The 458230-nt window shown below is 70.9% G+C and carries 419 protein-coding genes, 6 tRNA genes, 4 rRNA genes and 1 pseudogene (2 of these 430 only partly in view); 273 read left to right on the top strand and 157 right to left on the bottom strand.

Annotated elements, in window-relative coordinates; translation table 11 throughout:
• On the bottom strand, positions 1–1654 hold the 5' portion of the coding sequence (locus tag ASG28_RS07875) for an acyltransferase family protein (protein WP_055973834.1). It extends 545 nt beyond the left edge of the window; only the first 1654 of its 2199 coding nucleotides appear in the window; it begins with the start codon at positions 1652–1654; its stop codon lies off the left edge, out of view.
• A gap of 60 nt (positions 1655–1714) precedes the next feature.
• Between ASG28_RS07875 and ASG28_RS16750 the strand changes: the two genes are divergently transcribed.
• Positions 1715–3247, top strand: a complete 1533-nt coding sequence (locus tag ASG28_RS16750; protein WP_082454746.1) for a glycosyl hydrolase family 28-related protein — start codon at positions 1715–1717, stop codon at positions 3245–3247.
• A 105-nt stretch (positions 3248–3352) separates the two neighbouring features.
• Here ASG28_RS16750 and ASG28_RS07865 read toward each other — a convergent pair whose 3' ends face one another.
• Complete coding sequence (locus tag ASG28_RS07865) at positions 3353–3670, bottom strand: metallopeptidase family protein (protein WP_055977206.1); 318 nt, start codon at positions 3668–3670, stop codon at positions 3353–3355.
• A gap of 179 nt (positions 3671–3849) precedes the next feature.
• On the opposite strand from ASG28_RS07865, the gene ASG28_RS07860 reads away from it, so the two are divergent.
• Positions 3850–4857 carry an acyltransferase family protein gene (locus ASG28_RS07860; RefSeq protein WP_055973829.1) on the top strand — a complete coding sequence of 336 codons (1008 nt, stop codon included), beginning with the start codon at positions 3850–3852 and terminating at the stop codon, positions 4855–4857.
• Between the two features lie 96 nt (positions 4858–4953).
• Here the strand turns inward: ASG28_RS07860 and ASG28_RS07855 are convergent.
• From ASG28_RS07855 to ASG28_RS07840, 4 genes are all read right to left on the bottom strand, one after another.
• Positions 4954–5026, bottom strand: a tRNA-His gene (locus ASG28_RS07855).
• 40 nt (positions 5027–5066) lie between these two features.
• Positions 5067–5687 carry an oligoribonuclease gene (gene orn, locus ASG28_RS07850; RefSeq protein ID WP_055973825.1) on the bottom strand — a complete coding sequence of 207 codons (621 nt, stop codon included), beginning with the start codon at positions 5685–5687 and terminating at the stop codon, positions 5067–5069.
• 78 nt (positions 5688–5765) lie between these two features.
• A complete protein-coding gene (locus tag ASG28_RS07845) occupies positions 5766–7025 on the bottom strand; it encodes an MFS transporter (protein ID WP_055973822.1) in 1260 nt (419 codons plus the stop codon).
• On the bottom strand, positions 7022–7483 hold the full coding sequence (locus ASG28_RS07840) for a MarR family winged helix-turn-helix transcriptional regulator (RefSeq protein ID WP_055973818.1): 462 nt from the start codon (positions 7481–7483) through the stop codon (positions 7022–7024). Before ASG28_RS07840 ends, ASG28_RS07845 begins: the two co-directional genes overlap by 4 nt.
• A 120-nt stretch (positions 7484–7603) precedes the next feature.
• Between ASG28_RS07840 and ASG28_RS07835 the strand changes: the two genes are divergently transcribed.
• The 5 genes from ASG28_RS07835 to ASG28_RS07815 all read left to right on the top strand — a co-directional run bounded on the left by ASG28_RS07835 (position 7604) and on the right by ASG28_RS07815 (position 11893).
• Entirely contained in the window at positions 7604–7888 is a 285-nt protein-coding gene (locus tag ASG28_RS07835; protein WP_055973813.1) for a hypothetical protein, read from the top strand.
• 84 nt (positions 7889–7972) lie between these two features.
• Positions 7973–8233: a thioredoxin family protein gene (locus ASG28_RS07830; RefSeq protein WP_055973810.1), complete on the top strand. Its 261-nt coding sequence runs from the start codon at positions 7973–7975 to the stop codon at positions 8231–8233.
• A gap of 97 nt (positions 8234–8330) precedes the next feature.
• Positions 8331–9629, top strand: coding sequence for a bifunctional glycosyltransferase family 2/GtrA family protein (locus ASG28_RS07825; RefSeq protein ID WP_055973806.1), 1299 nt, complete (start codon positions 8331–8333; stop codon positions 9627–9629).
• On the top strand, positions 9626–11761 hold the full coding sequence (locus ASG28_RS07820) for a glycosyltransferase family 39 protein (protein WP_082454499.1): 2136 nt from the start codon (positions 9626–9628) through the stop codon (positions 11759–11761). Before ASG28_RS07825 ends, ASG28_RS07820 begins: the two co-directional genes overlap by 4 nt.
• A gap of 56 nt (positions 11762–11817) precedes the next feature.
• Positions 11818–11893, top strand: a tRNA-Arg gene (locus ASG28_RS07815).
• Positions 11894–12130: 237 nt separating this feature from the next.
• Here ASG28_RS07815 and ASG28_RS07810 read toward each other — a convergent pair.
• The 3 genes from ASG28_RS07810 to ASG28_RS07800 form a co-directional block, all read right to left on the bottom strand.
• On the bottom strand, positions 12131–12997 hold the full coding sequence (locus tag ASG28_RS07810) for a hypothetical protein (protein WP_157485672.1): 867 nt from the start codon (positions 12995–12997) through the stop codon (positions 12131–12133).
• 102 nt (positions 12998–13099) lie between these two features.
• Complete coding sequence (locus tag ASG28_RS07805; protein ID WP_235477679.1) at positions 13100–13396, bottom strand: hypothetical protein; 297 nt, start codon at positions 13394–13396, stop codon at positions 13100–13102.
• A gap of 123 nt (positions 13397–13519) precedes the next feature.
• The gene (locus ASG28_RS07800; protein ID WP_055973801.1) at positions 13520–14539 is read right to left on the bottom strand and encodes an aldo/keto reductase; all 1020 of its coding nucleotides are present in this window, start codon (positions 14537–14539) and stop codon (positions 13520–13522) included.
• Positions 14540–14586: 47 nt separating this feature from the next.
• On the opposite strand from ASG28_RS07800, the gene msrA reads away from it, so the two are divergent.
• The 6 genes from msrA to ASG28_RS07770 all read left to right on the top strand — a co-directional run bounded on the left by msrA (position 14587) and on the right by ASG28_RS07770 (position 18883).
• Positions 14587–15114, top strand: coding sequence for a peptide-methionine (S)-S-oxide reductase MsrA (gene msrA / locus ASG28_RS07795; protein ID WP_055973798.1), 528 nt, complete (start codon positions 14587–14589; stop codon positions 15112–15114).
• A 56-nt stretch (positions 15115–15170) separates the two neighbouring features.
• Positions 15171–15386, top strand: coding sequence for a hypothetical protein (locus ASG28_RS07790; RefSeq protein WP_055973797.1), 216 nt, complete (start codon positions 15171–15173; stop codon positions 15384–15386).
• Between the two features lie 121 nt (positions 15387–15507).
• Positions 15508–16113 carry a single-stranded DNA-binding protein gene (gene ssb, locus ASG28_RS07785; RefSeq protein ID WP_055973793.1) on the top strand — a complete coding sequence of 202 codons (606 nt, stop codon included), beginning with the start codon at positions 15508–15510 and terminating at the stop codon, positions 16111–16113.
• A 128-nt stretch (positions 16114–16241) separates the two neighbouring features.
• Complete coding sequence (locus ASG28_RS07780; protein WP_055973788.1) at positions 16242–16670, top strand: DUF6993 domain-containing protein; 429 nt, start codon at positions 16242–16244, stop codon at positions 16668–16670.
• Positions 16671–16707: 37 nt separating this feature from the next.
• Complete coding sequence (gene ettA / locus ASG28_RS07775; RefSeq protein WP_055973786.1) at positions 16708–18393, top strand: energy-dependent translational throttle protein EttA; 1686 nt, start codon at positions 16708–16710, stop codon at positions 18391–18393.
• Between the two features lie 16 nt (positions 18394–18409).
• A complete protein-coding gene (locus ASG28_RS07770) occupies positions 18410–18883 on the top strand; it encodes an acyl-CoA thioesterase (protein WP_055973783.1) in 474 nt (157 codons plus the stop codon).
• A 38-nt stretch (positions 18884–18921) separates the two neighbouring features.
• Here the strand turns inward: ASG28_RS07770 and ASG28_RS07765 are convergent, their stop codons facing one another.
• Positions 18922–19791: an acyl-CoA thioesterase gene (locus ASG28_RS07765; RefSeq protein ID WP_055973780.1), complete on the bottom strand. Its 870-nt coding sequence runs from the start codon at positions 19789–19791 to the stop codon at positions 18922–18924.
• 21 nt (positions 19792–19812) lie between these two features.
• Here ASG28_RS07765 and ASG28_RS07760 point away from each other — a divergent pair, with 21 nt between their 5' ends.
• A complete protein-coding gene (locus tag ASG28_RS07760; protein WP_055973777.1) occupies positions 19813–20484 on the top strand; it encodes a hypothetical protein in 672 nt (223 codons plus the stop codon).
• A 66-nt stretch (positions 20485–20550) separates the two neighbouring features.
• Here the strand turns inward: ASG28_RS07760 and ASG28_RS07755 are convergent, their stop codons facing one another.
• The 3 genes from ASG28_RS07755 to pepN form a co-directional block, all read right to left on the bottom strand.
• A complete protein-coding gene (locus tag ASG28_RS07755) occupies positions 20551–20970 on the bottom strand; it encodes a globin (RefSeq protein WP_055977197.1) in 420 nt (139 codons plus the stop codon).
• A gap of 74 nt (positions 20971–21044) precedes the next feature.
• Positions 21045–22046, bottom strand: coding sequence for a mechanosensitive ion channel family protein (locus tag ASG28_RS07750; RefSeq protein ID WP_055973773.1), 1002 nt, complete (start codon positions 22044–22046; stop codon positions 21045–21047).
• Positions 22047–22174: 128 nt separating this feature from the next.
• Positions 22175–24715, bottom strand: coding sequence for an aminopeptidase N (pepN, locus tag ASG28_RS07745; protein ID WP_055973770.1), 2541 nt, complete (start codon positions 24713–24715; stop codon positions 22175–22177).
• Between the two features lie 91 nt (positions 24716–24806).
• Between pepN and ASG28_RS07740 the strand changes: the two genes are divergently transcribed.
• The 12 genes from ASG28_RS07740 to ASG28_RS07685 all read left to right on the top strand — a co-directional run bounded on the left by ASG28_RS07740 (position 24807) and on the right by ASG28_RS07685 (position 38074).
• Entirely contained in the window at positions 24807–25433 is a 627-nt protein-coding gene (locus ASG28_RS07740; protein ID WP_055973767.1) for a mycothiol-dependent nitroreductase Rv2466c family protein, read from the top strand.
• Positions 25434–25523: 90 nt separating this feature from the next.
• Positions 25524–26009 carry a ribose-5-phosphate isomerase gene (locus tag ASG28_RS07735; RefSeq protein ID WP_043597130.1) on the top strand — a complete coding sequence of 162 codons (486 nt, stop codon included), beginning with the start codon at positions 25524–25526 and terminating at the stop codon, positions 26007–26009.
• Between the two features lie 106 nt (positions 26010–26115).
• A complete protein-coding gene (locus ASG28_RS07730; RefSeq protein WP_055973764.1) occupies positions 26116–27090 on the top strand; it encodes an Fpg/Nei family DNA glycosylase in 975 nt (324 codons plus the stop codon).
• A gap of 68 nt (positions 27091–27158) precedes the next feature.
• Positions 27159–27782, top strand: coding sequence for an FMN-binding negative transcriptional regulator (locus ASG28_RS07725; RefSeq protein WP_055973762.1), 624 nt, complete (start codon positions 27159–27161; stop codon positions 27780–27782).
• The gene (locus ASG28_RS07720; protein ID WP_055973760.1) at positions 27779–29287 is read left to right on the top strand and encodes an amidohydrolase; all 1509 of its coding nucleotides are present in this window, start codon (positions 27779–27781) and stop codon (positions 29285–29287) included. Before ASG28_RS07725 ends, ASG28_RS07720 begins: the two co-directional genes overlap by 4 nt.
• Positions 29288–29467: 180 nt before the next feature.
• A complete protein-coding gene (locus tag ASG28_RS07715) occupies positions 29468–31063 on the top strand; it encodes a peptide ABC transporter substrate-binding protein (protein ID WP_055973757.1) in 1596 nt (531 codons plus the stop codon).
• The gene (locus ASG28_RS07710; RefSeq protein ID WP_235477675.1) at positions 31060–32499 is read left to right on the top strand and encodes a M14 family zinc carboxypeptidase; all 1440 of its coding nucleotides are present in this window, start codon (positions 31060–31062) and stop codon (positions 32497–32499) included. The genes ASG28_RS07715 and ASG28_RS07710 overlap by 4 nt, the downstream gene beginning before the upstream one ends.
• A complete protein-coding gene (locus ASG28_RS07705; protein ID WP_055973755.1) occupies positions 32496–33425 on the top strand; it encodes an ABC transporter permease in 930 nt (309 codons plus the stop codon). The genes ASG28_RS07710 and ASG28_RS07705 overlap by 4 nt, the downstream gene beginning before the upstream one ends.
• The gene (locus ASG28_RS07700; protein ID WP_055973750.1) at positions 33422–34315 is read left to right on the top strand and encodes an ABC transporter permease; all 894 of its coding nucleotides are present in this window, start codon (positions 33422–33424) and stop codon (positions 34313–34315) included. Before ASG28_RS07705 ends, ASG28_RS07700 begins: the two co-directional genes overlap by 4 nt.
• Before the next feature lie 20 nt (positions 34316–34335).
• Entirely contained in the window at positions 34336–35757 is a 1422-nt protein-coding gene (locus ASG28_RS07695) for a serine hydrolase domain-containing protein (RefSeq protein ID WP_235477672.1), read from the top strand.
• A gap of 80 nt (positions 35758–35837) precedes the next feature.
• On the top strand, positions 35838–36410 hold the full coding sequence (locus ASG28_RS07690; protein WP_055973747.1) for a GbsR/MarR family transcriptional regulator: 573 nt from the start codon (positions 35838–35840) through the stop codon (positions 36408–36410).
• On the top strand, positions 36407–38074 hold the full coding sequence (locus ASG28_RS07685) for a dipeptide ABC transporter ATP-binding protein (RefSeq protein WP_055973744.1): 1668 nt from the start codon (positions 36407–36409) through the stop codon (positions 38072–38074). Before ASG28_RS07690 ends, ASG28_RS07685 begins: the two co-directional genes overlap by 4 nt.
• Positions 38075–38205: 131 nt before the next feature.
• Here the strand turns inward: ASG28_RS07685 and ASG28_RS07680 are convergent, their stop codons facing one another.
• The gene (locus ASG28_RS07680) at positions 38206–38694 is read right to left on the bottom strand and encodes a Dps family protein (protein WP_043597026.1); all 489 of its coding nucleotides are present in this window, start codon (positions 38692–38694) and stop codon (positions 38206–38208) included.
• A gap of 185 nt (positions 38695–38879) precedes the next feature.
• On the opposite strand from ASG28_RS07680, the gene ASG28_RS07675 reads away from it, so the two are divergent.
• Together ASG28_RS07675 and ASG28_RS07670 are read left to right on the top strand one after the other, a co-directional pair.
• Positions 38880–40433: a sensor histidine kinase gene (locus ASG28_RS07675; protein WP_055973740.1), complete on the top strand. Its 1554-nt coding sequence runs from the start codon at positions 38880–38882 to the stop codon at positions 40431–40433.
• A 29-nt stretch (positions 40434–40462) separates the two neighbouring features.
• The gene (locus ASG28_RS07670; RefSeq protein ID WP_055973738.1) at positions 40463–41131 is read left to right on the top strand and encodes a response regulator transcription factor; all 669 of its coding nucleotides are present in this window, start codon (positions 40463–40465) and stop codon (positions 41129–41131) included.
• 63 nt (positions 41132–41194) lie between these two features.
• On the opposite strand, the gene ASG28_RS07665 is transcribed toward ASG28_RS07670, so the two are convergent.
• Both ASG28_RS07665 and ASG28_RS07660 read right to left on the bottom strand, forming a co-directional pair.
• Positions 41195–41965: an SGNH/GDSL hydrolase family protein gene (locus ASG28_RS07665; RefSeq protein ID WP_055973735.1), complete on the bottom strand. Its 771-nt coding sequence runs from the start codon at positions 41963–41965 to the stop codon at positions 41195–41197.
• Positions 41966–42237: 272 nt separating this feature from the next.
• Positions 42238–42308, bottom strand: a tRNA-Gly gene (locus tag ASG28_RS07660).
• 152 nt (positions 42309–42460) lie between these two features.
• On the opposite strand from ASG28_RS07660, the gene ASG28_RS07655 reads away from it, so the two are divergent.
• From ASG28_RS07655 to clpX, 5 genes are all read left to right on the top strand, one after another.
• Positions 42461–42533, top strand: a tRNA-Pro gene (locus ASG28_RS07655).
• Between the two features lie 62 nt (positions 42534–42595).
• Entirely contained in the window at positions 42596–43918 is a 1323-nt protein-coding gene (tig, locus tag ASG28_RS07650; RefSeq protein WP_055973730.1) for a trigger factor, read from the top strand.
• A gap of 216 nt (positions 43919–44134) precedes the next feature.
• The gene (locus ASG28_RS07645; protein ID WP_043597035.1) at positions 44135–44722 is read left to right on the top strand and encodes an ATP-dependent Clp protease proteolytic subunit; all 588 of its coding nucleotides are present in this window, start codon (positions 44135–44137) and stop codon (positions 44720–44722) included.
• Between the two features lie 40 nt (positions 44723–44762).
• A complete protein-coding gene (locus ASG28_RS07640; RefSeq protein ID WP_055973728.1) occupies positions 44763–45428 on the top strand; it encodes an ATP-dependent Clp protease proteolytic subunit in 666 nt (221 codons plus the stop codon).
• Between the two features lie 209 nt (positions 45429–45637).
• Entirely contained in the window at positions 45638–46918 is a 1281-nt protein-coding gene (clpX, locus tag ASG28_RS07635) for an ATP-dependent Clp protease ATP-binding subunit ClpX (RefSeq protein ID WP_043597039.1), read from the top strand.
• 77 nt (positions 46919–46995) lie between these two features.
• Here clpX and ASG28_RS07630 read toward each other — a convergent pair whose 3' ends face one another.
• Entirely contained in the window at positions 46996–49023 is a 2028-nt protein-coding gene (locus ASG28_RS07630) for a M3 family metallopeptidase (protein WP_055973725.1), read from the bottom strand.
• Positions 49024–49057: 34 nt separating this feature from the next.
• On the opposite strand from ASG28_RS07630, the gene ASG28_RS07625 reads away from it, so the two are divergent.
• Positions 49058–49876 (top strand): methyltransferase domain-containing protein, encoded by an 819-nt coding sequence (locus tag ASG28_RS07625; RefSeq protein WP_055973722.1) that lies wholly within the window; start codon positions 49058–49060, stop codon positions 49874–49876.
• Between the two features lie 95 nt (positions 49877–49971).
• Here the strand turns inward: ASG28_RS07625 and ASG28_RS07620 are convergent, their stop codons facing one another.
• Together ASG28_RS07620 and valS are read right to left on the bottom strand one after the other, a co-directional pair.
• The gene (locus ASG28_RS07620; RefSeq protein ID WP_055973718.1) at positions 49972–50229 is read right to left on the bottom strand and encodes a hypothetical protein; all 258 of its coding nucleotides are present in this window, start codon (positions 50227–50229) and stop codon (positions 49972–49974) included.
• Complete coding sequence (valS, locus tag ASG28_RS07615; protein WP_082454495.1) at positions 50229–52874, bottom strand: valine--tRNA ligase; 2646 nt, start codon at positions 52872–52874, stop codon at positions 50229–50231. The genes ASG28_RS07620 and valS overlap by 1 nt, the downstream gene beginning before the upstream one ends.
• A gap of 258 nt (positions 52875–53132) precedes the next feature.
• Between valS and proP the strand changes: the two genes are divergently transcribed.
• Positions 53133–54668, top strand: a complete 1536-nt coding sequence (gene proP / locus ASG28_RS07610; RefSeq protein ID WP_055973713.1) for a glycine betaine/L-proline transporter ProP — start codon at positions 53133–53135, stop codon at positions 54666–54668.
• 110 nt (positions 54669–54778) lie between these two features.
• On the opposite strand, the gene ASG28_RS07605 is transcribed toward proP, so the two are convergent.
• The 4 genes from ASG28_RS07605 to ASG28_RS07590 are packed head-to-tail and all read right to left on the bottom strand — an operon-like array spanning position 54779 to position 59991.
• Positions 54779–56509, bottom strand: a complete 1731-nt coding sequence (locus ASG28_RS07605) for a dipeptide ABC transporter ATP-binding protein (protein WP_082454494.1) — start codon at positions 56507–56509, stop codon at positions 54779–54781.
• Complete coding sequence (locus ASG28_RS07600; RefSeq protein WP_055973710.1) at positions 56506–57402, bottom strand: ABC transporter permease; 897 nt, start codon at positions 57400–57402, stop codon at positions 56506–56508. The genes ASG28_RS07605 and ASG28_RS07600 overlap by 4 nt, the downstream gene beginning before the upstream one ends.
• Positions 57399–58349 (bottom strand): ABC transporter permease, encoded by a 951-nt coding sequence (locus tag ASG28_RS07595; protein WP_055973707.1) that lies wholly within the window; start codon positions 58347–58349, stop codon positions 57399–57401. The genes ASG28_RS07600 and ASG28_RS07595 overlap by 4 nt, the downstream gene beginning before the upstream one ends.
• A gap of 4 nt (positions 58350–58353) precedes the next feature.
• Entirely contained in the window at positions 58354–59991 is a 1638-nt protein-coding gene (locus ASG28_RS07590) for an ABC transporter substrate-binding protein (protein WP_055973703.1), read from the bottom strand.
• Between the two features lie 122 nt (positions 59992–60113).
• On the opposite strand from ASG28_RS07590, the gene ASG28_RS07585 reads away from it, so the two are divergent.
• Positions 60114–60746: a TetR/AcrR family transcriptional regulator gene (locus tag ASG28_RS07585; RefSeq protein WP_055977182.1), complete on the top strand. Its 633-nt coding sequence runs from the start codon at positions 60114–60116 to the stop codon at positions 60744–60746.
• Here the strand turns inward: ASG28_RS07585 and ASG28_RS07580 are convergent.
• Positions 60743–61252, bottom strand: a complete 510-nt coding sequence (locus ASG28_RS07580; protein WP_054145965.1) for a GtrA family protein — start codon at positions 61250–61252, stop codon at positions 60743–60745. The genes ASG28_RS07585 and ASG28_RS07580 overlap by 4 nt on opposite strands.
• Positions 61253–61538: 286 nt before the next feature.
• Here ASG28_RS07580 and ASG28_RS07575 point away from each other — a divergent pair, with 286 nt between their 5' ends.
• Positions 61539–63119, top strand: a complete 1581-nt coding sequence (locus ASG28_RS07575) for an LPXTG cell wall anchor domain-containing protein (RefSeq protein WP_055973699.1) — start codon at positions 61539–61541, stop codon at positions 63117–63119.
• An 18-nt stretch (positions 63120–63137) separates the two neighbouring features.
• Here ASG28_RS07575 and ASG28_RS07570 read toward each other — a convergent pair whose 3' ends face one another.
• Positions 63138–64118, bottom strand: a complete 981-nt coding sequence (locus ASG28_RS07570; RefSeq protein ID WP_055973696.1) for a cation diffusion facilitator family transporter — start codon at positions 64116–64118, stop codon at positions 63138–63140.
• Positions 64119–64444: 326 nt separating this feature from the next.
• Between ASG28_RS07570 and ileS the strand changes: the two genes are divergently transcribed.
• The 4 genes from ileS (at position 64445) to ndk (ending at position 70059) form a co-directional block, all read left to right on the top strand.
• Positions 64445–67738: an isoleucine--tRNA ligase gene (gene ileS / locus ASG28_RS07565; protein ID WP_055973693.1), complete on the top strand. Its 3294-nt coding sequence runs from the start codon at positions 64445–64447 to the stop codon at positions 67736–67738.
• Entirely contained in the window at positions 67735–69141 is a 1407-nt protein-coding gene (locus tag ASG28_RS07560; RefSeq protein ID WP_082454491.1) for a bifunctional folylpolyglutamate synthase/dihydrofolate synthase, read from the top strand. The genes ileS and ASG28_RS07560 overlap by 4 nt, the downstream gene beginning before the upstream one ends.
• Complete coding sequence (locus ASG28_RS07555) at positions 69138–69572, top strand: DUF4233 domain-containing protein (RefSeq protein WP_157485671.1); 435 nt, start codon at positions 69138–69140, stop codon at positions 69570–69572. Before ASG28_RS07560 ends, ASG28_RS07555 begins: the two co-directional genes overlap by 4 nt.
• Before the next feature lie 70 nt (positions 69573–69642).
• On the top strand, positions 69643–70059 hold the full coding sequence (ndk, locus tag ASG28_RS07550) for a nucleoside-diphosphate kinase (RefSeq protein WP_055973686.1): 417 nt from the start codon (positions 69643–69645) through the stop codon (positions 70057–70059).
• Between the two features lie 93 nt (positions 70060–70152).
• Here the strand turns inward: ndk and ASG28_RS07545 are convergent, their stop codons facing one another.
• The 3 genes from ASG28_RS07545 to ASG28_RS07535 all read right to left on the bottom strand — a co-directional run bounded on the left by ASG28_RS07545 (position 70153) and on the right by ASG28_RS07535 (position 72122).
• The gene (locus ASG28_RS07545; protein ID WP_055973682.1) at positions 70153–71076 is read right to left on the bottom strand and encodes a DsbA family protein; all 924 of its coding nucleotides are present in this window, start codon (positions 71074–71076) and stop codon (positions 70153–70155) included.
• A 127-nt stretch (positions 71077–71203) separates the two neighbouring features.
• Positions 71204–71833, bottom strand: a complete 630-nt coding sequence (locus ASG28_RS07540) for a vitamin K epoxide reductase family protein (protein ID WP_231567181.1) — start codon at positions 71831–71833, stop codon at positions 71204–71206.
• 106 nt (positions 71834–71939) lie between these two features.
• Positions 71940–72122: a hypothetical protein gene (locus ASG28_RS07535; protein ID WP_043597068.1), complete on the bottom strand. Its 183-nt coding sequence runs from the start codon at positions 72120–72122 to the stop codon at positions 71940–71942.
• A 196-nt stretch (positions 72123–72318) separates the two neighbouring features.
• Between ASG28_RS07535 and ASG28_RS07530 the strand changes: the two genes are divergently transcribed.
• The 5 genes from ASG28_RS07530 to ASG28_RS07510 all read left to right on the top strand — a co-directional run bounded on the left by ASG28_RS07530 (position 72319) and on the right by ASG28_RS07510 (position 79333).
• Positions 72319–75156, top strand: coding sequence for an Rne/Rng family ribonuclease (locus tag ASG28_RS07530; protein WP_235477671.1), 2838 nt, complete (start codon positions 72319–72321; stop codon positions 75154–75156).
• A gap of 69 nt (positions 75157–75225) precedes the next feature.
• The gene (locus tag ASG28_RS07525; RefSeq protein WP_055973677.1) at positions 75226–75981 is read left to right on the top strand and encodes a hypothetical protein; all 756 of its coding nucleotides are present in this window, start codon (positions 75226–75228) and stop codon (positions 75979–75981) included.
• Positions 75978–77030 carry a permease gene (locus ASG28_RS07520; protein WP_055973674.1) on the top strand — a complete coding sequence of 351 codons (1053 nt, stop codon included), beginning with the start codon at positions 75978–75980 and terminating at the stop codon, positions 77028–77030. The genes ASG28_RS07525 and ASG28_RS07520 overlap by 4 nt, the downstream gene beginning before the upstream one ends.
• Positions 77020–77892 carry a TIGR03943 family putative permease subunit gene (locus tag ASG28_RS07515; protein ID WP_082454490.1) on the top strand — a complete coding sequence of 291 codons (873 nt, stop codon included), beginning with the start codon at positions 77020–77022 and terminating at the stop codon, positions 77890–77892. Before ASG28_RS07520 ends, ASG28_RS07515 begins: the two co-directional genes overlap by 11 nt.
• A gap of 61 nt (positions 77893–77953) precedes the next feature.
• Positions 77954–79333, top strand: a complete 1380-nt coding sequence (locus ASG28_RS07510; protein WP_055973667.1) for a hypothetical protein — start codon at positions 77954–77956, stop codon at positions 79331–79333.
• Positions 79334–79367: 34 nt separating this feature from the next.
• Here ASG28_RS07510 and ASG28_RS07505 read toward each other — a convergent pair whose 3' ends face one another.
• Positions 79368–79643, bottom strand: a complete 276-nt coding sequence (locus tag ASG28_RS07505; RefSeq protein ID WP_369814155.1) for a DUF4031 domain-containing protein — start codon at positions 79641–79643, stop codon at positions 79368–79370.
• A 177-nt stretch (positions 79644–79820) separates the two neighbouring features.
• Here ASG28_RS07505 and rplU point away from each other — a divergent pair, with 177 nt between their 5' ends.
• The 10 genes from rplU (at position 79821) to ASG28_RS07455 (ending at position 87194) form a co-directional block, all read left to right on the top strand.
• Entirely contained in the window at positions 79821–80129 is a 309-nt protein-coding gene (rplU, locus tag ASG28_RS07500; RefSeq protein WP_055973663.1) for a 50S ribosomal protein L21, read from the top strand.
• Positions 80130–80147: 18 nt separating this feature from the next.
• A complete protein-coding gene (gene rpmA, locus ASG28_RS07495) occupies positions 80148–80414 on the top strand; it encodes a 50S ribosomal protein L27 (RefSeq protein ID WP_055973660.1) in 267 nt (88 codons plus the stop codon).
• Positions 80415–80558: 144 nt separating this feature from the next.
• Positions 80559–82109 carry a GTPase ObgE gene (obgE, locus tag ASG28_RS07490; protein ID WP_055973657.1) on the top strand — a complete coding sequence of 517 codons (1551 nt, stop codon included), beginning with the start codon at positions 80559–80561 and terminating at the stop codon, positions 82107–82109.
• Entirely contained in the window at positions 82106–82951 is an 846-nt protein-coding gene (gene proB / locus ASG28_RS07485) for a glutamate 5-kinase (protein ID WP_055973654.1), read from the top strand. Before obgE ends, proB begins: the two co-directional genes overlap by 4 nt.
• 106 nt (positions 82952–83057) lie before the next feature.
• Entirely contained in the window at positions 83058–84326 is a 1269-nt protein-coding gene (locus tag ASG28_RS07480) for a glutamate-5-semialdehyde dehydrogenase (RefSeq protein ID WP_055973651.1), read from the top strand.
• Between the two features lie 38 nt (positions 84327–84364).
• Positions 84365–84586 carry a hypothetical protein gene (locus ASG28_RS07475; protein WP_043597092.1) on the top strand — a complete coding sequence of 74 codons (222 nt, stop codon included), beginning with the start codon at positions 84365–84367 and terminating at the stop codon, positions 84584–84586.
• A gap of 17 nt (positions 84587–84603) precedes the next feature.
• Positions 84604–85230 (top strand): nicotinate-nucleotide adenylyltransferase, encoded by a 627-nt coding sequence (gene nadD / locus ASG28_RS07470; protein ID WP_082383319.1) that lies wholly within the window; start codon positions 84604–84606, stop codon positions 85228–85230.
• Positions 85227–86441 (top strand): hypothetical protein, encoded by a 1215-nt coding sequence (locus ASG28_RS07465; protein WP_055973647.1) that lies wholly within the window; start codon positions 85227–85229, stop codon positions 86439–86441. The genes nadD and ASG28_RS07465 overlap by 4 nt, the downstream gene beginning before the upstream one ends.
• Positions 86442–86503: 62 nt before the next feature.
• A complete protein-coding gene (gene rsfS / locus ASG28_RS07460; protein WP_055973644.1) occupies positions 86504–86917 on the top strand; it encodes a ribosome silencing factor in 414 nt (137 codons plus the stop codon).
• Between the two features lie 201 nt (positions 86918–87118).
• Positions 87119–87194, top strand: a tRNA-Ala gene (locus ASG28_RS07455).
• Between the two features lie 271 nt (positions 87195–87465).
• On the opposite strand, the gene ASG28_RS07450 is transcribed toward ASG28_RS07455, so the two are convergent.
• The 7 genes from ASG28_RS07450 to ASG28_RS07420 are packed head-to-tail and all read right to left on the bottom strand — an operon-like array spanning position 87466 to position 94763.
• Positions 87466–88926 carry an 8-oxoguanine deaminase gene (locus ASG28_RS07450; RefSeq protein WP_055977173.1) on the bottom strand — a complete coding sequence of 487 codons (1461 nt, stop codon included), beginning with the start codon at positions 88924–88926 and terminating at the stop codon, positions 87466–87468.
• Complete coding sequence (gene add / locus ASG28_RS16745) at positions 88923–89972, bottom strand: adenosine deaminase (protein WP_200925267.1); 1050 nt, start codon at positions 89970–89972, stop codon at positions 88923–88925. Before add ends, ASG28_RS07450 begins: the two co-directional genes overlap by 4 nt.
• Positions 89969–90988, bottom strand: coding sequence for a nucleoside hydrolase (locus tag ASG28_RS07440; protein ID WP_162235703.1), 1020 nt, complete (start codon positions 90986–90988; stop codon positions 89969–89971). The genes add and ASG28_RS07440 overlap by 4 nt, the downstream gene beginning before the upstream one ends.
• A complete protein-coding gene (locus ASG28_RS07435; protein ID WP_054145986.1) occupies positions 90985–91881 on the bottom strand; it encodes an ABC transporter permease in 897 nt (298 codons plus the stop codon). Before ASG28_RS07435 ends, ASG28_RS07440 begins: the two co-directional genes overlap by 4 nt.
• Positions 91881–92795, bottom strand: coding sequence for an ABC transporter permease (locus tag ASG28_RS07430; protein ID WP_055973638.1), 915 nt, complete (start codon positions 92793–92795; stop codon positions 91881–91883). The genes ASG28_RS07435 and ASG28_RS07430 overlap by 1 nt, the downstream gene beginning before the upstream one ends.
• Complete coding sequence (locus ASG28_RS07425; protein ID WP_055973637.1) at positions 92788–93636, bottom strand: ABC transporter ATP-binding protein; 849 nt, start codon at positions 93634–93636, stop codon at positions 92788–92790. Before ASG28_RS07425 ends, ASG28_RS07430 begins: the two co-directional genes overlap by 8 nt.
• A complete protein-coding gene (locus tag ASG28_RS07420; protein ID WP_055973634.1) occupies positions 93633–94763 on the bottom strand; it encodes an ABC transporter substrate-binding protein in 1131 nt (376 codons plus the stop codon). Before ASG28_RS07420 ends, ASG28_RS07425 begins: the two co-directional genes overlap by 4 nt.
• A 118-nt stretch (positions 94764–94881) precedes the next feature.
• On the opposite strand from ASG28_RS07420, the gene ASG28_RS07415 reads away from it, so the two are divergent.
• The gene (locus ASG28_RS07415) at positions 94882–95481 is read left to right on the top strand and encodes a TetR/AcrR family transcriptional regulator (protein WP_055973631.1); all 600 of its coding nucleotides are present in this window, start codon (positions 94882–94884) and stop codon (positions 95479–95481) included.
• A 68-nt stretch (positions 95482–95549) separates the two neighbouring features.
• On the top strand, positions 95550–96950 hold the full coding sequence (locus ASG28_RS07410) for an NtaA/DmoA family FMN-dependent monooxygenase (RefSeq protein WP_055973628.1): 1401 nt from the start codon (positions 95550–95552) through the stop codon (positions 96948–96950).
• 13 nt (positions 96951–96963) lie between these two features.
• On the opposite strand, the gene ASG28_RS07405 is transcribed toward ASG28_RS07410, so the two are convergent.
• Positions 96964–97701: an HAD family hydrolase gene (locus tag ASG28_RS07405; protein ID WP_055973626.1), complete on the bottom strand. Its 738-nt coding sequence runs from the start codon at positions 97699–97701 to the stop codon at positions 96964–96966.
• A gap of 163 nt (positions 97702–97864) precedes the next feature.
• On the opposite strand from ASG28_RS07405, the gene ASG28_RS07400 reads away from it, so the two are divergent.
• From ASG28_RS07400 to ASG28_RS07390, 3 genes are all read left to right on the top strand, one after another.
• Positions 97865–98581: a general stress protein gene (locus tag ASG28_RS07400; RefSeq protein ID WP_235477670.1), complete on the top strand. Its 717-nt coding sequence runs from the start codon at positions 97865–97867 to the stop codon at positions 98579–98581.
• 127 nt (positions 98582–98708) lie between these two features.
• Positions 98709–98948: a hypothetical protein gene (locus ASG28_RS07395; protein WP_055973623.1), complete on the top strand. Its 240-nt coding sequence runs from the start codon at positions 98709–98711 to the stop codon at positions 98946–98948.
• On the top strand, positions 98945–99469 hold the full coding sequence (locus ASG28_RS07390; RefSeq protein WP_082454487.1) for a MarR family winged helix-turn-helix transcriptional regulator: 525 nt from the start codon (positions 98945–98947) through the stop codon (positions 99467–99469). Before ASG28_RS07395 ends, ASG28_RS07390 begins: the two co-directional genes overlap by 4 nt.
• Before the next feature lie 22 nt (positions 99470–99491).
• On the opposite strand, the gene ASG28_RS07385 is transcribed toward ASG28_RS07390, so the two are convergent.
• Together ASG28_RS07385 and ASG28_RS07380 are read right to left on the bottom strand one after the other, a co-directional pair.
• Complete coding sequence (locus tag ASG28_RS07385) at positions 99492–99803, bottom strand: hypothetical protein (RefSeq protein WP_043596011.1); 312 nt, start codon at positions 99801–99803, stop codon at positions 99492–99494.
• Positions 99804–100028: 225 nt separating this feature from the next.
• Positions 100029–100763: a FadR/GntR family transcriptional regulator gene (locus ASG28_RS07380; RefSeq protein WP_082454486.1), complete on the bottom strand. Its 735-nt coding sequence runs from the start codon at positions 100761–100763 to the stop codon at positions 100029–100031.
• A 214-nt stretch (positions 100764–100977) separates the two neighbouring features.
• On the opposite strand from ASG28_RS07380, the gene ASG28_RS07375 reads away from it, so the two are divergent.
• The 3 genes from ASG28_RS07375 to ASG28_RS07365 all read left to right on the top strand — a co-directional run bounded on the left by ASG28_RS07375 (position 100978) and on the right by ASG28_RS07365 (position 104296).
• Positions 100978–102369 (top strand): GntP family permease, encoded by a 1392-nt coding sequence (locus ASG28_RS07375; protein WP_055973617.1) that lies wholly within the window; start codon positions 100978–100980, stop codon positions 102367–102369.
• A 107-nt stretch (positions 102370–102476) separates the two neighbouring features.
• The gene (locus ASG28_RS07370) at positions 102477–102962 is read left to right on the top strand and encodes a gluconokinase (RefSeq protein WP_235477885.1); all 486 of its coding nucleotides are present in this window, start codon (positions 102477–102479) and stop codon (positions 102960–102962) included.
• Positions 102963–103087: 125 nt separating this feature from the next.
• A complete protein-coding gene (locus ASG28_RS07365) occupies positions 103088–104296 on the top strand; it encodes a zinc-binding dehydrogenase (RefSeq protein ID WP_082454484.1) in 1209 nt (402 codons plus the stop codon).
• 67 nt (positions 104297–104363) lie between these two features.
• Here ASG28_RS07365 and ASG28_RS07360 read toward each other — a convergent pair whose 3' ends face one another.
• The 3 genes from ASG28_RS07360 to ASG28_RS07350 form a co-directional block, all read right to left on the bottom strand.
• The gene (locus ASG28_RS07360; protein ID WP_055973612.1) at positions 104364–104903 is read right to left on the bottom strand and encodes a GNAT family N-acetyltransferase; all 540 of its coding nucleotides are present in this window, start codon (positions 104901–104903) and stop codon (positions 104364–104366) included.
• Positions 104904–105036: 133 nt separating this feature from the next.
• A complete protein-coding gene (locus ASG28_RS07355; RefSeq protein WP_055973609.1) occupies positions 105037–110139 on the bottom strand; it encodes a glycoside hydrolase family 3 N-terminal domain-containing protein in 5103 nt (1700 codons plus the stop codon).
• A 138-nt stretch (positions 110140–110277) separates the two neighbouring features.
• Entirely contained in the window at positions 110278–110775 is a 498-nt protein-coding gene (locus ASG28_RS07350) for a DUF4188 domain-containing protein (RefSeq protein ID WP_055973606.1), read from the bottom strand.
• Positions 110776–110848: 73 nt separating this feature from the next.
• Here ASG28_RS07350 and ASG28_RS07345 point away from each other — a divergent pair, with 73 nt between their 5' ends.
• A complete protein-coding gene (locus ASG28_RS07345) occupies positions 110849–111457 on the top strand; it encodes a MerR family transcriptional regulator (RefSeq protein ID WP_055973603.1) in 609 nt (202 codons plus the stop codon).
• A gap of 40 nt (positions 111458–111497) precedes the next feature.
• Here ASG28_RS07345 and ASG28_RS07340 read toward each other — a convergent pair whose 3' ends face one another.
• The 3 genes from ASG28_RS07340 to ASG28_RS07330 all read right to left on the bottom strand — a co-directional run bounded on the left by ASG28_RS07340 (position 111498) and on the right by ASG28_RS07330 (position 116747).
• The gene (locus tag ASG28_RS07340; RefSeq protein WP_055973600.1) at positions 111498–112934 is read right to left on the bottom strand and encodes an MFS transporter; all 1437 of its coding nucleotides are present in this window, start codon (positions 112932–112934) and stop codon (positions 111498–111500) included.
• Between the two features lie 117 nt (positions 112935–113051).
• Positions 113052–115670 carry an ATP-dependent DNA ligase gene (locus ASG28_RS07335; RefSeq protein ID WP_055973595.1) on the bottom strand — a complete coding sequence of 873 codons (2619 nt, stop codon included), beginning with the start codon at positions 115668–115670 and terminating at the stop codon, positions 113052–113054.
• Positions 115671–115859: 189 nt separating this feature from the next.
• Positions 115860–116747 (bottom strand): SDR family oxidoreductase, encoded by an 888-nt coding sequence (locus ASG28_RS07330; RefSeq protein WP_055973592.1) that lies wholly within the window; start codon positions 116745–116747, stop codon positions 115860–115862.
• 91 nt (positions 116748–116838) lie between these two features.
• Between ASG28_RS07330 and ku the strand changes: the two genes are divergently transcribed.
• Positions 116839–117858 carry a non-homologous end joining protein Ku gene (gene ku, locus ASG28_RS07325; RefSeq protein WP_055977152.1) on the top strand — a complete coding sequence of 340 codons (1020 nt, stop codon included), beginning with the start codon at positions 116839–116841 and terminating at the stop codon, positions 117856–117858.
• Between the two features lie 9 nt (positions 117859–117867).
• Here ku and ASG28_RS07320 read toward each other — a convergent pair whose 3' ends face one another.
• On the bottom strand, positions 117868–118146 hold the full coding sequence (locus tag ASG28_RS07320; protein WP_055973589.1) for a DUF7218 family protein: 279 nt from the start codon (positions 118144–118146) through the stop codon (positions 117868–117870).
• 34 nt (positions 118147–118180) lie between these two features.
• Entirely contained in the window at positions 118181–120001 is a 1821-nt protein-coding gene (locus ASG28_RS07315; protein WP_055977151.1) for a glycoside hydrolase family 15 protein, read from the bottom strand.
• 260 nt (positions 120002–120261) lie between these two features.
• On the opposite strand from ASG28_RS07315, the gene ASG28_RS07310 reads away from it, so the two are divergent.
• A complete protein-coding gene (locus ASG28_RS07310) occupies positions 120262–121113 on the top strand; it encodes an SMP-30/gluconolactonase/LRE family protein (RefSeq protein ID WP_055973587.1) in 852 nt (283 codons plus the stop codon).
• Between the two features lie 117 nt (positions 121114–121230).
• Here the strand turns inward: ASG28_RS07310 and ASG28_RS07305 are convergent, their stop codons facing one another.
• A complete protein-coding gene (locus tag ASG28_RS07305; protein WP_055973583.1) occupies positions 121231–122412 on the bottom strand; it encodes an NAD(P)/FAD-dependent oxidoreductase in 1182 nt (393 codons plus the stop codon).
• A gap of 85 nt (positions 122413–122497) precedes the next feature.
• Complete coding sequence (locus ASG28_RS07300; RefSeq protein ID WP_071257201.1) at positions 122498–123037, bottom strand: Dps family protein; 540 nt, start codon at positions 123035–123037, stop codon at positions 122498–122500.
• 304 nt (positions 123038–123341) lie between these two features.
• Between ASG28_RS07300 and ASG28_RS07295 the strand changes: the two genes are divergently transcribed.
• Together ASG28_RS07295 and ASG28_RS07290 are read left to right on the top strand one after the other, a co-directional pair.
• A complete protein-coding gene (locus tag ASG28_RS07295; RefSeq protein ID WP_055973580.1) occupies positions 123342–123716 on the top strand; it encodes a hypothetical protein in 375 nt (124 codons plus the stop codon).
• 19 nt (positions 123717–123735) lie between these two features.
• Positions 123736–124476 carry an esterase/lipase family protein gene (locus ASG28_RS07290; protein WP_055973577.1) on the top strand — a complete coding sequence of 247 codons (741 nt, stop codon included), beginning with the start codon at positions 123736–123738 and terminating at the stop codon, positions 124474–124476.
• On the opposite strand, the gene ASG28_RS07285 is transcribed toward ASG28_RS07290, so the two are convergent.
• Together ASG28_RS07285 and ASG28_RS07280 are read right to left on the bottom strand one after the other, a co-directional pair.
• Positions 124473–125405 (bottom strand): alpha/beta fold hydrolase, encoded by a 933-nt coding sequence (locus ASG28_RS07285; protein ID WP_055973574.1) that lies wholly within the window; start codon positions 125403–125405, stop codon positions 124473–124475. The genes ASG28_RS07290 and ASG28_RS07285 overlap by 4 nt on opposite strands.
• Positions 125406–125438: 33 nt before the next feature.
• Positions 125439–126515 (bottom strand): FUSC family protein, encoded by a 1077-nt coding sequence (locus tag ASG28_RS07280; protein ID WP_055973571.1) that lies wholly within the window; start codon positions 126513–126515, stop codon positions 125439–125441.
• Between the two features lie 118 nt (positions 126516–126633).
• On the opposite strand from ASG28_RS07280, the gene ASG28_RS07275 reads away from it, so the two are divergent.
• The 4 genes from ASG28_RS07275 (at position 126634) to ASG28_RS07260 (ending at position 132482) form a co-directional block, all read left to right on the top strand.
• Positions 126634–127830, top strand: coding sequence for a phosphotransferase family protein (locus tag ASG28_RS07275; RefSeq protein WP_055973569.1), 1197 nt, complete (start codon positions 126634–126636; stop codon positions 127828–127830).
• 85 nt (positions 127831–127915) lie between these two features.
• Positions 127916–129388 carry an FAD-dependent oxidoreductase gene (locus tag ASG28_RS07270; protein ID WP_055973567.1) on the top strand — a complete coding sequence of 491 codons (1473 nt, stop codon included), beginning with the start codon at positions 127916–127918 and terminating at the stop codon, positions 129386–129388.
• 447 nt (positions 129389–129835) lie between these two features.
• Entirely contained in the window at positions 129836–131968 is a 2133-nt protein-coding gene (locus ASG28_RS07265; RefSeq protein WP_055973564.1) for a DEAD/DEAH box helicase, read from the top strand.
• A 118-nt stretch (positions 131969–132086) separates the two neighbouring features.
• Complete coding sequence (locus ASG28_RS07260; RefSeq protein ID WP_055973561.1) at positions 132087–132482, top strand: VOC family protein; 396 nt, start codon at positions 132087–132089, stop codon at positions 132480–132482.
• Positions 132483–132618: 136 nt separating this feature from the next.
• Here ASG28_RS07260 and ASG28_RS07255 read toward each other — a convergent pair whose 3' ends face one another.
• Both ASG28_RS07255 and ASG28_RS07250 read right to left on the bottom strand, forming a co-directional pair.
• Positions 132619–133674 (bottom strand): NAD-dependent epimerase/dehydratase family protein, encoded by a 1056-nt coding sequence (locus tag ASG28_RS07255; RefSeq protein WP_235477669.1) that lies wholly within the window; start codon positions 133672–133674, stop codon positions 132619–132621.
• A 10-nt stretch (positions 133675–133684) separates the two neighbouring features.
• Positions 133685–133957: a mycoredoxin gene (locus ASG28_RS07250; protein WP_055973558.1), complete on the bottom strand. Its 273-nt coding sequence runs from the start codon at positions 133955–133957 to the stop codon at positions 133685–133687.
• An 83-nt stretch (positions 133958–134040) separates the two neighbouring features.
• Between ASG28_RS07250 and ASG28_RS07245 the strand changes: the two genes are divergently transcribed.
• A complete protein-coding gene (locus ASG28_RS07245) occupies positions 134041–135798 on the top strand; it encodes a pyruvate dehydrogenase (protein ID WP_055973556.1) in 1758 nt (585 codons plus the stop codon).
• A 93-nt stretch (positions 135799–135891) separates the two neighbouring features.
• Here the strand turns inward: ASG28_RS07245 and ASG28_RS07240 are convergent, their stop codons facing one another.
• Positions 135892–137247, bottom strand: a complete 1356-nt coding sequence (locus ASG28_RS07240; RefSeq protein ID WP_055973553.1) for a maltokinase N-terminal cap-like domain-containing protein — start codon at positions 137245–137247, stop codon at positions 135892–135894.
• 74 nt (positions 137248–137321) lie between these two features.
• Here ASG28_RS07240 and ASG28_RS07235 point away from each other — a divergent pair, with 74 nt between their 5' ends.
• Positions 137322–138932: a CYTH and CHAD domain-containing protein gene (locus ASG28_RS07235; protein WP_055973551.1), complete on the top strand. Its 1611-nt coding sequence runs from the start codon at positions 137322–137324 to the stop codon at positions 138930–138932.
• Positions 138933–139339: 407 nt separating this feature from the next.
• Here ASG28_RS07235 and ASG28_RS07230 read toward each other — a convergent pair whose 3' ends face one another.
• The 5 genes from ASG28_RS07230 to ASG28_RS07210 form a co-directional block, all read right to left on the bottom strand.
• Complete coding sequence (locus ASG28_RS07230) at positions 139340–139933, bottom strand: DUF1697 domain-containing protein (RefSeq protein ID WP_055973548.1); 594 nt, start codon at positions 139931–139933, stop codon at positions 139340–139342.
• 5 nt (positions 139934–139938) lie between these two features.
• Complete coding sequence (locus ASG28_RS07225; protein WP_055973545.1) at positions 139939–142047, bottom strand: S9 family peptidase; 2109 nt, start codon at positions 142045–142047, stop codon at positions 139939–139941.
• A gap of 20 nt (positions 142048–142067) precedes the next feature.
• The gene (locus ASG28_RS07220) at positions 142068–142346 is read right to left on the bottom strand and encodes a hypothetical protein (RefSeq protein WP_055973541.1); all 279 of its coding nucleotides are present in this window, start codon (positions 142344–142346) and stop codon (positions 142068–142070) included.
• Positions 142347–142447: 101 nt separating this feature from the next.
• Positions 142448–142978 (bottom strand): hypothetical protein, encoded by a 531-nt coding sequence (locus ASG28_RS07215; protein WP_043596432.1) that lies wholly within the window; start codon positions 142976–142978, stop codon positions 142448–142450.
• A 48-nt stretch (positions 142979–143026) separates the two neighbouring features.
• Complete coding sequence (locus ASG28_RS07210; RefSeq protein WP_235477668.1) at positions 143027–143380, bottom strand: hypothetical protein; 354 nt, start codon at positions 143378–143380, stop codon at positions 143027–143029.
• Between the two features lie 107 nt (positions 143381–143487).
• On the opposite strand from ASG28_RS07210, the gene ASG28_RS07205 reads away from it, so the two are divergent.
• Positions 143488–143985 (top strand): 8-oxo-dGTP diphosphatase, encoded by a 498-nt coding sequence (locus ASG28_RS07205; RefSeq protein WP_055973538.1) that lies wholly within the window; start codon positions 143488–143490, stop codon positions 143983–143985.
• A 128-nt stretch (positions 143986–144113) separates the two neighbouring features.
• Positions 144114–144413: a hypothetical protein gene (locus tag ASG28_RS07200; RefSeq protein ID WP_055973536.1), complete on the top strand. Its 300-nt coding sequence runs from the start codon at positions 144114–144116 to the stop codon at positions 144411–144413.
• 24 nt (positions 144414–144437) lie between these two features.
• Here ASG28_RS07200 and ASG28_RS07195 read toward each other — a convergent pair whose 3' ends face one another.
• The 3 genes from ASG28_RS07195 to ASG28_RS07185 all read right to left on the bottom strand — a co-directional run bounded on the left by ASG28_RS07195 (position 144438) and on the right by ASG28_RS07185 (position 147863).
• On the bottom strand, positions 144438–144671 hold the full coding sequence (locus tag ASG28_RS07195; RefSeq protein WP_055973533.1) for a hypothetical protein: 234 nt from the start codon (positions 144669–144671) through the stop codon (positions 144438–144440).
• 19 nt (positions 144672–144690) lie between these two features.
• Positions 144691–146040, bottom strand: a complete 1350-nt coding sequence (locus ASG28_RS07190; RefSeq protein ID WP_055973530.1) for an ABC transporter permease — start codon at positions 146038–146040, stop codon at positions 144691–144693.
• A gap of 74 nt (positions 146041–146114) precedes the next feature.
• Positions 146115–147863: a cation:proton antiporter gene (locus ASG28_RS07185; RefSeq protein WP_055973527.1), complete on the bottom strand. Its 1749-nt coding sequence runs from the start codon at positions 147861–147863 to the stop codon at positions 146115–146117.
• Positions 147864–148007: 144 nt separating this feature from the next.
• Between ASG28_RS07185 and ASG28_RS07180 the strand changes: the two genes are divergently transcribed.
• From ASG28_RS07180 to ASG28_RS07165, 4 genes are all read left to right on the top strand, one after another.
• Positions 148008–149567, top strand: a complete 1560-nt coding sequence (locus ASG28_RS07180; RefSeq protein WP_055973525.1) for a carboxylesterase/lipase family protein — start codon at positions 148008–148010, stop codon at positions 149565–149567.
• A 110-nt stretch (positions 149568–149677) separates the two neighbouring features.
• Positions 149678–150958 (top strand): inorganic phosphate transporter, encoded by a 1281-nt coding sequence (locus ASG28_RS07175; RefSeq protein ID WP_082454480.1) that lies wholly within the window; start codon positions 149678–149680, stop codon positions 150956–150958.
• A complete protein-coding gene (locus tag ASG28_RS07170) occupies positions 150958–151167 on the top strand; it encodes a hypothetical protein (RefSeq protein WP_043596441.1) in 210 nt (69 codons plus the stop codon). Before ASG28_RS07175 ends, ASG28_RS07170 begins: the two co-directional genes overlap by 1 nt.
• 163 nt (positions 151168–151330) lie before the next feature.
• Positions 151331–152848: an aspartate ammonia-lyase gene (locus ASG28_RS07165; RefSeq protein ID WP_055973522.1), complete on the top strand. Its 1518-nt coding sequence runs from the start codon at positions 151331–151333 to the stop codon at positions 152846–152848.
• A gap of 65 nt (positions 152849–152913) precedes the next feature.
• On the opposite strand, the gene ASG28_RS07160 is transcribed toward ASG28_RS07165, so the two are convergent.
• Positions 152914–154047, bottom strand: coding sequence for a YihY/virulence factor BrkB family protein (locus ASG28_RS07160; RefSeq protein ID WP_055973518.1), 1134 nt, complete (start codon positions 154045–154047; stop codon positions 152914–152916).
• A gap of 85 nt (positions 154048–154132) precedes the next feature.
• On the opposite strand from ASG28_RS07160, the gene ASG28_RS07155 reads away from it, so the two are divergent.
• Positions 154133–155509 (top strand): PrsW family intramembrane metalloprotease, encoded by a 1377-nt coding sequence (locus ASG28_RS07155; RefSeq protein ID WP_082454479.1) that lies wholly within the window; start codon positions 154133–154135, stop codon positions 155507–155509.
• A gap of 85 nt (positions 155510–155594) precedes the next feature.
• On the opposite strand, the gene ASG28_RS07150 is transcribed toward ASG28_RS07155, so the two are convergent.
• On the bottom strand, positions 155595–156938 hold the full coding sequence (locus ASG28_RS07150; protein WP_235477664.1) for an MFS transporter: 1344 nt from the start codon (positions 156936–156938) through the stop codon (positions 155595–155597).
• A 245-nt stretch (positions 156939–157183) separates the two neighbouring features.
• On the opposite strand from ASG28_RS07150, the gene ASG28_RS07145 reads away from it, so the two are divergent.
• The 3 genes from ASG28_RS07145 to ASG28_RS07135 all read left to right on the top strand — a co-directional run bounded on the left by ASG28_RS07145 (position 157184) and on the right by ASG28_RS07135 (position 160831).
• Positions 157184–157558 (top strand): FKBP-type peptidyl-prolyl cis-trans isomerase, encoded by a 375-nt coding sequence (locus ASG28_RS07145; protein ID WP_054144963.1) that lies wholly within the window; start codon positions 157184–157186, stop codon positions 157556–157558.
• Positions 157558–158391 carry an aldo/keto reductase gene (locus ASG28_RS07140; RefSeq protein ID WP_055973515.1) on the top strand — a complete coding sequence of 278 codons (834 nt, stop codon included), beginning with the start codon at positions 157558–157560 and terminating at the stop codon, positions 158389–158391. Before ASG28_RS07145 ends, ASG28_RS07140 begins: the two co-directional genes overlap by 1 nt.
• A gap of 148 nt (positions 158392–158539) precedes the next feature.
• Entirely contained in the window at positions 158540–160831 is a 2292-nt protein-coding gene (locus ASG28_RS07135) for a HelD family protein (RefSeq protein ID WP_055977143.1), read from the top strand.
• Positions 160832–160906: 75 nt separating this feature from the next.
• Here the strand turns inward: ASG28_RS07135 and ASG28_RS07130 are convergent, their stop codons facing one another.
• The 5 genes from ASG28_RS07130 to ASG28_RS07110 all read right to left on the bottom strand — a co-directional run bounded on the left by ASG28_RS07130 (position 160907) and on the right by ASG28_RS07110 (position 165835).
• Complete coding sequence (locus ASG28_RS07130; RefSeq protein ID WP_235477663.1) at positions 160907–162025, bottom strand: adenosine deaminase family protein; 1119 nt, start codon at positions 162023–162025, stop codon at positions 160907–160909.
• Positions 162025–163095: an extracellular solute-binding protein gene (locus ASG28_RS07125; RefSeq protein ID WP_055973512.1), complete on the bottom strand. Its 1071-nt coding sequence runs from the start codon at positions 163093–163095 to the stop codon at positions 162025–162027. The genes ASG28_RS07130 and ASG28_RS07125 overlap by 1 nt, the downstream gene beginning before the upstream one ends.
• 114 nt (positions 163096–163209) lie before the next feature.
• Positions 163210–164220 carry an ABC transporter ATP-binding protein gene (locus ASG28_RS07120; RefSeq protein ID WP_055973510.1) on the bottom strand — a complete coding sequence of 337 codons (1011 nt, stop codon included), beginning with the start codon at positions 164218–164220 and terminating at the stop codon, positions 163210–163212.
• Positions 164217–165014 (bottom strand): ABC transporter permease, encoded by a 798-nt coding sequence (locus ASG28_RS07115; RefSeq protein ID WP_235477662.1) that lies wholly within the window; start codon positions 165012–165014, stop codon positions 164217–164219. The genes ASG28_RS07120 and ASG28_RS07115 overlap by 4 nt, the downstream gene beginning before the upstream one ends.
• A complete protein-coding gene (locus ASG28_RS07110; RefSeq protein WP_071257252.1) occupies positions 165011–165835 on the bottom strand; it encodes an ABC transporter permease in 825 nt (274 codons plus the stop codon). The genes ASG28_RS07115 and ASG28_RS07110 overlap by 4 nt, the downstream gene beginning before the upstream one ends.
• A gap of 175 nt (positions 165836–166010) precedes the next feature.
• Here ASG28_RS07110 and ASG28_RS07105 point away from each other — a divergent pair, with 175 nt between their 5' ends.
• Positions 166011–166979 (top strand): LacI family DNA-binding transcriptional regulator, encoded by a 969-nt coding sequence (locus ASG28_RS07105; RefSeq protein ID WP_055973507.1) that lies wholly within the window; start codon positions 166011–166013, stop codon positions 166977–166979.
• Between the two features lie 46 nt (positions 166980–167025).
• On the opposite strand, the gene ASG28_RS07100 is transcribed toward ASG28_RS07105, so the two are convergent.
• The 3 genes from ASG28_RS07100 to ASG28_RS07090 are packed head-to-tail and all read right to left on the bottom strand — an operon-like array spanning position 167026 to position 169051.
• Positions 167026–167655, bottom strand: coding sequence for a hypothetical protein (locus tag ASG28_RS07100; RefSeq protein ID WP_055973504.1), 630 nt, complete (start codon positions 167653–167655; stop codon positions 167026–167028).
• Positions 167652–167957, bottom strand: coding sequence for a protealysin inhibitor emfourin (locus ASG28_RS07095; RefSeq protein ID WP_055973501.1), 306 nt, complete (start codon positions 167955–167957; stop codon positions 167652–167654). Before ASG28_RS07095 ends, ASG28_RS07100 begins: the two co-directional genes overlap by 4 nt.
• Positions 167958–168013: 56 nt before the next feature.
• Positions 168014–169051 carry a M4 family metallopeptidase gene (locus ASG28_RS07090; protein ID WP_055973499.1) on the bottom strand — a complete coding sequence of 346 codons (1038 nt, stop codon included), beginning with the start codon at positions 169049–169051 and terminating at the stop codon, positions 168014–168016.
• Between the two features lie 142 nt (positions 169052–169193).
• Between ASG28_RS07090 and ASG28_RS07085 the strand changes: the two genes are divergently transcribed.
• Positions 169194–169733, top strand: coding sequence for an adenine phosphoribosyltransferase (locus ASG28_RS07085; protein ID WP_054147222.1), 540 nt, complete (start codon positions 169194–169196; stop codon positions 169731–169733).
• 82 nt (positions 169734–169815) lie between these two features.
• Here ASG28_RS07085 and ASG28_RS07080 read toward each other — a convergent pair whose 3' ends face one another.
• On the bottom strand, positions 169816–170550 hold the full coding sequence (locus ASG28_RS07080; protein ID WP_055973495.1) for a M50 family metallopeptidase: 735 nt from the start codon (positions 170548–170550) through the stop codon (positions 169816–169818).
• Positions 170551–170697: 147 nt separating this feature from the next.
• On the opposite strand from ASG28_RS07080, the gene ASG28_RS07075 reads away from it, so the two are divergent.
• Positions 170698–171153, top strand: a complete 456-nt coding sequence (locus ASG28_RS07075; protein WP_055973492.1) for a VanZ family protein — start codon at positions 170698–170700, stop codon at positions 171151–171153.
• Between the two features lie 93 nt (positions 171154–171246).
• Positions 171247–171516: a 30S ribosomal protein S15 gene (gene rpsO, locus ASG28_RS07070; protein ID WP_043596660.1), complete on the top strand. Its 270-nt coding sequence runs from the start codon at positions 171247–171249 to the stop codon at positions 171514–171516.
• Positions 171517–171639: 123 nt separating this feature from the next.
• Here the strand turns inward: rpsO and ASG28_RS16395 are convergent, their stop codons facing one another.
• The gene (locus ASG28_RS16395; RefSeq protein ID WP_157485670.1) at positions 171640–172890 is read right to left on the bottom strand and encodes a hypothetical protein; all 1251 of its coding nucleotides are present in this window, start codon (positions 172888–172890) and stop codon (positions 171640–171642) included.
• A gap of 339 nt (positions 172891–173229) precedes the next feature.
• On the opposite strand from ASG28_RS16395, the gene ASG28_RS07060 reads away from it, so the two are divergent.
• Both ASG28_RS07060 and ASG28_RS07055 read left to right on the top strand, forming a co-directional pair.
• Entirely contained in the window at positions 173230–175503 is a 2274-nt protein-coding gene (locus tag ASG28_RS07060; RefSeq protein WP_055973488.1) for a polyribonucleotide nucleotidyltransferase, read from the top strand.
• Positions 175504–175752: 249 nt separating this feature from the next.
• Complete coding sequence (locus ASG28_RS07055) at positions 175753–176838, top strand: aldo/keto reductase (RefSeq protein ID WP_235477661.1); 1086 nt, start codon at positions 175753–175755, stop codon at positions 176836–176838.
• A gap of 94 nt (positions 176839–176932) precedes the next feature.
• Here the strand turns inward: ASG28_RS07055 and ASG28_RS07050 are convergent, their stop codons facing one another.
• Positions 176933–177547 carry a TetR/AcrR family transcriptional regulator gene (locus tag ASG28_RS07050; protein WP_055973486.1) on the bottom strand — a complete coding sequence of 205 codons (615 nt, stop codon included), beginning with the start codon at positions 177545–177547 and terminating at the stop codon, positions 176933–176935.
• 252 nt (positions 177548–177799) lie between these two features.
• On the opposite strand from ASG28_RS07050, the gene ASG28_RS07045 reads away from it, so the two are divergent.
• On the top strand, positions 177800–179158 hold the full coding sequence (locus ASG28_RS07045) for a M16 family metallopeptidase (RefSeq protein WP_055973483.1): 1359 nt from the start codon (positions 177800–177802) through the stop codon (positions 179156–179158).
• Between the two features lie 14 nt (positions 179159–179172).
• The gene (locus tag ASG28_RS07040) at positions 179173–179775 is read left to right on the top strand and encodes a histidine phosphatase family protein (RefSeq protein WP_055977130.1); all 603 of its coding nucleotides are present in this window, start codon (positions 179173–179175) and stop codon (positions 179773–179775) included.
• Between the two features lie 28 nt (positions 179776–179803).
• Here ASG28_RS07040 and ASG28_RS07035 read toward each other — a convergent pair whose 3' ends face one another.
• On the bottom strand, positions 179804–180331 hold the full coding sequence (locus tag ASG28_RS07035; protein WP_055977127.1) for a GNAT family N-acetyltransferase: 528 nt from the start codon (positions 180329–180331) through the stop codon (positions 179804–179806).
• Between the two features lie 64 nt (positions 180332–180395).
• Between ASG28_RS07035 and dapB the strand changes: the two genes are divergently transcribed.
• Entirely contained in the window at positions 180396–181130 is a 735-nt protein-coding gene (gene dapB / locus ASG28_RS07030) for a 4-hydroxy-tetrahydrodipicolinate reductase (protein WP_055973479.1), read from the top strand.
• Positions 181131–181153: 23 nt separating this feature from the next.
• Positions 181154–181573, top strand: a complete 420-nt coding sequence (locus tag ASG28_RS16390; protein ID WP_055973476.1) for a tetratricopeptide repeat protein — start codon at positions 181154–181156, stop codon at positions 181571–181573.
• A gap of 27 nt (positions 181574–181600) precedes the next feature.
• On the opposite strand, the gene ASG28_RS07020 is transcribed toward ASG28_RS16390, so the two are convergent.
• Entirely contained in the window at positions 181601–182506 is a 906-nt protein-coding gene (locus ASG28_RS07020; protein ID WP_055973472.1) for a TIGR01777 family oxidoreductase, read from the bottom strand.
• A 90-nt stretch (positions 182507–182596) separates the two neighbouring features.
• Between ASG28_RS07020 and thyX the strand changes: the two genes are divergently transcribed.
• From thyX to dapF, 16 genes are all read left to right on the top strand, one after another.
• Entirely contained in the window at positions 182597–183364 is a 768-nt protein-coding gene (thyX, locus tag ASG28_RS07015) for an FAD-dependent thymidylate synthase (protein ID WP_231567172.1), read from the top strand.
• A 73-nt stretch (positions 183365–183437) separates the two neighbouring features.
• Complete coding sequence (gene dapA, locus ASG28_RS07010; RefSeq protein WP_369814154.1) at positions 183438–184439, top strand: 4-hydroxy-tetrahydrodipicolinate synthase; 1002 nt, start codon at positions 183438–183440, stop codon at positions 184437–184439.
• 83 nt (positions 184440–184522) lie between these two features.
• A complete protein-coding gene (locus ASG28_RS07005; protein ID WP_055973468.1) occupies positions 184523–186199 on the top strand; it encodes a ribonuclease J in 1677 nt (558 codons plus the stop codon).
• Between the two features lie 192 nt (positions 186200–186391).
• Positions 186392–187414, top strand: a complete 1023-nt coding sequence (locus tag ASG28_RS07000; protein ID WP_055973465.1) for an HlyD family efflux transporter periplasmic adaptor subunit — start codon at positions 186392–186394, stop codon at positions 187412–187414.
• Positions 187414–188175 carry an ABC transporter ATP-binding protein gene (locus ASG28_RS06995; protein WP_055973462.1) on the top strand — a complete coding sequence of 254 codons (762 nt, stop codon included), beginning with the start codon at positions 187414–187416 and terminating at the stop codon, positions 188173–188175. Before ASG28_RS07000 ends, ASG28_RS06995 begins: the two co-directional genes overlap by 1 nt.
• Positions 188172–189389, top strand: a complete 1218-nt coding sequence (locus ASG28_RS06990) for an ABC transporter permease (protein WP_055973459.1) — start codon at positions 188172–188174, stop codon at positions 189387–189389. The genes ASG28_RS06995 and ASG28_RS06990 overlap by 4 nt, the downstream gene beginning before the upstream one ends.
• Positions 189390–189443: 54 nt before the next feature.
• A complete protein-coding gene (locus ASG28_RS06985) occupies positions 189444–192284 on the top strand; it encodes an FtsK/SpoIIIE family DNA translocase (protein WP_055973455.1) in 2841 nt (946 codons plus the stop codon).
• A gap of 3 nt (positions 192285–192287) precedes the next feature.
• Positions 192288–192935 (top strand): CDP-diacylglycerol--glycerol-3-phosphate 3-phosphatidyltransferase, encoded by a 648-nt coding sequence (pgsA, locus tag ASG28_RS06980; RefSeq protein ID WP_055973451.1) that lies wholly within the window; start codon positions 192288–192290, stop codon positions 192933–192935.
• Positions 192932–193423: a CinA family protein gene (locus tag ASG28_RS06975; protein ID WP_055973448.1), complete on the top strand. Its 492-nt coding sequence runs from the start codon at positions 192932–192934 to the stop codon at positions 193421–193423. The genes pgsA and ASG28_RS06975 overlap by 4 nt, the downstream gene beginning before the upstream one ends.
• A gap of 150 nt (positions 193424–193573) precedes the next feature.
• Complete coding sequence (locus ASG28_RS06970; RefSeq protein ID WP_043596680.1) at positions 193574–193882, top strand: helix-turn-helix domain-containing protein; 309 nt, start codon at positions 193574–193576, stop codon at positions 193880–193882.
• Positions 193883–193952: 70 nt separating this feature from the next.
• Entirely contained in the window at positions 193953–194177 is a 225-nt protein-coding gene (locus ASG28_RS06965) for a DUF3046 domain-containing protein (protein ID WP_055973445.1), read from the top strand.
• A gap of 294 nt (positions 194178–194471) precedes the next feature.
• On the top strand, positions 194472–195533 hold the full coding sequence (gene recA / locus ASG28_RS06960) for a recombinase RecA (protein WP_055973443.1): 1062 nt from the start codon (positions 194472–194474) through the stop codon (positions 195531–195533).
• 395 nt (positions 195534–195928) lie between these two features.
• Entirely contained in the window at positions 195929–196351 is a 423-nt protein-coding gene (locus tag ASG28_RS16645) for a regulatory protein RecX (RefSeq protein WP_162235702.1), read from the top strand.
• A gap of 37 nt (positions 196352–196388) precedes the next feature.
• On the top strand, positions 196389–197966 hold the full coding sequence (miaB, locus tag ASG28_RS06950) for a tRNA (N6-isopentenyl adenosine(37)-C2)-methylthiotransferase MiaB (RefSeq protein WP_055973436.1): 1578 nt from the start codon (positions 196389–196391) through the stop codon (positions 197964–197966).
• A 1-nt stretch (position 197967) separates the two neighbouring features.
• The gene (gene miaA, locus ASG28_RS06945; protein WP_055973433.1) at positions 197968–198879 is read left to right on the top strand and encodes a tRNA (adenosine(37)-N6)-dimethylallyltransferase MiaA; all 912 of its coding nucleotides are present in this window, start codon (positions 197968–197970) and stop codon (positions 198877–198879) included.
• Positions 198876–199754 (top strand): diaminopimelate epimerase, encoded by an 879-nt coding sequence (gene dapF, locus ASG28_RS06940; RefSeq protein ID WP_055973430.1) that lies wholly within the window; start codon positions 198876–198878, stop codon positions 199752–199754. Before miaA ends, dapF begins: the two co-directional genes overlap by 4 nt.
• A gap of 41 nt (positions 199755–199795) precedes the next feature.
• On the opposite strand, the gene ASG28_RS06935 is transcribed toward dapF, so the two are convergent.
• Positions 199796–200416 carry a class I SAM-dependent methyltransferase gene (locus tag ASG28_RS06935; protein ID WP_055973427.1) on the bottom strand — a complete coding sequence of 207 codons (621 nt, stop codon included), beginning with the start codon at positions 200414–200416 and terminating at the stop codon, positions 199796–199798.
• Between the two features lie 76 nt (positions 200417–200492).
• On the opposite strand from ASG28_RS06935, the gene hflX reads away from it, so the two are divergent.
• Complete coding sequence (hflX, locus tag ASG28_RS06930) at positions 200493–202040, top strand: GTPase HflX (protein ID WP_055973424.1); 1548 nt, start codon at positions 200493–200495, stop codon at positions 202038–202040.
• A gap of 99 nt (positions 202041–202139) precedes the next feature.
• Here hflX and lexA read toward each other — a convergent pair whose 3' ends face one another.
• Entirely contained in the window at positions 202140–202853 is a 714-nt protein-coding gene (gene lexA, locus ASG28_RS06925; RefSeq protein WP_055973421.1) for a transcriptional repressor LexA, read from the bottom strand.
• A 272-nt stretch (positions 202854–203125) separates the two neighbouring features.
• Between lexA and ASG28_RS06920 the strand changes: the two genes are divergently transcribed.
• From ASG28_RS06920 to ASG28_RS06895, 6 genes are all read left to right on the top strand, one after another.
• Positions 203126–203494, top strand: a complete 369-nt coding sequence (locus ASG28_RS06920; RefSeq protein WP_055973419.1) for a LysM peptidoglycan-binding domain-containing protein — start codon at positions 203126–203128, stop codon at positions 203492–203494.
• A 101-nt stretch (positions 203495–203595) separates the two neighbouring features.
• Positions 203596–204681 (top strand): histidinol-phosphate transaminase, encoded by a 1086-nt coding sequence (locus tag ASG28_RS06915; protein ID WP_055973416.1) that lies wholly within the window; start codon positions 203596–203598, stop codon positions 204679–204681.
• Between the two features lie 5 nt (positions 204682–204686).
• Positions 204687–205304, top strand: coding sequence for an imidazoleglycerol-phosphate dehydratase HisB (hisB, locus tag ASG28_RS06910; RefSeq protein WP_055977124.1), 618 nt, complete (start codon positions 204687–204689; stop codon positions 205302–205304).
• Positions 205301–205939 carry an imidazole glycerol phosphate synthase subunit HisH gene (gene hisH / locus ASG28_RS06905; RefSeq protein WP_055973414.1) on the top strand — a complete coding sequence of 213 codons (639 nt, stop codon included), beginning with the start codon at positions 205301–205303 and terminating at the stop codon, positions 205937–205939. Before hisB ends, hisH begins: the two co-directional genes overlap by 4 nt.
• Before the next feature lie 67 nt (positions 205940–206006).
• Positions 206007–206753: a bifunctional 1-(5-phosphoribosyl)-5-((5-phosphoribosylamino)methylideneamino)imidazole-4-carboxamide isomerase/phosphoribosylanthranilate isomerase PriA gene (gene priA / locus ASG28_RS06900; RefSeq protein ID WP_055973411.1), complete on the top strand. Its 747-nt coding sequence runs from the start codon at positions 206007–206009 to the stop codon at positions 206751–206753.
• A complete protein-coding gene (locus tag ASG28_RS06895) occupies positions 206753–207556 on the top strand; it encodes an SseB family protein (protein ID WP_055973408.1) in 804 nt (267 codons plus the stop codon). Before priA ends, ASG28_RS06895 begins: the two co-directional genes overlap by 1 nt.
• A 96-nt stretch (positions 207557–207652) precedes the next feature.
• Here the strand turns inward: ASG28_RS06895 and ASG28_RS06890 are convergent, their stop codons facing one another.
• Positions 207653–207985 carry a DUF1844 domain-containing protein gene (locus ASG28_RS06890; RefSeq protein ID WP_054147271.1) on the bottom strand — a complete coding sequence of 111 codons (333 nt, stop codon included), beginning with the start codon at positions 207983–207985 and terminating at the stop codon, positions 207653–207655.
• 399 nt (positions 207986–208384) lie between these two features.
• Here ASG28_RS06890 and infC point away from each other — a divergent pair, with 399 nt between their 5' ends.
• From infC to ASG28_RS06665, 46 genes and pseudogenes are all read left to right on the top strand, one after another.
• Entirely contained in the window at positions 208385–209014 is a 630-nt protein-coding gene (infC, locus tag ASG28_RS06885) for a translation initiation factor IF-3 (protein ID WP_082383600.1), read from the top strand.
• A gap of 3 nt (positions 209015–209017) precedes the next feature.
• Positions 209018–209212, top strand: coding sequence for a 50S ribosomal protein L35 (gene rpmI / locus ASG28_RS06880; RefSeq protein ID WP_043596704.1), 195 nt, complete (start codon positions 209018–209020; stop codon positions 209210–209212).
• Between the two features lie 30 nt (positions 209213–209242).
• Positions 209243–209629, top strand: coding sequence for a 50S ribosomal protein L20 (rplT, locus tag ASG28_RS06875; protein ID WP_043596706.1), 387 nt, complete (start codon positions 209243–209245; stop codon positions 209627–209629).
• Between the two features lie 125 nt (positions 209630–209754).
• Entirely contained in the window at positions 209755–210555 is an 801-nt protein-coding gene (locus ASG28_RS06870) for a TrmH family RNA methyltransferase (RefSeq protein WP_055977121.1), read from the top strand.
• A gap of 129 nt (positions 210556–210684) precedes the next feature.
• On the top strand, positions 210685–211422 hold the full coding sequence (locus tag ASG28_RS06865) for an amino acid ABC transporter ATP-binding protein (RefSeq protein ID WP_055973406.1): 738 nt from the start codon (positions 210685–210687) through the stop codon (positions 211420–211422).
• A gap of 102 nt (positions 211423–211524) precedes the next feature.
• Positions 211525–212388, top strand: a complete 864-nt coding sequence (locus ASG28_RS06860) for a glutamate ABC transporter substrate-binding protein (RefSeq protein WP_055973403.1) — start codon at positions 211525–211527, stop codon at positions 212386–212388.
• A gap of 75 nt (positions 212389–212463) precedes the next feature.
• A complete protein-coding gene (locus ASG28_RS06855) occupies positions 212464–213132 on the top strand; it encodes an amino acid ABC transporter permease (RefSeq protein WP_055973400.1) in 669 nt (222 codons plus the stop codon).
• Positions 213129–214046, top strand: a complete 918-nt coding sequence (locus tag ASG28_RS06850) for an amino acid ABC transporter permease (protein ID WP_082454474.1) — start codon at positions 213129–213131, stop codon at positions 214044–214046. Before ASG28_RS06855 ends, ASG28_RS06850 begins: the two co-directional genes overlap by 4 nt.
• Before the next feature lie 94 nt (positions 214047–214140).
• Complete coding sequence (gene pheS, locus ASG28_RS06845) at positions 214141–215181, top strand: phenylalanine--tRNA ligase subunit alpha (RefSeq protein WP_055973397.1); 1041 nt, start codon at positions 214141–214143, stop codon at positions 215179–215181.
• Complete coding sequence (gene pheT, locus ASG28_RS06840; protein ID WP_055973393.1) at positions 215181–217691, top strand: phenylalanine--tRNA ligase subunit beta; 2511 nt, start codon at positions 215181–215183, stop codon at positions 217689–217691. Before pheS ends, pheT begins: the two co-directional genes overlap by 1 nt.
• A gap of 59 nt (positions 217692–217750) precedes the next feature.
• On the top strand, positions 217751–218800 hold the full coding sequence (gene argC, locus ASG28_RS06835; protein WP_055973390.1) for an N-acetyl-gamma-glutamyl-phosphate reductase: 1050 nt from the start codon (positions 217751–217753) through the stop codon (positions 218798–218800).
• Positions 218797–219954 (top strand): bifunctional glutamate N-acetyltransferase/amino-acid acetyltransferase ArgJ, encoded by a 1158-nt coding sequence (gene argJ, locus ASG28_RS06830; RefSeq protein ID WP_055973386.1) that lies wholly within the window; start codon positions 218797–218799, stop codon positions 219952–219954. The genes argC and argJ overlap by 4 nt, the downstream gene beginning before the upstream one ends.
• Positions 219954–221000 (top strand): acetylglutamate kinase, encoded by a 1047-nt coding sequence (gene argB / locus ASG28_RS06825; RefSeq protein WP_082454472.1) that lies wholly within the window; start codon positions 219954–219956, stop codon positions 220998–221000. Before argJ ends, argB begins: the two co-directional genes overlap by 1 nt.
• 2 nt (positions 221001–221002) lie before the next feature.
• Positions 221003–222199 carry an acetylornithine transaminase gene (locus ASG28_RS06820; protein WP_055973382.1) on the top strand — a complete coding sequence of 399 codons (1197 nt, stop codon included), beginning with the start codon at positions 221003–221005 and terminating at the stop codon, positions 222197–222199.
• Entirely contained in the window at positions 222196–223116 is a 921-nt protein-coding gene (argF, locus tag ASG28_RS06815) for an ornithine carbamoyltransferase (protein ID WP_054147262.1), read from the top strand. The genes ASG28_RS06820 and argF overlap by 4 nt, the downstream gene beginning before the upstream one ends.
• A 53-nt stretch (positions 223117–223169) precedes the next feature.
• On the top strand, positions 223170–224372 hold the full coding sequence (locus ASG28_RS06810; RefSeq protein ID WP_054147263.1) for an argininosuccinate synthase: 1203 nt from the start codon (positions 223170–223172) through the stop codon (positions 224370–224372).
• On the top strand, positions 224369–225835 hold the full coding sequence (gene argH, locus ASG28_RS06805; protein WP_055973379.1) for an argininosuccinate lyase: 1467 nt from the start codon (positions 224369–224371) through the stop codon (positions 225833–225835). Before ASG28_RS06810 ends, argH begins: the two co-directional genes overlap by 4 nt.
• Positions 225832–225969, top strand: a complete 138-nt coding sequence (locus tag ASG28_RS16740; RefSeq protein ID WP_161805559.1) for a hypothetical protein — start codon at positions 225832–225834, stop codon at positions 225967–225969. The genes argH and ASG28_RS16740 overlap by 4 nt, the downstream gene beginning before the upstream one ends.
• A gap of 31 nt (positions 225970–226000) precedes the next feature.
• The gene (locus ASG28_RS06800) at positions 226001–226645 is read left to right on the top strand and encodes a DNA-3-methyladenine glycosylase (protein WP_055973376.1); all 645 of its coding nucleotides are present in this window, start codon (positions 226001–226003) and stop codon (positions 226643–226645) included.
• A gap of 110 nt (positions 226646–226755) precedes the next feature.
• Positions 226756–227994 carry a tyrosine--tRNA ligase gene (tyrS, locus tag ASG28_RS06795; RefSeq protein WP_235477883.1) on the top strand — a complete coding sequence of 413 codons (1239 nt, stop codon included), beginning with the start codon at positions 226756–226758 and terminating at the stop codon, positions 227992–227994.
• Between the two features lie 667 nt (positions 227995–228661).
• Positions 228662–230181: ribosomal RNA gene (locus ASG28_RS06790) — 16S ribosomal RNA — on the top strand.
• A 678-nt stretch (positions 230182–230859) separates the two neighbouring features.
• Positions 230860–233982: ribosomal RNA gene (locus ASG28_RS06785) — 23S ribosomal RNA — on the top strand.
• 160 nt (positions 233983–234142) lie between these two features.
• Positions 234143–234259: ribosomal RNA gene (gene rrf / locus ASG28_RS06780) — 5S ribosomal RNA — on the top strand.
• Between the two features lie 160 nt (positions 234260–234419).
• Positions 234420–234536: ribosomal RNA gene (rrf, locus tag ASG28_RS06775) — 5S ribosomal RNA — on the top strand.
• The 16S, 23S and 5S rRNA genes sit together here, the layout of an rRNA operon.
• A gap of 758 nt (positions 234537–235294) precedes the next feature.
• Positions 235295–236215, top strand: a complete 921-nt coding sequence (locus ASG28_RS06765; RefSeq protein ID WP_200925266.1) for a hypothetical protein — start codon at positions 235295–235297, stop codon at positions 236213–236215.
• Positions 236208–237212: an HAD-IIA family hydrolase gene (locus ASG28_RS06760; protein WP_055973370.1), complete on the top strand. Its 1005-nt coding sequence runs from the start codon at positions 236208–236210 to the stop codon at positions 237210–237212. The genes ASG28_RS06765 and ASG28_RS06760 overlap by 8 nt, the downstream gene beginning before the upstream one ends.
• 48 nt (positions 237213–237260) lie before the next feature.
• Positions 237261–237479: a hypothetical protein gene (locus ASG28_RS06755; RefSeq protein ID WP_055973367.1), complete on the top strand. Its 219-nt coding sequence runs from the start codon at positions 237261–237263 to the stop codon at positions 237477–237479.
• Positions 237476–238291: a TlyA family RNA methyltransferase gene (locus tag ASG28_RS06750; protein WP_055973365.1), complete on the top strand. Its 816-nt coding sequence runs from the start codon at positions 237476–237478 to the stop codon at positions 238289–238291. The genes ASG28_RS06755 and ASG28_RS06750 overlap by 4 nt, the downstream gene beginning before the upstream one ends.
• 5 nt (positions 238292–238296) lie before the next feature.
• Entirely contained in the window at positions 238297–239280 is a 984-nt protein-coding gene (locus tag ASG28_RS06745) for an NAD kinase (protein ID WP_235477882.1), read from the top strand.
• A complete protein-coding gene (gene recN, locus ASG28_RS06740; RefSeq protein ID WP_055973359.1) occupies positions 239277–240998 on the top strand; it encodes a DNA repair protein RecN in 1722 nt (573 codons plus the stop codon). Before ASG28_RS06745 ends, recN begins: the two co-directional genes overlap by 4 nt.
• Before the next feature lie 51 nt (positions 240999–241049).
• On the top strand, positions 241050–242768 hold the full coding sequence (locus tag ASG28_RS06735; protein ID WP_082454739.1) for a CTP synthase: 1719 nt from the start codon (positions 241050–241052) through the stop codon (positions 242766–242768).
• Positions 242765–243376 carry an NUDIX domain-containing protein gene (locus tag ASG28_RS06730; protein WP_082454468.1) on the top strand — a complete coding sequence of 204 codons (612 nt, stop codon included), beginning with the start codon at positions 242765–242767 and terminating at the stop codon, positions 243374–243376. The genes ASG28_RS06735 and ASG28_RS06730 overlap by 4 nt, the downstream gene beginning before the upstream one ends.
• Before the next feature lie 49 nt (positions 243377–243425).
• Complete coding sequence (gene xerD, locus ASG28_RS06725; RefSeq protein ID WP_055973353.1) at positions 243426–244340, top strand: site-specific tyrosine recombinase XerD; 915 nt, start codon at positions 243426–243428, stop codon at positions 244338–244340.
• Positions 244341–244490: 150 nt separating this feature from the next.
• Entirely contained in the window at positions 244491–245390 is a 900-nt protein-coding gene (locus ASG28_RS06720) for a ParA family protein (protein WP_055973350.1), read from the top strand.
• Positions 245374–246228 (top strand): segregation and condensation protein A, encoded by an 855-nt coding sequence (locus ASG28_RS06715; protein ID WP_055973347.1) that lies wholly within the window; start codon positions 245374–245376, stop codon positions 246226–246228. Before ASG28_RS06720 ends, ASG28_RS06715 begins: the two co-directional genes overlap by 17 nt.
• Positions 246218–246856 carry an SMC-Scp complex subunit ScpB gene (gene scpB, locus ASG28_RS06710; RefSeq protein WP_082454466.1) on the top strand — a complete coding sequence of 213 codons (639 nt, stop codon included), beginning with the start codon at positions 246218–246220 and terminating at the stop codon, positions 246854–246856. Before ASG28_RS06715 ends, scpB begins: the two co-directional genes overlap by 11 nt.
• Positions 246846–247640, top strand: a pseudogene (locus ASG28_RS16905) (pseudouridine synthase); the annotation flags it as partial. The gene scpB and the pseudogene ASG28_RS16905, both read left to right, overlap by 11 nt.
• 1562 nt (positions 247641–249202) lie before the next feature.
• The gene (locus ASG28_RS06700) at positions 249203–250300 is read left to right on the top strand and encodes a prephenate dehydrogenase (protein WP_200925319.1); all 1098 of its coding nucleotides are present in this window, start codon (positions 249203–249205) and stop codon (positions 250298–250300) included.
• Positions 250297–251112 carry a (d)CMP kinase gene (gene cmk, locus ASG28_RS06695; RefSeq protein ID WP_200925264.1) on the top strand — a complete coding sequence of 272 codons (816 nt, stop codon included), beginning with the start codon at positions 250297–250299 and terminating at the stop codon, positions 251110–251112. The genes ASG28_RS06700 and cmk overlap by 4 nt, the downstream gene beginning before the upstream one ends.
• A 70-nt stretch (positions 251113–251182) precedes the next feature.
• Positions 251183–252631, top strand: a complete 1449-nt coding sequence (gene der, locus ASG28_RS06690) for a ribosome biogenesis GTPase Der (RefSeq protein ID WP_369814173.1) — start codon at positions 251183–251185, stop codon at positions 252629–252631.
• 165 nt (positions 252632–252796) lie between these two features.
• A complete protein-coding gene (locus ASG28_RS06685; RefSeq protein WP_055973341.1) occupies positions 252797–253105 on the top strand; it encodes a hypothetical protein in 309 nt (102 codons plus the stop codon).
• On the top strand, positions 253102–254895 hold the full coding sequence (locus ASG28_RS06680) for a hypothetical protein (protein WP_055973339.1): 1794 nt from the start codon (positions 253102–253104) through the stop codon (positions 254893–254895). Before ASG28_RS06685 ends, ASG28_RS06680 begins: the two co-directional genes overlap by 4 nt.
• Complete coding sequence (locus ASG28_RS16385) at positions 254885–255433, top strand: hypothetical protein (protein WP_157485669.1); 549 nt, start codon at positions 254885–254887, stop codon at positions 255431–255433. The genes ASG28_RS06680 and ASG28_RS16385 overlap by 11 nt, the downstream gene beginning before the upstream one ends.
• 47 nt (positions 255434–255480) lie before the next feature.
• Positions 255481–255720 (top strand): hypothetical protein, encoded by a 240-nt coding sequence (locus tag ASG28_RS16380; protein WP_157485668.1) that lies wholly within the window; start codon positions 255481–255483, stop codon positions 255718–255720.
• Between the two features lie 97 nt (positions 255721–255817).
• Positions 255818–256255 carry a hypothetical protein gene (locus tag ASG28_RS06670; RefSeq protein ID WP_157485667.1) on the top strand — a complete coding sequence of 146 codons (438 nt, stop codon included), beginning with the start codon at positions 255818–255820 and terminating at the stop codon, positions 256253–256255.
• Between the two features lie 53 nt (positions 256256–256308).
• Complete coding sequence (locus ASG28_RS06665) at positions 256309–256875, top strand: hypothetical protein (RefSeq protein WP_235477660.1); 567 nt, start codon at positions 256309–256311, stop codon at positions 256873–256875.
• Between the two features lie 172 nt (positions 256876–257047).
• Here the strand turns inward: ASG28_RS06665 and ASG28_RS06660 are convergent, their stop codons facing one another.
• Complete coding sequence (locus tag ASG28_RS06660; RefSeq protein WP_055973330.1) at positions 257048–257500, bottom strand: winged helix-turn-helix transcriptional regulator; 453 nt, start codon at positions 257498–257500, stop codon at positions 257048–257050.
• 54 nt (positions 257501–257554) lie between these two features.
• Between ASG28_RS06660 and ASG28_RS06655 the strand changes: the two genes are divergently transcribed.
• Entirely contained in the window at positions 257555–258781 is a 1227-nt protein-coding gene (locus ASG28_RS06655) for an MFS transporter (RefSeq protein WP_055973327.1), read from the top strand.
• A gap of 252 nt (positions 258782–259033) precedes the next feature.
• Here ASG28_RS06655 and ASG28_RS06650 read toward each other — a convergent pair whose 3' ends face one another.
• From ASG28_RS06650 to ASG28_RS06640, 3 genes are read right to left on the bottom strand one after another with little or no spacing between them, the layout of a single operon-like run.
• Positions 259034–260056: an ABC transporter permease gene (locus ASG28_RS06650; protein ID WP_235477659.1), complete on the bottom strand. Its 1023-nt coding sequence runs from the start codon at positions 260054–260056 to the stop codon at positions 259034–259036.
• Positions 260053–261114, bottom strand: coding sequence for an aliphatic sulfonate ABC transporter substrate-binding protein (locus ASG28_RS06645; RefSeq protein WP_055973324.1), 1062 nt, complete (start codon positions 261112–261114; stop codon positions 260053–260055). The genes ASG28_RS06650 and ASG28_RS06645 overlap by 4 nt, the downstream gene beginning before the upstream one ends.
• A complete protein-coding gene (locus ASG28_RS06640; RefSeq protein ID WP_082454464.1) occupies positions 261111–262088 on the bottom strand; it encodes an ABC transporter ATP-binding protein in 978 nt (325 codons plus the stop codon). Before ASG28_RS06640 ends, ASG28_RS06645 begins: the two co-directional genes overlap by 4 nt.
• A gap of 266 nt (positions 262089–262354) precedes the next feature.
• Here ASG28_RS06640 and ASG28_RS06635 point away from each other — a divergent pair.
• Positions 262355–262431, top strand: a tRNA-Pro gene (locus ASG28_RS06635).
• 295 nt (positions 262432–262726) lie between these two features.
• Positions 262727–263917 (top strand): HNH endonuclease, encoded by a 1191-nt coding sequence (locus ASG28_RS17085; protein WP_082454462.1) that lies wholly within the window; start codon positions 262727–262729, stop codon positions 263915–263917.
• A gap of 16 nt (positions 263918–263933) precedes the next feature.
• Here the strand turns inward: ASG28_RS17085 and ASG28_RS16025 are convergent, their stop codons facing one another.
• Positions 263934–264821, bottom strand: coding sequence for a DNA cytosine methyltransferase (locus tag ASG28_RS16025; protein ID WP_235477880.1), 888 nt, complete (start codon positions 264819–264821; stop codon positions 263934–263936).
• A 982-nt stretch (positions 264822–265803) separates the two neighbouring features.
• Between ASG28_RS16025 and ASG28_RS16375 the strand changes: the two genes are divergently transcribed.
• Both ASG28_RS16375 and ASG28_RS16020 read left to right on the top strand, forming a co-directional pair.
• Positions 265804–266178, top strand: a complete 375-nt coding sequence (locus tag ASG28_RS16375) for a hypothetical protein (protein WP_157485666.1) — start codon at positions 265804–265806, stop codon at positions 266176–266178.
• Entirely contained in the window at positions 266166–267569 is a 1404-nt protein-coding gene (locus ASG28_RS16020) for an ImmA/IrrE family metallo-endopeptidase (protein WP_082454458.1), read from the top strand. Before ASG28_RS16375 ends, ASG28_RS16020 begins: the two co-directional genes overlap by 13 nt.
• A 335-nt stretch (positions 267570–267904) precedes the next feature.
• On the opposite strand, the gene ASG28_RS17000 is transcribed toward ASG28_RS16020, so the two are convergent.
• The gene (locus ASG28_RS17000) at positions 267905–268027 is read right to left on the bottom strand and encodes a hypothetical protein (RefSeq protein WP_255351263.1); all 123 of its coding nucleotides are present in this window, start codon (positions 268025–268027) and stop codon (positions 267905–267907) included.
• Between the two features lie 259 nt (positions 268028–268286).
• Between ASG28_RS17000 and ASG28_RS06625 the strand changes: the two genes are divergently transcribed.
• From ASG28_RS06625 to ASG28_RS06615, 3 genes are all read left to right on the top strand, one after another.
• Positions 268287–269165: a helix-turn-helix domain-containing protein gene (locus ASG28_RS06625; protein WP_082454456.1), complete on the top strand. Its 879-nt coding sequence runs from the start codon at positions 268287–268289 to the stop codon at positions 269163–269165.
• Entirely contained in the window at positions 269162–269872 is a 711-nt protein-coding gene (locus tag ASG28_RS06620; protein WP_055973318.1) for a GOLPH3/VPS74 family protein, read from the top strand. Before ASG28_RS06625 ends, ASG28_RS06620 begins: the two co-directional genes overlap by 4 nt.
• A gap of 233 nt (positions 269873–270105) precedes the next feature.
• A complete protein-coding gene (locus ASG28_RS06615) occupies positions 270106–270984 on the top strand; it encodes a phospholipid scramblase-related protein (protein WP_082454454.1) in 879 nt (292 codons plus the stop codon).
• Between the two features lie 60 nt (positions 270985–271044).
• On the opposite strand, the gene ASG28_RS06610 is transcribed toward ASG28_RS06615, so the two are convergent.
• From ASG28_RS06610 to ASG28_RS06590, 6 genes are all read right to left on the bottom strand, one after another.
• Positions 271045–271980 carry a restriction endonuclease gene (locus tag ASG28_RS06610; RefSeq protein ID WP_235477656.1) on the bottom strand — a complete coding sequence of 312 codons (936 nt, stop codon included), beginning with the start codon at positions 271978–271980 and terminating at the stop codon, positions 271045–271047.
• A gap of 168 nt (positions 271981–272148) precedes the next feature.
• The gene (locus ASG28_RS16900; RefSeq protein WP_255351271.1) at positions 272149–272406 is read right to left on the bottom strand and encodes a dihydrofolate reductase family protein; all 258 of its coding nucleotides are present in this window, start codon (positions 272404–272406) and stop codon (positions 272149–272151) included.
• A gap of 24 nt (positions 272407–272430) precedes the next feature.
• Positions 272431–272703 carry a dihydrofolate reductase family protein gene (locus tag ASG28_RS16895; protein ID WP_235477650.1) on the bottom strand — a complete coding sequence of 91 codons (273 nt, stop codon included), beginning with the start codon at positions 272701–272703 and terminating at the stop codon, positions 272431–272433.
• Positions 272704–272751: 48 nt separating this feature from the next.
• The gene (locus tag ASG28_RS06600) at positions 272752–273690 is read right to left on the bottom strand and encodes a pentapeptide repeat-containing protein (protein ID WP_055973311.1); all 939 of its coding nucleotides are present in this window, start codon (positions 273688–273690) and stop codon (positions 272752–272754) included.
• A 51-nt stretch (positions 273691–273741) separates the two neighbouring features.
• The gene (locus ASG28_RS06595; protein WP_055973309.1) at positions 273742–274266 is read right to left on the bottom strand and encodes a GrpB family protein; all 525 of its coding nucleotides are present in this window, start codon (positions 274264–274266) and stop codon (positions 273742–273744) included.
• A gap of 134 nt (positions 274267–274400) precedes the next feature.
• Complete coding sequence (locus tag ASG28_RS06590) at positions 274401–274901, bottom strand: GNAT family N-acetyltransferase (RefSeq protein ID WP_055977091.1); 501 nt, start codon at positions 274899–274901, stop codon at positions 274401–274403.
• 168 nt (positions 274902–275069) lie between these two features.
• Here ASG28_RS06590 and ASG28_RS06585 point away from each other — a divergent pair, with 168 nt between their 5' ends.
• Positions 275070–275417: an SdpI family protein gene (locus ASG28_RS06585; protein WP_055973306.1), complete on the top strand. Its 348-nt coding sequence runs from the start codon at positions 275070–275072 to the stop codon at positions 275415–275417.
• Between the two features lie 64 nt (positions 275418–275481).
• On the opposite strand, the gene ASG28_RS06580 is transcribed toward ASG28_RS06585, so the two are convergent.
• Positions 275482–276030, bottom strand: coding sequence for a hypothetical protein (locus ASG28_RS06580; RefSeq protein WP_157485278.1), 549 nt, complete (start codon positions 276028–276030; stop codon positions 275482–275484).
• A 300-nt stretch (positions 276031–276330) separates the two neighbouring features.
• Between ASG28_RS06580 and ASG28_RS16015 the strand changes: the two genes are divergently transcribed.
• Together ASG28_RS16015 and ASG28_RS06570 are read left to right on the top strand one after the other, a co-directional pair.
• Entirely contained in the window at positions 276331–277011 is a 681-nt protein-coding gene (locus tag ASG28_RS16015; RefSeq protein WP_235477646.1) for a G5 domain-containing protein, read from the top strand.
• 180 nt (positions 277012–277191) lie between these two features.
• Positions 277192–278034, top strand: a complete 843-nt coding sequence (locus ASG28_RS06570; protein WP_055973299.1) for a nuclease-related domain-containing protein — start codon at positions 277192–277194, stop codon at positions 278032–278034.
• A 78-nt stretch (positions 278035–278112) separates the two neighbouring features.
• Here ASG28_RS06570 and ASG28_RS06565 read toward each other — a convergent pair whose 3' ends face one another.
• From ASG28_RS06565 to ASG28_RS06555, 3 genes are all read right to left on the bottom strand, one after another.
• Positions 278113–278394, bottom strand: a complete 282-nt coding sequence (locus tag ASG28_RS06565) for a hypothetical protein (RefSeq protein ID WP_157485665.1) — start codon at positions 278392–278394, stop codon at positions 278113–278115.
• Positions 278395–278405: 11 nt separating this feature from the next.
• Entirely contained in the window at positions 278406–278690 is a 285-nt protein-coding gene (locus ASG28_RS06560; RefSeq protein WP_055973297.1) for a hypothetical protein, read from the bottom strand.
• Between the two features lie 197 nt (positions 278691–278887).
• Positions 278888–279868, bottom strand: coding sequence for an amidohydrolase family protein (locus tag ASG28_RS06555; protein ID WP_055973295.1), 981 nt, complete (start codon positions 279866–279868; stop codon positions 278888–278890).
• 394 nt (positions 279869–280262) lie between these two features.
• Here ASG28_RS06555 and ASG28_RS06550 point away from each other — a divergent pair, with 394 nt between their 5' ends.
• The 6 genes from ASG28_RS06550 to ASG28_RS06525 are packed head-to-tail and all read left to right on the top strand — an operon-like array spanning position 280263 to position 288822.
• Entirely contained in the window at positions 280263–281915 is a 1653-nt protein-coding gene (locus tag ASG28_RS06550) for an ABC transporter substrate-binding protein (protein WP_055973291.1), read from the top strand.
• On the top strand, positions 281912–283087 hold the full coding sequence (locus ASG28_RS06545; protein WP_235477644.1) for an ABC transporter permease: 1176 nt from the start codon (positions 281912–281914) through the stop codon (positions 283085–283087). The genes ASG28_RS06550 and ASG28_RS06545 overlap by 4 nt, the downstream gene beginning before the upstream one ends.
• Positions 283084–284130, top strand: coding sequence for an ABC transporter permease (locus ASG28_RS06540; protein ID WP_235477643.1), 1047 nt, complete (start codon positions 283084–283086; stop codon positions 284128–284130). The genes ASG28_RS06545 and ASG28_RS06540 overlap by 4 nt, the downstream gene beginning before the upstream one ends.
• Entirely contained in the window at positions 284127–285980 is a 1854-nt protein-coding gene (locus ASG28_RS06535) for a dipeptide ABC transporter ATP-binding protein (protein ID WP_082454450.1), read from the top strand. Before ASG28_RS06540 ends, ASG28_RS06535 begins: the two co-directional genes overlap by 4 nt.
• Positions 285977–288202 carry a CocE/NonD family hydrolase gene (locus ASG28_RS06530; RefSeq protein ID WP_235477635.1) on the top strand — a complete coding sequence of 742 codons (2226 nt, stop codon included), beginning with the start codon at positions 285977–285979 and terminating at the stop codon, positions 288200–288202. Before ASG28_RS06535 ends, ASG28_RS06530 begins: the two co-directional genes overlap by 4 nt.
• Entirely contained in the window at positions 288199–288822 is a 624-nt protein-coding gene (locus ASG28_RS06525; protein WP_055973289.1) for a TetR/AcrR family transcriptional regulator, read from the top strand. Before ASG28_RS06530 ends, ASG28_RS06525 begins: the two co-directional genes overlap by 4 nt.
• 130 nt (positions 288823–288952) lie before the next feature.
• Here the strand turns inward: ASG28_RS06525 and ASG28_RS06520 are convergent, their stop codons facing one another.
• Positions 288953–290263, bottom strand: a complete 1311-nt coding sequence (locus ASG28_RS06520) for an ABC transporter permease (RefSeq protein ID WP_055973286.1) — start codon at positions 290261–290263, stop codon at positions 288953–288955.
• A complete protein-coding gene (locus ASG28_RS06515) occupies positions 290260–290955 on the bottom strand; it encodes an ABC transporter ATP-binding protein (RefSeq protein ID WP_055973284.1) in 696 nt (231 codons plus the stop codon). Before ASG28_RS06515 ends, ASG28_RS06520 begins: the two co-directional genes overlap by 4 nt.
• 179 nt (positions 290956–291134) lie before the next feature.
• Between ASG28_RS06515 and ASG28_RS06510 the strand changes: the two genes are divergently transcribed.
• Positions 291135–292343 carry a sensor histidine kinase gene (locus ASG28_RS06510; protein ID WP_055973279.1) on the top strand — a complete coding sequence of 403 codons (1209 nt, stop codon included), beginning with the start codon at positions 291135–291137 and terminating at the stop codon, positions 292341–292343.
• Positions 292340–293080: a response regulator transcription factor gene (locus tag ASG28_RS06505; RefSeq protein ID WP_055973276.1), complete on the top strand. Its 741-nt coding sequence runs from the start codon at positions 292340–292342 to the stop codon at positions 293078–293080. Before ASG28_RS06510 ends, ASG28_RS06505 begins: the two co-directional genes overlap by 4 nt.
• A gap of 199 nt (positions 293081–293279) precedes the next feature.
• Here ASG28_RS06505 and ASG28_RS06500 read toward each other — a convergent pair whose 3' ends face one another.
• From ASG28_RS06500 to ASG28_RS06490, 3 genes are all read right to left on the bottom strand, one after another.
• Positions 293280–294236 carry an NAD(P)-dependent oxidoreductase gene (locus tag ASG28_RS06500; RefSeq protein ID WP_055973273.1) on the bottom strand — a complete coding sequence of 319 codons (957 nt, stop codon included), beginning with the start codon at positions 294234–294236 and terminating at the stop codon, positions 293280–293282.
• A gap of 73 nt (positions 294237–294309) precedes the next feature.
• Positions 294310–294930 (bottom strand): RraA family protein, encoded by a 621-nt coding sequence (locus ASG28_RS06495; protein ID WP_055973270.1) that lies wholly within the window; start codon positions 294928–294930, stop codon positions 294310–294312.
• Between the two features lie 87 nt (positions 294931–295017).
• A complete protein-coding gene (locus tag ASG28_RS06490) occupies positions 295018–295857 on the bottom strand; it encodes an IclR family transcriptional regulator (RefSeq protein ID WP_055973267.1) in 840 nt (279 codons plus the stop codon).
• 197 nt (positions 295858–296054) lie between these two features.
• Here ASG28_RS06490 and ASG28_RS06485 point away from each other — a divergent pair, with 197 nt between their 5' ends.
• Genes ASG28_RS06485 through ASG28_RS06465 form a run of 5 tightly spaced genes read left to right on the top strand, consistent with a single transcriptional unit; the run spans position 296055 to position 301288 of the window.
• Positions 296055–297059 (top strand): Bug family tripartite tricarboxylate transporter substrate binding protein, encoded by a 1005-nt coding sequence (locus tag ASG28_RS06485; RefSeq protein ID WP_235477632.1) that lies wholly within the window; start codon positions 296055–296057, stop codon positions 297057–297059.
• Positions 297056–297646 carry a tripartite tricarboxylate transporter TctB family protein gene (locus tag ASG28_RS06480; RefSeq protein ID WP_200925262.1) on the top strand — a complete coding sequence of 197 codons (591 nt, stop codon included), beginning with the start codon at positions 297056–297058 and terminating at the stop codon, positions 297644–297646. Before ASG28_RS06485 ends, ASG28_RS06480 begins: the two co-directional genes overlap by 4 nt.
• Positions 297646–299181: a tripartite tricarboxylate transporter permease gene (locus ASG28_RS06475; protein WP_055973265.1), complete on the top strand. Its 1536-nt coding sequence runs from the start codon at positions 297646–297648 to the stop codon at positions 299179–299181. Before ASG28_RS06480 ends, ASG28_RS06475 begins: the two co-directional genes overlap by 1 nt.
• On the top strand, positions 299178–300422 hold the full coding sequence (locus tag ASG28_RS06470; RefSeq protein WP_235477627.1) for a CaiB/BaiF CoA transferase family protein: 1245 nt from the start codon (positions 299178–299180) through the stop codon (positions 300420–300422). The genes ASG28_RS06475 and ASG28_RS06470 overlap by 4 nt, the downstream gene beginning before the upstream one ends.
• The gene (locus ASG28_RS06465) at positions 300419–301288 is read left to right on the top strand and encodes a citryl-CoA lyase (protein WP_082454448.1); all 870 of its coding nucleotides are present in this window, start codon (positions 300419–300421) and stop codon (positions 301286–301288) included. The genes ASG28_RS06470 and ASG28_RS06465 overlap by 4 nt, the downstream gene beginning before the upstream one ends.
• 152 nt (positions 301289–301440) lie before the next feature.
• Here ASG28_RS06465 and ASG28_RS06460 read toward each other — a convergent pair whose 3' ends face one another.
• The 3 genes from ASG28_RS06460 to ASG28_RS06450 are packed head-to-tail and all read right to left on the bottom strand — an operon-like array spanning position 301441 to position 307624.
• A complete protein-coding gene (locus tag ASG28_RS06460; RefSeq protein WP_055973262.1) occupies positions 301441–304905 on the bottom strand; it encodes an ATP-binding protein in 3465 nt (1154 codons plus the stop codon).
• Entirely contained in the window at positions 304902–305897 is a 996-nt protein-coding gene (locus ASG28_RS06455) for a DUF4194 domain-containing protein (RefSeq protein ID WP_055973261.1), read from the bottom strand. Before ASG28_RS06455 ends, ASG28_RS06460 begins: the two co-directional genes overlap by 4 nt.
• Positions 305894–307624: a DUF3375 family protein gene (locus ASG28_RS06450; RefSeq protein WP_055973258.1), complete on the bottom strand. Its 1731-nt coding sequence runs from the start codon at positions 307622–307624 to the stop codon at positions 305894–305896. Before ASG28_RS06450 ends, ASG28_RS06455 begins: the two co-directional genes overlap by 4 nt.
• Before the next feature lie 126 nt (positions 307625–307750).
• Between ASG28_RS06450 and ASG28_RS16370 the strand changes: the two genes are divergently transcribed.
• The 4 genes from ASG28_RS16370 (at position 307751) to ASG28_RS06430 (ending at position 311760) form a co-directional block, all read left to right on the top strand.
• Positions 307751–309196: a hypothetical protein gene (locus ASG28_RS16370; RefSeq protein ID WP_055973256.1), complete on the top strand. Its 1446-nt coding sequence runs from the start codon at positions 307751–307753 to the stop codon at positions 309194–309196.
• A gap of 11 nt (positions 309197–309207) precedes the next feature.
• Positions 309208–309723 carry a hypothetical protein gene (locus ASG28_RS06440; RefSeq protein ID WP_157485663.1) on the top strand — a complete coding sequence of 172 codons (516 nt, stop codon included), beginning with the start codon at positions 309208–309210 and terminating at the stop codon, positions 309721–309723.
• Positions 309724–310022: 299 nt separating this feature from the next.
• On the top strand, positions 310023–310721 hold the full coding sequence (locus tag ASG28_RS06435; RefSeq protein ID WP_157485662.1) for an alpha/beta hydrolase: 699 nt from the start codon (positions 310023–310025) through the stop codon (positions 310719–310721).
• A 64-nt stretch (positions 310722–310785) separates the two neighbouring features.
• Positions 310786–311760, top strand: coding sequence for an ATP-grasp domain-containing protein (locus ASG28_RS06430; RefSeq protein ID WP_055973247.1), 975 nt, complete (start codon positions 310786–310788; stop codon positions 311758–311760).
• A gap of 138 nt (positions 311761–311898) precedes the next feature.
• On the opposite strand, the gene ASG28_RS06425 is transcribed toward ASG28_RS06430, so the two are convergent.
• From ASG28_RS06425 to ASG28_RS06400, 6 genes are all read right to left on the bottom strand, one after another.
• Complete coding sequence (locus tag ASG28_RS06425) at positions 311899–312339, bottom strand: hypothetical protein (protein WP_157485661.1); 441 nt, start codon at positions 312337–312339, stop codon at positions 311899–311901.
• Complete coding sequence (locus ASG28_RS06420) at positions 312336–312866, bottom strand: very short patch repair endonuclease (protein WP_082454442.1); 531 nt, start codon at positions 312864–312866, stop codon at positions 312336–312338. Before ASG28_RS06420 ends, ASG28_RS06425 begins: the two co-directional genes overlap by 4 nt.
• Positions 312820–313338 (bottom strand): hypothetical protein, encoded by a 519-nt coding sequence (locus ASG28_RS06415; protein ID WP_055973240.1) that lies wholly within the window; start codon positions 313336–313338, stop codon positions 312820–312822. Before ASG28_RS06415 ends, ASG28_RS06420 begins: the two co-directional genes overlap by 47 nt.
• A 211-nt stretch (positions 313339–313549) precedes the next feature.
• On the bottom strand, positions 313550–313963 hold the full coding sequence (locus tag ASG28_RS06410; RefSeq protein WP_055973237.1) for a hypothetical protein: 414 nt from the start codon (positions 313961–313963) through the stop codon (positions 313550–313552).
• 191 nt (positions 313964–314154) lie between these two features.
• Positions 314155–315948 (bottom strand): DEAD/DEAH box helicase, encoded by a 1794-nt coding sequence (locus ASG28_RS06405; RefSeq protein ID WP_043594821.1) that lies wholly within the window; start codon positions 315946–315948, stop codon positions 314155–314157.
• Between the two features lie 60 nt (positions 315949–316008).
• Complete coding sequence (locus tag ASG28_RS06400; protein ID WP_157485660.1) at positions 316009–316512, bottom strand: hypothetical protein; 504 nt, start codon at positions 316510–316512, stop codon at positions 316009–316011.
• Between the two features lie 107 nt (positions 316513–316619).
• On the opposite strand from ASG28_RS06400, the gene ASG28_RS06395 reads away from it, so the two are divergent.
• The gene (locus ASG28_RS06395; protein ID WP_157485659.1) at positions 316620–317444 is read left to right on the top strand and encodes a DNA-methyltransferase; all 825 of its coding nucleotides are present in this window, start codon (positions 316620–316622) and stop codon (positions 317442–317444) included.
• Here ASG28_RS06395 and ASG28_RS06390 read toward each other — a convergent pair.
• Together ASG28_RS06390 and ASG28_RS06385 are read right to left on the bottom strand one after the other, a co-directional pair.
• Positions 317441–319264: a threonine/serine ThrE exporter family protein gene (locus ASG28_RS06390; RefSeq protein ID WP_235497083.1), complete on the bottom strand. Its 1824-nt coding sequence runs from the start codon at positions 319262–319264 to the stop codon at positions 317441–317443. The two genes, ASG28_RS06395 and ASG28_RS06390, sit on opposite strands and share 4 nt — an antisense overlap.
• Positions 319265–319396: 132 nt before the next feature.
• The gene (locus ASG28_RS06385) at positions 319397–319861 is read right to left on the bottom strand and encodes a hypothetical protein (RefSeq protein ID WP_055973230.1); all 465 of its coding nucleotides are present in this window, start codon (positions 319859–319861) and stop codon (positions 319397–319399) included.
• A gap of 112 nt (positions 319862–319973) precedes the next feature.
• On the opposite strand from ASG28_RS06385, the gene ASG28_RS06380 reads away from it, so the two are divergent.
• Entirely contained in the window at positions 319974–321098 is a 1125-nt protein-coding gene (locus tag ASG28_RS06380) for an SDR family oxidoreductase (protein WP_055973228.1), read from the top strand.
• A gap of 122 nt (positions 321099–321220) precedes the next feature.
• Here ASG28_RS06380 and ASG28_RS06375 read toward each other — a convergent pair whose 3' ends face one another.
• On the bottom strand, positions 321221–322693 hold the full coding sequence (locus ASG28_RS06375; RefSeq protein WP_082454438.1) for an APC family permease: 1473 nt from the start codon (positions 322691–322693) through the stop codon (positions 321221–321223).
• 203 nt (positions 322694–322896) lie between these two features.
• On the opposite strand from ASG28_RS06375, the gene ASG28_RS06370 reads away from it, so the two are divergent.
• Entirely contained in the window at positions 322897–324552 is a 1656-nt protein-coding gene (locus ASG28_RS06370) for a molybdopterin-dependent oxidoreductase (RefSeq protein WP_326937858.1), read from the top strand.
• A 98-nt stretch (positions 324553–324650) separates the two neighbouring features.
• Entirely contained in the window at positions 324651–324950 is a 300-nt protein-coding gene (locus ASG28_RS06365) for a putative quinol monooxygenase (RefSeq protein ID WP_055973225.1), read from the top strand.
• 194 nt (positions 324951–325144) lie between these two features.
• On the opposite strand, the gene ASG28_RS06360 is transcribed toward ASG28_RS06365, so the two are convergent.
• The gene (locus tag ASG28_RS06360) at positions 325145–328594 is read right to left on the bottom strand and encodes a DEAD/DEAH box helicase (RefSeq protein WP_200925260.1); all 3450 of its coding nucleotides are present in this window, start codon (positions 328592–328594) and stop codon (positions 325145–325147) included.
• A 234-nt stretch (positions 328595–328828) separates the two neighbouring features.
• On the opposite strand from ASG28_RS06360, the gene ASG28_RS16365 reads away from it, so the two are divergent.
• The 4 genes from ASG28_RS16365 to ASG28_RS06350 all read left to right on the top strand — a co-directional run bounded on the left by ASG28_RS16365 (position 328829) and on the right by ASG28_RS06350 (position 335115).
• Entirely contained in the window at positions 328829–330529 is a 1701-nt protein-coding gene (locus ASG28_RS16365; RefSeq protein ID WP_157485657.1) for a hypothetical protein, read from the top strand.
• Complete coding sequence (locus ASG28_RS16360) at positions 330522–331364, top strand: hypothetical protein (RefSeq protein WP_157485656.1); 843 nt, start codon at positions 330522–330524, stop codon at positions 331362–331364. Before ASG28_RS16365 ends, ASG28_RS16360 begins: the two co-directional genes overlap by 8 nt.
• Before the next feature lie 413 nt (positions 331365–331777).
• The gene (locus tag ASG28_RS06355) at positions 331778–332611 is read left to right on the top strand and encodes an HAD family hydrolase (protein ID WP_082454434.1); all 834 of its coding nucleotides are present in this window, start codon (positions 331778–331780) and stop codon (positions 332609–332611) included.
• Entirely contained in the window at positions 332608–335115 is a 2508-nt protein-coding gene (locus ASG28_RS06350; RefSeq protein WP_055973219.1) for a glycoside hydrolase family 65 protein, read from the top strand. The genes ASG28_RS06355 and ASG28_RS06350 overlap by 4 nt, the downstream gene beginning before the upstream one ends.
• A gap of 88 nt (positions 335116–335203) precedes the next feature.
• Here ASG28_RS06350 and ASG28_RS06345 read toward each other — a convergent pair whose 3' ends face one another.
• Complete coding sequence (locus ASG28_RS06345) at positions 335204–336736, bottom strand: MFS transporter (protein ID WP_055977063.1); 1533 nt, start codon at positions 336734–336736, stop codon at positions 335204–335206.
• Positions 336737–336810: 74 nt separating this feature from the next.
• Here ASG28_RS06345 and ASG28_RS06340 point away from each other — a divergent pair, with 74 nt between their 5' ends.
• On the top strand, positions 336811–337467 hold the full coding sequence (locus tag ASG28_RS06340; protein ID WP_054147566.1) for a TetR/AcrR family transcriptional regulator: 657 nt from the start codon (positions 336811–336813) through the stop codon (positions 337465–337467).
• A 98-nt stretch (positions 337468–337565) separates the two neighbouring features.
• Complete coding sequence (locus ASG28_RS06335; protein ID WP_055973216.1) at positions 337566–340100, top strand: carboxylate--amine ligase/circularly permuted type 2 ATP-grasp protein; 2535 nt, start codon at positions 337566–337568, stop codon at positions 340098–340100.
• A gap of 72 nt (positions 340101–340172) precedes the next feature.
• Here the strand turns inward: ASG28_RS06335 and ASG28_RS06330 are convergent, their stop codons facing one another.
• The gene (locus ASG28_RS06330) at positions 340173–340529 is read right to left on the bottom strand and encodes a hypothetical protein (RefSeq protein WP_055973214.1); all 357 of its coding nucleotides are present in this window, start codon (positions 340527–340529) and stop codon (positions 340173–340175) included.
• A gap of 99 nt (positions 340530–340628) precedes the next feature.
• Between ASG28_RS06330 and ASG28_RS06325 the strand changes: the two genes are divergently transcribed.
• Complete coding sequence (locus tag ASG28_RS06325; RefSeq protein WP_157485654.1) at positions 340629–341909, top strand: hypothetical protein; 1281 nt, start codon at positions 340629–340631, stop codon at positions 341907–341909.
• A gap of 91 nt (positions 341910–342000) precedes the next feature.
• Positions 342001–342768 (top strand): hypothetical protein, encoded by a 768-nt coding sequence (locus ASG28_RS06320; protein WP_055973208.1) that lies wholly within the window; start codon positions 342001–342003, stop codon positions 342766–342768.
• Between the two features lie 146 nt (positions 342769–342914).
• Here ASG28_RS06320 and ASG28_RS06315 read toward each other — a convergent pair whose 3' ends face one another.
• The gene (locus ASG28_RS06315) at positions 342915–343628 is read right to left on the bottom strand and encodes a response regulator (protein WP_235477617.1); all 714 of its coding nucleotides are present in this window, start codon (positions 343626–343628) and stop codon (positions 342915–342917) included.
• Positions 343625–345382: a sensor histidine kinase gene (locus ASG28_RS06310; protein WP_055973204.1), complete on the bottom strand. Its 1758-nt coding sequence runs from the start codon at positions 345380–345382 to the stop codon at positions 343625–343627. Before ASG28_RS06310 ends, ASG28_RS06315 begins: the two co-directional genes overlap by 4 nt.
• A gap of 173 nt (positions 345383–345555) precedes the next feature.
• Between ASG28_RS06310 and ASG28_RS06305 the strand changes: the two genes are divergently transcribed.
• The 3 genes from ASG28_RS06305 (at position 345556) to ASG28_RS06295 (ending at position 349986) form a co-directional block, all read left to right on the top strand.
• Positions 345556–347196, top strand: a complete 1641-nt coding sequence (locus ASG28_RS06305; protein WP_082454432.1) for a cation:dicarboxylate symporter family transporter — start codon at positions 345556–345558, stop codon at positions 347194–347196.
• A 193-nt stretch (positions 347197–347389) separates the two neighbouring features.
• Positions 347390–348391 (top strand): zinc-binding dehydrogenase, encoded by a 1002-nt coding sequence (locus tag ASG28_RS06300; protein WP_082454431.1) that lies wholly within the window; start codon positions 347390–347392, stop codon positions 348389–348391.
• On the top strand, positions 348388–349986 hold the full coding sequence (locus tag ASG28_RS06295) for a flavin-containing monooxygenase (protein ID WP_082454429.1): 1599 nt from the start codon (positions 348388–348390) through the stop codon (positions 349984–349986). Before ASG28_RS06300 ends, ASG28_RS06295 begins: the two co-directional genes overlap by 4 nt.
• A 117-nt stretch (positions 349987–350103) precedes the next feature.
• On the opposite strand, the gene ASG28_RS06290 is transcribed toward ASG28_RS06295, so the two are convergent.
• Together ASG28_RS06290 and ASG28_RS06285 are read right to left on the bottom strand one after the other, a co-directional pair.
• Complete coding sequence (locus tag ASG28_RS06290) at positions 350104–352227, bottom strand: RecQ family ATP-dependent DNA helicase (RefSeq protein ID WP_055973199.1); 2124 nt, start codon at positions 352225–352227, stop codon at positions 350104–350106.
• 103 nt (positions 352228–352330) lie between these two features.
• Positions 352331–352852, bottom strand: a complete 522-nt coding sequence (locus ASG28_RS06285; RefSeq protein ID WP_055973197.1) for a DoxX family protein — start codon at positions 352850–352852, stop codon at positions 352331–352333.
• Between the two features lie 80 nt (positions 352853–352932).
• On the opposite strand from ASG28_RS06285, the gene ASG28_RS06280 reads away from it, so the two are divergent.
• Positions 352933–353964, top strand: coding sequence for an alcohol dehydrogenase catalytic domain-containing protein (locus tag ASG28_RS06280; RefSeq protein WP_055973195.1), 1032 nt, complete (start codon positions 352933–352935; stop codon positions 353962–353964).
• A 6-nt stretch (positions 353965–353970) separates the two neighbouring features.
• Here ASG28_RS06280 and ASG28_RS06275 read toward each other — a convergent pair whose 3' ends face one another.
• Entirely contained in the window at positions 353971–354162 is a 192-nt protein-coding gene (locus tag ASG28_RS06275) for a hypothetical protein (protein ID WP_055973193.1), read from the bottom strand.
• Positions 354163–354264: 102 nt separating this feature from the next.
• Between ASG28_RS06275 and ASG28_RS06270 the strand changes: the two genes are divergently transcribed.
• Positions 354265–354648 carry a cupin domain-containing protein gene (locus tag ASG28_RS06270; protein WP_055973190.1) on the top strand — a complete coding sequence of 128 codons (384 nt, stop codon included), beginning with the start codon at positions 354265–354267 and terminating at the stop codon, positions 354646–354648.
• On the opposite strand, the gene ASG28_RS06265 is transcribed toward ASG28_RS06270, so the two are convergent.
• The 3 genes from ASG28_RS06265 to ASG28_RS06255 are packed head-to-tail and all read right to left on the bottom strand — an operon-like array spanning position 354649 to position 356773.
• Positions 354649–355263: an NAD(P)H-dependent oxidoreductase gene (locus tag ASG28_RS06265; protein WP_055973187.1), complete on the bottom strand. Its 615-nt coding sequence runs from the start codon at positions 355261–355263 to the stop codon at positions 354649–354651.
• 47 nt (positions 355264–355310) lie between these two features.
• Positions 355311–356120, bottom strand: coding sequence for an alpha/beta hydrolase (locus ASG28_RS06260; protein ID WP_055973184.1), 810 nt, complete (start codon positions 356118–356120; stop codon positions 355311–355313).
• Positions 356117–356773: a TetR/AcrR family transcriptional regulator gene (locus ASG28_RS06255; protein WP_055973181.1), complete on the bottom strand. Its 657-nt coding sequence runs from the start codon at positions 356771–356773 to the stop codon at positions 356117–356119. Before ASG28_RS06255 ends, ASG28_RS06260 begins: the two co-directional genes overlap by 4 nt.
• A 110-nt stretch (positions 356774–356883) precedes the next feature.
• On the opposite strand from ASG28_RS06255, the gene ASG28_RS06250 reads away from it, so the two are divergent.
• From ASG28_RS06250 to ASG28_RS06235, 4 genes are read left to right on the top strand one after another with little or no spacing between them, the layout of a single operon-like run.
• Positions 356884–358221 carry an ABC transporter substrate-binding protein gene (locus tag ASG28_RS06250; protein ID WP_055977054.1) on the top strand — a complete coding sequence of 446 codons (1338 nt, stop codon included), beginning with the start codon at positions 356884–356886 and terminating at the stop codon, positions 358219–358221.
• Positions 358218–359180 (top strand): carbohydrate ABC transporter permease, encoded by a 963-nt coding sequence (locus ASG28_RS06245; RefSeq protein ID WP_055973178.1) that lies wholly within the window; start codon positions 358218–358220, stop codon positions 359178–359180. The genes ASG28_RS06250 and ASG28_RS06245 overlap by 4 nt, the downstream gene beginning before the upstream one ends.
• Entirely contained in the window at positions 359177–360148 is a 972-nt protein-coding gene (locus ASG28_RS06240) for a carbohydrate ABC transporter permease (protein WP_082454427.1), read from the top strand. Before ASG28_RS06245 ends, ASG28_RS06240 begins: the two co-directional genes overlap by 4 nt.
• Positions 360145–363297: a glycoside hydrolase family 2 TIM barrel-domain containing protein gene (locus ASG28_RS06235; protein ID WP_055973173.1), complete on the top strand. Its 3153-nt coding sequence runs from the start codon at positions 360145–360147 to the stop codon at positions 363295–363297. The genes ASG28_RS06240 and ASG28_RS06235 overlap by 4 nt, the downstream gene beginning before the upstream one ends.
• Before the next feature lie 170 nt (positions 363298–363467).
• On the opposite strand, the gene ASG28_RS06230 is transcribed toward ASG28_RS06235, so the two are convergent.
• Both ASG28_RS06230 and ASG28_RS06225 read right to left on the bottom strand, forming a co-directional pair.
• The gene (locus ASG28_RS06230; protein WP_082454425.1) at positions 363468–364181 is read right to left on the bottom strand and encodes a class I SAM-dependent methyltransferase; all 714 of its coding nucleotides are present in this window, start codon (positions 364179–364181) and stop codon (positions 363468–363470) included.
• Positions 364178–365185, bottom strand: coding sequence for an NAD(P)/FAD-dependent oxidoreductase (locus ASG28_RS06225; RefSeq protein ID WP_055973170.1), 1008 nt, complete (start codon positions 365183–365185; stop codon positions 364178–364180). Before ASG28_RS06225 ends, ASG28_RS06230 begins: the two co-directional genes overlap by 4 nt.
• Positions 365186–365265: 80 nt before the next feature.
• Between ASG28_RS06225 and ASG28_RS06220 the strand changes: the two genes are divergently transcribed.
• A complete protein-coding gene (locus tag ASG28_RS06220) occupies positions 365266–365889 on the top strand; it encodes a helix-turn-helix domain-containing protein (protein WP_055977047.1) in 624 nt (207 codons plus the stop codon).
• 359 nt (positions 365890–366248) lie between these two features.
• Positions 366249–369764 (top strand): TM0106 family RecB-like putative nuclease, encoded by a 3516-nt coding sequence (locus tag ASG28_RS06215; protein ID WP_055973167.1) that lies wholly within the window; start codon positions 366249–366251, stop codon positions 369762–369764.
• Positions 369765–369893: 129 nt separating this feature from the next.
• On the opposite strand, the gene map is transcribed toward ASG28_RS06215, so the two are convergent.
• Positions 369894–370670, bottom strand: a complete 777-nt coding sequence (gene map, locus ASG28_RS06210) for a type I methionyl aminopeptidase (protein WP_055973164.1) — start codon at positions 370668–370670, stop codon at positions 369894–369896.
• Positions 370671–370750: 80 nt separating this feature from the next.
• Between map and ASG28_RS06205 the strand changes: the two genes are divergently transcribed.
• On the top strand, positions 370751–371050 hold the full coding sequence (locus ASG28_RS06205; RefSeq protein ID WP_055973161.1) for a helix-turn-helix transcriptional regulator: 300 nt from the start codon (positions 370751–370753) through the stop codon (positions 371048–371050).
• Positions 371051–371136: 86 nt separating this feature from the next.
• Here ASG28_RS06205 and tmk read toward each other — a convergent pair whose 3' ends face one another.
• Positions 371137–371793, bottom strand: a complete 657-nt coding sequence (gene tmk, locus ASG28_RS06200; protein ID WP_055973159.1) for a dTMP kinase — start codon at positions 371791–371793, stop codon at positions 371137–371139.
• 363 nt (positions 371794–372156) lie between these two features.
• Positions 372157–372621 carry a DIP1984 family protein gene (locus tag ASG28_RS06195; RefSeq protein WP_055973156.1) on the bottom strand — a complete coding sequence of 155 codons (465 nt, stop codon included), beginning with the start codon at positions 372619–372621 and terminating at the stop codon, positions 372157–372159.
• A gap of 51 nt (positions 372622–372672) precedes the next feature.
• On the opposite strand from ASG28_RS06195, the gene ASG28_RS06190 reads away from it, so the two are divergent.
• Together ASG28_RS06190 and ASG28_RS06185 are read left to right on the top strand one after the other, a co-directional pair.
• Positions 372673–373197 (top strand): DUF427 domain-containing protein, encoded by a 525-nt coding sequence (locus tag ASG28_RS06190; protein ID WP_055973153.1) that lies wholly within the window; start codon positions 372673–372675, stop codon positions 373195–373197.
• A gap of 32 nt (positions 373198–373229) precedes the next feature.
• Positions 373230–373670, top strand: coding sequence for a DoxX family protein (locus ASG28_RS06185; RefSeq protein WP_055973150.1), 441 nt, complete (start codon positions 373230–373232; stop codon positions 373668–373670).
• 80 nt (positions 373671–373750) lie between these two features.
• Here the strand turns inward: ASG28_RS06185 and ASG28_RS06180 are convergent, their stop codons facing one another.
• Complete coding sequence (locus ASG28_RS06180; RefSeq protein ID WP_055973147.1) at positions 373751–374341, bottom strand: hypothetical protein; 591 nt, start codon at positions 374339–374341, stop codon at positions 373751–373753.
• 287 nt (positions 374342–374628) lie between these two features.
• Between ASG28_RS06180 and ASG28_RS06175 the strand changes: the two genes are divergently transcribed.
• Positions 374629–376194 (top strand): MFS transporter, encoded by a 1566-nt coding sequence (locus tag ASG28_RS06175; RefSeq protein ID WP_055973145.1) that lies wholly within the window; start codon positions 374629–374631, stop codon positions 376192–376194.
• Here ASG28_RS06175 and ASG28_RS06170 read toward each other — a convergent pair.
• The 3 genes from ASG28_RS06170 to ASG28_RS06160 form a co-directional block, all read right to left on the bottom strand.
• A complete protein-coding gene (locus ASG28_RS06170) occupies positions 376191–376733 on the bottom strand; it encodes a hypothetical protein (protein ID WP_055973142.1) in 543 nt (180 codons plus the stop codon). The two genes, ASG28_RS06175 and ASG28_RS06170, sit on opposite strands and share 4 nt — an antisense overlap.
• A 20-nt stretch (positions 376734–376753) precedes the next feature.
• Positions 376754–377233, bottom strand: coding sequence for a heme-degrading domain-containing protein (locus tag ASG28_RS06165; protein WP_055973139.1), 480 nt, complete (start codon positions 377231–377233; stop codon positions 376754–376756).
• A gap of 129 nt (positions 377234–377362) precedes the next feature.
• The gene (locus ASG28_RS06160) at positions 377363–378586 is read right to left on the bottom strand and encodes a glycosyltransferase (RefSeq protein ID WP_055977044.1); all 1224 of its coding nucleotides are present in this window, start codon (positions 378584–378586) and stop codon (positions 377363–377365) included.
• Positions 378587–378747: 161 nt separating this feature from the next.
• On the opposite strand from ASG28_RS06160, the gene ASG28_RS06155 reads away from it, so the two are divergent.
• Both ASG28_RS06155 and ASG28_RS06150 read left to right on the top strand, forming a co-directional pair.
• Complete coding sequence (locus tag ASG28_RS06155; RefSeq protein WP_082454423.1) at positions 378748–379005, top strand: ribbon-helix-helix protein, CopG family; 258 nt, start codon at positions 378748–378750, stop codon at positions 379003–379005.
• Entirely contained in the window at positions 378999–379340 is a 342-nt protein-coding gene (locus ASG28_RS06150; protein WP_055973137.1) for a type II toxin-antitoxin system PemK/MazF family toxin, read from the top strand. Before ASG28_RS06155 ends, ASG28_RS06150 begins: the two co-directional genes overlap by 7 nt.
• Positions 379341–379353: 13 nt before the next feature.
• On the opposite strand, the gene ASG28_RS06145 is transcribed toward ASG28_RS06150, so the two are convergent.
• The 5 genes from ASG28_RS06145 to ASG28_RS06125 form a co-directional block, all read right to left on the bottom strand.
• Complete coding sequence (locus ASG28_RS06145) at positions 379354–380235, bottom strand: patatin-like phospholipase family protein (RefSeq protein ID WP_055973134.1); 882 nt, start codon at positions 380233–380235, stop codon at positions 379354–379356.
• Between the two features lie 104 nt (positions 380236–380339).
• Positions 380340–381389 (bottom strand): MBL fold metallo-hydrolase, encoded by a 1050-nt coding sequence (locus ASG28_RS06140; RefSeq protein WP_055973131.1) that lies wholly within the window; start codon positions 381387–381389, stop codon positions 380340–380342.
• A gap of 56 nt (positions 381390–381445) precedes the next feature.
• Entirely contained in the window at positions 381446–382477 is a 1032-nt protein-coding gene (locus ASG28_RS06135; protein ID WP_055973128.1) for an NADPH:quinone reductase, read from the bottom strand.
• A 126-nt stretch (positions 382478–382603) separates the two neighbouring features.
• Positions 382604–383566 (bottom strand): acetylxylan esterase, encoded by a 963-nt coding sequence (locus ASG28_RS06130; RefSeq protein WP_055973125.1) that lies wholly within the window; start codon positions 383564–383566, stop codon positions 382604–382606.
• A gap of 60 nt (positions 383567–383626) precedes the next feature.
• Positions 383627–384670, bottom strand: a complete 1044-nt coding sequence (locus ASG28_RS06125; RefSeq protein WP_055973122.1) for an LLM class flavin-dependent oxidoreductase — start codon at positions 384668–384670, stop codon at positions 383627–383629.
• A gap of 66 nt (positions 384671–384736) precedes the next feature.
• Here ASG28_RS06125 and ASG28_RS06120 point away from each other — a divergent pair, with 66 nt between their 5' ends.
• Both ASG28_RS06120 and ASG28_RS06115 read left to right on the top strand, forming a co-directional pair.
• Positions 384737–385138, top strand: a complete 402-nt coding sequence (locus ASG28_RS06120; protein WP_055973119.1) for a hypothetical protein — start codon at positions 384737–384739, stop codon at positions 385136–385138.
• Positions 385139–385394: 256 nt separating this feature from the next.
• Positions 385395–386012: a TetR/AcrR family transcriptional regulator gene (locus ASG28_RS06115; protein ID WP_055973117.1), complete on the top strand. Its 618-nt coding sequence runs from the start codon at positions 385395–385397 to the stop codon at positions 386010–386012.
• 115 nt (positions 386013–386127) lie between these two features.
• Here ASG28_RS06115 and ASG28_RS06110 read toward each other — a convergent pair whose 3' ends face one another.
• Positions 386128–387450, bottom strand: a complete 1323-nt coding sequence (locus ASG28_RS06110) for an MFS transporter (RefSeq protein ID WP_055973114.1) — start codon at positions 387448–387450, stop codon at positions 386128–386130.
• 142 nt (positions 387451–387592) lie between these two features.
• Here ASG28_RS06110 and ASG28_RS06105 point away from each other — a divergent pair, with 142 nt between their 5' ends.
• The 5 genes from ASG28_RS06105 to ASG28_RS06085 all read left to right on the top strand — a co-directional run bounded on the left by ASG28_RS06105 (position 387593) and on the right by ASG28_RS06085 (position 391888).
• A complete protein-coding gene (locus ASG28_RS06105) occupies positions 387593–388450 on the top strand; it encodes a LysR substrate-binding domain-containing protein (protein WP_055973112.1) in 858 nt (285 codons plus the stop codon).
• Positions 388451–388532: 82 nt separating this feature from the next.
• Positions 388533–388937, top strand: coding sequence for a DoxX family protein (locus ASG28_RS06100; protein WP_055973110.1), 405 nt, complete (start codon positions 388533–388535; stop codon positions 388935–388937).
• 60 nt (positions 388938–388997) lie between these two features.
• The gene (locus ASG28_RS06095; RefSeq protein ID WP_055973105.1) at positions 388998–389666 is read left to right on the top strand and encodes a DUF1345 domain-containing protein; all 669 of its coding nucleotides are present in this window, start codon (positions 388998–389000) and stop codon (positions 389664–389666) included.
• Positions 389667–389776: 110 nt separating this feature from the next.
• Entirely contained in the window at positions 389777–391246 is a 1470-nt protein-coding gene (locus ASG28_RS06090) for an NCS2 family permease (RefSeq protein WP_200925259.1), read from the top strand.
• A 159-nt stretch (positions 391247–391405) separates the two neighbouring features.
• Positions 391406–391888, top strand: coding sequence for a VOC family protein (locus ASG28_RS06085; RefSeq protein WP_055973102.1), 483 nt, complete (start codon positions 391406–391408; stop codon positions 391886–391888).
• Positions 391889–391925: 37 nt separating this feature from the next.
• Here ASG28_RS06085 and manD read toward each other — a convergent pair whose 3' ends face one another.
• From manD to ASG28_RS16730, 3 genes are all read right to left on the bottom strand, one after another.
• Positions 391926–393164 (bottom strand): D-mannonate dehydratase ManD, encoded by a 1239-nt coding sequence (gene manD / locus ASG28_RS06080; RefSeq protein ID WP_055973099.1) that lies wholly within the window; start codon positions 393162–393164, stop codon positions 391926–391928.
• Positions 393165–393268: 104 nt separating this feature from the next.
• A complete protein-coding gene (locus ASG28_RS06075) occupies positions 393269–394129 on the bottom strand; it encodes an aldo/keto reductase (protein WP_055973096.1) in 861 nt (286 codons plus the stop codon).
• Positions 394126–394965, bottom strand: a complete 840-nt coding sequence (locus ASG28_RS16730; RefSeq protein WP_200925258.1) for an EI24 domain-containing protein — start codon at positions 394963–394965, stop codon at positions 394126–394128. The genes ASG28_RS06075 and ASG28_RS16730 overlap by 4 nt, the downstream gene beginning before the upstream one ends.
• 165 nt (positions 394966–395130) lie before the next feature.
• Here ASG28_RS16730 and ASG28_RS16725 point away from each other — a divergent pair, with 165 nt between their 5' ends.
• The 3 genes from ASG28_RS16725 to ASG28_RS06055 are packed head-to-tail and all read left to right on the top strand — an operon-like array spanning position 395131 to position 397086.
• Positions 395131–395550, top strand: coding sequence for a hypothetical protein (locus ASG28_RS16725; RefSeq protein WP_055973093.1), 420 nt, complete (start codon positions 395131–395133; stop codon positions 395548–395550).
• Between the two features lie 3 nt (positions 395551–395553).
• Positions 395554–396033 (top strand): hypothetical protein, encoded by a 480-nt coding sequence (locus ASG28_RS06060; protein ID WP_055973091.1) that lies wholly within the window; start codon positions 395554–395556, stop codon positions 396031–396033.
• Positions 396034–396081: 48 nt separating this feature from the next.
• Entirely contained in the window at positions 396082–397086 is a 1005-nt protein-coding gene (locus ASG28_RS06055) for an aldo/keto reductase family protein (RefSeq protein WP_055973087.1), read from the top strand.
• A gap of 78 nt (positions 397087–397164) precedes the next feature.
• On the opposite strand, the gene ASG28_RS06050 is transcribed toward ASG28_RS06055, so the two are convergent.
• The 3 genes from ASG28_RS06050 to ASG28_RS06040 form a co-directional block, all read right to left on the bottom strand.
• The gene (locus ASG28_RS06050; RefSeq protein WP_055973083.1) at positions 397165–397713 is read right to left on the bottom strand and encodes a YbhB/YbcL family Raf kinase inhibitor-like protein; all 549 of its coding nucleotides are present in this window, start codon (positions 397711–397713) and stop codon (positions 397165–397167) included.
• Between the two features lie 72 nt (positions 397714–397785).
• Positions 397786–398649, bottom strand: coding sequence for an aldo/keto reductase (locus tag ASG28_RS06045; RefSeq protein ID WP_055973081.1), 864 nt, complete (start codon positions 398647–398649; stop codon positions 397786–397788).
• A 13-nt stretch (positions 398650–398662) separates the two neighbouring features.
• Entirely contained in the window at positions 398663–399634 is a 972-nt protein-coding gene (locus tag ASG28_RS06040) for an aldo/keto reductase (RefSeq protein WP_055973079.1), read from the bottom strand.
• A 62-nt stretch (positions 399635–399696) separates the two neighbouring features.
• Here ASG28_RS06040 and ASG28_RS06035 point away from each other — a divergent pair, with 62 nt between their 5' ends.
• The 4 genes from ASG28_RS06035 (at position 399697) to ASG28_RS06020 (ending at position 402789) form a co-directional block, all read left to right on the top strand.
• Positions 399697–400104: a TIGR02611 family protein gene (locus ASG28_RS06035; RefSeq protein WP_082454419.1), complete on the top strand. Its 408-nt coding sequence runs from the start codon at positions 399697–399699 to the stop codon at positions 400102–400104.
• Between the two features lie 70 nt (positions 400105–400174).
• Positions 400175–401122, top strand: a complete 948-nt coding sequence (locus ASG28_RS06030; RefSeq protein WP_055973076.1) for a J domain-containing protein — start codon at positions 400175–400177, stop codon at positions 401120–401122.
• Positions 401123–401209: 87 nt separating this feature from the next.
• The gene (locus ASG28_RS06025; RefSeq protein WP_055973073.1) at positions 401210–401596 is read left to right on the top strand and encodes a VOC family protein; all 387 of its coding nucleotides are present in this window, start codon (positions 401210–401212) and stop codon (positions 401594–401596) included.
• Between the two features lie 209 nt (positions 401597–401805).
• Positions 401806–402789, top strand: coding sequence for an NUDIX hydrolase (locus ASG28_RS06020; RefSeq protein ID WP_055973070.1), 984 nt, complete (start codon positions 401806–401808; stop codon positions 402787–402789).
• Between the two features lie 62 nt (positions 402790–402851).
• Here the strand turns inward: ASG28_RS06020 and ASG28_RS06015 are convergent, their stop codons facing one another.
• On the bottom strand, positions 402852–404372 hold the full coding sequence (locus tag ASG28_RS06015; RefSeq protein WP_157485652.1) for a S1C family serine protease: 1521 nt from the start codon (positions 404370–404372) through the stop codon (positions 402852–402854).
• Positions 404373–404604: 232 nt separating this feature from the next.
• Between ASG28_RS06015 and ASG28_RS06010 the strand changes: the two genes are divergently transcribed.
• From ASG28_RS06010 to ASG28_RS06000, 3 genes are all read left to right on the top strand, one after another.
• A complete protein-coding gene (locus tag ASG28_RS06010; RefSeq protein WP_043594907.1) occupies positions 404605–405093 on the top strand; it encodes an FHA domain-containing protein in 489 nt (162 codons plus the stop codon).
• A 2-nt stretch (positions 405094–405095) separates the two neighbouring features.
• Positions 405096–405794: a transcriptional regulator FtsR gene (gene ftsR / locus ASG28_RS06005; protein WP_055973068.1), complete on the top strand. Its 699-nt coding sequence runs from the start codon at positions 405096–405098 to the stop codon at positions 405792–405794.
• A 154-nt stretch (positions 405795–405948) separates the two neighbouring features.
• Positions 405949–406497 (top strand): MerR family transcriptional regulator, encoded by a 549-nt coding sequence (locus ASG28_RS06000; protein ID WP_043595057.1) that lies wholly within the window; start codon positions 405949–405951, stop codon positions 406495–406497.
• 94 nt (positions 406498–406591) lie between these two features.
• Here the strand turns inward: ASG28_RS06000 and ASG28_RS05995 are convergent, their stop codons facing one another.
• A complete protein-coding gene (locus ASG28_RS05995) occupies positions 406592–407404 on the bottom strand; it encodes a ParA family protein (RefSeq protein ID WP_054146774.1) in 813 nt (270 codons plus the stop codon).
• Between the two features lie 160 nt (positions 407405–407564).
• Between ASG28_RS05995 and def the strand changes: the two genes are divergently transcribed.
• Positions 407565–408062, top strand: coding sequence for a peptide deformylase (gene def / locus ASG28_RS05990; protein ID WP_055973065.1), 498 nt, complete (start codon positions 407565–407567; stop codon positions 408060–408062).
• On the opposite strand, the gene ASG28_RS05985 is transcribed toward def, so the two are convergent.
• Positions 408063–409901, bottom strand: a complete 1839-nt coding sequence (locus ASG28_RS05985; RefSeq protein WP_055973062.1) for an AMP-dependent synthetase/ligase — start codon at positions 409899–409901, stop codon at positions 408063–408065. It abuts the gene before it with no gap.
• Between the two features lie 101 nt (positions 409902–410002).
• Between ASG28_RS05985 and ASG28_RS05980 the strand changes: the two genes are divergently transcribed.
• The 3 genes from ASG28_RS05980 to ASG28_RS05970 all read left to right on the top strand — a co-directional run bounded on the left by ASG28_RS05980 (position 410003) and on the right by ASG28_RS05970 (position 413097).
• Positions 410003–410953, top strand: a complete 951-nt coding sequence (locus ASG28_RS05980) for an ROK family glucokinase (protein WP_055973059.1) — start codon at positions 410003–410005, stop codon at positions 410951–410953.
• Between the two features lie 30 nt (positions 410954–410983).
• Entirely contained in the window at positions 410984–411673 is a 690-nt protein-coding gene (locus tag ASG28_RS05975; RefSeq protein WP_055973056.1) for a lysophospholipid acyltransferase family protein, read from the top strand.
• A 95-nt stretch (positions 411674–411768) separates the two neighbouring features.
• Complete coding sequence (locus tag ASG28_RS05970) at positions 411769–413097, top strand: class II 3-deoxy-7-phosphoheptulonate synthase (RefSeq protein ID WP_055977030.1); 1329 nt, start codon at positions 411769–411771, stop codon at positions 413095–413097.
• Between the two features lie 87 nt (positions 413098–413184).
• Here ASG28_RS05970 and pknB read toward each other — a convergent pair whose 3' ends face one another.
• Positions 413185–415143, bottom strand: a complete 1959-nt coding sequence (pknB, locus tag ASG28_RS05965) for a Stk1 family PASTA domain-containing Ser/Thr kinase (RefSeq protein WP_055973052.1) — start codon at positions 415141–415143, stop codon at positions 413185–413187.
• 87 nt (positions 415144–415230) lie between these two features.
• Positions 415231–416580: a LysM peptidoglycan-binding domain-containing protein gene (locus ASG28_RS05960; RefSeq protein WP_055973049.1), complete on the bottom strand. Its 1350-nt coding sequence runs from the start codon at positions 416578–416580 to the stop codon at positions 415231–415233.
• A 193-nt stretch (positions 416581–416773) separates the two neighbouring features.
• Between ASG28_RS05960 and ASG28_RS05955 the strand changes: the two genes are divergently transcribed.
• Positions 416774–417130: an Rv2175c family DNA-binding protein gene (locus ASG28_RS05955; RefSeq protein WP_055973046.1), complete on the top strand. Its 357-nt coding sequence runs from the start codon at positions 416774–416776 to the stop codon at positions 417128–417130.
• Positions 417131–417191: 61 nt separating this feature from the next.
• Here ASG28_RS05955 and ASG28_RS05950 read toward each other — a convergent pair whose 3' ends face one another.
• On the bottom strand, positions 417192–418313 hold the full coding sequence (locus tag ASG28_RS05950) for a polyprenyl synthetase family protein (protein ID WP_055973043.1): 1122 nt from the start codon (positions 418311–418313) through the stop codon (positions 417192–417194).
• 110 nt (positions 418314–418423) lie between these two features.
• On the opposite strand from ASG28_RS05950, the gene ASG28_RS05945 reads away from it, so the two are divergent.
• The 21 genes from ASG28_RS05945 (at position 418424) to dnaE (ending at position 442725) form a co-directional block, all read left to right on the top strand.
• A complete protein-coding gene (locus tag ASG28_RS05945; protein WP_055977027.1) occupies positions 418424–418825 on the top strand; it encodes a DUF3040 domain-containing protein in 402 nt (133 codons plus the stop codon).
• 272 nt (positions 418826–419097) lie between these two features.
• Positions 419098–419529, top strand: coding sequence for a division/cell wall cluster transcriptional repressor MraZ (gene mraZ, locus ASG28_RS05940; RefSeq protein ID WP_055973040.1), 432 nt, complete (start codon positions 419098–419100; stop codon positions 419527–419529).
• Positions 419530–419630: 101 nt separating this feature from the next.
• On the top strand, positions 419631–420581 hold the full coding sequence (rsmH, locus tag ASG28_RS05935; RefSeq protein ID WP_055973037.1) for a 16S rRNA (cytosine(1402)-N(4))-methyltransferase RsmH: 951 nt from the start codon (positions 419631–419633) through the stop codon (positions 420579–420581).
• Positions 420578–421246, top strand: coding sequence for a hypothetical protein (locus ASG28_RS05930; RefSeq protein WP_055973034.1), 669 nt, complete (start codon positions 420578–420580; stop codon positions 421244–421246). The genes rsmH and ASG28_RS05930 overlap by 4 nt, the downstream gene beginning before the upstream one ends.
• A gap of 74 nt (positions 421247–421320) precedes the next feature.
• Positions 421321–423087: a peptidoglycan D,D-transpeptidase FtsI family protein gene (locus ASG28_RS05925; protein WP_235477605.1), complete on the top strand. Its 1767-nt coding sequence runs from the start codon at positions 421321–421323 to the stop codon at positions 423085–423087.
• Positions 423088–423101: 14 nt separating this feature from the next.
• A complete protein-coding gene (locus tag ASG28_RS05920) occupies positions 423102–424652 on the top strand; it encodes a Mur ligase family protein (protein WP_055973030.1) in 1551 nt (516 codons plus the stop codon).
• Positions 424649–426055 carry a UDP-N-acetylmuramoyl-tripeptide--D-alanyl-D-alanine ligase gene (locus tag ASG28_RS05915; protein ID WP_055973026.1) on the top strand — a complete coding sequence of 469 codons (1407 nt, stop codon included), beginning with the start codon at positions 424649–424651 and terminating at the stop codon, positions 426053–426055. The genes ASG28_RS05920 and ASG28_RS05915 overlap by 4 nt, the downstream gene beginning before the upstream one ends.
• Positions 426052–427155 (top strand): phospho-N-acetylmuramoyl-pentapeptide-transferase, encoded by a 1104-nt coding sequence (mraY, locus tag ASG28_RS05910; protein WP_055973023.1) that lies wholly within the window; start codon positions 426052–426054, stop codon positions 427153–427155. Before ASG28_RS05915 ends, mraY begins: the two co-directional genes overlap by 4 nt.
• Positions 427152–428717 carry a UDP-N-acetylmuramoyl-L-alanine--D-glutamate ligase gene (gene murD / locus ASG28_RS05905; protein ID WP_055973020.1) on the top strand — a complete coding sequence of 522 codons (1566 nt, stop codon included), beginning with the start codon at positions 427152–427154 and terminating at the stop codon, positions 428715–428717. Before mraY ends, murD begins: the two co-directional genes overlap by 4 nt.
• The gene (ftsW, locus tag ASG28_RS05900; RefSeq protein WP_055973018.1) at positions 428674–429981 is read left to right on the top strand and encodes a putative lipid II flippase FtsW; all 1308 of its coding nucleotides are present in this window, start codon (positions 428674–428676) and stop codon (positions 429979–429981) included. Before murD ends, ftsW begins: the two co-directional genes overlap by 44 nt.
• Positions 429978–431093 (top strand): UDP-N-acetylglucosamine--N-acetylmuramyl-(pentapeptide) pyrophosphoryl-undecaprenol N-acetylglucosamine transferase, encoded by a 1116-nt coding sequence (locus ASG28_RS05895; protein WP_055973013.1) that lies wholly within the window; start codon positions 429978–429980, stop codon positions 431091–431093. Before ftsW ends, ASG28_RS05895 begins: the two co-directional genes overlap by 4 nt.
• Complete coding sequence (gene murC, locus ASG28_RS05890; protein ID WP_055973010.1) at positions 431090–432520, top strand: UDP-N-acetylmuramate--L-alanine ligase; 1431 nt, start codon at positions 431090–431092, stop codon at positions 432518–432520. The genes ASG28_RS05895 and murC overlap by 4 nt, the downstream gene beginning before the upstream one ends.
• Before the next feature lie 292 nt (positions 432521–432812).
• Positions 432813–433712 carry an FtsQ-type POTRA domain-containing protein gene (locus ASG28_RS05885; RefSeq protein WP_235477591.1) on the top strand — a complete coding sequence of 300 codons (900 nt, stop codon included), beginning with the start codon at positions 432813–432815 and terminating at the stop codon, positions 433710–433712.
• 138 nt (positions 433713–433850) lie between these two features.
• Entirely contained in the window at positions 433851–435011 is a 1161-nt protein-coding gene (ftsZ, locus tag ASG28_RS05880; RefSeq protein ID WP_043594926.1) for a cell division protein FtsZ, read from the top strand.
• An 18-nt stretch (positions 435012–435029) separates the two neighbouring features.
• Positions 435030–435716, top strand: a complete 687-nt coding sequence (locus ASG28_RS05875) for a YggS family pyridoxal phosphate-dependent enzyme (protein ID WP_055977017.1) — start codon at positions 435030–435032, stop codon at positions 435714–435716.
• Between the two features lie 37 nt (positions 435717–435753).
• The gene (locus ASG28_RS05870) at positions 435754–436281 is read left to right on the top strand and encodes a cell division protein SepF (RefSeq protein WP_055973006.1); all 528 of its coding nucleotides are present in this window, start codon (positions 435754–435756) and stop codon (positions 436279–436281) included.
• A 93-nt stretch (positions 436282–436374) separates the two neighbouring features.
• Complete coding sequence (locus ASG28_RS05865) at positions 436375–436677, top strand: YggT family protein (RefSeq protein WP_055973004.1); 303 nt, start codon at positions 436375–436377, stop codon at positions 436675–436677.
• A 145-nt stretch (positions 436678–436822) separates the two neighbouring features.
• Positions 436823–437566, top strand: coding sequence for a DivIVA domain-containing protein (locus ASG28_RS05860; protein WP_055977014.1), 744 nt, complete (start codon positions 436823–436825; stop codon positions 437564–437566).
• Positions 437567–437570: 4 nt separating this feature from the next.
• Positions 437571–438242 carry a signal peptidase II gene (gene lspA, locus ASG28_RS05855; RefSeq protein ID WP_082454415.1) on the top strand — a complete coding sequence of 224 codons (672 nt, stop codon included), beginning with the start codon at positions 437571–437573 and terminating at the stop codon, positions 438240–438242.
• Positions 438239–439162 carry an RluA family pseudouridine synthase gene (locus ASG28_RS05850; protein WP_055973000.1) on the top strand — a complete coding sequence of 308 codons (924 nt, stop codon included), beginning with the start codon at positions 438239–438241 and terminating at the stop codon, positions 439160–439162. The genes lspA and ASG28_RS05850 overlap by 4 nt, the downstream gene beginning before the upstream one ends.
• Before the next feature lie 98 nt (positions 439163–439260).
• Entirely contained in the window at positions 439261–442725 is a 3465-nt protein-coding gene (gene dnaE, locus ASG28_RS05845; RefSeq protein WP_055977012.1) for a DNA polymerase III subunit alpha, read from the top strand.
• Between the two features lie 55 nt (positions 442726–442780).
• Here dnaE and ASG28_RS05840 read toward each other — a convergent pair whose 3' ends face one another.
• The gene (locus ASG28_RS05840; RefSeq protein ID WP_055972997.1) at positions 442781–443299 is read right to left on the bottom strand and encodes a flavin reductase family protein; all 519 of its coding nucleotides are present in this window, start codon (positions 443297–443299) and stop codon (positions 442781–442783) included.
• 33 nt (positions 443300–443332) lie between these two features.
• Here ASG28_RS05840 and hisD point away from each other — a divergent pair, with 33 nt between their 5' ends.
• From hisD to ASG28_RS05825, 3 genes are all read left to right on the top strand, one after another.
• On the top strand, positions 443333–444643 hold the full coding sequence (gene hisD, locus ASG28_RS05835; protein ID WP_055972995.1) for a histidinol dehydrogenase: 1311 nt from the start codon (positions 443333–443335) through the stop codon (positions 444641–444643).
• 83 nt (positions 444644–444726) lie between these two features.
• Complete coding sequence (gene nrdR / locus ASG28_RS05830) at positions 444727–445209, top strand: transcriptional regulator NrdR (protein WP_054146163.1); 483 nt, start codon at positions 444727–444729, stop codon at positions 445207–445209.
• The gene (locus ASG28_RS05825) at positions 445206–446258 is read left to right on the top strand and encodes a quinone-dependent dihydroorotate dehydrogenase (protein ID WP_255351261.1); all 1053 of its coding nucleotides are present in this window, start codon (positions 445206–445208) and stop codon (positions 446256–446258) included. The genes nrdR and ASG28_RS05825 overlap by 4 nt, the downstream gene beginning before the upstream one ends.
• Before the next feature lie 87 nt (positions 446259–446345).
• Here the strand turns inward: ASG28_RS05825 and ASG28_RS05820 are convergent, their stop codons facing one another.
• Positions 446346–446924 (bottom strand): DUF3043 domain-containing protein, encoded by a 579-nt coding sequence (locus ASG28_RS05820; RefSeq protein ID WP_054146162.1) that lies wholly within the window; start codon positions 446922–446924, stop codon positions 446346–446348.
• 41 nt (positions 446925–446965) lie between these two features.
• Between ASG28_RS05820 and ASG28_RS05815 the strand changes: the two genes are divergently transcribed.
• The 5 genes from ASG28_RS05815 to ASG28_RS05795 all read left to right on the top strand — a co-directional run bounded on the left by ASG28_RS05815 (position 446966) and on the right by ASG28_RS05795 (position 452160).
• On the top strand, positions 446966–448381 hold the full coding sequence (locus ASG28_RS05815) for a dipeptidase (protein ID WP_055972992.1): 1416 nt from the start codon (positions 446966–446968) through the stop codon (positions 448379–448381).
• A 132-nt stretch (positions 448382–448513) separates the two neighbouring features.
• Positions 448514–448876, top strand: coding sequence for an iron-sulfur cluster insertion protein ErpA (erpA, locus tag ASG28_RS05810; RefSeq protein ID WP_043594936.1), 363 nt, complete (start codon positions 448514–448516; stop codon positions 448874–448876).
• A gap of 208 nt (positions 448877–449084) precedes the next feature.
• The gene (gene ctaC / locus ASG28_RS05805) at positions 449085–449981 is read left to right on the top strand and encodes an aa3-type cytochrome oxidase subunit II (protein WP_043594937.1); all 897 of its coding nucleotides are present in this window, start codon (positions 449085–449087) and stop codon (positions 449979–449981) included.
• An 11-nt stretch (positions 449982–449992) separates the two neighbouring features.
• Entirely contained in the window at positions 449993–451738 is a 1746-nt protein-coding gene (ctaD, locus tag ASG28_RS05800; RefSeq protein ID WP_082454413.1) for an aa3-type cytochrome oxidase subunit I, read from the top strand.
• 5 nt (positions 451739–451743) lie between these two features.
• A complete protein-coding gene (locus tag ASG28_RS05795; protein WP_054146161.1) occupies positions 451744–452160 on the top strand; it encodes a cytochrome c oxidase subunit 4 in 417 nt (138 codons plus the stop codon).
• A 1338-nt stretch (positions 452161–453498) separates the two neighbouring features.
• Here the strand turns inward: ASG28_RS05795 and qcrB are convergent.
• From qcrB to ctaE, 4 genes are read right to left on the bottom strand one after another with little or no spacing between them, the layout of a single operon-like run.
• Complete coding sequence (gene qcrB / locus ASG28_RS05790; protein WP_055977003.1) at positions 453499–455109, bottom strand: cytochrome bc1 complex cytochrome b subunit; 1611 nt, start codon at positions 455107–455109, stop codon at positions 453499–453501.
• A gap of 47 nt (positions 455110–455156) precedes the next feature.
• Positions 455157–456224 (bottom strand): cytochrome bc1 complex Rieske iron-sulfur subunit, encoded by a 1068-nt coding sequence (qcrA, locus tag ASG28_RS05785; protein ID WP_043594939.1) that lies wholly within the window; start codon positions 456222–456224, stop codon positions 455157–455159.
• 37 nt (positions 456225–456261) lie between these two features.
• Entirely contained in the window at positions 456262–457077 is an 816-nt protein-coding gene (qcrC, locus tag ASG28_RS05780; protein ID WP_054146200.1) for a cytochrome bc1 complex diheme cytochrome c subunit, read from the bottom strand.
• Positions 457078–457098: 21 nt separating this feature from the next.
• Positions 457099–457743: an aa3-type cytochrome oxidase subunit III gene (gene ctaE / locus ASG28_RS05775; protein ID WP_082059958.1), complete on the bottom strand. Its 645-nt coding sequence runs from the start codon at positions 457741–457743 to the stop codon at positions 457099–457101.
• A gap of 106 nt (positions 457744–457849) precedes the next feature.
• Between ctaE and trpD the strand changes: the two genes are divergently transcribed.
• A protein-coding gene (trpD, locus tag ASG28_RS05770) for an anthranilate phosphoribosyltransferase (protein WP_055972989.1) crosses the window boundary here: on the top strand, positions 457850–458230 show its start. Its footprint extends 675 nt past the window's final position; only the first 381 of its 1056 coding nucleotides appear in the window; it begins with the start codon at positions 457850–457852; its stop codon lies off the right edge, out of view.

The raw sequence follows: 458230 nt of genomic DNA, 5'->3' as shown, positions 1-458230 counted from the left end.
CGAACTTGGACCGGTTGATCAGCGTGAACCCGCCGTCGGGGGACTCGGCGAGGGGGATGAGTGCGTCGAGGTGGTGCATGGCCGTCGAGTCGCCGACGAGCACGACCGTGGTGGTCGCCGTGGGGGAGGCCCACGTGCAGTCGTCGGGTGTGAGGCCCTGGGCCTCGGCGTCGCCACAGGCGAGATGCGGGCTGCCGGTTCGCGTCCCGTCGAGGACCGACTCGAGGCTCGGGTCGAGGTCGGGCCACGAGGTGGCCGAGAGCGCCTGCGTGATCTCGGCGGACCACTCGCTCAGGGCGGGCACGTCCAGGGCCTGGTCGTCGCCCGGAGCCGCGGACCCACCGCTCGTGTCGGTGACCACGGTCCCGTCCGCCGAGGCGCCCGGGACGACGGGGGGAACGGCCGCCGGTCGGGCGGCCTGGACGGCGACCACGCTCGCGGCCAGGGCGGCTCCCGTGAGCAGGGCGACCCCTCCGCGGCGGTAGGTCGACCGGTGCTCCTGCCGCCACCGTCGCCAGGGGCGTGCGCGCGGGCCGGGCTCGAGGAGGGGCGACGAGAGGAGCGGACGTTCGACGAGGTGGTACGTCGCGGCGGACAGGGCGATCGTGAGCACGAGGACGGTCGGCCAGAGCACCGCCGGGTCGTCACCCAGCACGGACCGGCCGATGACGAGCACGACGAAGTGCCAGAGGTAGACGGAGTACGAGAGGTCGCCCACGATCGACACCGGCCGGCTGACGAGGGGCCCCAGCCACGGCGTCCCGACGCAGCCCGTTCCCGAGGCGAGGACGAGCAGCGTGGCCGCCACGGGCAGGAGGGCGCCGGGAGCCGGGAACGGGACGGTGCTCGTCGTGACCCAGGCCGAGGCCCCGACGCCGATCAGGCCGATCCACGCGAGGGGTGGACGGAGGACGTCGGGAAGCCGGGTCATCGCGGGGGCAGCCGTCGCGAGGAGCGCTCCGAGGGCGAGCTCCCACGCGCGGGTCAGGCTCGAGAAGTACGCCACGGTCGGCGACGTCACGGACTGCTGCCAGGCCCACGCGAACGATCCGAGCACGAGCAGGAGCAGGACGAACCCGAGGGCGACCCGCGGGACGGCCGTCTCGTTCCGCCGCCGGGCGAGAGCGACGGCAGCGAGGACCACGAGGGGCCAGACCAGGTAGAACTGCTCTTCGACGGCCAGGGACCAGTAGTGCTGGAACGGCGACTCGGGGCCCTGGGACGCGAAGTAGTCGGTGCCGGTGGACGCGAAGTGCCAGTTCGCGAGGGACGCCACGGACCAGAGGGCGTCGATCGCTGCCGACGTCCCGCGTGACGAGCCGATCACGAGCCAGGTGGCCGCCGTGCCCAGGACGAGGACCAGGACGCTCGCCGGCACGATGCGTCGGATGCGTCGTCGCCAGAAGGCCGCGATCGAGATCCGCCCGTGACGATCGGCCTCGCGGAGCAGGAGCCCGGTGATGAGGAACCCCGACACGACGAAGAACACGTCGACCCCGACGAATCCACCGGTGGGCCGACCCGTGACGTGCTCGACGACGACCATCGTGACGGCGAGGGCCCTGAGGGCCTGGATGTCGAGACGGTGACCGCGTGCGACGGAGGCGGTGGTGGGGGGACGGCGAGGGGCGATGTTTCTGTCGATGGTGTGCACCCGATCTTCTGACGACATGTGGTGAGGCATATATTACCCATGCTCGTGTACCCTGACGTCATGACTGATCCTCTCGTCGAGACTCCGGCCCGTTCGCGTCGCGGATTCCTGCTGGTCGGCGCGGCGGGCATCGCGGCGGCCGGTGCCGCGGCGGTCGCTCCCGCCGTCCGACCCGCTCGCGCCGCCGACGCGCCCTCCGCCGACGCGCCTCCTGCCGACGGGTCCGGCGCGGCACCGGCGGGGGGCGTCGCGGCGTCGGACGATCGCACGGGAGTCGACGTCCGTGACCACGGCGCGGTCGGCGACGGTCTCACCGACGACACTGCTGCGTTCGCCCGGGCCGTCGAGGCGGCCAGGGTGGTCCGGGGGCGTGTGCTCGTCCCGGCCGGCACGTACGTCGTCGACTCCGTCACGGTGCCGCTGTTGGTCTCGATCCAGGGCACGGGGGCCGATGTCAGTCGGTACGGGGCCTCCACCGACGGTGGTGTGAACATCCGGCACCTCGCCCGTTCGACGAAGCCGATGTTCGTCGTCGACGGAAACGGCGTCACCCTCGAGGGGCTGACCTTGCAGGGCAACGGCTCGACGGCACCCCTGGTGCAGGTCGTGAACGGGTTCGAGTCCCGCTTCGACCGGGTGCAGTTGGCCGGCGTGGCCGGGACGGCCCTCCTCGTCGAGCGGGTCAACAACAACCTCTGGTCGGACCTCTTCGTCAACAACTGCGGGTCGGCCGACGCGGCCGCGGTCGTCGTCCGTTCGCCGGCCTCGGGTGGCTCGAACACGAACACGTTCACCTGCGTGAACCTCCACATCGAGGGCAGCGCGAACGTCGCTCTCGATCTCGCCTGGGGTTCGACCCCCGAGTACTTCGTCGAGTTCGTGCGGCTGATCGCCCCGCACATCGAGACGCTGCAGCGGGCGGGCTCGGGCACCGACGCGACCGTGCGCATCGGCAACGTCCGGCAGGTCGAGTTCGTCGCTCCGACGATCTACGGCGGGCCGGGGCCGTTGATCGAGCACGACGAGAAACGACGTCGGGGCGTCGACATCGACGGCGGCATCCGGCTGCTCGGCGGCGCTCTGCTCGGGGCCGACCCCGCCCAGGTCGGAGCGTCGAGCGTGCTCGTGCGGCTCACCAAGGGTGACGACTTCGCGTTGGTGGGCACCCGTCTCGGCCGGTTCGCGAAAGCCGGGGTCGAGTTGGCCGAGGGGTACGGCTCGCGGTTCGCGGTCGATCCGACGACGCGCATCGCCGCCACCGGATCGGCCGTCGACGTCGACGACCGACGCGAGGTCGCGGCTCGGCCGCTCTGGGCCTGGGGAGGCGACCTCGCCGTGGGGCGCCGGTTGCTGGGTGCCCTCGGCGGCCCGTCGCCCGTGGCGTCGGCCATGGGGCGGAACGGCGACGACGCACCGTCTCCGACCCTGTCGGGTTCCGATCTGCGGGGAGCGGTCGCCTTCGGTTCCGGTCGGGCCCGTCGTCCCGGCACCCAGGTGCGGGTCCGCTATTCGAAGCCCTTCGCCACGCCGCCGGTGGTCTCGATCTGCCCCGCCTCGAGCGCGGCGGCGTCGGCCCAGTTCTTCGTCGTCTGACGCGCCGACGCCTTCGACGTCGAGATGGTCGGCGACCTCGCGGACGGCCTCCCGGCCGACGCCTACCGGTTCACCTACCAGATCATCGGCTGACGGCGGCCTCCGTCAGGCCCAGCCGAGCTCGTGCAGTTGGTCGTCGTCGATGCCGTAGAAGTGGGCGATCTCGTGGACGAGCGTGACGTGGATCTCGTCGGCGAGCTGGTCGAGGTCGTCCACGGCGGCGAGGTGCGGTTCGCGGTAGAGGATGACCCGGTCGGGTAGCTCGCCGAAACCGTACTGGCCGCGTTCGGTGAGGGCGACGCCGTCGTAGAGGCCGAGCAGGTCGAGCGTGCCGTCCTCGGGGCGGTCCTCCGTGACGAACACGATGTTGTCGAGTCCGTCGACCATGTCGTCGGGCAGCAGGTCGAGTTGGTCGACCACCATCGCGTCGAACGCCTCCGCGCTCACGTCCGCCGGGTCGAGGCCGTCGGCAGGCCGTCCTTCGTCGCTCTGGTCCACGGTGCGAGCCTGCCATCTGGGGCTGCGAGGGCGGTGTGTTCCGCGGGCGGGTCGTCGTCCAGCCCTGCGAGGGGTCGGCTAACCTTTCTGCGGAACGGGAGGCCATGACACATCCTGAGATCCCGGCGACGTCCGACCACGTCGAGAACGGTGACACCCGGTCGGGACCCCGCAGCGTCGCCGTCGACCTGGTCCGCGTCGTCGGCGTCGTCGCCATCGTCGCGGCCCACAACTGGGGTGAGCGGCCCTGGGCGCATCCGTGGTTCTACACCTGGCACGTGCCGGTCTTCTTCGTCATCACGGGCTATCTCTGGAAATCCGACCGCCGGACGAGCCGCGAGCTCGCGAACCGCGCCCGGACCCTGCTGGTGCCGTACCTGGCCTGGCTCGTCGTCGTGACGCTCGTCATGCAGGGCTTCCTGCTCACGCGCGGGGGGATGGTGACCGACGGGCTGCTGCGGGCGATGGTCCTCGGCGGTTCGCACCTCGCGCGCCCGTACTCGACCTTCTGGTTCGTCACGGCCCTGTTCTCGGCCGCCGTCCTGATGCGTTTCCTGCAGAACCGGGTCGCCTTCCTGCCGTGGGTCGTCGGCGGTCTCGGTCTGGCCTGGGCCGCGACCGACCCCGCCGGACTGAGCGCCGTGCCGCAGTCGTTGGGACTGGCGCTGCCTGCTCTCGTGTTCATCGGCGTCGGCATGGTGCTGCGGCGCCAGCGCGAACGGATCACCGAGCCGCTGGTCGTCGGAGCCGTCCTGCTGGTGCCTGCCCTGGTGCTCGGCGGGCGCGGAGTGTTCGCTCCGCTCGACATGAAGATCGGCGTCTTGGGGCAGCCCCTGGTGGGCGTGTTCATGGCGTCGGCCATCTCGTGCGGGGCGATCCTCGTCGCCGAGGGCACGGAGCGATGGCTGCCCCGGTGGACGCGCCGTGTCGTCACGGAGGTCGCTCAGGTGTCGCTGCCGATCATCATGGCTCACACGTTGGTGTTCGCCCTGTTCGAGCAATCGGGGGTGGCTCTGTCGAAGTGGAGTTTCGTGGTGGCCTACGGAGCCCCGCTCGTGCTGGGACTCGTCCTCGCTCGCACACCTGCCCGAGCGATCTTCCTCGGTCGCTGAACTCGACCCGGAAGGACGCGAAGTCCTGACCCGCGACCGGAAGGCGCCGGCGCACGAAAAATCCCCTGCCCATCGAGGGGCAGGGGATTTCGTCGGGGTGAGTAACGGGGCTTGAACCCGCGGCCTCCTAGACCACAACCAGGCGCTCTACCAGCTGAGCTATACCCACCATGTGCACTCGCCGAGGCGATCGCAACGAGAAGACTCTACTACAACCGGGGGGCCCATTCGTCCACGACGGCTTTCGAGATCGCCTGGACGTCCTCGGTGGTGGGGCCGGGGTCGGCGACGAAGCCGGCGCGACGGTAGTACTCGAGTTCGCGGATGGATTCGAGGATGTCGGCCAGGGCGCGGTGTCCGCCGTGCTTCTGGGGGGCGTTGAAGTACACGCGGGGGAACCAGCGGCGGGCGAGCTCTTTGATGGACGACACGTCGACGCTGCGGTAGTGCAGGTGGCCGTCGACGCGGGGCATGTACTTCGCGAGGAAGGCCCGGTCGGTGCCGATGGTGTTGCCGGCGAGGGGGGCGTGCTGCTCGGTGGGGACGTACTTGAGGATGTACTCCAGCACCTCGAACTCGGCCTCGGCGAGGCTCACGCCGTCGGGGATCTCGTCGATGAGGCCTGACGAGCGGTGCATCTCGGTGACGAACTCGCCCATGTTGTCGAGGGCGGACTGGTCGGGTTTGATGACGATGGTGAAGCCCGGGTGCACGGGCTTCAGGTCGAAGTCCGTGACCACCACGGCCACCTCGACCAGTTCGTCGACCGAGAGGTCGAGCCCGGTCATCTCGCAGTCGATCCAGACCAGTCGGTCGTTGCTCGTAGCCATTCCGCGAGTCTAGTCCGGTGCCCTTCCGGCACCGCGCCTCCTGCCCCGGACCCGTGCAGGAGGCGCGGTGCGGGTCGGTCAGATCGCCTCGCCGGCTCCGATGGCCTCCGCTTCGACGCGAGCCGGTTCGGGGCCGTCGTCGACCCGGCGCAGGGCCCCGCGCGCGGCCACCACGACGACGAAGGCGACGGCGACGCTCGCGGCGGCGAACACGTAGGCGGCGCTCGGGGCGATCGTGTCGGCGAGCAGGGTCGCGACGGGCGGGGCGACGGCTCCGCCGAGGAAGCGCACGCCCGAGTAGGCGCTGGACGCGACCGAGCGGGGCAGGTCGGTGGCCTCCATGACGGACTCGGTCAGCACGGTGTTGAGCACGCCGAGCACGAGGCCGCCGACGACGACGCAGACCACGAGGGCGGCCGGCGTCGCGACGACGATCGCGGCGGCGACGAGGTCGAGCGCGAGCAGGGGAAGGGCGATGCGCAGGACGGTCGTCCGGCGCAGGCGTGCGGTCAGCAGCGGGGCGACCCAGACCGAGGTGATCGCGAGGCCGACGCCCCAGCCGAAGAACGTGAACCCGATGCCGAGTGCTCCGAAGCCGAGCGGGTACGGCGTGTAGGCGAGCAGGACGAAGAAGCCGATGTTGTAGAAGAGTGCGGTCGCGGCGAGGGCGCCGAGCGCTGGGTTGCCCAAGGCGCGGAACGGTGCCGAGAGCGCCGTCGGCGTGGGTTTCTCCGTTGCGCCGCCCTTCAGGAAGAGCACGATCGCGATGAAGGCGATCGCCATCAGCGTGGTGACGCCGAAGAACGGGCCGCGCCAGCTGACCGAGCCGAGCAGGCCGCCGATCAGCGGGCCGATGGCGATGCCGAGGCCGAGCGCCGCCTCGTAGAGGATGATCGCCGATGCCGTGCCGCCGGACGCCGCCCCGACGATGGTCGCGAGCGCGGTCGAGATGAACAGGGCGTTGCCGAGCCCCCACCCGGCGCGGAAGCCGATGATCGACCAGACGTCGCCGCTGGTGGCGGCGAGCAGAGCGAAGACGACGATCAGGGCGAGCCCGATCAGCAGGGTGCGCTTGGCGCCGAGTCGGCTCGACACCCAGCTGGTGAAGAACATCGCGACGCCCGTGACGGCGAGGTAGCTGGTGAAGAGCAGCTCGGTCTGTGTCGGGCTGGCCTTCAGCGACTCCGCGATCGCGGGGAGGATCGGGTCGACGAGGCCGATTCCCATGAAGGCGACGACGCAGGCGAAGGCGATGGCCCACACGGCGGTCGGCTGCTTCAGGATGCTCGGCTTCGGTTCGTGCGTGGTGCGGGCCGAGGCAGGGGTAGGCGCGCTCACGCGAACACCGCCTCGGTGTCGGCGCGGTCGTCGGCACGGGTGCCGACCCGCGAGGCCAGCAGGCGGGTCGCGTGCTCGAGCACGGCCCATTCGTCGTCGTCGAGATCTGCGAACAGGCCGCCGAGCGAGTCGGCGAGTTGCCCCCGCCATTCGGTGAGGGCCGCCGTGCCCTTGTCGGTGATGGCGATCAACCAGGCCCGGGAGTCGTCGGTGTCGGGGATGCGCTCGACCAGCTCGTCGTCGGCGAGCCCCCGCACGAGCTTGGTCATGGTCGGCTGTGAGACGCGGCTGGCCCGGGCGAGGTCGCCGACGCGCAGCTCGCCGTCGGTCGTCAGGATCGAGAGCGTCCGCCAGACGGCGGGTGAGGTGGTGCGGCCGGTCTCCTGCGCGGCGATGCGCGTCAAGCGATGGGGCGACGTCAGGAGGGATTCCAAGATGTCTGTCGGCTGGGAAGTCATCCTCCCAGTGTATAGCCAAGCTATATAGCTTGGCTATCTTTTTTGGGCAAGGGGAAAGGCGAGGGGGAATGCGAGGGGAAGCTGGGCGCCGACTCCGCGCCTCCTGGTAGACCTGTGGGCATGACAGACAGCAAGCCCACCGTGGCCGAGGGTTCCGAGTACGTCGTCTTCTTCGACGGCGGTCCGAGCGACGGCTCCACCGACACCCGCATCAGCACCGACGGTTCGTACGACGAGCAGATCACCGACTTCGTCCTGATCGACGGCATGGAGACCGGCATCGTCTACACCGCCACCGAGGCGAAGATGGTCGGCGAGCAGCTCCAGGTGCACTACGCGCTCGACGCGAAGGACAGCGACCCCGTCGACGACCCGGAAGACCGCAACGACGACCGCGACAACTGACGTCGGCGGCTCCGGCCGCGACGACGCACGAGACCGCAGGAGGCGCGGGGGAAGTTTCCCCCGCGCCTCCTCGTTGTGCCCGGCATGATGCTCGAGCTGTACACGTCCGCCTTCTGCGGTCCCTGCCACGCGGCCAGGGCGATCGTGGCCGAGGCGAGGGGGCTCGTGCCCTCCCTGGTGGTCGACGAGGCCGACGTCGCCGCCCGGCCGGAGGCTGCCGAGCGGCGCGACGTCCGCAGCACGCCGACCATCGTGATCACGCGGGACGACGGCGAGGTCGTCTTCCGCTCACCGGGAGTGCCGACGCTGGACCGCCTGCTCGGGGCCCTGTCCCTCGCGATCTGATCGCGGCGCCCCCGTCATGGAGGGCTCATAGGATCTCTGCGGCGTCGCCATCGACCGGTGCAAGGCCGCTGATGGGCTGGCGACCGATCGTGGTCCCATGCCTGACACCGACATCCTGCGTCTCGACATCGTGGTGCCCGTCTTCGACGAGGCCGCCACCCTCGAGGCCAGCATCACGAGCCTCCATGACCATCTGACCCGTCACGTCACCGAGACCTGGCGCATCACCGTGGCCGACAACGCCAGCACCGACGGCACGGCGGCCCTCGCCGACGACCTCGCCCGACGCCTGCGGGGCGTGACCGCCGTCCACCTCGCCGAGAAGGGCCGAGGCCGTGCCCTCAAGCAGGTCTGGGCGGCCTCGCCCGCCGACGTGCTGGTCTACCTCGACGAGGACCTCTCCACCGACCTCTCGGCGCTCGGCCCGCTCGTGGCACCGCTGCTCTCCGGCCACTCCGACCTCGCGATCGGCACCCGGCTCAGCCGGTCGTCGCGGGTCGTGCGCGGCGGCAAGCGGGAGTTCGTCTCGCGCAGCTACAACTTCCTGCTGCGTCGCACCATGGGGGTCGGGTTCAGCGACGCCCAGTGCGGCTTCAAGGCGATCCGGCGCGAGGCCGCCGAGCGACTGCTGCCCCTCGTCGAGGACACCGGGTGGTTCTTCGACACCGAGCTGCTGATCCTCGCCGAGCGCTCGGGCCTGCGCATCCACGAGGTCCCGGTCGACTGGGTCGACGACCCCGACAGCTCGGTCGACATCTTCTCCACGGCCGCCGCCGACCTCAAGGGGATGCTGCGGGTGGGCACGGGCATCGCCCGGGGCGCGATCCCGGTCCAGGCGGTGTACGACGCGATCGGAAGGCGTCCGTTCGAGCCGCCCGCGCCTCCGACGTTCTTCTCGCAGGTCGTCCGGTTCGGCGTCGTCGGGGCCGCCTCGACCGCCGCGTACGCACTGCTCTACCTCGGCGCGCAGCAGGTGATGCCGGCCCAGGCCGCGAACGTCGTGTCGTTGTTCGTCACGGCCGTGCTCAACACGGCCGCCAACCGGCGGTTCACGTTCGGGGTGCGGGGAGCGTCGGGCGTGGCGCGGCACCAGCTGCAGGGGTTGACGGTCTTCGTGCTCGCCTGGGTGCTGACCTCGGGGTCGCTCGTCGTGCTGCACGCCGCGGCTCCCGCGGCGGGCGCACGAGCCGAGCTGCTCGTGTTGACCGCAGCGAACCTCGTGGCGACCGTGCTGCGCTTCGTGCTGTTGCGCGTCTGGGTGTTCCGGTCGCAGGCGACGCATGTCACGCCCGGGCCGGCCGACGAGCGGGTCGGTGCCACCGACCCCGTGTCCGACCTCACCACCCGCTTCGTCGCCGTCGCCGGCGACGACGACGTCACGGGGGTCCGTCGATGAGCGCCGGGACGACGCCGGTGCCGCTGGCCGATCGACGCCCGCCGTCCGGCTCGGCCGGCCCGCGCCTCCGTTCGCTCACTCATCGTCTGGTGCGCGGGCGCGAGGACGCGGCACGGTGGGAGCGACCGGCGTTCCTCGCCCTGCTGGTCGCCACGGGGGCGTTCTACCTGGTGAACCTGTCGGCGAACGGCTGGGCGAACTCGTTCTACTCGGCCGCGGTGCAGGCGGGTTCGCAGAACTGGGAGGCGTTCCTCTACGGCTCGTCCGACGCCGCGAACTCGATCACGGTCGACAAGCCGCCCGCGAGCCTCTGGGTCATGGCCCTGTCGGTCCGGCTGTTCGGGCTGTCGTCGTTCAGCATCCTGCTGCCCGAGGCCCTGATGGGAGTCGCGACCGTCGGACTCGTCTGGGCCACGGTGCGGCGGCACTTCTCGGCCGTCGCCGCGTTCGTCGCCGGAGGCACCCTCGCACTGACCCCCGTCGCCGTGTTGATGTTCCGCTTCAACAACCCCGACGCGCTGCTCGTGCTGCTGCTGACCCTCGCCACGTACCTGACCCTGCGCGGCGTCGAGACGGGCCGCATCCGCTGGGTCGTCTGGGCCGGCGTCGCGATCGGCTTCGGCTTCCTGACCAAGCAGCTGCAGGCGTTCGTCATCCTGCCCGTGCTGGCCGGGGTGTACCTCGTCGCGGCGCCCGTCCTGCTGCGCAAGCGCGTGCTGCACCTGCTGGCCGCGCTCGGTGCGGTCGTGGTGTCGGCCGGCTGGTGGGTCGCCCTCGTCGAGCTGGTGCCCGCGAGCATGCGGCCGTACGTCGGTGGCTCGCAGACGAACTCGTTCCTCGAGCTGACCTTCGGCTACAACGGCCTAGGACGGCTCACGGGCGACGAGACCGGCAGCGTGACGGGCGGCGGAGGCGGCACCGGTGCGGCCACGACGGGCATGTGGGGCGAGACCGGCATCACGCGGCTCTTCACGGGCGAGTTCGGGGGCCAGATCACCTGGCTGCTGCCGGCCGCACTCGTCCTGGGGGTCTCGGCCCTCGTGCTGCTCGGCTGGCGGCACCGCACCTCGGCGCGTCGAGCCACGCTGCTGCTGTTCGGCGGGTGGACGGTGCTCACGGCGCTGGTCTTCAGTTTCATGTCGGGGATCTTCCACGCGTACTACACGGTGGCCCTCGCACCGGCGATCGCGGTGACCCTCGGGGTCGCGGCCGACGTGCTGTGGCGGCGACGGGCCCGGCTGTGGGTGCGGATCGTGCTGGCGGCGTCGGCTCTGCTCACGGGCGTCTGGGCCTGGGTGCTGCTCGGACGGTCGGAGGCCTGGCACCCCTGGCTCCGTTACGTCGTCGTCGCGCTCGCCGTGGTGGGCGCCGTGCTCGTGCTGCTGCCGCGACGGGGTCGGGCGCTCACGGCGGCGACGCTCGCCGTGCTGGTCGCGGGCGGCTTGCTGGCTCCGGCGGCCTACTCGATCGAGACCGTGTCGACGGCCCACACCGGCTCGATCGTCACGGCCGGGCCGACCGTGTCGGGTGGCACGGGCGGGTTCGGCGGTGGCGGCGCCGGCGGGTTCGGCGGTGGCGGCGGGGCCGCTGGTGGCGGGCCCGGTGGCACGGCTGGTGGCACGCCCCCGCAGCTGCCGGGCGGCACCGGCGGGGGAGTGGGCACCGCCTTCGGTCCCGGCACCGGCACGGGCACCGGAACCGGAACGGGCACCGCAGGAGGCGCGGGTACGGCCACGCGCGGATTCCCCGGTGGCGGGGGCGGAGCCGGCTCGTTGCTCGGCTCGGGCTCGGTGAGCGACGAGCTCTCAGCCGTGGTCGGCGCCGACGCGGACCGGTACACCTGGGTCGCCGCGGCCGTCGGGTCGAACACCGCGGCGGGCTACCAGCTCGCGACCGGCGACCCGGTGATGGCGGTCGGCGGGTTCAACGGAAGCGACCCGTCGCCGACCCTGGCGCAGTTCGAGCAGTACGTCTCCGACGGGCAGATCCACTGGTTCGTCGGAGGGACCGTCGGGCAGTCGAACGGCGGCAGCTCGTCCTCGAGCGAGATCGCGGCGTGGGTCGAGGCGAACTTCTCCTCGACCGAGGTCGACGGCGTCACGTTGTACGACCTGACCAGCCCGCTGGGCTGACCGGTACCGTGCCCGACCCGGCTCGACGGGCCGGGCACGGTATCGTGGACGGGTCCGCCCCCGTAGCTCAGCGGATAGAGCAGGAGCCTTCTAATCTCTTGGTCGCAGGTTCGATTCCTGCCGGGGGCACCACGCAGCCGATGATCCTCGCGGTGCTTCTCATCTCTTGCGGTGCTTCTCATCTCTTGGTCGCAGGTTCGATTCCTGCCGGGGGCACCACGCAGCCGATGATCCTCGCGGTGCTTCTCATCTCTTGGTCGCAGGTTCACTGTGCTGATGACGCTGGCTGCCGGGGGCACCACGCCTCCCACCCCCACACACGACGACGCGCCCCCGACCGAGGTCGGGGGCGCGTCGTCGTTCACGTGGTCAGTCGTCCGCGCGGTCGGGTGCCGTGCGGCGGCGGACCTGGCTCGCACTGACCGGCTGCTCGTAGCGCTCGTCGTCCATCGGGTCGTCGCGGGTGTCGTCGTGGGACGCGTCACCCGACGTGACGGTCGGTGCCTCGGGCGCGGATACCGGCGACGGTCCGGCCAGCGGGGCGGGAGCCGTCGGTGCCCGGTAGGCCTCGTCGCCACCCCGGACCGGGGCATCGTCGAGGGCTGCGGGGCGGAGCGCTGCCGAGGGTGCGGCCCCCGAGGGCGCGGAGGCCTCGGTGCGTCGCTGCTCGGTCGCCGACGCGGCGCGCTGCTCGGCCTCCCAGGCCTTCTGCTTCGCGGCCGTGTCGCGGTCGACGTCGGCCTCCTCGTACTTCCAGCGGGCGAGATCGTCGCGGAACAGCTTCTTGGCCCGCCCGGGACGGTTCTGCCACTCGACGAGGCGGTCGCGGAGTTCACCCAGCGTCTGCTCGGACTGGAAACTGAAGGACGCCGAGTTGCGCTTGATCTCGGCCAGTTCGTGAGCCGCCCAGTCGGCGGCGAGGGTGCTGCCGGTCGCGGGCAGCAGTCGCAGGCGGACGTCGGCTTCGTGACCGAGATGATCGGCGTAGGCACGCTCCTCGACCCCGAGCGAGCTGAAGACGGCACCCTTGCGGGCCGCCGAGACGAGGGCCGCGACCGCCGCCGCTTTCGCCTCGTCCTCGTGCAACGACACGACCCGTCGCGTGCTCGCGCGGCCGATGAGAGCTGCGACGATGCCGGCCACGACGATGGCGACGAAGGGGATCACCGCATCGGTGACGACGCGCCACCCGTTGTCGGAAGAGAGCCATTCGACAAAACCGTTCCACCACTGCATGGGGCGAACACTACAGCCGAGGTCGAAGGTTGCACGGCTGCGACATGCTGGCGAGCCCACCGTGGGGAAGGCCGTCACGGCCCCTCGGTGGCGTCGTCGGGATCAGGCGAACCGGAAGCAGTCGGTGGCGTCGTCGCGACTCCAGAACTCGCCGATCTCGACGAACTTGCGCTGACGTGGCAGGAACCGTTTGGCGCGGTACCGATCACCCTGCGGGTCGTCGAAGCGCTCGACGTAGCCCACGATCTCGCCACCGGGTCGGGTCACCCGGGCGAGGTCGTCGTGCACCTGGACGAGCTGCAGGCCGCCCCGGGTCGAGCGCAGGGCGGGGAGGGGAACGCCTGCGTGAGCGTGCTGGGCAGGCGGGACGATCGCGTGGTGGAGGGTGCTGCTGGTCATGAGGTGCTCCTGAGGTCATCCGGCCGATGCTGTCGAGAACACCCCTGACGCTAGGGGTGACCACCGACATCGACGTCGGACGCCTCGGAGGGCGCGGTGCCCGTCCGGCACCGCGCCGTCCGGTCAGCGACCGGTGCCGTCGACCGCCAGCGGTTCGATCGCCGCGAGCTCGTCCTCGGTCAGCTCGGCACCGTCGAGCGCGTCCAGGCTGTCGTCCAGCTGGGACACCGACGAGGCGCCGATGAGGGCGCTGGTCACGGCGGGTTGGCGCAGCACCCAGGTGAGCGAGAGCTGCGCGAGCGACTGGCCCCGCGCCTCCGCGATCTCGTTCAGGCCGCGGACGCGCGAGAGGTACGTCTCGTCGAAGGCGTCCTCGGAGAACCAGCGGCCTTCGGCCGCGCGTGAGCCCGCGGGAGCGCTGCCCGAGAGGTAGCGGTTCGTCAGGAGGCCCCCCGCCAGCGGCGAGAACACGATCGAGCCGACCCCTCGGGCCAGCAGGGTGTCGAAGAGGCCTCGCTCGGGCCGGCGGTCGAACATGTTGTACCGCGGCTGGTGGATCAGCAACGGCACGCCCTCGGCCGCCAGGGCGTCGATCGCGGCCTCGGTCTGCGCCGGGTCGTAGTTGGAGATGCCGGCGTAGAGCGCCTTGCCCTGCCGGACGGCCGTCGCGAGCGCGCCCATCGTCTCGTCGATCGGGGTCTCGGGGTCGGGACGGTGCGAGTAGAAGATGTCGACGTGGTCCATGCCGAGCCGCCCGAGGCTGGCCTCGAGCGAGTTCAGCAGGTACTTGCGCGACCCCCCGTCGCCGTACGGCCCAGGGGTCATGTCGTAACCCGCCTTGGACGACACCACGATCTCGTCACGATAGGGGCGCAGGTTCGCCGCGGCGATGCGGCCGAACTGTTCCTCCGCCGAGCCGTAGGGCGGGCCGTAGTTGTTCGCCAGGTCGAAGTGGGTGACCCCGCGGTCGAACGCGCGGAGCACGATGTCGCGCTGGGTCTCGAGTCCGCGGTCCGAACCGAAGTTGTTCCAGAAGCCCAGCGAGATGCGGGGCAGCTTGAGCCCGCTGCGGCCCGTGCGGACGTAGTCGAGTCGGGAGTACCGTGCGTCGTCGGCGACGTAGGGCGTGAAGGGTGATCTCATGCGGTCAGCCTAGGGCGGGGCCCGGACACGGGAGTAGGTTCACGGGCATGACGACATTCGTTCTCGCCGGCGGTTGCTTCTGGTGCCTCGACGCGGTCTACCGCACCCTCGACGGCGTCACCGAGGTGGTCTCGGGCTACACCGGTGGAGACACCCTGCAGCCGAGCTACGACGACGTGTGCACCGGCCGGACGGGGCACGCCGAGGCCGTCGCGGTCACCTTCGACCCCGAGAAGCTCCCCGCCGACGTCGTCCTCGACGTCTTCTTCACGCTGCACGACCCGCGTCAGCTGAACCGGCAGGGCGCGGACGTCGGCACCCAGTACCGTTCGGCGATGTTCTTCGCCGACGACGAGCAGGAGGCGCTCTTCCGGGCGGCCCGCGATCGCGCCTCCGAGGCCTGGGACGGCGGTGTCGTCACGACGATCGAGCCGCTGCCCACCTGGTACGACGCCGAGGAGCACCACCAGGACTTCTTCGCCAAGAACCCCGGCCAAGGCTACTGCACGGCCGTCGCTCTGCCGAAGGTCACCAAGATCCGCAAGTCGTACGCGAAGTACGTGCTCGCCTCGTAGACGGGCCGCGCCGACCGGCGCGACCGACCGAGAGAAGAGGAAAGGGGCGCTCGACGATGAGTGACCAGAACACCTTGCACCGACAGACCTGGGTGGCCGTGGGCCCGGCAGGCGCGGTCGGCACCATCCTGCGGACCGACGACGGCTTCGCCGTTCGCCTGTCCGCGAAGGGGGCGGACGGCGGCGTCTATCCGACCCTGGCCGTGGCCAAGAGCGCCCTGTTCGCGGCGTTGGGGCCGGGCGCCGACTACCCCGAGTTCCGCGAACACTGAGGTCCGGTCGTCGACGGAGGACCTGCCGTCGCGTCGTCCCCCGAGCGGCCCCCGTCGTCCTTCTCCACAAGGAGGCGCGGGTGCCGTCCCGGGGGCGGCCCGCCTTCGCGAGACTCCCGTCATGACAGACACCATCACCCTCACAGGGATCATCGCGACCGACCCCCGGGCCCTCGTCACGCAGTCCGGCCTCTCCATCACGAGCTTCCGCCTCGCCTCGTCGCAACGGCGCTACGACCGCGTCAAGGGCGAGTGGGTCGACGGCGAGACGAACTGGTACACCGTCACGGCCTTCCGCCAGCTCGCCGACAACGTCCTGGCCAGCCTCCGCAAGGGGCAGCGGGTCGTCGTCACCGGGCGGGTGCGCATCCGCTCGTGGGAGTCCGGCGAGCGCAGCGGCATGACGGTCGAGGTCGACGCCGACGCGATCGGCCACGACCTCGTCTGGGGCAGGTCGACCTTCGAACGGCGGGTCGCGTCCGCCCCGGCCGCCGCGCCGGTGGCGCCGTCGGCCGCGGGGGGCGACGATCCGGCCGCGACCCCCGACCAGAGCGGGTCGGCACCCGGGACGGAGGGCGACGGCGAGGCCGGTCACGGAGGCCCAGCGGACGGTTCCGCGTCGGATGGGTCCTCGTCGGACCCCGACCGGGTGGCGGTCCCGGACGACGGTGCCGACTGGGGTGCTCCACCGACCGTCGGCGCCGACGAGGTGCTGGCCCCGTTCTGACCCCCGGGCACTCCCGTGCTCCCGGCCCGCGGGTCGGCACGCCGTAGACTCGACACGGCTCGCCGACCCGCGGCCGCCACCCGCGACGAAGGGCACCCGTGACCGGTTCGAGACCCCCACGCGGCCCCGTGACAGCCGCGATCCTGTTGGCCCTGACGGTCTCCCTCGTCGGGTGCACGTCCTCGCCCGACCCTGCGCCGGCACCGTCCACCGCCGCGTCCACGGGCGCCCCGGCGTTCTCGTCCGAGTCCACGACGGCCGAGGCGCTGGCCCACTTCGACGCGGTCAACGCCGCGACCGTCGCGGCGAACGCCCGTCCGGGTGGGCGTGCGGTCGTCGACGCGCTGGTGGCCGGGGGCTTCGACAAGTCGACGATGCAGGTCACCGCCGACACGACCTCGATCGGCCGTGACGCCGACAGCGTGCAGTTCTCGGTGCTCTGGGGCCAGGACTGCCTGATCGGGCAGGTCTCGGGCGCGGGGTACACGAGCCAGACGGCGCCGGTGCTCGGCACGGGCGCCTGCCTCGTGGGGTCGACCCGAGCCATCGACTGGTGACGTCGGGGGCGGGGCCCCGCCCGATAGACTCGCTGCCATGGCCGAATACATTTACTCGATGGTGCGCGCCCGCAAGGCGGTCGGCGACAAGCTGATCCTCGACGACGTCACCATGTCGTTCATCCCGGGGGCGAAGATCGGTGTCGTGGGGCCGAACGGCGCCGGCAAGTCGACGATCCTCAAGATCATGGCGGGCCTCGACACCCCCAGCAACGGCGAGGCGAAGCTCAGCCCCGGCTACTCGGTCGGCATCCTCATGCAAGAGCCCGAACTCGACGAGACCAAGACCGTCCTCGAGAACGTCCAAGAGGGCGTGGGGCCGATCAAGCAGAAGCTCGACCGCTTCAACGAGGTCTCGGCCGCCATGGCCGAACCCGACGCCGACTTCGACGCCTTGCTCGCCGAGATGGGCACCCTGCAAGAAGAGATCGACGCCGCCGACGCCTGGGACCTCGACTCCCAGCTCGAGCAGGCCATGTCGGCTCTGCGCACGCCTCCGGGCGACGCCGAGGTCGCGAACCTCTCCGGTGGTGAGAAGCGCCGCGTCGCGCTGTGCAAGCTGTTGCTGCAGAAGCCCGACCTCCTGCTCCTCGACGAGCCCACCAACCACCTCGACGCCGAGAGCGTGCTCTGGCTCGAGCAGCACCTCAGCAAGTACCCCGGCGCCGTGCTCGCCGTGACCCACGACCGGTACTTCCTCGACCACGTCGCCGAGTGGATCGCCGAGGTCGACCGCGGTCGTCTCTACCCCTACGAGGGCAACTACTCGACCTACCTCGAGAAGAAGGGCGAGCGCCTCCAGGTCCAGGGCAAGAAGGACGCCAAGCTGGCCAAGCGCCTCGCCTCCGAGCTCGAGTGGGTCCGCAGCAACGCCAAGGGCCGTCAGGCGAAGTCGAAGGCGCGTCTGGCCCGCTACGAAGAGATGGCGAACGAGGCCGAGCGCACGCGCACCTTGGACTTCGAAGAGATCGTGATCCCCGTGGGCCCTCGCCTCGGCGCGCAGGTCATCGACGCCAAGAAGCTGCACAAGGCGTTCGGTGAGCGAGTGCTCATCGACGACCTGTCGTTCACCCTGCCCCGAAACGGCATCGTCGGCGTCATCGGCCCGAACGGCGTCGGCAAGACGACCCTCTTCAAGACGGTCGTCGGTCTCGAACCGCTCGACGGCGGCGAGCTGAAGGTCGGCGAGACGGTCGACATCTCGTACGTCGACCAGAGCCGTGGCGGCATCGACCCGAACAAGAACCTCTGGGAGGTCGTGTCCGAGGGGCACGACTACATCCAGGTCGGCAAGACCGAGATCCCGTCGCGCGCCTACGTGTCGCAGTTCGGCTTCAAGGGCCCCGACCAGCAGAAGAAGGCCGGCGTGCTGTCCGGTGGTGAGCGCAACCGCCTCAACCTGGCGCTGACCCTCAAGCAGGGCGGCAACCTGCTGCTGCTCGACGAGCCCACCAACGACCTCGACGTCGAGACCCTGGGCAGCCTCGAGAACGCGCTGCTCGAGTTCCCCGGCTGTGCCGTGGTCATCACACACGACCGGTGGTTCCTCGACCGCATCGCGACGCACATCCTCTCGTGGGAGGGCCTGAACGACGACGGCACCCCCAACTGGTACTGGTTCGAGGGCAACTTCGAGGCGTACGAAGAGAACAAGGTCGAGCGCCTCGGTGCCGACGCGGCGAAGCCGAGCTCGGCCACGTACCGCAAGCTCACGCGCGACTGACCGGCACCGCACCGTCATGACCCGCCTGCACGTGCCGACCCGAGTCCGCTGGAGCGATCTCGACGGGTACCGACACGTGAACAACGCGTCGATGCTGCGCCTCCTCGAGGAGGCGCGCATCGACGCGTTCTGGTCGGCCGACGGGGCGATCGACGAACGGTCGTCGGCCGCCGTCCTCGACGGCAGTCCGGACGCCACCACGATGACGCTCATCGCCCGGCAAGAGCTCGAGTACCTGATCCCCATCCCGTATCTGCGGGCCCCGCTCGACGTGCAGATCTGGGTCGGACGTCTCGGCGGAGCGAGCCTCGAGGTCTGCTACGAGGTGTGGTCGCCCGAGGGCGTCGAGCCGCGGCAGCTGTTCACGAAGGCCGCCACCACGATCGTGCTCGTCGACTCGGCGAGCAACCAGCCACGACGCATCTCCGACGTCGAGCGCGACGCCTGGTCGCCGTTCGTCGAAGAGCCCCTGGCCTTCCGCCGGCGCTGACCCGGCGCGGACCCGGCGCTGACCCGGCGCGAGTCGGATCAGCCTCGCGGCACCCGCACCATGCCCTCTTGCGCGACGCTCGCCACGAGCGTTCCCTCGCGGTCGTAGATGCGCCCGAGCGAGAGCCCGCGGCCACCGACCGCGTTGGGGCTCTCTTGCACGTAGAGCAGCCACTCGTCGACACGGGCGGGGCGGTGCCACCACATGGCGTGGTCGAGGCTCGCGACCTTGAGTCCGGGGGTGACGAACGCGACGCCGTGACGCCGGTAGATCGGTTCGAGCAGGGTGTAGTCGCTGGCGTAGAGCAGGGCGGCGCGGTGCAGGTCGGCGTCGTCGGGCAGCGGGCCCGTCGCCTTGAGCCAGACGGCCTGGTGGGCGACGTGGTCGCCCTCGACGCTGAAGAACACGGGCGAGGGCACGTGACGCATGTCGAACGGGCGCCGCGCCCACGACTGGGCGACGGGGTTGTCGACGGCCGACAGCAGCTCGGCGTCGCTCGGGACGTCCTCGGGGTCGGGCAGCCCGGTGGGCATGGCGACCTGGTGGTCGAGCCCCTCGTCGGGGGTCTGGAAGGACGCGATCATCGAGAAGATCGGCACGCCGTCCTGCGAGGCCTGGGTGCGGCGGGTCGCGAACGAGCGGCCGTCGTGGATGCGGTCGACCGTGAAGGTGATGGGGATCGTGAGGTCGCCGGGCCGCAGGAAGTACGAGTGCAGCGAATGGACGTCGCGTCCGCCCCCGACGGTGCGTTGCGCGGCGACGAGGGCCTGTGCGGCGACCTGTCCACCGAACACGCGACCGAGCGGCTCGGGCTGTGACCCCCCGGTGAAGACGTCCTGCCCGCCGACGTTGCCCGCCGGCGAGAGGTCGAGGGTGGACAGCAGGCTCTGCAGCGGATCGACGGTCACCCGATGTAGTTTAGGGGGCCGATGAACGACGCATTCACCCTCCCCGACTCCCTGTCCCTCAGCGATCTCGCGACCTATCTCGGGCGTGCCGGCCGGGTGGAGGACGGTTCGGTACGGCTCATCGCCGGCTCGGGCGTCCTCGCCGTCTACGTCGCCGTCTTCTACCCGATGGGGCTGCTCGACTCGAGCCCCACCGTGCTCGGACTCCGCACCTTCCAGCTCGACGACCGACCCGAGTTCGACGCCGTGGTGCCGGTCCGGTCGCTGAAAGAGCGCCTCGTACGCCTGCAGAACGACGTCGTCGACCCGACCGCGCCCGTCACCGTGTCCGTGCCCGCCACGGTCAACACGGTGACCTGGGCAGCCATCTCGCCGCCGCGGGGCGGTTGGGCGCGGCTCGAACCGATCGAGGCCGATCGCCTCCGCACGACGGCCGAGGCCGGCATCGCCCGCGTCGCCGAGGCGATCCCCACGGGCACCGGCGAGCAGATCGTGCACCGGGTGCGGGCCGACGTGTGGTCGGCACCCGTCGAGGGCGCCGAAGGAGTCCCCGCCGGCGCCGGCTTCGGTGCGCTCAGCCTGGGCTTCCTCGACGGCGAGGACGAGGTCGCCGTCTTCGAGACCGGCACCTGGACGCGCCTCACGACGCCCAAGGGCCACGTCCTCGTCAAGCGGCGGTCGTCCCTTCTCTGACGAGCGGTCCGACGCCGAACGGTCCGAAACGGAAGGTCCGTCGACGAGCGGTCCGTCGGCGAGCGGTCAGCGCTCGAACGTGTTGACCATGGCCTGGGCGGCACGGTCGAGGTAACCCCAAAGCATGGCGTCGTCGAGCGGCGCGAGTTCCAGTTCGTCGACGGCCACCCGCATGTGCTGCAGCCAGTGGTCACGTGCCTCGGGCGTCACCCGGAACGGCATGTGCCGCATGCGCAGGCGGGGGTGGCCCCGTTCTTCGCTGTACGTGGTGGGCCCGCCCCAGTACTGCTCGAGGAACCCTGTCAAGCGCTGGATCGCGCCCTCGAGATCCGCCTCGGGATACATCGGCCAGAGCACCTCGTCGGTCCGGACGCCCTCGTAGAAGCGGCGCACCAGCCTCTCGAAGGTCGGCCGACCGCCGATCTGCTGCCAGAAGTTGCCCTGGGCGGCGTCGTCACCGAGACCCCGCCGGACGGTGACCGGCACGGCCGATGGCACGGCCGACGGCGGGGGAGTCACGGGCTGCGCGCTGGACGGGCGCGGCGTCAGCGGGAGGTCGCTCACTTGCGCTTGCTCCGCGGCACGTGGGGCGTCGGCACCGTGCGCGGCGCCCGGGCACCCTGGACCGAGGAGGCGCTGTCGAAGCCGGTCAGGACGACGCTCGTCAACGAGGGCAACACGATGTCCATGGCGTCCAGGGTCTTCTTGAGCCGTGACCGCAGTTCGCGGTCGACGTTGTCGCGGTCGGAGGACCGGGTCTTGGCGACGATGCGGATCACCACGTGCTCCTCGGCGATCGACTGGATGCCCCAGACCTCGGGCTGGTCGATGATGGCGCGCCTCCACTTGGGGATCGCCGCGAGCTCGTTGGCCGTGTTCAGCATGGCGTCCTGCACCTGATCGACGTCGGCGGAGTACGGCACGGCGAGGTCGATGACCACGCGCGTCCAGCCCTGCGACATGTTGCCCACCCGCAGGATCTCCCCGTTGCGCACGAACCACAGCACGCCGTTGACGTCGCGCACCTGGGTGACCCTGATTCCCACCGCCTCGACGACACCTGCGGCGGGTCCGACGTCGACGACATCGCCCACGCCCAGCTGGTCCTCGGCGACCATGAAGATGCCGTTGAGCATGTCCTTCACGATGTTCTGGGCACCGAATGCGAGACCCGCCCCCACGACTCCGGCCGCGCTGACGATGGCGACGGCGTTGAAGTTGAGTTCGCCGAGGACCAACACGAGCGCGATGCCCGCGACGACGACCGTGACCACGTTGTTCAGCACGCTGCCGAGGGTGCGAGTGCGCTGCACGACGCGGACCGCCTGGAGCGGCGAGGCCATGAGGGCCTGCGTGTCGTCGACGTTCTGCTTCCGCTTGATGCCGTTCACGACCTGGTCGACCACCCGACGGATGGTGAAGTGCAGGGCGACGCGCAACAGCACCGCGACGAGCAGGATCGCGGCGATCCGGATGGGAACTCGCCACATCGTCCAGAAGGCGTCCCAGTCGAAGGCGATCGGGGCGGCGGGGTCGGTGGCAGCTGCGAGGAGGAGGTCCATATGAGCGACAAGTCAAGCATGCCTCCGCAACCCCACCCGGGAGGCGCCTGGACGCCGGAACGGCGGGCCCTGTGAGAGGGCCCGCCGTCCGGATCGATCGTCGGGTCGTCGCGCGACCCGGGACGTGACTACTGCTGGTCGACCGCCTGCACCCGCAGGGCCCGCTCGACGCCCGCGACGCTCTCGCTCACGATGCGGCGCAGGGCCGGCGTCTCGGGGTTCGCCTCGAGCCACGCGTACGACGCGTCGACGAGCGCCTGGTCGGCGAGGCCGGCCGGGTAGAGCCCCGAGACGAGGGTGTCGGCGATGTGGTAGCTGCGCGACTCCCAGATGCCGGTGAGCGACGAGAAGTAGCGCTCGACGAGCGGCTGCAGGATCGCCGGGTCGTTCGTGTGCTGGAACCCGAGGGTCGTCGCGCGGACGATGGCGTTGGGCTGTTCGGCGCTGTCGACGACCGACGCGAAGGCGGCGAGCTTGCCCTCGGTGGTCGCGATCGTCGCGCGGGCCCGTGCGGCCGCCTGGGCGCCGTTCGCCGTGTTGTCCTCGGCGAGGGCGGCGTCGATCTCGGCCTCGCCGGCGCCGCCGACGAGCACGAGGCCCTCGAGCAGCTGCCAGCGCAGGTCGGTGTCGACGGTGAGGCCCTCGAGGGCGAGCGATCCGTCGAGCAGACCGGCCAGCGCCTCCTCGTGTGCCTCGGTGGACGCGATCGCGGCGAAGAAGGTGACGAACTGGAACTGTGCGTCCGACCCGGCCTCGGCACCCTGGGCCAGGGCCCAGAGGCCGTCGCCGACCTCGGTGATCGTGGAGGCGCGGCGTGCGGGGGCGACGTAGCTGCGGGCGGTCTGCAGCAGCTGCGAGAGCGTGGTGCGGATCGTCGTCGACTCGGTCTCGGTCGCGATGTTGTCGAGCACGAGTCGTACGTAGTCGGAGGCCGAGGTCTCGGCGTCGCGCGTCGCGTCCCAGACCGAGCCCCAGACCAGGGCGCGCGCCAGTGGGTTCGAGATCTTCGACAGGTGCGCGATCGCGGTGGCGAGCGAGACCTCGTCGAGGCGGATCTTCGCGTAGGCGAGGTCGTCGTCGTTGATCAGCACGAGGTCGCCGCGGTTCAGGCCGACCAGTTCGGGCACCTCGGTGCGGGTGCCGTCGACGTCGATCTCGACGCGGTCGGTCCGCACCAGGGCGTCACCCTGCAGGGCGTAGAGGCCGATGGCGAGGCGGTGCGGTCGGATGGTGGGGTAGTCGGCCGGGGCCTCTTGCAGCACGGCGAACGACGTGATGACGCCGTCCTCGTCGACCTCGAGCTCGGGACGAAGGGTGTTGACGCCCGCGGTCTCGAGCCAGAGCTTCGACCAGCTGGTCAGCTCGCGGCCCGAGGTCGCCTCGAGCTCGACGAGCAGGTCGCTCAGCTCAGTGTTCGAGTGGTGGTGCTTCTTGAAGTACGCGGCGACGCCGGCGTAGAAGGCGTCGATGCCGACCCAGGCGACGAGCTGCTTGAGGACCGACCCGCCCTTGGCGTAGGTGATGCCGTCGAAGTTGACCTGGACGTCCTCGAGGTCGGTGATCGTGGCGACGACGGGGTGGGTCGACGGCAGCTGGTCCTGGCGGTAGGCCCAGCTCTTCTCCATCGCCTGGAAGGTGGTCCAGGCCTCGGTCCACTCGGTCGCCTCGGCGGTCGAGATGGTCGAGGCCCACTCGGCGAACGACTCGTTCAGCCAGAGGTCGTTCCACCACTTCATCGTGACGAGGTCGCCGAACCACATGTGGGCGAGCTCGTGCAGGATCGTGACGACGCGGCGTTCCTTGATGGCGTCGGTCACCTTGCTGCGGAAGACGTAGGTCTCGACGAAGGTGACGGCACCCGCGTTCTCCATGGCGCCGGCGTTGAACTCCGGCACGAAGAGCTGGTCGTACTTCTCGAAGGGGTACGCGTAGTCGAACTTGTCCTCGTAGTAGGCGAAGCCCTGACGGGTCTTCTCGAAGATGTAGTCGGCGTCGAGGTACTCCGTGAGCGAGCGACGCGTGAAGATGCCCAGCGGGATCGTTCGGCCGTCGGAGCTGGTGAGGTCGCTGCGGACGACGTCGTACGGGCCGGCGATGATCGCCGTGACGTAGCTCGACAGCACGGGCGTGGGCGAGAACGTCCAGGTGCCGGTCTCGCCGTCGACGACGGGGTCGGGGGTGGTCTGGTTGCTGACGACCTGCCAGCGTGCGGGCGCGGTGACCGTGAACTGGAACGTCGCCTTGAGGTCGGGCTGCTCGAAGACCGCGAAGACGCGGCGGCTGTCGGGCACCTCGAACTGCGAGTAGAGGTAGACCTCGCCGTCGACCGGGTCGACGAAGCGGTGCAGGCCCTCGCCGGTGTTGGTGTACTCGGCGTCGGCGACGACCTCGAGCACGTTGTCGGCGGCCAGCTCGGCGAGCTGGATGCGGACGCCGTCGGAGACCGCGTCGACGTCGAGCGCGGCGCCGTTGAGGGTCACCGAGTGCACGGTGCGGGTGAGCGCGTCGATGAAGGTCGACGCGCCGGGGGTGGCGGTGAAGCGCACGGTGGTCGAGCTGCCGAACACCTCGTCGCCGCGGGTCAGGTCGAGGGCGATCTCGTACGACTGCACGTCGACGACGTTCTTGCGCTCTTGCGCCTCGACGCGGGTGAGGTTCTCTCCGGGCACGCTGGCTCCATCCGTCTGGGGGGTGAGGGGGGACTCGTGGTCCGCTGAGAGCCTAGACCGGCTGTACGACACCGGGGTGTTGACTGAGGGCATGACCGACACCCCCGTCCCCGCGCCCCACACCGTCGTCGACTTCTGGTTCGACCCCTCGTGCCCCTGGGCCTGGATGACCAGTCGCTGGGTCGACGAGGTCGCGAAGCACCGCGACCTCGACGTCACCTTCCACGTCATGAGCCTCGCGGTGCTCAACGAGGACAACGACGTCAGCGACGAGTACAAGGCGAACTTCGCCCGCATGCTGCGCTACACGCGTCTCGTCACGGCGGCGGGCGAGCTCCACGGTCAGCAGATCGTCAAGCCCCTCTACGACGCCCTGGGCACCCGCATCCACCACGAGGGCGAGAAGGACGGCGACGTCGTCATCGCCGGTGCCGTGGCCGAGGTCGGGCTGCCCGCCGACTTCGCGCGGTACGCCGACGGCGACGAGTTCGACGAGCAGATGCGCGCCAGCCACTTCGACGGCATCGGCCGCGTCGGCCAGGACGTCGGCACCCCCGTCATCGCGGTCGACGGCGTGGCCTTCTTCGGCCCCGTCATCTCGCCCGCACCGAAGGGCGACGAGGCCGTTCGCCTCTGGGACGGCGTGGTCGCCGTGGCGTCGTACCCCGGGTTCTTCGAGATCAAGCGCTCCCGCACGGTCGGGCCGATCTTCGACTGAGGACCCGCGCCTCCCCGGGCCGCGACTGCTGGCCACGAGGAGGCGCGGTGCCGGTCGGCCCCGTCGTGGCCCGGTTCTAAGATGGTCACCATGCGCATCCACGTGGCGACCGATCACGCCGGCCTCGACTTCAGCACGACCGTCATCCAGCACCTCACCGACGCGGGCCACGACGTGACCGACCACGGTCCGACGAGCTACGAGCCGCTCGACGACTACCCGTCGTTCTGCATCGCGGCGGCCCGCGCGACCGTGCGTGACCAGCGGGCGGGCCACGAGGCGCTCGGAGTCGTCTTCGGAGGCTCGGGCAACGGCGAGCAGATCGCCGCGAACAAGGTCGAGGGCGTCCGGGCGGCCCTGGTCTGGAACGACTCGACCGCGAAGCTCGCCCGTCAGCACAACGACGCCAACGTCATCGCCATCGGTGCACGTCAGCACACCGAGGCCGAGGCGCTCGCCTTCATCGACGCCTTCGTCGCCGAGCCGTTCAGCCACGACGAACGCCACGTGCGCCGCATCGCGCAGGTCGGCGAGTACGAGACCACGGGCGCGATCGCCGGTCACCCGGTCGACTGACGACGTAACGTCGAGAGCGGCGAGACCCCGACCGGGGCCTCGCCGCTCCGTCGTCTCCGCCGTCCCGCGTGAGACCGTCACACCGACCACCGAGAGAGGTGCCGCCGTGCCCGAGGGCCATTCCGTCCACCGCATCGCCAACCAGTTCGAGCAGAGCTTCGTCGGCCACCGCGTCGAGCTGAGCTCGCCCCAGGGGCGGTTCGCCGACGGGGCGACCCGGCTCGACGGCGCCACGATGGTCGACGCCAAGGCCGTCGGCAAGCAGATGTTCCTCGAGTTCGACAACGGGCTCTGGCTGCACGTGCACCTCGGGCTCTACGGCGCCTGGGACTTCGCCGGTGACATCGCCACGGGCCACTCGATGGCCGAGTCGCGCACGCGCCGGGCAGCGACCCGCAAGGCCGAGAACGCTCCCGACGACGACGGCGAGGACTCGATGGCCAGCATCGGTGCCCCTCGCAGGACGCGCGTGCGCATGGCCGAGCAGGAGAAGACCGAGGACGACATCGAGTCGTTCCCGCCCGAGCCCGTCGGGCAGGTGCGCGTGCGGTTGCTGACCGACACCGCCGTCGGCGACCTCCGTGGCCCGACGAAGTGCGAGGTCCTCGACGCGGCCGGGGTCGACCTGGCGATCTCGAAGCTCGGCCCCGACCCCCTGGTCGACTCGCCCAAGAAGGGCAGCGACCGCTTCGTCACGACCGTCCGCAAGAAGCGCACCCCGATCGGCCTGCTGTTGATGGACCAGAGCGTCGTCAGCGGCATCGGCAACATCTACCGCGCCGAGTTGCTGTTCCGGGCCCGGCTCGACCCGCACACGCCCGGCAACCAGGTGCCCGAAGAGGTGTTGCGCGCCCTGTACAAGGACTGGACGAAGCTGCTCAAGAGCGGCGTCGAGCTCGGCCAGATGATGACCATGGACGGCCTCACCAAGGCCCAGCACGCCAAGGCGCTGCGCAGCCGGGCCGACCGGCACTGGGTCTACCACCGCGAGGGCCTGCCCTGCCGGGTCTGCGGCACGAACGTCGTGATGGAGATGGCCGCCGGCCGCAAGCTCTACTGGTGCCCGACCGACCAGGTCTGAGCGGGCCGTCGTGTTACGTGCGTGTCACAGCTTTCAGTCGCGGCTGAAACCTGTGCCAGGGTGACACCATGCGGCACACCCCCACGTTCGTCCTGTCCGACGTCGACGAGGTCAAGCGGTTGATCCGCGAGAACCCGTGGGCCACGATCGTGTCCCACACGGCCGCGGGACTCGTGGCGTCGCACTACCCGGTCGTGCTCGAGCAGGACGCCGCCGACCCCGACGCCATCGTGGTCGTCAGCCACGTCGGCCGCCCCGACGAGCGGTCGCACGAGCTCGGTGAGCACGAGGTCATGGTGATCATCCAGGGCCCGCACGGCTACGTCTCGCCCGGCTGGTACCCGGCCGAGCAGATCATCCCCACCTGGAACCACGTCACGGCGCATCTCTGGGGCACGCCCGAGATCCTCTCCGACGACGAGAACTTCCGGGTGCTGGGCGAGCTCGTCGACCACTTCGAGCGCGTCATGCCCGAGCCGTCCACGCTCACCCTCGACGACGCGGGCTCGCGACGCGTCGCGAAGGGCACCGTCGGCATCCGCCTGCGCGTGACCCGGTTCGACGCCCGCGCGAAGCTCAGCCAGAACAAGGCCCCCGAGGTCGTCGACCGCATCGTCGACGAGCTCGAGCACGGCGAGCACTACGCGCAGCCGGCGCTCGCCGCCGAGATGCGCCGGGTGCGCGACCGATGACGGTCGGCGGCGGCACCCGGGCCGAGGAGGCGCGACGGACGCTGCTGAGGGACGTCCGCCTGGTCGGCGGCGGGCCCGCCCCCGTGGACGTCCTGCTCGACGGCGGCCGAGTCGTCGCCCTCGCGTCCGGTCTCGCCCCCGACGGTGCCGAGGTGGTCGACCTCGACGGCCGCTGGCTCGCCCCGGGCCTCTGGGACTCCCACGTCCACATGGACCAGTGGGCGCTGGTGCGGCGTCGGCTCGACCTGTCGCGGGCGCGGTCCGCCGCCGAGGCGGCCTCGATCGTGGGGGAGCGCCTGCGCGACGAGCCGGTCGAGGCGGGCGGCACCCTCGTCGGCTACGGCTTCCAGGACGCGCTCTGGCCCGACGCCCCGAGTCGTGCGCTGCTCGACTCGGTGGCGGGCGACGTGTCGGTCGTCCTGGTCAGCAACGACCTGCACTCCGTCTGGCTCGACTCGTCCGCCCTGGCCCGTCACGGTCACGCCGACCACCCGACCGGCCTGCTGCGCGAGCAGCCGGCCTTCGACGTCAGCGCCGCCGTGAGCGTCGTGCCGGACGAGCAGCTCGACCGGTGGGTCGGCGAGGCCGTCGACGCGGCCGCCGCGCGGGGGGTCGTCGGCGTCGTCGACCTCGAGATGACGCTGTCGCTCGACCGCTGGAGCCGGCGCGTGGCCGGTGGGACCCGCGGGCTGCGCATCCGTCCCGGGGTCTACCCGCGCGACCTCGACGCCGTCGTCGCCCGCGGGCTGCGCACCGGTGACGTGATCCCGGGCACCGACGGCCTCGTCACCATGGGGCCGTTCAAGATCATCACCGACGGCTCCCTCGGCACCCGCACCGCGTGGTGCCACGACCCGTACCCGGGGCTCGAGGGCGACCCCGCGGCCCGGGGGGTGCGCATCTACGAGACCGACGAGCTCGTCGGGTGGCTGCGCCGCGCCTCCTCGGCGGGGTTCGTGCCGGCCGTGCACGCGATCGGCGACGCCGCGAACGCCCAGGCGCTCGACGCCCTCGAGCAGGTCGGCTGCGGCGGCAGCATCGAGCACGCGCAGTTGCTCGACGCGCGCGACGTCGACCGGTTCGCGCGCCTCGGCATCGTGGCCAGCGTGCAGCCCGAGCACGCCATGGACGACCGCGACGTGGCCGACCGGCTCTGGGCTGGCCGGACCGACCGCGCCTACCCGTTCGAGAGCCTCGTCGCCGCGGGGGTGAGCCTCAGGCTCGGGTCGGACGCACCGGTGGCCCCGCTCGACCCCTGGGTGGCGATGGCCGCGGCGATCTCGCGGTCGCGCGACGGACGCGAGCCGTGGCACCCCGAGCAGCGCGTGGTCGCCTCGGCGGCGCTCGCGGCCTCCACGGGCGGCCGGGCGAGGGTGGAGGTCGGCTCCGTCGCCGATCTCGTCGTCACCGACGCCGACCCGCTCACCGCGACCGACGACGACCTCCGGCGGCTCCCGGTCTCGGGCACTCTCCTGGGCGGCCGTTGGACCCACCGGACGTCCTGACCCTCGGCGCGGGTGTTTCGACGATGTTTCCTCGTCGTGAAGGTTTCAAAAAGTAGTGAAACTTTTGAGGCCGAGGTCTTCCGTCGAGTGGCCACCCCTCCCTAGCGTGGCGTCACACCGTCTCGTCACGGCATCGGAGTGCACCACCCGACCCGCCCCGCCCCGGGCGCTGGAGGACACATGAGAGCCACCCGTACGACCCTCGTCACCGCCGCCGCCACCGTCGTGGCCCTCACCCTCGGAGGCTGTGCCGCCGGAGGCGACAGCTCGTCCGCCGACGCGGGCGGCACCTTCGTCTACGCGACGGGAGAGCCGGACCACCTGACCCCCGGGCGTCAGACCGTGGCCTTCACGCAGGTGATGAGCCTGTTCGCCCCGCTCGTCTCGGTCGACGCGGACAACGCGATCACGTACGTCCAGGCCGAGTCGGTCGAGTCCGACGACAACGTGACCTGGACCATCACCCTGCGCGACGGCTGGACCTTCCAGGACGGCACCCCCGTCACCGCCATGAGCTACGTCGACGCCTGGAACTACACGGCCGACGCCGCCAACGCCTTCGAGAACAGCGGCCAACTCGCCGGCATCGTCGGCTACGCCGACCTCAACCCCGCCGAGGGCGAGCCCACCGCGAGCACCATGAGCGGCCTCACGGTCGTCGACGACACGACGTTCACGGTCGAGCTGACGCACGCCGACAGCCAGTTCCCCCTGCAGATCAGCCAGGCCCAGACCGGCTTCTACCCGATGCCCGAGTCGGCGTACGACGACTTGGACGCGTACGACCGCGAGCCCGTCGGCAACGGCCCGTTCGAGATGACCGAGCCCTGGGTCGACGACGCCGAGTTCACGGTCGAGAAGTACGCCGACTACCAGGGCGACGACGCCGCCCAGGTCGACAGCATCACCTACCGCAGCTACAGCGATCAGAACACCGCGTACACCGACGTGCTCGCGGGCAACGCCGACGTGCTGTTCCTCCCCGCGTCCAAGATGACCTCCGCCGAGGCGGACTTCGGCGACCGGCTGTACTCGTTCGACGCCCCGGGCATCGACTACCTCGGCTTCCCGCTGACCGACGAGCGCTACTCGGACGTCCGCGTGCGACAGGCCATCTCGATGTCGATCGACCGCGACGCCGTGAACACCGCCATCTACGGCGGCCTCTACGAGCCGGCCACGGCCTTCACCCCGTCCGCCATGACGGGCACGCCGGACGGCCTCTGCGGCGAGTTCTGCGAGTTCGACCCCGACGCGGCGAAGGCCCTGTTGGCCGAGGCCGGGGGCTTCGACGGCACCATGGAGATCGTCTACCCCGGCGGCAGCGGCGTCGACTCGCTGTTCGAGGCCTACGCGAACCAGATCCGCCAGAACCTCGGCATCGACGACGTCGTGGCCAAGCCGAGCACCGACTGGGCCGAGTACTACCAGGGGCTCGTCGACCGCACCACGGCCGGGCCGCACTTCGGCCACTGGGGCGCCCTCTACGTCAGCCAGCAGAACACGCTGCGATCGCTGTTCACCGAGGCCGGCGGGTGCCACGACTGCACCTGGTACAGCTCGCCCGACGTCGACGCGCTGCTCGACACGGCCGACCAGGCCGCGACGCCCGAGGCCGCGACCGACGCCTACCGGGCCGTGCAGGAGCGGGTGCTCGAGGACTTCCCGGTCGCGCCCACCTTCTCCGACAAGTACTCGTACGTGACCAGCGAGAAGATCGCGACGCTGCCGCAGGCCGCGGGCAGCCCGATCGTGCAGGGGATCACCCTGCAGTGACGATCCACGACCGCGTCACCCGCGCCTCCTCCGCCGTCGTCGGCTCGACGGACGACATCGTCCGTCGGGCCGGGGCGGTGCCCCCGCTCGACGGGTTCCCCACCCTCGACGACCTCTGGCGGCACTTCGCCCGCCTCGAGCGCGAGAACCCCGGTCTCGTCTCGAGTCGACGGGTGGCGACGAGCCGCCTGGGCGAGCCGATCCCGATGTACTCCGTCGGCTCGGGCTCGCGCGACCACCTGATCGTCGGCGGGGTCCACCCCAACGAGCCGATCGGGTCGTGGACGGCGATCCACCTCGCCGAGACGCTCTGCGCCGACGACGACCTGCGGACGGCGCTCGACGCCACCTGGCACATCGTGCCGAGCATCGACCCCGACGGCGGCCGCCTCAACGAGGGCTGGTTCGCCGACCCGGGGGACCGGGGCCACTACGCACGGCGCTTCTACCGGCCGGCGCCCGACGAGCAGGTCGAGTGGACCTTCCCGACCTCGTACAAGGACGCCTACTTCGACCGCGTGATGCCCGAGACGCTCGGCTTGATGCGCCTGATCGACGAGCTGCGGCCCGATCTCTACGTGAGCCTCCACAACGGCGAGATGGGCGGCGTCTACTACTACCTGAGCCGTCCGGTGCCCGAGTTGACCGAGGTGCTGCACGCGGTGCCCGCGTCGCTCGGGCTGCCGCTCGACACGGGCGAGCCCGAGTCGCCGTTCCTCGAGCGGTACGCGCCGGCGGTGTTCGGCACCGGCACGATCGCCGACGCCTACGACTACCTCGAGTCGCTCGGGATCGACCCCGCGCTCGAGATCGCCGGCTCGTCGTCGAGCGAGTACGCGAGCCGACACGGCACCCTCGGGGTCGTGGCCGAGCTGCCGTACTGGAAGCACCCCGACGCCGACGACGAGTCGCCGACCGACGAGTCGTACGCCGACCTCCTGCGGCGGACGGGCGGTGAGATGACCGCCACGGGGGAGGCGCTCGTCGAGCTCCTCTCGCGGGCGGAGCCCCTCCTCACGTTCGAGTCGCCCTTCCTGCGGGCCTCGCGCGCCTTCGTCCCGATGCTCGTCCGCATGGGGGCCGTCGACCGTGCGCGGGCCGCGAGCCCGGAGTCGGTCCGTCCCGCCACCGTCGCCGAGCGCTTCTCCTGCGAGGACCTCGTGCACTGCTTCCGACTGCGCTACGGCGGCATGCTCCTCCGTGCGGTCGAGGCCGAGGCGGTCGCCGGCACGGCGACGGCGCCCCTGCGTCGCCTGGTCGACGAGACCGCCGTGCTGTACACCGCCTGGCAGGCCGAGGCCGCGGCCGCCGACCGGGCCGAGGTCATCCCGATCTCGAGCCTGGTGGGCGTCCAGTACGGCGCCGTGCTGGCGGCTGCGGCCCACCTCGCGGCCGGAAGCACAGCCGGGGACGCGACCGGGCCGGCCCCACGATGAAGACCGTCCTCGCCGTGGTCGAGCGCGTCGGCGGCCTCGCCGTCGTCTTCGTCGGCGTGACCTTCGTGATCTACGTCATGGTCTTCGCCCTGCCCGGCGACCCGATCAGGGCGCTCGGCGGGGACCGTCCGCTCAGCGACGCGGTCGTCCGCGCCCTGCGCGCCGAGTACCACCTCGACGAGCCGCTCTGGCAGCAGTACACGCGCTACATCGGCGGGCTCTTCCGGGGCGACTTCGGCACGACCTTCACCGGGCAGTCGGTCGCCGACCAGATGGCCAGCCGGTGGCCGGTCACCGTCACGCTCGCCCTGTCGGCCTGGCTGCTCGAGATCGTCGTGGGCATCGGCCTCGGCGTGGTGTCGGCGCTGAAGCGCGGCACGCTGGTCGACCGGACCATCCTCGGCGGCACCATCGTCGCCAGCGCGATCCCGGTCTTCGTGGTGGGCGTGACGCTGCAGCTCGTCTTCGCGGTCCGGCTCGACTGGTTCCCCGTCGCCGGCGTGACGACCGGGTGGCCGACGGCCTACGTGCTGCCCGCCATCGTGATCGCGCTGTTCGGCCTGGCCTCGGTGTCGCGCCTGACCCGCGCCTCCGTGCTCGAGAACCTGAGCTCGGACTACGTCCGGACGGCTCGGGCCAAGGGACTCACGCCGCGGCGGGTCATCGGGGTGCACGTGATGCGCAACTCGTTGATCCCGACCGCGACGTTCCTCGCGACCGACCTCGGCTACCTGCTCGGCGGCACGGTCATCATCGAGGGCATCTTCAACCTGCCGGGCGTCGGCAACCTGCTCTTCGGGGCCATCCGCAGCCACGAGGGCGCCACGGTGGTCGGCATCTCGACCGCGCTGATCCTCGTCTTCCTCGTCACCAGCCTCCTGGTCGACGCGATCCATGCCCTGCTCGACCCGAGAGTGCGCCGATGACCGAGAGCTTCACCACCCCCGTCGCCCCGTCGCTCGCCGACGGTCGTCGTCACCCCTTGAGGCGTGCCGTCCGGCGTCCGGGGTTCTTCGTGCCGGCCGCCGTGATCGCCGTGCTGGCCCTGATCGCGATCTTCCCCGGCCTCTTCGCCGGCCTGTTCGGTCACGGCGACCCGCGCGTCTGCGACCTCAACCTCAGCGGTGCCGACCCGACGGGCGGTCACCCCTTCGGGTTCGACCTGCAGGGCTGCGACGTCTACGCCAACGTGATCCACGGCACCCGCGCCTCCTTGTCCGTCGGCCTGCTGACCACGGTGCTGTCGATGGTCGTGGCGATCGTCGTGGGCACGATCGCCGGTCTGTACGGCGGCATCGTCGACGCGGCCCTGTCGCGCCTGACCGACGTCTTCCTCGGCTTCCCCCTGCTGCTGGGCGCCGTCGTGGTGCTGAACAGCGCGGGCGAGCGGTCCGTGCTGACGGTCTCGCTGGTGCTCGCCCTGTTCGGCTGGCCGACGATGGCGCGCCTCGTCCGCGGTTCGGTGCGCTCGGTGCGGCAGGCGGACTTCGTGCTCGCCGCGCGCACCATGGGCCTCTCGACCTGGCGCATCGTGACGCGCTACGTGCTGCCGAGCTCGCTCTCGCCGGTCTTCGTCGTCGCGACCATCACGGTCGGTGGCGTGATCGTCGCCGAGAGCTCGTTGACCTATCTGGGCATCGGGCTCGAGGCTCCTGCCATCTCGTGGGGCCTGCAGCTCTCGAGCGCGTCGAGCCAGTTCCAGAACGCACCGCACCTGCTCGTCTTCCCGGCGCTGTTCCTGGCCGTGACCGTGCTCAGCATCATCAGCCTCGGCGACACCCTGCGTGCCGCCCTCGACCCCCGCCGCCAGCAATGACGCCCCCCACCGGAGGACCCGTGACCCCCTCGACCGCCACCCCCGCCCTCACCGCGCAGCAGGTCGCCGACCTGCGGTCCGCCCTGCCCTACGTCGACGGGTGGCTGGCCTACCGCCGCTGGCGCGAGCGGGTGCCCGGGGTGCAGACGGCGGTCTGGTTCGACGGCGGCCTGCAGCTGTCGTCCGCCCACGGCCTGGCGGACGAGGAGGCGCGGGTCCCGCTGACCACGGAGCACCTGTTCCGCATCGCCTCGCACTCGAAGACCTTCACCGCCACGGCCGTCCTGCAGCTCGTCGAGCGGGGAGCCCTCCGACTCGACGACCCCGTGGGGACGTTCGTGCCGCGGCTGGCCGAGGCGGGGTCGCCGCTGGCCGACGCCACCGTCCGCGAGCTGCTCGAGCACGGTGCCGGAGTCATCCGGGACGGCCTCGACGGCGACTACTGGCAGCACGGCCGTCCGTTCCCCGACGAGGACGAGCTGCTCGACATGCTGCTCGACCACGGCGACAAGGCGCCCGCGGGGTCCGCCTTCAACTACAGCAACCTCGGGTACTCGCTGCTCGGCCTGGTCGTCGCGGCGGCGTCCGGTCGGTCGTACGGCGAGTTCGTGACCGAGTCGATCGTCGACCGCCTCGGCCTCACCCACACGGGGCCCGAGTGGGACGACGCCCGCGCCGACGAGTACGCGGCGGGCCACAGCGGCCGCCACGTGTCGCAGACCCGGGTGAGGCTCGATCACGTCGACACCCGGGCCATGGCGGCGGCGACGGGTTTCTACGGCACGGCCTCCGACCTGGTGCGCTACGCCTCGGCGCACTTCGACGGGGACGAGCGCCTGCTGAGCGAGCACAGCAAGCGGCTCGCCCAACGGGAGGCCTGGCAGTCCGACGCGTCGCAGCCGGCCTCGGCTCACTACGGCCTCGGGTTCGTGATCGACCGCGTCGGCGGGCACCGCGTGGTCGGGCACTCCGGCGGGTACCCGGGACACATCACCCGCACGCTCTTCGATCCCTCGATCGGGCTGGCCGTCTCGGTCCTCACCAACGCCGTCGACGGACCCGCCACCTCCCTCTCGTCCGGCGTGCTGCGCCTGCTCGACCTGGCTCGGGAGGCGGCCCCCGCCGGGTTGGCGACCCGCGCCTCCTCGTCCGATGTCGACCCGGCCCGGTTCACCGGCCGGTTCGCGGGCGAGTTCGGCATCGTCGACGTCGCCCTGCTGGGCGAGAACCTGGTCGCGCTGCACCCCGGTGCCTCCGATCCCGTCGACGGGCTCGACCGCCTGAGGGTGACCGGGCCCCGCGAGGTGCTCATCGCGCAGGGCAACGGCTTCGGATCGGTGGGCGAGACCATGCGCTACGAGTTCGACGGCGACGGCCGGGTCACGCTGCTGCGCGGCTCCGGAGGCATGAGCATGCGCCCGGTGACGGAGCTCGACGGATGACGACGTCCGCGACCGTCGATCTAGGCTGGCGGCGAAGCGCCCGCCCTGCCGGGACGGGACCCCACGGATCGAGAGAACGCATGCCGAGCGACGACGCCACGACCGCCACGACCGTCACCCCCGTCGGCGACGCCGCCCGCCGCGAGTTCGTCGAACAGTTCGCCGTCATGTGGGAGATGGCCGGCTCGGCCCTGATGGACGGGCGCATCCTCGGCTACCTGATGATGATGCGCGAGCCCTACGTCTCGTCGGCCGACCTGGGCTCGGCCCTCAGCGCCAGCGCCGGCTCCGTCTCGATGTCGACGCGACGCCTGGTCGACTCGGGGTTCATCAAGAGGCACGTCGTGCCCGGCGACCGCAGCCACTACTTCCGGGCCGAGGACGACATCTGGGGCAGCTGGCTCGCGGGCGAGCGCCGCTACCTCGACCGGCAACGCATCACGATCGAGCAGGGACTCTCGGTGCTCGACCCCGCGAACGGACAGGACGAGGAGGTGCGGCGCCGGTTGGTCAACGGCCGCGACTACATGGCCTGGATCTCGCAGTACCACCGCAAGATGCTCGCCGATTGGGAGGCCTTCAAGGCCGACCGCGACCAGACGGCCCCGGACGCCGGCCGCACGCCGCCCGACCCGAACCAGGAGCCCCGATGACCGACCCGCTGCTGAGCGTCCGCGACCTCACCATCCGCTTCGACGTCGACGGGGTCGACCAAGTCGCCGTCCAGGGGGCCTCGTTCGACGTGCATCGGGGGGAGGTCCTCGCCGTCGTAGGCGAGTCCGGCTCGGGCAAGAGCGTCAGCGCCATGTCGGTCCTGGGCTTGCTGCCCGCCAACGCCACCGTCGGCGGGTCGATCGTGTTCGACGGCGACGAACTGGTCGGGCGGCCCGAGAGCGCCGTGCGCCACCTGCGGGGCGAGCGGATCGCCATGATCTTCCAGGACCCCTCGGCGGCCCTCAACCCCGTCTTCACGGTCGGGTTCCAGATCGAGGAGGCCGTTCGGCGGCACGAGCCCACCGCGAGCCGTGCGGCCGTGCGGGCCCGCGCGGTCGAACTGCTGGCGAGCGTCGAGATCCCCGAGCCCGAGGAGCGGCTGAAGTCCTTCCCGCACCAGCTCTCGGGCGGCCAGTGCCAGCGCATCATGATCGCGATGGCCCTGGCCTCCGACCCGGCCCTGCTGATCGCCGACGAGCCCACGACGGCGCTCGACGTGACGGTGCAGGCCGAGGTGCTCGACGTGCTCCGCCGCCTCCAGCGCGGGTCGGGCACCAGCATCCTGCTGATCACGCACGACATGGGCGTGGTGGCCGACCTCGCCGACCGCGTCGTCGTGATGCGCTCGGGCGAGGTCGTCGAGACGAACGACGTCGGACCCCTGTTCGCCGCCCCCGCGGCCGACTACACGCGTGACCTGCTCGACGCCGTGCCCCGGGTGGGCGACCGGGTCGCGGTCGAGCCGCGTCCGACCGGCCCGGCCGCGCCCGACGCGGGGGTGACGGGCGAGGCAGGCCCGGCGCTCGCCGTGCACGACCTCGTCGTCGAGTACGGCAACCGCCTCGTGGAACGGTTCCGTGCCGTCGACGGGGTGAGCTTCGAGGTCGCCCGCGGTGAGATCCTGGGCCTGGTCGGCGAGTCCGGCAGTGGCAAGACGACGATCGGGCGGGCGGCGATCGGCCTGGCCCCGATCTCGGCGGGCAGCGTGCAGGCGACGGGGGTCGACCTGAGCACGGCCCGACGGCGCGAGATCGCCGCCATGCGGGAGCGGGTCGCCGTCGTCTTCCAGAACCCGACGACGTCGCTCAACCCGAGGTACAGCATCGCCCAGACGGTCGCCGAGCCGTTGCAGGTGCGGCGGCGCCTCCGCGGCTCCGAACTGACCGACCGGGTCGACGCCCTGCTGGCCGACGTCGGGCTGGGCGGGGCGTGGCGCGAGCGGTACCCGCACGAGCTGTCGGGCGGTCAACGTCAGCGCGTGGCGATCGCCCGTGCGGTGGCTCTCGACCCCGAGCTGCTCATCGCCGACGAGCCCACGAGCGCTCTCGACGTGTCGGTGCAGGCGCGGGTGCTGGACGTCTTCCGCTCGCTGCAGAGCCGGCTGGGCTTCGCCTGCCTGTTCATCAGTCACGACCTCGCCGTCGTCGACTCGCTCTGCGACCGGATCGCCGTGCTGCGCTCCGGCCGCCTCGTCGAGATCGGCGACCGCAGCGAGATCCTCACCTCACCCTCGGATGACTACACCCGCCGCCTGATCGCCTCGGCGCCGGTGCCCGACCCGGTCGAGCAGCGCCGACGTCGTGAGGAGCGCCTGAGCGCCTGAGCGCCTGAGCGCCTGACGGATCGTCGCCGCGAGTCCGTCGCGCGTCGCCGCGCGGCCGCCGCGAGCCCGCCGCACGGCGAAGGCCGCCACCCCGGGCGGGGTGGCGGCCTTCGTCCGTCCGGCGGGACGGATCAGCCGGCGACGTGCGCGGCGAGGAACCAGCGGTCCTTCTCGAGGCCGCGCGAGATCTCGATGGCGACGTCCTGGCTCGAGGCGTCGAGCTCGCCGAGTTCGTCGATGGCCTCGCGGACGGCGACGAGCGAGGCGTCGATCTGGGCGACCAGCTCGGCGATGGTGACGTCGATCTGGTTGAAGCCGGGGGAGGTCGGGGGGATGACCGTCTTGGCGGCGACGGTCTCGATGCGTCCGTCGACCGGCAGGCCGAGGGCGACGACGCGCTCGGCGGCGAGGTCGGCCCATTCGCGGGCGTGGTCGACGACCACGTCGATGAGTTCGTGCACGGCGACGAACGCGATGCCGCGCACGTGCCAGTGGGCCTGCTTGCCGTTGACCGACAGGGCCGTCATGTCGGTGACGATCTGGCTGAGGAACTGGGCGACGCCGGCGGCGACGTCGGGGTCGACGGAACCCTGGGGGACGGTGCGGGTGATGTCGGTCATGACGTGGTCCTTTCCTAGACGATGGAGGCAACGCTAGACGTCTGGGAGAATTCCGCAAGCAAGCTGAGGCTCGGCTCACCTAGGCCAGCCTCACCTCACCCGGCTCGTGAGGGGGGATAACCCCACCGGCGTTCCGGGCGCTGGCACCATGGGGTGGACGCCCCGCTCAGACCAGGCTCGAAGGCATGATCCAGGAGACCACCATCACCGCCGCGAACCCCTACCTCTCACCACCGTCCCGCCCCGGCGGCTACCGACGACGCTGGCGCGAGTTGCCCCGCGAACTCGGCTACGTCGCGCTCTCGGCCGTCCTCGTCGTCATCGTGACGGTGGCCGCCTCGTTGTTCCTGCACACGGTCAGCGGGTCGAGCGACTCGCTCTTCACGCTCGTCTTCCTGGCGGTCGTCGTCTTCGGCGCCCTCTGGATCGCCCGGTGGTTCGGCACCTTCGAGGTGCTCCGCCTGGGCTGGGCCAGCGACCGACCGATCCGACCCGTCGACTGGACGCCCAACACCGAGTGGGGCCGGTCCACGAACCGCTTCGTGCGGGCGGTCTCGGTCTTCGCCAACCCGCACTACTGGCTCTACCTGCTCTACGGCGTCGTGGTCTTCCCGATCGTGGCGGGCTTCACGACCTTCGTCCTCGTGGGCCTGCTGGCCGGCCCGGTGCTCGCGGTCCTCGGGGTCGTGCTCGTCTTCCAGGCGCTCCCGCCGTTCGACACCTTCAACTGGGCGTCCGCGATCGGCAACGGCGGAGGCGCGGTGCTCGTCGTCCTCGCCCTCGCACTCTTCGCCGGCGTCGTGCTGGTCTACCCGTACGTCGTGCACGGGTTCGTCGTCATGCACCAGGCGATCGCCGCCGTCATGCTCGGCGGCTTCCGCAGCGAGCAGCTCGAGGTCGAGCTCGCCGACCGCGAGATCTCGCGGACGGCGGCCCTGTCCGCCGAGGGCACGGCCCTCCGCCGGCTCGAGCGCGACATCCACGACGGCCCGCAGCAGCGCCTGGTCCGCCTGCAGATGGACCTCGCGGCGGCCTCCCGCGCCGTCGACAACGATCCCGAGAAGAGCAAGACCCTCATCGAGGAGGCGCGGGTGCAGTCCCGCGAGGCCCTCGAGGAGCTGCGCGCCCTGTCCCGCGGTTTCGCGCCTCCGTTGCTCCTGGATCGCGGCCTGGTCGCGGCCCTCGAGTCGCTCGTCGACCGCTCGGTGGTTCCGACCACGATGCTCAACCGGGTGCCCGCGCGCGTCGTGATCCCGAGCGACATCGAGCGCAACGCGTACTTCATCGCGTCCGAACTGGTGACGAACACGGGCAAGCACGCCGAGGCGGCCAGTGCCGACCTCGTGCTGCGCACGCGGCAGGCTCCCGACGGCATCGGCACACTGCTCGAGCTCGTCGTGACCGACGACGGGCGCGGCGGCGCCGGCCTGCGCGACGGCCACGGTCTCGCCGGGGTGCAGGAGCGCCTCGTGGGCCTCGGCGGCTTCCTCGACATCAGCAGCCCGCAGGGCGGGCCGACCATCGTCACGGTGAGCATCCCGATGACGATCGAGGTGCCGAGCAACCCGACGCTGCCGCTGCCGACCGAGCCGCTGCTGCCGTTCTCGTCGACGGCCATGACCGAGCCGCTGCCCGACACGGCACTGCCCGACACGGCACTGCCCGACACGGCACTGCCCGACGCGGCACTGCCCGACGCGCCGCTCGACCCGCCGGCCGGGCCGCCCGCGCGACCGTAGTCGGTGGGCCGCGCCCCTAGTCTGGACGCGTGAGTCTCGAGAGCCCCTCCCGTCAGCCCCTCCGCGTCGTCGTCGCCGACGACTCGGTGCTGCTGCGGGAGGGGCTCGTCCGACTGCTCGACGAGATCGGGGTCGAGGTCGTCGGGGCGTACGGCGATGCCGACTCGTTGCTGGCCGACCTCGACGACGTCCGTCCCGACATCGCCGTGCTCGACGTCCGCATGCCGCCCACCCACACCGACGAGGGCGTCCGTGCCGCGATCGAGGCGCGACGCCGTCGGCCCGACCTCGGCATCCTGCTGCTGTCGCAGTACGTCGAGGTGGCCTACGCCCGCGACCTGCTCGAGGCGGGCTCGGGCGGGGTCGGCTACCTGCTCAAGGACCGCATCGCCTCGTTCGACGAGTTCCGTGACGCGCTCGGCCGGGTGTCGGACGGCGGGACGGTCCTCGATCCGCAGGTGGTCTCGCAGCTGCTGGGCCGTCGCAGCGATCCGCTCGCCGCGCTCACGCCGCGTGAGCGAGAGGTGTTGACGCTGATGGCCGAGGGGCGCACGAACGCCGCCATCGCGGCCGAGCTGGTCATCGGCACGGGTGCGGTGGAGAAGAACGTCACCTCGATCTTCCAGAAGCTCCTGCTCGAGGACAGCGGCACCGACCACCGTCGTGTGCTGGCGGTGCTCGCCTTCCTGCAGCACTGAGCCGGCTCGTCTCCGGTTCGGCGGACTCCCGCGACCGGGTGACGGAGCGTGGGTGGGGCGTCGTCAGCTGGTCGTACCCGGAGCGGCCTCGGCCGGGTCGGCGGGGGAGTCCGCCTGCGGGGCGACGACCCGCGGGCCCGCCACGTCGAGGACGGTGTCACGCAACGCGTGGCCGAGGGCTTCGTATCCGGCCGTCGTGGGGTGGATGCCGTCGACGGTCGTGCCGGCGGCGAAGACGTCGCCCGCCCGGGCGAACCCCCAGGGGTCGGTGAAGGTCCAGCCCTTGTCGGCGACGTAGCGCTCGAGTTGCGCCTCGTACCGCGCCGCGGCCCGGGGTGCACGGTCGTAGGGCGGGATGGCGGCCACGACGACGTGCTCCGGCCGGATCGTGTCGACGATCGCGTCGTAGGACGCCGCGGACTCGGCGAAGGTCAGTCCGAGGCGCACGTCGTTCGTGCCGGACATCAGCACGAGGACGTCGACGTCGTCGACCGGCCGCACCGCAGCGGCCTGCTGTTGCACCGTCGAGCCGCCCTTGGCGTAGCCGCCCACGTAGTCGATGCCGTCGCCCTGGGCGTAGGTCATCCAGGTGTCGGCGGTGAGCCCCTCGCTGAGCAGGCGACCGCCCCCGGCGGTCAACGAGTCGCCGACGATCGCGACCCGCACGCCCCCCGAGCTCGGCGCGACGGCGACGCCGGGCGCGGCGGCGGCCTGGGCCATCGTGCCGGACCCGGAGGCGCTGGTCGCCTCGGTCGGCGGAGCGGCGCACCCGGCCGCGAGGGTGGCCACGACCGCACCGACCAGCGCGACCCGTGCGAACGTCGCGCGTCTCATGTGGCCATCTTGGGTCACGTCGCGCCAGGAAAAATCATCCGCCAGCACGACTTCCCCCCGAGCCGCCCGAGAGACCCCTGAAAGGCGCCGACACCTGCATGCAAGGTGCGGAGAAGATTTCATCGAGGGCGCCTACCGGCGCCGACACCCGCGTGCAAGGTGCGGAGAAGATTTCCTTGAGGGCGCCCGCCAACGCCTGCGTGCAAGGTGCGGAGAAGATTTCATTCAAGGCGCCCCCCGGCGCCGACGCCGGAGGCGTCGAACAAACACAGAGGGGATGACGGGAATCGAACCCGCGTGATCAGTTTGGAAGACTGAGGCTCTACCATTGAGCTACATCCCCGTGAGCGGCCTGGCCGCACGGGTGAGACCAGCATAAGGCATCCGACGAGGTCGCTCAGTCACGGGCCCTCGGCGTCGGCTAGACTCGACGCGGTCTTCACGTACCCGACCTCAACGGGGCTCACGCGTGACGGCCGGTTCCAGGCTGATACACGGGGCGTAGCGTAGTGGCTAGCGCGTCCGTTTTGGGGGCGGAAGATCGCAGGTTCGAGTCCTGTCGCCCCGACGATCGTCTACCTGCTGTCTCGGATGTGAGTTCAGCGCCACCAACACAGGAGAAGCCCCACATTGGTCCAGACCACGGTTGAGAAGCTCAGCCCCACGCGCGTCAAGCTCAACATCGTCGTCACGCCCGACGAGCTCAAGCCCAGCGTCACGCACGCCTACGGTCACATCGCCGAGTCGGTCAACATCCCCGGGTTCCGCAAGGGCAAGGTGCCGCCGCCCATCATCGACCAGCGCGTCGGTCGTGAAGAGGTGCTGAACCACGCGGTCAGCGAGAGCCTCGACAAGTTCTACCGCGAGGCCGTGACCGAGACCGAGATCCGCGTCCTCGGCCGTCCCGAGGCCGACGTCGTCGAGTGGCCGAACGTCAAGGACTTCTCGGGTGATCTGAAGATCGCCGTCGAGGTCGACGTGCGTCCCGACTTCGACCTGCCCGAGTACGACGGCCTCGAGCTGACGGTCGACACGGTCGACGTCACCGACGACGAGATCGCCGAAGAGCTGACGAACCTGCGTACCCGTTTCGGCACGTTGGTCACCGTCGACCGCCCCGCCACCACGGGTGACTTCGCGCAGATCGACCTCACGGCGACCATCGGCGACGACGTCGTCGACACCGCCAAGGGCATCTCGTACGAGCTCGGCTCGGGCGAACTGATCGAGGGCATCGACGAGGCCCTCGAGTCGCTCACCGCCGGCGAGAGCACCACCTTCGAGTCGAAGCTGCTCGGCGGCGACCGCGAGGGCGAGACCGCCTTGATCGCCGTCGACGTCACGGCCGTCAAAGAGCGCGAGCTGCCCGAGGCCGACGACGACTTCGCCCAGATCGCCAGCCAGTTCGACACCATCGACGAGCTCAAGGGTGACCTGAAAGAGCAGCTGGCCAAGTCGAAGACCTTCGGTCAGGGTGCCCAGGCACGCGACCAGGTCGTCGAGAAGCTGCTCGAGGCCGTCGAGATCCCCGTCCCCGAGAAGCTCGTCGAGGACGAGGTCCACCGTCACCTCGAGCAGGAGAACCGCCTCGAGGACGACGAGCACCGCGCCGAGGTGAAGGAGAGCAGCGAGAAGGCCTTCCGCAACCAGATCCTCCTCGACGCCATCGCCGAGAAAGAGGCCGTCAAGGTCGAGCAGGACGAGCTGACGCAGTACCTCATCCAGGGTGCGGCCCAGTACGGCATGGAGCCCGGCGAGTTCATCAAGGTCCTCGACCAGAACGGCCAGATCCCCGCCATGGTCGGCGAGGTCGCTCGGAGCAAGGCCCTCGCGGTCGTGCTCAGCAAGGCCAAGGTCGTCGACGGCAAGGGCGACTCGGTCGACCTGTCCGCGTTCACCGCGACCGCCGGCGTCGGCGGCGACGACGACCACGCGGGTCACGACCACGCGTAAGCAGCAGGGGCGGGTCGGCTGACCCGTCACGTCGAGAGGGCCGGGTGCGAGTGCGCACCCGGCCCTCCGTCGTTCCCGGCGCCGCGCCTCCCGGACTCTCGGGTGCGCCCCCGCGGGGCCGCGGAGGCGCGGTATCTGCCGTGGGCGAACAGCCCGGAACCCGTGCGTTGGCTCCGATAGATTCGACGACAAGCGACAACGAATGGGAGCTCCACCATGGCCGACGTGACACTGCCCAACAGTGTTTTTGACCGACTGCTCAAAGACCGGATCATCTGGCTCGGCTCTGAGGTCCGCGACGAGAACGCCAACGAGATCGCCGCGAAACTGCTGCTGCTCGCTGCGGAAGACAGCGAGAAAGACATCTACCTCTACATCAACTCGCCCGGCGGGTCGATCACGGCGGGCATGGCGATCTACGACGCCATGGAGTTCGTGCCGAACGACATCGTCACCGTCGGCATCGGCATGGCCGCGTCGATGGGTCAGCTGCTCTTGACGGCCGGCACCAAGGGCAAGCGCTACATCACGCCGAACGCGCGTGTCCTGTTGCACCAGCCGCACGGCGGGTTCGGCGGCACCTCGTCCGACATCCAGACGCAGGCGCAGCTCATCCTCTCGATGAAGCGTCGACTGGCCGAGATCACGGCTGCGCAGACGGGCAAGACCGTCGAGCAGATCAACGAAGACGGCGACCGCGACCGCTGGTTCACCGCCGAAGAGGCCCTCGAGTACGGCTTCGTCGACCACATCCGCGGCTCGGCCACCGACGTCGTCGGCGGCGCCGGCACCGACCAGGCCTAGGCCCTTCGCCCCTTCGTCAGAACGAGAAAGAGAAGAACTCATGGAACTCCCGATGATGGGTGGCGCGGGTCGAGTGCAGACCCCCAGCTCCCGGTACATCCTGCCCAGCTTCGAAGAGCGCACGGCCTACGGCTACAAGCGTCAAGACCCCTACGCCAAGCTGTTCGAAGACCGCATCGTCTTCCTCGGCGTGCAGGTCGACGACGCCTCGGCCGACGACATCATGGCTCAGTTGCTCGTGCTCGAGAGCATGGACCCCGACCGCGACATCACGCTGTACATCAACTCGCCCGGTGGTTCGTTCACGGCCATGACGGCCATCTACGACACGATGCAGTACATCCGTCCCGAGATCCAGACGGTCTGCCTCGGTCAGGCGGCGTCGGCTGCGGCCGTCCTGCTCGCCGCCGGCCAGCCCGGCAAGCGTCTCGCGCTGCCCAACGCCCGCGTGCTGATCCACCAGCCCGCGACCGGTGGCAGCAGCGGCGGTCAGGCCTCCGACATCGAGATCCAGGCCGCCGAGGTGCTGCGCATGCGCACCTGGCTCGAAGAGACCCTGTCGAAGCACTCGAACAAGACGCCCGAGCAGGTGAACCGCGACATCGAGCGCGACAACATCCTGGGCGCGCAAGAGGCGCTCGCCTACGGTCTCGTCGACCAGGTCCTCGGTTCGCGCAAGAACCAGCCGGCGGCGCTGACGCGCTGATCACGGCATGACGACGAAGGCCCCGGGCACCCGCCCGGGGCCTTCGTCGTACCGACCCGCCGGCGGGCGACACGTCGTTCGTCCAGGACCCCGGTCGGATGTGCTCGAACCACCCGGGTCGGTCCGTGAGTGTCGGCGGATCGGGTTAGGCTCGTTGCACGAGGCGACCGGTCCCGGTCGACGACCTCAGCCAATCAGGGAGGCCGAGCATGGCGCGCATAGGTGAGAGTGCCGATCTGCTCAAGTGCTCGTTCTGCGGCAAGAGCCAGAAGCAGGTCCAGCAGTTGATCGCCGGTCCCGGCGTCTACATCTGCGACGAGTGCGTCGAGCTCTGCAACGAGATCATCGAAGAGCGCCTCGCCGAGGCCGGTGACGAACCCGCGAGCGAGTTCGACCTGCCCAAGCCCCGCGAGATCTACTCGTTCCTCGAAGAGTACGTGATCGGGCAAGACGCAGCGAAGCGTGCGCTCTCGGTGGCCGTCTACAACCACTACAAGCGCATCCGTGCCGCCTCGACCCTCACGGCCGCCGAGTCACTCGCCGACGAGGTCGAGATCTCGAAGTCGAACATCCTCTTGATCGGCCCGACCGGCTGTGGCAAGACCTATCTGGCCCAGACCCTCGCCAAACGGCTCAACGTACCGTTCGCCGTCGCCGACGCCACGGCCCTCACCGAGGCCGGTTACGTCGGCGAAGACGTCGAGAACATCCTGCTCAAGCTGATCCAGGCCGCCGACTACGACGTCAAGCGGGCCGAGACCGGCATCATCTACATCGACGAGATCGACAAGATCGCCCGCAAGGCCGAGAACCCGTCGATCACGCGTGACGTCTCGGGCGAGGGCGTGCAACAGGCGCTGCTCAAGATCCTCGAGGGCACCGTCGCCTCGGTGCCGCCGCAGGGTGGCCGCAAGCACCCCCACCAAGAGTTCATCCAGGTCGACACGACCAACGTGCTCTTCATCGTCGCCGGGGCGTTCGCCGGGCTCGAGGACATCATCTCGAACCGCGCCGGCAAGCGCGGCATCGGTTTCGGTGCCCCGTTGCACAGCAAAGAAGACGAAGCAGCCCTCTTCAGCGAGGTCCTGCCCGAAGACCTGCACAAGTTCGGCCTGATCCCCGAGTTCATCGGTCGTCTGCCCGTGGTGACCACGGTCACGCAGCTCGACCAGCCCGCCTTGATGCAGATCCTCACCGAGCCGAAGAACGCCCTCGTGCGGCAGTACCAGCGCATGTTCGAGATCGACGGGGTCGAGCTCGAGTTCGATCGCGGCGCTCTCGAGGCGATCGCCGACCTGGCCGTCCTGCGTCAGACCGGCGCCCGCGGGCTCCGCGCCATCCTCGAAGAGGTCCTGGGTCCGATCATGTTCGACGTGCCGTCGGACGACACCGTCGGTCGAGTCGTCATCACGCGGGCCTCGGTGCTCGAGAACGCCGCGCCCACGATCGTGCCGCGCCTCGTCGAACAGCGCACCGAGAAGTCCGCCTAGCAGCGACGTCAGAACGCCCCCGCCGGTTCGGCGGGGGCGTTCTCGCGTCAGGCGAGGCCGCGTCAGTCGACGCGGTGTCAGGCGAGGCCGCGGCGCGCGAGCAGGGGCTCGACCCGGGCGTCCCGACCACGGAAGTCGCGGTAGGCCTCGAGCGGGTCCTTCGAGCCGCCGACGCCCAGCAGGCGTGAGCGGAATCGGTCACCGTTCTCGCGGGTGAGCCCGCCGTTCTGCTCGAACCACTCGACCGTGTCGGCGTCGAGCACCTCGCTCCAGATGTACGAGTAGTAGCCGGCGTCGTAGCCGCCCGAGAAGGTGTGGGCGAAGTACGTGCTCGAGTAGCGGGTGGGGACCGACGCGAGGTCGAGGCCCACCGCGGCCAGCGCCTCCTGCTCGAACGCCTCGACGTCGGTGACCGCCGCCGCCTCGGCCGAGGACAACGCGTGCCACGCCTGGTCGAGCAGCGCCGCGGCGAGGTACTCGCTCGTCTCGAAGCCCTGGTCGAACCCCTGCGAGGCGATGAGCGCGTCGACCAGCGGCTGCGGGAGTCGCTCGCCGGTCTCGTGGTGCACGGCGTAGTTCGCGAGCACCTCGGGCCAGAGCATCCACATCTCGTTCACCTGGCTGGGGAACTCGACGAAGTCGCGGAAGACGTTCGTGCCCGAGAAGCTCGGGTAGGTCACCCGGGCGACGAGACCGTGCAGGGCGTGCCCGAACTCGTGGAAGAACGTCGTCACCTCGTCGAGCGTCAGCAGGGCCGGCCGGCCGGCGGGCGGTTTCGGCACGTTGAGGTTGTTGACCACGACCGTCGGCAGTCCGGTCAGGGCGGACTGCGAGACGAGCGGGTTCATCCAGGCACCGCCGCGCTTGCTGTCGCGCGTGTACAGGTCGAGCACGTAGAGGCCGACCTCGCCGCCGTCGGCGTCGGTCACCTCGAAGACCCGCGCCTCGGGGTGGTACGCGACCAGGTCGGGGCGCTCGGCGAACCGCAGGCCGTAGAGCAGCCCCGCGGCGAAGAAGACGCCGTCGTGCAGCACGCGCTCGGCCTCGAAGTACGGGCGCATCGCCGCCGTGTCGACGTCGTGCTTCTCGGTGCGCACCCGTTCGGCGTAGAAGGCCCAGTCCGAGGCCCGGATCTCGCGGCCGGCGACGCGCTCGAGCTCGGCCTGTTCCGCGCGCGCGTTGCGGGCGGCAGGAGGCGCGAGTCGCCCGAGCAGGTCGGCCACCGCCTCGGGGGTGCCCGCGGTCTCGCCCGCCGTGACGTAGGCGGCGTGCGACCGGAACCCGAGCAGCTCGGCCCGCTCGGCGCGCAGGCGGGCGATCTCGAGCACGAGCTCGCGGTTGTCGTGGTCGCCGCCGCGGCGTCCGCGCGAGAGCGACGCCTGCATGATCCGCTCGCGCAGTCCCTCGTCGGTGAGGCTCGCCAGGTAGGGGTGGCCGCTGAACAACACGAGGGTGATGACGTAGCGCCCCTCGAGTCCACGCTCTCGCGCTGCCTCGGCGGCGGCCGCGATCGTCCCGGCGTCGAGTCCGTCGAGTTCGGCGACGTCGTCGACCACGACGGCGAGGTCGTTCGTGTCGGCCAGCAGGTTCTTCTCGAACCGCGTGGTCAGGGTCGAGAGCCGGCCGTTGAGGTCACGCAGGCGGTCCTTGTCGTCGTCGCCGAGGGCAGCCCCCGAGCGAGTGGCCTCGGCGACGAGTCGCTCGACGAGGTAGCGCTGCTCGGCGGTCAGGTCGAGGGCGTCCCGGCGCTCGTGCACTCTGCGGAGACGGGCGAAGAGACGCGGGTCGAGGCGGATGGCGTCGGCGTGTGCCGCCAGTCGCGGAGCGAGCTCGAGTTCGAGGGCGTCGGTGGCCTCGGTCGAGTCCGACGAGGTCTTGTTGAAGAAGACGTGCTCGACGCGGGTGAGCGTGGCGCCGCTGCGTTCGAGGGCGGCGACCGTGTTCTCGAAGGTCGGCTCGTCCGGGTCGGTCGCGATGACCTCGACCTCGGCCAGCTGCTCGGCGAACCCGGCCTCGAACGCGGGGCCGTAGTCGTCGTCGGTGATGCTCGCGAACGGCGGCAGCGAGTACGGCAGCGTGCTGGGGGAGAGGAACGGGTTCGTCATCAGCCCACACTAGGAGGCGCGCTAGGGTCGCCGCATGAGCGAACGCCCCGAGACGCACGCCCGGTACACCCATGGCCACCACGAGAGCGTGCTGCGCAGCCACTCGTGGCGGACGGTCGAGAACTCGGCCGCGTACCTCGAGCCGCACCTCGTGCCCGGGGTGAGCGTCCTCGACGTCGGGTCGGGGCCGGGGACCATCACCGTCGACATCGCCGGACGCGTCGCGCCCGGTCGGGTGATCGGCATCGACGCCGCGGCCGGCATCGTCGAACAGGCGACGTCCCTCGCGGTCGAGGCCGGCCTGCACAACGTCCGCTTCGAGACCGCCGACCTGTTCGCCCTGCCGTTCGACGACGACGCGTTCGACGTCGTCCACGCGCACCAGGTGCTGCAGCACGTGGGCGACCCGGTCGCCGCCCTTCGCGAGATGCGTCGGGTGACCCGCCCCGGGGGAGTCGTGGCCGTCCGCGACGTCGACTACCACGGCTGCGTCTGGGCTCCCGAGAACCCCGGTCTCGACCGGTGGATGGACGTCTACCAGGCCGTGCACCGCGGCAACGGCGGCGAACCCGACGCCGGGAGGCGCCTCAAGGGCTGGGCGCTCGAGGCGGGCTTCGTCGACGTGGCGAGCAGCGCCTCCGTGTGGTGCTTCGCCTCGGACGAGGATCGCACCTGGTGGGGCGACAGCTGGGCGGCCCGGGCGACGGAGTCGGCGTTCTACGCCGACGCGATCGAGAAGGGTGCGGCCACGCACGACGAGCTGCACGCGATCGCCGACGCCTGGCGCACCTGGCGCGACGCCCCCGACGGCTGGTTGATCATGCCGCACGGCGAGCTGCTCGCCCGCGCCTGACGGCTGGCAGCCGCCGGCGAGTCATCGAGAAGGCACGACATGCCGCTCACCTTCGAAGGTGAGCGGCATGTCGTGACATCTCGGCCGACGTGGCGCTAGTCGTCGTCGCCCTCGGCGTCGACGGGCTCGTGGATGCGGGCCTCGCCGGTGACGGCGTCGACCCGGATGACCGTGCCGTCGTCGAGCTCGACGACGGGGCGGTGCTCGAGCCAGGTGAGCGTCCAGCGCCAGGACGTCGCGTCCACCTTCTGGTCGGCGAGTTCACGCTCGACCTGCGCGACCGCCCCGAGGACCGCGGCGGGCAGGTCGGCCGGAGCCGCGCCTCCCACGCTCCACCGCGTGCCGAGCTGCATCAGGCACCCGCCGTCGGGGCAGGAGCGGCAGCAGCGCCGGCACCGGAGCCGGACCCGGCCGCACCGGCGTCGGCCGGCATCTCGGCGAACACGATGTCACCGACCGCCAGCTCGTCGCCCTCGGCGAAGGACAGCTCGGCGATCTTGCCCACCGCCGCGAGGTCACCCGCCGCGAGCTTCACGAGCTCCAGCTGGGCCGAGGGGCCCGTGATGACGGCCGAGGCGACCGGGGTCTTCTGCGAGGCCTTGGCATCTGACTTGGCCCGCCGGACGAAGATGAGCGCCTGCCCGACGAGGCCGACGAGACCGGACGATGTCTCGCCCTCGGTGAGGCCGAGTTCGTCGACGGTCGGCCACGCGGCCCGGTGCACCGAGTCGTCGTGCGTCCAGGACCAGACCTCTTCGGTGGCGAACGGCAGGTAGGGCGCGAGCAGTCGCAGCAGGCCCTCGAGCACCGTGCGCAGCGCGAGCACGGCCGAGGCCTGCTCGGCCGGCGTGGTGGCACCGTAGGCGCGCTCCTTCACGAGCTCGAGGTAGTCGTCGCAGAACGTCCAGAAGAACTTCTCGGTCGTCTCGAGCGCCCGGGCGTGGTCGTAGCCCTCGAGTGCCTCGGTCGCGGTCTCGATCACGGCGGCGAACGACGCGAGCAGGTCGCGGTCGAGCGGCTGCGTGATCTCGAACTCGCCCGAGGGCAGCTCGAACGAGTAGACGAACTTCGCCGCGTTGAGCACCTTGATCGCCAGACGGCGGCCGATCTTGATCTGCTTCGGGTTCTGCGGGTCGAACGCCGCGTCGGTGCCCAGCCGGCTCGACGCCGCCCAGTAGCGCACCGAGTCCGAGCCGTGGTCGTCGAGCATGGCGGCCGGGGTGACCACGTTGCCCTTCGACTTCGACATCTTCTTGCGGTCGGGGTCGACGATGAAGCCAGAGATCGACGCGTTTTTCCACGGCACGGTGCCCGACTCGAGCTGCGACCGCAGCATCGTCGAGAACAGCCAGGTGCGGATGATGTCCTGCCCCTGGGGGCGCACGTCGTACGGGAACACGAGGTCGAACAGCTCGGGGTCGCGCTCCCACCCGCCGGCCAGCTGCGGGGTGAGCGACGAGGTCGCCCACGTGTCCATCACGTCGACCTCGCCGACGAAGCCGCCGGGCACGCCGCGCTGCGACTCGTCGTAGCCGGGGGCCGCCTGGGACGCCGGGTCGATGGGCAGCTGTGCCTCGGTGGGCACGATCACCTGCTCGAAGACGGGGTTGCCGTCGCCGTCGAGCGGGTACCAGACCGGGATCGGGACGCCGAAGAACCGTTGGCGCGAGATCAGCCAGTCGCCGTTGAGGCCGTTGACCCAGTTGTCGTAGCGGACGCGCATGAAGTCGGGGTGGAACGCCACCTCGCCGCCGCGCTCGAGCAGCGAACCCTTGAGCTGCTCGTCGCGGGCGCCGTTGACGATGTACCACTGGCGGGTCGAGACGATCTCGAGCGGCTTGTCGCCCTTCTCGAAGAACTTCACGGGGTGCGAGATCTTGCGGATCTCGCCCACGAGCTCGCCCGACGCGGTCAACTGCTCGACCACGGACTGTTTGGCGCTGAACACCGTCTTGCCGGCCAGCTGGGCGTAGGAGGCGCGCCCCGCCTCGGACGTGATCGCCTCGGGGGCCTCGCTGACGAAGCGGCCGTCGAAGCCGATCACGGCGCGGTTCGGCAGCTGCAGCTCGCGCCACCAGACCACGTCGTTGGTGTCGCCGAAGGTGCAGACCATGGCGATGCCGGAGCCCTTGTCGGGCTGGGCGAGGTGGTGCGCCACCACCGGCACCTCGACGTCGAACAGGGGCGAGCGCACGGTCGTGCCGAACAGAGCCTGGTAGCGCTCGTCGTCGGGGTGCGCGACGAGGGCCACGCAGGCCGGCAGCAGCTCGGGCCGCGTGGTGTCGATGAGCACGTCGCCCTGGCCGTCGGTGCGGTGGAAGGCGAGCTTGTGGTACGCCCCGGGCATCTCTTTGTCCTCGAGCTCGGCCTGGGCCACGGCCGTGCGGAACGTGACGTCCCAGAGCGTGGGCGCGTCGGCCTGGTAGGCCTCGCCGCGGGCCAGGTTGCGGAGGAAGGCCTTCTGCGCGATGGCCTGCGAGTCGTCGTCGATGGTGCGGTAGCTCTGGGTCCAGTCGACCGAGAGGCCGAGCTTCCGCCAGACGTCCTCGAACTGCTTCTCGTCCTCGACCGTGAGGCGCTCGCACAGCTCGATGAAGTTGCGACGCGAGATCGGCACCTGGTCGGCGGCCTTCGACGACTTGTTGTCGCCACCCTCGAAGGGCGGGGTGAAGTCGGCGTCGTAGGGCAGCGACGGGTCGCAGCGCACGCCGTAGAAGTTCTGCACGCGACGCTCGGTCGGCAGGCCGTTGTCGTCCCAGCCCATCGGGTAGAACACGCGCTTGCCGCGCATGCGCTCGAACCGGGCCTTGACGTCGGTGTGCGTGTAGCTGAACACGTGGCCGATGTGCAGGCTGCCCGAGGCGGTCGGCGGCGGGGTGTCGACCGAGAACACGGAGGCGCGGGTCGCGTCCGCGCGGTCGAAGCGGTAGGTGCCGTCGGCCTCCCAGACCTGACCCCAACGGGCCTCGAGTCCTTCGAGGGCGGGCTTCTCGGGCATCGCTGACGGCATGGTCTTCTCCGGTTCTGTGGACGGCACCGTGTCGGTGGGGAGGTGCCTGGTTGTGGGACTCCGACCAGTGTACGCACCCTCGCGAGGGCTCCTCGGGAACCGCCACCGCGCCTCCTGGGCGCTGCGTCCACTGCACCCCTGCGCACGCTGCACTGGTACTGACATGGCGGTTCTGCTAGGCTCGACGGGTTTTTTGCCGACGCTGGGGTCGACTGCCACCGCCCGACGACCTGGAGGCCTCAACCGATGTCAGCCAAGAAGAACGACAGCAAGACACCCGCCCGCCGGAAGCTCACCACCGACGACGTCACCGTCGTCGAAGAGGGTCTGCTCAAGCGCGCGGTCAGCGCCGCCGCCCTCGGCAACGCCATGGAGTGGTTCGACTTCGGCGTCTACGCCTACATCACGACGACGATCGCCCAGGTGTTCTTCCCGCCGGGCAACGACGCGTTGAACATCCTGTTCACCTTCGGCACCTTCACCGCCGCGTTCATCGTGCGCCCGATCGGCGGCGCGTTCTTCGGCCCGCTCGGCGACCGCATCGGACGCCAGAAGGTGCTCGCGCTCACGATGATCCTCATGGCCGCGGGGACGCTCGCCATCGGCCTCATCCCGTCGTACGCGACCATCGGGCTCTGGGCGCCCGTCCTGCTGCTGCTGGCGCGCCTCCTGCAGGGCTTCTCGACCGGTGGCGAGTACGGAGGCGCGGCCACGTTCATCGCCGAGTACTCGCCCGACAAGCGCCGCGGCTTCATGGGCTCGTGGCTCGAGTTCGGCACGCTGGCCGGCTACGTGCTCGGGGCCTCGCTGGTCACCGGTCTGCAGCTCGGCATGAGCGAGGAGGCGCTGCTCGCCTGGGGGTGGCGCATCCCGTTCCTGATCGCCGGACCGCTCGGCCTGATCGGGCTCTACCTGCGCCTCAAGCTCGAGGAGACGCCGGCGTTCCAGAAGCAGCAGGAAGAAGCCGCCGGGCGCGAGCACGTCAAGGTGCCGTTCGTGAAGCTCTTCGCCGAGAACTGGCGTGCGCTGATCGTCTGCATCGGCCTGGTGCTGGTCTTCAACGTGACCGACTACATGCTGCTGTCGTACATGCCGACCTACCTCACGAACACGCTCGGCCGCAGCGCGACCTCGGGCCTGCTGCTCGTGATCGTCGTGATGGTGCTGATGATGATCGTCATCACGTTCAGCGGGCGACTGAGCGACCGGTTCGGGCGACGCCCCGTGCTGTTCGCGGGCTGCATCGGGTTCCTGGTGCTGTCGTGGCCGGCCCTCAAGCTCGTGCAGTCCGAGAGCACGCCCCTCGTCTTCGTGGGCCTGCTGGTGCTCGGCCTGGTGCTCGTCACGTTCACGTCGACCATGCCGTCGACGCTGCCCGCGCTGTTCCCGACGATCATCCGTTACGGCGCCCTGGCCATCGCGTTCAACGTGTCGGTGTCGCTGTTCGGCGGCACCACGCCCCTGGCCACCGAGGCGCTGGTCGTCTGGGCCGAGGGGAAGAACTTCTCGTGGGCCCACGACATCCCCGCCTTCTACCTGATGGCCGCGGCCGTGATCGGCCTCGTCGCCGTGTGGTTCACGAAGGAGACCGCCAACGAGCCGTTGCTCGGCTCGGGCCCGTCGGTCGCCACCGACGACGAGGCGCGCGAGTTGGTCGAGGCCTACGCCGACGAGTCGAGCGAGGTCGCGAAGTCGGACTGGGCGCTCGAGTGGGCGCAGTCCGGACTGATCGACGTGGTCGACCCGAAGGCCGCCGAGGCCGACGCCGCCCGCCGCGGCTGACCCGGCCCGGGCCCGCCGGTCGGGCCTGCCGCCCACCCGTCCTGGCTTGAGATGTCACGACTTGCCGGGCCGGCCGGGCCAGGCTGGGCCGGGCCCGGACCCGGGCCCGGCTAGGGGCGGGCGGCGAGCAGGGCGCGGGTGTGGGCGTGCTGCGGGGCGGAGAACACCTCGTCCGTGCGGCCCTGCTCGACGATCCGGCCCTCGTGCATCACGGCGACCCGGTCGGACATGTGCTCGACGACGTCCAGGTCGTGCGAGATGAAGACGTAGGCGAGCCCGTCCTGTCGCTGCAGCTCGTCCAGCAGGTCGAGCACCTGGGCCTGCACCGAGACGTCGAGCGCCGAGACCGGCTCGTCGCAGACGATCACGCGGGGCCGCGGGGCCAGGGCACGGGCGATCGCCACCCGCTGCCGCTGGCCGCCGGACAACGTGTCGGGCCGTCGTGCCACCGTGTCGGCGTCGAGTCCGACCCGTGCCAGCAAGGCGACGACCTCGGGCTCGACGGGGCCGAGGCGCGTGCTGCGGCCGGCCGTCAGCGCGTCGGCCAGCAGGCGGCCGACCGTGAAGCGCGGGTCGAACGAGCTCGAGGGATCCTGGTAGACGGCCCCGAGGTCGCCGCGGCGGGGACGGCGATCGCGCTCGCGCGCCGGGGCCCAGGGTGTGCCGAGCAGCTCGACCGTCCCGGCGTCGGGGTCGTCGAGGCCGAGCAGCAGGCGGGCCGTGGTCGTCTTGCCCGAGCCCGACGCTCCGACGAGGCCGAGCGTCTCGCCGGCCCGCAGCGAGAGCGAGACGTCGTCCACGGCGACCCGGTCGGGCCCCCGGCGCCCCGCGAAGACGCGGCGCAGGCCCGTCGCCACGAGGACGGGACCGGCCGGGGGAGTCGCCGACGCGACCGGCGTCGACGAGCCGCGCGCGCCTCCTGGTGGGGGTGCGTCGGAGGGGACCGGCGTCGTCGACGCGGGCGCGCCTCCTGCGTCCGGGCCGTCGGGAGTCACAGGGGTGGACAGGCGCCGACCCCGCGGGGCCCCACCCGGCAGGGCGGCGAGGAGCATGCGCGTGTAGTCGGCCTGCGGCGAGTCGAGCACGGTCGCCGTGGGGCCCTGCTCGACCACGCGCCCGTCGCGCATCACGACGACGCGGTCGGCCAGCCGACGCACGACCCCGAGGTCGTGACTGATCGCGAGGACGGCCGTGCCCGCGTCGCGCAGGGCGGCGAGCCGGTCGACGACCAGGCGCTGCACCTCGGCGTCCAGGGCGGTGGTGGGCTCGTCGGCGACGATCACACCGGGCCGCAGGGCGAGGGCCGCGGCGATGAGCGCCCGTTGCCGCAGCCCGCCCGAGAGCTCGCCCGATCGCAGGCCGCGGCGCACCTCGGGGTCGGGCATGCCGACCTCGGTGAGGACCTCGAGCACACGGGCCCGACGGGCGGTCGGCGAGAGTCGCGTGTGCAGTCGCAGGGCGTCGTCGATCTCACGGCCGACCGGGCGCAGGGGGTCGAGTGAGACCAGGGCGTCCTGCAGCACGAGCCCGATGCGCGGGCCGCGCAGTCGACGCCAGCGTCGTTCGGTCAGCGTGAGCAGGTCGTCGTCGCCGAGTCGCAGGGCGTCGGCCGTCACGGTGCCGCCGGTCAGCCCGAGCAGGGCCCGGGCGGTCACGCTCTTGCCCGAGCCGGACTCGCCGACCAGGGCCACGCATTCACCGGGACGCAGCGAGAACGACACGTCGTCGACGGCGGTCACCCCGTCGAACGCGACGTGCAGGCGGTCGACGACGAGGTCGTCCGAGGAGGCGCGGTGGAGGTCACCCCGAACGGCGCCTGTCGGCGGCGGGTGCGTGCTCATCGTCGTCCTCCTCGTCCGCGTCGTGCGAGACCGCGCCCCAGCACCGTGGCCGACGCGGCCGTCACCACGACGGCCAGCCCCGGGAAGACGGTCATCCACCAGGCGACCGCGAGGTACGTGCGCCCGGCCGAGAGCATCGCGCCCCACTCGGGTGCCGGGGGCGGCGATCCCAGCCCGAGGTAGCTCAGCGACGACGCCCAGACCACGGCCTGACCGAGGCCCAGCGTGGCGAGGACGACGACGGGGGCGAGGGCGTTCGGCAGCACGTGACGCAGCAGGACGGTCGCCGGGCGGCGGCCGAGCACGGTCGCGGCCTCGACCATCGGAGACCGGCGGACGGCCGCCACCTGACTGCGGACGATGCGGGCGTACCCGGGGGCCGTCGCGAGGCCGACGGCGATCGTCGCCGGCACGGCCCCGGGCCCGGTGAACGCGATGACGACGAGCGCCAGCAGCAGGCCGGGCAGGGCGAAGAGGACCTCGAGCATGCGACTGACGCCCGCGTCGGTCGCCCGACCGACGAGGCCGCGACCGCCGAGGCCCGCCAGGACGCCGAGGGCCACACCCAGCCCGGTGCCGATCAGCGTGGCGACGAGCCCGATCGTCAGCGAGGCGCCGGCCCCGTGGACGACGCGGGTCCACACGCCTCGCCCCGACTCGTCGGTGCCGAACGGGTGCGCGGGCGACGGACCGGCGAACGCGTCGGTCGGCGACACGGCGAGCGGGTCGGCGGGGGCCAACAGGCCGGGTGCGATGGCCATCACGACGACCAGCAGGAGCAGGGCGGCCGCGACGAGTTCCGCCGGGCCGAGCGGCAGGCGCCGCCTGGCCACGCGGGACGAGGAGGCGCTGGCCGGGTCGGCGCCCCGGGGCAGGTCGGGCAGCGCGGTCATGCCGCGCGTCCTCTCGGGTCGACGGCGCGCTCGGCCAGGTCGCCGAGGGCCACCACGACGACGTAGGCGAGGGCCGAGACGAGGGCGACACCGGTCACGAGCGGGATGTCGCGCAACGTGACCGCCCCGAGCAGGGTGCGGCCGAGGCCCGGGCGGGCGAAGACCGACTCGACCACGACGGCCCCGCTGAGCAGCGAGCCGAACGCCCAACCCGACAGGGCGAGCCCGGGCAGGGCCGCGTGCCGGAGCAGGTGGCGGACGAAGAGCCCCGACGGGCCCTCGCCCCGGGCACGAGCCGAGAGGGCGAACGGAGTGGCCGCGGCGTCGAGGAGCGAGTCGCGGGTGACCTGGCCGAGGAACCCCGCGACGGGGATCGCGAGCGTGACGACCGGCAGGACGAGCCCCGCGGGAGTGCCCGTGCTCACCGGGGGCAGCAGCCCGAGCTCGGTGCTGAGGACCAGGATCAGCAGGCTGGCCAGCCAGAAGTGCGGCACGGCCGAGGCGACGACCTCGAGCCCGGACGACACCGCCGAGGCGACCCGGCCGCTGAGCGACGCCCACCAGGCCGTCGCGATCGCCAGCAGCCAGGCCACGACCAGGGCCAGCAGGGCGAGGCCGATCGTGCCCGGCAACTGGTCGAGCAGCAACCGGCCGACGTCGGTGCGCAGCGAGTACGAGGTGCCGAGGTCACCCGTCGCGAGTCGACCGAGCTGCGCGAGGTACTGGACGAGCAGCGGCTGGTCGAGGCCGTACTGCCGGCGGACCGTGTCGAGGGCCTCCGCCGACGCCTGCGACCCCGGACCGCCGAGGATCGCCTCGGCCGGGTCGCCGGGCACGAGCCGGATGGCGAAGAAGATCAGCGTCGCGACGGCCCAGAGCACGAAGACCGCACCGAGCAGGCGGCCGACGAGCCACCGACCCGCCCGTCGCCACCGCCCCGGACGCACCCGGTCAGCTCGCCTTGTACGCGTCGTACATCGTCGGCGCCTGGACCGTCGGCAGGGCACGGACGCCCTGGACGGCCGAGCGCACCAGGTAGTGGTTCTGCTGGTCGTACAGCGGCAGGACGTGCCACCCCTCGAGGATGATCTGCTGCGCCTGCTGGTAGAGGTCGGCGCGCTCGTCGGCGTCACTCGTCTCGGAGGCGCGGGTCAACAGGTCGTCGAGGGCCGGGTCGCTCGTCTGCGACAGGTTGGCGAAGTAGCCGCTCGGGGCCGGGGTGATGCCGTCGCTGTCGTAGAGGATGCGCAACACGTCGGGGCCGACCTTCGTGTACGGCGCGCTCACCAGGTCGTACTCGTTCGCGGCGAGGGCGCCGTACCAGCTCGAGAGGTCGAGGGGCTCGAGGGTGACGTCGAAGCCGAGGTCCTTCGCGCCGGCCTGGACCTGCTCGAAGAGCGACTGCTCGGCCGGGATCGACTGGTTCGTGCTCACCGGGAACGTCGCGGCGAGGCGCACGCCGTCCTTCGTCCGGTACCCGTCCGCGTCGCGGGTGGTCCACCCGGCCCGGTCGAGCAGGTCGTTCGCCGCGTCGGTGTCGACGTCGAAGAGCGACTCGTCGGAGAACGCCAGCGGCTCGACGCTCGACAGCGGGCTGTACGACCGCTTCGCCGTGCCGAAGAACAACGAGTCGATGCCCGAGTCGACGTCGACGCCGCGGATGAACGCCTCGCGGACGCTCGGGTCGTCGAAGGGCGCCTTGCCGGCGTTGAGCTCGATGCGGTTGGAGGCGCCCGGGCGCGGGGCGTCGATCTCGTCGAGCGAGTCGTCCTTCGCCGCGGCGACGAGGGTGTCGGGCTGCGCGTTGTCGATCACGTCGACCTGGCCGGCCTGCAGCGCCGCGTAGCGGGACGCCGAGTCGGGGATGAACCGCCAGACGATCTCGTCGAGGTACGCGGGCCCCTGGTGCCCGGCGTCGGCCGGCGGGGAGCTGTAGTCGTCGTTGCGGCTGAGGACGACCTGCTGCTGCTTGGTCCACGAGTCGACCACGAACGGGCCGGTGCCGACCGGCGACTCGCAGTTGACCTCTTGGCTGCGGGTCAGGGCCTCGGGTGACTCCATCGCGAGCCAGGGCTGCGAGAGGGACTCGAGGAGGGCGCTGTCGGGCTCGCTCAGGTCGAAGCGTGCCGTGCGGGCGTCGACCGCCTCGACGCCCGTGACCTTGCCGAGGGCGAGGTACCCGGTCGACGACAGCGTCGTGGGGTCTTGGAGGTGGGCGACGTTGGCCGCCACGGCGGCGGCGTCGAACGGCGTGCCGTCGGTGAAGGTCACGCCGTCCTTCAGCGTGAAGGTCCAGCTGAGGCCGTCGGAGGCCTCTTGCCAGGAGTCGGCCAGCCACGGCACGATGTCACCGTTCGCGTCCTTCGAGACGAGCGACTCGAGGTACTGCGTCGACACGAGCGCCTGCGGGTAGTTGCCGCCCACGTGGGGGTCGAGGCAGGTCGGCTCGGCGTCGCCCGAGGCGTAGGTGAGCGTGCCCCCGGAGACCGGGGTGGACGAGGCGTCGGGGTCGCCGCCGCTCGTGCAGCCGGCGAGCACGAGGCTCGCGACGGCGGTGGCGGCGATCAGGACGGGCAGGCGGCTGCGCATGGGGCTCCGGGCGTGGGGAGTGACGGGACGTCGGGTGGGATCCGCTGCCGCCGAGACGAGGACGGCATTCGTGGACCGGGTGCAACAAGTGCGCCGTCGAGTCTAGCGGCATGATGGTGGCCATGTCAGATGGACCAGGCCCGACCCGCCCTCGGCGGCCGGTCGGCCGACCCCGCCGTTCGTCCGCCGAGATGCTGGCCGACGCGGCCGCCGAGCTGTTCCTCGAGAACGGCTACGCCGGGACGACCGTCGACGACATCGCCCGCCGGGCCGGCGTGAGCCGCGGCACGTTCTTCAACTACTTCGAGGCCAAGTCCGACCTCTTCTGGCTCGACCTCGACCAGAGCCTCGCCGGACTCGGGGACCTGCTGCGCGCCTCCTCGGAGCTCTCGCCGGTCCGCGCGGTCGAGGCCGCGCTCGTGGCGCTCGCCGAGGCCCACGACCCCGAGCGCGTGCCCTGGGCGCTGACCCAGTCCGAGGCGATGGCCCTCGGCGACGACCTCGTCGCGTCGGCCGCCGTCCGGTTCGTGCGCCAGCAGGGAGCCGTCGCGTCGTACGTCGCCGAGCGCTCGGGTCGCGATCGCCCGGATCTCTCGGCCCAGGTGGTCGGATCGGCCCTGATCGCCGCCGCGGCGGCCGCGATCTCGACCTGGGCTCGAGCCGGGGTGAGGCGGGGTCCTCTGGGCCCCGTGGTGGCGGCGGCCGTGGGGCCCGTCGCGGACGGACTCGACGCCCAGGAGGCGCGCTCCGCCTAGACGGTCGGTGTCGGCGACGTCGAGGGGGACGTGGGCGACAGGACGTCGACGAGCTCGGCGCGCTTCGGGAAGACCCACTTGTTCATGGCCCAGTAGCGGAAGACCATGGCGAGCATGGTGCCGATGATCGGGCCGCTGACGAAGTCGGCGATCTCTTGCGTGGCCAGCGAGACGTTCGGCACCTCGAGGCCGAGGCCGTAGCGGGACAGGTAGGCGGGGGCCGAGTTGATGGCGACGCCGACGAGGCTGACGATCACGAACAACAGCATCTCGTGGGCGGTGTGACGCTCGCTCCGGTCGTCGAACGACCACTTCTTGTTCATCCAGTACGAGAAGACCGTCGCGACGATGATGCCCAGCGCGAGGGCGGTGACCGGATGCTGGGGGATGACGAACAGCTTGAGCCCGTAGTTGATCACCATGGTGATCACGAAGCCGATGCCCCCGACGACGAGGAACCGCGCCGCGGAGGGGTGCTCTCTGATGAGCTTGATGACTGCTTGCACTGCATCACGGTAGCCGAGAGCGTCAAGAAGTGGCTGGAAGCGACCACGGGATGCGTCACAAATCACCCCCCGAACGAGAGGGTGATCCCGCGCGACGCCGGAGGAGTGAGGCGGTCTCACACTTGCGGATGACATCTGGTCACGGCCTCATCACGGCGTGAGGAATCGTCGTCACTCTTGGCTAACGTCGTGCTCGTCGGACCGGGTCACCGGGACGACGACCGGTCGCCCCGGGGTGGGTCAGGGGCGACCGGTCCACCCTGACTCACGGAAGAGGACACCACTCATGAAGAAGACCGTGTCGACCGCCACCGCGCTGTCGACGGCCATCGTCATCGCCCTGGGGGGCATCGCACTGAGCGGACAGGCGGCACTCGCCCAGCCCGCCGTCGAGTCGGGGGGCGACCTCGCCCGACCGCAGGGAGATCCCGTCTCGGCGGACGAGGGCGACGAGGCCCGGGCTCCGGTCACCGTCACGCCGGCCCCGGAGGTGCCCGCACCTGCTGTGGAGGCAGCCGCCGCGGGCGAGGACGAGCCCACGCCGGCCGAGGAGGTGCCCGGTTCAGCCGAGGAGGTGCCCGCGTCCGAGGTGCAGGCCGACGACGAGGCCGACGACCAGGCGGCGGTCGTCGCACCTGGCACCCCTGTCGTGGAGTCACCGGCGCCCGACGCGTACGTCTCGGTCTCGACGGCGGGGGGAGCCGAGGGGGCGACCCTGCCCGTCACCGTGTCGGGCACCGGCGCGGTGGGCGCCGTCGTGACGATCACGTTCGAGCGCCTCGAAGCAGACGGGGCCTCGGCCGGTCCGGCCACGGTCGGCACCGACGACTCCGGCCGATGGACCGCGACCACGAGGCTGGCGAGCGGGGACTGGTCGGTGACGACCACCCAGCACCTCGTCGACCCCGCCGGTGAGCGCGTGAGCGAGGACTCGCCCGCGTCGGCGCCGGTGGAGTTCCGGGTCGTCGCCGTGACGCTCCCGGCACCCACGATCGACGGACCGGCGACCGGCGACCGGTTCGCGTCCGTCGGGGGAGAAGAGGCCGCCGTCACGGTGACCGGGGGTGGTGAGCCGGGCGCTCGCGTCCGACTGGCGGCCGCGGCCGAGGACGGGACCGACCTCGACTACGACGGGTCGACGTCGGTCGACGACGCCGGTCGGTGGTCCGCCACCGTCCGGGTACCCGTCGGGACCTGGACCCTCGGTGCGATCCAGGACGTCGTGGTCGACGCGGTCGTCACGCGGACGTCGCCGGGCGTCCTGGGTGGGACCTTCGTCGTCGAGGCCCGCGACCGCCTGGCGGCGCCCGTCGTCCTGTCGCCTCGGGAGGGCCACCGGTTCGAGCAGTCGACCGACGAGTCGCCCGGCTACGTCGACACCGTCTTCGAGGGCACCGGGGAGCCCGGGGCGATCCTGCTGCCGTTCTCGGGCACCCGCGCCGAGGTCGACGACTTCCTCGCGACCGTCGTGACCGAACCGAATCCGCCCTACGACTTCCCGATCGTGATCGGCGAGGACGGGACCTGGAAGATCTACGGAGCCCAGGTACCCGGTGACTACCTCTTCACGGCGGTCCAGTACGACGCGGCCTTCACCGTCCCGGTCTTCTCGGCCGGCGCGGACACGGTCGGCTACTCGGTCGGTGCGCGGGCCACGATGCCGACCGAGACCGGCGACCCGGGCGTGACGCCCGTCGTGGTGGCGACCGGTTCGGGGCTGCCGATCCGAGCCGCGAAGAACACCACGGCCCTTGCCTCCACCGGCTCGTCCGAGACGACGCCGTGGGCGGGTCTCGCCGGGATGGTGCTCGTGGGTCTCGGGGCGGCGACCGTCCTCGTCACCCGGCGCCGCGCCTCCCGGGGCTGACGCCTGAGCGGTCCGCGGTCAGCGACGAGCCGGGTCGGACGCCTTCCGGGGCGTCAGGCTCGGCTCGTCCGGTGTCGAGAGGGTGAGCACCGCTTCCTCGACGGCGTCGTGGTCCTCGAGCTGACGCTCCACGCGGCGCAGGGCGACGGCGACGTGCTCCTCGCTGTCGTCGCCCGTCATGTCGACGGCGGCGACCAGGTAGAGCCGGCCCGGTCCGACGAACTCGGTGTGCAGGTAGGTGACCCGCTCGATCTCGGGTCGGGCCAGCAGTCGTTCGAGCACGGTCGACTCGAGTTCGTCCGAGGGGCTCTCGCCGACGAGGAACCGCCGGTTGCGGTCGATCAGCACCAGCGCGACCACCCCGAGCAGCACGCCGACGGCGATCGAACCGATCGCGTCGAACACCGCCGACCCGGTGACCTGGTGCAGGAAGATGCCGAGGAAGGCGATCAGCAGGCCGATCAGGGCCGCCGCGTCCTCGGCGAACACCGCCCGTAGCGTCGAGTTCGAGCTGCGCAGCACGTGCCGCAGCGTCGGCACCCGGCGTTCGGCCGCCGAGCCGCGGGCCTGGCGGAAGGCCTGCAAGAACGAGGTGCCCTCGAGCACGAAGGCGATCGCGAGGACGACGTAGTTGATCAGATAGTTCTCCGCCTCTTCTTCGGCGGTCAACTGCGAGATGCCGTGCTGGATCGACACGACGGCGCCGACGGTGAACAGGCCGAAGGCGGCGAACATCGACCAGACGTACGTCTCCTTGCCGTAGCCGAGAGGGTGCGCGTCGTCCCGGCGCTTGACGCCGCGCTTGTCGGCGATGAAGAGGAAGACCTCGTTGCCCGTGTCCGCCCACGAGTGCGCCGACTCGGCGACCATCGACGCCGATCCCGTCAGGAAGGCGGCGACCGTCTTCGCGACGGCGATCAGCAGGTTGGCGAGGAACGCCACGATCACGGTGACCGTGCTCTCGGGCTTGGCCGGTGGGGCGGACGGGGTGGAGGACATGGCCTCGATCCTGCTCCTCGGGACGGCCTCGCGCCTCCTCGGCTCTGACGGTAGGATCGACCACGCATCGATCCGGCCATCACCGGGGAGCACCCGGAAGAAAGCGACCGGCGGGCCACGGCCCGGTGGTCGTCGGTAGAACCGGGCGGGGCAGGCCCGTCACAGCCGCAGCAGAGCGGTCGCGGTCACCGTCCGAGAGGGCGACGACGGCGGCAAGCGGGGTGGTACCGCGCCACCCGGGTCAGGCACCCGGTCGGCGTCCTCGTGGTCAGAAGGTCCCTCGGCCAGTGCAGCGGGGGCGACCCACCGCACGACCTGGAGAACCGATGACCTACCCCAAGGGTTCCGACGCCACCGGCGTCCCCGCCTCGCCGCGCTTCCCCGAGATCGAGACCGGCGTCCTCGCCTTCTGGAAGCGCGACGACACCTTCGCCGAGTCGATCCGGGCCCGCGAGGGCTGCGACGAGTGGGTCTTCTACGACGGCCCGCCGTTCGCCAACGGGCTGCCGCACTACGGCCACCTGCTGACGGGCTACGCCAAGGACGTGTTCCCGCGGTACCAGACCATGCGCGGCAAGCAGGTGCACCGACGCTTCGGCTGGGACACCCACGGGCTGCCCGCCGAGCTCGAGGCGATGCGCCAGCTCGGGCTGACCGAGAAGCACGAGATCGACGACATGGGCATCGACGTCTTCAACGCCGCCGCCCGCAAATCGGTGCTGCAGTACACCGACGAGTGGCAGCAGTACGTCACCCGCCAGGCGCGCTGGGTCGACTTCGACCACGACTACAAGACCCTGGACGTCGACTACATGGAGAGCGTCGTCTGGGCCTTCAAGCAACTGCACGACAAGGGCCTCGCGTACGAGGGCTTCCGTGTGCTGCCCTACTGCTGGCACGACCAGACGCCCCTGTCGAACCACGAGCTCCGCATGGACGACGACGTCTACAAGAACCGACAGGACCAGACGGTCACCGTCGCCTTCCCGCTCGTCGGCGCCAAGGCCGAGGCGCTCGGCCTGACCGGCGTCGAGGCGCTGGCTTGGACGACCACCCCGTGGACCCTCCCGACCAACATGGCCCTCGCCGTGGGGCCGGCCATCGACTACGTCGCCGTGCCCCACGCCCTGTTGCCGGGCGTGCGCACCGGCGACCAAGAGCTGCTGACCGGCAGCGTGTTCCTGCTCGCCGCCGACACGCTCGGCGCCTACGCGCGCGACCTGGGCTACGAGTCCGCCGAGGCCGCCCAGGCCGCCGTCACCGCGACCTTCACCGGCGCCGAGCTCGAGGGCGTCGAGTACGACCGCATCTGGGACGTCTACGCCGACACCGAGGCCTGGGGCACCGAGAACGCCTGGCGCCTGCTGGTCGCCGACTACGTCGCCACCGGCGAGGGCACCGGCATCGTGCACCAGGCCCCGGCGTACGGCGAGGACGACCAGCTGGTCTGCGCCGCCGCCGGCATCCCCGTCATCGTCTCGGTCGACGACGGGGGGCGCTTCCTGCCGATGTTCGACGAGCTGGGCGTCGCCGGCCTGCAGGTCTTCGAGGCCAACAAGCCGCTCGTGCAGCGCCTCCGCGCCGACGGTCGCCTGCTGCGCCTCGCCAGCTACGAGCACAGCTACCCGCACTGCTGGCGCTGCCGCAACCCCCTGATCTACAAGGCGGTGTCGAGCTGGTTCGTGCGCGTCACCGAGTTCCGCGACCGCATGGGCGAGCTGAACCAGCAGATCACCTGGGTGCCCGACAACGTCAAGGACGGCCAGTTCGGCAAGTGGGTCGGCAACGCCCGCGACTGGTCGATCTCGCGCAACCGCTACTGGGGCTCGCCGATCCCGGTGTGGAAGAGCGACGACCCCGCCTATCCGCGCGTCGACGTCTACGGCTCGCTGGCCGAGATGGAGGCCGACTTCGGTCGCCTCCCGACGAACGCCGACGGCGAGCCCGACCTGCACCGTCCGTACATCGACGAGCTCACCCGCCCGAACCCCGACGACCCGACCGGGCAGAGCACCATGCGCCGCATCGAGGACGTCCTCGACGTCTGGTTCGACAGCGGCTCGATGCCGTTCGCCCAGGTGCACTACCCGTTCGAGAACCAGCAGTGGTTCGACGAGCACAGCCCCGCCGACTTCATCGTCGAGTACATCGGCCAGACCCGCGGCTGGTTCTACACGCTGCACACGCTGTCCACCGCGCTGTTCGACCGTCCGGCCTTCTCGAACGTGGTCAGCCACGGCATCGTGCTCGGCTCCGACGGCCAGAAGATGTCGAAGAGCCTGCGCAACTACCCCGACGTGAGCGAGGTCTTCGACCGCGACGGGGCCGACGCCATGCGTTGGTTCCTCATGTCGAGCTCGGTGATCCGCGGCGGCAACCTCGTCGTCACCGAAGAAGGCATCCGCGAGGGCGTCCGGCAGTTCCTGCTGCCTCTCTGGAGCACCTGGTACTTCTTCTCGCTCTACGCCAACGCCGCGTCCGGAGGCGCGGGTCGTCACGCCGCCCCCGGTTACGACGCGCAGTGGCGAACCGACTCGAGCGACGTCCTCGACCGCTACCTGCTCGCGAAGACGCGCCTCCTGGTCTCCGACGTCGAGGCCGCGCTCGACGCCCTCGACACGCCGCGGGCCACCGCGACGCTGCGCGACTTCGCCGACGTGCTGACCAACTGGTACGTCCGGCGCTCGCGCGACCGGTTCTGGTCCGGCGACGACGTCGACGCGTTCGACACCCTCTTCACGGTGCTCGAGACCCTCACGCGGGTCGCGGCCCCGCTCGCCCCGCTCGTCGCGGACGAGATCTACAAGGGCCTCACCGGGGGGCGCTCGGTGCACCTGACCGACTGGCCCGACGCCTCGGCGTTCCCGGCCGACGACGCCCTCGTGGCCTCGATGGACGCCGTCCGGGCCGTCGCGTCGAGCGGCCTGGCGCTGCGCAAGGCCCAAGGTCTGCGCGTCCGTCTGCCGCTGGCCCGTCTGACGGTCGTCACGCCCGACCCGGCGGGCCTCGAGGCCTTCGCCGACATCGTGCGCGACGAACTCAACGTCAAGCAGGTCGTCGTGACCCGCCTGACCGAGGAGAGCCTCGGCGAGTACGGCGTCACCCGCAAGCTCACCGTCAACGCCCGGGCCGCCGGCCCCCGCATCGGCAAGCAGGTGCAGCAGGTCATCCCCGCGGCGAAGAAGGGCGACTGGCAGCCCGCGGGCGAGAACGTCGTCGTCGGCGGCGTCGAGCTGCTGCCGGGGGAGTTCACCCTCGAGCTGGCGGTCGCGGACGCGTCGAGCGCCCTCGCCTTCGTGGGCGACGGCGGCTTCGTGCTGCTCGACACCGCGACCACGCCCGAACTCGAGGCCGAGGGCCTGGCTCGTGACGTCGTCCGCGCCGTCCAGCAGGCCCGCAAGGTCGCCGACCTCGACGTGTCCGACCGCATCACGACGACGCTCACGACCGACGCCGTCGCGGCCGCCGCCGTCGAGGCACACCGCGAGCTGATCTCTCGCGAGACCCTGACCGCCGAGCTGATCGTCGACGTCCACGAGGGCGTCGATGACAGGCCCGAGAAGACCGTCGTCGGATCGGGCCCCGGCTCGGCCGTCGTCGTGGAGGTACGACGCGCATGACCCCCAAGAAGAACGACCGCACCGGCGAACCCGCGGACGACCGCGGGGGCGAGTTCGCGGCCGGGGCGCAGCGCGTCTCCGACGAGCTGACGGCGCGCATCGGCGAGCAGGCCCCGCAGCCCCGGCTCGAACCGACCCGGCGCGCCGTCGAGCTGCTCGGCGACCCGCAGCGGGCCTACCCGGTGATCCACCTCACGGGCACCAACGGCAAGACGTCGACCAGCCGCATGATCGAGAGCATCCTGCGGGCGCACGGCCTGCGCACCGGCTTGATGACGAGCCCGCACCTCGTGCGCCTCAACGAGCGCATCGTCGTCGACGGCGAACCGATCAGCGACGAGCGCCTGGTCGCCAACTGGGACGACATCCAGCCCTACCTGACCATGGTCGACACCGACCTCGAGGCCTCGGGCGAGCCCGCCCTGACCTTCTTCGAGGCCCTGACGGTGCTCGCCTTCGCCTGCTTCGCCGACGCCCCCGCCGACGTGGTCGTGCTCGAGGTCGGCATGGGAGGCGAATGGGACAGCACGAACGTCGCGGACGGCCAGGTCGCCGTCTTCACCCCGATCGCGCTCGACCACCAGAACCGACTCGGCTCGACCGTGGCCGAGATCGCCCGCACCAAGGCCGGCATCGTCAAGCCCACCGCCGCCGTCGTCTCGGCGTCGCAGACCCCCGAGGCGCTGGCCGAGCTCGAACGCGCCGTCGAGCTGAGCGAGGGGTCGCTCGCGGTCGAGGGCACCGCCTTCGGCGTCGAGTCGACCACCGTCGCGGTCGGCGGCCAGGTCGTCACCATCCGCGGGCTCGCCGGCCGCTACGACGACCTGCTGCTGCCGCAGTTCGGTGACCACCAGGCCCAGAACGCGGCCGTCGCGGTCGCGGCCGTCGAGTCCTTCCTCGGCGGCGGGTCGCAACCGCTCGACCACGAGGTCCTCGCCGAAGGACTCGCGAGCGCGACCTCTCCCGGTCGCCTGCAGATCGTGGCCAACGAGCCGACGATCCTGGTCGACGCCGCGCACAACCCGCACGGCGCCCGCGCCCTGGCCAAGGCGCTCGACGACTATTTCCAGTTCGGCGGCGTCGTCGCGGTGCTCAGCGTGCTGGCCGACAAGGATGCCGCGGGCATCGTCCGCGCCCTGGCGCCCACGGTCACCCAGTTCGTCGTGACCAGCTCGCAGTCCGACCGAGCGATCGACGCCGACGAGCTCGCCGCCATCGCGGTGGGCGTCGTGGGCGCGGACCGCGTCGTCGTCGAGACCGACCTCGTGGCGGCCCTCCGCACGGCGCGCGACCTGGCCGACGAGGTCGAGGGCGACGAGCCCGGCGGCGTCGTCGTGACGGGTTCGATCACGCTGGTCGGCGACGTCATCGCCCTGTCGCAGCAGCCCGAGGGTCTCTCGTGACGACCGCGCCGCCTCCTGCCGGAGGGGGAGCCGACGCCGGAGCCGGCGGGCGATCGCGTCGCCCGCGCCGACGTCGCGGAGCGGCGGAGAGCTTGCTCTCGATCGTCCTCGTGCTCGAGGCCATGACGCTGTTCTTCGTCACCCTCGTCGTCTTCGGGCGGCAGTTGCTGCCCGCCGGCGTCGCCTGGGGCGGAGGCCTCGGCGCGATCGTGCTGACGCTGATCGTCTCGCAGACCCTGCGCTGGCGCTGGGGCGTCGCCCTCGGCTGGCTCGTCCAGCTCGGCCTGGTGGCCTGCGGGTTCCTCGACCCGGTCATGTTCGTCGTGGCCGCCCTGTTCGTCGCGATCTGGACCTACTGCCTCGTCAAGGGCACGCAGCTCGACCGCATGAACGCCGCCCGGCTGCGCGACGCCCCCGGCGACGGGGCCTGAGCCGAGACCCACCGACCCGTTCGCCGGGCGTCCGCCCACGAGCCACCCGCCACCCACCGAAAGAGGAGCAATGTCCGATCTCGAAGAAACCCTCGTCCTCGTCAAGCCCGACGGCGTCGCCCGCGGCCTGACCGGCGAGATCCTGCGCCGCATCGAGGCCAAGGGGTACTCGCTCGTCGACGTCCGCCTCGTGCAGGCCGACCGCGACCTGCTCGCGAAGCACTACGAGGAGCACGTGGGCAAGCCCTTCTACGAGCCCCTCGTCGAGTTCATGCAGAGCGGCCCGACCGTCGCGCTGCGGATCGCGGGCAACGCCGTCATCGCGGGCTTCCGCTCGCTGGCCGGCACGACCGACCCCACGACCGCGGCTCCCGGCACGATCCGGGGCGACCTCGGCCGCGACTGGGGCCTGAAGGTGCAGCAGAACCTGGTGCACGGCAGCGACAGCCCCGAGAGCGCCGCGCGCGAGCTGGCCCTCTGGTTCTGAGCCACCCGCCGGCGTGACGCCGGAGACCACCGAGCCCGCGCCTCCTGATCGACTCAGGAGGCGCGGGCTCGGTCGTGTCGACGGCTCGCGTCGTCAGGGGGTCGGCGTCGCCGTCGAGCCCTCGGTCTCGCCCGTGCTGGTGTCGTCGGTCGAGGCGCCGTTCTGCACCTCGGCGACGAACTGGGCGAAGGTGCTCGCGTCGGTCAGCGAGCCCTGGTACTGCTGGCCGTTCACCAGGACGAGCGGGGTGCTCGCGAGCTTGTCGAGCGACGAGTTCGGGATCGGGTCGTTCAGCGCCCGCTGGGTGGCCGAGGCGACCCAGTCCTCGAAGTCACCGCCCTTGATGCACGAGGGGATCTGGTCGTCGGTCGCCCCGGCACCCTGCACCAGGGTGACGAGCTCGTCGTTCGTCAGGCCCCGGGTGTTCTCTTCGGGCTGCTGCGCGAACAGGGCCGTGTTGACGTCGAGCGCCTTGTCGGGCTCGTGGTTGGCGACGCAGGCGAAGGCGTTGGCGGCCCGGGTCGAGTACCGGCTGCCCTGCGAGGCGTTGTCGAGGAACCCGATGGGGTGGATCGCCAGCGTCGCGGCGCCGCTCGACACGGCCTCGTCGAGCTGCTGGGCGTTCGTCGTGTCGAACTGGCCGCAGAACGGGCACATGTAGTCGAGGTAGACCACGATCGACGGCACGTCACCCGAGGCGCTCGGGGCCGGGGTCGGCGTCGCGTCGGCCGCGAGGGCGCCACTCGGGACGGCGGTGACCGCTCCGTTCGAGCCCTCGAGCACGAGGCCGTCGCTCGCCATGTTCGCGGGGCCGGGACCGGCCGGCTTGATCGACTGCGTGATGACGAGCGCGACGATCGCGAGGACCGCCACCACACCGACGACCAGGCCGCCCTGCAGGAGCCACTTGTTGCGTCGGCGCCGTCGGGCCTCGGCCTCACGGGTGATGCGGGCCTTCTCGCGGGCCGCCTCTCGGCGTTCCTTCTTGCTGGCGGGGGAGTCGGTGGGTGGCGTCATCAGTCCTCGTCGTGGCTCGGTGGTCGTCGGACCAGACTGGCGAGGTCGTCCTGGATTCCGCTGGGAGCACCCTGAGTGCGACGGACGGCGCCCGCGCGACCGCGCCGGGGACGAGAGGAGGCGCGGGTCACCCGAACAGCGTCGGCAGCAGCAGCGGGAACACGACGACGATGGTCGTGGCGACGACGATGTAGTTCAGCACCGGCAGCACCCACGAGTAGGGGAGGAACCGTGCCGCCGCCCGCTGGAGCGGCCCCTCGGGGACGGTGACGCCCCGAGCGGCGCCCCACACCGTGAACACCCAGAACAGCGGGATGGTGAAGAGCCAGACGAGCATGCACCACGGGCAGAGCGCACCGATGACGAACACCGTCTGCGTGAAGAGCCAGGTGACGAAGACCCAGGCGAGCAGCAGCCCGAGGTTGAACGCCAGCCAGAACCACCGGGCGAAGCGGGCGCCGGCGAGGAGGCCGAGGCCCACCGCCACGGGGGCGGCGAAGCCGATCAGGCCGAGGATCGGGTTGGGGAAGCCGAAGAGCGAGGCCTGCCAGCTGTTGATGACCGGCGAGCAGCCCACGAACGGGTTGACGTCGCAGCCGAGCGCCGCGCCCGGGTTCTCGAGCAGCCTGAACTTGTCGAGGGTGAGGGCGAAGGCGCCCACGAGGCCGCCGAGACCGGCGACGATGAGCAGCACGGCCGCGACGAACGGGGTGCGGCCGGTGGGCAGGGTCACGGCCCGAGGCGTCTCGACGGTCACGTTCAGCAGTATCGCACGGGCCGTCGGGGCGTCCACTTTGACCCCGCACCGGCGTGGGCGTGCGATAATCGAGCCAGTCGTGGGGCCCAGGCCCCGAGATCCAGGCTTACCGGGCACTGCCGGCCGTCGTCGTCACGCGAGAGATCGCGTTCTCGACCAGGTCGAGCCGAAACCGGGCCAGAGCGCAGGCGCTCATCGTCGGATGGCCAGTTCCGAACCAGCAAGGCGACACGAAGAACAGCACGTCGACGAACGACATCGAGGGCGACGACCGCAGGTCGGTCGACACCCCGGGTGACCGAACGTGGCGTGTCCGACAAGGCGCGCCGTGAGAGGGCGCGGTGGTCAGGGGCAGGTGCGACGTCACCGCCCGACCACGACACGAGAATTCCTGCCGACGGCATGGCCTCGGCGGGGCGAGGAGCGCACCGCAAGTGGTGAACGACAACACAGACAACGACGGACGTCCGAAGAAGAGAAGGGGATTGTTCGCAGGCCTCAGGGCTCGCCAGGCGGCGGTCGACGCCGCCTCGGCGACGACCCCGGCCGCGCAGCAGCCAGCACTCCCTTCACCCGTCCGGACGACAGACGACGCCCAGGAGGCATCACCCGTGACCCACGAGACCGAGACCACCGACGAGCAGGTCGCGGCCCAGGCCCCGACCTCCGAGCCGTTCACCACCGACGCCGTCGCCGAGGCGTTCGTCGCCACGGCGACCCGGCCGGCCCAGGCGGACGACGAATCGTCCGCGTCGCCGATCCCGGCGAACCTGACGACCACGACGCTGATCTTCCACGCACCCGAGATCACCGTCCTGCCGGCACGCCCCGGGCGACGACAGCGCGACGACCGCGACGACCGGTACGACCGCGACGATTCGTGGGACGACGACCGCGATGGCGACGACGACCGTGACGAGCGCGACGACCGTGACGACCGCGAGCAGCAGCCCGCCTCACGCCGCCGTCAGCGCGGCCGCTCGCAGGACCGCGAAGAGCGCGACTCCGAGACCCGTGGTCGCGACCGCGACCGCGCGCCCCGTCAGGCGGAGCTCATCACCGAGCCGCAGCGCATCAAGGGCTCGACGCGTCTCGAGGCGAAGAAGCAGCGTCGCCGCGACGGCCGCGACGCCGGGCGCCGCCGCACCGTCATCACCGAGGCCGAGTTCCTCGCCCGTCGCGAGAGCGTCGACCGCAAGATGATCGTCCGCTCGTCGGGCGACCGCATCGAGATCGGCGTGATGGAGGACGGCACCCTGGCCGAGCACTACGTCGCCAAGGCGCAGAACGTGTCGCTCATCGGCAACGTCTACCTCGGTCGCGTGCAGAACGTGCTGCCCAGCATGGAAGCCGCCTTCGTCGACATCGGACGTGGCCGCAACGCCGTCCTCTACTCGGGCGAGGTCGACTGGGACTCCCTGACGACGGGCAACCAGCCCCGTCGCATCGAGCTGGCCCTCAAGCCCGGCGACCGCGTGCTCGTCCAGGTCACGAAGGACCCGGTCGGACACAAGGGCGCTCGTCTCACGAGCCAGATCTCGCTGCCGGGCCGCTACCTCGTCTACGTGCCCAACGGCTCGATGAACGGCATCAGCCGCAAGCTGCCCGACACCGAGCGTGCGCGTCTCAAGAAGATCCTCAAAGAGGCCCTGCCCGAGAACACCGGCGTCATCGTGCGCACGGCGGCCGAGGGTGCGACCGAAGAGCAGCTGACCCTCGACGTCAAGCGCCTCACGAACCAGTGGGCCGACATCGAGAAGAAGGTCGCGGCGGGCAACGCCCCGAACCAGCTGCACTCCGAGCCCGACCTGCTGATCAAGATCGTGCGCGACGTCTTCAACGAGGACTTCCACGAGATGGTCATCGACGGTGACGAGGCGTTCGACACGCTGCAGTCCTACCTGTCGGCCGTGGCCCCCGACCTCATGGACCGCGTCAAGCGCTACGAGGGCGACAAGGACGCGTTCGACGAGTACCGCCTCAACGAGCAGATCGAGAAGGCCCTCGACCGCAAGGTCTGGCTGCCCTCGGGCGGCTCGCTCGTCATCGACCGCACCGAGGCGATGACCGTCGTCGACGTCAACACCGGCAAGTTCGTCGGCTCGGGCGGCAACCTCGAAGAGACGGTCACCAAGAACAACCTCGAGGCCGCCGAAGAGATCGTCCGTCAGCTGCGTCTGCGCGACATCGGCGGCATCATCGTCGTCGACTTCATCGACATGGTGCTCGAGTCCAACCGCGACCTCGTGCTGCGTCGCCTGGTCGAGTGCCTCAGCCGTGACCGCACCAAGCACCAGGTCGCCGAGGTCACGTCGCTCGGGCTCGTCCAGATGACGCGCAAGAAGCTGGGCCTCGGCCTGGCCGAGTCGTTCTCCGAGGCCGGCAGCGCCGCGCGCGTCCAGGAGCAGCAGCCCCGCAAGGGCGGCCAGCAGGGCGATCGCCGACGGGGCGGCCAGGCCGGCGGGTCCGGCAAGTCGGGCGGCAACGGCCACAACACGGGCGCCGGTGCGGGCACCGCTCCGCAGTCCGGTCGTGGCGGCCCCTCGGCGCCGACCGGTGGGGCGCACCCCACGACGGGCACCCACGCCATCACCGACGACGTGAAGAACGCCCTCTCGCGCATCGCGGCGAGCACCATCGCCCACGCCGAAGAAGGCGGCGTCAAGGACGACGACGCGGCCAGCCAGGCCGCGGCGGCCGTCGAGGCCGCCATCGACGCCGCAGCGGCGGGCGCCACGAAGGCCGAGCCGGCTGCCGAGACCACCGGTGACACCACGGACGACGGCCGTCGCGGTCGTTCGGGACGCAAGGGTCGCCGTGGTTCGTCCCGCGCCGCCCGCGAGGCAGGCGAGACCACCGACGAGTCGGCACGCGCCGAGTCGGCACCCGCCGAGTCGACGACCACCGACTCGAGCGCCGGCGTGATCGAGATCCCCGCGGCGGCTCCGGCCGAGCGGTCGGCCCCGGCCGCTGCCGAGGCCGCACCCGTCGACGAACCCACGGAGGCGCCGGTCGCGAAGACCACGGAGCGTCGCCGCTCGTCGGCCACGGTCTCGACCCCGGACGCCACGGTCGCGATCCTCGACATCCCCGTGGCGACCACGCGTCGCGAGCCTCGTCGCATCAGCAGCCAGGACGCCGAGCAGCTGCTCGACTCGGTGCTGGGTGCGTTGCCCGAGCCGAAGCAGCCCGGACAGGGGCGTTCGCGTTCGCGCCGCGCCTCCAGCCAGGGCACGACCGCGGCGGCTCCGGCCGAGCCGACGGCGTCCGGCGAGTCCGGTCCGTTCATCCTGGGCGTGGGGGTCAGCTCCGACGATCTGTGAGTCGTCTAGGGTGACTTCGTGCCTCTGACCCAGCCCGGAACCCCGACCGTCAGGTCGAGGTTCCGGGCTGTGTCCGTCTCGGCCTCGGGGCCCGAGGGGCGCGAACGTCTGCTCGTGGCGGGCACGGCCCTCGTCGTCGTCCTGGTGGCCCGCTTCGCCCTCGGTCTCGTCGCCCTCGTCGGGTCGGCGGTCGGCTTCTCGGTGACGGCGTTCCCCAGCGGGTTCGTCGCGACGCCGGTCGGGCAGTTCCTCGGCAGCTTCGTGCTCTACCCGTTCCCGTTCTACGTCGCCTCGTTCGTCGTGCTCGTCGCCGTCCGGCCGCTGACGCCGCGGTCCGACCTCCGGACGGTGGTCCGCCACGCGGTCGTCGCGGGCGGCGTCGGGACGATCGCGTTGGCGGTCGTCGGAATCGTCCCGGGCATCGTGCTCTCGATCGACGGCGGCACCTGGGTGAACCTCGCCCTCTACCTGACGACCATCCCGCTGTCGGCCGGCATCGTCGACACGGCCCTGCTCGTCGCCGGCGCCGTGCTCGCCCGACTGTGGCTGGGCGGCGGCGAGGGTGACGAGGTCTGGGCGGTCGAGCCCGCGCCCCGGGCCGCCGAGGCCGAGGCGGACGACGACGCGACCGACGTCGACGACGACACCGCGCCTCCTGCCGTCGCGGACGACCGGCTCACCCGCCTCCCGACGATCGTCTCCGCGGGGCCGTCGGCCCCCGTCGTGCCGCCCGAGCGTCCCGTCGTGCCGGCGCACCCGGCCCCCGCACCGGACGACTGGTCGCGCTTCGCGCCCCCCGCCGGTCCGAGCGAGGACGACCGATGAGCGCTCCCGTCCAGGAGCGCACCGAGCACGCCGGGCACGGCGTCGGTCGTCGTGCGCGCCGGGCGCCGTCGCGCGTCCCCCTGCTCGTGGCCGGAGGGCTCGTGCTCGCCGTGCTCGTGGCGGTCCGCCTCGCCTCGCCCCTGCTCGGCCCGGGTCTGCTGCCGAACGCACTGCAGGACTTCGTCACGCTGACCATCAGCGTCATCGTCGAGTCCATGCCGTTCGTCCTGCTCGGCATCGTGCTGTCCATCGTCGTTCAGGAGTGGCTGCCGCAGGCGTTCTTCTCGTCCTGGCTGCCCAAGAGGGGGCTGCCCCGTCGCGCGGTCATCTCGTTCCTCGGCATGTTCCTGCCGGTCTGCGAGTGCGGCAACGTGCCGTTGGCGCGCGGCCTCGTGCTCAAGGGCTTCACGGTCTCGGAGTCCATGACCTTCCTGCTGGCGGCGCCGATCCTCAACCCGATCACGATCATCACCACGCACCAGGCGTTCGGGTGGGACAACGGCATCCTCGTGGCCCGGCTGATCGGCGGGTTCGTCATCGCGAACCTGATCGGCTGGCTGTTCAGCAAGCACCCGAACCAGCAGAGCCTGCTCACCTCGTCGTTCGCGGCCGAGTGCCGGGTCGACGACGGCCACGCGCACGGGCGGGGTCGCACGGCGAAGAGCGTCGACCTGTTCCGCCGCGAGATGTCGACGATGATGCCGGCGCTCTTCATCGGGGCGGCCATCGCCGGCGCGATCCAGACGATCGTGCCGCGGTCGGTGCTCGTGACGCTCGGCAGCAACCCGGTCTGGTCGGTGCTGGCGATGATGGTGCTGGCCTTCGTCATCTCGATCTGCTCGAACGTCGACGCGTTCTTCGTGTTGCCGTTCGCCTCGACGTTCATGCCCGGCGGCATCGCCGCCTTCCTCGTCTTCGGCCCCATCATCGACGTCAAGATGCTGGCCCTGCTGCGGACGACCTACACACCCAAGGTGCTCGGGCAGGTCACCCTCGTGGTGGCCCTGACGAGTGCCGCGATCGGACTGGTGGTCAACTATGTCGCCTAGCCCTGCTCCCGGCCCCTGGCGCCGACTGCTCGACCGGTGGCAGGGGGTGCTGCTGACGCTCGTCGTCGGCGTCGCGACCCTCTGGCTCGCCGCGACCGGCCAGCTCGTGCTGTACATCCACCCCCGGTACGACGTCTTCACGGTCGTGATGATCCTCATCGGCATCGCGTTGTCGCTGGCCACGCTGGCGTTCTCGCCCGTCCGGGACGACGACGCGCACGACGGCCACGACCACGACCACGACCACGACGGACGTCTCGCCGCGGCCGAGGTGCCCGCGGCCGAGGGCGCCCTCCGCCCGCGCCGACGCCGGCCGGTCGCCACGGGTGCCCGCCGCCTCGCCTTCTCGGCGGGCGTCGCCGTCACCGCGGCCATCGCGATCGCCGTCGTCGCCCTGCCCCCGGCCACCCTCACCAGTGCCACGGCCGGCCAGCGCGACGTGAACTCGTCGACCGCGGCGCTCGACCGCACGACCGTGGCCGACGCGACCGGCGCCTCCTCGGACGCCTACCGGTCGTTCAGCGTCCTCGACTGGGCCGGCCTGCTGCGGCAGACGACCGACCTCGCCTTCTACGAGGGCAAGACCGCCGACGTAGTCGGCTTCGTCACGCCGTCCGACACCGACCCCGACGACGTCTTCTACGTCTCGCGCTTCGTCATCACCTGCTGCGCGGTCGACGCCCAGCCCGTCGGCGTGCCGGTCTACCTGCCGGGCTGGCAGGACCAGGTCGCCGCCGACGACTGGGTCGAGGTCACGGGTGGCTTCGACACCAACCGCAGCAGCTCGAGCCAGGACCCCGTCGCCCTCGTGCCCGACGACGTCACGACCGTGGGACAGCCCAGTGACCCGTACCTCTACTGAGGGCGGGCGGGGCCGGGGCACGACGGGAGGGGCCACGCCCGACCCGTTCGCCTCCGACCCCGTGTTCCTCACCGAGCAGGACGCCCGTGAGGCCGGCGCCCGCTGGCGCACGCGGTGGATCGCCGTCGTCACCGTGCTCGCGGTCGTCTGCGCCGCCTTCGTCGGGCTGACCTACTTCCAGGGTCCGAAGGCGGGCGAGACGCAGGTCGACACGACGGCCGTGGTCGAACGTCCCGGCCAACAGCTGCGGGTGTTCGCCAACCAGGCGCTCGCCCACGTCGACGCTTCGCAGGTGGTCGTGACGCCCGCGGCCGCGTTCACGGTGCAGACCTCGGGCGACGTGGTCGCGGTGACCTTCACCGTCCGGCTCGCCTACGACACCGACTACCACGTCCGCATCGGCGGCGTCTCGAGCGTCTACCAACGACAGACCTCGACCCTGGAGGCGCGGTTCAGCACGCCCCCGGCGACGCTGTACCGGCTCGTGCGGGGCACCGGCGGGGCCGACGACCACATCGAACGAGCCGGGCTGCGGGGCTCCGATCGCACGACCGTCTGGTCGGCGCCGCGCATCCAGGCCTATGAGGTGTTCGACTCGGCGGTCGCGGTCGTCACGGACGACGGGACGCAGAGCAGCCTCAGCCTCGTGTCGCTCGACGGGGCCGCCGTCGAGACCCTCCCCGTGCCCGACCAGCCGGGCCTGATCACGCGCTTCGCGGCCGACCGAGCCACCACGACGCTGGCGTTCTCGTTCCGTCCCACGGGCTCGGACGTCGAGACGCTCTACACGCTGCCCTTGCAGGGGCAGCGGGCGGTGGCCCCGGTCCTCGGACTCTCCGGGCAGCCCGTCGAACCGGCCGGCTGGGCCTTCGTGCCGGGTGAGGACGTCGTCGTCGTCCAGGCCGTCGACGACTCGGTGAGCGTCATCGACCTCTCGGGAGTCGACCCGGTCCGCCCGGTCGGCACGTACTCGCTGTTGCAGGGCGTCTCGCTCGACGGCACCACCCTGATCGCGGCGTCGGCCATCGCGTCCATGGTCGTCGACCTCGCCACGGGGGACGAGCGCCCCCGCGCGCCCGCACCGGTCGACGGGGTCCTCCCGTTCGCCGGACCCCTCGTGGCCCTCGACTCCGACCACGTCGTGCAGCAGGTGTCGGTGCCGTCCGACGACGGGCTCACGTACCGCACGCTCGTGGTCGCCGACGACGGCACCACGTCGCGGACGCTCTGGCAGCCCCCGAGCGCGACGGGTGTGATCGAGGGCTTCGACGTCTCGCCGAACGGGCAGTACCTGGCGGTCCAGTCGGTCGGGGACGCGACGACGCCGACGGACTACTCGTACACGATCGACCCCGTGGCCGACGGGGTCACGACCACCATCGTCGACATCGCCTCGGGTGCGGTCGTGGCCAGCTACGAGGGCTTCGACACGACCTGGTGACCGCGCTGGGCGGGGTCATCCGGTGGACGGGGGCTCAGGCCGTGAGACCGCGTTTGACCCGCTGGGACACCCGTAGTCCGCTGCGCTCGAGACGGCGGGCCAGGTCGAGGCCCGTCACGGCGACGGCGCCCCCGGCGATCAAGTCGGCCCGTCGTGACTCGGGCACGTCGTAGTGGTCGTGGTCGAAGCCGCGGCGGGGGATGCCGTGACGCGCGGCGAAGGCGTGCAACTCGTCGTACGAGTCGTCGCTCACCAGGTGTGCCCACAGGGTGTCGTGGGCCGGCCACACGGCCTCGTCGATCAGGATCACGCCCTGGATGCTAGTCGTCGGCCCGCCGACGGGCGCGCGAGTCCCCGAGCGGAGGAGGCGCGGGGCCGGCCGGTGGACGCGTTGACGGCCCCAGCGGCCCCCTGTACGATGGGCGGTTGGTGCGCGCTGGCTCGAGGCCGTGTCGTGCCGGACACCCCCAACTCTTAAGGAACAGTCATGGTCTACGCAGTCGTGCGCGCCGGTGGTCGGCAGGAGAAGGTCGAGGTCGGCACGATCGTCACCCTCGATCGCCTCAAGGCCGCCGAGGGCGACGCCATCACCCTTCCCGCCGTCCTCCACGTCGACGGTGACACGGTCACCTCGGCCGCCGACGACCTGGCGAAGATCACCGTGACCGCCGAGGTGCTGAACGACCTGCGCGGCCCGAAGATCGTCATCCAGAACTACAAGAACAAGACCGGTTACAAGCGTCGCATGGGCTTCCGTGCCGACCTGACCCGCGTCAAGATCACCTCGATCAACTGAACCAGGGGCTGAGAACACATGGCACACAAAAAGGGCGCATCGTCCACCCGCAACGGTCGTGACTCGAACGCGCAGCGCCTCGGCGTGAAGCGCTTCGGCGGCCAGGTCGTCCTGGCCGGCGAGATCATCGTCCGTCAGCGCGGCACCCACTTCCACCCCGGCGTGAACGTCGGCCGCGGCGGCGACGACACCCTCTTCGCCCTCGCCCCCGGCTCGGTCGAGTTCGGCGCCAAGGGCGGCCGCAAGGTCGTCAACATCGTCGCCTCCACGACGGCGACGGTCTAGCACGACCACGCGGCGTCGACACACGACCCGCATCGGCGGCCCCTCGCGGGTCGCACCGTCTGGGGCGAGCATCCTGCTCGCCCCAGACGTGTTTGACCCGGGCAGCTCGCACCGGCACGCACAGACAAAGAGATCAAGCACCTCATGGCCACATTCGTCGACCAAGTGACCCTCCACCTCCGCGCCGGCAACGGCGGCAACGGCTGCGTGTCCGTCAAGCGCGAGAAGTTCAAGCCGCTGGCCGGCCCCGACGGGGGCAACGGCGGTCACGGCGGCGACGTCGTCATCGTCAGCGACAGCGGCGTCACGACGCTGCTCGGGTTCCACCGTGCCCCGCACCGGTCCAGTGACAACGGCGGCTTCGGCATGGGAGACCACCGTGCCGGCACGAACGGCGAGACCCTCGAGCTCGTCGTCCCCGTGGGCACGGTCGTCAAGTCCGCCGACGGCACCGAGCTGATCGACATGGTCGAGCCCGGCATGCGCTACGTCGCCGCCGAGGGCGGCATCGGCGGGCTGGGCAACGCGGCCCTCTCGTCGACCAAGCGCAAGGCCCCCGGCTTCGCCCTGCTGGGCACCCCCGGCTGGGCCGGGGACGTGCTTCTCGAACTGAAGGTCGTCGCCGACATCGCCCTGGTGGGCTACCCGTCGGCCGGCAAGTCGAGCCTCGTCGCCGCCCTGTCGGCCGCGAAGCCGAAGATCGCCGACTACCCCTTCACGACGCTGCACCCCAACCTCGGCGTCGTCGAGTCGGGTGACACGCGCTACACGGTCGCCGACGTCCCCGGGCTGATCGAGGGTGCCAGCGAGGGCAAGGGGCTCGGGCTCGAGTTCCTGCGCCACGTCGAGCGCTGCTCGGCGCTGCTGCACGTCCTCGACTGCGCGACCCTCGACCCGGGCCGCGACCCGCTGACCGACCTCGACGTCATCCTGCGCGAACTCGAGGCCTATCCCGTCCCCGACGGTCAGAAGCCGCTGCTCGACCGCCCGCAGCTGATCGCGCTCAACAAGGTCGACGTGCCCGACGGTCGCGAGCTGGCCGACTTCGTCACGCCCGAGCTCGAGGTCCGCGGCTACCGGGTCTTCGAGATCTCCGCCGTGAGCCACGAGGGCCTGCGCAACCTGTCCTTCGCCCTGGCCGAGGTCGTCGAGACCAGCCGGGCCGAGATCGCGGCGCGCCCCGCGCCTCCTCGCATCGTCATGCGCCCCCGCGCCGTCAACGAGAAGCCCTTCGTCATCAGGGTCGAGGGCGGCACCTACGGCAACGTGTACCGCATCCTGGGCCAGAAGCCCGAGCGCTGGGTCGTGCAGACCGACTTCAACAACGAAGAGGCCGTGGGGTACCTCGCCGACCGGCTCAACGCCATCGGCGTCGAGGACGCCCTGTTCAAGGCCGGCGCGCAGGCCGGTTCGACGGTCGTCATCGGCCCCGAGGGCGGCATCGTCTTCGACTGGGAGCCCACCCTCACCTCGACGGCCGAGCTGATGACGAGCGCCCGTGGCACCGACCCGCGCCTGATCCAGAACGACCGCCCGACCCGCAACCAGCGTCGTGAGGAGTATTTCGAGCGCATGGACGCCAAGGCCGAGGCCCGCGCCGAGCTGCAGCGCGAGCGCGCTGCCGGCCTGTGGACCGACGACGAGGGGTTCCTGGTGAAAGAGGGCGACGACGTCGAAGGCGACGAGCGGGCGTGACCGGGGGCGTCGTCGACCGCGCCGGCCTCGGTACGGCCCGTCGCATCGTGGTCAAGGTCGGCTCGTCGTCGATCAGTGGTGAGAACGCGGGCCAGATCGAGCCGCTGGTCGACGCCCTCGCCGCGACGTACGGTCGAGGTGCCCAGGTCGTGCTCGTCTCGTCCGGGGCCATCGCCACGGGCCTGCCGCACCTGCGGGTCGACTCCCGGCCGACCGACCTCGCGACCCAGCAGGCGGCCGCCGCCGTCGGGCAGAACGTCCTCATCTACCGGTACCAGCAAAGTCTGCGCCGCTACGGCATCGTGGCCGGGCAGGTGCTGTTGACCGCCGGCGACATGCAGAACCCGACGCACCGCAGCAACGCCCAGCGCGCCATGGAGCGCCTGCTCGAACTGCGCATCCTGCCGATCGTCAACGAGAACGACACCGTCGCCACCCACGAGATCCGCTTCGGCGACAACGACCGGCTCGCGGCGCTGGTGTCGCAGCTGATCGGTGCCGACGCGCTCGTGCTGCTCAGCGACGTCGACGCCCTGTACACCCGGCCGCCGCACGAACCCGGCGCCGTCGCCCTCGTCGACGTGCCCTTCGGGGACGAGCTCGCCGGGGTCACCTTCGGCGAGGCCGGCGCGGCCGGCGTCGGGACCGGAGGCGCGGGCACGAAGGTCGCGGCCGCCCGGTTCGCGGCCGAGGCCGGCACACCCGTCCTCGTGACGAGCACCGGCAACGTCGCCCGGGCCCTCGCGGGCGAGCAGGTCGGCACCTTCTTCGAGGCGGCGGGAGCCGCGGGGTCGGGACCTGCGGCGGGGGACGCCGGGTCCGCGGGCGAGCGACCGGCCTGACCCGCGCCTCCCGGGTGTCGTCGGGGCGAGCGGCGGCGACCGGGGCGACCGGCGGCGATCGTCGGCGGTCTCGCGGGACGGGGGGAGCGGCGCATAGGCTTCGTGCATGTCGCTCATCGATGCCCCGGCCCCGTCGCTCACCGACAAGCTGACCGCCGCCAAGGCCGCCTCGCGCGTGCTCGCCACCGCGACGGCCGACCGCAAGGACGCGGGGTTGCGGGCCGTCGCCGCCGCCCTGGTCGCGAACGTCGACCGCATCGTCGCGGCCAACGAGCTCGATCTGGCGAACGCGCGCGAGAACGGCGTCGGTGCGTCACTCCAGGACCGCCTGCGACTCGACTCCGGTCGACTGGCCGGGCTCGCGTCGGCCACCGAGCTGGTGGCCTCGCTCGTCGACCCGGTCGGCGAGTCGGTGCGGGGCAAGGTGCTGCCGAACGGGCTGCGCCTCGACCAGGTCCGCGTGCCGTTCGGTGTGGTGGGTGCGATCTACGAGGCCCGGCCCAACGTGACGGTGGACATCGCGGCGCTCGCCCTGAAGAGCGGCAACGCGGCCGTCCTGCGCGGCGGCAGCGCGGCGCAGCAGTCCAACCGCGTGCTGGTCGAGGTCATGCGCGAGGCGCTGGCCGAGGTGGGACTGCCCGCCGACGCCGTCGTCACCATCGACGAGTTCGGCCGCGACGGGGCCGGTGAGCTGATGCGGGCCCGAGGGCTGGTCGACGTGCTGATCCCACGGGGCAGCGCCGAATTGATCGACACCGTCGTCCGCGAGTCGACGGTGCCGGTCATCGAGACCGGAGCCGGGGTCGTTCACGTCTTCCTCGACGCCAGCGCCGACGAGGGCTGGGCCGTCGACATCGTGCAGAACGCCAAGGTGCAGCGGCCGAGCGTGTGCAACGCCCTCGAGACGCTGCTCGTCCACCGCGACGCGGCGGACCGCCTGCTGCGACCGGTGCTGGGTGCCCTGCGCGCCTCCGGGGTGACGATCCACGGCGACCGGCGCACGCTCGAGGTGTTCCCGGACGGCGTGCCGGCCACCGACGACGACTGGGCGACGGAGTACATGGGGCTCGACCTCGCGGTCCGGGTCGTGGCCGACGTCGACGAGGCCATGGCCCACATCGCCCGATGGTCGACCCACCACACCGAGTCGATCGTGACCAACGACCTGGCGACCGCCGAGCGGTTCCTCGCCGAGGTCGACAGCGCGGTCGTCATGGTCAACGCCTCGACCCGCTTCACCGACGGCGGCGAGTTCGGCTTCGGGGCCGAGGTCGGCATCTCGACTCAGAAGCTCCACGCCCGTGGACCGATGGGGCTCGCCGAACTCACGAGCACCAAATGGGTCGTGCGGGGCCAGGGCCAGGTGCGCGGGTAGACTGTCCGACGATCGTCACCGCCTGAACGGGAGAACCCATGCTCGACGCCTCGCTGCTGCTCGCCGAAGCCCACGAAGAACTCGCACCGCTGATCGCCCCGGCCCCGGTCATCGCCGGCGTCTTCGCCATCGCGTTCCTCGTCCTCGGCTACGTGGTCTTCAGCTACCGCGACGTCGCCAACCGTTCGCTGCGCAAGGCGAACAAGCTCGACCACCACGACGGTCCGATCGACGAGTTCGGTCACCCCGAGAAGCACTGACCGCCGAGGCCACCGAGATGGTCGTGACGGGCGCCACCGTGCCCGACGGCGAGGGCGTCAGGCGACCCCGCGTCGGCATCATGGGCGGCACGTTCGACCCGATCCACCACGGGCACCTGGTCGCGGCCAGCGAGGTCGCGCAGTCGTTCCACCTCGACGAGGTCGTCTTCGTGCCGACCGGCCAACCGTGGATGAAGCCCGAGGTCAGCGAGGCCGAGCACCGCTACCTCATGACGGTCATCGCCACGGCGTCCAACCCGACCTTCACGGTCAGCCGCGTCGACGTCGACCGCGAGGGTCCGACCTACACCATCGACACCCTGCGCGACATCCGTCGCCTGCGTCCGACGGCCGAGCTCTTCTTCATCACCGGCGCCGACGCCGTGGCCCAGATCCTCGACTGGAAAGACGTCCAAGAGCTCTGGGACCTCGCCCACTTCGTCGCCGTCTCCCGTCCGGGGCACGACCTCAGCGTTAGCGGTTTGCCCGAGAGCGACGTAAGCTTGCTCGAAGTCCCCGCACTGGCCATCTCGTCGACCGATTGCCGCGCCCGGGTGGGTCGAGACTTTCCGGTGTGGTACTTGGTCCCCGACGGCGTCGTCCAGTACATCTCCAAGCACCATCTGTATCGGAGCGTTTCATGAGCACGTCCGACGGTCAGCCGCCCCTCACCCGGCGACAGATCCGCGACCTCGAGCGAGCCCGCGAGGGCGGTCAGGCCATCACCGGCGCCGTGCCCGTGGTGCCCGCTTCGACCTCCACGCCCGCCCCACGCGCTGCCGCCGGCGCGACGGGCGACGTGCCGCTGCCGACGCCGGTTCCCTCGTCCGCCGCGCTGCGGGAGGTCCCGCCACCCGCGCCCGGTTCGGTCGTCGACCCCGGCACCGGCCTGACCCGCCGACAGATGCGTGCCCTGCGCGACGCCAGCCAGTCCCGCGACGCCTCTCCCGTGCCCCTGCAGGCCCCGGCCCCCGAACCCCGTCGTCCGCTGGCCGACGCGCTCAACACGGTCGACGAGATCGCCCCCGCCGCCGACCGACCGGTCTCCGCGCCCGGCGCGGCCGTCCCGGCTCCGGCAGCGGTCCGCCCCGCCTCGGCGCCCGTGCCGTCCGCTGCGTCGGATGATGACGCCGACTCGTCGGGTGACGCCCCCGGGCCCCGACGCACGGGTGCGGCGCCCACGGTCCCTCCGGTGTCCTCGACCCCCACGCCGACGTCGACGCCGACCGTCTTCCCGTTCGCGTTGTCCGACGAGCAGGGCCGCGGCGGACAGGGCTCGCCGAGCGCGCCTCCTGCCCCGTCCCGCCCCGTGGCGTCGACGACGCCGCGCCCGTCCGGTGCCGCTTCGGCGCCCGAGCAGCGCGACGAGCCGTCCGACGCCGCGCCCGTCGTGGCGTCCGGTCACTGGTCGACCCAGTCCGACGAGCCCGACGCGCAGTCCGTCCCGGGCCGTCAGCTCGGCACCAGCACGGGTCAGCAGAACGCCTTGATCCTCACCGACGCTCAGGTCGCCGACGTGACCGGTGCGCTCAACGCGACCGGCGAGATCATCATCACGGGCTCGATCGACCTGCCCCGCAGCCTGGCGTCGACCGGCTCGCAGGCGCGGATCGACAACTCCGACATGGACCGCATCCTCGAGCAGGGCGACGCCGAGCAGGCGTCGAGCGACGCCGAGCCCGTCCGCGCCAGCCGGGCCATCAGCACGCACACGTCCACCCGCGCCGTCGTGCTGGCCGCGTCGCAGCCCAAGGGCAACCACCTCCCGCTGATCCTCGGCATCTCGGGCGGCGTCCTGGGCCTCGGTATCATCGGCTTGATCATCGGTGGCTTCGCCACCGGGGTGCTGGGCTGAGGTCCGACCCACCCGAACCGACCCCGGTCGGCCCGCATCACCACCTACCCCCTAAGGAACACGTGACAGCCACCCCTCGTGCCATCGAGCTGCTGCAGATCGCCGCACGCGCGGCCGACGACAAGCAGGCCGACGACCTCGTCGCCCTCGACGTGTCCGGCCCCCTGCCCCTGACCGACGTGTTCCTGCTCGCCACGGGCCGCAGCGAACGCAACGTGGTCGCTATCGCCGGCGAGATCGAGGACAAGATGCTCGAGGCCGGCGTCAAGACGCTCCGCCGCGAGGGTCGTGCCGAGGGCCGTTGGGTCCTGCTCGACTTCGGTGACGTCGTCGCGCACGTCTTCCACGACGAGGACCGTCAGTACTACGCGCTCGAGCGCCTCTGGAGCGACTGCCCGACGATCCCTCTCGACGTGCTGACCGAGTCGGCCACGGCACCGGCCGAGGTCGCAGCCGACGCACCGGCCGAGGCCTAGTCGGCCCGCGCCTCCTTTGGTTCGCCGCGTCGGCGAGATGTCACGACATGCCGCTCACCTCTGGAGGTGGGCGGCATGTCGCGTCTTCTCGGCGGCCCGCGATGAGGGCTCGAGTCGGGGTGAACTTGCGCCCTCGAAAAATGTAGTAATGTAGACGAGTTGCTTCCGACGGGGTGAAAACCTCACAAGAGCAACAGTTCTGGGTCTGTGGCGCAGCTGGTAGCGCACCTGCATGGCATGCAGGGGGTCAGGGGTTCGAGTCCCCTCAGATCCACCAGAACGGGTTCGAGAGAACCACACGAAGGCCCCTCCTCGAGAGGGGCCTTCGTCGTGTGTGGGGCATTCGTTCTGAGGCGACGGTGCCGACGCCGCCACGAAGTGAACACTCCGCCACGAGATGTCGTGGCGGAGTGTTCAGTTCGTGGCGGGTCGGGCGGGTCGTGGCGGGTCGGCCACGCCGTGCGCTCACGCTGACGCGCGTATGCCCTGGCCTGTACCCGCGCCGACGGGCGCAGGAGGCGCAGCGGGCGCAGGAGGCGCGGGTCGCGTCAGACGCGGGCGCGCAGGTCCGCCGACGCCCGGGCCGCGCCCTCGGCGAGCAGACCCTGGTCCGCGTGCACGAGCTCGCCGTCCGCCACGACCGCGTCGCCGCCGACCCAGAGCCGGGCCAGCGGAGGCATCGAGGCCAGCCCGAGGGCGGCCACCGGGTCGGCGATGCCGGCGAACTCCACCCCGTCGACGCGCCAGAGGGCGAGGTCGGCGAGCTTGCCGACCTCGATCGAGCCGAGGTCGGCGTCCCGGCCGAGCACGCGGGCGCCGCCGATCGTCGCCAGGCGCAGGCCCTGTCGGACCGAGAACGCATCCGCGCCCGAGCGCAGGCGCCCGAACAGCACCGCCTGCCGGATCTCGGTGCCGAGCTGCCCGGACTCGTTCGACGCGGCACCGTCGACCCCGAGCCCCACGGGTGCCCCCGCGCGCAGCAGGGACGCGATCGGAGCGATGCCCGCGGCGAGTCGACCGTTCGACGAGGGGCAGTGCGCCACACCCGTCCCCGTCGCGGCGAACCGTCCGATCGCGTGGTCGTCGAGGTGGACGCAGTGAGCCATCCAGACGTCGTCGCCGAGCCAGCCGAGGTCCTCGAGGTACTGGGTGGGCGTGCGGCCGAAGCGCTCGAGGCAGAAGGCGTCCTCCTCGACGGTCTCCGAGCCGTGGGTGTGCAGCCGGACGCCGAGCTGCCGTCCGAGCACGGCGGCCTCGCGGAGCAGGTCGGGAGTGACCGAGAACGGAGAGCAGGGCGCGATCGCGATCTGGACCCGCGCGTCACCGGACGGGTCGTGGAACCGGGCCACCGCCTCCTGACCGGCACGCAGCGCGGCGTCCGTCGTCTCGACGGCGAAGTCCGGGGGCAGGCCACCCTGCGACCGACCGAGGTCCATCGAGCCGCGTGTGGCGTGCAGGCGGACGCCGACCGTGCCGGCGGCCCGGACGATGCCGCCCAGGAGGTCGCCGGCACCGGCCGGGAAGACGTAGTGGTGGTCGCCGACGGTCGTGCAGCCCGACCGCGCCAGCACGGCGATCGCGGCGGCGGCCCCGGCCTCGACGAGAGGCTCGTCGATGCGGGCCCAGGTCGGGTAGAGCGCGACGAGCCAGTCGAACAGGATCGAGTCCTGGGCGATGCCGCGGGTCAGCCACTGGTAGAGGTGGTGGTGGGTGTTCACCAGGCCGGGGGTCAGCAGGTGGCCCCGGCCGTCGACGCGCTCGACCGGGATCGGCGCTGCATCCGGCGCGGCCGAACCGGGGACCGACCCGGGTGGGGCCAGCCCGGCGGTGCACCACGCGGGGGCCGGCCCGGGCCCGACGGCGACGATGCGCGACCCGTCGACGACGACGTGACCGCCGGCGTGCTCGGTGTCGTGGGCGTCGACCATCGCGACGTGGACGTTCTCGACGACGAGCCGCCGGGCCGGCGCCGCCGAGGCGGGTGCGGGTGCGGGTGCGGGCGAGGTCACGCCGCCAGCCACGCCGCGATCTCGGCCGCGGCCCGCCCCTTGAGTTCCGCCGACGCCCCCGAGCACTCGATCGAGCTCAGCGCGCACGCGGCGAGCTGCTCGTCGGACAGGCCGAGGGTCGTGCGGGCCAGCTCGTACTCGGCGAGCACGCCGGGGCCGAACAGGATCGGGTCGTCGGCGTTGATCGAGCACCGCACACCGGCTTCGACGAGGCGCTTCAGCGGGTGGTCCTCGATGGTCGGGATCACCGAGAGCAGCACGTTCGAGGTGAGGCACACGTCGAGGCAGACGCCCTCGGCGGCGAGGCGCGCCATCAGAGGCTCGCTCTGCACGGCCGTCACGCCGTGCAGCACGCGGTCGGCGCCGAGGACGTCCAGCGCCTCCTCGATCTGGTCCGGCCCGGCGAGCTCGCCGGCGTGCGGCGTCGAGAGCAGGCCCGCGTGCTTGGCGATGCGGAACGCCTCCTCGTAGCGCGCCGCGGGGTTGCCGCGCTCGTCGTTCGCGAGGCCGAGCGAGACGACGCCGCGGTCGGCGTACGCGGCGGCCAGGTGGGCCAGCTCGTTCGCGGCCTCGACGCTCTCGGTGCGGTCGACCGTGATCATCAGGCCGACCTCGACGCCCCATCGCTCGCCGCTCTCGGCGCAGGCCGCGAGCATCGCCCGCAGCGAGGCGTCGAGCGACCCGAAGGTGTCGACGTAGAACTGCGGGCTCGCCCCGAACTCGACGTAGGCGACGCCCTCGTCGGCGCAGTCCTCGATCGCCTCGTCGATCAGGCGGAAGAGGTTCTCGCTCTCGGCGAGGACCACGAGCATGCCCTGGTACGTCGCGCTGAACTCGCTGAAGTCGCCGAAGCTGGTCGGCATCGGCACGACGACGCCCGACGACGCCGCCATGTCGGCCAGCGAGGCCGGGCGGATCGCCGCCTCCATGTGCAGGTGCAGGTGTCCCTTGGGCAGGGCCCGCAGGTCGCGCACCACGGCGTCGACGGGCGAGGGGGAGGTCGCCGAGGAGGCGCGGGTCGCGTCGGCGGGGGAGGTGGTGGTCACGAGCGGGCTCCGTGGATCAGGGCGTCGACGAACGACGGCAGGAAGAGGTCGGTGTGGACGGCGGTCACCGCCGTCGTGTCGGTGGATGGGTCGCCGGTCGGCACGGGGCCGTCCGGGTGCCAGTCGACCTCGTCGCCGTCGGCCGTGCGCATCACCCGGCCCCGCGTCGCGAAGCCGTCGTGGGTGATGCCGACGGGGCCGGTGACGCTGTCGGCGATCCACTCGGGGTGCACCAGCAGCGCCGCGGCGAGGCCGTCGTGCACGGGGCTGACCCGGCGGCCCCAGGCGTTCCGGTAGAAGTCGAGGTAGGTCGCCAGGACGTCGGCGGCGAAGGTGGCGGTCGGCGTGCCCGAGTCGCGCAGCGCGGCGACGTGCGACTCGTCGGTGATGACCTGGGACGTCGCGTTCACGCCGACCATGAGACGCGAGGTCGCCGGGGCGGCGAAGACCTCGCGGGCGGCCACGCCGTCGTTCTGCACGTTCGCGTCCACCATGTCGGTGCGGCCGAGGGCCGGGAAGGGTCCGCTGCCGCCCATGATCGTCACCGACCGGAACAGCGTCAGGAGGCGCGGTTCGGCCCTCAGCGCCAGGGCCACGTTCGTCAGCGGCCCCAGGGTGAGCAGGTCGATCTCGCCCGGGGACGCCCGGGCGACCTCGACGAGTCGCTCCGCCGCCGGGGTGTCGAGGAGCACGCGGGGGAGCGGCCGCTCGGCGACGACGTCACCGAGACCGTCGTGACCGTGCACGTAGTGGGCGATGTGCGCCTCCGCGTCCAGGGGTCCCTCGGCACCTCGGGCGACCGGCACGTCGTCGAGTCCGACGAGCCCGAGCACGTGTCCGACGTTGCGCAGGGCGTCGTCGACGACGCAGTTGCCGTAGACGGCCGTGATGCCCACGATCTCGACGTCGGGCTGCGCGGCGAGCCAGAGCAGGGCGAGGGCGTCGTCGATGCCCGTGTCCGTGTCGACCAGCACGCGGCGGGTCACGCTGGGGCGGGTCACGCTGGAACCGGTCACGACGCGGTCGCCTTGCCGGCGTTGGGGCCCCACTTCGCGAGCACCGCCGTCTCGACGAACGTCGTGATCGTGTAGAGCACGATCGAGACGAGCGTGATCAGCACGACGATCGCCCAGATCTCGCCGTACTGAGACTGCGACTTGGCGGCCGTGATGGCGGCGCCGAGGCCCTCGTAGGTGAAGAGCCACTCGTAGAGCATCGCGCCGGTGATGGCTCCCGGCACGGCGATGCGCATCGAGGCGAAGAAGTACGGCAGGGCCGTGGGGAACGCGACCTTGCGCATGATCGTCCAGCGGCTGCCGCCGTAGACCCGGATGAGGTCGACCGACTGGGCGCTGACCGAGCGGAAGCCGAGGCTCAGGTTGACGAGCAACGGGAAGAACACGACCACGCCACCGATGAAGCCGGCGGTGACGATCCCGTTGCCCAGCACGAGGTAGATGACGGGGGCCATCGCGAGCAGCGGCACGGTGCGCAGCAGCATGGCGATCGGCATGAACATGAACTCGACGGGTCTGATCAGCGTGAAGACGATCGCCACGACCAGCGAGCCGCCGACGCCGAAGACGAAGCCGATCGCGGCGTGCCAGAGGGTCACCCCGAGCAGTCCGGCGATGTGCACGCGGTTCTCGGCCGCCGTGGTCTGGCTGAGCTCGGAGTCGACGAAGAACCAGCGGAACACGTCCGCCGGGGTCTTCGCGATGAACGCGTTGGCCTGCAGCACGACGATGGCGAGGTTCCACAGGATGCCGAGGATGATCGCCGAGATCGCGATCGTCAGCACGGTGCGGCCGATGCGTCGCAGGACGAACCGGGCCGTCGAAGAGGCGCTGGTCGAGTCCGCGGGGGCGGCGACGCGGGTGCCGGTGCCCGTGGGCAGGGTCGTGGCCATCAGAACCCCTCTCCGGCGCGGCTGTCGCCGGCCGACCAGGGCGTGACCAGTCGGCTGATTCGCCCGATGACGAAGTAGGCGATCCCCGCGATGCCGCCCGAGATCAGGGCCAGGGCCCAGAGCTTCACCGACGCCGCCGTGGCCTGCGCCGCGAGCAGCAGGATGCCGAGGCCCTGGTCGACGCCGATGAGGAAGTACTCGCCGAGCACCGCGCCGAGGAACGCGGCGGGCGCCGCCAGCTTCAGCGCCGCGAGGATGCTGGGCAGGGCGGCGATCAGACGGACCTTGACCAGCTGCGTCCAGCGCGAGCCGCCGTAGGCCGTGATCACGTCGAGCTGGGTCTCGCTCGCGGCCCGCAGGCCGAGCAGCGTGCCGATCACGGTGGTGAAGATCACGCTGAGCGCGGCCAGGAAGATCGACGTCGTCCGGCCGCCGGCGGGCGACATGAGCGTGACGATCGGCGCGATCGCGGTCAGCGGGATGCACGAGCAGACCACGGCGAGCTGGGTCGAGAGGCCCTCGAACCACGGCACGAGCAGCACGGCGAAGGCCAGCGCGAACGCGATCAGGTTGCCCCAGAGGAAGCCCCAGGCCGCGCTGCCGGCGGTCGCGCCGATGGCGCGCCAGTAGACGAGGTCGCTGAGATCCGTGACGAGCTGGACGAGCACCTGGCCGGGTGGGGGAACCGACCCGGTCACCGAGAAGAGCGTGACGGCCACGACCTGCCAGATCGCGACGATCAGCACGATGCCGACGAGGGCGCCGACCCACGGAGGCGCTGCCGCCATCGAGCCGAGCACCGACCGTCGCTCACGCCCCCGGGCGGTCTCGGCCTGGAGCGCGACGCTCTGGCCCAGCTCCGCCTCGACCTCGCGCTCGGCGGTCTCGCGCGGCGACGTGTGCAGGTCAGTCATCGGCCACCGTCCCGTGCGAGCCGAACAGGATCTCCGAGATGCGGTCGACGTACGCGTGGAACTCCGGGGTGCGGGTCAGCTCGGGCAGGCGCGGTCGGGGCAGGTCGATCTCGACCACCTCGGCGATGCGGCCGGGCCGGGCGCTCATCACGGCGACGACGTCGGACAGGAACACGGCCTCGGCGATGCCGTGCGTCACCATCAGCGTGGTGGCGGGCTTCTCGCCCCAGATGCGCAGCAGCTCGACGTTCATGCGCTGCCGGGTCATGTCGTCGAGCGCGCCGAACGGCTCGTCGAGCAGCATGATGGTCGGCTGCACGGCGAGGCAGCGGGCGATCGAGACGCGCTGCCGCATGCCGCCCGACAGCTGCGCCGGCTTGGCCTTCTCGAAGCCCTTCAGGCCGACGAGGTCGATCAGGTCGGCGATCAGGCCGGCCGGGGGAGTCAGCCCGGCGACCTCGAGCGGCAACCGGATGTTGTTCTCGACGCTGCGCCAGGGCAGCAGGGCCGAGTCCTGGAACGCGATGCCCGTCTCGTGGCCGCGTTGCACCTCGACCGCGGTCTTGCCGTTGATGACGACGCTGCCCGACGTGGGCGTCTCGAGCCCGGCCAGGATGCGCAGGATGGTCGACTTGCCGCAGCCCGAGGGCCCGAGCAGGCTGAGGAACGAATCCTTCTTGGTGCCCAGGTCGATCTGCGTCAGGGCCTGCACGCTCTTCCGGCCGAGCTGGAACGACTTGGTCAGCCCCTGGATGTTGATGCCGGTGGCGAGCTCGGGGCGACCCGCGGGGTCGCCCGTCGCCGTCGTGAGTGCGGTCGTGGTGCCGTCCGTCGTGGTCATGCCGTGGGGATCGTGAAGGTCGTGATGAGGTCGGGGTTCTCCTCGTAGACCTCTTTGATGATGCTGAGGTCGAAGAGGTCGTCGGCCGACACGTCGGTGCCCATGGCCTTCAGCGAGGCGATGTTCTCGGCGACCAGCTCGTCGGTCATGGTGAACAGGCCGTTGGCGTTGACGTCCTCGGTGAGGATCAGGGTGTTCTGCGCCTCGGCCTCGGCGGTCTGCTCCTCGACGTCGAGGTCCTGGTCCTTGCCGTACTTCTCGGCGGCGTACTTCGCGCTCTGTTCCGGGTCCTTGACCGCGTCGGTCCAGCCCTTGATCTCGGCGACCAGGAAGGCCTTGAGCATGTCGCGCTCGTTGTCGATGGTGTCCTGCGTGACGGTGAAGGTCTCGGCGACGAACGGCAGCCCGTTGTCGGCGAAGCCCAGCACGACGGGGGTGAAGCCGTCCATCTCGGCGAGGATCGGCTCGTTCGTGATGTACGACATGTGCGCGTCGTACGCGTTGGTCTCGAGCGGGGCGATGTCGTACTGCGTGGCGACGAGCTCGACGTCGTCGAGCGTCATGTCGTTGGCCTTGAGGAAGCCCTCGAAGATCGTCTGGTTGCCGCCCGACTGCACGCCGATCTTCTTGCCCTTGAGGTCGGCCAGGGTGCGGATCGGCTTCCCCTCCTCGAGGGAGAGCAGGCAGAACGGGTTCTTCTGGAACGTCGTGCCGATGATCTTGAGCGCCGCGCCCTGCGCGACCGAGGGGCCGGTGAGCGAGGCCGACGACAACCCGACCTTGGCCTGTCCGGCGAGCAGCGCCTCCTCGGCTCCGGTCTGTCCGCCACCGGCCAGCAGCGTGACCTCGCTGAAGCCCGCGTCGGTGTAGTAGCCCTTCTCCGTGGCGAAGTACTCACCCGCGAACTCGATGTTCTTGATCCACGAGAGCTGGACGGCGATGGTGCCGAACGAGCCGCCCGACGCGGCTCCGCCGGATGCCGCGCCCGTGCCGGCCGACGAGTCGGTGCAGGCGGCGAGCAGGGCGGTCGTGCCGACGACGAGGGCGGCCGAACCGCCCAGACGCAGGAACCCGCGGCGGTCGAGGGACGAGTCGCGGAAGGCGGGAGGAACGGAGAGAGGGCTCATGGGGGAACTCCTGAGGTTCGTTCGGGTGAGGTGTCGAAAAGCTAGACCCGGACTGTTTCATCGTCGTTTCGGTCGTGTTGCCGTCGTCGTCGACCTCGCGGGACGTTAGTTTCGGGGCATGGCCACCCGGGAGTCGTCCGACAAGAGGGCCGAACTCCTCGAACGCGTCGTCGACCACGTGCTCGAGAACGGGGTCGGCCAGCTCACCCTGCGCGCCCTCGCGACGGCGGTCGGCTCGAACAACCGCATGCTGCTGTACTACTTCGGCAGCCGCGAAGAACTGGTCGTGGCGGCGCTGCACGGCGCCGAACGGCGGTTCCCGGGCATCGTCGGGGTCGTGGACCACCTGGCCGGGCCGGACCTGCCGCTCGACCAGCGCCTCCTCGCCGTCTGGCGGACGGTGTCCGACCCCGTCAACCAGCCCTTCAACCGACTGTTCTTCGAGGTGTTCGGCCTCGCGAGCTTCGACCGCGAGCGCTACGCGTCGCTGCTCGGCGACATCGGCACCGAGTGGGTGGGCCAGGTCGCGGCGGCGTACCGCGCCGAGGGCGTCGAGGAGGCGCGGGCCGAGTCGCTCGCGCACGAGACGGTCGCACTCTGGCGCGGCTTCCAGGCCACGTTGCTCAGCGCCGGGTCGAGCGCTGCCGTCGACCGTGCGGCCGTCGACGCGATCGAGGCGCTCGTCGCCCGCGTCCGCGCCGCCGCCGTCGCCCGCTGACGGGCCACCCGTGTTAAGAGCTTGTTTCGGGGCTGGACTCTGGGTGAACCATCCGGTTCACTGACGGCATGAAGCAGATCCGTCTCGGTGTGTTCGAAGTCGCCGGCCCCCAGGTCGGCGGCACCCTCAGCTGGTCCCACCCGCGCAGCGACTCGCTCGGCTACCACGGGCTCGACCTGTGGATCGGCATGGCGAAGCTGCTCGATCGTGCGGGCTTCGACTTCCTGTTCTTCGCCGACGGGTTCGGCTACCCGTCGATCGACGGCGACCTGCCCGAGACCGCGGCCCGCGGGGGCATCAACTTCCCCGGCATGGACCCCGCCTTGCTGATCCCGACCCTGGCCCGCGAGACCGAGCGTCTCGGCTTCGTCGTCACCTCGTCGACCGGCCTCGACCACCCCGTGCAGTCGGCTCGCCGCTTTGCCACGCTCGACCACCTGACGGGCGGCCGCATCGGCTGGAACATCGTCACGGGCGCCTCGCAGAACACCGTCGCCGAGCTCTTCGGCCACGACGAGATGCGCGGCCACGACGCCCGCTACGACCAGGCGGACGAGTACGTCGACCTGGCCATGACGCTCTGGGAGGGCTGCTGGGAGGACGGCGCCTTCCGCGGCGACGCCGCGGCCGGCGTCCTCGCCGATCGCGACCGCATCCACCGGGTCGAGTTCGCCGGCGAGCACTTCCGCTCGTCGGGCTACTTCACGGTCGCCCCCTCGCCGCAGCGGACGCCCGTGCTGTTCCAGGCCGGCACGTCCGACCGGGGCCGCGCCTACGCCGCGCGCAACGCGGAGTGCGTCTTCGTGCAGGGGACGACGGTGCCGAAGACCGCGGCGAACGTCGCCGACATCCGGGCCAAGGCCGCCGCCCTCGGCCGTGACCCCGAGTCGGTGAAGATCATGGTCGGGCTGACCGTCACGGTCGCCCCGACCCACGACGAGGCCGTCGCCCTGCGGAAGGGGTTCGACGACCTGCAGACCGACGAGGTCGTCGCCGTCCTCTACGCGGGCAACACCGGCATCGACCTGCTCTCGCTCGACCCGTCCCGCGACCTGACCCAGCTGCAGGACGACGGCGGACCCGTCGGGCAGATGGGGCAGAGCAACATCGACCGCTTCCTGCCGAAGGACGGCTCGCCGGCGCCGACCGTGCGCGAGATCCTCGACGACCTGCGCGGCAAGGGCACCCGCGGGCTCCAGCTGGTCGGCGACCCCGTCGAGGTCGCGGACGAGCTCGAGCGCCTGGTCGACGAGACCGACCTCGACGGCTTCCTGCTCGAGCCGATCTTCGGCACCGCCGACCTGGCCGACTTCGCCGACCTCGTCGTGCCCGAGCTGCGCCGCCGTGGCCGCATGCCGGCCGAGCCCGCCACGGGCACGCTGCGCGAGCAGATGCTCGGCCGTCCCGGTCCGCACCTCTCGGCCGACCACCCCGGCGCACGCTTCGCGGTGGTGCCGGCGACGGTCTGAGGTCGTCCTCGGCTCAGGAGGCGCGGGTCGCCCAGGCGCGGATCGCCGGGTACAGCTCGGGCAGCGTCGTCGCGCGATGCGTGGGCCGCGCGTCCGGGGCGGGGAACCGCTCGACCAGGGCGGTCGGCGATCCCTGGGCCGCGGCCGGCTCGAGGTCGTTCGGCCAGATGTCGCCGACGCTGAGCAGTCGGTCGGGCCGGTCGTCGAGGCCCGCGTCGGCCCGGAGCCGATCGAGCACGGCAGGCAGCCCGGACGGCTTGCGCGCGTCGGTGACGATCTCGTCGACGCGGTCGGCGAGCCCGAGCCGCTCGAGCGGCTGGACGACGCCGTGCTCGGGGGAGTTCGTGACGAGCACCACGTGCACGCCGTCGGGCAACGAGTCGAGCAGCTCGGCGAGTCCCTCGGGGGCCGTGGTCTCGAGACGGCCGTCGGCCAGGGCCGCGCGAGCCCCGGCGTAGGCGGCCGAGCGGGCCGCGTCGTCGACGCCCAGGGCTCGCGAGACCCGCTCGGCGACGACGTACCCGTCGGGGGAGCCGTCCGCGTGCGCGATCGCGTCGTCGATCCCGGCCGGCTCGTCGTCGAGCGGGCTGCCCACGAACCGAGCGAGCACCGCCTCGACCAACCGGGGCGGGTGCTGTTCGTCGGTCGCCGCGAGGGCCTCGTCGAGGAGGCGCGCGTAGGTCAGCACCGGACCGTCGCCCAGGCAGACGGTCCCGTCGAAGTCGAGCACGAGGACGTGGGTGGTGGTCATCCCTCGATCCTGCCCCACGTGACGTGGGTCGGCGGGTCGGCGTCGCGACCGGAGCGTGGGGAGGGGTCGTGGTGCGGACGGCACGGCTGGGAGCGGGCCAAGGAATGCTGTGGGCCGACTGTGCATTCCCTCCGCGTCGACGCGGGCGCGATAGAACGGGAGCATGAGCAACGAGCAGGACACCACGCCCACCCCCGACGACCGCCCGCGCCCCGCGTACGGCGAGTACGCGCCGCAGGGCACCGGGCAGCAGCCCGCCGGTCAGCCGGCCTCTCCCGACCAGGGGCAGCAGCCGGGGCAGGCGCCCGGTCAACAGGGCGCGCCGTACGGCCAGCCCGGCTACGGCCCCTCCGGCTACGGTCAGCCCGGGCCGCAGGCGACCCCGACGACGGGCACGCCCGGCCCCGGTGGCATCGGCGCATTCGCCGGCGCCGGCTACCCCCAGGTGCTGGCCTCGTTCACCAAGTACGAGGACGCGCAGTCGGCCGTCGACCTGTTGTCCGACGAGGGGTTCCCCGTCGAGAGCGTCTCGATCGTCGGTCACGACATCCGCACCGTCGAGAACGTCTCGGGTCGGCTGACCTCGGGCAAGGCCGCCGGACGCGGCGCCGGTGGCGGCGCCTGGTTCGGCCTGCTGCTCGGGCTGCTGTTCGGCATCTTCGCCCCGAGCGACGCCTGGATCGGCGTGCTGCTCGTGGCCGTCGGCCTCGGTGCCCTGTGGGGTGCCCTGTGGGGCTTCGTCGGCCACAAGATGCTGCGTGGTCGTCGCGACTTCTCGTCGGTCCGCACCATGGAGGCCGGCCGGTACGAGGTGCTGGTCCGCGGCGAACTCGCCGCCCGGGCGCACCAGACGTTGGCGCAGGGTCGCAAGGTCGCCTGACCGGCGGCCGCCGCGCCTCCTCGGTTCCGCCTGTCCGCGCCCGCCCCGTTCGTCGGGGCGGGCGCGGTCGTGTGTCTCGGGTTGACGCCCTGTCGTTGGGGCACCAATCGTTGGTAGACTCACGATCATGACGAGACCCGAGCGGCACCACGACCACGGCAGCAGGTTCGGCGACCTGGTCGAGCGCATGAACGCCCGGCTGCGGCCCTACATCGGCGGCGCTCAGTTGGGGTTGAAGAACGAGGCGCCGGCGGTCGCGCCGCAGCACGGTGGCGTCTGCCCGCTCTGCGGTGCACCGATGGACGAGCACGTCGTCGACCGGACGGGCGTCCGCACCATGGTGCACTGCCCGGTGCCGCGGGCATGAACGCCGCCGGGGCCGCGGGCGTGGGTGCCGCCGGTGCCGCGGGCCGGAGCGCTGCCGGCGACGCGGGTTCCGGCTCACGCGAGGTCGCGGACCCGCTCGAGCTCGAGAGCCAGATCTGCTTCGCGCTCTCGGTCGCGTCGCGGGGGGTCGTGGCGGCCTACCGTCCGGTGCTCGAGCCTCTCGGGCTGACGCACCCGCAGTACCTCGTCATGCTGGCCCTGTGGCAGCACGCACCGCTCTCGGGTCGAGAGCTCAGCCGACTGCTCCGGCTCGACCCGGGCACGCTCAGTCCGCTGCTGAAGCGGCTCGAGGCCCAGGGGCTGCTGACGCGCGGACGACGGGCCGACGACGAGCGGGCGTTGTCGATCGAGCTGACCCCGGCGGGTGCCGGGCTGAGGCGCGAGGCCGAGAGCATCCCCGGGCGCATGATGGCGCGGCTCGGACTGACGCACGACGAGCTCGTCGTGCTGCACCGCACGATGACGAAGTTGATCGTCGCCGCGGACGCCGAGGGCGACTGACCCCGTCGGTCTCCGGCGCGCCTCAGCGCAGCGGCGCGGGCACGGTCGCCGAGCGCGACCACACGACGTCGACGGTCCGGCCGAGGACGCGGGTCGCGATCTCGCCGGCGAGCGCCTCGCGGAAGTGCGTCGCGGCCCGCTCGTCCGAGACGACGACGTCGACCCGCAGGCCCGCGAGCTCGTCGGTCACGAGAGCCGGGCCGTCGGCGAAGCGGACCAGGTACTGGTGGTCCTTCACGGGCACGTTCTCGTAGTGGTCGCGGAGGCTCTTCTCGAGCAGGCGGACCGAGTGGATTCCGTCCTTCGGCTTCACGAGGGCGCTGAGCGAGATCATGCGTCGATGCTCCACCACGGGGGCGACCCGGACGTGAACGGGACGTGACGGGCGCCTGTGCGTTCGCCGCGCCTCCTCGGTGTGTCGGCCGTGTGCGCCGTGCGGGTACGAGCGACGCGCCGCCTGAGAGGGGCTTCGGGCGGCGTGTCGCAGTCGAGTGGTCGCGAATTGCACAGCGGGAGGGAGGGGCCGGCCGGCATTCGGCGTGAGGGCAGGAGGCGCGGATCAGGTCGCGGGGGAGCCGCCGGACTCGGCGACGAACTCGTCGACGGTCGTGTCGATCAGCTGCCACGAGCGGGAGAAGGCGGCGTCCGCGTCGCCGGCCCGGATCGCGAGGGCCAGGTCGAGGTGCAGCTCGGCCGCCGCGGGCGTGTACTCGGTGATGGTGAACCGGCGTTCTTCGGTGCGGGTGCGCAGCAGGGCCTCGACGGTCGAGGCGAAGTGCCCGATCACGTCGTTGCCCGAGCCGCGCAGCACGGCGGTGTGGAAGGCGACGTCGGCCTCGAGGTAGGCGCGGCCGTCCCCGGACTCGGCGGCCGCCACCATCGTGCGCGCCGCGTCCTCTACGACCGAGGCCTGGTCGGGCGTGAAGGCCAGGGCGCTCAAGCGGGCCGCGACCGGCTCGAGGCCGAGTCGCAGCTCGAGCAGTTCGCGCATCTGGACGAAGTACTCGGGGCTGCGGCCGCGCCAGAGGATGATCTGCGGGTTCATGAGGTCCCACGAGGTGCGGGGGAGCACCTGCGTGCCGATGCGCTGTCGCGGTTCGACCATGCCGAGCGACTGCAGCACCCGCAGGGCCTCGCGCAGCACCGACCGCGAGACGGTGAACCGGGCCGCGAGGTCGTCGAGGTTCAGGATGGAGCCCACGGCGAGCCGGCCGTCGACGATCTCGGTGCCGAGGACGTCCACCACGCGGGCGTGCAGGCCGCGTTCTCGTGAGGAAGAGAGACCGGGTGTCATCGTCGACTCCTAGGGGAGAGAGGTGCGGAAAGGAGGGGTGGCGCGGTCGTGGTGACTGTGGCACACTCCATAAGTCTGATTATTCACACTAATCAGACTCGTCCGCGAGACAAGACTGCCAGACATCCGTCGGGCGCAGCCGGACGACAACCCCACGGGCTCCGGCCCACGACGAAGAGGTCGCAGTGAAGCGTCCTCGGAAGGACGCGACGGAATGCACCTCCTCGCCGCGGCGACCGCCGCCCCCACGCCCTCGGGCACCGACGCGCAGTTGATCATCGCGGCCCTCGTGGGCATCGTCGTGATCGTCGGCCTCATCACCTGGCTGAAGGTCCACCCCTTCCTCGCGCTGCTGCTCGGCGCCGTCGGGGTCGGCATCGGCGCGGGCCTCGCCCCGGGCGACGCCGTCACGAGCTTCGGCACCGGCTTCGGCTCGACCATGACGAGCGTCGGCATCCTCATCGGACTCGGCGCGATGTTCGGCAAGCTGCTCAGCGACTCGGGCGGAGCCGACCGCATCGTCGACACCCTGATCTCGCGCTCGTCCCAGAAGGCACTGCCCTGGGTGATGGCCCTGATCGGCGCGCTGATCGGCCTGCCGATGTTCTTCGAGGTCGGCCTCGTGCTGCTCATCCCGGTGATCGTGCTCGTCGCCCGCCGCTCGGGTCTGCCGCTCATGCGCATCGCGATCCCGGCGCTCGCCGGCCTCTCGGCGATGCACGCCCTCGTGCCTCCGCACCCCGGTCCGCTGCTCGCCGTGTCGACCGTCGGCGCCGACCTCGGTCTCACCCTCGGCCTCGGCGTGCTCGTGGCCATCCCCACCGTGATCGTGGCCGGGCCGCTGTTCTCGAAGCTCGCCGCGAAGTGGGCTCCCGTTCCGGTGCCCGACCTCTTCGTCTCGAAAGAGGAGGACGGCGGCGAGGGCTCGGCCCGCAAGCGCCCCAGCTTCGTGAACGCCCTGATCGGCATCCTGCTGCCCGTCGTGCTGATGCTCGCCCGATCGATCCGCGAGGCGGCGCTGCCGACGGCCACGGGCTCCTGGGTCGACCTGCTCGAGTTCCTCGGGACGCCCATGGTCGCGCTGACCGTCGCCGTGCTCTACGCGATGGTCTTCTACGCCCGCGCCGGGGGCATGGACAAGGCCGCCGTGTCGAAGACGCTCGGCTCGTCGCTGCCCGACGTCGCCGGCATCCTGCTCATCGTCGGTGCCGGCGGCGGGTTCAAGCAGGTGCTCATCGACACCGGCATCGGCACCGTGATCGGTGACGCCGTCTCGGAGTCGGGCGTCAGCGTCCTGCTCGTCGCCTGGGTCGTCGCGGCCCTCGTGCGCGTCGCCACCGGGTCCGCCACCGTCGCCACGGTCACGGCCGCCGGCATCATGGCCCCGCTCGCCGCCGACATGTCGACCCCCGAGGCCTCGCTGCTGGTGCTCGCCATCGGTGCGGGCTCGGTCTTCCTGTCGCACGTGAACGACGCCGGCTTCTGGCTCATCAAGGAGTACCTCGGCACCACGGTGGGGCAGAACTTCAAGACCTGGAGCCTGATGGAGTGCGTCCTCAGCCTCACGGCCCTCGCCGGGGTCATGCTCGCGAGCGTGTTCATCTGATGCCCGTCCTCCAGAACGCGGACCGCGCCTCCTCGGGTGCCGCGACGGACGCAGGAGGCGCGGCGCCGGCGGGCGGGCCCTACGCCGCCGATCCCGTGCTCGTCGTCATGGGCGTGTCGGGTTCGGGCAAGTCGACTGTCGCGGGCCTGCTCGCCGAACGGCTCGGCTGGGACTCGTACGAGGGCGACGACCTGCACCCCGACGAGAACGTCGCGAAGATGGCGGCCGGCACCCCGCTCGACGACGACGACCGGGCCCCCTGGCTCGACACGGTCTCGTCCTGGATCGTGGAGCACGCCATGGCGGGCGTGCCGGGCGTGATCACCTGCTCGGCGCTGAAGCGGAAGTACCGCGACGTGCTGCGCGAGCACAACGTCGTCTTCGTCTACCTGCGCGGCAGCCGCGACCTGCTCGGCGACCGCATGGCCGCCCGCGAGGGCCACTTCATGCCGACCACGCTGCTCGACTCGCAGGTCGCGACGCTCGAACCGCCCGAGGCCGACGAACGCCACGTCGTGGTCGACGCCGGCCGGTCGCCCGAGGACGAGGCCGACGACGTGATCCGGGCCCTGGGGCTGACGCCGGTCGCCTGACCCGACCCGCGCCTCCCGCGGATCGGCGCGTTCACCCGGTGGACGCCGGGGGTTCGCCGGGCCGCCACCCGCCCTGCCTAGGCTCGCGGCGTGCACCGGAGGCCGGGTGCGAGGGGTGGGGGACGATGTCGAGGGCGACGCCGGCGGGGCGGCTGCGGGTCGACCCGATGCGCCCCGTGCTCGACGGCCACGACGTGTGCCTGGACCCGCCGGCGACGGCGCAGGTCTGGCTCGGCACGGGGCTCGGCTTCAGCGAGATCGCGGTGCCCGGGGTGCGCCTGGCGCGGGGGGACGCCCTGGTCGCCGTCGAGCTCGCCGCCTTCGGCCCGGACGAGGTGCGCTCGCTCACCGGTCGGGGTGCGGCGTCCCTGCCCGTGGTGCCGGGTGGCTCGGCGGTCGGGCGGGTCGTCGAGGCCGACGAGCACGCCCGGGCGCACGACGGCCGTCGGCTGCGGCCCGGCATGCGCGTCGTCTGGTCCGGCACGGTGACGTGCGGGCGGTGCGTCCCCTGTCATCGGGGTCTGGCCTCGGCGTGCGTCTCGGGCGAGCGGTACGGCGAGGAGCGCACGCGGCGCAGCTGGCAGCTGTCCGGCGCGGTCGCGAGCCACGTGCACCTGCGCCGGGGAACCGCCGTGGTGGTCGTCGCCGACGACGTCCCCGCCGCCGTGCTCGCCCCGGTGGCGGACGTGACCGCGAGGGCCGCGGAGGTGCTGCACCGCGCCTCCTCGGTGCTCGGGCTCTCGGGGGTGCCGTCGCTCGCGGGTCAGGTCGTCGTCGTGTCCGTCGCGGGTGCCGTCGGACTGGTCGCGACGGCGATGGCCACCGACGCCGGGGCACGCGTCGTGGTCGTCGACCCCCAGGAGGCGCGGCGTGAGCGGTCGCGCGCGTTCGGCGCCGTCGCCGTGGCCGATCCCCGTGCGTCGACCGGGTCGCACGCCCTGTCGCGGGTGCTCGCGTCGGTCGACCGGTCCGGGCGTCACCGCACGGTCGGACTCGCGTTCGACGGGGTCGCCGGGGTGGCGGCCCTGGTCGGGCAGGTGGCCGTCGGGGGAGTCGTGGTGCTGGCGGGGGCGGCGGCGGGCGGCAGGGAGACGCGCGTGAGCGGTGCCCGGCTCGTCGAGGGGCTCGTGACGGTCACCGGTGTGCGCGACGCCGAGCCCGAGCGGCTGGACTCGGCTGTGGCGTGGGCGTCCGAGGCGTGGCGGCGATGGCCGCTCGAGTCGCTCGTCGGCAGGACGATCCCGCTGGCCGAGGTGGGCGAGGCGCTCGTCGCGACGGACGCGGACGACGGGCTGATCGGGGTCGGCGTCGACGTCGGGCCCACCACGCGATGAACCCCGTTCCGTGCGGCGAACCCCGTTCCTTCGTGGTTCATGCCGCGGAAGGGGGTTACCGGCGGGGTCAGGAGGCGCGGCTCAGCCGGTACAGAACGTGCGGTCGCAGCTCGTGGCCGGGCGGCAGCGCGGGGTGCTCGAAGTCGTCGGCGGGCTCGTGGGTCATGCCGAGGCGGCGCATCACGCGGCGGGACGGTTCGTTGACCGCTGCCGTGAAGCTGATCAGGGCGGGCAGGTCGGCACCGGACGGGTCGAACGCGAACCGGACGGCCTCCCGGGCGGCCTCGGTGGCGAAGCCCTGACCCCAGGCCTCGCGGGCGAGGCGCCAGCCGATCTCGACCTGGCCGACGAGCGCCGGATCGAAGGTCGGGCGGGACAACCCGACGAAGCCGACGAAGGTCGCCGAGTCGCGACGCTCGACGGCCCACAGCCCGAAGCCGTCCGCCTCGATCGCGGCGTCGAGCCGGTCGACCATGGCGTCGCTCTCGGCGCGCGTACGGGTCGCGGGGAAGTACCGCATCACCTCGGGGTCGGCGTTGAGGGCCGCGAACGGCTCCCGGTCGGACTCGCGCCAGCGGCGCAGCAGCAGGCGGTCGGTGGTGAGCACCCCGCGACGGTAGCAGCGGGGCCCGACCCGGATCGAGAGCGACGACCTGACGAAGAACCCCGTTTCGAACGATGAACCCGGAAGAAACGGGGTGCATCGTTCGAAACGGGGTTCGAGGGGGAGGCGCGGCGCGTCAGCCGCGGTCGCGCGGGCGACGCAGCCGCAGGGCGACCCCGAGCGCCACGATGAGGAACGCCGCGACGGCGATTCCGATCCACTCGCCCGAGCCGGTCCAGGCGAGCCCGACCGGCGACGCCACGACGGTGCCACCCGAGCCCGAGCCCGAGCCCGAGCCCGAGCCCGAGCCCGAGCCGCTGCCCGGCCCGCCACCACCCGGCGTGCCGGGCGTCCCGCCACCCGGCGTCCCCGGGTCACCCGGCACCGCCGCGGCGAGCACCGTCAGCGTGGCCCGGGCGATCTGTCCCGTCCCCTCGAGCTCGACGACGTGCGCGCCCGGCTCGAGGTCGGCCGGCACGACGAACCGCAGCACGCCGACCCCGGCCGCCGTGGCCGTGGTCCCGCCGATCGACTGCGGTTCCGAGAACACGGTGCCCGCGAGGTCCTCGCCGGCGGCGAAGCCGGTCGCCGTGATCGAGACCGTGTCGCCCGGGCGGGCGGTGGAGGGATCGAGCGTGCCGGGCACGACGTCCTTGGTCGGCTCGACGACGCCCAGGTCGATGCCGAGCACCGAGGCGAACCGCGAGAGCGCCACGTCGGGCAGCCCGCGTTGCAGCGCGTTCTCGGCGTCGGCCGTCAGGGCCGCCGACCCGTCGACCGCGGTGCCGTCGACCATCGCCTGCTGGGCGAGGTCGCGGGCGACCGACACGAGGTCGTCCGCCGTGGCCATCGTGCCGAGGTCGGTGCCGGCGAACGGGGTCACCGCGGCGAGCAGGAGGCGCAACGCGGCGGCAGCGTCCGTCACCGCACCGTCGCCGTCCCACACGTCGGAGTCGAGCACGGCCTGCACCGCGGCACGGGACGCACCCTCGGGCAGGGAGGCGACCAGCGCCTCCAGACGCTCGCGGGCACCGTCGGTGCGCAGGCCCCAGCCGTACGGGTAGAGCGGCTCGTAGTCGGCGTCGCCGACGTTGATCGGCACCTGGTCGGCGCGGGCCGCCCAGGTCACGGGCAGGCGCCCGGTGAAGGGCCGGTCGCCGAACAGCACGTCGGCGACGCCGGCGCCCTCGGAGCCGGGCAGTGACGACGCGACGACCGCGTCGGCCACGCTCACGACGTCGCCGAGCAGCTGCGGGCGGCCCGAGACGACCAGCACCACGCACGACGCGGTGGCGGCGCAGACCTCGTCCACGATCGCCTGGTCCGAGGCCGTCAGCGACAGGCTCGAGCCGTTGTTCGGCACGTCGCCCTGGCCCTCGGCGTACGGGCGCTCGCCGACCACGACGACGCCGGTCTGACCGGCTCCGATCGGTGCCGACGCGTCGGGGCTCAGCGTGACCGACGCCCCGGGCGCCACCTCGCGGATGCCCTCGGCGATGCTCGTGCCGGTCGTCGTGTCGCCCGATCCGCCCTGCCAGCTGATCGTCCAGCCGCCCATCTGGCGACCGAGGTCGTCCGCGGTGGAGCCGGCCACGTACAGGTCGGCGTCCGCGGCCAACGGCAGCGCGCCTCCTGTGTTCTTCAGCAGCACCTGCGACTCGCCGGCGGCCTGACGGGCCACGGCGCGGTTCTCGGCCGATCCGACGCCGTCGACGTTGGTCCGGTCGGCGAAGGGCTGCTCGAACAGGTTCAGGTCGAACTTCTGGGTGAGGATGCGCCGCACGGCGTCGTCGACCCGCGACTCGGCCACGTCGCCCGAGCGGACGGCCGCCACGATCGCGTCGATGAACGCCCCGTAGTTGTAGGGCGCCATCGCCATGTCGAGTCCCGCGTTCACCGACCGGACGGCCTTGTCGGCGTAGTCGCCGCCGGGCAGCTTGTCGATGCCCTCCCAGTCGCTGATGAGGAAGCCCTGGAACCCCAGGTCGCCCTTCAGCAGGTCGTTGTTGAGCGCGGCGTTCTCGTGCATGCGCACGGGCCCGTCGCCCAGATCGACCGCCGAGTACGACGGCATGATCGTGCCCACACCCGCCTCGAGGGCCGGCAGGTAGGGGTCGACGTGCAGTCGGGTGAAGTCCTCGAGTGAGTCGGCGTTCGTGACGCCCTGGTCGATCGGGTACGCACCCGTGCCGGCCACGGACTCGTCGTAGCTCGTGCCGCCGTCGCCGGCCCAGTGCTTGGCCGTGGCGAGCACCTCGTCGGCGCCGCCGATGTCGGTCGGGTCGTCGCCCTGCAGGCCGATCACCGACGGGGCCGCGAACGTGCGCACCAGGTCGGGGTCCTCGCCGAAGGACTCGTAGCTGCGACCCCATCGCTCGTCGCGCGAGACGCAGAGGCAGGGGGCGAAGGTCCACGGCACGCCGGTCGCCCGCACCTCGGTCGCGGTGACCTCGGCGATGCGCTCGACCAGGGCCGGGTCACGGGTCGCGCCGAGGCCGGTGTTGTGCGGGAAGATCGTCGCACCCACCACGTTGCTGTGGCCGTGCACGGCGTCCACGCCGTAGACCATCGGGATCTGCAACCGCGTCGAGAGTGCCTCGCGCTGGTACGCGTCGACCATGTCGGCCCACGCCACCGCGGTGTTGCCCTCGGGCACCGAGCCGCCACCGCTCAGCAGCGAGCCGAGCGCGCGTCCGCTGACGTCCTGCGGCGACGACAGGCCGAGCCGCTCGGCCTGTGCCATCTGCCCCACCTTCTCGTCCAGCGTCATGCGACCGAGCAGGTCGGCCACGCGGTCCGCCGTCGGCAGCGACGGGTCGAGGTACGGCAGGTCGTGCGCGCCGATCACGACGCGCGGACCGTCACCGACCTTCGCCGTGGTCGACGCCAGCGACACCGCGAACTCCTTCGACTCGGCGGCCCCCGAGGAGGCGCGGGTCGACACGGTCACGGACTGCGCCGTCCCCGAGGCGGTCCCCGCCGCGAAGGTCACCGTGCCCGACGCCGCGTCGTAGTCGGTGCCCTCGACGGCGGTGCCGTCGGCGGTCGACCAGTCGACCGACACGTCCGACGCCAGCGGCTCGTCGCCCGCCGTCGTCACCGTCAGCGGGATCTCGACCGAGCCGCCGGCGTCCACCAGGTAGACGTCCTGCGACGGGTCGACCGTGACGGACGCGGCGCTCGCCGGGGTGCCGTAGAGCTGCGTGTCGTCGATCGCGTAGCCGACCGGGGCGGGCGTGCCCGGCGTGAAGGTGAACGAGTAGCCGAACGCGCTCGTCAGGTCGAGCGTGCCGTTCGTCGTCGCCGCGTCGCCCGGCTGGTAACCCGACGGGGTGAACGCCGAGAAGGGCAGTTCGACGAGCTTCCAGCGGCTGGTGCTGCTGCCCCAGTTGTCCTTGAAGGTCGTCGCCCAGAGCTCGCCGGTCTCGGCGGTGTCGCCGCCGGCCGGGTCGCCGTCCTTGATCTCGACCTTGATGTCGGCACCCGCCGTCGGCGAGGCCGGGTTGTTCGCCTGCGAGGCGTACCACCAGAAGCGCAGCCCCTGGTAGCTCGACCAGTCCTGGCTGTCGGCGAGGTTGTGGCTGAGTCCGCCGTAGCCGCCCGCGGGGATCGACGAGGTGCCGCTCAGCACGTGGTTGTCGGCGCGGCCGTCGCGCTCCTGCACGGTGACGTCGCGGCTGATCGTGGGCTCGAGCGGGGCGGGGGAGCCCCAGGTGAAGAAGCCGACCGGGTCGGCGGTCGTGCCGAGCGGGACCTCGCCCTCGAAGTCCTCGATCATCGTCGCGCGCTCGAACAGGGCGACGTCGTCGAACTGCCAGGTGCCGGCGCCGAGGGGGGTCAGGGTGACGGCGAAGCCGGTCGAGGCCGACGGGTCGAAGCGCAGGTCGCTCGACGGCTGGCCCTTCTGCCGCAGGTCGGCGAACAGCACGCTGACCTGCTTCCAGTCGGCGCTGTCGTCGACCACGGTCTGCTCGAAGAGGGCGCCGTCGCCGTTCTTCAGCTCGTAGCGCAGGGGCAGGCCCGAGGCGGTGCCCCGGAACCAGAACGAGAAGCCGTCGTGGTCGCTCCAGTCGGTGGCGGGGACGTCGTGCGAGAACCCGAACCAGCTCTCGGCGGTGGTCGGGCCGGCGACGGTGGCACGCAGGGCCCGGACGCCCGTCGCTCCCTCGCGCTGCGCCTCCACGGTGTCGAGCGCCGGCGTGACGGCGGGGCTCTGGCCCCAGCCGAAGTAGCCGGTCGGCACGCCGCCCTCGAAGTCGTCGAGCACGGTCGTCGCGCCGACGTTCGGCAGGGCGCCCGTCGGCGTGAGCGTCACGGTGAGGGTGGCGCGCGTGCCGACGACGGTCGGATCACTCGGCTCGGACGCCGTCAGCTCGATCGTCCTGCGCGGGCTGAGGGCGCCCGTCGAGGTCGTGACGAGGGCGACGGAGGCGCTGGTCTCGCCGGGCGCGAAGGTCACGGTCTCGTCGAGGGCCGCGTAGTCGGTGCCCGCCGTGGCCGTGCCGCCGGTGGAGCGCACGCGGACGGTGACCGGTTCGTCGCTCGGGCCGGTGAGGCTGAGTCCCGCGGTCAGGGTCTGGCCGGCCGCGACGGTCGCGGTCGACCGGTCGAAGGTGACCGAGCGGGTCTGCGCTTCACCGAAGACCTGCAGGCCGAAGGCCGAGTAGCCGTAGAAGTGGGGGCGGGCCGGGTCCCAGGTCGCCGCCGAGCGCTGCAGCATGCTGACCCGGACGTAGCGGGCGTCGGTCGGGGTCGACAGCGTGACGTCGTCGCGCCCGCCGTCGCTCGTGACGGTCTGCGCGGTGGTCCAGCCCTCGGGCAGGGTCGGGTCGCCCGACGTGACGTCGACCGTGTAGTCGGTCGCGTACGAGGCCTCCCAGTCGAGGCCGATCGCGTCGACGCGCGTGGTGCCGCCGAGGTCGACGATCACCGAGGCGGTGAACTCGACGTCCTCGTCGGGGCCGTTGCCGCTGGCCCAACGGGTCGTCGGGTCGCCGTCGATCAGGGCGTCGGCGGGGAACGTCCCGTCACCGTCGGCCTGGCTCGCCGAGGCGGTGACCGTACCGAAGCGGGCGAGGTCGACCGGGGCGGCCTGCGCGGCGATCGCGGGCAGGCCGCTGAGCAGCAGCGCCGCGGCGGCGGTGGCGGCGGCGAGCGCGAGGCCGCGGCGCGGACGGCGCGCGGGCCGGACGGGCCGCGATCGGGGCGTCGAGGAAGACCGGGCAGGGGCAGCGGACACGATTACTCCCTTGTAATCACGGCTGTCTCACGACAGAGCTGGAGCCACCCCCGAACGAGGGCGGCTCACGTCTGGCTCATCGTAGGGTCACAGGCGGCTCAGGGCAATGGGGGGCTCCGGGGCTCGACGCGGGACCCGTCAGGACGACGCGGCGCCGGGGGTCCGGCCGCTCGCGGCCCGGGCGCGTGCGGTGTCGCTGCGCGGACCGACCGGCACCGACCGCGTCGCCTTGGCCAGCCCCGACGGCGCCATGCCCACGTACAGGCTCTCGGCCCGCTCGACCACGAAGGTCTCGTGCCAGATGCCGACGGCTCCCGGGGCCTTGCGCGCCCGGCGGTTGAACGCCGTCCAGGCCGGTCGGTGCGCCTGCTGGGGCGAGCTCGCGTACGCGTAGAGCTTCTCGAGCGAGGTCCAGTACTGCACGAGCACCGGCCCCCCGCGGCCGATCGTCAGGCGCGTGCCGGCGAGCCCGCTCTCGGGGTCGCGCATCAGTTCGGTCAGCATCGGGGTCATCGCGCCGAAGACGGGCAGCCACAGGTCGGGTCGCCACCAGCGGTTGATCGTCATGCCGATCAGGACGACGACGAGCTCGCCGTCGTGCTCGTGCGTGGTGCGGCCCGGGTTGACTCGCGGCATGATGTCTCCTTAGATGGATAGTGGCGCTCTCCAATATTGGAGAGTCACGCTATCCAATGTCAAGGGGCAATCCGTGCGCATCTCCCAGCTCGCCGAGACGACCGGCGTGCCGGTCGCCACGATCAAGTACTACCTGCGCGAGGGGCTGCTGCCCGAGGGCGAGCGCACCAGCGCGACCCAGGCCCGCTACGGCGACGAGCACGTGCGTCGGCTGCGGCTCGTGCGGGCCCTGCTCGGTGCGGGCGGGCTGAGCGTCGCCGGGGTCCGGGCCGTCCTCGGTCAACTCGACGGAGAGCACGAGAGCGTGGCCGAGGTCCTCGGCGTCGCGCAGACGGCGGTCACCACGACGGCCCCCGAGGGCGTCGACCTCGGCCGTGCCGAAGCGCTCGTGGCCGGCTGGGGGTGGACGATCGACCCGGGGTCGGTCGACGTGCTCGCCGCGCTCGAGGCCGCGGTCGACGGGCTCGACGCCGCCGGTTTCGAGCTACCCGAAGGGGCACTCGACGGCTACGCGCGGTCGATGGCCGAGGTCGCCGAGGCCGAGATCGCGGGCATCCCGGTCGACTCCGTGGACGCCGCGGTGCGGTACGTCGTGCTCGGCACCGTGCTCGTCGAGCCGCTGCTGCTGGCCCTTCGTCGCCTGGCCCAGCAGGACGCCTCCTGGCGCCGCTTCGGGGGCTGACACCGCGCCTCCTGCCGGTCGCCTGGGGGCGCGACCCCGCTCAGGAGGCGCGGGTGCGGTCGCGCAGACCGACGAACGACACCAGCGCGCTCACCCCGAGCAGCACGGCGACCACGATCACGACGCGGTGGAACCCGCCCACCGTGAGCGCGCCTCCGGCGATGACGCCCAGGAACGCGACCGCGACGAGCCCGGCCACCCGTGAGATCGCGTTGTTGACCGCGGAGGCGATGCCCGACTGCGCCGCCGGGATCTGCGACAGCACCGTCGAGGTGAGCGGAGCCACGGTCACCGACAGGCCGAAGCCGAACAGGACCACTCCGGGCACGACCTGCCACCAGACGTCGATCGGATCGCGGACGAGCAGCATCCAGAGGAACCCGCTCGCCGTGATCAGCGGCCCGACCGTCATGAACAGGCGGGGGCCGTGGGTGGCGGCGAGCGTGCCGAACAGGGTCGAGAACAGCAGCGACACGATCGTCGTCGGCAGGGTGACGAGCCCGGCCAGGGTCGCCGTCAGACCCGCCAGCTCTTGCACCACCAGCGGGATGGTCAGGGTGCCGAGGCTGAGTGCCGCGTAGATGCCGACCGTGGCCAGGTTGCCGACCGTGAAGCTGCGGGTGCGGAACAGCGTGAGGGGCATCATCGGGGCGGGCGTGCGGCGCTCCCACCAGACGAAGGCGGCGAGCGCGGCGAGGCCGACCACGAGCGGCAGGACGACGAACCACGCGCCGAACCCGACCCGCTGCCCCTCGATCAGCGCGAAGACCGGCCCGGCGAGGCCGACCGCGGCCAGGACGGCGCCCACGCCGTCGACCCGTGGGGGAGCGCCGTCGCGTCCCCGGTGGGCGTCACCGGGCAGGCGGGTCATCAGCACGAGGGTGAGGACGACCGGCACGACCACGACGGCGAACACCCAACGCCAGCCGAGCGTGTCGACGAGCGCGCCGCCGGTCAGCGGGCCGATCAGGAACGCGACGCCGGTCCAGGCCGTCCAGCTGCCGATGGCCTTGCCCTGCGCGGGCCCGCTGAAGGTCGAGGTGATCAGGGCGAGGCTGCTCGGCACGAGGAGGGCCGCGGTGACGCCCTGCAGGGCCCGGGCGGCGATCAGCAGGCCCGGGTCGGGGGCGAGGGCGGCGAGCACGCTCGTCACGGCGAAGCCGATCAGCCCCGCGCGCAGCACCCGCACCCGGCCGAACGTGTCGCTGAGCGAGCCGGCCACGAGCATGAGCGACCCGAGCGTCAGCAGGTAGGCGTCGACCACCCACTGCTGCAGGGCGAGACCGGCTCCGTCGTCGGCCGTCGCGGCGCCGCCGACCGTGCCGCTGCCGAGCTCGCGCGCGATCGCTGGCAGGGCCACCGTGACGATGGACCCGTCGAGGAACGCGACGAACGAGGCCAGCACGGCGACGACGAGCACGACCCGCCGCCCGCGCAGGGTCGCGGCGTCGCTCGGGGCCGGGGGAGGTGTGCTCATGCTGCACTCAACACCCGGGCGGCCCCGACCGATACCCGACGAGACGACGCCAGGCGATGGACACAGCGCCAGGCTTTTTCCTGGCGCCCTGCCCATCTCCTGGCGTCGTGCGCTGCCTCACCCCTCGCGGACGACGTCGTCCGGCGACTTGTCGGGCCGCCACCCGCGCCAGCTCGGCTGCCGAAGCCGGCCGGTCGAGGTCCACTCGGCGATCGACACCTCGCCGACCCGCGACGGGGTGACCCAATGCGCGTCGCGCGCGTCGACCGCGGGCACGCCCACCAGCGGGCTGGTCTTCCGCTCGGCCGCCCGCAACGACGGCAGCAGCTCGTCGAGCTCGCGATCGGTGAACCCGGTGCCGACCCGGCCGACGTACTGCAGCCCGTCGTCGCCCGGCACGCCCATCAGCAGCGAGCCGACGCCGTCCGCCCGCCGACCCGCACCGGGCCGCCAGCCGGCGATCACGACCTCCTGCGTCTGGTGGTGCTTCATCTTGATCCAGGCCCGCGAGCGGCGGCCGGCGCTGTAGGTCGCGTCGCGTCGCTTGGCGACCACGCCCTCGAGCCGGAGGCGCTTCGAGGTGGCGACCGCCGCCTCCAGGTCCCCGTCGAACGCCGGGGGCACGTCGACGGCCCCGCCGCTCTCGACGATCCGCTCCAGCACCTCGCGCCGGTCGTCGTACTCGTCCCTCACGAGCGAGCGACCCTCGGCCCGCATGACGTCGAACAGCAACAGCTTCACCGGCGCGCCTTCGGCGGCTCGCGCCACGTCGCGCGGCCGCGTCAGCCCCATGCGCGTCTGGAGCAGCCCGAAGTCGGGGCGACCCTTCTCGTCGACGGCGACGATCTCGCCGTCCAGCACCGAGCCTCCGTCACTGTCGACCCGCTCGGCCAGCACCTGCAGCTCGGGGTAGGCCGGGGTCAGGTCGTTGCCGTTGCGGCTGGTCAGCGTGACGGCGCCGTCGTGGACGACGGCCACGGCGCGGATGCCGTCCCACTTCATCTCGAACGCCCACCCGCCCTCGGACACGTCGTGCGCGTCGCCCGTCGTCGCCAGCATCGGTGCGACCGGGTCGGGTGCCGGGAACTCCTGCTTCCTGTCGCGAGTCGAGGAGGCGCGGCCCGCCTTTCCGGGGGAGCCGCCGGCCGCGCGCGACGCGCGTGAGGAGTTGCCGACAGGGCCGCCCCGGCTCGCCTGCGCAGAAGACGGCAACTCCGGAGAACGCGCGTCGTCGGTCGTCTTCCGGGCGTGATGCGGTCGTTTTCCTGAATTGCCGGCGGAAGCGCCGTCGTGCGAGCCGTCGGCGTCGTCCTTCATGCGGTGGATGAGCCAGTTCGACTCGGCCCGCCCGCCGCCGTGCCCGGTGTGGATCAGCGCGACGCGTCGGGTGCCGCGCTGCTCGCCGTGCAGCACGACGATGACCTCTTTCCCGTCGCGCCACTTCTCGAGGTCGTACTCGCCCGAGTCCCAGATCGTGACCTCGCCGGCGCCGTACTCGCCCTTGGCGATGGTGCCCTCGAACGTGCCGTACTCGAGCGGGTGGTCCTCGGTCTGCACGGCGAGGTGGTTCGTGCCGGGGTCGTCGGGCTCGCCCTTCGGCAGCGCCCAGCTGACCAGCACGCCGTCGTGCTCGAGGCGGAAGTCCCAGTGCAGCGAGCTGGCGTGGTGCTCCTGGATGACGAAGCTCGTGCCGTCGGTCGAGGCCGGGGCCTCGGCGGGCACCGGTTCGGCGGTCTTCGACGCGTCACGCTTCGAGCGGTAGACCTCGAGGCGGTCGCGCACCTTCTCGGACGGGTCGTGGTCGGGGGCCTCGGTGTTGCGGAAGTCCTCGCCCAGCTCGCCGGACGGCACCGGCACGTGCGCCGAGACGTCGGCCAGGGGGTCGCCACGCCGCTTCAGGCGCGAGAGCACGTCGGTGTACTCGAGCTGCACCAGCGTCTTCGACGCGAGCTCGCGCCAGGTGCGGGGCATCGCCACGGTCGGTCGGGACCGACCGCGCAGCGAGTACGGCGCCACGGTGGTCTTGTTCCCGTTGTTCTGCGACCAGTCGAGCAGCACCTTGCCCCGGCGGTCGGCCTTCCCCATGGTGCTGAGCACGAGGTCTGGGTGGTCGGCCTCCATCGCGCGGGCCAGCTCGTGGGCGACCTCGCCGACCTGGGCGCTGGTCTGCTTCCCGTCGAGCCGGGCGTACAGGTGCACGCCCTTGCTGCCGCTGGTCACGGGCATCAGCTCGAGGCCCATGCCCTCGACGATGGGCTTCAGCAGCTGCGCCACCGCGACGCACTCGGCGAGGCCGACGCCCTCGCCCGGGTCGAGGTCGAGCACCAGCCGGTCGGGGTTGCGCTGCGCCCCCTTCGGGCCGAACCGCCACTGCGGGACGTGCACCTCGAGCGCGGCGACCTGCGCCAGCCAGGTGAGCGTCGCCATGTCGTTGACCATCGGGTAGACGTTCGCGTGGTCCTTGTGCTCGATGGTGTGCCGCGCGACCCAGTCGGGTGCGGAGTCGGGCAGGTTCTTCTCGAAGAACACCTCGCCCTCGACACCGTTCACCCAGCGCTTGCGGGTCGCCGGGCGGCCCTCGACGTGCGGCAGCATCCACTCGGCGACGGCGGCGTAGTAGCCCAGCACGTCGGCCTTGGTCGTGCCCGCGTCGGGGTAGAGCACCTTGTCGAGGTTCGTCAACTGCAGCCGGTGCCCGCCGACCTCGACGGATTCGCCGCGTCCCTTGCCCGCCATCGCGCGCCTCCTCGTGTCGTCTGCTTCTCGTTCTACCCGGCCGCGGCGGGTCCGTGTCGTCGTCGGCGGGTCGGCGCCGGCCCGCCGCCGACGACGGGGACCCGCCGCATCGACCACGGCCCGCCGCCCCGCGCGAGCGGGACGACGGGCCGTGGTGTCGCCGGGACGACGGAGCCGAGGAGGCGCGGGTCAGACCGCGGGCATCGCTCCGGCGATCGTGATGGTCGCGCCCGAGGTGTAGCTCGACTCGGGGCTCACCAGGTGCACGTAGGCGGCGGCGAGCTCGGCGGGCTGACCGGGACGGCCGAACGGCGCCTGGCCGCCGAACTCCGACACCGTCTCGGCGTCGTCGGAGCCGGGCTGCAGGGGAGTCCACACCGGGCCGGGCGAGACCTGGTTGACGCGGATGCCCTTGGGGGCGAGCTGCTGCGCGAGGCCCGAGGTGAAGACGCCGATCGCACCCTTGGTCAGGGCGTAGTCGATCTTGTCGGGGCTGGGCTGCGTGCCCTGCACCGAACCGGTCGTCACGATCGACGAGCCGGGCTCGAGGTGGGGGATCGCGGCCTGGGTCAGCCAGAACAGCGAGTAGACGTTGGTCTTGATGGTCGAGTCGATGTCCTCGGTGGTGAGCGTGAGGATGTCGTCGTTGCTCTTCATGCGACCGGCCACCATGACGAGGGTGTCGAGGCCGCCGAGCTCGTCGACCGCCTTCTGCACGAGGTCCTTGCAGTACTGCTCATCCGAGATGTCGCCGGGGACGAGGACGGCCTTGCGACCCTCTCCCTCGAGCAGGTCGCGCACCTCTTCGGCGTCCTTCTGCTCGCTGGGCAGGTAGCTGAGCACGAGGTCGGCGCCCTCGCGGCTGAGCGCGATCGCGGCGGCGCGACCGATGCCCGAGTCGCCACCGGTGACGATGCCGCGGAAGCCGGTGAGGCGCTCCTTGCCGACGTAGCTGGTCTCGCCGTGGTCGGGCTTCGGGTCCATCTTCCAGGCCTCGCCCGGCAACGACTGCTCCTGCTTCGGGAACGGCGGTGCGGGGTAGAGGTCGACCGGGTTCTTCTTGTCGTATTGGCTCATGAGCCCACGCTGCCCGCACCGGGCCTCCTGCGGTCGGGGCCTGTACCCCGTGGGCGGTCATTCGGAGCGCACGCGGAGAAAGATGAGCGTCATGCGATCGATCTGGAAGGGCGCGATCACGTTCGGGCTCGTCAACGTGCCCGTCAAGCTGTACAGCGCCACCGAGGACCACGACGTGTCCCTGCACCAGGTGCACGACGCGGACGGCGGGCGCATCCGGTACCAGCGGAAGTGCGAGATCTGCGGCAAGGTCGTCGACTACGAGCACATCGACAAGGCGTACGACGACGGCGACCGCACCGTGGTGATCACCGGTGACGATCTCAAGTCGTTGCCCGAGGAACGCTCGCGCGAGATCGACGTGCTCGAGTTCGTGCCGAGCGACCAGGTCGACCCGATCATGCTCGACCGCAGCTACTTCCTCGAGCCGGACGGCACCTCGCCGAAGGCCTACGTCCTGCTGCGCCGCACCCTGGAGGAGACCGACCGCACCGCGATCGTGCACTTCTCGCTGCGGCAGAAGACGCGGCTCGCCGCCCTGCGCGTGCGGGGCGACGTGCTCATGCTGCAGACCCTGCTCTGGGACGACGAGGTGCGCGAGGCGCGGTTCCCGGCACTCGAGAAGCAGACGCGCATCACCGACAAGGAGCTCGACATGTCGTCGTCGCTCGTCGACTCGCTGAGCGACGACTTCGAGCCCGCCGACTTCAGCGACGACTACCAGGAAGAGCTGCGACAGCTGATCGACGCAAAGCTCGAGGAGGGGGAGTCGCTCGACACCGACGCCACCTTCGGCGAGAAGCCGGAGGACGACGATGGTGAGGGCGGCGAGGTCATCGACCTGATGGAGGCGCTGCGCCGGTCGGTCGAGGAGAACCGGTCGGGCGGACACCGCAAGCCGACCAAGAAGGCGGCAGCATCGACGCCGGCGTCGTCGACCTCGTCGGCGGCCGCGACGAAACCTGCTGCGAAGAAGCCGGCCGCGACGAAACCTGCCGGGAAGAAGCCGGCCCCGAAGAAGCCTGCTGCGACGAAGAAGCCCGCCAGGTCTGCCTCCGAGAAGAAGCCGGCTCCCGAGAAGAAGGCGGCCCCCGAGAAGAAGGCCAGCTGACCCTAGCGGTCAGTGCTCGCGGAGCGCCTCGATCAGGTCGGCCTTCTTCAGGTCTGAGTAGCCGGTCACGCCGAGTTCTTTCGCGCGTCCTCTGAGTTCGTCCACCGTCCAGTCGTCGTACGAACCGGACTTCCCGCCCTTCGCGGCCACCTTCTTCTCACTGTTGCCCTTCTGGGCGGCAGCGTTCGAGATGCGCGCGGCTTTCTCCTTCGAGGCGCCCTCGTCGCGGAGCGCCTCGTACATGTCGGGCTTCTTCAGCTGTGGGGGAGTCTCGTCCTTCGGCGTCATGCGCCCGACCGTACGCCCGCGGTCATCGTCGCGGTCACTGGCCCTCCATGTCGTCGGTCGTGCCCTCACGGCCCATCTCGTCGATGGTGATCGCCGCGTTGACGAGGGCGAGGTGGCTGAGACCCTGAGGCAGGTTTCCGAGGAACTGCCCGTCGTCGGCGCTGATCATCTCGGTCAGCAGGCCCACGTCGTTCGGCTGCTGCACGAGCTGGTCCATCAGCTCGACCGCCTCGTCCTGACGGCCCACGCACGCCAGGGCGCTGGCAAGCCAGAAGGCGCAGGCCACGAACGTGCCCTCTTCCTGGTCGACCTCGCTGTAGCGGAACACCAGCGGACCGGCGGAGAGCTCGCGCTGCATCGCGTCGATCGTGCGGGACATGCGCTCGCCGCGGTCGAAACCGCTGGGGGCGTGCAGCAGCACCGAGGCGTCGAGCTTCTCGCTGCCCGGGTACATGACGTACGAGCCGATCTTCTCGTTCCAGCCGTGCTCGTCGACCCAGTCCTTGATGAGGTCGCGGTTCTTCCGCCAGAAGACGACGTCCTCGGGGTCGGGGTGCATCTGGCCCACCTCGGTGAGGTGCAGGGCGGCGTCGATGGCCTGCCAGCAGCCCATCTTGCTGCTGACGTAGTGCTGCTCGTCCGGCAGCTCCCACATGCCCGAGTCCTTCTCCTGCCAGCGACGGCAGGCGTCGTCGGCGAAACCGGCGAGCAGGTCGCCGGTGGACTCGTCGAGGATGTTGCCGTCGGCCGCGTACTGGCTCATGATCGCCAGGATGTCCGCGTAGGTGCCGAGCTGCAGCTGCTCGCCCGCCGGATTGCCCTTGTAGACCGGGCCGATGCCGCGCCAGCCCTCGGAGCCGGTCTCGTGGGTGCCGTCCGGCACCGAGCCGTCGAGGTTGAGGAAGATGTGCATCGTCCGGCCGTTGGCCTTGAGCGCCGAGAGCAACCACGAGACGGCCGCCTGGGTCTCTTCGCGCAGGCCGAAGCGGACGAGCGCGTTGACCGTGTAGGCCAAGTCGCGCACCCACGCGAAGCGGTAGTCCCAGTTCTTGTCGCCGGTGAAGTTCTCGGGCAGGGCCGCCGTGGCGGCGGCCGCGATCGCACCGGTGGGGCTGAAGATCAGCAGCTTGAGCGCCAGTGCGCTGCGCTGCACGGCGCCCGACCACGGACCGTCCCAGTTGAACTCGTCCGACCAGGTCTGCCAGTTGCGAACCGTGCGGTCGATGCCCTGGTCGACCACGCGCGGGTCGGGCAGGTGCAGGGGTTCGTCCTCGACGCCGCAGAGGCAGATCAACGAGCGCGAGCCCTCGTGGGTGGAGAACTCGCCCCAGAACCGATGCGGGCCGCCGTGGGCCTCGCCGTCGCCGGGCTCGACCGAGTCGAGGCGGCCGTGCTCGAAGCCGACCAGCGCCAGGTTGATGTCGGCGGCCCGCAGGACCGGCCCGTGCAACGTGTCGACCCGGCGGATCGGATGCGTGCCGAACGTGTTGCCCGGGATCACCGCCCAGCGCATGTCGACCGACCCGGTGACGCCCTCGATGCGACGGGCGAGCTCGGCCCACGGCAGACGCCCCGCGATGCCCGTCACGAGAGCGTCGGTGACCTGCACCACACCCGTGGAGGTGCGGAAGCGGGTCACGAGGACGTTCGTGTTCTCGACGTACTCGCGCTGGACCTCGAAGTCGTCGTCGACGGGGCGCAGCTCGATGCGTCCGCCCTTGCCCGAGTCGACGATGCCGGAGAACACCGGGTCGCTGTTCATGTCGGGCATCGGCAGCCAGTCGATCTGGCCGTCTCGGGCGATGAGGGCGACGGTCCGACCGTCGCCGATCGCCCCGTAGGAGCGCAGCGGCACGTAGCCGTCGTCCCGGGGGTCGGGGCGGTGCCATTCGCCGGCGGCGGCCGTCGTCGCGCCGAAGTGGTCGGCCTGGATGTCGTCGGTGGTCTCGAGGGTGTCCGTCACTCCTCCTACGGTGGCCCGGCGCGCCTCCTCGTGCCCGTCCCTCGCAGTGTTCTGTGTGCAAGACACGGCCTCCGTACCCCTGGGGGCGAGAAACGGAGCCGGTGGACATGTCGGGCGCGTAGACCGGTCGGATGTCCCTTCCGACCGGAACCATGTCCGAACCCCGCCTGTTCTTCGACGCGAGGGCCACCCTCGGCGAGAGCCCCGTCTGGGACGTCGACGCCCACGAGCTGGTCTGGACCGACATCACGAACGGCCTCCTGCACCGCACCTCGGCGGACGGCACACGCGACACGACGGTCGTCGTCGACCCGCCCCTGCCGAGCTTCCAGCGTCGTCGCGGCGGCGGCCTGATCGCCGCACTCGACGACACGGTGATCGTCATGCGCGACGACGGGACCGAGCAGCGGACGATCGCGACCGTCGACCACGCCGACGAGCGCCTCCGGCTGAACGAGGGGAAGTGCGACCCGTTCGGCGCCTTCGTCGTCGGCGCCACCGACCCCGAGGGCAGCCCCGTGGCCGGTCTCTACCGCGTCGCCCCGGACGGCACGCTCACCCAGCTGCGCGACGACTTCGCCACGACCAACGGGTTCGAGTGGAACGACGACGGCAGCGAGATCTACCTCACCGACACCGGTGACGACACGATCTACCGGGCGTCGTGGGATGCCGACGGCACGCTGGGCGAGCTCGTCCCGTTCTCGTCGCAGGGCGCCCACGACGGCCTGGCCCGCGACGAGCGCGGCGAGTTCTGGGGGGCCATCTACGGCGAGGGCAAGGTGGTGCACCTCGACGCCGACGGCGGTCTCGTGGACGAGATCACCTTCCCGGTGCCGAACCTGACCGGCATCGGCTTCGGCGGTGACGACCTGCGCACGCTGTTCGTGCTGTCGGCCCGGGAGGGGCTGAGTGACGAGCAGCTCGACGAGTCCCCGCTGAGCGGCGGCATCTTCGCGCTCGACCTCGACCGGGCCGCCCGCCCGCCGTTCCTGTTCGGCTGACTCGGGGCTCCACACGAGCCCGCGCGCCCACACGCACCCGCACGAGCCCACCCACACGACGACGCCCGCCCGATCACGCGATCGGGCGGGCGTCGTCGTCGTGTGGTCGGCGACGCGTCAGATGCGCCCCACCAGCTCGTCCCGCGGCACGGCCCCCGCCGCGATGACGGCCCGGGCGGCGTCGCGGGCCTCCTCGACGTTCCAGAGCAGCACGCCCTCGACCGCGCCGTCGTCGCCCAGGTAGTACGCCACGGCCGTGCCGTCGCCCCGGTCGTCGACGACGGTCTCGAGCGACGCGTCGAGCGTGCCGACGGCCTCGTACGAGATGTCGAACACCTTCGAGTAGTAGTACGGCGTGTGGTCGTAGACCTCGTCGGCGCCGGTCATGTTGCGTCCGACGACGGGGCCCTGCGACTTCGCGTTGTCGACGTGCTCGACGCGGCGGCGCCCGAGGATCGCGTCCGGGTACGAGGCCACGTCGCCGGCGGCGAACACGTTCGGGTCGCTCGTCCGCAGGTGCTCGTCGACCACGATGCCGTCGTCGACGGTCAGACCCGCGTCGGCCGCGAGCTGGTCGTCGACCGAGATGCCGAGCCCGACGACGACCGCGTCGGCGTCGAGGGTCGAGCCGTCGTCGAGCCGCAGGTGGACGCCGGCGTCGTCGGCCGTGCCGCTCTCGACGCGACGTCCGCGGGCCAGCTCGACCCGCGCCTCCTCGAAGGCCCCCTCGAACGTCGAGGCGATCGACGCGGGGAACACCGAGCCGCCGAGCACGTCGTCGGGGAAGACCAGCGTCACGCGGGTGTCGTTCTGGACGAGGGCCGCGGCGAGCTCGGTGCCGATGTAGCTGCCCCCCACGACGACGACGTGCCGACCGTCGCCCGAGAGCGAGCGCAGTCGGCGGTAGTCCTCGGCGGTCCGGAAGTACACGACGCGGTCGTCGTCCGGCAGGTCGAGGGCGGTGGGGCTGCCGCCCGTGGCGAGCAGCAGGGCGCCGTAGCCGACGACGTCGCCGGCGCTCGTGGTCACGGTGCGGGCGTCGCGGTCGATCGACTCGACGAGCGTGCGCAGCCGGATCTCGGCGCCCGAGTCGGCGACGGTGCCGAGGTCGTTGTCGGCCTCGGTGTAGTCGGGGTCGGTCCAGAGCTTCTTGGACAGCGCCGGACGCGTGTAGGGCGCGTCGACGTCGGCGCTCACGATCAGCACCGACGCGTCGGGCGTGGCCTCGTGGATGGCCTTCGCGGCGGCGTCGGCGGTCATGCCGCCGCCCACGATGACGTGGTCGAACGATTCGGTCATGGGGTCGTCCTCTCGACGAGAGAGGGCACCGCCCGGGAGGCGCGGGTCGCGCGCTTCCGGACGGTGCCCTCGTGAGGTGGTCGGGTCAGTTGGCGACGGCGCCGACGCGGTCGAGGCCCTCGGCCGCGGCGTCCTCGTCACGCCGACGGGTGTCGTCCTGGCGGGCGTCCTTCTCGGGGTGACGGTTCTCGGCACCGGTCATCCAGGCGAGCTGCTCGAGGCGCTCGAGGATGCTGTGCAGCACGTCGGCCGTCGTGGGGTCCTCGTCGTCGACGTCGTCGTGGACCGTCCGCATCGTGCCGGTGACGGCGTACATGCGGTCGACGATCAGGTCGACCACCGCGGTGGTCTCGACGGGGCCGGCGGGGAACTCGGGCAGGCTGGTGCCACGGGTGACGGTCGAGGTGCGGCCGTCGGGGATCAGGTAGACGGCGCGCATGCGCTCGGCCACCTCGTCGCTGAACTCGCGGGCGGCGTCGACGATCTCGTCGAGCTGCAGGTGGAGGTCGCGGAAGTTCGAGCCGAGCAGGTTCCAGTGCGCCTGCTTGCCCTGGACGTGCAGTTCGATGAGGTCGACGAGGACCTTCTGCATGTTGTCGCGGAGTTGGTCGGATCCCTGGAACATGATGTCTCCCGTTCGTCGTGGGTTCGTGCGGAGTCGTCGCACCGGTGGGTGCGAGGTGGACGGTAGACCGCGGCCCTCGACAACGACTCAGTCTTCGGGGGACAGGCGGGCAGGACGGCCCGACCGGAGCAGCGGACCCGGCCCCGGGGACGCGCCGACGGGGCGTTCCCGGCCGTGATCGACTCGTGATCCACGGCCCTGGAGGACGGACCGTACCGGATGGTATGTTCGCCTGCATCGGCACCGAAGCCGACGCCCGGCCGCGGGTACCCGATCCTCGGCCCATGCTCTGAGGGGGGCTGACATGGCACGAGCGGTACCCGGACGCGCCGACCGTCCTGGATTCGACGCGACCGAGATCACCCGGCTGCGACGTGAGATCGAGAGTGCCTGGGGCGCGTTCGACGACATCGAGCAGATGGACTTCGCCCACCGGGTGAGGGTCGTCCACGGTCTCGCCGACGCCCTGCCCGACGCGGCGAGTGCGGCGGCCCGAGCCGGGCTCGGCGGTCTCGCCCTCGCCCTGCTCGACGACGCGGCCTCCTTCCCGCCCCCGTGGGCATCGATCTGCGGCCGCTGGGACCTCACGCTCGAGATGGCCCGGGCCGCGGTCGAGTCGATCGCCTGGCCCGAGGGCGAGCCCTGGGGCGAGCTGCCGTTGGTGGGCACGGCCGCCTGACGTCGCCTAGCGTGGCGGCATGAGCTCCACACCGTCGCGCGGGCACGGACGTCGTCGGGTCGGCCTCCGGCGGTTCCTCCGCACCGTCGTGCTCGACTACCGGTACGTCTGGTGGGTGCACCTCGTGCCGCGGTCCGGTCGGGTGGTGCCGAGGCGCTACCGCGACGGCGACCGTGAGCCGGTGCTGCTGCTGCCGGGCGTCTACGAGACCTGGCGGTTCCTCCGTCCAGTGGCCGACCGGCTGAACGACCTGGGGCACCCGATCGTCGTCGTGCCGGGGATGGGGCACAACCGTCGCCCGATCGCGGCGACCGCCGAGGTCGCCCAGCGCATCCTCGACGCCCACGACCTGCGGGACGTCGTGGTGCTGGCGCACAGCAAGGGCGGACTGGTCGGGAAGACGATGATGGTCTCGACCGACACCGATCGACGCATCGCCCGCATGGTGACGGTGAACAGTCCGTTCTCGGGGTCACGCTGGGCGACGGTGCTGCCCGTCAGGGCGCTGCGGCCCTTCTCGCCCCGCGACGCCGACCTGCTGCGGCTCGCCGAGCAGCGTGAGGCGAACCGCACCATCACCTCGATGGCGTCCCGGTTCGACGCCCACGTCACCGAGGGGAGCGTGCTGCCGGGGGCGGTCAACCTCGAGTTCCCGGTCGACGGGCACTTCCGGCCGCTGGGCCACGCGCGGTGCGTCGCGATGATCGTGCGCGAGGTCGAGGCCGGGGCGGGCACGGGGCCGACGGCCGAGGCGTCCTAGCCCTCGACCCAGCCCAGGGCCCGCATCGTCTCATGGGGTCGTTCGACGTGGGCGAAGTGCCCGCAGTCGGCGAGCAGGGTCGTCCGGGCGTGCCGCACGACCTCGCCCAGGCGGTCGAGGTCGGACGACCGGGCGAAGACGTCGTCGGCGCCGCTCACGGCGGCCACGTCGCAGTCGATCGCGCGCCACAGGGAGGCGTCGTACCCCTGCCCCGACCGCGAGGCCGCGAGGAACCCCCGGGGCCGCAGCTCGGCGACGAACGCCTGCAGGACCGAGCGCGGGACGCGGTCGACGTGGCGGAACACGGGTGACGACAGGGCACGCAGCAGTCCGATGCGCGCCGCGCCGCGCAGCAAGGATGCGGAGGCGCGGGGCAGCACCCCGAACACCGCGCGCAGCAGCGTGAAGGCCGGCAGTCGCACGAGGCCGCGCACCGGGTGCGTGACGGCGTCGATCGCCGAGAAGGACGTGGCCGACACGACCGAGACGCTGAGCACGAGGTCGGGGCGGACGGCGGCCAGGTGCAGGGCGACGAAGGCGCCCATCGAGTGGCCCACGAGGTCGAACTCGGTGACCCCCAGCGCCTCGGCGACCTCGACCACCACGGCGGCGGCCGACTCGACGTCGAGGCCCGGGTCGGGCTCGGGCGAGTCACCCCAGCCGGGCAGGTCGATCAGCACCGGACGGGAGACGACCGCGTCCACCTCGCGGGCGGCCTGCAGCAGGGGGGTCCAGGTCGTCCACGAGCCGGCCGCGCCGTGCAGCATGACGGTCGCCCGGCGTCGTGCTGACCGGTCGGTCGGCGAGGCCGCGTGGTGCACGACCGTGCGGCCGTGCGCCGTGTCGATCGTCTCGCGGGCGAGCCCGAGGGCCCGGGGATCGGTGACCAGGTCGAACGGGGCGTACGCGTCGGCGGTCGGAGGGACCACCCCTGTCGCCCGGCCCCGTCGCATCGTCGGATGCTACCCGATGATCTCTTCCCGCACGCGTCTCAGATCCTCGAGCAGCGACCCGACCAGCACCCAGTTGTCCGGGTCGGGTCGCAGCACGCTCACCGGCGAGGTGAGGGCCGGGCCGTCGTCGTGCCCGAGGCCCGTCCCGTGTCCGCCGGCGGTGTCGGGGACGCGGGAGGCGCGCCCGGCCGGCAGCGCCTCCTCGGTGGTCCGCGCCAGCAGGCGCACGTCGTGGGCGGCCCGTCGCAGGTCTTCGGCGATGCTCTGCACCACGGGGTCGTCGGCCAACCCCGGGTCGTAGTTGTCGTGGACCGACCGGACCATGCCCACGACGCGGTTGACGAGCACGGTCAGGCGCCGGAGCAGCGCCGCGTCGGCCTCGAGCACGCTGCGGTTGCGGCTCGCGCGGGGGTTGAGCTGCAGGCTCTCCTCGCCCGCGGTGACCGCGTCGACCGCCCGGGCCTGGGTCACTCTCAGCTCGCGGGCCTTGGTCAAGCCGGTGGCGAGCCGCGACCCGTCGACCGGCTCGTCGAGCACGGCGGCGGTCTCGTCGAGCACGGACGCGATGTCGCGCGCCAGGCGGCCGACGGCGAGGTGCGCCGGCGCGAGCGCGACGGGAGGCACGATCAAGGCGTTGATCGCCAGGGCGATCGCCGCGCCGATGATCGTCTCGAGCACCCGGTCGAGCGCGTAGTCGGGCGTCTGGGCGCCGATCGCCAGCACGAGCATCGCCGAGATCGGCACCTGGTTCGCCGAGCTCGGGGTCAGCCGGAACGCCCACGCCACGAGCAGGCTCACCACGACGATCGCCAGCACGATCCAGGTCGCGTCACCGAACAGCTGGCCGGCCGCGAACGCGATGAGCACGCCGGCGATGACGCCCACACTGCGCTCGAGCCCTCGGACGAACGACTGGTTGACGCTCGGGAGCACCACGAGCAGGGCCGCGATCGCCGCGAAGATCGGCAACGGCTGCTGCAACAGGGCCACCGAGGCGAACCAGGCCGCCATCACCGCGACGCTGGTCTTCACCACCTGCAACAGGGGGGTGCGCTTCGTCTGGCGGATGCGCGAGACGATCTTCACGACCCCAGGGTAGACGGGGAGGCGCGGCCCGCGTCGCGCCGCCGCGTCAGGTCACGAATCGGTCACCCCGCCCGCGCCTCCCCGCCGATCGGGTCGGGTGCTGGTTGACTGCCTCCCCGTGTGGCCCAACTCCGCCGAGGTGCTCCCCGCCGCGTTCGCGAACTCGGGGCTGACCGTCGTCGCCTTCCGACCCCACTCGGTCGAGCCCTCGGGCGCCGGGTTCCTCTACGGCTACGAGGTCGACACGGTCGACCCCGCCGGCGCGACCTCGACCGTGCTCACCTTCATCGACACCGACACCCGGGCCGCCGACGCGTCGTCGGTGCTCACCCGCGACCCGACCACCGGTCAGCCGCTCGCCGTCTGGGCCTACCCGGCCGACCCCATGCTGCCGGCGCTCGCCGGGGCCACCTACCCCGACCGGGTGGCCGACGCGCTCGCGGCCCTCGGCGTCGTCGTCACCGAACCCCGTCTGAGCGTCGCGGCGTACCGACCCGGCAAGCGGGCCGTGATCCGCCTCGACGCCGCCGAGACGACCGTCTTCCTCAAGGTGGTCCGGCCCGACCGGGTGGGGCCGATCGTCGCCCTGCACGAGGCGTTCCGGGCGCAGGGGCTGCCGGTGCCCGCCGTGCTCGCGTCGCGACCGGACGGCCTGCTCGTCCTCGAGCGCGTCCCCGGGGTGCCGGCCGGGCAGCGTGTCGTCGAACTCGCCGACGACCCCCGGTTCGTCGAGCAGATGGTCGACCTCGGCACGCGCATCGCCCGGGTCGAGGTGACCGCCCGGGCGCAGTCCGACGCCCTCGACCACGGAGCCTGGCACCGCTCGACGCTGCGAGCCGGGCTGCCCGACCGGGCGACCGAGATCGACGGCCTCTACGACGAGATCGACCGGCGCCGCGCCTCCTCCGCCTCGGACGCCCTGGCCGTGATCCACGGCGACCTGCACCTCGAGCAGCTGTTCGTGCACCCGTCCGAGCCGTGGCGGGTCACCGGTCTGCTCGACGTCGACACCGCGGGGCTCGGGCACCCGGCCCGCGACGCCGCGGCCCTCGTCGCCCACCTGGTCGTGACCGGGCAGTGGCACCGGGGCAACGGCGACGAGGCAGAGGCCCGCGCCTGCGAGGGCCTCGCCGACGACGTGACGCGCACCTGGGTCGACCGCATGCCCGGCCTCGCCGACCGGCTCGCGCCCGGCGTCGCCTCGCAGCTGCTCGCCCACGCCGGCGGACAGGCCACCCTCGGCACCGACACCGGCCGCCGCAAGGCCGTCCAGCTGATCGGTGCCGCCGCCGGCACGCTCGCCCGCCCTGCCTGACCCGCGGTCTCTCCGTCGGACACACACGGACCGGCCGACGGGCCTACCGTGGCGCGCAGCACCCACCCGCGCACCTGGAGGCCCCATGCCGTCACCCTGGCTCGACGCCGCGCACGACGTCACGACCGACAGGATCGACCCCGAGACCGTCTACGACGACGTGATCGTCGGCGGCGGCCTGACCGGCCTGGTCACCGCCCTGCTCTTCGCGCGGCGCGGCCATCGTGTCGCCGTCCTGGAGGCGCGCTCGGTGGGCAGCGTCGCGAGCGGCAGCGGCACGGCGTCGATGTCGCTGCTGCAGGGCAAGCAGCTCCAGCGCATCCGCACGAACACCTACCAGAGCGTCGTCGACGCCTACGTCGCGGGCAACCGGGCGGGCTTCGACTGGATGGTCGACTACCTGGACGAGGCCGGTGTCGAGGTCGAGCGCCGGGACGCGTTCAGCTACTCGACGACCCGCGGCGGCATCGCCACGGTCGACGACGAGTACCTCGTCGCCCGCAAGGCCGGTCTACCCGTCGTCAAGGAGTTCGGCCTCGACCTGCCGTTCGGCACCACGGGCGGGCTGCGGCTGCCCGACCAAGCGCAGTTCGACCCGATGCAGGCGATCGCCGCGCTCGTGGCGGACGTCCGGGCCCTCGGCGGCGTCGTCGTCGAGGGCGTGCGCGTGACCGGCGTCGACGCGACCAGTCCGACGGTGACCCACAGCGACGGCCCCGACGTCCGCGGCCACCGGGTCCACGTCACCACCGGCAGCCCCGTGCTCGACCGCGGCCTCTACTTCGCGAAGCTCCGCAGCGAGCGTTCCTACGGCCTCGCCTTCGAGGGCGCCTACGACCTGCCCGACGGCATGTACCAGGCGGTCGACGGTCCCACCCGGTCGTTCTCCGCGGTGGGCGACCGCCTCGTGACCGGGGGCAACCGGCACCCGGTGGGCCGCGCCTCCTCGACGAGCGCACTGGTCGACGACCTCGCCGACTGGACGACGCGCCACTGGCCCGGTGCCCGGCTGACCCACTCGTGGAGCGGTCAGGACTACGGCACGCCGCACCACGTGCCGTTCGTCGGCTGGCTGCCGCGCGGTCGCGGGCGGATCTACCTCGCGACCGGGTACGAGCACTGGGGGCTGACGAACGCGGTCCAGGCGGCGATGACCCTCGTCTCGGACGTGCTCGGCGATCCGCAGCCGTGGATGACCACGCTGCACAAGAGGGTCACCACGCCGATCGCCATCGCCTCCGGAATCGGGATCAACGCGGCCGACGCCTGGTGGGCGGCCAAGAGCTGGGCCGGCGCGATGACCCGCCGGCTGGTCGCCGTCGCCCCCGCCGAGGGACAGGGCGAGGTCGGACGCTCGGGCGGCTTCGCCCCGGTCGCGCGCTCGACCGTGGACGGCGAGGTGTGCACCGTGTCGGCGATCTGCCCGCACCTCGTCGGCATCGTCACCTGGAACGACTCGGAACGGTCGTGGGACTGCCCGCTGCACGGTTCGCGGTTCGCCGCCGACGGCAGCGTGCTCGAGGGGCCCGCGACCCGCGGCCTGCGTCGCCGCGGCTGACGGGCTACCGACCCGCGGCGCCCGACCGCGACAACCGGCCCGCCGCGACCGACCGTGACAACCGACCCGCGGCGACCGACCGCGGTCGCCGGCCCGCGAGACACGAGGAGGCGCTGGTGGCGTACCGGCGCGTCGTACGCGTAAACTGTCCCCAGCTTCACCGCCCGGGTGTTCTCCGGTCCGCGCCTCCTTCGGTGCGAGTCGACACCTCGGCGTGACGGGGCTTCGGGGCACGCGCCGTCGTCGGACTGCCCGCCACGAAGGTCGCCCGTCGCGAAGCCGGTACAGCTGTCCATCGCGCGGCACCCCGCCCCGCACGCATCCGGCGCGACCGTCACGGTCGCCGTCCGTCCGGGTCGCCGAGCCTCTCGGTGTCCCGCGCAGCACCCACCGCCGACATGGCGGCACAGCACCGTCGACGCCCCGCGTCGACCACGAGGAGGAGCCTTGGCTCGACCAGGCCAGCGTCAATCGGGTGGAACCCGCACCGCCCAGCGTCCGAACCGTCGCCGCGAGGTCGACAACGACGGGCTCATCCCCGTCCTCGCCCGCGCCGTGCGCGAGGTCGAGGCTGCCGCGCAACGCGGTCAGGTCAAGCCCTCGAGCCGCACCAAGTTCCAGGTCATCGCCCTGCTCATGCGCGAGGAACGCGCCCGGGTCAAGGTCGACAAGGCCATCAGCGAGTCCGAGCGCGCCGAGCAGATGAAGCGACTCGACGGCGTCGCGCAGATCCTCGCCAAGACCGCCGCCCGCGACACGTCGCTGATCACCCTGCTGGGTGATCAGGCGACGGTCAGCGAGGCGGCCAAGACCCTCAAGCGCGACATGCAGATGTCGGCCGGGCTCGAACTCGAGCCCGAGCAGCAGATCATCGTCACCGAGGCCGCGCCGGTGGTGCCGACCTCCGAGCGGCAGGTCGTCCCGCAGTCGGTCATCTCGCGACAGCTGGCGAACCCGTTCCTGCCGCCCGACTTCGCCCTCGCCGAGGTCGCCCGCGAGGCGCACCCGCGTCGCCTCGCCAACTGGGAGCTCTTCGGCCCCCTCTTCAAGTCCTTCGAGTACGGCGCCGGCGGCGGCTCGGCCTGCATGCCGCTGCCCGAGCCCACCACGGTCGACGCCCCCGCGGGCGCCACCCTGATGCACCACCAGGCTCAGCTCGTCGAGTCCGCCCGCCAGGGCCACCGCACCTACCTGCTCGCCGACGAGCCCGGCCTCGGCAAGACCGCCCAGGCCCTGCTGGCCGCGCAGGCGGCCGCCGCGTACCCGCTGCTCGTGGTCGTGCCGAACGTCGTCAAGACGAACTGGGCCCGCGAGGTCCAGCTGTGGACGCCGACGCGCACGGCGACCGTCATCCACGGCGACGGTGAGAAGCTCGACGCCTTCGCCGACGTGGTCATCGTCAACTACGAGGTGCTGGACCGTCACGTCGGCTGGCTCGGCGACCTCGGCTTCAAGGGCATGATCGTCGACGAGGCCCACTTCATCAAGAACAAAGAATCCCAGCGGTCGCGCCACGTGCTGCAGCTCGCCCAGCGCATCCGGTCGCGCACCGCGCACCCCCTGCTCATGGCGCTGACCGGCACCCCGCTGATCAACGACATCGAGGACTTCCGCGCCATCTGGGAGTTCCTGGGCTGGATCGGCGACAAGAAGCCCAACGCCGAGTTGATGGAGCGCCTCGAAGAGGTCGGCCTGACCCCTGCCGATCCCGGGTTCTTCTCGTCGGCACGCGAGATCGTGATCGATCTCGGCATCGTCCGCCGCAAGAAGGTCGACGTCGCCTCCGACATCCCCGCCCGTCGCATCGCCGACCTGCCGGTCGAGCTCGACGACGAGGTGGGCCGGTCCATCCGCGACGCCGAGCGCGAGCTGGCCCGCCGCATGGTGCAGAAGTACCGCACCGCGCTCACCACCCGCACGTCGGGCGTTCGCGTCGAGGGCATCGACCACGACCTCGTCCGCCAGGTCGCCAAGTGGGAGCTCGAGGACGCCAGCGCGTCGAGCACCGGCGAGAACGTCTTCAGCATGGTGCGACGCATCGGTCAGGCCAAGGCCGGCCTCGCCGCCGACTACACGGCCCAGCTCGCCCGCAACGTCGGCAAGGTGGTGTTCTTCGCCAAGCACATCGACGTCATGGACGTCGCCGAGGCCACCTTCGCCAAGCGGGGCATCAAGTACTCGTCGATCCGCGGAGACCAGACCCCGGCCGTCCGTCAGCGGCAGATCGACGCGTTCGTCGACGACCCCGAGGTCGAGGTCGTCGTCTGTTCGCTGACCGCGGCCGGCGTCGGGCTCAACCTGCAGGTCGCCTCGAACGTCGTGCTGGCCGAGTTGTCGTGGACGGACGCCGAGCAGACGCAGGCCATCGACCGCGTGCACCGCATCGGCCAGGCCGAGCCGGTCACGGCGTGGCGCGTCATCGCGGCGCAGACGATCGACACGAAGATCGCCGAACTGATCGACAGCAAGGCCGGCCTCGCCGCCCGCGCACTCGACGGCGACGACTCCGAGGTCGTCGACTCCGTCGACGTGCAGCTCTCGGCCCTGGTCGCCCTGCTCACGGACGCCCTCGAGGCCTGACCCGGCCGGGGGTCGCGTCGACGACGGACGCGACCCCCGATCGGTACCCCGTTCCGTGCCCTCCCAGCGGGCAGGGGTTCGGTGGTCGGAGAACACCCGACCACCGAAGGAGCACCCCATGCCCGAACTCTCCGGCTACGCCCACGTCGCCATCACCGTTTCCGACCTCGACGCGAGCCTCGCCTTCTACGAGAAGCTGCTCGGTGCCGGCCCGGTCGGCCGCATCGAGCTCGACGGCCTCGACCGCCGCATCTTCTCCGTCGGCAACGGCCAGATCCTCGGGGTGACGGCCTACACCGACGGTTCGTCCGCGGCCTTCGATCCGACCGTCCCCGGGCTCGACCACATCGGTCTCGCCGTGACCGACCGCGCCGGCGTCGTCGCCTGGCAGGAGCACGCCACGTCCGTCGGCATCGAGTCCGACCTGCAGGACGTCGACTTCGGCCACGCCCTGATGATCAAGGACCCCGACGGCAACCAGATCGAGTTCTTCGCCCCGCCGGCACAGGACTGACCTCAGCGCCCGCAGAACGGGCGGGTTCGTGCCCGACGGTCCGTCGAGACGGACCGTCCGACACGGACTCGCCCGTTCCTGCATCCCCGGGTGTCACGATCCGGGACGACGTGCCGGCCTGCCGCGCCGGTCGTCTTCAGCGGGCGCGGGCGGCGGCGAGCAGGTCGCGTTCGTCGTCGGGCTCGAGCCCCGCGCCGTGGGGGCCGACCGGGCCGGGACGCGAGAGTTCCCACGCGAGGACGTCGCGCAGCGTCTCGTCCACGGGGCGCGGCACGAGGCCCGCGGCCCGACCCGCGCCTCCTGACCGGGCACCGAAGCCCGCGTGCGTGGCGACGGGCACCCAGAGGGGCATCGACCGGGGCCCGGCCCACGGCCCGACCTCGTGCGCCTCGAGCCAGGCCTCGTCGACCGGGACGACCTCGCCCGTGTGCCCGGCGACCCGACGGGCCGCGGCGAGGTGGTCGACCAGCGACTGCCGCTCGCCCACCGCGTCGATCGTTCCCGAGAGGCCGCGCTCGGCGGCCAGGACGATCCAGCTCGCGAGGTCGCGCACGTCCACGGGCTGCACGTCGAGACCGGGGACGTCCGGCACGAGCACCGGGTCGGGCGCGGTCGACGCGGCAGCCCGGGCGAAGCGGAGCGGCCACCAGCCGGTGCGACCCGTGTGGTCGCCCGGTCCGCCGATGAGCCCTGCGCGCACGATCAGCGACCGGTCGGCGCCGAACGCGTCGACGACGGCCCGCTCGGCCGCGACCTTGGACCCGCCGTAATCCGCCTCGTCGGCGTCGACGAGGGCTGCCGACTCGTCGGCCCCGGTGGTGGCCGTGTCGGCGTAGACGCTGACGCTCGACACGAAGACGAAGGAGGCGCTGGCCGGCTCGAGCACCGCCACGGCGTCCCGGACGTGCGACGCGTCGCGACCCAGGTCGACGACCGCGTCCCAGCGTCGCCCGCCCTCGACCACGGGGTCGTACGCCCCGGACGTGCCGCGGTCGGCCCGCACGAACGTCGCGCCCTCGGGCACGCCGCCCGACGCGCCCCGGGCGAGACACGTGACGTCGTGACCACGCCCGAGGGCCGCCTCGACGATCGTCCGGCCGAGCCAGGCGGTGCCGCCGAGCGCCAGCAGGCGGAGCGGACGCACCGGGGCCGGGGCCGAGGCCGAGGCCGAGCCCACGCCGGTCGAACCCACGATCGCGATGTCAGAGACCGAGCTTGGCCTGCACGTCGGCGAGCGACGGGTTCGTGGCCGTCGAGCCGTCGGGGTAGATGATCGTCGGCACGGTCTGGTTGCCGCCGTTGGCCTTCTCGACGATCTCGGCCGTGCCCGGCACCTCTTCGATGTTGACCTCGGTGAAGGCGATGCCCTGCTTGCCGAGCTGCTGCTTGAGTCGGGCGCAGTAGCCGCACCACGAGGTGCTGAACATGGTGATGCTGCCGGAGTCGGGGACGTACGTGCTCGCGATGTCGCTCATGGCCCCAGGCTAAGCCCGGTCGGCGGTGAGCGCCGGGGGAGTTGGCTGGGAGGCGTACCAGCACGCACCACGAAGGGAACACCATGGCAGACACGGTCGCCGACCAGATCATCGCCCAGCTCGTCACCGCCGGGGTCCGGCGCATCTACGGCATCGTCGGCGACAGCCTGAACCCGATCGTCGACGCCGTGCGTCGCACCGGCGGGTCGGCGAAGGGCGGGATCGACTGGATCCACGTCCGCAACGAGGAGGCCGCGGCGTTCATGGCCTCGGGCGACGCCCAGATGAGCGGCGAACTCGCCGTCTGCGCCGGGTCGTGCGGGCCGGGCAACCTGCACCTGATCAACGGCCTGTACGACGCCCACCGCAGCCGCGCCAAGGTCCTGGCCATCGCGAGCCACATCCCGAGCACGATGATCGGCTCGGACTACTTCCAGGAGACCCACCCCGACCGCCTCTTCGTCGAGTGCTCGGGCTACAGCGAGATGATCTCGACGGCCGAGCAGTCGCCGATGGTCGTCGCCAGCGCGATCCGGCACACCCTGGCGGGCGAGGGCGTCAGCGTCATCACGCTGCCGGGCGACATCGCCGAGCTCGACGCGGGCGGCAAGGTGCCCGCGTACGTCAGCGTCCGCCCGCCCGAGCTCGTGCCCGACCGGCACGACGTGCAGGCCCTGGCCGATGCCATCAACCAGGCCGACACCGTCGCGTTCTTCGTCGGCGAGGGCGGCCGCGGGTCGCACGACGAGATCATCGCGCTGGCCGACCTCGTGGCCGCCCCGATCGGGCACAGCCTGCGCGGCAAGGACGTCATCCAGTACGACAACCCGTTCGACGTCGGCATGACCGGCCTGCTCGGCTACGGGGCCGCCCACGCCGGCATCCACGACGCCGACCTGCTCGTGCTACTCGGGACCGACTTCCCGTATCCGCAGTTCCTGCCCGACGCCTCGAAGGTGACCATCGCGCAGGTCGACGTCGACGCCGCCGTCATCGGCCGTCGCGCCGACGTGCAGGTGCCCGTGCACGGTGCGATCGCCCCGACCCTACGGGCGCTCATGCCGCTCGTGACCCGCAAGAAGAACCGGAAGTTCCTCGACAAGACGCTCAAGAAGCACGAGAAGCTGATGACGGGTGCGGTCGGGGCCTACACGAAGAACGTCGAGAAGATGCGGCCGATCCACCCCGAGTACGCGGCCTCGCTGCTCGACGAGGTCGCCGCCGACAACGCGATCTTCACCGCCGACACGGGCATGGGCAACGTGTGGGCCGCCCGGTACGTCACACCGACCCCGCGCCGTCGCATCTTCGGTTCGTACCTGCACGGCTCGATGGCCAACGCCCTGCCGCACGCGCTCGGCGCGCAGATGGCCTACCCCGACCGCCAGGTCGTCTCGATCTCGGGCGACGGCGGACTGTCGATGCTGATGGGCGAGCTCGTGACGGCGCAGATGTACCAGCTGCCGGTCAAGATCGTGGTCTTCAACAACTCGACGCTGGGCCTCGTGAAGCTCGAGATGCTCGTCGACGGGTTCCCCGACTTCGGCGTCGACGTGCCCTACACGGACTACGCCGCCGTGGCGCGGGCGATCGGCATCCACGCCGTCCACGTCGACGACCCTCGCGACCTACGGGCCGCGTACGAGGCCGCCTTCGAGCACGAGGGCCCGGCGCTGGTCGACATCGCGACCGACCCCAAGGCGCTGTCGCTGCCGCCGACGATCACGGGTGCCCAGGTGAAGGGCTTCTCGCTCGCCATGTCGAAGATCGTCATGAACGGCGGGGCCGGCGAGGCCGTGGCCATGGCGCGGTCGAACCTGCGCAACGTGCCCCGTCCCTGAAACCGTCGCCGCGCCTCCTGCGTCCTCGCTCTCGAGGGGTCAGGAGGCGCGGTGCGTGACGCGCGGGACGCCTCGCGACCCTGCCCGCCCGGCTCAGCCGGCGGCGGGGGCGCTGCGTGCCGCGAGACGGGCGACGGCCGCGAGCGGGATGTCGATCCAGTCGGGCCGGTTGCGGCTCTCGTAGATCGCCTCGTACACGGCCTTGTCGATCTCGAACGCGTCGAGCAGGGCGCGGGCGGCACGGACGTCGACTCCGGACGAGGCGACGTACCCGTCGACGAACGCGCGACGGGCGTCGTGCGCCCAGGCCTTGGCGTCGACGGGGACGTCCTCTTGCGCAAGCGAGCCGGCGACGTAGTCGAAGGACCGCAGCATGCCCGCGATGTCGCGGATCGGCAGGTCGGGGCGTGAGCGCTCGGGCATCGGCCGCAGGGGCTCGCCCTCGAAGTCGATCAGCATCCAGCCGCGCTCGGGCGAGAGCAGGGCCTGGCCGAGGTGCAGGTCGCCGTGGATGCGCTGCAGGTCGGGCCAGTGCAGGTGCTCGGCCGCGTCGTAGACCGCTCCGATCGCGTCGGCGTGCTCGGCGATCTGCGGCACCTCGCGCGCGGCGGTCGTGATGCGCCGACGCATGCTCGTCAGGGCCCCGGCGATCTCGTCGTCGCCGGCGGGCACCGTGCCGAGGTCGGTGGCGAGGGTCGCGTGCACCTCGGCGACGGCCACGCCGAGCGCGTGGGCCTCGGCGGTGAAGTCGGTGCCGTCGGCCGCGGCGGTCAGGGCGACGCGCCAGGCGTCCTCGAGGCCGGGCAGGAACTCTTGGGAGAAGGCGAGGTGGCCGGTGGCCGTGCCGCCCTCGCGTCCGACGTCGGGCCAGGTCGCCCGCAGCGAGCCGAACGACGAGGGGACGTGGGTCGAGCCGCCCCGGGTCAGGGCGGCCTGGGTGGTGACGTCGGGGTTGTCGCCGTGGTGCAGCACGCGGAAGACCTTCGCGATGACCTGGTCGACTGGGCCGCCCTCGACGTCGTAGACGATCGACGTGTTCGACTGCTCGCCCGAGAGGACGCGCGAGCGGCGCACCTGCCCGGGGTCGACGATGCGTGTGCCGTCCACCGTGACGTCCGCACCGGCCACGTGTGCCTCGGCCGACATCGAGCGCAGCAGCTCACGGGCGTAGGCCGGGTCGTGCGGCCCGTCGTAGAGGTAGCGACCGTCGGCGGAGCCGATGAAGGCCGCGTCGCCGCCGGGCAGGGGAGTCGCTCGGCTCACGAGGGGCACCTGATAGAGGACGGGGACGTCGGCCGCCTCGTCGATGATCAGCAGCGTCATGGCGAGGGCGTCGTCCACCTCGGCCTCGAACGAGCCGATCACCCGCAAGGCGGGCGTCCGTCCCTTCGTCGCGTACCAGCGCTGTCGCGCCATCCATCCGGCAAGGCTCGGGGCCACATCGCTCATGCGACGACCCTACGCCGGGGCGCCCCGCGGGGTCCGGGAGGCGGCCGACCAGCCCCCTCGACTACAACGGGGTGATGAGCACCGCATCCCCGCGCCGCACCGAACAGACCGAAATCGAGCGCAAGTACGACGTCCACGAGAGTGCCGGGGTGCCCGACCTGGCCGGGGTGGGGGGAGGCACCGGCACCGATGCGCCGGTCGTCGTCGGCCTCGGGCACGACGACCCCGTCGAGCTCGCCGCGACCTACTGGGACACCGTCGACCACACGTTGCTCGGGGCCCGGACGACCCTCAGGAGGCGCGAGGGCGGTGGCGACGCCGGCTGGCACCTCAAGCTGCCGCCGTCGGCCGGCAGGTCCGGGCGCCGCGAGGTCCACTGGCCGCTCGGCGACCCCGACGAGCCCGTGCCGGACGCCCTGCGGCGGCTCGTCGAGGCGCGGCTGCGGGGCCGGCCCGTGCACCCCGTGCTGCGACTCGAGACGACGCGCACCGTGACCCGCCTGCTCGACGGCTCGGGCCGCGAGCTGGCCGAGCTCGCCGACGACGTCGTGCGGGCGTCGAACCCCGACACGGCCGCGGTGCGCACCTGGCGCGAGTGGGAGGTCGAGCTGGCCCCGGGCGTCGACGGAGACGAGGGCGAGCTGCTGCTCGACGCCGTCGCCGAACGGCTCGAGTCGGCCGGGGCGTCGGTCTCGTCGTCGAAGTCGAAGCTCGCGCGCGGGCTGGGCTCCGAGCCGGCCGTGTCAGGGGCGGACTCCGGCGACGGCACGAGCGGGGCGGAGGTCTCGACGGCCCCGGCTGCCCCGGCCCCGAAGAAGAAGTCGGCCGCGGCCTTCGTCGCGTCCGCCGCGGCGGGCCTGCGCGACGAGTTGCTCGCGGTCGACGCCGCCGTGCGCGACGACGAGCCGGACGCGGTCCACCGGCTCCGGACGACGACGCGGCGGCTGCGCGTCCTCCTGACGGTGTGGGACGGCGTCCTCGACCCGGGGCTGGCCGCGACCGTCGTGGCGAGTGCGGCCCACGTCGGCCACGTGACGGGGGCCGCGCGCGACGTCGAGGTGGCCCGGGGCCGGGTGGCGACCCGCGCCTCCTCGGCTCCGGTGGGGTTCGTGGCCGCCCAGGCCACGGGGCGGCTCGACGCCCGGCTCGGCGAACGACGCGGCGAGGCCGTCGGTGACGTGCGACGCCTGCTCGACTCGGGCGCCTGGTTCGACCTGCTGGACGCGGTGGACGCGCTCGTGGCGGCTCCGGCGACGGGGGAGCATGCGGCGGACCCGGCGGCCGAGCTCTCGGCCGCGCGGCTGCGGGCCGAGCGGAAGCGGGCGAAGCGGGCCGTCCGGGCGGGGCTCGCGGCCCTCGACGCGACGGACCGCGAGACCGGAGCGGAGGCGGTCCCGGCCCTGCACGCGGGGCGGAAGGCCGCCCGGCGGCTGCGGTACGCCCTCGAGGCCGATCGGCCCCGCAGCGGGTCGGGTCGCGGCCGTGCGCGCCGGGCCGAGGCCGTGCAGGACGCCCTCGGCGAGCACCGGGACGCCCTGGCCGCGGTGCGGACGGTGCGCGAGGTCGCGGCGTTCGCCCACCGGTCCGGCGAGGACGCCTTCGGCTACGGCGTGCTGGCGATCCTCGAGGTGCGGCAGGCCGAGGACGCCCTCCGCCGCTTGCGCCGCGCTGCCCGACGACTCTGACCGCGGAGGCCGGAGGCCGGAGGCCGGAGGCCGGTGGGCGTGCCGCCGCCGACCGCGCCGGAGGCCGAACACGGGCTTGTTCGTGGCGGACGGTCGATCTCGCCCGCCCGCATGCGTCGGACTCGCCCGTTCTCGGACGGCCCGCCGACGCCGGTCGGGTCAGGACGGCCGGGTCAGGACGGCCGGGTCGCGCTTCCCTCGGGCGACGGGCCTGACCCGACCGTGCGTACCTCGGGCGGCGGGCCGAACCCGACCGTGCGTCCCTCCGACGGCGGGCCGAACCCGACATCGGCGGCCCGACACGCCGCACCCAAGGAGACATGAGCGGCGTGTCGTCGCCCGGTGGTCGCGATGTGCACAGGGCAGGACAGGCAGGGCGGGGCGGGCCGGGCCGGGCAGGGACGGGGTCAGGGGGCGCGGCGGGCGAGCAGGGCCTCGAGTTTGCGGACGGTGGCGTCGTTGCGGGCCGTGACCGGGGTCGGCAGTCCGCGCCACCAGGCGGCGGGAACCCGCGAGGCGAGAACGCCCGCCGGCAGCCACTGGTAGACGGCGTCGGGCGAGACGACCAGTTCTTCGTCGCCCAGGTCGACGTCCGGAGGCGCGACCCCGTCGAGCGCGCCCGGCACCTCGGCGAACGCCACCGACAGCAGCTTCGGCTCGCGCCCCTCGCGCCCCTCGGGCGCCGGGCTGTCGTCGCGCGCCTCGCGGCCGTCGTTCCCGTCGTCGCGCAGCGGGTTCGCCACGGCCAGCCGCCCGAACCGTTCGGCGTCGAGCAGCACGAGGTCGGCGTCGACACCGGTGGCCCGGGCGATCGCCGCTCGTAGCCCCGCCGCGTCGTCGGCACCGAGCACGGACGACGCACCGAAGACCAGGTTGCCGCTGTTCAGCAGCGTCTCGGGGTGCTCGAAGCCGAGGTCGGCTGCGACGCGGCGCAGGTCGGCCATGGCCACCCGCTTGGCCGTGCCGACGTTGACGCCCCGCAGCAGGGCAGTGTGGTCCACGACGGTCAGGCGCGCCCGAGCACGTCGAGGATCCACGCGATCTCGAACGCCCGCTCACGCCAGGACTCGTACCGGCCGCTGACGCCGCCGTGCCCGGCCGACATCTCGGTCTTGAGCAGCACCGGCGCGTCGACCTCGCGCAGCTTGGCGACCCACTTGGCGGGTTCGACGTAGAGCACCCGGGTGTCGTTGATCGAGGTCACGGCGAGGATGCGCGGGTACGTGACGTCGTCCCGGACGTTCTCGTACGGGCTGTAGCCGCGCATGTACTCGTAGACCTCGGGGTCGTGCAGGGGGTCGCCCCACTCGTCCCACTCGATTACGGTGAGCGGCAGGTCGGGGTCGAGGATGCTCGTCAGCGCGTCGACGAACGGGACGGCCGCGACGATGCCGGCGAACCGGTCGGGAGCGATGTTCGCCACCGCGCCCATCAGCAGGCCGCCGGCGCTGCCACCCTCGGCCACCATCAGCTCGGGGGTCGTGCGACCCTCGGCGATCAGGTGGTCGGCGACGGCGACGAAGTCGGTGAAGGTGTTCTTCTTGGTGAGCGTCTTGCCGTCCTCGTACCACGAGCGTCCCAGCTCGCCGCCGCCGCGGACGTGGGCCACGGCGAACACGACGCCACGGTCGAGCAACGACAGGCGGGCGACGCTGAAGCCCGGGTCGATGCTGTGCTCGTACGAGCCGTAGCCGTAGAGGTGCACCGGTGAGGGCCCCTCGGCGGGGACGGCGTCACGGCGCCAGACGAGCGACACGGGCACGCGGGTGCCGTCGGCCGCCGTGGCCCACTCGCGGGCCTGGTCGTAGTCGGCCGGGTCGTAGCCGCCGAGGACGTTCTGGCGCTTGAGCAGGTGACGCTCGCCCGTCCGGACGTCGAGGTCGTAGACCGTCGACGGGGTGACGAACGAGGTGTAACCGAAGCGGACGGTCGGCTGGTCGAACTCGGGGTTGCCACCCGCGCCGGCGGCGAACAGCGGCTCGTCGAAGCCGACCTCGGCCACGTCGCCGTAGCCGTCGGGTCCGAGCGGCACGACGGCGAAGCGCGGCAGCGCGTCGCGGCGGTACTCGACCACGAGGTGCCCGGCGAACGCGTCGACGGACTCGAGCCGGACGGAGGCGCGGTGCTCGACGATCACGCGGCGGTCGGTCGTCGAGGTGGGGTCGTCGGCCGGCACGTCGACCAGCTCGAAGTTCTCGGCGCCGTCGTTGTGGACGATCAGCAGGCGGTCGCTGCCCGCGACGATCGCGTGCTCGACGTCGTACTCGACGCCCTCGCGACGCGGCCACACGACCCGGAACTCGCCGGTCGGGTCGGCCGCGTCGAGCAACCAGGTCTCGCTGGTGATCTTCGAGCCGACGTCGACGACGAGGTACTGGCGGCTGCGGGTGAGGCCCACCCCGATCCAGTAGCGGTCGTCGGTCTCGGTGAACACCGTGACGTCGTCGCCGGGCTGCCCGACCTCGTGCCGCCAGATGGTGTCGGGCCGCCAGGACTCGTCGACCGTGGGGTAGAAGACGTAGCGGCCGGTGGCGTCGAACAGGGCGCCGGCGGCCGTGCCGGTGACCACGTCGTCGAGGTCACGACCGGTCGCCAGGTCCCGGATGCGCAGCGTGTAGCGCTCGTCGCCCTCGACGTCGACCGCGTAGGCGAGCAGCGATCCGTCGGGCGAGACGTCGAAGCTGCCGATCGAGAAGAAGTCGTGACCCTCGGCCTCGACGTTGCCGTCGAGCAGCACCTGCTCGCCCTCGGCGGCCTCGCCCGCCTCGATCGACGGGGGAGTCCAGTCGTCGGGCCCGGCGATCGGCGCGCGGCAGTGGATGCCGTACTGCTGCCCCTCGGCCGTGCGCGAGTAGTACCACCACGAGCCCTCGCGGACGGGGACGCCGAGGTCGGTCTCTTGCACCCGGCCCTTGATCTCGTCGAAGACCGTCTGCCGCAGGTCGGCGAGGTGGGCCGTCTCGGCCTCGGTGTGCGCGTTCTCGGCCTCGAGGTGCGCGACGACCTCGGGGTCGTCCTTCGCACGGAGCCACTCGTAGTCGTCGACGAAGTCGTGACCGTGGTGCGAGCGGGTGACGGGCTTCTGGGGGGCGCGGGGAGCAGGAACGGAGGCCATCACCCGAGCCTAACGGCGGCTCAGATCGAGCGGTCGCTGGCCGTGATGCCGCCGAAGGCCGGCACCTCGGGGTACTCGTCCGAGGCGACGTGGACGTCGGCCGGGTCGGGGGCCTCGCCTTCGCGGGCCTCGTCGATCGCCTGCTCGGGGGTGCCGGCCTTCTCGGCCGCCGACTCGGAGTGCGTACCGGGGACGGTGTACGTGGCGTCGACGTCGTGCCCGGCGGGGTCGGGCGCAGCCGACGCGCCGTCGCGGGGTGCCGTGGTGTCGGGAGTCGTGGTCTCGTCGCGGTCGCTCATGTCGGGGACGGTACCCGCGCCTCCTCGGCGACGTCCGGCCCTGCCGTGGGTCGGCCCTGCCGGGGCTCGGCCCTGCCGTGGGTCACCGCCCGACCCGGCGGTCAGTCGTCGACCGGCAAGGCCGTGGTCGGCGCGGTCAACCCCTGGACGGTGGCGCCGAGGTGAGCCTCTCCGGGTTCGAGGTCGGAGATGGACCGGCGGTCGGACCTCAGCCGTCGGACCGAAGCGTTCAGCCGGGCGTGCAGCTGCATGAGGTGAAGGCGGTAGCGCTCGGGAGCGTCGTCGCTGTCGTCGAGGAACGTGTTGCAGGCGAGCGTCATCTCGTTGAGCACGGGTAGGGCCGACGAGCGGGGGCGGAGTGCTCGTCGGGCCCGCCGGATCTCGCCCCGGAGGGCCGAGATCGAATGACGCGCCTGCTCGTAGACGGGGTCGAGGGCGCGGGGGTTGGGGCTGAGCCTCGGCGCCACCCGGCGCAGCACGCGCCGGAAGTGGATCTCGGTGATCAGCTCGTTGAGGGCGGACGCCTCGCGCCGCCGCGACTCGATCAGACGCACGAGCAGGTTCGACGCGAACGCCGCCCCGGCACCCACGAAGGCACCCACGGTCACCGTCACGACGTCCCACCAGCTCATGGGGTCACGCTACGGCGCACCACCGACAGGCGGGGCGGGGGAGCGTCGTCAGCGGGAGGCGTCGTCGAGCCGACCCATGAGCGACCAGACGGCCCGTGAGAGCTCGGGGTGCCACAAGGCGATGGTGCGCAGGTAGCCGAGTTCGTCGGCGAGCCCGAGCCCCGTCGCGGTCGGCACGCCGTCGGTGCCGAGGGCGTCGGCCCGCAGCGAGATGACGACCTGTTCGTCGACGGTGGGCAGCCCGGGGATGACGTCCCAGGGGTCCTCTCCGTTGCGGCAGCGCAGTTCGATGAGGGCGGAGAGCTCGTCGTGGGCCTCGGCGCGCAGCACCTCGAGGCTGCGACCGGCACCGCGGAACTCGGGCCCGGGGCGTCGCCCCTCGCTCGATCGTGCTTCGGACATGCCGACGAGCCTACGCGCGAGCCGCCGAGCCGTTCCCGGGGACCCGCCCCGCGCCTCCTGTCGTCCGTCCGTCCTGCGGGCGGGAGGGCAGCCGATAGCCTGCCGTCATGCCGGTCTACCGCGTCTGCGTCGCCTACCTGTTGCGGGAACACGAGGGTCGCACGCAGGTGCTGCTGGGTCGCAAGAAGCGCGGACTCGGCACGGGGCACTGGGTCGGCCTCGGCGGCAAGCTCGAGCCGGGCGAGGGGGTCGAGGAGGCGGTGGTCCGCGAGATCGCCGAGGAGAGCGGCGTCGAGGTGGTCGCGTCCGACCTCGACCGGCGGGGCGACCTGCTCTACCTCTTCCCGCACCGCGAGAGCTGGAGCCAGCGGTCGACGGTCTTCGTCGTCACCACGTGGCGCGGCGAACCGGCCGAGAGCGACGAGCTGGTGCCGCGGTGGTTCGACCTCGGCGACCTGCCCCTGGACGAGATGTGGGACGACGCGTCGCGCTGGCTGCCCGGGGTGCTCGCCGGGGGACGGGTCGCCCGGACGTTCGTCTTCGCGGCCGACCTCGCGACGGTGGCCTCCGAGGCCCCTCTCCCCGCCGGACATGCTGGTCCCTGAGGCGTTCCGGCCCGGACGCGTGGCCCTCGCAGAGGGGGGCGCGGCGGCGGCGCGCCCCGCTTAGGGTCGGACCCGAGACGGATTCCGGGGGACACCCCCGCCGTCGGACGGATCTCACGGGGAGCGACATGACCAGCTACGACGGCCTGACCACGACCACGGTCCGGAGCGCGGCCGGCACCGCCACGGCGCCCCGCCACCTGTCGCTGCCGCTGTGGCTGCCCGCGGTCGCCTGGGCCCTCGGCCTCGTCGCCGTCGTGGTCGGAGCGGCGTTCGGCGGCATCCTGTTGGCACTCTCGAGCCTCGGCGTGGTCGCCCTCGTCGCGGGCATGGCCGCCACGGCCGCGCGGTGGCACCGCATCGAACGCCTCGCCGCGAACGAGCTGGCCGAGCGACGTGCGTCGGCCGCCGAGGCCCGACTCGTCTGAGACCGGTACCTCACCCGCTCGGGGTCAGCGCCCGCGTCGAGTCCTGGTGCCGGACAGCCCCGCCCGCACGAAGAAGTCGACGACACCCGTGAGCACGGCGCCGACGACCGCGATCCACGCGTAGCCGACGAAGCGTGCCGCGACGTCGGGACCACCCTGTGGTGCCAGCGTGACCGAGAGCACGTAGAGCGTCCCGGCCGCGACGAGCAGCAGGACGACGAGGGCGACGAGCAGACGATGCAGGGTGTTCGTGGTCACGAGCGTCGAGGGTACCGCCTCAGCGCGCCGCACCGGAGCCTCGCGCGGGGTGCGCCGACCCGGCCCGGTCGCTCGGCACGACCCGCACGGGTCGCGTCGAGAGTTCGTCGTTCTCGAGCCCCCCGGGTGCGCCTAGGAACATGTCGCCCCGCTCGCCGGCATCGCCGAGATCGCCGCGCTCGTCCTCGGGGATCGTGTTGATCGTGCCCGTGTCCGTCGCCACGAGGCCGTGGCGGGCGAGCACCTCGTCGCGCTCGGCGACGAGGAACTCGCGGTTCGCGTTCTGGGCGTCGGCGAACATCGTGGTGCGACCCGAGACGATGCGGGCGATGCGACGGTTCTCCCACCAGCGTTTGCCGACGATCATCAGCACGATGCCGAGGGCGGCGTAGCAGAGCATCATCGTCACGCCGCGGCCGTACCCGGGGCCCACGCCGTAGAGCACGCGCTTCAGCATCTCGGTGATGCCGCTGCCGACCACGACGGCGTTGAGCCACGCGAACGGTTGGGGCATGAACCACGCGGGGTAGGCGGCGCCGGACGACGGCATGGACAGGAAGACGAAGACGATCATGGCGGGCAGGGCGACGAACCGTCCGACGAAGTAGCTGATGCCGTTGACCGCGAGGCCGATCGCGATGATCCAGGCCCAGGCGATGAAGAAGAGCGGCACGAAGTGCCCGTCGACGGCCCCGATCACCGGCCCCGCGAGGACGTTCGTCACGAGCGAGATCACGCCGCCGCCGACGCCGATCACGGTCACCCGGGTGCGATGGCGCAGCGGGGCGCCCATCAGCCCGATGAACATCGCGACCATGTAGCCGCCGATGCACCACGAGAGCATCAGGTACATCGACACGGTGCCGTACTCGTCGTTCGCGGGCAGGGGGGCCAGGTCGGTGACGGTGGGCGTGACCCCCTGGGCCTCGAGCACGGGGGTGATCGTCGCCGGGATGAGGGCGGCGACCTGGTACTGGTGGGCGCTCGCCGTGTAGACGGTGGTGTCGGCCGGGTCGTAGGCCACGGCGACGTGACCGGCGAGCACCGCCTGCTCGGCCTCGTCGGCAGAACCGTAGGCGCGGACGTCGATCACGCCGGGGCGGGCCTCGTCGAGGCTCGTCTGGAGGTCGACGGCGGCCGACGACGATCCGACGAGGGCGACGGGGACGTCGTGCGGGTGCGGGGCATGGAAGGCCGCGATGTAGCAGAGGCAGAAACCGACGATGAAGAAGAGCGGCAGCCAGAGCTGCAGGCCGATCAGCTGCAACGACGGGTGGAGGGTCGAGTACCAGCGGCGGTAGCGACCGGGCTCGGGCTTCGCCGGGCCGCCCGCGGGGTCCGTGGTCGTCTGGTTCGTCGTGGTCGCCACGGTGCCGCGCCCTCCTGCTCTCGGTCGTGTTCCCGTCTCGCCGCGGGTGCCGCTCACGATACGCCGCGCGGGCGTCACGACCTCGTGCTCGTGAAGGCCGAGGTGTCCATCGCGAGCTCCTCGGCGTCGAGCCCGAGCAGCACCCGCCTCATGACCTCCTCGTCCAGGGCGCCGGCATCCCGCTCGCGCAGCACCACCTCGCGTCGCTTGGCGAGCAGCTCGCGTCGGATCGAGCCGAGCGCCTGGGGTGCCGCACGACGGCGGGCGCGCTGGGCGGCGGTGGCCCCCGAGACGTCCCGTTCGTCGGCGTCGTCGAGGGCCGTGCGTTGCAGCGCCTCGTTCTGTCGCAGCAGTCGGGTCGTCGAGAGCTGCACCGCGCGCTCCGTGAGCTCGGGCCCCCACCGTTTCTCCCACTCGGCGCGACGCTCGGCGACGTAGGCCATGGTCTCGTCCGTGCTCGTCGCGAAGACCGCCAGCTCTGCGGCGAGGTCGCGGTCGCGTTGCGTGTCGTCGCGGACGCCGAGCACCCGGATGACGACCGGCAGCGTGAGTCCCTGCAGCAGCAGGGTGCCGACCGTGACGATGAACGCGATGAGGAACATCGTGTCGCGCGCCGGCACGGGGATGGTCGACTCGGTGACCGCCGGGATCGACACGGCCGCGGCGAGGGTGACCACGCCCCGCATGCCGGTCCACGAGATGACGCTCAGCTGTCGCCAGTCCATTCGGGGCTGCGGGTGGTAGCGCACCGTCCGCAACGCCGGCGCTCGCCGCAGCCGGCGGAGCGCGGGCACCCGGCGGAGCCTCCGCAGCACCGTCGAGAGGAAGAGGTACCGGCCCGCCCGGGCCGCGTGGTAGGTGCCGAACACGAAGACCGGCCGCACGAGGACGACCACGGCCAGGACGGCGACGGCGACGCCGACGCTCTGTCCGAGGCCGCGCTCGCTCTCGCTGACGTCGATCACGACGGCCCGGAGCTGGAGGCCGATCAGCGCGAAGACGAAGCCCTCGAGCACGACGTCGGCGGCCGACCAGAACGGGCGCTCCTGCAGGCGGGTCGCGTAGCCCGTGCGGGGTGAGTTGAAGCCCACGTAGAGCCCGGCGGCCACGACCGCGAGCACGCCCGAGCCGCTCAGCTCTTCGGCGGCGATGTAGGCGATGAACGGCAGCAGGAGGCCGATGACGTTCTCGACCACGGGGTCGTCGATGCGCATCCGCACCCGGTGGGCGACGAAGCCGAGCGCGAGGCCCACGGCGACGCCCACGCCGATCGCGAGGCCGAAGATGCCGAGGTCGTCCCAGAGCGTCAGGCTCGCTCCGCCCACGATCGCCAGGAACACCTTCACCAGGGTGAGCGACGCGGCGTCGTTGATCAGGCTCTCACCCGACAGCACGGTCATCACCTTGCGGGGCAGCCCGAGCTTGCGGCCGATGGCGGCCGCCGACACGGCGTCGGGAGGCGCGACCACGGCCCCGACGAGGAGTGCGGCGGGCAGGGTCATGTCGGGGATCATCACGTAGGCGACGAGCCCGACGGCGAACGCGGTCACGATCACGGCGCCCACGCCCAGTCGGGCGATCTGCACCCGGCTCTCGCGGAAGTTCAGCAGGCTGACGTCGAGCGCGGCCGAGTAGAGCAGCGGCGGCAGGACCACCGTCAGGATGACCTCGGAGTCGATCTCGATGTCGGGCACGCCGGGGATCAACGACACGAGCAGGGCGATGCCCACGGTGAGCAGAGGGGCGGGCAGCCCCCGCCAGCGGGCGAAGGCGGTCACGACGAGCGACCCGGTCAAGATGATCAGCAGCTCGCCGAGTTCCATGTGCGCCGGGCTCCGTCCAGTCGTCGAGGGCAGTCGTGCGATGTGCACCGACTGCAAAGTCCGACCCATCCTCCCAGGCACCCCCTAGGAGAACGTCGGGTGAACGGCCCCGGTCGGCCGTCCGACGGCCCGTAACATCGCTGCGTGACCGCACAGCCCCGGGCGACCGTCCCGGCCCCCGACCTCGTCCGCACCACCCGCTCGGGCGAGGTCCGCGGCGTGCGGGAGCGCGGCGTGCTCGCCTGGCGCGGCATCCCCTTCGCGGCACCACCCGTGGGGCGCCTCCGGTTCCGGGCCCCCGAGCCGCCCGCGGCCTGGACGGGCGTCCGCGACGCCGGCCGGTTCGGCCCCGCCGCCCCGCAGGACCGCGTCCAGTTCGTCGGCGTCGACGCCACCACCCCTCTCAGCGAGGACTGCCTGACGGTCAACGTGATCACGCCGGACGGCACCGCGCCGGGGGACGCGCTGCCCGTGCTCGTGTTCGTCCACGGAGGCGCGTACAGCGTGGGGTCGTCGCGCGAGTTCCCGAGACAGGGCGAGACGCTCGTCCGCGAGGGCGGCATCGTCTACGTCAGCCTCAACTACCGGCTGGGCGCCTTCGGCTACCTCGACTTCAGCCACTGGGCGACCCCGGAGCGCCCGTTCGACTCCAACCTCGGGCTGCGCGACCAGGTCGCCGCCCTCGAATGGGTCCGCGACAACGTCGCCGCGTTCGGCGGCGACCCCGACCGCGTGACCGTGTCGGGCGAGAGCTCGGGTGGCAACGCCGTGACGACCCTCATGACGGTGCCGCGCGCTCGCGGCCTGTTCCGCGGGGTCGTCGCGCAGAGCGCGCCGCCGAACGCGATCTACCCGCCGGACGTGACGCAGCGCTGGGCGGGGGAGTTCCTCGAGCTGCTGGCGCACGACCTGGACGACGACGACCTCGAGGCCACGAGCGTCGACGACGCGGCGACGATGCTCGCCGAGGCACCGACGACCGCGATCGTCCGGGCGGCCAGCCGACTGCAGCTGCGCATCCCCGACGAGGACCCCGGCACGATCTGCTTCAGCCCGGTCATCGACGGCGAGTTCCTGCCCGAACGCCCGCTCGACGCCTTCAAGGCGGGCCGCGCCCACCCGGTGCCGTTGATCATCGGCACGAACGACCGCGAGGGGTCGGTGTTCACCGGGCGCCGAGACATCCTCGCCACGACCAAGCCGCGCATCCGGGCCATCTTCGCCGCGACCGAGAAGAAGGCGCGGAAGGCGATCAAGAAGCACTACCCGGGGCTTCCCGCCCGCCCGGCCGCCCTCGACTTCGGCGGCGACTACGCGTTCTGGTTCCCGAGCGTCAAGGTCGCCGAGCGGCACGCGCTGCACCAGCCGGTCCGGTTCTACCGGTTCGACGCGACGACCCGCATCCTGCGCACGGCCGGGGTCGACGCGTTCCACGGTCTCGAGCTCTGGGCGATCTACGACCGCATGGGCTCCGCGTTCGGGTGGGCGATGAGCCTGCTGGGCGGCCGCCGGGCCTTCCTGCGGACGGCCGCGCGGACGCGCTCGCGTTGGCTCGAGTTCGTCCGCACGGGGGCGGTCGCCGACTGGCCGACCTACGACCCGCACCGGAGGCGCACCCTGATCATCGACGCCCGCGACCGTGTCGAGCACGACCCGCGGGGCGAACGGCGACGGGCCTGGCAGGACTTCGTGCCGCACGTCTGAGGCGTGCCCACGGCCGTGCGACGGCCTGCGTCACCCACCGTTCACCGAGATGTACCCCGTAGGTCACCGTCGAGTTGACCCGCGTCCACCCAACTGTGACACTCAGGCCGGTGGACATCACACTCATCGTCGTCCTGGTCATCGCGCTGGCACTCTTCTTCGACTTCACGAACGGGTTCCACGACACGGCCAACGCCATGGCGACCCCGATCGCGACCGGAGCGATGAAGCCCAAGGTCGCGGTCACGGTGGCGGCGATCCTCAACCTGGTCGGGGCCTTCCTCAGCACCGAGGTCGCCAAGACCGTCTCGGGCGGCATCATCCGTGAGGGCGACGGCGGGGTGCAGATCACCCCCGAGATGATCTTCGCCGGCCTCATCGGCGCCGTCGTCTGGAACATGTTCACGTGGCTGCGCGGATTGCCGTCCAGCTCGTCGCACGCCCTGTTCGGCGGGTTGATCGGCGCGGCGATCGTCGGTGCCGGCATGGGGTCGGTGGACTTCGGCGTCGTGTTGTCGAAGGTCGTGCTGCCCGCCCTGCTCGCGCCGTTGATCGCCGGCGTCGTGGGGTACACCGCCACGCGTCTCGCCTACACGATCACCCGACGCCGTGACGACAAGAGCGAGCGGGGCGGCTTCCGCTACGGCCAGATCTTCACGTCGTCCCTGGTCGCCCTGGCACACGGCACGAACGACGCGCAGAAGACCATGGGCGTCATCACGCTCACGCTCATCGCGGGCGGGCTGCTCACGCCCGACTCCGGCCCGCCCTTCTGGGTCGTCGTGGTCTGCGCCTTCGCCATCGCGCTGGGCACGTACACGGGCGGCTGGCGCATCATCCAGACGATGGGCGGCGGCCTCACCGAGGTCAAGCCCACGCAGGGCTTCTCGGCCGAGGCGTCGACCACCGCGACCGTGTTGGCCTCGAGCCACCTGGGCTTCGCCTTGTCGACGACGCAGGTCGCGAGCGGATCGATCATCGGCGCCGGCCTCGGACGCCGCGGCTCGAAGATCCAGTGGGGCACGGCCGGCAAGATCGTCGTGGCCTGGTTCATCACGCTGCCCGCCTCGGCGGCCGTCGGTGCCGTCGCGGCGCTCATCGCCACGCTGGGCGTCACGGGACTCGTGATCGACGCCGTCGTCGGCGCGGTCGTCATCGCCGGCATCTTCGTCCTCTCCCGCCGTCGACCGCACGACCAGGGCTCGGCCATCGAGGTCGACGTCGCGGCCACCTCGGTGCTCTCGCGTCGTCGTGCCCGGCGAGCCGTCCGCAAGGGCCGCGTCGACACCCCGGCGTCCGGCGTCGAGGCCCCCTTCGTCCGGATGGACGACCCACCCGAGCCCGTCCCCGCCCCCCGCGGCACGGCGCCGGCCGATGACGAGGTGCGCTGATGATCGACTGGTCCGCCTTCGTCGTGGTGGCGCTCGTCGCGCTCTTCTCCGCCGCCGCCCTCGTCTCGCTCTACTCGTTCGGCCTGCGCCTCCTGACCGTCGAGGGCCGGACGCCCGTCCGCACCGCCGCCGGGTACGCCTGCTTCGTGGTCTGCGCCCTCGGTGTGCTGTACGGCATCTACCTGATCGTCCCGGGCTTCCACCGCTGACCCGGCACCCCTCGGGTCGCCTCGTCCCCAGGGGCGAGACCGTCCCGGGCGGCCGAGCCGCGCCTCCCCGGGAGGGACCCGTCCGCCGTCCCGCCGGTAGGGTCGACGGAAGCGTCCGGTCGACGACGACCGGGCCCCGACTGACGACGGAGGCTCACCACACGTGACGACCGAGACAGCAGCACCGACCCGCACCGAGACCGATTCGCTGGGCAGCCGAGAGGTCCCCGCCGACGTCTACTGGGGCATCCACACCGCCCGGGCGCTCGAGAACTTCCCGATCTCGCAGCGGCCGATCTCGGTCTACCCCGACCTCGTCACGGCCCTCGCCCTCGTGAAGCAGGCGGCGGCCCGCGCCAACGTCGAGATCGGCGTGCTCGACCCGATCAAGGCCGAGGCCATCGAACGCGCCTGCGAAGAGATCCGGGGCGGCGCGTTGCACGACCAGTTCGCCGTCGGGGTCATCCAGGGCGGCGCCGGGACGTCGACGAACATGAACAGCAACGAGGTCATCGCCAACCGCGCCCTCGAGCTGCTCGGCCACGCCAAGGGCGAGTACCGCCACCTGCACCCGATCGACGACGTCAACCGCAGCCAGAGCACCAACGACACCTACCCCACCTCGATCAAGATCGCGATGGTGCTCACCCTGCGCCGCCTCCTCGTCGAGCTCGACCTGCTCGCCGACTCGTTCGCCGCCAAGGGCGCCGAGTTCCACGACGTGCTCAAGGTCGGCCGCACCCAGCTGCAGGACGCCGTGCCCATGACCCTCGGGCAGGAGTTCACGGGCTTCGCGCACACCCTGGCCGAAGACGTCCAGCGACTGCGCGACGTGGTGCCGCTGCTCGGCGAGATCAACCTCGGTGCCACGGCCATCGGCACGGGCATCACGGCCGACCCGCTCTACGCCGACGCCGTCCGCCGCCACCTCAGCACGCTCTCGGGCATGGACCTCGTCACGGCCCCCGACCTCATCGAGGCGACGAGCGACACGGGCGTCTTCATGACGTTGAGCGGCGCCCTGAAGCGCAGCGCGATCAAGTTGTCCAAGATCTGCAACGACCTGCGACTGCTGTCGTCGGGCCCGCAGGCCGGCATCAGCGAGATCACGCTGCCGCCGCGCCAGGCCGGGTCGTCGATCATGCCGGGCAAGGTGAACCCGGTGATCCCCGAGGTGGTCAACCAGGTCGCGTTCTCGGTGGCCGGGGCCGACGTGACGGTCACGATGGCCGCCGAGGCCGGGCAGCTGCAGCTCAACGCGTTCGAGCCCGTCATCACCCACTCGGTCATGCAGAGCCTGCAGTGGATGACCTACGCCTGCCAGACGCTGCGGATCAACTGCGTCGACGGCATCGAGGCGAACCGCGCCCGCCTGACCCAGCAGGTCGAGACGAACGTCGGCAGCGTGACGGCGCTCACGCCCTACATCGGCTACACGGCGGCCGCGGCGATCGCGCACACCGCGCTGACGACGAACGCGGCGATCGCGCCGCTCGTCGTCGCGGCCGGCCTGATGACCGACGAGCAGGTGCGCAAGGTGCTCTCGCCCGCCCGCCTCTCGGGGCTCGCACCGATCACCAGCGCGATCACCGTCATCGACGTCGACGACCCCGCCGCGGCGGTGGCCCGGGCCGCCAACACGTCGGGCGCCCGCAACCCGGGCGACGAGACCGCCGGCTGACGGGACCACAGGCAGGAGGCGCGGCGTCGGTCGACCGGCACCGCGCCTCCTGAGGGTCCGCGCCGCTAAGGCGTCGACGGGGCGTGGGTGCTCGGGTCGACCTGGTCGGCTCGCTGCGCGGCCTGGGGCCGCTCGTCGGCCGGCCGGTCGCGATCACCCCGCAGATGGACGCGCCGCAGTTCGTCGGGCTCGAGCACGCCGCCGTTCTCGCGCAGGGCCCGCTCGCGGATCGCCCGACCCACCCGGACGTCCCAGGCGAGGTTGCGCGCCAGGATGTGGTTGCGTGCGGTGTCACGCAGCGGCAGAGGGATGACCTCCTCGGCCTGCACCCCCCGACGCAGCTGACGCATGCGCAGGATCTCGCTGTCGAGCTCGCCGCCGATCACGAGCACGAAGTTGCTGATGTACGCGTAGAGCAACACGACCACGACGCCGCCCACCCAGCCGTAGAAGCGGTCGTAGTTCGACACCGTCGCGACGTAGACCGCGAAGCCCACCGTCGCGACGGCCCAGCCGCCGAGGGCGACCATGGCTCCGTACGACACCCAGCGCAGGCGCGGTGGTCGCACGTTGGGCGTGAAGAAGTAGAGCATCGCGACCGAGAGGACGGCCAGGACCACGAGCACGGGCCACTTGACGACGTTGTAGAGGTCGGTCCACGGTCGGCCGATGCCCAACCGTGCGGCGACCGCGTCGCTCAACGTGGGCGTCACGAGCAGGATGACCGCGATGACGGCGAACGACACCATCAGCACGAGCGTGACGATCATCATGTGGCCGCGGAACTTCCAGATGCGGCGTCCCTCCTCGACCTCGTAGGCGGTGTTCATCGCCCGGCCGAACGCCGTCGTGTAGGCGGACAGCGACCACAGGGTGAGCCAGAGGCCGATGCCGAACGCGACGCCGGGGTTGGACAGGCTGAGCATCTGTTCGAGTGGCCAGCGCAGGGTCTCGATCGCGTCGGGGCTCAGGACGTACCGGGCCACCGAGAGGATCTCGTCCACGGCGTCGCCGTCGTCGACGAACAGGGCGACCCCCGAGACGAGCGCGAGCGCGCCGGGCACCAGGGCGAGCATCGAGAAGAAGGTGAGCGAGCCGGCGGCGTCGATGGTGCGGTGGCGCAGGAAATCGTGCCAGACCCGCATGATCACGTACCGGAACAGCGACGGGTCCTCGGGCAGGGAACGCGTCGGGGCCATCCTGCGAGATTACCGGGCCGTCCGGGACGTCGCGGCCCGTCTCGCACCCCGCGCCGACCCCGGCGTCAGCCCGTAGGGTCGGGGGATGACCTGGTCCGATCCCCGCGGCGTCGGACACGACGCGTACGGACGCCCGCTGACGCCCTACGCCGATCCCTCGTCCGTCACCCCGACGGCGGGTGCCGGGTGGCCGGGCCACGGTCCGGCGGTCAACCCCGAGCCGGTCTGGTACCCCGTGCAGCCGGTCTTCGTGCAGCCGACCCCGCGACGCCGGGTCGCCAGCGCGGTGGCGCTCGCGGTGGGATTCACCGTGATCGGCACCTTCGCCCTGGCCGTCGGCTTGTACTTCCTGATCTTCGTCCAGCCCGCCGTCCTGCTGGCCGGGAGCCTGCTCGCCTTCGTCCCGTTGGCCATCGTCCTGGTCGGCATCTGGTTGGTCGACCGATGGGAGCCCGAGCCGCGCGTGGCGCTGCTCTTCGCGTTCCTCTGGGGTGCGGCGGTCGCGGTCGGCACCGCACTGATCGTCGACATCGCCTTGACGACGGCGCGGTCGGTGCTCGGGGTCCGGTCGAGCGGGCTCGAGGACGTGCTCGGGGCGGTGGTCCAGGCGCCGCTCGTCGAGGAGGGCGCGAAGGGGCTCGGGGTGCTGCTCGTCCTGTGGATCTTCCGACGGCACTTCGACGGCCCGGTCGACGGGATCGTCTACGCGGCCACGGTGGCGGCGGGCTTCGCCTTCGTCGAGAACATCCAGTACTTCGCCCTGCAGGTCGGAGAAGACCTCGCGACGGGCAGCCAGGGCCTCGCCTACGTCTTCTTCGTGCGCGCCCTGATGTCGCCGTTCGCGCACGTGATGTACACGGCCTGCACCGGCTTCGCCCTCGGTCTCGCGGCACGCCGGACCGGCCCCTACGGCGCGATCGGCTGGTTCTTCGTCGGCCTCGTCCCTGCGGCGGGACTGCACGCGCTGTGGAACGGTGCCCTGTTCGTGGTCGGCGATGGCTTCTTCGTCTACTACCTGCTCGTGCAGGTGCCGATCTTCGTGGCCATGGTGCTGCTCGTGGTGTTCCTGCGCCGCAACGAGCGGAGGGTCACCCACGACCGGCTCGCCGAGTACGCCGCGGTGGGCTGGTTCAGTGCCGACGAGGTCGGCATGCTCTCGTCGAGCGCCGGTCGGCGTCGTGCGCGGTCGTGGGCCGCGTCCCGGGGCATCCGACCCGCGATGAAGGTCTTCATCTCGAACGCGACCCGTCTGGCCTTCACCCGCCAGCGGCTGGTGAAGGGCCGCCGCGCGCTCGACGAGGCGGTCCAACGCGACGAGGCCGAACTGCTCTCCGCCCTCACCGCGAGCCGGGTCGCCCTGCAGGCTCCGCCCACGGCCTTCGTCGGGTACCCGCAGCACCCCGGTTGGCCGCCGCAGGGGCCCGGGCACCCCGGTTCGCCGCAGTCCGGCCCCGGGTGGTGACGCGCGCCTCCACGAACCCTCCCGCCTCGAGCCCGGGTGCGTCGGCTACCGCCACCGCCACCGCCACCGCCACCGCCGCCTCGGGTCAGGGAGTCGGTGCCTCGGCGTCGTAGCGTCCGAACGCGGGGGTCAGTCGGGCCACGAGCGCGACGAGCGCCACGACGAGGAGCCCGCCGAGCAGGGGCGGCCAGAAGACGGCGATGCCGGCGACGAGTCCGACGAACAGGTCGCCCACCCGGGGCCCGCCCGTGACCACCACGATGAAGATGCCCTGCAGGCGGCCCCGCATGGCGTCGGGTGCGGCCGACTGCAGGATGGTCGACCGGAAGATCGAGCTGACGTTGTCGCTCGCACCCGCTCCGGCCAGCGCGATCGCCGCCCCGCCGAGGGCGGCCAGGTTCGCCTGGTCGAGTCCCGCCGTGACGTCGCCGCCGTGGGCCGGTGTCACGAGCAGCACGACGCCGAACGCGGCGATGCAGAGCCCGTAGGCGGTGATCGCCCACCGCACGGCGACACCCTGACGGCGCACGTGGCCGAGGCGTCCCGAGAAGACGCTGCTCAGCAGCGCCCCCACCGCGAACGAGGCGGAGAGGACGCCGACCGTCACCGCGCCTCCTCCGATCACGAGCGTGCCGACCACCGGGTAGAGCACGCGGGGCATGCCGAACGTCATCGCCACGATGTCCATGACGAAGGTCGTCCGGATGTTCGGCGACCGTTTCAGGAACGCCAGACCGAAGCGCAGCGACTCGAGCCCCGGGCGCTGGGTCTCGCCCTCGGGCCGGATCGGGGGCAGCGTGACGATCCCGAGGAACGCCGTCGAGAACAGCACGACGTCGACCGTGTACGTCAACGGAAACCCCACGCCCGCGACCAGCACGCCGGCCAGCGCGGGCCCGACGGTCAGCATCAGGCCCATGCTGATGCCGCTCAGCGCCGAGGCGGCCGGCAGCAGCTCGCGGGGCAGGAGGCGCGGCACGATCGAGGCGCGGGAGGTCGCGATCATCGTGCCCGCCACGGCGTTGACCGTGGTCAACAGGTAGAGCAGCCACACCTCGTGCAGTCCGAGGTAGGCGTGCAGCGCGATGGCGGCGGTCGAGAGCCAGGCGAAGACGGCGGCGACCAGCGCGACCTTCCGCCGGTCGAAGGCGTCGGCGAGCATGCCGCCGTAGAGACCGGCCAGGATCATCGGCACGAGCGAGACGACGCCGACCAGGGCGACGGCGAAGGTCGAGCGGGTGATCTCGAAGATCTCGAGGCCGACGGCGACGAGCGTGAGCTGCGTCCCGATGCCGCTGATGGCGCTGCCCGCGAACAGCCGGGCGAAGGCGGGGCTGGTGCGGAGCGGGGTGACGTCGACGAACAGCGGGCGACGGGCCGGCGGCGCAGAGCGGGGCGACGGCGGTGACGGAGGCGGGGTGGCGGACAAGCTGCCATTCTTGCCGATCGTGCAGATTGCCGCAGGCCCGGGTGGCGCGGCCCGTGCGGCGCGACCCGCGCGACTCGGTCCGGGCCGGCTCTCGGCCGATTTGGCGGCGCGACATCACGGGAGTAGCGTCCATGTGTTCGCATCGATGACTTGTTCTCGGTGCGAACGTGGGTCGGCTTCTCGAGCCTCGCAGGGAGGACGCGAGCGGCCGACCCGCCCCTCGGCGGGGTGGTTGGATGGTCGGCATGACTCACGACCCCCAGACCAAGCCCGAGATCGACGCCCCCACCGGCCCCGCCCCCACCGAGCTGAAGATCACCGACGTCACCGTCGGCGACGGAGCCGAAGCGCAGTCCGGCTCGACCGTCAACGTCCACTACCTCGGCGTCGAGCACGACTCCGGCGAAGAGTTCGACTCGTCGTGGAGCCGCGGCGAGGCCATCAACTTCCCGCTGCAGGCCCTGGTCCGCGGCTGGCAGGAGGGCATCCCCGGCATGAAGGTCGGCGGACGTCGCGAGCTCGTCGTGCCGCCCCACCTGGCCTACGGCCCCGCCGGCGGAGGCCACCCGCTCTCGGGCAAGACGCTGATCTTCGTCATCGACCTGCTCGGCGTCAGCTGATGACGGTCGCCCCCTCGGTCGGCCTCAACGACGGGCGCACGCTGCCCCAGCTCGGCCTCGGCACCTACGGACTGAACGGCGACGAGGGCACGGCACAGGTCGTCACGGCGATCTCGTCGGGCTACCGTCTGCTCGACACGGCGCTGAACTACGGCAACGAGGCGGCCGTCGGGGCGGCGATCCGTCAGAGCGACGTGTCCCGCGACGACCTGGTCGTCACGACGAAGCTGCCCGGTCGGCACCACGGGTACGACGAGACCCTGGCGAGCTTCGACGAGAGCCGGGCGAACCTCGGCCTCGACTTCGTCGACCTCTACCTGATCCACTGGCCGCTGCCGCGGATCGACAAGTACGTCGAGACGTTCAAGGCCTTCGTCCGGCTGCAGGAGGACGGGCTCGTCGGCTCGATCGGCGTCTCGAACTTCACGGCCGAGCACCTGCAGCGAGTCGCCGACGAGACGGGCGTGGTGCCCGCGGTCAACCAGATCGAGCTGCACCCGTACTTCCCGCAGGCCGAGCTGCGCGCCGTGCACGAGAGCATGGGCGTCGTCACCGAGAGCTGGAGCCCGCTCGCGAAGCAGAGCGAACTCCTGCACGAGGCACGCGTCATCGCGATCGCGGAGGCCTACGGCAAGACGCCCACGCAGGTCGTCCTCCGCTGGCATGTGCAGCTCGGCGCGGTCCCCGTGCCGAAGTCGGCCGACGCCGGTCGTCAGCGCGAGAACCTCGACGTCTTCGACTTCGAGCTCACGCCCGACGAGGTCGAGTCGCTCAGCGGCCTCGAGCGCGGTCGGCTGTGGGACGGCGACCCGCTGACGCACGAGGAGTTCTAGACCCGGCTCCGACGCGACCACCCCAGGAGGCGCGCTCGTCCCCTCGAGGACGGGCGCGCCTCCTGCGTCCCCGGACCGATTCCGGGCCTCGCCGTCGGTGGCCGGAAGCTAGACTGGCGTGCCGACTTTTCCCGAAGGGTACGAACACCTGTTGTCATCCGAGATCGACCGCGAACGCGCCTATGTGGGCACCCTCTACGAACGCCTCGACGAGCTGAAGGCCGACGCCCGCGTCCGCCTCGAGCGGACCCGCCGCGAGACCGTCGGCGGCAACCACCAGAGCCGCAGCGAGCGCGACGCCTACGCGCGGCTCTACGAAGACACCATCGTCCAGCTGGGCTCGGTCGACGAGCGGCTCGCGTTCGGTCGCCTCGAACTCGAGACGCCCGACCTGCTCGGGCAGACCGGCGACGTCGACCGTCCGGCCGAGCCCGGCGAGGGCGGGCGCTACCGCTACATCGGCCGCATCGGCCTGCGCGACGAGGCCCACCACCCGATCCTGCTCGACTGGCGTGTGCCCGGCGCCAGCGCCTTCTACCAGGCGACCGCCGCGACGCCCATGGGGGCCCGCGCCCGTCGCCACCTGACCCTCGAGGGTCGCACCGTCACCCGTCTCGAGGACGAGGTGTTCGACCCCGACCTGCTCGACCGCGACGACGTGCAGCTGCAGGGCGAGGGGGCGCTCATGGCCGCGCTGACGGCGCAGCGCACCGGCCGCATGACCGACATCGTCGCCACGATCCAGGGCGAGCAGGACCGCATCATCCGGTCTCAGCTCGACGGCGTGCTCGTCGTCCAGGGCGGCCCCGGCACGGGCAAGACGGCCGTCGCGCTGCACCGGGCCGCGTACCTGCTCTACTCGCATCGCGACCGGCTCAAGGGCTCGGGCGTGCTCGTCGTCGGGCCGTCGCGGTCGTTCCTGCGCTACATCGAACAGGTGCTGCCCTCGCTCGGCGAGAGCGGCGTCGTCCTGTCGAGCCTCGGCGGCCTGTACCCGGGCGTCGAGGCCCAGACCGACGACGCGCCCGACGTCGCCGCCCTCAAGGGGTCCGCCGAGATGGCCGAGCTGATGCGCCGCGCCGTCCGGTCGCGGCAGATCCGCCCGGCCGAGCCGACGACCATCGACATCAACGGCGAACGCCTCGTGGTGCGCCCCGAGCTCGTCGGCGAGGCCATGCGCAAGGCCCAGGAGCGCGGCAAGCCCCACAACGTGGCGAGGGTCACGTTCAACAAGGCGGCCCTCTCGGCCCTGACGCGTCAGCTGGTCGACCAGATGCGCGAGCACGGCACGACGGTCGACGAGTCCGACGAGGCCGTCCTCCGAGAAGACATCCGGCAGTCCTACGACGTGCGCGTGCTGCTCAACACCGCCTGGCTGCCGCTCAGCGCCGAGAAGCTCGTCGAAGACCTCTTCGCCCGGCCGAACTGGCTCGCCTCGATCACCCCGCGCTGGACGCCCGAGCAGCGCGCCTTGCTGCGGCGCGAACGCGGGGCGGGCTTCACGGTCTCCGACGTGCCGTTGCTCGACGAGGCCGCCGAGCTGCTCGGCGAGTTCCAGACCGGCGTCGACCCCGAGCGTCTGGCCCGCAAAGCCCAGCGCAAGCGCGACATCGAGAACGCCGAGCGGGCCATCGAGAACATGGGCGTCGAGGGCATGGTCAGTGCCGAGCAGATCGCCGGGGGCTTCGCCGAGCGCGCGGCGTCGATGACGACCGCCGAGCGGGCGGCGGGGGACCGCACCTGGGCCTTCGGCCACGTGGTGGTCGACGAGGCGCAAGAACTGTCGCCCATGCAGTGGCGCCTGCTCTCACGGCGCTGCCCGCTGCGGTCGTTCACCGTCGTCGGCGACATCGCCCAGGCGTCGAGCCCCGCGTCGGCGAGCTCGTGGGATCGCGCCCTGCAGGCCCTGCTCGGCCGTCGTCGAGGCGGCGGAGCACAGGGCACCTCGGCTCCGTGGCGGCTCGAAGAGCTCACCGTCAACTACCGGACGCCGGCGCAGATCGTGACCTACGCCGAGGACGTCGCGACGGCGACCGGGCTGCGGATCACCCCGAGCCGGTCGGTGCGCTCGAGCGAGTGGCCGGTGCGCGAGGTGACCGGCGCCTCCTCGAAGGACGACTTCGTGCGCGCCACCGTCGAGGCCGTCCGGGCCGACCGGGCGATCGACTCCGAGGGCACGCTCGCGGTGATCGCCCCCGAGCAGGCCGTCCAGGCATTGCTCGAGGCCCTGTCGGCCGAGTTCGACGGCCTCGTGGCCGCCGGCACGGCGTCGCTGACCAAGCCGATCTCGGTGCTGAGCCCGGCGACGTCCAAGGGGCTCGAGTTCGACTCGGTCGTCGTGGTCGACCCCGAGCGCGTCCGGCAGGCCAGCCGACGCGGCAACGCCAGCCTCTACGTGGCGATGACCCGGCCCACGCAACGCCTCACGGTCGTCTCGTAGGCCGGGTCGCGGGGGCCGGGCCGTCCGGTTCGGCCCCGCGCCGGCTCGCCCCGCGCCGGCTCGCCCGGGCCGGGCTCAGACCGCGGCCACCCCGAACTCGAGGTCGAGGGCCGCCAGCTCGCGGTCGAACCGCGCCCGCAGCGCCTCCTTCTCGGCACCGGGCAGCCAGCTGGCGTCGACGCCCGCCAGGGCCATCGAGCGCACCTGGTCGGCGGTCGCCCCGATCTGCTCGTGCACGATGCGGTACTCGGCGGCGAGGGTCGTCGGGAACATGCCCGGGTCGTCGGACGCCGGCACGACGTTCAGGCCTGCCTCGAGCATGGCCTCGATGGAGGCGCGGCGCCAGGGACGCCACGACCGTCGCGAGGTCGTCGACACGACGGTGAACGCCACCTGCTCGTCACGCACGCGGGCGACGACCTCGTCGTCCTCGAGCACGTAGTACCCGTGGTCGATGCGGTCGCAGCCCAGCTGGTCGAGGCAGGTGATCGTGTTGACCGCCGTGGGGGAGTGCTCGGACGAGTGCGCCGTCCGGCCCAGCCCGGCCTCGCCCGCGAGCCGGTACGCCTCGACGAAGCGCTCCGGGGGGCCGCTCGTCTCGAGGTTGTCGAGGCCGATGCCGGCCACGTACTCGTGCGGGTGGTCGACCACCTGACGGACGAGCTCGAGGGCGTGCTCGCCGCTCCTGCTGCGGTCGATGCCCTGGATCATGCGTCCGGTCATGCCGAAGTCGCGCTCGGCGAGCCGGATGCCCTCGGCGTAGGCCTCCACCGAACCGGTGTAGCCGAGCGACGCGAGGTGCGGGGGGACGGCGTCGAAGAACAGCTCGAGGTGCCTGGTCGCACTCGTCCGGTGGGCGTCCTCGAAGGCCTCGTAGACGATCCGCGTGAGGTCGTCCGCGTCGCGCAGCACCTCGACGACCCAGTTCGACGCCTGGAACAGCGAGTACGACACCTCGGGCTCGTCGGCGCTGCGCCCCTGCGGCACGGGGATGCGCGTGTCGCGGTAGAGCGCCGGGTCGGGCGGCAGCGAGTTGATGTCGGCGAAGATCTGCTCGGGCTCGTCGGGCAGGACTAGCCCCTCGCGGCGGGCCAACTCGGCGAAGGTGCTCGCGCGGACCGTCCCGATCACGTGGCAGTGCAGGTCGGCCTTGGGCATGCGGTCCAGGTAGGCCGGGGGCAGGGTGGTGCTCATCAGCGCGAGGTCACCTCACGCGCGAAGCGGTCGACCCACTCCGAGCGGGTGGGGACGAGCTCGGTCGGGTCGAGGGTCGAGTAGCCCGCGGCGACCGGGTCGGCGGCGATGTCGCCCACGACGGCCTCGATCGTGTCGGGCACCGTGGCGCCCGGGTTGACCGGCAGGTCGCCGACGATCTCGGCGGACGAGGTCTGCGCCTCGACCGAGAGCAGGTAGTCGACGAACTGGTTCGCCCCGTCGACGTTCTCGGCACCGGTCGGGATCATCGCGCGGTTGGTGGCCATGTAGCGGCCGGTGGCCGGCGCCGTCCAGGCGATCGGTTCACCCGACTCGACGAGGTCGGTCGCGAATCCGCTGAGCGAGTCCGCGGCGACGATCTCGCCCTGCGTCAGCAGGTTGGTCACCTCGGTGGACGAGCTGTAGAACTGCAGCACGCCCGGGGCCCACTCGCCGAGCTGGTCGAGGGCCGCGTCGATGTCGTAGGGTCCGTCGCCGTACTCGGCGGCGACGCCCGAGACCATCAGCTGGCCCGCCGTCACCGAGATGTCCGGCAGGGCGACCTTGCCCGAGACACTCTTCTCGCCGTAGAGGCTCCACTGCGCGGCCTCGTCGGCGGTCAGCTCGTCGGTGGAGTACATCGTCCCGTTGAGCTGGTAGCTGTAGGCCGGGCCGAGGTAGGTGTCCTCCTTCGCGAAGTCCGCGATCTCGTCGAGCGACGGCACGGCCGAGGCGTCCACCTGCTGGAAGAGGTCGTCCTCCTGGCCGAGGGCCGCGTAGTAGTCCGAGATCAGCATGACGTCGACGTCGGGCTGCCCGCCCGCGACCTGCAGCTGCGACAGGCGGTCCGAGTTCGAGCCGGTGTCGACGACGACCTCGATGCCGGTCTTCTCGGTGAACGGGTCGATGACGGCTTCCTGGAACTCCTCGACGCCGAACGGGAACGTGCTCACGGTGATCGTGTCGGCGTCGGGCTCGCCGCCGCCGTCGGCCGAGCAGCCGGCGAGCACGAGGGTCGTCGCGGCGACGCCGGCGACGATCGCCAGGCGGGTGCGGAGGGTGGGGGTCATGGTCGTGTCCTTTCGGGGCGGTCTCGGCGAGACCGGGCGGTGTGGAACGCGGGTGGGTGGGTCCGATGGAGGCTGGTGACGAGGAGGCGCGCGCGGCTCCGCGCACCGGGCGGGTCAGTCGGCGAGGGCCACGAGCCGCGAGGCCGGTGCCGTGACGGTCACCCGGTCGCCGATCGCGACCGTCTCGGAGCCCGTGCTGCGGACGTCCGACAGCAGGCGCACCTCCGCGCCGGTGGCGTCGACGGCCTGCACGGTGACGAGCAGGTCGACCCCGCGGTACGCGACGTCGCCGACGACCCCGGCGAGGTGCAGGCCGTCGTGCGCCGCGCCTCCTGCGGGGGTCTCGGGTGTGACCCCGAGGTGCTCGGGGCGGATCGCGAGCAGGGTGCCGTCGGCCGCCGTGACGAAGTTCTCGTAGCCGAGGAAGTCGGCGACGAAGCGGTTCGCCGGGTTCGGGAACACGTGCTGCGGCGAACCCTGCTGCATGATCCGGCCGGCGCGCATGAGCACCATGTCGTCGCTCATCTCGAGCGCTTCGTCCTGGTCGTGCGTGACGAGCACGACGGTGAGGCCCGTCTCGCCCTGGATGCGGCGGATCTCGGCGCGCATCTGCACGCGCAGGCGCGCGTCGAGGTTCGACAGCGGCTCGTCGAGCAGCAGCAGCTTCGGGCGGATCGCGATGGCGCGGGCCAGGGCCACGCGCTGTTGCTGGCCGCCCGACAGCTTCTTGGGCTTGCTCCCGGCGAGGTGGGCCAGGCCGACCAGGTCGAGGGTCTCCATCACGCGACGGCGGCGCTCGGCGGTGTCGACGCCGCGCAGCTTCAGGCCGTAGCCGACGTTGTCGGCGACGCTGAGGTGCGGGAAGAGCGCGTACGACTGGAACACCATGCCCAGGTCGCGCTTCTCGGGCGGGGTGCGCGTGCTGTCGACGCCGGCGATGCGGATCGTGCCCGACGTCGGGGCGGCGTAGCCGGCGAGCATGCGCAGGCTCGTCGTCTTGCCGCAGCCGCTCGGGCCGAGCAGCGTCGTGAGCTTGCCCTCGGCGATCGACAGGTCGATCGAGTCGACGGCGGTGAAGTCGCCGAAGACCTGGCTGACGGCGACGAATTCTGCTGCGGTGCTCATCTGCTGATGCCTCCGAAGATCTTGGCGAAGCCGACGGTGCGTTCGGCGATGACGGCGATGACGACGGTGCCCGCGAGGATGAGCGTGGCCATCGCCGCGACCATGGGGTCGTAGCTCTGCTGCACGTAGTCGAGCATCGTGACGGGCAGGGTGCGGAAGTCGCGGCTCTGCAGCAGCAGCGACAGGGGGACGTTGTTGAACGAGGTGACGAAGCTGAGCAGCGCCGCCGAGAAGATGCCGGGGCGCAGCAGGGGCAGGGTCACCGTGAAGAAGGCCCGCAGGGGCGAGGCGCCGAGCCCGCGGGCGGCCTCCTCGAGCGCGGGGTCGGCCAGGGCCAGGGAGGCGCCGGTCACCCGGACCGCGTAGGGCAGCATCAGGACGGTGTGTCCGATCAACAGCACGGGGAAGTTGTCGAGCCGGAACCCGATGACGAGCTGCTGGTAGAGCGCGAGGCCCACCACGAGCTCGGGGACGATCAGCGGCGACAGGAACAGCGCCTCGACGAGCCCCTTGCCCGGCAACCTGCCGCGGTGGATCGCCAGCGTCGCGGGGATGCCGACGAGCAGGGCGAGCACGGTGGCGATCAGGGCGAGCTGGAGGCTCGAGACGAGGGCCTGGGTGAACGGGTCGTAGCCGAGCGCGGCCTCGAACCAGCGCAGCGAGAACCCCTGGGGCGGGAAGCGCAGGGTGCGTTCGCTCGTGAACGCGGTGGCGACGACGAAGAGGATCGGGACGATCATCACGACGTAGCCCGCGACGGCGAGCGTGCCGGCGACCGGGCGACGGGTGGTCACGAGGTGGCTCCCTTCCGGGCGACGAGGGACGAGAGACCCGACACGACGAAGACGAGGACGGTCATGATCAGGGCGGTGGCCGACGCCCCCGCCCAGTCGATCGTCACGCTCGAGTACGAGAAGAGCTGCGTGGCGAGCATGCGCTGGCCCGAGCCGCCGAGCAGGTACGGGGTCGTGTAGGCGGTGACCGAGCCGGCGAAGACGAGGGTCGCGGCGACGACGACGCCGGGCAGCGAGAGGGGGACGACGATGCTCCAGAAGGTGCGGGTGCGGCTGGCGCCGAGCCCGCGGGCGGCGTCGTCGAGGCCCGGGTCGACCTGGGCCACCGCCGAGTAGCACGAGATGATCGCGAGCGGCAGGAACAACTGGGTCAGGCCCAGGACGATCGCCAGCTCGGTGTAGAGCAGCTGCGGGGCCTCGTCGACCAGGCCGAGCGTCGTGAGCAGTTGACCGATGGCGCCGTTCTTGCCGAGCACCACGAGCCACCCGAAGGTGCGGACGACGTTGCTGAGCAGCAGCGGGAAGATCGCCAGGGCGAGCAGGACGCCCGACCAGCGCGAGGTCGAGCGGGCGAGCAGGTAGGCGATGGGGAAGCCGAGGGCCACGCAGATCACGGTCACGACGAGCCCGAGCCCGACGGTGCGCCCGATGATGCGCAGGTCGAAGGGGTCGGTGAGCATCTGGCCGAGGCGGCCGACGATCTCGCCGGCGGTCACGCCGGGCGGGGCGAAGAGCATCGCGAGCGACGGCACCGCGAAGCCGATCAGCAAGAAGGCGAGGCCCGGCAGCAGCAACAGCAGCGCGGGTTTGCGGGACGTCACGGGTGTCCTCCGATGGGTTCTGCCTCAGGGGGATGTCGGCTCCACGTCGGGTGAAACCGGTTACATCGACCCTAAGGGCGTGGATCGCTCGCGCCGGTCCCGCCGTGTAAACAGCTTGTTACGAGCGTCAGGACGTCGCGCGGGACCGGTTTCAGGGAGGCCCTAGGGTGGGGGCATGACTGGGGCAGGGCGGCTCGCGACGCTGGCGGACGTGGCGACGCTCGCGGGCGTCTCGAAGGCCACCGCCTCGCGGGTGCTCAGCCGCCCCGAGCTGGTGTCGCCCGACACGGCCGGTCGTGTGCTCGCCGCGGCCGCCAAGCTCGGCTTCGTGCCCAATCGTGCGGCTCGTCAACTGGCCCGCGGGCGGACGGGCGTCGTGGCCCTCGTCGTGCCGACCCTCGACAACGCGTTCTTCACGCCGATCATCGCCGGGGCCCAGGCTGCGGCGGGCGAGGCCGACCTGCAGCTGACGGTCGCGGTCCACCCGTTGGCCGAGGCGGGCGAGCTGGCCGCGTTCGAGCGGCTGTCGCACCAGGTCGACGGGTTCATCGTCGTGGCCCCGCGGGGGGCCGACGACGTCGTGCGGGCCGCGACGGGCCACAAGCCGACCGTGCTCGTCGACCGCGAGGTGGCCGGGGCGTCGTCGGTCGTGGCCGACACGGCGACCGCGTTCGGTTCGCTCGTGTCTCGCTTCGTCGCCGAGGGGCACGACCGCGTCGCCTACCTGGGCGGGCCCGACGGCTCGTGGCAGAACGTCCAGCGCACGGCCGCGGTGGTCGAGGCCGCCGCCGGCCGGGCCGAGCTCACGGTGCTGGGGCCCTACCCGTCCACCTTCGAGGCCGGGGTCCGGGCGAGCGACGACGTCCTCGCCTCCGGGGCGTCGGCCGTCGTTCCCTACGCCACGGCGATCGGGCTCGGCCTGATGTTCGTCCTCCGGGCCGACGAGCACCGCGACCGTTCCGTCACGGTCAGCTCGGAACGCATGGTCGTCGACGCCCTCGGGCTCGTCGGTGTCCCGGCGATCGACGTCGACGGCGAGCACCTGGGGCGGGTCGCGGCCGGTCGACTGCTCGAGCTGTTGGCACCGGGCGGGCCGTCCGAGCCGACGACGACGCGCCTCCCGGTCCCGGTCCGCTGGCCCTGACCTCGTCGGCGGGCTCCGACGCCCCGCGCTGAGCGCCCGGCGCGGCTCAGCGGTAGTCGGCAGGCCAGGCGAAGGCCGGAGGCGCGGTGACCGTCTCGCCGATCGGCGCGAGCACGAGGTCGATGCGCTCGAAGTCCCGCAGCGGGATGCCGGCCGGATCGGCCGTGTAGGGGCTGCCCCCGACGAAGGTGTGCAGCTCGAGCCCGTCGTCGTGCCCGAGCGACCCCACGCCCCGTCCGTCGAGCGCGACGTCCCATTCGCTGAACAGCTGCCCCAGGACGAACGTCTCGCGCGTGGGCGACTCGACGTGCACGATGCCGCTCGTGTCGTGCGTGTGGATCTCGGCGGCGAATTTCGTGTCGGAGTCGTGCCCGATGTCACCGGGCACCGTGACCGCCTGTCCGTCGACGGTGATCGAGAGGTGCGTGTGCACGTGCATGGCGAGGTCCTGGCCCCAGACGTTCTCGAGGCCGGCGGCGGCCGCCCGGGTCTCGAGCCGGTCGGTCGCGGGGCGACCCCACGGAGGCGCGGTGGCGGCCCCGCGGACGTTCAGCGGGTTGCCGCTCTGCACCACGGCCACACCGACCCCGCCCGCCACGAGGACGACGAGGGCGAGCAGCCCGGCCAGCACCTCGCCCGAGAGTCGTCGGCGAGGTCGGCGCGCCCGGTCGCTCATCGAGTCGGACCGGTCTTCGCCTCGGCCTCGGAGGTGCTGCGGACACGGTCCACGAGCTCGCGCCACGGCCCGGTGACCTGCTGCTCGGGCAGCTTGGCCTTGCGGGTCGGGCGGGTCTCGGCCGTGATGACCCACACGAAGCGATCGGGTTGCACCGCCTGGGCGGATGCCGGGGCCTGCGACCAGGGCACCTGGTCGATGAGGACGAGCCACGACTCGGTGTCGGGCTCGGAGTCGACGTCGACCGACCAGCTGCGGGTGAGGCCGGCGAAACCACCGGAGCGTGACACGGTGACCTTCATGGGCGCGATGCTACCCCCGCGGTGTCCGGGGCAGCAGGGTCTCGCGACGAGCGGCCTCAGGCCGCCGGGGTGACCCCGACGCCCTCCCACCCGGCAGTGGTCGCCCGGGTCTCGTCGGAATCCGCTCCGTATCGTGCCGTGGCCGCCTGGACGGTCGCCGCCGCGAACTGGGCGAAGGTGGCCTCGGTCGAGAGGCTGCCGCCGGTGAGCGTGTCGTACCAGACCTGACCGGCGCGCAGCCAGGCCTCGCCCCCGAGGGCCTCGGCGACCAGGTAGAAGGCCCGGTTGGGGATGCCCGAGTTGAGGTGCACCCCGCCGTTGTCGTCGGTGGTCTCGACGTAGTCGTCCAGGTGGCCGGGTTGGGGGTCCTTCCCGAGGACGTCGTCGTCGTAGGCGGTGCCCGGAGCCTTCATCGACCGCAGCGCCCGACCCTGCACCTCGGGGGTGAAGAGTCCCTCGCCGATGAGCCAGGTCGCCTCGTCGGCCGTCTGGCCGAACAGGTGCTGTTCGACGAGCGCCCCGAACACGTCGCTGACCGACTCGTTGAGCGCACCCGACTGCCCCTGGTAGGTGAGGTTCGCGGTGTACTGGGTCACGCCGTGGGTGAGTTCGTGCCCGATGACGCTGACCGATGCCGTGAAGCGCTCGAAGACCTCTCCGTCGCCGTCGCCGAACACCATGCGCTCGCCGTTCCAGAAGGCGTTGTCGTAGTCCTGGCCGTAGTGGACGGTCGCGTCGAGGGGCAGCCCGGCGCCGTCGATCGACGACCGCCCGTACACCTCGCGGAACAGGGCGTAGGTGGCGCCGAGGGCCTCGTACGCCTCGGTGGCGGCGACGTCGTCGGTGGCCGGTTCGCCCTCGCCGCGCACGCGCACCCCCGGCAACTCCTCGGTTCCCTGCGCGTCGAACACCGTGCGCTCGAGCACGGCCTCGCCGCCGAGTGCCCCCTGCACCACCGGGGGAGTCGCGTTGCGGTCGACGGCCTCCATCGCGAGCAGACCGTTGCGCGCGGCCTGCGGCGCCCGGTGCAGGCGGGGCGAGTCGGCCTCGGCGAGGTGGGCGAGCAGGTACGGGGGGACGATGAACCGCGACATGCGTGCACTCTTCCACGGGCCTCCGACATCGGGCCGGACCGTTGACACGATCGTGACGTACCGGTCGGTCGCGCGTGGCCGGCCGGACGACCGGCGCCTCGGGGGCGGGGGGGGCGCCGTCCGTCCGGCTACCGTTGACGGCATGACCGTCACCGATGCCTCCTCGTTCGTCGACAGCAAGATCGCCGTCGTCCCCGACTTCCCCAAGCCCGGCATCCTCTTCCGCGACGTCACCCCGCTCTTCTCCGACGCCGACGCCTTCGCCACCGTGACCACGGCGCTCTCCGAGCCGTTCGACGGGGGGTTCGTCGCGGTCGCCGGGATCGAGGCGCGGGGCTTCGCGCTCGCCGGGGCCATCGCGATCGAGCAGGGCGTCGGCGTGCTGACGGTGCGCAAGGCGGGCAAGCTGCCCGGCGAAGTGCTCAGCGAGAGCTACGCCCTCGAGTACGGCGAGGCCACGCTCGAACTGCGTCCGAACCAGATCCCCGCGGGGTCGAGTGTCCTGATCGTCGACGACGTGCTCGCGACCGGCGGCACGGTCGAGGCGACCGTCACCCTGCTCGAACGGGCGGGCTACGTCGTGGCCGGCGTCGCCGTGCTGCTCGAGCTCGACGGTCTCGGCGGCCGGGCCCGCCTCGAGGGCCACGTCCCGGTGCACGCCCTCTCGTCCGCCCCCGCCTGACGCTTCCCGCCTGAGGCCTCCCACCCGACGCCTCTCGCCCGGCGCCTCGCACCCGACGCCTCGCGCCGGGCGCCGACCGGCCTCAGGCGAACGAGCGCGCGGCCTCGAGCGCCCCGGGGAAGAGCAGCCCGGCCCCGCCGAGCAGGCAGGCGAGGGCGACGAGCACGAACACCGCTACCCAGACGACGCCCGGCACCCGGGTCAACCCGGCGAGCTGGTCGGCGTCCGACGCGGTCGAGCGTGAGCGACGCCGGCTGCGCTGCAGCTCGAGCGACGCGCGCAGCGCCCCGAAGCCCAGCACCGACGTGACGACCAGCCCGAACACGGCCTGCCAGGTCGGTGACGCGAAGAACGTCACGACGACGACGAGGGCGGCGCCCAAGAGCACCACCCAGAGCCCGAACCAGTTGCGGATCTGCACGAGCATCAGCGCGAGCAGCAGCAGCAGCGCCCAGAGCAGTCCGGCCGCGTAGCCCCCCGACAGCAGCCAGGCGGCGCCCAGGGCGGCGATCGCGGGTGCGGTGTAGCCGGCGAGGAGCGTGATGATCATGCCCGGCCCGGTCCGCGGCCCCTTCGACACGGTCAGCCCCGAGGTGTCCGAGTGCAGCCGGATGCCCGTCAGCCGCCGCCCGGTCAGCACCGCAGCGAGCCCGTGCCCGCCCTCGTGCACGACGGTGACGGCGTGCCGCACGGTGTGCCAGGTGCCCGGCGGCAGCACCAGCAGCAGGCCCGCGGCGACGCTGCCGAGCAGCCACGAGCCGGGCAGGGGGGCGGCGAGCTGGCTGATCCGGGCCCAGAGGTCGGTGAGTGCGTCCACGCGACGAGCCTAGGAGGCGCGGTGCGCGCGGTCGGACACCGCGCCTCCTCGGCCCTGCCGCGGTCGCCCCCGGGGCGGGTCGTCCTCCAGGCTGATCTTCGGCCGTTCCGGGCGTCCTCCCACCGACCGGTGCCGCACGATGGACGGATGCGTCGCGCCGTCCTCCTCCTGCTCACCCTCGTCTACCTCGCCGGGGTCGCCTGGATGACCCTTCGCCCCAGCGTCTACGACGCGCACACGGGGGCGCTGCTCTGGCGGGCGCTCGACGTGTTCGCCCGGCACGACGAGACGTCGTGGATCACCTTCGCCCGGGTCGAGGCCGCCGCGAACGTGGCGATGTTCGTGCCGATGGGCATGTTCCCGGCGCTGCTGGTGCCCAAGCGGTTCTGGTGGGTCGGCATCGTGGTGGGCTTCGCCGCGACGGTGGGCATCGAGACCGTGCAGGCGACGTACCTGTCGGCGACGCGCTTCTCCGACCCGCAGGACCTCGTGATGAACACCCTCGGGGCGGCGATCGGTGCGGCGTTCGTCGGACTCGTCCTGCCCCGTCGGCGTCGTGGTCGGAGTCGACCGCGACAGCGGGCGGCGTCGCCCGTCTGGTAGGCTCCTCAGGTTGCCGTCTGAACGGCCGCGGATCAAGAGAGCTCGCACATCCGGTGACGAGCACCGCGCAACGAACTGAAAGGGGATCCATCCATGGCACTCGCACCTGACGTCAAGACCCGGATCATCGAAGAATACGCGACCCACCCCGGCGACACCGGATCCCCCGAGGTCCAGGTCGCCGTGATGACGCAGCGCATCCTCGACCTCACCGAGCACCTCAAAGAGCACAAGCACGACCACCACTCTCGTCGTGGCCTGCTGTTGCTCGTCGGCCAGCGCCGTCGCCTCCTGGGCTACCTGTCCAAGGTCGACATCGAGCGCTACCGTACGCTCATCGGTCGTCTCGGCCTGCGCCGCTAGTCTTCGCGCTCCGAACGTCTCGACGACGGCCCTCTCGGCACGCAGCTCCGGCTGCAGCCCGAGGGGGCCGTTCTCTCGTCCCGGGCCGGACGGACGTCGCGCCCGGACGTCGGGTCCGACGCCTCAGTACCAGTTGTTCGCGACCGAGTGCGCCCACGCGGCGCACATCGTGCCGTAGCGGCCCTGGATGTAGCCGATGCCCCAGTTCACCTGGGTGCGGTAGTTCGTCTGCCAGTCGAGCCCGCTCGAGGCCATCTTGTTGCCGGGCAGGGCCTGGGGGATGCCGTAGGCGCCGCCCGACGGGTTCGTCGCGTTGGTGCGCCAGCCGGACTCCTTGTTCCAGAGCTGGACGAGGCACGTGTACTCGGCCCCGGTGCCGACCTTCGTCGCGGCGTAGGCCTTCGCGCCGGCCGGATCGTTGACGGCGCCGACCGGGGGAGCCGTGCCGCCGCCGCCCGAACCGCCGCCGCCCGTGCCGGGTGCCGTGCCTCCTGGCGATGCACCGCGTCCTGACGACGCGCCGCCGCCTCCCGACGAGCCCGACGGCGCCTTCGCTGCCGACGCGGCCTGTGCCTTCGCCGCGGCCTGCTGCGCCGCGTACGCCTGCTGCGCCGCGACCCCGGTGCGGTACTGCTGTTCGAGCTCGGCCGTCGAGTCCTCGAGGGCGGCGAGCTGGGCGTAGAGGTCGGCCGACCGCCGGGTGGCGTCGGCGACCTCGGTGTCCGCGGTCGCCTGTGCCGCGGTGGCCTGGTCTGCCGTGGCCTGCGCGTCACGGGCGAGAGCGTCGCGGCGATCGGCCGCGGTCGTCGCCTGCTGGCTGAGCGAGGACACGGTGTTGCTCGCCGTGGTCGCATCGGCCAGCACCGTCTGCCACCGGTCGCCGAGCTGCGTCAGCGAGCCCAGCTGGTAGAGGGCGGCCCCGGGGTCGGGCGACGTGAAGAGGTCGGTGCCCATGGTCTGCGTGCCGCCGGTGCGGAACAGGCTGCCGGCCAGCTGGCCGGCCTCCTGCTTCGCGGTGTCGGCGGTGGCCCGCGCACGCTCGGCGTCCGCGGCGAGTTCGTCCGCACGTTGCGCGGCGGCCGCGAGGTCGGCCTGCGCCGTCGCGTTCGCCTGGTCGGCGAGGACGGCCTCGTCGCTGCGGTCGGACGCGGCCTTCTCGAGGCTGTCCAGCGACGCGTCGATCAGGTCGACCTGCGCCTGGGTCGCCGCGGCGTTCCCCTTCGCGGCCTCGACCTGAGCCCAGGTCGGGTACCCCGCGGCGGACGCGGCGGACGGTGCCACGAGCATCGCCAGGACGAGAGCCGAGGAGGCGCCGGTCGCCACCGCGAGACGGCTCGCGCGACGATCCCGGCCGGACCTGTCGTGAGCACGCATGGAGACGACCCTAACGCCGTCCCCCCGGCACCGCGCCTCCCCGTCCGGGCGACACCCGCCGTCCGCACCCCGGTCGGAAGGGTGCGAGTGCTAGCATCGCCCTCGGAGCAGGCCGGTACGGCTGCTGGTCACCGGTGGTGACAGGCGGAATGCCCCGACCGACGCCGAGCGTCCGGGTCGGGTGCGGGGTCCGACCGTTTCTACTGTTGGCCAGACGTGCCACCGCCTCCGTCGCGTTGTTGCACGTGCATGTCGCCATGCCGTCCACGCCGCCCGCTCCCGGTACACATCGATGCCCACACGGGGCCTCGATGCAAAACAAAGAGGAGTAGCCCCCACATGGAGGGTCCAGAGATCAAGTTCGGCGAAGCCGTCCTCGACAACGGCAAGTTCGGCAAGCGCACCATCCGATTCGAGACCGGTCGTCTCGCCCAGCAGGCTCAGGGAGCCGTCGCTGCCTACCTCGACGAAGACACCATGCTTCTGTCGGCCACGAGCGCCAGCAAGAAGCCGAAGGACAACTTCGACTTCTTCCCGCTCACCATCGACGTCGAAGAGCGCTCGTACGCCGCGGGCAAGATCCCCGGCTCGTTCTTCCGTCGCGAGGGTCGCCCCTCGACCGAGGCCATCCTGGTCTGCCGCCTCATCGACCGGCCGCTGCGTCCCTCGTTCGTCGAGGGTCTCCGCAACGAGGTCCAGGTCGTCATCACGGTGCTGAGCATCGCTCCCGACGAGTTCTACGACGCCCTCGCGATCAACGCGGCCAGCGCCTCCACCCAGATCTCGGGTCTGCCGTTCTCCGGGCCGATCGCCGGTGTGCGTCTCGCCCTGATCGGTGACCAGTGGGTCGCCTTCCCCAAGGCCAGCCAGCTCGCCGACGCCGTCTTCGACCTGACCGTCGCGGGCCGTGTCGTCACCGACGCCGCCGGCAACGAGGACGTCGCGATCATGATGGTCGAGGCCGAGGCCACCGAGCACGCCTGGGGTCTCATCCAGGGCGGCGCCACGAAGCCCGACGAGGCGATCGTGGCCCAGGGCCTCGAGGCCGCCAAGCCCTTCCTCAAGCAGCTCGTGGACGCCCAGGCGACGATGGCCGCCCAGGCCGCGAAAGAGATCGCCGACTACCCGGTCTTCCTCCCCTACACCGACGAGGTGCTCGAGGCCGTCACGGCCGCCGCCGGCACCGAGCTCGCCGAGGTCTACAAGATCGCCGGCAAGATCGAGCGCCAAGACGCCGACGACGCCCTCAAGTCGCGCGTCAAGGACGCCGTCGCCGCCAAGGTCGACGCGGGCGAGCTGCCCGACACGGCTCTCGGCCAGGTCGGTGCCGCCTACAAGTCGGCCACGAAGAAGGTCGTCCGCGACCGCATCCTCACCGAGCAGATCCGCATGGACGGCCGCGGCCTCGCCGACATCCGTCCGCTCGACGCCGAGGTCCAGGTCATCCCGCGCGTCCACGGCTCCGCCATCTTCCAGCGCGGCGAGACCCAGATCATGGGCGTCACCACGCTGAACATGCTCAAGATGGAGCAGCAGATCGACTCGCTGAGCCCGGTCACCAAGAAGCGCTACCTGCACCACTACAACTTCCCGCCCTACTCGACCGGTGAGACCGGCCGCGTGGGATCGCCGAAGCGTCGCGAGATCGGGCACGGCTTCCTCGCCGAGCGCGCCCTCGTGCCGGTGCTGCCCAGCCGCGAAGAGTTCCCCTACGCCATCCGTCAGGTGTCCGAGGCCCTCGGCTCCAACGGCTCGACGTCGATGGGCTCGGTCTGCGCGTCGACCCTGTCGCTGCTCAACGCCGGTGTGCCCCTCAAGGCCCCGGTCGCCGGCATCGCCATGGGCCTCGTCTCCGACACGGTCGACGGTCAGACCCGCTACGCGGCCCTGACCGACATCCTCGGAGCCGAGGACGCCCTGGGCGACATGGACTTCAAGGTGGCCGGCACGAGCGAGTTCGTCACGGCGATCCAGCTCGACACCAAGCTCGACGGTCTGCCGACCGCCGTGCTCGACGCCGCACTCAAGCAGGCGAAAGAGGCGCGCACCGCGATCCTCGGCGTGCTCAACTCGGCGATCGACGCCCCCGACGAGATGGCCCCGACCGCGCCCCGCGTGATCTCGGTCCAGATCCCGCAGGACAAGATCGGCGAGCTGATCGGCCCCAAGGGCAAGACGATCAACGCCATCCAGGACGAGACCGGCGCCGACATCAGCATCGAAGAAGACGGCACCGTCTACATCGGTGCCGTCGACGGCCCGTCGGCCGAGGCCGCCCGTGCCCAGGTCAACGCGATCGCCAACCCGACCAACCCCGAGATCGGCGAGCAGTTCCTCGGAACGGTCGTCAAGATCGCGTCGTTCGGTGCGTTCGTCTCGCTCCTCCCCGGCAAGGACGGCCTGCTGCACATCAGCGAGGTCCGCAAGCTCGCCGGCGGCAAGCGCGTCGAGAACGTCGAGGACGTCCTCGGCGTCGGCCAGAAGATCCTCGTCGAGATCACCAAGATCGACGACCGCGGCAAGCTCTCGCTCGCCCCGGTCGTGGCCGACGAGGCCGACACCGACTCGAGCGGAGCGACCGAGCAGTCGACCGACGAGTCCGTCGACGCGTAGTCAGCACGCCACGAAGGGCCCGTTCCGACCTCGGTCGGGGCGGGCCCTTCGCCGTCGGTGCAGCGCTCGCGGGTCGCGGTCCGACCAGGAGGCGCGCCCCCCGGACCGGGGCGGCGACACGGCGTAACGATTGGGTGCGGCGGCGGCGGAAACCGGGCGCGTGGTCGTATTCTTGATGGCGGAGGGCGAACCATACCCCATGCGATCGCACAGAGTCGCATCGGGGGTTCGCGACGAGAAGGGGACGGCGTGACCGAGACGACGGCCGAGCTCGCCCGTTCAGCCACGTCAGACTTCGCTGCCGCTGCCGCTGCCGCTGCCGCTGCCGCTGCCGCTGCCGCTGCCGCCGTCGCGGATGCCGCGGCTCGTGCATCGGCCGCCCAGCCCACCGTTCCGGTCGATCTCGGCATCATCCAGCCGCGCCGGCGCCTCGGTCTCTCCGACCTCAAGGTCTTCCCCCTGGCCCTCGGGGGCAACGTCTTCGGCTGGACTGCCGACCAGGCCGAGACGACCTCCGTGCTGGACGCCTACTTCGACCTCGGCGGCAATTTCGTCGACACGGCCGACTCCTACGCAGGCGGCCGCAGCGAGATCATGATCGGGTCGTGGATGCGCTCCCGCCGGTCTCGTGACGACATGGTCGTCTCCACCAAGGTGGGCAAGAGCGCCGACAACCCCGGGTTGACCCCGCGGGCGATCGAGCGAGCCGTCGACGCCTCGCTCGAGCGGCTCGGCACCGATCGCATCGACCTGCTCTACCTGCACGTGGACGACACGGAGGTGGCGTTCGAGCGCACGCTCCTGGCCGTCGACCACCTCATCCGGGTGGGCAAGGTCCGGTGGTTCGGTGGTTCCCACCACTCGGGCAACCGCCTCTACGAGGCCCGCATCGCGGCGGGGATGCTCGGCATCGCCCCGATGGTGGCCCTGCAGAACCAGTACAACCTCCTCGACCGGACCGAGTACGAGAAGGGCCTGGCGCACGTCGCCGCACAGCAGCGTCTCGCCGTGATGCCGCGCTTCGCCCTCGCGAGCGGCTTCCTCACCGGCAAGTACCGTTCCCGCTCCGACGTGGCGCACAGCCCTCGTCGTCGCGTGCTCGCGAAGTACCTCTCCAAGAGAGGGCTCAAGGTCGTGCACGAGCTCGACCGCATCGCGTCCGTCCACGAGGTCTCGAGTGCCGCCATCGCGCTCGCCTGGCTGCTCGCCAAGCCGAACGTCGTGGCACCGGTCGCGAGTGCGACGAACGCGAAGCAGGTCTACGAACTCGCACAGGCCGCACGGGTCCAGCTCACGCGCAACCAGGTGCTCGACCTCGATCGCGCCTCCGCCTGACCGTCAGGTGACGTGCTCGGCCGGTGCCCTGCGGGGTGCCTGACGACAGTGCCCCGCGGTCAGGCGGGCGTCCGATGTGGTCGGCCTAGGTGACCTAGGCGGCGAGGAGTCGCTCCGCCGTGCGGCGGAGCGATGCTGCCGCCGCGATGGCGTCGCCGGCGTAGGCGCCCACCTGGGCACCGTCCAGGGCGAGGACGAGATCGTCGGCGGCGTCGCCCGGCAGGGGGTGGCCGGCCGCCTTGAAGAGGGAGACCATCTCGCCCGTCAGCCACTCGCGGTGCTCGGCGATGGCGACGCGCACGGGGTGGGTCGGGTCGCTGAACTCGGACGCCGCGTTCGCGAAGGCCGAGCCTCGGAACGACACGGTCTGGACACGGGCGACGACCACGTCGAGGTAGGCCTCGAGGGTCGCACGGCCCCCGTCGTGGGCTTCGACCAGGGCCGCCAGCTCGGAGGCCTCGAGGTCGTGGCGACCGGCGAGGTACTCGAGCACGAGCGTGTCCTTCGCGCCGAAGTGCTTGTAGAACGTGGCCTTGGTCACCGAGGACTCGGCGATGAGGCGGTCGACGCCCACGACGCGGACGCCTTCGCCGTAGAACAGGCGGTCGGCGGTCGTGAGGACGCGGGACCGAGCACCGGGGACGGGGGAGTCGGCGCGAGGGCGACCAGGGAGACGCTGGACGGCCGGTTGGGGGGAATCGACCGTCACAGCGTGGCTCCTTGGGACGTCTCGGCTTGAAGCCGCGTGGGGGACGCGCGCTCCGGACCTTCTGACGACGTCCGACCAGCCGCCGACGGCGACCATCAGGGGGGATGTGGTCGTCGTCGGTGGATCGACTCTAACACCGATGAGGACAAACAGAGTTGTCTGTTTGTCCCCAAGATCGTCCCCCACTTCGGGTGCCAGCCGTTCCGAGCCGCTCACGGACGACTGCAGGGGAGGTCGCCTAGGCTCGACGTGATGAACGGCCCTGTCTCCTTCCCACTCGACGAGGTCGAGATCTCCTTCCGCGCCACGGGCGACGCGCTCGTGAGGCGCACCGTGCTGCCCTCCGGCGTCCGTGTGCTCAGCGAGCGCATGCCCGGGGCTCGCAGCACGACCATCGGCCTGTGGGTGGCGGTCGGTTCCCGCGACGAGTCCGACGCCGAACGGGGGTCGACGCACTTCCTCGAGCACCTCCTCTTCAAAGGCACGCCGACCCGCTCGGCCCTCGACATCGCGGTGTCGTTCGAGTCGGTGGGCGGTGAGCACAACGCCGCGACCGCCAAGGAGTACACCTGCTACTACGCCCGGGTGCGCGACGTGGACCTCGACGACGCCATCGACGTGCTGAGCGACATGGTGACCTCGTCGACCCTCGAACCGGCCGAGTTCGAGACCGAGCGCGGGGTGATCCTCGAAGAACTCGCGATGGCGGACGACGATCCCGCCGACATGGCCGGTGAGCGGCTCTTCGAGTCGGTCTTCGGCGACCATCCGCTCGGGCGTCCGATCGGAGGCTCACCCGAGAGCATCCGCGCCGCGGCACGCGACGACGTCGACCGGCACTACCGCGAGAACTACCGTCCCCAGGACCTCGTCGTGTCGATCGCCGGTGCCGTCGACCACGACCGCGCCCTCGACCGGTTGACCGCGGCGCTCGACCGGGCCGGGTGGCCCACCGACGCGGCGTCGCCGGTACCCCGTCGCGACGACACGCCCGTCGGGCTCGTCGCCGGCGAAGCGTTGCAGGTGATCCGGCGTCCCCTCGAGCAGGCCACGGTCCTGCTGGGCCTGCCGGGCATCTCCGTCGGGGACGACCGCCGACCCACGTTGGCCGTGTTGAACTCGGTGCTGGGCGGGGGCATGTCGTCCCGCCTGTTCCAAGAGGTCCGAGAGCGCCGTGGCCTCGCCTACTCGGTCTACTCGTTCGCCCCGAGCTACTCGGACGCCGGTCTGTTCGGGCTCTACGCCGGGTGCACCCCCGCCAACGCGGGCGACGTGGCCCGCCTCATGCTCGACGAACTCGCCGGACTCGCCACCGACGGCATCACCGACGACGAGCGTCGTCGGGCCCTCGGCCAGTTGGGAGGGGCTGCAGCCCTCGCCCTCGAGGACAGCGACACCCGCATGAACCGCCTCGGTCGAGCCGAGATCTCGACGGGCGAGTTCGTCGACCTCGACACGTCCCTCGCTCGCGTCGAGGCCGTGACCTCCGACGACGTCCGGTCGTTGGCGGCCCAGCTCCTCTCCGGCCCCTTGTCGACCGTCGTGGTCGGCGAGGTCGACGAGACGTCCTTCCCTGTCCCGACGACGACGTCGGGATCGACCCCTCGATGAACCAGGAGACGACGGTGTCCCACTACCTCTACCTCGTCCGGCACGGCGAACAGCAGGATGCCGAGCACGGGCTGCCCGACGGTCCCCTCAGCGAACGAGGCAAACGCCAGGTGCGCCTGCTCGCCGAACGGCTCGGCGGCGTCCCCTTCGACGCGGCGTGGCACTCGCCGCTCGAGCGCGCCGAAGAGACGGCTGCGATCATGACCGAGCGCATGCCCGCACTCGAGTCGCAGCCGTCGACCCTTCTCTTCGACTGCGTGCCGTCCGGCCCGACGCCCGACATGCCGTCGTCCTACAAGCCGTTCTTCGGCGGGGTCACGGACGAGCAGATCGAGGCCGGGCAGGCCCAGATGTCGGACGCCGTCGCCGAGTGGCTCACCCCGGCCCGAGAGGACCGCCACGACCTGCTCATCACGCACAACTTCGTGATCGGGTGGTTCGTCCGCGAGGTGTTCGGGGCGCCCGACTGGCGGTGGATGGGCGTCAACCAGGCCAACGCGGGGTTGACGATCATCCGCGTGCGATCGGCGAAGCCGCCCGAGCTCGTCACACACAACGACCTCGGTCACCTGCCGGTCGAGCTGCGCACCGGTCTGCCGGTCGAACAGCCTTTCTGACCCCGTCGTGTGCCGGGGCCGCCCGTCGTCAGGCGGCGCCGTGGGGGGTCTCTGGCCGGACGGTCTTGCCGTACCAGGTCGTCGCGTTCGGGTTCGCGTTGTAGGGCTCGATCGTCGCGTACCCCGCGCTGCGGTAGAGCCCTCCGGCAGCCGCCAGGCTGTCGTTGGTGTCGAGCACGATCTCGTCGGCGCCGAGATCGGAGGCCCGACGTTCGAGCTCGTCGAGAAGGGCCCGCCCGAGGCCCTGCCCCCGACCCGTGGGTCGCACGTAGAGGTGCTTGACCTCGTACCGCACGGCCCCCGAGGCCGAGGGCGCGATGAGTCGGATGCCGCCGCACGCGGACGGCTCGGCGGCCCGGCCGGGGTCCGAGCCCGCCGGTTCGCCGTCGACGACGACGAACACGCCGCCCGGGGGCAGGAAGGCCGTGGCGTCGGGCAGGCTCGTCGTGTAGCTGCCCTGTGCCGAGGGGAAGGTGCTCTCACGCTCGGTGAAGTACTCCGTCAGGAGGGCGGCGGCATCGGGGGAGGAGACGCTCGTCTCGCGGAACCGGGGCATGTCCTCCATGCTAGGTCGAGGCACGGCCCCCGTCCGTCCGGGTGCCCCCGGTAGGTTGGACGGCATGACTTCGCGCATCGCCGTGGTGGGAGCCACCGGCACCCTCGGCTCGTTCATCGTCGACCTCGTCGAGCGCACCCCGGGCCTCCAACTCCACGCCGGTCTCTCGTCCCGCGACGATCTGGACGACGTCCTCGGGGCCGACCTCGTCATCGACGTCACGCACCCGGCCGTCAGCCCGGGCATCGTCGAACACGTCGTCCGCGCGGGCATCCCGGTGCTCGTCGGCACCTCGGGCTACAACGCCGAACGGCTGGCCCGACTCACGACGGTCGTCGCCGACGCGGGTGGTCCCGGCGTCCTGGTCGTGCCGAACTTCTCGATCGGTTCGGTCCTCGCGACACGGTTCGCGACCCTCGCGGCGCGCTTCTACGAGTCCGTCGAGATCGTCGAGGCCCATCACCAGGGCAAGGTCGACTCGCCCTCGGGCACGGCCGTCCGCACGGCCGAACTCATCGCCGAGGCCCGTCGCGACCTCGGCCCCGTGTCGGCGCCGCACGCCGACCAGCGGGCCAGGGGGCAGCAGGTGGCGAGCGTGCCGGTGCACAGCATGCGTCTGCGCGGCGTCGTCGCGAAGCAGGAGGTCGTCTTCGGCGGAGAGGGCGAGACCCTCACGATCACGCACGACACGCTCTCGCAGCGTGCCTACGAGCAGGGGCTGCGCGTCGCCATCGAGGCCGCCCCCGGCGTCACCGGGGTCGTCGTGGGTCTCGATGCCGTCCTGCCCCTCGAGTCGTGAAGGGGCGTACCGCAGCGCTGCTGATGGCGCTGCTCCTGCTGCTCTACGTCGTGCTGGTCGGTCAACGGGCCGTGTTGTTCCTGTCGACCGGCGAGCCGGTGGCGATCGCGCTCGGTGTCGCCCTGCTCGTCCTTCCCCTCCTGGGGCTCTTCGCCCTCGTGGTCGAACTGCGCTTCGGTCTCCGCACGCAACAGATCGTCCGACAGCTCGCGGACGAGGGCGCGCTGCCGGTCGACGACCTGCCGCGCCGCACCTCCGGTCGGTACGAGCGTGAGGCGGCGGACGCCGCGTTCCCGGCCTACAAGGCGGCCGTCGAGGCGGCCCCCGACGACTGGCGGGCGTGGTTCCGGCTCGGCCTGGCCTACGACGCCTGCGGCGATCGCCGGCGGGCCCGCCAATCCCTGCGCTGGGCCATCAGGCTCCGACGCGAGACGACCGGCTGATCACGCCGGCCCGGCTCGGGCGAGTGGTCAGAGCGCGTCGACGAACGCCGTCAGCGCGTCCTCGACGGTGCGGTGCTCGAACACGAAGCCGTCGCGCTCGAGCGCCTCGGGCACGACCTGCTGGCTGGGCAGCAGCATCTCGCGCCCGGCCTCCTGCATGGCGGTCGAGATGACGACCTCGGGCACGCCCAACAGGTAGGGGCGGTGCAGGTCGGCCGCCAGGGTCCGCGTGATCAGGTCACTCGTCGCAGGCGTGGGTCCGACCAGGTTCACGGGTCCCGACACGGACGACGTGAGCAGGTGCACGATCGCGGCGGCCTCGTCGTGCAGGCTGATCCAGGGCCAGAACTGGTCGCCGGTGCCCAGTCGCGAGCCGAGGCCCAGCTTGGTGAGCGGCAGCAGGGGCTTGAGCGCGCCTCCTCCGGGTCCGATCACGATGCCGGTCCGCAGCGTCACGACGCGCGTGGCCTCGGGGGCCTTCTCGGCGGCGGCCTCCCAGGCGACGACGACGTCGCTGAGGAATCCCTCACCCCGGCCGCTCGACTCGGTCAGTCGTTCGCCCGGACGGTCGCCGTAGACGCCGACGGCCGAGCCGCTGAGGAACGTCGCGGGTGGTGTCGAGGCCGCCGCCATGCCGTCGACGAGGGTCGACGTCGCGGCCAGGCGCGACTCGAGGATGTCGCGCTTGTACCCGGCCGTCCAGGGCAGACGACCCAAGGAGGCGCCGGCCAGGTTCACGACGGCGTCCGCGCGGGCGATCAGGTCGTGGTCGACGATGCCGGCACTCGGCACCCAGGTGTGCTCGTCCTCGGCTCGGGGTTCGTGACGCACCAACGAGAGCGGACGGTGGCCGGCCTCGCGCAGCTGGCGGATGAGTTCGGTGCCGATCATGCCGCTGGCGCCGGAGATCAGGACGGTGAGTGCGTCGGTCATGGGGACACCGTAATCCGGCCCGCTGGGGGAGCGTCCGCCGGTGGCCGCGGTGCTGCCCGTCGGCGGGTCCTCCGAGGTAGAGTCGACGCCGTGCCCGAGACCGAAGCCACCCCCGCCGTGCCCTCCGCCAAGACCCCCGAGTTCCGCTCCGACGTCACCGTCGAGCTGGTCCGCTCGAGCGCCCACGATTCCGACGTGCTGTTCGCCGCCCGGGTCTCCACCATGGGCGAGTTGACCCTCGACGGCGCCCAGGCGTCGGCCGACGGTGCCCAGGCGACCAAGGGCGCAGGTCTCATCAACTACCTCATGCGCGACCGCCACGGTTCGCCCTTCGAGCACAACTCGATGACCTTCTACGTGCAGGCGCCGATCTTCGTCTTCCGCGAGTTCATGCGTCACCGCATGGCGAGCTACAACGAAGAGAGCGGTCGTTACCGCGAGCTCAACCCCGTCTTCTACGTGCCCGCCCCGACCCGCAACCTGCAGCAGGTCGGAAAGCCCGGCGCCTACGACTTCCTGCCCGGCACGCCCGAGCAGTCCGCCCTGGTCGACGAGGCCACCCGCGCCGCGTCCGTCCAGGCGTTCGAGGCCTACCAGCGCATGCTCGACGCCGGCATCGCTCGCGAGGTCGCGCGCATCGTGCTGCCGTTGAACATCTACTCGTCGATGTACGTGACCGTGAACGCCCGGTCCCTGATGAACTTCCTCAGCCTCCGGACCAAGCGCGAGGGCACCCACTTCCCGTCCTTCCCGCAGCGTGAGATCGAGATGTGCGCCGAGAAGATGGAAGACCTCTGGGCCGAGCTCATGCCCCTCACCTACGCGGCGTTCGGGGCGAACGGGCGCGTCGCCCCCTGACGGCCGTCCCCGCCGACGCGACCCGCGCCTCCTGACCGGGTCGTCGGACGCGGCGCGGGGGAGGTCGGGCCCGATGCGAGCCAGTACGCTGGAGGGCGTGTCGAACATCAACAACCCCTTCGGTCAGGTCCTCGTCGCCCTCGTGACGCCGTTCACCGCTGACGGCGAGGTCGACTGGCCTGCCGTCGAGAAGCACATCGACGACTGCATCACCGCCGGCGCCGACGGCATCGTCGTCACCGGCACCACGGGCGAGACCAGCACCCTGACAGACCCCGAGAAGCTCCGTCTCGTCGAGGTGGGCAAGTCGGTGGCCGCCGGTCGGGCCAAGATCATCACGGGTGGCGGGTCGAACGAGACCGCGCACGCCATCCAGCTCTACAAGGCCAGCGAGAAGGCCGGCGCCGACGGCGTCATGATCGTCACCCCGTACTACAACAAGCCCACGCAGGCCGGTGTCCTGACGCACTTCCGCATGATCGCCGACGCGACCGACCTGCCGGTCATCTTGTACGACATCCCCGGCCGCACCGGCATCCCCATCAAGTACGAGACCCTGCTGCGGGCCGCCAAGCACCCGAACATCGTCGCGGTGAAGGACGCCAAGGGCGACTTCGCCGAGGTCAGCCGGGTCCTCAACCAGACCGACCTGCTCTACTTCTCGGGCGACGACGCGAACGTGCTGCCGCACCTCGCCATCGGCGCCTCGGGCCTCATCGGCGTCACCGCCAACATCGCCGCAGCCCCGTACCGCACCATCGTCGACGCCGTGAACGCCGGTGACCTGCACACGGCGACCGAGGCGCACCAGATGCTCGAGCCCCTCGTCCGCGCCGTCATGACCCACGTGCCGGGCACCGTCGCGGCGAAGTACATCCTGCACGGCCTCGGTCGCATCTCGAGCCCCCGGGTGCGTCTGCCCCTGGTCGGCCCGGAAGACAGCGAGGCCGCCCTGATCGAAGACGAGCTGTCGCACGTCGGGTCGATCCCCGGCCTCGACCTCAGCCGCTTCCGGCCCGACCGCAACGCGGCCGCCGGCGGTGCGCTGCCCAAGGTGCACGGCACCACTCGCTGACCTCCTGATCCCCGCCGACGACGCCGTCGGACCCAGACCTCCCGCACACCGGGGCACGAGCCCCACGCCAACCGAAGGAACAGATGCCCACGACAATCCACGCTCCCCGAGACCTCGCCCCGGGCACGCTCCGCGTGATCCCCGTCGGCGGTCTCGGCGAGATCGGCCGCAACATGACGGTCTACGAGATCGACGGCAAGCTGCTGATCGTCGACTGCGGCGTGCTCTTCCCCGAAGAGCACCAGCCCGGAGTCGACCTGATCCTGCCCGACTTCTCGCCCATCCGCGATCGTCTCGACGACATCCTGGCCGTCGTGCTCACGCACGGGCACGAGGACCACATCGGTGCCGTGCCCTACCTGCTGCGCCTCCGGAAGGACATCCCGCTCATCGGCTCGCAGCTGACGCTCGCGCTGATCGAGGCGAAGCTCAAAGAGCACCGCATCACGCCGTACACCCTCGCCGTCAAAGAGGGCGGGCGTGAATCGCTCGGGCCGTACGACCTCGAGTTCATCGCGGTCAACCACTCGATCCCGGACGCCCTCGCGGTCGCCATCCGCACCTCGGCGGGCACCGTGCTCCACACCGGCGACTTCAAGATGGACCAGCTGCCGCTCGACGACCGCATCACCGACCTGCGGGCGTTCGCCCGCCTCGGTGAAGAGGGCGTCGACCTGTTCCTGCCCGACTCGACGAACGCCGACGTGCCCGGGTTCACCGCGCTCGAGCGGGACATCGGACCCGTGCTCGACGACGTGATCCGCCGGGCTCCCCGCCGCGTGGTCGTCGCGAGCTTCTCGAGCCACGTGCACCGCGTCCAGCAGGTGCTCGACGCGGCCCACGCCAACGGTCGCCGCGTCGCCTTCATGGGGCGCTCGATGGTGCGCAACATGGGCATCGCTGCCGACCTGGGCTACCTGAAGGTGCCGGACGGCGTCCTGATCGACGCCAAGAAGGCGAAGGACCTTCCCGACGACCGCATCGTCTACATGAGCACCGGGTCGCAGGGCGAGCCGATGGCCGTCCTCGCCCGCATGGCGAACCTCGAGCACCAGATCGAGATCGGCGCGGACGACACGATCATCCTCGCGTCGAGCCTGATCCCCGGCAACGAGAACGCGGTCTACCGCGTCATCGACGGCCTCACGAAGCTCGGGGCCAAGGTCGTCCACAAGGGCAACGCCAAGGTGCACGTCTCGGGGCACGCCTCCGCCGGCGAGCTGCTGTACTGCTACAACATCCTGCGGCCGAAGAACGTCATGCCGGTCCACGGCGAACACCGCCACCTGTACGCGAACGCGGCGCTGGCGGTCCGGACGGGTGTGCCGCAGAAGAACACCATCCTCGGCGAGGACGGCATCGTCGTCGACCTGCGCGACGGCGTCGCCAAGGTCGTCGGCCAGCTCGACATCGGCTACGTCTACGTCGACGGCTCGACCGTCGGCGAGATCACCGACGCCGATCTGAAGGACCGCCGCATCCTGAGCGAAGAAGGCTTCATCTCGGTCTTCATCGCCATGGACGCGTCGACGGGCCGTGTCGTCGTCGGGCCCGAGATCCAGTCGCGCGGCTTCGCCGAAGACGAGCGGGTGTTCGACGACGTCAAGCCGAAGATCATCGCAGCCCTCACCGAGGCCGCCGAGAACGGCACACGGGACACGCACGCCTTCAGCCAGGTCGTGCGTCGCACGGTCGGCCGGTGGGTGAACACGCAGCACCGTCGTCGCCCGATGATCGTGCCCGTGGTCATCAGCGCCTGAGCCACATGTTCACGACGACGGCCCGCGGGGGAGACCCGGCGGGCCGTCGTCGTCCCCGGGGCCGGTCCCGGGCCTCCTCGATCCTCGCGGAGGAGATCTCATGCCTCGGGTCATCCTCCGGGGTGAGGCGGCGACGCCCTGGGCCTCGCTACGGTGACGTCTGACACGTCAGTACATCGACCGGGGGTAGCCGTGCGCATCGCCAAAGTCTGGGTCTTCCCGATCCTGCGCATCCTGATCTTCGTCGCCATCGCGGCGGCACTCGTCAAGCTCGCGTTCTTCGCGGCCCCGGCCGCCGGTGACGACACCGTCGCCGTCCCCACCGGAGAGCTCGTCGAACCGCAGATCGCGGTGGCCGTCGGCACCATCACGAACGACGTGGTGGTCGACGCGACCGTGGTCGCCGACCCGGCGGCTCCCGTGCCCGCGACGCTCGCGGGCACGGTCACCGGCGTCGACGTCGTGAAGGGGCAGGCGGTCGCCGCGGGCGACCGGCTCGCGACGCTCCGGTCCGAGACCCCGCAAGAGCCCCTCGTGGCCGCCGACGGCACCGTGACCGAGCGCAAGCCGATCGTCAAGACGGCCGTCATCACGGCACCCGTGGCCGGGACGATCACGTCGGTCGCCGTGATCAAGGACCAGACGGTCGTCGTGGGTGACGCGGTCGCGCAGGTCGCGCCTCCCACGTTCCACGTGACGGGGTCCCTCGCCGCGGACCAGCTTTACCGTCTCGTCAGTCGGCCGGCCGAGGGGTCCGTCGCGATCACCGGGGGGCCGGCGCCGTTCCCGTGCACGGCGCTCACCGTCGGGGGGAGCGCCTCGTCCTCCACCGGGCCGGACGACGGCGGTGACGCCTCCGCGTCGACGGGGGACGCGTCGGGCCAGAGCGTCTCCTGCGTCGTCCCGGGCGACGTCACCGTCTTCAGCGGGCTCGCCGCCGAGCTGACCATCCCGGCCGGCGTCGCCACCGACGTCCTCACCGTGCCCCTCACGGCCGTCGAGGGCGCGGCCGGGAAGGGCGTCGTCTCGGTCGTCGGGGCGGACGGCTCCGCCGAGAAGCGCGACGTCACGCTCGGCATCAACGACGGCACGATCGTCGAGGTCACCGGTGGTCTGGCCGAGGGCGACCTGGTGCTCGAGTTCGTCCCGGGCGCCGCTGCCGCGCCGCAGGACGACTGCGTCGACCCTGCCACTGGCGCGGACCTCTGCAGCTGATGGCCCTCATCAGGCTCGAGGCGGTCACCAAGACGGTCCCGCTCGCCGACGATCAGACCCTGGACATCCTCACGGGCGTCGACCTCGAGGTGGACGCGGGCGAGCACGTCAGCATCGTGGGGCGCTCGGGGTCGGGCAAGTCGACGTTGCTCAACATCCTCGGGCTCATCGACGAGCCCACGACGGGGACGCACTGGTTCGACGACGTCGACGTGCGCTCGATCCGTCGCGGTCGGCGCGATCGGCTGAGAGGCGCCCAGGTCGGGTTCATCTTCCAGCAGTTCAACCTGCTGCAGGGGCGCACGGCACTCGAGAACGTCATGACCCCGCTGCTCTACTCGTCGGGTGCCGAGTTCTGGCGTCGCCGGTCCATCGCGGGCGAGATGCTCGAGCGCGTCGGCCTCGGCCACCGGGCCGACTCGATGCCCCACCGCCTGTCGGGCGGCGAACAGCAGCGCGTGGCGATCGCCCGGTCGCTCGTCCGTCGGCCGCGCGTCATCCTCGCCGACGAACCCACCGGTGCGCTCGACGTCGAGACCGGCGCGGGGGTGATGACGCTGCTCGACGGCATCGCGACCGAGAACGAGGCCGCCCTGGTGACCATCACCCACGACCTCGCGGTCGCGGCCCGGGCCTCGCGGCACTACCAGCTCGACACCGGAGTCCTCTCGGCGTCGGTCGACGGAACCCTCGGGACGCCGAGACCGATGTCGGCACCTGCCGCGTCGACGTCGCCCCTCCGGGACGAGGTCGACGCGTGAAGCGCGCGGTGGCCGACGTGGTGGGGGCCTTCGCCGAGGCCTGGGCCGAACTGCGCGTCAACAAGCTGCGCGTGCTGCTCAGCCTGATCGGGGTGGCCGTCGCCGTCGCGGCCCTGACCGGCGTGGTCGCCCTCGGTGGGCTCGCCGAGCAGTCGTCTCGCGAGAGCGCCGAGCGGTTCGGCGGGCGCCCCGCGAACTACTACGTCAACGCGTACTCGAACGGCGCCACCTCACCGAGCACCGAGGCGATCGAGGACGCGTTCGCCACGACGACGGCACGCTACGGGATCGAGCAGACCAGTCGCGTCGTCTACGGCAACCGCGCCGTCCAGCTGCCGGACGGGGTGACCGAGGTCGGGGCCGTCACGGTCGACGTCCCCTACGGCGAGATGCACCGGGTCGTCATGACCGACGGTTCGTGGTTCACCGACGCCGACGCCTCCCGTCTCGCGCCGCCCGTCATCGTCAACGAGGTGCTCTGGCGGCAGCTCGGCTCCCCGCCGTTGTCGTCCCATCCGACCTTGCTCGTCCGGGGGGCCGACTCCGTCACGCTCGTCGTCACCGGTGTCTCGGCCTCGTCCGAGTACGACGGCCCGCAGATGTACCTCCTGCCGATACCCGACTACGACCTCGCCCTGGCGACCTACGGCGTCGAGACCCCGCAGTACGAGATGTGGCTGCCGCCCGAGACCAGCGACGCCCTGAGCGCCCAGGTGGCGTCCGACATGGGGGCCACCCTCGGCAAAGACGTGCAGGTCGACGTCTCGCGGCAGGACTACGCCGCGGGCGGGGACGCCGACCCGTTCGGTCCGATCAAGTTGATCATCACGGGGGTCGGCGTGCTGGTGTTGCTGCTCGGTGGTCTCGGCCTCGTCAACATCGCGCTCGTGACCGTCCGCCAGCGCATCCGCGAGATCGGCGTTCGTCGGTCCTTCGGGGCCACGGCTCCTCGGGTCTTCTTCTCGGTCATGCTCGAGAGCGTCGTCGGCACGGTCGTGGCGGGCGCCGTGGGCGTGATGGTGGCCGTCCTCGTCGTCGAGAACCCGACGGTGCAGGGCTTCATCGCCCAGGGTGCCGTCAGCGACCTCCCCCCGTTCCCCGTCGAGGCGGCCCTGATCGGTCTGGCGTCGGCCACGGCGATCGGGGCGGTGGCCGGTCTGCTCCCGGCTCTCGTGGCGATCCGTGTGAAGGTGATCGACGCCATCCGCTACTGACACACACCGGAGCACCTCCGGCCGCTGTCGGTGCTGAGAGGTACCTTGGAGCCCATGGCCACGCCCACCAAGTCGACTGCGCGCGCGCGTTCGTCGTCGCGAGCGTCGCAGACCTCCGGCGCCACGAAGGCGACCAAGAAGCTGCCCGCACCCCGCCAACCCGACCCGGTCCGTGAGGGCCCGGGGCCGCTCGTGGCGGCGTGGATGGGGCTCGCACACCTGACCGGCGGCGCGTTCCGGCTCCTGGGCAAGGAGTCCTTGGCGAAAGACGAGCGACGAGACGGCGTGCCGTTCCTGCTCGTCCTGCTCGCCATCGCCGGGGCGGTCGTCGAGTGGCTCAATCCGACCAGCCCCGTCGCGATCGGATTCGACGCGTACACGTTCGGCGGGCTCGTGGGACGCGTCGCCTACGCCCTGCCGGTCATCATGATCCTCTTCGCGGGCTGGCTCTTCCGGCACCCGGCGTCCGTGCACGACAACACCCGCATCGGCATCGGGCTCGGCCTCTCGATCGTCTCGATCAGCGCGCTGTGTCACATCTTCGGCGGGCAACCCGAAGCCGCAGCAGGGCTCCCCGCCCTCGCCACGGGTGGCGGCGTGCTGGGCTGGGTCGTCGCGTCCTGGCTCGTCGCCCTCGCCACCGAATGGGTCGCGGTTCCTCTGGTCGTCATCCTGCTGGCGTTCTCGCTGCTCATCATCACCAAGACCCCGCCGAACCGCATCCACCGTCGGCTCGGCGAGTTGTACTCCTACCTCTTCGGCGAGACGACCTCTGGGGCGGCCGGGGCCGACGGTGATGCCGACCTCGTCGACCTGGCCGAGTCCGAGTCGCTGCCCTGGTGGCGGCGCAACAAGGACCAGCGCGAAGACGACCCGGCGTACGACACCCCGCTCGTGGAAGCGGAAGAGACCTCCGCCACCGAGACGCTCGGGCGTCGTCGTCGCAAGAAGCCCGCGTTCGAAGCGAGCCCCGACGAGGCGATCGGTGCTGCGGCGGCCGGTGCCGCCGGGGCCGCCGCTCCACCGACGGCTCCGACCGACGTCTTCTCGGCTGACCTCCTCGGTGACCTCGATCGAGCCGAGGACGCCGTCCGCGCCCAGGGGTTCGACGTCCCGCCCGTCCAGGCGACCGCGTCGACGACGATCCTCCCGGTGGTGCCGGCCGAACCCGTCGGCGAGAGCGACGCCGCCGCCGACTTCCTCGCGGTCGATCCCGACGAAGCAGCCCCGCCCTCGCTCGAAGACGTGGACGACGGTGCCGAGAGCGCCCCCTACCGTCTCCCTGCCGCCTCGAGCCTGTCGGTCGGTGAGCCCGCCAAGGCGCGCAGCGAGGCGAACGACGCGATCGTGGCCGCCATCAGCCAGGTGCTCGACCAGTTCAACGTCGACGCCAAGGTGACCGGCCTCAAGCGCGGTCCGACCGTCACGCGCTACGAGATCGAACTCGGCCCCGGCGTCAAGGTCGAGCGGGTCACCGCCCTGACCAAGAACCTGGCCTACGCGGTGGCCTCCAACGAGGTCCGCATCCTGTCGCCGATCCCCGGCAAGAGCGCCATCGGCGTCGAGATCCCCAACACCGACAAAGAGATCGTCGCCCTCGGCGACGTCCTGCGGTCCTCGGCGGCGAGCAAGAGCGTGCACCCGCTCACCATCGGCGTCGGCAAGGACGTCGAGGGCGGCTACGTCGTGGCCAACCTGGCCAAGATGCCCCACCTCCTCGTCGCCGGAGCCACCGGTTCGGGCAAGTCGAGCTTCATCAACTCGATGATCACGTCGCTGCTGATGCGGGCCAAGCCGACCGACGTGCGCATGGTGCTGATCGACCCTAAGCGGGTCGAACTCTCGATCTACGCGGGCGTACCGCATCTGATCACGCCCATCATCACGAACCCCAAGAAGGCCGCCGAGGCCCTGCAGTGGGTGGTCAAAGAGATGGACATGAGGTACGACGACCTCGCCAGCTTCGGCTTCCGTCACATCGACGACTTCAACCGTGCCGTCGTCGGCGGCGAGATCGTCCTCCCGGCCGGTAGCCAACGCAAGCTCAAGCCCTATCCCTACCTCCTCGTGGTGGTCGACGAGTTGGCCGACCTCATGATGGTCGCTCCGCGCGACGTCGAGGACAGCATCGTCCGCATCACCCAGCTGGCCCGCGCCTCCGGAATCCACCTGGTGCTCGCGACGCAACGCCCCTCGGTCGACGTCGTGACCGGTCTGATCAAGGCCAACGTCCCCTCGCGGTTCGCCTTCGCCGTCTCGAGCGTCACCGACTCCCGGGTCATCCTCGACCAGCCCGGGGCCGACAAGCTCATCGGACAGGGCGACGGGCTGTTCCTGCCCATGGGTGCCTCCAAGGCCATGCGCGTGCAGGGGGCCTGGGTGCAAGAGAACGAGATCGCCCAGGTCGTCGCCCACGTCACCCGCCAGGCTCGTCCCGACTACCGCCCCGACGTCGCCGCGGTGGTCGAGAAGCGCGAGATCGACGGCGACATCGGTGACGACCTCGAGTTGCTCCTCGCGGCCGCCGAACTCGTCGTCAGCACGCAGTTCGGTTCGACCTCGATGCTCCAGCGCAAGCTCCGGGTCGGCTTCGCCAAGGCCGGCCGTCTCATGGACCTCATGGAATCGCGCGACATCGTCGGGCCGTCCGAAGGGTCGAAGGCTCGCGACGTGCTCGTCACGACCGAGCAGCTCCCGGGCGTGCTCGCGAAGCTGCGCGGCGGTGACGCGGCCACCGAGGCCGGCGCCGGTCGCGCCTCCTCGGGTTCTGCCTCCGCCACGCGGGCCGACGCCGGTGACTACGACGGCGACCCCGTCGAGGCCATGACCCGCGGGTACGCGGAAGACGACGACGCCGGAAGCGAAGACGCCTGGCACCTGACGGGCAGGGAGTAGACCATGAGCCACGACGACGCGTCCGGCCCGACCTCCCCGCGCTCGGCCTTCTCGTTCCGCGGACGCGTGGCGTCGAAGGGGCCCGGGCCGGCCAGCACCGGCAACATCGCGAACGTCATCACGGTCGTCCGCATACTCATGGCTCCGTTGTTCATCGCGTGGTTGCTGATCGACGACGGGGCGGACGGTTCGCTCCGTGTCTGGGCCGCTGCGTTGTTCGTCGTGGCGATCCTGACCGACAGCCTCGACGGCATGCTGGCCCGTGGTCTCGACCTCGTGACCGACTTCGGCAAGATCGTGGATCCGATCGCCGACAAGGTGCTGATCGGCGGAGCGCTCGTCTCGCTCACGATCCTCGGCGAGCTGCCGTGGTGGATCACCGCGCTCATCCTCGTCCGCGAGGTCGGCATCACCGTCTACCGCTTCGCCGTCCTGCGTGATCGAGTGATCCCGGCGTCCCGCGGCGGCAAGGTCAAGACGGTGCTGCAAGCGGTCGCGGTGACCCTGGCGCTCTTCCCCCTCTGGAACGTCGTCGGCGAGGGGATGCACTGGGTCAACGGCGTGCTCATGACGGCGGCCACGGTCGCCACTCTCGTCTCCGGGGCCGACTACATGCGCGTGGCGCTGAAGCACGGCAAGGCCGGCGCGTGACGCTGGCTGCCGACCTCGTCGCCGAGCTGACGCGCAGGCGTCTGACGGTCGCCGTCGCCGAGTCCCTCACCGGCGGTGCCCTGGTCTCCGAACTCGTGTCCGTGCCCGGCGCCTCGGCCGTCGTCCGTGGTGGGGTGGTCGCCTACCAGACCGAGCTCAAGCACACGCTGCTCGGGGTCGATGCGGAACTGCTGGCGCGACACGGGCCCGTGCATCCCGACGTGGCCGCCTCCATGGCCACCGGGGTCCGTGACCGACTGGCGGCCGACGGGCACCCGGCCGACATCGGCCTCGCGACCACCGGCGTCGCCGGCCCCGATCCCCAGAGCGGGCACGAACCCGGTACGGTCTTCGTCGGTCTGGCCGTACCCGGCGGCGTCCGCGTCGTCTCGCTCTCGCTCACGGGCGACCGACAGGCCATCCGAAACGCCACGGTCTCCGAATCCCTGGCAGTACTCGACCGATGGCTGGTCGAGACGAGGGAATAGCGGGCGTTTCGGTCTCGTTACATCTCCCGAGTTCACAACAGGTGCACAGTCCCCGATGGCTACAGTCGTGGTCAGTCGGTCCGAGCACCACCCGTCGTCCCCCATCTGCAACCATCCCGTCAGATGGGTCGTCCCCGAAGGAGGGTCCCCATGGTCCTGGTACGTCAAGAAATCGGCGACGTCCTTCGCGACTTCCGCCTGCAGAAGGGCCGCACGCTCCGCCAGGTCGCGAGCAAGGCCAGCGTCGCCCTCGGTTACCTCAGCGAGGTCGAGCGGGGTCAGAAAGAGGCGAGTTCAGAGATCCTCGCGTCCGTCGCCGACGCCCTCGAGACCCCCATCTCCGTGATCATGCGCGAGGTCGGCGACCGCATGGCCGTCATCGAGGGGCTCAACCCGATCCCCGACACCCTGCCGGACGACCTCGTCGCCGAGTTCGACTCCGACCTCGCGGTCCGCTGATCGCCCGACGTCCCTCCGAACGCCCCCGGCCCACGCCGGGGGCGTTCGTCGTCCGGGGTACCCTCGTCTGATGCGCAAGAGCGAGTTCGCCCGAGCCGTCGAGGACGAGTTCGGAGACGCCTACGGCCGAGTGATCACCCGGGATCTCGTCATCCAGTCGCTCGGTGACCGGACCGCCGACCAGGCGATCGCCCAGGGGGAGTCGCCCCGCGACGTGTGGCTCGCACTCTGCGAGGCCGAGGGCGTCCCGGTGTCCCGTCGGTACGGTGTCGGGCTGCCCGAACCGACGAGCTGAGGTGCCGCTCGCTCGCGCGTGTGTTCGACACGCCGGGAGCGATGGGTCGAACACGTGTTCGGACGGGTGGTAGCGTCCTCCACAAGGACGTCGACGAACGAGTTCTACACGTCGGGCCGCCACCGCCACCGCGATGTCGGGGGTGGCCCGTAGCGTTTCTGGCATCGACGTCCCGCGTCACCGGCACATGCCGATGACACCAGCCTTGTCGTAGCGACGACGACCCTGCACCACCGGTCGACGTCGACGCGACAGCCTACAGGCGCACGGACGACCACCACGAAGGAGAACGACATGCCCTCAGCCGAAAACCGCGAGAAGGCCCTCGAGACGGCTCTCGCCCAGATCGACCGACAGTTCGGCAAGGGCGCCGTCATGCGCCTCGGCAGCGACGAGCGTGCTCCCGTGGCGGTGATCCCGACCGGCTCGATCGCCCTCGACGTCGCTCTCGGCATCGGTGGCATCCCCCGCGGCCGCATCGTCGAGATCTACGGTCCCGAGTCGTCGGGTAAGACGACCCTGACCCTGCACGCCATCGCCAACGCCCAGCGCAACGGCGGCATCGCCGCCTTCATCGACGCCGAGCACGCTCTCGACCCCGAGTACGCCAAGAAGCTCGGTGTCGACATCGACGCCCTGCTGGTGTCGCAGCCCGACACCGGCGAGCAGGCGCTCGAGATCGCCGACATGCTCGTCCGCTCGGGGTCGATCGACCTCGTCGTCATCGACTCGGTCGCCGCCCTCGTGCCGCGTGCCGAGATCGAGGGCGAGATGGGTGACTCGCACGTCGGTCTGCAGGCTCGACTCATGTCTCAGGCGTTGCGCAAGTTGACCGGTGGGCTCAGCCAGACCGGCACCACCATGATCTTCATCAACCAGCTGCGCGAGAAGATCGGTGTCTTCTTCGGCAGCCCCGAGACGACGGCCGGTGGCAAGGCGCTCAAGTTCTACGCGTCCGTCCGCCTCGACATCCGGCGCATCGAGACGCTGAAAGACGGTACCGACGCGGTCGGCAACCGCACCCGCGTCAAGGTCGTCAAGAACAAGATGGCGCCGCCCTTCAAGCAGGCCGAGTTCGACATCCTCTACGGTGTGGGCATCTCGCGCGAGGGCAGCCTGATCGACTTCGGTGTCGAGCACGGCATCGTCCGCAAGTCGGGTGCTTGGTACACCTACGAGGGCGACCAACTCGGCCAGGGCAAAGAGAACTCGCGCAACTTCCTGATCAAGAACGCCGCCATCGCGCAAGAGATCGAGCAGAAGATCCTCGCCAAGCTCGGAGTCGGCGGGGTCAAGCCCATCGAGGCGCCCGTCGAATCGATCGAGGCGAAGATCGCCGCTCGTAAGGGCGCATGACCTCGCGCGACGACGACGCCCCGGTGTCGCGTCCGTCTGACGACGGTGTCGACACCGGGCGGCTCGCGCCCGTCACGCCTCTCTTCGGTGCGGTGAGCGGTGCATCGGTTCCCGAGGCGACGACCGATCGCCAGGCTTCCGATCAGACGACGAGCGGTTCCGAGGCCGTCCTGACGGCCATCAGCTCTCATTGGGCCGGCGGTGTGACATCCGTGGCCTCGGATGGCGACCATCCGTCCGCTCGAGGTTCTCGGGCGGGGGCTGCCGGCCGGCCCAAGGCGACCGGATTCGACGACCAACCCGACGACGGGCCCGAAGACCTCGAAGCGCAGCAGCGACGCGCCGAGAACGTCAGCCTGCACGCCCTTTCGCGCCGGGGAGTGTCGTCTCACGAGATGGAGAAGCTGCTCCTCTCCCGCGATCTCGACGAATCGGTCGTGGCCGACGAGATCGCTCGTCTCGAGCGGGTCGGTCTCCTCGACGACACCGAACTGGCCGCCACCCTGATCCGGTCGAAGCAAGAACGAAAGGGTCTCGGCCGGGGCGCTGTCACATCCGAACTCCGCGCCCGGGGCATCGACCCGTCGATCATCGACGAGGCCCTGTCCGACACGGACGACGACGAAGAGCAAGAGCGTGCCGACGAGTGGGCTCGCAAACGCGCAGGATCGTTGCGCGGCCTCGACCGCGAGACGGCCGAACGTCGTCTCAACGGTTACCTGATGCGCCGGGGGTATCGCTCCGAGGTCGTCCGTCGCGCGATCGAGAAGGCCCTGCCCCGTGGTGGCAGCGGCCGCGGCGGCGTCCGCTTCGAGTGACCGGCTCGGGGGTGGCGGCGATCTACACTGAGTCACCATGACGACGGTCGCCACCACCCCCATCCCTTCGTCGGTCGACGGTCCGGCCCGTACGTACGAGGTCCGCACCTTCGGGTGCCAGATGAACGTCCACGACTCCGAGCGTCTCAGCGGCTCGCTCGAGGCGGCTGGTTACGTACCGGCCGACGGAGCCGAGGCGGACATCGTCGTCATCAACACCTGTGCGGTGCGCGAGAACGCCGACAAGAAGCTCTACGGCACGCTGGGGACGCTCGCCGGCCAGAAGAAGAAGCACGAGGGCATGCAGATCGCCGTCGGCGGGTGTCTCGCCCAGAAAGACAAGGACGTCATCCTCGACAAGGCGCCGTGGGTCGACGTGGTCTTCGGTACGCACAACATGGGTGCCCTGCCCACGCTCCTCGAGCGCGCGCGTCACAACGACGAGGCCCAGCTCGAGATCCTCGAGGCACTCGAGGTGTTCCCCTCGACGCTGCCGACCAAGCGCGACTCCACCCACAGCGGCTGGGTCTCGATCTCGGTCGGCTGCAACAACACCTGCACCTTCTGCATCGTGCCGTCGCTCCGCGGCAAGGAGAAGGACCGCCGTCCCGGTGACATCCTGGCCGAGGTGCAGGCGCTCGTCGACGACGGTGCCGTCGAGGTGACGCTGCTCGGGCAGAACGTCAACTCGTACGGTGTCGAGTTCGGCGACCGGTTCGCCTTCGGCAAGCTGCTGCGTGCCGTCGGTGCGATCCCCGGGCTCGAGCGGGTGCGGTTCACCAGCCCGCACCCGGCGTCCTTCACCGACGACGTGATCGCCGCGATGGCCGAGACGCCTGCCGTCATGCCGCAGTTGCACATGCCCCTGCAGTCGGGTTCCGACCGCGTGCTGAGGGCCATGCGGCGCAGCTACCGCAGCGAGAAGTTCCTCGGCATCATCGACCGTGTGCGGGTGGCCATGCCCGACGCCGCGATCAGCACCGACATCATCGTCGGATTCCCGGGTGAGACCGAGGAGGACTTCGCCGAGACCCTCAGGGTCGTCGAGCGGTCCCGGTTCGCCTCGGCATTCACCTTCCAGTACTCCGTGCGCCCCGGGACGCCGGCGGGCGAGATGGCCGACCAGATCCCGAAGGCCGTCGTGCAAGAACGGTTCGAGCGGCTGACCGCTCTGCAGGACCGCATCTCGGCCGAAGAGAACCGTCGTCAGGTCGGCCGGACCGTCGACGTCCTCGTGGCCACCGACGAGGGACGGAAAGACGCCTCCACCCACCGTCTCTCGGGGCGTGCGGAAGACAGCCGTCTCGTCCACTTCGAGGTGCCGCCGGGTCGGGCCGTTCCGCGCCCCGGCGACGTCGTCAGCGTGCGCGTCACCGACGCCGCAGCGTTCTACCTGCTGGCCGATGCGGTCGACGGGCCCGGGTCCCTCTTCGAGGTCCGTCGCACGCGCGCGGGCGACGCCTGGGATGCCGCGCAGGCCGCCTCGTGCGGGGTGCCGTCCGCCGGTGACGCGACCCGCGCCTCCTCGGCTCGGCCGGCGAGGGTGAGCCTCGGGCTCCCCACGCTTCGGGTGGCGACCACACCGATCTACAGCACGACCGACGACCTCCGCTGACGTGCTGGTCGCGATCGTCGGGGCGACCGGCACGGGCAAGTCGGCGTTCTCACTCGACCTCGCCGAGGCGCTGGCAGCCCGGGGCGAGGCCGTCGAGATCGTCAACGCGGACGCCATGCAGCTCTACCGCGGCATGGACGTCGGCACGGCGAAACTGCCCGCCGCCGAACGACGAGGCGTCCCGCACCATCTCCTCGACGTCCTCGACGTCACCGACGAGGCGAGCGTCGAGTGGTACCAGCGCGAGGCTCGAGCCCTGATCGACGGCATCGTGGCCCGTGGGGCGGTGGCGGTCCTCGTCGGCGGGTCCGGCCTCTACGTCTCGAGCGTGTTGTTCGACTTCCGGTTCCCCGGCACCGACCCGGTGATCCGGCGTCGATACGAGGCGATCGCCGACGAGCGGGGGCCCGGGGCTCTGTACGACCTGTTGAGTCAGCGTGATCCGGTGTCGGCCGCCTCGATCGGTCGTTCCAACGCTCGGCGTCTCGTCCGGGCACTCGAGGTGGGCGACCTCACCGGGCGCCCTCTCTCGGGAACCCTCCCCGAGAAGTCGTCGCCGTGGCGCCCGTCGAGCGTCTTCGGCGTCGCGGAAGAGCGCCCCGTGCTCGTCGAACGTCTCGACCGACGCGTCGACCGGATGTGGCGAGACGGTCTCGTCGACGAGGTCCGGGGTCTGCTTCCCCTCGGGCTCGAGCGAGGGGTGACGGCGGGCCGGGCGATCGGCTACGCGCAGGCCGTCGCCCAGATCCGGGGTGAACTCGCCGAGACCGAGGCGATCGAGGCCACGGCGGCCCTCACGCGTCGCTACGCTCGCCGTCAGGCGAGCTGGTTCCGCCGGTACGACGACGTCGAGTGGTCTCGCTCGGGCGACGCCCAGGCCGTCGACCGGGCCGTGGCTAGACTCCTCGGGTGACCACCACGCTGCAGTTCACCAAGGGTCAGGGCACCGGCAACGACTTCGTCCTGTTCACCGATCCCGACGCAGGCACCGACCTGACGCCCGCCATGATCCGGGCCCTGGCCGACAGGCGGTTCGGGGTGGGCGGCGACGGTGTCATCCGTGCGGTCCGTACAGCGGCGCTCTCCACCGAGGCGGCCCTGCTCGAGGCCGAGCCGCGCGCCGAGTGGTTCATGGACTACCACAACGCCGACGGCAGTCCAGCCGAGATGTGTGGCAACGGCATCCGCGTCTTCGCGCGCTATCTCCTCGAGCGGGGGCTGGTCCAGCTGGGCGAGGACGACGTGCTCGTCGTCGGCACGCGGGCCGGCGCTCGTGAGGTGCGTCGCGACGGCACGGGTTTCCGCGTCGATCTGGGGCCCTGGCGACTCGGCGACGACGATCCGGTCGTCCGGGCGCGCGAACTGCACGCCGCCCGTCCGGGCCTGCCGATCTCGGTCGGCAACCCCCACGTGGTGGTGGCCCTCGCCGGTGACGACGAACTGGACGGCCTCGACCTGACCTACGTGCCGATCATCGACCCGGCTCCGGCCGGCGGGGCGAACGTCGAGTTCGTGGTTCCCGCGGATCCGCTCGTGGTCGACGGGCTCGGGCGCATCCGCATGCGGGTCCACGAGCGCGGCAGCGGCGAGACGCTCTCGTGCGGCACCGGTGCGGCAGCGGCAGCCCTGGCCACGCGGTACTGGGCTGGGGCCTCGGCACCCGAGGGCTGGTTGGTCGACGTTCCCGGCGGGGTCGTGGGCGTCTCGATCAGCCACCACGACGACGGCGAGCACGTCTCGCTCAGCGGGCCGGCCGAACTCGTCTTCACCGGCGCGCTCGACCTCTGAGGTCGACCGGGGCGACGTCGAGGCCCGCCCAGCGCCTCCGGTCAGTCGGGGTCGATGAGGCGCTCGGCGCGCAAGATCCGGTACCCCTTGCTGGTGGAGGCGCGGGTCACGTCCACGACGCCGGCCATGGTCTCGTTCATCCAGCGCTGCAGGGAGTCGGCCCCCAGGTTCTTCTGCACGACCAGCCAGGCGTCCGATCCCACGTCGAGTCGGGGGAGCCACCGTTCGAGCAGGGAGTGCAGCTCCGCCTTGCCGACCCGGATCGGCGGATTCGACCAGATCGTCGCGAAGCGCAGGTCGGCGGGAACATCGTCGGGGGTCACGGCGTTGACGTTCTCGAGGCCGCTCGACCGTGCGTTCGCGCGCACGAGGTCGAGCACTCTCTCGTTCACGTCGACGGCCCAGACCGTCGCGTCGGGTGACGACAACGCGAGGCTCAGTGTGATGGGGCCCCAACCGCATCCGACGTCCAGCAGATGGCCCGCCCTCGGCGGCGTCGGCGTGCCCGCAAGCAGCACCGAGGTGCCCGGGTCGACGCGGCCCGGGCTGAACACCCCCGCGGCCGTGGTGAGCGTCAACTCACGTCCCGCGAGGACGACGTCGATCGTCCTGGGCTTGGCCGCGCTGCCGGGCTGGGGTGAGAAGTAGTGCTCGCTGGCCATGCTCGCCAACCTACCGAACATCCGCAGGGGCGTCGTTCCCTGCTCTCCGCACACCGAAAGGGTTAGTATCACCCCGATGACAGACCACACCACGACACCGCTCGACTCCGAGCGGAACGACCAGCCCGACGACGTCGTCGCGCGCGTCCTCGATCGTGCGGCCCAGAGGGCCTCCGGCTACACCGTCTTCTCTCCGGCCCAGGCCATCCAGACCCGCTCGCTCCACGACGACGGCGGCTCCGACGGCGACCAGTCGGAGCGCGACGACCGCCAGGCCCTGCGCCGCGTCGCGGGCCTCTCGACCGAACTGCAGGACGTCACCGAGGTCGAGTACCGCCAACTGCGCCTCGAGAACGTCGTCCTCATCGGCGTGTACTCGCAGGGTTCGATGTCCGACGCCGAGAACTCCCTGCGTGAGCTCGCCGCCCTCGCCGAGACGGCGGGTGCCGTCGTCCTCGACGGGCTGCTGCAGAGACGACCGAATCCCGACCCGAGCACCTACCTGGGCAAGGGCAAAGCCGAAGAGCTCCGGGGGACGGTCGCAGCCCTCGGTGCCGACACCGTGATCGCCGACACCGAGCTGGCCCCCAGCCAGCGGCGCGCCCTCGAAGACGTCGTCAAGGTGAAGGTCATCGACCGCACCGCCGTGATCCTCGACATCTTCAGCCAGCACGCCAAGAGCCGCGAGGGCAAGGCGCAGGTCGAACTGGCCCAGCTCGAGTACCTGCTGCCGCGCCTCCGCGGTTGGGGCGACTCGATGTCGCGCCAAGCCGGTGGGCAAGTCGGAGGCGCGGGTGCCGGAATGGGCAGCCGCGGGCCCGGTGAGACCAAGATCGAGCTCGACCGGCGCCGCATCCACACCCGCATGGCCCGGCTCCGCAAACAGATCAAAGAGATGAAGCCGGCCCGCGACGCCAAGCGGGCCAACCGCGACCGCAACGAGGTGCCCACGGTCGCCATCGCGGGCTACACCAACGCGGGCAAGTCCAGCCTGCTCAACCGGCTCACCAGCGCGGGCGTCCTGGTCGAGAACGCGTTGTTCGCCACCCTCGACGCGACGGTCCGCAAGAGCGTGACGACGGACGGCCGTCCCTTCACGTACGCGGACACCGTCGGATTCGTGCGCAACCTGCCTCACCAGCTGGTCGAGGCGTTCCGGTCGACGCTCGAAGAGGTCGAGGCGTCCGACGTGATCGTGCACGTCGTCGACGGGTCGCACCCCGACCCTGCAGCCCAGCTCGCGACCGTCCGCGACGTCATCGCCGAGGTCGACGGTCGTGACATCGCCGAGATCGTCGTCTTCAACAAGAGCGACCTCGTCGACGACGACCAGCGTCTCGTCCTGCTCGGGCTCGAACCGACGGCGGTCTTCGTCTCGGCTCGGACGGGCGAGGGCATCGACGAGCTCCTCGCCCGCATCGCGGCCGTGTTGCCGGAGCCCGAGATCGAACTCGACCTGCTGGTGCCGTACGACCGCGGCGACGTGGTCTCGCACCTACACGACTCCGGACGCATCGTCAGCACCGACTACGAAGAAGAGGGCACCCGGGTCCACGCCCGGGTGTACCCGAGTGACGTCGCCGGGCTCACGCCCTATGTCGCACCCGTGGGCGTCGGCCGCTGACGCCGAGTCCCGGATCGTCATACGACGAAGCGCCGACCACCTCGAGGTGGTCGGCGCTTCGTCGTGTGCCGGGTGGCGCGTGAGTCGGGGGTGCGCCTGTCAGACCGACCGCAGGACGGCGACGACCTTGCCGACGATCTGGGCGTGGTCGCCGACGATGGGCTCGAAGGCGCTGTTGCGGGGAAGCAACCAGGTGTGGCCGTCTCGCTGGCGGAACACCTTGACGGTCGCCTCGTCGTCGAGCATGGCCGCGACGATGTCACCGTTCTCGGCGTCCTGCTGCTGCCGCACGACGACCCAGTCCCCGTCGCAGATGGCCGCGTCGATCATCGAGTCGCCGACCACCCGCAACATGAACAGTTCGCCCTTGCCGACCAGTTGACGCGGCAGGGGCATCACGTCCTCGATCTGCTGCTCGGCTGTGATGGGGATGCCGGCGGCGATCCGTCCGACCATGGGGACGTGAGCCGTGTCGCCGTCGTCACTCGTCGTGAAGACGGTCGCCGGGGGAGTCGCCGGCGCCGTGGCGTCCACGAGGACCTCGAGGGCTCGGGGTCGGTTGGGGTCACGGCGGATCTTGCCGGCTAGTTCGAGCTGGTTGAGCTGGTGCGTGACGCTCGACAGGGACTTGAGGCCGACGGCGTCGCCGATCTCGCGCATGCTCGGCGGATACCCGCGGTGACCGATGCTCTCGGTGATCGCGGCGAGGATCGACGCTTGCTTCGCCGTCAACTCCTTGCGGGGGAGGACGCCGGGATCGAGCTGACGGGGGGCGTCGGGGGCCGCCTGCGGGGTGCGCTTCGGGTCGCTCATGGGTCTCCTGCCGTCGATGTCGGTGGTCCCTGTTTGACTCCTACCACCGATCGAAACCGTATCCGATCAGGCCGTGTCGACAAAACACATGTTCGAGTGTGTCGCGTTCTCGCTCCCCGATCCGCATCGATTCCGACCTGGATCAGCCATCACAGGGGTTGAAAGCGTCGGCAATCGAATGTATGTTCGGAACACGTCTTCGTGTCCGGCATTCCCGGCCGAGTGCCGGGCACGAACTCGTCCCCTGTCTTCCACGGTGAAAGGACCACCTCATGAGCGTCACCTCAGCATCAGCAGTTGCGTCCCCCGTCGACTCGACCCGAGTCGTGCGCACGCGTCTGCGCATCACCCGACGGGGCCGTGCGGTCGTCGCCGCGCTCGTGGCGGTCCCGCTCGTCGTCGTGGCAGGCGCGCTCGTCCTCAACGGAGGCGGCGCGGTGGCGTCCGACACGACGGGTCGCACCGAGTTCCAGCACGTGACCGTCGACGGCGGCGAGACGCTCTGGCAGGTCGCGTCTGAGATCGACCCCGATGCCGATCCCCGCGACGTCATCGCCGACCTCGTCTCGCTCAACAACCTTCCTAGCGCCGAGGTCTCCGCCGGTCAGAGCCTCGCCGTCCCCGCTCAGTACGCCCGCTGAAGCGCCGTCGCCGACGAGGCGGGCGATCCGGCCCGTCGGCGTCGTGTCTGCGCGATGGTGACCGAGCCGACACCCCGTCGGCCCACCCGTACGATGGTGGGGTGTCCTTCAGTCTCGACGACCTGCCCATCCGTGACGACCTCCGGGGACTGACGCCGTACGGCGCTCCCCAGAAGAAGGTCCCGGTCGCTCTCAACGTCAACGAGAACACGCATCCCATTCCCGAAGACGTCGCTCGCGACATCGTCGAGTCGGTGGCCCGGGCGGTCCTCGACGTCAACCGGTACCCCGATCGCGAGTTCACGACGTTGCGTGACTCGCTCGCGGCTTACCTCGGGCACGGTCTCACCCGAGACAACATCTGGGCGGCGAACGGCTCCAACGAGGTCATCCAGCAGCTCCTCCAGGCCTTCGGCGGCCCGGGCCGCTCCGTCCTGGGGTTTCCTCCCACCTACTCGATGCACTCGATCATCGCCACGGGCACCGGCAGTCGGTGGGTCGAGGGTCGCCGTGACGAGGGGTTCCGCATCTCACCCGAGACCGCGGTCTCCGAGATCGAACGCACCCGTCCCGACATCGTCTTCTTCTGCGGGCCGAACAACCCCACGGGTACCCCCCTCGATCTCGCCACGATCGAGGCTGCCTACGACGCCACGGACGGCATCGTCTTCGTCGACGAGGCCTACGCCGAGTTCATGCCCGCCGATCAGCCGACGGCACTGACCCTGCTGGCAGGCCGCGAGCGGCTGATCGTGTCCCGCACGATGAGCAAGGCGTTCGCGTTCGCCGGTGCCCGGGTCGGCTACCTGGCCGCGCACCCGGCCGTGGCCGACGCGATGCGTCTCGTGCGCCTCCCGTACCACCTCTCGTCCCTGACGCAGGCGGCGGCCGTCGCAGCGCTCTCGCACGCGAGCGAGATGCTCGCCATGGTCGACGACATCAAGGCCCAGCGTGATCGCATCGTGCACGACTTGACCGAACTCGGGTACGAGCCGTGGCCCACGTGGTCGAACTTCGTCCTCTTCGGCGGGGTCGACGACCCCACCGACGTCTTCGAGCGCCTGCTCGAGCGGGGTGTCATCGTCCGCAACCTCGGCATCCCGAACCACCTGAGGGTCAGTGCGGGCACCGAGGCCGAGACCACCGCGTTCCTCGAGGCGCTCCGCGACATTAGGCTCTCTTCGTGACCGACGTGACCGAGACGACCAGTGCCGCCCGTACCGCCTCCCTCTCGCGTGCCACGAGCGAGTCGAGCATCACGCTCGCCCTCGATCTCGACGGCTCAGGCCGATCGACGATCGACTCGTCGGTGCCCTTCTTCGACCACCTCCTGACGGCGCTCTCGAAGCACTCGTTGATCGACCTCGACGTCGCGGCGACGGGTGACACCCACATCGACGTGCACCACACGGTCGAAGACATCGGCATCACGTTCGGCACCGCTTTGAAGCAGGCGCTCGGCGACAAGTCCGGCATCTCGCGCTACGGCGACGCGCTCGTCCCGCTCGACGAGGCCCTCGTGCAGGCGGTCGTCGACGTGTCGGGGCGTCCGTACCTCGTGCACACGGGTGAGCCCGAGGGGTTCGAGTACCACCTCATCGGCGGGCACTTCACCGGCTCGATGGTCCGTCACGTCTTCGAGGCGATCACCTTCCACGCCGGCATCACCGTGCACGTCCGCGTGCTGGGCGGGCGAGATCCGCACCACATCGCCGAGGCCGAGTTCAAGGCGTTCGCCCGGGCGCTCCGTCAGGCCGTCCAGCCCGACCCGCGCGTCAGTGGCATCCCGTCGACGAAGGGTGCCCTGTGACGGGCGCCCGTCCCTCCGTCGTCGTCCTCGACTACGGCAGCGGCAACGTCCACTCGGCTGTCAAGGCACTCGAGCTCGCCGGCGCCGACGTCGAGCTGACCGCCGACCGTGCCCGGGTACAGGCGGCCGACGGCCTCTTCGTCCCCGGTGTCGGCGCGTTCTCGGCCGTCATGAGTCAGCTCGAGTCCGTGCGCGGTGGCGAGCTGATCGACCGGCGGCTGGCCGGCGGGCGTCCGGTCATGGGCATCTGCGTGGGCATGCAGGTCTTCTTCGAGGGCGGCGTCGAACGCGGCAACAGCACGGGTGGCCTCGGGGCGTGGCCCGGCGTGGTCGACGAGCTGAAGGCCGACGTGCTGCCGCACATGGGCTGGAACACCGTCGACGTGCCCGAGGGCAGCGTGCTGTTCGACGGAGTCGCCGACGAGCGGTTCTACTTCGTCCACTCGTACGCCGCGCAAGAGTGGTCGCTCGACGTGATCCGTCCCTTCACCGAGCCGCACGTGACCTGGGCCGACCACGGCGGCCGCTTCGTCGCCGCCGTCGAGAACGGCCCGCTCTGGGCGACGCAGTTCCACCCCGAGAAGTCGGGGCAGCCGGGCATCCGGTTGCTCTCGAACTGGCTCGGCACCCTCTGACCCCGACGCGACCGACCCGATCGCGCCTCCTGACCCTGCGGTGCCCCGGCACCGTGAGAGAGACGACATGAGCGAGTTCTGCACCACCCCCGCCCTGACCCTGTTCCCCGCCGTCGACGTGGCGGGCGGTCAGGCCGTGCGCCTGACCCAGGGTGAGGCCGGCAGCGAGACGAACTACGGCGACCCGGTCTCGGCAGCCGACGACTGGGCGAGCCAGGGCGCCGAATGGCTGCACCTGGTCGACCTCGACGCCGCCTTCGGGCGAGGTGACAACCGTGCCGTGATCAAGAAGGTCATCAAGCAGGTCAAGGGCGTCAACGTCGAGCTCAGCGGTGGCATCCGCGACGACAAGTCCCTCGAGGACGCGCTGAGCACCGGCGTGAAGCGCATCAACCTCGGCACGGCGGCCCTCGAGAACCCCGAATGGGCCGCCCACGTCATCGCCGAGTACGGCGAGGCGGTGGCCGTCGGGCTCGACGTCCGCGGCACGACGCTGGCGGCACGGGGCTGGACCGAAGAGGGCGGCGATCTCTGGACGGTCCTCGCGCGGCTGGAAGAGGCCGGTTGTGCGCGGTACGTCGTCACCGACGTGACGAAGGACGGCACGCTCCAGGGGCCCAACGTCGACCTGCTGCGGCAGGTGATGGAACACACCGACCGTCCGGTGATCGCGTCGGGCGGCATCTCGAGCCTCGACGACCTCGCGGCCCTGCGCGAGCTCGTGCCCCAGGGGCTCGAGGGCGCCATCGTCGGCAAGGCGCTCTACTCGGGGGCGTTCACGCTCGCCGCTGCCCTCGACGTCGCGTCGAACTGATGACGACCGTGCCGGACGAACCGGGGCACGCCCCCGACGATCCCGGCCACGGCGCCGACAGCGCCGGGCGGCCCTGGGCGGGACGCACCTTCGACCACCACGACACGGCCCACGCGGGCGACGACGGGTCCGCCGACCCGAGGCTGCTCGACGCCCTCCTCGGGTTCCGCGAGGGGCGGCTCGGCGAGAGCGAGGTCGTCGACGCCCTGCGTCCCGCTCGTCTGCTCGTGCCGCTGGTCGCGGTGGCGGGTGACGAGGGTCTCGACGACCACGGCCGCCGTGTCGACAAGACGCAGGAGCTCTCGATCGTCACGGTCTCGGGTCCGGACGGCCGCGACGTCTTGCCGGCCTTCACCTCGGTCGAGACCCTGACGCGCTGGCGTCCTGCGGCCCGACCGGTGCCGGTGGAGGCTCGGCGCGTGGCCCTCGCGGCCGCCTCGGAGTCGACCGACCGCATCGTGATCGACCCCGGATCGATCACCGAGTTCGGTCTGCGTCGTCCGGCCGTCTGGGCGGTCGCGCAAGACCTGCCGTGGGTGCCGAGTCACCACGACGAGGACGTCCTGCGTGCGTTCCTCGACGCGTCACGCGACGAGGAGGCGCTGGTCAGCCTGGTCGTCGCGCCCGGTTATCGAGACGCCCGGCTCGGTGCCCCCGAGATCGTCGTCCAGCTGGGCGTGACGTCCGGCCTCGACCGGGACGCCCTGCAGTCGTTGCTGCAGCGACTGCAGGCGGCCTGGGCCGCCGACCCGGTGATCGTCGACCGGGTCGACAGCATGGCGGTCAAGGTCGTACCGGGCTGAGGTGCCCGCCGCTCGAGCGGCCACGTCGTGCACGAGGTGCCGGCGGTGCTCGACGCGCTGTTCGGTCGACGGGGCCGGTGGTGTCCGACGTGCCGGTCAGTTGACGGGGCCGGTGTACTTCTCGCCGGGCCCCTGACCGATGGCGTCGGGGATGGCCGACGCCTCGCGGAAGGCGAGTTGCAGCGATCGCAAGCCGTCGCGCAGCGCGCGGGCGTGCTGGTCGCCGATCTCGGGAGCGCTGGCGGTCACGAGCCCGGCGAGCGAGGTGATGAGCTTGCGGGCCTCGTCGAGGTCGGTCTGTCGCTGCGGGTCGTCGGCCAGGCCGACCTTGACCGCGGCTGCGCTCATCAGGTGGACGCAGACCGTGTTGATCACCTCGACCGCGTTGACGTCCGCGATGTCGCGTGCGGCGTCGTCACCGAACCGCAGGTCGTCCTCGAACCGCGCCGTCGCGGGGGAGGATTCGGGCGACGTGGCCGGTGCCGGATCGCCGAAGCGGGCGTCGGGAATGGGTGCGTCGTCGGGGGAGTGGCTCACGAACTGATCCTCTGCTAAACTCGTCCAGGCTCGGAGCGTCTGCTCCGTGCGAAAGTGGAGATTCTCCCACCCGCGCTTGACCGTTAGACAAGGTTACCGGGTTGTTGGCACCCCGTTCGATCAGCACCACCGTCCCGCCTCGCTCCTCGTCAGAGGGGTGCAGCAGACGGCGATCGAGCAGCCAGGGTGCAGTGTGATGCGTTCCTAGATGACGCCCGCGCGAAACTCCTCTTTCTCTGGCGAGGCCGTCCGGCCCCGCCAGATGCAGAAGAAACGACAGAGGAGTTCCGCATCAGCGATCCCCGTACGAACGACCGTATCCGCGTCCCCGAGGTCCGCCTCGTCGGGCCCGCAGGTGAGCAGATCGGCGTCGTTCCCATCGCCATGGCCCTGCGTCTCGCCGCAGAGGCCGAGCTCGACCTGGTCGAGGTGGCCCCCAACTCGAAGCCTCCCGTGGCCAAGATCATGGATCACGGAAAGTTCAAGTACGAGGCTGCGCAGAAGGCGAAAGAAGCCCGTCGCAACCAGGCGAACACGATCCTCAAAGAGGTCCGTTTCCGCCTGAAGATCGACAAGCACGACTACGAGACGAAGCGCAAGCGCGCCGAGGGCTTCCTCCAGGGCGGCGACAAGGTCAAGGCCATGATCCTCTTCCGTGGCCGCGAGCAGTCGCGTCCCGACCAGGGTGTCCGCCTCCTCCAGCGCTTCGCCGAAGACGTCTCCGAGTGGGGCAGCGTCGAGTCGACGCCCACCATCGACGGCCGCAACATGGTCATGGTCATCGGCCCGCACAAGAACAAGTCCGAGGCCAAGGCCGAGGCAGAAGCTCGCAAGGCGGCCAACAAGCCGCCGAAGCACCCGACGTCCGACGAGGTCCCGGCCGATGCACCGGCCGACCGACCGACAGAAGAAAGTAAGTAAGACATGCCCAAGCAGAAGACCCACTCCGGCGCCAAGAAGCGCTTCAAGGTCACCGGTTCCGGCAAGATCATGAAGCAGCAGGCCGGCATGCGCCACAACCTCGAGGTGAAGAGCGCCAAGCGCAAGGCTCGCCTGAACCAGGACCAGGTGCTCGCGCCCGCTGACGCCAAGGTCGCCAAGAAGCTTCTCGGTCACTGACCGCTGACACGAACGTAGAGGAACAAGAAAATGGCAAGAGTCAAGAGAGCGGTCAACGCCGCCAAGAAGCGTCGCGTCATCCTCGAGCGTGCCGAGGGTTACCGCGGTCAGCGTTCGCGCCTGTACCGCAAGGCCAAAGAGCAGGTCACGCACTCGCTCGTCTACTCGTACCGTGACCGTCGTGCACGCAAGGGCGAGTTCCGCCGCCTGTGGATCCAGCGCATCAACGCCGCGTCGCGTGCGAACGGCCTGACCTACAACCGCCTCATCCAGGGTCTGTCCCTGGCCGGCGTCGAGGTCGACCGTCGCATCCTGGCCGAGCTGGCCGTCAACGAGCCCGCCACGTTCGCGTCGCTCGTCGCCACCGCCAAGGCCGCGCTGCCCGCCGACACCTCGGCCCCCAAGGTCGCCGCGTAGTCGCACCCGCACCACCCTCGAGGCCCGACGGCCCGACACCCACACCGGTGTCGCCGTCGGGTCTCGTTCGTCTGCGGCAGGCGTCCGTCCTCGTGCGGCATCATGGACGGGTGCCCCACGACTCCCTGCTCGACAATCCCCGTTCACCCCGAGTCCGGGCGGTGGCCAAGCTGTCGAAGCGCGACGCCCGCACCGAGACCCGCACGTTCCTGCTCGAGGGGCCGCAGTCGGTCGGTGAGGCCCTGGCCTTCCGGCCCGAGCTGATCGTCGAGCTCTTCGGCACCCCGACCGCGCTCGAGCGCTACCCCGAGGTGGCGGCCGCTGCCGACGCCGAGGGCATCGACGTCCAGTTCGTCACCGAACCGGTGCTCGAGGCCATGGCCGACACGGTCACGCCGCAGGGCATCGTCGCCGTCTGCCGACAGTTCCCCACGTCGGTGAAGGACGTCTTCGCTGCCGAGCCGAAGCTCATCGTGATCCTCGAAGAGGTCCGCGACCCCGGCAACGCCGGCACCATCATCCGGGCCGCGGACGCCGCGGGCGCCGACGCGGTCATCATGACCGGCCGCAGCGTCGACCTCTACAACCCCAAGGTCGTGCGGTCCACGACGGGTTCGCTGTTCCACGTACCGGTCGCCGTGGGCGTCGAGCTTCCGGCGATCGTCGACCGGTGCCGTGAGGTCGGCCTGCAGGTGCTCGCCGCCGACGTCAAGGGAGACGACCTGCTCGCCGCCCGCACCGAGGGCGTGCTCGCCGAGCCGACCGCCTGGCTCTTCGGCAACGAGGCCCGAGGCCTCACCGACGTGGACCTCGCGCGTGCCGACCGTGCCCTGGTGGTGCCCATCTACGGTCACGCCGAATCGATGAACCTCGCGACGGCGGCCTCGGTGTGCCTCTACGAGAGTGCCTTCGCCCACCGCAGCTAGCGCCTCCTCGTCCACCAGGAGGCGCGGGTCGGGTCCCCTGCGTACGTCGCGACCGAACGCGTCGTTTCGTTTTCATTAAGAATCGACTGTGAATTTGACCCCGACCTGGGGGTCTGTTTGTGTGGGCGCATGGAACCCCTCGTCGTGGTCGACCACGTCAACAAGCACTTCGGTGACCTGCACGTCCTGAAGGACATCACCACGACGGTGGGCAAGGGCGAGGTGGTCGTCGTCATCGGCCCGAGCGGTTCGGGCAAGTCGACCCTCTGCCGGGCGATCAACCGCCTCGAGACCATCGACGACGGCGTCATCACGATCGACGGCACGCGTCTGCCCGAAGAGGGTGCGGCGCTCGCCCGTCTGCGTGCCGACGTCGGCATGGTGTTCCAGAGCTTCAACCTGTTCTCGCACAAGACGATCCTCGAGAACGTCATGCTGGGCCAGCTCAAGGTGCGCAAGCGCAGCAAGGCCAAGGCCCGTGAGCGGGCGATGCAGCTGCTCGAGCGCGTCGGTGTCGCGAACCAGGCCGACAAGATGCCGTCGCAGCTCTCGGGCGGGCAGCAGCAGCGCGTCGCGATCGCCCGGGCGCTGGCGATGGACCCCAAGGTGATGCTCCTCGACGAGCCCACCAGCGCGCTCGACCCCGAGATGATCACCGAGGTCCTCGACGTCATGGTGCAGCTCGCGAAAGACGGCATGACGATGATCGTCGTCACCCACGAGATGGGGTTCGCCCGCAAGGCCGCCGACCGCGTCGTCTTCATGGCCGACGGTCAGATCGTCGAAGAGGCGACGCCCGAGCAGTTCTTCACCGACCCGCAGTCGACCCGTGCCCAGGACTTCCTCGCGAAGATCCTGACGCACTGAGCGGGCGCGGCCGAGTCCGCGCCCGCCACCCGGCACCCGAACCGCCGGCCCACGACACCCGATCGCCGCCCGGCGTCCGGGTCACCCAGCAAGGAGATCAGAATGCGACTCAGCAAGGGATTCGTCGCCGTAGCCGCAGCAGCCGCCGTGGTCCTCGGCCTCACGGCCTGCACCGACTCGTCGGCCCCGGCCGTCGACGTCGAGACGCCGGCCGACTTCGCCGAAGGCAGCACCATGGCCCGCCTCGCCGACGCCGGTGAGATCACCATCGGCACCAAGTTCGACCAGCCGCTGTTCGGCCTGGCCAACCCCGACGGCGTGCCCGAGGGGTTCGACGCCGAGATCGGCAAGCTCGTCGCCGCGAAGCTCGGCATCGAGGCCGACAAGATCACGTGGGTCGAGACCGTCTCGGCCAACCGCGAGCCGTTCATCCAGAACGGTCAGGTGGACCTCGTCATCGCGACCTACACGATCAACGACGATCGCAAGAAGGTCGTCTCGTTCGCCGGCCCGTACTACACGGCCGGTCAAGACCTGCTCGTGCTCGACGGCAACCCCGAGGGCATCGAGTCCGCCGACGACCTGGCCGGCAAGAAGGTCTGCACCGTCAGCGGCTCGACCAGCGAGAAGAACGTGGCCGAGTACACCACCGACATCCTCGCCACCGACACGTACTCGAACTGCCTCGAGCCCCTGCGCACCGGTGCGGTCTCGGCCGTGACGACCGACAACGTGATCCTGGCCGGCCTCGCCGACCAGAACGAGGGCGAGTTCGAGGTCGTGGGCGAGCCCTTCACCGAAGAGCCCTACGGCATCGGTCTGGCGCTCGACGACACCGACTTCCGCACGTTCGTCAACGACACGTTGCAGGAGGCCGAGGACGACGGCACCTGGGACGAGCTGTGGGAGAAGACCGCGGGCAAGGTGCTCGACACCCCGACGCCGCCCACGATCGACCGCTACTGACACCGCGCGGGCACCCGGGGCGACCAGCCCCGGGTGCCCGTGTCCTGCCCCGACCGAAGGACCCCGTTGAACCCCTTGGACGTCATCCCCGGCTTCGACGCCGTGACCGACAACTGGCCCCGCTTCTGGGGCGGCTTCGTCACGACGCTGCAGTTGCTCGTTCTGTCGGGCCTCGGGGCCCTCGTGATCGGCTTCTTCGTGGCCGCCCTGCGCATCTCGCCCGTGGCGTCCTTCCGCACGTTCGCGACGGTCTACACCGAGGCGCTGCGCAACATCCCGCTCACGCTCGTGCTCTTCTTCTGCGCTTTCGTCCTGCCGTACCTCGGCGTCGACTTCGGCACGTACTTCCCGTTGGCCGTCATCGGGCTGACGGCCTACACCTCGCCGTTCGTGGCCGAGGCCATCCGGTCGGGCATCAACGGCGTCCCGGTCGGGCAGGCCGAGGCGGCGCGCAGCCTCGGGCTCGGCTTCGGACAGACGCTGGGCCACGTGATCCTCCCGCAGGCCATGCGCATGGTGGTGCCGCCGCTGATCAACGTGTTCATCGCCCTCACCAAGAACACCTCGGTGGCGGGCGGGTTCTTCGTCGCCGAGCTGTTCGCCGCCGGACGCTACATCGCCAACGACCGCGGTGACGCCGTCATCACGACGCTGCTCGCCGTGGCGTTCTTCTACCTGATCGTCACCATCACGCTCGGTCGTCTCGCGGCCGTGGTCGAGAAGAAGGTCGCAGTCCTCCGATGAGCACCTCCGTCCTCTACGACGCCCCGGGGCCGAAGGCCCGCCGCACGTCGCGGATCATCTCGGTGGTCGGAGTCGTGCTCGTCCTGGCTCTGATCGCCTACCTCGTGTACCTCCTCGGCCGACCCCGCATCAGCGCGAACGGTGCCGAGAGCCCCGGCGTGCTCGACGCGTCACGCTGGGACATCCTCGGTGACCTCGCGCTCTGGCGGGCGATCGGACGGGGCTGGCTGGCCACCGTGCAAGCCGCGGCCGTCGCGTCCGTCCTCGCGGTGGTCATCGGAGTGCTGTTCTCGTTCCTCCGGACGGCACGGTCCGCCTGGGTGCGGGTTCCCACGACGGTGGTGCTCGAGTTCTTCCGCGGCATGCCCGTCCTGCTGATGATGCTGTTCATCCTGCTGGTCTTCTCGACCGGGGCCTTCTGGGCCGTGGTCGCGGCCCTCGCGGTCTACAACGGCGCGCTCATCGGCGAGGCGCTGCGCGCGGGCATCGCCTCGCTGCCGAAGGGGCAGCGCGAGGCCGGTCTCGCGATCGGGCTCACCCCGATCCGCACACGGTTCGCCATCGAGTTCCCCCAGGCTTTCCGGCAGATGCTGCCGATCATCCTGGCGCAGCTCGTCGTCCTGTTGAAGGACACGTCGCTCGGCTACATCGTCGGTTACGTCGAACTGACCCGAAGCGGTCTCACCCGCCTGGGCACGTACTACGGCAGCACCTACACGTTCACCCTCTTCGCCGTCGTGCTCGTCGTCTACCTCGCGACGAACCTCCTGCTCTCGTGGGTCGTCCGCGTCGTCGACCGACGCACGGGTCGGCGAGCGGTCGTCGCCAAGCGCCGCGGCACCCCGAAGGACCCGGGCATGTCCGCCCGCGGCGGTCGCTTCGAGTCCGACCACGTGTCGGGCCGCGCGACCTGACCCGGTCCGTCCTCTCGTCCCCGGCCCGCGCCTCCTCGTCGACCTCGACCAGGAGGCGCGGGTCGCCTCCCAACGATCGCTAAGCTTGGTTCTCGTGTCAGACTCCGCCCCCCTCTCCGAAGACGCCGTCGCGTCGGCGGTCGACGCCGCCCTCGCGGCGATCGCCACGGCCGCCACCGTCGCCGAGCTCAAGACCGCCCGTGCGCAGCACGTCGGCGAGGCGTCGGTGCTGGCCCGCCTGAACGCCGGTCTGCGCGACCTGCCGAACGACCAGAAGGCCGCGGCGGGCAAGCTCGTCGGCCAGGCCCGCGGGCGCGTCGGCCAAGCCGTCGCCACGCGCGAGGCCGAGCTGGCCGTGATCGAAGAGAACGCCCGGCTCGAGGCCGAGACGGTCGACGTCACGGCCCTGCCGTCCCGTCGTCGCCCCGGGGCCCGTCACCCCTTGACGCTGCTGCAAGAGCGGATGGCCGACCTGTTCGTCGGCATGGGGTGGGAGGTCAACGAGGGCCCCGAGCTCGAGCACGAGTGGTTCAACTTCGACGCCCTGAACTTCGACGCCGACCACCCGGCGCGAGCCATGCAGGACACGTTCTTCGTCGACCCCGTCGACCGTCACCTGGTCCTTCGCACGCACACGTCGCCGGTGCAGATCCGCACCCTGCTGTCGAGAGAGCTTCCGGTCTACAACGTCGCCGTCGGCCGGGTGTTCCGGACCGACGAGCTCGACGCGACGCACACGCCCGTCTTCACCCAGCTCGAGGGCATCGCCGTCGACGAGGGCCTGACGATGGCGCACCTGCGCGGCACCCTCGAGCACCTCGCACGGTCGATGTTCGGCGCCGAGGCGCAGATCCGCCTGCGCCCCAACTACTTCCCCTTCACCGAGCCCAGTGCCGAGATGGACGTCTGGCAGCCGAACGCCAAGGGCGGCGCGCGGTGGGTCGAATGGGGTGGCTGCGGCATGGTCAACCCCAACGTGTTGCGTGCGGCGGGCATCGACCCCGAGCGCTACCAGGGCTTCGCCTTCGGAATGGGCATCGAGCGCACCCTGCAGTTCCGCAACGACCTCAACGACATGCGCGACATGGTCGAGGGCGACGTCAGGTTCAGCGAGCAGTTCGGGATGGTGGTCTGATGCGGGTTCCGCTGAGTTGGCTCGGTGAGTTCGTCGAGTTGCCGGGCGACGTGTCGCTCGAGAGCATCCACGCCGCCCTCGTTTCGGTCGGCTTCGAAGAAGAAGACGTGCACGTCGGCGACGTGACCGGGCCCCTCGTGGTCGGTCAGGTGCTCGAGTTCACGCCCGAGCCGCAGAAGAACGGCAAGACGATCAACTGGTGCCAGGTCGCCGTGGGTCCGAACGCGGCCACCGACCCGGACGACGTCCGTGGCATCGTCTGCGGCGCCCACAACTTCGTCGTCGGCGACAAGGTCGTCGTGTCCTTGCCCGGAGCCGTGCTGCCCGGGCCCTTCCCGATCGCGGCCCGCAAGACCTACGGGCACGTCTCCGACGGCATGATCGCCTCGACCCGCGAGCTCGGCCTCGGCGACGAGCACGACGGCATCCTCGTCCTCTCGTCGCTGGGTCTCGACCCCGAGGCCGGCACCGACGCGATCGCGCTGCTCGGCCTCGACGAGGCGGCGGTCGAGATCAACGTCACGCCCGACCGGGGTTACGCCTTCAGCATCCGGGGGGTGGCCCGCGAGTACTCGCACGCCACCGGGGCGACCTTCCGCGACCCCGCGTCACTCGTCTCGCCGAACGTGTCCTCGGGCTTCTCGGTCGTCGTGGACGACCAGGCGCCCGTGCGCGACCGCGTCGGCGTCCAGACCTTCACCACCAAGGTGGTCCGCGGCATCGACGCGACCCGTCCCACCCCTCCGTGGCTCGCGTCGCGCCTGCGGCTGGCGGGGGTCCGCAGCATCTCGCTGCCGGTCGACGTCACCAACTACGTCATGTTCGAGCTCGGCCAACCGATCCACGGCTACGACCTCGACAAGGTCAGCGGCGGCCTCTCGGTCCGCCGGGCGGCTCCGGGCGAGCGCCTCGAGACCCTCGACGGCCAGGTCCGCGACCTGCACGCCGAGGACCTCGTGATCGCCGACGAGTCGGGTGCCGTCGGCCTGGCGGGTGTCATGGGCGGCGCCTCGACCGAGATCGGTGCGACCACGACCGACGTCCTCGTCGAGGCCGCGACCTTCGACCCCACGTCGATCGCGCGGACCGCCCGCCGTCACAAGCTGCCGAGCGAGGCGTCCAAGCGCTTCGAGCGCGGTGTCGACCCGCAGGTGGCCGAGGCGGCCGCCCAGCGCGTGGTCGACCTGCTCGTCGAGCTCGCCGGTGGTACGGCCGACACGCTCGGGTCACGGTGGGACGCCTCCACCGCTCCCGACACGATCACCCTGCCGGTCGACCGCGCCGCGCGCCTCATGGGCGTCGACTACACCGACGACGAGGTCTCCGGTGCTCTCACGGCCATCGGGGCGAGCGTCGAGCGGTCCGGTCACGACTGGCTCGTGACCCCGCCGACCTGGCGCAGTGATCTGGTCGACTCCGCGTCGCTCGTCGAAGAGGTCGCCCGCATCACGGGTTACGACCGCATCCCGTCGGTGCTGCCCGTCGCCCCGGCCGGTCGTGGGCTGTCGCGTGAGCAGCAGCTGCGCCGGCAGGTGTCGAACGGGCTCGCCGCGGCCGGCTCCACCGAGGTCGCCGCGTACCCGTTCGTCTCGTCGGCCCAGAACCTCGCATTCGGCTCGGCCGACGGCACGTCGCTGCCGGTCGTCCGGCTCGCGAACCCCCTCGACTCGGCAGCGCCCGAACTCCGTCGGTCGTTGGTGCCCGGGCTGCTCGAGGTCGCCCGCCGCAACCTCGGTCGGGGTCTCGTCGATCTCTCGGTGTTCGAGGTGGGCACGGTCTTCCTGCCTGCCGAGGGCATCACCTACGGCAGCGACGACGTCCCGTTCGGGGCCGCCCGCCCCGACGATGCGACGCTGCGCTCCCTCGCCGAGGCCTTGCCGCCCCAGCCACGGCACCTCGGCCTCCTCACGGTCGGCACGGTGGTCGACCGCGGCCCGGGGCAATCCGCCGTCCCGGCGTCCCTCGCCGAAGTGCTCGACGCCGTGCGCGTCGCCGCGTCGGCCGTCGCCGCCGAGGTCACCTTCCGGCAGGCCCGTCACGTCTCGCTGCACCCCGGCCGCACGGCCGAGGTGCTCGTCGGTGACGAGGTCGTGGGCATCGCGGGTGAACTGCTGCCGAGCGTGGCAGCCGAGCTCGACCTGCCCCGGGTGGTCGCCGTGGCCGAACTCGACCTCGACCGTCTGATCGCCCTCGCAGTCGTCGAACCGGCCACGTCGGCCCTGTCGTCCTACCCCGCGGCCACTCAAGACCTCTCCCTCGTGGTGGGCGTCCACGTCCCCGCGGGCGACGTGCTCGCCACCGTGCGCGAGGGCGCCGGACCCCTGCTCGAGACCGTCCGGTTGGTCGACGACTACCGAGGTGCCGGTCTCCCCGACGCGTCGAAGTCGCTCACCTTCGCCCTCCGCTTCCGGGCCGACGACCGCACCCTCACCGCCGCCGAGGCCTCCGAGGCCAAGTCCGGCTCCGTCCGCCTGGCCGGCGAGCGATTCGGGGCGGCGCTCCGCGACTGACACTCGCCCGGCGCCGCCGCCCCTGATCCCAGGCCGATTTCGAACATTAGGGTGGACGCATGCCTTTCTCCGTTGCCGTGGCCGGTGCGAGTGGTTACGCCGGTGGTGAGCTCCTGCGCTTGCTGGCCGAGCATCCCGACTTCGAGGTGCAGACCGTCACCGCGTTCCAGAACGCCGGTCAGCGACTCCTCTCGGTGCAGCCGCATCTGCGCTCCTTGGCGCACCTGACCCTGGTCGAGACGACGCCCGAGGCCCTCGCGGGCCACGACGTCGTGTTCCTCGCCCTGCCCCACGGCAAGTCGGGGGCGATCACCGCCCAGCTGCCCGACGACACGCTCGTCGTCGACTGCGGTGCCGACCACCGACTGACCGACGAGTCCGCCTGGCAGGCGTTCTACGGTGGCGAGTTCTACGGAGCGTGGTCGTACGGCCTGCCCGAGCTCGTCCTGGGCGACACCCCGGGCCGCCAGCGAGACGTCCTGGTCGGGGCCAAGCGCATCGCGGTTCCCGGCTGCAACGTCACCGCGGTCACCCTGGGCCTGGCACCCGGCGTGCAGGCGGGCGTCGTCGAGACCGCCGACATCGTGACCGTCCTGGCCGTGGGCCCGTCCGGGGCGGGCAAGGGGCTGAAGACGCATCTGCTGGCGAGCGAGCTCATGGGGTCGGCCTCGGCCTACGGCGTGGGCGGCAGCCACCGACACATCCCCGAGATCCAGCAGAACCTGCGCGTGGCCGGCGCGACCGAGGTGAACGTCTCGTTCACCCCGGTGCTCGTCCCGATGGCGCGCGGCATCCTCGCCACGACGACCGCTCGTCTCGCGCCGGGCGTCACCGCCCACGACGTGCGATCGGCCTGGCAGCAGGCCTATGCGAACGAGCCCTTCGTGCACCTCCTGCCCGATGGCGAGTTCCCCCGCACGGCCGACACGATCGGGGCCAACACCGCCCTGATCGGGCTCGCCGTCGACGAGGCCGCGGACCGCGTCGTCGTGGTCACGGCCCTCGACAACCTCGTCAAGGGCACGGCCGGTGCCGCCGTCCAGTCCGCCAACATCGCTCTCGGCCTGCCCGAGACCACCGGCCTCGGCCAGAACGGAGTCGCCCCGTGAGCGTCACCGCAGCAGCCGGTTTCGAGGCCTCCGGCGTCGTCGCCGGCCTCAAGAGCACGGGCGCGCCCGACGTGGCCTTGGTCGTCAACCGGGGTCGCAGCACGGCTGCGGCGGCCGTCTTCACCAGCAACCGGGCCAAGGCGAACCCCGTCCTCTGGTCGCAGCAGGTGATCGCCGACGGTCGCGTGGACGCCGTCGTCCTCAATTCGGGAGGCGCGAACTGCTTCACAGGAGGGTTCGGCTTCCAGACGACCCACTCCACGGCCGAGACCGTGGCCGCCGCCCTCGAGCTGTCGGCGACGGACGTCCTCGTCTGCTCGACGGGCCTCATCGGAGTCGGCGACCAGATCTTCCGCGACAAGGTGCTGAGCGGTTCCACCGCGGCGGCCGGCGCCCTGTCGGCCGACGGCGGCCTCGACGCCGCCACGGCCATCATGACGACCGACACCACACCCAAGCAGGCCGTCGTCTCGGGCGACGGATGGGTCGTCGGCGGAATGGCCAAGGGTGCAGGCATGCTGGCCCCCGGCCTCGCCACGATGCTCGTGGTCCTCACGACGGACGCCGACGTCGACGCGTCGGGTCTCGACTCCGCACTCCGCGAGGCGACCCGGGTCACCTTCGACCGTCTCGACTCGGACGGCTGCATGTCGACGAACGACACCGTCGTGTTGCTGGCCAGCGCCGAGTCCGGTGTCGCGCCTCCTGCCGATGTCTTCGCGGCGGCGGTCACGGCGCTCTGCGCCGACCTCGCCGAGCAGCTGCAGGCCGACGCCGAGGGCGCCTCGCACGACATCCGCATCGAGATCGTGGGGGCCGCGTCCGACGACGACGCCGTCGAGGTGGGTCGTTCGATCGCGCGCAACAACCTGTTCAAGGCGGCCGTCTTCGGCAACGATCCCAACTGGGGTCGCGTGCTCGCGGCCATCGGCACCACGTCGGCCGAGTTCGACCCGTACGACGTCGACGTGACCATCAACGGCGTCCGCGTCTGCCACGCCGGGGCACCCGATCGGCCGAGCGACGAGGTCGATCTGACCCCGCGAGCGGTCCACGTGCTCGTCGACCTGAAGACGGGCCCGGCCGAGGCGACCATCCTGACGAACGACCTCACGCACGACTACGTGCACGAGAACAGCGCGTACTCCAGCTGATGGGCGTCCACACGAGCACCGGCGCCACGGCGGCCGACGAGCAAGAGCTGGCCGCGGTCAAGGCCTCGACGCTGATCGAGTCGCTGCCCTGGCTGAAACGCTTCTCGGGCAAGGTCGTCGTCGTCAAGTTCGGCGGCAACGCCATGGTCGACGACGCCCTCAAGCAGGCGTTCGCCGAGGACATGGTCTACCTGCGCTACGCCGGGTTGCACCCGGTGGTCGTCCACGGCGGGGGGCCGCAGATCTCGGCCGCCCTCGACGCGGCCGGCATCGAGAGCGAGTTCCGGGGCGGCTACCGCTACACGTCGACCGAGGCGATCTCGGTCGTGCGCGACGTCCTGGCCGGCGAGGTCAACCGCGAGATCGTCGACCTGATCAACGAGCACGGCGACCTGGCCCGCGGTGTCTCGGGCGAGGGCTCGACCTTGTTCGAGGGGCGCAAGCGCGGTGTGGTGGTCGACGGCGAGACCTTCGACCTGGGCCACGTGGGTGACGTGACCCGCGTCGACCCGTCGTCGGTGCTGGCCGAGATCGAGGCGGGGCGCATCCCCGTGGTGTCGTCCATCGCGACGAACACCATCGACCCCGAGCACGCCCTCAACGTCAACGCCGACGCCGCCGCGGGTGCGCTGGCGATCGCCCTCGGGGCGGCCAAGCTCGTCGTCCTGACCGACGTGGCGGGGCTCTACGCCGACTGGCCGAACCGCGACTCGCTCGTCGAGGCCATCACGGTCTCGGCCCTCACCGACATGCTCCCGACCCTCGAGTCGGGCATGATCCCCAAGATGCGCGCCTGCCTCGACTCGGTCGTGGGCGGCGTGGGCGGGGCGACCATCATCGACGGTCGCATCCCGCACTCGATCCTCCTCGAGGTGTTCACCCAGCGCGGGTCGGGCACCGAGGTGGTCCCCGACGACCGGGCGGCGTCGACCGGCGCCCCCGTCGTCACCTCGTTCGGCACCCCCGCCGGCGAGATCGTCACCACCGGGGGCACCGCCCCGGGTGGCCCTGCCGCGAGCGGCACCGACACGAAAGGACAGTCGTGACCATGATCCAGACCCAAGGCGGTACCTGGCAGCGCCGATTCGGCGACTCGATGATGCGCTCGCTGTCCACTCCGAAGGTGATGCTCGACCGCGGCGAGGGCTGCCAGGTCTGGGACGTCGACGGCAAGCGCTACCTCGACTTCCTGGCGGGCATCGCCGTGAACGCCCTCGGACACGCCCACCCGGTGCTCGTCGAGGCGCTCACCGAGCAGGCGAGCAAGCTGATCCACGTCTCCAACTACTTCGCGACGGCCCCGCAGGTCGAGCTCGCCGAGCGGCTGACCCGCATCAGCGGCGCCGGCGAGCGTGGGCGCGTCTACTTCGGCAACAGCGGAGCCGAGGCCAACGAGGCCGCGGTCAAACTGGCTCGACTCAACCGGGGTGACGGCTCACGCACCCGCATCCTCGCCCTCCAGAACTCGTTCCACGGGCGCACCATGGGCTCGCTCGCGCTGACCGGCAAGCCGTCGCTGCGTGAGCCGTTCGAGCCGATGATGCCCGGGGTCGAGCACATCGACACGACCGTCGAGGCCCTCGAGGCGGCCCTCGACGGTACGGTGGCCGCCCTGTTCGTCGAGCCGATCAAGGGTGAGGCCGGCGTCGTCGACCTGCCCGACGGCTACCTCGAGCGCGCCCGCGAGCTCACCACGAAGCACGGGGCCCTCCTGATCCTCGACGAGATCCAGACCGGCATCGGTCGGACCGGCTCGTGGTTCGCCTTCCAGCAGCACGACATCGTCCCCGACGCCATCACCGTCGCCAAGGGCATCGCCGGGGGAGTCCCCATCGGTGCGCTCATCACCTTCGGCGACACGTCCGACCTGTTCGAGGCCGGGCAGCACGGCAGCACCTTCGGCGGCAACCCGCTCGCCACCGCCGCGGCCAACGCCGTGCTCGGCGAGATCGAGGCCAGCCAGCTGGTGCTCAACGCGATCGTCCGCGGCGACCAGCTGCGTGCGGCGATCGCGTCCATCGGTTCGCCCCTCGTCCGCGAGGTCCGGGGCAACGGCCTCCTCATCGGCCTGGGGCTGGCGAAGCCCGTCGCGGCCCGGGTCGCCGCCGATGCCCTCGAAGCCGGCCTCATCGTCAACGCGCCGAACGACTCGAGCATCCGCCTCGCGCCTCCTCTGATCGTCGGCGACGACGAGATCGCCGAGTTCACCCAGATCATGACCACCGTCCTGAAAGGCCTCGAATGACCCGCCACTTCCTCCGGGACGACGACCTGACCACGGCCGAGCAGCTCGAGGTGCTCGACCTCGCCGACGAGCTCAAGCGCGACCGCTGGTCGCAGCGGCCGCTGGCCGGTCCGCAGACCGTCGCCGTCATCTTCGACAAGTCGTCGACGCGTACCCGGGTGTCGTTCGCGGTCGGCATCGCCGACCTCGGCGGCAGCCCCTTGATCATCGCCACGGCGAACAGCCAGCTCGGCGGCAAAGAGACCCCGTCCGACACGGCGCGCGTCCTCGAGCGCATGGTCTCCGCCATCGTCTGGCGCACCTACGCGCAGTCCGGCCTCGAAGAGATGGCGGCCGGCACGACCGTGCCCGTCGTCAACGCACTGAGCGACGACTTCCACCCGTGCCAGCTGCTCGCCGACCTGCAGACCATCCGCGAGAAGAAGGGCACGCTCGCCGGGCTCTCGGTGGCGTTCGTCGGTGACGGACGCTGCAACATGGGCCAGTCGTACCTGCTCGCCTGCGCGACCGCGGGCATGCACGTCCGCATCGGCGCCCCCGAGGGCTTCCTGCCCGACCCGACCGTCGTCACGGACGCCGAGGCGATCGCCGCGCGGACGGGCGGCTCCGTCCTGGTCACCACCGACGCGACCGAGGCCGTCGCCGGAGTCGACGTCGTCGTGACCGACACCTGGGTCTCGATGGGCAAGGAAGACGAGAAAGACGAACGAGTCGCCGTCTTCGGATCGTTCAAGGTCGACCAGGCGTTGATGGCCCAGGCCGACGACGACGCGATCTTCCTGCACTGCCTCCCCGCCGACCGCGGGTACGAGGTCACGGCCGACGTCATCGACGGCCCGACCAGCGTCATCTGGGACGAGGCCGAGAACCGGCTGCACGCTCAGAAGGCGCTGCTCACCTGGCTGCTGGCCCGCTGAGCACCCCCACCACCTCACACACGTAGACACACCCACACCACACAAGGAGAACCATGGCGGAACGCGTCGTCCTCGCATACTCAGGAGGCCTCGACACCTCGGTCGGCATCGGCTGGTTGGCCGATGCCACCGGAAAAGAGGTGGTCGCCCTCGCCGTCGACGTCGGACAGGGCGGCGAGGACATGGAAGACATCCGGCAGCGCGCCCTCGACTGCGGAGCGGTCGAGTCGGTCGTCGTGGACGCCAAAGAGGAATTCGGCACCGACTACCTGATGCCGGCCCTCAAGGCCAACGCGCTGTACCAGAAGACCTACCCGTTGGTCTCCGCCCTCAGCCGCCCGTTGATCGCTCGCCACCTGGCGTCGGTCGCGAAAGAGCTGGGCGCGAACAGCGTCGCCCACGGCTGCACCGGCAAGGGCAACGACCAGGTCCGCTTCGAGGCGGCCGTGGCGGCCCTCGCTCCCGACCTGACGAGCATCGCCCCGGTCCGCGACCTGGCCCTCACCCGGGACAAGGCGATCGTGTACGCGGAAGAGCACAACCTGCCCATCCGCCAGAGCGCCAAGAACCCCTACTCGATCGACAAGAACGTCTGGGGCCGCGCGGTCGAGACCGGATTCCTCGAGGACCCCTGGAACGCCCCGATCGAGGACCTGTACGAGTACACGCAAGACCCGGCGATCGTCAAGGACGCCGACGAGGTCGTCATCACGTTCGAGGCCGGCGTCCCGACAGCGATCGACGGCGTGGCGTTCACCCCGCTGGGCATCGTCGAGCGCATGAACGAGCTCGCCGGCAAGCACGGCGTCGGCCGCATCGACGTCGTCGAGGACCGTCTCGTCGGCATCAAGAGCCGCGAGGTCTACGAGGCACCCGGCGCGATGGCCCTCATCGCCGCGCACGAGGCGCTCGAGGCCCTGACCATCGAGCGCGACCTCGGTCGCTACAAGCGCGGGGTCGAGGCCGAATGGTCGAACCTGGTCTACGACGGCCTGTGGTTCTCTGGTCTCAAGCGCTCGCTCGACGTCTTCATCGACGACACGCAGAAGTACGTGTCGGGCGAGATCCGTCTCAAGCTGCAGGGCGGACGCGCGGTCGTCACCGGGCAGAAGAGCGACGCGAGCCTCTACGACTTCGACCTCGCGACCTACGACACGGGCGACACCTTCGACCAGTCCCTGTCGAAGGGCTTCATCGAGATCTGGTCGCTGCCCAGCAAGATCTCGGCTCGTCGCGACCTGGCCCACGGGGCGTGACCGACGCCACCGGGTCGGGCGACGGGCCCGGCAAGAACGAGCGCGCCGGCGAGGCGGGTGCCCTCTGGGGCGGCCGCTTCGCCTCCGGGCCGTCCGCCGAGCTCGCGGCGCTGAGCAAGTCCACGCAGTTCGACTGGCAGCTGGCCTCGTACGACATCGCCGGGTCCCGGGCGCATGCCCGTGCCCTGGCGTCGGCGGGTTACCTCGACGCGTCAGAGCTCGAGGCCATGCTGTCGGCTCTCGACCGGCTCGAGTCGGACGTGCTCGACGGGACGTTCACCGCGGCCGAGTCCGACGAGGACGTCCACTCCGCGCTCGAGCGAGGGCTCATCGGCATCGCCGGTGTCGAGCTCGGTGGCAAGCTCCGGGCGGGGCGCAGCCGGAACGACCAGATCGCGACGCTCGTGCGCTTGTACCTGCGCGACCACGCCCGAGTCATCGGTCGGCAGGTCGTCGACCTGGTCGACGCCATCGCGGGTCAGGCGACGGCTCACCCGACGGCTGTCATGCCTGGCCGCACGCACCTGCAGCACGCCCAGCCGGTCCTGCTGGCGCACCACCTGCTCGCGCACGCCTGGCCCCTGGTCCGCGACCTCGAGCGCCTGCGCGACTGGTCGCGACGGGCCGGTGCCTCGCCCTACGGGGCGGGCGCCCTCGCCGGCAGCTCGCTGGGGCTCGACCCGCTGCTCGTGGCGACCGATCTCGGCTTCGACCGCACGACCGAGAACTCGATCGACGCGACGGCCAGTCGCGACGTGGTGTCCGAATTCGCGTTCGTCACGGCGTCCATCGGCATCGACCTGTCGCGGCTCGCCGAAGAGATCATCCTCTGGAACACGCGCGAATTCGGCTTCGTCCGACTGCACGACGCGTTCTCGACCGGGTCGAGCATCATGCCGCAGAAGAAGAACCCCGACATCGCCGAGCTCGCGCGCGGCAAGTCGGGCCGACTCATCGGCAACCTGACCGGTCTGCTCGCGACGCTCAAGGGGTTGCCGCTGGCGTACAACCGAGATCTGCAAGAAGACAAAGAACCGGTGTTCGACTCGGTCGGCCAGCTCGAAGTCCTGCTCCCGGCGTTCACGGGCATGGTCGCGACCCTCGACTTCGACGAGCAACGCATGGCCGAGCTCGCCCCGCAGGGGTTCTCGCTCGCGACCGACGTCGCCGAGTGGCTCGTCCGTCAGGGGGTCCCGTTCCGTGACGCACACGAGATCAGCGGCGAACTGGTCCGGTTCTGCGAGCAGCACGACCTCGAGCTGCACGAGCCCTCCGACGAGCAGTACCGGTCGATCTCGGCGCACCTCACGCCCGAGATCCGTCCGGTCCTGACGGTCGAGGGCTCCATCGCCAGCCGTCGCGGTGCCGGCGGCACGGCTCCCGAGCGGGTCGCCGAGCAGCTCGCGCAGCTCACCGAGCAGATGCGACACCTCGTCCAGGCCCTCGCACCGGCGGCGGCGTGAGTCGTCGACGACCGGGGTCTCGAGACGACCGGCCGGTCCGTGCCTGGGTCGTGCCGGTCGTCGTCGCGATCGCCGTGGCGGTGCTCGTCGCCGTCGCGGTGATCGCGGTCGCCAGCGGCCAGCGCTTCTTCTGACCGCGATGATCGCGGTGGACACGGGGGAGCGGTGACGACGACACCGGCCGACGACGTCCTGGCGGCCTTGCTGGCCGAGCCGGCGCTGGTCGTCGCGCCGCGCCTCCTCGGCTCGGTCTTCTGGTCGGGTGGTGTGGGGGTGCGCCTGACCGAGGTCGAGGCGTACCACGGTCAGGGGCAGGACCCCGGCTCGCATGCACACCGTGGCCCGTCGGCCCGCAACGGCAGCATGTTCGAAGGTGGCGGGACGCTCTACGTCTACCTGTCGTACGGCATCCACCGCTGCGTCAACGTCGTGTGCGGTCCCGAGGGCTACGCGTCCGGTGTCCTGTTGCGCTCGGGTGAGGTGGTGGCCGGCGTCGACGAGGCACGAGCCCGCCGGTCGACGTCGCGGACCCCGGCCGACCTGGCTCGCGGTCCCGGCCGGCTCGGTTCCGCGCTCGGCATCGAGCTCGACGACGACGGCTCGCGCCTCGTCGCCGACACCCCCGGTCAGGAGGCGCGGTTCCGGTTGCGCCTCCCGTCCGCACCGGTCGGCCCGATCGCCGCCGGCCCGCGTGTCGGTGTGTCGGGTCACGCCGGTGGCGACGCCTTCCCGTGGCGGTTCTCGCTCGAGGGCGATCCGACGGTCTCGCCGTACCGTGCCGCCGTCCGACGAAGGCGCGGTGGGGCGTGACGGCGCAGACGGTGGCCGCTGGTAGCGTTTCGCGGGTGACCAGTGAAACGACCGCAGACGTCCTGGCCGCCCAGAGCAACGATCCCTCGTTCGACGACGTGTGGGACGAGATGCAGTGGCGCGGCCTGGTGCACGTCTCGACCGACGCCGACGCCCTGAAGACCCTGCTCGCCGGCCCGCCGATCACGTACTACTGCGGCTTCGACCCGACCGCCCCCAGCCTGCACCTCGGCAATCTCGTGCAGTTGCTCACCATGCGTCGGCTCCAGCTCGCCGGTCACCGGCCCCTGGGTCTCGTGGGTGGGTCCACCGGCCTCATCGGCGATCCCCGGCCGACGGCCGAGCGGGTGCTCAAGACGCCCGAGCAGACGGCCGAGTGGGTCGACCGAATCCGCGTGCACGTCGAGAAGTTCCTCTCGCCCGACGGTGACAACGGTCTCCGGGTGGTGAACAACCTCGATTGGACGTCTCCGCTCAGCGCCATCGAGTTCCTGCGCGACATCGGCAAGAACTTCCGCGTCAACACGATGCTCAAGAAAGACGCAGTGGCCGCGCGTCTGAACTCCGACGCCGGCATCAGCTACACCGAGTTCAGCTACCAGATCCTCCAGGGTCTCGACTTCCGTGAGCTCTACCGCAGCTACGACTGCGTCCTGCAGACCGGCGGCAGCGACCAGTGGGGCAACCTGACCAGCGGCACCGAGCTGATCCGCCGTACCGAGGGCGTCTCGGTGCACGCGATCGGCACCCCGCTGATCACCAACACCGACGGCACCAAGTTCGGCAAGAGCGAGGGCAACGCGGTCTGGCTCGACGCCGAGCTGACCAGCCCGTACGCGATGTACCAGTTCTGGCTCAACACCGACGACGCCGACGTCGTCCCACGGCTCAAGGTGTTCACGTTCCTCTCGCGTGCCGAGATCGAGCGGCTCGAGAAGGCCGTCGCCGACGAACCCTTCCGTCGGGAGGCGCAGCGGGCGTTGGCCTGGAACGTCACGTCCCTGGTCCACGGCACCTCGGCCACCCAGTCGGCCATCGACGCCGCCGCAGCCCTCTTCGGACAGGGCGATCTCGCCGTCCTCGATCAACGGACGCTCGCCAGTGCGATCGCCGAGTTGCCGGCAGCGACGGCCGATGCGTCGACCACCATCGCGCAGGCGTTGGTCGACACCGGACTCGTCGCCTCATTGGGTGCGGCTCGCCGGGCCACGGCCGAGGGCGGGGTCTACGTGAACAACGTCCGGGTCGAGAACGGTGAAGCCCTCGTGGCGGACTCTCGACTCGACGGGGGAGTCGTCGTACTCCGGCGCGGCAAGAAGACGCTGGCCGGCGTGACCGTGAAGCTCTGATCCCGAGCCGACATGCTGCGTCAGAGAAGCCCGCTTCCTCTCCGAGGAAGCGGGCTTCTCTCGTTCCGGCACGCGCTCAGCGCTCCGATCCCCATGTTTCCGGGCCTGCCCAGGGCGACACGCCCGGGATGCACGGAGGTTTGGGGGTGGGGGCGGGGGGCTGTGTAAAGTAATCCGAGTCAGCCCAAAGGTGCGGCGGAGCGGCTAGGACAGTGACCAGTGATGGTTCTGATTCGGAGCTTCCCGGCCTCAAGTGGTGGCATCCTCCCCGAGATCGAGTCGTTTACGACTTGTGATTCGTGTGGTAGGGTTTCAAATCCATCCTCTGGTTTATGCCAGGTGCTGGTCTTCACGTGGTGGGGATCGGAAATCGAGTCGTTTTGACTTGGTCCATCGGGGTGGTATGGTTCCACAGCTGCTTCGGGCGAAGGTCTTTCTGGCCGGGTCTCGGGTGGGTGCGTTTGGTCCTTGAGAACTCAACAGCGTGCACATTGTCAAATGCCAAATTATACCCTGGCATTGCTTGTGGCTTCATCTTTGGTGGGGTTGTGAGTGGTGTTTAGGTTTCTTTGAGATTGATGGACAACAACAATCGTCAGATTGTTTTGTTCTTTAGTCAGCATCAAATTCAGCAGTMATGRCCTATTCCGGTTGTGCTGTTTTTTCTTTTACGGAGAGTTTGATCCTGGCTCAGGACGAACGCTGGCGGCGTGCTTAACACATGCAAGTCGAACGATGAACTGGAGCTTGCTCCAGGGATTAGTGGCGAACGGGTGAGTAACACGTGAGTAACCTGCCCTTGACTCTGGGATAAGCGCTAGAAATGGCGTCTAATACCGGATACGAGCTTCAGCCGCATGGCTAGGAGTTGGAAAGAATTTTGGTCAAGGATGGACTCGCGGCCTATCAGCTAGTTGGTGAGGTAATGGCTCACCAAGGCGACGACGGGTAGCCGGCCTGAGAGGGTGACCGGCCACACTGGGACTGAGACACGGCCCAGACTCCTACGGGAGGCAGCAGTGGGGAATATTGCACAATGGGCGAAAGCCTGATGCAGCAACGCCGCGTGAGGGATGACGGCCTTCGGGTTGTAAACCTCTTTTAGTAGGGAAGAAGCGAAAGTGACGGTACCTGCAGAAAAAGCACCGGCTAACTACGTGCCAGCAGCCGCGGTAATACGTAGGGTGCAAGCGTTGTCCGGAATTATTGGGCGTAAAGAGCTCGTAGGCGGTTTGTCGCGTCTGCTGTGAAATCTGGGGGCTCAACCCCCAGCCTGCAGTGGGTACGGGCAGACTAGAGTGCGGTAGGGGAGATTGGAATTCCTGGTGTAGCGGTGGAATGCGCAGATATCAGGAGGAACACCGATGGCGAAGGCAGATCTCTGGGCCGTAACTGACGCTGAGGWGCGAAAGCATGGGGAGCGAACAGGATTAGATACCCTGGTAGTCCATGCCGTAAACGTTGGGAACTAGATGTGGGGGCCATTCCACGGTCTCCGTGTCGCAGCTAACGCATTAAGTTCCCCGCCTGGGGAGTACGGCCGCAAGGCTAAAACTCAAAGGAATTGACGGGGGCCCGCACAAGCGGCGGAGCATGCGGATTAATTCGATGCAACGCGAAGAACCTTACCAAGGCTTGACATATACCGGAAACGTCCAGAGATGGTCGCCCCGCAAGGTCGGTATACAGGTGGTGCATGGTTGTCGTCAGCTCGTGTCGTGAGATGTTGGGTTAAGTCCCGCAACGAGCGCAACCCTCGTTCTATGTTGCCAGCACGTTATGGTGGGAACTCATAGGAGACTGCCGGGGTCAACTCGGAGGAAGGTGGGGATGACGTCAAATCATCATGCCCCTTATGTCTTGGGCTTCACGCATGCTACAATGGCCGGTACAAAGGGCTGCGATACCGTAAGGTGGAGCGAATCCCAAAAAGCCGGTCTCAGTTCGGATTGAGGTCTGCAACTCGACCTCATGAAGTCGGAGTCGCTAGTAATCGCAGATCAGCAACGCTGCGGTGAATACGTTCCCGGGCCTTGTACACACCGCCCGTCAAGTCATGAAAGTCGGTAACACCCGAAGCCAGTGGCCTAACCCTTGTGGATGGAGCTGTCGAAGGTGGGATCGGTGATTAGGACTAAGTCGTAACAAGGTAGCCGTACCGGAAGGTGCGGCTGGATCACCTCCTTTCTAAGGAGCATGTACTCGCCCCGCGGTATACACGGGGNGTGGGATCGGTGATTAGGACTAAGTCGTAACAAGGTAGCCGTACCGGAAGGTGCGGCTGGATCACCTCCTTTCTAAGGAGCATGTACTCGCCCCGCGGTATACACGGGGGTCAACGRGTCAAGTCGGTTTCGAAGCGAATGTCTTCGGCCGGCGCTCATGGGTGGAACATTGACAATGGCTCTTCGCGGAGAGCATCAGCGCTAGTACGGCACCTTCGGGTGTCTGGAAGGTGAGGGTGTTCGAGGTGGGGGGCGTGCACGCTGTTGGGTCCTGAGGGACCAAGCACCCATGCTTTTCGTGTGGGGGTTTTTCCTCTGGGCCATGAAAGTCCTGCATCAATCGCAGGGTGATCATGGTGCCGCCCGTATTTTGAGAACTACACAGTGGACGCGAGCATCTTAGTCGCAAGCAGGGCCGGCCTTCGGGTTGGTTGTTGTTTGTGATACTANATCATGGTGCCGCCCGTATTTTGAGAACTACACAGTGGACGCGAGCATCTTAGTCGCAAGCAGGGCCGGCCTTCGGGTTGGTTGTTGTTTGTGATACTAAGTGCAATTTCTTAGACCAATCCGCCCTTTGGGTGTGGTTGGCGAATGAGATAACACTGAGCTGTCAGTCTTTGGCTGGCAGCAACTTTGTGGTCAAGTTTCTAAGAGCAAACGGTGGATGCCTTGGCATCTGGAGCCGAAGAAGGACGTAGAAATCTGCGATAAGCCTCGGGGAGCTGATAATCGAGCCCTGATCCGAGGATTTCCGAATGGGGAAACCCCGCCAGGCGTTATGTCTGGTGACTCCCGCCTGAATATATAGGGCGGGTAGAGGGAACGTGGGGAAGTGAAACATCTCAGTACCCACAGGAAGAGAAAACAACAGTGATTCCGTCAGTAGTGGCGAGCGAAATCGGAAGAGGCTAAACCGGTCATGTGTGATAGACGGCGGTCGTTGCATGGTCGGGGTTGTGGGACCCGTTGTCCTGTTCTGCCGGACAGGRACAGTTACAGCGCAGTATAGGCGAACAGCTTTGAATGGCTGGTCATAGAGGGTGCGAACCCCGTAGCCGAAATGCTGGCGCTGGCTGAATGGGGATCCCAAGTAGCTCGGGGCCCGAGAAATCCCGTGTGAATCTGTCAGGACCACCTGATAAGCCTAAATACTCCCAGATGACCGATAGCGGACAAGTACCGTGAGGGAAAGGTGAAAAGTACCCCGGGAGGGGAGTGAAATAGTACCTGAAACCGTTTGCTTACAAACCGTTGGAGCCTCCTTGTAGGGGTGACAGCGTGCCTTTTGAAGAATGAGCCTGCGAGTTAGCGATATGTGGCGAGGTTAACCCGTGTGGGGTAGCCGTAGCGAAAGCGAGTCTTAATAGGGCGATCCAGTCGCATGTCCTAGACCCGAAGCGAAGTGATCTATCCATGGCCAGGTTGAAGCGACGGTAAGACGTCGTGGAGGACCGAACCCACTTAGGTTGAAAACTGAGGGGATGAGCTGTGGATAGGGGTGAAAGGCCAATCAAACTTCGTGATAGCTGGTTCTCTCCGAAATGCATTTAGGTGCAGCGTTGCGTGTTTCTTGCCGGAGGTAGAGCTACTGGATGGCCGATGGGGCCCAAAAGCTTACTGACGTCAGCCAAACTCCGAATGCCGGTAAGTGAGAGCGCAGCAGTGAGACGGTGGGGGATAAGCTTCATCGTCGAGAGGGAAACAACCCAGACTACCAACTAAGGTCCCTAAGCGTGTGCTAAGTGGGAAAGGATGTGGAGTTGCATAGACAACCAGGAGGTTGGCTTAGAAGCAGCCACCCTTGAAAGAGTGCGTAATAGCTCACTGGTCAAGTGATTCCGCGCCGACAATGTAACGGGGCTCAAGCACACCACCGAAGTTGTAGATTTCGTATTATAGACAAGCCTTCGTGGTTCAGTCGTACGGAGTGGTAGGAGAGCGTCGTGTGGCCAGTGAAGCGGCGGTGTAAACCAGCCGTGGAGGCCACACGAGTGAGAATGCAGGCATGAGTAGCGAAAGACGGGTGAGAAACCCGTCCTCCGAAAGACCAAGGGTTCCAGGGCCAGGTTAATCCGCCCTGGGTAAGTCGGGACCTAAGGCGAGGCCGACAGGCGTAGTCGATGGACAACGGGTTGATATTCCCGTACCGGCGAAGAACCGCCCAAGCTAATCCAGTGGTGCTAAGAGTCCTAACCCGGCTGAGTGGATCCCTTCGGGGTGATGCCGGCCGGTCTAACGCTCGACCCCATGCTGGTGCGGTTAACGTATTAACAGGTGTGACGCAGGAAGGTAGCTGAGCCAGGCGATGGTATCCGTAAGGTGAACCTGGTGTAAGGATGTAGGGCTGACGATAGGCAAATCCGTCGTCAATGCGCCTGAGATCCGATGCGTACCCCGATTGGGGGAAATCAGTGATCCTATGCTGCCGAGAAAAGCATCGACGTGAGGTTCAAGCCGCCCGTACCCCAAACCGACTCAGGTGGTCAGGTAGAGAATACCAAGGAGATCGAGAGAATCGTGGTTAAGGAACTCGGCAAAATGCCCCCGTAACTTCGGGAGAAGGGGGGCCGGAACCGTGATGGGATTTACTCCCGGAGCGGGAAAGGCCGCAGAGACCAGTGGGAAGCGACTGTTTACTAAAAACACAGGTCCGTGCCAAGTCGCAAGACGATGTATACGGACTGACGCCTGCCCGGTGCTGGAAGGTTAAGAGGAASGGTTAGCGCAAGCGAAGCTSAGAATTTAAGCCCCAGTAAACGGCGGTGGTAACTATAACCATCCTAAGGTAGCGAAATTCCTTGTCGGGTAAGTTCCGACCTGCACGAATGGCGTAACGACTTCCCAGCTGTCTCAACCGCGAACTCGGCGAAATTGCACTACGAGTAAAGATGCTCGTTACGCGCAGCAGGACGGAAAGACCCCGTGACCTTTACTACAGCTTGGTATTGGTGTTCGGAGTGGCTTGTGTAGGATAGGTGGGAGACTGTGAAGCTTGGACGCTAGTTCAGGTGGAGTCATTGTTGAAATACCACTCTGGTCACTTTGGATATCTAACTACGAACCGTGATCCGGTTCTGGGACAGTGCCTGGTGGGTAGTTTAACTGGGGCGGTTGCCTCCCAAAAAGTAACGGAGGCGCCCAAAGGTTCCCTCAACCTGGTTGGCAATCAGGTGTCGAGTGTAAGTGCACAAGGGAGCTTGACTGTGAGACTGACAAGTCGAGCAGGGACGAAAGTCGGGACTAGTGATCCGGCAGTGGCTTGTGGAAGCGCTGTCGCTCAACGGATAAAAGGTACCTCGGGGATAACAGGCTGATCTTGCCCAAGAGTCCATATCGACGGCATGGTTTGGCACCTCGATGTCGGCTCGTCGCATCCTGGGGCTGGAGTAGGTCCCAAGGGTTGGGCTGTTCGCCCATTAAAGCGGTACGCGAGCTGGGTTTAGAACGTCGTGAGACAGTTCGGTCCCTATCCGCTGCGCGCGTAGGAAATTTGAGAAGATCTATCCCTAGTACGAGAGGACCGGGATGGACGAACCTCTGGTGTGTCAGTTGTCCTGCCAAGGGCACCGCTGATTAGCTACGTTCGGAACGGATAACCGCTGAAAGCATCTAAGCGGGAAGCCGGCTTCGAGATGAGATTTCCATACCCTTAGGGGTGAGAGGCTCCCAGCTAGACTACTGGGTTGATAGGCCGGATGTGGAAGTGGGGACTAACGACCCATGGAGCTGACCGGTACTAATAAGCCGATAACTTGACAACACTCCCTCCCTGTAGAGGTGGGGGAAAGCTGCTTGCGTCCACTATGTGGTTCCCGAAATACGGTCGGGAACAACTCAACAGACAAGTCGCCACAYCYRTAACGGATGGGGCGCATGGTCTGAAACAGACTTCACCACCAGTGATGGTGTGTGGTAAATGTTTCGGCGGCCATAGCGAGAGGGAAACGCCCGGTCACATTCCGAACCCGGAAGCTAAGACTCTCAGCGCCGATGGTACTGCAAGGGGGACCTTGTGGGAGAGTAGGACACCGCCGGACTCCTTTTAGTGCGAACAGCACACGAAACACCAGAAAGGCCCCTTCCTCGGAAGGGGCCTTTCTGCGTTTAACACTGACCCACCCACCGCCACATCCATAACGGATGGGGTGCATGGTCTAAAAACAGACTTCACCACCAGTAATGGTGTGTGGTAAATGTTTCGGCGGCCATAGCGAGAGGGAAACGCCCGGTCACATTCCGAACCCGGAAGCTAAGACTCTCAGCGCCGATGGTACTGCAAGGGGGACCTTGTGGGAGAGTAGGACACCGCCGGACTCCTTTTAGTGCGAAAAGCACATGCAACACCAGAATAGCCGCCCCAGTTGGGGCGGCTTTTCTGCGTTACGGGACGAACGTCGAGTACTCGCACCGCGCCTCCTGCGCTTGCGGTCACTTTGGTAGAGTCATCCCTTCACAACTCGACAGCTGGCAGAGAACAACAGAGGAGCACTTCGGTGACTGATCGCGACGACGATGACCGCAAGGACGGCCCGCGCCGCCCCTCCTCGGGCTCTGGCAGCAGTGGCCCTCACGGCGGTGGTGGAAGTGGCCGCCCGTCTTCCGGTGATCGAGGGCGTCCTTCAGGGGATCGTCCCACCGGTGGTCGCCCTCAGCAGGGTGGCCGTTCGGCCGAGGGCCGTCCGTCCGGCGGACGACCGACCGGAGGGCGCCCGTCGAACGACCGCCCCCAGCGCGGGGAACGCCCGTCTTCGGGTGAGCGTCCTCAGCGGGGGGACCGTCCCTCCTACGGTGATCGCCCTCAGCGTGGCGATCGTCCGTCGTCGGGTGATCGCCCTCAGCGGGGTGACCGTCCTTCTTACGGCGACAGGCCCCAGCGTGGGGATCGTCCGTCTTCCGGTGATCGGCCTCAGCGCGGTGGTCGCCCCGGCGGCGATGATCGTCGCGGAGCGGGCCCTCGTGCCGGCTCGACCGGACGTGGTGATCGCCGAGAGGCATGGAAGCCGCGGGAGACCCCTGAGGACCGCGATCCGTTCGGCATCAAGTCGGTCCGTCCGGCGCAAGAGGTCGCGCACGTGCCCGACGACGTCGAGCCCCGTGACCTCGACAAGGTGGCGCGTGGTGAGCTCAAGACGCTCAGCAAGGAGAACGCGGACTGGGTCGCCAAGCACTTGGTCATGGCCGGTCGACTGATCGACGAGGACCCGGAAGAAGCCCACAAGCATGCCCTGTCGGCAGGTCGTCGCGCGGGGCGCATCTCGGTCGTCCGCGAGACGATCGCCATCACCGCCTACCAGGTGGGCGACTACGCCCTCACGTTGCGAGAACTCCGCACCTACCGCCGCATCTCGGGCCGCGACGACCAGTTGCCCCTGATGGTCGACAGCGAACGCGGTCTCGGTCGCCCCGAGCGGGCGCTCGAGCTCGGGCGGTCCGTCGACGTGTCGACCCTCGACGTGCAGGTGCGCGTCTCGTTGGCCATCGCGATGTCGGGTGCGCGTCTCGACCTCGGCCAAGCGCAGGCTGCCTTGGGCGAACTCGAGATTCCCCAGCTGGACCGCACGAAGGCCTTCAGCTACAGCCCCGCCCTCTTCGCTGCCTACGGCACGGTCCTCGAAGATCTCGGACGTCCCGACGAGGGGGAGAAGTGGCTCGAACTCGCCGACCGCGCCGAGGACGCTCTCGCGGCGCTCGAAAACGGTGGTGCCGACGGTGAGACCGTGGAGATCGTCGAGGAGGACGTCGACATCGTGGACGACCTGCCCGTCACGCTCGACGAGTCCGACGACGAGTCCGATGAAGCCGACGGGTACGTGGACGACGACGTGGACGCGGGGGCCCCGGACGGCGACGAGGTCGTCGTGGTCGACCCCGAGACCGAGCCGGATGACGACTCGGAAGAGACGCACGACGAGGAGCACGGACAGCACGATGAGACTGCCGATCCCGAGACGACTCCGCCGCTCGCGGACGACGTCGACGACCACCGTGGCTGACGCGGCGACGCCGCTCGACGGCGTCGACACCGTCCTCGCCGATCTGGACGGGGTGGTGTACCGGGGGCGACACGCCATCGACCACGCGGTCGACAGCTTGACGCACGTGGCTCGCACCCGTCGCGTCGGGTACATCACGAACAACGCGTCGCGGACGGCCGAGACGGTGGCCGGTCAGCTGGCCGGCTACGGGCTCGAGGTGGGTGCCGACGACGTGGTGACGTCCCCGCAGGCCGCGGTGCGCCTCCTCGTCGATGCCGTGCCCGCCGGCTCGACGGTTCTCGTGGTCGGTGGAGAGGGGCTGACGTCGGTCCTCGAGGCCGAGGGATTCGTCGTGACCCGATCGGCCGACGACGCCCCCGCCGCGGTCGTCCAGGGCTTCAGCCCCGACGTCGGGTGGGCGCAGCTCGCCGAGGCCTCCTTCGCGTTGCACACGGGCATCCCGTGGATCGCGACGAACACGGACTGGACGATCCCGCAAGAGCGTGGCGTCGCACCGGGCAACGGCACGCTCGTGTCCGCGGTGCACACGGCCGTCGGGCGCTTGCCCGTGACCGCCGGCAAGCCCGAGACGCCGATCTTCACCGCCGCCGTCGAGCGGTTCGGGGCGACGAAGGCCGCGTTCATCGGCGACCGGCTCGACACCGACATCGTGGGTGCGAACGCGGCGGGGCTCGTCTCCATCCTCGTGCTGACCGGCATCGACGGTGCGAAGCAGGTGCTCGCCGCGGACACCAAGTCGCGGCCGGACTTCATCGTCGGCGACCTCCGCGAGCTGGACCAGCCGTATCCCGAGACCGTCGAGCACGACGAAGAGGACGTGCACGTCGTCACTGTCCGGGGTGCGAGCGTCGCCGTCCGCGGTCACGTCGTGCGTGTGTTGTCCGAGGGGGACGACCCCGTCGACCTGCTGCGCGCCGGGGCCACCGCTGTGTGGGGGACCGGCAAGGCGATCTACGGGCTCGACGTCGACCCCACGCTGCACGCCGACGGCTGATCGCGTCCGCCCCGACCGTCAGGGGCGGCGGCTAGTCTGGACGGCACCATGAGCGACCATCCCGACGCCACCGTCCGCGGCGACACCGACCTCGACGTCGTCGATGCCGCAGACCGTCAGGAGGCGCGGGTCGCGTCCGCCACCCGCCTGGCCGACATCGAATCCCAGCCCTTGGCCTCCCGGGCCCAGGCCTTCGGAGAGGTCCACGACGAACTCCGCTCGGTGCTCGAAGGCACCACGGGCGACACCGGTCAGGGCGGTCGATGACGGCCTCCGAGGCGCCGGGGGAGCGACTCGACTCCGTGCTCGCCCGGCGCGGTCTCGCCCGGTCGCGGACGCATGCAGCCCGGCTGCTGTCGGACGGGCTGGTGACGGTCAACGGCGTCGGGGTCGTGAAGGCCTCCGCCCGGGTGGGCGAGTCGGACGACGTCGCCGTCGCCGGTCTCGACCACTACGTCAGTCGTGCGGCACACAAGCTGCTGGGTGCTCTCGACGCGTTCGGTGTCGACCCGACGGGCCGCACGGCCCTCGACGTCGGCGCGTCCACGGGCGGGTTCACCCAGGTCCTCCTCGAGCGCGGTGCCGACCACGTCGTCGCCCTCGACGTCGGCCACGGTCAGCTGGCGAACCCCGTGCGCTTCGACCCGCGGGTCACGATCATCGAGGGCGAGAACGCGAGGTACCTGACGGCCGAGCGGTTCGCGGCGTTGACGACCCGCGCCTCCTCGGTGTCGCTCGTCGTGGCCGACGTGTCCTTCATCTCGCTGACGATGGTGCTGCCCGCGCTCGTGGCGAGCGTGGGTGTGGACAACGACTTCGTCCTGCTGATCAAGCCGCAGTTCGAGGTGGGTCGGCAGGGGGTCCGCGAAGGCCTCGTGCTCGACCCCGTGTTGCGGAACGAGGCCGTCACGACCGTGTTGTGGGCCGCCCACGACCTGGGGCTCGGCACGGCGGGCCTCATCTCGTCCCCGATCGTCGGTGGCTCGGGCAACCGCGAGTACTGTGTGCACTTCTCGGCCTCGGCCGGGACGAATCCGACAGAATGGCTCAGCACGGCCGACAGCTTGACGAGAGGGTGAACGACATCTCTTCGACACGACACATCCTGGTCGTCTCGCACACGGGGCGCCCCGACTCGATCGACGCCGCCCTCGAGGTCTGCGGGCTGCTGGGCGACGCCGGCGTGGTTCCCGTGCTGCCCCGTGACGAGTGGGACGACATCCGTCGGGCCCAGCCCACGGCCGCCATCGACGACGTCGAGATCCTCTTCGACGGCGTGGCCTGCGACGACCTCGAATGCGTCATCGTCCTCGGCGGCGACGGCACGATCCTGCGTGCCGCCGAGTTGATCCGCGGCACCCGGGCACCCATCGTCGGCGTCAACCTCGGGCACGTCGGGTTCCTGGCCGAGAGCGAGCGCGACGAGATGGCCGACACCGTCGCTCGCGTGCTCGCCGCCGACTACGAGGTCGAGGAGCGTTTCGCGCTCGACGTCAAGGTCACCAACCGTGACGAGGTCGTCTACGAGACCTGGGCCATGAACGAGGCGACGGTCGAGAAGGCCTCGCGCGAACGCATGCTCGAGGTCGTCATCGAGGTCGACGGTCGCCCCCTGTCGTCGTTCGGCTGCGACGGTGTGGTCATGTCGACGCCGACGGGCTCGACGGCCTACTCGTTCTCGGCCGGCGGCCCCGTGGTGTGGCCTGCCGTGCAGGCGCTCCTACTCGTGCCGCTCAGTGCCCACGCCCTCTTCGCCCGCCCGCTCGTCGTCGGGCCCGACTCGGTGCTCGCCGTCGAGGTGCTGAGCCGCACCGACGCCCGCGGCATCCTGTGGTGCGACGGTCGTCGCGAGCACGACCTGCCCCCGGGGGCCCGGGTCGAGTGCAGCCGCTCCGACCAGCCCGTGCGACTCGCCCGCCTGCGGACGGGCCCGTTCACGGACCGTCTCGTGGCCAAGTTCCAGCTGCCGGTCACCGGCTGGCGCGGTCCTGCCCCCGTCGAGGACGCCCCCGCTGTGTCGGGCACCTCGACGTCGCCGACCGTCGCAGCGCCCGAGGGCGACCGATGATCGAAGAGATCTCGATCCGCGACCTCGGTGTGATCGGTCGTGCCACGCTGCCGCTCGGTCCCGGCTTCACGGCCGTCACGGGCGAGACCGGTGCGGGCAAGACCATGGTCGTGTCGGCGCTCGGCCTCCTGCTCGGCCAGCGTGCCGAGAGCGGGGTCGTCCGCTCGGGCAGCCCCCAGGCCGTGGTGGACGGCCGCTGGCTGGTCCCCGCCGAGGGGGCCATCGTCGAGCGGGTCCGTGACGCGGGCGGCGACGTCGACGACGGCGAACTCTTCCTCAGTCGTGTCGTCTCGGCCGAGGGGCGCAGTCGTGCGGTCGTCGGCGGGCGTACGGCTCCCATCGGCGTGCTCGGTGACCTCGCCGACCATCTCGTGGTGGTGCACGGCCAGTCCGAGCAGATCCGTCTCAAGTCCGCCGCGGCCCAGCGTGCGGCCGTCGACGCGCACGGCGGGGCCGCCCTGGCCCAGGCCGCCGCACACTACCGCATGGCCTACGACGCCTGGCTGGCCGCCCGCGCCGAACTCGACGAGATCACCCGCGACCGCGACGCGCGACGCGACGAGGCCGAGAGCCTCCGCACCGCGATCGACGAGATCGAGGGGCTCGCCCCCGTGGCCGGCGAACTCGACGAACTCGACGCCACGGCCGAGCGGCTGAGCAACGCCGAAGACCTGCGGCTGGCGGCCGGGCTCGCCCACGAGGTGCTCTCGACCGACGCGGTCGACGGCACCCGCGACGTCGTTTCCCTCGTCGAAGAGGCCCGGCGTCAGATCGAACGCGTCGCGCCTCACGATCCGGCCCTCGAGCCGATCGCCGACCTGCTGGCCGAGGTCAGCGTCCAGGTCGGTGAATCCGCGTCACGCCTGTCGAGCTACCTCGGCACCCTCGACGCCGACGTCGCCGTCGAACTCGAGTCGGTGCAGACGCGTCGCGCCGATCTGGCCGGGCTCGTCCGCAAGTACGGCCCCACCCTCGACGACGTCATCCGGCTGCTCGACGACGGAAGCCGACGCCTGGTCGAGCTCGACGGCGACGACGACCGACTCGCGCACCTCGACGACGACGTGGCCGAGCTGCGGGCCGAGGCCGAGCGGCGGGCGGGCGTCCTGGGCGAGCTGCGCCGCGCCTCCGGGGCCGACCTCTCCACGCGCGTCAGCGCCGAGTTGAGCGCCCTGGCCATGACCGGTGCCGAGATCGTCGTCGAGGTCTCACCGCGCGACGAGCTCGGGACGAGCGGCGGCGACGTCGTGTCGCTGCTGCTGAGGCCGCACCCCGGCAGCGAACCCCGGCCGCTCGGCAAGGGCGCATCCGGCGGCGAGCTGTCCCGCGTGATGCTCGCGCTCGAGGTCGTCATGGCCGGGTCGAGCGACGTGCCCACGTTCGTGTTCGACGAGGTCGACGCGGGCGTCGGCGGATCGGCCGCGATCGAGATCGGTCGACGACTGGCGGCGCTCGCCGAACGGGCACAGGTCATCGTGGTGACGCACCTGGCCCAGGTCGCCGCGTTCGCCACGAACCACCTCCGCGTCGTGAAGGACGCCTCGGGCGAGGTGACCGCCAGCAGCGTGCACCAGCTCGACGGCGACGAGCGAGTCGCCGAGATGGCCCGTCTCCTCTCGGGATTGCCCGACAGCTCCAGTGGCCTCGAACACGCGCGCGAGCTGCTCGAGCTCGCCTCGTCGGCCCGACGACTGGCCACAGCCGACACACGTTCGTAACAGGCGTGGTCTGTCGGAACGGCTCGGTGTGACATAGGATGGAATCCCGTGGTGAACGTTGAGAACTCGGGTCCAGATGCCAGCACGACGAAGCACATCTTCGTCACCGGAGGCGTCGTCTCCTCCCTCGGAAAAGGCCTGACGGCCGCCAGCCTGGGCAATCTGCTCACGGCCCGCGGGCTGCGCGTGGTCATGCAGAAGCTCGATCCGTACCTGAACGTCGATCCGGGCACGATGAACCCGTTCCAGCACGGTGAGGTCTTCGTCACCGACGACGGTGCCGAGACCGACCTCGACATCGGGCACTACGAGCGATTCCTCGACATCGACCTCGGTCAGTCGGCGAACGTCACGACCGGCCAGATCTACTCGACCGTCATCGCGAAAGAGCGACGCGGCGAGTACCTCGGTGACACCGTGCAGGTCATCCCGCACATCACCGACGAGATCAAGCGGCGCATGCGCCAGCAGGCCGACGACGACCCGAAGCCCGACGTGATCATCACCGAGGTCGGCGGCACGGTCGGCGACATCGAGAGCCAGCCGTTCATCGAGGCCGCCCGTCAGGTGCGCCACGAGCTCGGTCGCAAGAACGTGTTCTTCGTGCACGTCTCGCTCGTGCCCTACATGGGCGCGTCCGGCGAACAGAAGACCAAGCCGACGCAGCACAGCGTCGCCGCCCTGCGCTCGATCGGCATCCAGCCCGACGCCCTCGTCCTGCGCAGCGATCGCCCGGTCAGCGAGAGCAACAAGAAGAAGATCGCCCTGATGTGCGACGTCGACGAAGACGCGGTCGTCAACGCGAAGGACGTCGCGAGCATCTACGACATCCCGGCCATGCTGAACGACCAGGGGCTCGACGCGTACATCATCGATCACCTGGGTCTCGGCGAGAAGGCCGGCGACGTCGACTGGTCGGGCTGGCAGCCCGTGCTGACCGCGGTTCACGAGCCGAAGCACGAGGTCACGATCGGCCTGGTCGGCAAGTACATCGACCTGCCCGACGCCTACCTGTCGGTCACCGAGGCGCTCAAGGCGGGCGGGTTCGCGCACCAGACCAAGGTGTCGCTGACCTGGATCCCCTCCGACGACTGCGAGACCCCCGAGGGGGCCGCGAAGGCGCTCCGTGGCGTCGACGGCATCTGCGTGCCCGGCGGCTTCGGCATCCGCGGCATCGAGGGCAAGCTCGGCGCGCTCCGCTACGCCCGCGAGAACGGCCTGCCGGCGCTCGGCCTCTGCCTGGGCCTGCAGTGCATGGTCATCGAGTACGCACGCAACGAGGCCGGCCTGACCGGCGCCTCCTCGTCCGAGTTCGACCCCGACACCGAGTACGCGGTCGTCGCGACCATGGCCGAGCAGGTCGACATCATCGCCGACGGCGACCTGGGCGGCACCATGCGCCTCGGCCTCTACCCGGCCGCCCTCACGCCGGGCTCGCTCGCCGCCGACCTGTACGGCTCCGAGCTGGTGTCCGAGCGTCACCGCCACCGCTACGAGGTCTCGAACCAGTACCGTCAGCAGATCGCCGACGCGGGCCTCCGCTTCTCGGGCACCTCGCCCGACGGCACGCTCGTCGAGTACGTCGAGCTCGACCGCGACGTCCACCCGTTCTACATCGGCACGCAGGCACACCCCGAGCTGCGGTCGCGCCCCAACGACGCGCACCCGCTGTTCGCCGGGCTCGTCGCCGCATCCCTCGAGCGCCACGACGCGAGCAAGCTGTTCGCCGACGAGGCCGATGAGGCCGACGCCGCCGAGGTCGTCGCGTGACCGACGCCTCGGGTGCGGGCACGACGGCCGCCGGGGCGGGTGCCACCGCCGGCGGCCTGCTCGCCGACGAGCCGGCGACGCCGACGGTCACGAAGACCGAGGTCGTCTTCGAAGGCGCCGTCTGGAACGTCAAGCGCGACACCGTCGACTACAACGGCTCGCCGATGGTGCGCGAGTACGTCGCGCACACCGGGGCCGTCGCCGTCCTGGCCGTCGACGACGAGCAGCGCGTGCTCGTCATCAAGCAGTACCGGCACCCGATCCGCACCCGCGACTGGGAGCTGCCCGCGGGCCTGCTCGACGCCGAGGACGAGAGCAAGCTCGACGCCGCCAAGCGCGAGCTCGCCGAAGAGGCCGACCTGCAGGCGACGACCTGGGACGAACTCGTCTCGTTCCACACCACGCCCGGCGGCAACGACGAGATGGTCACGGTCTACCGTGCCACCGGTGTCAGTGCGACGGAGGGTGCGTTCGAGCGCAGCGACGAAGAGGCCGACATCGAGAAGCGTTGGGTCTCGCTCGACGAGATCGTCGACGGCGTCCTCGCCGGACGCCTGCACAACTCGATCCTCAGCATCGCGGCGCTCGCCGCGGTCGCGTCCCGCTGAGGTGCGCGTCGCCCCGTCGGCGCGGCGGCCCCGGCCGTAGCGTGGCCTGGTGACGATCGAGGAGGCGCTGGACCGGTACCTGAGACACGTCTCGGTCGAGCGCGGCCTCAGCCCGAACACGACGGCGGCGTACCGCCGCGACCTCGTCCTCTGGCGGGCTCACCTGGCGGAGGCCGGTCGCCTCACCCTCGACGAGGTCGAGCCCGGGGACGTCGCGACGTTCCCGGCGGCGCTGGCGACCCGCGCCGAGAAGCCGCTGGGCGCCTCCTCGGTTGCCCGGGTGCTGTCGTCGGTGCGGGGGTTCCACCGCTTCGCCCTCGAGGAGGGGCTGGTCGCGGTGGACGTGGCCGCCACCACCCGGCCTCCCAAGCTGCCGAGCCGCCTCCCGAAGGCCATCTCGGTCGGCCAGGTCGAGGCGCTGCTCGCCGCCACCGACGGCGACGAGCCGACCCGACTGCGCGACAAGGCCCTGCTCGAGCTGCTCTACGCGACGGGGGCGCGGGTGAGCGAGGCGGTGTCGCTCAACGTCGACGACGTGGTCGAGGGTGACGTCGTGCGCCTGTTCGGCAAGGGGAACAAGCAGCGCATCGTGCCGCTCGGTAGCTACGCGCGGCGGGCGCTGGACGCGTACCTCGTGCGTGCCCGACCAGTGTTCTCGCCGCGGGGAGAACCGACGCCCGCGCTGTTCCTCGGCACGCGCGGGGCCAGGGTGTCGCGGCAGAACGCGTGGCTCATCATCCAGGCGGCGGCCGAGCGGGCCCAGCTCGGCCTCGAGGTGTCGCCGCACACGCTGCGGCACTCCTTCGCGACGCACCTGCTCGAGGGCGGGGCCGACGTCCGGGTCGTTCAAGAGCTGCTGGGGCACTCGTCCGTGGCGACGACGCAGATCTACACGCTGGTGACGGCGGACGCGCTGCGGGACGTCTACTCGACGGCGCACCCGCGGGCACGATGGGCGTCGTGACCGGGCGCAGACCGAGCCCCGATCGAGCCCCGACCCGGCGCTGACCCCTCGCTGACCAGGCAAAACCCTCAAGCAAGGCATGAGGCTTCCTGGTGACGGGCCGGGCGCGGCAGCCCGTGGGCGTCGGGGGTCGCCGGTACTCTCGTACCCGTGAGCACCAAGCCGACCTCGAGCACCCCCGCCCTCTTCGAGAGCGCTCCGGCGACCGTCCCCGCGAACGGCCCCACCGGGCGCCCGCGTACCGAGTTCCCGACTCCCGAGCCCCTGTCGAGCCACGGCCCGGCCCGCATCATCACCCTCTGCAACCAGAAGGGCGGCGTCGGCAAGACCACCACGACGATCAACCTCGGCGCCGCGTTCGCCGAGTACGGCCGCCGTGTGTTGGCCATCGACTTCGACCCGCAGGGCGCCCTGACCGCGGGCCTCGGCGTGCAGTCGCACGACCAGGCCACGATCTACGACCTCATGATCGGCGCCGTGAAAGACGCCCACGACGTCATCGTGCCCACGCGCGTCGAGAACCTCGACGTCATGCCGGCCAACATCGACCTCTCCGCCGCCGAGGTCCACCTCGTCAACGAGGTCGCGCGCGAGCAGATCCTCGCGCGCATCCTGCGCCAGGTCAGCGACGAGTACGACGTCGTCCTGATCGACTGCCAGCCCTCGCTCGGCCTGCTGACCGTCAACGCCCTCACCGCGGCGCACGGGGTGCTGATCCCGCTCGAGTGCGAGTTCTTCGCGCTCCGCGGCGTCGCCCTGCTCGTCGAGACCATCGAGAAGGTGCGCGACCGGCTGAACCCCGCGATCACGCTCGACGGCATCCTGCCGACCATGTTCGACTCGCGCACGCTGCACAGCCGCGAGGTGCTCGAGCGCGTCGTCGAGGCGTTCGACGACCAGGTGCTCGAGACCGTCATCGGTCGCACCGTGAAGTTCCCCGACGCGTCGGTCGCCGGCACGCCGATCACCAAGTTCGCCCCCGAGCACCCGGCGGCGCAGGCCTACCGCCAGCTGGCCCGAGAGCTGATCGCGCGTGGTGCCGCGGCCTGAGTCGGCAAACGCCGAGGTCGACCCCGACGAGACCGCCCTCGCGGCTCCTGAGGTCTCGCCCGGCTTCGAGGTGCGACTCGAGAACTTCAGCGGCCCGTTCGACCTGCTGCTCTCGTTGATCACCAAGCGCGAGATGGACATCACCGAGGTCGCCCTCAACGCCGTGACCGACGAGTTCCTGTCGTTCCTCCGCCGCCTCGACACCGACGAGAACCTCGACCAGGCCAGCGAGTTCATCGTCGTCGCGGCCACGCTGCTCGACCTCAAGGTGGCGGGGCTGCTGCCGCAGGGCGAACTCGTCGACGCCGAGGACGTCGCACTGCTCGAGGCGCGCGACCTGCTCTTCGCCCGGCTGCTGCAGTACCGGGCCTTCAAGCAGGCCGCCGAATGGTTCGCGCAGCACGGAGCCGCCGAGGCGGCCCGGCACGCCCGCTCGGTGCGACTCGAACAGAAGTACCGCGTCACGACCCCCGAACTCGTCTGGACGCTCTCGCCCGACGGCTTCGCCGCCCTCGCCACCCTGGCGCTGACGCCACGCGAGATCCCCACGGTCGGCCTCGACCACCTGCACGCCCCCCTGGTCAGCATCCGCGAGCAGGCGGCCATCGTCGTGTCGTTGCTGCGTCGCGGCGCGGTCCTCACCTTTCGCGAACTCGTCGCCGGCATCGACGAGAAGGGCGTCGTCGTCGCCCGGTTCCTGGCCCTGCTCGAGCTGTACCGTCACGCGTCCATCTCGTTCGAGCAGGTCGAGCCGCTCGGCGAACTCAGCGTCCGCTGGGTGGCCGAGACCTGGACCGAAGAGAACCTGGCGGCGCTGGGGGCCGATTATGAGGGCTGACGCGACCCGCGCCTCCTCGTCCGTCGAGACGCCCGAGGCCCGGGCCGAGGGGGCCCAGAACCGTGAGGCCGACCCGACCAGCGCGATCGCACGCCAGCTCGAGGCGCTGCTGATGGTCGCCGACGAGCCGCAGCCGCTCGTCGACCTGGCGACCGCCGTCGGCGCGCCGGTCGCCGCGGTGCGGCAGGCGATCGCGGCGCTGGTGGCCGATTTCGACGGGGTCGACGGCACCGTCCGGCGCGGTTTCGAGCTGCGTGAGGTCGGTGGCGGCTGGCGATTCTACGTGCGTGACGAGCACGATCCGGTCGTGCGCGATTTCGTGCTGACGCAGAACCCGACGAAACTGTCCTCAGCGGCTCTCGAGACGCTGGCGGTCATCGCCTACAAGCAACCCATCACCCGCAGCAGCATCGCCCAGATCCGGGCGGTCAACGTCGACTCGGTCGTCCGTACGCTGCTGGGTCGCGGCCTGATCACGGAGTCGTCCACCGACCCCGAGACAGGCGCCATCAACTACGAAACGACAGGCCTCCTCTTGACCCATCTCGGCATCAACTCGCTCGATGAGCTCCCGCTCATCTCGCCCCTCCTCTCGGACGGCCAAGGGGGTTTCGACGATGTCGCGTAGTCAGTCCTCCTCCGACGATTCCGAGCTGGCCTCGGGCGAACGCCTGCAGAAGGTCATGGCGGCCGCGGGCGTGGCCTCGCGCCGCGTCAGCGAAGACATGATCGCCGCCGGTCGGGTGACGGTGAACGGCAAGGTCGTCACCGAGCCCGGCCGACGCATCGACCCGGCGAAGGACAAGATCGTCGTCGACGGCAGCGCCGTGCAGCTCGACGCCACGCGTCGCTACGTCATGCTCAACAAGCCGGTCGGCATCGTCAGCACCCTGAGCGACGAGAACGGTCGCCCCGACCTGCGCCAGTTCACCGAGCAGTACGAAGAGCGCCTCTTCAACGTCGGCCGCCTCGACGTCGAGACGAGCGGCCTGCTCGTCCTGACCAACGACGGCGAGCTCGCGCACGTGCTCGCGCACCCGTCGTTCGGCGTGACCAAGACCTACATCGCGAAGGTCAAGGGCGTCGTCACGCCCTCGGTGCTCAACGAGCTCATGACCGGTGTCGAGCTCGACGACGGCCCGATCGCGGCCGACAAGGCGACGCTCGTCGCCGGTGGCGCGGGTCTCTCCCGCTCGTCCGACTCGTCGCTGATCGAGATCACCCTGCACTCGGGGCGCAACCGCATCGTCCGTCGCATGCTCGAGGCCGTCGGCCACCCGGTCATCGACCTCGTCCGCCGTTCGTTCGGCCCGCTCCACCTCGGCACGCTGAAGGTCGGCCACATGCGGTCGCTGACCAAGGTCGAGCTCGGGGCGATCCTCACGATCTCGCGCGACGCCACGGCGGACTCGACGGTCGACGCCGCCCCGATCACCGAGAGCCCCGACGCCCCCGTCGACGAGGCCGACGTCGTCGAGCTGGCCCTCGCCGACGACGAGGTCGAGAAGGACTACTACGACGAGGACGACGAAGAGTACGACCCCGCCACCGACGCCCGTGCCGAGCGCCGTCGTGCGGCGGCCCGCGACCAGGCCGAGTCGACCTCGCGCCGTGCGCAGGTCCGCCGAGAGCAGGAGGCGCGCCGCGGGCAACGCGACGAGCGACCGACCCGAGCTGGCTACCAGGGCAACCGGAACGACGGACGCTCCGGTGACGAGCGCCCGGTTCGTGGGTACCAGGGCAACAACGACGACGGCCGGGGACGCGAGGGGCGCCCGGCTCGCACCGGTTACCACGGGAGCGACGAGCGTCCGGCTCGTGGCGGCTACCAGGGCCGTGACGGCCGCGGTGAGTCGCGCGGTGGGTACCAGGGCCGTAACGACGACGGCCGAGGCGAGTCGCGCGGTGGGTACCAGGGTCGCAACGACGACGGCCGGGGACGCGACGAGCGCCCCGCCCGTGGTGGCTACCAGGGGCGGGACGACCGCGGTGGGTCGCGTCCCGGCTACCAGGGCCGCAACGACGACGGGCGCGGACGCGACGATCGCGGTGGCTTCGTGTCGCGCGACGACCGTGGTTCGCGAGGCGGGTTCGTCTCGCGCGACGACCGTGCCCCGCGGGGTGGCGGCGACCGTCCGCTGAGCCCGGGTGAAGAGCGCGCGGCGGGCTACCCGAACCGCGACGCCAACCGGGACCCGCGCACCGGACGCCCCTCGGGCATCCGCGCCGGCGGCAAGGCGACCAACCGTGGGTGGGTCGACCGCGGCGCGGCCGAGCGCGGCGAGGACGAACGAGGCGGTCGTGACGACCGCGGTGCCGCCGGTGGCTACCAGGGCGGTCGCGACTCGCGCGACGACCGTGGGGGCTCGCGTGGCGGGTACCAGGGCCGGGACGACCGCGGCGGTCGTGACGACCGTGGGGGTTCGCGGGGCGGGTACCAGGGCCGAGACGAGCGCGGCGGTCGTGACGACCGCGGCGCGTCGCGTGGCGGCTACCAGGGCCGTGAGCAGCGTGACGACCGTGGCGACTCTCGCGGCGGCTACCAAGGTCGCGACGACCGAGGTGGCTCGCGTGGCGCGGGGTACCAGGGCCGCGACGATCGTGCAGGGCGTGACGGCTCGCGCAGCGGCGGCTACCAGGGCCGTGAGCAGCGCGACGACCGTGGCGGTTCGCGCGGCGGTCCCGCGCGCGGCCCGCGAGACGACCGCGGCGGCCGTGACAACCGTGGCGGGCGCGACGACCGTGGCGGGCGCGACGAGCGCGGCGGCGACCGTCCGTACCGTGGCCGACCCGACGCCGGGGGACGTGGTCCTCGAGGGGGCGGCCGGTCGTGACCGACGCGCACCGCACCTCCTCGGCTGACGACGCCACCACGCTCGACGCGCCGATCGATGGCGTGCCGACGGCTGGCGCGCTGACGGCTAGCGTGCCGACGGCTGGCGCGCGGACGGCTGAGGCGCTGACTGCTGACGCGCTGACGTCCGGCAGCCGGCGGCTGGCGGGCCAGGTGCGCATCGTCGGCTCGGGTCTGCTCGGTGCAAGCATCGGTCTGCGACTGCGTCAACACGGGGTCGACGTCATCCTCGACGACGTGTCGCCGGCCGCGCGCAGCCTCGCCGTCGACTACGGCGCCGGGCGGGCACCCGCCGAGAGCGACGACCCCGTGCTCGTCGTCGTCGCCGTGCCGCCCGACGTCACCAGCGACATCGTCGCCCGCGAACTCGACGCCTGGCCCGAGGCGCTCGTGACCGACGTCGCGTCGGTCAAGGTCGCCCCGCTCGCCGAACTGCGGGCGCGCGGAGCCGACGTCTCGCGCTACATCGGCTCGCACCCCATGGCCGGGCGCGAACGCGGGGGAGCCGTCTCGGCCCGCGCCGACCTCTTCGTCGGCCGGCCCTGGGTCATCGCCGGGCACGACGACATCACGTACCGACGCGCCGCCGCCGTCGAGGACCTGGCGCTCGACCTGGGCGCGACCCCGGTCGAGATGACGCCGGAAGAGCACGACGCCGGCGTCGCCCTCGTGAGCCACGCGCCGCAAGTCGTCGCCTCGCTGATGGCGACACGCTTGCGCGACGCGCCCGACGCCTCGCTCGGTCTCGCTGGCCAGGGCGTCCGGGACGTCACGCGCATCGCGAGCAGCGACCCGGTCCTCTGGACGCAGATCCTCGGGGCGAACGCCTCACGAGTGGCCGACGTGCTGCGCGACCTGCGCGCCGACCTCGACCGGGTCCTCGGCGCCCTCGAGGCCCCGGACGCGCCCGGCAGCCGGCGCACCGTGGCCGAGAGCATCGGCGCGGGCAACGGCGGCGTCGCCCGTCTGCCCGGCAAGCACGGACAACAGACCCAGTTCAGCTCGGTGATCGTCATGGTCGACGACACCCCCGGGCAGCTGGCCCGCCTGCTCACCGAGATCGGTGAGATCGGCGTCAACCTGGAAGACCTGCGGCTCGAGCACTCGCCGGGTGCGCAGGTAGGACTCGCGGAGGTATCGATCGTGCCCGAACTAGAAGACCGACTCGTGACCGAGCTCGAAGCCCGGGGCTGGACCGTCGCGGGGGCGTTCGCATGAGCGGCGACCCGCGTGCAACCGGTCCCGTCGACTCGGCCGACGTCGATCCCGAGCGCTCGCCGGGGGAGCACGGCGTCGGCGGTCCCGCCGGCGAGGCCCACGTCGAAGAGCTACGGGCCGAGACCGCCGAGGCCGTGCACCGCCACGTCGTGGTGGCCGTCGACGGACCGGCCGGAAGCGGCAAGTCCAGCGTCAGCCGCGCCTCCGCTGCGTCCCTCGGCTTCGACTACCAAGACACGGGGGCGGCCTACCGGGCTTTCGCCCTGCACGCCCTCGACAGCGGCGTCGACCTCGACGACGCCGAGGCCGTCATCGCCGTCTTGCCGACGTTCCGCTACGCGATCGGGATCGACCCGGCCCGCGCCTCCTCGGTGACGATCGGCGGTCGCGACGTGACGGACGAGATCCGCACGCCGCGCGTGACGACCGCCGTGAGCCACGTGGCCAAGGTGCCCGAGGTCCGACGCTTCATGGTCGACCTCTTCCGCCGCATCATCGCGTCGACCGACAAGCCGGGCATCGTCACCGAGGGGCGTGACATCACGACCGTCGTCGCACCGGATGCCCAGGTCAGAATCCTGTTGACCGCCAGCGAAGCCGCTAGAATGGCCAGGCGTTCGGCCGAGGTGACCGGGCAGAGTGCCGAAGAGACAGCTCGGCAGCTCTCGACCCGCGACCGGCTCGACAGCAAGGTCGTCGACTTCATGACCGCCGCACCCGGCGTCTCCACCGTCGACTCCACCCAACTCGACTTCGACCAGACCGTGCAGGCCGTGGTCGAGCTCGTGCGAGCGAGCACCCCCATTTCTTAAGGAAGTCCCCATGGCAGACGACGACAAGTACCCCGAGCTCGACGAGCAGATGGTCGACCGCATCCAGACGATGCCCGACGAGGACGCCGACCAGCGCGCCCGGGCCCTGCGTGCCGGCCTGACCGACTACGACCTCGACGAGGGCGACATCGACGTCCTCGAGGGCGCCGAGTGGGACCCTGACGCACTGACCTACGCCCCGGCGCTGCCGGTGCTGGCCATCGTCGGCCGACCGAACGTCGGCAAGAGCGCCATGGTCAACCGCATCCTCGGGAGGCGCGAGGCCGTCGTCGAGGACAAGCCCGGTGTCACGCGCGACCGCGTCTCGTACAAGGCCGAGTGGGGCGGTCGCCGCTTCACCCTCGTCGACACCGGCGGGTGGGAGCCCGACGCGATCGGCATCGACCGTTCGGTCGCCATGCAGGCCGAGATCGCCGTCGACCTGGCCGACGCCGTGCTGTTCGTCGTCGACGTCAACGTCGGGGCGACCGCCACCGACGAAGCCGTCGTGCGCATGCTGCGGGCGTCGCACAAGCCCGTCATCCTCGTCGCCAACAAGAGCGACGACGCCCGGAAAGACCTCGAGGCCGCGTCGCTGTGGTCGCTGGGGCTCGGCGAGCCGTTCCCCGCGTCGGCCCTGCACGGCCGCAACGTCGCCGACCTCCTCGACCTCTGCATGACCAAGCTGCCCGCGGTGTCGACCGTGGCCAAGCAAGAGATCGGCGGCCCGCGTCGCGTCGCGATCCTCGGTCGACCGAACGTCGGCAAGAGCTCGCTCCTCAACCGGGCTGCGGGCGAAGAGCGCGTCGTCGTCAACGAGCTGGCCGGCACGACCCGCGACCCCGTCGACGAGCAGGTCGAGATCGCCGGTCGCGTGTGGACCTTCGTCGACACCGCCGGCATCCGCAAGCGCGTCCACCTGCAGCAGGGCGCCGACTTCTACGCGTCGCTCCGCACCTCGGCAGCGCTCGAGAAGGCCGAGGTCGCCGTCGTCGTGATCGACGTCACCGAGCAGATCTCGACGCAAGACCTGCGCATCATCGACCTGGTGCTCGAGTCGGGCCGTGCGCTCGTGCTCGCGTTCAACAAGTGGGACCTCCTGGACGACGACCGTCGCCGCTACCTCGAGCGCGAGATCGAGCAGGACCTCGACCACGTGTCGTGGGCCCCGCGCGTGAACATCTCGGCCCGCACGGGTCGTCACCTCGAGAAGCTCGTCCCCGCCCTCGAGCTCGCCCTCGAGTCGTGGGACACCCGCATCCCGACCGGCAAGTTCAACGCCCTGCTCGCCGAGCTCGTCGCCGAGCACCCGCACCCGCTGCGGTCGGGCAAGCAGCCGCGCATCCTGTTCGGCACCCAGGCCGCGAACCGCCCGCCGACCTTCGTGCTCTTCACGACCGGGTTCCTCGACCCGCAGTACCGCCGGTTCATCACGCGGCGCCTGCGCGAGATCTTCGGCTTCGAGGGCACGCCCATCACGGTGAACATGCGCGTGCGCGAGAAGCGCAAGCGCCCGTAGTCCTTCTCCCGTGCCTGTCCCGTCGACGGATCGGCACCGCCCGCAGGCTCGCCTGTGGACTGAACGCCCGGTTGTGGATCGTTTCCACACCGGGCGTTCTGCATTGCTAGGGTGGCTTTCATTGGTCGCGATATGTGAATGTCGCATGACGGAGGGCGAGGGTGCATGGCAGACCTGGTGGTGGACGAGAAGACGTTGACGTCCGTTGCGTGGCGGGTGTCGACGGCGGCCGTCGACGCCGAGGTGTCGGCGACGCTGACACTCGGGTCGGCGGCCGACGTCGGCTCGCCGAGCGTGGCGGGGGTCCTCGACGAGGCGACGGGGCAGTTGGTGAGGCGGGCGGGGTTGGCCGTCGAGGCCATCCAGGCGGTGGGTGACTTCACGACGACCTTCGTGCGCGAGTTCGAGCAGGTCGAGTCCCGGCTCGCTGCCGGACTGCCGGCGGACGACCCTGCGGGGGTGGGCTCGAAGTGAGCACCGACGACGACCCGGGCGTGGGCTCGGTGGAGGGCATCAGACAGCTCGCGAAGACGAGGCGAACCGAGGTCGACGATCTCGAGGTGGCTGCCTACCGGTTGGCCGAGGCGGCGAGCTGGGGTGCCGAGTGCTGGCGGGGGCAGTCGGGCGAGCAGTTCGTCGCGTCGATGACCGACGTGTCCACCGAGGTGACTGCTGTCGCCCGGGGCCTCGAACACCATGCGGCGGCGCTCGAGGCGTACGCGGTCGACGTGTCGTTGATCCAGGGGTCGCAGCAGACCCTGGAGGCGCGGCGTGCGATGGCCGAGCAGAACATCCTCTCGACGGGGGTCGCCCTGAAGACGATCATGCGTGAGGCGCAGGGCGCGGCGCGGGACGACCTGATCGGCATCGTCGTGGAGTCCGAGTACCGCTCGGGTGAACGGTCGACCTTGCAGCGCCGCATCGACGACGAGCAACGAGAACTCGAGGTCGTGGCGGGCTTGTGGACCGACCTGGTCGAAGAGCGGGCTGCGGCTGATCGCCGGTGCATCGCTGCGCTGCAGAGCCCCGAGGCGATGGGGGCGTTGCCTCAGGTCACCGGGGAGGCCCTGGCCGCGGGGTCGTCCGAGGAATTGCTGGCGTTGCTGGCAGGGCTCTCGGCCACCGAGCTGACGATGCTGCTCGAGCAGCACCCCGAACTGGTCGACAAGGCGTTCCTGGCCGATCCTGAGCGGGTGCGGGCCTGGTGGGACGAGCTCGGGCAGCAGGGTGCGCGGAACCCCGACGGGCTCACTGCGATGCAAGTGGCGCTGGTGCGAGGGGCGCCAGCGATCATCGGAGCGCTCGACGGTCTGCCGCCGTCGGTGCGGGTCGCGGCGAACGTGTTCAACGCGAAGCGTCGGATGGCCGAGATCGACGAGATGGTGGGGCCGATCAAGCGCAGGGGGCTGGAAGGCGACGATGAGCTGCTGGCCGCACTGGCGCGCGAGCGCGCGTACCTCACGGACGCTGTGGCGGAACCACCTCACGTCCAGCTTTATCTCTTCGACCCGTCGAAGAGTCGAATCATCGAGATGATCGGGGAGTGGAACGACAAGACCAGGACGGTACTGACCTACGTGCCGGGAACGCTGACGAACATGGACTCGTTCTACCGGGACCCCGAAAGTGTGCAGCAGATGGCGCGGTGGCTGCACGATAGCGACGCGAGCAAGACCACGGTCGCGTTCGTGTTCAAGGACGGGTTCTTTCCTGGAGGGGCGGAGGGCAGCAAGAACCCCGCCGAGTTCGTCGGGGCCTTCGCCGAGGCGAACGACCCCGAATTCGCTCGTAAGTCGAGCAAGACCCTGTACGACTTTCAACGAGGATTGGCGGTCGACCCGGTCTCGCTCAAGCCCGGCCATCGAGAGATCGCGATCGGCCACAGTTGGGGGCTCGCGAACATCACGTCGGCCGAGGTGCGGGGTGCCACCTACGACAAGGTCATCTCGCTCGCTGGCGCGGGCATGCCGCCCGAGTGGCAGGCGCGTCCCGGCACGACCTACACCGATTACAGCTACTGGGACTTCCTCCAGGCTGCCCAGCGCACGGGTGGTGTCTGGGAAGGGCGTAACCCGAACCGGTCGGATGAGTTCGACTCCAAGGGGTACTACCTGGGGCCTGATGACATCAGGTTCGGAGACATGGCCAATCTGACACCTCTCACGAAGCTGGATGACAATCATTCACTCGTTGCCGAATCCAGCGAGGCAAACGCCGCTGTGAGAGATGCCCTCACGAAGGAAGTCCATCCGCATGTTCGTTAGAAGGATGCCCCAGCGACCGTGGCTGGTTGCAGCCGCAATATCCATCGCTGTTGCAAACCTCGTCGCGTGTTCGAGTCCGAGCAGCGAGGACACGAAGAGAGAGAAGTACATGGAAGAGGGATCTGACCGAGTCGATCTCGGTCAATTGCGGCAAGACATCCGTGTCGTTCAACGCCGCCTCGTGTCCATGGGGTCTGAACTCGTCGAAGGGAGTGTCGAGGAGTCATCGAACGGCGTTCTCATGTCCTGTTCGGGTGGCCGGCACCAATGGACGGGGTCGACGACCGCCGAGTACTCGACCATGCCAAGCCAGGAGGAGTACTACCGCCTGGTCGAGGCAGAGCTTGAGGGGTCCGATGAGCTGACGACGTCTCGACAGTTCTCACCAGATGGCGAAGACGAATGGCTCATAGTTCGAGGCGAAGACGGTACTCGCTACTCGATCACCCTCTGGGCGGGTATCTCGAAGGTGCAAGTGTCGGCGAGTTCGTGGTGCTTCATGGTTCAGCCGGGGCAGACGGAGCGTGGTCGGTTCTGAGGGTGGGACGTCCGCCATTGGCGTGCCACAGCTACAGGGACTTCCTGATGGAGGCGCAGCCGATCGATGGTGTCTGGGGCGGGCGGAACCCGAACCGGTTGGGTGAGTTTGAGTCGCGCGGATTCTTCGTGAATCCACGTGGCGTGGAGCTGGAAGGAACTGGGGCCAGTCACAGACCGGCCCGGAAGCTGGACGCCAACCATGCGCTCGTCGCGCATGAAGTCAATGACAATGCGGTGGCGAGAGCTGCCCTGAAGGAAGAGATTCACCTGAATGCGTCGAAATGATGTGGCGCGCATCTCGGTACGGTGTGCAGCCGTGTTCGTAGTGTTGTCCTGCTTCGTCGTGGGTTGCGCAAGGGAAACCCCGGAAGACCTTGAGCAGATGAAGTACATAGACGAGGAGACCGATCGAGTGGATCTCCCGGCCTTGAAACGCGACATCATGGTGACTCAGCGGGAACTGGCGTCCATGGGGGATGCGGAGAGCATCGTGGGCATGCTCGAACCAGCGACCGGAGTCCTGATGTCGTGTTCCGGGGGGCGACACCAATGGACGGGTTCGACGACGATCGAGTACGCCGAAGCAAAAGAACAAGAGGCGTACTTCTCCCTGGTGGAATCGGAACTGGCTGACTCCGCGGACTTCCGCACCGAACGGGTGTTCACGCCCGACGGCAGAGACGAATGGCTCGTCGTGTGGAGCAAAGATGGAACTCGTTACTCCATCACGGTCTACACGGGGCTCTCGAAAGTCCAGGTGTCGTCGAGTTCGTGGTGCTTCACGGTTCAGCCGGGGCAGACAGAGGGTGGTGAGTTCTGAGGGTGGGATAGGGCACCATTGGTGTTCGTGAGACGAGCGGACGGGGTGCGAAGGTGACGGGCGCTGGGCTGTGGCACCGCGCCTCCTCGGGGGTGGGGTTGTCGGCCGCGGCCGACCGGGTGTGGCAGCGGCTGCAGCTCGACCGGCTCGCCGGCGGGCGGCACTCGGGGTATGTGATCCACGAAGACATGCGGCAGCACCCGCGGACCGTCCGCAGCTTCGTCGGCATCCGGTGGCTGCTGTTCGGCGAGACCGTCGTCGGGCTCACCGCCATCTTCATCGCCGCCGTCCTCACCAGCCGCGGAGAACACGTGCCGTGGGCCGTGTGGTTCCGGTCCACCGTCGTCCTCTTCATCACCGCCTCGCTCTACGTCTTCGCATGGAGGGCACAGCTCGGCTACTACTGGGCCTACTCACGCCTCCGCCTGTTCAGTCGCATCTTCCCGATCGTGACGCTCATCATCGCCACCATCCCCGGGCTCTACCCCGGATGGATGGTCGTCGAGCAGATCGTCTTCTCGCTGCTGATGATCGGCATCGGCGACCTGCTCACCAGCGACCACATGCGCGCGGCCTTCCCGCGGCCGACCAAACCCGACGCGGTCGACGGCGCGAGCTGAGAGCCCGCTCGCCCCGCACCACGCCACGAGGTAAACAACCCGCCATCCGATTCCGTGGCGGGGTGTTTACTTCGTGGCGGGCAGGCGGGCTGGCGGGCTGGCGGGCTGGCGGGCTGGCGGGCTGGCGGGCGGGCAGGCAGGCCGGGCGGCCGCAGACCCGAGGAGGCGCGGCCTAGTCGCCCGCGCGAGGCACCATCTCGACGTCGGCGGGCTCGACCACGTGCCCGTCGCCCGTGACGAACGCGACCCGCACGGGCTCGCCCGACCGGGCGACGCTGAACCGGCGTGCGGCGCCGTCGGGGTGCGGATCGTGCTCGTCGCCCCAGACGGCGAGGGCGGCCAGCACGGGGGCGAGGTCGCGGCCCGCGTCGGTGAGCAGGTACTCGACGCGCTCTCGGGCCCCGGCCTCACGGTAGGTCGATCGCTCGAGCACGCCCGCAGCGACCAGCGAGTCGAGCCGCGCGGTCAGCACGTCGGGCGACAGGCCGAGTCGCGCCCGGAACTGCGAGAACCGCGTGTGCCCGAGCAGCGCTTCGCGCACGACGAGCAGCGCCCAGCGCTCGCCGAGCAGGTCCAAGCTGCGCGCGATGCCGCAGCGCGGATCGAGGGGTCCACGTGATGCCATGCCGACACCCTACCTCGGTAGGCTTTTCGTATCCAGGGTGCTAGCGTCGCCGTCATGCCCCGTGATCTCGCTGCGTCCGTTCGTCCGACCGGGCCGGACCGGCTCGCGTTCTGGACCTGCGCCTCCGTCCTCGCCCTCGCCCTGTGGACGAGCGGCGCCGCGACGCCGGTCTACCCGCTCTACGCGACGGACTGGCAGCTGACGCCCTTCGTGACGACCGCGATCTTCGCCGTCTACCCGCTCGTCCTCGTCGTCGTGCTGCTAGTCTTCGGCGGCCTCAGCGACACGATCGGTCGGCGGGCGAGCATCCTGCTCGGCGTGAGCGCGTCGATCGTGGGCGTGCTGCTGTTCGCGTTGGCTCCGGACGTCGGCTGGGTGCTGGTCGGCCGCGCGTTCATGGGCCTCGGCGTCGGCCTGTCGCTCAGCCCCGCCACCGCCGCCATGATCGACATCGCCGGGCCCGTCAACTCGGCCCGCACCGGAGCCATCAGCACCGCCTCCACCGCCGTCGGCCTCGTCTTCGCGACGCTGCTCGGGGGAGCGCTCGTCCAGTACGCGCCCGAACCGCTGCACCTCACGTACTGGGTGCTGCTCGTCGTCGAGGTCGGCGTGCTCGTCCTCGTCTGGCGGCTGCCGCGGGACCGGGACGAGCAGGCCGGGCGCTGGAGGCCACGGTGGCCGAGCGTGCCGCGCGCGCTCCTCGGGGCCGTGGGGGCCGCGGCCGTCTGTGTCAGCGCCTCCTACGCTCTGGGGGCGGTCGTGCTCTCGCTCGGAGCCGAGATCGGCGTGACCTTGATCGGCAGCGACAACGCGTTCGTCACCGGTGCGGTGATCGCCCTGTCGATGGTGGTCATCGCCGTGGTGGCACTGGCGTCGCGACGGGTGCCGGTGGTCGTCGCCGTCGTCGTGGCCGCGGTGGCGACGGCGCTCAGCTTCACGGCGCTCGTGCTGGCTGCGGCACAGCAGTCGTTGGGGTTGTTCCTGGCGTTCTGCGTGCTGTCGGGGGTCGGCTACAGCCTGTTCTTCGCGTCGGGGCTGGGGATCGTGTCGCGGTTCGCTCCGGAGCATCACCGCGCCGGGACGTTGTCGGCCGTCTACCTCGTCGCCTACCTGGTGCAGGGGGCGACCGCGCTGTGGCTCGGCGCGCAAGCGACCCGCGGAGGGCTCGAGAGCGCCGTCGACGTCGGAGCCCCGGCGATCGTCGGGCTGGCGCTCGCGGCGATGGTGGCCGTCGTGGTCGTGATGCGCGGGCGGGAGCGGCGCGGGCGGGTCGCGGCGTAGGGGCGGCAGGGCTTAATGCAGGAGGCGCGGGTCGGGCAGGGTGCGCGGGGTGCGGACGACAGGGGGTCGGCTTGCATCCCGCCACGAGGTAAACACGCCGCCACGCGATCTCGTGGCGGCGTGTTTACCTCGTGGCGGGGCGGGGCGCGTCACGACGCCGGGAAGTGGTCACCGCGCCAGGACTAAACCTGGCGCGGTGACCACTTCCTGGCGTCGTACGCGGGCGATGCGGGCGGCGCGGCCGCCCGGCACCTACCGCCAGCGCCGCAGCGCCACGCGCTGCACCACGTTCAGCACGGTGTCGCTCAGCGTCCCGAGCAGCGCCAGCAGCACGATGGCGAGGAAGATCCGGTCGACGCGTCCGTTCGACTGCGACTCGGTCAGCAGGAAGCCGAGGCCCATCGACGACGCGATCAGCTCGGCCGCGACCAGGAACAGCCACGCCTGCGCCAGCGCGAGCCGCAGTCCCGACACGAGCGACGGCAGCACGGCCGGCAGCTGCACCCGGGTGAAGAGCGACACCCGCCGTAGGCCGTAGGCGCGTCCGGCCTCGACGAGCTGCGGGTCGACGTGCCGCAGCGACCCCGCGACCGTGGTGAACACCGGGAAGGCCGCGCCGATCGCGATCAACGTCACCTTCGAGTCCTCGCCGATGCCGAGATACAGGATCAGTAGTGGCACCCAGGCCAGCGACGGCACCGCGCGCACGGCCGCGATCGACGGGGCGAGCAGCGCTTCGCCCACCCGCGACAGCCCGACGACGGCGCCGACGACCAGCCCGATCACCGATCCGACCACGAACCCGATCAGCACCCGCTGCACCGAGATGGCGACGTAGAGGCCGAGCTGACCCGTGGCGGCGAGGTCCACTCCTGCCCGCACCACGTCCGCGGGGGACGGCAGACGGTACGAGGGCACTCCGCCGACGGTGGTGGCGAGCACCCAGGCGGCGAGCACGGCGGCCGGCACGAGCACCCCGAGCAGTGCCAGGCGGGGGGGAGGGGTCGCGCCCGGGGTGCCCGGGCGTCGCGGCGCGGTCGACCCGGTCGAGGAGGCGCGGCGTCCGTTCTCCGCGACCCGCGCCTCCTGCGGTCCTGACGAGGAGGCGCGGTGCGCGTCGGACGCGACCCGCGCCTCCTCGAGGGGGGTGCCGGTCACGGCGTGTGTGACGTCGCCGCGCCGGGCTCCGTCGACGACGGTGCCCGAGCCGCGCGTCGCTTCCGAGCGGACGGCCTGGCGGGCGTCCGCCTCACGGCCGCTGAGGTTGTCGCTCACGAGGTCGACGCGGCCTTGGCGTACGAGTCGTCGAAGAGCGAGTCGAGGGCGGCGTCGACGTCGTCCTGCGAGGGGACGTCGCCGGACTCGACGAGGATCGGGCCGACGGTCGAGAGGACGGCCTGCTGGTCGGCTCCGGGGGCGGGGTCGATGTCGAGGTGGGTGCGGTCGATCACCGTGGTGGCGACGGCGGGGTCGATCGCGGCGGCCTTCGCCAGGATGGCGGCGGTCTCGTCCGGGTTCTCGAGCGCCCAGGCGCGGGCCTTCTCGTACGAGTCGACGACGACCTGCGCGACGTCGGGCGACGCCTCGAGGAACGACTCGGTCGCGTTGAGGAACCCGTAGCTGAGGAAGTCCACATTGCGGTAGAGCAGCTTGGTGCCCGACTCGGCCTCGCTCGCGGCCATGATCGGGTCGAGTCCGGACCAGGCGTCGACGCTGCCGTTCTCGAGGGCGGCGCGTCCGTCGGCGTGCTGCAGGTTCTGGATCGTCACGTCCGACGCGCTCAGCCCGGCCTGGTCGAGTGCCTGCAGCAGGAAGAAGTACGGGTCGGTGCCGCTGGTGGCCGCGATCGTCTTGCCGCGCAGGCCTTCGACGTCGGTGATGGTCGAGTCGCCCGGGACGACGAGCGCCGACCACTCGGGCTGCGAGTACACGTCGATCGTCTTGATGGGGGAGCCGTTCGAGCGGGCGAGCAGCGCGGCCGAGCCAGCGGTCGAGCCGACGTCGACCGCTCCGGCGCGCAGCAGCTCGTTGGCCTTGTTCGAGCCGGCCGACTGGGTCCAGTTGACGGTGACTCCGTCGCCGAGGGCGTCCTCGAGGTAGCCCTGGTCCTTCACGACGAGGCTGAGCGGGTTGTAGGTCGCGAAGTCGATGTCGAGGGTGTCGGTCGACCACTCGCCGTCGCTCGCGCCGGTGCCTGCCGCGTCGGCCGAGCCGGTGCCAGCGTCCTCACCCGCGACGCAGCCGGTGAGGAGGAGGGCGCTCGCCGCGGCGAGGGCGAGACCGCCGGCCCAGGAGGCGCGGGTGCGGGTGGTGGGGGAGGTGCGAAAGGTCATCGGTTCGTCTCCGTGCTGTCGGGGGCGGTGCGGTGGTCGGATGCGGTCTTGGTACCGGCGTATGCGTCGGCGGTCGTCGCGGTCAGCGCGCGGGTCGTCGAGTTGCCGGCGTGGACGCGGTGGACGCCGAGGTCGGCGAGCAGCTGGAGGCGCAGCTCGGCCAGGGCGGGGTCGTCGCGGTCACGGGGTCGGTCGCCGGGCACGGTGACGATGCGCTGGATGCTGTGGGCTCCCGCTGCGGTGTCGGCGTGCGCCGCGCCTCCTGCGGTAGCGACGGCCGCGCCCGTGGTGCCGGCGGACTGCTGCTGCGAGAGGTCGGCGAGGACGACGATGCGATCGGCGAGGTAGAGGGCTTCGTCGACGTCGTGGGTGACGAGCAGGACGGTGGTGGGTTCGGCGCGGTGGATGTCGAGCAGCAGGTCGTGCATGCGGAGGCGGGTGAGGGCGTCGAGGGCTCCGAACGGTTCGTCGAGCAGCAGCACTTTGGGGGCCCGGGCGAGGGCGCGGGCGAGGGAGGTGCGTTGGGCCATGCCTCCGGACACCTGGCGGGGGCGGAGGCCGGCCGAGCTGCCGAGTCCGACGAGGTCGAGCAGTTCGGTGATGCGGGCGTGGCCTGCGGCCTTGTCTGGTTTGCTGCCTCGCTCACCTTTCGGCAGACCGAGTTCGACGTTCTGGCGGAGGGTGCGCCAGGGCAGGAGGCGCGGCTCCTGGAACGCGATGGCGCAGCGTTGGTCGGTGGGCCGGGTGGGGGAGTCGTCGATGTCGACGGTGCCGGCATCGGGCTGGTCAAGGCCACCCACCTGGCGCAGCAGGGTCGACTTGCCGCAGCCGGAGGGGCCGACGATGGCGATGATCTCGCCGGCCGTCACGTCCAGGTCGAGGGCGTGGAGGACGGGGCGCTCGCCGAAGCGCCTCCCGACGCCGCGCAGACGGATCGGCAGAGCCGAGGAGGCGCGGGTCGTCGAGGTGGGCATGTCACGACGGTAGGTGCGTGCGTGGTCTGCCGGGGCGGCGGGTGTAACGGGGCGAAACACTCCGTTCGGTCCGCCCCGCGGTCGCGTGGTGTCGGCCTGTCGTCGTCGCCCGTCCCCGTGGTTGCCGCCGGGTCGTGGCTCGTCTTGCCCGCCGGGCCGCCCTCGTCCGTGGCCGGTCTCAGGCACCCCCATTCATCGGCTATAGTTGTGGGGTTGCCTCGGTCGGGGCAACACCAAGACCTGGGTTGCAATTCGAACTCGGATCTCGGGCTGTGGCGCAGCTTGGTAGCGCACTTGACTGGGGGTCAAGGGGTCGCAGGTTCAAATCCTGTCAGCCCGACCATGGAACATAGGAATGTCGTGCAGAAGCTTGGGCATGATAATGCTGCTTTTTAGGCGTTCCAGGTTATCGTCGCCGCAACGCTTGTCTTGGTTCAGTCGTGCGCTGATCGCCGCGAATCGGGAATAGGGTCGACGTTAAACGCCCGAGGCGAAAACCTAGAAGACACCATTTGGTGGCTTGCAATTCTAGGAAGACTTCTCCAAATTCGGCTTGTGGCTGTGGGGCGGCAAAATTTGACCTTGAAACTAAGGGTCAATTGGTTGTGACGAAACTGTTAGCCCAACTAGCATGAACTATGAGTAATTCTCCGCAGGTAGGAATGGATGGCCTGCAAATTCGAAAAATGCCCAGTGGCGGCAGGGGTGAATACGAGCTGGTAGGCAGGCAGGGCCCTATCAATGCCGCCGATTTCATCGGGCGAGAATTCCTATTCTCGTTTCCATCCCTAGAAAAGCGGACGTCGGTTCAACTTACCAATCAGGGTGGCAAAAGGCGCTTGCGCCTAATGAACTTGCATTTTCCCCACTTAGCTCGTCAACTCGCAACGCTACTTCTGCTGCCAAGAAATGCGCGCGATGAAAGACAAGTTTCTCAGGCTCTGCCTATCTTACTTCAGGATAGGTATATTCTTGACTTCTCTTTCGAATATATACGCAGCGACTTAGGCTCCGCATTAATTAAGCCAACTCGTCTGTTGGCGCGCTCGGGCGATATTGGTGTTGGGGCACCCCACGAGGAAATCGATGTGGGCGAGAGAATCAGCCGTCTAGCTCGTCTTCATGAGCGGACTAGGAGCCTTCCTGGCGATTTGGATGCTCTCATAGCTTCTCAAGCTCGCTTCTTCGAAACGGACGCGCCTGTAACAAAGCAAGATGAGCTCGTTGTTCGCAGAATAATAGAAGAGTTGACGGCCACTGACGATGAGTACCTTAGCGAAAGCGATCCACTGCCTAGGCTTGAGTATCTGGCGGGCCTAAGTAGCGACCAGGTCGGAATACCAACCCCCGTCGAGATCAGCCAAGAAGTACCGGAGATCAAGTTGCGGTCCGAGCATATCTATCGTGCTCGAAGAATACGGTCGTCAGCGTCAGTGCGGTTCAAGGAGCAACTTCGGCGTGTCTACAACTCTCGCTGCCTCATGTGCGGCTTCCGGGCACCGGGTCACCCGGGGCGAATGCTTCCGGGCGTTGACGCGGCTCATATTTTACCGTACGGAAACTATGAATTAGACGTAGTTCAAAACGGGATGATCCTTTGCAAATTGCATCACTGGGCTTTTGACAGCCACATTCTTGAGCTTCGATCGGATGGAACCGATTATGTCATTTCGCTTGTACCTGACGCCGAACTACTGCTTCGTGAAGATGAGCGAACGTTGCGAGAATTGGAAAGCGTTTGTGGGTTTGTGCCTCCCCAGTTCCTACCTAAGCGCAAGTCGGACCGACCCAGTCGCATCTATTTAGACATTCTTTACGAGCGTGCTTAAGAAATAAATGTGACGATTAGGCTATCGACTTGACAGAGGAGGAAATCGAAGTCTCGGAACTGTTTCGGATTGCACCAACTAGGCGACTACCAATCCACTCAATGACATTAACTGTCACGGCGTTACCGCAAGCATGATACCGAGCTGAATCTCTTTTTTCAATGTCCCGAATTGAGTCCGGAAGATCTGTCCAGCCGTCAGGGAATCCCTGGAGACGCTCAGCTTCAAGGGGCGTCAATCTTCGGACTTTTCCTTCAGGATAAGAGACGTAGTTTCGGGACCAGTCTGTGCCTGTGTGGCGGGCAGACTCAGCATAGAGGCAATGGGCGAGTTTCTTGACGAATCCCCGCTGAGCGTCTCCAACGCTGATCGCAAAGGGGGAAACAGGTTTCGGCCCATTCGATCGGCTCTTCTCAGAATCCCGATCGCCGCATTCTGGCTCAAAAAGTACCGCTGCGGCGGCCGCTGGTTTTCCAAGAGTTCCGACAATGAAGACTCGCGTTCGACTCTGGGGGATGCCGAAGTGTCTACTGTCAAGAACTCGCCACGCCACGCCATACCCGAGGTCGGCCAGCGTTCGAATGACAAGTCCGAAATCTCGTCCTTGGTTGGAAGAGAGGAGACCCGCAACGTTCTCGATGACGACAACTTCGGGGCGACGCGCTTCAAGTAGCCGAGCAAACTCGAAGAAGAGTCCTGATTGATTGCCATTAAGTCCGCTCCTTGGGCCCATTCGTGCTAGTGAGATGTCTTGGCATGGAAATCCGCCAGCCCATACGTCGGCTTCTGGGATGTCCTTGGGCTGCACATCCCTAATGTCTCGTTTCCGTGGAACTTCTGGCCAGTGTCGTTCAAGAACGTCAGTACAGAAATCTTTGATTTCGCACTGCCAAACCGTTTTCATCCCGGATCGCTCGAATCCGAGGTCAAAGCCGCCTATGCCGGCGAAAAATGAAGCTACTCGGAGAGAGGGTGACAAAGACTTACCTATCTGTTTTCCTGGCTGAAGGACTAGGACCACTATAGGCAGCACCTCCGACATTCATCTTCTCGAGGTCTCGTCGAGCGTGGTCTCTGAGCCTGCTCCGATCGAATGGTCTCTACTCTCTTCAGGCACGGAGCCGACGTAGCCGAGAGGAGCGTCGGCGCGGCGGTCGGCACGACTGTTCAGTCGACGGGGTGTCACCACCGGTTTGGGGCTGGCCAGCGGTCACGAGTGGTTAGTCACGGATGGAGGCAATCGGAGGTGTTGTACCGCGCTAGGCCGCCGCAGACCTTCTGTCAAAACGTGATGGCATCCAACACGTTCTGAAACTGTCCATCGGTCATCCCTTGACGAACCTGCCCACACCCCTGCGCGATCGAGCGCCAGCCAGCACCTGTCCTCGAGTAGCTTTGCCGCAATGCAGATTGACGCGGACAACCGGACCAGCTGGTGGTGCCGGCGAATCGGCCCGGGGCGTGCTAACGACGGGGGTAAGCAGGTGCATGACTTTATGTCCATAAAGTCCGAGGTGCATGGAGCGCCTGTAGCGGCACCGGCTGCTGTCAAGCATGTTTTCACCCGGAGCTTCATCGGTACCGGGTGTCGAGTGGCTAACCAATGCCGTGGTGGGTCATAACAACCGTGCTGTGGACCAGGGCGGCGATGGCCATATTGTGCGCTAGGTTCACTCCAACGACCGTTCTGCTTCCACTCCGGCTTTGTAGAAAGTAAGTCCGACACGAGCTCCGTGCGGCACAGACTGGTAGGTGGTTTTGGCGCGGATCGTCTACAACGAACATTGTCGAATAGACTGCCGTCACAGGTGTTGGTGATCGATTCGGTCATGGCCCGCGCCCGTCGAAAAGAATCCGGCCATTGACATGGGGAAAGCAAGTCATAAATGTGGGTATACGAGACTGATGAAGACCCAAAGAGGAAACATCACTGGAGTAAGAACACGGCCGGCTTCACGATTGAATACGGAATTAAAGTCTCGAAGTGCCCCGCGAATCTTTCTCTTGCCACCATTACCGCCCTCCTAAACAACGGATTCGAGTTCTACCGACCAAAACGATCGCGGGACTTTCCAACCCGTATCTACGCCGTGTTGGACGGCGTCGTTTACAGGGCAAGCCCCACGAATCCAGGCGTGTCTTACCATGGGTTTCCGGAGCTTCGCGAAAACCTCCCGCCGTCTCGAGAGGTGCGCGAGGCTCTGCTCGAACTTGCGAGAAAAGATGGCAGCGAGGAAACGGTGAAGAAATGGCTGAAGTGAACGAATCCGCGCTTTCAGTCGATTTCGCTTGGGAAGAACCTCTTGGAAAAGTTACAGCTGCGTCTTTATCTCGAGGGAGCCTGCGGCTGTTTGCCAACGGCAATCTTTTCTGGGGCTCGGCGGAATTTAAGTGGACTTGGGTCGAATTGCTCGAATGGCTCGCCTCGAACTGGTTAGCCATTTCAGTGGACGACGGCTTACCCTTCGCGGCTGAGCCAACCAGTTCATGGGATTTGACACCAGCTAAAGTTGTGTCGAACTCATCAGGAAGCCTGGCAGAAGATTATGAGATGGCTCTTTGGGAGTTCAGAGAGACTCACGATTTTGCTAGAGCGTTACCTGGGACGTTACCGCCTTCCCTCATTGTTTGGAGGGAGGGGCTCGGCGGGCACATCCTTACGCAGGATTCTCATCACCGATTCAGGAGATGGATCTTGGTAGAGCAGTTCCTAGTTTCGATTGGTGAAGAGATAGCTGCCAAGATAGAGGCCGGCACAGACGCGCGGAGTGTCCGCGCAGTCAAGTCGTGGCGCAGTCGAAATTCCTCTGTAGAAGCGGACATTGTGAAACAGGTAACCGGGCTGACATCTCGCGAAGCGCCCGCAGTCCTGGCAAATTGGCGTTTCCAGCACAACGGCCGATCTCTTGCGGACGCGGTCGCCAGGAGCGAGGTGTTGGCGGCAGCCCGTATGGCGTCTGAGCTCCCGAGCGAGACTGTTGCTGCTGTTCTGGCTGAAATTGCGTCAGCTCGCCGCGGTAGCCATACGGCCGTAGATGAGCTCATGGAGCGGGTTTTGGTTGACTCCGAGGAAGTCGCCGTTCTCGTTCCTTATGCCCAGGGGCACTGGGTTGCCCAGCGCACCCGTTCGGTCCTCGGCCTCTCCCCTCACGAGCGACTCGACCCCGGCGCCCTGCTGAATCGGCTCGGAGTCGAGTATAGAGAAGTATCTCTTGGGGTCGAAGGAATCGATGCTGTGGCAGCGTGGGGTGAGGAATATGGCCCTGTAGTTGTCATCAATCGCGATGGCCGTCACAGTAATTCTGAAGTGGGTCGAAATGCAAGCATCGCTCATGAGATAGCGCACCTGATTCTTGATAGGCACGAGGCGCTGCCTGCGGCTGAGGTCCTAGGCGGCAGAGCGAATCCACGGGTTGAACGGAGAGCCAGGGCGTTCGCTGCAGAGCTGCTCATTCCACGCTCAACGGCTCGTGAGGCTTTCGACGTTAGCCAGGATCGGGGCGACATCATGATCGCAGTGCGCGAATTAAGCCGGCGTTATGGCGTGAGTCTTGAAATCGCAGCCTGGCAGGCAAGAAACGCTGACCGCCCGCTCAATCCAGTCGCCCGCAAGACGCTGGCGACGCTGGTCTCAGCTCCATGGCAGTTTTAGCATGGGGCACTGCTTGCAAGAGTCGTGAGACCTGCTAAGCCTTGCTATGCGTCGCGGCAGCGTGGAAATCGGCCTGAGGCTATCGTCTGCAAAAAGGAAAAAAGTGTTGCCACATTTTGGCAGGGTCTAGGCAAGAGTTGCAGCCCGCACTAGATGAGCTGTGTCCGTCCTGCCTTGTCGCCTGGCCCCGTAGATGATCGGGAACTAGATGCAGCTGGGTACGTGTAAATTGTTCCAGGAAGCAAGGCGCGGCTGCTTGGTCTTCGTATAGGTGCTCGAGGTGAAATTGCGGATGAAGAGTCGGGGTGAGGGCTGAATAAGGCCGGTGCCCCAGGCTAGACGGTGAACTTGTACTCGTCGACCTGGTCCCAGCCGACGACGTCGGTGGCAAAGGTGGCGCCTCCAGCGGGGAGCGGGCCTCCGGGGTGGCTCTTCAGCTCGCGTACTGGCTCAAGCATGTCGCCTCCGAGCAGCTCGGCGTTCGAGTCGGCGCTCTGAGCGTAGTCGACGCAACGTACTTGGGGATCTAGTAAATGGCCCCGCAAAAGGCTGAATCCAGTTGGGGAACGCCTCCGAGGCGGGCGGACGCCAGGCATGCCCTTCCGGAGTCGCGGGTGACCCGGGCCAATCAGGAACCCTCTTGACCCTGCCCCAAGGGCATGGTCTCTACTTGGTCACACGCCGGCACCGAGCCGGCGTGACCGAGAGGAGCCTCCCGTGGCCTGGAGCACACGCGAGCTGGCCGAGCTGGCCGGCACGACCGTCAAGTCGGTGCGGTACTACCACCAGCTCGGGCTGCTCGACGAGCCCGAGCGGCTGACGAACGGGTACAAGCAGTACGAGGTACGGCACCTCGTGCGCCTCCTGCAGATCACCCGCCTGACCGACCTCGGCGTCCCGCTCGCCCAGATCGAATCGATCGGCTCGTCCGTCGACGACCCCGCCGGCGCCCTCCGCACCATCGACGCCGAACTCGCCGCCACCATCGAGCGGCTGCAACGCATCCGCGCCGAGCTGGCGGCGATTCTCGAGAACCGGACCAGCGCCTCCTTGCCTGCCGGGTTCGCCGAAGCGGGACGCGACCTCAGCGAAGCCGACCAGTCGCTGCTGCTGATCTGGTCGAAGGTGTTCGACGAGGGGGCGATGGACGACCTGAAGCAGATGCTCATCGACTCGCCCAAGACCGCTGCCGACGCCGAGCTCGACGGGCTCGCCGACGACGCCGACCGCGAGACGCGGCGGCGGCTGGGGGAGCAGTACGCTCCCGTGCTGGCGGCGGTGACCCAGCGGTACGAGTGGTTGGGTGCCCCGGGCGAGCGGGCTCCGCGGGGTGCGGCGTTCGCTCAGCACACCGTGACCGAGGCGGTCGCCGAGCTGTACAACGGTGCCCAGCGCGAGGTGCTCTACCGGGCGTCACTGATCGGTGCCGGCAAGCTCGACGAGCTGGCCGCGCTCGAAGCGGCACTCGATGCCGCCGAGACGCCTTGCGGTGCCCAGGCGATCGGTGGCGAGGCGACCGGTGTCGGGGACCCGGGTGGCGGCACCGGGCCGAGCCGCGCCTCCTCGGGTTCCGACTCCGAGGGAGGCCGGCGATGAGCGAGACGACGCTCGCGCCCACACTGGCCGAGGACCTGCTGCTCGTGCTGTTCGACCCTCGGTCGGGATCGATCCACAGCGAGGGGTCTCCGCTGTTCCACGTCTTGGCCGGGGCGGTGCTGACCGAGCTGGCGCTGTCCGGCGCGGTCGACATCGACCGGAAGACCACGCTGCGGGGGAGGCAGGTGCGGGTGACGTCCTCCGCGGCGCCGACGGACGAGCTGCTGCTCGGCACCTGGCAGCGGGTCGAGCGCAAGCCGACGGACGCGTACTCGCTCGTGCTCGAGATCGGTCCGGCGCTGCGGGCGCTGACCCTCGACCGGCTGGTGGCGCGTGGTGCGCTGCTCCGCGAGAAGACGACGACGCTCGGCTTCATCCCCGGCTCTCGGCTGCGCCTTGCCGAGGGGGCAGGAGGCGCGGGTCGGCGGGGCGAACTCGTCGCGTCGCTGAGGAGCGTCCTCGCAGAGGGTGCCGATCCGTCGGTGCGCACCGCCGCCCTAGCGGCACTGGTGTCGGCGAGTGGGGCGCTGCCGGCGCTGCACCGGGACATCCCGTGGTCGGGCGACGTCTACACCCGCGGGCGCGAGCTGCAGCAGGGCAAGTGGGGCGCGCGGATCGCGGGGGACGCCATCGCGGTGGCGGCTGCGGCGATGCTCTCGACGGCGTTGTTCGTGACGGTCGGCCTGCCTGGGCTTCGGGACGACTGAGGCCGTTGCGGTCGCCGTGGTGTCAGTCCGCCCCTTTTCTCCCTCTTCACCACGCCGGTGTTCGGCGTATCCCTTGTCTCAGTGACCACCATCGAAGGAGATCACCATGTCCATGGCACTCACCCTCTCGAGCCCGTCGCGCTTGTCCGTTGCGGCGTCAGCCACCGCTGCCGATGCCTTGTCTAGCGCCGGACGCGGCGATGGCTTCTGTCCTCGCTGTTAGCCTCCGTGATATGACTTCCACCGCGCCCGCAGGCTGGTTTCCAGATCCGTTTGCGCGGTTTGAACACCGATACTGGGACGGATTCCAGTGGACCCAGCATGTCAGTGCCTCGGGCCAACAATCGATAGATCCGCCAGTCGTCGCGTCACCGCCCGAAGTCCCAATGATTGCGAAGGGTGACGAGGGGGATGATCGATCCGTTTTGAGCGCTCCAGCCGACCTGAAGGTCCAGCGTCAGGTGCAGAAGCTGGGTTTAGAAGGTCGAGCAGGCTCAGGCGGTGGCACGCTCCTGACCGAGCGGCTGCTGGTCGTGAACCAGAAGGCCAAGCTCTTCGAGAGGCGAGCTGAATACGGGGTCTACGACCAGTACGGCCACAAGGTTGGTGGTGTGCGCGAGTTCGGAACGAGCATGTCGCGAATGGTCGTCGGTCGCGAGAACGGCACCAAGAGGCTCCAAGTAGTCGATGCGAATGGCCAGCCTGTGTTCACGCTCACGCGCCCGGCGACAATGCTCAAATCGAAAGTCGTTGTCATGGGGGAAGACGGCTCGCATGTCGGACAGATCGTGCAGGAGAACTTGGGGATGATGGCGTCTGTCCTCGGCGGCAAGTTCAACGTCCGATTCCGGATGGAGTCCGAGGGTATGACCCTCGGCACTATCAATGCTGAGAGCTGGCAGGCATGGGATTTCAGCATTCAAGACAATCACGGCTCCGAATTGGGCCGCATCACCAAGACGTGGGCTGGTTTCACGAAGCAGAATTGGACCAAGGCTGACAACTATGTTCTTGAACTCCACCGGTCACTCGAGGGGCCATTGCTAGCACTTGTAGTCTGCGCCGCGCTCGCGGTTGACACCGTCCTCCACCAGGACGGCCATCGACGCTGAATTCATCCTCGCGGGGTCGTTCTAGCTGGAATTGTCGCAATTCCCGCTAGTGGACGACAGTCAGTCGAAGAAGTCGGCGTCGATCTCAACGGCTGTATACGTCTTCTTGACTTGCACGCCCACGCGGTACTTGATCATCAAGGCTACGAGTCGCTGCCCATCAATCAGAATCACCCGTGATTGGACGTTGTCGGCGTAGGTGATGGCGAGTGGCGTGAAGGCACTGGTTGTCAGGAAGATTCCTCGAGTTGCGCCGAAACCTTGCAAGGCGCCTACGAAGGCTTGAATGGTTTCGCGCCCGATGTTGCTGCCCTCTTTGTACCGCTTGGCCTGGACGTAGATACGGTCAAGACCAAGGGCATCTTGATCGATGACACCGTCGATGCCCGCGTCGCCCGACCCGCCGATTCGAGTACCGCGCTGCTCCGCACCTCCGTAACCCATTGCAAGCAGCAGATCGACCACGGCCTGCTCGAAGAAGTCCGGGTGGCTTTCTCGAAGCCGCGACAGCAGTTCGATGCCAACCTCATCCTCGATGCGGCTGATGCCATCGGCGATCTGCTCGACCGGGTCGAGGATGTCTACGGCGTCTTGCACGTCCAACTGGAGCTCAGGAGTCGATTCGCTGCTTCGACGTTCTGGCCAGAACGGGGCAAAGACAGCCTTGCCCAAAGCGTAATCAAAGCCACCGGGGTACTTCGCGAGTCCCCTACGGCCCTCGTCCGAGATCGCGTAATGGGCTCGCGAAGGACGCGTGATCCAACCGGCCTTCGTCAAGTGGCTTATGGCCCAGCCAATGCGTTGCTCATATCGAAAACCACCTGAGTTAAGAGTTTCCGCGCGGGCCGGTGCTGACAGTTGCAAGTCGTCGGCAGCGCCGTCGACCAGGTCCTTCCGATGGAGAGTGCTACCGGACTCGAGAACATGGAGGACAGGGACGACGAACGCCGGCCAGATCGGGACGATGGACACGGAATCGTGGTCTACGGATGTCACGTGGACACTCTGCCTCACCTGAGGCGATCACCTACAAAAAAAGAGGCGACAGTTCTCGATCGGCGAGGTCCAGCGCATGCCCGTACAGCCGGGGGCAGCTGGTGAGCTGGGGCTTCGCGCGATGACGACCCGCGCCTCCTTGACTTGGCCCATGTGGACGCAACTGCTTCAGCCTCTCAGAACCCGCGGGCGGTACGTCGTCGCGACGGCGCCGGAGGCGAGGTCGTGGCGGGCGGTCGGGGTGAGGTCGAGGGGGTGGGGGAGGCCGGCGAGCAGATAGGGGCCGTGGCCGGCGACCCAGGGGTAGACGGTGAACTCGTACTCGTCGACCAGGCCGCAGCCGACGACGTCGGTGGCGAAGGTGGAACCCCCGAGGCGGAGCGGGCCGCCGGGGCGGCTCTTCAGTTCGCGCACCGCCTCACGCAGGTCGCCGCCGAGCAGCTCGGCGTTCTAGTCGACACTCTCGAGCGTCGTCGACGCCACGTACTTCGGGATCTCATGGATGGTCCGGGCGAAGGGCTTCATCCAGTCGGGGAACGCATCGGAGGCGGGCGGACGCCAGGACTGCTCCATCAGCTCGTAGGTGACCCGACCCAGCAACAGACCGTCGGCCTGCGCGAGAGCCTCCGTGGCAAGTTGGTGGACCTCGGCATCCGGCCGGCCCTCGCGGTGGTCGATACAGCCGTCGAGCGTGACGTTGATGGCGTACGTGAGCGTCCTCATGCCGGGGAGGCTAGCTCTGCTGCGGAGGCGCCACCAGAGGCGTGGGTCCTACCTCTCGCCAGCCCAGTGCGTCGGCCGCGCGAAGCCCTCGGGCAGGCGCGTCGCCGCATCACCCCGGGCGCTGTTTACCTGCATCTGCGTCAAGTAGATCGCCCCCGACAGGTCCGCCCCACCGAGGTCGGCGTCCCGCACGTCGACACCGAGCAGGTCACAGCGGTCGAGGTCGGCCCCGCGCAGGTCCGCCGCGATCGCGATGCTGCCGCGGAGCGTCCGCCCCCGCAGATCCTCCCCGGCCAGGGCCACACCCATCAGGTCGCTCCCCGGCTCGAGCGTCGGCCCCTTGCCCCTCGACCGCCGAGGAGGCGCGGGTACGGACGCCCGGGCGACCTCACTCGCCTGCACCAACAGCGAGCGCACCGCGTCGTACTCGGCGTCGACGTCGAGGGCGTCCAGGTCGTCGGGCGTGCCGTCGGTGAGGCGCCGAACGTGCTCGAAGGCGGCGAGCCATGGGTCCGGGTCAGGAGTGGCGGCGGTGCGGGTGCGGCCGTGCGCGGCGGCGTGTGCCTGCTCGCCTTCGCGTGCGAGATCGCGCTCGCGTTCGCGTTCGACCAGCGTGATGGCCTCGTCGAGGTACCAGAGCAGCTCGTGCAGCCTCCGCACGAGCGGGAACGTCGAGAACATCGCCTCACGGGTCGCGGTGTCGTCACGCCACGAGCGCCCGGCGAACGTCTGCCGGCTGACCTTCTGGCCCGCCCCGAAGCAGTCGAACACCGTGCAGCCCTTGAACCCGCGCTCGCGCAACTGCGGGTGGATGCTGCACCCGTCGTGCTCGTCCAGGTTCGTGCAGGGGTCGCCGGCCGGCTTGTCGAACGGGAAGTCGGCGCTCTTCGTGAACGCCAGGGCCACGCAGCACAGGCCGAAGCAGTTGGCGCAGTCGGCTCCGAGGTCGGCGCGTCGGCCCAGCTCGATCCGTGTGCGGGTGCTCATCGGATCAACGCTAACGGGCGCGGCGGGCTGGGGTGGTCGAACGGGGGCGGCTCATTTGTCCCACACCGTCACCGCAGGGAGACCACGAGCCGCTCGCTCATCGGTGACGAGGTCGGTGATCAGCGCGGTCTTGGCGGCTGTGTAGGCGCGTCCGTCGTCGAGGCCGGCCAGCGCCTCCTTGAGGGTCGCGTAGCGCTGCCGCGCGACCGGGTCGCGCAGTAAGGCGTCGCGGAACAGTCGCTGGTTGCAGTCGTCCCACTGGTCGGGGCGGAAGGCGTGGAGGATGTGCGTGCGTCGCGCTCCGTGCAGCCGGACGTAGACCGCGTGGGTCTTCGGGCCCGCTGCGTGTCGTTCGTAGCCGAGGTCGATCAGGTCGGCGCCGAGGGCGAACGGGTCGGTGCCGGGAGACGTGCGGGCGGCGACGTCGATGATCGGCTTCGCGAAGAGGCCGGGGACGGCCGTGCTGCCGATGTGCTCCAGCGCGTCGACGCGGGTGCCGAGGGCGGTTGCGAGACGTTCGGCCTCACGGCGGTAGTCGTCGGCCCAGGCGGGGGAGTGCGGCTGCAGATCGACCATCGGGGCGATCGTACGGGGTGTCACTCTCGGCGGGGCGGGGTCGAGTGGTCCCGGATCGTCGTTCGGGCAAGGGCGAAGGACGTTTCGGGACCACTCGATGACCGGAGGGGCGGGCGTGGACCGACCCGCGCCTCCTAGGGGGTCGTCGGGCGGAGGTCGGCGAGGGGGCGCGACCAGGCGACCTCGCGGGCGAGCTGGCCGGTGGCGCGGAAGAGCTGCACCTGGTGCGTGTCGGGGAGGGCCGAGGCGAGGGCGTCGCGGTCGGCGGGGGTGAAGCCGAGCTTCTGCCAGAACGGTCCGGAGCGGCGGGAGAAGAGCCAGGCGTGGCGGGCTCCGTGCGCGGCGGCGTCGGTGAGGGCGTGGCGGGCGAGACGGGAGCCCGCGCCGCGCGTGCGGGCGGCGGGAGCGACGGCGACGCTGCGGATCAGGGCGTGCCGGCCGTCGGCGCTCAGCTCGTAGCCGGTGCTGCCGACGACCGTGCCGGTGGCGTCACGGTCGACCCAGAGCCGGAGGCGCGGCGTGGGGGAGTCGAGACCGGCGAGGGTGAGGTCGGCGGCGGCGAGGAAGGCCCGGAGGTCGGCTCGGGCCTCGGCGTCGGCGTCGGCGTCGGTCGGGGCGACGGGGACGAGGGGCATGGGGACCATTCTTCCTGGGGCTCGTGGGGCTCTAGTGGGCAGAAGATGTCCTTCGCCGGCGGCGGAAAGACACTTTGTGCCCACTCGAGCCGCCAGGGCGGGCCACGGCGGATCAGAACGGGCCGCACGGGGGAGTCGTGTCCGGAGGCGCCGACCTAGCCTGGTGGGATGCTCGTCGTCGTTCCGCTCATCGTGTTAGCCGGGTGCATCGTCGTCTTCTGGACGACGCTCGCCGCCGCCCGGGGACGGCTCGGCGTGAACCACCTAGCCGGCATCCGCTTCCGGCACGTGATGGCGTCGCCCGAGGCGTGGCAGGCCGGGCACCGTGCAGCACTCGTGCCGGTGACGGTGGGGTGCGCGCTCGCCGTGGGGTTGGTCGTGGTGCCGCTCGTCATGGGCCCGTCGGAGGACGCGATGGCCATCTGGGCGATCGGGAGCATGGTGGCACTGCTGTTCGGCACGCTCGTCGGGGCGTGGCGGGCGGATCAGGCGGCCACGGACGTGCTCGGGAGCTGAGCCGCAAGGATCACGACCACGATGTCGCCCTTCCCGCGGTGGGGAAGGGCGACGCCATCGACGATCAGTTGGTCCAGGTGGTCTTCTCGTAGTCGAAACCGCCGGTGACGTCCATGACGATCTGGGCCGGGTCGGCGACGTTGAAGCCGACGGGGTAGCTGACAGAGGCGCCCGGGAGGATGGTCGTCGAGGGAGCGAGGGTGAGCCCACCCTCGGTGTCGAAGATCTGCTCTGCCTCCTGGCTACCCGACGACGCGGAGATGAAGGTCAGAGTCGGGTCGTAGCCCTCGGTCGCTGTGTTCGTGATGGTGATCGTGAACTTGACGTTGTTGGGCTGCGAGCCGGTGTAGGCGTACTGGCTCGGAGTGAAGGCTTCCGGGGCACTGATGCCGAGGGTGAGGCCGTCGAAGGTCGCCGTCTCGCCGAAGGTGAAGGTGGTCTTGGCGGCCTCGGTCGCGGGAGCGGAGTTGCCGGCAGCGGCCGCGACCTCGGTCATGTTGGGTGCGGCTTCGCCGCTCGTTCCCGTTGCCGGGCTGCCTGAACAGCCGGCGAGGGTCAGGCCGATGATGGAGGCAGCGGCGAGGGCAGTGGTGATCTTCGTGGCGCGGGACATCGTATGTCTCTTTCTACGGGTCTTAGGCGATGGGATAGCTCGCATTCGGGTGCAGAGCAATCCTCAGGACCTTATGGGTCGGGGTCGATTCCAGAGGCCCGTTTTCGACAACGGGTGTCTCTTTCACCTCGTGAGTGATGTTCATTCACCGCCAGGTGACGGTGAGGTGGCCGGTGTCAGACGTGCGATGACCTGGAGGTGAAAGAAGTCGTTCTACCCCCGGACGGGGGCTGCCTCACGCCTTCGTTCCTGCTGACACTGTGCGAGGTCGATTCCGGCCAGGTGTCGAGGGGAACGACGATGACGTTGTGGTGGAACAGGCTCACGAACACGGGCCGGGTGTTGATCGCGTGTGGCTTCATGGCCTTCCTGCTGGTCGTCGGAGGCGCGGCGAACGCGGCCGCCGTCGGTGCTTTCTCCGGGGCGGGCGAGGCTGCCGGCCCGGACGGTGCGGCGCAGCCCTTCGTCGCCGTCGACGCCACGACGAGCCCGACCCCCACTCCGACTCCCACCCCGGTCGTCAGCGTCACCCGCGTCGACGAGAGCGAGAGCGTCCCGTTCGAGTCGGTCTCGGTCGACGACCCGAACCTCGACGTCGGCACCAGCGCCGTGACGACCACCGGACAGGCGGGCACGAAGATCCACACCTACGAGGTGACGACCACCGACGGAGTCGAGACCGCCCGCACCCTCGTCAGCGAGACCGTCACGGTCGCCCCGGTGTCACAGGTCACGAGCGTCGGGACTCGCGTGCCCTACGTCGCCCCGGCACCCGTCGCTGCACCGGCGCCGGCGCCGGCTCCGGCTGCGGGTGGGTGCGACTCGAACTACTCCGGGGCGTGCGTCCCCGTCGCCTCGGACGTCGACTGCGCCGGGGGCAGCGGCAACGGCCCCGCCTACGTCCAGGGGCCGGTCACCGTCGTCGGCTCGGACATCTACGACCTCGACCGTGACGGCGACCGGATCGCCTGCGACCGGTAGGCGCTCGCCAGAAGTGCCTCCCGACAAGGGTCGAGTGGTCAGAAAGTGTCCTTCGCCCGCGGCGGAAGGACGTTTTCTGACCACTCGATCGAGCCCGCTGACCAAGGACCGGGCTGGCCTCCCAACGGGGGCTCGTCTGCACGTCATGTGTCGCCCTACCGTGTGGGCAGGGGGAATCACATGAGCGAGACCGTGGCGCGCGGAAGCGTGGCGATGACGTTGAAGGCCCGACGACCGGCCTACTCGGTGATGCAGGCGTGCCTCCGCGTCCAGGCCGCCGCACCCGCCCTCACCCGGCGGCAACGGTTCTTCGGTGGGGACCCGCTCTCGGCCGACGCTCGCAGCTGGTACCAAGGAGCCCTCGGTGAGATCGAGGTCGCCCGCGTGCTCGCCGAGCTCGGGCCCGAGTGGACCGTGCTGCACTCCGTCCCGGTCGGCTCGGGCGAGTCCGACATCGACCACGTCGTCATCGGCCCGACGGGCGTCTTCACCGTCAACACGAAGCACCACGCCGGCAAGAAGGTCTGGGTCGGCGGCGGCTTGGTCACAGTCGGCGGACACCGGACCGACCACTCTCGCAACTCCCTTCATGAGGCGACCCGCGCCTCCCGGCTGTTGTCGAGGGCGGCCGGTACCGAGATCTTCGTCAAGCCCGTCATCGTGCTTGTGGGTGAGGCCTCACTGACCGTCGGCAACAAGACGCCCACCGTGCCGGTGGTCGTCGCCGCCCGCCTGCGGAAGTGGCTGATGAACGGGCCGCGGGTGCTCTCGCCTGAGGCGCTGGCCTACCTGACCATGGTCGCCGAAGAGCGCGGCACCTGGCACAAGGAGGCGCTGGTGCTGACGGACACGCTCCGTCACGAACACCGCTTCGAGCGCCTGCGCCGCGACATCGACGACGCGGCCCGTCGTCGACGGCGGTGGCGGGTCGGAGCGGCCCTCGGCGTGCTCGGCGCGAGCGGGGGAGTCGTCATAGCGTTGGTGGCGACGTTCACGAGCACGCTCGTGGCGACGTTCGGGTAGGTGCCCCGAGCCCTGTGCCCCGAACTCGGAGCCCGGGTGACGCCAGGTCGCCCGTTCGATGATCCGGTCCTTACCGGATCACCGTCTGAACGACGACACCAACCGCACGGCCACGGCGGTCACGGCCGCGACGCCCGCCGCGACGAGAGCGAAGGCCGACCACACGGCGAGGTCGGCGTGTTGCATGCGCAGACCCGTGAGCAGGGCGACGAGGGCGCCTGCGGCGACCGCCGTCCAGAACACGAAGGCCCGGGTGCCCCACCGGCGGAGATCCGACCGGGTACCTCGGGGCGCCCAGCGCACGACGGCCAGAACGGCCGCCGTGAGCAGGGCCGGGACGAGTGCGACGAGGTTGATCACGGACGACCCGATCAGGAGGCGCGGGTCGGGCGCCTCGCGACGGCCCACCGCACCAGCACGACCAGTGCGAGCACGAGGGCCGTCGCCAGGGCGGCGAGTCCGAAGGTCCCGAGCACGGCGGCCGCCGTCCGACGGATGGTCAACCAGTCGACGGGTGGCTCGGTCGAGTACCGGACGCTGCCCGTCGGACCGAACGGCGCCCAGATGAGCAGCACGGCCACGCCGTAGCCCACGGCACCGACGATCGCGGCGACGACGGCCAGGCGGCCGAGACGGGGAGTGGTCGGGGTGGCCATGCGCACAGACTACGGCGCCGCACGGCGCCGGACGGCGTCCCGCTTCGAGGGTCACCCCGGTCACCCCGGTCATGCGGCCCACCCGAAGACATCGAGTGGGCAGGAGTTGTTGCTCGGTGGCTCGGGACGAGCACCTTCTGCCCACTCGCGCGAGCACCGGGGTGACAGACGCGGGCGAACCGACCCGCGCCTCCTTCTCAGACGTCGATGCCGAAGAGGCGGGCCGCGTTGCCGCCGGCGAAGGCGTCGCGGTCGGCGTCCGTCGCGAACTCGCCGAGGAAGGCCTGCACCTCGTCGCCCGTCGGGTGCTGGAAGGGGTAGTCGGTCGAGAAGAGCAGTCGGTCGATCGTCGTCACCTCGAGCGCGTGCCGCAGCAGCGCCGGCTCGAACATGCCCGACGCCGTGATGTGCACGTTCTGCCGCACGTACTCGCTCACCGTGCGATCGAGGCCCGCCAGCCCCGCCAGCCCGTCGGCCCGGCTCAACCAGAACAGCAACAGCTCGCCCCAGTGCCCCAACACGATCTGCAGCTCGGGGTGCCGGTCGAACGCCCCGCTCGCGATCAACCGCAACGCCGCCGTCGCCGCCTCGAGGTGCCAGCCCCACGCGAACGTCGACAGGGCCAGCCCCGTCAGGTCGCCGAGGCCTCCGTACTGGGCCGCGCGCACCTCCCGCGTCGGGATCTGCGGGTGGATGAAGAGTGGCCTGCCGAGCCGAGCCGCCGTCGCCAACAGGTCGTCGTACCGCGAATCGTCGAGGGGCACGTCACCGGTCCGGCCGTAGACCATCGCCCCCACGAAACCGGCCGCGGACGCCCGCTCGAACTCGCCCGACACCGCCTGCGGGTCGGCCATCGGCAGGGTCGCCAACGCCCGGAGGCGCGTGGGATGCCGCGCCACGGCCTCCGCCGCGACGTCGTTGAGCTCCCGAGCGAGCCGACGCGCATCGGCCGGAGGCAACTGCCCGGTCGCCGGGGGAGCCACCGACAACACCTGCACGTCGACGCCCTGCTCGTCCATCGCGGCGATGCGCCCGTCTCCGACGTCCTCGAGTCGGGTCAGGTGGTCACCCCGCTCGTTGAACGCGAGGCTGTCGTCCCGCAGCTCGGGTGGCAGCGACTCGAGCGCGGCCTTCAGCTCGGGGGTGGTCCAGTGCTCTTCGATGCCGATCAGGGGCATGGGTGGCTCCGTTCGCGAGGACGGTTCGGTGGGTAGGCCGTCGCGAGCGCCAGTCAACGCCCGGGCGGGCCGGGGTGCCCCGGCGGACCGATCGAGTGGTCAGAAAACGTCCTTCGTGGGGCGGGGAGGGACGTTTTGGGACCACTCGACCGAGACGAGAGGGCCAGCCCGAGGAGGCGCGGGTCGCGTCGGCGAGGCACCCTCGTGTAACGACTGGGTGAAGACTGCAGCCCGTGCACGCTGCGGCACGGGGACGCCCGCATCCGCGGCGGGGCGCGGAGAACGGAGGATTCGGGGAGGTGCCGACCCGCACCTCCGGGGCCCTGGTGAACTGGCCGCGGCCGCGAACCTCCCTTATCGTTCACCCGAACGATAAACGGAAGGCCATCCCCGCATGACACCGATCGTCCCCGAACACCGACATGCGCTCAGCCCGGCGCGAGGCGCCGACGGCAGCGCCGACCGCGGCACAGGCCCGAGCCGCCGCACCGTCCTCGCCGGCGCCGCAGGGCTCGCCGGCCTCGGCCTGCTCACCCTCGCCGGCTGCACCCCCGCCCGCAGCACCCCGACCATCCCCGAGGCCGCCGCCACCGGCACCCCGCGCCGCGGCGGACGCCTGCGCATCGCGCGCCCGGCCGCCTCCGCCGCCGAGACCCTCGACTCCGCCAGCTCGCTCTCGGCCTACGAGTACCTCGGCGCCCTCTACAACCGGCTCGTCAAGCTCGACGACGCCGGCGTCACCGTGCCCGACCTCGCCGACGACTGGTCCGCGAACGCCGACGGCACGAGCTGGACCTTCCGCCTCCGCGAAGGCGTCCGCTTCCACGACGGCCGCCGCTTCACCGCCGCCGACGCCATCTACTCGATCGAGCACATCCTCGACCCCGACACCGCCTCACCCCAGGGCGAGGTGCTCGCCGCGATGATCGGCCCCGGCGGCATGACCGCCGTCGACCCGCTCACCCTGCGCTTCGACCTGCTGACGCCGAACGCCGAGTTCCCCTCGCTGCTGACCGCGTACCAGTGCTACATCGTGCCCGAGGGCAGCGCCGACCCGAGCCAGGGCGGCGGCATCGGACGCACGGGCATCGGCACCGGCCCGTTCCGCCTGTCGAGCTTCGAGCCCGCGGGCACCGGCAGCGTCGAGGCGTTCGACGACCACTTCGCCGGCCGCCCCGTGCTCGACGGCATCGACTTCTACTCGATCCAGGACACCACCGCCCGCGTCAACGCCCTGCTCGCCGGCCAGATCGACCTCATCAGCCAGACCAACCTCGACTTCGCCACCGCCCAGGTCGTCAGCGCCTCGGCCGGCGCCACCGTCGCCCGCGCGCCCGACGCCCAGTGGTACACGATCCCGATGCTCGCCACGAGCGCCGAGTTCAGCGACCCGCTCGTACGCCAGGCCATGAAGCTCGCCTACGACCCGCAGGCCGTCGTCGCCACCGCACTGCAGGGCACCGGCTCGCCCGGCTGGGACAACCCCGTGCCTCCGTCGCAGGCCGTCTGGCTCGACGATCAGCGCGCCTATGACCCCGACCAGGCCCGGGCCCTGCTCAAGCAGGCCGGCCGCGAGGGGCTGAAGACCGAGATCTACACGTCCAGCTACGAGTCGGTCTTCACCCCGATGGCGGTCGCCTACCGCGACGCCGTCCGCGACGCGGGCATCGACCTGACCGTGCGCAACGCCTCGTCGGACTCGTACTACACACAGATATGGATGCAGAAGCCCCTCATGGTCAGCTACTGGTTCACCGGCCGCCCGATCGACCAGCTGCTCAACCAGATCTTCCGCACCGGCTCGTCCTACAACGAGAGCGCCTGGTCGAACCCGATCTTCGACGGGCTGCTCGACGACGCCCGCGCCGAGATGGACGACACCCGCCGCATGACGCTCTACCAGGACGCCCAGCGCATCGTCGTCGAGGACTCCGCCGACATGACCCCCATGTTCGGCGACCGCCTCGTCGGCCTGTCGCGCGACGTCCTCAACTACCGCGAGTTCGGCTTCGAGTTCGACTACCTGCAGATCGGCCTCCGCGCATGAGCCCCTCACCGACCGGCGGCACGAACGCCCGCGGCACGAACGACCCCACCGTCACCCGACCCACCCCACCGCTGGCCACCTCCGCCGAGGCCCGCGGACGGGCGGCCACGCGCGCCCTCGAGAAGGAACTCTCCGACGGCGACCCGACACGCGCCTCCTCGTCCGGCGGCCCGGGCGCCGCGAACGCGGGCGCGAGCAACCCGGTCACCGCGACCCTGATCGTCGTCGCCCGCCGCGTCGGCACCGCCCTGCTCACGGTGCTGCTCGCCTCGTTCTTCGTCTTCTTCGCCGTGCAGGCCCTGCCCGGCGACGTGGCCCAGCAGCTGCTCGGCCAGGACGCCACCCCCGACGCCGTCGCCGCCCTGCGCGAGACGCTCGGCCTCGACCAGAACGTCTGGGTGCGCTACGGCCAGTGGCTGCTCGGCGCCGCGCACGGCGACTTCGGCGTCTCGCTGGTCAGCGGCCTGCCGGTCGGCCCCGACCTGCTGATCGCCTTCCGCAACAGCATGCTGATCGCGCTGCCCGCCATGATCGTCGGCGTCACCCTGTCGCTGACCCTCGGCGTCATCGCCGGCGTGCGCCGCGGCCGTCCGAGCGACCACGCGATCTCGCTGATCAGCCTCGTCGTCATGAGCGTGCCCGAGTTCATGGTCGCCACCGTGCTCGTGCTGCTGTTCGCCATCGCGCTGCCGATCTTCCCGGCCGTCGTGCTGCGCGGCCAGGACGCGACCATCGCCGAACTGCTGCCGAGCATCTGGCTGCCCGTCATCGTGCTGACCCTCGCCATGGCCGCCTACATCGTGCGGACGGCCCGCTCGTCGACGATCGACGTCATGGCGAGCGAGTTCGTCACGACGGCCGAGCTCAAGGGCCTGTCGACGCGCCAGGTCGTCTGGCGTCACGCCGTCCCGAGCGCCCTGCTGCCGACGCTCAACGTCGTCGCGCTGAACGTCGCGTGGCTGCTCGGCGGCGTCGTCGTGGTCGAGAACGTCTTCAACTACCCGGGCATGGGCAAGCTCATGCTCGAGTCCGTCTTCAACCGCGACCTGCCGACGATCCAGGCGATCGCGGTGGTCAGCGCCCTCGTCTACGTGGTGTGCAACCTCGCCGCCGACCTCATCGCGCTCGCCCTCGACCCGAGGCTGCGCACCCGACGGAAGGCCCGCTCATGAGCCCCGCACGCGACAGGACCGAGCACGGCAGCACCGGCCAGGGTGGAACCGGCCACGGCAGCACCGATCTCGACAGGGCCGAGGAGGCGCGGGTCGCCACGACCGCGGACGTCGCCACCCCGGGCGCGCAGGTCGGCGGCCCGGCATCGGCCGGCCCGCAGGCAGCGGGTGGGTGGCCGAGGCGACTGCGCACGAGCGCGACGTCCCTGACCAGCGGCCTCAGCGCCTCCTCGGCCCTGAGCATCGGGTTGGCCCTCATCGCGCTGCACGTGGTGCTGGCGCTGCTCGCCCCGGTGCTGACCGGCCACGACCCGGTCGCCACCGACTCGGGCGCCGCCCTGACCGGCACGAGCTGGGCGCATTGGCTCGGCACCGACCAGTACGGCCGCGACATCCTGTCGCGCACGCTCAACGGCGGCCGGTACGCGCTCGTCGTCACCTTCCTCGCGACGACGATCGCGGTCGGCATCGGTACGGTGCTCGGCTGTGTCACCGCCTACGCCGACAACTGGTTCGACGAGGTCGTCATGCGCATCGTCGACGCACTGCTCAGCGTGCCGTCGATCCTGGCGCTGCTCGTCGTCGTGACCGTGTTCGACTCGGGCCTCTGGGTGATCGTGCTCGCCGTCACCGTGATCTACGCGCCGGCCGTGACCCGCGTCGTCCGCGGCGCCGCCCGCACCGTGATCACGCAGGACTACGTGACCGCCGCCCGCGCCCGCGGCGAGAAGCCGCTGAGCATCGTGTTCCGCGAGATCGTGCCCAACGTCACCGACGTGGTGCTCGTCGAGTACGCGATGCGCGCCTCCTGGATCGTCCTGTTGATCTCGACCCTGTCGTTCCTCGGGTTCGGCGCCAACCCGCCGACTCCGGACTGGGGGCTCATGGTGCAGGAGAACCGCACCGCCCTCACCGTCGTCCCGTGGGGCACGCTCGCCCCCGTCGTCGCCCTCGCCACGCTCGTCATCGGGCTCAACCTCAGCGCGGACGGGCTCAGCAAGTCGCTGGGCGTCGACCGCGCGCAGAAGGGGGCGGTCTCGTGAACGAGCCCCTCACCACCGCCGGTACCACCGCAGGAGGCGCGGGTCGCCCCGTCGACGTCGCCACCGATCCCGTCGTCCGCGTCGACGACCTCTCCATCTCGTACGCCGCCGGTCGCCGCGAGGTGCCGGTCGTGCGGGGCGTGAGCTTCGAGGTCGGCGTCGGACGCGCTCTCGGCCTGGTCGGCGAGAGCGGCAGCGGCAAGTCGACGGTCGCCCGGACCCTGCTTGCGCACCTGCGACGCGGGTCGCGGGTCGTGTCGGGCAGCGTCCGCGTGGCCGGGGACGACGTGTTCGCCCTCGACGAGCGGGCGCGCCGGGCCCTGCGCGGCGGCACGGCGGCCCTCGTCGCCCAGAACGCCGGTCAGGCGCTCACCCCGTCGATGCGCGTCGGACGCCAGCTGCGCGAGGCACTCGAGAGCCACGGACTGCCCGGCGGCGACGACCGCGTGCTCGAACTCGTGCGCCACGTGCGCCTGCCCGACCCCGAGACCATCGTGCGGCGCTACCCGCACCAGCTGTCGGGCGGACAGCAGCAGCGCGTCGCGATCGCCATGGCCATCGCTGCTCGACCGAAGCTCCTGGTGCTCGACGAGCCGACCACCGCCCTCGACGTCGTGACGCAGTCGGCCGTGCTCGAGCTGATCCGCGACCTGGCGGTCGAACTCGGCATGGCGATCGTGCTGGTCAGCCACGACCTCGGCGTCGTGTCGACCATGGCGGACGAGATCGCGGTCATGCACGAGGGGCGGATCGTCGAACACGCGCCGACCGCCTCGCTGTTCGCGGACCCGCAGCACGAGTACACCCGCGAGTTGCTCGCGAGCATCCCGCGCGTGCACGCCGCCGCCACCGCACCGCGTTCCGTGCACGGCACCGCGACTAGTCCGGGTGTGCAGCACGAAACGCGGCGCGACGAGGACGATGCCCCCGCCGCACCCGCAGGAGGCGCGGCGCAGGACCCGAGGACCGCACCCGCCACCGGGCCGGTCGTCACGGCGAGCGACCTCGTCGTCCGGTACGGGCGCGGCCTGCCCGCCGCGGTCGACGGTGTCTCGTTCACCATCGGCCGCCGCGAGACCCTCGCCGTCGTGGGGGAGTCCGGCAGCGGCAAGTCCACGCTCGCCACGGCCCTCGCCGGGCTGATCCCCGCCGAGTCGGGCCGATTCGCCTTCCACGGTGCCGACGGGGTCGAGAGCGACCTCACCCGACCCGTCGCCGGGCGCACGGCGACGCTGCGCCGGTCGATCCAGCTGATCTTCCAGAACGCCGACACCTCGCTCAACCCGCGCCGCACCGTCGGCGCCGCGATCGCCCGACCGCTCAAGCTCTTCACCGGTGAGTCGAGCCCCGAGCGCGTCGCCGAACTGCTCGTCGAGGTCGGCCTGCCGCCCGAGTTCGCCTCGCGCCTGCCCGCCCAGCTCTCGGGTGGCCAACGCCAGCGCGTCGGCATCGCCCGGGCGCTCGCCGCCGGGCCCGAGCTGATCATCGCCGACGAGATCACGACGGCGCTCGACGTCCGCGTGCAGTCCGGCGTGCTCGACCTGCTCGCCGGACTGCGTGACGAGAAGGGGCTCAGCTGCCTCTTCATCAGCCACGACCTCGCAGTCGTCCGCGGTGTCGCCGACCGGGTCGCCGTCATGACCGGCGGTCGCATCGTCGAGGTCGGCCCGACCGAGCGGGTCTTCCAGGGGCCGAACCACCCGTACACGCGGACCCTCCTCGACGCCACGCTCGACCCGGGCACGACCGAGCTGCCCGACGTCGGCGACGCACGCCCGCGTTGGCGGGACGCCGACGGCTGGGACGACCACGGCGACGGACACCACGTGAAGCGCTGGGAGGCGATGTGAGCACGAGCGGCACGACCGACACGGCACGCGGGGGAGACGAGCGGGGGGACGGCGAGCGCGACCCGCGCCTCCTCGGTGACCCGCGCCTCCTGCAGGAGCCGGCCTGGGCCGGGGCGGGCCGCACCCTGGGTGCCCCGCGGCCCGACCTCGCCGAGACCCGGCCGCCGGCGTCCGACCGTCCCCGGGGCAGCGGGCCGCTCGAGGTCGAGGTGCGGGACGAGTGGGTGCCGTTGCATGACGGGACGCGGTTGCACGCCCGCATCTGGGCTCCCGTGGTGGACGAGCCGGTGCCGGTGCTGCTCGAGTACCTGCCCTACCGGCTCGACGACTGGACGGCGCCCCGCGACAGCGAGCGCCACCCCTGGTACGCCGCGCACGGCTACGCGTCGGTGCGGGTCGACATCCGCGGCACGGGGTCGAGCGACGGCCTGTTCGACGACGAGTACTCCGAGCAGGAGCTCGACGACGGCATCGCCCTGATCGAGTGGCTTGCCGCGCAACCCTGGTCGACCGGTGCGGTCGGCGCGTTCGGCATCTCGTGGGGCGGGTTCAACGCGCTGCAGCTGGCCGGGCGGGCTCCGGCGGCGCTCAAGGCGATCGTCACCGTCTGCTCGACCGACGACCGGTACGACAACGACGTGCACTACATGGGCGGCGCGGTGCTCGGCATCGACATGGCGTCGTGGGGCGGCACGATGTTCGCCTTCAACTCGAGGCCGCCGCGGCCCGAGGTGGTGGGCGCCGACTGGGTCGCCCGGTGGCGGGAACGCCTGGAACACAACCGTCCGATGACGACGACGTGGCTGTCGCACCAGGAACGCGACGACTACTGGCAGCACGGCAGCGTCTGCGAGGACTACTCGTCGATCACGGCCGCCGTCCTGGCCGTGGGCGGCTGGGCCGACCCGTACCGCGACGCCGTGCTGCGTCTGGTCGAGAACGTCGACGCGCCGGTCAAGGGCATCATCGGGCCGTGGTCGCACCAATACCCCGACCGCGGCTTCGCCCCCGGCCCGGGCATCGGCTTCTTGCAGGAGACCCTGCGCTGGTGGGACCGCTGGCTGCTCGACTGCCCCAACGGCGCCGACGCCGAGCCCGCGCTGCGCGCCTGGATCAACGACTCCGAGCCGCCGGCGACCTACTACGCCGAGCGGACCGGGCGGTGGGTCGCCGCGTCGTCGTGGCCGTCGCCCTCGACCGAGGCGCGCGCCGTGCCGCTGGACTCGCTGCGCGGCGGGGCGGACGGTCCCGTCGTCGTACGTTCGCCGCAGAGCACCGGGCTCGACGCCGGGCGGTTCTTCCCGTTCGGCAACGCGACCGACCTGCCGCCCGACCAGCGCGCCGAGGACGGCCGCTCGATCTGCTTCGACCTGCCGGTCGACTCCACGCTCGACGTCCTGGGCAGCGTCGTGGCCGACCTCGCCGTGACCTGCGACGTGCCCGACGGCACCGTGATCGTGCGCCTGTGCGACGTCGCCCCCGACGGCTCGTCGACGCTCGTCACCCGCGGCGTGCTCAACCTGAACAAACGGAACGGACGAGACCGCGCCGACGACCCGATGGAGGCGCGGGTCGAGCAGGTCGTCCGCGTCGCCCTGGTCTCGACCGGACACTCCTTCCCGGCCGGCCACCGCCTCCGGATCGCCCTGTCGAGCGCCTACTGGCCGTGGGTCTGGCCGCACCCGGTCGAGGCGACCCTCACGGTCGACCCCACGCGCAGCAGCGTGACGCTGCCGGTGTGGACGCCCGGGCCCGGCGACGGGTCCGCGGAGCACCCGGTCGACGACGGCGTCGCGTTCGAGGCGCCCGAGCGGGCCGAGCCCCTGGCGATCCGCGCCCTGCCCTCGGTGTCGGACCTGCCGCAGCGCAGCGTGTCGCACGACGTCGGCACCGGCGAGTGGGTGCTCGACGTCGACCCCGGCTACGGCGGCGGGCGCGAGTACCCGGACGGGCTCGTCTTCACCGAGGAGAGCCGCGAGACCTACCGCATCGTCGACGGTGACCCGCTGTCGGCGTCGGCCGAGTCGCGCTGGGCGATCGGGCTCGAGAAGCCGAGCTGGAAGGCGTGGCTCGAGACGACGTCCCGCGTGACGGCGTCGGCGGAGGCGTTCCGGGTCGAGAACACGGTGCGGGCCTGGGCCCGGGACGGCGGACCCGACGCCGAGACGGTGCTCGTCGCCGACCGGACCTTCGACGAGCTCGTACCGCGGACGTCCGCATGAGCGGCGTGAGTGGCGTGAGCGCCCGGCAGAAGCCGGTGGTGCGTCGCGCGTCGATCGTCGAGGCGGCCCGCGAGGTGATCGTGCGCGAGGGCATGGGTGCGACCCGTCTGCGCGACATCGCCGCCGCGGCCGGGGTCTCGGTCGGCACCGTGACGTACCACTTCGACGGCGTCGCCGAGATCCTCAACGAGGTCGTCGTCCTCGAGACGGCGCGGTTCTACTCGTCGATCATCGAGGCGGTGGACGCCGAGTCCGACCCGGTCGTCGGGGTGCGGATGCTCGTCGAGCCCCTGTTCGCCGACACCGACGCGACCGACGAGCACTGGCGGCTCTGGTCGGACTACTGGACCGCCGTGGCACGCAAACCCGCGGTCGCCGCCGAGTACGTCGAGCGCATCCGCGTGTGGGAGGCCTGCCTGACCCGCACCCTCCGGCGCGGGGTCGAGCAGGGGCGCTTCGCGACGGAGGACCCGTCTGCGCTCGCCCTCAAGCTCGCGGCCTACAGCGACGGCCTCGCGACGCAGCTCGCCCAGAAGGCTCCCGGCCTCACGCCCGCCCTCGCGCTCGACTGGATGTGGACGCTGCTGGAGCACGAGACCGGGGCGTCCTTCCGGGGCTGACCCGCGCCTCCTCGTTCGGAGACGGGCGGGTCCGGCGGAACCGGGCGTCCGGAGACGCCCGCTTCCACCGGACCCGCCCGCTCGGGCACGCGCCTGCGCCAGCGGCTCGGCGCCTGGGCCCGCACCGGCCTTACTCGTAGCGGAGCGACTCCACCGGGTCGGCCTTGGCGGCGCGGGCGGCGGGGAGCGTCCCGGCCAGGAACGCGATCACCATCACCACGACGATGATCAGGGCGATCGACACGGGGTCGAACGCGATCAGCGTCAGCCCGGGCAGGTCGGACAGCAACGACCCGGCCAGGGCCGCGCTGGCGAGGCTGCCCGCGATCATCGCGATGCCCACGCCGATCGCGCTGCCGAGGAACCCGATGAACGCCGCCTCGAGGCTGAACAGTCCGAAGACTTTGCCGCTGCCCATGCCCATGGCCTTCATCAGGCCGATCTCGCGGGTGCGCTCCTGCACGGACATGAGCAACGTGTTGACGATGCCGAAGCTCGCCGCGAGCAGGGCGATGATCGCGAAGGCGTTGAGCACGAGCACGATGCCGTCGATCACCGTCGTGAAGGTGCCCAGCTGGTCGGCGACGGTGGTGCCGGTGTAGCCGGCGGCCGTCAGACGGTCCTTGAGGTCCGTGACCTGCTGGTCGGACGCGTCCGCGGCGAACCGCACCGTGGCCTGCGCGTAGCGGTCGACCTGGTCGGCGGGCAGCCCGACGTTCTGCGCGTCGAACAGGGCCGTGCCGAGCGCCGCGTTCGGGGTGACCGACGCGCCGGCGGGCGACGCGATGCTCTCCTCTGCGACGCCGACGACGGTCGCGATGACCGTGTGCTGCGTGCGCATGGCGTCGGTCACGGCCAGCGTGACCGGCTGACCGACGGCCGCCTCGTCGTCGCGGTACCCCAGCGGCCCGACGTAGGACGTGGGGATCGCCACCTGCAGGTCGGCGCCGTCGTCGTCGGGCTGGGCACCCGCGGTCAGGGTGAGCTGCTGCCCGGGGACGAGCGCGCTCGCCGACACGACGTACTTCGTGCCGCTCTCGCCCTCGACGTAGTCGGTCGAGAGCGACTGGGTCGGCTGCACGTCCAGCACGCCGTCGACGCCCTCGAGGGTCGTCACGTCGTCAGGGGTCAGGGCGACGACGGTCGACCCGGGGGCACCGAACCCGCCGGCGGCGACGGTGTCGGGGTCGTACTCGGTCGGGCCCGAGCCGCCCACGCTGAGGCCCTCCGCGTCGTCGGACGCCTTCGTGACCGTCATGGTGTCGGACGAGCCGACGGCCGAGACCGTGTCGTCGATGTACGCGTTGATGCCGGTGCCCAGCCCGCTCGTCAGCGTCAGCGTGAACGCGCCGACGAAGATCGCCAGGATGGTCAGGATCGTCCGCGTCTTCGACCGGAACGTGTTCGAGACGGCGGTCGACAGCAGGTCGGTGGTCTTCATGCGGCCACCTCGGCCTCGTCGTCGACGATCAGCCCGTCGCGGATCACGATGCGCCGGTCGCAGCGCGCCGCGAGCTCCTCGTCGTGGGTCACCACGATCAGCGTGATGCCGTTCTCCCGGTTCAACGAGAACAGGATGTCCTCGACGACCGCCCCGGTCGCCGTGTCGAGGTTGCCCGTGGGCTCGTCGGCGAAGATGATGCGCGGATCGTTCACCAACGCCCGTGCGATCACCGTGCGCTGCTTCTGACCACCCGACAGGTTCAGGGCCTTGTTCTTCGCCTTGTCGGCGAGCTCGAGCTGCTCGAGGGCCGCCAGACCGCGACGACGGCGCTCGCCGCGGGGCACGCCCGCGATCTTCATCGGCAGCACGACGTTCTCGAGCACCGACGAGCTCGACGTGAGGAAGAACTGCTGGAACACGAAGCCGAACGTCTTGTTGCGCGTCCGGTTCAGGCGCCCGCCCTCGAGCGTGCTCGTGTCGACGCCCTCGAGCTCGACGGTGCCGGTCGTCGGGGCGTCGAGCAGGGCGAGCACGTGCATCAGGGTCGACTTGCCCGAGCCGCTCTTGCCGACGATCGCCACGCTCTCGCCCTCGGCGATGTCGAAGCTCACCCCCTTGAGTGCCTCGAACCGGTTCGGGCCGCGCCCGTACGAACGGTGGACGTCTCGGACCGAGATGATCGGCGCCATGGTGCTCCTGTCGCTGACGGCCCGGTGTCTCCGGGGCCGAGACCCACACTCGCGGGCCGCGCCGCCCGGGGCGTCCCCCCACCGCGGACACCTGCCCGACCGGCCGTACCGCGACCGCGGTACGCGACGTCGGGCCCCAGGGGGACTCGGCCGCCGGCGTTCCAGGGCACGATGGGGTCATGACGACGACGGACGGCAGGAGGCGCGAGCCGGCCTACCCACGACCTCGCGTCCCCGGGTGGCTGGCCGACACGCTCGCCGCGGTGCTCGTCGTCGGTGCGGCGTTCGCCCCCTTCCCCGTCGCGGAGTTCCGGCCGACCGGCGGACTGGCCGTCGCGGTCGTCCTCGCCCCGGTCGTCCTGCTGCCGTTCCGCCGCCGGCGTCCCGTCCCGGTGCTCGCCGCGATCGTCGGGCTCTTCGGCGTCGGTGCCCTGCTCGGCACGCTCGCGCCGGGCATCGTGCTCGCCGCCGGGATCGCCGTGTTCGCCGTGGCTGCACGGACCCCGCGTCGTCGCACCATCGTCGTGACGGTGGCCGCGGCGGCCGCGATCGTGCTGCTCAGCCTGCTGGCGGCCCTCGGGGGAGTCTCCGACCCGCGCATCGTGCAGTTCGCCCTCCTCATCGCCTTCGCCGCCGCCGCGGGCGACGCCAGCCGCTCGCGGCGCGAGTACATCGAGGCCGTCACCGAGCGGGCCGAACGGGCCGAGCGCACCCGTGAGGCCGAGGCCTCGCGCCGGGTGGCCGAGGAGCGGCTGCGCATCGCCCGCGACCTGCACGACGCCGTCGCCCACCAGATCTCGGTGATCAGCCTCAACGCCGGGGTCGCGTCGTCGGCGATCGAGACGCGACCCGAGAAGGCGGTGACGGCCCTCGCGACCATCCGCCGCGCCTCCCGGACCGTCCTCGGCGAGATCGGCGACCTGCTCGAGGTGCTGCGCGCCGGGGACTCGGACCGCGCCCCGTCGCCCCAGCCGGGACTCGCGCGACTCGACGAACTCGTGGCCGGGTTCGCCGACGCCGGGCTCGTCGTGGGCACCCGGGTCGAGGGGCCGCTCGCCTCGGTGACGGGCGCGGCCGACCTCGTCGCGTACCGGGTCGTGCAGGAGGGGCTGACGAACGCCAGCAAGCACGGCGCCGAGCACCGCGCGCACGTGCTCGTCGCGGTCGACGAGCACGAGGTGTCGATCGTCGTGACGAACCCCGTGCCGGTGGCGCGGGTCGAGCCCGACCCGGACGACGTGCGGGGTGGGCACGGGTTGCTCGGGCTGCGCGAACGCGTCGCCTCGGTGCGCGGGGTGGTCGAGACCGGGCTCACGCCGGGCGGCTTCCGGCTGGCGGCCGTGCTGCCGGTGACGCGTGCGGCCGATGTCGACGGGGGAGTCTCGTGACCACCGTGCTCGTCGTCGACGACCAGCCGCTCATCCGTCAGGCCGTGACCGACATCCTCGACGGCGAGGACGGGGTCGAGGTCGTGGGCGACGCCGTCAACGGTCGTGAGGCGGTCCTGCGGGCCTCGGCGCTGAGGCCGGACGTGGTCGTGATGGACATCCGCATGCCCGAGCTCGACGGAATCGGCGCGACGGCCGCGATCTGCGCCGACCCGCTGCTCGTCGACACGAAGGTGCTGATCCTCACGACGTTCGAGGAGGACGAGTACCTCGTCGCCGCCCTGCGTGCCGGGGCGAGCGGGTTCATCGGCAAGGGTGCGGAGCCCGACGAGATCGTCCGTGCGGTGCGGGCCGTGCACGCGGGGGAGTCGCTGCTGTCGCCCGTCGCGACGCGCAGCCTGATCGAGAAGTACGTGCTGCCCGGTGGCGGCCGCGACGCGACGGGCTCGGGGGACGGTGGCGCCGGGACGGGCGCGGCCTCGGGGACAGCGTCGTCGAGGGGCCCGTCGTCCCGGGCCGTGCCGCCCGAACTCGCGCACCTGACCGACCGCGAGCGCGAGGTGCTGCTGCTCGTCGCGCGGGGTCGCGCGAACGCCGAGATCGCCACCGACCTGGTCATCTCGCCGCACACCGCGAAGACCCACGTCAACCGCATCATGACCAAGCTAGACGCCCACGACCGGGCGCAGCTGGTGATCCTCGCCTACGAGACGGGGTTGCTCGCGCCGGGTTCCTGACGAGCGGGGAACGAGGTGCCGGAGCCCGGCGGGGCCTGCGGATACTGCGGGTCCTGCGGGGGCCGACCCGCGCCTCCTGCAGGCGGGCGGGTTCGGCGGACGCGGGCGTGCGTGGACGCCCGGCGACCACGGACTCGCCCGCGCGACCGCCGCCCGGGCCCACGGACCGGCCAGGCGGCACGCGGAGGCGCGGGCTGGCTCACGCGCGGAGGTGGCGGCGCAGGTGCTCGGCGGCCTCGTGCCCGACGCGGGCCATGGCCTCGCGGGTCTGGCCTCCGACGTGCGGGGTGAGCACGACGTCGGATCGGCCGCGGAGGGGGTGGTCGGCGGGCAACGGCTCGACCGTGGTGACGTCGAGACCGGCCCCCGCGAGGTGACCGGCGTCGAGCGAGGCGACCAGCGCCTCCTCGTCCACGACGCCGCCGCGCGAGGTGTTGACGACCACCGCGCCCGGGCGCAACAGGGCGAGCTCACGCGCGCCGATCAGGCCGACGGTGGTGGGCGTCAGAGGCACGTGGACGCTCAGTGCGTCCGACGCCGCGAGCAGGGCGTCGAGGTCGGCGGGCTCGGCTCCGGCCGCCCGGACGGCGTCGTCCGAGAGGTGCGGGTCGTGGGCGACGACGCGCATGCCGAGCCCGTCACGGGCCGCGTCGGCCACGAGCCGCGCGATCCGCCCGAAGCCGAGCAGCCCGAGCGTCGCGCCGTGCAGTTCGCGCCCCACGAAGGAGGCGCGGGTCGGCACGGTCCCGGAGTCGTCGGCACCCGAGTCCCTGGCCCCCGAGCCGCCGCCCGACCACGCCGCCCCGAGTCCGCGCCTGGTCACCATCAGCAACGTCACGGCGAGCTCGGCGACCGACCGGCTGTTCGCGGCGGGGGTCGTGGTGACGGTGATGCCGAGCTCGGCCGCGGTGTCGACGTCGACCGTGTCGAGGCCGACGCCGTGCCGCGCGACGATGAGGAGCCGCGGTGCCTCGCGCATCATCGCGCCGTCGACCCGTGCCGTGCGCAGCAGCACGCCCTCGACCTCGGCCGCGACGTCGGACCAGCCCGCGGCGTCGTCTCCCCAGCCGAGCCGCACGTCGGCCCAGGCAAGCAGCGACGCGACCACGTCGTCGTCGATCGGCCGCGGCACCCAGACGACGGGCGTGCGGCCCATCGGGTCTGTCGATCCAGCTGAGCCGGTCGCCCGCGGCGATCCCGTCGAGCCCGTCGACCCCGCCGCTCCCGGGTCAGTCACGCGGCACCAGCTTCCGGTTCGCCGTTCGACGGTCGCCTTCTCCGCGCAGCAGTTCGTGCGTCGCCGCCACGACCTCGTCGACCCGGGCGGCCGGCACGATCGCCACCCCGTCGTCGTCCCCGAGCACCCAGTCGCCCGGCGACACCGGCACGCCACCGACCGCGATCGTCTCGCCGGTGCGGAACGGTCCGGTCTTCCACGGCCCCGCCGGCGTCACGGACCGCGCGAACACCGGCACGCCGACGCGCTCCAGCTCGACCACGTCACGGGCGGCGGCGTCGAGCACGATGCCGCCGACGCCGAGCGCCTTGGCCTTCTCGGCCACGAGCTCGCCGATCAGGGCGCGGGTCTCGTCACCGCCACCGTTCACCACGAGGATCTCGCCCCGACGGATGCGCTCGAACGCGGCGTGCAGGCCGGCGTTGTCGCCCGGCCGGGTCCACACGGTGAACGCCGGGCCCGAGAGGGCGGCTCCGCGCCAGAGCGGGCGGACGCCGTCCGCGACGCCGAAGCGCTCCATGGCGTCCGAGACGGTGGCGACGGGGAGTTCCCCGGGGGCGGGCAGCACCGGTCGGAGGGGCCGTGAGGCCGGGGAGGTCGAGGTGGTGCTCATGGTGCTCCTGTCGTTCGGGGTGCGGGGGCTCTCGGTCGGTGGCGGTGGCGGTGGCCGTGGTGCAGGTGCGGGTGCGGGTGCGGTCGGTCAGTCGAGGGCGGGCGGCAGCCCGGTGCGGGCGAGCTCCGAGGAGGCGCGGCGCAGCTCGTCCGCGAACCGCGGGACCGCGTCGTCGGTGAAGCGACTCGTCGGCCCGCCCAGGGCGAGGGCGACGGGTCGGCCCGGCGGGCGTCCCGGGACGAGGACGGCCACGCCCGAGTTGCCCGGCTCCCGCGTTCCGTGCGACACCGACCAGCCGTCGTGACGGGCCTGCTCGACCCGGGCCCGCACGGCGTCGCGGTCGACGGGCAGCACCGGCGCCGGGGAGAACGGCGTGGTCGGGCTCGAGCCGCTCGTGCTCGTGTCCGCCGTGGCGTCGACGTCGTCGAGGGTGGCGTCGAGCGCCTCGGCGGGCTCGCCGCTCAGCAGCACGGCGCCCGCGGCACCGATCCACAGCGGCAGTTCGTCGCCCACCTGGACGACGTGACGGAGGCTGTGCGGGCTGGGCGACTGCGCCACGACGACTCGGGCCACGCCGCTGCGGACGTAGAGGCTGACGGTCTCGCCCGTCACGGCGGCGAGCGCGGCCATGCGGTCGGCGGTGGCGGCGGGCACGGCCCAGGCGCGGGCGGCGAAGGCTCCCCAGTGGATCATCCGCGTGCCCACGCCGACCCGCCCGTCGGGCCCGTGCTGCAACATGCCCTCGGCGACGAGGGTGTCCACCAGTCGCAGGACGGTCGTGCGAGGCAGGCCCGAGGCGCGCACGAGTTCGGAGAGGGTCTGCGTGCTGCGCTCGGGCGTGAACGCCTGCAGGACGGCGAGGGCCCGGCTGACGGCGCGGACGCCGCTCGCGTCGCCCCGGCCCGCGACCGCAGGGGTCGGTGTCATGAGGGGCGGTGTCGCCTCAGCTGGTGTCATCGTGTCGACCTCTCGCCGGGGAAGCGCGGGGCCCGGGTGGGGCCGCCCTTGCGGGGACTTCCACGGCGAAGCTACCATCAGGCGGACACAGACATCCACCAGGTGGACACCCTTCGGGGTGGGATCGCCGGTGCGAACCGCTGCAACCATCACAAGGGAGTGATCGTGTGGGCAATCTGATCGACAGGAACAGGCGCAAGGTCGTCACGGGGGCCGTCGGCATCGTCGCGACCGCGGTGCTCGTCGGCTTCGCGGCCGTCGACGCCGGCGACGGCACGGCGGGCGCCGACCCCCGCGCCAAGCTGACGATGATGGCGCCCGCGGCGCCCGGCGGCGGGTGGGACCTCGCGGCCCGTGAGGCGCAGCAGGCCCTTCGCGCGGCGTCGATCGTCAACAACGTGCAGGTGGTGAACGTGCCCGGCGCCGGCGGCACCATCGGCCTCAGCCAGTTCGTCGGCCTGGGTGCCGACCCCACGAACCTCATGATGACCGGCACGGTCATGGAAGGCGCGATCACGGTCAACGGGTCGGACGTCGACCTCTCGGACACGACGCCCATCGCCAAGTTGGCCGAGGACTACGAGGTCTTCATCGTCCCCGCGGACTCGCCCTACGAGACGATCGACGACTTCGTCGCGGCCTGGAGCGAGGCCCCGCAGAGCCACCCGATCGGCGGCGGCGGGCTCGGCGGGACCGACCACCTGCTCGCCGGCCTGTTCGCCCGCGAGGTCGGCGTCGACCCCGGTGACATCAACTACGTCTCTTACGCGGGCGGTGGCGAGGTGTTGACCGCCCTGCTCTCGGGCACGGTCGAGATCGGCGTCAGCGGCTACAACGAGTTCAGCGACCAGATCGAGGCCGGCAACCTGCGGGCCCTCGCGCTCTCGGCCGAGGAACCCGTCGACGGCATCGACGCCCCGACGTTCATCGAGCAGGGCATCGACGTGCACCTGCCGAACTGGCGCGGTCTCGTCGCCCCGAAGGACATCACCGACGCCGAGCGCGACGAACTCGTCGCGATCATCGACGAGATGGTCGCCTCCGACGAGTGGCAGGACACCCTGAGGCGCAACTCCTGGGCCCCGGCGGTGGTCACCGGAGAGGACTTCGCCGACTTCATCGCCGAGGACCAGGCCCGGGTGAACACGATCATCGAGGAGCTGGGCCTGTGAGCGGCGTCATCCGGACCGTCTCGGTCACGCGCCGGGCCGTCGTCGTCGCGGACGGGTTCTGGCGCCGACGCACGGGCCTGATCGTGCCGGCGCTCATGCTGGTCATCGGGTTGGCCCTCGTCGTCGGCACGGTGACGATGCGCGTGCCCGACACCGCCACCTCGCCCGGGCCCCAGGTCTTCCCGGCGATCGTGGCGGCCCTCGTGCTGATCGTGGCCGTGCTGCTCGCGATCGACGTGCTGCGCAAGCCCGAGGCCGCCACCGTCGAGATCGCCCAGCCCGCCGCCCCCGGCGACGTGGACGACCTCGACCTCGACGGCGAACCCGTCGAGCGACGCCCGACCAGCAACCACCGGGCCCTGCTCGGCGCACTCGGCACGGTGGTGGTGTTCATCGCCGCCCTCACGCCGCTCGGCTGGCTGCTCGCCGGAGCCGTGCTGTTCTGGGGCATCGCCCGGTCGCTCGGCAGTCAGCGTCCGGTCTTCGACATCTTCCTGGCACTGGCGATCTCGTCGATCGTGCAGCTCGCCTTCTCGGCCGGACTCGGCCTCAACCTGCCTCCCGGCATCCTCGAGGGGATCTTCTGATGGAATCGCTCGCCAACCTCGGGGACGGGTTCCTCACCGTCCTGACCCCGATCAACATGCTCTGGGTGCTGATCGGGGCCGTGCTCGGCACGGCCGTCGGCGTCCTGCCCGGCCTCGGCTCGGCCATGGCCGTCGCCCTCCTGCTGCCCGTGACCTTCTCGCTCGACCCGATCGGCGCCTTCATCATGTTCGCGGGCGTGCTCTTCGGCGGTCTGTTCGGTGACTCGATCTCGGGCATCCTGATGAACACGCCGGGCAACAGCACGGCCATCGCCGGCACGATCGAGGGCCACAAGATGGCCACGAGCGGCCGGGCCGCCCAGGCCCTCGCGACCTCGGCGATCGGCGCCTTCATCGGCGGCATCATCGCGTCGGTGCTGGTCGTGTTCTTCGCCCCACGGCTCGCCGAGCTCGCGACGCTGTTCGGCCCGGCCGAGTACCTCGCCCTGGCGGTGTTCGCCTTCGTGGCGATCTCGGCGGTCGTCACCGAGTCGGTGCTGCGCGGCCTCGCCGCCCTCGGCATCGGCCTGGCGATCTCGGTCGTCGGCATCGACGGCATCTCGGGCGCCTCGCGCTTCACGGCCGGCGTGCCCGAGCTGTTCGACGGCATCGACATCGTCGTGATCACCGTCGGTCTGCTGGCGCTCGGCGAGGTCTTCAGCGTCGCGGCGAAGCGAGGCACCCCCGACGAGACGGCGCTCGTGCCCTCGCGCGGTCGTCTCTGGCTGTCCCGTCACGAGTTCCGCCTCGCGGCGCCGGCCTGGCTGCGCGGCACGGCGATCGGCATCCCGTTCGGCATCATCCCGGTGGGCGGCGCCGAGGTGCCGACCTTCCTCGCCTACGGCACCGAGCGCCGACTCGACGCCCGCCGCAAGGACTCGATGTTCGGCCGCGGTGCCATCCAGGGCGTCGCCGGCCCGGAAGCCGCCGGCAACGCCACGGCCGGCACGGCGATGGGCGCGCTGCTCGCGCTCGGGCTGCCGACCTCCGCCACGGCGGCGATCCTGCTCGCCGCGTTCCGCCAGTACGGCCTGCAGCCCGGGCCCCTGCTGTTCGAGCGCGCCCCCGACCTCGTCTGGGCACTGCTCGCCAGCTTCTTCGTCGGCATGGTGGTGCTGCTGATCCTCAACCTGCCGTTCGCCCCGCTCTGGGCCAAGCTGCTCAAGGTGCCGCGCCACTACCTGTACGCGGGCATCTCGGTCTTCGCGATGCTCGGCGTCTACGCGACGAGCGCGAAGATCCTCGACCTCGTGCTCGTCACGGTGATCGGGCTGATCGGGTTCCTCATGCGCCGCTACGGACTGCCGGTCGCACCGATGCTCATCGCGATCATCCTCGGCCCGCTCGCCGAGACCGAGTTCCGGCGGGCGATGGCCGTCAGCGAGAGCGACCCGGCCATCCTCGTGTCGAGCCCGATCTCGGTGACCCTCTACGTCGTGCTCCTGCTCGCCGTCGCCGGCGCCGCCTTCCAGAAGATCCGCAGCCGGAGGACCGTCGCCCAGGCGATCGCCGACCGCCAGAGAGAGACCGTGTGACCCAGCCCCACGACCCCGCCCCGCCCCACGACCGCCCCCGACCGCTCGACGGCGTCCGCGTCCTCGACATGACCAACGTCCTCGCCGGCCCCTACGCGGCGTACCAGCTCGCCCTGCTCGGTGCCGACGTGATCAAGGTCGAGACGCCGCACGGGGGCGACCTCGCCCGCCAGCTGGGGGCGTCCGCAGAACTGAACCAGCGCCTCCTCGGCATCTCGTTCCTGGCGCAGAACGCGCAGAAGCGGTCGCTGACGGTCGACCTGAAGAAGCCGGGCGGGGCCGAGGTGCTGCGGCGGGCGGTGGCCGAGGCCGACGTGCTGCTCGAGAACTTCCGACCCGGGGTGCTCGAACGGCTCGGCTTCGGCTGGGACGTGCTGCGGGGGATCAACCCGCGGCTCGTGTACGCGGCGATCTCGGGGTTCGGGCAGACCGGCCCGCTGCGCGGCAAGCCCGCGTACGACCAGATCATCCAGGGCAGCTCGGGCATGATGAGCGTCACCGGCACGCCCGAGACGGCCCCGTTGCGGGCCGGTTACCCGATCGCCGACACGCTCGGCGGGCTGGCGGCGGCGTTCGCGATCTCGTCGGCGCTGCTCGGTCGCGAGCGGACCGGGGTGGGTTCGGTCATCGACGTGTCCATGCTCGAGACCGCGGCGACCGCCATGGGCTGGGTCGTCTCGAACCACCTCGTCGCCGGCACCGAGCCGCGGCCGCTCGGCAACGACAACGGCACGGCGGCTCCCTCGGGCACGTTCGCGACCGGCGACGGAGCGCTCAACATCGCGGCCAACAAGCAGGAGCAGTTCGAGTCGCTCTGCACCCTGATCGGTCGTGCCGACCTCGCCGTCGACGCCCGGTTCGCCGCCCGCGAGGACCGCAAGACCCACCGCGCCGCGCTCACCCACGAGATCGAGGCGGCGCTGGCCACCCGCGGCGCCGCCGAGTGGGAGGCGCTGCTGAGCGACGCCGGCGTGCCCGCCGCGGCGGTGCTGACCGTGGCCGAGATGCTCGACAGCCCGCAGGTGCGCGACCGCGAACTCGTGCACGAGCTGCCCTTCCCGGGCGGCGCGGAGGGCGACGACCCGTTGCGCGTGATGGGGCACGGCATCCGCGTCGACGGCGTGCCCGGGGCACCGACCCTGCCGCCACCTCTGCTCGGGCAGCACACCGACGAGATCCTCGCCGAGCTCGGCTTCGACGCCGACGAGATCCACGACCTCAGGGAAGGAGGCGCGGTGTGAGCGCCGACGACAGAGCCGACCTCGAGGCCCGCCTCGCCGCGGCACAGGCCGAGACCGTCCGGCTCGAGGCGAAGATCGCCTCGACCACCGCTTGGTGGTCGACCGGCATCACCAAGATCGAACCCGGCGTCATCGAGCTGCGCGGCTACCCCGTGCAGCAGCTGATCGGCAACCTCGGCTTCGTCGAGACGGTCTGGCTGATGACGCGCGGCGAACGGCCCGATCCGGCGCAGGCCGCGCTGCTCGAGGCCGCGCTCGTCGCGAGCGTCGACCACGGCCCGCAGGCGCCGTCGATCGCCGGCGCGCGCATGGCGATCACCTGCGGGGTCGGCCTGAACTCGGCCGTCGCCAACGGCGTCAACGTGCTGGGCGACACCCACGGAGGCGCGGGTCAGCAGTGCGTCCAGCTGCTGAACCGTCTGGTCGCCTCACACCGCGACACCGGTGCACCGCTCGACGCCCTGGCCGCCGCCGAGGTCGCGGCCCACAAGGCCCGGGGCGAGTTCGTGCCCGGGTTCGGGCACCGCTTCCACCCGCGCGACCCGCGCCGCGACCCGCTGCTGGCCCTCGTCGAGCGGGCGCGCGACGACGGCGTGGTCGAGGGGCGTCACCTCGACGCGGCCCTCGCCGTCGAAGGCGTGCTGGTGTCCCGGAACGTGCCGATGAACATCGACGGGGTGTCGGCCGTGGTCTACGGCGAACTCGGCATCGAACCCGAACTGGCCCGCGGGCTGTTCGTGCTGTCGCGGTCGGTGGGCATCCTCGCCCACGCCTGGGAGGAGCGCGGCTCGGGCCAGCGCATCAAGGGTCCGCTGCCCAAGGGCTTCCTGGCCGACTACACGGGCCCCGCCACCCGCGACCTCTGAGTTCCCGGCAGCCGTTCCCGCGGTCGCACCGGTGAGGCCCGCTCCGGGAACCGGGCGAGGTCGGCGGACACGGGCCGACGCGGACGCCCGTGTCCGCCGAACTCGCCCGGAAGGTCGAACCCGCCCGGAAGCCCGGATGAGTCGACCGCGGGTCAGGCGAGCGCGGCCGGGTCGAGGCCGTGCTGCTCGACCTCGATCGCCTGGCGGATCGTCAGCGGGTAGATGCGCGACAGCTCGGGGCTCGACGGGTCGCTCGAGATGTAGGCCACGCTCTCGACGTGCTGCTCGAACGCGTTGACCTTGTCGCGCGGCGCGCCCACCACGAGCTGGAAGCCCAGCGAGGTCAGCGCCGCCAGCGCCCGGCCGGTGTACTCGGCGTCGGCCTTGACGAAGCCCTCGTCGAGCACGATCGGCGCGTAGGTCGGCACCCGGTCGGTGCCGTCGCCCAGCCGGAACCGCAGGGCGGCCCCGAGCACGAACGCGATGAGCTCCTGCCCCTCGCCACCGGACTTGCCGGCCACACCCTCGTGCACGATCTGCGTGCCGTCGGCCCGGGTCTCGATCGCCCGGAACTGGTAGTGCTCGCGGGCGTCCAGCACCCGGCGTCGCCAGGCGTCGCCGACCTTCGACTTCTCCTCGAGGTGGGCGAGGTCGCGGCGGAGCCTCAGGAACCGGCGCTCGACCTCGGACGCGTCCCGCGCCTCCGGGGTCTGCGCCTGCGAGGACCGTCCGTCCGAGGACCGTGCCTCGGACGTGCCCTCGGCCCCGCCGGTGTGCTCTCGCAGGGTGCGCTTGAACTCGAGCAGGTCGCCGTTCGACACCGGCCGCGGCTCGATGTCGAGCGTCGAGCCCTGGCGGAACTCGATCGACCGCAACGCCTGCGAGATCGGGCGGACGCCGCGGCGGATGACGTGGCCGTCCTCCTCGATCTGGACGAGCAGCGCCCGCAGGCTGTCGCCCACGTCGCTGCCGGCCTTCTCGAGCCACCGCTGCTTCGCGTGCGGCAGGTCGTCCTCGACGAGCTGCCGGTGGATCGCCCTGACCGACGGCAGGCTCTCGATCGTCGCGTCGATGCCCGCGGTGCGGTCGAGTTCGAGGTATCGCTCGAAGACGACGACGAGCGTCGACTCGGCGTTCGCCCGGTCGCGGTCGTGCGCGTCGACCTGGGCCCGCAGCTGCGACGCGGCGTCCCGGTAGAGCCGGGCGACGTCGGTCGCCTCGCGGGGTGCGGCGAACGGCAGCGGCGCGAGGAGTGCCCGTTCGTCGTCGGTGAGGGGCTCGGCGTCGGCGGCGTCCGCGAACTCGTCCTCGATGTCGACGAGCGTCGCGTGCTTCTCGTCGAGCTGCGCGAGGACCTGGTCGATCTCGGCCAGGCGGCGCGTCGCGGCGGAGCGGTCGTCGTCGTGCTGCGTGGCCTCGGCCTGCAACGTCGCGAGCTCGGGACGCTCGACCGCGATGCGGTCGACCTGGGCGCGCAGGTCGTCGAGCCTCGCCTGCGCGGGGGCGGTGTCGAGCTCGTCCCAGGTGAACTCCTTCGCCCGGGCGACGGCGTCGGCGACGCGACGGCGGTCGGCCGCCTCGGCCTCGATCGCGTCGTACTCGCCACGGACCCGGGCCAGCACGGCTTCCAGGTCGACGATCTCGTCGCCGAGCTCGGCGATGCGTGCCGCGTTGTCGAGGCCGATCCACGAGCGGGTCGCCCGGTCGTCCTTGATCACGCGGTCGCGCGACCCGGTGCGGAGGCCCCGCCGGGTGACGGCGCCGCGGGTGCCGGCCGGGCGCGGGTCGTCCAAGTCGTCGGGACCCTCGACGCAGAGCACGCTCCGGTCGGCGACGAGCTCGTCGTGCAGCCAGCCCCGGAACGGGCTGGCCGGGTCGAGCCGCACCATCGCGGGCACGGTGTGGTCGACGGGCGTGAGGGTCGGCTCGGCCTCGGCGGTCGCCGGCACGAGCGTGACGCGTCCGCGCACGTCGTTCTCGTTCACCCAGCGGCGCACGGCGTCGAAGTGCGCGCGGTCGACGAGGAGGTGCGTGGCGAGATCGCCGAGCACCCGCTCGATCGCGACGGCCCACCCGGTGTGCTCGGGCGCGACCTCGAACAGCTCGCCGGCGTAGGGCAGGCTCGACACCGGCACGCCCGCCCCCTCGGCGATGCGGCGACGTCGCTCGATCGCGTCGTCGGGCACGTTGCTGCGGCGCTGCTCGAACGACCGCTTCTGCTTCTCGAGGGCGGCGAGGGCCCGCTTGGTCTCGCCGATGCGGGCGGCGAGGTCGCTGCGGGCGTCGGCGGTCGCGGCGCGGGCCGCGGCGTCGTCGGCCGCGAGGCGGTCGGCGCGCTGCCCGAGGGCGACGAGTTGCTCGTCGTTCCGGGGGAGGGACTCGCCGGTCCCGTCCAGGGCGGCGGCGAGCCGGCCGCGGGTGCGCTCGACGGCGGCGAGCTCGGCCTCGGCGGCGGCCACGTGCTCGCGGAGCGACTGCGTGGGATCGCCCCCGAGCTCGCTGATCCGCGCCAGGGCCTGTTCACGGGACCGGAACGCGAGCTGCTCGTCCGCCTGGGCGCGCCTCCGGCGTTCGCCCTGCTCGCGCTTCTCGGTCGTGACGCGGTCGACCTCGCCGCTGACCCAGCTGCCGACGCGTTCGGCCAGCCAGACGCGCAGGCGGCTGGGCCCGTCGGCGTCCGCGAGCAGGCGGCGCTTGGCCGACCCGTCGCGGCCGGCGAGCTCGTACCGGTCGGCGAGCGTCGGCACGCCCTCGAGCACGTCGAGCTTCTTGCGGGTCGTCTCGAACACGTCGTAGAGCGCGGACGCCTCGCGGTAGGTGGCGAGCGTGGTCTCCCACCGGCTGAGCGCCTGCGGCTGGACGAGCACGAACTGCTTGAAGAGGTCGTCGATCGAGAACACGCCCTTGGACGCCTGCGCCCGCCGCAGGAGGGTCAGGGCCTTGAGTTGCGACTCGTCGCTGCCGCCGATGCCGAGCTGACCGCAGAGCTGCACCCGCAGCTCGGGCTGCGACGAGGTCGCGAGGTCGTGGGCGGGGTCGAGCAGACGGGCGAGAGAGCCGCGGGTCAGCGGGTTCTGGCTCGTGCCCTCGCGGGTCACCTCGGAGAGGCGGCTGAGGTCGAAGCGGCCCTGCACGAGCAGGTAGACGCTCGCCTGGGTGACGTCGTCCTGGCTCGCGGTGTCCTCGCCGATCCAGGCGACGCGGACGGCCGTGACGGTCTGGCCGAGCTCGGTCGACCAGGTGATCGCGGCACCGCTCGGGAACGCCTGGCCGAGCGGTCGCAGGAACCGCGTCGTCGTCCGGTCGGAGGCGGCGTCGCGCACCTCGTCGGTCTTGCCGCGTGCGTAGCTGTAGACCGTGCGCTCGGACCGCTGACGGCTGTCGTCGCGGGCGGCCCGGTTGAACTCTTGCGGGTTGGGCATGATCACCGCGGCCATCGCGTCGAGCACGGTCGACTTGCCGCGGCCGGTGGGGCCGAGGATGGCGATGCCACCGCGCCCCACGGGCATGCGGTGCAGGCCGGCGTAGCTGCCCCAGTTGAGCAGCTGCACCTGCTCGATGCGGTACTGGCCCGAGTGGAACATGCCGAGGTCGGGCGAGGTGTCGGCGATGCTCATGCCTGGGGTGCTTCCGGGTCGGTGTCGGTGTCCGTGTCGGCGTCGTGCGGGGGCTCGAGGTCGAGGTCGAGGTCGAGCGGGACGGCGGTCGGGTCGGGTTCGGGCTCGGGGGCGTCGTCGGCCTGGGCGGCGGGGTCGTCGTCCTCGGCGGGGTCGGGTTCGACCTCGGGTTCGACGGCGATGTCCTCGGCGTCGTCCGTCGCGTCGGCGTCGGCGTCGGCCTCGGCGCGCGCGTCGCCCGGTGCGTCGACCTCGACCTCGCCCTCGCCGGTCACGTCGCCCTCGACCCCCGCCGCCTCGAGGTACACCCGCTCGAGGTGCGCCAGCCGGTCGGCGGTCATCAGCGGAACGATCGCGGGCGAGACGACGAACAGCTCGGGGTCGTCGGGCTCGGCCGTCAGCAGGTCGCGGGCGACGAGCGCGGCGATCGCGGCGTCGACCCGGCGACGCGCCCGCACCTCGTCGGAGCCCGAGTCGTCGTGGTACCGCCCGAGGAACTCGGCGACGGAGTCCTTCGAGATGACGACGGCCTCGTCGAGACCGTCGGTGAAGGCGTGCTCGCGGCGGGCGAAGACCATCAGCAGCGAGGCGTCCCGCGAGAGGGGCTTCTCACGGCGCAGCAGCACGGGCACGTCGTCCTCGCCGCTCTGCCGCTTGAAGGCGACCTCGTGGTCGTGATCGACGACGAGTACGAGGAACAGCTCGTCGAGCCTCGCCCGGATCTCGGGTTCGTGGGCGAGCAGCCCGGCCCAGGCCTCCTGCTGCCGGGCGCGCGACACGAACCGGTGGGTCAACAGCGTGACCAGGGCCTTGCGCCCGGCCAGCGGCAGCGCGTCCGGGACGCCGGCCGCCCCGTCGTCGGCGTCGCCGTCGTCGAAGGCATCGCGGGAGGCGCGCGCCGACTCGTCGACGGAGGGGGCGGTCGCCTCGGCGAAGGAGGCGCGGGTCGCCTCGTCGACGCCGGTCTCGTCCGAGGGGGCTGCGGGGCTCATGCGGGGTCCTTCGTGGAGGTCGGGCTGGTCGTGAGGTCGGCGGCGGTGGGGGCGGCGGGCTCGGCGTCGGGCGGCCCCGCGGGATCGCGCCGGAAGACGAGGCGGGGCAGCGTGACCTGCCGACCCGCGCCTCCTGGACCCGCGCCTCCCGGCCTCGCGTCCGCCGACGCGCCGGGGCCGGTGGGATCGCCGGCGAGCTCGACGGTCTCGGTGTCGTCGCCGACGACGCCGCGCTCGAGCGCCAGGTCGAGCATGCTGAGGACGAGCGCGAGGCGGCGGAACTCGGGCTCGGTGGCGCGGTACACGTCGACGCTCGTGACCTCGTCGTGGTCGGCGAGCAGCCGGTCGATCGTCGCCGAGACGGCCGCCGTGCTCGTGCCCGAGGTGAGGCGGAGGGCGGCCCGGTCGGCCTCGGGCAGGGTCGCGTCGCCGATCGTCACCTGCACGTCGACCGTCGGCCGTGCGCGGTCGGTGTGCAGCTGCACCTGGCTGACGTCGCGGACGTCGAGCGCCCCGAGGCCCAGTCCGTCGCCGTGCTCGACCGGCAGCATGGCGTGGCCCGGCCGACGCTCGGCCCAGACGCCGCCCGCGTGCAGCGCCCGGTCGGCGAGGGTCAGCAGGCGCTGCTGCTGGTCGGAACCCGACCGGCTGAGGAATCGCCGCAGCGAGGACGTCCAGCGACCGTAGGTCTCTTGCACGCTCTGCTCTTCGGCGAGCAGCGACGAGATGAGCGACTCGAGCTGCGTGCGCTGCCGCTCGGTGAGCTGTGCGGCGGCGTCGGGCTGGGCGAGGACCTTCTCGATGTCGGCCCGCATCACGTCGATGCCGCGCGACGACAACATCTGGGCGAAGCCGCGGTAAGCGCGTCCCTCGGGGGTCTGCTCGAGCAGGTCGTTGTCGCGCAGGTACTGGTCGACGAGCGCACCCTTGCCGACGTGTTCGGACGACGCCCGGCGCGCGACCTCGCGGTGCCGCTGCTCGACCATGGCGCCGAGCTGCCGGAAGTCCTCGGGCAGCGACGCGGTCAGACGCACCACCTCGCGGACCTGTCGGCGCAGCACGTCGGGAGCGGTGGGTTCGGTGCCGTGCCGCTCGATCTCGGCCTTGCGGCGCTCGAGCTCGGCGATCTGCTCGTCGAGGCGCGCGAGCTGCGACTCGCGGCTGGGGTCGGCGAGGCCGGCGAGCTGCCCGACGGCATGGGCGATGCTGCCGAGGCGGGCCTCGCTGACGGCGTTGTCGCGCTCGACGAGGTCGCGCACGAGACGCAGCGCCTTGAGCGCGTGCGGCGACAGGCGGTACTCGGCGCGGGCGTCCGGTCCGGAGGCGCGGGTGCGGACGAGCCAGCGGCTCTCGACCCAGCTGCGGCAGTACTCGGCCGGGGTGGTCTTCTGCTCGGCGGGGGCCGGCGTGGCGACGGGCGTCGGGGACGCGGGCCGCGCCTCCTCGAGGTCCCGCTCGGTCGTCGCCGGCTCGGAGGCCGGGTGCTCGGGGGTGGCCTGCTCGAGCGCGGCCTGCTCGGCGGCGTTCTGCTCGAGGGCGTCGGCGACCTGCCGGTGGAACCAGTCGGCCGACACCGGCCCCTCGGCGTGCTCGAGGTGGTGGGAGAAGAGCGGCAGCATCCACCGGGCGTTGTAGCCGCGGAGCAGGGCCCAGGTGGGGTCGTCTTCGTACGCCGCGCGCACGTCGTCGCGGCTCAGGGCGTCGTCGTGCCCCGACGGGTGGTTCACCAAGCAAGACCTCCGGCAATCGTCGGACGACGATACCAACTGGCGACGGTCCGCCCTGCGACGGTGTCGCTCGTGGTCCGCAGAGGCCAGGATGTGGGGACGGGGAATCGGTCCAGATGGGGCGTCGTGGCGACCGTCGTCGTGGCCGTCCTCGTGCTCGGCGCCGGGTGCGCCAGCTCGCAGGACGAACACCGACGGTTCGAGTCGCTCATGGAGGGTGTCGACGGCGTCGTCGAGCTCGAGACCGCAGGGTCCGACTCTCCCCTCGGCACCGTGGTCGCCCAGGCCACGGTCGTGGTCGAGGACGACCTCCCCGACGCCGACCTCGCGGCCGTCGCCGAGCACGTCAGGCCGTTCGTGGCCCGCAACGTCGGCGACTCCTTCGGCTGGCAGTTCGTCGATGTCCGGCGAGGCACCGTCTCGTTCGAGGTGCTCGCCGAGGAGGGCGACACGGCGGCCCAGCTCGACCTCGCCCGGCGCGTCGCGGACGACCCGGTCTTCGCCGAGGTGTCCCTCACCACGCACGCGTTCGGCGAAGGCCGGGCGATCGGAACCGACTCGCCTCGGCAGGGGTTCGGGATCACGGTGGTTCCCTCGGACTCGTCGGACGTCGTCTCGGCGTGGCAGCGGGCACGGTCTCTGCGGGACGCCGCCGCTCAGCTGACCGACGTCGACGTGACGGCCTGGAGCCCGGACTCCCGCCGGTTCGTCACCGAGAACGTCAGCGGGTTCCCCTCGGTCCTCGACGACCCCGCGACGTCCCGCGTCGTCCTCGACGCCGCCGACCAGGCTGGTCTGCTCGACGCGGTCGAGGCCGCCGACCTCGGGGCCGGGCAGGTCGAGGTGTTGCCGGAGGGCATCAGGGTCGATCTCGACGCACCGACCGTCACGGGATACCACTCGCCCGACGAGGTGGCGGAGGCGTCCCCCCGAGCCGCCCGGATCGCCGGCGTCCTCGTCGCCGTGTCGGAGGTGCCCGGCACGTCGATCGGCTTCGTCGACTCACCGGACGAACGGCGGGAGCTCGACGGCGACCTGTCCGCCGCCGAGTCGTTGGTGGACGTCGTGGCGCCCGGCACGGTCACCTACTCGGCCATCAGCGCCCGGTCGGTCGAGGTACGGACATCGGGGCTCGAGGGCGTCGTGCCCGCGATGCAGGCCATCAGTGGTTCCGCGGCCGTGTCCGGGATGGACGAGATCCGCGTCTTGTCCGGTGGAGCCGACCGCAGGGGTCTCTCGTTCTCGGGCCGGCCCGAGGCGCTCGCCGTGCTCGCCGCCGTCGCGGGCGCGATCGTGGCCTCTCCCCGGATCGAGGGCCTGGCCGTGACAGCCACGGCGGGTCGAGTCAGCATCGAGCTCGGTGACACCGTCACCGACGCAGCCCTCGCGGGCGTCGTCGGCGCGGTTCGGACGGCACCGGCCGGGACCGTCGTGACGTTCCGGCGAGACGTCCGAGGGGCGGGCGACCTCGCCACCGAGACGGTCGGCCAGGGGGCGACGAGCGACTGCTCGACGCTCGACGCCGACGACGCGGCATCGTGCGCGATCGTCCGGTCCGCATGGGGTGCGTGATGGTCGGTGCGGTGGCCGGAACCCTCGCCGTCAGAAGCAGCCCTGCGGCGGCCGTCCTGGCCCTGGCGGTCTCGCTGGCCGTGACGGGGTGTGCGGCCGAGGGCGAGGGCACCGGGCAGGACGGCCTGACCGTGGACGACGCCAAGACGGAGACGATGGCGGTCGAGAGGTCGGTCGTGGACTCCTTCCCGGCGGCCGAGGTGGTGTCGGTCGATCAGGCACCCACGGGTGTCCTGCTGAGCTGCTCCGACGACACCTACCAGTGGACGGGCCGGGTCACGGTGCAGATGGACGGTGCCTCGGACCGCACGGCCGTCCTCGACGTCATCGCGGGCGCCTTCGACGATCGGAAGGGGTACGACTCCGCGATCGACGAGCAGACCGGTGACCCTCGCCTCCTCGTGACGGGCCCCGACGGTGCGGCCTACGTGGGTCGGTTCGACGAGTCCTCCCACCTCGTGACCCTCGCCTCGGCCTCTCGGTGCTTCGCGCTGCGCGAGGGCGAGAACTCGTACGACACGTACTGATCGTCACGCCCCGGCAGGGGCCCACGAGCCAGGAGCCACGATGGTGGCCGTCGCCGTGACCATCGTCTTGCGACACGGCGTCACCGTCCGTCACGAAACGTCACGTCGTTCGTGTGGCCCGAGCCTCCGGGCAGAAGATGACGGGACGCGGGGTCGCCGCTCGCCGACGCTCCGCACCGATCCGTCGTCGAGCGCAGGGGAGTCGTCGTGACCAGCAGGAGCACCCGTCCGTCTTCGGCGTCCCGCCGGGCGCCGAGCGATCTCCGGCACACGCTGCAGCACACCGCGGGCGCGGCGTCGTGAGCGGTGTCGGCGACACAGTGCTCGACCCGGCGGGCTCGAGCGAGGTCGGCCCGACCCCGACCGTCCACGTGCGCGGCACCGTGGTCGTCCTGCTCGGGGCGGGCGAGCGAGCGGACGACTTCGCGAGGCTCACCGACCGTCTCGTCTTCGACGGGTACCGGGTCGAGCTGTTCGACGACGTCTCGACCGACGTCCGCGCCGTGCGGGCGGGCGTCGAGCGGCTCGTGCGCGACCGGACACTGCCGAGACCCGTCGTGCTGCTCGGCTCCGACGTCGGCGCGACCCTCGCGGCATCCGTCGCGGCCGACTCGGTCGCGGCCGTGGACGCGGTCGTGCTGACCGGCGTGCTCACCCCGGCCTCGCGACGAGGCCTCGGGCCCGACCGACGGGACGACCGGACCCGGAGGGCGCTGCCGACGGGGTTGTCCCTGCCGGCGGCACGGTCGGTGGTGCAGCCCACCCTGGTCTTCCACGGCGACGGGGACCGGGTCACCGAGGTCGCGGACGCCGTCGCCTGGGCGGCCCAGCTGCCGCGGGGTTCTGTCCGCCTCGTCGGCCAGGGCGGGCACGACGTGCTGCGGGGGCCCGGCCACCGCACGGTGACGGCCTCGATCGTGCTCTTCCTCGAACGGCAGCGCAGTGACGACCCCGTGCTCGTCGACGCGTTCGCGGCGCGCACGCCCCGGCCGACGTGACGCGACGTGTCCGCGTGTGTCGGCCGGGCTGGCACCCCGGGCCCGAACGGTGCACGATCGAACGATGACCTCGCCGATCGACCACGCCGACCCGACACCCGTCGTGCACGTGCTGCACGACAACGCCGAGTGGCTGCCGCCGCTCGTCGCTGCGCTCGACGCCGCGGGGGTGCCCCACCGCGAGCACCTGCTCGACGGGACGTCCTTCGACCTCGCGGCCGCGCCTCCTGAGGGGGTGTTCTGGTCGCGGTTGAGCGGCTCGGCCCACACACGCGGCCGGGGGACCGCCAAGGAGGTCGCCCGCGCGACCCTGCGCTGGGCCGAACGGCACGGGCGCCGGACCATCAACGGCAGCGGTGTCGTCGAACTCGAGGTGAGCAAGGTGGCGCAGTACCTGGCGCTGGCATCCGCCGGCTTCGACGTGCCCGCGACGACCGCCGTGTTCGGCACCGCCGACCTCAAGGCACGGGCCCGCGAGCAGACGCTGCCGTTCATCACGAAGCACAACCAGGGCGGCAAGGGCCTCGGGGTGCGCCGCTTCGACGACCTCGACTCGTTCGACGCGTACGTCGACGGGCCCGACTTCGAGGTGCCGGTCGACGGGATCACCCTGCTGCAGGAGTTCCTGCAGGCCGAGGAACCCTTCAACACCCGCGTCGAGTTCGTCGGCGGGCGGTTCGTCTACGCGGTGCGGGTCGACACCTCGGCGGGCAGCTTCGAACTGTGCCCGGCCGACGCGTGCGTCGTGCCCGACGGTGCCGACCCGGCCACGTTCGCGCCGTTCGCGGTCCGCCCGTCGGTGACCGCCGAGCACCCGCTCGTCCGGCGGCTCGAGGCCTTCGTCGCCGAGCACGGCATCGAGGTCGCCGGCATCGAGTTCATCGAGACCGTCGACGGTCGCTTCGTGCCGTACGACGTCAACACGAACACCAACTACAACCCCGACGTCGAGCGGTCGTCCTCGGTGTCGGCCGCGGCGACGCTCGCCGCGTGGCTGGGCGAGGTGCTGGCGGCGGAGTACGCCGCGACACCCGCCTAGCGGCCTTCACATCGACACCCGCCTGGCGCCGTTCACGTCGACGCCGGCCTCGCGTCGTGCACGTCGACACCGCCGAGTGGACGGCACCCCGTCGTTCCGCGGTTCGTCGTCCACTCGGTGGTGTCGCCGGCCGGGGTGTCAGGGGCCGGCGATCAGGACGACCAGGGCCCAGGCGGCGGGCAGCAGGGCCACGGCCATGATCACGTTGGCCACGAGGAGCGCGGTCACGCGGGCCTCGCGTCCGGCACGGGGCGGCGACCCGCCCCGTGTTGCTGGCTCACGGGCGGGCGTCGACGGGCGAACGGCTCGCAGGCAGACCACGGCGCCGATCACACCGGCCACCGGCACGATCGCGACGGGGACCCAACGGACGGCGTCGTCGGCGCCCCACGGGACGGCCACGGCGACCACGGCCGAGATCAGCCCGACGGCCAACGCGACGACGGCCGTGCGGATGGCCAGGCCAACCCGGTCGACCGCGCGCTCGTCGGGCATCATCGGCCCGGTTCTCCGGTCGAACTCGGCCTCGAGCTGCAGGACTTCGTCGACGACGTCATCCGGCCACGGTACAGACCTCACCCCGGGCAGGTGGACGGGTGCGCGGGCTCATCCGGTCCGGTCCGCTCTGCTGGGCCGTGGGAGACGCCCAGTCGGCGGCGGGCGGAGAGGAGTTCGGCCTCCACCTTTCCTGCTGCTTCTCGGAGGGGTTCGTGTTCCCAGACGCGAACCACCGACCAGCCAGCTCGCTCGAGGCGGGAGGTCGTCGTCACGTCGCGTCGGCGATTGCCGAGCAGCTTGTCGAGCCAGTAATCGCCGTTTCGTCGGGGAAGCTGCGCGTGCTCCTCGCAGTAGTGCCAGAAGCAGCCGTCGACGAACACGGCGACTCGGAGCCGGGGAAAGGACAGGTCAGGTCGACACCGGGTCCCTTCGATCGTACGGTCGACGAAGTACCGCCAGCCCCGGGAGTGGAGCGCCCTCCTGAGAGCGAGCTCCGGCGCGGTGTCCGTGCGGGCGATCCGAATCATCCGCTGGCTGGTGGCTGCGTCGCAGTCGAGGGTGTCAGTGGCGGACGAGCGGATCGAGACCGTCTCGGAGCGGGTCGTCATCGCCTGTCACACCTCCGCCCTCGCACTCTCGGGCGCGGCGCCTCAGCTCGGCGATGTCGTCGGCGTACTGCTCGCACGCGAGGCACGAACACCCGTATTCGTGAGGGCCGGCGATGACGGCGGCTCGAGGCAAGTCCTGGCGGCCTGCGTAGTCCCGGAACGAATGCCGCGGCAGGGTCGAGTAGTAGCCGGCCTCGTCGAACGCGATCTGCCCGAGGAGGTCGAAGGCAGCGAGCTCGGGGCACTCCTCGACGGATCGGTCGGCGTCGTCGAGGCACGCTGCGATGTCTGCTGCGTGATCGGACAGGGGCAGGCGGAGGGGCGTCACGGCCGGTCGCGTGAAGAGGTACCGGAGTTCGTCGTCCAGCGCGGCGACCCAGAGCGGTGCGCCCTCGACGCCGTTCGCCTCGTGGTCGCGGATGAGTCTCGGGTAGAGCAGTTCATGGAGGTCGCATCCCGCTTCGATGATCATGCGTCGACGGTACGGATGGGCTCGCTGCCACAGGGCGGTGCCTCGTCGCCGTGTGGACGATTTCCCCTCACGAGCGGCCTGTGGCCGAGGCGTCCCTGATGGCTGCCCGGCGTGCTCGCCGCACGAGTGGGTCGCGATGGTCCTTCACGGGGCAGGGAACATTTCCCTCTGCGCACTCTGCGAGAGCGTTGCTGACAGACGCCGAGACGGGCTAGCGACGCGGAGGCGCGGGTGGCGCCGGCGAGGTCGCGAACGCCACGGCCGCGAGGCCGGTCAGCACGACCGCACCGATCGTCACGGGTGCGAGCGGCCCGGCGAACGCCCCGGCGAGCCCGACAGGTGTGCCGAGGCCGACGACGAGCTGGCCGATCAGCAGGAGCACGAGGCCGAAGCCGGAGCCGAGCAGGCTCACCCGGGCCAGGTCGTGCAGTCGTTGCGTCCCGTCGGCGAGACGGCGCTTGTCCGACGCTTCTGGCAGGCCGGACGAGAGTCGGCGTCGCATCCGCACGTAGAGCACGAACGCGACGACCGACAGCAGCAGCGGGATCGCACTGCCGATCGTGAGGGCGGTCTGCACGACGCCGAACAGGGCGTCGGTGCCACCGGGGGAGGGCGGGGTGCTCATCGGACTCCGTTCGAGCGGGATGGTGGGTTCACGGGCGGGTTCGTCGCAGACGGGCGCCTCCGACGGCCCGGGGACCACGAACTCGCCCGTCCGCGACCGTCCCGGGCCGAGGGGCCGACAAGCGGACCGGACACGACGACGCCGACCAGGCGGGAGGCGAGGTCGGCGTCGTGGGCCGTGCGGCCGGGTGTCTAGTAGCGGGGCTTGCGGGCGGGCCGCTCGCCACCCTGCGACCGGTCGGGGCGGTCGTCGCGGCGGGGCGCGCCTCCTCGGCGGTCGGGCTTGATCTCGATGAGCTTGCCGCTGATGCGGGTGTCGCTCAGACGGTCGAGCATGTCGGTCGAGACGTCCGAGGCGAGCTCGACGACCGAGAAGTCGGGACGGATCTGGATCGCCCCGAAGTCGTCACGGCTGAGACCGCCCTCGTTCGCCAGGGCACCGACGATCTGACGCGGCTCGACACGGTGACGACGACCGACCTCGATGCGGTACGCCGTCATCGGCTTCGACGTGCGCGGTCCGCGCTCGCGGCGCTCGCCCCGGTCGTCGTCGCGGCCGCCGCGCGGGGCGCGGTCGTCGCGCTCGCGCAGCGGACGCTCGTCGCGCTGCGGTCGCTCGTCCTTCGGGTCGAGCAGCAGGGGCGTCTCGCCCTGGGCGACCACGGCGAGGGCCGCGGCGACGTCGGCTTCGGGCACGTCGTGGTGCTCGACGTAGTGGCTGATGATGTCGCGGAACGCCGAGATGCGGCTGTCCTGCGACAGGGCCTCGGTGATGGCGTCGTCGAACCGGGTGAGCCGGGTGCTGTTGACGTCCTCGACGGTCGGCAGCTGCATCTGCGTGAGCGGCTGACGGGTGGCCTTCTCGATCGCACCCAGCAGGCGGCGCTCGCGCGGCGTGACGAAGCTGATCGCGGCACCGCTGCGGCCGGCACGGCCGGTGCGACCGATGCGGTGCACGTACGACTCGGTGTCGATCGGGATGTCGTAGTTGACGACGTGGCTGATGCGGTCGACGTCGAGACCACGGGCCGCGACGTCGGTCGCCACGAGGATGTCGAGCTTGCCGCTCTTCAGCTGGTTGACCGTGCGCTCGCGCTGGGCCTGGGCGACGTCACCGCTGATGGCCGCGGCCGAGTAGCCGCGGGCGCGCAGCTTCTCGGCGAGGGTCTCGGTCTCGCTCTTGGTGCGGACGAAGATGATCATGCCCTCGAAGTTCTCGACCTCGAGGATGCGCGTCAGGGCGTCGACCTTCTGCGGGTACGACACCATCAGGTAGCGCTGGGTGGTGTTGACCGAGGTCGTGGTCTTCGCCTTGACCGTGATCTCTTCGGCGTCGTTCAGGTACTGCTTCGAGATGCGACGGATCTGCGGCGGCATCGTGGCCGAGAACAGCGCCACCTGCTTGTCGTCGGGGGTGTCGGCGAGGATCGTCTCGACGTCCTCGGCGAAGCCCATCTTGAGCATCTCGTCGGCCTCGTCGAGCACGAGGTACTTGAGCTCGCTGAGATCGAGGGTGCCCTTGGCGAGGTGGTCCATGATGCGACCGGGCGTGCCGACGACGACGTGGACGCCGCGGCGCAGGGCGCTCAGCTGCACGCCGTAGGCCTGGCCGCCGTAGACGGGCAGGACGTGGACGCCACGCATGCCGGAGGCGAACTGCTCGAACGCCTCGCAGACCTGCAACGCGAGCTCGCGCGTCGGCGACAGCACGAGGGCCTGCGGCTTCTTGGCCGAGACGTCGAGGCGCGACAGGATGGGGAGGGCGAAGGCCGCGGTCTTGCCGGTGCCGGTCTGCGCGAGGCCGACGACGTCGCGGCCGTCGAGCAGGGTGGGGATCGTGGCGGCCTGGATGGCCGAAGGGGTCTCGTAGCCGATCTCACGAATGGCCTTCAGGACCTGGTCGCTCAAGCCCAGATCGGCGAACGTCGGCGTCGTGTCGGCTTGCTCTGTGGCGTCGCTCGGGGCTTGCTCGGTGGTGTCACTCATGGTGCAACGGTATCTCGTCCGGGGCCTCCGCCGTTGCTCCCGCCCGCGAGGCGGGTCGAGTCATGGCGGTGCGGGGGGCAGCAGCGCCACGGCGAGCGTGGTCACGACGACCGTCGCGACCAGTGCCGAGGACGCGACGGCGAGCCGGCGCAGGGCCCGCGACCGGCCCGGCCGCCGCCCGACGGTGGCCGACAGAAGGGCCGTCACGGCGAAGGCGGCCGAGGTCACGCCGACCACGGGCGCCGAGGCTCGCCGGCCTCGAGCGAGGTCGAGCGGGAACTCGGCGGCTCCCTCGTGCAGTTCGGCCCAGCCCCAGGCGACGTACCCGGCGGTGGCCACGGCCGACAAGGCGAGCGCGAGGGTCGGCCGGTGGGGGATCGGCTCGCGATGGACGTAGACCGTCGGGGGAGCCCGCCGAGGGTGACGGCGCGGCTGAAGGATCGGGTCGTCGGGGTCGAGCGTGTCGTCGAGCGGGAGCCGACCCTGTCGGTGCAGCACGATCACCTCGTCGACCGGCCGAGGGCGCCTCGAGTACGGTATCTGCTTCTTCGCAGGGGACGACACGGTCGTCAGCATACCGGTCGTCTGCCCAACGGGCGGGTCTCGATGTCGGCGGCCCGAAGTAGTCTTCTCGACGACCGATCCCGCCCCGCGACACCCCGAAGGACGACGTGCAACCGACGTACCGCACCGCCAGCGGTCGGCTCTTCCAGGCCGATTGCCTCGAGGTCCTCGCCGAGCTCGACGACGAGTCGGTCGACCTCGTGTTCGCCGATCCGCCCTTCAACCTGGGCAAGGTCTACGGGGCGGGCATCGACGACTCGCTCGACGAGGACGCCTACCTGGCCTGGTGCCGCCGGTGGATCGCCGAGTGCGTCCGGGTGCTGCGGCCGGGCGGCTCCTTCTACCTCTTCAACCTCCCCCGCTGGAACATCGAGCTGGGCCACGTGCTCAACGGCGAGGGCATGACCTTCCGCCACTGGGTCGCCGTCGACATCAAGTACGGTCTGCCGATCCCCAACAAGCTCTACCCGTCGCACTACTCGCTGCTCTACTACAGCAAGGGCAAGCCGTCGCGCTTCGTCCGACCCCGCCTCCCGATCCAGGTCTGCCGTCACTGCGGCCGAGACATCAAGGACTACGGCGGCCACCGCAGCAAGCTGCACCCCGACGGCATCAACCTGACCGACGTCTGGCTCGACATCCCCCCGGTGCGACACCGGGCGACGAAGACCCGGGGGGCGAACGAGCTCAGCGAGAAGCTGCTCGAGCGCGTGCTCACCATCAGCTCCGAGCCCGGCGACCTCGTCCTCGACCCCTTCGGCGGGTCGGGCACCACCTACGCCGTGGCCGAGAAGATGCACCGACACTGGGTCGGTGCCGAGATCGGCGACGTCCGACCGATCATCCGCCGTCTCGAGGGCGAGGACGCCCAGGTCGAGCTGCCGGGGCGCGGAGACACCGGGCGCGGCGTGGCCGCCGGGGCCGAGCGCTAGTCGCTCGAGGTCCCGGGGTCCGCCGCGGGTGGGGCGGATCGGACCGGTGTCGAGAGGGCGACCCCGGGGAGGCGCGGTGCGGTGGGGTCCGCGAGGCGCGGCCGCTGCGGGGTCGGCATCGGTTCCGACCCGGTCTCGGGGACGGACGGGGCCACGGGGATCGGCGCGGTCCTGACCACGGACGCAGGCGACGTGGACGGGTCGACCGGCGGCCCCGGTGAGACCGGCGGCTTCGCCGCGACCGGCGGCGTCGGCGCGACCGGCGGCGTCGGCGCGACCGGCGGCTCCGCCACGACCGGCGGCTCCGCTGCGACCGTCGGCACGATGACGCTGATCGGCGTCGTGTCCGTGTGCACCGACTGCACCCGCACGCGCTTGGCCCGGCGCAGCCACCGTCGGGCGCCCGGGGTCGCGAGCAGGCTGCCGAGCACGAGTCCGGCACCGATCGCCAGCGTCGTGAGCATCGAGAACACGAAGTCGACCTCGGCGCCGTCGTTGCCGGCCATGAAGTTCAGCAGCGACGACGCCACGGCGAGCGACGGCAGCAACGACCCGCAGAACGCCGGCACGGCGATGACCGTCGCCGCCGTCCGCAGGCGTGCCGCGGCCACGGTCGAGAGCGCGCCCAACAAGGTCGCCGCGACGAACGTCGCGCCCATCAGCGGCAGTCCGAGGTGGCGCAGGGTGAAGAGCGAGAGGTTGCCGACCAGGGCGACGCCGATCGTGATCGGGATCATGCGGGCGGTCGACCCCTGGGCGATCGAGTTGGCTGACGCCGCGGCGAAGCTCGAGATGAGCGAGAGCCAGAGCGGCAGCGCCTGCAGCGTGATGTTCGTCGGGTCGACCTCGATGTCCGCGAACCGGGCGGTCACGGCGAGACCGGCCGGGATGCCGCAGACCACCCCCGCGACGATCAGCCCGATCACCAGGGCGCGGCCGACGGCCATCGACCGGAAGCCCGAGATCGCGTCCTGGGCCCAGGTGACGATCGTGGGGTGCGGCAGGACGAGGACGACCACGGCCGCGACCATCGCCGCCGCGCCTCCCGTGGTCAGCAGCCCCGCCCAGATGCCGAGCGTGCCGAGTGCGGCGGTCGATGCGGCCTGCAGGCCGATCACGAAGAACTGGGGGATGCCGCGGGCGGTCAGCCCGCGACCCGACGCCATGATGCCGATCATCACCACGAAGGCGCCGACGGCGGCCTGCCACGTGCCGCCGGCCTGCAGCGTCACGGACACGCCGAGCAGGCCCATCGCCAGATCGGTCAGCCACGACGGCCAGCGGGGCGGGGACTTCAGCACCTCGACGAGGCCGGCGACCGCCTCGGTCATGTCGCGGTCGTCGTGCAGCAGGTCGTCGACGATCTGGTAGACCCGCGACAGCCGGTGCAGGTTCGACCCCTCGGCGTAGATGACCCGGGTCTTGACCAGCGGGTGGTCGCCGGCCGGGGCGTACTGGATGGTGATGGCCGTGCCCGTGATGTCGAGCTCGAGCGGGGCCAGGTTCCACTTGGTGCTGACGGCGACGATCGCGACCTCGGTGCTGCGGACGTCGGCACCCGACGACAGCATGACGTCGCCCAGGTCGAGGCAGAAGTCGACGATCTGACGCGGCGAGTAGAGGTCGCCGCCGATGCCGTGCTCGGGCGTCGTGCCTTCGTAGATGGTGCCGCGAAGCCGGGCCCGGACGTCGCGCAGCTCGTGCTGATTGACCAGTCGTGACTGGGCCGGACCCCGCGGCTTGCCCTTCGGTGCCTTGGGCACCCGCGGCGGGCGGGGCCTCACCGGGGTGGGCCGCTCCGGGCGCCTGGCGTCTGACACGCTGACCTCTTCCTCGCTCACGACCGGCCGGGCCGGGGCACCGCCGAGGCGGTCCCGCGCGGACCCGTCCGTCGAGTCTAGGAGGCGCGGCGCCGGTCGTCCGGGCCCGTCACGTCGTGCAGGCCCGCGGCCCTAGGACGCGTGGTCGGCGTCGTCGTCGTCGCCGCGGTCGGCACCGTCCCGCTCGGCCGCATGGGCCCGGGCGTCGCGCTCGGCCCGCGTGACGAGTTCGGGGTCGTCGTCCCCGTCGTCGTGTCCGCCGACGAACGGCGACTGCGTCTGGGCCACGATGGCCTGCGAGGTCGAGCCGAGGATGATGCCGGGGTCGACGCCCTTCTCGTGGGCGAGGGCGGCCGTCAGGCCGGCCGCGAGGCTGCCACCGGCGGCACCGAGGGTCGCGACGACGTCCTCCTGCCGGGGGGTGAGCGGCTGGTCGGTCAGCTCGGCGACGACCTCCCGCAGGTTCTCGTCGCTGGCCTCGACGGCCTCGGGGTCGCCCTGGGTGATGGCCGCGGCCTGCGACACGACGGCGAGCGCGAGGGCGGCCGCTTCTTCTTCGGGCGTCCGGTCCGTGGGCTCGTTCGTGTGCTGATCCATGGGCTGACCGTACGCTCGGCGAACCCGGGGGCCTGTCAGGTGGCGGGGCCCGGGGTACGGGGCGACGCGCCGTCGCGGGAATGCGAGGAGGCGCGCGCGGCTTGGACCACGGATGAGCACCACCGAGACACCCCAGACCGACAGCACCCAGCCCGGTGCCGGCGGAAGCGTCCCCGGCACCGCCCTCGTCGTCGGCGCCAGCGGCATCACCGGCACCGCCCTCGTCGAGCAGTTGACGCGCGAGGGGTGGGACGTCCTCGCCCTCTCGCGCCGCGCCTCCTCGTCCGCGGGGGTGACGGGCATCGCCGCCGACCTGACGAGCGCCGAGAGCCTGCGCACCGCGCTGGCCGACGCGAAGCCGACGCACGTGTTCTTCGCCGCGTGGCAGAAGCGCGACACCGAGGCGGAGAACATCGCCGTCAACGGCGCCATGGTCCGCGACCTGCTGGCCGCCCTCGACCACGCGCCGGTGCGGCACGTGTCGCTCGTGACCGGGCTGAAGCACTACCTCGGCCCGTTCGAGGCCTACGGCACGGGGAACATGCCCGACACGCCCTTCCACGAGGACGAGGAGCGCCTGCCCTACCCGAACTTCTACTACGCCCAGGAGGACGAGCTCTTCGCCGCCGCCGAGCGCCAGGGCTTCACGTGGTCGGTGCACCGTTCGCACACCGTCATCGGGTTCGCCGTCGGCAACGCCATGAACATGGGGCTGACCATCGCCGTGCAGGCCGCGCTGAGCAAGCGCCTCGGCCGCCCGTTCGTCTTCCCCGGCAGCGAGACGCAGTGGAACTCGCTCGTCGACGTCACCGACGCGGGCGTCCTTGCCGAGCAGATGATCTGGGCCGCGACCGACCCGGCCGGCGCCGACGAGCCGTTCAACGTCGTCAACGGCGACGTCTTCCGCTGGCGTTGGCTGTGGCCGCGCCTCGCCGGCCATCTCGGCATCGACCCCGCGCTCGTCGAGGGCTTCGAGGGCGAGCCGCGGCCGCTCGAGCAGCAGATGGTCGGCCTCGAGCAGGAGTGGCGCGACCTCGTCGCCGAGCACGACCTCGCCGAGCCCGAGCTGTCGCGGGTCGCCTCGTGGTGGCACACCGACGGCGACCTCGGCCGCGACATCGAGGTCGTCACCGACATGGGCAAGGCCCGTGACGCCGGCTTCACCCGGTACCGCCGCACCGAGCAGGCGTTCGTCGACCTGTTCGAGCGGTACCGCTCCGCCCGCCTCATCCCGTAGGCGCGATCGGCCGAGGAGGCGCGATCGGCCGAGGAGGCGCGGGTCGGCGGCAGGGCTGGTGCGGTGTCGGTCACGGGACCGGCGCCGCGCCTCCTGCGTCCTCGACCCGCGCCTCGGTCCCTCTACACCCGCGGGTCGGCGCGCTCGGCGTCGGCGATCGCGTCGCTCGGCACCGGCCGGCCCCGGCGCGACACGAACGTCACGAGCCAGAGGACGACGCCGATCGCGAGCAGGCCGCCGGCGATCGTGTACTGCTCGGCGCCGCGCCCGGAGGACACCGGCAGCACGAGCCAGAGGCACGCCACGACGCCGATGATCGGCAGCACCGTGCCCGCCCGGAAATGCTTGTGCGTCACCGCGTCGCGCCGCAACACCAGGACGACGACGTTGACCAGGGCGAACACCGACAGCAGCAGGAGGGACGTCGTGCCGCCGAGCACGGCCACGATGGGCGACTCGGGCGACAGCGAGACGTAGCCGATCAGCACCAGGCTGAGCGCCGTCGTGAAGACGATCGACGCCCACGGGGTCTGGCGTGTGGCGTGCACCTTGCCCAGGAAGCCCGGCAGCACGCCCTGCTTGCTCATGCCGTAGAGCAGTCTGCTGGCCATCATCATGTTGATCAGGGCGCTGTTCGCGACGGCGAACATCGAGATGAACGGCAGCAGCCCGCCGATCGGGAAGTCCGGGGCGGCGGTGTTCACCACCGTGACCAGCGGTGTCTCGTTGTCGGCCAGCTCGCCGATGGGCACGATCGCCACGGCGCAGATCGAGACGAGCACGTAGATCACCGCGGTGATGCCCAGACCGGTCAGCATGACCTTGGGGAAGATGCGGCTCGGGTCCTTCGTCTCCTCCGCCATGTTGACCGAGTCCTCGAAGCCGACCATGGCGAAGAACGCGAGCGACGTCGCCGTGCTGACGCTCAACAGCAGCGACTTGTCACCGGGCGTCTCGAACAGCACGACCTGGCCCCAGTCGGCGTTGCCGCCGGCGATGAACCAGAAGCCGATCAGGATCACCATGACGAGGCCCGAGAGCTCGATCAGGGTGAGTACGACGTTCGCCTTGACGCTCTCGCTCACGCCGCGGAAGTTCACCGCCATCACGAGCAGCATGAACGCCATCGCGATCAGCATCACGGCCGAGTTCGACAGCTCGACGCCGATGCCCGCCGCCAGGTTGGCCGCGAACGCCCGTGACGCGGTCGACGCGCTCGTGATGCCCGAGCACATCACCACGAAGCAGACGATGAACGTCACGAAGTGGATGCCGAACGCCTTGTGCACGTAGAGGGCCGCGCCCGCGGTCTGCGGGTACTTCGTCACGAGTTCGAGGTACGAGAACGCCGTCACCAGCGCCACGGCGAACGCGATCAGGAACGGCAGCCAGGCCGCACCGCCGACCTCGGCCGCGACCTGCCCGGTCAGGGCGTAGACGCCCGTGCCCAGGATGTCGCCGACGATGAAGAGCAACAACAGCTTCGGGCCGATGGCCCGCTTCAGCTCGGTGGGACTCTCACCCGTGTCGGTCGTGGGCGGCTGGGCCTGGTTCGCGGGCGGCCGGTTCGCGGGCTGCTGGTTCGTCGTCGACATGCTGACCTCCGGGGGCGCATCGGTGTGTCTCGGGCGTTCCGGTCATCCTGCTCCGGTCGTCGCGGCGACGGAAGAGGCGGCCGCACATCGTCACGGCCCCGAAACGCGGGAGGGCGTCCGCCCCACGGCCTCACGGCGAGGAGGCGCGGGCCGGCACCCGAGGACGCAGGCGGTTCCCGAGCCACGCGTCGTACCCTGAGCCCATGTCGGTCCGCCTGTCCCCACCCGAGTCGGCGACGCCCGACCCCGCCCCGACGCCCGGGCCCGGCGACCCGATGACCCCCCGCGCCGCCGGCCTGTGGGCCGCACTCGCCGGCGTCGTGTCGATGGCCGCGTTCCTCGCCGCCGCCGAGGTCGTCGCCCTCGTCACCGGACCCACCGGCAGCCCGCTCTTCGCCGTCGGCTCAGCGGTCATCGACCTCGCCCCCGCCGGCGTGAAGGACACCATGGTGTCGCTGTTCGGCACCGGCGACAAGGTCGCCCTCTTCGTGCTGATGGGCGTGCTGCTCGTCGTCATCACCGGCGCGGCCGGCTACGGCGAGTACCGCCGCCAGCCGATCGGCAAGATCGCCTTCGTGGCGGGCGGGGCGCTCGCCGTGATCGCCGTCCTGACCCGCGCGGACGCCGGCCAGGTGGACGCCATCCCGAGCCTCGTCGGCACCTTCGCAGCCGTGCTGCTCGTCGACAAGCTCGCCTCGCGCCTCCGTCGGTGGGTCTTTTCGACGTCGCCCGGGTGGGCCGAGCAGACGCAGCCCGTCCCGCCGCTGCGCGGGCCCGGGCTCGAGCGCCGGTCGTTCCTGACCTACACGGTGGTGGCCGGCGTGGCCGCGGTCGTCGTCGGCACGGGGGCGCGCGTGGTGAACGCGGGCCGCGCGAACGCGGCGGCGCTGCGGCGTGCCCTGACGCTGCCGCGCGCGAGTGTGACCGAGACCGCGGTGCCGGCCGGCGCCTCCCTGGACGTCGAGGGAATCACGCCCTACGTCACGCCCAACGCCGACTTCTACCGCATCGACACGGCCCTCCAGGTGCCGTCGATCGACCCGGCCGACTGGAGCCTGCGCATCCACGGCCTGGTCGATCGCGAGGTGTCGATCTCGTTCGACGAGCTGCTCGCCCTGCCGCTCGAGGAGCACATGGCGACCCTCAGCTGCGTCTCGAACGACGTCGGCGGCGACCTCATCGGCAACGCGCTCTGGCTCGGCTACCCGATCCGCTCGCTGCTCGACCGGGCGGGTCCGAACGGTGGCGCCGACATGGTGCTGTCCCGCAGCATCGACGGCTTCTCGGCCGGCACCCCGCTCGACGTGCTGCAGGACGAGGGCACCGACGCGCTGCTCGCGGTCGGCATGAACGGCCAGCCGCTGCCGATCGAGCACGGCTTCCCGGTGCGGATGGTCGTGCCCGGCCTGTTCGGCTACGTGTCGGCGACCAAGTGGGTCGTCGAGATGGAGGTCACCCGCTTCGCCGACGCCGAGGGCTACTGGACGCCGCGAGGCTGGGACGCCCTCGGGCCGGTCAAGCTCGAATCACGCATCGACGTGCCCCGCGACGGGGGATCGGTGGACGCGGGGACGGTGTCGATCGCGGGCGTGGCCTGGCAGCCGCACACCGGGGTCGAGGCGGTCCAGGTGCGGATCGACGGCGGCTCGTGGCTCGACGCGACGCTGGCCGACTCGGTGTCGGCCGACACCTGGCGCCAGTGGGTCTACCGGTGGGACGCCGGGGCGGCCGGGTCGGGGTCGCACACCATCGACGTGCGGGCGCAGGGCACGGACGGCACGTGGCAACCCGAGGCATACGTGCAGCCGGCTCCGAACGGGGCCGAGGGGTGGCATCGCGTGACCGTCGACGTCGCCTGACCCGGCGGACGAGGAGGCGCGGGTGCCAGGGTGGGAGGTCGCGGCCCGTCCGCCGCGCGGCCCGCTCCCGGGGTCGCCGCCCGATCGAAGGAACCACCATGCCCACCATCGTCCACCTCGAACTCCACGTCGACCCCGCCCGGCTCGACCTCGCTCACGAGATCGCCCGCGAGACCCTCGTCGCCACGCGCGCCTGGCCCGGCTGCGAGGGGCTCGAGGTGCTGATCGACGACGCCGACCCGTCGGTGATGATCGTCGTCGAGACCTGGGCCTCGTCGGCCGACCACGACGCCTACGTCGCCTGGCGGGCCACCCCCGAGGGGGCGAACCGTCTGCCCGAGGTGCTGCTCGCCCCGCCGACGACCCGCACCTTCGCCGAGACGGTGTCGCTGGGCTGACGCGCGCCCCGCGGCAACGGGCGGGTTCGTCGGACGCGGTCGCTCGAGAGCGACCGCCGTCGACGAACCCGCCCGTCCGGCAGGGAAGGCACCCGGCACCCGGCGCCCGGCACCCGGCGCCCGGCACCCGGCACCCGGCACCCGGCGCCGGCACGGGCACCCGGCGCCCGGCGCCGGCACCGGCCCGTTCCGGGTCAGGCGTCGAGCAGGCCGCGGATGTCGTCGGCGGTGAGTGCCGCGCTGAACACGGCGTCGTCGTCCATGACGGCGTCGAAGAGCTGCGACTTCTGCGCCTGGAGGGCCAGCACCTTCTCTTCGATGGTGTCGTTCGCGATCATCCGGTAGACCATGACGTTGTCCGTCTGGCCGATGCGGTGCGTGCGGTCGACGGCCTGGGCCTCGGTCGCCGGGTTCCACCACGGGTCCAGGATGAAGACGTAGTCGGCCTCGGTGAGGTTGAGCCCGAACCCGCCGGCCTTGAGGCTGATCAGGAACGCCGGGGCGTCGCCCGTCTTGAACCGGTCGATCACCTCGCCCCGACGCCGGGTCGACCCGTCGAGGTACTCGAAGGCGACCCCACGCTGTTCGAGTCGCGCGGCGACCTTGTGCAGGAAGGTCGTGAACTGGCTGAAGATCAGCGCACGATGCCCCTCGGCGACGACGTCCTCGAGTTCGTCGAGCAGCTGGTCGAGCTTCGCCGAGGGGATGTCGGCGTAGGCCTCGTCGACGAGCGAGGCGTCGAGCGACAGCAGTCGCAGCAAGGTGAGCGACCGGAAGACGATGAACCGGTTGCGGTCGAGGTCGTCCATCAGGCCGAGCAGCTTCTGCCGTTCACGCTGCAGGAAGGCGTCGTAGAGGTCGCGGTGCGCGGGGTCGAGGTCGACGCGCAGCACCTGCTCTTGCTTGGCCGGCAGGTCGGAGGCGACCTGCTCTTTCGTGCGGCGCATCATCAACGGTCGGATGCGCTTGCGCAGCTTCTGCAGCAGGTCAGGCGCCTCGCCCGTCGTGATCGGTTTGACGTAGTCGTCGGCGAACCGGACGCTGCTGCCGAGCAGGCCGGGTGCCACGACGTGCAGCAGCGACCACAGGTCGGTGAGGCTGTTCTCGAGCGGCGTTCCGGTGATCGCGAGCTTGAACGGCACGTCGAGGTCGACCGCGCAACGGTGAGCCTGCGAGGCGCGGTTCTTGACGAACTGCGCCTCGTCGAGGATCAGCCCCGCCCAGCCTTCGGCCTGGTACGCGGCGAAGTCGAGGCGGAACAGTGCGTACGAGGTCACGACGACGTCGGCACCTTGCGCGAGGTCGTGCACCGACCCCCGCCCGCCCTTCGCCTGGGTGGCGGTCACGGCCCGGACGGTCAGCCCCGGGGTGAACCGTGCAGCCTCGGCCGCCCAGTTCGACACCACCGAGGTCGGAGCGACGACGAGGAAGGGTGCGGGCGGGATGCTCGGACCGTCCGACACGGCTCCGGCTGCGGCTGCGGCTGCGACTGCGGGGTCGCCGGCCCGGGCTCGTTCGGTCTCGCGCACGTGTGCGACGAGCGCGAGCGTCTGCAGCGTCTTGCCGAGCCCCATGTCGTCGGCCAGGACGCCACCGAGCCCCTGGTCGTGGAGGAAGGCGAGCCAGGCGAACCCCTCGTGCTGGTACGGGCGCAGGGTCGCGTCCACCGCGGCCGGCACGGGGATCGCCGTGGCGGCCTCGAGGCCGCCGGCGTCGGCGAGGGCCAGGAGCCCGCCGACCGCCTGCTGCCACTCGGCGGCGGGGACGGTCTCGTCGGCGAGTTCGTCGAGTTCGGACCAGAGACTCGCCTGGTAGCGGTTGATGCGCGGGGCGACCTGCCACTCGTCGAGCGCCGACGCCTCGTCGATCAGTCTCTTCAGCTCGTCGAAGGCCGGGTGGTCGAGGGAGAGGTAGGAGTGGTCGACGAGCAGCAGCTTCTTCCGCCCCTTCGCGAGGGCGGTGATGAGCGGTGTGAAGGGGACGGTCCGTCCCTCGACGGTCACCAGCACGCCGAGGTTGAACCAGTCGCGCTTGTCGGTCGGCATGGTGGTGATGGTCAGACGTGGCTCGTCGGTCAGCTCGCGATAGTCGGGCCGCGTGCCGACGAGGTCGACCTGCAGGTCGGTTCGCGCCTCGAGGGCGGGCAGCGTGCCCGTCGCGAACTCGGCTGCGGTCACCCCCTTCAGCACCTGATCGCGGGGGACGACGTCGAGCTCGCCCAGGTCGGGGACGGGGGAGTGCGCCGTCGGCGGCCGCAGCGTGCCGTCGATCGTCCACCCCCACGTCAGCCGTATCGCCTGCCCCTTCTCGAAGGTGACCGTCAGCGTCAGCACGGGCGGCACGATCGTCGGGAACTCGATCGAGGCGTCCGAGCTGACGACGTCGACGCGCCGGCGCAGGGTGGGGTAGTAGTCGCGCAGGAACTCGTCGGAGTCGGCGGCGGGCACGACCACCTCGGGCGTGACGGTCAAGAGCCGGCGTTGCTCGTCGTCGAGCGGGGCCGCGGTCGGCGCGAGGGTGAAGGTCAGCGCAGGTTCGTGCGCGACGCACCACACCCCGTGGTCGGCGATCACGCCGGTCGACTCCGCACGCTGGGCCACGCCGTCGACGGTGACCCCGGCGGTCAGCAGCATCGAGCCGTCATCGCCGCGCACCGCGTCGACGGTCACCCGGGCCTCGTCACCGACGAGGACGTCGGTCGAGCGCTTGCCCGTCACGAGCGAGATGCCGAGGCGCTCGGCCTCGGCCAGCAGCGGCCAGAGCAGGGGGCTGCCGAAGTCGTCGACGAACAGCCAGTCGGCGTCGCCCGGCGTGTAGGTCGAGACGGCCGACCGGTGCAGCGCCGCGAACTGGCCGAACCAGGCGTGGTGCTCGGGGTCGATGGCGAGCCGGTTGAGTTGGTACGGCAACGACGACCAGGTGAGGTTGCCCCGCACCCAGTTGCCCGTGCCGCTCAGGGTGACCGGCCGCACGCCGAGTCGCTGCACCGTCGGTCCGCCCTGACGGCGGGCGGAGGGCGCGACCGCGCGCCCCCGGGTCGAGTGAGCCCGGTCGCGCAGTTCGAACAGCAGACCCATGCGGGTCGTCCGGGCCGAGGAGGCGCGGGTCGGCTGCCCGATCGCACCCACCGTCGACCGCCAGTCGCTCCCGCCCGTGCCGGTCCGTGCAGCGCCGAGCGCGGTCACGCCCCCGGTCGTCAGGTCGGCGACGGTGGGTGTCGGAGCACTGCGATCGGCCACGGCTCGGGAGTTGCTCTGGAGCAGAGTCGCCGCGACGTGCTTGCAGTCGCCGCCGATCGGGCAGGTGCACCGGCTGCGGACCGGTCGGCTGTACTCGCCGCGGGTCGCCCGCAGGTCGACGACGACCTGGTACGGCGTCGACTCGGCGCCCTGGACGGTGCCCTCGAGGCGCTCGTCGGCCGGGTGCCATTCCGTGGTGAGCACGGCTGAGTCGCGGACGTACTCTTTCGCCCGGTTGAAGGCGCGGGGCCCGACGAGCCGGATGACGTCGACGGCGTCGACCAGCGGCACGGCCGTCGAGTGGACGGGGTCGTCGGCGTTGACGGCGTCACGAGTCGCGGCACCGTCGCCGGCGACGAAGCCGCCGTGCACGTCGAACTCGTCGCCCAGGTCCATGTCGCCCATGATGTCAGCCGCCGCCGACACAGATACGGGTCGCCGCCGAGACGCGTATCTCTCCAGTCGAAGCTGGCCGATGTGACGTCGCGCGAAGCATGTTCTGAGGTGGTCCTTGCAAGAACACCTGAGTCGAACATGTGGAGATCGTGCGGGCTCAATGTCTGATCAAGTGTTGTGCATAATGGGACCATTGCCGACAGCTCGACTGGCCTCGGCCTCGATCAGAATGCGGAGAGGTCCTTGGAAACCTACGACGAACTTGAGCACGAAGACTCCTTGGCAAGCAACTTTCGTGCTGAGGATCTCAGTCGCTCAGACCTGGAACAGCTCACTGTCCTCTCGTTTCGCGAGCGCGAGATCGTAAAGGCTCTCGAATCAGGCGGACAGCGCCTATTGATTGGACCTAGAGGTTCGGGCAAGAGCACCTACCTCAAGTCTGCCTACTTCGGCGCGATCGAAGGCGACAGGGCTTTTCCGGTTTACGTCAACTACTCCAAATCCATCAGCTTGGAACCCACATTCAAGACATCCGCAACAGCACTGCCGCTATTTCGTCAGTGGGTCCTAGCTCAGATTGTTGTCGGCGCGCTCTCTACATTCAGCGACCTGGGTCTGGAGGCTCCCGATCTGGACGAGGACTATGGCCGACAGGCGGCTGCCGTCGTTTCGGCGATTGAGAGGCGGCAGGTCGATGAGGCCCCTGAAACTCGGCTGGACCTAACCGGCGTACTCGAGTTCCTGGAAAGGTGCGCGGATTTGACCTCGCGTCGGAGGGTGGTCCTTCTCCTCGACGATGCTGCGCATGCGTTCGCGGCTGAGCAGCAGAGAGAATTCTTCGAGATATTCAGTGGGCTCCGGTCACGCGTCGTTAGCTCCAAGGCAGCCGTCTACCCTGGTGTCACAAGCTATACACCGCGCTTCCACGTCGGTCATGACGCGCAGCTAATCGACGTGTGGTTGCGACCCGACGACGTTCAATATCTCGACCTCATGAAAGAGATCGCTCAGAAGCGACTTCCACACGACGTTTTTGCTGATCTAGAACAACGCGACGGGCTCTTAGATTTTATTGCTCTGGCCAGTTTTGGGTTGCCTCGCGCGATGCTCTCCATGCTCGCGCAAGTGGTTGAGAAGAAACGCAACAGCACGCCGACGTCGACACTGACGTTCACGAGCACTGCGGTGAGTGAGACAGCCCACAACGCGCTCAAGGTGTTCACATCCCTTGAGTCGAAGCTGCCCCGGTACAAGAACTTTGTTCAGGTGGGAAGGGAGCTAGTGGACGCCTGTGTAAACGCGATTCGTGAGTACAACGAACAGCGAAATCCTGATACCGATGAGCGTGCCATTCGCATTCTTCTCCAAGAGCCCCTCGGGCCGGAGGTGGAGCGTGTGCTGGGTTTCCTTGAGTACGCCGGCGTGGTCAGGCAACAGCTTACGCGCATCTCAAACGGTGAACGATCGTTCAAGGTCATAGTTCCGCATTATGCACTGTTGCTAGATGGAAATGCTCTCGCATTGGGTCGAAATCCAAGCACTGCTAATGCGGTCGAGAGCCTTTTGTCTCGTCAACACACCGTTCGCGTCCGACGGCAAGTCACGACCCTGCTAGGGCCGGACTACTTAGAACGTTGTCGCCTTGACCTTGGTGCGTGTCCAGCGTGCGGCTTCGAACGGGAGAATCCTGAGGCAAGATTCTGTTCAAATTGCGGGGCCAGCCTGCCTCAAGTCTCTGTCTACGAGGAACTGCTTCGACAGAGCGTCGAGGCACTTCCCCTGTCGGAAGCTATCTCCCAACGCCTTATTTCAGGAGGAGAGTTGCTGACCGTAAACGACATCATCCTCGACGAAGACAGTCAGAAACTTCTTGGCACGAATTACATCGGGCCAGTGCGCGCTGTAGCGATCAAGGCCCTTGCGGAAGAATTTGTTTATGAGTAAGGCGCCTCGCACGTTAGTCAGTGTTTCCCGCGACACGCAGCCAGAAAATATGCAAATCTCTGATTGTGTCAGAGAGGCAAGCGGGGCGCTTGTCAGTCCGATTGACGAATTTGAAGCGTCGATCCGCGTTCTCGCGAAAATCGCGGCAGGCGATGGCGCCGGGGACAAATCTTCTCAAGATGTGCTCGGCGAGATGGTCGTCGTAGCCGCGGTCGCCAGTGTCGAGTCCTATTTCCGGGGCGTGCTAAGCCTCCTAGCTGGTGTGTGTCCTTTGACGATCGAACGAATCAAGGGCGACACAATAAGCTTCGGGGCGGCGATGTCGTATCCGTCCAACATGCTTGCTCTAGCAAGTCTCGAGCGGACTCTCTTTAGCTCCCGGGGTGTCATTGCCCAGCAACTTCAGAAGTTTATCGGTATTCAAGTTAAAGATAACGATGAGCTTAAAGCGGCAGTCGACGCCTTCGAGGTCGCGTGCACATGCAGGCACTCCATGGTCCACTGGCGGGGCGGGTTGGATTCGGAGACGATGCACGCCTTAGGTATAACCGAACTAAATTCCAAGCGATACGGGTTGGACCCCTCATTCGCGTTGGTGCAGCGGGTCTTAGCGTCGTGTGTTCACGTCGTTGGAGTTGCAAATAAGACGTTGTTCGACTTAACTCTCGCGAAATGGAGTAAGGCAAACATCATATTCTTGGATGCCGTCGACAACAGTGAAGACATGGACCGCTTAGAGTCATTGTTAGGCGTGTTCAGATCCTCCAGTTCTCACTCGCACTTGACAGCACAAGGGCTACTGGAAACCCTGGTCGATGAACCTGTTATGTCTTAGACATCTCCGAATGGCGTCAGCGCCAATAAGCACGCGCGTCGCACCTCGCCTCGAGCGCCGCCCGACAACGACGATGTATCGATATGAGCTCTGAATAACCCCTACAGGACCCCAAGTTGTTGGTGGGTGGTCATTTGCGTCAGGCGCTGGAAGCCCGGCGGTATTTTGCTATTCAACCTCTGCTAGGCACCCCGGTCGGGTGGCTAGGTGTGCGGGCGGAGCGGTGCCACACTTGAGCCGTGCGGTTCACGCCGCACCCCCGACGGCGCAGCAGGCGGTTCGCACCATCCCCGCTCACCTCTGTCGTGCCACCCCCGCATCGTTCCCGCCTCACCGGCACCGGGCCGCCGTCGCCCCGGTGCCGCTCACCCTGCCCCCACGCTCGAAGGGATCGGCACCCCGTGTCCTCCGCCATGCCTCGCGACGCCTCGCGCCTCTCGCACCTCAGTGCCCTGCTCTTCGACCTCGACGGCGTCCTGACGCCGACCGCCGAGGTCCACATGCGCGCGTGGGCCCGCCTCTTCGGCGACTACTTCACCGCGCACGACCTCGCGCCCTACACGGAGGCCGACTACTTCGAGCACGTCGACGGTCGGCCCCGTTACGACGGTGTCCGGGCGATGCTCGCCGCCCGCGACGTCGTCCTGCCCGAGGGGTCACCCGACGACGACCCCGAGGCCGACACCGTCTGCGGCCTCGGCAACCGCAAGAACGCGGCCTTCGCCGCCGAGCTCGCCGAGAACGGTGTGACGCCGTACCCGGGGTCGGTGGCCTTCCTCGACCGGGCCATCGCCGAGGGAGTCCGCGTCGCCGTGGTCTCCAGCTCGCGCAACGCCGTGCCCGTGCTCGAGGCCGCGGGTCTCCGCGACCGGTTCGACGTGATCGTCGACGGTGTCGTGGCCGCGGCTGAGGGCATCACCGGCAAGCCGGCGCCCGACACGTACCTCGAGGGCGCCCGCCGCCTCGGTCTCACCGCCGACGACTGCGTGGTCGTCGAGGACGCGCAGTCCGGTGTCGAAGCCGGTCGCCGTGGTGCCTTCGGCCTCGTCCTCGGGGTCGACCGCGGCACGGGCGCGCAGACCCTGCTCGACTTCGGCGCCGACCTCGTGGTCGACGACCTCGGAACGTTGGTCGAGGCGCTCGACCGAACCCGCGCCTCCTCGGCTCCGAACCCCGACCAGGCGACACCGGGCACCCCCTCGACCAGCAGCAGCAGCACCACCGGCACCACGGAGGCACAGTCGTGAACCACATCACGTCCGACCCGCTCGACCGCTCGCGGTTCCCCGTCGACGAATGGGCCTTCGTCGAGGACGAGTACATCCAGGGCGACGAGGGCCTCACCGAGACCGTGTTCGCGGTCGGCAACGGCTACCTCGGCCTGCGCGGCAACCCCGACGAGGGTCGCGGCGGCCACTCGTTCGGCACCTTCGTCAACGGGTTCCACGAGACGTGGCCCATCCGGCACGCCGAAGAGGCCTTCGGGTTCGCCCGGGTCGGCCAGACGATCGTCAACGTCCCCGACGCCAAGGTGATCCGCCTCTACGTCGACGACGAGCCCTTCGTGCTGTTCGAAGCCGACATCCTGCGCCACACCCGGCGTCTCGAGTTCCGCGACGGCGTGCTCGTCCGCGAGATCGACTGGCGCACCCCCTCGGGCAAGCGCGTCCTCGTGACGAGTCGTCGCCTGGTCAGCTTCGAGGACCGACACCTCGTCGTCATCGAGTACGAGGTCACGATGCTCGACTCGTCGGCGTCGCTGCTCATCTCGAGCCAGATCCTGAACCGTCAAGACCTGGGCGACCAGTACCACGCCGGCATGCGTGCCGCGGCCGAGGCCTTCGACCCGCGGAAGGCCGAGTCGTTCGAGGACCGCGTGCTGCAGCCCGTGCTCAAGCGCAACGGCGGCACGCGGGCCGTCCTCGGCTACCGCACGACGAACTCGGGCATGACGATCGCGGTCGGCGCCGACCACCGCATCGAGACCGACGCCGAGTGGGACCAGTCGTCGCAGATCGACGACGACATCGCCAAGCACGTCTACCGGGTCAAGGCCCAGGCCGGGCAGAGGGTCCGCCTGGTCAAGACGATCAGCTACCACACGAGCCGGGGCGTGCCCCCGCGCGAGCTGGCCGATCGCTGCGACCGCACCCTCGACCGGGCCGGCGAGACGCCCACGTCCGAGATCTTCGCCCACCAGCGCGCCTGGCTCGACGACTTCTGGCAGCGCAGCGACGTGCAGGTGGCCGGTCAGCCCGAGATCCAGCAGGCCGTCCGGTGGAACCTCTTCCAGCTCGCCCAGGCCACCGCCCGCACCGACGGTCAGGGCGTCGCCGCCAAGGGCGTGACGGGGTCGGGCTACGGCGGGCACTACTTCTGGGACACCGAGATCTACGTCCTGCCGTTCCTGACGTACACGTCGCCGAACGTCGCCCGCAACGCCCTGCGCTTCCGCCTCGGCATGCTCGACGCCGCCCGCGACCGGGCCGTCGAGTTGAACCAGCGAGGTGCCCTCTTCCCGTGGCGCACCATCAACGGGCTCGAGTCGAGCGCCTACTACGCGGCCGGCACGGCGCAGTACCACATCGACGCCGACATCAGCCACGCGCTCAGCCAGTACGTCCAGGCGACGGGTGACGAGGACTTCCTGCAGCGGGGCGCCGTCGACATCCTCGTCGAGACCGCCCGCCTCTGGGCCGACCTCGGCTTCTGGCGCTCGAACGGCGACCAGCGGTTCCACATCGACGGCGTCACCGGGCCCGACGAGTACACGACCGTCGTCGACGACAACCTCTACACGAACGTCATGGCGCGGGCGAACCTGCGTGCGGCCGTGCGGGCGGTCACCCGCTTGAAGGACGACGCGCCGGTCGCGTTCGACCGCATGGTGGCCCGACTCGGTCTCGAGGAGCACGAGATCACCGGCTGGCAGCTCGCGGCCGAGGCGATGCACATCCCGTACGACGACCACCGGGGCATCCACCCGCAGGACGCACAGTTCCTCGACAAAGAGCTCTGGGACCTCGAGGCCACCCCGGCGAACAAGCGTCCGCTGCTGTTGCACTACCACCCGCTGGTCATCTACCGCTTCCAGGTGCTGAAGCAGGCCGACGTCGTGCTCGCGCTGTACCTGCAGGGCGACGAGTTCACGCCCGAGCAGAAGCTGCGCAACTTCGAGTACTACGACGCGCTGACGACGGGCGACTCCACCCTGTCCGGCGTCGTGCAGTCGATCATCGCGGCCGAGGTGGGCCACCACCAGCTGTCGCAGCAGTACTTCCTGTCGTCGCTGTACGTCGACCTGGCCGACCTGCACAAGAACACCTCCGACGGCGTGCACGTCGCGTCGACCGGTGGCATCTGGAGCGCGCTCGTCAACGGCTACGGTGGCATGCGCGACTGGCTCGGGTCGATCACCTTCGACCCGCGCCTGCCGGCCGACTGGGAAGAACTCTCGTTCCGCGTGGCCGTCAAGGGCAGCCGGGTGCGGGTCGACCTCGCCCAGCACGAGATCGTCTTCACGGTCGAGACGGGTGGCCCCGTCACGCTGGCCGTCCGCGGCGACGAGGTGCACGTGTCGTCCGACGCCCCGGTCCGCGTCGCCCTCGACGGTCAGGGCCCGCGCATCACGACGCGCGTCCCCACGACGAGCGACCTGCGCGGCTTGATGCGGGCCGACGGCTCGGTCATCACGGCGTCCATCCCGACGATCAGCGTCGACCGCTACGACGAGGACGAAGCCGCGTCCTGACCGACGCGACGTCCGTCGCTCAGACGACCCGCGCCTCCCCGGCCCCGAGGGCTGAGGAGGCGCGGGTCGTCTGCGCGAGGGGGTCGCGTCAGTGCACGGGGACCGGCGTGTCGACGGCCGGCGAGGCCGAGGCGTCGACGTCGTCCGACTGCGGGACGCGGCGACGGAACAGCAGGGCCGCGACCACCGCGCCGACGGCGAAGAACCCTGCCCCCCACCAGTAGGCCGTGGCGTAGCCGGTGACGGCGGCCTCGGCCGCGACGGCTCCGGTCGCGGGCAGGTGGTCGGCGACGTAGTTCGCCGCGGCGGTCGCCGCCAGCGTGTTAAGGAGTGCCGTGCCGATCGACCCGCCGACCTGCTGGCTCGTGTTGACCATGGCCGAGGCGACGCCCGCGTGGCCGCGGTCGACGCCGAGCGTGGCGGTCTGGATCGACGCGGGCATGATCGAGCCCATGCCGAAACCGAGCACCATCAGGGCGGGCAGCACGTTGGCGGCGTACAGGCTCTCGAGGTCGAGCCGGGTGAGCAGCAGCATGCCGATCACGCCGAGGGTCATGCCGAACGGCACCATGATCTTGGGCCCGAAGCGAGGAACGAAGATGTTCGTCGACAGCTGGGCCGCGAGCACGAGCATCGCGATCATCGGCAGGAAGGCCAGGCCGGTCTTGGTCGGCGTGTAGCCGAGCGAGGTCTGCAGGTAGTACGTCACGAACAGGAAGATGCCGAACATGCCGGCTCCCGCGATCGTCACGGACGCGTAGGCGGCCCCGCGGTTGCGGTCGAGCACGATGGACAGGGGCAGCAGCGGGTGCTCGGCACGGCGCTGCCACGCGACGAACGAGGTGAGCAGCACGACGGCCGCCGCCAGGAAGCCCCAGGTCAGGGGCGAGTCCCAGCCCTGGGTCTCGGCGTTCGAGAAGCCGTAGACCAGCGAGAAGAGCGCACCCGAGACGAGCAGCGTGCCGGGCACGTCGAGCTTCGGGCGCGGGCCGGTGCGCGTGACGTGCGACACGAAGATCGCGGCGCCGACGATCGCGACGGCGGCGATGACGACGTTGATGTAGAGGTTCCAGCGCCACGAGGCGTACTGGGTGAGGAACCCGCCGAGCAGCAGGCCGATGGCCCCGCCGGCTCCGGCGATCGCGCCGAAGACGCCGAACGCGCGGGCGCGCTCCTTGGGGATGGTGAAGGTCGTGGTCAGCACGGCCAGAGCGGTCGGGGCGAGCAGCGCGCCGAACGCGCCCTGCAGGGCGCGGGCGAAGACGAGCAACCCGAAGGTGCCGGCGGCGCCGCCGAGGGCCGAGGCCAGGGCGAAGCCGATCAGGCCGATGATGAACGTGCGCTTGCGGCCGATCAGGTCGCTGACGCGGCCGCCGACGAGCAGCAGGCTGCCGAAGGCGAGCGAGTAGGCGGTGATGATCCACTGCCGGTCGCCGTCCGAGAAGCCGAGGTCGGTCTGGGCGGCGGGCAGGGCGATGTTCACGACCGTGGAGTCGAGCACGACCATGAGTTGGGCGAGGGCGACGGTGGTGAGGGTCCACCAGCGCCGTGACGACGGCGGGGTGGGGGAGGACGAGGAGGCGCGGGTCGCGCCGTCAGGGGAGGTGGAGGCCTGAGACATGAGCGCGAGCATATACGAGTCTCGCCAGTTTCGGATACAGGCAGTTTCGTAAACATCCGATGTAGAGTCACCCCATGACCGACAGGGAAGGCGCGGCGACGACGCCCGCCGAGACCGACCCCGCGACACCCTCGCGACCGGGTCGAAAGCGCGACCACAGTCGCGACCCCGAGATCCTCCGCTGCACCATCGACGTGCTCGCCGAGACCGGGTTCGAGGGCATGACCATCGAGATGGTCGCCGCCCGCGCCAAGGCCGGCAAGGCCACGCTGTACCGCCGCTGGGCGTCCAAGGGCGAGCTCGTCGTCGACGCGGTGGCCTGCCTGAAGCAGGGCGCCGTCGACCTCGACGGCCTGCCCGACACCGGCACGCTGCGGGGTGACCTCGTGGCCATGATCAAGCCGCACAGCATCGACGACGCCGAGAAGAAGATGCGCGTCATGGCGGGTGTCGTCACGATGCTCTCGACCACGCCCGAGCTCGCCGAGGCCGTCGACGCCGCGATCGTCCAGCCCCGCGCCGAGGCCAATCGGCTGCTGCTGCGCCGGGCCCTCGAGCGAGGCGAGATCGCGGCCGACACCGACATCGAGGCGCTCGCCCTCGTCACCCCGTCGATGGTGTCGTACCGCGTGCTCGTCCTGCGGAAGCCCGTCGACCGCGACTACCTCGTGGGGCTCATCGACGGCGTGTTGCTGCCCGCCGCGGGGGTGCGCCAGACCGCTCGGGTCTGACTCCACGGCCGACCGGGCCCGCGCCTCCTCGCGTTCCGTTCATGTGAAATCCTCATGAAGAGGCGGGCAGAACCGGGCCGCGCCCGTACTGTGCAGGCATGAGCGCAGAGCTGACGCTGGGGGCCGAAGAAGAGCTGCACCTGATCGACCTCGAGACGAAGCGTCTGTCGGCCCGTGCCCCGCACCTCCTCACCCGGCTGCCCGCCGACCGCTACGGGGCGGAGCTGCAGCGCACCACCATCGAGACCAACGTGCCGGTGGTGACCACGCTCGACGACCTGCGGCGCGAGATCCTGACCCTTCGTCGCGACCTGGTCGAGGTGACCTCCGCCGAGGGGCTCGCCATCGGCGCCGTCGGCACGGCCCCGCGCAGCGAGTTCGCCGACTTCGAACTGACCACGACCGGACGCTACGGCCGCATGCACGAGCAGTACCGCCTGCTCGTCGACGAGCAGCTGATCTGCGGCCTGCAGATCCACGTGGGGGTGGCCGACCGCGACCTCGCCGTGCAGATCGCCGGGCGGATCGCCCCCGTGCTGCCGGCCCTGCTCGCCCTGAGTGCCAGCTCTCCCTTCTGGAACGGCCAGGACACCGGCTACGCGAGCATCCGCTCGCTCATCTGGCAGCGGTGGCCGAGCGCCGGGGCGACCGGGCCGATGGCCGACGCCGCCGAGTACGACCGGTTGCTCGCCGACCTGATCGGATCGGGCGTCATCGCCGACAGCGGGATGGCCTACTTCGACGTCCGACCGTCGAGCCACGCGCCCACCCTCGAACTGCGCACCTGTGACGCCTGCCCGCTGGTCGACGACGCGGTGCTGATCGCCGGCCTCTACCGTGCCGCGGTGCGTCGGGCCGAGATCGACGTCGAGGCCGGTCGCCCCGCCGAGCACCGGGCGGCCCCGCTGCACCGCGCCGCGATGTGGCAGGCGGCGCGCAGCGGGCTCGGCGGCGAGCTGCTCGACCTCGAACAGCACCCGTCGCGGCTGCCCGCGGCCGAGGCCGTCCGGCAGCTCGTGACCCGGTTGCGCCCGCAGCTCGAGGAGTTCGGCGACTGGCAGACCGTGACCGATCTCGCCGAGGCCACGCTCGCCCGCGGCAACTCGGCCGACCGGCAGCGCGCCGCCTTCGCCGAGCGAGGACGGCTCGACGACGTGGTCGACCTGGTCGTCCGCGAGACGCACGGCCCCGCCGCCGGGCTCGACGCCCCCGCGCCGACGCTCGTGGGGTACCGGTTCCGCGCCGGCGACGAGGCGATCGGCCCGGGACTGCACCCGCGCCCGGCCTACCGTGACGTCGCCGGGTTCTTCCAGGAGCTCGGCGCGACCGAGGCCCACGCCCGCTCCGTCGCGCGAGACGCCTGGTGCGAGCGGGCCGGTCTCGGATTCGGCGTGGGCGGCGACCACCGGGCGTTCCACTGCGACCTCGTGCCCCGCATCGTCACGCGGCACGAGTGGAGCCGACTCGAGGCCGGTCTGACGCAGCGGGCCCGGGCGATCGAGGCGTTCCTGCGCGACGCCTACGGTGAGCGTCGGGTCGTGGCGGACGGTGTGCTGTCGCACGAGCAGGTCGTCGGGGCGGCGGGCTGGCGGGACGAGGCCACCCGGCTGCCCACCGACGCCGTGCGGGCCGCGGTGCAGGGCTTCGACCTGGTGCGCGACGAGCTGGGTGGGTGGCGGGTGCTCGAGGACAACGTCCGGGCGCCGAGCGGGGCCGCGTTCTCGATCGCGGTGCGACGGCTGCTCGACGAGGTGGTGCCGGACGCTCCGCGGCCGACGGGGCTGCTCGACCCGACGAGCGTGTTCGCGGTGCTGCGGGCGACGCTGCTGGCGCACGCCGCGCCTCCTCGGGGCGGAGGCGACCCGGTCGGCGCGGTTCTCAGCGAGGGCCCGACGAGTCCGGCCTGGTACGAGCACCGCACCCTCGCCGAGGGCGCGGGGCTGCTGCTGCTGCAGGCCGACGACGTCGAGGTGCAGGAGGCGCGGGTCGTCGACCGCAGGACCGGCACCGTCGTCGACGCCCTCTACCTGCGTCTCGACCGCGAGCTCGTCGACGTGCACGCCCCGCACGACCCGTTGCTCGGCGAGCACCTCATGGACGTGGCGGCCGCGGGCGGCGTCGTGCTGGCCAACGCCCCGGGCAACGGGCTCGCCGACGACAAGTCGATGTACTGCGCCGTGCCCGACCTCATCTGGTACTACCTGGGGGAGCGTCCGCTGCTCGAGTCGGTCCCGACCTACCGGACGGGCGACCCGGCCGAGCGGATCGCGGTGCTCGACCGGGTGGGCGAGCTCGTCACGAAGCCGGTCGACGGCGAGGGCGGCCGGGGCGTGCTGATCGGCCCCTCGGGGAGCGCGGCGGTCTTGGCCGAGCGTCGGGCCGACATCGCCCGTGATCCGTCCGGCTGGGTCGCACAGGAGGTCGTGAGGCTGTCGTCGCACCCGACCCTGACCTCGACGGGGCTGCAGCCGCGGCACGTCGACCTGCGCTGCTTCGTCTACCTCACCGGCACGGGGGCGGGCGAGAGCGTGCTGGCCGACCTGGGGCTCACCCGCGTGGCGCCCGAGGGCAGCATGATCGTCAACTCGTCGCAGGGCGGGGGCGCGAAGGACACCTGGATCGTCGGCGGCTGAGTCGCCGGGGAGACGACGGGAGACGACGGGAGACGTCGGGAGGCGCGGTGCCGTCCCCTGCCCCGGCACCGGTCAGAAGGGCCCGGCGGCCTTCGCGATCGCCTCGAACAGGGCGGTGGTGTCGTCGTCGCGGCGTTTGACCGACGTGCCGATCGTGCCGCCGGGGGAGTGGACCTCGGCCGAGACCCGGGTGCCCTTCTCGGACGCGGTGAAGTCGAGGCGGACGGTGTCCGCGCCACCCGCGGAGGCCGACCGGCGCAGCAGCGTGGCCCCCGTCTCGTCGGCGTCGCCCAGCGAGAACGTCGGGCTCGCCTGCAGTGCCCGGCGCACGAGACCGGGCAGCATCGCCACCGGCAGCTTGAGGTCGAGCGTCGCCCGGGTCACCTCGGGGTCGCCTCGGACGATCTGGGGTCCACGCGTGTCGGCCATGGTCGGAGCGTAATGCCGACGGGCGGCTTCGTCGATCACCCTGGGCGGTGGGCCATGAGGATCTCTCGGCCGACTTCGCCGTTCCCCTACGCTGGGCCCATGAGTGAACAGACCCCTCTGCCTGACTCGGGCCGAGTCCCCCTGCCTCCGCCGCCGTCAGACGACGAGATGCGGGCGACGAGTGAACGGATCGACGAGCTGACCCGGGTGTCCGAACTGCGGGGCATCGACGACACCGATGCCCAGGCCGACCTCTGGGACGCGCTCTTCGCCCTCGATCGCTGGTGGTTCATCGCGCGTGGTGAACTGCCGGACGTGCAGCCCCTGGTGGTCGACGTCGACGGACGTCTGATGGTCCTGGCCTTCACCTCGCCCGAGCGGGCGCGACAGCACGGCCTCGCGCGAGGACTGTCGGAGGAGGAGGCGGGCAGGCTCCTCGCGCTGCCGTCGAGCGGCTTCGTCGACGATGCCGTCGCGCGTGAGCGCACCGGCGTGTTCGGCGTGCTCTTCGACGTCGAGGGGAAGGGGCCCTACGCACCCCTGGGCGCACTCGACGCGATGCGAGGGTTCGGCGTCGATCGGCAGGCGCGGCGCTCGTCGGACGCCTCGGCATCGCTGCCGCCGGCGGCAGCGACGCCAGCGGCGACGGCATCGTCGGCAACGCCGCCCGCCCCGATCCCGATCCCGATCCCGGCCCCGTCGCCGGTCGGCCCGGACCGCTTCGCCCCGCCGACGGACGCACCGGTGCTCGTGGTCGCCCACGACGGTCGGCGGCTCCGGCGTCAGCTCGTCGGTTCCGGGATCGGCGTCCTCCTCGCCCTCGCCCTGTTGGCCGCGCTCGTGACGTGGGCGATCACCAGCACGGCGCTGCTCTGGATCGTGGTCGCCCTCTGGCTCCTGCCGACGCTGTTGCCGATCGCGACGTTCTCCGAGTACGTCGGGGCCGCGCGTCGGCGGGGGCGGCCGTCCCTGTCGGTCCACGCGTCCGCGATCGTCATCGACGGCAGCGTCGTCGTGCCGTGGGACTCGGTCACCCGGGTGAGCTGGGTCGACGGGCCGGCCGGCAACCTCGCCGGTGGGGCCGGTCGACCGATGCGGCGTCTCTCGATCATCGCCCGTCTGTTCGCGATCGGTGACGGGAAGCGGCTGGTCAACTTCCACCTGCGCGACCACGACGAGGTGCGCCGTCACGCCGGCAGCGAGGGGACGACCCGCCTGGTCGACCCGACCCGCGCGACGCCGTCGCTGCCGGCGGACGCAGCGCACGCCTACGCCGTCCTCACCGACGCCCTCGGGTCGACCGACTTCGCCGCCATGACCGTGGTGCTGCACCGCCTGGTCGAGGCCCGTGGGCTCGGCTGGTCCCGCGCGGCCGAGTAGGCCGCAGACCCTCGGGGACTGCGGGTGGGGTCGCGTCGGGCACCGCCCGCCCACCCGGACCACACCCGGCCGGCCGCCCTACGCTGGGGCGATGCCGAGCTCCGACCCGTCCGACCCCCGCCGCCCGTCGAGCCCTCGGGGCTCGTCCGGCACCGCCACGCTCACCTGGGGCGTCGTGCTGCTCGCGATCGCCGTGGTCGGGTCGCCGATCGGCGCGTCGGTGCTGCTCGTCGGACTCGTGGCGCCCGGCCGGCAGTCGTCCGTGGACGTCGTCGTCGCCCTCGCCGTGGTCGCCGTCCTCGTCGCCGGCGGTGTCGTGCTCGTGCGGATCGGGGTGGGTCAGCGCCGTCGAGCCCGACTCGCGAAGGTCGTCGACCGGGCCGCCCCGCCGGCGGGACCGACGCCGTCGACGCGCCCCGCGCCTCCTCGGGTCGCTCCCGGCAGCTCGGCACCGGTCCTCGTGCCGCCCCCTGCGGTCGACGCGACACCGGTGCGGGCCACGGCCGTCGTGGTCGACGACCCGGTCGCCCTCTGGCGCTCGGCTTTCCGGCTCGAGGCCTGGTGGTTCGTCGACCGCGGCACGGCCGGGGCCTCGAAGCCCTTCGCCGTCGTCGACGAGGGCACCCCGACCCTGCTCGCCTTCACCTCGCCCGAACGCGCCCGGGACGCCGCCCTCGCCCGCGGCCTCGACGCGTCGGCCGCCGACCGGCTGGTCTGGCGTGCGCCCGTCGACTTCGTGGCGGACGTCGGCACCTACACGCGTGCCGGGTTGGGGCGGCTCGCGCTCGACCCCGACCAGCACGGGGCGTCCGGCACCCTCGCGGCGCTGCCCGAGATCGCGCGACTCGTCCGCCGCTGAGCTCCGGGCGTCCGCCCGTCGAGACCGTCGGGCATTCCGGGCGACTTCGGCCGAGCCGGTCCATGACGAACGCCCGGTTCCACCGGACCCGCCCGGTGTCAGCGAACCGTCCTGGTCTCAGGTGACCCCCACGGCATCCGGTCCGCTCAGTTCCAGCGGTAGCCGTGCTCGGGTCGGCCGGGGCTGCCGTACCGGGGTTCGCGGGTCGCCGCCCCCGTGTCGGCGAGGTGCTCGAGGTATCGGCGTGCCGTCACCCGCGACACCCCGGCGGCGTCGGCCACTTCTCCCGCCGACGGTGACCCGCCTCGGCGCAGCACCGCCACGACCTGCTCGAGCGTGGCCGGCGCCAGGCCCTTGGCCAGCGTCGGCGCCGGTGCCCGGCGCAGGGTGGCGAACCCCGAGTCGACGTCCGACTGGGTCACCTGCCCCTGCCCTTCGGCGAGCGACTCGCGGAACGACCGGTAGGCCCCGAGCCGGTCGGCGAAGGTCGCGAAGGTGAACGGTTTGATCAGGTACTGGACGATGCCGAGCGACACCGCCGTCCGCACGACGGCGGCGTCCCGCACGGCCGTGATCGCGATGACGTCCACGGTCGAGCCCGCCGCGCGCAGGGCCCGGCAGAGCTGCAGGCCGTGCGTGTCGGGCAGGTTCATGTCGAGCAGCACGAGATCGAGGCCTGCTCCGTCGGGCCCACCGGCCGTGCGGACCGCGTCGAGGGTCTCGCGGCCGTCCCGCGCTCGGCCGACCACCTCGAAACCGTCCAGCCGCTCGAGGTAGGCGACGTGCGCCTCGGCGGTCAAGGGCTCGTCCTCGACGACCAGCACGCGCACCCGGTCACCGGACGAGGAGGCGCGGGTCACGACCGCACCCCGCCCCGACGTCGGGCGGTGGCGTCGGCGTCGTCCGGCCGCCGGTCGGGCAGCAGCACCGAGAAGGTGGTCCCGTCGGGTCCCGTGGCGACGTCGAGGCGACCCCCGACCCGACCCACGGCCTGACGCACGAGCGCGAGGCCGATGCCGCGCCCGCCCGGCACCGCCGGCTTCGTGCTGAACCCCCGGCGGAAGGCGAGCTCGACGTCGCCCAGCCCCGGACCGTCGTCCTCGACGTCGAGTTGGACGCCGCCCTCGACCCGGGCGACGGTCACCTCGACCCGCGGCGGCCGGGCCGGTCGGCCGGCGGGGTCGAGAACGTCGGCATCGAGCGTCGGCGCCACCGCGTCGAAGGCGTTGTCGACCAGGTTGCCCAGGATCGTGACGAGGTCGCCGGGCTCGACGTCGATCGTCCCGAGGTCGGGCTCGACGTCGACGCGCAGCTCGATCGAGCGTTCGCGGGCCTGCGCCGCCTTGCCGAGCAGCAGGGCGGCGAGCGTCGGCTCGTCGATCGAGGCCACGACCCGGTCGGCGAGCCGCTGGCCGAGGTCGAGCTCGTCGGCCGCGAACCGAAGGGCCTCGTCACCGCGCCCGAGCTCGATCAACGACACGATGGTGTGCAACCGGTTCGAGAACTCGTGGGTCTGCGAGCGCAGCGCGTCCGAGAGGGTGCGCATGGTCTCGACCTCGCCCGTGAGATGGGTGAGCTCGGTGTGGTCGCGCAGGGTCGTCACCGTCCCGAGCGTGCGCCGGGAGCGCGGGCGGGCCGCGCCGGTCACCGAGGCCGCGCCTCCTGACGGTGCCGCGCCTCCTCGACCGGTCGCGGGGGTCGGTCGCGGGCCGTCGGTGGGCTCGGTGAGTTCCTGGTTGACGACGAGCACGCGGTCGTCCGTCACGTGCACCTCGTCGGAGGCGCGGCGTCCGGAGGCGAGCAGCTCGCGCAGCGAGGCGGGCAGCTGCAGCTCGGTCAGCGGGACGGGTGCCGCGATGCCTCCTCGTGGCAGGTCGAGCAGTTCGGCCGCCTGGTCGTTGTAGAGCGTCAGCCGGCCGCGGTCGTCGACGAGCACGAGCCCCTCACGCACCGAGTGCAGCACCCCCTCGTAGTACGAGAACATCCGCGCGAGTTCTTCGGGGCCGCGGCCCCAGGTCACCCGCCGCAGGTAGCGGCTGAGCAGCCACGAGACGACGCCACCGAGCAGCACGGTCGCCCCGGCGGCGGCGAACACGAGCGGCAGCCGCTCGCCGACCGACTGCGTGATGGTGTCGACCGTGACCCCGGCCGAGACGAGGGCGACGACCTGGCCGTCGCTCTCGATCGGCACCACCGCGCGCACCGACGGGCCGAGGGTGCCGGCGTACGTCTCGGTGAACGACTCCCCACGCAGGGCCGGGGCGATGGTGCCGACGAACGGTCGGCCGATCTCGTCGGGATCGGGGTGCGTCAGACGGGTGCGATCGGGCCGCATGATCGTGACGAAGTCGGTCGATGTGTCGCTCATCAGGGCCACGGCGTAGGGCTGCAGACGGGCGCTCGGGTCGGACGTCCCGAGGGCCTCGACGACGTACGGGTTGTCGGCGATCGAGGTGGCGAGGGCCAGGCAGGCCCGCGCGGCCGAGCGGTCGGCGTCGTCGCGGGCCGAACGGACCGTCCACGCCGTCGCGAGCACGGTCACGGCGACGACGAAGACGACGAGCAGGGCGAAGAGCCGGGTGGCGATGCTCCACCGGGTGGGATCGACGGTCATCTCGGGCGGGCTCCTCGCTGCGCTGCGGCCGGGCTCCATCATGACTCACCACCGGCGCGACCAGTATGACCACAACGTCGACGCCCACCCGGCGACCGACCAGAGTCGCGGCAACGAACCCCGCACGACCGTCGACGACGACGCCGCCGGTCACGAGCTCGAGGAAGACCCCCATGGCAAAGACGCACAAGGGCCCGCAGACCCCCACGCCCGGCGGAACGACGACGGCGGACGGCGTCCGCGCCCGACGTCGCATCGACCGCTCGCACTGGCTCTACATCGCGGTGATCGTCGCCGTCGCGGCCGGCATTATCGTCGGCCTCGCGGCACCCGAGGTCGCGGTGCAGCTGAAGCCGATCGGCACCGCCTTCGTGTCGCTGATCTCGATGATGATCGCGCCGGTGATCTTCTGCACCATCGTGCTCGGCGTCGGCTCGATCGCCAAGGCGGCGACCGTCGGCAAGGTCGGCGGGCTCGCGCTCGGCTACTTCATCGCGATGTCGACCTTCGCCCTCGCGATCGGTCTCGTGGTCGGCAACCTGATCCACCCGGGCGAGGGCCTGATGATCGGCTCGACCGGATACGAGGCGCCCGCCGCCGAAGAGGCCGGGGGCACCGCAGGGTTCCTGCTCGGCATCATCCCCGAGACGCTCGTGTCGTCGCTGACCAGCGGCTCCATCCTGCAGACGCTGTTCGTGGCGCTGCTCGTCGGCTTCGCCCTGCAGCGCATGGGTGACCGCGGCACGACGATCCTCGAGGGCGTCCGCAACCTGCAGGTGCTGGTGTTCCGCATCCTCGCGATGATCATGTGGGTCGCCCCGATCGGTGCCTTCGGCGCGATCGCCGCGGTCGTCGGCGAGACGGGCGTCGCCGCCATCGTCGCGCTCGGCACCCTGATGGTCGCCTTCTACATCACCTGCATCCTGTTCGTCGCCGTCGTGCTCGGGACGATCCTCAAGCTCGCCACGGGCGTCAACATCTTCCGGGTGATGAAGTACCTCGGACGCGAGTACCTGCTGATCGTCTCGACGTCGTCGAGCGAGGTCGCCCTGCCCCGCCTCATCGCCAAGATGGAGCACCTCGGCGTCTCGAAGCCGGTCGTCGGCATCACGGTGCCCACCGGCTACTCGTTCAACCTCGACGGCACGGCGATCTACCTGACCATGGCGTCGCTGTTCATCGCCAACGCCATGGGCACGCCACTGAACGTCGGCGAGCAGGTCTCGCTGCTGCTCTTCATGATGATCGCGTCGAAGGGTGCCGCCGGCGTCACAGGGGCCGGCATCGCCACCCTGGCCGGCGGCCTGCAGGCGCACCGCCCGGACCTGGTCGACGGCGTCGGCGTGATCGTCGGCATCGACCGGTTCATGTCCGAGGCCCGCGCCCTGACCAACTTCACCGGCAACGCCGTCGCGACCATCCTCGTCGGCACCTGGACGAAGCAGATCGACAAGGACCGCGTCGAGACCGTGCTGTCGGGTCGCGCGCCCTTCGACGAGGCGACCATGAACGCGGACGGGCACGGCGCCTCCTCGGATTCCGGCTCGGCGGGCTCGGCGGGCTCGGCCGGTTCGGCAGGCTCGGAGGCCGCCGCCTCGCACGAGGACGAGGCCGCCCTCTCGACCGACGACGCCGGCCGACCCGCCGGGGCCCGTCTGCTCGACGGCCGTACGGGCGGGCTGGGCTCGCTCGAGGGCACCTCGCCCGACCGCATCTCGACCGGCTCGCTGCACGCCATGGTCGGCACCGACGGCCGCCGGGCCGAGGAGCACCTCGCCGACGCCCCCGCCGACGACGAGCCCCGCCGCGGGTAGGGCGCGGCTCAGACCCCAGGAAGTCACCGAGACCCCCGTGCGCGCGCGGGGGTCTCGGCGCGTTCCTGGGGTCTCGCCGTGCCCGGGCGATGCAGCGTGCAACATCCGTGTCGGAGGCGTACCGTCGCATCCGATGTGCGGTCACGCCCCGCGGTCAGAGCCGACCGACCGGGCCCCGCAGGACGGAGCCACCATGCTCGCCGGACGCCTCGACGTCACCACCCGCCACTTCTCGGTCACCGAGGTCCCCACCCCCGACGCCGGCCCGGGGCAGGTGCGCATCGCCGTCGCCGCCGCCGGCGTGTGCCTCAGCGACGTGCACCTGATCCAGGGTTCGCTCACGCCGTTGAACCTGCCCGGCGACACCGTCACCCTCGGCCACGAGGTCGCGGGCACCGTCGACCAGGTGGGCGAGGGCGTCACGCACGTCGCCGTCGGCGACCGCGTGCTGCTGCAGGCCGGAGAAGAGCGCGACGGGCAGGTCTTCACCCGCGGCGTCGACTACGACGGCGGCTGGGCCGAGTTCGCCGTGGCCCGCGCCGACACGGTCGTGCCGATCCCCGACTCCCTGCCCTTCGAGCAGGCCTGCTTCATCCCGGACGCCGTCTCGACACCGTGGGCGGCGCTCACCACGACGGCCGACACCCGGCCAGGCACGGCGGTCGGCGTCTGGGGCATCGGCGGTCTCGGCGCCCACGCCGTGCAGTTGCTCGCCCTGCTCGGGGCCGCGCCGATCATCGCCGTCGACCCCCTGCCGGGTGCCCGGGACCGGGCCCTCGACTTCGGCGCCGACCTCGCGCTCGACCCCGCCGATCCGGACTTCGCCACGGCACTCGGCCGCGCGACCGGTGGCCGGGGCCTCGCCCGGGCCTTCGACTTCGCCGGCGTGCCCGCCGTGCGCGAGCAGGCCATCGCCTGCCTCGGCTACCGCGGACGCCTGACCCTGGTCGGCCTCTCGGACAAGCCGATCACGATCACCGACGGCACGAGGTTCAGCTTTCTGCAGCAGCAGGTCCTCGGCCACTACGGCTCCGAGCCCGCCGACGTCACCACGCTCGTCGCCCTGACGGCCCGGGGGAGGCTCGACTTCTCGAAGTCGGTCAGCGCGACCGTGCCGCTGGCCGAGGCCGAGCGGGCGGTCCAGATGCTCGAGCGCAAGGAAGGCGACCCGATCCGGATCGTGCTGGTCCCGTGAGCGACGCGACCCGCGCCTCCTCGGTCCCCGACGGGCTCGACGGCCGCGACCATCCGGGCGCGGCCGAGCACGTCGACCTGCTCGTCGTCGGGGCCGGCCTGTCCGGCGTCGGGGTGGCGGCACAGCTGCACCGGGACTTCCCCGGACGCAGCCTCGCCGTCGTCGAGGCGCGCGACGCGGTCGGGGGCACCTGGGACCTCTTCCGGTACCCGGGCGTCCGCTCGGACAGTGACATGTTCACCCTCGGCTACGGGTTCCGACCCTGGCGGGACGCCCGCGCGATCGCCCCGGGCGCGGCGATCCGGGACTACGTCCGCGACACGGCCGACGAGACCGGCGTGGCCGGGCTGATCCGGTTCGGGCACCGGGTCGTCGCCGCCGATTGGTCGTCGGCCGACGCCCGGTGGACCGTGACGATAGAGGTCGTGAGCTCGCGCGGGCCGAGCGGGTCGCCCGCCGCCGCCGACGCGTCGAGCGCAGGAGGCGCGGGTGCCGCCCCGGCGTCCGGTCGCGTCACGATCACGTGCTCGTTCTTGTTCGTCTGCTCGGGCTACTACCGCTACGACGAGGGCTGGTCGCCTACGTTCCCGGGGCAGGAGTCGTTCGCCGGTCGCGTCGTGCACCCCCAGCACTGGCCCGAGGACCTCGACGTCGCCGGGAAGCGCGTCGTCGTCATCGGATCGGGAGCGACGGCGGTGACGCTGGTGCCCGCCCTCGCCGAGAGCGCCGAGCAGGTGACGATGCTGCAGCGGTCGCCGACCTACGTGCTCTCGCTTCCGTCGCGTCGGAAGGAGCCCCGCGCCTGGCGTCGGCTGCTGCCGCAGGGCGTCGACGACCGGCTGATCCGGTGGCGCAGCATCGGCATGGCGCTGCTCAGCTTCCAGACGAGCCGACGCTCGCCCGAGAAGATGAAGGCGTTCCTCCGGGCCCAGGTAGCCCGGCGCCTGCCGGACGACTTCGACGTCGACCGGCACTTCCAGCCGAGCTACGACCCGTGGGACCAGCGCCTCTGCATCACCCCGGACGGGGCCCTGTTCCGGGCGCTGCGCTCGGGGTCGGCGTCGATCGTGACCGACGACATCGACTCGTTCACGCCCGGCGGCGTCCGGGTCGCGGGTCGCGACGGCCAGCGGGCTCGTGAGCTGCCCGCCGACGTCGTCGTCACGGCCACCGGGCTCAACCTGCTGCTGTTCGGCGGCATGAGGTTGTCGGTCGACGGGGTCGAGGTCGATCCGGCGACGCGGCTGACCTACAAGGGGTTCATGCTCTCGGGGGTGCCGAACCTGGCGTTCGCGATCGGCTACACGAACGCGTCGTGGACGCTGAAGATCGACCTCGTCGTGCACTACGTCGCCCGGCTGCTGCGTCACGCCGACCGTCACGGGTTCCGAGTGGCCGTGCCGGTCGCGCCCGAGCGGCCGGGGCCGACGAGCCCGCTGATCGACCTGAGGAGCGGCTACGTCTCGCGTGGGGTGCACCTGATGCCCCGGCAGGGTTCGCGGTCGCCGTGGCGCATGCACCAGAACTATCCGCGCGACGTCTGGCTGATGCGACACAGCACCCTGACCCGGGACGGCATGCGGTTCGGACGCTGACACCCGTCGAGGGCTGAGCGGCCCGGGGCATCGCCCACGTCGTCGCGCCCGGTGTCGCGCCCGGTGTCGGGCTCGTCGTCGCCTGCGGCCCGGCGGCCCCGGTCGAGGGCGGCGGACTCAGCCGACCACCGCGAGGGCGAAGGGCAGGACGGCCGGGGCGCCGGCTCGGCGCAGCTCGCGCCCGGCCACCGTGACCGTCCAGCGGCTGTCGACGAGGTCGTCGACGAGCAGCACCGGCCCGGTCACCTCGGCGAGGGCTGCGGCCAGCTCGGGGCCGACCTCGAACGACTGCCAGACGTCGGCGAGTCGGTAGACGCTGTTGCCGCCCTGGCCGCGACCGGCCGAGGGGCGGGCGCTGCCGAGCGTGCCGAGCAGCGGCAGCCGCCCGACCGTGCTGATCGCCTCGGCGAGCGACCCGACGAGCTGCGGCCGTGACGTCGACGGCATCGCCACGACGCCCACGGGCCGTTCGGCCCACGGCCACTCCTTCAGGACACGGACGACACCGTTGAGCAGGTGCTTCGACAGCGGAGCGTCGGGGGCGTTCGCCGCGAAGACCTCGCGCAGCGTGTTGCCCCACCCGAGGTCGGTCAGTCGGGCGAGCGCACGACCCGGCTCGACCCGTTCGCCGTCGGGGATCTTGCCCTTGACGGCCACTCCGGCCCGGTCGGCCCCCGTGGGCCACTGGGCCCGGGGGTCGATCTCGACGCCGACCCGGTCGAGGGTGCTCGCGGCCGAGGTGGCCGCCTCACCGGCGATGTCGGTCGGGTACCAGGCGCCCGCGCAGACGTCGCACCGGCCGCAGGGTTCGGCGGCCGGGTCGTCGAGGTCGACCTGCAGCATCTGCATGCGGCAGGTCTCGCCGCGTTCGAACGCGAGCATCGACTCTTGCTCGGCCACCCGGGCGGCGGCGATGCGGTCGTAGCGTTCGGCGTCGTAGACCCAGGGCTCGCCCGTGCTGACCCAGCCGCCCTGCACCCGGCGGACGGCGCCGTCGACGTCGAGCACCTTGAGCATGAGTTCGAGCGGGGTGCGCTTGACGTCGACCCGCGCCTCGAGGGCCGGCGTCGACAGCGGCGTCTCGCTCAGCTCGGCCAGCACGGCTGCCGCTCGTGCCTCGGACGGCATCGACGCCGTGGCGAAGTACTGCCAGATCTCGGCGTCCTCGGTGCCGGGCAGCAGCAGGACGTCGGCGTTGTCGGTCGCGCGACCCGCACGCCCGATCTGCTGGTAGTACGCGACGGGCGACGACGGCGCGCCGAGGTGGATCACGAAGCCGAGGTCGGGCTTGTCGAAGCCCATGCCGAGGGCGCTCGTCGCGACCAGGGCCTTGAGGTCGTTGCCCTTGAGGCGCTGTTCGAGCTGTTCGCGTTCTTCGGGGTCGGTACGTCCCGAGTACGACCGGACGTCGTGCCCGGCCTCGCGCAGCAGGCGGGCGGTGTCGTCGGCCGCCGAGATGGTGAGCGTGTAGATGATGCCGCTGCCGGGCAGGTCGGCGAGGTGGCTGAGCAGCCAGCCGAGGCGGTCGCGCGACGTCGGCAGCTGCAGCACCCCGAGACGCAGGGAGGCGCGCGCCAGTGATCCGCGGATCGTCAGCACCTCGTCGTCCGGCCCCACGGCGAGTTGCTCGGCGACGTCGGCCACGACGCGGGCGTTGGCCGTGGCGGTCGTGGCGAGGACGGGCACGCCCGCGGGCAGGGTGCGGATGAGGTCGGCGAGGCGACGGTAGTCGGGTCGGAAGTCGTGGCCCCAGTCCGAGATGCAGTGCGCCTCGTCGACGACGAGCATGCCGAGCCGGGCGATGAGGACGGGCAGCTGCTCGTCGCGGAACCGCGGGTTGTTGAGTCGCTCGGGGGAGACGAGCAGCACGTCGATCTCGTCGTCGACGAGCTGCTGCTGGACGTCGGACCACTCGTGGGCGTTCGCCGAGTTGACCGCGACGGCCCGCACCCCGGCCCGGGCGGCGGCGGCCACCTGGTCGCGCATCAGGGCGAGCAGAGGTGACACGAGCAGGGTCGGGCCGGTGCCGCGTCGGCGCAGCAGCAGGGTGGCGATGAAGTACACCGCGGACTTGCCCCACCCGGTGCGCTGCACGACGAGGGCCCGGCGACGATCGGCGACGAGTGCCCGGATGGCCTCGAGCTGCCCGTCGTGGAAGACGGCGTCGTCGCGCCCGGTGAGCGCACGCAGCAGCTCGAGGGCCTCGGCGTCGATGTCGGTCGCGGTGCTCGTCGGTGTCATGGGCCCATGGTCGCAGAGCCCACCGTCACCCGCCTGACGGACGGAGGGCGCGACCGCCCGTCACCGGGTGGTCGCGCCCTGGGGACGAGACGAGGAGGGCTGGTCAGCCCGCCGAGGAGTCCGAGCCCGGCTCGGCCGGGGGAGTCGCCCGCTTGCCCAGCTCGACCGCGACGAACGAGGCGGCGACGCCGGCGACGAGGGCGAAGACCGTTCCGCCGGCGCCCCACGACTTCTTGCCGAAGAGTTGGTCGACCGACGGGCCGCCGGGGCCGGAGGCCAGGGCAGCAGCGGCAGCGATCAGGACGGCGTTGTACTCGTAGCCGCCCTCGGTCACCCACGGGCCCTTGGCGAGGTGCACCTTGCGGACGGCGGTGACCATCGTGCCGACGATGCCGGCGGCGGCGAGCGGGGTCGCCGCGCCGAGGGCGAGGGCGGCGCCACCGGCGGTCTCGGTGACGGCGACGAGACGGGCGTTGCGGGCTGCGGGGTGCATTCCCGTGCCGGCCATCATCTGCTCGGTGCCGGCGAGGCCCGGTCCGTCGAAGGCGCCGGTCAGCTTCTGGAGTCCGTGGCCGACGAAGAAACCGCCGACGGTCAGGCGGAGGAGGGTGGATGCGAGGCTCATGCACCGTTCCTACCCGGTGTGGGCCGTCACCGTCCGCGGCGGGGAGCGTCCGGTTCGCCCGCTCGTGTCAGGATCGGGGGATGCGCGCCGTCCAGTACGACCAGTTCGGGTCGATTCCGACCATCGTCGACCTCCCGGCACCCGTGCCGCCGGCTCACGGAGTGGTGGTCCGCGTCGCGGCCACGGGGGTGTGCCGGAGCGACTGGCACGCCTGGAAGGGCCACGACGACTCGGTGCGCCTTCCGCATGTGCCGGGTCACGAGTTCGCGGGCGTGGTGACGGCCGTCGCGGCCGACGTCGCCCGGGTCGTCGTGGGGACCCGCGTGACGGCCCCCTTCGTCTTCGCGTGCGGCACGTGCGACCAATGCCGTGCCGGTGACACCCAGGTGTGTTCCCGTCAGCAGCAGCCCGGCTTCACGCTTCCCGGGTCGTACGCCGAGTCCCTGGTCGTCCCGCACGCCGACGTGAACGTCATCGTCCTGCCGGACGAGGTCGGATTCGTCGAGGCGGCGGCGCTCGGCTGCCGATTCGGTACGGCGTACCACGCGCTGCACGCCCGGGCACGGGTCGAAGCAGGGGAGTGGGTGGCCGTCTTCGGCTGCGGTGGAGTGGGGCTCTCCGCGGTCGCCGTGGCGGTCGCCGCCGGTGCTCGGGTCGTGGCGTCGGACATCTCTCCCGCCGCGCTCGAGCGGGCCACCGCCCTGGGCGCCGAGGTCGTTCCGATGGACGACCTCGCCGTGGACCGGGTGCGAGCCCTCACCGGTGGAGGGGCCGACGTGGCGCTCGACGCGTTCGGCAGCCGGGTGACGTCGGCGGCATCCGTGGCGTCCCTCCGGCCGAGGGGTCGGCACGTCCAGGTGGGCCTGCTGCTCGACGACGAGGCGGCCCCGGTGATCCCGATGGGGCGGGTGATCGCGGACGAGCTCGAACTGCTGGGAAGCCACGGCATCTCGGTCGGCGAGTACGCCGCGATGATCGACGACGTGGTCGCGGGTCGACTGCGTCCGCAGGAGTCCATCGGCCGGACGATCGCCTTCGACGACCTGCCCGACGCCTTGGCCGCCATGGATCGACCGGCGGTCACGGCCGGCATGACGGTGGCCGTGTTCTGACCCGACCTACCTCAGCCGCCGCAGGTTGGTGATGCTCGACCAGATCAGGCAGAGCATGCCGATCAGTGTGAAGTACGAGCTCGCCTGCCCTGGATCGAGGACGATGAGCACCACGGAGCAGGCCGCCAGCGTCAGGGCTACGGACAGGAGTACCGACCAGGTCGTCCGACCGATCGTGGGCGGGGGATTCGACGTCATGCCTGATGTTGTCATCCCTCCTCGACGTCCGCGAGGGGGTCCACGGACACCTCCGGCAGTGGTGCGAGCCGTGACGGCCGGTCGTCCGGGGAGAATGGCCCCATGACTGCTCTCCAGGGAATCGACGTCGCGGCCGAACTCCGACAGGTGACCGACCATTGGACCCCTCGGGTCGTCGGGCAGGTCAACGACCAGTACGTGAAGGTCGCGAAACTGCTCGGCGAACTCGTCTGGCACGCCCACGACGCCGAGGACGAGATGTTCCTCGTCGTCTCGGGCACCCTGCGCATCCAGCTCCCCGACGACCACGAGGTGGTGCTCACCCCGGGCCAGTTCTACGTCGTCCCGCGGGGCGTGCAGCACAACCCCGTCGCCGACGAGGAGGTCGAGATCGTCCTCGTCGAGACCACCACGACGGCCCACACCGGTGACGTCGTCGTCGACCGCACCGTGCCCGTCGACCGCCAGGTCGGCGACTTCCGCTGACTACGCCCCCGAGGAGGCGCGGGGCGCGTTCCCGAGGACGGCGCGAGCCACCGTGTCGACGGCGTCGAGGACGAGGGCGTCCCGGGCTGCGGCGTCGTCCCGTTCGGACTCGTGCAGGACGACCGTCGTGCCGCGCCGCGCGCCGACGTAGTCCACGATCCCGTGCTCGATCTGCGTCCGCATCGCCGCCTCGTAGCCGTGCCGCTCGTACGTGCCGGCCGAGTCGCCGGCCACGGCGAGCAGATGGACGGTCAACCGTCCGAGCAGGCGACGCGTGCCGCCCTCGGGGTCGATCTCGAACGCCCACCCGTCGACGAAGACCCGGTCGATCCAGCCCTTCAGCAGGGCGGGCATCGACCACCAGTAGACCGGGAACACCAGGACGAGGTGCTCGGCCCGATCGATCCGACCCTGTTCGCGCACGACGTCGGCGGGAGCGTCCCCGTGACCCCGGTAGGCCTCACGGTCCGCGGTGCCGAAGCGCGGGTCGAACCCCTCCACCGCCAGATCGGCCACCTCGACCGAGTCATGGGGCAGGGCCTGCTCCAGTCGTTGGGCGAGACCGGCGGTCAGTGACTCGTGATCGGGGTGGGCGGTGACGATGAGCGTGTTCACGGCGCCCAGTCAAGCCGGTCCCGCTGAGCACCCGTCGGCGGGGCGGGCTAGCCGCCGCGGGTCCACTCCGCGACGAGCGAGACGGCGTGGGCGTACGCGGCGAGCCGGGGCCGGTTCAAGAAGGCGTGGCGGGTGCCCGGCAGGACGTGGTGCCGCACGTCGACCCCCGCGTCGGCGAGCTCGGCGGCGAAGAGGTCGCCCGAGGCGCGCATGTTGTCGCGCTCGGCGTTCACCACGAGGGTGCGGGGGAAGTCCGAGAGGCCGTGACCTCCGGGGAAGGCGAGACGGTCGGCCAGGGCGCTCCGAGAGCCGGCGTAGTTGCGGTTCATCGCGTCGAGCGCCCACCTCGCGTGGCTGAGGCCACGGTGACCGCCGGACCGGTGGTGCGCCTCCGCCACCCGGGGGTGTGCGGCGTGGAAGAAGCCGTAGGCGAAGACGGCGCCGATCGGAGGGCGACCGTCGTCGATCGTGCGGAGGGTGGCCGCCGCGGCCAGACACGCCCCCGCACTCGCGCCTCCCACGATCACGCCCTCGGTCGACCGGCCGCCCACCTCGCGGTAGGCCGAGAGCACGTCGTCGAGTGGCAGCGGGTACCGGCCTCGGGACGGCATCAGCCGCCGAGCGGCGGGACCGAGACCCGGGGGAGGCGCGAGACGGTAGTCCACCGTCGCGACCCTCACCCCGCGTGCGGCGAGCGACCGCGCCACGTCGTGCGCCTCCGGCTGGTCGAGCCCTCCGCGGAAGAACCCGCCGCCGTGCAGCCACAGCAGCGTCGGCCCGGGCGAGCCCGTCGACCCCGGCCACGGCTCGTACCAGCGGACGGGCACCGCGGACCCGAGGGGGACGATGCCGCTCACGCCGGGTCGACCGCGTCGCCGGGCAGGATGAGCAGGTCGAGGTGGTCCTGCAACTGCCGCACCACGTCGATGCGCCCCGGGTCGAGCAGCCACTGCAGCTGGATGCCGTCCCACAGGGCCACGAGCCCGGACGCCGCACGGTCGGGGTCGACCCCGGGGCGCAACCGGCCCCGCGCCTCCAGGGCTCGCAGGGCGTCGCCGTACTCGACACGCAGGCGCTCGAAGCGCTCGCGGACGTAGTCGCTGCCGGGGTTGCCGGTCGTGACCGCCTCGCCCGCCAACACCGCGTACAACGCGATGAGCCCGGGCACGGTCTCGTTGTGCCGAGCCTGCCCGAGGACGGTCTCGACGAGACCCCCACAGTCCGGAGGCGCGGCCGAGCGGTCCGAGACCGCGTCGCGTCGCTCGAGCACGGCGAGCAGCAGGGCGCTCTTCGACGGGAAGTAGTGCAGCAGGCTCGTCTGGCTCATGCCGACCACCTCGGCCACGTCACGGAGGGAGCCGCCGACGTAACCCTTCGTCGAGAACACCTCGAAGGCGGCGTCGACGATCGAGGCCCGCCGCTCGGCCGACTTCGCGTACGGGCCGCGACGCGCGGGACGAGCGGAGCCGGACGGGCCCGAGGCGCTCGCGGGAGGGCCGATGGTCGTCATGATCGGCCACTCTACGACCTCCCAGGCACCCCGCAGGTGAAAATCGAACGACCACTCGAATTTGTGTTAGCGTCGCTCACGCCACGGCCCCACGACGAAGTGAGATGAACATGAGCCCGATTTCCCGACGGCAGTTGCTCGGCCTGGGGGTGACCGCCGGCGCCACTGCCATGCTCGCCGGCTGCGCCACACCCGGGACGACCTCCGTGAACTCCCTGCCGACCATCCCCGCGGCCGACGGCCCCGTCAAGCTGCAGTACTGGGCCTGGCTCAAGGGCCTCGACCAGGTCACCGCCCTCTACAACAAGAGCCAGTCTCGCGTGCAGGTCGAGACGGTCTTCATCCCCGGCGGCAACGCGGGCGGCTACCAGAAGTTGTACTCGGCGCTCGCCGCGGGGGCAGGGCCCGACATCGCCCAGGTCGAGCTGCGCTCGCTGCCCGAGTTCCTCCTCGCCAACGGCGTCGTCGACCTCAAGCGCTACGGCGCCGAGCAGTACGCGGACCTCTACGACCCCACGCTGTGGAACCAGGTCAGCTACACCGACGGCATCTACGCGATCCCGCAGGACAGCGGCCCGATGGGCATGTTCTACCAGCCGGCCGTCTTCGACACGGTCGGCGCCGCCGTCCCCACCACGTGGGACGAATGGGCCGCGGTCGGCACCGAGCTGAAGGGGGCCGGCGTGCTGATGGACTCGTTCCCCCTCGCCGACGCCTCGCTCTTCGCCGCGTACGCCACCCAGGCCGGTGCCTCGTGGCTGCGCGCCGAGGACGACGGCTGGGTCATCGACATGACCGACGAGGCGACCCTCACCGTCGCCCGCTTCTTCGACAAGGCGATCGACGACGGCATCGTCACGACCGCCTACGGCGCCTACACGCCGGCCTGGTTCTCGGCCGCCAGCGCGGGCACCATCGCGTCGGTCGCGACCGGCTCGTGGGGCGACGCCCTGATCGAGGGCGTCAGCGGCGCCGAGGGCAAGTGGAAGTGCGCCCCGCTGCCGACCTGGCAGACGGGCTACGCCTCGAGCTTCCTCGGTGGCTCCACCGCGGCGATCCTCGCGAACAGCAAGCACCCGCAAGAGGCGCTCGACTTCGCCGTCTGGATGACCACGACGCCCGAGGGCATCAACGCCCTGATCGAGTTCTGCGGCATCGGCTGGTCGCCGGCCCGCGACGTCGTCGGCTCGCTGCGCGAGCAGCCCAGCCCGTTCTTCAGCGGGCAGAACTACAACCAGGAGGTCTTCGTGCCCGCCACGAAGGAGTCCGCCCAGAACCAGGACTGGAGCTGGTGGCCCATCACCCAGCAGTCCTTCAACATCTTGAGCGACGGCTTCCGTGGCAAGGCGTCGGGCGGCACGCTCGTCGACGCCGTGGCGCAGGCCGAGAAGGACATCATGGCCGTCTTCCAGAACAAGGGCCTCACCATCCGGAAGGCGAACGCATGAGCGCCGCGACCGACACGCGACCCGAGGCCGCGACCGACTCGACCCGCGCCTCCTCGGGTCCTCGCCGCAGCAGCTCTAAGGGCGCCGTCAAGCGGGCGCCCTGGGTGCTGCTCGCGCCGTTCCTGGCGCTCTTCGCGCTGACCTTCGTGATCCCGATCATCATCGCCGTGTTCTCGAGCTTTACCAAGGTCACCCGCAGCGGCCTGTTCGGCGAGGGCGGCGTCACGAGCGGCTTCGCCGGCTTCGACAACTACGCCCAGGTGATCGGCGACCCCAATTTCGTCGCCTCGATCGGCCGCATGTTCCTGTTCGGCATCGTGCAGGTGCCGGTCATGCTGATCCTCTGCACCGTGCTCGCGCTGCTGCTCGAGTCGGCGTCGGCGAAATGGCCGGGCGTGTTCCGTGCCGCGTACTTCCTGCCGTACGGCGTGCCCGGTGTCATCGCGACGATCCTCTGGTCGTTCCTGTACGTGCCCGGTCTCAGCCCGATCATCGACATCGGCGAGGTGTTCGGCGTCACGCCCGACTTCCTCGGCGCGAACACGGTGCTCTGGTCGATCGCGAACATCGTGACCTGGAGCTACACCGGCTACAACATGCTGATCATCATCGCCCAGCTGAAGTCGATCCCGGTCGAGCTGTACGAGGCCGCCAAGGTCGACGGCGCCTCGTCGCTGCGCGTCGCGTTCAGCATCCAGCTGCCGCTGATCCGCCCGGCCCTGCTGCTCACCGCCGTGTTCTCGATCATCGGCACCCTGCAGCTGTTCGCCGAGGCCCAGGTGCTGCAACGCGTCTCGCCGGCGATCGACAGCCAGTACACGCCGAACCTCAGCGCGTACACCACGGCCTTCGCCTACAACGACTACAACGTGGCGGCCGCCCAGTCGGTCCTGATCGCCCTCGTCGCGTTCGCGCTGTCGATCACGTTCCTCAGCATCACGAACAGGAAGCAGAAATGAGCCTCTCGACGAAGGGTGCCGAGCACGCCACCGAGACCGAGTCCATCGTGACGGCGCAGGGTCGCGGCCGCGGCGCCGACAAGCCCGCCCGCCGACGTGCCCGCAGCGCGGGCCCCGACCGCACGGCCGGTCGCTCGAAGGCGTCCACCATCATCGTCACGGCGATCCTGGTCGTCGTCGCGCTGTACTTCCTCGTGCCGGTCTACTGGGTCGTCGTCGCGGCGACCAAGACCACGCCCGACCTGTTCGGCACGTTCGGCTTCTGGTTCGCCCCGACGTTCTCGCTCTGGGACAACCTCGGCCAGGTGCTGACCTACGGCGACGGCATCTTCGTGCGCTGGGTGCTCAACTCGGTGCTCTACGCCGGCGTCGGCGCCCTGATCGCGACGTACTTCGCCGCGGCCGGCGGCTACGCCCTCGCCAAGTACGAGTTCCGCGGCCGCAACGTCGTCTTCGGCACGATCCTCGGCGGCGTGTTGGTGCCCGGCACCGCCACGGCCCTGCCCCTGTTCCTGCTGTTCAGCCAGATGGGCATCGCCAACACCTACTGGAGCGTGCTGCTGCCGTCGCTCGTGTCGCCGTTCGGCCTGTTCCTCTGCCGCATCTACGCGCAGGCCACGGTCGACACCTCGCTGATGGAGGCCGCCCGCCTCGACGGCGCCAGCGAGCTGCGCATCTTCCACACCCTGGGACTGCGCATCCTCACCCCGGCGCTCGTCACGGTGTTCCTGTTCCAGCTCGTGGGCATCTGGAACAACTACTTCCTGCCCCTGGTCATGCTGAGCGACGTCGACAAGTTCCCCGTCACGCTCGGCCTCAACAACTGGCTCAGCCAGACCGACCGCCTGCCCGAGTTCTACCAGCTGACGACCGGCGGCGTGCTGCTGTCGATCATCCCGCTGGTCATCGCCATGGTCGTCCTCCAGCGCTTCTGGCGCGGCGGCCTCACCGAAGGAAGCGTCAAGTGACCCCCAGCACCACCAACGGCACCACTCCCACCGTCTCCGCCGACTACCTCACCGACACCGGCCCCGGGCAGGGCGCCCGCACCCCGGCGCGCTCCTGGCTGCACACCGACGCCCCGACCCTCTCGCTCGACGGCACCTGGTCGTTCCGCCTGCTGCCCGGTGCCCCGGGCACGCTCGGCGGCCGCGGCGCCCTGCCCGAGGGCGAGCCCGTCGACGGCGTCGGCGCGGTCGACCTCGACGACTCGTCCTGGGGCGAGATCGAGGTGCCGTCGCACTGGGTGCTCGGCGGCGACGGTTCGCGCGGCGCCCCGATCTACACCAACGTGCAGTTCCCGTTCCCGACCGAGCCGCCCTTCGTGCCCGACGCGAACCCGACCGGCGACCACCGCCGCAGCTTCGAGTTGCCGTCGACCTTCGACGGAGCCGAGCGCGTGCTGCTGCGCTTCGACGGCGTCGAGTCGCGCTACGTCGTGTGGCTGAACGGCGTCGAGATCGGCATGGGCGTCGGCAGCCGTCTCGCCCAGGAGTTCGACGTCACCGACGCCCTGCACCCGGGCGAGAACGTCATCGCGGTGCGCGTGCACCAGTGGTCGGCGTCGAGCTACGTCGAAGATCAAGACCAGTGGTGGCTGCCCGGCATCTTCCGCAGCGTCACGCTGCAGGCCCGCCCGGTCGGCGGCCTCGACGACGTCTGGCTGCGGACGCCGTTCCACGGCACGGCCGGTCAGGGCGAAGGAGGCGCGGCGATCGTCCCCGAGATCACCGCCGGCGAGGCCGCGTACCCGGTCACGCTCTCGGTGCCCGAGCTCGGCGTCGAGGTCACCTGGGCCACCCCGTCCGACGTCGCGCCGGTCGAGCTGGACGCGGTCGAGCCGTGGAGCGCCGAGACCCCGCGCCTCTACGACGCGACCGTCTCGAGCACGGGCGGCGCCGAGACGATCTCGCTGCGCCTCGGCTTCCGCACCGTCCGCATCGTCGGTGACCGGTTCGAGGTCAACGGCCGCCGCGTCGTCTTCCACGGCGTCAACCGCCACGAGACCCACCCCGACCGCGGCCGCGTCTTCGACGAGGAGTGGTCGCGTCGCGACCTCGCCCAGATGAAGCGGTTCAACGTGAACGCGATCCGCACCTCGCACTACCCGCCGCACCCGCGCCTCCTCGACCTCGCGGACGAGCTGGGCTTCTGGGTCGTCCTCGAGTGCGACCTCGAGACCCACGCCTTCGAACGCCAGGAATGGATCGGCAACCCGAGCGACGACCCGGCCTGGCACGACGCCTACGTCGACCGCATGGTCCGCACCGTCGAGCGCGACAAGAACCACCCCAGCATCGTCATGTGGTCGCTCGGCAACGAGGCGGGCACGGGACACAACCTCGCGGCGATGTCGGCCTGGACGCACGCCCGCGACGGCGGCCGTCCCGTGCACTACGAGGGCGACTACACGGGCGCCTACACCGACGTCTACTCGCGCATGTACTCGTGGATCGACGAGACGCGCGCCATCGGCTCGGGCGACGAGTCCGTCACGCTGCTGGGCTGCACGCCGGCCGAGGCCGCGCGCCAGCGCTCGAAGCCGTTCCTGCTCTGCGAGTACGTCCACGCCATGGGCAACGGTCCCGGGGCGATCGACGAGTACGAAGGCCTCGTGGACGCCTACCCGCGCCTGCACGGCGGCTTCGTCTGGGAGTGGCGCGACCACGGTCTGCGCACGCACACGGCCGACGGCGTCGAGTACTTCGGCTACGGCGGGGACTTCGGCGAGGTCGTCCACGACGGCAACTTCGTCATGGACGGCATGGTGCTGAGCGACGACACCCCGTCGCCCGGCCTGTACGAGTGGGCCCAGGTCGTCGCCCCGATCCGCCTGCGCTTCGAGTCGCCCACGGTCGACGGCGCGCCGGTGCTCGTCGTGTCGAACCTGCGGCACTCGGCCGACGCCTCCGACGTCGTCTTCCGCTGGGTCGCCTCCCACGACGGCGAGGAGGCGCGCTCGGGCACCCTCGACGTGGTCGGCCTCGAGGGCGGCGCCCTGGCCGCCCACGAGACGGTGGTCGTCTCGCTGCCCGAGGTGCCCGTGTCGGGCTCCGGCGAGACCTGGCTCACGGTGACGGCCGAGCTGGCCGACGCCACCGTGTGGGCGGATGCGGGTCACGTGCTCTCGACGCAGCAGCTCGACCTCACGCCGGCACCGGTGCAGGTCGCGACACCCCGCCCCGCGGTCGTGGGCGACGGACGCGACCGCGCGGCCCGCGCCTCCTCGGGGCGCGTCGAGCTCGGCCCGGCCGTGTTCGACGACGGGCGACTGGTCTCGCTGGCCGGACGTCCCGTCGACGGTGCCCGCCTCGAGCTGTGGCGCGCGCCGACCGACAACGACCGCGGCGAGTGGATGACGCCGAAGGACCGCGACCGCGACGTGATGCGCAACCGCCACCGCGTCGATCTGTACGAGGTCGGTGTGCTGCCGAGTTCGCAGGACACCTGGCTGCTCGCCGGGCTCGACCGCCTGACCGCGCGCGTCGAGTCGGTGAGCGTCGCCCCGGGCTCGGTCCGGGTGCGCACCCGCTACGCCGCCGCCGACACGCGCAACGCCGTGACGACCGACGAGCAGTGGACGCTCGTCGGCGACGACCTGTGGCTGTCGGTCGACATCGTGCCCACCGGGTGGTGGGACATGGTCTGGCCGCGCGTGGGCGTGCGCTTCGACCTGCCGGGCGACGTCGACCACGCCTCGTGGTTCGGCACCGGTCCGCGCGAGTCCTACCCCGACAGCCGTCACTCGGCCTTCGTCGGACGCTACGAGTCGGGCATCGACGACCTGTCGGCCGGGTACGCCCGCCCGCAAGAGACGGGGCACCGCAGCGACCTGCGCACGCTCGACCTCGGGCCGGCCGGTCAGCCGTGGTTGCGGGTCGAGGCCGTGCCGAGCGCCACGGGCGAGCGACCAGGTTTCACGCTGAGTCGCCACACGGCCCAGCAGATCGGCGTGGCCGAGCACCCGCACGAGCTGCCCGCGAGCGACCGCACCTACCTGTACCTCGACGCCGCCCAGCACGGCGTCGGGTCGCGGGCGTGCGGTCCGGACGTGGCGTCGCGGCACGTGCTGCGGCCGGGCGCCCACCAGCTGCGCCTGAAGATCAGCGCGCTGTAGCAGGCTGCCGCCGCCGAGAACGGGCGGGTCCGTGTCGGGCGGGCGTCCCAGGACGCCCGTGCCGGACGGACCCGCCCGTTCTCGGTGCCGCGGCGTGCGGCGTGCGGCAGGTGCGGGGTGCGGCGTGCGGCAGGTGCGGGGTACGGCGTGCGGCCGGTGCGGTGACCTGCTCAGCCGTCGCGGCGCGTGGCCCGGACGACCACGTCGGCGACGTGCCACACGTCCCCGTCGGGGCCCGTCATGTCGCGCGGTCGCACCTCGGCGACTTCGACCTGCCACGCGTCGGGGGAGAGCCTGCCGACCACCTCGTCGACGGTGAAGAGCATGCCCGGGTCGCCGTGCTTCTCGGCGCCGAGCGGCAGGGCGTCGGCGTCGTGTCCGACGATCAGCAGGGTGCCGCCCGGCGCCACGCCGTCGGCCAGCGCGGGGAACAGCCGCTCGCGGTCGGCGGGCGGCAGTTGCATGAAGTGCGCCGTGACCAGATCGAAGGAGGCGCGGGTCGGGCTCCACGCCGTCAGATCCGCCTGCTGCCAGGTGAGCTGCCCGGGGTCGACGTCCTCCCGCTCGCGGGCGAGGGCGGCCGCCTTGTCGAGGGCGTTCTGCGAGATGTCGACGCCGGTGACCTGCCAGCCCCGCGCGGCCAGCCAGAGGGCGTCGCCGCCTTCTCCGCTGCCGACGTCGAGGGCCCGGCCGGGGGTCAGGGCCGCGGCCTCGGCGACGAGGGCGGCGTTGGGGCGACCGCTCCAGGCGCGGCCGGGCTGCCCGTAGCGGTCCTCCCAGTAGTCGCGGTCGTAGACGGGATGGCCGTGCCCGTGCTCGTGCTCGTGCCCGTGCGGTTGCGGGTGCTGGTGCTGGTGCTGGCGCTGCTGCTCCGACTCGCTCATGCGTCGATCCTCTCCGCGGTGCGGAGGGCGGCGACGGACGCCGCGACCTCTGCCGTGACCAGGTCCATGTTGATCGCGGCGCCGGCCATCGTGCCCGCCGCGGCCGCCGCGACGACCTGCGCCATCGGCTCGGTGACGTTGCCCGCCACCCACACCCCGGGCACGGCCGACCGGCCGGTGAGCGGTTCGACGGTCGCGACGTGTGTGCCGACGCCGGCGGGGTGCTCGGTCGCCTCGAGTCCGAGGTCGGCCACGAAGTCGGCCCGGGAGCGCACCCGGGCCATGACGGCCAGGGCGCCGACGTCGACCGTGCGACCGTCGACGAGCGTGACCCCGGTCAGCGCGTCGTCCTCGACCCGCACCCGCGCGACCGGGCCGTCGACCACCGTGACGCCACGGGCCCGCAGTTGCTCGGCCTGTTCGTCGTCGGGCGTGAAGGAGTCGTTCGTGAAGAGCACGATGTCGCGGCTCCACTGCCCGAAGAGCAGGGCCTGGTGCATCGCGAACGGGCTCGTGGCCAGCACGCCGATCACGCGGTCCTGCACCTCCCAGCCGTGGCAGTACGGGCAGTGCACGGCGTCGCGCCCCCAGCGCTCGGCGAGGCCGTCGACGGCGGGCAGCTCGTCGACGAGCCCGGAGGTGACGAGGAGGCGCCGGGCACGCACCTCGGACGCGTCACCGCCCGGGCCGGTGACGGTCACGACGAAGGGTGCGTCGGGGTCGTCGTCGCGGCGGACGCCGGTCACGGTGCCCGACGTGAACGCGCCTCCGTACGCGTCGACCTCTGCTCGGCCGAGGCGGGTGAGTTCGCGCGGGGCGACCCCGTCGCGGGTGAGGAACGCGTGGACGCCCTCGGCGGGTGCGTTGCGGGGCCGGTCGTCGTCGACGACGAGCACGGCGCGGCGGGCGCGGACCAGCGAGAGCGCCCCGCTGAGCCCGGCGGCGCCTCCGCCGATCACGACGACGTCGTGGACGGTGTGGACCGGGTGGGTGTTCTGGTTCATGGTGTGACCTCCTGACCCGATCCTGCGACCTCGATCGTCAGTCTGGCAATCTCCGTTGCCGAAGTGGCAAGATGGCGGGCATGAGCCAGCCCACGACCGATCCCGGTGCCGACGCCGCGAGCACCGACGACGTCCTCGCCGCGGTCGGCCCGCGCCTCCGTGCCCTGCGCGCGCGGCGGGGCGTGACCCTCGCCGAGCTGGGGGAGCGCACCGGCATCTCGGTCAGCACCCTGTCCCGACTCGAGTCGGGGCTCCGGCGGCCGACCCTCGAGCAGTTGCTGCCGCTCGCCCGTGAGCACGGGGTGCCGCTCGACGACCTCGTCGGGGCGCCCGAGACCGGCGACCCGCGGGTGCACCTCAAGCCGCGGCAGCAGTACGGCATGACCGTCGTGCCGCTCTCGCGCGGTGGCGGCGCGATCCAGGCCTTCAAGATGGTCATCCCGGCCGACTCGCCCCGTACGGAGCCCGTGCTCCGCACCCACGAGGGCTACGACTGGCTGTACGTGCTGCGCGGACGCATCCGGCTCGTGCTGGGCGACCTCGACCTCGTGCTGCCCGCCGGCGAGGCGGCCGAGTTCGACACGCGCACGCCGCACTGGTTCGGCCGCGCAGACGAGCACGCGGTCGAGGTGCTCAGCCTGTTCGGCCGCCAGGGGGAGCGGCTGCACCTGCGCACCGCGCCGGGTTCGCCGGCGGCTGACTGACGTCGGCGCTGCGGTTGCCGGGCGGGTTCGTCGGAGGCGGGCGTCCACGACGGCCCGTCTCCGCCGAACACGCCCGGTGTCCGGGGCACGGCGCCCGGCTCGCCGGGCGTACCAAACCCGACTCCCGATCCGCCGCGGGGCGTACCAAACCCGACAACGGGTGGCGCCGAGGACGCTTCCGACCGGAGATGAGCGGCGTGTCGGCCGCCGGGTGTCGCGAATTGCACCTCCAGGGCGGACCCGGCGACACGGGGTGGACGCAGAGCAGGCGCCGCCCGGGTGGGGCGTCCCGGGGTGTCGGTGGCGCCTCCTAGGCTCGGGGCGGGCGTCCAGGCCGCGTCCCGACAGAAGGAGTCCGCGTGTACCTCGACGACGACCGGGTGGTCACCAGCCCGTCCGACCTGACGACCTGGGCCGCGTGCGAGTGGTCGTTCCTCCGACGGCTCGACGCGAAGCTCGGCCGGGCCGAAGCCGTCGCCGACGCCTCCGACGACATGCTCGACCGCACGGCCCGGCTCGGCGACGCCCACGAGCTGCGGTACCTCGAGGCGCTGCGGGCGACCCGTGACGTGGTCGAGTTCGAGCGGCCGGCGCCCTCGGGCTACGCGGCGGCCGCCGAGGAGGCGCGGCTCGCCATGGCCTCCGGGGCCGACGTGCTCTTCCAGGCGACGTTCTTCGACGGATCGTTCATCGGCTTCAGCGACTTCGTGGTGCGCACCGAGGCGGGCACGTACGAGGTATACGACACCAAGCTCGCCCGCCACGCCAAGATCCCCGCCCTGCTGCAGGTGGCGGCCTACACCGACCAGATCCGTGCTCTCGGGCTGCCGTCGGCCGACACGGTGCGCCTCGTGCTCGGCGACGGCAGCGAGAGCGTGCACGACGTGGCCGACGTCCTGCCGGTCTACCGCGTCCAGCGGGACCGCTTGCGGGCCGCCCTCGCCGAGCGGCTCGCCGCCGACGGGCCGCTCGCCTGGGGTGACCCGGGCGTCACCGCCTGCGGGCGCTGCACGGCCTGCCAGGCGCAGGTCGACGAGCACCGCGACCTCGTGCTCGTCGCCGGCCTGCGCGGCGAGCAACGCCAGCGACTGCACCTGGCCGGGGTCGCCACGATCGACGACCTCGCCGACTCGAGCGGGCCCGTCGCCGGCATCGGGGCGACGGCCCTCGCCCGGCTGCGGGGGCAGGCCCGGGTGCAGCTCGCCACCGAGCGCGACCACACCGGTGCCCCCGCGGTCGAGGTCGTCGACGCCGACGCCCTGCGGACGATCCCGCGACCCGACGCCGGCGACGTGTTCTTCGACTTCGAGGGCGACCCGCTCTACACCGAGGGCGACGGGCGGGCCTGGGGACTCGACTACCTCTTCGGGCTGATCGAGGCCGACGGCACCTTCCGCGCCTTCTGGGCGCACGACTTCGCGGGCGAGCGGCAGGCGCTGATCGACTTCCTCGAGTACCTCGCCGAGCGCCGCCGACGCTTCCCCGACCTGCACGTGTACCACTACGCCTCGTACGAGCGCAGCCACCTGCTCTCGCTCGCGGCCCGTCACGGCGTCGGCGAGGACGCGGTCGACGACCTGCTGCGCGACGGCGTGCTCGTCGACCTGTACCCGGTCGTGCGGCAGGCGCTGCTCGTCGGGTCGCACAGCTACTCGCTCAAGAAGCTCGAGCCGCTCTACATGGGCGACGACCTGCGGCAGAGCGACGTCAAGACCGCGACAGCGAGCATCACGATGTACGTCGACGCGATCGCCGAGCGCACCACGGGCGACCCCGAGCGCGGCGACCGCATGCTCGAGGAAGTCCGCGACTACAACGAGTACGACTGCCGGTCGACCCTGCGGCTTCGCGACTGGTTGCTCGAGCTCGCCGACCGGCACGGCACCCGGGCCGACGACCCCGACGGCCCGACCGCGCCCGACCCGCTCGAACTCGCCCGGGTGCCGCGCGAACCGAACCCGGTCGCCCTGGGCCTCGCGGCTCACGTGGCCGACGTCGACCCGCTCGAGCGCACCCCCGACCAGACCGCGGTCGCCCTCGCGGCCTCGGCCATCGACTACCACCGCCGCGAGGCCAAGACGTTCTGGCAAGAGCACTTCGACCGGCTGCGCAACCCGGTCGACGACTGGGCGGACACCCGCGACGTGTTCGTCGTCGAGACGGCCTCGGTCGAGCGGGAGTGGCAGAAGCTGCCCCGGGCCCGCAAGCTCAGCCGCGAGGTGCGGCTGCGCGGTCGGCTCGCGCCGGGCAGCCGCCTCACCGAAGGAGGCGCGCCCTACGCGGTCTACGACGCCCCCCTCCCGTCGGGGGTCGCCTCGCTCGGCCCGGGGCTGCGCGGTGCCGTGGGGTCGACCGTGGTCGAGGCCGGCCCGAACGGCGACCGGCACGAGGTCGTCCTGCTCGAACGCGTCTCGGGTGACGACGACCGGCACGACGCGTTGCCGGTCGCGCTCACGCCCGCCGCGCCTCCTCGGGCCACCCCGCAGCCCGAGGCGATCGCCGGATGGGGCGGGCACGTGCTCGACGCCCTTCCCGAGATGCTCCCCGATCCGGCCTTCGACCTGCTGCGGCGGCAGCCTCCGCGCCTCCGGTCGGGCGGCGGGCCCGCGCCCGTGGGCGGGCACGACACCGTCTCGGCCGTCGTCGAGACCCTGCTCGACCTCGACCGGTCCTACCTGGCCGTGCAGGGCCCTCCCGGCACGGGCAAGACCTACGTCGGCTCGCGGGTCATCGCCCGGCTGGTGCGGGAGCACGGCTGGCGCGTCGGCGTCGTAGGGCAGTCGCACGCCGTGGTCGAGAACGTGCTGCGTGCGGCGATCACGGCCGGCGTCGACCCCGAGCGGGTGGGCAAGGTGCCCAAGTCGGGCACGACCGCCGACCAGGCCGACGAGCAGCCCTGGCGCGCCCTGAAGTCCGGCGGCGAGGCCGCGTTCCTCGCCGAGGCCGACGGCGGGGCGGGCGGTGCCGGGGTCGACGGCGGCGGGCAGGCCGTGGGGGCCGTGTTCGGGGCGACCGCCTGGGGGTTCGCCAACGCCGACAAGGTGGCCCGCGCCTCCCTCGACCTGCTGGTCGTCGACGAGGCCGGGCAGTTCTCGCTCGCCTCGACCGTGGCGGCCTCGGTCGCCGCGACGCGGTTGCTGCTGCTCGGCGACCCGCAGCAGCTGCCGCAGGTCAGCCAGGGCAGCCATCCCGAGCCCGTCGACGAGTCGGCCCTCGGCTGGCTGGCCGACGGCCACGACGTGCTGCCCGCCGAGTACGGCTACTTCCTCGCGACCACCTGGCGGATGCACCCGGCGTTGTGCGCCCCGGTCAGCGAGCTGTCCTACGGAGGGGCGCTGACCGCCCACGCGTCCGATCGCCGGCTCGAGGGCGTGACGCCCGGCCTGCACGTCGAGCCCGTGGTGCACGTCGGCAACACGACCTCGTCGGTCGAGGAGGCCCGTGCGGTCGTCGAGATCGTGCGCTCGGTCGTCGGTCTCGACTGGTCGGACGCCGACGGCACCAGACCGCTGACCGCGGCCGACGTGATCGTCGTCGCGCCGTACAACGCCCACGGGGCCGCGCTGCGCGAGCACCTCGACGCGGCCGGGTTCGACGAGACGCCCGTCGGCACGGTCGACCTCTTCCAGGGGCAAGAGGCGGTCGTGGCCGTCGTGTCGCTGGCGGCGTCGAGTGCGGCCGACATCCCGCGCGGGCTCGACTTCCTGTTGATGCCGAACCGGCTGAACGTCGCCCTGTCGCGGGCGAAGTGGGCGGCGTTCCTGGTGCACTCCCCGCTGCTCGCCACGGGGTTGCCCACCTCGATCGCGGGCCTCGGCCTGCTCAGCGGCTTCCTCCGTCTGACCGGCCAGGGCCAGCCGGCCGTCGAGGTCTGACAGGCCCGGCCCGGGCCGGTCCGGGCCGGGCCCGGCCCGAGGGGTTCTGCCGAGATATCACGACTTGCCGCTCAGGTCTGAAAGTGAGCGGCAAGTCCTGACATCTCGAGCCAGCGGGCCTGGCCGGGCTCAGCGGCCGGGCCGCAGCGTCAGCACCTCGGCGCCGTCCTCGGTGATGGCGATCGTGTGCTCGCTGTGGGCCGTGCGGCAGCCGGTCGCGCTGCGCAGCGTCCAGCCGTCGGCGTCCGTGACGAGCTCGTCGGTGTCGGTCATCACCCACGGCTCGAGGGCGAGCAACAGCCCGGGCCGCAGCCGGTAGCCCCGCCCCGGGCGCCCGGTGTTCGAGACGTGGGGGTCCTGGTGCATGGTCGACCCGATGCCGTGGCCGCCGAACTCGACGTTGATCGGGTACCCCGCGTCCGACAGCACCGAGCCGATGGCGTGCGACAGGTCGCCGATGCGTGCCCCGGGCCCGGCCGCCGCGATGCCGGCCTCGAGGGCTCGTTCGGTCGTCTCGATCAGGCGCACGCTCTCGGCCGGCCGGGAGTCGCCCACGACGAAGCTCACCGCCGAGTCGGCCGCCACTCCGTCGAGCACGACGGCGAGGTCGAGCGTCAGCAGGTCGCCGTCGACGAGTCGCCGGTCGTGCGGCAGCCCGTGCAGCACGGCGTCGTTGACGGCCGTGCAGACGTAGTGGCCGAACGGTCCCCGGCCGAACGAGGGCGCGTAGTCGACGTAGCACGAGACGGCGCCGGCCTCGTCGATCATCGTCTTCGTCCACGAGTCGACGTCGAGCAGGTTCGTGCCCACCGTCACGCGATCGCGCAGCGTCTGCAAGATGGTGCCGACCAGCGCGCCCGTCGCCCGGGCCCGCTCGATCTCGGAGGGGTTCAAGATCTCGATCATGGGTGTCCTGCCGTTCTCGTGCCGAAGATCATCCCGGTAAAGGTATCCCACCGGGCGCTCCGGCGCACTACGCTCGGGGCATGGTCCGTCTGCCGCTCACCCCTGCCGAGATCGAGCGCGGTCGCCGCCTCGGGGTGTTGCTGAGACGGGCCCGTGGTCCGCGGCCGATGCTGCAGGTCGCCCTCGACGCCGGCCTGTCTCCCGAGACCCTGCGCAAGATCGAGACCGGTCGCGTGGCGACCCCGGCCTTCTCGACCATCGCCGCGATCGCCGCCGTCGTCGGATTGTCGCTCGACGACGTCTGGGCCGAGATCACTCGCGACGGAGCCCGACGGACGACCGACGCACCGTCCGTCGTCGACGCGGCCCGCGCCTCCTGACCCCGTCGGCATGTCACGACGCGCCGCTCGCGTCCTGAGGTGGGCGGCACGTCGCGACGTCTCGCGAGCCCCGAGAAGGCGCGGTGTCAGCCCCGCGGACGCGCCAGCGACCCGAGGTCGAGCCGGGTCGACACCTCGTGCCAGACGGCGTCGGCGAGCTCGTCCGTCGCGCGGTCGGCGTCGACCGTGACGACGACCTCGGCGGCGGCGGCGATCGCCTCGGCGTAGCGATCGCGCGCGGCCCGCAGGCGTTCGTCGACCTCGAAGCGGTCCGTCGTCGTGCGTCCGCTGGCGAGGCGCTCGAGGGCGACCTCGGGCGAGACGTCGAGGTAGATCGTCAGGTCGGGCAGCATCAGGTCGGTGCTGATCGAGTTCGACGAGGCGATCCAGTCGCTGCCCACGTCGGACGCCTGGTAGGCCTGCGACGACAGGTGGTACCGGTCGCAGAGGACGGTCGTGCCGCGCTCGACGATGCCGAGCATGCCGTCGTGGGCGTTGGTGATGTGGTCGAGGCGGTCGGCGACGAAGAGCGACGCGATGACGCGGTCGTCGAGGTCGACCCGGCGGTTGAAGCCGTTGCGGATCAGCGTGCCGACGGGGCCGTTCGTCGGCTCGGCCGTCTGGTGCACGGGCACCCCCGCGTCCTGGAGGCGGGCGGCGAGCAGGCGTGCCTGCGTCGATTTGCCCGACCCGTCGATGCCCTCGAACACGATGAACGCCCCGCGGGCTGCCTGTTCCGTCACCCGACGAGCCTACCGAGCGCGGGGCCCGCCGAGGCGACGGCCGCGTCACGCGACGGCCGCGTCACGCGACGGCCGCGTCACGCGACGGCCGCGTCACGCGACGAGGTCGTGCTGCGGCGCCCCGGGTCCGCGCCGCTGCGCGACACCCGAGGAGGCGCGGTGAGGTCCCCGTTCCCGCCCTCGACGTCTCCGGTCAGCACACGGTGGTGAACAGTGCAGGGTGCGCGGTCACCGGTGATCGGTGCGGGGCTGAGTGGTGACGACGTGAGTCGTGACGCTGCCCTCCGCGCCTGCAGAGACCGGGATGACCGCCGGTCGCGGTTCGTGCTCGCCCCGGTGACGTCTACCGACTCACCGCGCAGGTCAGTTCTGCAGGTCGGCCTCCCAGTTGGTCCTCTGGATCTCGACGTCGAGTTCGCGCAACTCGCGGGCGACGACGTCGGCCCGGTCGCGCAGCTCGGCGACCGGCAGGGCCGAGAACATCCGCAGTTCGCTGCGCAGCTGGCGGTAGCCGCCGGAGGCGCCGCGGGCCGCGTCCGACGCCGTGACGAGTAGAGCGTGGGTGGCGCGCAGGGTCTCGCGGCGGGCCAGGGCAGCGGTCATCGTGCTGCCGTCGGCGAGGGTCGTGCGAGCGTTGGTGAGGTTGATGCGCACGACGAGCGACTCGAGGACGGCGAGGGTGTCGACCGCCTGGCGCAACAGCTCGGCGGCGTCCTCGGTGGGCTCCTCGCCCTCCTGGTAGCGGGCGTTCGCGGTGACGCGATCACGCAGCTGGTCGACCCGGCGCTGGGCGTCGGACCGTTGCAGGAGGGCTTCGGCGAGCTTCATGGTGAGCGATCCTACGCAGGTCGTCCCAGCCCCGCGGCGCATCATGGGCTCATGCCCGCCTTCCGCCGCCCCTCCCGTCCGTCCCACCCCGTCCGCGTCGAGCCCGGCCCCGGGCAGGAGTCCGTCTGGGACTATCCTCGCCCGCCGCGCGTCGAGTCCCGGAACGAGCGCGTCGTCGTCCGTCTCGGCGGCGTCGTGGTGGCCGACACGACGGCCGCGATCCGCGTGCTCGAGACGAGCCACCCGCCCGTGTACTACCTGCCGCGCGCCGACTTCGCCCCCGGGGCGTTGTCGCGGGCCGAAGGCCGCAGCCTGTGCGAGTTCAAGGGTCAGGCCGGCTACGTGGACGTCACCGGCGGGGGAGTCGCAGCCCGCCGCTCCGGCTGGTTCTACGCCGAGCCCTGGCCCGGCTACGAGTCCCTCGTCGACCACGTCGCGATCTATCCGGGCGCGATGGACTCGTGCGAGATCGACGGCGAGGTGGTCCAGGCGCAGGAGGGCGACTTCTACGGCGGCTGGATCACCGCGAACCTGGTCGGTCCGTTCAAGGGCGCGCCCGGCACGATGGGCTGGTGAGGACCCGGCCCCGACAGGAGCAGACTGTTCGGATGTCGAAACGTCCCCGCCCCCGTCCCACATCCCTCGCCCGCACCCTGGGCCGCGTCGCCCTCGGAGGGGCACTCGTCTTCGCCGGCACGAGCCACCTCACGTTCGCCCGTGAGCCGTTCCAGGCCCAGGTGCCCGAGTGGCTGCCGCTCGACGACGACTTCGTCGTGCTCGCGTCCGGCGTCGTCGAGATCGGCATCGGAGCGGCCCTCGTCGTGGCCCCGAAGCACCGCGTCACGGTCGGCTGGATCGCGGCCGCCTTCTTCACCGCGATCTTCCCCGGCAACATCTCCCAGCTCGTCACGCACACCGACGCGTTCGGCCTCGACACCGACGGCAAGCGCGCCTTCCGCCTGATCTTCCAGCCGCTGCTCGTCCTGCTGTCGCTCTGGTCGACGGGTGCCTGGCGCGACCGTCGCAGCATCGGCCGCCGCGCGAAGTAGCTGCGCCGAGCAGCCGCGCCCGGGCCCCCGTCGCGACGGGGTCCCGGACGCGGCCGGTCCCCGACCCGAGGAGGCGCGGCTCAGCTCGACAGCTCCGCCACGACCACCTCGGCGTCGGGGAACCACCTCGTGTAGTGGTCGGGGTCGGCGTTGACCTGCACGGCGTGCGCCGCCTGGGTCGGCGTCAGGTCCTTCCAACCCGGGATCGCCACGAGCTTCGTGAAGAAGCTGGTCGCCGCCGTGTACGGGTCCATCCGCTGTTCGTAGGTGCCCCACTGGCCGTTGTCGCGCTGCTGGAAGAGCCCTCGGCTGTCGGGACCGACGGCGTCGCCGTAGTCGATGTTGCGCAGGCTCGACTCGCCCATCGCGGTCATCACGCCGATGGCCTGGGTGTGTTCGCCGATGCCCTGGGCCCGCGCCGCCAGCATGATGTAGGCGGCGTTCACGAGACGGTCCTGGCAGTAGCCGGCGACCGGCCCGGCCGGCACCTCGATGTCGCCGACCATCACCGGGTCGACCTCGGGACAGGCCGGGGTCGGCGTCGACGTGATCGCCGTGACGCTCTCGTCGCGGGGTGCGGTGAGGGCCGAGACGACCATGGCGATCGCGACGACGAAGGCGACGAGCCCGACGCCGAAGACGACGGAGACGGCGATCAGCACGCGGCGCACGGCGGGCCTCCTGGGGGTCGGGTCGTGTGGCGATCAGCGGGCGGCGACCGGCACGGAAGTCGACATCGACGATAGGCGATCCGCTCGGGAGTTCCTTCCTCGCCGCCTGGGTGATCAGTGAGCCTCCCTCCGAATGCCCTGGCAATCCGCCGCCGAGATGCCGGTAACGTTGCCCGCCGTCGACCCGACCACTCGGGCCGCGGCAGCCGGGCACCGCCCCTCCGCAGCTCGATCGCCGAGGCGCCCGTCCGACCGACCGGCGCCCGAGATCCAGAGGAACGTCGTTCATGGGAACCCCACCCACCCCTGCCCGCGAGACCCGTCCCGACCGCCCGACCCGCGCCTCCGGACGGCGGAGTCCGAGGCGTCTGCGCGTCGACGACGTCACCGTCGTCGATCCGGCGATGATGAAGCGCGCCATCGGCGGCACCGTCGTCGGCAACACCATGGAGTGGTACGACGTCGGCGTCTACGGCTACCTCGCCGTCACGATGGGCCGGGTCTTCCTGCCCGAGGCCGACCCGTCGCTGCAGATCCTGTTCAGCCTCGGCGTCTTCGCCTCGACCTACGTCGCGCGCCCGCTCGGCGGGGTCGTCTTCGGCCGCCTCGGTGACCGGGTCGGACGTCAGAAGGTGCTCGCGACCACGCTCATCCTGATGGCGGGCGCGACCTTCCTGATCGGCGTGCTGCCCGACTTCGCCGCGATCGGCGCCCTCGCCCCGGTCGCCCTCGTCGTGCTCAAGCTGCTGCAGGGCTTCTCGACCGGCGGCGAGTACGCCGGGGCGACGACGTTCGTCAGCGAGTACGCACCTGACAAGCGACGCGGCTTCTTCGCGAGCATCCTCGACCTCGGCAGCTACCTGGGCTTCGCGCTCGGTGCCGCCGTCGTGTCGGTGCTGCAGCTGCTGACCACCGAGCAGCAGATGCTCGACTGGGCCTGGCGGCTGCCGTTCCTGCTGGCCGGCGTGCTCGGGGTCGTCGCGATCTACTTCCGCCTGAAGATCGAGGAGTCGCCCGCGTTCCAGGCGACGCAGGACGCTCAGGAGAACAAGGTCGGCGAGATCGCCGACGCGCAGGGCCGTCCGCGCAACACCCTGGCCCTCGTCCGTCAGCACTGGCGTCCGATCGTCATCGCGATCGGCCTCGTCGCCGCGTCCAACACCGTCGGCTACGCCCTGACCAGCTACATGCCGACCTACCTGACCGACTCGCTCGGCTACGACCCGCTGCACGGCACGTTGCTGACGATCCCGGTGCTCGTGCTGCTCGCCCTGCTCCTGCCGGTGGCCGGGCGGCTCAGCGACCGCATCGGTCGTCGACCCGTCATGTGGCTCGGCGCCGCGTCGGTGCTGTTGCTCGCTTTGCCGGCGTTCCTGCTGATCGGCCTCGGCAGCATCGCGACGACGCTCGCCGGACTCTCGTTGCTGGCCGTCAGCGTGGCGCTCTGGGTGTCGAGCCAGGCCTCGTCGCTGCCCGCACTGTTCCCGACCGCCAGCCGCTACGGCGCGATGGGCGTGTCGTACAACGTCGCGATCGCCGTGTTCGGCGGGACGACGCCGCTGATCATCCAGGCGCTGCTGCAGGCGACGGGCAACGAGCTCGTGCCGGCGTTCTTCCTCATGGCGACCTCGCTGGTCGGAGCCGTGGCGGTCTGGTTCATGAAGGAGTCGTCGCAACGCCCCCTGCCCGGCTCCATGCCGAGCGTGGCCACCGAGGCCGAGGCGCACGAGCTGGTCGAGTCGCAGGACGCCAACCCGAACATCGACCTCGAGGACCTGCCTTTCCTCGACGCCGACCCCACCGAGCCCGCGCCGGCAGCTCGGGAGACCGCCCCGCAGCAGACGGCCCGCTAGAGCAGCTCGGCGCGGTCGGCGAGGTACGCGGCGAGGTCGCGGACCTCGCCGGCCGCCGTGCCCCAGCGCACGAGGGCACGTCCGTCACGGACGAGGAGGCGCTGCTCGCCGCCCTGCAACGCCCCGGTCGACAGGTCCACCGGCTCGTACCCGTAGTTCACGACCTCGCCCTCGGCGAAGTGGCCCCGCACCGCCGCGCGCCGTTCGGCCTTGCGTTGCTCGACCTGGGCGGACAGGTGCTGCGAGCGGGTCGGCGTCACGGCACGCGTGATGCGACCGGTCTCGAAGACGCGGCCGTCCGTGCCGAGCAGCAGCACCCCGAGGCGCCAGGCACGCCCGGCGGGCTCGAGCGACTCCGCCGTCTTCACCACGACGATGCGGCGGGCGGGCTTGTACCGGGCGAGGGCCTCGGTGCGCGCGTCACGGGCGGCCAGGTCGGCGGCCGCGTGCTCGACGAGGGCGCGCAGCGACGCGGCCGCCTCGTCGTCGGAGGGGGAGTCAGGGGCCGGCACCGCGCCTCCTGCGGTCGGGTCGTCCACGTGATGCCCGGGCGGTGGGGTCAGGCGTCGTAGCCGTGGTCGAGGAAGTCCTCGATCACGTCGACGACGAACGCGTGGTCGTCGGCCTGCGGCAGGCCCGAGACGCCGGCCGAGCCGACGACGCCGACGCCGACGACGCGGACGGGGAAGAGCCCGCCGTGCGCGGCGTACAGGCCGGTGTCGAGGCGCGACTTCTCGTCGAAGCTGCCGCCCTGCACCCGGAACGCCTCGCCCACCCGGTACGAGCTCTGCCCGTACCGCTCGACGACGCGGGCCTTGCGGTCGAGCCACTCGTCGTTGTCGAGGCTGCTGCCGGGCAGGGCCGCGTGGAAGGCCCGCTGCCGACCGTGTCGCACGGTGACGGCGACGGCGAGGTCACGGCGCCGGGCCTCGGCCAGCAGGTGGGCGCCCAGGTCGAGGGCGACGTCGAGGGTGAACCGCCGGAAGACGAGACGCTCTTCTTGCTCGATGAGCGTCTGCAGCAAGGTGTCGTCGGTCATCGGTGGCCTCCTGTGGTGGTCGGGCGGTCTGCGCGGGATGTGCCGGCGCCTCGGCGCGACACGGTCAGAGCCTAGGCCCGACCCCCGTCGACGGGCTGGTGCCGGGGCGTGCGCCCGAGCGCGGAGTGGTCAGGCCGAGGCCGCGACGCAGGGCGACCCCTGGCGGGCGAGCAAGCCGCAGTAGACGCCCACGAGGTCGTCGGCCGAGCGCGACCACGGGTGGTCGAGCGCATGGGACCGGGAGGCGCGCGAGAGCCGGTCGCGCAGCCCCGCGTCCGCGAGCACCTGCGTCAGGGCCCGGGCCCAGGTCTGCGGATCGCGCAGCGTGAGCACGATGCCCGTCACGCCGTCGACCACCGACTCGCGGAGCCCGCCCGAGGCCGCGGCGATCACGGGGACGCCGCTGGCCGCGGCCTCGAGGGCGATGAGCCCGTAGGTCTCGGAGTGCGAGGGCACGAGCACGAGCGACGCGTCGCGCAGCAGCGCGGCGAGGCCCGGCCGCGAGCGCGGGCCGAGGAAGTGCACGGTGAGGTCGAGTTCGTCGCTCAACGCGCTCAGCTCGGACTCGTAGCCGGCGAACTCGGTCGAGGCGCCCCCGGCGATGACGAGCTCGGGGCGGACCTCGGCGGGCACGGCCGCCACGGCGCGGATGGCGAGGTCGGGGGCCTTGAGGGGTTCGAGCCGACCGGCCACGACGACGTAGGGGCGGGCCGGAGCGGGGTGGTCGGCCGCCGCGGGGTGGAACAGCTCGGCGTCGACGCCCGGCAGGACGACGTGGACCCGGTCGGCCCGGCCGCCGAGCCGGGACGTGACGGTCGCGGCCTCGGCGTGGCTGATGGCGACGACGGCGTCCGACTCTCGGGCGAGCATCTCTTCTCCGGCGAGGCGGCCGGGGGACTCGGCGCGTTCGCCGTGCGAGAGGGGGGTCGAGTCGTGGGCGGCGATCGAGTGGAAGCTCTGCAGGTGGGGCACGCCGAGGGCGCGGGCCACGGGCAGGGCGGCCATGCCCGAGAACCAGTGGTGCGAGTGGACGACGTCCCACGGCCCGAGCTCGGCGAGCCGGTCGCGGAACTCGTCGACGAAGAGCTCGTTGCGCCCCTTGGTGACGGGCTCGGCCGGGCCGGCGTCGAGGAACCGGAGGGTCACGCCGGGCGACAGGGCCACGCTCGAGGGCTCGTCGGGCGACGAGCGACGGGTCAGGATCTCGACCTCGTGCCCCGCGGCCCCGAGCGCCTCGGCCTGGTTCCGCACGACGACGTTCATGCCGCCGACGTCACCCGATCCGGGCTCGGCACCGGGGGACGTGTGCAGCGACACGAGGGCGATGCGGAGCGTGGGGGAGGCGGTGGTCACGTCCCGAGGGTACCGGCCCGGCAGCCCCACGGCCTGCCCGTCGCGGGACGATGCTCGGTGTCGGAGGCACTCCCTACGCTTCCGACATGAGAAATTCCTCCCCTGCACGCGCGCTCTCGTCCACCTCTTCGCCACAGGTCATACCGGGTTATACTCCATCGATGAAGACAGCGATCTCCCTCCCCGATGCCACCTTCGAACGCGTCGAGCGTCGTGTGGCCGAACTGGGCATCAACCGATCACAATTCTTCGCTCGAGCCGCCGAGCGTTACTTGGACGAACTCGAGCAACGGTCCGTGACCGAACGCCTCAACACGGCCATCGCCCTCGACGCGGGCCGCAGCGACTCCGAGACCGCCGACTTCGTCGGGTTCTCGAAGCGACGTCTCGAGTCCGCGACGGTGGACGACGCATGGTGAGCCGGGGCGACGTCTGCTGGGTCGATCTGGGCGACCCGAGGGGTAGCTCTCCGGCGAAACACCGACCCGTGGTCGTCGTGCAAGCCGATGCCTACTCTCACAGCGCACTGTCGACTGTGGTCGTCGTGAGCCTCACCAGTTCCACCTGGCTCGCGGCCCATCCCGGCAATGTGTTCGTGCCCGCCGCCGCCTCGGGGCTCGACCGGGATTCCGTCGCGAACGTCACCCAGATCTCGACGGTCGACGAGGGCGACCTGGGTCCGACGGTCGCCACGCTTCCCGTGTACCTCCGGGACGACGTCGACGCCGGACTGCGTGCCGTCCTGGCTCTGTGACGGGCGGCGCGGGTCAGGCGGTGATGCCCGTCCAGAAGGCGCGGACGTCGCCGAGGACGGCCTCGGCCTGCCGACGACCGGCTTCGGCAGCCGGGCGCCGGGTGCTCGTGGCGAGCACGTCGGTGCCGAACGCCTGCAGGGATTCGGCGTCGGCCTCGACGACCAGCACGTCCCGACCGGCGGCGCGTCGGGCGGCGACGACCTGCGGCAGGGTCGGGCCGAGCGGCGAGACGTCGAGCTCGGGTCCGCACGACAGCACCAGCACCCGGTCGTAGTCGTCGGCCAGGTCGGCGTTGGTGCCCGAGCGGACGCCGCCGTCCATGGTCGGGCGGCCGTCGACCTCGACGGTGGGCCAGACCACGGGCACCGAGCAGCTCGCGGCCACGGCGCGGTACAGGTCGACGCCCGAGTCGGCGTCCAGCGGGCGGAACGTGCCGTCGGTGGCGTCCACGGTGCAGACGGTCAGGGCCGCGTCGGGCCAGGCGGCGCCTCCGAAGCGGTCCCGCATCGTCGTGACGAGCTCGGGTTCGTCCGCGACCACGGGCGTCTCGCGCGCCAGTGCGCCGATCCGGGCCCGCGCCTCCTGCTGGTTGGTCACCCCGGCCAGGGCCTGGCCGAGCGTCTGCTGGAACACGTCGGGGTCGATCGAGCCCGACGGCAGCTCGGTGACGGCCTCGAACTGCTCGCGCAATCCTTCGTCGACGCGGCCGAGCCGCACCATCGTGCCGACGACCGACCCGGCCGAGGTGCCGACGACGAGGTCGGCGTCGTCCACGGGCACGCCGGCCTCGAGCAGTCGTGACAGCACGCCGAGCTCCCACGCGATGCCGGTGATGCCACCGCCGCCCAGGACGAGGGCGGTGCGGGTGCGGGTGGGGGGCGTGGTCGTGCTCATGTCTCTCCTCGGTCGTGGTGGCGGTCCGGGCAGGAGGCGCGGTGCGTCCCTCGGGGCCGCGCTCGACAATAGGCCGGTCGCCTCGCAGCGTCCTCGGGCAGGTGTCAGGCGCCGTGCAACTCGTCTGCGCGGCCGAGGTCCTGCACGTGCCACTCGGTCTGGGCGAGCGCCGAGCCCAACCGGTAGCCGTGCAGTGAGGCGATGCCGCCGCTCCACGACATGCGCTCGGCGACCTGCCAGACCGTCGGCCGGTCGAGCGCGTCCAGGGCGGCGGCGGCGTCCCGGCTGCGGTCGGCGCGGTGGGCGATGAGAGCCTCGGCCCTCCCGCGGAGGCCGACGAAGCGGTACTCGTGCCCGGGGCAGACCTCGAGGGCGTCGGGTCCGGCGACGTCGAGCGCCACCATGCGGTCGAGTGACGCGAGGTAGTCCGTCAGCGGGTTCGTCCCGGTGCGTCCGCCGAGGCCGATCCCGGGGTTGATGCGCGGCAGGACGTGGTCGCCCGTGAAGACGAGTCGCTGCTCGGGTTCGACGAAGCAGAGGTGGCCCGCGGTGTGACCCGGGGTGTGCACGGCACGCAGCAGTCGTCCCGCGATCGGCAGCACGTCGCCGTCGCCGAGCAGCAGGTCGGCGGTGACCGCGGGCAGGTGGCGACCCGACCCCCAGGAGGCGACCAGCGCCTCCTGGTCGTCTCCGGGTGCGCCCCATCGGGCGATGTCGGCGTCGGCGGCCGCGGCGTCGGACGTTCGCTCCCCCAGTGCGCGCTGCTCGGCGGCGTGCAGGGCGATCCGGGCGCCGGAGGCCCGGCGCAGCGCCTCGGCGCCGCCCAGGTGGTCGGCGTGCAGGTGGGTCACGGCGATCAGGTCGACGTCGGCGAGCGAGTGGTCGACCTCGGCGAGGGCGGTCTCGAGCCGGTCGAGGTTGGCGGCGACACCCCACCCGGGGTCGATGACGGTCAGGACGCCGTCCGAGCCCTCGACGACGTAGCCCAGCGAGTGGTCGTCGATGCCGTCGCCGAACTCGAACGCGACGGACCAGACACCGTGCCGGACCTCCTCGACGGGTGGCAGGACACCCCGACGGACGGCCTCGGCCTGCACCGGGCTGAGCGGGACGGGAGGTGCGGGAGGCGCGGGTCGGCGGTCGGCGTCGGTCACCCCGCGAGCCTAACCAGCGCCGCGCCACCCGCGCCCTTCGACGCCGCGCCTTTCGACTACTCGGTGGAGACCTCGATCAGCACCTTGCCGACCACGTCGCCCTCGACGGCCTCGTGGGCGGCGGCCGTCTCGGCGAGCGGGAAGGTGTGCAGCGGCAGGCCGGCGGCCTCGCCGACCGGCAGGACGCCGTCGCGCAGGGCTGCGGTGACGTCCTCGACGGCCGCCTGCAGCGCCTCCTCGCCCACGGTGTAGAGCAGGACGAATTGGAACCGGGTGTTGGTGATCATGTTCGCGCGGATCGGGATGGTCGTCGTGTCGCCGCCGTTGTCGGCGTAGATGGCCACGGAGGCGCGGTGCGCGACGACCTCGGACAGCAGGTCCGCGTTCTGCGAGATCGCGACCTCCACGACGACGTCGACGCCGTCGGGGGCGATCTCGCGGATGCGAGTGGCGGCGTCGTCCGTGCGGTAGTTGACGACGTGGTGCGCGCCGGCGGCCGTCGCGAGGGCGGCCTTCTCGTCGTTGCTGATCGTCGTGACGACGGTGGCCCCGGCCCAACGGGCGAGCTGGATGGCGGCGTGGCCGACCGCACCCGCGCCTCCGGCGACGAGGACGACGGCGCCGTCGAGGCTGCCGGGGGTCAGGCGGCTCGGGCCGTCCTCCCACACGGTGAGTGCGCGGTGGGCGGTCATGGCGGGGACGCCGAGGCTCGCGCCGACGTCGAGGCCGACGCCCTCGGGCAGCGGGACGACGCGCGAGGCGGGCAGCACGGTGAACTCCTGCGCGGTGCCGGTGGGGCGTTGGTGGGCCGAGAGGTAGGTCCAGACGCGGTCGCCGACCGACAGGCCGGTGACACCCTCGCCGACGGCGTCGACGACGCCCGAGCCGTCCTGGTTCGGCGTGACCTCGGGGAACGGCAGGGACTCGCCGGGGCCGCCGCCCGCGCGGGACTTCCAGTCGGTGGGGTTGACGCCCGAGAACACGACGCGCACCCGCACCTCGCCGGCGGCGGGTTCGGGCAGGTCTCGGTCGACGAGCTGCAGCACGGTGGGAGCGGGTCCGGTCTCGGAGTACACGATCGACTTCATGTCCGGAGCCAACCAGACCCGGCCCCGGAGTGTTCCTGCCGTTCGTGCCGAGATGTGACGACCGGCCGCTCACCTTCGGAGATGAGCGGCCGGTCGTGACATCTCGGCGGGTGCGCGGCCCCGGGCTCAGGCCCCGGCGCCGCGGAAGAGGGCGAGCGCGAGCAGGTCGTCCTCGAACCCGCCGCCCTCGTGCCCGTTGTACGGCCAGACCGTGATGTCGGCCGCCCCGGCGTACGCGTGGAACGCGCCGAACACGGTCGACGGCGGGCAGGTCGGGTCCATCAACGCGGTCGTGAACGTAGCCGGGGCCGCCGCCCGCTTGGCGAAGTTGACGCCGTCGAAGTAGGCGAGCACGTCGTGCACCGAGGAGGCGCGGTGTCGATGGACCGCCAGGTAGCGTCCGATCTCCTTGTACGGGTCGGCGTCGGTGATGACGGTCGCCCGCCGGAAGTCGCAAAGGAACGGGACGTACGCCGCGACGGCGGCGAGGTCGGGGACGAGTCCCGCGACGGCGAGGGCGATGCCGCCGCCCTGGCTGCCGCCGACGACGGACACCCGGGAGGCGTCGACGACGTCGAGCTCGCGGGCGGCCTCGACTGCCCGGACGGCGTCCGTGAACACCCGCCGGTAGTAGTACGTCTCACGCGAGTCCACGCCCCGCGTCATGACGCCGGGGTGGGCCGGGCCTGAACCGTCGGGGTCGGGGGTGGCGCCGAGACTCCACCCCGAGCCCTGACCCCGGGTGTCCATCTGCAGGTGGGCGAACCCGGCGGACGACCAGAACAGGTTCTCGACGGCGGCACCGCGCCCGCCGCCGTAGCCGACGAACTGGACGACCGCCGGCAGCGGTCCCTTCGCCGCGGCCGGCACGCGCAGCCAGGCCCGCACGGGCTGACCCGCCCACCCGGCGAAGGTCACGTCGTACACGTCGACCGTCGTCAGCCCCGTGTCGACCCGTTCGACCCTCAGGTCGAGCGGGTGCGCCCGGGTCTCGGCGAGCGTCGTGGCCCAGAACTCGTCGAAGTCGTCCGGGTCGGTCTGGGTGCTGCGGTACTCCCGCAGGGCGGGCTCGGGCAGGTCGGTGAACATGCCCCTTGTCTACCGCAGCCCGTGACGCCAGCCGAGGAGGCGCGGTGCAGGAGGCGCGGCTCAGCTCGCGCGGGCCAGGTTCGGCTCCCAGCCGAACGCCGGGGCGACGTGGTCGGCCACCGTCTGCAGCAGGCGGGCGTTGTAGGCGACCCCGAGCTGGTTCGGCACGGTCAGCAGGATCGTGTCGGCGGCCCGCACCGCGGCGTCGGCCGCCAACTGCTCGGCGATGACGTCGGGCTCGCCCACGTAGCTCTTGCCGAACCGCGACTGGACGCCGTCCAGCAGCCCGACCTGGTCCTGCGAGTCGGCCTGGGCGCGGACGCCGAAGTACCGACGGTCCTCGTCGGTCGTGATCGGGATCACGCTGCGGCTGACCGACACCCGCGGCTCACGCGTGTGACCGGCGGCGCGGTAGGCCTCGCGGTAGAGCGAGATCTGCTCGGCCTGCAGTTCGTCGAACGGCACCCCGGTGTCCTCGGTCAACAGGGTGCTGCTCATCAGGTTCATGCCCTGCTCGCCGGTCCAGACGGCCGTCGAGCGGCTGCCCGAACCCCACCAGATGCGCTCGCCGAGGCCGGGGGAGTGGGGCTCGACCGAGAGGCCGTGCGACCAGCCGGTCATCTTCGGGTCGGACTCGGCGACGTCGGCGCCGTCGATCGCCGCACGGAACAGCTTGGTGTGCCGGCGGGCGAGGTCGGCGTCGCTCTCACCGTCGAGGGGGACGTGGCCGAACGCCTCCCAGCCCCGCAGGGAGGGCTCGGGTGAGCCGCGGCTCACGCCGAGCTGCAGTCGGCCGGCGCTGATCAGGTCGGCGGCCGCGGCCTGCTCCGCCATCGAGAGCGGGTTCTCGTAACGCATGTCGATGACTCCGGTGCCGAGTTCGATGCGGCTCGTGCGCGCGGCCATCGCCGCGAGCAGCGGGAACGGGTTGGCGGCCTGGCGCACGAAGTGGTGGACGCGCACGGCGGCCACGTCGATGCCGATCTCCTCCGCGGCCTCGGCCAGCTCGATCGACTGGACCAGCGCCTCCCGGGCGGTCGGCGTCGCCGAGCCGCGCACGTCCTGGTAGTGGCCGAACGACAGGAACCCGATGCGCTTCTTCATGACCGGGCGAACCCCGGACCCGGTCCGGCCATTCCGCCCGACGCCCGTGCTGGGTAGCGTGGGGCCGTGGAGAACCGCTTTCGCATCGACGGTGACGAGCTCGGCATCGACCTGCGCGCCTCCTCGGTCACGCTCGGAGACGACGGCGTCGTGGACGCCCGCATCGTCGCGGGGCGGGTGCCCGAGGTGGCGGACTGGTCCGACGAGCCGCCGTCGCTGGTGTTCCGTGACGTGCCCGTGAAGTTCGACGGCGCCACCTTCGGCGCCACGGTCGACGACGAGCTGCTCGACGAGCACGAGATCGTCTTCCGGCTCGGCGAGAACCTCGACGTGCACGGGGTGCTGAGCCTCGGCGCCGGCGACCGGCTGCGCTTCGTGGGAACGACCCACGTCTCGGGCGAACCGAAGGCGTGGCGCCTGGACGTCTCGATCGGCTTCGGCGGGTCGGCGCGACGCACCGCGATCTGAGGCGGGTCGCGGACGGCATCAGGAGGCGCGGGTCGAGCCCCTGGGGACGGCCCCTGTCGGCGAGCGAGGTGCGGGGTGCGCGCCCGACCTGGCGACGTGGTGAGGGTCGGACGGTCGCGCACCCGCGCGGTCTCCTGATGCTTCGGGTTCACCAGGCGATCACGATGGTAGCGCCTCGATACCCTTCGGTATGCGACTTCTCCGGGGGTGGCGCGGGTGACTTCTGAGGATCACCCGCACCCGTTAGGGTCGCTGCATGGCCACCAACGACGGGGCTCCCGTTCCCCGCATCCCACGAGCCGAGGTCAAGCAGCGACTGCTCGACGCGGCGGCCGATCTGTTCTCGCGACGCGGGGTCCACGCGACCACCCTCGACGACGTCGCGCGGGCCGCCGGGTTCAGCAAGGGCGCGGTCTACTCGAACTTCTCCTCGAAGGACGATCTCGTCCGCAGTCTCATGCGTCGCGAGACCGACGGTGCGCTCGGCGCCCTGCAGGGCATGTTCTTCCCGGGCACCTCGCTCGACCAGTTGCCGGAGAAGATCGGCACGGCGTTCGCGCCCTACGGCCCCGGACAGGTCGAGGACTTCGCGCTGATGAGCGAGTTCCGGGCCCACGCCCTCTCCCACCCCGAGGTCATGGCCGACTTCGTCCGCCAGCGCCGCGAGGTGCTCGACGCCCTGCACGGCCTCGTCGAGGAGGTCTTCCAGGGGCAGGCCGTGCAGGTGACCGGGCTCGAGCCGCGGACGTTGGCCCGCGTGCTCATCTGCATCACCCTCGGCGTCGCCTTCGACTGGCCGGCCACGGGCGAGCAGGCGGCCGGCGAACTCATGGGCGACGTCGTCGCCGCCCTCACCCGCGGCCTGACTGTCTGACGGTTCGACGGCCTGACGCCCGCCGAACCCGGGCGAGTCCGTGCCGGACGGGCGCTCGCGCACGACCAGGACCGACGAACACGCCCGCTTCGGCGATCGGGCGCGTCGGCCGTGCCTAGCGATGCTCGATCGTGACGACGGGCACGTGCCACCGCGTGCGCACCTGCAGGGTCAGCTGCCCCCGCCGGGCGAGTACCAGCGCCGTCACGGCGGCGGCGACGGCGGGCACGCCGCCCGAGACGATCATGCCGACGTGCGTGCCGAACGTCTCGACGATCACGCCCATGAGCGGTCCACCGATCGCCTGCCCACCGAGCAGGACGAGGATGTACAGCGACATGACGCGCCCCCGGATCGCGATGTTGCTCGACATCTGCACCAGCTGGTTCGCGGCCGTCAAGAACAGCAGCGAGGCGAGCCCGACGCCGACGAGCACGACGGCGAACGGCACGAGTGACGGCATCGACCCGGCCACGGCCTGCAGCACACCGGTGACGAGCACGCCGAGGACGATGGTCCGCAGCCGGATGGTCGCGCGCCGCGTCGACAGCAGGGCGCCGGTCAACGCCCCGACGGCGATCATCGAGTTGAACAGGCCGTAGCCACCCGGCCCGACGTCGTAGACGTCCGCCGCGAACGACGCCAGCAGCACGGGCATCGTGAGGCCGAAGACGGCGTAGACGCCGACGAGCAGCACGGGCACGACGATCGTCGGCTTCGAGCGGGCGTAGGCGAGGCCCTGCCGCAACTGGCCGCGTCCTCGGGCGGACGAGGTGACGCGCGTCATCTGCGCCGTCCGCAGCATGGTCAGCATCACGACGACCACGAGGCAGGCGACGCCGTTGACGACGAACGCCCAGCCCGCGCCGACCGCCAGCAGCAGCACGCCGGCGATCGCGGGGCCGACCATGCCCCCGAGCTGGAACACGCTCGAGTTCACGCTGATCGCGTTGCGGAGGTGGGTGTGGCCGACGAGTTCGGTGACGATCACCTGGCGGGCCGGGTTGTCGACGACGGTCACCAGGCCCGTGGCGAAGGCGATGGCGAAGACGTGCAAGGCCTCGACCACGCCGGCGAGGGTCAGGGCGGCGAGCCCCAGGCTGAGCACGGCGAAGACGCTCTGGGTCACGAGCATGAGGGCACGCTTCGAGAAGCGGTCGACGATCACCCCGCCGAGCAGGCCGAAGAAGAGCATCGGGGCGAACTGCATCGCCACGGTGATGCCGACGGCCGTGGCGCTGCCGGTCAGCTCGAGGACGAGCCAGTCCTGGGCGATGCGCTGCATCCACCCGGCGGTCATCGCCACGACGTTGCCGGCCGTCCAGAGGCGGAAGTTCGGCACGCTCAGGGCGATGAAGGTGTGTCGCCACGGCGGGCGGGCGGTACTGATCGGAAGGGGGGCGGTCGGGGGGAAGTCGGGGCGGGGCGGGGCGGACATCACGTTCCTGCGCTGGTGGTTCGGTTCACGGTCTGCATCAACGGTAGGGCCGGCCTGGTCATTCGGACCCCGGTGGGGGATGATCAATCACATTGGCTTCGTGAATGACGGGGTCTCGAGTCGGCAGGACGAAGGAGGCGCGGTGTACGACCCCACGCTGCTCGCGACGTTCCTCGTCGTGGCCGAGACCCAGAGCTTCACCCGGGCCGCGCAGCGCCTCGGCATCAGTCAGCCGACGGTCAGCCAGCAGGTCGGGCGGCTCGAGAAGGCTGCAGGCCGGACGCTCGTCGCCCGCGACACCCGGGACGTGCGCCTGACCGACAACGGCGACGCCATGGCCGGCTTCGCGCGGACCATCCTCGCCGCGCACGCCGCCGCCGAGAGCTACTTCAGCGGCTCGGCCATGCGGGGCCGTCTGCGCTTCGGTGCGGCCGACGACCTCGCCATCACCCAGCTGCCCCGCATCCTGCGCCACTTCCGCCAGCTCTACCCCCAGATCAACCTCGAGCTCACCGTCAACCAGTCCGCGCCCCTGCGCCGCCGACTGGCCGCCGGCCACCTCGACCTGATCTTCGTCAAGCAGACGGCGGGCGAGTCCGACGAGGGCACGCGCGTCGCCGGCGACGCCATGGTCTGGATCGGCCAGGAGAAGCTCGTCGTCGAGCCCGGCCAGCCCGTGCCGCTCATCGCCTACCAGGCGCCCAGCCTCAGCCGGCAGATGGCCATCGACGCCCTCGAGCGCGCCGGCCGCACGTGGCGGATCACCTGCAACACACGCGACGTCAACGGCGTCCTCGCCGCCGTGCGCGCCGGCATGGGGGTCGCCGTGTTCCCGTTCTCGCTCATCCCCACCGACCTCGTCAAGGTCAGCGACCGGTTCTCGCTGCCCACCCTCGGTGACGTCGACTACGTGCTCGTCGCCAACCCGGGGGCCGCCCGCGAGCCCGTGGACGCCCTCATGTCGGCGATCACCAGCCGGGGCGTCAGCCGCGCCGTCTGAACCGGGCGGTGCGGTCGCACCGACCGGCCGCCCCGGCGCGCCGACCGCGCCCCACCCCGGGAGGCGCGCGCAAGATGGTCGCATGAGTCACCGCCCCACACGTCGCCAGAAATCCGCTGCCCGTCGGGACGCCCGCGTCCTCGCCGCGATCCTGGGCGGTTCCGGCCTCCTGCACCTCGCGAAGCCCGCGGTCTACGACGCGGTCGTCCCGAGGAGCATCCCGGGCCCGGCTCGGTTCTGGACGATCGGCTCCGGTCTCGCCGAGGTCGGCATCGCCGCCGCCCTCCTCGTCCCGAGGACCCGTCCGGTCGGCGGGCTCGCCGCCGCCGCGCTGTTCGTGGCCGTGTTCCCGGCGAACGTCTCGATGGCCCTGCGCGCCGTGAGGAGCGAGCGGGCCACGACGGGGCGCACGGCCGTCACCCTCGTGCGGCTGCCGTTGCAGGTGCCCCTCGTGACGCGCGCTCTCGGCGTGCACCGCGCCTCCTAGGCCCTGCGGTCACCGGGGGCGTGTCGACCCCGCTCCGGCCTCGTCTGGCACGATCGGGTCATGTCCCCCCGAGTCGACGCCCAGGCCACGGCCGTCCGCGTGCGCCGGTCGCGCCTCCGGTTCGTCGTCATGGCCGTCGTCGGTGTCGCCGGCGCCGCCGGCACCTGGCCGTGGGTGCTGCCCTCGGTCGCGCTCGCGATCGGCTGGGCCGCGGCCTGCGTCGTCTACCTCGCCTGGGTCTGGCTCGCGGTCGGTCGTCTCGACGCCGACGACACCCGCCGCTGGGCCACGCGCGAGGACCCGTCGCGACCGGCAGGCGACCTGTTGCTCGTCATCGCCAGCGTGGCGAGCCTGCTCGCGGTCGGGGTCGTGCTCGTCCGCACGACGAGCACGGGCGGTGCGGTCGAGGACCTGCTCGCCGGACTCGCGGTCGTCAGCATCGCCCTGTCGTGGTTCCTCGTGCACACCCTCTTCACGCTGCGGTACGCCGTGCTGTACTACAGCGGCGACGAGGTGGGAGGCATCTCGTTCAACCAGCCGGAGCCGCCGCGGTACGCCGACTTCGCGTACGTGGCCTTCGGCCTCGGCATGACGTTCCAGATCGCCGACACCGACATCGGGTCGAGCGTCATCCGTGCCGTCGTCCTGCGGCACATGCTGCTGTCGTACCTCTTCGGATCGGTGATCCTGGCCTCGACGGTCAACCTGATCGCCGGACTCGGGGGCTGAGCGGGCCGACCGACCGCGGGTCGACCTGACCGGTTGCATGGTGCACCCCCGGCACGCCCTATCCTGTTCTCTTCCCCCTCGACATCCGATCACACCGGAGACGCATCGCCATGGCCACGAACGCCCCCGCCACCACGCCGCCGAGACCCGGAGTCGGGGGCACCCTCGACCGGTTCTTCGAGATCACCCACCGCGGTTCGACCTGGGCCCGCGAGATCCGCGGCGGCGTCGTCACCTTCGTCACGATGGCCTACATCGTCATCCTGAACCCTCTGATCCTCGGCGGCTTCAGCGCCGACCAGGCGGCCAAGGACGTGGCCGGCAACTGGCTGCAGAACGGCCAGGTGGGCGCGGTCACCGCCCTCACCGCCGGGGTCATGACGATCCTCTTCGGCACCGTCGCGCGCCTCCCGTTCGCGTTCGCCGCCGGTCTCGGCATCAACTCGTTCCTGGCCGTCAACGTCGTGCAGGACGTCACCTGGCCCGAGGCCATGGGCCTCGTGGTGATCAACGGGCTCGTCATCACGATCCTCGCCGTGACCGGCCTGCGCAGCATGATCTTCACCGCCGTGCCGGCCGCCCTCAAGACGGCGATCACCGTCGGCATCGGCCTGTTCATCGCGTTCATCGGCCTCGTCGACTCGGGCTTCGTCCGCACCAGCGGCACGGCGTCGCCGCCCGTGCAGCTCGGCGACGCCGGCTCGGTGGCGACCCTGCCGACAATCACCTTCGTCATCGGCCTGCTCGTCATCGGCGTGCTGATGGCCCGCAAGGTGCGCGGGGCAATCTTCATCGGCATCGTCGCGACCACCGTCATCGCCATCGCCCTGCAGGCGATCTTCCAGGTGCCGCCGTCGAACGGCCAGAACCTCGACGACTGGAACCTCAACGCCCCGGTGCTGCCCACCCAGATCGTGGCCCTGCCCGACCTGTCGCTCGTCGGCCAGTTCAGCTTCGGCGCCTTCGCCCGCATCGGCGTGCTGTCGGCCGTCATGCTGGTCTTCACCCTCGTCTTCACCAACTTCTTCGACGCCATGGGCACGATGACCGGACTGGCCAAGGCGGGCGACGTCGCGGACGCGGACGGCACCTTCCCCCGCCTGCGCTCGGCCCTGATCGTCGAGGGCGTCGGTGCGGTCGCCGGTGGTGCGACGAGCTCGTCGTCGAACACGGTGTTCGTCGAGTCGGCCTCGGGCATCGGCGAGGGCGCCCGGACCGGCTTCGCCTCGGTCGTCACCGGCGCGCTGTTCCTGCTCGCGATGTTCTTCACGCCGCTGACCCAGGTCGTGCCGCTCGAGGTCGCGGCGTCGGCCCTCGTGATCGTCGGTGCCCTGATGGTGTCGCAGATCAGTCAGATCGACTGGACCGACTTCTCGGTCGCACTGCCGGTGTTCCTGACGATCATCACCATGCCGCTGACGTACTCGATCGCGAACGGCATCGGCGTCGGCTTCGTCAGCTGGGTCGTCGTGCGGGCGTTCGCCGGCAAGGCCCGCACGATCAGCCCGCTGCTGTGGATCGTGGCCGCGGGCTTCCTGGTCTACTTCGTGCGCGGCCCGATCGAGGCGCTGCTGGGCTGACCCACTGGCCCCACTGGCCCGCCTCCCCGAGATGTCACGACATGCCGCTCACCTTCGAAGGTGAGCGGCATGTCGTGACTTCTCGACCTCGACGCCCGGCGCGGCTACCCTGAGCGCCAGGCGGCGACGGTGCCGCCGGCCACCCCGAGGAGGCGCGTCATGCCCCGCATCACCCCCACGTTCTGGTTCGGTCGTGACATCGAGACCGCCGCGGACTTCTACGTCGCCCTGTTCCCGTCGTCGCGCGTCACCGACGTGTCGCGCTACCCCGAGGACTTCCCCGACGCGTCGATGGCGGGCCAGGCGCTCGTCGTCGACCTCGAGCTCGACGGCCAGCCGTACCGCCTGCTGAACGGCGGCGACGGCGGTCCGAGACCCACCGAGGCCACGTCGTTCTCGATCTCGGTCGAGACACAGGACGAGCTCGACCACTACTGGGACGCCTTCGCCGCGGACGGTGGCCAGGAGGGGCGGTGCGGCTGGGTGACGGACCGTTGGGGCTTCTCCTGGCAGGTCGTCCCGTCGGTGATGGACCGCTACCTCGGCGGACCCGACCCCGAGGGCGCCGCCCGGGCCATGGCCGCGATGATGGGCATGAACCGGCTGGTCATCGCCGAGCTGGCGGCTGCCTACGAGGGGTGACCGGCGCGCTCGCCCGCGCCGCGCCTCCTCGTCCCGGTCACCAGTCGTGGACGGTGCCGTCCGCCAGCCTGTTGTAGGGCAGGTAGGCCTGCGCGTACGGGTAGGCCGCAGCGGCCCGCTCGTTCAGCTCGACGCCGATCCCGGGCTGCTCGCCCGGGTGCAGCATGCCGTCCTCGAAGGTGAAGCTCTGCTCGAAGACCTCGTCGGTCTTCGCGCCGTGCTTCATGTACTCCTGGATGCCGAAGTTGTGGATCGCGAGCCCGAGGTGCATCGCGGCCGCCATGCCGACGGGCGAGATGTCGGTCGGCCCGTGCATGCCCGACTTGATCTGGTACTGCGAGGCGTACTCGAGCACCTTCTTGAGGTGGGTGATGCCACCCGTGTGCGTCACGGCGCTGCGCACGTAGTCGATCAGCTGCTCGCGGATGATCTGCTGGTAGTCCCAGACGGTGTTGAAGATCTCACCGATGGCCAGCGGGGTCGTCGTGTGCTGTCGGACGAGCCGCAGCGCCTCGGGGTTCTCGGCGGGGGTGACGTCCTCGAGCCAGAACAGGTCGTAGGGCTCGAGGCTCTTGCCGAGCCGCGCCGCCTGGATCGGCGTCATGCGGTGGTGGCCGTCGTGCAGCAGGGGGATCTCGGGGCCGAACTCGGCCCGCACGGCCTCGAAGACGGTGGGCACGTGCCGCAGGTACGAGCGGGTGTCCCAGTCCTCCTCGTTCGGCAGGGCTCCGCGCTGGGCGGGTTCGTGGTCGTAGCGCACGCCGCTGTTGGCGTCGAACGTGGCGTTCGAGGCGATGCCGTAGATCGACTTCAGGCCGGGCACGCCGGTCTGCACGCGGATCGCCTTGTAGCCCTGCTCCTGGTGGTCGCGGACGCTGTCGAACAGTTCCTCGAGGTCCTTCCCCGAGGCGTGGCCGTAGGTCAGCAACCCGGTGCGCGAGGCGCCGCCGAGCAGTTGGTAGAGGGGCAGGCCGGCGACCTTGGCCTTGATGTCCCACAGGGCGACGTCGACGGCGGCGATGGCGGCCATCGTGACCGGCCCGCGCCGCCAGTAGGCGCTGCGGTAGAGGAACTGCCAGGTGTCCTCGATGCGGGCCGGGTCGCGCCCGACCAACAGGGGCACGACGTGCTCGGTCAGGTAGGCGACGACGGCGAGTTCGCGCCCGTTCAGGGTGGCGTCGCCGAGGCCGGTGACCCCGTCGGACGTCGTGATCTTGAGCGTCACGAAGTTGCGGTCGGGGCTGGTGACGATCACGTCGGCTCTGTCGATGATCATGCGGTGTCCTCTGGAGCTCGCGTCCAGGCGACGTCGATGTCACCCGGGCTGGTCCCTCCACTCTGGCGCATGCGTGAGCGGGAGGCGAGCCCGGGAGGCGCGGGTCAGCGCATCTCGAGGGGCACCTTGGTCGTCGGCGCGGGGAACGCCCGCTCGAGCTGCACGAACGCCTGGTCGCCGAGGTCGATCGCCAGGGCCGCCGCGTTCTCGAGCGTGTGCTCGGCCGTGCCCGCCTTGACGGCGACCATCAGGTCGGGCACGAGGCGCAGCACCCAGGCCAGGGCGAGTTGAGCCGACGAGACGCCGAGGTCGGTCGCGACCTGCTCGAGCACGGGGTGGCCGAGCAGCTCTCCGCCGTCGACGGGGGAGTACGACGTGAGCGGCACGCCGTGCTCGCGTGCCCAGGGCAGCAGGTCGAACTCGGGCCCGCGACGGGCCAGGTTGTAGAGGACCTGGTTCGTCTGGACGTTCTCGCCACCGGGCACCGAGAGCAGCTCGTGCAGGTCGTCGACGTCGAAGTTGCTGACCCCCCAGCCGCCGATCGCCCCCTCGGTGACCAGCGCCTCCAGGGCCTCGACCGTCTCGGCGAGGGGATGGCGTCCGCGCCAGTGCAGCAGGTAGAGGTCGAGGCGGTCGGTGCCCAGCCGCCGGAGGCTGGCATGGCAGGCGTCGACGGTGCCCTGCCGCGAGGCGTTGCTCGGCAACACCTTGCCGACCAGGAACACCTCGTCGCGTCGACCCGCGATCGCCTCGCCGACCAGCGACTCGGACCTCCCGCCGCCGTACATCTCGGCGGTGTCGACCATCGTCAGGCCGGCATCGAGGCCGGCCCGGAGGGCGGCGATCTCGTCGGTGCGGCGGCGTGGGTCGTCGCCGATGTTCCAGGTGCCCTGGCCGAGGGCCGGGACGACGCGCCCGTCGGGCAGGGTGACGGCGGGGTTGGTCGGTGTGGCGGGGGTGGTCATGCCGGGGGATGGTAGTCGCCGGCCGGGGCGGGGGGTCCGACGACCGGTGTCGCGGGCGGTGCCCCGGGCGTCGGCCCGGCCGGTCCGGTCGGCTCGGCGGTCACCTCGCGGGCGAGCAGGGTGGCCGCGGCGACGGCCGCCGGCATGACGAGCACCGCCCCGAGCGGGACGAAGAACAGCAGGTAGGTCGCGGTGCCCAGCCCCAGGGTGCGCGCCCGGTTGACGGCGAGCCCGCGGCGGCGCTCGGCGAGCGAGCGCCCCCGGGCGTCGAAGGCGTAGCCGGTGAGCTCGACCGCGAGGAACCATCCGCCGACCAGCGCACCGAGGACCGGCACGACGGTCTGGCCGACGATCGGCACGAATCCTCCGACGAACAGCAGGACGCCCACCCCGGCCGTGGCCAGCAGCAGTCGGAGCGAGTCGCCGGCACTCCGGGCGAGCCCGCGCCAGAAGCCACGATCGACGTCGGCCGGCGGGTCGCCCTCTCGCGCTTCGACGCGGCGCCAGATGCGCTCGTAGAAGGGATCGCCGACGAGCAGCGTGACGGCGGTGAACGCGACGACCGCGAGCAGCACGGCCAGGGCCGCCACGGCGAGACCTCCGCCGAGGCGCACGAGGGTGCGCTGCCACTCGGGCCACTCGTCCGCGAACGGCGTCACGGCGCGGGCGATGTCGTCGGCGGCGAGACCGACGACGACGAGGCCGGTGGCGAAGACCGCACCCACGACGAGGGCGGGCACCGCACCCAGCAGCATCAGCCGCGGGGACGTCGCCCACAGCCGCAGCCCCCGGCCGAGCAAGCCCACCCCGCCGAAGAACTCCCCGATCACCGCCACCGGGCGAGCGTATCCGGTGCAGGAGGCGCGGGTGCGGTCGCACGCGACGTCGCGTCCGTCGCTCCCCGCCCGGTCGGCTCCTCCCCAGTCCGACGAGAAGCGGCCCCCTCCACAGGCCGGGTGTCCGCAGGCCCCCACAGCGGCGCGGTCCGCCAGCCTCGGACCATGACGACGATCGACACCTACCCACCCGTACTCGCCCCCGACCCCACCGACGAGCAGCTCGAGGACTTCGTCGACGAGTTCTGCCTCGAGCCCTGCGACGACCGCGCGCTGCTGTGGATCTACCTCGGGCCGGACGGCGTCCCCGTCGCGCCGCCCATCGCGCTCGGCGGCTCTCCGGTCGAGCCCACCCGTGACGGGGTCGAGACCCTGGCGCTGCGCATCGTCGAGGTGGCTGCCTGGGTCGACGCCACGTCCGTCCTGCTGGTGTGGCAGAGCGCCGACGAGTCGCTGACGGCGTCGTGCGACGACCAGCGGTGGGCCGCGGCGATCCTGGCGGTGATCGAACCCGGCGACCTCACGGTCCATCCGCCGATGCGTCGCACCCCGTCCGACGTCCGCCCCCTCCTCCCGGTGGACTGAGGCATGCGCGTCCGCGGAGGCTCCCGACCCTTCGACCCCGATCCCGACCTCCTCCGACTCCCCGTCCTCGGGCCCGACGCCGACGACCGGGCGTTGCTCGACCACGCGACCGAGCTGTGCGCCGAGAGCTGCGATCGCGAGGTCGTGCACTTCGCCTTCCTCGACGCCGACGGTCGGCAGGCCGCCCCCGCCGGTCGTCTGCACAACGTGCCGCGACTGCCGCGGCGACGTGACGTCGACGAACTGGTCGACCTGTTCCGGCATCAAGGGCTCCGGGCGAGAGCGCGGCAGGTGGTGTGCGTCTGGCAGACGGTCGACGACGACGAGCTCGACCGGATCGCGGTCGACGCCTGGGCCTCCGGCCTGGACCGGTCTCTCGGAGCCGGCCCCCTCCGGTTGCGGGCGTTCTGGCATCGCACGCCGTCGGGGTTCACCGTGCCCGGACGGTTCGGCGACCGGGCGGGCGGGGCAGCCGGTGACTAGCGTCGACGGGGTGCCGCATCGACGCGGCACCACCGAGAAGGGTCGTCCATGAAGTTCAGGTACCTCGGCAACAGCGGGCTCAAGGTCAGCGAGCTCACCTACGGCAACTGGCTCACCCACGGGTCCCAGGTCGAGAACGACACGGCGACGCGCTGCGTCCGCGCGGCCCTCGACGTCGGCATCAGCTCGTTCGACACGGCCGACGTCTACGCCAACACCCAGGCCGAGACGGTCCTCGGCGAGGCGCTGAAGGGTGAGCGTCGCGAGTCGCTCGAGATCTTCACCAAGGTCTACGGTCCCACCGGACCGAAGGGGCACAACGACACCGGGCTCAGCCGGAAGCACATCACCGAGTCGATCAACGGGTCGCTCACGCGCCTGCAGACCGATTACGTCGACCTCTACCAGGCACACCGGTACGACGTCGAGACGCCCCTCGACGAGACGATGGAGACCTTCGCCGACCTCGTCCGCCAGGGCAAGGTGCTCTACATCGGCGTCTCGGAGTGGAATGCCGAGCAGCTCCGCGAGGCGCACGCCCTGGCCCGCGAGCTGAAGATCCAGCTCGTCTCGAACCAGCCCGAGTACTCGCTGCTCTGGCGGGTCATCGAGGGCGAGGTCGTCCCCGCGTCGGCCGAGCTCGGCATCTCGCAGATCGTCTGGTCGCCCGTCGCCCAAGGCGTCCTGACCGGAAAGTACACCGTCGGCGCCGAGTTGCCGGCGGGTAGCCGGGCGACCGACCAGAAGGGCGGCGCGGGCATGATCGAGCGCTGGCTGCGCGACGACGTCCTCGACGCCGTGGCCCAGCTGGAGCCGATCGCGGCCGACCTGGGCCTCACACAGGCCCAGCTCTCGTTGGCATGGGTGCTGTCGAACGAGAACGTCGCCTCGGCGATCATCGGGGCCTCGCGTCCCGAGCAGGTCGAGTCGAACGCGAAGGCCTCGGGAGTGACCCTCGAGGCCGACGTCCTGTCGCGCATCGAGTCGATCTTCGACGGCCTCGCCGAGACGGACCCGCGCAAGACGCAGATGCCGAGCGGCCGCGAAGCCTGATCGACACGACACGACACGACGACGCCCCGCCGCGAGATCGTGGCGGGGCGTCGTCGTGTCGACGTCGAGCGTGTCGGATCAGGCCGCCGGGACCTCGAAGGTGGCCGAGATCACCGCGCGGGCCAGCGTGTGGAAGTGCAGGTTGAAGCCGAGGTACGCCGGGCTGGCGGTCTCGTCGACCCCGACCTTCTCGACGTCGAGGGCGTGCACCGCGACGAAGTAGGTGTGCGGTCCGTGGCCCTCGGGCGGTGCGGCGCCGACGTAGCGGGCGAGCCCGCCGTCGTTCTTCAACTGGATCGCCCCCTCGGGCAGACCCGAGCCCTGGTCGTCACCTGCACCGGAGGGCAGCGACGTCGTGTCGGCGGGAAGGTCGGCCACGGCCCAGTGCCAGAAGCCCGACCCCGTGGGGGCGTAGGGGTCGTAGACGGTGACGGCGTAGCTCTTGGTGCCCTCGGGTGCGCCGGACCAGCTCAGCTGGGGGCTGGCGTCGTCTCCGCCGGGGCCCATGATGCCGCTCACCTGGGCTCGCTGCAGCTCGCCCCCGTGGGTGAGGTCCGTGCTCGAGAGCGCGAACTCGGGCACGATGCCGATGATGTCGTACGGGCGGGTCAGGTTGGCGTCGGCCATGGCTGTCTCCTGTTCGTTCGGGGTGGTCGTGACGGTGCGCCCGCCCCGAGGGGCGGGCGCACCGGTGTCCGGTCAGGCGGCGTCGAGCCGCTGGATCTCGTCGGCCGAGAGCTTGATCGACGTCGCCGTGGCCGAGTTCATGATCGTCTGCGGTCGGGTCGACCCCGGGATGGGGATGACGAGCTCGGACTTGGCGAGCTCCCAGGCGAGCGTCAGGACCTGGGGGGTCACCCGTCGGGCGTTGGCGATCTCGGCGAACACGGCGTGCTTCGCTCCGAGCTCACCCGCGTTCGTGATCCCGCCGAGGGGGCTCCACGGCAGGAAGGCGATGCCCATCTCGTCGCACAGCACGAGCTCCGCCTCGCTCGACCGGAACGCGGGCGAGTACTGGTTCTGGACCGAGACGAGGCGGTCGTCGAGGACCTCGTTCGCCTCGCGGATCTGCTCCGGGGTGGCGTTCGAGATGCCCGCCATGCGGATGACGCCCTCGTCGAGCAGCTCCGCCAGGGCGCCGATCGAGTCGGCGTAGGGCACCGCCGGGTCCGGGCGGTGGAACTGGTACAGCCCGATCGTCTCGACGCCGAGCCGCTTCGCGGAGGCCTTCGCGGCCTCCTTGAGGTACGCAGGGTCGCCGTTCTGCGCCCAGGCTCCCGCCTCGGGGCGGAGGTGCCCGCCCTTCGTCGCGACGAGCACCTGGTCGGTGTCGGCGTGGTAGCTCTTCAGCGCCTTGGCGATGAGCAGCTCGTTGTGTCCGACCTCGTCCTTGCCGGCCTGGTGGTACGCGTCGGCCGTGTCGATCAGGGTGATGCCCTGCTCGAGGGCGGCGTGGATCGTCGCGATTCCCTGCTTCTCGTCGGGTCGGCCCTCGATCGACAGGGGCATGCCGCCCAAGCCGATGGCACTGACCGTCACGTCTCCGATTGTCCTGGTCTTCATGTCGTCCTCCGGTTCACCACGCGTAGTCCTCGGGCGACGTCTCGTGCCCGGGGAAGATCTCGTCCAACCGCGCCAGCGCGGTCTCGTCCAGCTTCACGTCGACGGCGGCGACCGCCGACTCCAGTTGTGCCATGGTCCGGGGGCCGGTGATCGGTCCGGTGACGCCCGGCTGGTGCAGCAGCCACGCGAGTGCGACCTCGCCCGGGGCGTGCCCGAGCTCTCGCGCGAATGCCTCGTAGGCCTCCAGCTGGTCGCGGTGCTCGGCCACGTAGTCGGCGCTCCGTCCCTCGAGTCGACGCGACCCCTCTTCGGTCTTCTCGATCACGCCACCGAGCAGGCCGCCGTTCAGCGGCGACCACGGGATCATGCCGAGGCCATAGTGCCGGGTGGCGGGAAGGGTCTCGCGCTCGACGTCCCGAACGATCAGGTTGTAGATCGACTGCTCGCTCACGAGACCGCTGAAGTGTCGAGCCTTGGCGGCCTCCTGGGCCTGCGCGATGTGCCAGCCGGCGAAGTTGCTGCTGCCGACGTAGAGCACCTTGCCCTGCTGGACGGCGACCTCCATCGCCTGCCAGATCTCGTCCCACGGGGTCTCACGGTCCACGTGGTGGAACTGGTAGAGGTCGATGTGGTCCGTCTGGAGTCGCTTCAGGCTCGCGTCGAGCGCACGTCGGATGTTCAGCGCACTGAGCTTCCCGTCGTTCGGCCAGTCGCCCATGTCGCCGTACAGCTTGGTGGCGAGGACGGTCTTCTCCCGCCGCCCACCTCCGCGGGCGAACCAGCGACCGATGATCTGTTCGGTGATGCCTTCGCCCTTCTCCCAGCCGTAGACGTTCGCCGTGTCGAAGAAGTTGACGCCGAGCTCGTGCGCCCGGTCCATGATCGCGTGGGAGTCGTCCTCCGTGGTCTGCGGCCCGAAGTTCATCGTGCCGAGCACGGCCCGGGAGACGGACAACCCTGTGCGTCCGAGGTGTGTGTAATCCATGTTCCCTGGCTACCCCCTCGTGGGGCGTGCTGCTCACAGGAACGCCCCCTAACGTCGCCGTCATGGACGAGCAGCCCGAGACCCCGGACGGTGTGCCCCCGGTCGAGAACCGCGGGGCCGGCCCGCACCGCGGCAGGCGGCGCCGTGCGCTGAGGGACGGTCACGCGAGGATGCGACTCCGGCTCGACGGGCATCCGCGTCTCCGGTTGCTCTACAAGATCGGCGTCGGGGTGCTCGGGGCCTTGATCGTCGTCGTGGGCCTGGTCCTCGTCCCGCTGCCCGGGCCCGGTTGGCTCATCGTCTTCGTCGGCGTCGCCGTGCTCGGCACCGAGTTCCCGGCCGCCCACCGCATCACCCGGTGGGCGCGTCGGCTCGCGCGGCGCGCTCGTCTCCGGTGGCGCGCCTGGCGGGTCGCCCGGGCGGTGCGCCGATCGTCGACCGTGGACCCCTCGGCCGCCCCGTCGCGGTGATCCGCAGGGCCGACCGCGTCTCGGCGGCCGTCGATCGGACGCCCAGCGGACGTTCGGTAATGTCGCCGTCGTGACGCCCAGTCCCGCCTCCGCCACGCCCTACGAGGTGCTCGGCGTGCCGTCGACGGCGTCGACCGACGATCTGCGCCGCGCCTACCGACGGCTGGCCCGCCAGACCCACCCCGACCTCGGGGGCACCGCGCAGGCCTTCCGCGACCTGCAGCACGCCTGGCAACAGGTGGGCACGCCCGAGGCCCGTGCCGCCTACGACCGGGGGTCGGGCTCACGAAGCACCGCTCCCACGGGCAGCGCGCGGTCCGCGGGGTCGAGTGCCCCCGGCTGGTCACCGCCGCCCCGCGAGCCGGCTCGCACCGATTCCAAGCCCAAGGCCCGGGTCCACGGTCACCCCGGCGGCGCGAACCGCGAGCGGTACCTCGGACTGATGCGCGAGTGGGTCGGTCGGGGAGTCCCGCTCGACGACCCGTACGACGAGCGCCTCGTCCGGAGCGCGCCTCCCGAGATCCGTCACGTCCTGGCCGACGCCATGGCCGAAGAGGCCACCGTCGCCGCCGTCACCGAGCTGGGCATCGGCTTCACCATCTGGAGCGACGTCGACGCGGGTGCCGAGGGCAAGCTCGACCACGTCGTGCTCGGGCCGTCGGGCCTCTTCGCGGTCCAGTCCTCCGACTGGGGCAGCGAGGTCCAGGTGTCCCGGGGCGAGCTCGTCGGTCGGGGCATCCCCGCCGACGAAGAGCCCGTCCGCGACCTCACGCGTCAGGCCCGGGCCGTCCGACGAGAGACCCGCGTGTCGTTCACGGCCCAGCTGATCGTCGTGCCCGACGACGACTTCGCTCCCGCCCTCGAGAAGGTCGGGCGCCGGGCAGGCGGCACCTGGGTCGTGCGCCGGTCGCTGCTGCCGCAGGTCCTGCGGCACGGGCCCGAGCTCGGCGACCGCACGAGCATCTCGGACGTCTTCGAGGTGCGGGCGCGGCTTCAGCAGGCCATCCGGTTCGTCTGACGGGGGCTGGCGCCCGGGGCCCGACAGGGGCCACCCTGGGCGTGACGCCGGCGTCCGTCGGTCGTCCCGCGCCAGAGAGGGGCCACCGTGTTCCGTCCGCAGTCCGGCTACTCCGGGTTCAGCGTCGACGACGTGCCCGCCGCCACGTCCTTCTACCGCGACGTCCTCGGCCTCGAGACCGAGGTCGTCGTCGACGGTGAGATGTTCCGCCTGCGCCTGCCGGGAGGCGCGGCGTGGGTCTTCGTCTACGGCAAGCCCGACCACGTGGCCGCGTCGTACACCGTCCTCAACCTCGTCGTCGACGACGTCGACGCCGCCCTCGACGGGCTGGCCGAGCTCGGCCTCGAACCACAGCACCTCGGCGGCCACTCCGACGAACGCGGCGTCATGCGCGGGCGCAGCATGGGGTGGGGCCCCGACATCGCCTGGTTCACGGACCCGGCCGGCAACGTCTTCTCGGTGCAGCAGCCCTGACCCGCTCGACCCGACACAAGCCCCGAGGAGGCGCGGTGCCGGAACCGGGGGAGGGCTGGCCCGACATCGGGTTCCGGGCCAGCCCCATGCATGCCTTCGGAGCTCCCGCCTCGACGGTTTGGTCGCCCGTCACCGGGCCGACCGGTCGACGTGACGTCCTGTGCCCGACGCGGGCACCGCCTCCGCGTCCCTGTGGCAAGCTCGACCGTGTGAACACGCAGGAGCCCGCGGACGGCTGGGTCGAGGCCCCCGACGGACGTCGGTTCTGGGGCCGCGCCGGGGCCGCGGGTCTGCTCGTCGTCGACCCCGACGACCGGGTGCTGCTGCAGCACCGGGCCGACTGGAGCCACTTCGGCGGCACCTGGGGACTGCCCGGCGGAGCACGCCATCACGGCGAGAGCGCGGTCGAGGGCGCCCTGCGCGAGAGCGGTGAGGAGGCAGCCGTGCCGCGCGACGCGTTGCGACTCCTGTTCGCCGCCGAGCTCGACCTCGGCTTCTGGTCGTACACCACCGTCGTCGCCCGCGCCGTGCGACCGTTCGAACCCGTGGTCTCGGACGCCGAGAGCATCGCCCTGGGCTGGGTGCCGGCAGACGAGGTGGCCGGTCTCCCGCTGCACCCCGGTTTCGCCGCGTCGTGGCCGAGGCTCCGGCCCGAGCTCAGGGGCGAGGTGCACGTCGTCGTCGACGTCGCGAACGTCCTCGGCTCCCGACCCGACGGCTGGTGGCGCGACCGCGTCGGTGCCACGAACCGGTTCCTCGACGCCCTCTCGCGCGGCGCCCGGGACGGAGTGGCCGAGTCGCTCGTCTCGTCCGGCGGCGGAGGGGACGACACGCCGGTCGTGGCGAGTGGGCCGGACCGGCACGCCTCCCCGACGGACGCCGCGGCGTTCGCGGACGGCTCCGCCGCCGAGCCGCCCGGGGCGCCCACCTGGCGGTGGCCGGAGACGACCGCCGTCGTCGAAGGCGAGGCGCGGGCCGTCGGAGACACGTTCCCCGGTCTGACCGTCGACCGTGCCGAGGCCGACGGCGACTCGGCGATCGTGGCCCGCGTGCGCGGCCTGCGTGACGGGTCCGGCGTGGCACCTCGTGTCGTCGTCGTGACCGCCGACCGGGGCCTCACCGACCGGGTGGCCGCCCTCGGGGCGACCGTCGTGCGTCCGGGCGTCTTCCGCCACGCCGTCGGCCTCGACTGACACGGACGGACGGGCCCGCCCCACCGACCGGTGGAGCGGGCCCGTCCGTCCTCGATCTCGGCTCAGGCGGCGGGGCCGTCGCCCAACGTGACGGTCGCGGTGTGGGACGTGCCGGCCGTGTCGGTCCAGGTCACCGAGACCTGGTCGCCCGAGTCGTGCGCCTGGATCGCGGCCGTGAGTGCGGACGAGTCCGCCACGGGCGTCCCGTCGATCGCGGTGATCACGTCGCCGGCGACGAGGCCGGCCGACGCCGCCGCGCTGCCCTCGACGGCGCCGGCGATCGTGACGCCGCCCGCGGTGCCGGTCGCCGTGCTCGAGATCTGCGCGCCGAGGAAAGCGGGCAGGCCGATCTGCACGGTGGAGCTGCCCGTGCCCGACTGGATCTGCTTGGCGATCGACAGGGCGTGGTCGATCGGGATGGCGTACCCGGTGATCGTCGACGAGCCCTGCGAGGCCGCCGTCACGATGCCGACGACGTCACCGTCACTGTCGCGCAGGGGGCCTCCGGAGTCGCCCGAGACCACGTCCGCGTCGACCTCGATGAGGCCCGACAGCGACTCGGTGCCCGAGCCGGACTCGCTCTGGACCGTGATCGACTGGTCCGTGGCGAGGACCGTGCCCTGGGCGGTGACCAGGTCGCCCGTGCCCTCGGCGTTGCCCGTCGAGTGGACGACGTCGCCCGTGGACACGTCGCCGGACGAGTCGAAGCTCACCGGGGTGAGGCCGGTCGCGTCCTGCAGCTTCAGCACCGCCACGTCGTTCGTGGCGTCCGTGCCCACGACGTCGGCCGTGTAGGTCTCGCCCGTCGACTCGACGGTGACCTGGATGCTGGTGGCGCCCTGGACGACGTGGTTGTTCGTCAGGATGAGCCCGCCCGAGGTCAGGATCATGCCCGTGCCCGCGGACTTGTACGAGGCGTCGTAGTTCAGGGTCGACACGATGGTGACGACGCCGGCCTTCTCGTCGTCGGTCGCCGCCGTGGCGCTGGTCTGGGTCGAGGTGCCCTGCTGCGACGACCCGCCCTGTGACGACCCTCCCTGTGACGATCCGTCCTGCGGGGTCGAGCCGCCGAACGGGGACGTCGAGCCGCTCGACCCGCCGCCCGGCTGCGTGAGCTGGGGCAGCAGCTCGAGGGCCTGGCGTTCGCTGGCGGCCTGTGCCGCCGCGGTTCCGGCCGAGCGACCGGCGGCGTAGGCACCGCCGCCCGCCGCACCCGCGACGATGACGACGGCGGCCGCCGCACCGGTGAGGGCGAGCCACTTCTTCGAGCGGCGGGGCTTGGGCGAGCCGCCGAAGGCCGGCGGCACCGTGCCCCGTGCGCCGTCGCCACCGGCCGCCGTCGAGGTGCCCGACGTCGCGTCGTACGACTGGTGCGAGTCGTCGTGGGCCATCCAGGTCGGGGCCGCCGACACGTAGCGTGCGTCGGATGCGCCGGTGACGTGGGGGAGGGTGCGCGCCTCGGCGGGCTGCCCGATGGCCTGCTCGGCGTTCTCCCCGGCCTGCTGCTCGGTCGACGCGGAGGGCGTCACGGGCGTGGCGTCGTTCGGGGTGCCGGTCGTGGTGTCGCCGTCTCGGTCGTTCATGGTGTGCCTCCTGTGGCGGTGGTGGTGACGATGGGTCCATGGAACGGCGCGACCCCAAGAGATCCCTATGACCAGACCCTGAGGCGGTCGGGAGTCCCATGAGGAGGCGCGGTGAAGGGAGCCGAGAGCGTCTCACCGTCGCCGGCACCGCCATCGGAGTGGGCGGTCCCCGAAATCGGTTCCCGACGAGGGTCGGAGTTCCGATACGCTGGGACGCCAAAGGAGGTCCACGATGGCAGAGCCCGCCAACCCGGCACCCGGCGAGCAGGACCGCGCTCCCGGCGCCCCTCGCGAGGTCGACACGACCCTCAGCTTCAACGAAGAGTTCCAGGCGCAACTGGCCGCCCTCGAGGGAGGCGTGTCCACCGACGAGCGTGACGCCGTCGCCGCCCTGCCCTCGGGTTCCGCGCTGCTCGTGGTCCGCCGCGGCCCCAACATCGGCGCACGATTCCTCCTCGATTCCGACGTCACGATCGCCGGTCGTCACCCCGAGGCCGGCATCTTCCTCGACGACGTCACGGTCAGCCGCAAGCACGCCGAGTTCCGCCGCGAGGGCATCAGCTTCAGCGTGCGCGATCTCGGGTCTTTGAACGGCACCTACTTCGACGGCGTCCGCATCGACGAGGCCCGGCTCTCCGACGGGGCCGAGGTCCAGGTCGGCAAGTTCCGCCTCACGTTCTACGCATCGCGGGTCGACCTCGCGAACCTGGCGATCAAGTAGTCGTGCCCCGCACCGCCGCCGCCCGGTCGTCGCAGACCGGGCCGTCCGACCTGTTGACGATCGGGCAGGTCCTCTCGCGGCTCAAGCCCGAGTTCCCCGACCTGTCGAACAGCAAGCTGCGCTTCCTGGAAGAGCGCGAGTTGGTCACTCCGGTGCGTACCCCGTCCGGCTACCGCAAGTTCTCGCCGGCAGACGTCGAACGCCTCCGCTTCATCCTCGGACTCCAGCGTGACCACTACCTGCCGCTCAAGGTCATCCGTCAGCATCTTGCCGACCTCGACGCCGGTCGCCCGGCGTCGCTCCCGTCCGGGGCGGCACCCGTCTCGATCCTGACGCACGGTCGTCGGCTGGGTCGCGACGAGTTGCTCCGCGAGACGGGGGCATCGCCCACCCTGCTCGACGAGGCCGTCTCGGCGTCGCTCCTGCCGTCGGCGGGTCGATACGGTGACGAGTCGGTCTCGGTGCTGTCGGCCCTGGTCGAGCTGGGCAGGTCGGGCATCGAACCCCGTCACCTGCGGACGGTCCGGGCTTCGGTCGACCGCGAACTCGGACTCATCGAGACGGCCCTCGCGCCACTCGCGCGCAAGCACGACGCGGCGTCCCGGGCGCGGGTCGCCGAGCTCTCCCGTGAGCTCGCGGCGCAGGTCGACGTCGTCCGGTCGGGCCTCGTCCGATCGGCTCTGGGGCGTCTCGACGCCTAGACGTCCACGCTCCGGGCGAATATCCTCGACACGCCGACCCGTCGGAGCGAATGTCGCCCAGGCAGCTCCCCGTTGTGGGTACCGTGAGTCCTGTACAACCATCAACCCGATGTTGAACGTTGAGCTCCGGAAGAAGAACGTGGAAGGCAACAGCATGAGTGAGTCAGGTTCCCCCGAGGAATCCCGCTACGAGCTGGGTCTGCTCTTCACCGACGGCCTGCCCGAACACGACGCCGACAGCGGCTACCGCGGCACCGTCGCGGCCAAGGCCGCCGGCATCAGCTACCGCCAGCTCGACTACTGGGCGCGCACCGAACTGGTCGAGCCGACCATCCGCGGGGCGGCCGGCTCCGGCTCGCAACGCCTCTACGGTTTCCGCGACATCCTCGTCCTCAAGCTCGTCAAGCGCCTCCTCGACACGGGCATCTCGCTCCAGCAGATCCGCACGGCCGTCAACCAGCTCCGCGAAGCCGGGGTGAACGACCTCGCCCAGACGACCCTGATGAGCGACGGGGCGAGCGTCTACCTGTGCACGTCGGACGACGAGGTCATCGACCTCGTCAGCCGCGGTCAGGGCGTCTTCGGCATCGCCGTGGGCAAGGTCCTTCGCGAGGTCGAGTCGAGTCTCGTCGAGATCGACAGCACACCCGCCGCCGACCCTTCCGACGAACTCGCCGCCCGACGCGGCACACGCGCCAGCTGATCAGCCCGCGACCGCGACGCGCGGTCGAGGACGACGAAGGCCCCGCACGATCTCGTGCGGGGCCTTCGTCGTCGCGTCGGGGACGGGCGCCGGTTCAGCGGGCTGCGGGCTCGGCGTAGTCGCCGATCTTGGCCGTCCGCATGATGCGCTCGAGCAGCTGGTCGAAGTTGCGGGCCATCTCCTGAGCACTCTCGCCGGGCCAGGCGTGCAGAGGCTTGGCCGCACCCTGGGCCTGCTGCAGCGACGTGCGCTCGGGCAGCTGGGGCGACAGGACGAGTGGGCCGAACATGTCGCGGAGCTCTTTGATGCGGAACTGGTGCTCGAGCGACTGCACGCGGGCACGGTTGACGATGATGCCGAGAGGCTGGAGGCGCGGTGACAGACCCCGACGGATCTCCTCGATGGCCCGGAGGGCTCGGTCGGCTGCGGCCACGCTGAACAGGCCGGGTTCGGTGACGACCGTCACGCGGTCGGATGCGGCCCAGGCGGTGCGGGTGAGGGCGTTCAGTGACGGCGCGCAGTCGATCAGGACGAGGTCGTAGTCGGCCTCGACGTTCGCCAGGGCCTCCTCGAGCTTCCAGATGTCGCGGATCGACGGGTGCGGACCGTCGAAGTTGATGGCCGAGGGGCTTCCGATCATGACGTCGACCTTGCCCTGGCGGCCCTTCGTCCAGCCGCTGGGCGCGATCGCCGCCCGGACCGTCTTCTCCTTCGGGGAAGCGAGGACGTCCGCGACGTTCAGGTGGCCCGAGACCGTGATGTCGAGGCCGGTCGAGACGTCGGACTGGGGATCGAGGTCGACGACGAGGGTCCTGAGACCTTTGGCGAAGGCGGCCGACGTGAGTCCGAGCGTCACCGTCGTCTTGCCGACGCCCCCTTTGAGAGAGCTGACGCTGAGTACATGCACGACACAGACGATACCTTCACTACTGTTGAATCACCCAACAGCCACGTCGATGCGGCCCGCGTCCGCTTCGACGAAGTGACCGCGCCAGCTCGCCCGTCGTCGTCACGGTGTCGCGACGCGTCGTCCGCACCACACCCAGACCCACCCCAGGAGGCGCGCCGTGAGCGTGAGACCCATCCGCCTGTTCGGCGATCCCGTCCTTCGATCGACGTCGGACCCCGTGACGATCGGTGACCCGCGCCTCGCGTCCCTGGTCGAGGATCTCCTCGACACCGTTCGCGAGCCGGGGCGGGCCGGGGTCGCGGCCGCCCAGATCGGGGTGTCGCTCCGGGCCTTCAGCTACAACGTCGACGGGCAGGTCGGTTACGTCCTGAACCCCGTCGTCGTCGAGGTCTCGGGCGAGAAGACCCTGGTCGACGAGGGCTGTCTCTCGGTGCCCGGGTTCTGGTTCCCGACCCCACGCCACGAGTACGCGCGGGTCGAGGGGGTCGACCTCGAGGGCCGGAAGGTCGTGCTCGAGGGCACCGGGCTCATGGCCCAGGCCCTCCAACACGAGACGGACCACCTCGACGGCACGCTCTACGTGCTCACCCTCGAGCCCGAGACGAAGCGCGAGGCCATGCGCGAGATCCGTGCCGCCGACTGGTGGCGGGCCTGATCACCGTCCCCGTGCGGTGATCGTCCGCACCGACTCGGTGTCGGGGTGGGCCGTGTAGATGTCGGCGATCTGTTGAGCGAAGTCGTCCACCACGACGGCACGCTTGACGCTCATCTTGGGAGTGAGGTGACCTCCGGCCTCGGTGAACTCGACCGGGAGGATCTCGAACTTGCGGATCGACTCGGCCCGCGAGACCGCGGTGTTCGCGGCGTCGACGGCCCGTTGGACCTCGGCGCGGACCTTCGGATGCCGGGCGGCCTCGGCCAGGGGCATGTCGGCCGCCTCGCCCGCGTTGTTCAGCCACACGGGCAGCATCTCGGTGTCGAGGGTGACGAGGGCGGCGACGAACGGGCGCTGGTCGCCCACCACGACGACCTGACCGACCAGGGGGTTCGCCCTGATCGGGTCCTCGAGAGCCGCGGGGGAGACGTTCTTGCCTCCGGCGGTGACGATGATCTCCTTCTTCCGGCCGGTGATGGTGAGATAGCCGTCGGCGTCGAGCGAGCCGAGGTCTCCGGTGCGGAACCATCCGTCGTCCAGGACGTCGGCCGTGGCCTCGTCGTCCTTCCAGTACCCCGCGAAGACGTTGACGCCCTTGACGAGCACTTCTCCGTCGTCGGCGATCCTGATGCCGACCCCGGGCAACGCCGGCCCGACCGTTCCGATCTTGAACTTCGAGACGAGGTTGACGGCCGCCGGAGCCGTGGTCTCGGTCAGCCCGTAGCCCTCGAGGATGCGGATGTCGAGACTGCGGAAGAAGTGGCCGAGGCGCGTGCCGAGTGGAGCCGATCCCGAGACGGCGTAGCGGATGTTGCCGCCCATGGCCTTCTTGAGCTTGCCGTACACGAGTCGGTCGAACAGCGCGAAGCGGAGCTTCAGGCCCAGGGGCACGGTGCCCTCGTCGAGTGCCTTGCTGTGGGCGATCGCGACGGCGACGGCCTGCCGGAAGATGCCGCCCTTCCCCCCGGCCTCGGCCTTCTGCTCGGCCGAGTTGTAGACCTTCTCGAAGACGCGGGGGACCGCGAGCAGGAAGCTCGGCTTGAACGAGGCCAGCGACGGCAGCAACTGCTTCGTGTCGGCCTGGTGGCCGACCTTCACCCCGGCGTGGACCGACATCACCGCGATGAAGCGCGCGAAGACGTGCGCGGTCGTCACGAACAAGAGGGTGGACGAGCCGGGGGCCACGACGTCGCTCATGGCGACGGCGGCGTTGCGGCTCGTCTCGACGAAGTTGGCGTGGGTCAGCACGCATCCCTTGGGGCGGCCCGTGGTGCCCGAGGTGTAGATGATCGTGGCGACGTCGTCGGCGACGGCCGCACTGCGGCGGGCCTCGAGTTCGTCGTCGGACACGTCGACGCCCGATGCGGCGAGTTTGTCGAGGTCGCCCAGGTCGACCTGCCAGACGCGCGTCACGGCAGGCAACTCGGGGTGCACCTCGTCGAACCGCGAGAAGTGGTCCGCGGTCTCGACGATGACGGCCACGGCCCCCGAGTCGCTGAGGTTCCAGTGGACCTGTGCGGGCGACGACGTCTCGTAGACAGGGACGAGCAGGGCACCGGCGAACCAGGTCGCGAAGTCGATGAGGGTCCACTCGTAGCGCGTGCGGCACATGAGGCCGATCTTGTCGCCTGGTTCGACGCCTGCTGCGATGAGCCCCTTCGCGAGTGCGCTCACCTGCTCGAGGAAGCGGGCTGCCGTGACGTCGCGCCACCCGCCCGTCCCGTCCGGGACGGCGAACAGGGGTTCGTCGGGCGTGGCCGCGGCCCGGGCGAGCAGGAGGTCGGTCGCGTTGGCGGACGGGTCGGCGGGGACGGCGGATGGGACGATGTGTTCGTTCACGGCAGCTCCTTCGGTACCGAACGATGGTTCGACAACCCTAACGCGACCTCGCCGGGAACGGTGCTGAAGGTGATCGGTCGTCGAGGATAGACTCGATCCTCGTGCAGGCAATCGGAATCGACATCGGCGGGACGAAGATCGCGGGCGGGGTGGTCACCGAGTTCGGCGAGATCGTCGCCGAAGAGCGAGTCGCGACGCCCGCGGGCGACGCGGGGGCGATCGTCGACGCGGTCGTCGACATGATCACCTCGTTGCAGGCACGTCACCCCGACGTCGTCGCCGCGGGCGTGGCTGCTCCCGGCTTCATCGACGCCGCCCAGTCGACCGTCTACTACACGCCCAACATCGCGTGGCGGAACGAACCCCTCCGGGCGCGGCTGTCCGAACGACTCGACCTGCACATCACGATCGACAACGACGCGAACGCCGCCGGCTGGGCCGAGTTCCGGTTCGGGGCCGGTCGCCTCGCCAGCGACATGACCATGCTCACCATCGGCACGGGGGTGGGCGGTGCCATCGTGGCGCAGGACCGCCTCCTGCGCGGGGGCTTCGGCACCGGCGGCGAGCTCGGCCACATGCGGATCGTGCCCGACGGCCTTCCCTGCGGCTGCGGGGCCCGCGGGTGCATCGAGCAGTACGGCTCGGGCCGCGCCCTGTTGCGGATCGCGGGTGAGGTCGCCGACGAGGGCGGCGTCGGCCGAGGCCTCGCCGATCTGCGCGCCGAGAGCGGCGAGCTCTCCGGCCACGACGTCAGCCTGTTGCTCCAGTCCGGTGACGCCGGCGCCGTCGAGGCCCTGCGCCGCCTCGGCACCTGGCTCGGTCAGGCCGCCGCGTCGCTGAGCGCGATCCTCGACCCGCAGGTCTTCGTCTTCGGCGGCGGCGTGGCGCAGTCCGGCGAGCTGCTGCTGGCACCCGTGCGCGCGGCGTACCTCGAGCACCTGCCTGCTCGCGGCTACCACCCCGAGCCCGACTTCGTGATCGCCGAGCTCGTGAACGACGCGGGGGTCGTGGGTGCCGCCGACCTCGCCCGCCTCCACGCCGGCGACCGCTAGACTCCCGACGCCCCGACGAGAGGAGCACCGATGCTCTACTGGTTCCTGAAGACGATGGTCGCGAGTCCGCTCGTCCTGTCGATCTTCCGACCGTGGGTCAGTGGTCGCGAGCACGTCCCGGCCTCGGGTGCCGTCATCTTCGCGAGCAACCACCTCTCGTTCGTCGACTCGATCTTCCTGCCGCTCGCCCTCGATCGGCGGATCTCCTTCCTCGCCAAGAGCGACTACTTCACCGGCAAGGGCATCAAGGGCTGGGCCATCCGGCTGTTCTTCACGGCCACGGGGCAGCTCTCCATCGACCGGTCCGGGGGCAAGGCCTCCGAGGCGTCGCTGGCGACGGGCCTGTCGGTCCTGCGCCGCGGAGAGCAACTCGGCATCTACCCCGAGGGCACCCGGAGCCCCGACGGCAAGCTGTACCGCGGCCGGACGGGGGTGGCGCGCATGATCCTCGAGGGCCACGTGCCCGTGATCCCCGTCGCCATGATCGGAACCGAGAAGGTCATGAGGACCGGGACCAAGATCCCGCGCCTGCACCGCGTCGGAATCGTCTTCGGCGAGCCGCTCGACTTCAGCCGGTTCGAGGGCATGGAAGGCGACCGGTTCATCCTGCGGTCCATCACGGACGAGATCATGTACGAGCTCAACGCCCTCAGCGGCCAGCAGTACAGCGACGTCTACGCGACCAGCGTGAAAGAGAAGCGCTCGACCCTTTCACGGTAGGCTCGCCTGTCGAGGTCGTTCGGCCTCGAGACCGTCAACTGGCAAGGAAGACCGTGGCCCAGCTCACCGAACCGTTCGTCGTCACCGATCCCGACGTGATCGACGGTCTCGACCATTGGCGCACGCTCCCCATCAAGCAGCAGCCCACCTGGCACGACGGTGCAGCCGTCGAGGCCGCTTCGGCCGAGCTGTCCACCCTGCCGCCACTCGTCTTCGCCGGCGAGGTCGACACCCTCCGCACGCGGTTGGCGTCGGCGGCCCGGGGCGAGGCGTTCCTGCTGCAGGGCGGTGACTGCGCCGAGACCTTCGCGGGAGCGACCGCCGACCAGATCCGTGACCGCGTCAAGACCATCCTGCAGATGGCGGTGGTCCTCACGTACGGCGCGTCCGTCCCCGTCATCAAGATGGGCCGCATGGCCGGCCAGTTCGCCAAGCCGCGCTCCAGCGACACCGAGACCCGTGACGGCGTCACGCTGCCGGCCTACCGCGGTGACATCGTGAACGGCTACGACTTCACCCCCGAGTCCCGGCGCGCGGATGCGTCTCGGCTGGTGAAGGGCTACCACACGTCGGCCTCGACGATCAACCTGATCCGGGCCTTCACGCAAGGCGGCTTCGCCGACCTCCGTCAGGTGCACAGCTGGAACAAGGGCTTCGCCAGCAACCCGGCCAACGCCCAGTACGAACACCTCGCCCGAGAGATCGACAAGGCGATCCGCTTCATGGAGGCGGCCGGGGCGGACTTCGACGAGCTCAAGCGCGTCGAGTTCTACACCAGCCACGAGGGCCTGCTCATGGACTACGAGCGACCCCTGACCCGGATCGACTCGCGCACGGGCACTCCGTACGTGCTCTCGTCGCACTTCGTGTGGATCGGCGAGCGGACCCGCGACCTCGACGGCGCCCACGTCGACTTCCTCTCCCGGGTGCGCAACCCGATCGGTGTGAAGCTGGGCCCGACGACGACCGCCGACGACATGCTGCGCCTCATCGACAAGCTCGACCCCGAGCGTGAACCCGGGCGTCTGACCTTCATCACCCGCATGGGCGCGGGCACGATCCGGGATGCCCTGCCTCCCCTCCTCGAGGCCATCAAGAAGGCGGATGCGACGCCCCTGTGGGTGAGCGATCCGATGCACGGCAACGGTCTGACGACGCCCACGGGCTACAAGACCCGGCGGTTCGAAGAGATCATGGACGAGGTGAAGGGGTTCTTCGAGGCGCATCGTGCGGCCGGGACGCACCCCGGCGGAATCCACATCGAGCTGACGGGTGACGACGTCACCGAGTGCCTGGGTGGTTCCGAGCACATCGACGAAGCGACGCTCGCCACTCGCTACGAGTCCCTCTGCGACCCGCGTCTCAACCACATGCAGTCGCTCGAATTGGCCTTCCTGGTGTCCGAAGAGCTCGCTGCGGACTGAGTCTCGTCGGCACGACGACGGCCCCGGGACCATCGGTCCCGGGGCCGTCGTCGTGTGGGTGGCCTCGACGTCAGGCGGCGTCGCGTGTCATTCCACCCGGTACGAAAGGGTGATGGTCGCGCCCTTGATGGCGGTCAGGCCGGCCTCGGGGTCGGTCGCGGTGACCGGCAGGCTGGCCTCCCAGTCGTAGAACGCGCAGGTGAAGGCCGTGCAGCTGGGGTAGCTCACCCGGAAGCCGAGTCCCTGCAACTGAGACGTGGCCGCGTCGATGGTCTTGCCTCGGACGTCCGGGATCGTGATGGGCGGTGGGCCCTTCGACACGACGAGGTTGACCGTGTCGCCCTGGTGGAGCGCCCCCTCGGCCTGTTGCTCGTAACGGATGACCTCCCCGGAGGCGACTCCGTCGCTGAACTCCGTCCCGCTCTCGACGCCCGTCAACTGGACCCCGGCGAGGGTGCTCTGGGCATCCGCCACCGAGAGGCCGGCCACGTCCGGAACGGGTCCGAGCGAGACGGTGAGCGTCACCGGCTGCTGCTCGCCGTACTGGGCAGCCCCGGCGAGATCGACCGGGGTGCCCGCATCGTCCACGCCGCTGATCGCGAGGACGGTGCCGGCGGCCGACGCGTCGAACTGGCTCGACGTGGGCTGCAGCGTGAAGTCCGAGAGCGCGTCCGTGGCAGCTTTCTCGGTCTCGCCGACGACCGTGGGCACCGGCAGCTGACGGGGTCCCTGGGAGACCACGAGGGTGATCGTGGAACCCTTCTGCACCCGGGTCGTGGCGTCGGGGTCCGTGCGTGTGACCTGGCCCGTGGGTACCACCGGGGAGAAGTCCGACCGGGGGTCGGGTGCGACGACGAACCCGGCCGACGTGAGGGCGGCCGATGCCGCGGCAGGGTCCTGTCCCGTCACGTCGGGGACGGACGCCTGGGCGCCGGGCCCGGAACCGAACCACCAGCCCACCCCTCCGGCGAGCAGGGCCACCACGACGACGAGGGCCATGAGCACGCGACCCCGACGTCGACGCCGGTCGGCGACGGCGGCGAGCGTCGTGGCGGCGTCGTCGGGTTCCGCCTGGACCGGTCCGGTCCGGTGCCGTGCCTTCGGCAGGATCTGCGTCTCGCCCGTGCCGACGGACGGCAGGACGGAGGTCGCGCCCGCGGCCGGGAGCACCATCGTCCTGTTGGCGGGCGGTCCCGACGGATCGGCGAGCACCCGTTGCACGTCGAGCAGCTGGTCGAGGAGGGCTCGGGCGTCGCGCGGGCGCTGCTCGGGGTCGCGTGCGGTGGCCCAGAGGACGAGCTCGTCCAGCTCGACCGGTACGCGAGGGTTCGCAGAACTGGGGGTGGGGACGGTGTCGTTGGCGTGCTGGTAGGCGATCTGCATGGGCTGGTCGCCCTTGTAGGGCTGCTCGCCCGTGAGCATCTCGTACATCATGATGCCGAGCGCGTAGATGTCGCTGCGGGTGTCGGCGATGCCGCGGGTCACGAGTTCGGGGGAGAGGTAGGCGATCGTCCCCAGCAGGGCGGCGCCCGTGGCCGTGTTGGCCGTCGCGGCGCGCGCCAGGCCGAAGTCGCCGATCTTGATGCGTCCGTCGTCGGCGAGGAGGACGTTCTCGGGCTTGAGGTCGCGGTGGACGATGCCGGCGCGGTGGGCGGCGGCGAGACCGGCGAGGACCGCCTCGAGGATGTCCATCGCCTGTTCGGGCGTGAGCACCTTGTGGTCCTGCAGGAGTTCTCGCAACGTGATGCCGGGCAGGTACTCCATGACGAGGTACGCCGAGTCGTCGTCCTGGCCCTGGTCGAAGACGTTGACGACGTTGGGGTGGGCCAAGCGGGCGGCCGAGCGCGCCTCCTGGATGAAGCGCTCCTTGAACGACGCGTCGTCGGCGAGGTGGCCGTGCATGATCTTGATGGCCACGCGACGCTCGAGTCGCAGGTCGGTGGCGAGGTACACCGTGGCCATGCCGCCTCGGGCGATGCGTGAACGGACCTCGTACCGGCCCTCGATGAGACGGCCGATCATCGGGTCAGTCTGGTTCACGCTCACCCTCGTGATTTTACGGACCGAGGGCCGCGCCGGCGCCTCAACTCACCGCACGGCGGCAAACCGCCCGACGCGCAGGTCGTCGGCGGTTCAGCGGAGGGTCGCGAGCCAGGTGGTGGCGGGAGCCTCCCACTTGGCGTAGGCGTCGGGGAACGCCGAGTACTGCACGGCCTGTGCCGCCTTCGTCAGGGACATCGACTGCCACCCCTTGACGTCGAGGAGGCCTCGCGTCTTGCCCGTGTTCGGGTTGCTCGCACCACCGAAGAAGAGCTTGGTCGCGTGCACCGGGTCGCGCAGCTGGGCGGGGGTTCCCCACCCCGTGCTCGGGCGCTGCTGGAACAGGCCGAGGGAATCCCGGTCGCCGTGGTCGAGGTTGCGCAGGCTGCTCTCTTGTGCGGCCGCGGCCAGGGCGATGACGATGGCACGGTCTCCGACCCCGAGCTGGCGTCCCACCGAGATGATGGTCCGGGCGTTGCCGGCCTGCTCGGCCGTCAGCGTCGCACTGACGCCCAACGGCGCGGCCGACGTCGACGCGACCACGGTCGTGGCGGTCGGCGCTGCGGCACCGGGCAGGGTGAGGGTCTTGCCGGCGTAGATGGTGCTGGTGAACGAGAGCCCGTTCGCGGCGAGCAGGGCCTTGACGCTCGTGCCCGACTTCGAGGCGATGGAGGCGATCGTGTCGCCCCGCTGGATGACGTAGCTGCCCACGGCGGGTCCTGCGGCAGGGGCCGGCGTCGTGGCGGTGGACGCGGACGATCCCGCGGGGACGGTCAGGGTCTGGCCCGGGTAGATGATGCTCGACAGTCCCAGCCCGTTCGCCTGGATGAGCGCGCTCGTCGTGACCCCGTGGGCTCGCGCGATGGAACTCAGCGTGTCCCCACGGACGATGACGTACCGGCCGCCCGTCGCCTTGACCGGGGCGGGCGCGGACGACGGTTTGGCGGCGGCACTCGTGGCGGCGCTCAGGCTCAGGGTCTGGCCCGGGAAGATGGTGGACTTCCAGCTGAGGCCGTTCAGGGCGAGCACCGACGCGGTGCTCAGGCCGAACGATCCGGCGATGCTCGCGACGGTGTCACCCGACTTGACGGTGTAGGTGGCCGGGGCGGCACCGAAGACGCGGGCCGAGCTCGCGGCGGTCTCGACGGTGGCCGCGGTCTTCTGCTCGGGTGCCGACAGTCGAGGGGGCAGCACGGGACGAGGAGACGCGTCGGGCTTCTTCGTCGGGCCCTGGTCGAGGGCGAACACGGGACCGGTGACGCCCATGCTGAGGGCCATGGAGCCCGCCAGGACGATGGGAACCGTGTTGAGCATGGACCGAGCCATGCGCGAGAGCGGTTTGCGCTCGTCGCCCCCACCGAGAGGGCCGAACGCACTCGTCGACCGGGCGTCCTGGGTCGTCGCGGACTCGGAGTCGGGGCGGGCGGGACTGACGTCGTTCATGGGCTGATCCTCGGTTCGGGGGCGGGGACACGGTCGCTGGGTGATCGGTGAGCCGCGGTGCCACGTCGTCCCAAGTTGGCACACGTGGATATCCAAGTCAATCAGTGGGACGCATGTTGCGCATGTGACTCGCCTCGGGGGAGGAGGTGGAGGAGGCGCGGCGAGGGTCACGAACCCGTGGCAAGGTTGTCGCGTGACCGATCTCTCTCAACGCCCCTGGTTCGCCGACACCGAATGGCTCACCGTGCCCGACCTCGTCGAGCGGCTCGGCCTCGGGGTGAGTCGCGTGCGTCGCCTGCTCGAGGAGCACGTCCTCGTCGGGACCCGCGTGGACGGCGTCACGAAGGTGCCGGCCGTCTTCCTCGACGGCTCCGAGCCGAGGCACGACCTCCGAGGCACCCTGACGGTCCTCTCGGACAACGGATTCGACGACGACGAGGCCATCGACTGGATGCTGTCCCACGACGAGGCGCTCGGCACGAGTCCCGTCGCGGCCCTCCAGGCCGGGCGCAAGGCCGAGGTCCGGCGCATCGCGCAGAGCCTGCTCTAGCCTCGACCCCGCACCGCCCCCGGCGGGCCGTCAGGCGACGGCCGTCGACCCGTGGGCGGGTTCAGGAGGCGCGGCGCGTGACGGTCTCGGCGAGTCGCGTCAGCTGCGTCCGTGCCGACGGCGCGAGTCCCGACCGATCGAGTGCGTGGACGGCACGCTCGACCTGATCGGTGATCGTCTGCTCGACGGCGTCGACGGCACCGCTGTCGCGCAGCGTCGCCTGCAGCATGCTGATCTGGTCGTCGTCGAGTTCGGGGTCACCGAGGAGTTCGTCGAGCAGGCGGACGGCCCCCGGGGGCAGGGCCCGACGAGCGGTCGCCACGAGGACCGTGCGCTTGCCCTCTCGGAGGTCGTCGCCTGCGGGCTTGCCCGTGACCGACGGGTCACCGAACACGCCGAGGAGGTCGTCACGCAGTTGGTAGGCGATGCCGAGGGGCAGTCCGAAGTGCCGCAGGGACTCGAGGGCGGTCCGGTCGGCACCGGCCATCGCCGCGCCCACGGTCAGTGGGGCCTCGACGCTGTACTTCGCGGACTTGTAGACGATGACGCGCTGGGCACGCGGCAACAGCTGCAGTTCGTCGACCGTCCGCCAGGCGTTCTCCTCGAGGATGTCGAGGTACTGGCCCACCGTGACCTCGGTCCGCATGCGGTTGAGCTCGAGGCGCGCCGCCCGGGCGGCCTCGCGGGACGGGAGGGAGTCGAGCGCCTCGCTCAGCAGCTCGTCGCTCCACGCCAGCAGCAGGTCGCCCATGAGGAGGGCGCCCGACCGGCCGAACGCCTCGGGAGACCCGAGCCAGGACCCCTCGCGGTGCAGGGCCTCGAAGCGCCGATGGGCCGCCGGCAGCCCCCGGCGCGTGTCGGAGTTGTCCATGATGTCGTCGTGCACGAGCGCCGCCGCGTGGAAGAACTCGAGCCCTGCCGAGGCGGTCATGACCGCGCCGATCTCGCGCTCGTCGCGGGCCTCGCCGAGCGGGTCGAAGCCCGTGTCGAGCCCGGCGACCGACTGCCAGCCCCAATAGCAGAAGAGAGCCCGGAAGCGCTTCCCACCCCGGAGCAGATCGCTCGAATAGAGGGAGAAGGGATCGAGGTCGGGAGCGATGCCCGCCAGGGCCGGACGCTGCCGCTCGAGGAACCGGTCGATGCGCTCTTGAACGACGTCCACTAACCGCGTACTCTCAGCCACGCTGCCTAGCCTAGCGATAGCTGTCGGGCATACACTCGCAGCTACTCATCGCGTCGATCCCGAGGCTCCCGCCTCGCGCTTGAGAGCCCGTGCTCGAAGGGAACACCAAGATGCCACTTTCCGAACAGGAGCAGCGACTCCTCGAAGAGATGGAGCGGAGTCTCTACAACAACGACTCCGACTTCGTGGCGACGGTCGGCAACCGCGGTGGCCGACCCAACTACACGCTGGTCGTGGTCGGGGTCCTCGGTGCGCTCGTCGGCATCGCCGTCATCGTCGCAGGCGTCATCTTCCGCCAACCGTTGATCGGCGTGGCGGGGTTCGTGGTCATGCTGGCCGGCGTCCTCTTCGCCATCGCGCCGCCCAAGCGCAAGGGCTCGCCGGCGGCTTCCGTGCCGTCCGCTCCCCGTTCCTCCACCTCGCGTCCGGCGCATCCCGCCAAGGGCGGTCTGATGGACCGTCTCAACGACCGGTGGGACCGCCGCCAAGACGGTGACGGGCGCGACGCCTAGCCTCCACGAGCACCACGACCTCAGGGGTCGGCCTTCGGGCCGGCCCCTTTTTCGTGCGCCGGATCGACCGGCGGGTCGTCTGCGACACGCAGGACGCGCCTCCTCGGGTCGTTTTCCCTCCACCGTCCTCCACCCGCGTGACCCCCGAACTGGAGCGGATCGCAGGCGAGACACGCGTGGTTGCACCCGCCTTTCCGTTGCTGGGTGGTGGGTTGTGGAGTAAAGTGGAGGTACGTGCCACAGAGGGGTGCGGGGCGAGGGGAGACGGGCGCATGTTCCTCGGCACCTATTCGCCCAAGCTCGACGAGAAAGGGCGCATCATCCTCCCCGCAAAATTCCGTGACGAACTGGCCTCCGGCCTCGTCATGACCCGCGGGCAAGAGCGGTGCGTCTACGTCTTCAGCCAGCGCGAGTTCGAAGACATGCACTCGCGCATCCGCCAGGCGCCGGTCACGAGCAAACAGGCCCGTGACTACATGCGTCTCTTCCTCTCCGGCGCGAGTGACGAGATCCCCGACAAGCAGCATCGGGTGACCATCCCGGCGACGCTGCGCGAGTACGCCGGTCTCGGTCGAGACCTCACCGTGATCGGCGCGGGCAACCGTGCCGAGATCTGGGCCACCGACGCGTGGAACACCTACTACGAGGCCCAGGAGGCCGAGTTCGCCAACACCACCGAGGAGGTGATCCCCGGGCTCTTCTAGCCCGTGGGCCCCGACCCTCAGCCGTCAGCCCTGGCGCACCTTCCCCGGTGCCAGGTCCCGACGGATGGGGATCAGGGCCGACGAGCACAGCCCGTGTCGTCATGGCCGATCAGATCCACACCCCCGTCCTCCTCGAGCGCACCCTCGAGCTCCTCGCCCCGGCCGTCTCGCGTCCCGGTGCCGTCGTCGTCGACTGCACCCTCGGCATGGGGGGCCACAGCGAAGCGATGCTGCAGGCCTTCCCCGAGCTCACGGTCGTCGGACTCGACCGCGACACCGAGGCCCTCGCCCTGGCCGGCGAGCGGCTCGCGCCCTTCGGCGAGCGTGCCCGCCTCGTGCACACGACGTACGACGGCATCGCCGAGGCTCTCGACGACCTGGACCTCGACACGGTCGACGGGGTGCTCTTCGACCTCGGCGTGTCGTCACTGCAACTCGACCGGGTCGAGCGCGGCTTCTCGTACTCGAAGGACGCCCCGCTCGACATGCGCATGGACCCCACCTCTCCCGTCACGGCGGAGCGCGTCCTCGCCGAGTACCCCGAGAGCGAACTGCGTCGCATCTTCTACCAGTACGGCGAGGAGAAGCTGGCTCCGCGGTACGCCCGACGGATCGTCGAGCACCGGGCCGACTCACCGCTCACCCGCAGCGGCGAGCTCGTCGACCTCCTGATCGCGGCGACGCCCATGGCGTTGCAGCGTGCCGGTCACCCCGCCAAGCGCGTGTTCCAGGCGCTGCGCATCGAGGTCAACGGCGAGCTGGCCTCGCTCGAGGCGGCCGTCCCGGTGGCCCTCGACCGTCTCGCCGTCGAGGGGCGGATCGTCGTGCTGGCCTACCAGTCCCTCGAGGACCGTTTCGTCAAGCGCGAGTTGGCCGCCCGCACGACGTCCACGGCACCGCAGGGTCTTCCGGTCGAACTGCCCGAGCACCGTCCCGACTTCCGCCTGCTCGTCCGCGGGGCCGAACTGGCCTCCGACGCCGAGCGCGACCTCAACCCCCGAGCCAAGCCCGTGAGACTGCGCGCCGCCGAACGAATCCGGAGAACAGCATGAGCAGCAACCTGGCCATCGCGACCCCGTCGACGCGTCCGCAGGCGTCGTCCACCCCGGTGGCGCGACCGGTCGAGATCGTCACGAGTCGGGCACAGCGACGGGCCCGGCCGAAGATCGCCTACGCACTCATCGCGACGGCGGCGCTGTTCGTCCTCCTGCTGGCCCAACTGGCCATCAGCATCGCCCTCAGCGACGGTGCGTACAAGATCTCCGACCTGCAGGCCGCCAAGACCGAGCTCGTCCGGGACCAGCAGAAGTACAGCGAGCAACGCGACGTCCTGTCCTCGCCGCAGAACCTCGCCGCCAACGCGGACGAACTCGGCATGGTCCGCAACTCGAACCCCGTCTACCTCGATCTCGCCACGGGCGCGGTCCACGGGTCACCCGCCCCCGCGGCGGGTGCCGACGAGGCGACGTCCGGCAACCTGATCCCGAACACCCTCCTCGAGGGCGTCCCGCTCACGACCAAGGCCCCCGCGACCTCCGCCGACGACGCCGCTGCCGGCACCGGTACCGGCACAGGCCCCGCCGCCACGTCCATCGGTGCTCCGACGACGGCGGGAGCCGCGGCCGTTCCGACCGACGCAGGCGCGGCGGACGGGGGATCGGCTGACGAGTCGGTAGCGTCGGGCGCGAACGAGCTGGCGGCTCCCCAGACCCGCTAGCGACGTGCCGTCACCGGTACATCGATCGACGACAGCGGGTCGGGCAGGCGCCCGGCCGCGGTGAGGAACCTCTCGTGAAAGCAGCTCCCCGAAGCCGCCGTCTCCGCGTGACGCTGGCGATGGCGCTGATCATCGCCCTCGTCGGCGTGTTCGTGGTGCGCCTGGCAGACATCCAGCTCGTGCAGGCGGCCGAGCTCAACGAGCAGTCCCAGAACAAGCGCGAGATCGTCCAGACGACCTACGGCGACCGTGGCGACATCACCGACGTGGACGGCACCGTGCTCGCCGGCAGCGTCACCCGGTACAACATCACGGCGGCTCCGGCGTTCGCCACGACGGCCAAGGTGAAGGGCGAGGACGGCAAGACCACCGAGCTGACCGTCGACCAGGTCGTCGAGCGCATCGCGAAGATCACCGGGGGCGACGCCGACACCATGACGAAGGCGTTGACCACCGACCCCGAGGCGAACTTCGCGTACCTGGTCAAGGGCGTCGACGTCGACGCCTTCCGTGAGGTCCGCGAGATGAACGTGTCGTGGGTGTACTTCCAGCGCCAGGCCGCGCGCACCTATCCCAACGGAGCGGTGGCGGGCAACCTCACGGGCTTCATCGGCACCGACGGTCCGCAGGCCGGACTCGAGCTGAGCCAGGACTCGTGCCTGGCGGGCACCGACGGCTCCGAGACCTACGAGCGCGGAGCCGACGGCGTCCAGCTGCCCGGCAGCACCGTCACGACCAAGGAGGCCGTCGCCGGTGGCACGCTCCGTCTCACCGTCGACAGCGACCTCCAGTACATGACCCAGCAGGCGCTGGGAGAGCAGGCCGAGGCCATCGGGGCCGAATCGGCCACTGCCGTCGTCATGAAGGCGAGCGACGCCTCGCTGCTCGCGGTCGCCGACTACCCGGCCGTCGACCCCAACGACGTCAACGGCACCGCCGTCGACGACCTCGGCAGCAAGGCCTTCACCTACTCGTACGAGCCGGGGTCGACCTTCAAGGCGATGACCGCTGCCATGCTGCTCGACTCGGGCAAGGCCGATCCCGCGACGCGGGCGACGGTGCCGTACTCGCGCACGTTCCCCTGGGGCGGCGAGATCCACGACGCGACCTTCCACCCGACCGAGAACCTCACGCTGACGGGCATCCTGCGCGACTCGTCCAACGTCGGGATCTCGCTGCTCGGCCAGTCGCTGTCGGCCCAGCAGCGTCACGACTACATGGTGAAGTTCGGTCTGAACGACCCGACCGGCGTGGCCTTCCTCGGCGAGCCCACGACGGGCATCCGGCCGGCCTCGCAGTGGGACCAGCAGACGAGCATCAACACGATGTTCGGGCAGGGTGTCTCGACGACGGCCATCCACATCGCGAGCATCTACCAGACGCTGGCCAACCACGGGACCCGTCTGCCGGTCAACCTCGTCGCCGGGTGCACGGCCCCCGACGGCACCGTCACCGAGACCCCCTCGGCCGAGGGCACGAGCGTCGTCTCCCCGTGGGCCGCCGACACGACCGTCAACATGCTCGAGAAGGTCGTCAGCGACGGCGACCTCAAGGACGTCCTGTCGATCCCCGGGTACCGCGTCGCCGCCAAGACCGGTACCGCCGAGGTCGCGCGCTCGGACGGAACCGGCTACGGTTCTGACCGCATCGTCTCGGTGGCGGGCATCGCTCCGGCCGAGAACCCGCAATACGTCGTCGTCGTGACCTTCACCAAGCCCAGTACCATCAAGACGTCGGCCGCTGCGGCGCCGACCTTCAACAAGATCATGTCCCAGGTCCTCGAGATGTATCGGGTCCCTCCGTCGACGGAGCCGGCACCCAGCCTGCCCGAGACCTGGTGAGAGAAGAGGATTCTTTGAGCGCCCGGATCCCCCCGGTCCTTCGACCGGAACATCCGTCGGCGAGGTCACTCGCCCAACTGGTCAGCGAGTTCGGACTCGAGCACGAGGGTTCCCTCGACGGCATCGAGATCACCGGCATCACGCTGAGCACGGCGGACCTCCACCCCGGCGACCTGTACGTGGGCGTGCCCGGCGCGCACCGGCACGGAGCCGAGTTCGCCGACCAGGCACGTGACGGCGGTGCCGTGGCCCTGCTGACCGACGCCGCGGGTGCCGAGCTGGCCCGGTCCAGCGGGCTGCCCGTCGTCCTCGTCGACTCGCCCCGGGCGGCCCTCGGCGAGCTCTCGGCCTGGATCTACCGCACCGACAGCGACGACGCGCCCCTGCTCCTCGCGGTCACCGGCACCAACGGGAAGACCAGCACGTCGTACCTGCTCGAGGGCGTCCTGCGCCAGCTGGGCCTCGTCACCGGTCTCAGCAGCACGGCCGAGCGTCACATCGGCGACCTCACCGTCGTCAGCCGCCTCACCACCCCCGAGGCCAGCGAGATGCACGCGCTGCTGGCCCGCATGCGCGAGAGCGAGGTGCGCGCGGTGGCCGTCGAGGTCAGTGCGCAGGCGCTCAGCCGCAACCGCGTCGACGGTCTCGTCTTCGACGTCGCCGCCTTCACCAACCTCAGCCACGACCACCTCGACGACTACGCCGACATGGAGGAGTACTTCCAGGCCAAGTTGCCGCTCTTCCAGCCCGACCGTGCCCGACGTGCCGTGGTGTCGCTCGACTCGCCGTACGGCCAGCGCGTGGTGGACAACGCCCGCATCCCCCTGACGACCATCACGATCCTCCCCGACGTCGAGGCCGACTGGACGATCGAGATCCTCGACGAGCAGGCCGCGTACACCGAGTTCCGCCTGTCGGGTCCCGAGCAGCGCTCGCTCGTGACGCGCGTCCCGCTGATCGGGTGGCACATGGTCGCGAACGCGGCCCTGGCGATCGTCATGCTGGTCGAGGCGGGCTTCGAGCTCGAGGCCATCGGCCAGGCCCTCGACGCGGACGGCGGCATCGTGGCCTACCTGCCCGGACGCACCGAGCGCGTCTCGGGCGACACCGGCCCCAGCGTCTACGTCGACTTCGGCCACAGCCCCGACGCGTTCCTGACCACGCTCGCCGCGGTCCGCACCTTCACACCCGGCAAGGTCATCATGCTGTTCGGCGCGGACGGCGACCGCGACACGACGAAGCGCGGTGAGATGGCCCGGGTGGCCGCCGCCGGTTCCGACATCCTGGTCGTGACCGACCACCACCCCCGCTTCGAAGACCCGGCCTCGATCCGCAAGACCCTCGTCGACGCCGCCCGCGAGGCCTACCCCGAGCACGAGATCCACGAGGTCAGCCCGCCCGAGGCCGCCATCCGTGCGGCCGTGGCCCTGGCCGGTGCGGGGGACTCGATCCTCTGGGCCGGCCCCGGCCACCAGGACTACCGCGACATCCGTGGCGAGCGAACCCCGTACTCCGCTCGCGACGAGGCCCGAGCGGCCCTTCGCGAAGCCGGGTGGTCCGAGTGATCGCGCTCACGCCCCTCCAGATCGCCGAGATCACCGGCGGACGCCTGGTCCACCCCGAGGAGGCGCGGGTCGCGACCCCGGTCGACGGCACCGTCGAGACCGACTCGCGTCTGGTCACCCCGGGGTCCGTCTTCTTCGCCCTGCGTGGTGAGGTCACCGACGGCCACCTCTTCGTCGAGGCCGCCACCGCGAACGGCGCGGCTTTGGTGGTCGCCGAGCGCGAGGTCGACACGACCGCGCCGCTCGTCGTCGTCGACGACGGAGTCGTCGCGCTGTCGCGCCTCGCCGCCGCCGTCGTCGAGCACGTCCGAGGTCTCGGCCGGCTCAAGGTCGTCGGTGTCACGGGCTCCAACGGCAAGACGAGCACCAAGAACATGCTGCGCGCCGTCCTGAGCGACGTCGCGGCCACCGTCGCGCCGCAGGGGTCGTTCAACAACCACGTCGGCGCTCCGATCTCGATGCTGCGCATCGACGAGGCCACCGAGTACCTGGTCGTCGAGATGGGTGCGAGCGGGCCGGGCGAGATCGCCCGTCTCGTCGACATCGCCCGTCCCGACACAGGGGTGGTGCTGAAGGTCGGCCTCGCCCACGCGGGCGGCTTCGGCGGCATCGAGGGCACCCGTGCGGCCAAGGCCGAGATGGTGACCGACCTGCCCGCCACGGGGACGGCCGTCCTCAACGCGGACGACGATCGCGTCGCGGGCATGGCGTCCGTGACCGCCGCCCGGGTCGTGACCTTCGGGCAGAGCCCGTCGGCCGACTACCGGGCGTCCGACATCGACGTCTCGGCCGCCGGCACGTCCTTCACCTTCGAGCACGGCGACACGAGTCGCCGGGTGTCGCTGCGCATCCTCGGCGAGCACCACGTGATGAACGCCCTGGCGGCCCTCAGCGTCGTCGGCGAGTGGGGCGTCGACCTCGACCGGGCCGTCACGGTCCTCGAGGGCGTGACGCGGGCCGAGCGTTGGCGCATGGAGGTCCTCGACGCGCCCGGCGGCGTCACCGTCGTGAACGACGCCTACAACGCGAGCCCCGACTCGGTCGCCGCGGCCCTGAAGACGCTCGCCCAGATCACGGGTCCCGACCATCGCTCGGTGGCCGTCCTCGGCGAGATGGCCGAGCTCGGCGAGTACGCACGGGACGAGCACGACCGCGTCGGCCGACTGGTCGTCCGGCTGAACGTCCGCCAGCTCGTGGTCGTCGGCCACGAGGCGCGGCACATCCACATGGCGGCGGGCCTCGAAGGCTCGTGGGACGGAGAAAGCGTGCTGGTCGACACGATCGACGAGGCCTACGACCTCCTGCAGGGCACCCTGCGAGCCGGGGACGTCGTCCTCGTGAAGTCGTCCAAGTCGGCCGGCCTGCGCCTCCTGGGCGACCGTCTGGCCGGGGTGACCGCATGATCGCGCTGTTGATCGGCGGCGGGTTCTCCCTCGCGTTCACGCTGCTGATGACGCCGGCGTTCATCAAGCTCTTCCACCGCCTCGGCTGGGGCCAGTTCATCCGCGACGACGGTCCGCAGTCGCACCACACGAAGCGCGGCACGGCGACCATGGGCGGCATCGTCCTGATCATCGGCACGGTGCTCGGCTACTTCATCGGTCACCTGGCAGGCCGGGACGAGCTCACGCTCAGCGGGATGCTCGTCCTCTTCATGATGGTCGGCCTCGGCGTGGTCGGGTTCCTCGACGACTTCCTCAAGGTGCGCAACCAGCGCAGCCTCGGGCTCGGCGGCTGGGCGAAGATCGCCGGGCAGGTCGTCGTGGGGGCGGTGTTCGCCGTCCTGGCGCTCTCGTTCACGAACGATCGCGGTCTCGCACCCGCGTCGACGATGATCTCCGGCCTCCGGGACATCCCGTGGCTCGACTTCATGTTCTTCGGGACGATCATCGGCGGCGGCTTGTTCCTGATCTGGGTCGTCCTGATCACCGTGAGCACCTCGAACGGCGTCAACGTCGCCGACGGCCTGGACGGCCTCGCCACGGGTGCGTCGATCCTCGCGATCGCGTCGTACATCTTCATCGGCTTCTGGCAGAACAACCAGCTCTGCACCAGCGTGCGTCTCGACGAGGCCACGCGGGGCGCCTGCTACCAGGTGGCCGACCCGCTCGACCTCGCCGTGGTCGCCGCCTGCATCTGCGGTGGGCTCATCGGGTTCCTCTGGTGGAACACCTCGCCCGCACAGATCTTCCTGGGCGACACCGGGTCGCTCGGCCTCGGCGGGGCGCTGGCCGCCCTGGCCATCCTCAGCCGCACCGAACTGCTGCTCGTCCTGATCGGTGGTCTCTTCATCGTGGTCACGGGGTCGGTGATCCTGCAACGCGCGTACTTCAAGATCACGAAGGGCAAGCGCATCTTCCTGATGAGCCCCCTGCACCACCACTTCGAGCTCAAGGGCTGGGCCGAGGTGACCGTCGTCGTCCGCTTCTGGATCATCGCCGGGCTCTTCGTCGCCGCCGGCGTCGGCACCTTCTACCTCGAATGGATCCTCCGCACCTCATGAGCGACGGCAGCACCGCCCCCCTCGTCGAGCGACTGGCCGGGCTCGACAGCTGGCACGCCGACTGGTCGGGCCTGCGCGTGGCCGTCCTCGGGCTCGGCGCGACCGGTTTCTCGGTGGCCGACACCCTGGCCGAGCTGGGCGCCGACGTCCTCGTCGTGGCACCCGCGGTCGATCCCGACAAGGCCGAACTGCTGCAGCTGATCGGGGCGCGTCTCGACGAGGTCGAGTCCCTCGAGGCGCCCTCGTCGACGCTCACGGCCTTCGACGCGCAGCTCGTGGTCGCCAGCCCGGGCTTCGCCCCGCATCACCCCCTGGTCCGGTGGGCCGTCGGGTCGGGGCTGGCCGTCTGGGGCGACGTCGAACTCGCCTGGCGCGTCCGCGACAAGGTGGAGCGCGTGGCCGACTGGGTGCTCGTCACGGGGACCAACGGCAAGACCACGACGACGCAGCTGGCGGCGGCGATGGCCGCCGCGGACGGCCGTCGCGTGGCGCCCTGCGGCAACATCGGCGTCCCCGTCCTCGACGCGGTGCGCGACCCCGACGGCTTCGACCTGTTCGTCGTCGAGCTCTCCAGCCACCAACTGCACTATCTGCCCACCGAGGGCCCCGGTGCCCTCCGGCCCCGCGCCTCCGTCTGTCTCAACCTCGAGGCGGACCACCTCGAGTGGCACGGCGGCGTGGACGCCTACCGTGCCGCCAAGGCCAAGGTGTACGAGAACACGGTCGTGGCCTGCGTCTACAACAAGGATGACGAGGCCACCCTCCGCATGGTCGAGGAGGCGGACGTCGAGGAGGGCTGCCGCGCCGTGGGCTTCGGGCTCGACGCCCCGGGGCCGAGCGAGGTCGGCATCGTGACGGGCGACGGCGTCGCCGTGCTGGCCGACCGTGCGTTCCTCGCCGAGCGTCGGACCCAGGCGCTCGAACTGACCACCCGGGAGGCGCTCCAGGGTGTCGGTCTCGGGGCCGACCACCTCGTCGAGGACGTGCTCGCCGCCGCCGCGCTCGTGCGTGCGGTGGGTGTCGCCCCCGTCTCGATCCGCGACGCCCTCGCCGGCTTCGCGGTGGACCACCACCGCACCGAGGTCGTGGCCGAGTCCGGCGGAGTGACGTGGGTGGACGACTCGAAGGCGACCAACCCCCACGCCGCGCGCGCCTCCTTGACGGCCTTCCCGTCGGTCGTGTGGATCGTCGGTGGCCTCTTCAAGGGCGTCGACGTCGAGCCGCTCGTCCTCGAGTCGACGGGCGCCGTCCGGGCGGCCGTGTTCGTGGGCGTCGACCGTGAGCCCCTCCGGCAGGCCTTCTCCCGACACGCGCCCGGCATCCCCGTCTTCGAGGTCGACGCCACCGACACTGGGCAGGTGATGCCGACGGCCGTGCGCCTCGCCGCGAGCGTGGCCCGACCCGGAGACACCGTGCTCCTCGCCCCGGCGGCGGCGTCCATGGACCAGTTCACCGACTACACGGCCCGCGGGCGATCCTTCGCCCAAGCCGTACACGAACACTTGAGGGGTGACGTCGATGGCCAACCCGCCGTCCAGCCTCCCGCGCCGTCGGCCGACTGAGTCGGGTCGCACGAGCCGCGGGCCCGTCCGGCCGACCGACGACGCGTCGACCGGGCTGGGGTCCTCGAAACGCACCGCCGGTGCGGTCGTCCGCGTCAAGAAGCTCTTCGCCGCCGAGACCGGCTCGTACTTCGTGATCCTCGGCACGACGTTGTTCATGGTCGTGCTCGGGCTCGTCATGGTGCTCTCGTCCTCGTCGGTCGAGCAGTACATCTCGTCGCGTCACACGTCGTTCTTCGGCGCGTTCATCCGACAGGGCACGTACGCGGCCGTGGGCATCCCGCTCATGCTCATCGTGTCGCGGCTGCCCGTGTCGTTCCTCAAGCGCTGGGCGTGGCACGTCCTCGGCGCGACGATCGTCCTGCAACTCCTCGTCTTCTCGCCCCTCGGCTACGAGATCGGGGGCAACCGCAACTGGATCGACCTCGGCTCGTTCACGGCGCAGCCCTCCGAGGCCGTCAAGCTCGCGTTGGCGATCTGGCTCGGCATGATCCTCTCCGTCAAGCGCGACCTGCTCGACGACTGGAAGCACCTGGCGATCCCGCTCGTGCCCGTGGCCGGCGTCGCGATCGGTCTCGTCGTGCTCGGCGGCGACCTCGGGACGACCATGATCATGCTCCTGCTCGTCTTCGCGGCCGTCTGGTTCGCCGGCGTCCGTCTGCGCTACCTGCTCGCGCCGCTCGCGTTCCTGGCGGTCGTCGTGCCCCTGATCGCCCAGGGCTCCAGCTCGCGCAACTCACGCATCGCCGCCTGGCTGTCGGGCTGCACCGATTCGAGCCAGTACCAGGCCGAGTGCTGGCAGACCCTGCACGGCACCTGGGCGCTGGCCTCGGGGGGACTCTTCGGCGTCGGCCTCGGCAACTCGAAGTCGAAGTGGTCCTGGCTGCCCGAGGCCGACAACGACTTCATCTTCGCCATCGTCGGTGAAGAGCTCGGGTTGATCGGTGCGATGGTCGTGTTGGCGCTGTTCATCGTCCTCGCCGTGGGCTTCGTCAAGATCATCCGTCGCACCAACGACCCCTTCGTCCGCGTGACGACCGGGGCCATCACGGCGTGGATCATCGGCCAGGCGCTCGTCAACATCGCGGTCGTGCTGGGGCTGCTGCCCGTGCTGGGCGTCCCTCTACCGCTCATCTCGGCGGGTGGGTCGGCGTTGATCGTCACGCTCGTGGCCATCGGCGTGGTGCTCTCGTTCGCCCGGGTGCCCGAAGAGGCCGACGCGCCGCAGGGGCTCCCGCGACAACGGGTAGGGTCTCTGCGGTGACGACGTATCTCCTCGCCGGCGGTGGCACCGCCGGGCACGTGAACCCCCTCCTCGCCGTGGCCGATCGGCTCCGACGACGCGAGCCCGACGCGACCGTCCTCGTGCTCGGCACGGCCGAGGGGCTCGAGGCCCGGCTCGTCCCGCAACGCGGATACGAGTTGTTGACCGTGCCCCGGCTTCCCTTCCCCCGGAAGCCCTCGGCGGCGGCCCTGCGTTTCCCGGGCCGACTCGCGGGTGCGATCGACGGCATCCGGTCCCTGCTCGCACAACACGACGTCGACGTCGTCGTGGGATTCGGCGGCTACGCAGCCGCCCCCGCCTACGTCGCCGCATGGCGGTCGAAGGTGCCCGTGGTCGTCCACGAGGCCAACGCGAAGCCCGGCATGGCCAACGTGCTCGGCTCGTTCCTCTCGTCCCACGTCGGCGTCGTCTTCCGCTCCACCCGCCTCCGGGGTGGACGGCAGGTCGGCATGCCGTTGCGTGACGAGATCGAGTCCCTCGACCGGCGGGCCCACCGCGACGAGGCCGTCGCGGCGTTCGACCTCGACCCCTCGCGTCCGACGCTGCTCGTCACGGGAGGCTCGACCGGTGCCCGGCGCCTCAACGAGACCATGTCGAAGGCAGCCGTCAGCGTGCTCGGCGCCGGCTGGCAGATCCTGCACATCACGGGTGAGAAGTCCGACCTCACCTCGACCGATCTCGACGGCCACCACCTGGTCCGGTACTGCGACCGCATGGACCTCGCGCTCTCGGCGGCCGACTTCGTCGTCTCCCGGGCCGGTTCGGCGACGGTGAGCGAGCTCACCGCGCTCGGCCTGCCCTCGGCGCTCGTGCCCTACCCGGTGGGCAACGGCGAACAGCGACACAACGCCACCGACGTCGTCGGTGCCGGGGGAGCACTGCTCGTCGCCGACGCCGATTTCACGCCCTCGTGGGTCGAGCGCACGCTCGTCCCGCTGCTGCTCGACCGGGCCGTCGTGGCCGACATGGCGGTCCGTGCCGCCTCGGTCGGAGTGCGCGACGGCACCGACCGCACGGTCGACCTCGTCCTCGACGCCGTGGGCCGCGCCTCCTCGTCCTCCCAGAACTCCGACCTCAGCGAGACATCATGATCAAGCCCGACCTCGACCAGCCGATCCCCGCCGAACTCGGCGCCGTCCACTTCGTCGGCATAGGCGGCTCCGGCATGAGCGGCATCGCCCGCGTGTTCCTCGCCGCCGGCCACCGGGTCACGGGGTCGGACGCCCGTGACAGCGCAGCCGTCGAGTCGCTCCGGTCGCTGGGCGCCGAGATCTCCATCGGTCACGACGCCGCCAACGTCGGCGACGCCGACACGCTCGTGGTGACCGGTGCCCTCTGGCAGGACAACCCCGAGTACCAGCTCGCGCTGACGAAGGGCCTGCCCGTCCTGCACCGTTCGCAGGCACTCGCCTGGCTCATCGGGCAGCAGCGGCTCGTGTCGGTGGCCGGAGCGCACGGGAAGACCACGTCGACGGGCATGATCGTCACCGCCCTGCTCGCCGCCGGGCACGACCCGAGCTTCGTGAACGGCGGGGTCATCCAGTCTCTGGGCGTCAGCGCCCGCGGCGGCGACGACGACCTCTTCGTCGTCGAGGCCGACGAGTCCGACGGGTCGTTCCTGCTCTACGACACCTCGGTCGCCCTGATCACCAACGTCGACGCCGATCACCTCGACCATTACGGCTCGCACGAGGCGTTCGACGACGCCTTCGTCCGGTTCGCGTCGGCCGCGCGCGAGTTCGTCGTGGTCTCGAGCGACGACGCCGGTGCCGTCCGTGTCGCCGGGCGTCTCGACCACCCGCACGTCGTGACCTTCGGCGCAGCCGCCGACGCCGACGTGCGCCTGAGCGACGTCGCCTCGACCGGTCCGGTCTCGTTCACGCTGCACGCCGAGGGGCGTTCGTGGCCCGTGCAGTTGCGCGTGCCCGGGCGGCACAACGCCGTCAACGCCGCCGGTGCCTTCGCCGTCCTCGTCGGTCTGGGGGTCGACCCCGAGGCCGCCATCGCAGGTCTCGAGACCTTCGGGGGCACCGAGCGGCGGTTCGAGCTCCACGGTGTCGTCCGGGGCGTCAGCGTGTACGACGACTACGCCCACCACCCCACCGAGGTCGCCGCCGCCCTGCAGGCCGCGCGCTCCGTGGTGGGCGACGGGCGCCTCATCGCCGTGCACCAACCCCATCTCTACAGCCGGACGCGGATGATGGCCGGCGAGTTCGCCGAGACCTACGAGCGCCTCGCGGACCACACCATCGTGCTCGACGTGTACGGTGCGCGCGAGGACCCCGAGCCCGGCGTCACCGGCGCGCTCGTGTCCGAACGCTTCGCCGACCCCGACCGCGTGGACTTCGTGTCCGACTGGCAGGCCGCGGCCGACCGCACCGCCGAGGTCGCGCGCGACGGGGACTTCGTCATCACGCTCGGTTGCGGCGACGTCTACCGCATCGTGCCGCAACTGCTCGGCTCGCTCGACGCGGCTCACGAGCCCGTCGTCGCCGTCGCGGAGGACTCCGCGGAGTGACTCGTCACAGCAGGTCCGTGGCGTCGGGGGCCCTCCGATGAAGCGGCCCGACGGATTCGACGAGCCGGAACCCGCCGCGACCCCGCCGGCGGCCCCGACCCGACGTCGGCGAGGCCGGGACTCGGACGCCACGGGGCCCGTCCCCGTCGTGGGCGATCCGCGTCCTCCGCGCGTGGCGACGGGTGGCTCGACGGCGCAGGGCGACGGGGGCACCGGCCCGTCGTCGTCCCCGTCCACGCTGAGGGATCGTCTCGGGACGGTCGCCGGAGCCCCTGCGGCCTGGCGTGACCGCGTGTCGAAGCCCGCGTCCACGGACGCGACCGACTCGCGCGCGACGGGCGCCCCCGGCGGCTCCGAGCCGCCGCGCATCGAGGCACCCGACGGCACGGCCGCCGAGGCCAAGGCGCGAGCCGCCGCGGCCCGCAAGCAGGCACGTCGGGCGTCGAGCGAACGGAGGCGCGTCGAGCGCGTCGAGGTCCGTCGCTTCACGCGTCGCAGCCGACACCGTCGGGCGACCCTGGTGTCGCTCGGGGCCGTCGTCCTCCTCCTCGTCGCGTCCGTCGCGGTCGCCGTGTTCTCCCCGCTGCTGTCGTTGCAGACCATCCGCGTCGAAGGGACCGAACGCGTCGACGCCTCGGCGGTTCAGACGGCACTCGACGGACAGCTCGGGACGCCCCTCGCGATGATCGACTTCGACGAGGTCACCCGCGAGCTCGCGGCCTTCCCCCTCATCGCCAGCTACGTGACAGAGACCGCTCCGCCGCACACGCTCGTCGTCCGCATCCAGGAGCGCCAGCCCGTCGCCACGGTCGCCGCGGGGGAGGGCTTCGAACTCGTCGACCCGGCCGGCGTCGTCGTGCAAGAACTCGACGCCCGGCAAGAGGGGGTGCCCCTCGTCGACGTCGGGGGAGCGGCCCTGGACGGCCCCGCGTACCGCTCGGTCGCCGAGGTGCTGTTGGCGCTGCCGGTCACGCTGCGGTCCACCGTCGACACCGTGACCGCCTCGACGGCCGACGACGTGACCCTGCAGCTCACCTCCGGTGAACGGGTCGTGTGGGGCAGCGCCGACGAGTCGGCGAAGAAAGCTCAGGTGCTCGCGGGGCTGATCGCGGACCAGGCACGCCGCGACCCGGGCGCGAGCGTCGAGTACGACGTGTCCGCCCCCGACAACGGGATCATCAGGACGAGATGAGAGGGTGTGTTCGCGACACGCTGGACACCCTGGCGACGACGCCTGCAGCGCACCCATACCTTGTGACTGCAGAACTTGCATACCATGTACAACTTTAACCTTCAACTGCAGAGTTAAGGTTCAAGCGGAGGCCCGGACGTGACAACGAACCATAACTACCTAGCCGTGATCAAGGTCGTCGGTGTCGGCGGCGGTGGCGTCAACGCCGTCAACCGCATGATCGAACTCGGGCTCCGCGGGGTGGAGTTCATCGCCATCAACACCGACGCCCAGGCGCTGCTGTTGAGCGATGCCGACGTCAAGCTCGACGTCGGTCGCGAGCTCACCCGGGGCCTCGGCGCCGGTGCCGACCCCGAAGTCGGCCGCCGTGCGGCCGAGGACCACGCCGAAGAGATCGAAGAGGCCCTCGCGGGGGCCGACATGGTCTTCGTCACGGCCGGCGAAGGCGGTGGCACCGGTACGGGCGGCGCCCCGGTCGTCGCCCGCATCGCCAAGTCGATCGGCGCCTTGACCATCGGTGTCGTCACGAAGCCCTTCGGCTTCGAGGGCAAACGCCGCCAGGCCCAGGCCGAGGCCGGGGTCGCCGCCCTGAAGGACGAGGTCGACACCCTCATCGTCGTCCCCAACGACCGTCTGCTCGAGATCAGCGAACGCGGCATCAGCATGGTCGAGGCCTTCGGCACGGCCGACCAGGTGCTCCTCGCCGGTGTCCAGGGCATCACCGACCTGATCACCACGCCCGGTCTGATCAACCTCGACTTCGCCGACGTCAAGTCGGTCATGCAGGGCGCGGGTTCGGCCCTCATGGGCATCGGTTCGTCGCGGGGTGCCGACCGCGCCATCAAGGCGGCAGAGCTGGCCGTGGCGTCCCCGCTGCTCGAGGCGAGCATCGACGGTGCGCACGGCGTGCTGCTGTCCATCCAGGGCGGTTCGAACCTGGGCATCTTCGAGATCAACGACGCAGCCCGTCTGGTCCAAGAGGCCGTCCACGCCGAGGCCAACATCATCTTCGGTGCCGTGATCGACGACACCCTCGGCGACGAGGTGCGCGTGACGGTCATCGCGGCCGGCTTCGACGGTGGCGAGCCCTCGACCAAGGTCAAGGACCGCCGCTCGAGCTTCGTCGACTCCGACGGCCCCACGGCGACGTCGGTCGCCGGTGTCTCGGCCATCGCCGACAGCGGTGCCACGCACGAGCCCGCCGCCTGGAAGCGGCCCGAAGAGCCTGCGACCCAGGCCGTCGACCCGGCCTTCGACGACGGTGACGACGACCTCGACGTCCCGGACTTCCTCAAGTAACGACGAGTGACCGACACGATGAGTGTCGACGGCGACCTGGGCGAGCGTCTCGCCCGGGTCGTCGCGGCCGTCGACGGTGCCTGCGCCGCCGTGGGGCGGTCCCCGGACGAGCTCACGACGATCGTCGTCACGAAGTTCCACCCACCCGGCCTGATCCGGGCGTTGTACGCCCTGGGGGTCCGCGACGTCGGCGAGAACCGTCATCAAGAGGCCCAGGCCAAGGCCGCCGAGCTGAGCGACCTCGAGGGGCTCCGATGGCACTTCGTCGGTCAGTTGCAGTCGAAGAAGGCGCGGCAGGCCCGGCGCTACGCACACGCCGTGCACTCGCTCGACCGTGACTCCGTGGTCGACGCCCTGTCCGACGACTCCGGTTCCGTCGTCGACGGATTCGTCCAGGTCAACCTGACCGACGACCCCGGCCGCGGGGGAGTGGCCGAGCGCGACGTCGAGCGGCTGGCCGAGAGAGTCCTCTCGACCCCGGGGTTGCGACTGCGGGGCGTCATGGCCGTCGCCCCCTTGGACGAGGAGGCGCGACCCGCCTTCGCGCGCCTCCGGGCGGTCTCCGAGCGGGTGCGGTCCCTCGAGGCCACGGCCGACGCGATCTCGGCCGGCATGTCGCCCGACTTCGCCGAGGCCGTCGCCGAGGGCGCGACACACCTACGGATCGGCACGGCAATCACGGGTTCTCGCCCCGATGCTCGTTAATGTCGGACCTGACGATCCACTGACTCGGAGGAACACCATGGCCAACCCGCTGCGCAAGACGATGGTCTACCTGGGCCTCGCCGACGAAGAGCTCGAGTACGACGAGCAGCCCCACGAGCGAGCGCAGCCCCAGCAGTCGTCGCGACCGCAGGCGGCCTCTCAGGCTCCGGCTCCCGTCGCCCCGGTCCATTCGGCTCCCACTGCCGCCCCCGCGCCCACCCGCGCCCCCGTGACGCCCCTGCGTCGCTCCTCGCCCCCGAAGAACACGGTGCCCCACGACATGAACGAGATCCTGACGGTCCACCCCCGCGAGTACAAGGACGCCCAGGCGATCGCCGAGAGCTTCCGTGACGGCATCCCGGTGATCATCAACCTGTCGCAGATGACCGAGGCGGACGCCCGTCGTCTGGTCGACTTCGCCAGCGGACTCTCGCAGGGGCTGTACGGCAAGATCGAGCGCGTGACCAACAAGGTCTTCCTGTTGTCACCGGCGCACATCGCGGTGAGCGGCGAGCAGGCTGAGGTAGAATCCGACATCGAAGCGTCGTTCTTCGCCCAGTCCTGACGAGTCCGTCGTCGCGGCTCCTCCGCGTCGACGTGCCGACCTGCCCGCCCGCGAGTCCCCTCGCGCCGACTCGTGTGAGCTGATGACCCCCCGATGATCACTTACCTGATCGCCACGATCGCGTACTACGCACTGCTGATCTTCTTCTTGCTCATGTGGGCGCGGTTCGTGCTCGACCTGGCGCAGTCGTTCAGTCGCGGCTGGCGACCCAAGGGGCCCGTCCTCGTGCTGGCCGAGGTGGCCTACACCGTGACCGACCCGCCCATCCGTCGTGTGCGCAAGATCCTGCCGCCCGTGCGGCTCGGTTCGGTCGCACTCGACTTCGGCTGGAGCATCATCATGCTGGCCGTGATCATCCTGATGAGCGTCGCCTCCGGGCTCCGCACCTTCGGCTGACCACGTCGTCGGCGAGTGACAGGGTAGGCTCACTGCAGCGCCCGAACGGCACGACCCCGGCCCGACCGGGTCCCGTTCCTCTACGGTGTAGAAGAACGACACAGACCACGATCACACGATCCAACAGATGCACGAGGTGACGGCAATGGCTTTGACGCCGGAAGACGTAGTCAACAAGCGGTTCCAGCCGACGAAGTTCCGCGAGGGATACGACCAGGACGAGGTCGACGACTTCCTCGACGAGGTCGTCGCCGAGCTGCGACGTCTCAACCAGGAGAACGACGAGCTGCGCCAGCGACTCTCGTCGGGTGAGTCCGCTCCCGCGACGCAGGCCGCCCCCGTGTCGGCCCCCGTGGCCAGTGCGCCGGCTCCTGCGTCGGCACCCGCTCCCGCCTCGGCTCCCGAGGCCGTCGAGCCCGAGCCGGTCGTCGAGCCCGAGCCCGTCGTGGCGGCCCCCGCCGCCGTCGCGTCCGCTCCCGCCTACTCCGCCCCGGCCGTGTCCGAGGCCGACGAGACCAGCAGCACCAACAGCCTGCTGCAGCTCGCCCGCCGTCTGCACGAAGAGCACGTCCGCGAGGGTGTCGAGAAGCGTGACGCTCTCATCGCCGAAGGCCACGCCACCGCCGCACGTCTCGTGTCCGAGGCCGAGACGAAGTCGCGTGACATCGTCGGTGCCGCCGAGACCCAGCAGCGCGAGATCCTCGAGCGCCTCAACACCGAGCGCTCGAGTGTCGAACGTCGCATCGACGACCTGCGGTCGTTCGAGCGTGACTACCGCTCCAAGCTCAAGAGCTACATCGAAGGTCAGCTCCACGAGCTCGACGGCGACGGCACGGGTGAGGCCGCCCGGTCGACACCGGCCAGCGCCCAGGGCTTCGGCTCGAACTAAGGTCTTGTCGAGCGACAAGCCCACCACGAAGGCCAGCGTCCGCGTTCTCGCGACGCTGGCCTTCGTCGCGGTCGTGGCCTACGGCCTCGACCAGGGCACCAAACTGCTGGTCACCCGCACCCTCGTCGAAGGCGCTTCCGTCGACGTCGTCGGCGACTTCTTCCAACTGCACTTCGTCAAGAACCCCGGCGCCGCCTTCTCGTTCGCGAGCGGTTCGACGTGGATCTTCTCGATCGCCGCCGCCGGTGTCGCCGTCGCGATCCTGATCGTGGCCCGGCGCATCCGATCGCTGGCCTGGTCGATCATGCTGGGCATGCTGCTCGGTGGCACCCTCGGCAACCTCACCGACCGCCTGCTCCGAGAGCCCTCCTTCGGGCAGGGACACGTCATCGACTTCATCTACTTCCCGTCCCTCCTGCCGGCCATCTTCAACGTGGCGGACGTCTTCATCGTCTCGAGCATGGGGTTGCTCCTCCTGCTCACGTTGCTGGGCATCGGGCTCGACGGCACGCGCACGCCGAGCACGAAGAAGGCTCGGCGTTCGGCGGAGGACGGGCAGGACGGCGGTTCGCCGGTCGTCGACCCGGCGCCGGACGGCCAGCCGACGACTCCTGACGGTGAGCCGAGTGCTTCTGCCGACACCGCGCCTCCTGCCGACCGCCGGAGAGATTCGTGAGCGAGACGCGCGCCCTCCCGGTGCCCGACGGGCTCGCCGGCGAGCGTGTCGACGCCGCCCTGGCGAAGTTGCTCGGCTTCAGCCGCACGTTCGCGGCCGAGGTCGCTGCCTCGGGTGGGGTGACGGTCGACGGTCGCACCGCCGGCAAGTCGGACCGGCTCGAGGCCGGTGCGTGGCTCGACGTCACCTGGTCACCGCGCGAGGCCCCCGCCGTGGTAGCCGTCGACGTACCGGGCATGGCAGTCGTGCACGACGACGACGAGATCGTGGTCGTCGACAAGCCCGTCGGCGTCGCTGCTCACCCGTCGGTGGGATGGACCGGTCCGACCGTGCTCGGCGGGCTCGCCGCCGCGGGCTTCACCGTGTCGACGTCGGGTGCGTCCGAACGGGCCGGCATCGTCCACCGCCTCGACGTCGGCACCAGCGGACTCATGGTCGTGGCCAAGACCGAGCGTGCCTACACGCTGCTCAAGCAGGCGTTCCGTGAGCGAACCGTCGAAAAGATCTACAACGCGGTCGTCCAGGGCCACCCCGACCCGCTGACCGGGACGATCGACGCGCCCATCGGGCGCCACCCGTCGTCCGACTGGAAGTTCGCGGTGGTCGTCGACGGCAAGCCGTCGGTCACCCACTACGAGACGGTCGAGGCGTTCCCGTCCGCCTCGTTGCTCGAGATCCACCTCGAGACGGGTCGGACCCACCAGATCCGCGTCCACATGGCGGCCCAGCGACACCCCTGCGTCGGTGACGCGACCTACGGCGCCGACCCGACGCTCTCGGCGACGCTCGGTCTCACGCGGCAGTGGCTGCACGCCGTGCAGCTCGGTTTCCGTCACCCCGGGACGGGTGAGCCGGTGGTGTACCGGTCGACCTACCCCACCGACCTGCAGCACGCTCTCGATGTCCTCCGTCGGAGTTAGGCTGTTCCCCTAGTCGCCAGATCCACCACCAGACGAGGAGCCCCGTGGCCTCGAGCAAAGACTCATTCGTCCATCTGCACGTGCACAGCGAGTACTCGATGCTCGACGGTGCGGCCCGGGTCAAGCCGCTGGTCACCGAGGCCGCGGCGCAGGGGATGCCCGCGGTGGCGGTCACCGACCACGGCAACGTGTTCGGCGCCTACGACTTCTGGAAGACCGCGACCGAGGCGGGCGTCAAGCCCATCATCGGCACCGAGGCCTACATCACGCCGGGCACGCACCGGGGCGACAAGACGCGCGTCCGGTGGGGCGACGGCGGACGCGACGACGTGTCGGGCTCCGGTGCGTACACGCACATGACCCTGCTGTCCGAGAACACCACGGGCATGCACAACCTGTTCCGCCTCTCGTCCCGGGCCTCGCTCGAGGGGTACTACTTCAAGCCCCGCATGGACCGCGAACTGCTGTCGCAGTACTCCGAGGGCCTGATCGCCACGACCGGGTGCCCGAGTGGCGAGGTGCAGACCCGCCTGCGGCTCGGCCAGTACGACGAGGCGCTGAAGGCGGCCTCCGACTTCCGCGACATCTTCGGCCGAGAGAACTACTTCGCCGAGATCATGGACCACGGTCTCGGCATCGAGCGCCAGATCATGGGCGACCTGCTGCGCCTGGCGAAAGACCTCGACCTGCCGCTCGTCGCGACGAACGACCTCCATTACACGCACGAGCACGATGCCACCAGCCACGCGGCGCTCCTCTGCGTCCAGTCCGGCTCGACGCTGAACGACCCGAACCGCTTCAAGTTCGACGCCGACGAGTTCTACCTCAAGTCCGCCCAGCAGATGCGACACCTCTTCCGCGACCACCCCGAGGCGTGTGACAACACGCTGCTCATCGCCGAGCGGTGCGACGTGCAGTTCAACACCTCGGCCAACTACATGCCGCGCTACCCGGTGCCCGAGGGCGAGACCGAAGAGACCTGGTTCATCAAAGAGGTCGAGAAGGGACTCGTCTACCGCTACCCGGCGGGCATCCCCGACGACGTGCGCAAGCAGGCCGAGTACGAGATCGGCGTCATCACCGGCATGGGATTCCCCGGGTACTTCCTCGTGGTCGCCGACTTCATCAACTGGTCGAAGGAGAACGGCATCCGGGTCGGGCCGGGCCGTGGCTCGGGGGCCGGCTCGATGGCCGCCTACGCCATGCGCATCACCGACCTCGATCCGCTGCGCCACGGTCTGATCTTCGAGCGGTTCCTCAACCCCGATCGCGTCTCCATGCCCGACTTCGACGTCGACTTCGACGACCGTCGTCGCGGCGAGGTGATCCAGTACGTCACCGAGAAGTACGGCGACGAACGCGTCGCTCAGATCGTCACGTACGGCACCATCAAGGCGAAGCAGGCCCTGAAGGACAGCTCTCGAGTGCTCGGGTTCCCCTTCGGCATGGGTGAGAAGCTCACCAAGGCCATGCCCCCCGCCGTGATGGGCAAGGACATCCCCCTCACCGGCATCTTCGACAAGCAGCACGAGCGCTACAAAGAGGCCGGCGACATCCGCACCGTGGTCGAGTCCGACCCCGAGGCCAAGACCGTCTTCGACACGGCGCTCGGCCTCGAGGGGCTGAAGCGCCAATGGGGTGTGCACGCCGCCGGCGTCATCATGTCGAGCGATCCGCTCATCGACATCATCCCGATCATGAAGCGCGAGCAGGACGGTCAGATCGTCACGCAGTTCGACTACCCGGCCTGCGAGTCCCTCGGGCTGATCAAGATGGACTTCCTGGGGTTGCGCAACCTCACGATCATCAACGACGCCCTCGACAACATCAAGACGAACCGTGGCTTCGACCTCGTGCTCGAAGACCTCGAGCTCGACGACCGGGGTGCCTACGAACTGCTGGGGCGCGGTGACACCCTCGGGGTGTTCCAACTCGACGGCGGGCCCATGCGCGGGCTCCTCCGCCTGATGAAGCCCGACAACTTCGAAGACATCTCGGCCGTCATCGCGCTCTACCGACCGGGCCCCATGGGCGCCAACTCGCACACGAACTACGCCTTGCGCAAGAACGGCGCGCAAGACATCACCCCGATCCACCCCGAGCTCGAAGAGCCGCTGCAAGAGATCCTCTCGACCAGCTACGGCCTGATCATCTACCAAGAGCAGGTCATGGCCATTGCGCAGAAGGTCGCCGGCTTCTCGCTGGGTCAGGCCGACATCCTCCGACGCGCCATGGGCAAGAAGAAGAAGTCCGAGCTCGACAAGCAGTACGCCGGGTTCGAGAAGGGCATGTTCGACAACGGGTTCTCGCCCGATGCCGTCAAGATGCTCTGGGACATCCTGCTGCCCTTCTCCGACTACGCCTTCAACAAGGCGCACTCGGCTGCGTACGGTGTGGTCTCGTACTGGACGGCCTACCTCAAGGCCCACTACCCGGCCGAGTACATGGCCGCCCTGCTCACGAGCACGGGGGACTCCCGAGACAAGCTGGGCCTCTACCTCAACGAGTGCCGGCGGATGGGCATCAAGGTGCTGCCGCCCGACGTCAACGAATCCATCGGGTTCTTCGCGGCCGTCGGCGACGACATCCGCTTCGGCATGGGGGCCGTGCGCAACGTCGGCTTCAACGTGGTCGACCACGTCATCGCCGCACGCAAGAAAGAGGGTGCGTTCACCTCGTTCCACGACTTCCTGCGCAAGGTGCCGCTGCCCGTGGCGAACAAGCGCACCGTCGAGTCTCTCGTCAAGGCAGGGGCGTTCGACTCGCTGGGATCGACGCGGCGTGCCCTCGTCGAGATCCACGAGTCCGCCGTCGAGGCCGCGGTCAGCGAGAAGCGGGCCGAGGCGAACGGTCAGGTCGGCTTCGACTTCGACTCCCTGTGGGACGAGCCGCAGGACGTCCAGCACGTGCCCGAACGTCCCGAGTGGTCCAAACGCGACAAGCTGGCGTTCGAGCGAGACATGCTGGGCCTGTACGTCTCCGACCACCCGCTCGCCGGTCTCGAGCTGCCCCTGGCGAAGCACGCCCAGACGACGGTCACCGACATCCTGGCGAGCGACCCCGCGACGATCGACGGCGAGACGGTCACGATCGCCGGGCTCATCACCAGCGTGCAGCACCGCGTCGCGCGCAACTCGGGCAACCCTTACGGCATCATCACCGTCGAGGACTTCGGGGGCGAGATCTCGGCCATGTTCCTCGGCAAGACCTACCAAGAGTTCGGGCCGTCGCTCGTCGGTGACTCCATCATCGTGCTCAAGGGCCGGGTCAGCGTCCGCGACGACGGCATGAACATGCACGCCGCGAGCATGTTCATGCCCGACCTGGGCGTCGGCGTCAACCACGGGCCGTTGCTCCTGCAGATGCCCGAATACCGGGCCACGCACGACACGGTCACCGAGCTGGCGGCGGTGCTCGGCCGTCACGCCGGGGGCACCGAGGTCCGCCTCCGACTCGTCAAGGGCGAGGCCGCCCGCGTGTTCGAGATCCCCATGCCGGTCGACGTCACGGCCGACCTGTTCGGCGAACTCAAGAGCCTGTTGGGTCCCGGCTGCCTCGTCTGAGGTGGTCGGCGCCCGGCTGCCGGCGCGAGGCTGCCGGCGCGAGGCGCGCCCGGTGTCAGTCCTCGAGGTGCACAGGCCTCAGGTACCGCCGGTCGTGGTACAGCAGGGCGTCGTCGTCCTCGCCGACGCCGCCCGTCCCGACGCGCACGACCACGACGGCGTTGCCGTGGACAGGCAACCGCTCGACGACGGTCCCGGTCATCCAGGCGGTCACGCCCGTCAGCAGCGGCACTCCGTTCGGCCCGTCGGTCCAGTGGTCCCCGGCGAAGCGCTCGGCGGCGGGACCCGCCATGCGTCGCGCGAGGTCCCGATTGCGCAGGCCGAGCAGGTGCACGATGACCTGGTCCGTCTCCGAGAGGGCGGGCCATGAACTCGCCGTCCTGGCCATGTTGAAGGTCGCGAGCGGCGGCACCGCGGCCAGTGACGCCAGTGACGTGGCCGTGAACCCGACCGGGGCGCCGTCGCCGTCACGCGCCGTCACGATCGCGACGCCGGCGGCGTGGCGTCGGAAGGCATCCTTGAACACCTCGAGAGAGTCGTCGGGCCGCGAGGTCGTGGCGTTGTCGTCCGTCATGCTCCCGACCCTACTGACTAGGCTGGACAGGCCATGATCCAGACCACAGATCTGCGCGGTCTCGCGCCGACCCACGCCCAGCTGCTCGACCTCGTCCCGCGGTCCCACGCCGACGTCGGCGCCGCGACGGACGCCGCCCGGCGTCTCGTCGACGACGTCCGCGAGCGGGGTGCCGCAGCCCTGCGCGACCAGGCGGCACGCTTCGACGGCGTCCGGCCCGACACGCTGCGCGTCGCGACGCAGACCATCGACGACGCCGTCGCGGCCCTCGACCCCCTGGTCAAGGAGGCGCTGGTCGAGTCGATCGCGCGAGTCACGCAGGCGAGCCGTGCGCAGATCCCCGCGCCGACCACGACCCGACCCGCCCCGGGCGCCGTCATCGAGCAGCGGTGGCAGCCCGTCACGCGAGCCGGGGTGTACGTCCCCGGCGGCAAGGCCGTGTATCCCTCCAGCGTGGTGATGAACGTCGTCCCCGCACAGGTGGCCGGGGTGTCGTCGATCGCCCTCGTGTCGCCCGCGCAGCGCGAACACGGCGGGGGAGTCCACCCCGTCATCCTGGGTGCCGCCGGCCTGCTGGGAATCGACGAGGTGTACGCCATCGGTGGTGCCGGGGCGATCGGTGCGCTCGCCTACGGCGTGCCCGAGCTCGAGCTCGAGCCGGTCCAGGTCATCACGGGTCCCGGCAACAACTTCGTCGCCGCTGCGAAGCAACTCGTGCGCGGTCGAGTCGGCATCGATTCGGTGGCCGGCGCGACCGAGATCCTCGTCATCGCCGACGACTCGGCGGACGCCACGTTGGTCGCCGTCGACCTCATCAGCCAGGCCGAGCACGACGAGGAGGCCTCGGCCGTCCTCGTGACGGACTCGGCCGCCTTCGGCGAGGCCGTCGTCGCCGAACTGACCCGGCTCGTGCCCCGCACCCTGAGCGCCGCCCGAGTCCGGACCGCCCTCTCCGGTCGCCAGTCGGCGGTGGTCCTGGTCGACGACCTCCGGCAGGCCGCCGCCTTCAGCAACGCCTACGGTCCCGAGCACCTCGAGGTCCAGACCCGCGACGACGACGCCGTCCTGGCCGACATAACCGACGCCGGGGCGATCTTCGTGGGGCCCGACACGCCCGTCAGCCTGGGCGACTACCTCGCCGGTTCGAACCACGTCCTGCCCACCAGCGGGCAGTCGCGCTTCTCGTCCGGGCTCGGCGCGTTCACGTTCCTCCGACCCCAGCAGATCGTCCGATACGACGCCGAGGCCCTCGGCGTCGTGGCCGAGCGGCTCGTGGCGCTGTCGAACGCCGAGCTGCTGCCCGCCCACGGCGAGGCCGTCGCGGCCCGGCTCTCCCGGCCCTGAGCCGGGTCCGGTCCCGGCGGGCCGGCACTCGGTCGACCCGGACGTCCGACGCCGCCCCCGGCGTCCGATAATCTGGCCGCACCATGTTCTGCCCCTTCTGCCGCCACCCCGACTCCCGAGTCGTCGACTCCCGCACCAGTGACGACGGCACGTCGATCCGTCGTCGCAGGCAGTGCCCGAACTGCGGTCGTCGGTTCAGCACGACCGAGACCGCGAGCCTGAACGTGGTGAAGCGCAACGGCGTCCTCGAACCGTTCAGCCGCGACAAGATCATCTCGGGCGTCCGCAAGGCCTGCCAGGGCCGTCCGGTGACCGACGGCGACCTCGCCGTCCTGGCGCAGAAGGTCGAGGAGGCCGTCCGGGCGAGCGGTGCGTCGCAGATCGAGGCGAACGACATCGGTCTGGCCATCCTGCCTCCGCTCCGCGACCTCGACGAGGTGGCGTACCTGCGTTTCGCGAGCGTCTACCAGGCCTTCGACTCGCTCGAGGACTTCGAGGCCTCGATCGGCCAGCTGCGCGAAGAGCACGCCTCCCGTCCGCTCTCCACCCGGTCGGTCGACGAGTGAGGACCCCGTACCGCGTCCTGTTCGACGTCGTCTTCGCCAAGATGGACCCCGAGGACGCCCACCATCTCGCCTTCCGAGTCATCAAGACGATCCCCAAGCTGGGCCTGGCCGGCGTCGTCGGACGCCTGACTGCCCCGGCGCCATCCCTCGCCGTCGAGGCGCTCGGACTCCATTTCGCCTCGCCCTTCGGCGTCGCAGCAGGCTTCGACAAGGACGCCAAGGGCATCGCCGGTCTCGGCGCGCTCGGGTTCGGGCACGTCGAGGTGGGCACCGTGACGGCTCGGCCGCAGCCCGGCAACGACCGTCCTCGTCTCTTCCGCCTCGTCCCCGACCTCGCCGTCGTGAACCGCATGGGGTTCAACAACTCCGGTGCCCACGCGGCGGCCCTCGAACTCAGCCGGGCACGGTCCGCTCCGTCGCGGCCCGTCATCGGCGTGAACATCGGCAAGAGTCGCGTCGTGGACGTCGACGACGCGATCGACGACTACCTCGCCAGCACGCGCCTCCTGGCTCCTCTGGCCGACTACCTCGCCGTGAACGTCAGTTCGCCCAACACGCCGGGACTCCGCGGGCTGCAAGAGCTCGACCGGCTCGCACCGCTCCTCGAGGCCGTCCGCGACGCCGCGGGGCACACCCCCGTGCTGGTCAAGATCGCACCCGACCTCGACGACGACGGGGTTCGCCGGATCGGTGCCCTCGTCACCGAGCTCGGCCTGGCGGGCGTGATCGCGACCAACACGACGGTGTCGAGAGAGGGCCTCGTCACCGAGGGGGCCGTCGTCGAGGCCGCGGGCGCCGGTGGTCTGTCGGGCGCACCGCTCGCCGCCCGGTCGCTCGAGGTCCTGGCGCTCGTCCGGGAGTCCGTCCCGAGCGAGACGTGCGTCATCTCGGTCGGAGGGGTGTCGAGCGCCGAGGACGTCGACGAACGACTGCGCGCCGGGGCCACGCTGGTGCAGGGCTACACGGCCTTCCTCTACCGGGGGCCGCTCTGGGCGCGCCAGGTCAACCGAGGGCTCGTCGCCATGCGCCGGCGACGGCCCATCGCCTGACGAGACCTCCGGTCCACGCAGCCGCCGACGCGAAACGGCGTCACCCGCGAGGGATGACGCCGTTCGTCGTCCGGGGCGACGTGCCGCCTAGGCGGTCGGGTACTCGCCGCGCTTGACCTGCGGCTTGGGCAGGCGCATGGGCTTGAGTTGCATCGCTCGCATGGCCGCGTACCAACGGTTGCCCTTGCGGACGTTCTCGGCACCGTACTTGGCCGCGAGCTTGCGGTTGACGCTGCGGCCGACGATCAGGCAGTCGACGACGGCGAGGGCGAAGAATCCCCAGAGCACGAGCAACGTAATCGACTGGATGGCCGCGGACTGCACGAGCGTCATGGCGATGACGACGACCATGATGGGGATCATGGCCTCGCCGACGCTGAAGCGGGCGTCGACGTGGTCGCGGATGAAGCGACGCTGCGGTCCCTTGTCGCGGTCGGGCAGGAATCGCTCCTCGCCGTTCGCGAGGCCGACACGGGCACGGTCACGCTGCTCCGCGAGACGGGCCCGCTGGGCCTTCTGGGCTTCTTTGCCCGAGGCGACGAGGGGCCTCTGGTTGGCGGCCTCGCGCTCACGTCGCGTGGGCGTCGGCCGACCCTTGCCGACCGCGGTCGACTCGGGCTCGGCGACGGTGGTCGTCTCGGTCGTCTTGCTGTCTGGCTTGGCCACGGGAGATCCTCAGGGTTGTCCGAGTTCCTAAGATTACCTGCATGAGCGACTCGCAGCATCCCGTCCGACCGACCGATCCCCGTACTGTCAGCGAACTCGCGGAGGCCGTGCACGCGGGTCTGCCCGCGACGATCAGTGACCTCGGCGCCCTCGTGCGCATCCCCTCCGTCTCGTGGGACGCCTTCGACCCCGAGCACGTGCGACGCAGCGCCGACGCGGTCGCCGCCCTCGTCGAGGGCACGGGCCTCTTCGACCAGGTGACCGTGAGCAGGGCCCCCGTCGGTGACAGCGGCACCCTCGGCCAGCCCGCCGTGCTCGCCCGACGTCCGGCCCGCGACGGCAAGCCGACCATCCTCCTGTACGCGCACCACGACGTGCAGCCCCAGGGCGACGACGCCGACTGGGACACCCCTCCGTTCGAGCCGACGGTCAAGGGCGACCGGCTGTACGGGCGCGGAGCCTCCGACGACAAGGCCGGCGTGATGACGCACGTGGCGGCCCTGCGCGCGGTGCACGAGGTGCTCGGAGACGACCTCGGCGTCGGCGTCTCGTTGTTCGTCGAGGGCGAGGAGGAGTTCGGCTCCCGCTCCTTCGCCGACTTCCTCGTGCAGCACGAGGACGAGTTGCGTGCCGACGTCATCGTCGTCGCCGACTCCGACAACTGGAGCACGACGGTCCCCGCGATCACCGTCGGTCTGCGCGGCAACGTGACCTTCCGCCTGACCGTCCGCACCCTGGCGCACGCGTCCCACTCCGGCATGCTCGGCGGGGCGGTGCCCGACGCCATGCTGGCCATGGTGAAGCTGCTCGCGACCCTGCACGACGACGACGGCAGCGTGGCCGTGGCCGGGTTGACGAGTCGCGAGGCCGAGCATCCGCAGCAGAGCGAGCAGCAGCTGCGGGACGAGAGCGGCCTGCTCGAGGGCGTGACTCCCATCGGACGCGGTCCCATCCTGAGCCGGGTGTGGTCACAGCCGTCGATCACCGTGACCGGCATCGACGCCCCGTCGGTCGCCAACGCGTCCAACACGCTGAGCCCCGAGGTGTCGGTCCGCATCAGCGCCCGCATCGCTCCCGGGCAGACCGCCGAGGACGCCTACGCCGCCCTGGAGGCGCACCTGCGTGAGCACGCACCGTTCGGCGCCCACGTGCAGATCGACGACGTCGACCGGGGCGATCCCTTCCTGGTGGACACGACCGGCACGGCCATCGCCGACGCCACCGTCGCGATGACCGAGGGCTGGGGCGAGGCGCCGGTCCAGACGGGCATCGGCGGGTCGATCCCGTTCATCGCCGACCTCGTCCGGACCTTCCCCGAGGCCCAGATCCTCGTGACGGGCGTCGAGGACCCCGACACGCGGGCGCACAGCCCGAACGAATCGCAGCACCTCGGCGTGCTGCACCGGGCGATCCTCAGCGAGGCGATCCTGTTGGCGCGCCTCGACGCGAGGGGCTGAACGGCGCGACCCGCGCCTCCTCGGCGCCGGCGACGACCGGGGAGGCGCGGGTCCGGAACAAAACCGGCCCCCGGCTGCTTACACTGGTCGACGACGAGTGCCCCGCACTCGACCCGGCCCGAAGGAGGCACCATGACCGACATCGCAACCGCTCCCGTCGACGCGAAGGCGCACGGCGTGACGATCACGTCCACCGCCGCGGACAAGGTGAAGAGCCTGCTCACGCAAGAGGGTCGGGACGACCTCCGCCTCCGTGTGGCCGTCCAGCCCGGTGGCTGCTCGGGGCTCATCTACCAGCTGTACTTCGACGAGCGCATGCTCGACGGCGACGCGACGGTCGACTTCGACGGCGTCGAGGTCATCGTCGACAAGATGAGCGTCCCCTACCTCGACGGCGCAGCCATCGACTTCGAGGACACCATCCAGAAGCAGGGGTTCACCATCGACAACCCCAACGCGCAGGGCAGCTGCGCCTGCGGCGACAGCTTCCACTGATCGTCGACGGGCGGCTCCGAGCCGCGCGTCGAGAGGGGATCATCCGCGAGGGTGATCCCCTCTCGCGTGTCCTGGGGACGTTCTCGCTCGACGTCGAGAGGCTTCCGGCGCGTGCCGTGCGCTGGGGGGTCGAACCTGCGAGTAAGCTAGGCAGGTCCCCGTCAACACTGGGAACACCCCCCACTGTCGTGTCATCCGAGAGGTAACAGTGCGTTCTAACCGCCGTCTTCGTTGGGCTGCCGCCCCCATGGCAGTCGTCCTGGCTCTCGTGCTAGCGGGGTGCACCACCGATCAGCTGCAGGGGTGGCTGCCCACCACCGCGGGCACGACCAACCACGTGGACCGCGTCATCGGCCTCTGGGTCACCTCGTGGATCGTGTTGCTGATCGTCGGCGTCATCGTGTGGGGCCTGATCATCTGGGTGTGCGTGGCCTACCGCCGGCGCAAGGGCCAGACGGGTCTGCCCGTCCAGCTGCGCTACAACATGCCGATCGAGATCTTCTACACGGTCGTGCCGCTGATCCTCGTTCTGGGCTTCTTCGCCTTCACCGCCCGCGACCAGGCCGCCATCGAGGCGCCCACCGCGAGCCCCGACGTGAAGATCGACGTCTACGCCAAGCGCTGGGCCTGGGACTTCAACTACATCGACCAGCAGAACGAAGACGAGAGCGTCTACTACCAGGGCATCCAGGCACAAGAGCTGGGTGACGGCACGATCGACGAGAGTCAGCTCCCCGAGCTCTACCTCCCCGTCGGCAAGACCGTGCAGATCGACCTCAAGTCGCGCGACGTGGCCCACTCCTTCTGGATAATCGACTTCCTCTACAAGAAGGACACGATCCCCGGCAAGACCAACTCGATGTACTTCACGCCCGAGAAAGAAGGCACGTTCAGCGGAAAGTGCGCTGAGCTGTGTGGCGAGTACCACTCGCTGATGCTCTTCAACGTCAAGGTCGTGTCGCAGTCCGAGTACGACCAGTACCTGCAGACGCTTGATGCCGAGGGCAACACCGGCCTCCTGGGCGATCAGTACAACACCAACACCAACCAGCCCGGCACCGAGGCACCTGCCAACGCCGCCGGCACCGAAGACTCCGAGAAGTAAGGCACGGTTCGATGAGCTCAGCCACCGCCACCCGCCCCACCACCGGTGGGACCTCGTCCGGTCAGAACTTCGGCGCCTCGAAGGTCGGCCGCAAGGGCAACGTCGTCGTCAACTGGATCACGTCGACCGACCACAAGACCATCGGGTACATGTACCTGATCACGTCGTTCCTCTTCTTCTGCCTCGGCGGGGTCATGGCATTGATCATCCGCGCACAGCTCTTCGCCCCGGGCCTCGAGATCGTCGCCACCAAGGAGCAGTACAACCAGCTCTTCACGATGCACGGCACGATCATGTTGCTCATGTTCGCGACCCCCCTGTTCTCGGGCTTCGCGAACGTCCTGATGCCGCTGCAGATCGGTGCGCCGGACGTCGCGTTCCCCCGACTGAACGGCTTCGCCTTCTGGCTCTACTCCTTCGGCTCGATCATCGCCGTCGCCGGCTTCCTCACCCCGCAGGGTGCGGCGTCGTTCGGTTGGTTCGCCTATGCGCCCCTGAGTGACACGACGTTCTCTCCGGGACTGGGCGGAAACCTGTGGGTGTTCGGTCTCGGCCTCACCGGCTTCAGCACGATCCTCGGTTCGGTCAACTTCATCACTACGATCGTCTCGATGCGCGCACCGGGCATGACCATGTGGCGCATGCCCATCTTCACCTGGAACACCCTGATCACCTCGATCCTCGTGATCATGGCCTTCCCGGTGTTGGCCGCGGCTCTCTTCGGCCTCGGCTTCGACCGCGTCTTCGACGCGCAGGTCTTCAACCCCGCCAACGGTGGCGCCATCCTCTGGCAGCACCTGTTCTGGTTCTTCGGTCACCCCGAGGTCTACATCATCGCCCTGCCGTTCTTCGGCATCGTGTCCGAGGTGTTCCCGGTCTTCAGCCGCAAGCCGATCTTCGGGTACAAGACCCTCGTCTACGCCACCATCTCGATCGCGGCCCTGTCCGTGACGGTCTGGGCGCACCACATGTACGTCACCGGCTCCGTCCTGCTGCCGTTCTTCTCCCTGATGACGATGCTCATCGCGGTCCCCACCGGTGTGAAGATCTTCAACTGGATCGGCACGATGTGGCGCGGCTCGGTCACCTTCGAGACGCCGATGCTCTGGGCGATCGGCTTCCTGATCACCTTCACCTTCGGTGGCCTCACCGGCGTGATCCTGGCGTCGCCCCCGCTCGACTTCCACGTGTCCGACACGTACTTCGTCGTGGCGCACTTCCACTACGTGGTCTTCGGCACGGTCGTCTTCGCCATGTTCTCCGGCTTCTACTTCTGGTGGCCGAAGTGGACGGGCAAGATGCTCAACGAGCGTCTCGGCAAGATCCACTTCTGGATGCTGTTCATCGGTTTCCACACGACGTTCCTCGTGCAGCACTGGCTCGGCGTCATGGGCATGCCCCGTCGCTACGCCACGTACCAGCCCGAAGACCACTTCACGTGGATGAACCAGCTCTCGACCATCGGGGCCATGTTGCTCGGTGTCTCGATCCTGCCGTTCCTCTACAACGTGTACATCACGGCTCGTCGTGCACCCAAGGTCGAGGTCAACGACCCGTGGGGTTACTCACGTTCGCTCGAGTGGGCGACGTCGTGCCCGCCGCCGCGACACAACTTCACGTCGATCCCGCGCATCCGTTCCGAGTCGCCGGCATTCGACCTGAACCACCCCGAGGCCGGACTGCCCGTCGGCATCGGGCCGGTGAAGGACGCACCTGACGCACCCACGTACGACGCGTCCAGCGAGAAAGTGAAGTAACCCCGATGAAGACCAACGCGACGCTGTTCTGGATCCTCGCGATCTTCTTCTTCCTCATGTGCGCGGTCTACGTGCTCTGGAGCCTGCTCGACACCGGTCAGGTCGAATGGGCCGGCACGCTCGGCATCGGGCTGGCCGGCATGCTCGGGGCCTTCCTGGCGTTCTACATGGGCCGCTCGCACGCCACCCAGGGCGGCGAACTCCCCGAAGACCGTCTGGACGCCAACATCGACGACGGTGACCCCGAGATGGGCTTCTTCAGCCCGTGGTCGTGGTGGCCCATCATCCTCGCTGCTGGTTGCTCCCTCATCTTCCTGGCGTTGGCCGTGGGCATGTGGATCATCTACATCGGTGCGGCCCTGACGGCCGTGGCTCTCGTCGGCTGGGTCTACGAGTACTACCGCGGCAACTTCGCACACTAGTTCGCCTGCTCGTTCGAGCGGAAAGGGCGTCGGTCTTCGGACCGGCGCCCTTCGTCGTCTCGCGTCCGGCGCGAGTCTCACCACGTCAGCTTCTTGGGAGCGCCATCGGCCGTCGGTCATGAACCTGACGGTCTTCACGACGTCAGCCCAGCGACTGAGGGTGGACCCACGAGACCAGTTGGTAGCGCGGGTCCTGACGGCCCTGGTGACGACGGCAGCAGACGCTGCTGCCGGGGCCCTCGAGCCCGACGCCCTGGGCGGCAGAGTGGGCGAGCCCGGCCGTACCGCGGGCGGCGCACCAGGCCGTACCGCGGGCGGCGCACGAGGCCGTACCGTGCGCGGCGCACCAGGCCGTACCGTGGGGGAGGGGCCGCATCGCGGGCGGCGGGCCAGGCCGTACCGTGGGGGGCGAGGCCGCATCGCGCGCGGCGCACCAGGCGGTGACGTGGGGGAGAAGCCTCTTCGGTGAGGCAGGGGCCAGGTCTTCCGACGTCTGCTGCATGCCAAACTTCTCGCCGCCGCAGGTCCGAGCGACTACTCGACCCGGGATGCTTGTTACGCGACGAGCGACCGGCCTGAGGGCCGTGACCGTCCGCTCGGTTGGCCGGTCTCCGGGCAGTCGACAGAGGCCGCGCGCATTTCGTTCACCGGCAGTCGGTCACGCCCATAGAGCAGCCACGACGCCTTGCACCTCATCCGCCGAGGGAATCGCCTTCGGCGCGACCAGGAGCGACTCACCGGGACGTGGGGACCGGCGGGACCAAGCTCTGCGAGGCGAGGTCCGAGGCTGCCGTCAGATGAGGTCAGGCGCCGTGGCTCCCGGGAGGTCGAGCCTGTGTCTGCTCACTGCCCGGGACGAACCAGCGGCTACAGGGCCGAGTCACGTCCTGTCGACGACAAGCGCCGGCATGGAGACCGCGAGCGGGGGAGGGGTCTGTCGTGATCCTCGACTGCGGACGCCAGGGGGCCAGCTGGGGTTCGGGCGGACAAGGAGGAGGACAGGAGCCCGTCGAGCGGGGAAGGTCACCCTGGTGGCCTCGTGGACGGGGCGAAACGAAAGGGCCCTGGCCGGCCCCCGGTAGCCCACCACGCGTAGCGAATGTCGTGAAGGCGTCCGAGAGCTGCCGAAGCTGGAGAACTCTTCGCGACGGGGTGGGACTGGTCGCCTCTGTCGTCGGACGTCTCTCCGGGGTGCGTGCCTGACCAGCAGTGGCTGAGCCGGAGGGGTAGCCCGGGGCTCCCCCCGAGCACCGCCAAGGGGGGCGTGCCGGCCTCCTCAGGGAATGCCGAAGGCCCGGCTGCACAGAGCGTGCAACCGGGCCTGGGGACTGGCGAAGGTCAGTGGCCTTCGTCGTGGTGCGATGCCTCGATCTCGGAACGCTTCACCGGAGCGATGCGGTCCTCAAAGAAGAACGACGATGCCGACGCACGCGCCCGCTGCAGGGCCGTGATCTTCCCGTTGGCGTTCGGACGGACCATGAGGGGCTCGTACTCGTTGAAGTCGAGCAGACGCCAGCGCTCGTACTCGTCGAGCTGCTCGTGCACCTCGATGTACTCGCCACCCGGCAGACGGACGATGCGTCCCGACTCGTAGCCGTGCAGAGCGATCTCGCGGTCCTTCTTCTGAAGGGCGAGGCATACACGCTTCGTGACCCAGAAGGCGATGAACGGACCGAGGATCAGCGCTGCCTGGCAGGCGTGGATCACGTAGTTCAACGACAGGTGGAAGTGGGTCGCCATGATGTCCGAGCTCGCCGCCGCCCAGAGGCTGGCATAGAACACGATGCCGGCCGCACCGATGGCGGTGCGTGTCGGGGCGTTGCGCGGTCGGTCGAGGATGTGGTGCTCGCGCTTGTCCCCGGTCACCCAGGCCTCGAAGAACGGGTAGAGCAGGACCACGACGATGAAGAGACCGAGCACCGTGATCGGCACGAGGATGTTCATCGAGACCGTGTAGCCGAAGGCGACGAACTCCCAACCCGGGGGCACGAGGCGCAGGGCCCCGTCGGCGAAGCCGATGTACCAGTCAGGCTGGGTACCTGCCGACACGGGGGAGGGATCGTAGGGCCCGTAGTTCCAGATGGGGTTGATCGTGAACAGCGAGGCGATCAGGACGATCACGCCGAAGACGATGAAGAAGAACCCACCGGCCTTCGCAGCGAACACGGGCATGACCGGGACGCCCACGACGTTCTGGTTCGTCTTGCCGGGACCGGCGAACTGCGTGTGCTTGTTGATGATCAGCAGCAGCAGGTGCACGCCCAGCAGGGCGATCAACAGCGCCGGCAGCAGCATGATGTGCAGCGAGTAGAAGCGGCCGACCATGTCGGTCCCCGGGAACTCACCACCGAACACGAGGTACGAGATCCAGACGCCGATCACGGGGATGCCCTTGATCATGCCGTCGATGATGCGCGCACCGTTGCCCGAGAGCAGGTCGTCGGGAAGCGAGTACCCGGTGAAGCCCTCGGCCATGGCGAGGATCCACAGCGTGAATCCCACGACCCAGTTGATTTCGCGGGGCTTGCGGAACGCACCGGTGAAGTACACGCGCAGCATGTGGAGCATGATCGCCGCGACGAACAGCAGGGCCGCCCAGTGGTGGATCTGCCGGAACAGCAGACCACCGCGGATGTCGAACGAGATGTCGAGCGTCGACGCCATGGCGGCCGACATGTTGAGGCCCTTGAGCGGAACGTACGAACCGTTGTAGTTGACCTCGGCCATCGACGGCTGGAAGAAGAACGTCAGGAACGTGCCCGAGAGCAGGATGACGACGAATGAGTACAGCGCGACCTCGCCCAACATGAACGACCAGTGGTCGGGGAAGATCTTGCGACCCACCTCTTTGACCAGGCCGGACATGCTCGTTCGCTCGTCGATGTAGTTCGCCGTGGCGCCGAGGAATTTGTTGGTCTTCGTCGGGGCGAAGGCCGGAGCCTTGCCGATGTTGTCCGACGTGGCCGGTTCGGCACCCTGTGCCGGGGTGGTGGTGATCACTTTTCGCGCTCCCAGAAGCTCGGGCCCACAGGTTCGTGGAAGTCGCTCTGCGCGACGAGGTACCCGTCGGCGTCGACCGTGATGGGCAGCTGCGGCAGGGGGCGTTTGGCGGGCCCGAAGATCACTTCGCAGTTGTTCGTCACGTCGAACGTGGACTGGTGGCAGGGGCAGAGCAGGTGGTGTGTCTGCTGTTCGTAGAGGGCCACGGGGCACCCGACGTGCGTGCAGATCTTCGAGTAGGCGACGATTCCGTCGTACTGCCAGTCTTCGCGTCCTTCGGCCGGATTGAGATCTTCCGGCTTGAGGCGCATGAGAAGGACGGCCGCTTTGGCTTTCTCTTCGAGCAGGTGTTCTGATTCGTTGAGGTTCTCGGGGATGACGTGGAACACCGATCCGAGGGTGACGTCCGACGCCTTGATGCGGGTGCCGGATGGGTCGGCGGCGAGGTGCATGCCCTCTTCCCACAGCGTGTGGCGCAGGACCGCATTGGGATCTTCGGCCGGTGCGAGGTCGCGGAACAGCACGACGGCCGGCAGGGGAGTCGCGACGAGGGCACCGATCAGGCTGTTGCGGATGAGCGACCGGCGACCGAATCCACTTTCGTGATTGCCCAACGCGAAGACCTCGACGGCCTTCTCACGCGTCGGCTCGGAGCCGCGCGTGTCGTGGCGCATCTCGGTGATCTCTCGAGCCGGCATGAGCGTCTTGGACCAGTGCACCGCGCCGATTCCGACCGAGAGCAGTCCGAGGGCGATGCCGAGACCGAGGAACAGGTTGTTGAGTCGGACCGAACCCGAGTCGCCCGACGTGATGGGGAATGCGACGTAGGCGCCGATGGCGGCGATGCTGCCGACGATCGACAGGAAGAAGAACAGGCTGACCTGGCGTTCGGCACGCTTCTCGACCTTGGGGTCGATGTCGGTCACGCGATCGCGGTGCGGCGGCTCACCCGGGTTCTGGAACACGTCGGACGTCACGACCGCCGTGCCGGCCGAGACCTGTCGAGGCTCGCGCTTCTCGACAGCCGAGCCCGCCGTGGGGGCCTCGTCGTCGTGCTCTGCCATTGATTCTGCCTTTCGTGAAGTACGGAGAGAACGCGGGTCAGTTCGACCGGGCGGTCAGCCAGATGGTGATCGCGACGATCGCACCGAGCCCGAAGATCCAGATGAAGAGACCTTCGGCGACGGGGCCGAGGCTCCCGAGCTCGAATCCACCCGGGGACGGGTTGTTCTCGACGTACTTGAGGTACGTGATGATGTCGGCCTTGTCTTGGGGCGACAGGTTGAGGTCGTTGAAGACCGGCATGTTCTGCGGGCCCGTCTGCATGGCCTCGTAGATGTGGTGGGCCGTCACGCCGTCGAGTGCGGGAGCGAACTTGCCCTGGGTGAGTGCCCCACCCGCGCCGGCCACGTTGTGGCACATGGCGCAGTTGATGCGGAACAGCTCGGCACCGTTGGTCGTGTCGCCGTCGGCCTGGAGCAATGACTCGTCGGGGATCGCGGGACCGGGGGCCAGCGACGCGACGTAGGCGGCCATGGCGGCGACCTGCTCGTCGGAGAACTGCGTCGGCTTCTGTTCGGCCTGCGGACCGTTGACTGCCATGGGCATGCGGCCCGTGCCGACCTGGAAGTCGACCGAGGCGGCCCCGACGCCGATCAGGCTCGGACCGCTGTCGGTGCCGGCCGCGCTCAGGCCGTGGCAGGTCGCGCAGTTCGAGGCGAAGAGCTTCTGGCCCTCGTCGATGCTCTGCTGCGAGGTCGCGGTCGCGCTGCTCTCGTCCGCCGAGGCGGTCGAGGAGAAGAGCGCGTAGGCACCGCCCGTGGTGAGCAGACCGACCAGCAGCAGGGAGGCGGTGGCGACGGGGCCGCGACGGCCGGCCTTCTTGGTGCGTCGGGAGGACGAGGTTCTCGTGAACATGCTGTGCAGACGATCCAATGCCTATTTGAGGAGGTAGATGACGATGAAGAGGCCGATCCAGACCACGTCGACGAAGTGCCAGTAGTACGACACCACGATGGCCGTGGTCGCCTCTTTGTGCCCGAAGTTCTTGACTGCGTAGGCGCGACCGATGGTGAGCAGGAAGGCGATCAGACCACCGATGACGTGTGCCCCGTGGAAGCCGGTCGTCATGTAGAAGGCCGAGCCGTAGGCGCTCGAGCTGAGGGTGACGTGCTCGGAGATCAGGGTGGCGTACTCGAAGACCTGACCGCAGACGAAGACCGCACCCATGGCGTAGGTGAGGAAGAACCACTCGACCATGCCCCATCGACTGACCTGGAACAGGCGGCCCGTGCGGTGCGGCTGCATGCGCTCGGCGGCGAACACGCCGAACTGGCAGGCGACCGAGGACAGCACCAGGGTGATGGTGTTGGTCAGCGCGAACGGCACGTTGTGCAGCGCCGTCTGATCGGCCCAGAGGCCGGGAGACGTCGAGCGAAGCGTGAAGTAGATCGCGAAGAGGCCGGCGAAGAACATGACCTCGCTGCCGAGCCACACGATGGTGCCCACGGCAACCGTGCTGGGTCGATTGACGACAGGGCCGCCAGAAGGTCTCGAGAGAGAGGTACTTGTCACGAGGTCCATTATGCCTGGTAAGTCGCTTTGGGTTTGCGCTCGAAACCCCGGGTCGGGAATTTCCCTTGACGCCGAGACATCGAAGTGTCTTATGCTCCGCCGGTAGCCTGGGACCATGACCTCCGAGCTCACCTGGCCCTCGATCATCGACGCGCTCCTCACCGGGCGCGACCTCTCGATCAGCGAGGCCACGTGGTCCATGGAGCAGGTCATGACGGGCGACGTCACCCCTGCCCAGCTCGGAGCCTTCCTGGTCGCCCTCCGTGCCAAGGGCGAGACGGTGGACGAGATCGTCGGCTTCCGCGACGCCGTCCTCGCCCACGCCGTGCCCCTTCCGGTCGACAGCATGGCGGTCGACATCGTCGGGACGGGTGGTGACCGCTTCGGGACGGTGAACGTCTCGACCATGGCCTCGGTCGTCGTGGCGGCGACCGGGGTGCCGGTCATCAAGCACGGCAACCGGGCGGCGAGCTCGTCGTCCGGCTCGTCGGACGTG

Source organism: Frigoribacterium sp. Leaf415 (assembly GCF_001424645.1).
Classification (GTDB): Bacteria; Actinomycetota; Actinomycetes; order Actinomycetales; family Microbacteriaceae; genus Frigoribacterium.
The sequence above is the reverse complement of the archived record's forward strand: the minus strand, read 5'-3'. Positions and strand labels throughout refer to the sequence as shown.

Bases quoted from the DNA above. Each gene is read 5' to 3' on its own strand.
- ASG28_RS06355 (WP_082454434.1), top strand. From the start codon at position 331,778: ATGCCTCGCGACGCCTCGCGCCTCTCGCACCTCAGTGCCCTGCTCTTC.
- ASG28_RS06230 (WP_082454425.1), bottom strand. From the start codon at position 364,181: ATGAGCGAGTCGGAGCAGCAGCGCCAGCACCAGCACCAGCACCCGCAA.
- ASG28_RS07840 (WP_055973818.1), bottom strand. From the start codon at position 7,483: ATGACTTCCCAGCCGACAGACATCTTGGAATCCCTCCTGACGTCGCCC.
- ASG28_RS07350 (WP_055973606.1), bottom strand. From the start codon at position 110,775: ATGCCGCGAGTCAACCCGGGCCGCACCACGCACGAGCACGACGGCGAG.
- murD (WP_055973020.1), top strand. From the start codon at position 427,152: ATGAGCGACGGCAGCACCGCCCCCCTCGTCGAGCGACTGGCCGGGCTC.
- ASG28_RS06750 (WP_055973365.1), top strand. From the start codon at position 237,476: ATGACGGCCTCCGAGGCGCCGGGGGAGCGACTCGACTCCGTGCTCGCC.
- ASG28_RS07090 (WP_055973499.1), bottom strand. From the start codon at position 169,051: ATGTCGCGGTTCATCGTCCCCCCGTACCTGCTCGCCCACCTCGCCGAG.
- ASG28_RS07770 (WP_055973783.1), top strand. From the start codon at position 18,410: ATGACCCGCCTGCACGTGCCGACCCGAGTCCGCTGGAGCGATCTCGAC.
- ASG28_RS05860 (WP_055977014.1), top strand. From the start codon at position 436,823: ATGGCTTTGACGCCGGAAGACGTAGTCAACAAGCGGTTCCAGCCGACG.
- ASG28_RS07835 (WP_055973813.1), top strand. From the start codon at position 7,604: ATGACAGACAGCAAGCCCACCGTGGCCGAGGGTTCCGAGTACGTCGTC.
- ASG28_RS07585 (WP_055977182.1), top strand. From the start codon at position 60,114: ATGTCAGATGGACCAGGCCCGACCCGCCCTCGGCGGCCGGTCGGCCGA.
- der (WP_369814173.1), top strand. From the start codon at position 251,183: ATGCCCGACGAGGACGCCGACCAGCGCGCCCGGGCCCTGCGTGCCGGC.
- recN (WP_055973359.1), top strand. From the start codon at position 239,277: ATGATCGAAGAGATCTCGATCCGCGACCTCGGTGTGATCGGTCGTGCC.
- erpA (WP_043594936.1), top strand. From the start codon at position 448,514: ATGACCGACATCGCAACCGCTCCCGTCGACGCGAAGGCGCACGGCGTG.
- ASG28_RS06615 (WP_082454454.1), top strand. From the start codon at position 270,106: ATGACTTCCACCGCGCCCGCAGGCTGGTTTCCAGATCCGTTTGCGCGG.
- ASG28_RS06300 (WP_082454431.1), top strand. From the start codon at position 347,390: ATGCTCGCCGGACGCCTCGACGTCACCACCCGCCACTTCTCGGTCACC.
- ASG28_RS07425 (WP_055973637.1), bottom strand. From the start codon at position 93,636: ATGACCACGACGGACGGCACCACGACCGCACTCACGACGGCGACGGGC.
- nadD (WP_082383319.1), top strand. From the start codon at position 84,604: ATGGTCGTGACGGGCGCCACCGTGCCCGACGGCGAGGGCGTCAGGCGA.
- ASG28_RS06365 (WP_055973225.1), top strand. From the start codon at position 324,651: ATGCCCACCATCGTCCACCTCGAACTCCACGTCGACCCCGCCCGGCTC.
- ASG28_RS07005 (WP_055973468.1), top strand. From the start codon at position 184,523: ATGCCCACGACAATCCACGCTCCCCGAGACCTCGCCCCGGGCACGCTC.
- ASG28_RS16020 (WP_082454458.1), top strand. From the start codon at position 266,166: ATGGCTGAAGTGAACGAATCCGCGCTTTCAGTCGATTTCGCTTGGGAA.
- ASG28_RS07035 (WP_055977127.1), bottom strand. From the start codon at position 180,331: ATGCCCCGGTTCCGCGAGACGAGCGTCTCCTCCCCCGATGCCGCCGCC.
- ASG28_RS06670 (WP_157485667.1), top strand. From the start codon at position 255,818: ATGAAGTACATAGACGAGGAGACCGATCGAGTGGATCTCCCGGCCTTG.
- ASG28_RS06475 (WP_055973265.1), top strand. From the start codon at position 297,646: ATGGAATCGCTCGCCAACCTCGGGGACGGGTTCCTCACCGTCCTGACC.
- ASG28_RS16645 (WP_162235702.1), top strand. From the start codon at position 195,929: ATGGAGAAGCTGCTCCTCTCCCGCGATCTCGACGAATCGGTCGTGGCC.
- ASG28_RS07340 (WP_055973600.1), bottom strand. From the start codon at position 112,934: ATGAGCACACCTCCCCCGGCCCCGAGCGACGCCGCGACCCTGCGCGGG.
- ASG28_RS06325 (WP_157485654.1), top strand. From the start codon at position 340,629: ATGAGTGAACAGACCCCTCTGCCTGACTCGGGCCGAGTCCCCCTGCCT.
- ASG28_RS07100 (WP_055973504.1), bottom strand. From the start codon at position 167,655: ATGAGCGACCGGGCGCGCCGACCTCGCCGACGACTCTCGGGCGAGGTG.
- ASG28_RS06590 (WP_055977091.1), bottom strand. From the start codon at position 274,901: ATGCCCCTCGTCCCCGTCGCCCCGACCGACGCCGACGCCGACGCCGAG.
- ASG28_RS07365 (WP_082454484.1), top strand. From the start codon at position 103,088: ATGTCGAGGGCGACGCCGGCGGGGCGGCTGCGGGTCGACCCGATGCGC.
- ASG28_RS07385 (WP_043596011.1), bottom strand. From the start codon at position 99,803: ATGATCTCGCTCAGCGCCCTCGTGAAGCCGAAGGACGGAATCCACTCG.
- ASG28_RS06415 (WP_055973240.1), bottom strand. From the start codon at position 313,338: ATGATCATCGAAGCGGGATGCGACCTCCATGAACTGCTCTACCCGAGA.
- ASG28_RS06345 (WP_055977063.1), bottom strand. From the start codon at position 336,736: ATGTCTCAGGCCTCCACCTCCCCTGACGGCGCGACCCGCGCCTCCTCG.
- ASG28_RS06600 (WP_055973311.1), bottom strand. From the start codon at position 273,690: ATGAGCACCCGCACACGGATCGAGCTGGGCCGACGCGCCGACCTCGGA.
- ASG28_RS07370 (WP_235477885.1), top strand. From the start codon at position 102,477: ATGGGCGTGTCGGGTTCGGGCAAGTCGACTGTCGCGGGCCTGCTCGCC.
- pheT (WP_055973393.1), top strand. From the start codon at position 215,181: ATGCGGGTTCCGCTGAGTTGGCTCGGTGAGTTCGTCGAGTTGCCGGGC.
- ASG28_RS06620 (WP_055973318.1), top strand. From the start codon at position 269,162: ATGAGCGAGACGACGCTCGCGCCCACACTGGCCGAGGACCTGCTGCTC.
- ASG28_RS06570 (WP_055973299.1), top strand. From the start codon at position 277,192: ATGAGCGAGACCGTGGCGCGCGGAAGCGTGGCGATGACGTTGAAGGCC.
- ASG28_RS07410 (WP_055973628.1), top strand. From the start codon at position 95,550: ATGAAGCAGATCCGTCTCGGTGTGTTCGAAGTCGCCGGCCCCCAGGTC.
- ASG28_RS06280 (WP_055973195.1), top strand. From the start codon at position 352,933: ATGCGCGCCGTCCAGTACGACCAGTTCGGGTCGATTCCGACCATCGTC.
- ASG28_RS06220 (WP_055977047.1), top strand. From the start codon at position 365,266: ATGAGCCAGCCCACGACCGATCCCGGTGCCGACGCCGCGAGCACCGAC.
- ASG28_RS07430 (WP_055973638.1), bottom strand. From the start codon at position 92,795: ATGACTGACCTGCACACGTCGCCGCGCGAGACCGCCGAGCGCGAGGTC.
- ASG28_RS07620 (WP_055973718.1), bottom strand. From the start codon at position 50,229: ATGCAGCTCGGCACGCGGTGGAGCGTGGGAGGCGCGGCTCCGGCCGAC.
- ASG28_RS06135 (WP_055973128.1), bottom strand. From the start codon at position 382,477: ATGAAGTCGATCGTGTACTCCGAGACCGGACCCGCTCCCACCGTGCTG.
- pgsA (WP_055973451.1), top strand. From the start codon at position 192,288: ATGAGCCACGACGACGCGTCCGGCCCGACCTCCCCGCGCTCGGCCTTC.
- ASG28_RS05815 (WP_055972992.1), top strand. From the start codon at position 446,966: ATGAGCGACTCGCAGCATCCCGTCCGACCGACCGATCCCCGTACTGTC.
- ASG28_RS06645 (WP_055973324.1), bottom strand. From the start codon at position 261,114: ATGACCTTTCGCACCTCCCCCACCACCCGCACCCGCGCCTCCTGGGCC.
- tyrS (WP_235477883.1), top strand. From the start codon at position 226,756: ATGCAGTGGCGCGGCCTGGTGCACGTCTCGACCGACGCCGACGCCCTG.
- ASG28_RS06385 (WP_055973230.1), bottom strand. From the start codon at position 319,861: ATGGATCAGCACACGAACGAGCCCACGGACCGGACGCCCGAAGAAGAA.
- ASG28_RS06380 (WP_055973228.1), top strand. From the start codon at position 319,974: ATGAGCACCACCGAGACACCCCAGACCGACAGCACCCAGCCCGGTGCC.
- ASG28_RS06060 (WP_055973091.1), top strand. From the start codon at position 395,554: ATGCGCGTCCGCGGAGGCTCCCGACCCTTCGACCCCGATCCCGACCTC.
- argB (WP_082454472.1), top strand. From the start codon at position 219,954: ATGGGCGTCCACACGAGCACCGGCGCCACGGCGGCCGACGAGCAAGAG.
- argC (WP_055973390.1), top strand. From the start codon at position 217,751: ATGCCTTTCTCCGTTGCCGTGGCCGGTGCGAGTGGTTACGCCGGTGGT.
- ASG28_RS07300 (WP_071257201.1), bottom strand. From the start codon at position 123,037: ATGTTCCAGGGATCCGACCAACTCCGCGACAACATGCAGAAGGTCCTC.
- ASG28_RS06015 (WP_157485652.1), bottom strand. From the start codon at position 404,372: ATGAACGACCGAGACGGCGACACCACGACCGGCACCCCGAACGACGCC.
- ASG28_RS07145 (WP_054144963.1), top strand. From the start codon at position 157,184: ATGACTCACGACCCCCAGACCAAGCCCGAGATCGACGCCCCCACCGGC.
- qcrA (WP_043594939.1), bottom strand. From the start codon at position 456,224: ATGGCAGAGCACGACGACGAGGCCCCCACGGCGGGCTCGGCTGTCGAG.
- ASG28_RS06965 (WP_055973445.1), top strand. From the start codon at position 193,953: ATGCGCAAGAGCGAGTTCGCCCGAGCCGTCGAGGACGAGTTCGGAGAC.
- rpsO (WP_043596660.1), top strand. From the start codon at position 171,247: ATGGCACTCGCACCTGACGTCAAGACCCGGATCATCGAAGAATACGCG.
- ASG28_RS06000 (WP_043595057.1), top strand. From the start codon at position 405,949: ATGAGTGAGTCAGGTTCCCCCGAGGAATCCCGCTACGAGCTGGGTCTG.
- qcrC (WP_054146200.1), bottom strand. From the start codon at position 457,077: ATGTTCACGAGAACCTCGTCCTCCCGACGCACCAAGAAGGCCGGCCGT.
- ASG28_RS07545 (WP_055973682.1), bottom strand. From the start codon at position 71,076: ATGACGCCACCCACCGACTCCCCCGCCAGCAAGAAGGAACGCCGAGAG.
- ASG28_RS07130 (WP_235477663.1), bottom strand. From the start codon at position 162,025: ATGAGCACCACCCTGCCCCCGGCCTACCTGGACCGCATGCCCAAGGCC.
- ASG28_RS06495 (WP_055973270.1), bottom strand. From the start codon at position 294,930: ATGAGCACCACCTCGACCTCCCCGGCCTCACGGCCCCTCCGACCGGTG.
- rplT (WP_043596706.1), top strand. From the start codon at position 209,243: ATGGCAAGAGTCAAGAGAGCGGTCAACGCCGCCAAGAAGCGTCGCGTC.
- ASG28_RS05840 (WP_055972997.1), bottom strand. From the start codon at position 443,299: ATGACGGACGACAACGCCACGACCTCGCGGCCCGACGACTCTCTCGAG.
- ASG28_RS06050 (WP_055973083.1), bottom strand. From the start codon at position 397,713: ATGGCCGACGCCAACCTGACCCGCCCGTACGACATCATCGGCATCGTG.
- miaB (WP_055973436.1), top strand. From the start codon at position 196,389: ATGACGACGGTCGCCACCACCCCCATCCCTTCGTCGGTCGACGGTCCG.
- ASG28_RS06595 (WP_055973309.1), bottom strand. From the start codon at position 274,266: ATGGTCGATCTGCAGCCGCACTCCCCCGCCTGGGCCGACGACTACCGC.
- ASG28_RS07475 (WP_043597092.1), top strand. From the start codon at position 84,365: ATGCTCGACGCCTCGCTGCTGCTCGCCGAAGCCCACGAAGAACTCGCA.
- ASG28_RS06205 (WP_055973161.1), top strand. From the start codon at position 370,751: ATGGTCCGTCTGCCGCTCACCCCTGCCGAGATCGAGCGCGGTCGCCGC.
- ASG28_RS06245 (WP_055973178.1), top strand. From the start codon at position 358,218: ATGAGCGCCGCGACCGACACGCGACCCGAGGCCGCGACCGACTCGACC.
- rpmA (WP_055973660.1), top strand. From the start codon at position 80,148: ATGGCACACAAAAAGGGCGCATCGTCCACCCGCAACGGTCGTGACTCG.
- ASG28_RS07810 (WP_157485672.1), bottom strand. From the start codon at position 12,997: ATGCAGTGGTGGAACGGTTTTGTCGAATGGCTCTCTTCCGACAACGGG.
- ASG28_RS07750 (WP_055973773.1), bottom strand. From the start codon at position 22,046: ATGGACCTCCTCCTCGCAGCTGCCACCGACCCCGCCGCCCCGATCGCC.
- ASG28_RS06335 (WP_055973216.1), top strand. From the start codon at position 337,566: ATGAGCGCAGAGCTGACGCTGGGGGCCGAAGAAGAGCTGCACCTGATC.
- ASG28_RS07200 (WP_055973536.1), top strand. From the start codon at position 144,114: ATGACCAGCTACGACGGCCTGACCACGACCACGGTCCGGAGCGCGGCC.
- ASG28_RS06045 (WP_055973081.1), bottom strand. From the start codon at position 398,649: ATGAAGACCAGGACAATCGGAGACGTGACGGTCAGTGCCATCGGCTTG.
- ASG28_RS07690 (WP_055973747.1), top strand. From the start codon at position 35,838: ATGCCGAGCGACGACGCCACGACCGCCACGACCGTCACCCCCGTCGGC.
- ASG28_RS06090 (WP_200925259.1), top strand. From the start codon at position 389,777: ATGGCCACGAACGCCCCCGCCACCACGCCGCCGAGACCCGGAGTCGGG.
- ASG28_RS06525 (WP_055973289.1), top strand. From the start codon at position 288,199: ATGAGCGGCGTGAGTGGCGTGAGCGCCCGGCAGAAGCCGGTGGTGCGT.
- ASG28_RS07045 (WP_055973483.1), top strand. From the start codon at position 177,800: ATGAACGGCCCTGTCTCCTTCCCACTCGACGAGGTCGAGATCTCCTTC.
- lexA (WP_055973421.1), bottom strand. From the start codon at position 202,853: ATGAGCGACCCGAAGCGCACCCCGCAGGCGGCCCCCGACGCCCCCCGT.
- ASG28_RS07520 (WP_055973674.1), top strand. From the start codon at position 75,978: ATGAGCGCTCCCGTCCAGGAGCGCACCGAGCACGCCGGGCACGGCGTC.
- scpB (WP_082454466.1), top strand. From the start codon at position 246,218: ATGAGGGCTGACGCGACCCGCGCCTCCTCGTCCGTCGAGACGCCCGAG.
- ASG28_RS07790 (WP_055973797.1), top strand. From the start codon at position 15,171: ATGAGTGACCAGAACACCTTGCACCGACAGACCTGGGTGGCCGTGGGC.
- ASG28_RS06545 (WP_235477644.1), top strand. From the start codon at position 281,912: ATGAGCCCCTCACCGACCGGCGGCACGAACGCCCGCGGCACGAACGAC.
- ASG28_RS07240 (WP_055973553.1), bottom strand. From the start codon at position 137,247: ATGAGCGATGTGGCCCCGAGCCTTGCCGGATGGATGGCGCGACAGCGC.
- ASG28_RS07400 (WP_235477670.1), top strand. From the start codon at position 97,865: ATGAGCAACGAGCAGGACACCACGCCCACCCCCGACGACCGCCCGCGC.
- ASG28_RS06420 (WP_082454442.1), bottom strand. From the start codon at position 312,866: ATGACGACCCGCTCCGAGACGGTCTCGATCCGCTCGTCCGCCACTGAC.
- ASG28_RS07330 (WP_055973592.1), bottom strand. From the start codon at position 116,747: ATGAGCCAATACGACAAGAAGAACCCGGTCGACCTCTACCCCGCACCG.
- ASG28_RS06075 (WP_055973096.1), bottom strand. From the start codon at position 394,129: ATGACCACCCCCGCCACACCGACCAACCCCGCCGTCACCCTGCCCGAC.
- ASG28_RS16395 (WP_157485670.1), bottom strand. From the start codon at position 172,890: ATGCGTGCTCACGACAGGTCCGGCCGGGATCGTCGCGCGAGCCGTCTC.
- ctaE (WP_082059958.1), bottom strand. From the start codon at position 457,743: ATGGACCTCGTGACAAGTACCTCTCTCTCGAGACCTTCTGGCGGCCCT.
- ASG28_RS07805 (WP_235477679.1), bottom strand. From the start codon at position 13,396: ATGACCAGCAGCACCCTCCACCACGCGATCGTCCCGCCTGCCCAGCAC.
- ASG28_RS06165 (WP_055973139.1), bottom strand. From the start codon at position 377,233: ATGACCGACGACACCTTGCTGCAGACGCTCATCGAGCAAGAAGAGCGT.
- ctaD (WP_082454413.1), top strand. From the start codon at position 449,993: ATGAGCTCAGCCACCGCCACCCGCCCCACCACCGGTGGGACCTCGTCC.
- ASG28_RS07250 (WP_055973558.1), bottom strand. From the start codon at position 133,957: ATGAGCGACATCGCGAGCACGTACGTCCCCGACTCCGGCAGCATCACC.
- rsmH (WP_055973037.1), top strand. From the start codon at position 419,631: ATGGCCGATCAGATCCACACCCCCGTCCTCCTCGAGCGCACCCTCGAG.
- ASG28_RS07480 (WP_055973651.1), top strand. From the start codon at position 83,058: ATGTCGCTCATCGATGCCCCGGCCCCGTCGCTCACCGACAAGCTGACC.
- ASG28_RS06010 (WP_043594907.1), top strand. From the start codon at position 404,605: ATGGCAGAGCCCGCCAACCCGGCACCCGGCGAGCAGGACCGCGCTCCC.
- ASG28_RS07685 (WP_055973744.1), top strand. From the start codon at position 36,407: ATGACCGACCCGCTGCTGAGCGTCCGCGACCTCACCATCCGCTTCGAC.
- argF (WP_054147262.1), top strand. From the start codon at position 222,196: ATGACCCGCCACTTCCTCCGGGACGACGACCTGACCACGGCCGAGCAG.
- ASG28_RS06155 (WP_082454423.1), top strand. From the start codon at position 378,748: ATGAAGACAGCGATCTCCCTCCCCGATGCCACCTTCGAACGCGTCGAG.
- ASG28_RS07735 (WP_043597130.1), top strand. From the start codon at position 25,524: ATGCGCATCCACGTGGCGACCGATCACGCCGGCCTCGACTTCAGCACG.
- ASG28_RS06660 (WP_055973330.1), bottom strand. From the start codon at position 257,500: ATGGCATCACGTGGACCCCTCGATCCGCGCTGCGGCATCGCGCGCAGC.
- ASG28_RS07260 (WP_055973561.1), top strand. From the start codon at position 132,087: ATGCCCGAACTCTCCGGCTACGCCCACGTCGCCATCACCGTTTCCGAC.
- map (WP_055973164.1), bottom strand. From the start codon at position 370,670: ATGATCGAGATCTTGAACCCCTCCGAGATCGAGCGGGCCCGGGCGACG.
- dapB (WP_055973479.1), top strand. From the start codon at position 180,396: ATGACTTCGCGCATCGCCGTGGTGGGAGCCACCGGCACCCTCGGCTCG.
- ASG28_RS07210 (WP_235477668.1), bottom strand. From the start codon at position 143,380: ATGTCCGAAGCACGATCGAGCGAGGGGCGACGCCCCGGGCCCGAGTTC.
- ASG28_RS06320 (WP_055973208.1), top strand. From the start codon at position 342,001: ATGCCGAGCTCCGACCCGTCCGACCCCCGCCGCCCGTCGAGCCCTCGG.
- ASG28_RS06250 (WP_055977054.1), top strand. From the start codon at position 356,884: ATGAGCCCGATTTCCCGACGGCAGTTGCTCGGCCTGGGGGTGACCGCC.
- ASG28_RS06190 (WP_055973153.1), top strand. From the start codon at position 372,673: ATGCCCGCCTTCCGCCGCCCCTCCCGTCCGTCCCACCCCGTCCGCGTC.
- ASG28_RS07570 (WP_055973696.1), bottom strand. From the start codon at position 64,118: ATGTCCTCCACCCCGTCCGCCCCACCGGCCAAGCCCGAGAGCACGGTC.
- ASG28_RS06340 (WP_054147566.1), top strand. From the start codon at position 336,811: ATGACCGACAGGGAAGGCGCGGCGACGACGCCCGCCGAGACCGACCCC.
- ASG28_RS06270 (WP_055973190.1), top strand. From the start codon at position 354,265: ATGACTGCTCTCCAGGGAATCGACGTCGCGGCCGAACTCCGACAGGTG.
- ASG28_RS07675 (WP_055973740.1), top strand. From the start codon at position 38,880: ATGATCCAGGAGACCACCATCACCGCCGCGAACCCCTACCTCTCACCA.
- ASG28_RS06895 (WP_055973408.1), top strand. From the start codon at position 206,753: ATGACGACCGTGCCGGACGAACCGGGGCACGCCCCCGACGATCCCGGC.
- ASG28_RS06055 (WP_055973087.1), top strand. From the start codon at position 396,082: ATGAAGTTCAGGTACCTCGGCAACAGCGGGCTCAAGGTCAGCGAGCTC.
- ASG28_RS06920 (WP_055973419.1), top strand. From the start codon at position 203,126: ATGAGCGTCACCTCAGCATCAGCAGTTGCGTCCCCCGTCGACTCGACC.
- ASG28_RS06515 (WP_055973284.1), bottom strand. From the start codon at position 290,955: ATGGCGCCGATCATCTCGGTCCGAGACGTCCACCGTTCGTACGGGCGC.
- ASG28_RS06510 (WP_055973279.1), top strand. From the start codon at position 291,135: ATGACGACGACGGACGGCAGGAGGCGCGAGCCGGCCTACCCACGACCT.
- ASG28_RS06085 (WP_055973102.1), top strand. From the start codon at position 391,406: ATGCCCCGCATCACCCCCACGTTCTGGTTCGGTCGTGACATCGAGACC.
- ASG28_RS17000 (WP_255351263.1), bottom strand. From the start codon at position 268,027: ATGCTTGAGCCAGTACGCGAGCTGAAGAGCCACCCCGGAGGCCCGCTC.
- ASG28_RS06520 (WP_055973286.1), bottom strand. From the start codon at position 290,263: ATGAAGACCACCGACCTGCTGTCGACCGCCGTCTCGAACACGTTCCGG.
- ASG28_RS07865 (WP_055977206.1), bottom strand. From the start codon at position 3,670: ATGGTGGTCGACCAACTCGACCTGCTGCCCGACGACATGGTCGACGGA.
- ASG28_RS06970 (WP_043596680.1), top strand. From the start codon at position 193,574: ATGGTCCTGGTACGTCAAGAAATCGGCGACGTCCTTCGCGACTTCCGC.
- ASG28_RS06285 (WP_055973197.1), bottom strand. From the start codon at position 352,852: ATGAGCCTCGCATCCACCCTCCTCCGCCTGACCGTCGGCGGTTTCTTC.
- hflX (WP_055973424.1), top strand. From the start codon at position 200,493: ATGACAGACCACACCACGACACCGCTCGACTCCGAGCGGAACGACCAG.
- ASG28_RS16375 (WP_157485666.1), top strand. From the start codon at position 265,804: ATGTGGGTATACGAGACTGATGAAGACCCAAAGAGGAAACATCACTGG.
- ASG28_RS06810 (WP_054147263.1), top strand. From the start codon at position 223,170: ATGGCGGAACGCGTCGTCCTCGCATACTCAGGAGGCCTCGACACCTCG.
- ASG28_RS07215 (WP_043596432.1), bottom strand. From the start codon at position 142,978: ATGAGCTGGTGGGACGTCGTGACGGTGACCGTGGGTGCCTTCGTGGGT.
- ASG28_RS07825 (WP_055973806.1), top strand. From the start codon at position 8,331: ATGCCTGACACCGACATCCTGCGTCTCGACATCGTGGTGCCCGTCTTC.
- cmk (WP_200925264.1), top strand. From the start codon at position 250,297: ATGAGCGGCGACCCGCGTGCAACCGGTCCCGTCGACTCGGCCGACGTC.
- ASG28_RS07560 (WP_082454491.1), top strand. From the start codon at position 67,735: ATGACCCCCAAGAAGAACGACCGCACCGGCGAACCCGCGGACGACCGC.
- ASG28_RS16725 (WP_055973093.1), top strand. From the start codon at position 395,131: ATGACGACGATCGACACCTACCCACCCGTACTCGCCCCCGACCCCACC.
- ASG28_RS16025 (WP_235477880.1), bottom strand. From the start codon at position 264,821: ATGAAAACGGTTTGGCAGTGCGAAATCAAAGATTTCTGTACTGACGTT.
- ASG28_RS07155 (WP_082454479.1), top strand. From the start codon at position 154,133: ATGACCTGGTCCGATCCCCGCGGCGTCGGACACGACGCGTACGGACGC.
- ASG28_RS07075 (WP_055973492.1), top strand. From the start codon at position 170,698: ATGCGTCGCGCCGTCCTCCTCCTGCTCACCCTCGTCTACCTCGCCGGG.
- hisD (WP_055972995.1), top strand. From the start codon at position 443,333: ATGATCCAGACCACAGATCTGCGCGGTCTCGCGCCGACCCACGCCCAG.
- ASG28_RS06555 (WP_055973295.1), bottom strand. From the start codon at position 279,868: ATGCCCCTGATCGGCATCGAAGAGCACTGGACCACCCCCGAGCTGAAG.
- ASG28_RS07600 (WP_055973710.1), bottom strand. From the start codon at position 57,402: ATGACCGCGCTGCCCGACCTGCCCCGGGGCGCCGACCCGGCCAGCGCC.
- ASG28_RS07095 (WP_055973501.1), bottom strand. From the start codon at position 167,957: ATGAAGGTCACCGTGTCACGCTCCGGTGGTTTCGCCGGCCTCACCCGC.
- ASG28_RS06995 (WP_055973462.1), top strand. From the start codon at position 187,414: ATGGCCCTCATCAGGCTCGAGGCGGTCACCAAGACGGTCCCGCTCGCC.
- ASG28_RS06150 (WP_055973137.1), top strand. From the start codon at position 378,999: ATGGTGAGCCGGGGCGACGTCTGCTGGGTCGATCTGGGCGACCCGAGG.
- ASG28_RS07830 (WP_055973810.1), top strand. From the start codon at position 7,973: ATGATGCTCGAGCTGTACACGTCCGCCTTCTGCGGTCCCTGCCACGCG.
- recA (WP_055973443.1), top strand. From the start codon at position 194,472: ATGCCCTCAGCCGAAAACCGCGAGAAGGCCCTCGAGACGGCTCTCGCC.
- ASG28_RS07105 (WP_055973507.1), top strand. From the start codon at position 166,011: ATGACTGGGGCAGGGCGGCTCGCGACGCTGGCGGACGTGGCGACGCTC.
- orn (WP_055973825.1), bottom strand. From the start codon at position 5,687: ATGGCTACGAGCAACGACCGACTGGTCTGGATCGACTGCGAGATGACC.
- ASG28_RS16390 (WP_055973476.1), top strand. From the start codon at position 181,154: ATGGCGCTGCTCCTGCTGCTCTACGTCGTGCTGGTCGGTCAACGGGCC.
- rplU (WP_055973663.1), top strand. From the start codon at position 79,821: ATGGTCTACGCAGTCGTGCGCGCCGGTGGTCGGCAGGAGAAGGTCGAG.
- manD (WP_055973099.1), bottom strand. From the start codon at position 393,164: ATGATCATCGACAGAGCCGACGTGATCGTCACCAGCCCCGACCGCAAC.
- ASG28_RS06820 (WP_055973382.1), top strand. From the start codon at position 221,003: ATGATCCAGACCCAAGGCGGTACCTGGCAGCGCCGATTCGGCGACTCG.
- ASG28_RS07465 (WP_055973647.1), top strand. From the start codon at position 85,227: ATGAGCACGTCCGACGGTCAGCCGCCCCTCACCCGGCGACAGATCCGC.
- ASG28_RS06985 (WP_055973455.1), top strand. From the start codon at position 189,444: ATGGCCACGCCCACCAAGTCGACTGCGCGCGCGCGTTCGTCGTCGCGA.
- ASG28_RS06310 (WP_055973204.1), bottom strand. From the start codon at position 345,382: ATGACCGTCGATCCCACCCGGTGGAGCATCGCCACCCGGCTCTTCGCC.
- ASG28_RS07235 (WP_055973551.1), top strand. From the start codon at position 137,322: ATGAGCACCGCATCCCCGCGCCGCACCGAACAGACCGAAATCGAGCGC.
- ASG28_RS05870 (WP_055973006.1), top strand. From the start codon at position 435,754: ATGGCCAACCCGCTGCGCAAGACGATGGTCTACCTGGGCCTCGCCGAC.
- ASG28_RS07245 (WP_055973556.1), top strand. From the start codon at position 134,041: ATGGCAGACACGGTCGCCGACCAGATCATCGCCCAGCTCGTCACCGCC.
- ASG28_RS07640 (WP_055973728.1), top strand. From the start codon at position 44,763: ATGGAACTCCCGATGATGGGTGGCGCGGGTCGAGTGCAGACCCCCAGC.
- ASG28_RS06410 (WP_055973237.1), bottom strand. From the start codon at position 313,963: ATGAGCACCCCGCCCTCCCCCGGTGGCACCGACGCCCTGTTCGGCGTC.
- ASG28_RS06330 (WP_055973214.1), bottom strand. From the start codon at position 340,529: ATGGCCGACACGCGTGGACCCCAGATCGTCCGAGGCGACCCCGAGGTG.
- ASG28_RS07390 (WP_082454487.1), top strand. From the start codon at position 98,945: ATGAACGCCGCCGGGGCCGCGGGCGTGGGTGCCGCCGGTGCCGCGGGC.
- ASG28_RS16360 (WP_157485656.1), top strand. From the start codon at position 330,522: ATGAGTAAGGCGCCTCGCACGTTAGTCAGTGTTTCCCGCGACACGCAG.
- ASG28_RS07305 (WP_055973583.1), bottom strand. From the start codon at position 122,412: ATGACCGAATCGTTCGACCACGTCATCGTGGGCGGCGGCATGACCGCC.
- ASG28_RS07335 (WP_055973595.1), bottom strand. From the start codon at position 115,670: ATGGCGGGCAAGGGACGCGGCGAATCCGTCGAGGTCGGCGGGCACCGG.
- ASG28_RS06375 (WP_082454438.1), bottom strand. From the start codon at position 322,693: ATGTCGACGACGAACCAGCAGCCCGCGAACCGGCCGCCCGCGAACCAG.
- ASG28_RS06040 (WP_055973079.1), bottom strand. From the start codon at position 399,634: ATGGATTACACACACCTCGGACGCACAGGGTTGTCCGTCTCCCGGGCC.
- ASG28_RS06130 (WP_055973125.1), bottom strand. From the start codon at position 383,566: ATGTTCACCGACCTGCCCGAGCCCGCCCTGCGGGAGTACCGCAGCACC.
- ASG28_RS07630 (WP_055973725.1), bottom strand. From the start codon at position 49,023: ATGACGAACCCGTTCCTCTCCCCCAGCACGCTGCCGTACTCGCTGCCG.
- ASG28_RS07220 (WP_055973541.1), bottom strand. From the start codon at position 142,346: ATGAGCGACCGCGACGAGACCACGACTCCCGACACCACGGCACCCCGC.
- ASG28_RS06195 (WP_055973156.1), bottom strand. From the start codon at position 372,621: ATGAAGCTCGCCGAAGCCCTCCTGCAACGGTCCGACGCCCAGCGCCGG.
- proP (WP_055973713.1), top strand. From the start codon at position 53,133: ATGTCAGCCAAGAAGAACGACAGCAAGACACCCGCCCGCCGGAAGCTC.
- ASG28_RS07295 (WP_055973580.1), top strand. From the start codon at position 123,342: ATGGCACGAGCGGTACCCGGACGCGCCGACCGTCCTGGATTCGACGCG.
- ASG28_RS05930 (WP_055973034.1), top strand. From the start codon at position 420,578: ATGAGCAGCAACCTGGCCATCGCGACCCCGTCGACGCGTCCGCAGGCG.
- ASG28_RS07170 (WP_043596441.1), top strand. From the start codon at position 150,958: ATGATCGACTGGTCCGCCTTCGTCGTGGTGGCGCTCGTCGCGCTCTTC.
- ASG28_RS07205 (WP_055973538.1), top strand. From the start codon at position 143,488: ATGCCGGTCTACCGCGTCTGCGTCGCCTACCTGTTGCGGGAACACGAG.
- ASG28_RS06290 (WP_055973199.1), bottom strand. From the start codon at position 352,227: ATGACACCGACGAGCACCGCGACCGACATCGACGCCGAGGCCCTCGAG.
- ASG28_RS07310 (WP_055973587.1), top strand. From the start codon at position 120,262: ATGTCCGAACCCCGCCTGTTCTTCGACGCGAGGGCCACCCTCGGCGAG.
- ASG28_RS06860 (WP_055973403.1), top strand. From the start codon at position 211,525: ATGCGACTCAGCAAGGGATTCGTCGCCGTAGCCGCAGCAGCCGCCGTG.
- ASG28_RS06655 (WP_055973327.1), top strand. From the start codon at position 257,555: ATGCCCCGTGATCTCGCTGCGTCCGTTCGTCCGACCGGGCCGGACCGG.
- ssb (WP_055973793.1), top strand. From the start codon at position 15,508: ATGACAGACACCATCACCCTCACAGGGATCATCGCGACCGACCCCCGG.
- ileS (WP_055973693.1), top strand. From the start codon at position 64,445: ATGACCTACCCCAAGGGTTCCGACGCCACCGGCGTCCCCGCCTCGCCG.
- ASG28_RS06560 (WP_055973297.1), bottom strand. From the start codon at position 278,690: ATGGCCACCCCGACCACTCCCCGTCTCGGCCGCCTGGCCGTCGTCGCC.
- ASG28_RS06095 (WP_055973105.1), top strand. From the start codon at position 388,998: ATGTCCCCCCGAGTCGACGCCCAGGCCACGGCCGTCCGCGTGCGCCGG.
- priA (WP_055973411.1), top strand. From the start codon at position 206,007: ATGAGCGAGTTCTGCACCACCCCCGCCCTGACCCTGTTCCCCGCCGTC.
- ASG28_RS07435 (WP_054145986.1), bottom strand. From the start codon at position 91,881: ATGGCCACGACCCTGCCCACGGGCACCGGCACCCGCGTCGCCGCCCCC.
- ASG28_RS06100 (WP_055973110.1), top strand. From the start codon at position 388,533: ATGAGTCACCGCCCCACACGTCGCCAGAAATCCGCTGCCCGTCGGGAC.
- obgE (WP_055973657.1), top strand. From the start codon at position 80,559: ATGGCCACATTCGTCGACCAAGTGACCCTCCACCTCCGCGCCGGCAAC.
- ASG28_RS07120 (WP_055973510.1), bottom strand. From the start codon at position 164,220: ATGAGCACCGCAGCAGAATTCGTCGCCGTCAGCCAGGTCTTCGGCGAC.
- ASG28_RS07680 (WP_043597026.1), bottom strand. From the start codon at position 38,694: ATGACCGACATCACCCGCACCGTCCCCCAGGGTTCCGTCGACCCCGAC.
- ASG28_RS07140 (WP_055973515.1), top strand. From the start codon at position 157,558: ATGACGGTCGCCCCCTCGGTCGGCCTCAACGACGGGCGCACGCTGCCC.
- rpmI (WP_043596704.1), top strand. From the start codon at position 209,018: ATGCCCAAGCAGAAGACCCACTCCGGCGCCAAGAAGCGCTTCAAGGTC.
- ASG28_RS07125 (WP_055973512.1), bottom strand. From the start codon at position 163,095: ATGACCCCCACCCTCCGCACCCGCCTGGCGATCGTCGCCGGCGTCGCC.
- ASG28_RS07375 (WP_055973617.1), top strand. From the start codon at position 100,978: ATGCACCTCCTCGCCGCGGCGACCGCCGCCCCCACGCCCTCGGGCACC.
- ASG28_RS07085 (WP_054147222.1), top strand. From the start codon at position 169,194: ATGACCGTCACCGATGCCTCCTCGTTCGTCGACAGCAAGATCGCCGTC.
- ku (WP_055977152.1), top strand. From the start codon at position 116,839: ATGCGATCGATCTGGAAGGGCGCGATCACGTTCGGGCTCGTCAACGTG.
- ASG28_RS06455 (WP_055973261.1), bottom strand. From the start codon at position 305,897: ATGAGCCCCGCAGCCCCCTCGGACGAGACCGGCGTCGACGAGGCGACC.
- valS (WP_082454495.1), bottom strand. From the start codon at position 52,874: ATGCCCGAGAAGCCCGCCCTCGAAGGACTCGAGGCCCGTTGGGGTCAG.
- ASG28_RS16385 (WP_157485669.1), top strand. From the start codon at position 254,885: ATGTTCGTTAGAAGGATGCCCCAGCGACCGTGGCTGGTTGCAGCCGCA.
- dnaE (WP_055977012.1), top strand. From the start codon at position 439,261: ATGCTCGACGGTGCGGCCCGGGTCAAGCCGCTGGTCACCGAGGCCGCG.
- ASG28_RS06110 (WP_055973114.1), bottom strand. From the start codon at position 387,450: ATGTCCGCCCCGCCCCGCCCCGACTTCCCCCCGACCGCCCCCCTTCCG.
- ASG28_RS06275 (WP_055973193.1), bottom strand. From the start codon at position 354,162: ATGACGTCGAATCCCCCGCCCACGATCGGTCGGACGACCTGGTCGGTA.
- ASG28_RS07415 (WP_055973631.1), top strand. From the start codon at position 94,882: ATGGCCACCCGGGAGTCGTCCGACAAGAGGGCCGAACTCCTCGAACGC.
- ASG28_RS06640 (WP_082454464.1), bottom strand. From the start codon at position 262,088: ATGCCCACCTCGACGACCCGCGCCTCCTCGGCTCTGCCGATCCGTCTG.
- ASG28_RS06755 (WP_055973367.1), top strand. From the start codon at position 237,261: ATGAGCGACCATCCCGACGCCACCGTCCGCGGCGACACCGACCTCGAC.
- ASG28_RS17085 (WP_082454462.1), top strand. From the start codon at position 262,727: ATGAGTAATTCTCCGCAGGTAGGAATGGATGGCCTGCAAATTCGAAAA.
- ASG28_RS05945 (WP_055977027.1), top strand. From the start codon at position 418,424: ATGCCACTTTCCGAACAGGAGCAGCGACTCCTCGAAGAGATGGAGCGG.
- nrdR (WP_054146163.1), top strand. From the start codon at position 444,727: ATGTTCTGCCCCTTCTGCCGCCACCCCGACTCCCGAGTCGTCGACTCC.
- mraZ (WP_055973040.1), top strand. From the start codon at position 419,098: ATGTTCCTCGGCACCTATTCGCCCAAGCTCGACGAGAAAGGGCGCATC.
- ASG28_RS06935 (WP_055973427.1), bottom strand. From the start codon at position 200,416: ATGGCCAGCGAGCACTACTTCTCACCCCAGCCCGGCAGCGCGGCCAAG.
- ASG28_RS06850 (WP_082454474.1), top strand. From the start codon at position 213,129: ATGAGCACCTCCGTCCTCTACGACGCCCCGGGGCCGAAGGCCCGCCGC.
- ASG28_RS16380 (WP_157485668.1), top strand. From the start codon at position 255,481: ATGGAGGCGCAGCCGATCGATGGTGTCTGGGGCGGGCGGAACCCGAAC.
- ndk (WP_055973686.1), top strand. From the start codon at position 69,643: ATGTCCGATCTCGAAGAAACCCTCGTCCTCGTCAAGCCCGACGGCGTC.
- ASG28_RS16750 (WP_082454746.1), top strand. From the start codon at position 1,715: ATGACTGATCCTCTCGTCGAGACTCCGGCCCGTTCGCGTCGCGGATTC.
- ASG28_RS07645 (WP_043597035.1), top strand. From the start codon at position 44,135: ATGGCCGACGTGACACTGCCCAACAGTGTTTTTGACCGACTGCTCAAA.
- clpX (WP_043597039.1), top strand. From the start codon at position 45,638: ATGGCGCGCATAGGTGAGAGTGCCGATCTGCTCAAGTGCTCGTTCTGC.
- ASG28_RS07515 (WP_082454490.1), top strand. From the start codon at position 77,020: ATGTCGCCTAGCCCTGCTCCCGGCCCCTGGCGCCGACTGCTCGACCGG.
- ASG28_RS06550 (WP_055973291.1), top strand. From the start codon at position 280,263: ATGACACCGATCGTCCCCGAACACCGACATGCGCTCAGCCCGGCGCGA.
- ASG28_RS06585 (WP_055973306.1), top strand. From the start codon at position 275,070: ATGCTCGTCGTCGTTCCGCTCATCGTGTTAGCCGGGTGCATCGTCGTC.
- ASG28_RS07020 (WP_055973472.1), bottom strand. From the start codon at position 182,506: ATGACCGACGCACTCACCGTCCTGATCTCCGGCGCCAGCGGCATGATC.
- ASG28_RS07760 (WP_055973777.1), top strand. From the start codon at position 19,813: ATGAACGACGCATTCACCCTCCCCGACTCCCTGTCCCTCAGCGATCTC.
- ASG28_RS07860 (WP_055973829.1), top strand. From the start codon at position 3,850: ATGACACATCCTGAGATCCCGGCGACGTCCGACCACGTCGAGAACGGT.
- msrA (WP_055973798.1), top strand. From the start codon at position 14,587: ATGACGACATTCGTTCTCGCCGGCGGTTGCTTCTGGTGCCTCGACGCG.
- ASG28_RS06580 (WP_157485278.1), bottom strand. From the start codon at position 276,030: ATGTCCCGCGCCACGAAGATCACCACTGCCCTCGCCGCTGCCTCCATC.
- ASG28_RS06360 (WP_200925260.1), bottom strand. From the start codon at position 328,594: ATGGGCGACATGGACCTGGGCGACGAGTTCGACGTGCACGGCGGCTTC.
- ASG28_RS06460 (WP_055973262.1), bottom strand. From the start codon at position 304,905: ATGAGCATCGCCGACACCTCGCCCGACCTCGGCATGTTCCACTCGGGC.
- ASG28_RS07420 (WP_055973634.1), bottom strand. From the start codon at position 94,763: ATGAGCCCTCTCTCCGTTCCTCCCGCCTTCCGCGACTCGTCCCTCGAC.
- ASG28_RS07705 (WP_055973755.1), top strand. From the start codon at position 32,496: ATGAAGACCGTCCTCGCCGTGGTCGAGCGCGTCGGCGGCCTCGCCGTC.
- ASG28_RS07290 (WP_055973577.1), top strand. From the start codon at position 123,736: ATGAGCTCCACACCGTCGCGCGGGCACGGACGTCGTCGGGTCGGCCTC.
- ASG28_RS05875 (WP_055977017.1), top strand. From the start codon at position 435,030: ATGAGTGTCGACGGCGACCTGGGCGAGCGTCTCGCCCGGGTCGTCGCG.
- ASG28_RS06865 (WP_055973406.1), top strand. From the start codon at position 210,685: ATGGAACCCCTCGTCGTGGTCGACCACGTCAACAAGCACTTCGGTGAC.
- ASG28_RS07270 (WP_055973567.1), top strand. From the start codon at position 127,916: ATGCCGTCACCCTGGCTCGACGCCGCGCACGACGTCACGACCGACAGG.
- ASG28_RS06145 (WP_055973134.1), bottom strand. From the start codon at position 380,235: ATGAGCACGACCACGCCCCCCACCCGCACCCGCACCGCCCTCGTCCTG.
- ASG28_RS07185 (WP_055973527.1), bottom strand. From the start codon at position 147,863: ATGGAACTCGGCGAGCTGCTGATCATCTTGACCGGGTCGCTCGTCGTG.
- ASG28_RS06540 (WP_235477643.1), top strand. From the start codon at position 283,084: ATGAGCCCCGCACGCGACAGGACCGAGCACGGCAGCACCGGCCAGGGT.
- ASG28_RS06035 (WP_082454419.1), top strand. From the start codon at position 399,697: ATGGACGAGCAGCCCGAGACCCCGGACGGTGTGCCCCCGGTCGAGAAC.
- ASG28_RS16895 (WP_235477650.1), bottom strand. From the start codon at position 272,703: ATGAGGACGCTCACGTACGCCATCAACGTCACGCTCGACGGCTGTATC.
- ASG28_RS06225 (WP_055973170.1), bottom strand. From the start codon at position 365,185: ATGAACCAGAACACCCACCCGGTCCACACCGTCCACGACGTCGTCGTG.
- ftsW (WP_055973018.1), top strand. From the start codon at position 428,674: ATGGCCAACCCGCCGTCCAGCCTCCCGCGCCGTCGGCCGACTGAGTCG.
- ASG28_RS06305 (WP_082454432.1), top strand. From the start codon at position 345,556: ATGGCAAAGACGCACAAGGGCCCGCAGACCCCCACGCCCGGCGGAACG.
- ASG28_RS05795 (WP_054146161.1), top strand. From the start codon at position 451,744: ATGAAGACCAACGCGACGCTGTTCTGGATCCTCGCGATCTTCTTCTTC.
- ASG28_RS07225 (WP_055973545.1), bottom strand. From the start codon at position 142,047: ATGGCCTCCGTTCCTGCTCCCCGCGCCCCCCAGAAGCCCGTCACCCGC.
- ASG28_RS06430 (WP_055973247.1), top strand. From the start codon at position 310,786: ATGACCTCGCCGATCGACCACGCCGACCCGACACCCGTCGTGCACGTG.
- ASG28_RS06185 (WP_055973150.1), top strand. From the start codon at position 373,230: ATGTCGAAACGTCCCCGCCCCCGTCCCACATCCCTCGCCCGCACCCTG.
- ASG28_RS06370 (WP_326937858.1), top strand. From the start codon at position 322,897: ATGTCGGTCCGCCTGTCCCCACCCGAGTCGGCGACGCCCGACCCCGCC.
- ASG28_RS07740 (WP_055973767.1), top strand. From the start codon at position 24,807: ATGACCGACACCCCCGTCCCCGCGCCCCACACCGTCGTCGACTTCTGG.
- ASG28_RS07605 (WP_082454494.1), bottom strand. From the start codon at position 56,509: ATGAGCACGCACCCGCCGCCGACAGGCGCCGTTCGGGGTGACCTCCAC.
- ASG28_RS06490 (WP_055973267.1), bottom strand. From the start codon at position 295,857: ATGACACCGACCCCTGCGGTCGCGGGCCGGGGCGACGCGAGCGGCGTC.
- ASG28_RS07725 (WP_055973762.1), top strand. From the start codon at position 27,159: ATGCGGCACACCCCCACGTTCGTCCTGTCCGACGTCGACGAGGTCAAG.
- ASG28_RS07700 (WP_055973750.1), top strand. From the start codon at position 33,422: ATGACCGAGAGCTTCACCACCCCCGTCGCCCCGTCGCTCGCCGACGGT.
- ASG28_RS07405 (WP_055973626.1), bottom strand. From the start codon at position 97,701: ATGACCACCACCCACGTCCTCGTGCTCGACTTCGACGGGACCGTCTGC.
- ASG28_RS07715 (WP_055973757.1), top strand. From the start codon at position 29,468: ATGAGAGCCACCCGTACGACCCTCGTCACCGCCGCCGCCACCGTCGTG.
- ASG28_RS06175 (WP_055973145.1), top strand. From the start codon at position 374,629: ATGGGAACCCCACCCACCCCTGCCCGCGAGACCCGTCCCGACCGCCCG.
- dapA (WP_369814154.1), top strand. From the start codon at position 183,438: ATGCGAGCCAGTACGCTGGAGGGCGTGTCGAACATCAACAACCCCTTC.
- ASG28_RS05960 (WP_055973049.1), bottom strand. From the start codon at position 416,580: ATGAACGACGTCAGTCCCGCCCGCCCCGACTCCGAGTCCGCGACGACC.
- ettA (WP_055973786.1), top strand. From the start codon at position 16,708: ATGGCCGAATACATTTACTCGATGGTGCGCGCCCGCAAGGCGGTCGGC.
- ASG28_RS07720 (WP_055973760.1), top strand. From the start codon at position 27,779: ATGACGGTCGGCGGCGGCACCCGGGCCGAGGAGGCGCGACGGACGCTG.
- ASG28_RS07625 (WP_055973722.1), top strand. From the start codon at position 49,058: ATGAGCGAACGCCCCGAGACGCACGCCCGGTACACCCATGGCCACCAC.
- ASG28_RS06115 (WP_055973117.1), top strand. From the start codon at position 385,395: ATGGCCACCAACGACGGGGCTCCCGTTCCCCGCATCCCACGAGCCGAG.
- ASG28_RS06500 (WP_055973273.1), bottom strand. From the start codon at position 294,236: ATGGGCCGCACGCCCGTCGTCTGGGTGCCGCGGCCGATCGACGACGAC.
- mraY (WP_055973023.1), top strand. From the start codon at position 426,052: ATGATCGCGCTGTTGATCGGCGGCGGGTTCTCCCTCGCGTTCACGCTG.
- ASG28_RS06255 (WP_055973181.1), bottom strand. From the start codon at position 356,773: ATGACGACCATCGGCCCTCCCGCGAGCGCCTCGGGCCCGTCCGGCTCC.
- ASG28_RS07380 (WP_082454486.1), bottom strand. From the start codon at position 100,763: ATGACACCCGGTCTCTCTTCCTCACGAGAACGCGGCCTGCACGCCCGC.
- ASG28_RS07395 (WP_055973623.1), top strand. From the start codon at position 98,709: ATGACGAGACCCGAGCGGCACCACGACCACGGCAGCAGGTTCGGCGAC.
- ASG28_RS07575 (WP_055973699.1), top strand. From the start codon at position 61,539: ATGAAGAAGACCGTGTCGACCGCCACCGCGCTGTCGACGGCCATCGTC.
- ASG28_RS05865 (WP_055973004.1), top strand. From the start codon at position 436,375: ATGATCACTTACCTGATCGCCACGATCGCGTACTACGCACTGCTGATC.
- ASG28_RS06125 (WP_055973122.1), bottom strand. From the start codon at position 384,670: ATGAAGAAGCGCATCGGGTTCCTGTCGTTCGGCCACTACCAGGACGTG.
- ASG28_RS06685 (WP_055973341.1), top strand. From the start codon at position 252,797: ATGGCAGACCTGGTGGTGGACGAGAAGACGTTGACGTCCGTTGCGTGG.
- ASG28_RS16015 (WP_235477646.1), top strand. From the start codon at position 276,331: ATGACGTTGTGGTGGAACAGGCTCACGAACACGGGCCGGGTGTTGATC.
- ASG28_RS05975 (WP_055973056.1), top strand. From the start codon at position 410,984: ATGCTCTACTGGTTCCTGAAGACGATGGTCGCGAGTCCGCTCGTCCTG.
- ASG28_RS06405 (WP_043594821.1), bottom strand. From the start codon at position 315,948: ATGAGTGACACCACCGAGCAAGCCCCGAGCGACGCCACAGAGCAAGCC.
- ASG28_RS06240 (WP_082454427.1), top strand. From the start codon at position 359,177: ATGAGCCTCTCGACGAAGGGTGCCGAGCACGCCACCGAGACCGAGTCC.
- murC (WP_055973010.1), top strand. From the start codon at position 431,090: ATGATCAAGCCCGACCTCGACCAGCCGATCCCCGCCGAACTCGGCGCC.
- ASG28_RS07800 (WP_055973801.1), bottom strand. From the start codon at position 14,539: ATGAGATCACCCTTCACGCCCTACGTCGCCGACGACGCACGGTACTCC.
- ASG28_RS07320 (WP_055973589.1), bottom strand. From the start codon at position 118,146: ATGACGCCGAAGGACGAGACTCCCCCACAGCTGAAGAAGCCCGACATG.
- ASG28_RS07590 (WP_055973703.1), bottom strand. From the start codon at position 59,991: ATGCGCAGCCGCCTGCCCGTCCTGATCGCCGCCACCGCCGTCGCGAGC.
- ASG28_RS07665 (WP_055973735.1), bottom strand. From the start codon at position 41,965: ATGAGACGCGCGACGTTCGCACGGGTCGCGCTGGTCGGTGCGGTCGTG.
- ASG28_RS07820 (WP_082454499.1), top strand. From the start codon at position 9,626: ATGAGCGCCGGGACGACGCCGGTGCCGCTGGCCGATCGACGCCCGCCG.
- ASG28_RS07160 (WP_055973518.1), bottom strand. From the start codon at position 154,047: ATGGCCCCGACGCGTTCCCTGCCCGAGGACCCGTCGCTGTTCCGGTAC.
- ASG28_RS07060 (WP_055973488.1), top strand. From the start codon at position 173,230: ATGGAGGGTCCAGAGATCAAGTTCGGCGAAGCCGTCCTCGACAACGGC.